Annotated in this window: 303 protein-coding genes, 11 tRNA genes, 2 rRNA genes, 1 other RNA gene, 34 pseudogenes and 1 other annotated feature (2 of these 352 cut by a window edge); of the genes and pseudogenes, 231 read left to right on the top strand and 120 right to left on the bottom strand. The window is 44.4% G+C overall.

All coding sequences use genetic code 11. The features are described from left to right. From P7F88_RS24965 to P7F88_RS24905, 13 genes are all read left to right on the top strand, one after another. A 23S ribosomal RNA gene (locus tag P7F88_RS24965) occupies window positions 1-1,729 on the top strand; it begins 1,163 nt to the left of the window's first position. Between the two features lie 91 nt (window positions 1,730-1,820). Next, window positions 1,821-1,936, top strand: a 5S ribosomal RNA gene (gene rrf / locus P7F88_RS24960). A 300-nt stretch (window positions 1,937-2,236) separates the two neighbouring features. Continuing rightward, the gene (locus P7F88_RS24955) at window positions 2,237-2,797 is read left to right on the top strand and encodes an SOS response-associated peptidase (RefSeq protein WP_338405577.1); all 561 of its coding nucleotides are present in this window, start codon (window positions 2,237-2,239) and stop codon (window positions 2,795-2,797) included. A 420-nt stretch (window positions 2,798-3,217) separates the two neighbouring features. Beyond that, complete coding sequence (locus P7F88_RS24950; RefSeq protein WP_277829192.1) at window positions 3,218-4,534, top strand: tyrosine-type recombinase/integrase; 1,317 nt, start codon at window positions 3,218-3,220, stop codon at window positions 4,532-4,534. Beyond that, on the top strand, window positions 4,527-5,150 hold the full coding sequence (locus P7F88_RS24945) for a hypothetical protein (RefSeq protein WP_277829191.1): 624 nt from the start codon (window positions 4,527-4,529) through the stop codon (window positions 5,148-5,150). The genes P7F88_RS24950 and P7F88_RS24945 overlap by 8 nt, the downstream gene beginning before the upstream one ends. Window positions 5,151-5,264: 114 nt before the next feature. Further along, on the top strand, window positions 5,265-5,459 hold the full coding sequence (locus P7F88_RS24940) for a helix-turn-helix transcriptional regulator (protein WP_277829190.1): 195 nt from the start codon (window positions 5,265-5,267) through the stop codon (window positions 5,457-5,459). A gap of 78 nt (window positions 5,460-5,537) precedes the next feature. Next, a complete protein-coding gene (locus tag P7F88_RS24935) occupies window positions 5,538-7,892 on the top strand; it encodes a phage NrS-1 polymerase family protein (protein WP_277829189.1) in 2,355 nt (784 codons plus the stop codon). A 179-nt stretch (window positions 7,893-8,071) separates the two neighbouring features. Continuing rightward, window positions 8,072-8,194 (top strand): hypothetical protein, encoded by a 123-nt coding sequence (locus P7F88_RS24930; RefSeq protein WP_277829188.1) that lies wholly within the window; start codon window positions 8,072-8,074, stop codon window positions 8,192-8,194. Next, a complete protein-coding gene (locus P7F88_RS24925; protein ID WP_277829187.1) occupies window positions 8,191-8,754 on the top strand; it encodes a hypothetical protein in 564 nt (187 codons plus the stop codon). The genes P7F88_RS24930 and P7F88_RS24925 overlap by 4 nt, the downstream gene beginning before the upstream one ends. A gap of 71 nt (window positions 8,755-8,825) precedes the next feature. Further along, the gene (locus P7F88_RS24920) at window positions 8,826-9,533 is read left to right on the top strand and encodes a hypothetical protein (protein ID WP_277829186.1); all 708 of its coding nucleotides are present in this window, start codon (window positions 8,826-8,828) and stop codon (window positions 9,531-9,533) included. 2 nt (window positions 9,534-9,535) lie between these two features. Continuing rightward, window positions 9,536-9,826 carry a hypothetical protein gene (locus tag P7F88_RS24915; protein WP_277829185.1) on the top strand — a complete coding sequence of 97 codons (291 nt, stop codon included), beginning with the start codon at window positions 9,536-9,538 and terminating at the stop codon, window positions 9,824-9,826. A 266-nt stretch (window positions 9,827-10,092) separates the two neighbouring features. Further along, the gene (locus P7F88_RS24910; protein ID WP_277829184.1) at window positions 10,093-10,572 is read left to right on the top strand and encodes a hypothetical protein; all 480 of its coding nucleotides are present in this window, start codon (window positions 10,093-10,095) and stop codon (window positions 10,570-10,572) included. Window positions 10,573-10,660: 88 nt separating this feature from the next. Continuing rightward, entirely contained in the window at window positions 10,661-11,020 is a 360-nt protein-coding gene (locus tag P7F88_RS24905; protein ID WP_277829183.1) for a hypothetical protein, read from the top strand. Between the two features lie 176 nt (window positions 11,021-11,196). On the opposite strand, the gene P7F88_RS24900 is transcribed toward P7F88_RS24905, so the two are convergent. From P7F88_RS24900 to rpsU, 9 genes and pseudogenes are all read right to left on the bottom strand, one after another. Next, window positions 11,197-11,272: transfer RNA gene (locus P7F88_RS24900), tRNA-Ile, on the bottom strand. A 182-nt stretch (window positions 11,273-11,454) separates the two neighbouring features. Then, window positions 11,455-11,835 carry a Rid family detoxifying hydrolase gene (locus P7F88_RS24895; protein WP_422128543.1) on the bottom strand — a complete coding sequence of 127 codons (381 nt, stop codon included), beginning with the start codon at window positions 11,833-11,835 and terminating at the stop codon, window positions 11,455-11,457. Window positions 11,836-11,851: 16 nt separating this feature from the next. Then, the gene (locus P7F88_RS24890; RefSeq protein WP_277829182.1) at window positions 11,852-13,066 is read right to left on the bottom strand and encodes an aromatic amino acid transporter; all 1,215 of its coding nucleotides are present in this window, start codon (window positions 13,064-13,066) and stop codon (window positions 11,852-11,854) included. Between the two features lie 70 nt (window positions 13,067-13,136). Then, window positions 13,137-14,598, bottom strand: a pseudogene (gene tnaA, locus P7F88_RS24885) (tryptophanase). Between the two features lie 219 nt (window positions 14,599-14,817). Then, window positions 14,818-14,892 carry a tryptophanase leader peptide gene (gene tnaC, locus P7F88_RS26565; RefSeq protein ID WP_422128598.1) on the bottom strand — a complete coding sequence of 25 codons (75 nt, stop codon included), beginning with the start codon at window positions 14,890-14,892 and terminating at the stop codon, window positions 14,818-14,820. Between the two features lie 225 nt (window positions 14,893-15,117). Next, window positions 15,118-16,973, bottom strand: a pseudogene (rpoD, locus tag P7F88_RS24880) (RNA polymerase sigma factor RpoD). Window positions 16,974-17,072: 99 nt separating this feature from the next. Further along, a pseudogene (dnaG, locus tag P7F88_RS24875) lies at window positions 17,073-18,825 on the bottom strand (DNA primase). Between the two features lie 89 nt (window positions 18,826-18,914). Continuing rightward, the gene (locus tag P7F88_RS24870; protein WP_277829181.1) at window positions 18,915-19,358 is read right to left on the bottom strand and encodes a GatB/YqeY domain-containing protein; all 444 of its coding nucleotides are present in this window, start codon (window positions 19,356-19,358) and stop codon (window positions 18,915-18,917) included. 25 nt (window positions 19,359-19,383) lie between these two features. Continuing rightward, window positions 19,384-19,599, bottom strand: a complete 216-nt coding sequence (rpsU, locus tag P7F88_RS24865) for a 30S ribosomal protein S21 (RefSeq protein ID WP_001145625.1) — start codon at window positions 19,597-19,599, stop codon at window positions 19,384-19,386. 208 nt (window positions 19,600-19,807) lie between these two features. Between rpsU and tsaD the strand changes: the two genes are divergently transcribed. Then, a complete protein-coding gene (gene tsaD / locus P7F88_RS24860) occupies window positions 19,808-20,824 on the top strand; it encodes a tRNA (adenosine(37)-N6)-threonylcarbamoyltransferase complex transferase subunit TsaD (protein ID WP_277829180.1) in 1,017 nt (338 codons plus the stop codon). A 162-nt stretch (window positions 20,825-20,986) separates the two neighbouring features. Here the strand turns inward: tsaD and plsY are convergent, their stop codons facing one another. Further along, a complete protein-coding gene (plsY, locus tag P7F88_RS24855) occupies window positions 20,987-21,574 on the bottom strand; it encodes a glycerol-3-phosphate 1-O-acyltransferase PlsY (protein WP_277829179.1) in 588 nt (195 codons plus the stop codon). 135 nt (window positions 21,575-21,709) lie between these two features. Between plsY and folB the strand changes: the two genes are divergently transcribed. The 3 genes from folB to P7F88_RS24840 are packed head-to-tail and all read left to right on the top strand — an operon-like array spanning window position 21,710 to window position 23,360. Beyond that, window positions 21,710-22,069, top strand: a complete 360-nt coding sequence (gene folB / locus P7F88_RS24850) for a bifunctional dihydroneopterin aldolase/7,8-dihydroneopterin epimerase (RefSeq protein WP_277829178.1) — start codon at window positions 21,710-21,712, stop codon at window positions 22,067-22,069. After that, a complete protein-coding gene (gene folK / locus P7F88_RS24845; protein ID WP_277829177.1) occupies window positions 22,066-22,560 on the top strand; it encodes a 2-amino-4-hydroxy-6-hydroxymethyldihydropteridine diphosphokinase in 495 nt (164 codons plus the stop codon). The genes folB and folK (P7F88_RS24845) overlap by 4 nt, the downstream gene beginning before the upstream one ends. Beyond that, on the top strand, window positions 22,557-23,360 hold the full coding sequence (locus tag P7F88_RS24840; protein WP_277829176.1) for an undecaprenyl-diphosphate phosphatase: 804 nt from the start codon (window positions 22,557-22,559) through the stop codon (window positions 23,358-23,360). The genes folK (P7F88_RS24845) and P7F88_RS24840 overlap by 4 nt, the downstream gene beginning before the upstream one ends. 56 nt (window positions 23,361-23,416) lie before the next feature. Here the strand turns inward: P7F88_RS24840 and P7F88_RS24835 are convergent, their stop codons facing one another. Further along, entirely contained in the window at window positions 23,417-24,634 is a 1,218-nt protein-coding gene (locus P7F88_RS24835) for a multifunctional CCA addition/repair protein (RefSeq protein WP_277829175.1), read from the bottom strand. A gap of 125 nt (window positions 24,635-24,759) precedes the next feature. Here P7F88_RS24835 and P7F88_RS24830 point away from each other — a divergent pair. Both P7F88_RS24830 and P7F88_RS26560 read left to right on the top strand, forming a co-directional pair. Further along, window positions 24,760-26,343 (top strand): annotated as a pseudogene (locus tag P7F88_RS24830) (ExeA family protein); the annotation flags it as partial. Between the two features lie 24 nt (window positions 26,344-26,367). Then, window positions 26,368-26,979, top strand: coding sequence for a general secretion pathway protein GspB (locus tag P7F88_RS26560; protein WP_422128596.1), 612 nt, complete (start codon window positions 26,368-26,370; stop codon window positions 26,977-26,979). 67 nt (window positions 26,980-27,046) lie between these two features. On the opposite strand, the gene P7F88_RS24825 is transcribed toward P7F88_RS26560, so the two are convergent. The 3 genes from P7F88_RS24825 to P7F88_RS24815 all read right to left on the bottom strand — a co-directional run bounded on the left by P7F88_RS24825 (window position 27,047) and on the right by P7F88_RS24815 (window position 29,869). After that, window positions 27,047-27,661 (bottom strand): TIGR04211 family SH3 domain-containing protein, encoded by a 615-nt coding sequence (locus P7F88_RS24825; RefSeq protein ID WP_277829173.1) that lies wholly within the window; start codon window positions 27,659-27,661, stop codon window positions 27,047-27,049. A 166-nt stretch (window positions 27,662-27,827) separates the two neighbouring features. Then, window positions 27,828-29,099: an inorganic phosphate transporter gene (locus tag P7F88_RS24820; protein ID WP_277829172.1), complete on the bottom strand. Its 1,272-nt coding sequence runs from the start codon at window positions 29,097-29,099 to the stop codon at window positions 27,828-27,830. An 89-nt stretch (window positions 29,100-29,188) separates the two neighbouring features. Continuing rightward, on the bottom strand, window positions 29,189-29,869 hold the full coding sequence (locus P7F88_RS24815) for a TIGR00153 family protein (protein WP_277829171.1): 681 nt from the start codon (window positions 29,867-29,869) through the stop codon (window positions 29,189-29,191). Between the two features lie 203 nt (window positions 29,870-30,072). Here P7F88_RS24815 and P7F88_RS24810 point away from each other — a divergent pair, with 203 nt between their 5' ends. Further along, entirely contained in the window at window positions 30,073-31,593 is a 1,521-nt protein-coding gene (locus P7F88_RS24810; protein ID WP_277829170.1) for a CYTH and CHAD domain-containing protein, read from the top strand. Between the two features lie 23 nt (window positions 31,594-31,616). Here P7F88_RS24810 and P7F88_RS24805 read toward each other — a convergent pair whose 3' ends face one another. After that, complete coding sequence (locus tag P7F88_RS24805; RefSeq protein WP_277829169.1) at window positions 31,617-32,378, bottom strand: potassium channel family protein; 762 nt, start codon at window positions 32,376-32,378, stop codon at window positions 31,617-31,619. Between the two features lie 120 nt (window positions 32,379-32,498). On the opposite strand from P7F88_RS24805, the gene P7F88_RS24800 reads away from it, so the two are divergent. From P7F88_RS24800 to hldE, 3 genes and pseudogenes are all read left to right on the top strand, one after another. Further along, window positions 32,499-34,112 (top strand): methyl-accepting chemotaxis protein, encoded by a 1,614-nt coding sequence (locus P7F88_RS24800; protein ID WP_277829168.1) that lies wholly within the window; start codon window positions 32,499-32,501, stop codon window positions 34,110-34,112. A gap of 182 nt (window positions 34,113-34,294) precedes the next feature. Beyond that, window positions 34,295-37,065: pseudogene (glnE, locus tag P7F88_RS24795) on the top strand (bifunctional [glutamate--ammonia ligase]-adenylyl-L-tyrosine phosphorylase/[glutamate--ammonia-ligase] adenylyltransferase); the annotation flags it as partial. 83 nt (window positions 37,066-37,148) lie between these two features. After that, window positions 37,149-38,580: pseudogene (hldE, locus tag P7F88_RS24790) on the top strand (bifunctional D-glycero-beta-D-manno-heptose-7-phosphate kinase/D-glycero-beta-D-manno-heptose 1-phosphate adenylyltransferase HldE). A 99-nt stretch (window positions 38,581-38,679) separates the two neighbouring features. Here the strand turns inward: hldE and tolC are convergent. Then, window positions 38,680-39,994: pseudogene (gene tolC, locus P7F88_RS24785) on the bottom strand (outer membrane channel protein TolC). A gap of 268 nt (window positions 39,995-40,262) precedes the next feature. Here tolC and nudF point away from each other — a divergent pair. The 6 genes and pseudogenes from nudF (at window position 40,263) to parC (ending at window position 47,153) form a co-directional block, all read left to right on the top strand. Beyond that, a pseudogene (nudF, locus tag P7F88_RS24780) lies at window positions 40,263-40,873 on the top strand (ADP-ribose diphosphatase). Beyond that, the gene (locus P7F88_RS24775) at window positions 40,861-41,298 is read left to right on the top strand and encodes a DUF1249 family protein (protein WP_277829167.1); all 438 of its coding nucleotides are present in this window, start codon (window positions 40,861-40,863) and stop codon (window positions 41,296-41,298) included. The pseudogene nudF and the gene P7F88_RS24775 overlap by 13 nt, the downstream one beginning before the upstream one ends. Window positions 41,299-41,368: 70 nt before the next feature. Continuing rightward, window positions 41,369-42,186, top strand: a pseudogene (gene cpdA, locus P7F88_RS24770) (3',5'-cyclic-AMP phosphodiesterase). Then, a complete protein-coding gene (yqiA, locus tag P7F88_RS24765; protein ID WP_277829166.1) occupies window positions 42,186-42,770 on the top strand; it encodes an esterase YqiA in 585 nt (194 codons plus the stop codon). The pseudogene cpdA and the gene yqiA overlap by 1 nt, the downstream one beginning before the upstream one ends. 219 nt (window positions 42,771-42,989) lie before the next feature. Continuing rightward, the gene (gene parE, locus P7F88_RS24760; RefSeq protein ID WP_277829165.1) at window positions 42,990-44,870 is read left to right on the top strand and encodes a DNA topoisomerase IV subunit B; all 1,881 of its coding nucleotides are present in this window, start codon (window positions 42,990-42,992) and stop codon (window positions 44,868-44,870) included. A gap of 3 nt (window positions 44,871-44,873) precedes the next feature. Then, window positions 44,874-47,153 carry a DNA topoisomerase IV subunit A gene (gene parC / locus P7F88_RS24755; protein ID WP_277829164.1) on the top strand — a complete coding sequence of 760 codons (2,280 nt, stop codon included), beginning with the start codon at window positions 44,874-44,876 and terminating at the stop codon, window positions 47,151-47,153. Window positions 47,154-47,262: 109 nt separating this feature from the next. Here parC and degS read toward each other — a convergent pair whose 3' ends face one another. The 3 genes from degS to zapG form a co-directional block, all read right to left on the bottom strand. Next, complete coding sequence (gene degS / locus P7F88_RS24750) at window positions 47,263-48,333, bottom strand: outer membrane-stress sensor serine endopeptidase DegS (protein WP_277829277.1); 1,071 nt, start codon at window positions 48,331-48,333, stop codon at window positions 47,263-47,265. Window positions 48,334-48,510: 177 nt separating this feature from the next. Further along, window positions 48,511-49,878, bottom strand: a complete 1,368-nt coding sequence (locus P7F88_RS24745; protein WP_277829276.1) for a DegQ family serine endoprotease — start codon at window positions 49,876-49,878, stop codon at window positions 48,511-48,513. Window positions 49,879-49,979: 101 nt separating this feature from the next. Continuing rightward, complete coding sequence (zapG, locus tag P7F88_RS24740) at window positions 49,980-50,408, bottom strand: Z-ring associated protein ZapG (RefSeq protein ID WP_277829163.1); 429 nt, start codon at window positions 50,406-50,408, stop codon at window positions 49,980-49,982. Between the two features lie 121 nt (window positions 50,409-50,529). Here zapG and zapE point away from each other — a divergent pair, with 121 nt between their 5' ends. The 8 genes from zapE to sspB all read left to right on the top strand — a co-directional run bounded on the left by zapE (window position 50,530) and on the right by sspB (window position 56,862). After that, entirely contained in the window at window positions 50,530-51,633 is a 1,104-nt protein-coding gene (zapE, locus tag P7F88_RS24735) for a cell division protein ZapE (protein ID WP_277829162.1), read from the top strand. A gap of 281 nt (window positions 51,634-51,914) precedes the next feature. Beyond that, entirely contained in the window at window positions 51,915-52,343 is a 429-nt protein-coding gene (gene rplM, locus P7F88_RS24730; protein ID WP_277829161.1) for a 50S ribosomal protein L13, read from the top strand. Window positions 52,344-52,358: 15 nt separating this feature from the next. Further along, window positions 52,359-52,751 carry a 30S ribosomal protein S9 gene (gene rpsI / locus P7F88_RS24725; RefSeq protein WP_277829160.1) on the top strand — a complete coding sequence of 131 codons (393 nt, stop codon included), beginning with the start codon at window positions 52,359-52,361 and terminating at the stop codon, window positions 52,749-52,751. Window positions 52,752-53,066: 315 nt separating this feature from the next. Continuing rightward, window positions 53,067-53,660 carry a ubiquinol-cytochrome c reductase iron-sulfur subunit gene (petA, locus tag P7F88_RS24720; protein WP_277829159.1) on the top strand — a complete coding sequence of 198 codons (594 nt, stop codon included), beginning with the start codon at window positions 53,067-53,069 and terminating at the stop codon, window positions 53,658-53,660. Beyond that, window positions 53,660-54,925, top strand: coding sequence for a cytochrome b (locus P7F88_RS24715; protein ID WP_277829158.1), 1,266 nt, complete (start codon window positions 53,660-53,662; stop codon window positions 54,923-54,925). The genes petA and P7F88_RS24715 overlap by 1 nt, the downstream gene beginning before the upstream one ends. After that, the gene (locus P7F88_RS24710; protein WP_277829157.1) at window positions 54,922-55,662 is read left to right on the top strand and encodes a cytochrome c1; all 741 of its coding nucleotides are present in this window, start codon (window positions 54,922-54,924) and stop codon (window positions 55,660-55,662) included. Before P7F88_RS24715 ends, P7F88_RS24710 begins: the two co-directional genes overlap by 4 nt. An 87-nt stretch (window positions 55,663-55,749) precedes the next feature. Further along, window positions 55,750-56,385 (top strand): stringent starvation protein SspA, encoded by a 636-nt coding sequence (gene sspA / locus P7F88_RS24705; protein WP_277829156.1) that lies wholly within the window; start codon window positions 55,750-55,752, stop codon window positions 56,383-56,385. Between the two features lie 3 nt (window positions 56,386-56,388). After that, window positions 56,389-56,862, top strand: coding sequence for a ClpXP protease specificity-enhancing factor (gene sspB, locus P7F88_RS24700; protein ID WP_277829155.1), 474 nt, complete (start codon window positions 56,389-56,391; stop codon window positions 56,860-56,862). Between the two features lie 44 nt (window positions 56,863-56,906). Here sspB and P7F88_RS24695 read toward each other — a convergent pair whose 3' ends face one another. The 4 genes from P7F88_RS24695 to P7F88_RS24680 are packed head-to-tail and all read right to left on the bottom strand — an operon-like array spanning window position 56,907 to window position 60,422. Further along, window positions 56,907-57,656, bottom strand: a complete 750-nt coding sequence (locus P7F88_RS24695) for a BON domain-containing protein (RefSeq protein WP_277829154.1) — start codon at window positions 57,654-57,656, stop codon at window positions 56,907-56,909. A gap of 6 nt (window positions 57,657-57,662) precedes the next feature. Continuing rightward, a complete protein-coding gene (locus P7F88_RS24690; protein WP_277829153.1) occupies window positions 57,663-58,253 on the bottom strand; it encodes a phosphoheptose isomerase in 591 nt (196 codons plus the stop codon). A gap of 2 nt (window positions 58,254-58,255) precedes the next feature. Next, window positions 58,256-58,624 carry a YraN family protein gene (locus P7F88_RS24685; protein WP_277829152.1) on the bottom strand — a complete coding sequence of 123 codons (369 nt, stop codon included), beginning with the start codon at window positions 58,622-58,624 and terminating at the stop codon, window positions 58,256-58,258. After that, window positions 58,611-60,422 (bottom strand): penicillin-binding protein activator, encoded by a 1,812-nt coding sequence (locus tag P7F88_RS24680; RefSeq protein ID WP_277829151.1) that lies wholly within the window; start codon window positions 60,420-60,422, stop codon window positions 58,611-58,613. The genes P7F88_RS24685 and P7F88_RS24680 overlap by 14 nt, the downstream gene beginning before the upstream one ends. A 63-nt stretch (window positions 60,423-60,485) precedes the next feature. Between P7F88_RS24680 and rsmI the strand changes: the two genes are divergently transcribed. From rsmI to P7F88_RS24555, 25 genes and pseudogenes are all read left to right on the top strand, one after another. Beyond that, window positions 60,486-61,349 carry a 16S rRNA (cytidine(1402)-2'-O)-methyltransferase gene (gene rsmI / locus P7F88_RS24675; RefSeq protein WP_277829150.1) on the top strand — a complete coding sequence of 288 codons (864 nt, stop codon included), beginning with the start codon at window positions 60,486-60,488 and terminating at the stop codon, window positions 61,347-61,349. A gap of 91 nt (window positions 61,350-61,440) precedes the next feature. Continuing rightward, window positions 61,441-61,835, top strand: an RNA gene (gene rnpB, locus P7F88_RS24670) — RNase P RNA component class A. A gap of 261 nt (window positions 61,836-62,096) precedes the next feature. Then, window positions 62,097-63,047 carry a phosphate/phosphite/phosphonate ABC transporter substrate-binding protein gene (locus P7F88_RS24665; RefSeq protein WP_277829149.1) on the top strand — a complete coding sequence of 317 codons (951 nt, stop codon included), beginning with the start codon at window positions 62,097-62,099 and terminating at the stop codon, window positions 63,045-63,047. A 36-nt stretch (window positions 63,048-63,083) separates the two neighbouring features. Beyond that, window positions 63,084-64,055 carry a HAMP domain-containing protein gene (locus P7F88_RS24660; RefSeq protein ID WP_277829148.1) on the top strand — a complete coding sequence of 324 codons (972 nt, stop codon included), beginning with the start codon at window positions 63,084-63,086 and terminating at the stop codon, window positions 64,053-64,055. Further along, on the top strand, window positions 64,034-65,263 hold the full coding sequence (locus P7F88_RS24655) for a putative bifunctional diguanylate cyclase/phosphodiesterase (RefSeq protein WP_277829275.1): 1,230 nt from the start codon (window positions 64,034-64,036) through the stop codon (window positions 65,261-65,263). The genes P7F88_RS24660 and P7F88_RS24655 overlap by 22 nt, the downstream gene beginning before the upstream one ends. 204 nt (window positions 65,264-65,467) lie before the next feature. Beyond that, window positions 65,468-66,415 (top strand): 16S rRNA (cytosine(1402)-N(4))-methyltransferase RsmH, encoded by a 948-nt coding sequence (rsmH, locus tag P7F88_RS24650; protein WP_277829147.1) that lies wholly within the window; start codon window positions 65,468-65,470, stop codon window positions 66,413-66,415. Next, on the top strand, window positions 66,415-66,771 hold the full coding sequence (gene ftsL, locus P7F88_RS24645; RefSeq protein ID WP_277829146.1) for a cell division protein FtsL: 357 nt from the start codon (window positions 66,415-66,417) through the stop codon (window positions 66,769-66,771). The genes rsmH and ftsL overlap by 1 nt, the downstream gene beginning before the upstream one ends. After that, window positions 66,768-68,555 (top strand): penicillin-binding transpeptidase domain-containing protein, encoded by a 1,788-nt coding sequence (locus P7F88_RS24640; protein WP_277829145.1) that lies wholly within the window; start codon window positions 66,768-66,770, stop codon window positions 68,553-68,555. Before ftsL ends, P7F88_RS24640 begins: the two co-directional genes overlap by 4 nt. Before the next feature lie 18 nt (window positions 68,556-68,573). Next, the gene (murE, locus tag P7F88_RS24635) at window positions 68,574-70,052 is read left to right on the top strand and encodes a UDP-N-acetylmuramoyl-L-alanyl-D-glutamate--2,6-diaminopimelate ligase (RefSeq protein ID WP_277829144.1); all 1,479 of its coding nucleotides are present in this window, start codon (window positions 68,574-68,576) and stop codon (window positions 70,050-70,052) included. Continuing rightward, the gene (locus P7F88_RS24630; RefSeq protein WP_277829143.1) at window positions 70,049-71,410 is read left to right on the top strand and encodes a UDP-N-acetylmuramoyl-tripeptide--D-alanyl-D-alanine ligase; all 1,362 of its coding nucleotides are present in this window, start codon (window positions 70,049-70,051) and stop codon (window positions 71,408-71,410) included. Before murE ends, P7F88_RS24630 begins: the two co-directional genes overlap by 4 nt. After that, window positions 71,407-72,489, top strand: a complete 1,083-nt coding sequence (gene mraY / locus P7F88_RS24625; RefSeq protein ID WP_277829142.1) for a phospho-N-acetylmuramoyl-pentapeptide-transferase — start codon at window positions 71,407-71,409, stop codon at window positions 72,487-72,489. Before P7F88_RS24630 ends, mraY begins: the two co-directional genes overlap by 4 nt. A gap of 3 nt (window positions 72,490-72,492) precedes the next feature. Further along, the gene (murD, locus tag P7F88_RS24620; RefSeq protein WP_277829141.1) at window positions 72,493-73,812 is read left to right on the top strand and encodes a UDP-N-acetylmuramoyl-L-alanine--D-glutamate ligase; all 1,320 of its coding nucleotides are present in this window, start codon (window positions 72,493-72,495) and stop codon (window positions 73,810-73,812) included. 30 nt (window positions 73,813-73,842) lie between these two features. Then, window positions 73,843-75,048, top strand: a complete 1,206-nt coding sequence (gene ftsW / locus P7F88_RS24615; RefSeq protein WP_277829274.1) for a cell division protein FtsW — start codon at window positions 73,843-73,845, stop codon at window positions 75,046-75,048. After that, complete coding sequence (murG, locus tag P7F88_RS24610; RefSeq protein WP_277829140.1) at window positions 75,035-76,096, top strand: undecaprenyldiphospho-muramoylpentapeptide beta-N-acetylglucosaminyltransferase; 1,062 nt, start codon at window positions 75,035-75,037, stop codon at window positions 76,094-76,096. The genes ftsW and murG overlap by 14 nt, the downstream gene beginning before the upstream one ends. Before the next feature lie 13 nt (window positions 76,097-76,109). Then, a complete protein-coding gene (gene murC / locus P7F88_RS24605) occupies window positions 76,110-77,570 on the top strand; it encodes a UDP-N-acetylmuramate--L-alanine ligase (protein WP_277829139.1) in 1,461 nt (486 codons plus the stop codon). 168 nt (window positions 77,571-77,738) lie between these two features. After that, window positions 77,739-78,518, top strand: a complete 780-nt coding sequence (locus P7F88_RS24600) for a cell division protein FtsQ/DivIB (protein ID WP_277829138.1) — start codon at window positions 77,739-77,741, stop codon at window positions 78,516-78,518. Further along, complete coding sequence (gene ftsA / locus P7F88_RS24595; RefSeq protein WP_277829137.1) at window positions 78,511-79,776, top strand: cell division protein FtsA; 1,266 nt, start codon at window positions 78,511-78,513, stop codon at window positions 79,774-79,776. The genes P7F88_RS24600 and ftsA overlap by 8 nt, the downstream gene beginning before the upstream one ends. 29 nt (window positions 79,777-79,805) lie before the next feature. After that, a complete protein-coding gene (gene ftsZ, locus P7F88_RS24590) occupies window positions 79,806-81,035 on the top strand; it encodes a cell division protein FtsZ (RefSeq protein WP_277829136.1) in 1,230 nt (409 codons plus the stop codon). Window positions 81,036-81,133: 98 nt separating this feature from the next. After that, a pseudogene (gene lpxC / locus P7F88_RS24585) lies at window positions 81,134-82,052 on the top strand (UDP-3-O-acyl-N-acetylglucosamine deacetylase). A 444-nt stretch (window positions 82,053-82,496) separates the two neighbouring features. Next, window positions 82,497-85,228, top strand: a pseudogene (secA, locus tag P7F88_RS24580) (preprotein translocase subunit SecA). A 76-nt stretch (window positions 85,229-85,304) separates the two neighbouring features. Next, window positions 85,305-85,703 carry an 8-oxo-dGTP diphosphatase MutT gene (gene mutT, locus P7F88_RS24575; protein ID WP_277829135.1) on the top strand — a complete coding sequence of 133 codons (399 nt, stop codon included), beginning with the start codon at window positions 85,305-85,307 and terminating at the stop codon, window positions 85,701-85,703. Window positions 85,704-85,792: 89 nt separating this feature from the next. Further along, on the top strand, window positions 85,793-86,602 hold the full coding sequence (gene dapB, locus P7F88_RS24570) for a 4-hydroxy-tetrahydrodipicolinate reductase (RefSeq protein ID WP_277829134.1): 810 nt from the start codon (window positions 85,793-85,795) through the stop codon (window positions 86,600-86,602). A 510-nt stretch (window positions 86,603-87,112) separates the two neighbouring features. After that, entirely contained in the window at window positions 87,113-88,252 is a 1,140-nt protein-coding gene (carA, locus tag P7F88_RS24565) for a glutamine-hydrolyzing carbamoyl-phosphate synthase small subunit (RefSeq protein ID WP_277829133.1), read from the top strand. Between the two features lie 15 nt (window positions 88,253-88,267). Further along, the gene (gene carB / locus P7F88_RS24560) at window positions 88,268-91,498 is read left to right on the top strand and encodes a carbamoyl-phosphate synthase large subunit (protein ID WP_277829132.1); all 3,231 of its coding nucleotides are present in this window, start codon (window positions 88,268-88,270) and stop codon (window positions 91,496-91,498) included. 162 nt (window positions 91,499-91,660) lie between these two features. Beyond that, window positions 91,661-92,092 (top strand): hypothetical protein, encoded by a 432-nt coding sequence (locus tag P7F88_RS24555; protein WP_277829131.1) that lies wholly within the window; start codon window positions 91,661-91,663, stop codon window positions 92,090-92,092. 22 nt (window positions 92,093-92,114) lie between these two features. On the opposite strand, the gene modF is transcribed toward P7F88_RS24555, so the two are convergent. After that, the gene (gene modF, locus P7F88_RS24550) at window positions 92,115-93,572 is read right to left on the bottom strand and encodes a molybdate ABC transporter ATP-binding protein ModF (protein WP_277829130.1); all 1,458 of its coding nucleotides are present in this window, start codon (window positions 93,570-93,572) and stop codon (window positions 92,115-92,117) included. A 156-nt stretch (window positions 93,573-93,728) separates the two neighbouring features. Here modF and recA point away from each other — a divergent pair, with 156 nt between their 5' ends. The 21 genes and pseudogenes from recA (at window position 93,729) to luxS (ending at window position 111,378) form a co-directional block, all read left to right on the top strand. Next, window positions 93,729-94,769, top strand: a complete 1,041-nt coding sequence (gene recA, locus P7F88_RS24545) for a recombinase RecA (RefSeq protein ID WP_277829129.1) — start codon at window positions 93,729-93,731, stop codon at window positions 94,767-94,769. Window positions 94,770-94,829: 60 nt separating this feature from the next. Then, a complete protein-coding gene (gene recX, locus P7F88_RS24540; protein ID WP_277829128.1) occupies window positions 94,830-95,273 on the top strand; it encodes a recombination regulator RecX in 444 nt (147 codons plus the stop codon). Between the two features lie 159 nt (window positions 95,274-95,432). Then, complete coding sequence (alaS, locus tag P7F88_RS24535; RefSeq protein ID WP_277829127.1) at window positions 95,433-98,021, top strand: alanine--tRNA ligase; 2,589 nt, start codon at window positions 95,433-95,435, stop codon at window positions 98,019-98,021. A 131-nt stretch (window positions 98,022-98,152) separates the two neighbouring features. After that, complete coding sequence (locus P7F88_RS24530; protein WP_277829126.1) at window positions 98,153-99,337, top strand: aspartate kinase; 1,185 nt, start codon at window positions 98,153-98,155, stop codon at window positions 99,335-99,337. Between the two features lie 87 nt (window positions 99,338-99,424). Continuing rightward, window positions 99,425-99,622 carry a carbon storage regulator CsrA gene (gene csrA / locus P7F88_RS24525; protein ID WP_277829125.1) on the top strand — a complete coding sequence of 66 codons (198 nt, stop codon included), beginning with the start codon at window positions 99,425-99,427 and terminating at the stop codon, window positions 99,620-99,622. Window positions 99,623-99,818: 196 nt separating this feature from the next. Continuing rightward, a tRNA-Ser gene (locus P7F88_RS24520) sits at window positions 99,819-99,911 on the top strand. A gap of 37 nt (window positions 99,912-99,948) precedes the next feature. Further along, window positions 99,949-100,025, top strand: a tRNA-Arg gene (locus tag P7F88_RS24515). 12 nt (window positions 100,026-100,037) lie between these two features. Beyond that, window positions 100,038-100,130 (top strand) — tRNA-Ser (locus P7F88_RS24510). A 95-nt stretch (window positions 100,131-100,225) separates the two neighbouring features. Then, window positions 100,226-100,302, top strand: a tRNA-Arg gene (locus P7F88_RS24505). 46 nt (window positions 100,303-100,348) lie between these two features. Next, window positions 100,349-100,425, top strand: a tRNA-Arg gene (locus P7F88_RS24500). A 44-nt stretch (window positions 100,426-100,469) separates the two neighbouring features. Next, a tRNA-Arg gene (locus tag P7F88_RS24495) sits at window positions 100,470-100,546 on the top strand. A 35-nt stretch (window positions 100,547-100,581) separates the two neighbouring features. After that, a tRNA-Arg gene (locus tag P7F88_RS24490) sits at window positions 100,582-100,658 on the top strand. A 36-nt stretch (window positions 100,659-100,694) separates the two neighbouring features. Continuing rightward, window positions 100,695-100,771, top strand: a tRNA-Arg gene (locus tag P7F88_RS24485). A 468-nt stretch (window positions 100,772-101,239) separates the two neighbouring features. Continuing rightward, the gene (locus P7F88_RS24480) at window positions 101,240-101,500 is read left to right on the top strand and encodes an oxaloacetate decarboxylase subunit gamma (RefSeq protein WP_277829124.1); all 261 of its coding nucleotides are present in this window, start codon (window positions 101,240-101,242) and stop codon (window positions 101,498-101,500) included. Between the two features lie 35 nt (window positions 101,501-101,535). Further along, window positions 101,536-103,332 (top strand): sodium-extruding oxaloacetate decarboxylase subunit alpha, encoded by a 1,797-nt coding sequence (oadA, locus tag P7F88_RS24475; protein WP_277829123.1) that lies wholly within the window; start codon window positions 101,536-101,538, stop codon window positions 103,330-103,332. Window positions 103,333-103,341: 9 nt separating this feature from the next. Further along, entirely contained in the window at window positions 103,342-104,472 is a 1,131-nt protein-coding gene (locus P7F88_RS24470; protein WP_277829122.1) for a sodium ion-translocating decarboxylase subunit beta, read from the top strand. Between the two features lie 229 nt (window positions 104,473-104,701). Beyond that, complete coding sequence (locus tag P7F88_RS24465) at window positions 104,702-105,655, top strand: NADP-dependent oxidoreductase (protein WP_277829121.1); 954 nt, start codon at window positions 104,702-104,704, stop codon at window positions 105,653-105,655. After that, window positions 105,652-106,089, top strand: a pseudogene (locus tag P7F88_RS24460) (YqaA family protein); the annotation flags it as partial. The gene P7F88_RS24465 and the pseudogene P7F88_RS24460, both read left to right, overlap by 4 nt. Before the next feature lie 10 nt (window positions 106,090-106,099). Beyond that, window positions 106,100-108,952, top strand: a complete 2,853-nt coding sequence (locus tag P7F88_RS24455; protein ID WP_277829120.1) for a M16 family metallopeptidase — start codon at window positions 106,100-106,102, stop codon at window positions 108,950-108,952. Window positions 108,953-109,235: 283 nt separating this feature from the next. Further along, window positions 109,236-110,813, top strand: coding sequence for a glutamate--cysteine ligase (gene gshA, locus P7F88_RS24450; RefSeq protein WP_277829119.1), 1,578 nt, complete (start codon window positions 109,236-109,238; stop codon window positions 110,811-110,813). A 46-nt stretch (window positions 110,814-110,859) separates the two neighbouring features. Further along, window positions 110,860-111,378 carry an S-ribosylhomocysteine lyase gene (gene luxS, locus P7F88_RS24445; protein ID WP_277829118.1) on the top strand — a complete coding sequence of 173 codons (519 nt, stop codon included), beginning with the start codon at window positions 110,860-110,862 and terminating at the stop codon, window positions 111,376-111,378. 213 nt (window positions 111,379-111,591) lie between these two features. On the opposite strand, the gene P7F88_RS24440 is transcribed toward luxS, so the two are convergent. Next, window positions 111,592-112,860 (bottom strand): HlyC/CorC family transporter, encoded by a 1,269-nt coding sequence (locus P7F88_RS24440; protein ID WP_277829117.1) that lies wholly within the window; start codon window positions 112,858-112,860, stop codon window positions 111,592-111,594. Window positions 112,861-112,945: 85 nt separating this feature from the next. Further along, complete coding sequence (locus P7F88_RS24435; RefSeq protein WP_277829116.1) at window positions 112,946-113,746, bottom strand: cytochrome C assembly family protein; 801 nt, start codon at window positions 113,744-113,746, stop codon at window positions 112,946-112,948. Window positions 113,747-113,935: 189 nt separating this feature from the next. On the opposite strand from P7F88_RS24435, the gene ffh reads away from it, so the two are divergent. From ffh to rplS, 5 genes are all read left to right on the top strand, one after another. Continuing rightward, window positions 113,936-115,327, top strand: coding sequence for a signal recognition particle protein (ffh, locus tag P7F88_RS24430; RefSeq protein ID WP_277829115.1), 1,392 nt, complete (start codon window positions 113,936-113,938; stop codon window positions 115,325-115,327). 381 nt (window positions 115,328-115,708) lie between these two features. Continuing rightward, window positions 115,709-115,957, top strand: coding sequence for a 30S ribosomal protein S16 (rpsP, locus tag P7F88_RS24425; RefSeq protein WP_275130227.1), 249 nt, complete (start codon window positions 115,709-115,711; stop codon window positions 115,955-115,957). An 18-nt stretch (window positions 115,958-115,975) separates the two neighbouring features. Further along, entirely contained in the window at window positions 115,976-116,530 is a 555-nt protein-coding gene (rimM, locus tag P7F88_RS24420; RefSeq protein WP_277829114.1) for a ribosome maturation factor RimM, read from the top strand. 23 nt (window positions 116,531-116,553) lie between these two features. Beyond that, window positions 116,554-117,297, top strand: a complete 744-nt coding sequence (trmD, locus tag P7F88_RS24415) for a tRNA (guanosine(37)-N1)-methyltransferase TrmD (RefSeq protein WP_277829113.1) — start codon at window positions 116,554-116,556, stop codon at window positions 117,295-117,297. 41 nt (window positions 117,298-117,338) lie between these two features. After that, complete coding sequence (rplS, locus tag P7F88_RS24410; protein WP_277829112.1) at window positions 117,339-117,692, top strand: 50S ribosomal protein L19; 354 nt, start codon at window positions 117,339-117,341, stop codon at window positions 117,690-117,692. A gap of 507 nt (window positions 117,693-118,199) precedes the next feature. Here the strand turns inward: rplS and yacG are convergent. The 3 genes from yacG to P7F88_RS24395 all read right to left on the bottom strand — a co-directional run bounded on the left by yacG (window position 118,200) and on the right by P7F88_RS24395 (window position 120,460). Continuing rightward, window positions 118,200-118,394, bottom strand: a complete 195-nt coding sequence (yacG, locus tag P7F88_RS24405; protein WP_277829111.1) for a DNA gyrase inhibitor YacG — start codon at window positions 118,392-118,394, stop codon at window positions 118,200-118,202. A gap of 24 nt (window positions 118,395-118,418) precedes the next feature. Continuing rightward, window positions 118,419-119,642 (bottom strand): ATP-dependent RNA helicase SrmB, encoded by a 1,224-nt coding sequence (gene srmB / locus P7F88_RS24400; RefSeq protein WP_277829110.1) that lies wholly within the window; start codon window positions 119,640-119,642, stop codon window positions 118,419-118,421. 95 nt (window positions 119,643-119,737) lie between these two features. Further along, window positions 119,738-120,460 carry a tRNA1(Val) (adenine(37)-N6)-methyltransferase gene (locus tag P7F88_RS24395; RefSeq protein WP_277829109.1) on the bottom strand — a complete coding sequence of 241 codons (723 nt, stop codon included), beginning with the start codon at window positions 120,458-120,460 and terminating at the stop codon, window positions 119,738-119,740. A 293-nt stretch (window positions 120,461-120,753) separates the two neighbouring features. Here P7F88_RS24395 and brnQ point away from each other — a divergent pair. Continuing rightward, window positions 120,754-122,063 (top strand): annotated as a pseudogene (gene brnQ, locus P7F88_RS24390) (branched-chain amino acid transport system II carrier protein). A gap of 51 nt (window positions 122,064-122,114) precedes the next feature. Here the strand turns inward: brnQ and fldB are convergent. Continuing rightward, window positions 122,115-122,633 carry a flavodoxin FldB gene (fldB, locus tag P7F88_RS24385; RefSeq protein ID WP_277829108.1) on the bottom strand — a complete coding sequence of 173 codons (519 nt, stop codon included), beginning with the start codon at window positions 122,631-122,633 and terminating at the stop codon, window positions 122,115-122,117. A gap of 164 nt (window positions 122,634-122,797) precedes the next feature. Here fldB and xerD point away from each other — a divergent pair, with 164 nt between their 5' ends. From xerD to rpoS, 13 genes and pseudogenes are all read left to right on the top strand, one after another. Beyond that, entirely contained in the window at window positions 122,798-123,694 is an 897-nt protein-coding gene (xerD, locus tag P7F88_RS24380) for a site-specific tyrosine recombinase XerD (protein ID WP_277829107.1), read from the top strand. 23 nt (window positions 123,695-123,717) lie between these two features. Continuing rightward, window positions 123,718-124,518, top strand: a complete 801-nt coding sequence (locus tag P7F88_RS24375; RefSeq protein WP_277829106.1) for a thioredoxin fold domain-containing protein — start codon at window positions 123,718-123,720, stop codon at window positions 124,516-124,518. A gap of 88 nt (window positions 124,519-124,606) precedes the next feature. Next, window positions 124,607-126,345: pseudogene (recJ, locus tag P7F88_RS24370) on the top strand (single-stranded-DNA-specific exonuclease RecJ). Between the two features lie 129 nt (window positions 126,346-126,474). Further along, a protein-coding gene (gene prfB, locus P7F88_RS24365; RefSeq protein WP_277829105.1) for a peptide chain release factor 2 occupies window positions 126,475-127,573 on the top strand; the annotation gives its coding sequence in 2 pieces (ribosomal slippage) (window positions 126,475-126,549 and window positions 126,551-127,573; 1,098 coding nt in all). 23 nt (window positions 127,574-127,596) lie between these two features. Beyond that, window positions 127,597-129,120 (top strand): lysine--tRNA ligase, encoded by a 1,524-nt coding sequence (gene lysS / locus P7F88_RS24360; RefSeq protein ID WP_277829104.1) that lies wholly within the window; start codon window positions 127,597-127,599, stop codon window positions 129,118-129,120. Between the two features lie 203 nt (window positions 129,121-129,323). Further along, window positions 129,324-129,611, top strand: coding sequence for a cell division protein FtsB (gene ftsB / locus P7F88_RS24355; RefSeq protein WP_277829103.1), 288 nt, complete (start codon window positions 129,324-129,326; stop codon window positions 129,609-129,611). Between the two features lie 4 nt (window positions 129,612-129,615). Beyond that, window positions 129,616-130,326, top strand: coding sequence for a 2-C-methyl-D-erythritol 4-phosphate cytidylyltransferase (gene ispD, locus P7F88_RS24350; RefSeq protein ID WP_422128518.1), 711 nt, complete (start codon window positions 129,616-129,618; stop codon window positions 130,324-130,326). Window positions 130,327-130,328: 2 nt separating this feature from the next. After that, a complete protein-coding gene (ispF, locus tag P7F88_RS24345) occupies window positions 130,329-130,805 on the top strand; it encodes a 2-C-methyl-D-erythritol 2,4-cyclodiphosphate synthase (protein WP_277829101.1) in 477 nt (158 codons plus the stop codon). Between the two features lie 3 nt (window positions 130,806-130,808). Continuing rightward, on the top strand, window positions 130,809-131,858 hold the full coding sequence (gene truD, locus P7F88_RS24340; protein ID WP_277829099.1) for a tRNA pseudouridine(13) synthase TruD: 1,050 nt from the start codon (window positions 130,809-130,811) through the stop codon (window positions 131,856-131,858). A gap of 70 nt (window positions 131,859-131,928) precedes the next feature. Next, the gene (surE, locus tag P7F88_RS24335) at window positions 131,929-132,669 is read left to right on the top strand and encodes a 5'/3'-nucleotidase SurE (protein WP_277829097.1); all 741 of its coding nucleotides are present in this window, start codon (window positions 131,929-131,931) and stop codon (window positions 132,667-132,669) included. A gap of 5 nt (window positions 132,670-132,674) precedes the next feature. Continuing rightward, entirely contained in the window at window positions 132,675-133,301 is a 627-nt protein-coding gene (locus P7F88_RS24330; protein WP_277829095.1) for a protein-L-isoaspartate(D-aspartate) O-methyltransferase, read from the top strand. A 4-nt stretch (window positions 133,302-133,305) separates the two neighbouring features. Further along, a complete protein-coding gene (locus P7F88_RS24325; RefSeq protein WP_277829093.1) occupies window positions 133,306-134,247 on the top strand; it encodes a peptidoglycan DD-metalloendopeptidase family protein in 942 nt (313 codons plus the stop codon). Between the two features lie 69 nt (window positions 134,248-134,316). Then, complete coding sequence (gene rpoS / locus P7F88_RS24320) at window positions 134,317-135,291, top strand: RNA polymerase sigma factor RpoS (RefSeq protein ID WP_277829091.1); 975 nt, start codon at window positions 134,317-134,319, stop codon at window positions 135,289-135,291. Window positions 135,292-135,371: 80 nt separating this feature from the next. Here rpoS and mutS read toward each other — a convergent pair whose 3' ends face one another. After that, window positions 135,372-137,939, bottom strand: a complete 2,568-nt coding sequence (gene mutS, locus P7F88_RS24315; protein ID WP_277829089.1) for a DNA mismatch repair protein MutS — start codon at window positions 137,937-137,939, stop codon at window positions 135,372-135,374. Window positions 137,940-138,022: 83 nt separating this feature from the next. Here mutS and P7F88_RS24310 point away from each other — a divergent pair, with 83 nt between their 5' ends. After that, a complete protein-coding gene (locus tag P7F88_RS24310) occupies window positions 138,023-138,502 on the top strand; it encodes a CinA family protein (RefSeq protein ID WP_277829087.1) in 480 nt (159 codons plus the stop codon). Window positions 138,503-138,553: 51 nt separating this feature from the next. On the opposite strand, the gene P7F88_RS24305 is transcribed toward P7F88_RS24310, so the two are convergent. The 8 genes and pseudogenes from P7F88_RS24305 to gltB form a co-directional block, all read right to left on the bottom strand. Further along, a complete protein-coding gene (locus P7F88_RS24305) occupies window positions 138,554-139,174 on the bottom strand; it encodes a TRIC cation channel family protein (protein WP_277829085.1) in 621 nt (206 codons plus the stop codon). A gap of 92 nt (window positions 139,175-139,266) precedes the next feature. After that, window positions 139,267-140,094, bottom strand: a complete 828-nt coding sequence (gene btuF, locus P7F88_RS24300; protein ID WP_277829273.1) for a vitamin B12 ABC transporter substrate-binding protein BtuF — start codon at window positions 140,092-140,094, stop codon at window positions 139,267-139,269. Next, window positions 140,081-141,033 (bottom strand): annotated as a pseudogene (locus tag P7F88_RS24295) (cobalamin biosynthesis family protein). The gene btuF and the pseudogene P7F88_RS24295 overlap by 14 nt, the downstream one beginning before the upstream one ends. Before the next feature lie 13 nt (window positions 141,034-141,046). Then, a complete protein-coding gene (gene mtnN, locus P7F88_RS24290) occupies window positions 141,047-141,742 on the bottom strand; it encodes a 5'-methylthioadenosine/S-adenosylhomocysteine nucleosidase (protein ID WP_277829063.1) in 696 nt (231 codons plus the stop codon). Between the two features lie 82 nt (window positions 141,743-141,824). Continuing rightward, window positions 141,825-142,538, bottom strand: coding sequence for an exonuclease domain-containing protein (locus P7F88_RS24285; RefSeq protein WP_277829062.1), 714 nt, complete (start codon window positions 142,536-142,538; stop codon window positions 141,825-141,827). Beyond that, complete coding sequence (locus P7F88_RS24280) at window positions 142,538-144,382, bottom strand: putative nucleotidyltransferase substrate binding domain-containing protein (protein WP_277829061.1); 1,845 nt, start codon at window positions 144,380-144,382, stop codon at window positions 142,538-142,540. The genes P7F88_RS24285 and P7F88_RS24280 overlap by 1 nt, the downstream gene beginning before the upstream one ends. 197 nt (window positions 144,383-144,579) lie before the next feature. Then, entirely contained in the window at window positions 144,580-146,052 is a 1,473-nt protein-coding gene (locus tag P7F88_RS24275) for a glutamate synthase subunit beta (protein WP_277829059.1), read from the bottom strand. After that, window positions 146,052-150,602, bottom strand: a complete 4,551-nt coding sequence (gene gltB / locus P7F88_RS24270; protein WP_277829057.1) for a glutamate synthase large subunit — start codon at window positions 150,600-150,602, stop codon at window positions 146,052-146,054. Before gltB ends, P7F88_RS24275 begins: the two co-directional genes overlap by 1 nt. A 518-nt stretch (window positions 150,603-151,120) precedes the next feature. Here gltB and mnmL point away from each other — a divergent pair. The 3 genes from mnmL (at window position 151,121) to arcB (ending at window position 156,302) form a co-directional block, all read left to right on the top strand. Further along, window positions 151,121-152,059: a tRNA modification radical SAM protein MnmL/YtqA gene (gene mnmL / locus P7F88_RS24265; protein ID WP_277829055.1), complete on the top strand. Its 939-nt coding sequence runs from the start codon at window positions 151,121-151,123 to the stop codon at window positions 152,057-152,059. Window positions 152,060-152,113: 54 nt separating this feature from the next. After that, window positions 152,114-153,850 carry a diguanylate cyclase domain-containing protein gene (locus P7F88_RS24260; protein ID WP_277829053.1) on the top strand — a complete coding sequence of 579 codons (1,737 nt, stop codon included), beginning with the start codon at window positions 152,114-152,116 and terminating at the stop codon, window positions 153,848-153,850. Between the two features lie 103 nt (window positions 153,851-153,953). Further along, on the top strand, window positions 153,954-156,302 hold the full coding sequence (arcB, locus tag P7F88_RS24255) for an aerobic respiration two-component sensor histidine kinase ArcB (RefSeq protein ID WP_277829051.1): 2,349 nt from the start codon (window positions 153,954-153,956) through the stop codon (window positions 156,300-156,302). A 90-nt stretch (window positions 156,303-156,392) separates the two neighbouring features. Here the strand turns inward: arcB and arcA are convergent, their stop codons facing one another. After that, complete coding sequence (gene arcA, locus P7F88_RS24250) at window positions 156,393-157,109, bottom strand: two-component system response regulator ArcA (protein WP_277829049.1); 717 nt, start codon at window positions 157,107-157,109, stop codon at window positions 156,393-156,395. Between the two features lie 341 nt (window positions 157,110-157,450). On the opposite strand from arcA, the gene P7F88_RS24245 reads away from it, so the two are divergent. Continuing rightward, entirely contained in the window at window positions 157,451-157,843 is a 393-nt protein-coding gene (locus P7F88_RS24245) for a DUF3293 domain-containing protein (RefSeq protein ID WP_277829047.1), read from the top strand. A 98-nt stretch (window positions 157,844-157,941) separates the two neighbouring features. Beyond that, window positions 157,942-158,424, top strand: coding sequence for a putative 4-hydroxy-4-methyl-2-oxoglutarate aldolase (locus tag P7F88_RS24240; protein ID WP_277829045.1), 483 nt, complete (start codon window positions 157,942-157,944; stop codon window positions 158,422-158,424). Here P7F88_RS24240 and P7F88_RS24235 read toward each other — a convergent pair. Next, entirely contained in the window at window positions 158,421-158,894 is a 474-nt protein-coding gene (locus P7F88_RS24235; RefSeq protein ID WP_277829043.1) for a ribonuclease regulator, read from the bottom strand. The two genes, P7F88_RS24240 and P7F88_RS24235, sit on opposite strands and share 4 nt — an antisense overlap. A gap of 352 nt (window positions 158,895-159,246) precedes the next feature. After that, window positions 159,247-159,365 (top strand) — a sequence feature (Thr leader region). Between the two features lie 29 nt (window positions 159,366-159,394). Between P7F88_RS24235 and thrA the strand changes: the two genes are divergently transcribed. From thrA to thrC, 3 genes are read left to right on the top strand one after another with little or no spacing between them, the layout of a single operon-like run. Next, on the top strand, window positions 159,395-161,854 hold the full coding sequence (thrA, locus tag P7F88_RS24230; protein WP_277829041.1) for a bifunctional aspartate kinase/homoserine dehydrogenase I: 2,460 nt from the start codon (window positions 159,395-159,397) through the stop codon (window positions 161,852-161,854). Window positions 161,855-161,871: 17 nt separating this feature from the next. Continuing rightward, a complete protein-coding gene (gene thrB, locus P7F88_RS24225; protein ID WP_277829272.1) occupies window positions 161,872-162,828 on the top strand; it encodes a homoserine kinase in 957 nt (318 codons plus the stop codon). Further along, window positions 162,825-164,102: a threonine synthase gene (thrC, locus tag P7F88_RS24220; RefSeq protein WP_277829039.1), complete on the top strand. Its 1,278-nt coding sequence runs from the start codon at window positions 162,825-162,827 to the stop codon at window positions 164,100-164,102. The genes thrB and thrC overlap by 4 nt, the downstream gene beginning before the upstream one ends. 413 nt (window positions 164,103-164,515) lie before the next feature. Here thrC and grcA read toward each other — a convergent pair whose 3' ends face one another. Then, window positions 164,516-164,893 carry an autonomous glycyl radical cofactor GrcA gene (gene grcA / locus P7F88_RS24215; RefSeq protein ID WP_277829037.1) on the bottom strand — a complete coding sequence of 126 codons (378 nt, stop codon included), beginning with the start codon at window positions 164,891-164,893 and terminating at the stop codon, window positions 164,516-164,518. 344 nt (window positions 164,894-165,237) lie between these two features. Here grcA and nfo point away from each other — a divergent pair, with 344 nt between their 5' ends. The 3 genes from nfo (at window position 165,238) to P7F88_RS24200 (ending at window position 167,743) form a co-directional block, all read left to right on the top strand. Beyond that, complete coding sequence (gene nfo / locus P7F88_RS24210) at window positions 165,238-166,095, top strand: deoxyribonuclease IV (protein WP_277829035.1); 858 nt, start codon at window positions 165,238-165,240, stop codon at window positions 166,093-166,095. Window positions 166,096-166,390: 295 nt separating this feature from the next. Beyond that, window positions 166,391-167,077, top strand: a complete 687-nt coding sequence (gene ung / locus P7F88_RS24205) for a uracil-DNA glycosylase (RefSeq protein ID WP_277829033.1) — start codon at window positions 166,391-166,393, stop codon at window positions 167,075-167,077. 99 nt (window positions 167,078-167,176) lie between these two features. After that, window positions 167,177-167,743 carry a hemerythrin domain-containing protein gene (locus tag P7F88_RS24200; RefSeq protein ID WP_277829031.1) on the top strand — a complete coding sequence of 189 codons (567 nt, stop codon included), beginning with the start codon at window positions 167,177-167,179 and terminating at the stop codon, window positions 167,741-167,743. A 61-nt stretch (window positions 167,744-167,804) separates the two neighbouring features. On the opposite strand, the gene P7F88_RS24195 is transcribed toward P7F88_RS24200, so the two are convergent. Next, window positions 167,805-167,990, bottom strand: coding sequence for a DUF3545 family protein (locus tag P7F88_RS24195; RefSeq protein WP_277829029.1), 186 nt, complete (start codon window positions 167,988-167,990; stop codon window positions 167,805-167,807). Between the two features lie 288 nt (window positions 167,991-168,278). On the opposite strand from P7F88_RS24195, the gene P7F88_RS24190 reads away from it, so the two are divergent. Beyond that, a complete protein-coding gene (locus P7F88_RS24190) occupies window positions 168,279-169,715 on the top strand; it encodes an alanine/glycine:cation symporter family protein (protein WP_422128593.1) in 1,437 nt (478 codons plus the stop codon). 99 nt (window positions 169,716-169,814) lie between these two features. After that, window positions 169,815-170,588 carry a peroxide stress protein YaaA gene (gene yaaA / locus P7F88_RS24185; RefSeq protein WP_277829025.1) on the top strand — a complete coding sequence of 258 codons (774 nt, stop codon included), beginning with the start codon at window positions 169,815-169,817 and terminating at the stop codon, window positions 170,586-170,588. Window positions 170,589-170,610: 22 nt separating this feature from the next. On the opposite strand, the gene zapD is transcribed toward yaaA, so the two are convergent. The 8 genes from zapD to nadC form a co-directional block, all read right to left on the bottom strand. Then, entirely contained in the window at window positions 170,611-171,351 is a 741-nt protein-coding gene (gene zapD, locus P7F88_RS24180; RefSeq protein WP_277829023.1) for a cell division protein ZapD, read from the bottom strand. Window positions 171,352-171,369: 18 nt separating this feature from the next. Next, window positions 171,370-171,975, bottom strand: a complete 606-nt coding sequence (gene coaE, locus P7F88_RS24175) for a dephospho-CoA kinase (RefSeq protein ID WP_277829021.1) — start codon at window positions 171,973-171,975, stop codon at window positions 171,370-171,372. Between the two features lies 1 nt (window position 171,976). Then, window positions 171,977-172,846: a prepilin peptidase gene (locus P7F88_RS24170; RefSeq protein ID WP_277829019.1), complete on the bottom strand. Its 870-nt coding sequence runs from the start codon at window positions 172,844-172,846 to the stop codon at window positions 171,977-171,979. A gap of 34 nt (window positions 172,847-172,880) precedes the next feature. After that, window positions 172,881-173,336, bottom strand: coding sequence for a type II secretion system F family protein (locus P7F88_RS24165; RefSeq protein WP_277829017.1), 456 nt, complete (start codon window positions 173,334-173,336; stop codon window positions 172,881-172,883). Between the two features lie 74 nt (window positions 173,337-173,410). Next, the gene (locus P7F88_RS24160) at window positions 173,411-174,118 is read right to left on the bottom strand and encodes a type II secretion system F family protein (protein WP_277829015.1); all 708 of its coding nucleotides are present in this window, start codon (window positions 174,116-174,118) and stop codon (window positions 173,411-173,413) included. Then, complete coding sequence (locus tag P7F88_RS24155; protein ID WP_422128506.1) at window positions 174,103-175,710, bottom strand: ATPase, T2SS/T4P/T4SS family; 1,608 nt, start codon at window positions 175,708-175,710, stop codon at window positions 174,103-174,105. The genes P7F88_RS24160 and P7F88_RS24155 overlap by 16 nt, the downstream gene beginning before the upstream one ends. Continuing rightward, on the bottom strand, window positions 175,710-176,162 hold the full coding sequence (locus P7F88_RS24150) for a pilin (protein ID WP_277829013.1): 453 nt from the start codon (window positions 176,160-176,162) through the stop codon (window positions 175,710-175,712). Before P7F88_RS24150 ends, P7F88_RS24155 begins: the two co-directional genes overlap by 1 nt. Window positions 176,163-176,383: 221 nt before the next feature. Next, window positions 176,384-177,271 carry a carboxylating nicotinate-nucleotide diphosphorylase gene (gene nadC / locus P7F88_RS24145; RefSeq protein WP_277829011.1) on the bottom strand — a complete coding sequence of 296 codons (888 nt, stop codon included), beginning with the start codon at window positions 177,269-177,271 and terminating at the stop codon, window positions 176,384-176,386. A 151-nt stretch (window positions 177,272-177,422) separates the two neighbouring features. On the opposite strand from nadC, the gene ampD reads away from it, so the two are divergent. From ampD to lpdA, 5 genes are all read left to right on the top strand, one after another. After that, window positions 177,423-177,974 (top strand): 1,6-anhydro-N-acetylmuramyl-L-alanine amidase AmpD, encoded by a 552-nt coding sequence (ampD, locus tag P7F88_RS24140; protein WP_277829009.1) that lies wholly within the window; start codon window positions 177,423-177,425, stop codon window positions 177,972-177,974. A gap of 234 nt (window positions 177,975-178,208) precedes the next feature. Next, complete coding sequence (gene pdhR, locus P7F88_RS24135; protein ID WP_277829007.1) at window positions 178,209-178,976, top strand: pyruvate dehydrogenase complex transcriptional repressor PdhR; 768 nt, start codon at window positions 178,209-178,211, stop codon at window positions 178,974-178,976. 46 nt (window positions 178,977-179,022) lie between these two features. Further along, on the top strand, window positions 179,023-181,689 hold the full coding sequence (gene aceE, locus P7F88_RS24130; protein WP_277829005.1) for a pyruvate dehydrogenase (acetyl-transferring), homodimeric type: 2,667 nt from the start codon (window positions 179,023-179,025) through the stop codon (window positions 181,687-181,689). Window positions 181,690-181,708: 19 nt separating this feature from the next. Next, the gene (gene aceF / locus P7F88_RS24125; RefSeq protein ID WP_277829003.1) at window positions 181,709-183,289 is read left to right on the top strand and encodes a pyruvate dehydrogenase complex dihydrolipoyllysine-residue acetyltransferase; all 1,581 of its coding nucleotides are present in this window, start codon (window positions 181,709-181,711) and stop codon (window positions 183,287-183,289) included. A gap of 206 nt (window positions 183,290-183,495) precedes the next feature. Next, the gene (gene lpdA, locus P7F88_RS24120) at window positions 183,496-184,920 is read left to right on the top strand and encodes a dihydrolipoyl dehydrogenase (RefSeq protein WP_277829001.1); all 1,425 of its coding nucleotides are present in this window, start codon (window positions 183,496-183,498) and stop codon (window positions 184,918-184,920) included. Window positions 184,921-185,016: 96 nt separating this feature from the next. Here the strand turns inward: lpdA and P7F88_RS24115 are convergent, their stop codons facing one another. Continuing rightward, a complete protein-coding gene (locus P7F88_RS24115) occupies window positions 185,017-185,622 on the bottom strand; it encodes a TetR/AcrR family transcriptional regulator (RefSeq protein WP_277828999.1) in 606 nt (201 codons plus the stop codon). Window positions 185,623-185,968: 346 nt separating this feature from the next. Here P7F88_RS24115 and hpt point away from each other — a divergent pair, with 346 nt between their 5' ends. Next, the gene (gene hpt, locus P7F88_RS24110; protein ID WP_277828997.1) at window positions 185,969-186,499 is read left to right on the top strand and encodes a hypoxanthine phosphoribosyltransferase; all 531 of its coding nucleotides are present in this window, start codon (window positions 185,969-185,971) and stop codon (window positions 186,497-186,499) included. A gap of 53 nt (window positions 186,500-186,552) precedes the next feature. On the opposite strand, the gene can is transcribed toward hpt, so the two are convergent. Beyond that, window positions 186,553-187,212 (bottom strand): carbonate dehydratase, encoded by a 660-nt coding sequence (can, locus tag P7F88_RS24105; protein WP_277828994.1) that lies wholly within the window; start codon window positions 187,210-187,212, stop codon window positions 186,553-186,555. 227 nt (window positions 187,213-187,439) lie between these two features. On the opposite strand from can, the gene P7F88_RS24100 reads away from it, so the two are divergent. The 3 genes and pseudogenes from P7F88_RS24100 (at window position 187,440) to P7F88_RS24090 (ending at window position 190,869) form a co-directional block, all read left to right on the top strand. Then, entirely contained in the window at window positions 187,440-189,089 is a 1,650-nt protein-coding gene (locus tag P7F88_RS24100; RefSeq protein WP_277828992.1) for a SulP family inorganic anion transporter, read from the top strand. A gap of 88 nt (window positions 189,090-189,177) precedes the next feature. Further along, window positions 189,178-190,096: pseudogene (locus P7F88_RS24095) on the top strand (ABC transporter ATP-binding protein). A 4-nt stretch (window positions 190,097-190,100) separates the two neighbouring features. Beyond that, a pseudogene (locus P7F88_RS24090) lies at window positions 190,101-190,869 on the top strand (ABC transporter permease). A 60-nt stretch (window positions 190,870-190,929) separates the two neighbouring features. Here P7F88_RS24090 and panC read toward each other — a convergent pair. The 7 genes and pseudogenes from panC to sfsA form a co-directional block, all read right to left on the bottom strand. Further along, window positions 190,930-191,830: pseudogene (panC, locus tag P7F88_RS24085) on the bottom strand (pantoate--beta-alanine ligase). 8 nt (window positions 191,831-191,838) lie between these two features. Continuing rightward, window positions 191,839-192,632, bottom strand: a pseudogene (gene panB, locus P7F88_RS24080) (3-methyl-2-oxobutanoate hydroxymethyltransferase). Window positions 192,633-192,654: 22 nt separating this feature from the next. Further along, window positions 192,655-193,140, bottom strand: coding sequence for a 2-amino-4-hydroxy-6-hydroxymethyldihydropteridine diphosphokinase (folK, locus tag P7F88_RS24075; protein ID WP_277828990.1), 486 nt, complete (start codon window positions 193,138-193,140; stop codon window positions 192,655-192,657). Next, a complete protein-coding gene (pcnB, locus tag P7F88_RS24070) occupies window positions 193,133-194,449 on the bottom strand; it encodes a polynucleotide adenylyltransferase PcnB (protein WP_422128591.1) in 1,317 nt (438 codons plus the stop codon). The genes folK (P7F88_RS24075) and pcnB overlap by 8 nt, the downstream gene beginning before the upstream one ends. 174 nt (window positions 194,450-194,623) lie before the next feature. Next, window positions 194,624-195,514, bottom strand: a complete 891-nt coding sequence (gene gluQRS / locus P7F88_RS24065; protein ID WP_277828988.1) for a tRNA glutamyl-Q(34) synthetase GluQRS — start codon at window positions 195,512-195,514, stop codon at window positions 194,624-194,626. 61 nt (window positions 195,515-195,575) lie between these two features. Beyond that, complete coding sequence (gene dksA / locus P7F88_RS24060) at window positions 195,576-196,019, bottom strand: RNA polymerase-binding protein DksA (RefSeq protein ID WP_277828986.1); 444 nt, start codon at window positions 196,017-196,019, stop codon at window positions 195,576-195,578. A gap of 141 nt (window positions 196,020-196,160) precedes the next feature. Further along, window positions 196,161-196,868 carry a DNA/RNA nuclease SfsA gene (sfsA, locus tag P7F88_RS24055; protein ID WP_277828984.1) on the bottom strand — a complete coding sequence of 236 codons (708 nt, stop codon included), beginning with the start codon at window positions 196,866-196,868 and terminating at the stop codon, window positions 196,161-196,163. Between the two features lie 63 nt (window positions 196,869-196,931). On the opposite strand from sfsA, the gene hrpB reads away from it, so the two are divergent. From hrpB to P7F88_RS24025, 6 genes and pseudogenes are all read left to right on the top strand, one after another. After that, window positions 196,932-199,409, top strand: a complete 2,478-nt coding sequence (gene hrpB, locus P7F88_RS24050; RefSeq protein ID WP_277828982.1) for an ATP-dependent helicase HrpB — start codon at window positions 196,932-196,934, stop codon at window positions 199,407-199,409. Beyond that, a pseudogene (gene mrcB / locus P7F88_RS24045) lies at window positions 199,406-201,789 on the top strand (penicillin-binding protein 1B). Before hrpB ends, mrcB begins: the two are co-directional and overlap by 4 nt. Window positions 201,790-201,892: 103 nt before the next feature. Beyond that, window positions 201,893-204,195, top strand: a pseudogene (locus P7F88_RS24040) (patatin-like phospholipase family protein). A gap of 264 nt (window positions 204,196-204,459) precedes the next feature. Next, window positions 204,460-207,057 (top strand): bifunctional aconitate hydratase 2/2-methylisocitrate dehydratase, encoded by a 2,598-nt coding sequence (gene acnB, locus P7F88_RS24035; protein ID WP_277829269.1) that lies wholly within the window; start codon window positions 204,460-204,462, stop codon window positions 207,055-207,057. Between the two features lie 321 nt (window positions 207,058-207,378). Next, window positions 207,379-208,708: pseudogene (locus tag P7F88_RS24030) on the top strand (sigma-54-dependent transcriptional regulator). Between the two features lie 512 nt (window positions 208,709-209,220). Beyond that, window positions 209,221-209,475: a DUF1127 domain-containing protein gene (locus P7F88_RS24025; RefSeq protein ID WP_277828980.1), complete on the top strand. Its 255-nt coding sequence runs from the start codon at window positions 209,221-209,223 to the stop codon at window positions 209,473-209,475. Between the two features lie 42 nt (window positions 209,476-209,517). Here the strand turns inward: P7F88_RS24025 and P7F88_RS24020 are convergent, their stop codons facing one another. Then, window positions 209,518-210,552, bottom strand: a complete 1,035-nt coding sequence (locus P7F88_RS24020) for an NADP(H)-dependent aldo-keto reductase (RefSeq protein WP_277828978.1) — start codon at window positions 210,550-210,552, stop codon at window positions 209,518-209,520. 121 nt (window positions 210,553-210,673) lie between these two features. On the opposite strand from P7F88_RS24020, the gene P7F88_RS24015 reads away from it, so the two are divergent. After that, window positions 210,674-210,988, top strand: a complete 315-nt coding sequence (locus tag P7F88_RS24015; protein ID WP_277828976.1) for a DUF6482 family protein — start codon at window positions 210,674-210,676, stop codon at window positions 210,986-210,988. Window positions 210,989-211,051: 63 nt separating this feature from the next. Here P7F88_RS24015 and mutH read toward each other — a convergent pair whose 3' ends face one another. Beyond that, a complete protein-coding gene (gene mutH / locus P7F88_RS24010) occupies window positions 211,052-211,717 on the bottom strand; it encodes a DNA mismatch repair endonuclease MutH (RefSeq protein ID WP_277828974.1) in 666 nt (221 codons plus the stop codon). Window positions 211,718-212,318: 601 nt separating this feature from the next. Between mutH and rppH the strand changes: the two genes are divergently transcribed. Genes rppH through P7F88_RS23985 form a run of 5 tightly spaced genes read left to right on the top strand, consistent with a single transcriptional unit; the run spans window position 212,319 to window position 217,613 of the window. Beyond that, window positions 212,319-212,837: an RNA pyrophosphohydrolase gene (rppH, locus tag P7F88_RS24005; RefSeq protein WP_277829268.1), complete on the top strand. Its 519-nt coding sequence runs from the start codon at window positions 212,319-212,321 to the stop codon at window positions 212,835-212,837. Between the two features lie 9 nt (window positions 212,838-212,846). Beyond that, window positions 212,847-215,096, top strand: a complete 2,250-nt coding sequence (gene ptsP, locus P7F88_RS24000) for a phosphoenolpyruvate--protein phosphotransferase (RefSeq protein ID WP_277828972.1) — start codon at window positions 212,847-212,849, stop codon at window positions 215,094-215,096. Window positions 215,097-215,105: 9 nt separating this feature from the next. Beyond that, window positions 215,106-215,900: a sulfite exporter TauE/SafE family protein gene (locus P7F88_RS23995; protein WP_277828970.1), complete on the top strand. Its 795-nt coding sequence runs from the start codon at window positions 215,106-215,108 to the stop codon at window positions 215,898-215,900. A gap of 24 nt (window positions 215,901-215,924) precedes the next feature. Further along, window positions 215,925-216,752 carry a prolipoprotein diacylglyceryl transferase gene (gene lgt / locus P7F88_RS23990; RefSeq protein WP_277828969.1) on the top strand — a complete coding sequence of 276 codons (828 nt, stop codon included), beginning with the start codon at window positions 215,925-215,927 and terminating at the stop codon, window positions 216,750-216,752. Window positions 216,753-216,761: 9 nt separating this feature from the next. Next, on the top strand, window positions 216,762-217,613 hold the full coding sequence (locus tag P7F88_RS23985) for a thymidylate synthase (RefSeq protein WP_277828967.1): 852 nt from the start codon (window positions 216,762-216,764) through the stop codon (window positions 217,611-217,613). A gap of 94 nt (window positions 217,614-217,707) precedes the next feature. Here the strand turns inward: P7F88_RS23985 and P7F88_RS23980 are convergent, their stop codons facing one another. Beyond that, entirely contained in the window at window positions 217,708-218,850 is a 1,143-nt protein-coding gene (locus P7F88_RS23980) for a Na/Pi symporter (RefSeq protein WP_277828965.1), read from the bottom strand. A gap of 380 nt (window positions 218,851-219,230) precedes the next feature. On the opposite strand from P7F88_RS23980, the gene nhaR reads away from it, so the two are divergent. Further along, a complete protein-coding gene (gene nhaR, locus P7F88_RS23975; RefSeq protein WP_277828963.1) occupies window positions 219,231-220,121 on the top strand; it encodes a transcriptional activator NhaR in 891 nt (296 codons plus the stop codon). Window positions 220,122-220,257: 136 nt separating this feature from the next. Beyond that, window positions 220,258-220,554, top strand: coding sequence for an ArsR/SmtB family transcription factor (locus P7F88_RS23970; RefSeq protein WP_277828961.1), 297 nt, complete (start codon window positions 220,258-220,260; stop codon window positions 220,552-220,554). 81 nt (window positions 220,555-220,635) lie between these two features. Here P7F88_RS23970 and rpsT read toward each other — a convergent pair whose 3' ends face one another. Continuing rightward, window positions 220,636-220,896, bottom strand: coding sequence for a 30S ribosomal protein S20 (rpsT, locus tag P7F88_RS23965; protein WP_073580153.1), 261 nt, complete (start codon window positions 220,894-220,896; stop codon window positions 220,636-220,638). 236 nt (window positions 220,897-221,132) lie between these two features. On the opposite strand from rpsT, the gene murJ reads away from it, so the two are divergent. The 7 genes and pseudogenes from murJ (at window position 221,133) to ispH (ending at window position 228,663) form a co-directional block, all read left to right on the top strand. After that, window positions 221,133-222,692, top strand: coding sequence for a murein biosynthesis integral membrane protein MurJ (murJ, locus tag P7F88_RS23960; RefSeq protein WP_277828959.1), 1,560 nt, complete (start codon window positions 221,133-221,135; stop codon window positions 222,690-222,692). A 98-nt stretch (window positions 222,693-222,790) separates the two neighbouring features. After that, entirely contained in the window at window positions 222,791-223,726 is a 936-nt protein-coding gene (gene ribF, locus P7F88_RS23955; protein WP_277828957.1) for a bifunctional riboflavin kinase/FAD synthetase, read from the top strand. Window positions 223,727-223,788: 62 nt separating this feature from the next. After that, window positions 223,789-226,271, top strand: a pseudogene (ileS, locus tag P7F88_RS23950) (isoleucine--tRNA ligase); the annotation flags it as partial. Further along, window positions 226,260-226,619, top strand: a complete 360-nt coding sequence (locus tag P7F88_RS26555) for a zinc finger domain-containing protein (protein ID WP_422128589.1) — start codon at window positions 226,260-226,262, stop codon at window positions 226,617-226,619. The pseudogene ileS and the gene P7F88_RS26555, both read left to right, overlap by 12 nt. Before the next feature lie 6 nt (window positions 226,620-226,625). Beyond that, window positions 226,626-227,129 (top strand): signal peptidase II, encoded by a 504-nt coding sequence (gene lspA / locus P7F88_RS23945; protein ID WP_277828955.1) that lies wholly within the window; start codon window positions 226,626-226,628, stop codon window positions 227,127-227,129. A 107-nt stretch (window positions 227,130-227,236) separates the two neighbouring features. Further along, window positions 227,237-227,668 carry an FKBP-type peptidyl-prolyl cis-trans isomerase gene (gene fkpB / locus P7F88_RS23940; protein ID WP_277828953.1) on the top strand — a complete coding sequence of 144 codons (432 nt, stop codon included), beginning with the start codon at window positions 227,237-227,239 and terminating at the stop codon, window positions 227,666-227,668. A 38-nt stretch (window positions 227,669-227,706) separates the two neighbouring features. Further along, the gene (gene ispH, locus P7F88_RS23935) at window positions 227,707-228,663 is read left to right on the top strand and encodes a 4-hydroxy-3-methylbut-2-enyl diphosphate reductase (RefSeq protein WP_277828951.1); all 957 of its coding nucleotides are present in this window, start codon (window positions 227,707-227,709) and stop codon (window positions 228,661-228,663) included. Window positions 228,664-229,037: 374 nt separating this feature from the next. On the opposite strand, the gene P7F88_RS23930 is transcribed toward ispH, so the two are convergent. After that, window positions 229,038-230,522, bottom strand: coding sequence for a carbon starvation CstA family protein (locus P7F88_RS23930; protein ID WP_277828949.1), 1,485 nt, complete (start codon window positions 230,520-230,522; stop codon window positions 229,038-229,040). 281 nt (window positions 230,523-230,803) lie between these two features. Between P7F88_RS23930 and P7F88_RS23925 the strand changes: the two genes are divergently transcribed. Then, window positions 230,804-231,142 (top strand): DUF2799 domain-containing protein, encoded by a 339-nt coding sequence (locus P7F88_RS23925; protein ID WP_277828947.1) that lies wholly within the window; start codon window positions 230,804-230,806, stop codon window positions 231,140-231,142. A 70-nt stretch (window positions 231,143-231,212) separates the two neighbouring features. Here the strand turns inward: P7F88_RS23925 and murQ are convergent, their stop codons facing one another. Next, window positions 231,213-232,133 carry an N-acetylmuramic acid 6-phosphate etherase gene (gene murQ / locus P7F88_RS23920; RefSeq protein WP_277828945.1) on the bottom strand — a complete coding sequence of 307 codons (921 nt, stop codon included), beginning with the start codon at window positions 232,131-232,133 and terminating at the stop codon, window positions 231,213-231,215. Window positions 232,134-232,146: 13 nt separating this feature from the next. Continuing rightward, window positions 232,147-233,265 carry an anhydro-N-acetylmuramic acid kinase gene (locus P7F88_RS23915; RefSeq protein WP_277829267.1) on the bottom strand — a complete coding sequence of 373 codons (1,119 nt, stop codon included), beginning with the start codon at window positions 233,263-233,265 and terminating at the stop codon, window positions 232,147-232,149. 134 nt (window positions 233,266-233,399) lie between these two features. On the opposite strand from P7F88_RS23915, the gene nagZ reads away from it, so the two are divergent. Further along, window positions 233,400-234,383 (top strand): beta-N-acetylhexosaminidase, encoded by a 984-nt coding sequence (gene nagZ, locus P7F88_RS23910; protein ID WP_277828943.1) that lies wholly within the window; start codon window positions 233,400-233,402, stop codon window positions 234,381-234,383. Window positions 234,384-234,415: 32 nt separating this feature from the next. Here nagZ and btsR read toward each other — a convergent pair whose 3' ends face one another. Beyond that, window positions 234,416-235,141, bottom strand: a complete 726-nt coding sequence (btsR, locus tag P7F88_RS23905) for a two-component system response regulator BtsR (protein ID WP_277828941.1) — start codon at window positions 235,139-235,141, stop codon at window positions 234,416-234,418. A 2-nt stretch (window positions 235,142-235,143) separates the two neighbouring features. After that, window positions 235,144-236,829, bottom strand: a complete 1,686-nt coding sequence (locus P7F88_RS23900; protein WP_277828939.1) for a sensor histidine kinase — start codon at window positions 236,827-236,829, stop codon at window positions 235,144-235,146. Between the two features lie 186 nt (window positions 236,830-237,015). On the opposite strand from P7F88_RS23900, the gene P7F88_RS23895 reads away from it, so the two are divergent. From P7F88_RS23895 to tyrA, 3 genes and pseudogenes are all read left to right on the top strand, one after another. Beyond that, the gene (locus tag P7F88_RS23895; RefSeq protein WP_277828937.1) at window positions 237,016-237,609 is read left to right on the top strand and encodes a DUF2057 family protein; all 594 of its coding nucleotides are present in this window, start codon (window positions 237,016-237,018) and stop codon (window positions 237,607-237,609) included. Window positions 237,610-237,788: 179 nt separating this feature from the next. Beyond that, window positions 237,789-238,858, top strand: a pseudogene (locus P7F88_RS23890) (3-deoxy-7-phosphoheptulonate synthase). A gap of 190 nt (window positions 238,859-239,048) precedes the next feature. After that, entirely contained in the window at window positions 239,049-240,176 is a 1,128-nt protein-coding gene (gene tyrA / locus P7F88_RS23885; protein WP_277828935.1) for a bifunctional chorismate mutase/prephenate dehydrogenase, read from the top strand. Window positions 240,177-240,286: 110 nt separating this feature from the next. Here tyrA and P7F88_RS23880 read toward each other — a convergent pair whose 3' ends face one another. Continuing rightward, window positions 240,287-241,573, bottom strand: coding sequence for a peptidoglycan DD-metalloendopeptidase family protein (locus P7F88_RS23880; RefSeq protein ID WP_277828933.1), 1,287 nt, complete (start codon window positions 241,571-241,573; stop codon window positions 240,287-240,289). Between the two features lie 128 nt (window positions 241,574-241,701). On the opposite strand from P7F88_RS23880, the pseudogene tyrS reads away from it, so the two are divergent. Both tyrS and P7F88_RS23870 read left to right on the top strand, forming a co-directional pair. Then, a pseudogene (tyrS, locus tag P7F88_RS23875) lies at window positions 241,702-242,890 on the top strand (tyrosine--tRNA ligase). A gap of 369 nt (window positions 242,891-243,259) precedes the next feature. Beyond that, entirely contained in the window at window positions 243,260-244,105 is an 846-nt protein-coding gene (locus P7F88_RS23870; protein WP_277828932.1) for a magnesium transporter, read from the top strand. Here P7F88_RS23870 and dacB read toward each other — a convergent pair. The 3 genes from dacB to P7F88_RS23855 form a co-directional block, all read right to left on the bottom strand. Then, window positions 244,071-245,477, bottom strand: a complete 1,407-nt coding sequence (gene dacB, locus P7F88_RS23865) for a serine-type D-Ala-D-Ala carboxypeptidase (protein WP_277828930.1) — start codon at window positions 245,475-245,477, stop codon at window positions 244,071-244,073. The genes P7F88_RS23870 and dacB overlap by 35 nt on opposite strands. 132 nt (window positions 245,478-245,609) lie before the next feature. Beyond that, window positions 245,610-246,635, bottom strand: a complete 1,026-nt coding sequence (locus P7F88_RS23860) for a porin (RefSeq protein ID WP_277828928.1) — start codon at window positions 246,633-246,635, stop codon at window positions 245,610-245,612. A gap of 319 nt (window positions 246,636-246,954) precedes the next feature. Beyond that, window positions 246,955-247,962, bottom strand: a complete 1,008-nt coding sequence (locus P7F88_RS23855) for a porin (protein ID WP_277828926.1) — start codon at window positions 247,960-247,962, stop codon at window positions 246,955-246,957. Window positions 247,963-248,509: 547 nt separating this feature from the next. On the opposite strand from P7F88_RS23855, the gene greA reads away from it, so the two are divergent. Next, the gene (gene greA / locus P7F88_RS23850; protein WP_277828924.1) at window positions 248,510-248,983 is read left to right on the top strand and encodes a transcription elongation factor GreA; all 474 of its coding nucleotides are present in this window, start codon (window positions 248,510-248,512) and stop codon (window positions 248,981-248,983) included. A gap of 111 nt (window positions 248,984-249,094) precedes the next feature. On the opposite strand, the gene yhbY is transcribed toward greA, so the two are convergent. Beyond that, the gene (yhbY, locus tag P7F88_RS23845) at window positions 249,095-249,391 is read right to left on the bottom strand and encodes a ribosome assembly RNA-binding protein YhbY (protein WP_277828922.1); all 297 of its coding nucleotides are present in this window, start codon (window positions 249,389-249,391) and stop codon (window positions 249,095-249,097) included. 155 nt (window positions 249,392-249,546) lie between these two features. Between yhbY and P7F88_RS23840 the strand changes: the two are divergent. From P7F88_RS23840 to P7F88_RS23760, 17 genes and pseudogenes are all read left to right on the top strand, one after another. After that, window positions 249,547-249,798: pseudogene (locus tag P7F88_RS23840) on the top strand (SAM-dependent methyltransferase); the annotation flags it as partial. A gap of 168 nt (window positions 249,799-249,966) precedes the next feature. Further along, window positions 249,967-251,940: pseudogene (gene ftsH, locus P7F88_RS23835) on the top strand (ATP-dependent zinc metalloprotease FtsH). Window positions 251,941-252,009: 69 nt separating this feature from the next. Beyond that, window positions 252,010-252,840 carry a dihydropteroate synthase gene (gene folP, locus P7F88_RS23830; RefSeq protein WP_277828920.1) on the top strand — a complete coding sequence of 277 codons (831 nt, stop codon included), beginning with the start codon at window positions 252,010-252,012 and terminating at the stop codon, window positions 252,838-252,840. 12 nt (window positions 252,841-252,852) lie between these two features. After that, complete coding sequence (glmM, locus tag P7F88_RS23825; protein WP_277828918.1) at window positions 252,853-254,190, top strand: phosphoglucosamine mutase; 1,338 nt, start codon at window positions 252,853-252,855, stop codon at window positions 254,188-254,190. Window positions 254,191-254,397: 207 nt separating this feature from the next. Then, entirely contained in the window at window positions 254,398-254,736 is a 339-nt protein-coding gene (secG, locus tag P7F88_RS23820; RefSeq protein WP_277828916.1) for a preprotein translocase subunit SecG, read from the top strand. 9 nt (window positions 254,737-254,745) lie between these two features. Continuing rightward, window positions 254,746-254,830, top strand: a tRNA-Leu gene (locus P7F88_RS23815). A gap of 46 nt (window positions 254,831-254,876) precedes the next feature. Further along, a tRNA-Met gene (locus P7F88_RS23810) sits at window positions 254,877-254,953 on the top strand. Between the two features lie 255 nt (window positions 254,954-255,208). Further along, complete coding sequence (gene rimP / locus P7F88_RS23805) at window positions 255,209-255,664, top strand: ribosome maturation factor RimP (protein ID WP_277828914.1); 456 nt, start codon at window positions 255,209-255,211, stop codon at window positions 255,662-255,664. A 35-nt stretch (window positions 255,665-255,699) separates the two neighbouring features. Then, window positions 255,700-257,188: pseudogene (gene nusA / locus P7F88_RS23800) on the top strand (transcription termination factor NusA). A gap of 24 nt (window positions 257,189-257,212) precedes the next feature. Continuing rightward, window positions 257,213-259,930 carry a translation initiation factor IF-2 gene (gene infB, locus P7F88_RS23795; protein ID WP_277828912.1) on the top strand — a complete coding sequence of 906 codons (2,718 nt, stop codon included), beginning with the start codon at window positions 257,213-257,215 and terminating at the stop codon, window positions 259,928-259,930. A 320-nt stretch (window positions 259,931-260,250) separates the two neighbouring features. Beyond that, the gene (rbfA, locus tag P7F88_RS23790) at window positions 260,251-260,646 is read left to right on the top strand and encodes a 30S ribosome-binding factor RbfA (protein ID WP_277828910.1); all 396 of its coding nucleotides are present in this window, start codon (window positions 260,251-260,253) and stop codon (window positions 260,644-260,646) included. Next, on the top strand, window positions 260,646-261,584 hold the full coding sequence (truB, locus tag P7F88_RS23785; protein WP_277828908.1) for a tRNA pseudouridine(55) synthase TruB: 939 nt from the start codon (window positions 260,646-260,648) through the stop codon (window positions 261,582-261,584). The genes rbfA and truB overlap by 1 nt, the downstream gene beginning before the upstream one ends. A 224-nt stretch (window positions 261,585-261,808) precedes the next feature. After that, window positions 261,809-262,078, top strand: coding sequence for a 30S ribosomal protein S15 (gene rpsO / locus P7F88_RS23780; RefSeq protein WP_277828906.1), 270 nt, complete (start codon window positions 261,809-261,811; stop codon window positions 262,076-262,078). A 270-nt stretch (window positions 262,079-262,348) separates the two neighbouring features. Next, a complete protein-coding gene (pnp, locus tag P7F88_RS23775) occupies window positions 262,349-264,475 on the top strand; it encodes a polyribonucleotide nucleotidyltransferase (protein WP_277828904.1) in 2,127 nt (708 codons plus the stop codon). Window positions 264,476-264,546: 71 nt separating this feature from the next. Beyond that, complete coding sequence (gene nlpI, locus P7F88_RS23770; RefSeq protein WP_277828902.1) at window positions 264,547-265,473, top strand: lipoprotein NlpI; 927 nt, start codon at window positions 264,547-264,549, stop codon at window positions 265,471-265,473. A 110-nt stretch (window positions 265,474-265,583) separates the two neighbouring features. Beyond that, the gene (locus P7F88_RS23765) at window positions 265,584-266,003 is read left to right on the top strand and encodes a MarR family winged helix-turn-helix transcriptional regulator (RefSeq protein WP_277828900.1); all 420 of its coding nucleotides are present in this window, start codon (window positions 265,584-265,586) and stop codon (window positions 266,001-266,003) included. An 86-nt stretch (window positions 266,004-266,089) separates the two neighbouring features. Beyond that, complete coding sequence (locus P7F88_RS23760) at window positions 266,090-267,430, top strand: MATE family efflux transporter (RefSeq protein ID WP_277828898.1); 1,341 nt, start codon at window positions 266,090-266,092, stop codon at window positions 267,428-267,430. A 55-nt stretch (window positions 267,431-267,485) separates the two neighbouring features. Here P7F88_RS23760 and P7F88_RS23755 read toward each other — a convergent pair whose 3' ends face one another. The 3 genes from P7F88_RS23755 to P7F88_RS23745 form a co-directional block, all read right to left on the bottom strand. Then, window positions 267,486-268,361, bottom strand: coding sequence for a U32 family peptidase (locus P7F88_RS23755; protein WP_277829266.1), 876 nt, complete (start codon window positions 268,359-268,361; stop codon window positions 267,486-267,488). A gap of 23 nt (window positions 268,362-268,384) precedes the next feature. Further along, a complete protein-coding gene (ubiU, locus tag P7F88_RS23750; protein WP_277828896.1) occupies window positions 268,385-269,398 on the bottom strand; it encodes a ubiquinone anaerobic biosynthesis protein UbiU in 1,014 nt (337 codons plus the stop codon). A gap of 126 nt (window positions 269,399-269,524) precedes the next feature. Continuing rightward, window positions 269,525-271,564 carry a sensor domain-containing protein gene (locus P7F88_RS23745; RefSeq protein WP_277828894.1) on the bottom strand — a complete coding sequence of 680 codons (2,040 nt, stop codon included), beginning with the start codon at window positions 271,562-271,564 and terminating at the stop codon, window positions 269,525-269,527. A gap of 233 nt (window positions 271,565-271,797) precedes the next feature. Here P7F88_RS23745 and ubiT point away from each other — a divergent pair, with 233 nt between their 5' ends. The 5 genes from ubiT to prfC all read left to right on the top strand — a co-directional run bounded on the left by ubiT (window position 271,798) and on the right by prfC (window position 275,433). After that, entirely contained in the window at window positions 271,798-272,322 is a 525-nt protein-coding gene (gene ubiT / locus P7F88_RS23740; protein ID WP_277828892.1) for a ubiquinone anaerobic biosynthesis accessory factor UbiT, read from the top strand. Next, entirely contained in the window at window positions 272,306-272,809 is a 504-nt protein-coding gene (locus tag P7F88_RS23735) for a GNAT family N-acetyltransferase (RefSeq protein WP_277828890.1), read from the top strand. Before ubiT ends, P7F88_RS23735 begins: the two co-directional genes overlap by 17 nt. Before the next feature lie 24 nt (window positions 272,810-272,833). Continuing rightward, window positions 272,834-273,235: a DNA polymerase III subunit psi gene (locus tag P7F88_RS23730; protein WP_277828888.1), complete on the top strand. Its 402-nt coding sequence runs from the start codon at window positions 272,834-272,836 to the stop codon at window positions 273,233-273,235. Continuing rightward, window positions 273,225-273,683, top strand: a complete 459-nt coding sequence (gene rimI, locus P7F88_RS23725) for a ribosomal protein S18-alanine N-acetyltransferase (protein ID WP_277828886.1) — start codon at window positions 273,225-273,227, stop codon at window positions 273,681-273,683. Before P7F88_RS23730 ends, rimI begins: the two co-directional genes overlap by 11 nt. A gap of 160 nt (window positions 273,684-273,843) precedes the next feature. Further along, window positions 273,844-275,433 carry a peptide chain release factor 3 gene (gene prfC / locus P7F88_RS23720; protein WP_277828884.1) on the top strand — a complete coding sequence of 530 codons (1,590 nt, stop codon included), beginning with the start codon at window positions 273,844-273,846 and terminating at the stop codon, window positions 275,431-275,433. Between the two features lie 270 nt (window positions 275,434-275,703). Here the strand turns inward: prfC and P7F88_RS23715 are convergent, their stop codons facing one another. The 4 genes from P7F88_RS23715 to P7F88_RS23700 all read right to left on the bottom strand — a co-directional run bounded on the left by P7F88_RS23715 (window position 275,704) and on the right by P7F88_RS23700 (window position 280,522). After that, the gene (locus P7F88_RS23715) at window positions 275,704-276,669 is read right to left on the bottom strand and encodes an ABC transporter permease (RefSeq protein ID WP_277828882.1); all 966 of its coding nucleotides are present in this window, start codon (window positions 276,667-276,669) and stop codon (window positions 275,704-275,706) included. A 2-nt stretch (window positions 276,670-276,671) separates the two neighbouring features. Then, a complete protein-coding gene (locus tag P7F88_RS23710; RefSeq protein ID WP_277828880.1) occupies window positions 276,672-277,784 on the bottom strand; it encodes an ABC transporter permease in 1,113 nt (370 codons plus the stop codon). Then, entirely contained in the window at window positions 277,781-279,349 is a 1,569-nt protein-coding gene (locus tag P7F88_RS23705; protein ID WP_277828878.1) for an ABC transporter ATP-binding protein, read from the bottom strand. The genes P7F88_RS23710 and P7F88_RS23705 overlap by 4 nt, the downstream gene beginning before the upstream one ends. Before the next feature lie 174 nt (window positions 279,350-279,523). Further along, window positions 279,524-280,522 (bottom strand): BMP family lipoprotein, encoded by a 999-nt coding sequence (locus tag P7F88_RS23700; protein ID WP_277828876.1) that lies wholly within the window; start codon window positions 280,520-280,522, stop codon window positions 279,524-279,526. 357 nt (window positions 280,523-280,879) lie between these two features. On the opposite strand from P7F88_RS23700, the gene P7F88_RS23695 reads away from it, so the two are divergent. The 6 genes from P7F88_RS23695 to deoD all read left to right on the top strand — a co-directional run bounded on the left by P7F88_RS23695 (window position 280,880) and on the right by deoD (window position 288,110). Continuing rightward, window positions 280,880-281,800 (top strand): TatD family hydrolase, encoded by a 921-nt coding sequence (locus tag P7F88_RS23695; RefSeq protein WP_277828873.1) that lies wholly within the window; start codon window positions 280,880-280,882, stop codon window positions 281,798-281,800. A gap of 202 nt (window positions 281,801-282,002) precedes the next feature. Continuing rightward, entirely contained in the window at window positions 282,003-283,274 is a 1,272-nt protein-coding gene (locus P7F88_RS23690; RefSeq protein ID WP_277828871.1) for a NupC/NupG family nucleoside CNT transporter, read from the top strand. A gap of 459 nt (window positions 283,275-283,733) precedes the next feature. Then, complete coding sequence (gene deoC / locus P7F88_RS23685) at window positions 283,734-284,510, top strand: deoxyribose-phosphate aldolase (RefSeq protein ID WP_277828870.1); 777 nt, start codon at window positions 283,734-283,736, stop codon at window positions 284,508-284,510. A 196-nt stretch (window positions 284,511-284,706) separates the two neighbouring features. Next, window positions 284,707-286,038 (top strand): thymidine phosphorylase, encoded by a 1,332-nt coding sequence (gene deoA, locus P7F88_RS23680; protein WP_277828868.1) that lies wholly within the window; start codon window positions 284,707-284,709, stop codon window positions 286,036-286,038. 25 nt (window positions 286,039-286,063) lie between these two features. After that, window positions 286,064-287,290 carry a phosphopentomutase gene (locus P7F88_RS23675; RefSeq protein ID WP_277828866.1) on the top strand — a complete coding sequence of 409 codons (1,227 nt, stop codon included), beginning with the start codon at window positions 286,064-286,066 and terminating at the stop codon, window positions 287,288-287,290. Between the two features lie 100 nt (window positions 287,291-287,390). Further along, window positions 287,391-288,110, top strand: a complete 720-nt coding sequence (gene deoD, locus P7F88_RS23670; RefSeq protein WP_277828864.1) for a purine-nucleoside phosphorylase — start codon at window positions 287,391-287,393, stop codon at window positions 288,108-288,110. A 71-nt stretch (window positions 288,111-288,181) separates the two neighbouring features. On the opposite strand, the pseudogene P7F88_RS23665 reads toward deoD, so the two are convergent. Further along, window positions 288,182-288,786, bottom strand: a pseudogene (locus P7F88_RS23665) (YtjB family periplasmic protein). A 98-nt stretch (window positions 288,787-288,884) separates the two neighbouring features. Here P7F88_RS23665 and serB point away from each other — a divergent pair. Continuing rightward, entirely contained in the window at window positions 288,885-289,853 is a 969-nt protein-coding gene (gene serB, locus P7F88_RS23660; protein ID WP_277828863.1) for a phosphoserine phosphatase, read from the top strand. An 89-nt stretch (window positions 289,854-289,942) separates the two neighbouring features. Here the strand turns inward: serB and P7F88_RS23655 are convergent, their stop codons facing one another. Continuing rightward, entirely contained in the window at window positions 289,943-292,291 is a 2,349-nt protein-coding gene (locus P7F88_RS23655) for a PilZ domain-containing protein (protein ID WP_277829265.1), read from the bottom strand. Between the two features lie 162 nt (window positions 292,292-292,453). On the opposite strand from P7F88_RS23655, the gene radA reads away from it, so the two are divergent. Next, entirely contained in the window at window positions 292,454-293,833 is a 1,380-nt protein-coding gene (radA, locus tag P7F88_RS23650; protein ID WP_277828861.1) for a DNA repair protein RadA, read from the top strand. 217 nt (window positions 293,834-294,050) lie between these two features. Next, window positions 294,051-296,135, top strand: a complete 2,085-nt coding sequence (fusA, locus tag P7F88_RS23645) for an elongation factor G (protein WP_277828859.1) — start codon at window positions 294,051-294,053, stop codon at window positions 296,133-296,135. Between the two features lie 416 nt (window positions 296,136-296,551). Here the strand turns inward: fusA and dxs are convergent, their stop codons facing one another. Genes dxs through xseB form a run of 3 tightly spaced genes read right to left on the bottom strand, consistent with a single transcriptional unit; the run spans window position 296,552 to window position 299,613 of the window. After that, window positions 296,552-298,435, bottom strand: a complete 1,884-nt coding sequence (gene dxs / locus P7F88_RS23640) for a 1-deoxy-D-xylulose-5-phosphate synthase (protein WP_277828857.1) — start codon at window positions 298,433-298,435, stop codon at window positions 296,552-296,554. Between the two features lie 26 nt (window positions 298,436-298,461). After that, a complete protein-coding gene (gene ispA / locus P7F88_RS23635) occupies window positions 298,462-299,346 on the bottom strand; it encodes a (2E,6E)-farnesyl diphosphate synthase (protein ID WP_277828855.1) in 885 nt (294 codons plus the stop codon). A gap of 15 nt (window positions 299,347-299,361) precedes the next feature. Continuing rightward, window positions 299,362-299,613 carry an exodeoxyribonuclease VII small subunit gene (xseB, locus tag P7F88_RS23630; protein ID WP_277828853.1) on the bottom strand — a complete coding sequence of 84 codons (252 nt, stop codon included), beginning with the start codon at window positions 299,611-299,613 and terminating at the stop codon, window positions 299,362-299,364. A gap of 316 nt (window positions 299,614-299,929) precedes the next feature. Here xseB and pomA point away from each other — a divergent pair, with 316 nt between their 5' ends. The 6 genes from pomA to rlmM all read left to right on the top strand — a co-directional run bounded on the left by pomA (window position 299,930) and on the right by rlmM (window position 306,071). Next, window positions 299,930-300,694: a flagellar motor protein PomA gene (pomA, locus tag P7F88_RS23625; protein ID WP_277828851.1), complete on the top strand. Its 765-nt coding sequence runs from the start codon at window positions 299,930-299,932 to the stop codon at window positions 300,692-300,694. 14 nt (window positions 300,695-300,708) lie between these two features. After that, window positions 300,709-301,665: a flagellar motor protein MotB gene (locus P7F88_RS23620; protein ID WP_277828849.1), complete on the top strand. Its 957-nt coding sequence runs from the start codon at window positions 300,709-300,711 to the stop codon at window positions 301,663-301,665. Between the two features lie 155 nt (window positions 301,666-301,820). Further along, a complete protein-coding gene (gene thiI, locus P7F88_RS23615) occupies window positions 301,821-303,269 on the top strand; it encodes a tRNA uracil 4-sulfurtransferase ThiI (RefSeq protein ID WP_277828847.1) in 1,449 nt (482 codons plus the stop codon). Window positions 303,270-303,681: 412 nt separating this feature from the next. Beyond that, window positions 303,682-304,593, top strand: a complete 912-nt coding sequence (locus P7F88_RS23610) for a transcriptional regulator GcvA (RefSeq protein WP_277828845.1) — start codon at window positions 303,682-303,684, stop codon at window positions 304,591-304,593. After that, window positions 304,583-304,975 carry a DUF423 domain-containing protein gene (locus tag P7F88_RS23605; RefSeq protein WP_277828843.1) on the top strand — a complete coding sequence of 131 codons (393 nt, stop codon included), beginning with the start codon at window positions 304,583-304,585 and terminating at the stop codon, window positions 304,973-304,975. Before P7F88_RS23610 ends, P7F88_RS23605 begins: the two co-directional genes overlap by 11 nt. Window positions 304,976-304,979: 4 nt before the next feature. Next, window positions 304,980-306,071 carry a 23S rRNA (cytidine(2498)-2'-O)-methyltransferase RlmM gene (rlmM, locus tag P7F88_RS23600; protein ID WP_277828841.1) on the top strand — a complete coding sequence of 364 codons (1,092 nt, stop codon included), beginning with the start codon at window positions 304,980-304,982 and terminating at the stop codon, window positions 306,069-306,071. Window positions 306,072-306,156: 85 nt separating this feature from the next. On the opposite strand, the gene xni is transcribed toward rlmM, so the two are convergent. The 5 genes and pseudogenes from xni to queF form a co-directional block, all read right to left on the bottom strand. Beyond that, window positions 306,157-306,924 carry a flap endonuclease Xni gene (gene xni, locus P7F88_RS23595; RefSeq protein ID WP_277828839.1) on the bottom strand — a complete coding sequence of 256 codons (768 nt, stop codon included), beginning with the start codon at window positions 306,922-306,924 and terminating at the stop codon, window positions 306,157-306,159. A gap of 63 nt (window positions 306,925-306,987) precedes the next feature. Further along, window positions 306,988-308,345, bottom strand: a pseudogene (gene ppnN / locus P7F88_RS23590) (nucleotide 5'-monophosphate nucleosidase PpnN). 147 nt (window positions 308,346-308,492) lie between these two features. After that, window positions 308,493-310,067: a GGDEF domain-containing protein gene (locus P7F88_RS23585; RefSeq protein WP_277828837.1), complete on the bottom strand. Its 1,575-nt coding sequence runs from the start codon at window positions 310,065-310,067 to the stop codon at window positions 308,493-308,495. 96 nt (window positions 310,068-310,163) lie between these two features. Beyond that, window positions 310,164-312,431 carry a tetratricopeptide repeat protein gene (locus P7F88_RS23580; protein WP_277828835.1) on the bottom strand — a complete coding sequence of 756 codons (2,268 nt, stop codon included), beginning with the start codon at window positions 312,429-312,431 and terminating at the stop codon, window positions 310,164-310,166. Between the two features lie 11 nt (window positions 312,432-312,442). Continuing rightward, window positions 312,443-313,288, bottom strand: a complete 846-nt coding sequence (queF, locus tag P7F88_RS23575) for an NADPH-dependent 7-cyano-7-deazaguanine reductase QueF (RefSeq protein ID WP_277828833.1) — start codon at window positions 313,286-313,288, stop codon at window positions 312,443-312,445. 73 nt (window positions 313,289-313,361) lie between these two features. Between queF and syd the strand changes: the two are divergent. Both syd and P7F88_RS23565 read left to right on the top strand, forming a co-directional pair. Further along, window positions 313,362-313,843, top strand: a pseudogene (gene syd, locus P7F88_RS23570) (SecY-interacting protein); the annotation flags it as partial. Window positions 313,844-313,915: 72 nt separating this feature from the next. Further along, window positions 313,916-314,692: a Zn-ribbon-containing protein gene (locus tag P7F88_RS23565; RefSeq protein WP_277828832.1), complete on the top strand. Its 777-nt coding sequence runs from the start codon at window positions 313,916-313,918 to the stop codon at window positions 314,690-314,692. 12 nt (window positions 314,693-314,704) lie between these two features. Here P7F88_RS23565 and P7F88_RS23560 read toward each other — a convergent pair whose 3' ends face one another. The 4 genes from P7F88_RS23560 to P7F88_RS23545 form a co-directional block, all read right to left on the bottom strand. After that, a complete protein-coding gene (locus P7F88_RS23560; protein ID WP_277828831.1) occupies window positions 314,705-315,151 on the bottom strand; it encodes a YaiI/YqxD family protein in 447 nt (148 codons plus the stop codon). Further along, window positions 315,148-315,429 (bottom strand): hypothetical protein, encoded by a 282-nt coding sequence (locus P7F88_RS23555; protein WP_277828830.1) that lies wholly within the window; start codon window positions 315,427-315,429, stop codon window positions 315,148-315,150. The genes P7F88_RS23560 and P7F88_RS23555 overlap by 4 nt, the downstream gene beginning before the upstream one ends. Before the next feature lie 893 nt (window positions 315,430-316,322). Continuing rightward, window positions 316,323-316,646, bottom strand: coding sequence for a DUF3301 domain-containing protein (locus tag P7F88_RS23550; protein ID WP_277828829.1), 324 nt, complete (start codon window positions 316,644-316,646; stop codon window positions 316,323-316,325). Continuing rightward, window positions 316,646-317,695: a DUF3549 family protein gene (locus P7F88_RS23545; protein ID WP_277828828.1), complete on the bottom strand. Its 1,050-nt coding sequence runs from the start codon at window positions 317,693-317,695 to the stop codon at window positions 316,646-316,648. Before P7F88_RS23545 ends, P7F88_RS23550 begins: the two co-directional genes overlap by 1 nt. 93 nt (window positions 317,696-317,788) lie before the next feature. On the opposite strand from P7F88_RS23545, the gene P7F88_RS23540 reads away from it, so the two are divergent. Both P7F88_RS23540 and truC read left to right on the top strand, forming a co-directional pair. After that, complete coding sequence (locus P7F88_RS23540; RefSeq protein ID WP_277828827.1) at window positions 317,789-318,103, top strand: YqcC family protein; 315 nt, start codon at window positions 317,789-317,791, stop codon at window positions 318,101-318,103. Further along, window positions 318,094-318,822 (top strand): tRNA pseudouridine(65) synthase TruC, encoded by a 729-nt coding sequence (truC, locus tag P7F88_RS23535; RefSeq protein ID WP_277828826.1) that lies wholly within the window; start codon window positions 318,094-318,096, stop codon window positions 318,820-318,822. Before P7F88_RS23540 ends, truC begins: the two co-directional genes overlap by 10 nt. 49 nt (window positions 318,823-318,871) lie before the next feature. Here truC and P7F88_RS23530 read toward each other — a convergent pair whose 3' ends face one another. The 3 genes from P7F88_RS23530 to map all read right to left on the bottom strand — a co-directional run bounded on the left by P7F88_RS23530 (window position 318,872) and on the right by map (window position 323,029). Then, on the bottom strand, window positions 318,872-319,255 hold the full coding sequence (locus P7F88_RS23530; RefSeq protein ID WP_277828825.1) for a DUF3461 family protein: 384 nt from the start codon (window positions 319,253-319,255) through the stop codon (window positions 318,872-318,874). A 147-nt stretch (window positions 319,256-319,402) separates the two neighbouring features. Beyond that, a complete protein-coding gene (gene glnD, locus P7F88_RS23525; protein WP_277828824.1) occupies window positions 319,403-322,024 on the bottom strand; it encodes a bifunctional uridylyltransferase/uridylyl-removing protein GlnD in 2,622 nt (873 codons plus the stop codon). A 141-nt stretch (window positions 322,025-322,165) separates the two neighbouring features. Next, window positions 322,166-323,029 carry a type I methionyl aminopeptidase gene (gene map / locus P7F88_RS23520; protein ID WP_277828823.1) on the bottom strand — a complete coding sequence of 288 codons (864 nt, stop codon included), beginning with the start codon at window positions 323,027-323,029 and terminating at the stop codon, window positions 322,166-322,168. A gap of 375 nt (window positions 323,030-323,404) precedes the next feature. Here map and rpsB point away from each other — a divergent pair, with 375 nt between their 5' ends. The 21 genes and pseudogenes from rpsB to P7F88_RS23415 all read left to right on the top strand — a co-directional run bounded on the left by rpsB (window position 323,405) and on the right by P7F88_RS23415 (window position 346,041). After that, entirely contained in the window at window positions 323,405-324,139 is a 735-nt protein-coding gene (gene rpsB / locus P7F88_RS23515) for a 30S ribosomal protein S2 (protein ID WP_277828822.1), read from the top strand. 167 nt (window positions 324,140-324,306) lie between these two features. Then, window positions 324,307-325,149: a translation elongation factor Ts gene (tsf, locus tag P7F88_RS23510; RefSeq protein WP_277828821.1), complete on the top strand. Its 843-nt coding sequence runs from the start codon at window positions 324,307-324,309 to the stop codon at window positions 325,147-325,149. A gap of 255 nt (window positions 325,150-325,404) precedes the next feature. After that, entirely contained in the window at window positions 325,405-326,139 is a 735-nt protein-coding gene (gene pyrH / locus P7F88_RS23505) for a UMP kinase (protein WP_277828820.1), read from the top strand. A gap of 35 nt (window positions 326,140-326,174) precedes the next feature. Continuing rightward, the gene (frr, locus tag P7F88_RS23500) at window positions 326,175-326,732 is read left to right on the top strand and encodes a ribosome recycling factor (RefSeq protein ID WP_277828819.1); all 558 of its coding nucleotides are present in this window, start codon (window positions 326,175-326,177) and stop codon (window positions 326,730-326,732) included. Between the two features lie 101 nt (window positions 326,733-326,833). Further along, window positions 326,834-327,586: an isoprenyl transferase gene (locus P7F88_RS23495; RefSeq protein WP_277828818.1), complete on the top strand. Its 753-nt coding sequence runs from the start codon at window positions 326,834-326,836 to the stop codon at window positions 327,584-327,586. A 10-nt stretch (window positions 327,587-327,596) separates the two neighbouring features. Next, window positions 327,597-328,439 carry a phosphatidate cytidylyltransferase gene (locus P7F88_RS23490; RefSeq protein WP_277828817.1) on the top strand — a complete coding sequence of 281 codons (843 nt, stop codon included), beginning with the start codon at window positions 327,597-327,599 and terminating at the stop codon, window positions 328,437-328,439. A 74-nt stretch (window positions 328,440-328,513) separates the two neighbouring features. After that, window positions 328,514-329,722, top strand: coding sequence for a 1-deoxy-D-xylulose-5-phosphate reductoisomerase (gene ispC / locus P7F88_RS23485; RefSeq protein ID WP_277828816.1), 1,209 nt, complete (start codon window positions 328,514-328,516; stop codon window positions 329,720-329,722). Further along, a complete protein-coding gene (rseP, locus tag P7F88_RS23480; RefSeq protein WP_277828815.1) occupies window positions 329,719-331,077 on the top strand; it encodes a sigma E protease regulator RseP in 1,359 nt (452 codons plus the stop codon). The genes ispC and rseP overlap by 4 nt, the downstream gene beginning before the upstream one ends. Window positions 331,078-331,126: 49 nt before the next feature. Next, complete coding sequence (gene bamA / locus P7F88_RS23475; protein WP_277828814.1) at window positions 331,127-333,541, top strand: outer membrane protein assembly factor BamA; 2,415 nt, start codon at window positions 331,127-331,129, stop codon at window positions 333,539-333,541. 12 nt (window positions 333,542-333,553) lie between these two features. After that, window positions 333,554-334,063: an OmpH/Skp family outer membrane protein gene (locus P7F88_RS23470; RefSeq protein WP_277828813.1), complete on the top strand. Its 510-nt coding sequence runs from the start codon at window positions 333,554-333,556 to the stop codon at window positions 334,061-334,063. A gap of 5 nt (window positions 334,064-334,068) precedes the next feature. Continuing rightward, complete coding sequence (lpxD, locus tag P7F88_RS23465; protein ID WP_277828812.1) at window positions 334,069-335,088, top strand: UDP-3-O-(3-hydroxymyristoyl)glucosamine N-acyltransferase; 1,020 nt, start codon at window positions 334,069-334,071, stop codon at window positions 335,086-335,088. Between the two features lie 121 nt (window positions 335,089-335,209). Beyond that, window positions 335,210-335,662, top strand: coding sequence for a 3-hydroxyacyl-ACP dehydratase FabZ (gene fabZ, locus P7F88_RS23460; RefSeq protein ID WP_277828811.1), 453 nt, complete (start codon window positions 335,210-335,212; stop codon window positions 335,660-335,662). Window position 335,663: 1 nt separating this feature from the next. Further along, complete coding sequence (gene lpxA / locus P7F88_RS23455; RefSeq protein ID WP_277828810.1) at window positions 335,664-336,452, top strand: acyl-ACP--UDP-N-acetylglucosamine O-acyltransferase; 789 nt, start codon at window positions 335,664-335,666, stop codon at window positions 336,450-336,452. 75 nt (window positions 336,453-336,527) lie between these two features. Then, window positions 336,528-337,676 carry a lipid-A-disaccharide synthase gene (gene lpxB / locus P7F88_RS23450; RefSeq protein ID WP_277828809.1) on the top strand — a complete coding sequence of 383 codons (1,149 nt, stop codon included), beginning with the start codon at window positions 336,528-336,530 and terminating at the stop codon, window positions 337,674-337,676. After that, window positions 337,669-338,300 (top strand): annotated as a pseudogene (gene rnhB, locus P7F88_RS23445) (ribonuclease HII). Before lpxB ends, rnhB begins: the two are co-directional and overlap by 8 nt. 102 nt (window positions 338,301-338,402) lie before the next feature. Continuing rightward, window positions 338,403-341,882: pseudogene (gene dnaE / locus P7F88_RS23440) on the top strand (DNA polymerase III subunit alpha). A 67-nt stretch (window positions 341,883-341,949) separates the two neighbouring features. Continuing rightward, a complete protein-coding gene (gene accA / locus P7F88_RS23435; protein ID WP_277829264.1) occupies window positions 341,950-342,912 on the top strand; it encodes an acetyl-CoA carboxylase carboxyl transferase subunit alpha in 963 nt (320 codons plus the stop codon). 61 nt (window positions 342,913-342,973) lie between these two features. Further along, window positions 342,974-344,317 carry a tRNA lysidine(34) synthetase TilS gene (gene tilS / locus P7F88_RS23430; RefSeq protein ID WP_277828808.1) on the top strand — a complete coding sequence of 448 codons (1,344 nt, stop codon included), beginning with the start codon at window positions 342,974-342,976 and terminating at the stop codon, window positions 344,315-344,317. A 47-nt stretch (window positions 344,318-344,364) separates the two neighbouring features. Further along, window positions 344,365-344,679 (top strand): c-type cytochrome, encoded by a 315-nt coding sequence (locus P7F88_RS23425; RefSeq protein ID WP_277828807.1) that lies wholly within the window; start codon window positions 344,365-344,367, stop codon window positions 344,677-344,679. 97 nt (window positions 344,680-344,776) lie between these two features. Then, on the top strand, window positions 344,777-345,115 hold the full coding sequence (gene glnB / locus P7F88_RS23420) for a nitrogen regulatory protein P-II (protein ID WP_277828806.1): 339 nt from the start codon (window positions 344,777-344,779) through the stop codon (window positions 345,113-345,115). Window positions 345,116-345,180: 65 nt separating this feature from the next. Next, window positions 345,181-346,041, top strand: a complete 861-nt coding sequence (locus tag P7F88_RS23415; protein WP_277828805.1) for an endonuclease/exonuclease/phosphatase family protein — start codon at window positions 345,181-345,183, stop codon at window positions 346,039-346,041. Window positions 346,042-346,089: 48 nt separating this feature from the next. Here P7F88_RS23415 and P7F88_RS23410 read toward each other — a convergent pair whose 3' ends face one another. From P7F88_RS23410 to gloB, 3 genes are all read right to left on the bottom strand, one after another. Then, the gene (locus P7F88_RS23410; protein ID WP_277829263.1) at window positions 346,090-346,776 is read right to left on the bottom strand and encodes a YIP1 family protein; all 687 of its coding nucleotides are present in this window, start codon (window positions 346,774-346,776) and stop codon (window positions 346,090-346,092) included. Further along, window positions 346,776-348,365 carry a LysM peptidoglycan-binding domain-containing protein gene (locus tag P7F88_RS23405; RefSeq protein ID WP_277828804.1) on the bottom strand — a complete coding sequence of 530 codons (1,590 nt, stop codon included), beginning with the start codon at window positions 348,363-348,365 and terminating at the stop codon, window positions 346,776-346,778. The genes P7F88_RS23410 and P7F88_RS23405 overlap by 1 nt, the downstream gene beginning before the upstream one ends. A 71-nt stretch (window positions 348,366-348,436) precedes the next feature. Next, window positions 348,437-349,195 (bottom strand): hydroxyacylglutathione hydrolase, encoded by a 759-nt coding sequence (gene gloB / locus P7F88_RS23400; RefSeq protein ID WP_277828803.1) that lies wholly within the window; start codon window positions 349,193-349,195, stop codon window positions 348,437-348,439. 32 nt (window positions 349,196-349,227) lie between these two features. On the opposite strand from gloB, the gene P7F88_RS23395 reads away from it, so the two are divergent. Then, window positions 349,228-349,989, top strand: coding sequence for a class I SAM-dependent methyltransferase (locus tag P7F88_RS23395; RefSeq protein ID WP_277828802.1), 762 nt, complete (start codon window positions 349,228-349,230; stop codon window positions 349,987-349,989). Here P7F88_RS23395 and rnhA read toward each other — a convergent pair. Next, window positions 349,986-350,453, bottom strand: coding sequence for a ribonuclease HI (gene rnhA, locus P7F88_RS23390; protein ID WP_277828801.1), 468 nt, complete (start codon window positions 350,451-350,453; stop codon window positions 349,986-349,988). The genes P7F88_RS23395 and rnhA overlap by 4 nt on opposite strands. A 54-nt stretch (window positions 350,454-350,507) precedes the next feature. On the opposite strand from rnhA, the gene dnaQ reads away from it, so the two are divergent. The 4 genes from dnaQ to P7F88_RS23370 all read left to right on the top strand — a co-directional run bounded on the left by dnaQ (window position 350,508) and on the right by P7F88_RS23370 (window position 354,044). Next, window positions 350,508-351,251, top strand: a complete 744-nt coding sequence (gene dnaQ / locus P7F88_RS23385) for a DNA polymerase III subunit epsilon (RefSeq protein WP_277828800.1) — start codon at window positions 350,508-350,510, stop codon at window positions 351,249-351,251. A 15-nt stretch (window positions 351,252-351,266) separates the two neighbouring features. After that, the gene (locus P7F88_RS23380) at window positions 351,267-352,523 is read left to right on the top strand and encodes a TIGR03503 family protein (protein ID WP_277828798.1); all 1,257 of its coding nucleotides are present in this window, start codon (window positions 351,267-351,269) and stop codon (window positions 352,521-352,523) included. A 78-nt stretch (window positions 352,524-352,601) separates the two neighbouring features. Then, window positions 352,602-353,180, top strand: coding sequence for a D-sedoheptulose 7-phosphate isomerase (lpcA, locus tag P7F88_RS23375; RefSeq protein WP_277828796.1), 579 nt, complete (start codon window positions 352,602-352,604; stop codon window positions 353,178-353,180). Between the two features lie 21 nt (window positions 353,181-353,201). Next, on the top strand, window positions 353,202-354,044 hold the full coding sequence (locus tag P7F88_RS23370) for a class II glutamine amidotransferase (RefSeq protein ID WP_277828795.1): 843 nt from the start codon (window positions 353,202-353,204) through the stop codon (window positions 354,042-354,044). A 69-nt stretch (window positions 354,045-354,113) separates the two neighbouring features. Here the strand turns inward: P7F88_RS23370 and purN are convergent, their stop codons facing one another. Further along, a complete protein-coding gene (gene purN, locus P7F88_RS23365; RefSeq protein ID WP_277828793.1) occupies window positions 354,114-354,752 on the bottom strand; it encodes a phosphoribosylglycinamide formyltransferase in 639 nt (212 codons plus the stop codon). Window positions 354,753-354,771: 19 nt separating this feature from the next. Then, window positions 354,772-355,812 (bottom strand): phosphoribosylformylglycinamidine cyclo-ligase, encoded by a 1,041-nt coding sequence (purM, locus tag P7F88_RS23360; protein ID WP_277828791.1) that lies wholly within the window; start codon window positions 355,810-355,812, stop codon window positions 354,772-354,774. Between the two features lie 203 nt (window positions 355,813-356,015). On the opposite strand from purM, the gene upp reads away from it, so the two are divergent. Continuing rightward, a complete protein-coding gene (upp, locus tag P7F88_RS23355; protein WP_277828789.1) occupies window positions 356,016-356,642 on the top strand; it encodes a uracil phosphoribosyltransferase in 627 nt (208 codons plus the stop codon). Between the two features lie 338 nt (window positions 356,643-356,980). On the opposite strand, the gene P7F88_RS23350 is transcribed toward upp, so the two are convergent. Then, window positions 356,981-358,231: a uracil-xanthine permease family protein gene (locus tag P7F88_RS23350; protein ID WP_277828787.1), complete on the bottom strand. Its 1,251-nt coding sequence runs from the start codon at window positions 358,229-358,231 to the stop codon at window positions 356,981-356,983. Window positions 358,232-358,467: 236 nt separating this feature from the next. On the opposite strand from P7F88_RS23350, the gene P7F88_RS23345 reads away from it, so the two are divergent. Both P7F88_RS23345 and P7F88_RS23340 read left to right on the top strand, forming a co-directional pair. Beyond that, a complete protein-coding gene (locus P7F88_RS23345) occupies window positions 358,468-359,334 on the top strand; it encodes a DUF2066 domain-containing protein (RefSeq protein ID WP_277828786.1) in 867 nt (288 codons plus the stop codon). Further along, window positions 359,319-359,711 carry a hypothetical protein gene (locus P7F88_RS23340; RefSeq protein ID WP_277828784.1) on the top strand — a complete coding sequence of 131 codons (393 nt, stop codon included), beginning with the start codon at window positions 359,319-359,321 and terminating at the stop codon, window positions 359,709-359,711. The genes P7F88_RS23345 and P7F88_RS23340 overlap by 16 nt, the downstream gene beginning before the upstream one ends. Before the next feature lie 42 nt (window positions 359,712-359,753). Here the strand turns inward: P7F88_RS23340 and P7F88_RS23335 are convergent, their stop codons facing one another. The 3 genes from P7F88_RS23335 to bepA form a co-directional block, all read right to left on the bottom strand. Further along, window positions 359,754-360,122: a DUF2069 domain-containing protein gene (locus tag P7F88_RS23335; protein ID WP_338405576.1), complete on the bottom strand. Its 369-nt coding sequence runs from the start codon at window positions 360,120-360,122 to the stop codon at window positions 359,754-359,756. An 81-nt stretch (window positions 360,123-360,203) separates the two neighbouring features. Further along, window positions 360,204-360,554 carry an arsenate reductase (glutaredoxin) gene (gene arsC / locus P7F88_RS23330; protein WP_277828781.1) on the bottom strand — a complete coding sequence of 117 codons (351 nt, stop codon included), beginning with the start codon at window positions 360,552-360,554 and terminating at the stop codon, window positions 360,204-360,206. Between the two features lie 9 nt (window positions 360,555-360,563). Beyond that, a complete protein-coding gene (bepA, locus tag P7F88_RS23325) occupies window positions 360,564-362,018 on the bottom strand; it encodes a beta-barrel assembly-enhancing protease (RefSeq protein WP_277828779.1) in 1,455 nt (484 codons plus the stop codon). A 172-nt stretch (window positions 362,019-362,190) separates the two neighbouring features. Between bepA and P7F88_RS23320 the strand changes: the two genes are divergently transcribed. Together P7F88_RS23320 and P7F88_RS23315 are read left to right on the top strand one after the other, a co-directional pair. Further along, the gene (locus P7F88_RS23320) at window positions 362,191-362,415 is read left to right on the top strand and encodes a sulfurtransferase TusA family protein (protein ID WP_277828777.1); all 225 of its coding nucleotides are present in this window, start codon (window positions 362,191-362,193) and stop codon (window positions 362,413-362,415) included. A gap of 5 nt (window positions 362,416-362,420) precedes the next feature. Beyond that, on the top strand, window positions 362,421-363,494 hold the full coding sequence (locus P7F88_RS23315) for an AI-2E family transporter (protein WP_277828775.1): 1,074 nt from the start codon (window positions 362,421-362,423) through the stop codon (window positions 363,492-363,494). Window positions 363,495-363,609: 115 nt separating this feature from the next. Here the strand turns inward: P7F88_RS23315 and bcp are convergent, their stop codons facing one another. After that, entirely contained in the window at window positions 363,610-364,077 is a 468-nt protein-coding gene (bcp, locus tag P7F88_RS23310; RefSeq protein ID WP_277828773.1) for a thioredoxin-dependent thiol peroxidase, read from the bottom strand. Window positions 364,078-364,118: 41 nt separating this feature from the next. After that, window positions 364,119-364,661, bottom strand: a complete 543-nt coding sequence (locus P7F88_RS23305) for a glycine cleavage system transcriptional repressor (protein ID WP_277828771.1) — start codon at window positions 364,659-364,661, stop codon at window positions 364,119-364,121. Window positions 364,662-364,907: 246 nt separating this feature from the next. Between P7F88_RS23305 and dapA the strand changes: the two genes are divergently transcribed. Together dapA and bamC are read left to right on the top strand one after the other, a co-directional pair. Next, a complete protein-coding gene (gene dapA / locus P7F88_RS23300; RefSeq protein WP_277828769.1) occupies window positions 364,908-365,786 on the top strand; it encodes a 4-hydroxy-tetrahydrodipicolinate synthase in 879 nt (292 codons plus the stop codon). Between the two features lie 92 nt (window positions 365,787-365,878). Then, the gene (gene bamC / locus P7F88_RS23295) at window positions 365,879-366,907 is read left to right on the top strand and encodes an outer membrane protein assembly factor BamC (RefSeq protein ID WP_277828767.1); all 1,029 of its coding nucleotides are present in this window, start codon (window positions 365,879-365,881) and stop codon (window positions 366,905-366,907) included. 13 nt (window positions 366,908-366,920) lie between these two features. On the opposite strand, the gene P7F88_RS23290 is transcribed toward bamC, so the two are convergent. The 4 genes from P7F88_RS23290 to P7F88_RS23275 are packed head-to-tail and all read right to left on the bottom strand — an operon-like array spanning window position 366,921 to window position 369,385. Further along, a complete protein-coding gene (locus P7F88_RS23290) occupies window positions 366,921-367,154 on the bottom strand; it encodes a DUF2897 family protein (protein WP_277828765.1) in 234 nt (77 codons plus the stop codon). Between the two features lie 2 nt (window positions 367,155-367,156). After that, window positions 367,157-367,834, bottom strand: coding sequence for a M15 family metallopeptidase (locus tag P7F88_RS23285; protein ID WP_277828763.1), 678 nt, complete (start codon window positions 367,832-367,834; stop codon window positions 367,157-367,159). Window positions 367,835-367,849: 15 nt separating this feature from the next. After that, window positions 367,850-368,989, bottom strand: a complete 1,140-nt coding sequence (gene dapE, locus P7F88_RS23280; RefSeq protein WP_277828761.1) for a succinyl-diaminopimelate desuccinylase — start codon at window positions 368,987-368,989, stop codon at window positions 367,850-367,852. Window positions 368,990-369,034: 45 nt separating this feature from the next. Next, window positions 369,035-369,385: an ArsC family reductase gene (locus tag P7F88_RS23275; RefSeq protein WP_277828759.1), complete on the bottom strand. Its 351-nt coding sequence runs from the start codon at window positions 369,383-369,385 to the stop codon at window positions 369,035-369,037. A gap of 198 nt (window positions 369,386-369,583) precedes the next feature. Between P7F88_RS23275 and P7F88_RS23270 the strand changes: the two genes are divergently transcribed. After that, the gene (locus P7F88_RS23270; protein WP_277828757.1) at window positions 369,584-369,871 is read left to right on the top strand and encodes a winged helix-turn-helix domain-containing protein; all 288 of its coding nucleotides are present in this window, start codon (window positions 369,584-369,586) and stop codon (window positions 369,869-369,871) included. 43 nt (window positions 369,872-369,914) lie between these two features. Here P7F88_RS23270 and P7F88_RS23265 read toward each other — a convergent pair whose 3' ends face one another. Then, complete coding sequence (locus P7F88_RS23265) at window positions 369,915-370,784, bottom strand: TraB/GumN family protein (protein WP_277828755.1); 870 nt, start codon at window positions 370,782-370,784, stop codon at window positions 369,915-369,917. A gap of 458 nt (window positions 370,785-371,242) precedes the next feature. Between P7F88_RS23265 and P7F88_RS23260 the strand changes: the two genes are divergently transcribed. Then, on the top strand, window positions 371,243-371,917 hold the full coding sequence (locus P7F88_RS23260) for an oligogalacturonate-specific porin KdgM family protein (RefSeq protein WP_277828753.1): 675 nt from the start codon (window positions 371,243-371,245) through the stop codon (window positions 371,915-371,917). 62 nt (window positions 371,918-371,979) lie between these two features. Here P7F88_RS23260 and P7F88_RS23255 read toward each other — a convergent pair. Continuing rightward, window positions 371,980-374,896, bottom strand: a pseudogene (locus tag P7F88_RS23255) (heavy metal translocating P-type ATPase). Between the two features lie 166 nt (window positions 374,897-375,062). On the opposite strand from P7F88_RS23255, the gene gltX reads away from it, so the two are divergent. Further along, window positions 375,063-376,490: a glutamate--tRNA ligase gene (gene gltX / locus P7F88_RS23250; RefSeq protein WP_277828751.1), complete on the top strand. Its 1,428-nt coding sequence runs from the start codon at window positions 375,063-375,065 to the stop codon at window positions 376,488-376,490. 66 nt (window positions 376,491-376,556) lie between these two features. Here gltX and P7F88_RS23245 read toward each other — a convergent pair whose 3' ends face one another. From P7F88_RS23245 to P7F88_RS23230, 4 genes are all read right to left on the bottom strand, one after another. Then, a complete protein-coding gene (locus P7F88_RS23245) occupies window positions 376,557-377,063 on the bottom strand; it encodes a Fe3+-citrate ABC transporter substrate-binding protein (protein WP_277828749.1) in 507 nt (168 codons plus the stop codon). Between the two features lie 639 nt (window positions 377,064-377,702). Continuing rightward, on the bottom strand, window positions 377,703-378,410 hold the full coding sequence (locus P7F88_RS23240) for a DUF1848 domain-containing protein (protein ID WP_277829262.1): 708 nt from the start codon (window positions 378,408-378,410) through the stop codon (window positions 377,703-377,705). A 520-nt stretch (window positions 378,411-378,930) separates the two neighbouring features. Further along, window positions 378,931-379,326 (bottom strand): hypothetical protein, encoded by a 396-nt coding sequence (locus P7F88_RS23235; RefSeq protein ID WP_277828747.1) that lies wholly within the window; start codon window positions 379,324-379,326, stop codon window positions 378,931-378,933. Window positions 379,327-379,614: 288 nt separating this feature from the next. Next, on the bottom strand, window positions 379,615-379,895 hold the 3' end of the coding sequence (locus tag P7F88_RS23230; protein ID WP_277828745.1) for an SIR2 family protein. The gene runs 1,231 nt beyond the window's last position; only the last 281 of its 1,512 coding nucleotides appear in the window; the start codon falls outside the window, past its right edge; the stop codon is at window positions 379,615-379,617.

The following is a 379,895-nucleotide window of genomic DNA, read 5'->3' as shown; positions in this document are numbered from 1 at the left end:
CTAGCGGGGTAGGGGAGCGTTCTGTAAGCCGTTGAAGGTGGTCTGTAAGGGCTGCTGGAGGTATCAGAAGTGCGAATGCTGACATGAGTAACGATAAAGGGGGTGAAAAACCTCCTCGCCGGAAGACCAAGGGTTCCTGTCCAACGTTAATCGGGGCAGGGTAAGTCGACCCCTAAGGCGAGGCCGAAAGGCGTAGTCGATGGGAAACGGGTTAATATTCCCGTACTTCTTACAATTGCGATGGGGGGACGGAGAAGGCTAGGTGGGCCTGGCGACGGTTGTCCAGGTTCAAGTGCGTAGGCTTGAGAGTTAGGTAAATCCGGCTCTCTTTAAGGCTGAGACACGATGTCGAGCACCTACGGGTGTGAAGTCATTGATGCCATGCTTCCAGGAAAAGCCTCTAAGCTTCAGATTGTAAGGAATCGTACCCCAAACCGACACAGGTGGTCGGGTAGAGAATACCAAGGCGCTTGAGAGAACTCGGGTGAAGGAACTAGGCAAAATGGTACCGTAACTTCGGGAGAAGGTACGCTCTCGACGGTGAAGAGATTTACTCTTGGAGCTATTGAGAGTCGCAGATACCAGGTGGCTGCAACTGTTTATTAAAAACACAGCACTGTGCAAAATCGTAAGATGACGTATACGGTGTGACGCCTGCCCGGTGCCGGAAGGTTAATTGATGGGGTTAGACCTTGTGTCGAAGCTCTTGATCGAAGCCCCGGTAAACGGCGGCCGTAACTATAACGGTCCTAAGGTAGCGAAATTCCTTGTCGGGTAAGTTCCGACCTGCACGAATGGCGTAATGATGGCCACGCTGTCTCCACCCGAGACTCAGTGAAATTGAAATCGCTGTGAAGATGCAGTGTACCCGCGGCTAGACGGAAAGACCCCGTGAACCTTTACTACAGCTTGGCACTGAACATTGAGCCTACATGTGTAGGATAGGTGGGAGGCTTTGAAACACTGTCGCCAGATAGTGTGGAGCCATCCTTGAAATACCACCCTTGTATGTTTGATGTTCTAACTTAGCCCCATTATCTGGGGTGAGGACAGTGCCTGGTGGGTAGTTTGACTGGGGCGGTCTCCTCCCAAAGCGTAACGGAGGAGCACGAAGGTGGGCTAATCACGGTTGGACATCGTGAGGTTAGTGCAATGGCATAAGCCCGCTTGACTGCGAGAATGACAATTCGAGCAGGTGCGAAAGCAGGTCATAGTGATCCGGTGGTTCTGAATGGAAGGGCCATCGCTCAACGGATAAAAGGTACTCCGGGGATAACAGGCTGATACCGCCCAAGAGTTCATATCGACGGCGGTGTTTGGCACCTCGATGTCGGCTCATCACATCCTGGGGCTGAAGTCGGTCCCAAGGGTATGGCTGTTCGCCATTTAAAGTGGTACGCGAGCTGGGTTTAGAACGTCGTGAGACAGTTCGGTCCCTATCTGCCGTGGGCGTTGGAGAATTGAAAGGGGCTGCTCCTAGTACGAGAGGACCGGAGTGGACGAACCTCTGGTGTTCGGGTTGTCATGCCAATGGCATTGCCCGGTAGCTAAGTTCGGAATCGATAACCGCTGAAAGCATCTAAGCGGGAAGCGAGCCTTGAGATGAGTTCTCCCTGGCGCTTAAAGCGTCCTAAAGGGTTGTCGTAGACTACGACGTTGATAGGCAGGGTGTGTAAGCGTTGTGAGGCGTTGAGCTAACCTGTACTAATTGCCCGTGAGGCTTAACCATACAACACCCAAAGGGTTTTGTGGACTCAGAGCCAAGAACAGAATTGAATGTGTAGAGAACATAGAAACAGCTTTCCGAATTAAAGAATTTGCTTGGCGACCATAGCGTTGTGGACCCACCTGATTCCATGCCGAACTCAGAAGTGAAACGCAATAGCGCCGATGGTAGTGTGGGGCTTCCCCATGTGAGAGTAGGACATCGCCAGGCTTTACTTTCTGAGAACCCCAGCAGAAATGCTGGGGTTTTTTCGTATATGGTACAGCGAAATAAGCATTTGGATCATGGTGATCTAAATGCTATTTAAGCTGTACATTAGATGCAGTTTTATTCGAACAATCTTGCTCTTTACGCTGCCTTGCAACTTCTTTTCAATAGATTATCTATTCACCACAGTATGCCAAATGTTAGCCAAATAGCTAACATTGAGGTTTAAAGGTGATTTGTTAGCTATATAGCTAACTCTTTCTATAATGAGGTGTATCGTTAATTACTTTTAATAGTTGAGAAATGTGCGGACGCCTAAATATAACCGATGACCCATTTGCTCAGTTTGTCTGTGACGCTTTAGGTGTACCTTTCATGGCCTCGCCCAATCCCGATTTACGACCCAGTGAGATCGTATCTACCATAGGAGTTGTTGATGGTGGAGTGCGGCAATTAAATCTCCAGTGGGGTATTAAACCCGAATGGGCTAAACGGCTTATCATCAACGCACAGGCTGAAACGGTATCGGTAAAACCTACTTTCAGAGCTGCCTTTGAGCAAAACCGTGTAATCGTGCCATGTGCAGGCTGGTACGAGTGGAAAACAGTTGGATCCAGGAAAGAAAAATTCTTGTTTGAGAAACAGGATCAAAAACCGCTGTATATAGCTGGCATCGCAATAGGTAGCCAACTTGTCATTCTTACAACTAAGCCCAATAAGCAGTACGCTGAGTACCATCACAGAATGCCTTTGTTAGTTCCTCAAGAGGCCATTTTCACTTGGATTAATGGCGATAGGGCGATGGTTGGTCAATTGATTTGTGCTACCCACGAAGACGTTTTTACTGTCACGCCTTTAGGTTAATCTCCCACCGTGCTATCTGGTTTGTTTTATATAGCATGGGTTCTTTTCCTTAGAGGGCGTAATGCTTTTTAGTATATCCGTAGCAAAAGGACTAAAATGAAAAAAGCCTGACGAATCTCTTCGTCAGGCTTTCTAGTATCTGGTGGCCCCTCGCAGACTTGAACTGCGGACCAATCGATTATGAGTCGTGAAATTTGAGAAATGTCGTGAAACGTTAGGAAAACTAATGAAAGGCTTTTGCCGTTGATAATAAAGGCTTTGTGCTATTTCAAACCATGTTAAAGTAGTTCAAAAGTTGTCTGTTAGTTGCGCCCTTAGATCACCCGTTAGATCACCCATTTCGCGATTGGGTGATCTAACTGAGTCGATTGGGTGACTTAACGGAGGGCGTAAACGAGACTTGAACAGGGGACTAGCCAAATGAAAACGTTGACCGAAAAAGAGATAAGAGGCGCAAAGCCACGAATAAGCCCGAGCGGTAAGCCTACCAAGTATGAACTGATCGACAGCACCCGAGAGCGTGGAGTTGGGCGGCTGGTGGTCCGAGTGTCTGCAGCAGGCTCTAAGGAGTTCGCTTACAAATATAAGTTCGACGGCAAGGTGGCTTACATTCAGTTAGGCCGCTTTCCGGCTTTGTCATTGGCTCAAGCTCGCGAGGAAGTTAAGCCGTTAATCAATCTGCTTAAAGCTGGCCGCAATCCTAAGGTCGAACGCGAAAGGCAGAAGCGAGCGGAAGAAGCCGCCGAGAAAGCCGAAGCGATGCAAGGTAGCATCGAGCAGTTATTCAAAGGTTACACCGATAAGATGAAAGTGGACGGAAAGCGAACATACGCCGCCGTTTTAACGTCCCTTGAGAAAGAAGCATATAGCCACATTAACCCGACGATTAAGGCAAAGGACGTAGCGCCAGCCGATATTGTGGCTATTCTCGCCGCCATGATAGACCGGGGCGCGGCGACTCAATCAAACCGTGTAAGATCCTACCTAGTGGCGGCATTTAACTACGGCTTAAAGCACGACCTCGATCCCGCTGTAGCTAATACGGGCGTCAAATTTGGCCTAACGACTAACCCGGCTCAAGTCGTACCGCGGCAAGCAGCAGCCGAGCGCGTTGGGAGTAACTACCTTAACCTTGAAGAAGTCCGCCACGTTCTGACCACATTCTCACAGGTTGACCGCATAGGAGAACAGACCGCCGCGCTTATGGCGTTATGCTTCCATACTGGCGGCCAGCGTCCTTATGAAATCGCAGCTAGTCGTTGGGAGTCGGTTAACTGGGCCGAAAGTACACTGCTAATCACCGCCGATGTATCGAAGAACAAGCGCGACCACCTTGTACCGCTGACTGATACGGCGCTGGCTTTGCTTAAAGAGTTGCAAAGCAAGTCGAAAGGCGGCCCGTTCATCTTCCACCAGCGCACCAACATTAATAAACACCTTAGAACCGACAGCCTATCGACAGCGATCAGCCGTTACCGTCAAGCCAATCCCGACTTTAAAGGATTCGTAGCCCGTGACATTCGTCGCACCTGCAAAACCTTGATGGGCGAACTAGGGATCAGCAAAGAGACGCGCGACCGATTGCAAAACCACGCTTTGAACGATGTGTCGAGCAAGCACTACGACCGTTACGACTACTTGCAAGAGAAGCGCCACGCACTGACAGCGTGGGAGAACAGGCTAGCGGGCGAAGCTGGCGGAAATGTGGTAGAGCTGGGAGGCGTCGCGAATGGATAACAAGACGATGCAAGCGCTATGCAATAACCCCGACCTAAGACTTCACAAAGAGCCGGGCGCGGCTGCAGCTTTCCTATTGGCCGCCAGTGAAGCACTGAGCACGACTAATGGCGACATAGAATTAACGCCCCGACTTCGAGAGGTATTGGCGGGGCTATTCCGTGAGGCCGCTATTGTTGGTGTGAACTCGGGAGACAAACAAGCCGCCGACGTTCTGGCGAAAGGATTAGGGTTTAACACACCCAAGGGCACCGACTGCCCGCCAGAAATGGTACAAGCTGCCAGAAATGGCGCGACGAAAACGGAGCTAGCCGAGCATTTTAATGTGGGTAAAAATAAGGTCCCCGAAAAACTAGCGCCCCTAATAGCTGAGGAACGCGATCAGCTCGAACAGCGCTTGTCACATACAGTTGGACGATTGTTAAGGCTGGTGGATGAAGTCGGGCCCGGTGCAGAAATTACCGAAGTAACCGCTCGCCTCCGTGGTTATCTGACTCCACAGTTCAGGCTATTAACCTCTGATCTGATAGACGATCATATTCAAAACGCTCTTAGAATTGCAAAGTCGGAAGAACTGATCCGACTAACTGGCATAACAATCACTCGCCTAATCTAACCGCACCCCTCCCGTTTTTCCGAAAAGCGGGAGCTTTTCAACTATCCGCCAAAGCCGCTCGGCTACAAGTCAATATTTCCCTGTCTTTCAAACCATTGCAAACAGGGGCAAATCATGGCTAAGCAAACCACAAACACTGATCGCATTATCCGCCGCCCGGCCTTTCGTGAGCTGGCGGGAATATCTTCCTCCACAGAATGGCGCATGAGCCAACGCGGCGAACTTCCTAAATCCGTCGTAGTTGGTGGCCGAGTCCTTGGCTATCTGGAAAGCAGCGTCAACGAATGGCTAACAACCCACACCGTTTAGAAAGCAAAAAGCCCCGCACGAATGCGAGGCCTTATTGACTCAATCAGTCGCTAACCAACAAGCCAGAAGGCAAGCAACATGACCAGTATACAAAACAACCAACTGAATAACCAGCCCGGACTGGTGACAGCGCTGGCTAGCGGCGGACCGCTCGCAGGGCTGGCAGCCTTTCCGCAGTTCATCAACTGCAAAGGGAAGGTACCCGTGGACACCACTACAGGCGAAAGCATTAACCCGCACGACAGAGCCAACCACCTAACCGCCGTGCAAGCGATAGAACGCGCACAGCTAACAGGGTGCGGCGTAGGCTTTGTGATCACCGAGGACGACCCGGTAGGCTGCTTAGACCTAGACGGCTGCTTAATAAACGGCTTTACGCTGTCAACGCTATCACAGCACTTAGTCGGACAGATGCAAGGTGCAGCCGTTGAGCGATCGCAAAGCGGAACGGGCTTGCACTTGTGGTTTTCCTATCAAGGCACAGCGCCAGAGCACGCAAAGAAGAACACCGCCGAGCATATAGAGCTATACACAGAAAGCCGCTTCATTGTGCTAACTGGCGACATGATGCCAATACCCGGCAGCGCTTCAAATGATTGTACTAACGGCCTTTACTCGGTAATCCACGGTTACTTCCAACCGAAGCAGCACGCGCAGGCCGTCGAATGGACGGACGCCCCGGCAGAAGGATACACGCCGATAGCTGGCGACGACGAGCTGATCGCCAAGGCGAAGGCTAGCGGCAACCTAGCGCGACAGGCTTTTAGCAATAAGGCGACATTTGCACAGCTCTATGAGGCTGACACCGACGCGCTAGCGGCGATCTTCCCTTCTCAAAATGACCACAGTAGCTACGATGGTAGCAGCGCCGATCTAGCACTAGCTAACCATGCTATCTGGTGGACGGCTGGGGATTGTGAGCGCGCCAAATGCTTAATGATGGGATCGGGCCTACAGCGTGACAAGTGGGAGCAACGCCCCGAGTACCTAGAAGAAACGATCCTTAACGCACTAGCAGCAGCCCAGCAGCGCCCAGACGAGCAGCGATTCTACGGCTACAAGCGCACAAAGCCGCAGCAGCTAGACGAAGGCGAGAGCTTTGTGGTTGTGTCAGAGGAAAAGGCGATCCTTTCCAGCAACGGGCAACTATTACAGCGCGACCAGTTCAACGCCAAGCACGGCGACAAGAAAGCATACGACGAGGTGGTCTACCACTGGCACGGAGCACCACGAGCTGATCGCGTCGAGTTCAACCCGCGAGTCGAGCCAATGGCGATCACCGAGCGCGACGGCGTTAAGTATGTGAATACCTACCGCGACCCACAAGTTAGAAAAGTAGCAGGAGACGCGGGGCCGTTCTTGTTTCACTTAAACAAGTTATTGCCGAGCGAAGCAGATAGCCAGATCGCGCTGGCATATTTAGCCGCTTGCGTTCAGTTCAAGGGCGTCAAGTTCCCGTGGACGGTCTTATTCCAAGGCACAGAGGGCAACGGGAAGACTTTGCTAACCCGCTGCGTCGCTTATGCCGTCGGTAACTGCTACACGCACCTCCCACCAGCTAGCGAAATATCCGAGAAGTTCAACGAGTGGCTATTTGGCAAAGTGCTAATAGGCATTGAGGACGTGTACGTCCCAGACCATAAGCGAGAAGTGATCGAAGTGCTTAAACCGATGATCACAAATGACCGCTTAGCAATGCGCGGAATGGGCCGCTCTCAAATCATGGGCGACAACCTAGCCAATTTCATACTGAACAGCAATCACAAGGACGCGATCCGCAAGACCGCCAACGACCGCCGCTTTGCAATCTTCTACACCGCGCAGCAGTGCGCCGAGGACTTAGCCCGCGACGGCATGGACGGCGACTACTTCCCGAGCTTGTATTCGTGGCTTAACGCTGACGGCTACGCGATTGTTGCTAACTACCTTTCGACTTACAGCATACCCGACGCGCTGAACCCCGCGACGATGTGCCACCGTGCGCCAGTAACAAGCAGTACAAGCGAAGCGCTAAGAGCCAGCCTCGGCCCAGCTGAGCAGATTATCCAAGAAGCGATCGACCTCGACGAGCCGGGCTTTGCTGGTGGTCTGATTTGCACTAAGGCCGCTAGCTCACTTTTGAAGGACAACCGCAAGAACCTAAGCCCACAGAAAGTAGCGGAGGTGCTGGCGAGTCTCGGTTATGAGCGCCACCCGACGTTAGAGCGTTCAGCGGGTAAGGTTCGGATCGGAGGGCAGCCGCGCCGCCTCTATGTCAAACCCGGAACGTTAGCCGCTCAGCTAACAACGATCGACGGTATCCGCGAGCATTGGGAAAAGTCACAGGGTGGAGGCCGTTCCGACGTTCCTATCAGTTCCATCTTCTCGGAACGGCCGGAAGCCCCGCCAGCACTAGCCTCCCCCTTATCTGTTCCAACTATTCCAAGTAAATAGATTAAAGAGAGAGTAGAGAGATATATAGGGCGGTATGTGTAAAAAGTGTGGGTATATACGGGGGAGTAGGAACGTGGTTGGAACAGTTGGTAAAAACCCGCTAAGCCCTTACACGCCAAGGCCTACAACCGTTCCAAAGGAATGATCCAAGATCGGAACAGAACAGGGGATTTAGGCGCATGAGCGACACGACAGAGCGAGCGGCTGACGCGATAGCACAGCTAGCCGCAGCGACAGAGAAATTAAACGAATTAGCCGCAGAGCTGGCGGCGTTACGCAAAACAGGAGAAAAGCAGAAATGAGCAACTTCGTACCAAACACTGACAACAACCTCGTAGCGGGCTGGCTGACAGATAGCGGCCACCAGCAAGAGACTAAGCTGATCGGATATCGCATCACCGAGGGTGGCCGCGCAACGCTGGTGGCTGACCTAGGTTGTGATCAACACCGCCCCTTTGTGGTACTGGACCGCGCGACGGACACATGGCGCAGCGCGTCGGGCCGACATTCTGGCAAACGTTCAGACTTAGCGGGCTATCTAATGACGGCCAATAAGAAAGAAGTAGCCGCCAACCACCTACAGCGAGTGATAGACGATCACCACAGCTTCGACAGGGCACAGGCCGCCATTGTGGCATTGCTCGACGAGATCGACGCTATGGCCACCAGCCTTACACCAACCGGGCTAGCAGCAGCCGCGAAACTCACCGCAGCGATCGCCTTAGCCGATCCGCGGGCATGGCGTGAGATGCACAAAGAATTCAAATCATCACTCAATACCATCCGAACCATGACGACAGGAGAACAGCACCATGGACGCAGTATCGCAAAAGCTGATGAGAGCATTCAGCAAAATGATTAAGGAGCATAAAGCCCTTAAAGATGAAATCGAGGCACTAGCCGACCGAATCGAAGAACTAGAGGAAAAGACCGATGAACAAACTAAATAAAATCCAACAGCTAGCCGCCAGCGTTCGCGCTGCGCTTGCAAACCTTAAACCTAAAGCTGACCTATCAAATATTGATGAAGCCGCCGCAGAAGCCGCCCAGCTCCGCGAGAAGTTGAACCTGCTTGAGAGAGCAGAGCAAGACGAACAAGCCCGACTAGATGAAGCACAACGCCAATCCGAAGCGAAAGCAAGGCAAGTAGCCCTGCAGGCTATCACCGAAACGGCTAGCGAAATGACGGCCAAGCACCAAGAGCTAACAGAACAAGCCGAAACGCTGATCGGCCAACTGGTGGCGGTACTGGCTGAACGTGATCAAGTATTCGACGTTCGAGCGTCGGGCTTGTATGACGCAGCCCTCAACTCAAACGAGCGCCAGCAACTCCGCGAAGCGCTAGAACGCACCGCCAGCCCGGTATCTATTGGGCAGTTTAAAGAGAGCTGGAGCCGAGCAGTTAACCAAACCACTAGCGGCGGGACAGCTAAGCGTCTGATCGAGTTAGTCGCAACGCTAGGCTACACGGCCCACACGCCCGACCCATTGCGCCCGGCTACAAGCCGCCTAGCCGAAGTCGCGCACAATATGGCTATTAGCCCTCGCGTGCCAGAGCAACCAGCCGTAGAGCCGCAACCAGAACAACCAACCCACGAGAGCCACACCGTGGATCTAAGACCACAACAAGAGGAGGCCTGATCATGGCTAAACGAGAGACACCAGCGGAGCGCCTAGCCCGCAAGCAAGCAGCGCAGCAGCAAACTACCGCGCCCGGTTCACAAATGGAGCTGGCCAACAAGCTAGCCGCCGAGATTGAAACAAAGCGCCAGCAGCAAGCTGGGGCGACACAAACCGACGGCCCGCAAATGGCTAAGGCTAAAGAGCTTGTCGCCGGTATGCGCAAAGCGCAGGGGGCAGCGACCCACCAGCGCGGCGCGTTCAACCCGGCAGCATTTGCCCGAGCGCGACAGCAGCTAGGACTGTGCGACTAGCAGCGGAGAGCGACGCGTCGCTATGGCGTGTCGCTCACGGCTCACGGCACAAGGTACTGTACGGACCCCGGGGCACCCCTGCCGTTTTGGTTCGCGCCCCCGGCTAACTCGGAAAGTCTAACGCGGGAAACTGATTTCCCACCCCTTAGGGAGAGACCTAAACCATGACAACACGAATGACCAAGAACCAGCTAGTCAAGCTGACGAACATCCCCCGCACCTCGCTCTATCGCCAATTCGAGAAGCCGCCGCTATCTGACGCTGTATTGCCTAACGGCCAAGTGTCGCTAGACCACCCAGCAGTGCGGGAGCTATTAGTCGAACATGGTGTGGAATTGGAGAGCGACGCGATCCCGTCAAGAATCCTTAAAGGAACGCTAACCACCCGCGACTTCCACGACCTAACAGTGCGAGAGCTGCTAGCGGCTGGCAATGGCGACCTCGATATGCTGAAAGAGCTAGCGCAGATCGCAAAACATATCAGCACGACTGAGACCCAACAGTTCGCGCTAAACGAGAAGCGTCGCGAGTTTATCCACGTTCAGCATGTTCAACAGTTAGTAACACATGTGGACGCACTGCAAAAAGCCTTATTGACTGACGCCGTTAAGAACATGGCCACACGTAGCGAGGCACAGTTTGCCGCTGGCGAAAGTCGGAGAGAAGTTGAAAGCGCAATGCGCAACGTGATCAGCCGGACCATTAAGGCCACAAAGTCAGAGTTAGAGCGGAGGTTACGCGAATGACGGTAACACTAAACATTATCGAACTATACGGACTGACCGCCAGTTATGCCGTGGTCGGTGTGCTCTACGGCTGCTTACTGGGGGAACTATGGAAGCGTTAGAATTTGAGATCGGTTATTCAAGAGGGCGATCAGAGCAGCCCGAGGTTGGATTGTTTGCCGCTGTAATCATGCTAGCCGTGGAAGACGCCACCAAGCGAAAAGGCGAACAACAGGAACGGGCCGAGCGCTGGCTAAAGCTATCGCCTATCTGCCGCGACTACTGCGATATTGTGGGCATAGAGCACGGGACGCTGATCGGTAAGCTGGAGAACTTCTCGCGAACGTTACCCGGCTTGAAGTGGATGCCTAAGCGGCAGCAATGGCGGGCGGAGTATAGCCACAGTTTTTTAGGATACTTTGACGACAAGACCGAGGCGGTCAGAGCCATAGAGGAGGCGAAAGGGTGAAGAACAGGCGTAAACGGTGGTGGTACTACAAGAACAAGCGGGGCTAGGTGCTCCGCTTTTTTTTATATGACTTTTTCTAATGGCAGTTAAAACCCTAGAGCACCCATTAGATCACCCAATTTCGCTAGGCACAAAAAAAGCGTAGTAGGTACTAACCTGCTACGCCTTATAGAATATGGTGGCCCCTCGCAGACTTGAACTGCGGACCAATCGATTATGAGTCGACTGCTCTAACCACTGAGCTAAGGGGCCGAATAGGTGGATGATTATAGGGGAACGAGGGGTAACTGTCTAGCTGCTATAGGGGGCAATTGCGCTTAGTTTTTATCCACTTAAACCGGAAATAATAAAAAAGGTGAGCAATCGCTCACCTTTTGTTCAATGTCGTCCATGTTACCTATCAAACATCGTTGATTATTGTTGGAATTAGCAAACTATCTAACTGCTATAACTTCAATCTCAACTTTGGCATCCATTGGGAGCCTTGCCACTTCTATACATGAACGTGCAGGGAAAGGGGCACTATGTTTAGTAAAAAAAGCATCGTAAGCTGCATTTATAGTCGTAAACTGATTGAGGTCTTTGACAAAGACTGTCGTCTTCACGATATTTGATGCGGTTAATCCCGCTTCCTCAAGTATAGCCAGCGCATTGTTCAAAGATTGAGTTGTTTGCTCGGCTACATCCTCAAGCATGGCTTTTGTTTCTGGATTTAATGGTAGTTGTCCTGAGGTGATGATCATGCTGCCTAAATCGACGCCCTGTACATATGGGCCGATTGCCGCAGGGGCATTATTGGTAGCGATAGCTGTCATTATTTTTTCCTTAAGTTTAACCGTTGTAAGCTGGCAGCAAGCCTGCCATAGACATAAAGTGGAATGCTGCGGTGAGAACGCCAAAAGTCAGCAGTGCAGCTATCATTGGCTGCCCACCTGGAGCGATAAAGCCTTCATTACCATTCTCTCTAGCTCGGGTTTTGTAGGCTAACATTGCTGGTACTATACAAGTCCAAACTGTCGCTGCAGCGCCCGCGTAACCAATTGCGATAACAAAACCGAACGGGAACAGCAGTGATAGAACTAATGGCGGTATAAAAGTTACAGCCCATGTTTTAGCGCGTCCTTTTTTGCAATCTTCGAACTTGAACAAGTCAGCAAGATAATCGAATACCCCTAGGCCGACCCCAATAAATGAAGACAGGATTGCAGCCATTGAGAAGGCGTTAATAGCATTTGATACTTTGTCTGACTCGATAACTGAGCTTAATGCAGTAAGAAGTGCGTCGACGTTACCGCCTTGTTCGATTACAGGGCCAAAGTTGGAGCGAGGTAAGTTACCGAAGATGCTCACAAGCCAGAGCGTGTATAGACCCAGAGCGATAACCGTACCACCAAGAATCGCGTATTTAGCTTTACGCTCTTCACCGTAATAGGCTCGCATAGAAGCTACAGAGTGATGATATCCAAAAGACGCTAATGCTACCGGAAGCATCGCCATTGCGTATGGTGCATAGCTGGATTCTTTGCTCGCTTTATCAAGCAGTACTGCTACGTCTACTTTTACTGCAAGGCCGGATACACCAAAGACGAATGTTAGTATCATCAAAGCAATAAGAACGACGGAAATCCTGTCTACCGCTCTGGTTGAGTGCCATACAAAAGCTGAAAAGATAAGTACAAAAATTACTGAGGCTACTTTGCTATTGATGCTTAACATGTCCTGAATAATCAAACCGGACGAAGTAATGTAAGCATATAAAAGGATGCCACCTACGAAGTACACTGCCAGGTTGTTTACGAAGTTGATCTTATCTCCCAGCAGATCTTTGGTTACGGTGTTGAATGAGACTTTCAAGTCATAGTTTTTGAAAGATTCCAGCAACATCCAGCCAGAAACTGTCATAAACATCATGGTAATCATGATTGCCAGAAGTGACCAAACCATCCAGGAACCGGCCCCTGCGCTAGGGAGCCCGAGCATTCCAGCTCCTACACATACACTTGCGATAATGCAGGAACCTCCAAGTAGAGAAGGAGTTTTATTCATATTGTTGTGACCTAAAAATAATGTTATTGGACTAAAAAAAGCGCAGTGAACTACTGCGCTTTATGATTGATTATGCTTTTTCTTTTGGTTCTATTGTCTGGCCGACGTTAACACTTTCTACCTCTTCTAATCGGGCAGTAAAGTGGCGAAGCACTTTTGGCTCATAAGTAAATGTTAGGCCTTTTACATTAGCTGCGTTTTTCTTTTACTTCTTTGAAGGCTTCTATGATGAAGTTCATATGAGTCTGAGTATAAGTAGCTCGAGGAATCGTTAGGCGCAGAAGCTCAGCAGGGCAAGGATGCTGTTTACCTGTCGCCGGATCACGACCAAGCAACAGTGAACCGATTTCTACTGCACGAATACCGGCAACTTTGTATAGCTCACAAGCTAGCGCGTGTGCAGGGAATTGGTCGGCAGGAATATGTGGTAGTAATTTGCCCGCATCAACGAATGCAGCGTGACCGCCTGCTTGCTGACAAACAACCCCAATCTCTTCTAAACCATCAACCAGGTATTGTACCTGTGCGATACGATAGGCAAGCCAGTGCTCTCTCATACCATCGTAAAGACCAACAGCAAGGCGTTCCATTGCACCGCCTTCCAGGCCGCCATAAGTTGGGAAGCCTTCCTGAACAACACACAGTGTTCTACATTCTGTATAAACATCAAACATGCTGTCGTCTTTGAAGCAGAGTAGGCCGCCCATCTGAACCATGGCGTCTTTCTTCGCAGACATCGCAAGACCATCGGCATATTTGTAAGATTCTTTTGTAATTTGCTCGATAGTCCAGTCTTTGTAGCCTTCTTCACGTTGCTGAATGAAGTATGCGTTCTCTGCAAAGCGAGCTGAGTCCATGATGACAGGAATATCGTACTTCTGAGCGATTTCATAAACCGCTTTCAGGTTAGCGATAGAAACTGGCTGACCACCCGATGAGTTGTTAGTGATTGTGCTTACGATATAAGGAACGTTTGCAGGGCCTGCTTCTACAATGGCTTTTTCGAGCTTCTCAAGATCAAAGTTACCTTTGAAATCAGCTTCAACAGAAGTATCGAATGCTTCTTCGGTATAAACGTTTCGAGCAACACAGCAGTTAAGTTGAGTGTGACCCTGAGTCGTATCGAAGAAGTAGTTAGAGATGGCGACCATCTTCTCGCGATCCAGGCCTTTCTCTTCTTCACGCTTTTTGATTAGAACAGGAATGTAAATTTGTTCTGCACCACGCCCCTGGTGAGTTGGAATTGTGTACTGATAGCCGAAGATGTCTTCCACTGCTTTTTGTAGTGCATGGTAGCTGCGGCTTCCGCTATACGCTTCGTCACCACGGAACATTGCTGCCTGCATTTCCTGAGTGATTGCGCCAGTACCACTGTCTGTTAATAGATCGATAAAAATGTCATCACTATCAAGAAGGAAAGGGTTCATCCCTGCTTTTAAAATAGCGGATTCGCGATATTCTCTTGTTGTACGTTTTACTGGTTCAATTACGCGAATACGAAAAGGTTCTGGTAAGTGTTTAAAATGATCCACAATGGTTTCCTTAAATTTAATTAATAGCAGTCCGTCTCGTGAATATTTAATTAATATTTACAAGTGAACTTAAATTATTTTGGGTGCAGCAACTTAGGCTAAATAAATAACCTTAAAACCTGAGTTGAGACTTTTGTTAACAGGATCTAAAAATATGCTTGATATTAAGCAGATAGAGACACTGTTAGTAGAAGTTACGCAATAAAAGCGCGCAAAGATTTATCTAGAAGGGAAGAAGCAAGCGATCTTGTAGTCTAAGTTGTACCAACAAGATTGGCTTTGATTTATGTTCATTGCTAACCTCCTTATTGAAACTTATTTGACAGAAACGTTATATGCTCTGATTATCTATAATTCAAGGAATATGTCATTACTATATAAAAGATATTGGGATTTGGATAACATTTTATTTTATAGTATGAGGGGTTATATGAGAGGATATTTGTTTTCTAATTATTGGAAAATAAAAAAAGGTGAGTTTAACTCACCTTTTTTAAATATTATATGTTGCTGTTTTAATTACTCATCCAGGAAGCTGCGCAGAGTTTCTGAGCGGCTTGGGTGACGCAGCTTACGCAATGCTTTAGCTTCGATCTGACGGATACGTTCACGAGTAACGTCGAACTGCTTACCAACCTCTTCCAGAGTGTGGTCAGTGTTCATGTCGATACCAAAGCGCATACGCAGTACTTTCGCTTCACGCGGTGTCAGGCCTGCAAGAACATCTTTTGTTGCTACTTTCAGGCTTGTCGAGGTAGCTGAGTCCAGAGGAAGCTCTAGAGTCGTATCCTCGATAAAGTCACCTAGATGCGAGTCTTCGTCGTCACCGATTGGTGTCTCCATAGAGATTGGCTCTTTAGCGATCTTAAGTACTTTACGGATCTTATCTTCAGGCATCTGCATACGTTCTGCCAACTCTTCTGGAAGAGGCTCACGACCCATTTCCTGAAGCATTTGACGAGAGATACGGTTCAGCTTGTTGATAGTCTCGATCATGTGTACCGGGATACGGATAGTACGTGCCTGGTCAGCGATAGAACGAGTAATCGCCTGACGGATCCACCATGTTGCGTAAGTCGAGAACTTGTAACCACGACGGTATTCGAACTTATCTACTGCTTTCATCAGACCGATGTTACCTTCCTGAATCAGATCCAGGAACTGTAGGCCACGGTTGGTGTATTTCTTCGCGATAGAGATAACCAGACGTAGGTTCGCTTCAACCATCTCTTTTTTCGCTCGGCGTGCTTTCGCTTCACCGATAGACATACGACGGCTGATGTCTTTAATGCTTTGTACTGGAAGAGGGTTTCTTCTTCGATAGCAGCCAGTTTCTGGATGCTACGACGAATCTCTTCTTCGTTACGCTTGATCTTCTCTGCGTATGGTTTGTCTGAAGCAAGAACTTCATCTAACCACGCTTCTGATGATTCGTTGCCTGTAAACAGAGTAACAAAAGACTTCTTAGGCATTTTGCCGTACTCAACACAGTGGCGCATGATTAGGCGCTCTTGAGTACGTACGCGATCCATCGATGTGCGTAGTTCGTTTACAAGGTAGTCGAACTGCTTTGGAATCAGGCGGAATTCTTTGAAGACTTCCAGCAGATCACCAGACGCAGCAAGAGCAGCTGCACCTTCACGGCCACTGTCATTAACAGCAAGCTGGTAATCTTGATATTTGTTACGAAGGTCAGTGAACTTCTCTAGAGCAAGCTCTGGATCGATACCTGTATCTTCTTCTTCATCCTCATCTGAGTCTGATGAATCATCGTCAACGTCTTCACTATCTTCGTCTTCGAGTTCTGTTTCTGAAAGTTCAGAACCGATGTGAGTTGCTGTTGGTGCAGCAGTTTCAGCATCGTTAGGGTCTACGAAACCAGAGATAAGATCAGTCAGGCGAAGTTCTTCTGCCTGAACTTTGTCGAATTGCTCAAGAATGTAAGAGATGGTGCCAGGATATTCTGCAACAGAGCATTGAACCTGGTTGATACCATCTTCAATACGTTTTGCAATATCGATCTCGCCTTCACGAGTTAGCAGCTCTACAGTACCCATTTCGCGCATATACATGCGTACAGGGTCGGTAGTACGGCCAATTTCATTTTCTACACTAGATAGTGCAGCGGCAGCAGCTTCTGCTGCATCTTCGTCAGTGATGACATTGTCATCGTTTAGTGACATCTCGTCTGCATCTGGTGCAGTTTCAACGACTTTGATGCCCATGTCGTTGATCATCTGAATGATGTCTTCTACCTGCTCAGAATCTACGATTTCTGCTGGTAGGTGGTCGTTTACTTCGGCGTAGGTCAGATAGCCTTGTTCCTTGCCTTTAATTACAAGTAACTTCAGCTGTGACTGCGGATTTTGATCCATAGACGATATCCAACTTCTGGTCTGAGTGATGGTGTAAGAATGCGAAACGCAAACCGCCAATTATAACAAATTGAACAAACTTTGACTACGAGTAAAGGGTTACGCTTTCAAGTCTTCCATAAGTAATGCTTGAAGCTCCCGTTTTTCTTCGATTGATAAACCGACACTTCTCTCTTTCGCTTGCAAAGTTTCAATCTGCTTTAAAATGCACTGAGCAAAAATATTATCCAATGCATCGAGGAATATATCTTCTTCAATATCATCGTCTTTTAGCGGGATTTTCCAGCCTGCAAGGCGCGATATCAAACTTTCATTTTTATCATTACGCCAATATTCTAACAACTGGCCTGTGCTGATATGGGGATTTGATCGACAGTTATCAACCACATCTGTTAATAAACTTAGTCCGGGAATGGAGATTTCGCGAACACTTGTTAAGTCTGGTACCAATTCTACGAAAGCAGGATTCTGAACTAAGAGCGCGATCACTTCCCGCATTGGTGTACGCTTAATCTCTTTATGAGGTTGTGGCGTTGTATTTACTGATACCTTCTTTCTAACTTGATGATCTAGAAAGTTCCCGGTTTTTTGACCTAAGAGCCTGAATAGTTGAACTTGTAAATGTTCATCAGGTACTTTTTCGATAAGCGGTTGGGCCAGAGCTTCCAAAGCCGCTTTGGCTTCGGTTCCACTAATCTTGATCTGTTCACCAAGGTTGGCAAAAAGGTACTCTGAAAGTGGGGTTGCGTTGGCAACTTGCTCTTCAAACGCTTCTTTGCCGTATTTACGGATATAGGTATCCGGGTCTTCACCATCTGGTAAAAACAGAAACTTAAGTACGTTGCCACTTTTCAGATAACCCAGCGCGTTTTCCAGTGCACGCCATGCGGCTTCTCGGCCGGCTCGGTCGCCGTCGTAGCAACAGACAACGGTATTAGTCTGTCTGAACAGCATTTGCAGGTGGTCGCCTGTCGTGGAAGTACCTAGTGATGCAACTGCGTAGTCCACGTCGTACTGTGCCAGTGCCACCACATCCATATAGCCTTCAACCACCAGAACTTGCTCTGGCTCTCGGTGTGCCTGAAGTACTTCGTATAGGCCATAAAGCTCTTTACCTTTATGGAATACAGGAGTTTCCGGTGAGTTTAGGTATTTGGGTGTTCCGTCACCAAGAACCCTACCGCCAAAGCCGATAGCTCGTCCGCGCCTGTCCCTGATTGGGAACATGACTCTTCCCCGGAAGCGGTCATAGCGATTGCCTTTATCGTTTTCGATAAGCATACCGCCGGTGACGAGCATGTCCTGAGTCTCTTTTTGCTGACCGAAGTTCTTTCTAACAGAATCCCACTCATCAGGAACAAAGCCGATTCCGAACTTCTGAACGATTTCACCCGATAAGCCACGCTCTTTCAGATATTCGATAGCGTGTTTATTTGCTGGTACTTTTAACTGAGAACGGTAAAACTTAGCGATACTCTCCAACAGGTCGTAAAGGTTACGTTTTTCCTGTGTATTGGTGCGGGGAGCATTGCTAAGTTGACCGCTGCGTTGTTCTCTTGGGACTTCTAAACCGAGCCCGTTTGCTAATTCCTCAATGGCTTCAACAAATTCGAGGTTGTCGTAATTCATCAAAAAATCGATGGAGTTGCCATGAGCACCACAACCGAAGCAGTGATAGAACTGTTTTTCCTGACTTACAGAGAACGATGGAGTTTTTTCATTGTGGAAAGGGCAGCAGGCACCGTAATTTTTGCCCTGCTTTTTTGAGCTTAACTCTGGCATCTACAATATCAACGATATCTACTCGGGCGAGTAGGTCATCAATAAAATTGCGTGGAATAAGTCCTGCCATATGCCTCAGAGTTTCTTTGGTGTTGCGGATACAAACAAGCCGTGCACTCCGGAAAGGATAGCACGGCTTGCTATAATTTGATTCAGGTATTAAGCAAGTTTAGAACGAACTAAACCGCTAACTTTACCCATATCTGCTCGGCCTTGAATCTGTGGCTTAAGCACACCCATTACTTTACCCATGTCTTGCATGCCAGCTGCACCAGAATCCGCAATAGCAGCTTCAACAAGAGCGGCTACTTCTTCTTCGGTTAGCGGTTGAGGCATAAAATCCTCAAGGACAGTAATTTCTGCTTTTTCAGCATCGGCTAGGTCTTGACGACCTGCAGATTCAAACTGCGTAACAGAGTCGCGACGCTGTTTAACCATTTTTGTCAGTACAGCAATGATGTCGTCGTCAGTCAGAGTGATCTGCTCGTCAACTTCACGTTGCTTAATTGCTGACAGGGCTAAACGGATAGTGCCAAGGCGCGCTTTGTCCTTGGCTCTCATCGCATTTTTTTGCTCTTCTTTGAGTTGGTCAATAAGAGCCATAACTAATTCCTTCTGGACTTAGTTATTAGTACAGGCGAACGCGACGTGCGTTTTCGCGAGCTAGCTTCTTAGCGTGACGCTTCTGAGCAGCTGCTTTAGCGCGTTTGCGAACTGTTGTTGGTTTTTCATAGTGCTCGCGACGACGTACTTCAGATAGGATACCTGCTTTTTCGCAAGAGCGCTTGAAACGACGTAGTGCAACGTCGAACGGTTCGTTTTCACGTACTTTAACTACTGGCATATGCCTTTCACCTCAGGGGTTATTCGTTAATGCTGGTTCCATATTTACCGTATCGACATCGATCGGTATTTAACCAGCTTGATCAAAAATGGTGCCGAATTTTAATCCGATCACCATCCCTTTGTAAAGTATTATCGTGGTCAAAATTTGTGGAATTAGGTAATATTGCGCCAATTTTACTTATTGAGATAGGCGTGCAGAGAAAAGTATGCGCATTTTAGGTATTGAAACTTCCTGTGATGAAACAGGTATCGCGATTTACGATGATGATAAAGGGCTTCTTTCTCATCAGCTTTATAGTCAGGTAAAACTACATGCTGATTACGGCGGTGTTGTGCCTGAGCTAGCCTCGCGTGACCATGTTAAGAAAACCATTCCTCTTATTAAAGAAGCTTTGAAGGATGCGAACTTAACATCTGATGATATTGATGGTGTTGCTTACACAGCTGGTCCGGGATTGGTTGGAGCATTGATGGTTGGTGCAACGATTGGTCGCAGTATCGCTTATGCGTGGGATGTACCAGCTGTGCCTGTTCACCATATGGAAGGTCACCTTTTAGCTCCTATGCTGGAAGACACGCCACCTCCGTTCCCGTTTATTGCTCTGCTGGTTTCCGGTGGTCACTCAATGATTGTTGAAGTGAAGGGAATTGGTGAGTACAAGATTCTTGGTGAGTCGATTGATGATGCAGCAGGTGAGGCCTTTGATAAAACCGCTAAGCTTCTTGGTTTGGATTATCCTGGTGGCCCGTTGCTTTCTCGATTGGCAGAAAAGGGTACGCCAGGCAGATTTAAGTTCCCTCGCCCTATGACCGATCGCCCTGGATTGGATATGAGTTTTTCTGGTCTGAAAACTTTTGCTGCAAATACGATTGCTGCGAATGAAGATGATGAGCAGACAAAAGCAGATATCGCATACGCATTTCAGGAAGCGGTATGTGCCACTCTTGCTATAAAATGTAAGCGTGCTTTGGAACAAACTGGGTTGAAGCGAATCGTTATTGCTGGTGGTGTAAGTGCTAATAAGCAACTAAGAGCAGAGCTGGAAGCGTTAGCTAAAAAAGTGAAGGGCGAAGTTTACTACCCAAGAACTGAGTTCTGTACCGATAACGGTGCGATGATCGCTTATGCAGGTATGCAGCGCCTGAAGAACGGTGAAGTTTCGGATCTTTCGGTTGTCGCAAACCCTCGCTGGCCGATAGATACGTTAGAGCCTGTTAAGTAGGCGGTAGGCTATTATATCCCTCGCTCCCATGCTCCTGCGTGGGAGTGTATACTGGCATTAAAGCTGGCTACATTTCCCCCTTAGATATGCATTCCCACGCGGAGCGTGCGGAACGAGATTTGTACATAAACTACTTCGCGTGTGGAACGAGGTGAGACAGGCTTACTTATTTCCTACCTTCGGCTCGGTGCCTTCGATTAATCTCTTAATATTGTCCTGGTGTCTGAAGATAACCAGACAGCAAAGCATAGCTACCGGAAGAGTGTATTGAGGTTTTACCAGCCAGGTATAAAAAGGTGCTAAAAGCGCAGTAAATATGGCTGCGGCTGATGAAATTCGGGTAACAAGTGCAATTGCTAGCCAGGTGATTCCTAGCATCGCAGTTAACTCCCAACCTATCGGAGCAATGGCACCAATGGCGGTAGCGACGCCTTTCCCGCCTTTAAAATGGAAGAATATTGGATAGATATGCCCTAGACAGGCGGCAATACCTATTACACCAAGTAGCATTGGCTCTATACCCAAGAAATAACCAACCCAAACCGGGAGTGCCCCTTTTAACATGTCACAAACCAGCACGGCTATTGCTGCTGGTTTTCCACCCAACCGATAGACATTGGTTGCCCCCGGATTATGAGATCCGGAAGATCTTGGATCCGGCAATCTATATAAGCGACAAATCAAAACTGCACTAGAGATCGAACCTAATAAATAGGCTGAAATGATCATAACGAGTGCAAGTGGCGTCATTGTTAAATCCTTTAGGGGTGATCGACAAACTAAATGTTTGTTATCATGAGCAGCATTTTGTCGCTGATACTTAAAATCATACGTTCTTTTGAACTCTTTTGGTATCCGACCTGTCTCAGATTTCGAGGAAATTACATGTCGCTAGATAAAGTTTTTATTGAACAGCTTGAAGTTATTACAACCATTGGTGTGTATGACTGGGAACAAACCATTAAACAGAAGCTGGTGCTTGATATAGAAATGGCTCACGACAACAGAGCTGCTGGAAAAAGCGATGATGTAGAAGATGCGCTGGATTATGCATCTGTGAGTGAAGCTGTACTGAATCATATCGAATCCGGCCGTTTTCTATTGGTAGAGAGAGTGGCAGAGGAAGTTGCAGAGCTAATCATGCAAAAATTTTCTGTCCCCTGGATTAAGATTCGTTTAACCAAGCCGGGTGCTGTTCCACAGGCAAAAGGGGTTGGCGTGATTCTCGAACGAGGCCAGCAATGACCACAGCCTATATTGGTGTAGGAACAAATATAGAGCGTGAAAAACATACCCGGGCCGCGATTGAAGAGCTGTCTAAGTTAGATAGTGCGCTCAGGGTTTCACCAATTTATGAGTGCAAAGCCGTTGGTTTTGGCGGCTCTGCATTTTATAACTTTGTTATTGAACTCAATACTTCCCTAACCTTAACGGAATTTTCACAGAAGTTGCGTAAGATAGAGTTGAAGTGGGGAAGAAAAGAAAATGCCCAGAAGTATCAGGATCGAACACTTGATCTTGATATTATCCTGTTCGGAAAACAAATATCTAAAGCTAATCCAATAGTTCCTAGAGACGATATATATAAATATCCATTTGTAATACAGCCGCTATGCGATTTAGCGCCGGGGCTAGTATTGCCTGAAAGTGGAGATAAAGTCTGTGATATTTGGGCTCAAATGGACGGTTTAGATTCCCTGACTGTCTTAGATTTTTATTTTAATGGTGTTTTATGAGTTATTTTGAAGCTTTTGTGCTTGCTTTGATCCAGGGATTGACAGAGTTTTTACCAATATCCAGTTCGGCACACCTGATCTTGCCTTCTGCTATTTTGGGATGGGAAGATCAGGGGTTGGCATTTGACGTCGCCGTTCACGTTGGTACGTTAGCAGCTGTTGTTATCTATTTCAGGAAAGAGGTGGTGACACTGCTGGAAGCGTTCTTCCAGTCGATTTTTAAAGGTCGGCGAGACAAAGAAACTAAGCTCGCCTGGATGATTCTTCTTGCAACTATTCCAGCCTGTATTTTTGGCTTGTTTATGAAAGATATTATCGAGCTATATCTTCGTAGTGCGTGGGTTATTGCTGCCACAACCATTATATTTGCGCTTCTTTTATGGTGGGTGGACAAAAACTCATCACTAAAAGATGACGAATATCAGGCTGGTTGGAAAAAGGCTCTGTTTATCGGTTTAGCGCAGGCGTTAGCGATGATTCCTGGTACATCTCGTTCAGGAGCCACTATTACCGCAGCGCTTTATCTGGGATTTACCCGAGAGGCCGCTGCACGCTTTTCATTCTTAATGTCTATCCCGATTATCACTCTTGCTGGTTCGTATTTAGGCTTAAAGTTGATGACAAGCACTGAAGTGGTTCATACAGGATTCTTACTGACTGGCATTGTTACATCGTTTATCAGTGCTTATATCTGTATTCACTTCTTCTTGAAGTTGATTTCACGAATGGGTATGACGCCTTTTGTTATTTATCGACTGATACTAGGCTTTGGCCTTGCAGGTTGGCTGCTAACCGCATAACTAAATCAAAACAGGCTACGAAAAATCGTAGCCTGTTTTGTATTGGTTTATCTGTTTTAGCGAACCACTTCGGCTATTGCATCTACTCTTCTCTTATCCAGCTCATCACGTATTGCCTTACCTTTAAAACCATCTGCAATAATTTCCTGAACTTCAATGGAAAGTGCTGCCTGATAGGCGGACTCAAAAATAGATTTTTGCGGGTACGGTGTTTCTTCACTTCCCTTTCTGCCTTGATGATCTGCCTGGCAACAAAGTAACACTCCAGCGAGTTTTTCTGGCTTTCTCCAGACGTCAAGCTTGTTAAAAATCTTTAGGAAGGTCGCTGGCCTCAGCTCTTTTGTTCTATGAATATTTGAATGCTGAGCACAAACAGCAAGAGAAAGCTCTTTATAATCATTGGGCACCCTTACTCGTTCACAGAGTTGTTTGATTATTGGTAATCCACGGGACTCATGCATTTTGTGGCTTGGCCACTCTTCTTCAGGAGTGACGCCTTTGCCAAGGTCATGTACCTGGGCTGCAAAGCGGATAACAGGAGAGTCAGAAATCTGGGCGGCTTTCTGAGCTGCCATCAGTGTATGAATACCAGTATCGACTTCCGGGTGCCATTTTTCAGGTTGAGGCACACCAAACAGGCGATCAATCTCAGGAAGAACAACTTGTAACGCTCCACACTCTCGAAGAACGGCAAGAAATACTTCTGGGTTAGTAGTTAGCAGTGACTTATGCCATTCCTGCCAGACACGCTCTGGAGTAAGGTGCTTAAGTTCACCTGAATCGACGATTTGCCTCATTAACTTTATTGTTTCATCAGCAACTGAAAAACCCAGATGAGCGAGTTTTGCTGCAAATCGTGCCACACGTAATACTCTAAGAGGATCTTCCACAAAAGCATCGGATACATGCCTAAGTAGCTTACTGGCTAGATCTTTCTGACCATTGTATGGATCGTGCAGATTACCTTCTTTGTCGAGCGCCATGGCATTGATAGTAAGATCGCGGCGCTTAAGATCTTCTTCCAACGTGACGTCTTCAGAGAAAAAACATTCAAATCCAGTATAGCCCGCTCCGATCTTCTTCTCTGTTCTGGCCAGGGCGTGCTCTTCTTTGGTATCAGGATGCAGAAACACTGGAAACTCTTTACCAACACTCTGGAAGCCTTGTTGAAGCATTTCCTCGGGTGAAGAACCAACAACTAACCAGTCTTTATCATGGCTATCAATTTCCAGTAGTTGATCTCTGACTGCGCCACCAACAAGATATATCTGCAATTTGCATACTCCAATTGTAAATACGGTGAGGTTACTCGAGTATATTTTCTTTACATTCTATCAGCTAGTGGTAGTTTTCTTTAGGCCTGATCGCCTACTGGTGTCAGGTATAGGAGAACACAGAGATGTATAAAGATTATTTTGGTTTTATTGAAGCGCCATTTTCAATAGTTCCAAACGCAAAATACTTGTTCCTGAGTACCCGCCACAGAGAGGCTTTAGCTCACTTGCAGGCCGGGCTTGGTGATGGTGGCGGCTTTGCCATGCTGACAGGCGAAGTTGGGACAGGGAAAACCACAGTTTCAAAGGCAATGCTTGCCTCTATCGGGAGTGATATAGAGGCTCGGTTGATTCTAAATCCAACGTTCTCAGAAACCGACCTTCTTGAAGCTATATGTGATGAGTTTTCTGTTAGTTACCCCGAAAAAGCATCCTTAAAGCAGTTGAGCCAGGCTATTTTCGGTTACCTTCAAAGTAATTATGATCAAGGTAAGCAAACTTTATTGCTGATTGATGAAGCGCAGCACCTTTCAGCAAGCGTTTTGGAGCAACTTAGGCTGCTAACTAATCTGGAAACAGATAGTGATAAACTGCTCAAGGTGCTTTTAATTGGTCAACCTGAATTACAGGCAAACTTGCAGACGGCACAGCTACGACAGTTAGCTCAGAGAATTACTGGCCGCTATCATCTTCTGCCTTTAACCGAGCAGGAAATTGAGCAATATATCCATTTCCGGGTAAAAACGGCGGGTGTTGAAAGGTCTCTATTCTCTAAAAAGGTTATACGAATCATTGCTAAGCAAACAGGTGGTGTGCCAAGGCTGATTAATCTGGTCTGTGATAAGGCCTTGCAATATGCATGTTACAACGCAGAGAAAGAGGTTACTCCTTCGGTCGCAGGGAAAGCATGTGAAGACGTAATGTCGTTTCAGGCTCCTTCCTTTAATCAAAGCGCTAAGCAGAATAAAAGAAACAGCCCAACTCCTGTATACGCGGCTTTAACAGCGGTCGCTTTATTAGTCGGTGGATACAAATATGCACCTGAAATTAAAGCGTATATCGACGCTCAGACCACACAGAATCAAACCCAAGAAGCGCCGGTAATACCGTCATTGCCTGATTCCAGGGAGCAGGTCTTAGAGCAGTTTATTCGGACCAGTGAAAGTGAAACGGAGGCGATTCAAACTCTGTATCGCCTTTGGGGTATAGAAGCCTCAGCAAGAGAAGCAAGTTGTGACTCTGATGCAATGCAGCCTTTTTTGTGTGAGCAAAAAACAGGGTATCTGGAAGATATCAAAAAGCTAGGGCGACCAGTGGTTCTGACTCTTCGGGGAAACAGACAAGATTTTGAAGCGGTATTATATGCCGTTTATCAGGACAAGGCCGAGCTTCTTAATGGCTCAGAACGAATTCAGGTTCCGATCAGCTGGTTAAACTCCGTCTGGAATGGCAAATACTCAACGCTATGGTACAGCGAAGTCGATAAGGCGCTTAAATTTGACAGTAAGGGGCCATCTGTTCTGGTGCTGGATAAACTTTTGGCTGATGCGTTAAACGAGCCCCCTTTGCAGAATGACACCTTTGGAGAAGAGATGTATCAAAGGGTGCGTACTTTTCAATTGTGGCAGGGTATCGAAGCGGACGGAATTGCAGGCTCTCAGACGTTACGTTTACTGGATCTAGTGGCAAACAAGAACGCGCCTGAGCTTAAGCAGTATCCATACAACAAGGATATGGAGTTAGACAAAAGTGCTCCTTCTGATTCAGAGTTCGTATTACTGGGATATCCTGAATTGGGGCAAGGTAAGCCTTTAGCCCTTCTGAGAGCTAAGTATATTCGCCAGCAGTTGGAAAACACTCCTGAAATAGGCACTGAGAACTCCAATAGAGTGAATCCAGAAAAGGTTTCGGTTCAGGACAAAGTAGAACCGAAAACGACGTCAGCTTCTCAGCCCAACAATAAAGAACTCTCCCTGGATGAGCTGGATTTGAGCGAGTTGTCTCCTGAACTTGCTCAGTTAGTTAAAGGTGCACTCGACGAATCTGATGGTGTCACAAATAGCGTGGATACAGAAAATTCTTCAGATATGTCTGTGGTAGAGCCTGATAAGCTTGCAGAAAACAGCGCAAAATATCAGGGTAAATTGCCACCGTTAAACCTACAGACTCATATGTATGCGACAGATTCAAAACGTCGTTGGGTAAAGATCAATGGACAAGAGTTAAACGAAGGCGACTGGCTCGGTAGTGATATTCAACTTATTTCAATTACACCCAGGAATGTTGTTATTGAGTTTGATAAACAGCCTATCGAAATCCCTGCACTATATGAGTGGAAGGGATAAGGTCAAAATTACGGGTATAAAAATAGCCGCTTCACATGGTGAAGCGGCTATTTTTTTAATTGTTGTTTTAGTCTGCCCAGCCGTTTCTAGACTTTTTACGACGAGGAATGATATGTGGAAGAATCAGACCAAATAGCAAACCGATACCAGCTACGCCACCACCGTAGATAAAGTACTTAAGAAGCAAGTCTTCTTTCTGAGTATCCAGACGAGCACGTAGTTCACGAATTTCAGACTGAGATGAGGTTAATTGCTGGCTCATATCGCTGTAACTTTTTTCAAGTTCAGCAATCTGCTTATTACGGATATCAAGAGATTCTAGTAGGCCCGCTTGTTCTTTATCGGCACTCTTCTCTGCGTTTGCCAGCTTCTCTTTTACTGTTGCCAGCTCTTGCTCTAGAGCAGGAAGGCGTACAGAGATACTTGGCCTGTTAGTTACAAACTTACTTTCTACCCAGCCTTTGCGGCCTTTACTGTCAACAACTTCACTGTAACCCGTAGATTTGTCTGTGTTGATAAGGTTTACTTTATCGCCTGCATTGACACTACCAATAATACGGAACTGATTGCTCGGGCCAGAATGCATGTAAGTGAAAAGGTTGTCTGCAATATAACGTTGTGCTGCAAAAGCTCCTGGTGTTGCAAATAGCGTACACAATACCAAGGTGAATATTTTCTTCACGGTAAGTCCCTTCAAATCTTTCTACGAAACAAAGACTAGTTAGTCTTTTTAGTTTTAGTTCATTATGCGAATAGTAAGAAGTTTCAGTGACCGCTGCAACAAAAGAGGCCGTGTAAATGGCCTTTTCTGTGCATTTGAGTCAAATCTGACATTGTTCTGAATAATCTTAAGCCCGAGAGTTAAGAAAAATAACTTCGAACAGTTCAAAGAACACGATAGCTAACAGGGCGCCTGCAGGTAGGGTTACTACCCAGGAGACGACGATATTGCGAACAACTCCAAGATTAAGCGCCGCGATACCTCTGGCGAAACCAACGCCTAAAACTGCACCAACCAGCGTTTGAGTGGTTGAAATAGGTAAACCAGTACCCGACGCTAATACTACCGTTGATGCTGTTGCTAGCTGAGCAGCGAAGCCACGGCTTGGAGTTAGTTCTGTAATGCCGGTGCCCACTGTCGCCATCACCTTGTGACCAAGAGTCGCCAGCCCGATTACAATGCCTATCCCGCCCATAGGAAGTATCCACCACGCGATACGGCTTTGTGCTGTAATCTCGCCCATATGTTCTACAGTAGATACGATGGCAGATAGAGGGCCAATTGCATTGGCTACATCGTTAGAGCCGTGAGCGAACGCCATTGCACAAGCTGTTATCACCATCAAAATACTGAAGATACGCTCTACGCCAGTGAAGTTGTCGTCTTGCTTCACAGTGGCAAATTTTCGCTTAATGTATATATAACCACCAACCATCACAAGCACAGAAACCGCTGTTGCCCAGCCCCAGGCTTCTAGACCAGTGATATGTAATCCCACATGTTTGAGCCCTTTTTTAATGGTAACCAGAGCGATGGTTAAAGTGGTAAGAAACATATATACAGGTACATAACGTTTCGCATTTTCTAGCGGTGAGTCGGTATCAAAAATCAATCTCTGGGCACTGATAAATAGCCCATATGCAATGATCCCGGCAATAAATGGTGTTATCACCCAACTGCCGACAATCCCTGATACAGAGTGCCAGTCAACAGCGTCACTTCCTACAGAAATAACGGCAAAACCGATTACAGCACCTATGATTGAGTGAGTGGTTGAAACAGGCCATCCCATAAAGGAGGCAATTAGCAACCAGGTACCCGCTGCAAGAAGCGCAGACATCATGCCGAATACCAGTACATCAGGTTGATCAGCAAACACGGAGGTTTCAATTACGCCTTTGCGAATGGTATCTGTTACTTCTCCGCCAGCCAGATATGCGCCAGCAAATTCAAAGATCATTGCAATAAAGATGGCTTGTTTAACCGTTAACGCTTTGGAACCAACTGATGTTCCCATCGCATTGGCCACATCATTTGCGCCAATACCTATCGCCATTAATAAACCAAAAAAAGCGGCAATTGCGATAAGCAATGTGCCGTATTGAGCAAGGATATCCATTGTAGTACCCGATAATTAACGAATTCTTGCCACCACAAAGCAAAAGTGCCACCAAGGAGGGCGACACAGGCTCTATGAGGGCTTAAAATTTAGGAGCGAGCTAACATAAGCTCAAGACGGTGGCCAACGCGAAGCCCCTGATCAGCTATCTCACCGACCAGTTCCAGTACTTTGTACATAAACATGACATCGACAGGATCGTGCTGCTTTTCAACCTCTCGAAGATCTCTGCGAAGCTGCATTTGGAGCGCGTGTGTTTTATCTTCAATGACATCTAACTCATAAATCATTTCTTGTACGCGTTCTACTTCTCTGCCTCTGAACCCTGTTTCAATCAGTTCATCAAACTCACACACTACTTTGTATGCTTGATTGGCTGAATCCAGGCAGCTTTGTACAAGCTTTAAGAACTCGACATCAAGGTGAGCCGGTAGGCGTAGCTGTCGAACAATAACGCGTTCGGCTATAGCTTTAGACAGGTTAGCGAGTTTGTCTTGCTGGGTCAGAAGATCCAGTAGGTCGGTTCGCTCCACAGGCAGGAAAAGCCCTTTTGGCAGGCGAAGGCGAATCTCGCGCTTGAGGATATCCGCTTCCTTTTCTTTATCCGCAATTTGGTTACAGATTCTGTTTGCTTCAGCCCAATCATCCTTATGGCAAGCTTCAAAGAAGCTGTACAGATAACCACAACATTCGTCTACGCATATTGCGTGCTTCTGTAGCGGTTTAATTGGGGACTTAGCAAACAATCCCATAATAGTATTCACTGGCATAATTAGTTACCAAAAAAATATAACCGAATTAAAAAATAGGAGCTTGTAAGCAAAGGTGATTGACGGTTATAACGGGATGCGAATGTTACACATAAATTTGTGTGGTGAAAACTGATTTAGATCATCCCTAGGTCAAGAATTCGTACTTGCTGTTCATATCGTTAGGCAATATCCTTTCTATATCTTAGTACTAAGGGATAGCTATGGAAACCGAGATAGAGCTGAAGTTTTTTGTTTCACCTGATTTTGTAGATAAGTTAAGAGAAAAAATCGCAGATACCAAAATTCTTCAGAACAGTTGCCGGGATTTAGGAAATACCTATTTTGACACGCCGGACAACTGGTTACGTAAGCATGATATCGGCTTGCGCATTCGGCGGTTTGATGAAGTATTTATTCAAACAGTTAAGACCTCTGGTAGGGTGGTCGCTGGTCTGCACCAGAGGCCAGAGTATAATGCAGAGCATACGTGCAATGAGCCTGAACTCACTCTTCACCCAGATGATATTTGGCCAGAAGGTAAATCACTGAGTGATCTGCAATCCGAGTTAACCCCAATTTTTTCTACCAACTTCACCAGAGAGCAATGGCTGGTCGGCATGGCTGATGGTAGTCAGGTTGAAGTTGCATTTGACCTTGGTGTCGTTGTTGCCGGAGATCAAGAAGAGCCTATTTGCGAGGTTGAACTGGAACTGAAATCAGGTCAAACCGATGCTCTGTTTACCCTTGCTCGCACTATTTCTGAAGACGGTGGAATGCGCCTTGGTAACTTAAGCAAAGCTGCACGCGGTTACCGGTTGGCGAGAGGTTATACCGGAGATAAGGTAAAATCTTTAAGGCTTGTGGATACAAGAGAGAAGGATTCGGTAGAGACCTGTTTTATCAAGTCGATGGAGCACGCACTTTCACACTGGCACTATCACGAACAGATCTTCATTGAGCGTCCATCTTTATCTGCTTTACGTGAAATCAGCTACGCTATTACTTTCGTCAGGCAGGTACTGACCGTGTTTGGTGGCATTGTGCCAAGGCGCGCGAGCGCTATATTGCGTCAGGAACTTAAGTGGCTTGCGCAGGAACTGGAATGGCTATCTATCGCAGATTATATTGATGATCTTTGTGATGACAAGGGGCATGCCCTTCGAAAACTGGACGCACGTAAGCGCCTGGTTCAGGGGTTAAAAGAAGACAGAGAAGAGCTTCCAGACCGAGAGCAGACATTAATGTTGCTACAGTCGGCTCGATATACAGGTCTTTTACTTGATCTGAGTCGTTGGATTCTTGCTCGTGGCTGGCAACCTTTTCTGGATGATAAAGCGCGCGACAAGATGGCAAGGCCTGTGCGCCGTTTCTCTGAGAAGCAGCTAGATCGTACTTGGGCAGAGCTTATAGAGGCTTTCCCTCCGGAAAGAGAGTTAACGCGTCAGGAATATATTGATCAGAAGTATCGTCTGACTCGTAATCTTTACACAGGTGTCTGCTTTGCTGCTATTTATGATATTGAGCAACGTGATGCGTTCAGATTGCCGTGGGCGGATTTACTCCATGGAATAGACGATCTGTTAACACTTAAACCACTGCAGAAGTACGTTGAAATACTGGACGACGAAGAAAAAAGTCAGTTGGAGCGTTGGTTGGTAAGACAGGAGTTATCAATATTACACGCAATGGAGCAAACCCGAGTGATGAGTATCGAAGCTCAACCATACTGGAATGCAAACTAATAATATACTCAAGGCTGGTTATTCTACCGGCCTTTATCTTTTAGCTGTTTTTCCAAATCTTTGATTTTAATTAACAACTCTTGCTGCTGTTCCAGAATTTTTTCTAAAAGCTCATTATTTTCATTTTTCTGCTGTGGTTGCTCTTTGGGTGGTGATGAGATTATCGAAGTGATCAAGCCAGATATCATACCAAATATACCAACACCACAAACAATGATAACCGCTGCCAATGATTTACCAAGGTTAGTTACTGGGTAGTGATCGCCATATCCAACCGTAGATACGGTAACAAATGCCCACCAAAGCGCGTCACTGCCTGATTTAATATTAGCGCCAGGCTCATTCCCTTCAACGATAATCATTAGCGCTGAACCAACCGTAAGCAGAACCACCAGGAGTAGCAGTATAGAAGCGAGCGTCGCTTCCTTACGGTTTTTCTGGATCTGTCTAAGTATCTGCTTACTAGAACGGATTACTCTTACGACACGGAGTATTTGAATTAATCGGCCATATCTCAATGGTTCATATAGAGGAATGCTGGCAACAAGATCTATCCAGTGATCTTTCAAGTAGATTTTTTTGTCTTGAGCTCTACCGAGATCTATCCCCCACTGTAAAAGAAAAATACTACAGATTATTAGATCGAGGTCGATAAGAATTTCACGTATGTCCGGTGCTGGATCTAGGAACAATATTCCCGAGATCACAAATAATGATAAAAAAGAGAGTAAAAGAGACATCAAACTCATCGGTTTAATATCATTTTTGATATGATGCTTTTTCATACGAGGCTCGAAATAAATATTTTAACAACCCCAGAGCCCGATAAAAACTTAAGTGATTATTATTAAAGAAATATAAGGCTGTCTGTTCGGTACTTATATAGAATACGTGGAGAATCTAGAATGGCAAGTTTAGAAATTAGGCCATGGGAGCGGGTAATAACAGATATCCGGCTAGTCCCAAAGCTGGTTCTGTTAATGGTATTTAGTACCATTTTAATCGTTGGTAAACAGCTCTGGGATGCCAGCGTTTTTTACTCTTCTGTTTCATCAGTACAAAAGCAGCACGCGCTAGAAACCGCTGCAGCAGAGTCAGGTATTCTTTCTACTGTACTTGCTGACAAAGAAAGAGACCGAGAGCAAAACCTGACAATGGCGGAATATGCCTTCGGTACTATCTCGCAGCAAAACAGCCAGTCTCATTTTACCTACCTCGTTCAGCTTGAGTCAGGCAATGTCTTAGGACATCCATCGGCTAGAAAAGTATCTAACCTAGATGCAACAACTGATAAGGGCTCTTCAGTTTCTTCCTTACTTAAAAGTGGCGGCAATAACGTCGCTTTTGAAATTAATGATGGTGAGCGCTTTGAATATGCAGTGAAGGTGTCAGGGGCTGACTGGATAATCGTTGCTTCCCAGAGTTCTGAAATTGCTCAGGGGTACTACAATGACTACATCTCCAATGTAATTTGGCAAACGCTGCTGATGATTGTTGTTTTTATTGTGATACTTCTTGGCGCTGCAAAAACAATGCTGCGTCAAACGCAGTTTATTGAAAACTCAATTAAGACAATGGCAGACAAGAATCTGTCCGAATCAATCGAGCTTAACTGCAAAGATGAATACGGTGATATCGCCAGAGAGCTAGAGAAAACTCGTGTTCAGCTACATGACGTTATTGGTGCTCAGGTTGCGGCTTCAGAGGAGCTATCAGCGCTTACTGAGGTAATGACAATGAGTATGTCGGAAACCAAAGAGTCGACACAGGAAGAGTTTTCAGAGATCGATCAGTTAGCTTCAGCGATGAGCGAAATGACCTCGACGGTTCAGACAGTAGCAGAGCACGCTCGCAGCGCTTCTTCTGTGACAGAGCAAGCGTCTGAGCAGGCAAGAAGTGGTCAGAAATTTGTTCAGGATACTGTGGGTAAAATGAATGAATTGTCGGGAGATATAGCTCAGTCTGCAGAGGCAGTAAATCAGGTTGAAGAGCGTGTTGATGCGATCAGTAGTGTTGTCGGCACTATCCAGGGCATCTCAGAACAAACTAACCTGCTAGCACTGAATGCTGCAATTGAAGCGGCTCGTGCTGGTGAGGCGGGACGAGGCTTTGCGGTAGTAGCAGATGAAGTCCGTAATCTAGCGCAAAGCACTCAAAAAGCAACGGTAGAGATCCAGGACATGATTACTCAGCTACAGGACAGCGCAAATTCTGCTGTTGAGCTAATGGAGAAGAGTGTCGTAGAAGCTGCTGATGGTGTTGAGCTTGTTACTAATGCTGGTTCTGAGTTGGATGGAATAGTAGGGCAGGTTACAAATATCAACGATATGAACTTCCAGATTGCAACCGCAGCAGATCAGCAAAGTAGTGTTGCGGAAGAGATGAATCAGAACCTATCTAATGTTCGTGAACTGGTAGAGGCTTCGGTAGTTGTTATTGGCGAGCTACTTGAAACATCTGAGTTAATGCAATCAAACGCGGAAGAACTAGACGGTAAGATTCGTTCATTTAAGATCTAGTTCAACGAATTAGGTTATATACCGTACAAAACGCTCACTAAAATTTTAGTGAGCGTTTTTTATTGCTAAAGTAGAGGGAAAACTGACGCAAGCAAGGAAGATTAATGTTACCGCTCTCTGAATCCCTCCAGAATGAAGCAACAAAAGCCTGCACAAGATTACCTGAAACGGCACAACAACTTATCCAGGGTTGGCCCGAAAACATACAAGACGATCTGCAAAGGGTTCTGGCATTAAGTTCATTTGTCGAAGACTCTCTCACCAGAGACGAGACCTTATGCTCGGAGTTACCTGTGCTTCTCGCGCAAAAGAACCGAAGCCATCATTACAGGGACGCATTAAAGGCCAGGTTGTGTGAATGCACTGATGAGAGTCAGGGGCACAGGGTTTTAAGACAGTTTCGACGTCAGGAAATGACAGTTATTGCCTGGCGAGATTTTATGGCCTCGTGGTCTCTGGATGAAAGCCTGGAGCATATATCTGAGCTTGCAGAAGCGATGATATTCGAGACCTACGAATGGCTATACGAACAATGCTGTAAAGAGTGGGGAACCCCTTGTGATTCAGAAGGCAACCCTCAGCCAATGCTTATTATCGGTATGGGTAAGCTGGGCGGTGGTGAGCTGAACTTCTCCTCAGATATCGATCTTATCTTCACATATCCGGAAAATGGTGAAACTCAAGGCGCGAGAAGAAGCATTGCCAATGCACAGTTCTTTACCCGATTAGGTCAACGCATTATCAAGGCATTGGATCTGCAAACATTTGATGGTTTCTGCTATCGGGTGGATATGAGACTCCGTCCATTTGGTGATAGCGGACCGCTGGTGATGAGTTTTTCTGCTTTAGAAGATTATTACCAGGAACAGGGACGCGATTGGGAACGCTACGCCATGATTAAAGCCCGGGTTATGGGGCGTGAAATGTATCCCCAGTATCAGGAGCTACGCCAGATGCTAAGACCTTTTGTTTTCAGAAGGTATATCGACTTTAGTGCGATTCAGTCATTAAGACGTATGAAGTCGATGATTTCCAGTGAGGTAAGACGTCGGGGGCTTGGAAACAATATAAAGCTGGGAGCTGGTGGTATTCGGGAGGTAGAGTTTATCGCTCAGGTTTTCCAGCTTATGCGTGGTGGTAGAGAGCCTACTTTGCGAGGTAGGGGGTTACTGGAAACGCTGGCTGCAATTAAGGAGCTTAAACAGCTTGAACCAGAGGAAGTAGATAGCCTGGTCGACGCTTATCGTTACCTGAGAAGGGAAGAGAACCTACTTCAGGCAATGGCAGATAAACAGACTCAGACCTTGCCAGACAGTGAGCAGGACAGGGATAAACTTGCCTGCGCGATGGGTGAAGAATCATGGGGTGCTCTGCTTAGCAATACTCAAATGCATATGCAAAATGTTCATGCAGTCTTTGAAACTCTTATTGGTGAAGATGAAGAAGAAGCGACTCAGATAGATAAGCACTTCAATGAGCTTTGGGATATGGTGCATAGACCCGAAGTGATAGAGCACATTCTGAAAGAAGATCTAGCTGTTGAAGATGTGGAAGCTGATGCGGATATTATTCGCTCCTTTAAAGCAGATATAGGTAAGAAAACTTTGGGACCTCGCGGGCGTGAAGTACTAAACCGTTTGATGCCAAAGTTGTTCCAGGCGATATATCAGCATCAGGACGCAAAGTTCGGATTGCCTCGTGTTCTGAATCTGATGCATAAAATTCTGACTCGAACTACCTATCTTGAACTTCTGGATGAACACCCCGCTGCACTAAAACAACTGGTTAGGTTATGTACTGCCAGCCCTATGATCTCAGAGCAGTTAGGTCGCTATCCTATTCTGTTGGATGAGTTGCTGGATCCTAACCAGCTATACAACCCGGTTCCTTTGTCGTCATATAAGAACGAACTAAGAGATTATCTGGCTCGTATCCCGGAAGACGATATGGAACAGCAAATGGAGGGATTAAGGCAGTTTAAGCAAACCTGTATTCTTCGCATTGCCGCGGCTGATATAGCTGGTGCGCTTCCTATTATGAAAGTGAGCGATCACTTAACCTACCTTGCTGAAGCGATAGTTGACGCGGTGGTTCAGCAAGCATGGCAGCAAATGACAGAAAAATACGGAGAGCCGACCCATCTAAAAGATAGAGACGGTAAAGGTTTTTCTGTAATCGGATACGGGAAAGTCGGGGGATGGGAGCTGGGTTATAACTCGGATCTGGATATCGTGTTTATGCACGATTGCCCTACGAATGTTTACACTGATGGTAAAAAAGAGATAGATGGCCGTCAGTTCTATTTGCGACTCGCCCAGCGGATTATTCACATATTCTCCGTAAGAACCGCTTCCGGAATTTTGTATGAAGTCGATACAAGGTTACGACCGTCAGGTGCGTCAGGTTTATTAGTGAGCCCGACAGATGCATTTGAAGAGTATCAGAAGAATGACGCCTGGACATGGGAGCATCAGGCGCTGGTCAGAAGCCGGGTCATCTATGGTGATGATCAGCTATTGCTGGCGTTTGATGATATACGTCACCGTATACTCTGTCAGCCTCGTAATGAAGAGACACTTAAAAAAGAAGTCTCTGATATGCGCATTAAGATGCGTGACCACCTGGGAGGCAAAAAGTCCGGTCGCTTTATGTTGAAACAGGATGTGGGGGGATCACGGATATTGAATTTATCGCACAGTATATGGTCTTATGCTACAGCGCTGATTTTCCTAAGCTTACCCGTTGGTCTGATAATGTGAGAATTTTCGAATCTATGATGCATCAGGAGATCATTAGCGAGGAAGAAGCTAGAGCCCTAACGGATGCCTACATTACGTTAAGGGATGAGATACATCATAGAAACCTGCTGAATCAGGATGCAGACGTTGATGAGTCTCGATTTGTCGAAGAGCGCCGATGTGTCACGGATAATTGGGTTAAATGGTTAGGATAGCGGCATAACTTAGTTAACCGTATGTTTAGGCGTGAGATTAGCTATGCTAAACTTGCGCGCAGAATGATTTGTTGGAGAAATTTATGAAACCGAGCCTACCTGAATATGCTAAAGCAGGTGTGTTGATAATTGGTGATGTAATGCTGGATAGGTATTGGTATGGCCCTACTGGCCGTATCTCTCCGGAAGCGCCAGTGCCAGTTGTAAAGGTTGAAGAAAACGAAGAGAGACCAGGTGGCGCAGCAAACGTAGCAATGAACATTGCAGCACTTGGTGGACAGGCGAATATTGTTGGCCTAGTTGGCAATGATGAGCCAGCAAAGGTTCTGGAAAATACACTGAGTTCACTAAAGGTGAACTGTGATTTCGTAACTCTATCTGATTATCCGACTATCACTAAACTGCGAATTATGAGCCGTGGTCAGCAGCTAATTCGTCTTGATTTTGAAGATAAATTCGAAGGAACCGATCCTGAACTTGTTCTTTCACGTATGGAAGCAACACTGCCGAACGTTAAATCAGTGGTGCTTTCTGACTATGCGAAAGGTGGCCTTGAGCATGTGCAAGCACTGATCCAGAAAGCCAGAGCAGCTAATGTTCCGGTTTTCATCGATCCTAAAGGTGCTGATTACGAGCGATACCGTGGCGCGACTCTGCTTACACCAAATATGGCGGAATTTGAGCTGGTGGCTGGTAAGGTTAAAAATGAAGAAGATCTGATCAAGAAAGGTCTTGAGCTAATCGATACCTATGACTTTGAAGCACTTCTGGTAACTCGAAGTGAAAATGGTATGACGTTGCTACGTAAAGGTCAGGAACCGTTCCACCTTCCTACTCAGGCGAAAGAAGTGTACGACGTTACCGGTGCTGGTGATACGGTTATCTCTGTACTTGCAGCCTCTGTTGCAGCAGGTAAACCGCTGGATGAAGCATGTGCTTTAGCGAATGCTGGTGCAGGTGTTGTGGTTGGTAAACTTGGTACTTCTACTGTATCTGAAGTTGAACTGGCAGAAGCTGTACATGGCGGTCAGGATACCGATTACGGCATTATTTCTGAAGTTGCTCTGATCGAAGCGGTTAAGAAAGCCCGTGCAAAAGGTGAAAAAGTGGTGATGACTAACGGCTGCTTTGACATTCTACATGCTGGTCATGTCTCTTACCTGAATCATGCTGCTGAGCTGGGTGACGAGACTGATTGTTGCTGTGAACACCGATGAATCAGTTAAGATGTTGAAAGGGCCAGGTCGACCAGTAAATCCAACAGATCGTCGTATGGCTGTACTGGCCGGTTTAGGTGCCGTTGACTGGGTAGTACCATTTGGAGAAGAAACGCCACGCCGTCTGATTTCTGAAGTACTGCCTAGCCTGCTGGTGAAAGGTGGCGATTACAAACCGGAAGAAATCGCTGGTGGTGAAGAAGTTGTTGCTGCGGGCGGTGAAGTTCGAGTACTGAACTTTGAAGAGGGTGTATCGACTACTGAGATTATTAACACCATCAAAGGCGACAAAGGCTAATAAGTCTTTTCTGGCTAACAGCAAAAATAACAAGGGAGAGCAGTTGCTCTCCCTTATGTTTTTTATGGCGTTTGAATCTAGCTAATAAATATGGCTGAGTTAGCTTTTCTTCAGGCCTGCACTGATATCCAGGATATCCTGCTCGCTAAGCGTACCTACTGCCTGTTTCAGGTTCAGAATACTGATTACGTAGTTGTAACGCGCATCTGAAAGGTTACGGTTTGCATCGTAAAGGCTACGCGTTGAATCCAGTACATCGACAATAGTACGGGTACCGACATCAAAACCAGCTTCCGTTGCTTCAAGAGCTGATTTTGCAGAAACAACAGATTGCTCGTATGCCTTAATAGTGCCGATACTTGCGTTTACGTTGTTGTAAGAGCTACGAACAGTAGTCACGATACCGCGGTAGCTTGCTTCCAGATCTTCACTTGCTGCAACGTAGTTGAACTCTGCCTGCTTAACCTGAGAAGTGATGTTACCACCTGTGTATAGCGGTACAGCCAAGTTAAGACCAATGTTGAATACGCCACTTTCGTCGTAATCGGTATTTGTTGGTGTCTGACTAACGTCGGAATAGTTATAACCACCATCCAAAGTTAGAGAAGGAAGGTGACCTGAGCTTGCCAGTGAAATATTGTCGCGTGCAATATCTTGAGCAATTCTCGCTGTCAGCAAGGTCAGGTTCTTTGTCTGAGCTTGTTCTAGCAGTGCTTCTGGTGACTCTGTAAGACGGTTTGCGCTAAAGCGGTCAGTGTCCAGAATATCCAGATTAGTATGTGCCTGACCCGTGATCTCGCGTAGTGACTCGTAGCTGTTGATTAGGCTGTTTTCGCTGACTACTTCGCTTGCAAGTACCGTATCATATTGTGCTTGCGCATCATGTACGTCAGTAATCGCAGACAGGCCTACTTCAAAGCGTTGCTTGGTTTGTTCAAGCTGTCGAGCTACAGCTGCTTTTTCTGCTCTGACAAACTCAAGGCTATCTTGTGCACGAAGTACTTCGAAGTATGCGGTAGCTACTCGTAGAATTAGGTTTTGTTGTTCTGCTGCGTAGGCTGCATCAGATTGGCGTGCAGATTTTTCTGCCTGGTCTAGCGTAATCCAGCTTGAGCGTTGGTAAAGTTCCTGAGAGAAATTTACACCCGCTGACAACGTGTTGTTTTCTGCTGAAGCGCTATTTAGGTCACTTCTACTGATGTCGTATCCAGCAGTTAGATTGATTTGCGGCAGAAGCGTACTGCGGCTAGATGTAATCGCTTCAAACGCTGCATCTCTTGTAGCAGCTGAACGCAAAAAGGGTTGGATCGTTTTCTTTAGCGAGATTGTAAATTTCAGCAAGATCTTCTGCTAATGCCAGTGAAGAAGCACTTCCTAGCGTCGCGCTGATGAGTACTGGTAGAAGTTTTTTCATTTTGGCTTTTCCGCCCCGTCTAAAATTATATTCTGAAAAAGTTTAACAATTAGTTGAAAGAGTGTAACTCAACTTTAAGAATAATTGCTCAATTCTTTATGATTTTTTACCCTTAATTATACGATTGTGCAATATAAATCTGGGAATTTAAACAAAACTCTCAAATCTTATTGAAAAAGTTGAGTGTTATCATTGGTAGTTATTATTAACTAATATTACAATAACCGCGTATTCAGGGTTATTTTCAATAGAGCATGGAAACAGCGGCATGAAATCACAGTTTACTTCACAAGATGTCGAAATATTGTCCAAAGAGACTTTGTTTCAAGGTTTTTCAAAATGGTGAAGTATCGCTTCAGACATAAGTTATTCAAAGGCGGATGGAGCGATCCTGTTGAAAGAGAACTGTTTGTTCGTGGACATGCGGTCGCAATGCTCCCTTACGATGCTGTTCGTGACGAGGTGATTCTTATCGAACAGGTCAGGGTTGGTACTCTTGAACAGGAAAGCCCGTGGCAAATTGAAATTGTCGCAGGAATCATTGATACCGACGAGTCTCCAGAAGAAGTTGCTCGCAGAGAATCTCTAGAAGAGGCTGGCGTTGAGGCTGGTGAGCTTATCAAGGTAACAAGTTATTACCCTTCTGCGGGCGGGTGCTCAGAAAAGCTTGATGTTTACGTTGGTCAGGTAGATGCGTCGAATGCTGGTGGCATTCATGGTCTAGACTATGAAAATGAAGATATTCGAGTGCAGGTTGTTAGCCGTGAAGAGGCGTATAACCTGGTGCTAGACGGTAAAATTGAGAACGGTGCCTCAATTATTGCGTTGCAATGGTTGGAGCTAAACTATAAAGATCTACAATCGCGATGGCAGAAATAGCAACTGATAAATCGTATCACGTTGATCTCGCAGCATTAATGCGTGTATACGAAACAAACTATGCGAAATTGAATGCTTTGCTTCCTGCTCAGGCAGAAGTTGGTGATGTGCGTTCCTATCAGGTTGCGGCCATGGCATACCAGCTCGAAGTGAGCGAAGTGACAAAATATACGACACTGATCGATGTGAGTCAGTGTGATGAGCAGCCGGTGTTTCCGCTGCCTAAAATGACAGTCAGACTATACCATGATGCAAGGGTAGCAGAAGTATGTGCGAGTGATCAGATTTCAAGAGTTAAAGCTCGCTATGACTACCCTAATAATAAAATGATGCAGAAGGATGAAAAATTTCAGCTTAATCAGTTTCTTAGTGACTGGCTGACATTTTGCCTGAAGCATGGAATAAGTCGAGCTCCCTTGTTCTGACAGCAGGATTAAAGGTTCGAGCCAAGTGATTTAAGTCTGAGAAATATATAAATTATTCAGGTTAATTGTTTTGAAATTATCAGCAACCTCGAAAAGAGACAGTATAAAGCTATTACAGCTAACAGATACGCATCTGTTTTCGACAACAGACGGCTGCTTACTAAGCGTTAATACGTTAGATAGCTTCCACGCTGTTGTACAAGAGGTTATAAACAGAAAACACGAGTTTGATGCGATACTGGCGACGGGTGATATCTCGCAGGATCACACTGCAAAATCGTACTGTCGATTTGAGCAGGGAATTTATCCGCTAGAGAAAAATGTCTATGGCTGCCCGGCAACCACGATTTTAAGCCCAATATGAGCAGTGTTATGCCATCGGATCAGATATGTTCCGATGAGCACGCTTTAGTAGGCGAATATTGGCAGATTATTCAGCTAGACAGCCAGGTAACGGGCGTTCCGCATGGGCGTTTGAATGATCAGCAGCTTTCATTGTTAAAAGAAAAGCTTACAGCTTACCCAGAAAGGTACACATTGGTTTTGCTCCATCACCATCCTGTATTGGTGGGTAGTGCGTGGCTTGATCAGCATACGCTTTATGATGCGGAAAGCTTCTGGAACATCATAAAAGAGCATAACAATGTAAAGGCTACACTGTGCGGTCATGTTCATCAGGAGTTTGATGAGCGACATTTCGGTGTTCGGGTAATGGCGACGCCTTCAACCTGCGTTCAGTTCAAGCCAGACTCTCAAGACTTTGCTTTGGATGCTAAAGCGCCGGGATGGCGTACATTAGAGCTTAAGAGTGACGGGACTATCGATACACAAGTTCATCGTCTTGATGGAACTGAGTTTTTCCCCGATTTTAGTGCTGGTGGCTATTAATGTCTAAAGCTCCATTGCTCCTTTATATCCATGGCTTTAATAGCTCTCCACAGTCTCACAAAGCAAATGTAATGAAGGTTTATTGTGAAGAACACAGACCAGATATAAAGGTGGTGATACCTCAGATGCCTAGCTTTCCCTCAGAAGCTAAATCACTGCTTTTAGAGCTGGTAGAGAAATATAAAGATCATTACCAAATAGCTTTGGTGGGAAGTTCATTAGGGGGCTATCTATCTACTTGGTTAAATAGTCGGTATGGTTTTAAAGCGGTGGTTGTTAACCCGGCGGTGAAGCCATATGAATTGCTTCAAGATTTTCTTGGGGAGCAAGAAAATCCATACACCGGAGAAAAGTACCTTCTTGAGTCGATACATGTCGAGCAATTAAGGGAACTGGATGTTCCCAAAATTGAAAGAAAAGGCGACTTCTGGTTACTACAGCAAGAAGGCGATGAGGTGTTGGATTACCGTCAGGCTGTCGATAAGTTTTCAGGCTGCAAACAGACTGTCGAGCTAGATGGTGACCACAGTTTTGTCGACTTCGAACGCTTTCCCGCAGATATCATTTCGTTTCTAAAGCTGTAAAAATAGCCAGACAAGGGCTTTGCTTCATAAAAATTAGCTACATATTCGCCTGTTGCTTGACATGACAGGGCTTGTTCCAGAGTATGTAGCCTTATTGCTTCTCCTGTACAAAGTAAGTATTACGCTTTAGCGCCCGCTATAGTGAGCTTTAAGTAACTAAAAACGTCATACTTTCAGGGCAGAGTAGTAGCCTGAAAATATTTGAGTAAATTCCGTATTATGACTGAACAATATAATGCTGGAGCCATTGAGGTTCTTAATGGTTTGGAGCCAGTACGTCGCCGACCTGGGATGTATACGGATACAGCGCGCCCTAACCACCTTGGTCAGGAAGTTATCGATAACAGTGTCGATGAAGCGCTTGCCGGTCATGCCTCCAAAATACAAGTGATACTGCACGCCGATCAATCCCTTGAGGTGATTGATGATGGTCGTGGTATGCCTGTCGATATTCACCCGGAAGAGAAAGTTTCCGGTGTCGAACTGATTCTTTGTAAACTTCACGCCGGTGGTAAGTTTTCCAATAAAAACTACCAATTCTCAGGTGGTTTGCATGGGGTTGGTATCTCGGTAGTTAACGCCCTGTCGAAAAGGGTTGAGGTTACCGTTCGTCGTGATGGGCAGGTGTATGATATTGCTTTTGAGCATGGTGAAAAAGTATCAGACCTTACCGTAACAGGTACTTGTGGTCGACGTAACAAAGGAACCAGTGTTCATTTCTGGCCAGATGAAAAGTATTTCGACTCAGGTAATTTCTCCGTCACTCGTTTGGTTAATAATCTACGCGCTAAAGCTGTACTTTGTCCGGGATTGGAAATTACCTTCTCAGATAAAGTAAACGGTAACGAGCACAAATGGCACTATGAAAGTGGCCTTAAAGATTACCTGGCAGAAGGCGTTAAGGGTTATACCGTTCTTCCAGAAGAGCCGTTTACCGGCAAATTCTCCGCAGAGACAGAAGCGGCGGACTGGGCGATTATCTGGCAGCCGGAAGGTGGTGAGCAGATAACAGAAAGTTACGTAAACCTTATCCCGACAGCACTTGGTGGTACTCACGTAAATGGTCTTCGTCAGGGCTTATTGGATGCGATGCGTGAGTTCTGTGAATTCCGCAACCTACTTCCTCGTGGCGTTAAGCTAACCGGTGATGATGTATTTGATCGCTGCTCTTACGTGCTTTCAATTAAGATGCAGGACCCTCAGTTTGCAGGTCAGACTAAAGAACGCTTGTCGTCACGTCAGTGTGCGGCATTTGTGTCCGGTGTTGTTAAAGATGCCTTCAGCCTGTGGTTAAACGAACGTCCTCAGCTTGCTGAGCAGATGGCAGAAATGTGTATTGCCAATGCACACCGTCGTATGCGCGCTGCGAAAAAGGTTGTACGTAAGAAAGTCGCTTCTGGTCCGGCACTTCCGGGTAAGTTGACCGATTGTTCGGTTCAGGACCTAGCACGTACAGAACTGTTCCTGGTGGAGGGCGACTCTGCGGGCGGTAGTGCTAAACAGGCTCGTGACCGCGAGTTTCAGGCAATCATGCCTCTGCGTGGTAAGATTCTGAATACATGGGAAGTTTCTGCCGATCAGGTGCTGGCTTCTCAGGAAGTACATAATATTTCTGTCGCATTGGGAATTGACCCTGATTCCGACAACCTCGACGATTTGCGCTACGGTAAAGTTTGTATCCTTGCCGATGCGGACTCGGATGGTCTGCATATCGCAACTCTGCTCTGTGCGCTGTTTACTCGTCATTTCCGTGCTCTGGTTGAAGCTGGACACGTTTATGTCGCTATGCCGCCACTGTTTAGAATCGACTGCGGTAAAGAGGTCTTCTATGCCCTTGATGAAGATGAGAAAGAGGGCATTCTGGAAAGGCTGAGCAAGAAAAGAGCTAAGATAAACGTGCAGCGATTCAAAGGTCTGGGTGAGATGAACCCACTCCAGTTGCGTGAAACAACGATGGATCCAAATACTCGTCGATTAGTTCAGCTAACCATCGATGATGATGAGCAGACCAATGAAATGATGGATATGTTGCTAGGTAAAAAGCGTGCGGATGACCGCCGCAACTGGTTGCAGACGAATGGCGATTTAGCAGAGGTTTAACGGATGTCTACTGAGATTACTTATGATGGCGTTGAACAGTTGCCAATGCGCAAGTTTACTGAAGATGCCTATCTGAACTATTCAATGTACGTAATTATGGACCGGGCCTTGCCTTATATCGGTGATGGCCTGAAACCCGTACAGAGACGTATTATCTATGCAATGTCGGAGCTTGGGCTTTCGGCAGCAGCAAAATATAAAAAATCTGCCCGTACCGTTGGTGACGTGTTAGGTAAGTATCACCCACACGGTGACTCAGCCTGTTACGAAGCGATGGTATTGATGGCGCAGCCTTTCTCATACCGCTACCCGCTGGTTGATGGTCAGGGTAACTGGGGTGCTCCGGATGATCCGAAATCGTTCGCAGCGATGCGTTATACCGAAGCAAAACTTTCTAAGTTTGCTGAAGTTCTATTAGGTGAACTGGGGCAGGGCACGGTTGAATGGCAGCCGAACTTTGATGGCACCATGAAAGAGCCACAGATGTTACCGGCACGCTTGCCTCATATCCTGCTTAATGGTGTAACAGGTATCGCGGTTGGTATGGCCACTGATATCCCGCCACATAACGTACGTGAAGTGGCAGATGCAGCTATACACCTACTTGATAATCCGAAAGCAGAGCTTCCGGATATTATGGAGTATGTTCAGGGGCCAGACTATCCGACAGAAGCGGAAATTATCTCTCCAAAGAAAGAGCTGGAGAAGATATACCGAACAGGACGAGGAAGCATAAAAGCTCGCGCGGTATGGCACAAAGAAGGTTCTGATGTAGTTATCACCGCCATTCCTCATCAGGTTTCTGGCGCTAAGCTACTTGAGCAGATTGCAGCTCAGATGCGAGCGAAGAAGCTACCGATGGTAGACGATCTTCGTGATGAATCTGATCATGAAAACCCGACTCGTATTGTAATTGTTCCTCGTTCTAATCGAGTGGACACCGATCAATTGATGAATCACCTGTTTGCTTCAACGGATCTGGAGAAAAACTTCAGGGTTAACCTGAACATGATAGGTCTGGATAACCGTCCACAGGTTAAGGGACTGGTTCAGATTCTGTCTGAGTGGATTGAGTTCCGTCGTGCAACGGTTCGTCGTCGTTTACAGCACCGTCTTGATAAGGTGATGGCTCGTCTGCACATCTTAGAAGGTTTATTGGTTGCTTATCTGAATCTGGATGAAGTGATTGAGATTATCCGAACTGAGGATGATCCTAAAGCGGTTCTGATGGAGCGCTTTGGTATTACTGATATTCAGGCGGATGCGATTCTGGATACCAAACTTCGTCACCTGGCTAAGCTGGAAGAGATGAAGATCCGCGGTGAGCAGGCAGAGCTGGAGAAAGAGCGCGAGAAGCTAGAGTTGATCCTTGGCTCTGAGCGTCGTATGAATACTCTGCTTAAGAAAGAGATCAAAGCTGATGCTGAGAAGTTCGGTGATGATCGTCGTTCGCCACTGGTTGAGCGTAGCGAAGCAAAAGCACTGACAGAGCGTGAGTTGGTACCAAGTGAAGCCATTACCGTTGTGCTTTCAGACAAGGGCTGGATTCGTCATGCGAAAGGTCACGATGTCGATCCTGAAGGCCTGAACTATAAAGCAGGCGACAGCTATCTGGCTCATGCTCGTGGTAAGAGTAATCAGCAAGCCGTGTTCCTTGGTTCTGATGGCCGGAGTTACTCACTCGAGTCTCATTCGTTGCCATCAGCGCGAAGTCAGGGCGAGCCGATCACAGGTCGTTTGAATGTCGCTGAAGGAACATCTGTTCGCCAGGTGATCATGGGTGAAGATGAGCAGCTTTGGCTGGTGGGTTCTGACGCTGGTTATGGCTTTGTATGTAAAGGTGCGGACCTGCTGTCTAAGAACCGTAGTGGTAAGGCACTGGTTAATCTTCCTGCTAGCTCAGAAGTTATGACGCCAATGACAATTTCTGATATTGAGACAGACGAAATTCTGGCGATTACTAACCTTGGCCGAATGCTGATGTTCCCTATTAAGGACTTACCTCAGCTAAGCAAAGGTAAAGGTAATAAGATCATCAATATTCCGGCTGCAAAAGCGAAGGCACGAGAAGAGCTTGTCTCTCACCTGACTGCTATTCCTCAGGGGGCTACGATTACTCTGTATGCAGGTAAGCGTAAGCTAGGGCTGAAGCCAAACGATCTGGATAACTTCCGTGGTGAACGCGGTAGAAGAGGTGGATTACTTCCTCGAGGCTTACAGAGAGTAACCCGTATTGAGGTAGAGCTGCCAGAGGCGAAATCAGAGCCAACGGAAAGCGAATAAACCTGGCAAATAAACTAAAAAAACCGGTGAAAACCGGTTTTTTTGTAACGGTAGCTAAGAGCTAAGAGCTAAGAGCTAAGAGCTAAGAGCTAAGAGCTAAGAGCTAAGTTTAGTTATCCTGACTCTCTTCAACAGTCACTGTTAAAGAGATATTTTCACCATCTCTAAGGACGCCGAAGTCGATAACAGTTCCCGGACGCAGATCGGTAACAATATCCATCACGCTTTGACGACCATTAATTTTTTGGTCTCCAATCGTTAAGATAACATCATTCTTTTCAAAGCCAGCTTTAGCAGCTGGCCCCGCAGGATCAATCCCTAATACGATGATCGCACCAGTATAGTCACCGCCTAATAAGCGTGAGGTCATAGCATTTACATCCTGACCATCGATGCCGACATAACCTCTAATTACTCGCCCATCTGCGATGATCTTTTGCATTATTTTATTTGCTAGCTCATATGGAATAGCAAAAGAGATACCGTAGGTTTCCAGTTCGGTTGCTTGCTGGAAGGATGCAGTATTAATTCCGACCAGCTCTCCACGCGTGTTTACCAGCGCACCACCAGAGTTACCCTGATTGATGGCTGCGTCTGTTTGAATAAAGGATTGTCTTCCCATGCTGATAGATGAACGGCCAGTCGCAGAAATGATACCAAAGGTGGTTGTCTGACCAAGGTTATATGGGTTACCAATTGCCAACACCACGTCACCAACTTTTGCCTGATATTCAGGATTAAGCGGGATAACAGGTAGGTTAGTGGTTTCGATTTTCAGTATGGCGATATCCGTACGCTGATCTTTACCTACCATGTTGGCATCTGCGACTCTACCGTCTTGCAGGGCGACAATGATCTGATCTGCTTTTGCTACTACATGGAAATTAGTAATGATATAGCCTCTTTCACTTACAATAACGCCTGACCCGAGCCCCTGCGTTTTCAGCTTGGTTCGGTCTTCGGCTGTGTATTGTCGGCTATAGATATTAACAACGGCAGGGGCTGCACGGCGGACAGCACTATTAAACGAGACCTCAACATCCTGAAAGCTCTCAACCTTGTTAACAATGTCTTGAGGTATAAGATTTATGTTGGTTCTTAGCGACGGCACCGCTAACAGCACAATTATCGCAGTGGCCAACCCTAAACCAATTGAACGTAAAAAAAGCTCAGCATTCAGTCCTCTATGCTGTCGTTGTTATCGTTTTAATATATGAGCAAGGATAACATTTAGACGATCTGAATAGCAATTCAATAGCTGGTAAGCCGTGAGTTGGTAAGATGAGTTTGAGATACAAAAAGAAAGGGAAGACTTTCGCCTTCCCTTATTGCTAGTTTACCTAAGATTCACTTTCGATTATCTGACTACAAGATACAGATTTCTTCCATCACGCTGAATGTTCAGTGCCAATACGCTTGGTTCCTGTTCAACAATTGCTCTTAGTTCTGCAAGGTTTTTCACTCTCTGACGGTTTACGCCAACGATGATGTCTCCCTGTTTTAACTCGTACGCAGCAGCTCTTGAGCCCTCTTCAACCGACGATACTTTTACACCCTGTACAGGATCTTTGTCGGTGGTGTTAGTTAACTCTGCGCCAGTCAATCCATCGTGTAGCTTCTTAGCCTGAGTCTTCATCTCACTCGCCTCACCAAGAACAACATCGAAAGACTTTTTCTTACCGTCGCGAATAACGTCTAGCTCAATCTCTTTCCCAGCACCCAGAGTGGCCACTTTAGCTCGCAGCTCTCCGAATGTGTGAATGTCTCGGCCATTTATCGAAACGATGATATCACCAGCTTCTAATCCTGCTTTATCAGCGGCGCTGTCTGGTACCACCTGACTAACAAATGCACCTTTACTTGATTCATATCCTAGTGCTTCAGCAAGCTCGGAAGTCACCTCACCACCCTGAACACCCAGAAGGCCACGTTTAACTTCACCGAATTCTAGTATTTGATCGGTTAGGTTTTTCATCATATTAGAAGGAATGGCAAAGCCTATACCGATATTGCCACCATTAGGGCCAAGGATGGCGGTGTTGATACCAATGAGTTCACCATTTAGGTTCACTAACGCGCCCCCTGAGTTACCGCTGTTGATTGCGGCATCAGTCTGAATAAAGTTTTCGAAGTTCTCAATATTAAGACCACTTCGGCCAAGCGCTGAGACAATACCGGAAGTAACAGTTTGTCCTAAACCGAATGGGTTACCAATAGCTACTGCAAAATCACCCACACGAAGGCTGTCTGAGTCGGAGAGCTTTACCTGAGTCAGGTTCTTGGCTTTTTCCAGCTTTAGCAATGCAATATCAGACATTTCGTCGCCACCGATAAATTCTGCATCGTATTCACGACCGTCATGCAGTTTTACATGGATACTATCTGCTCCATCAATGACATGGTAGTTAGTAACAATATGGCCTTTTTCTGCGTCAATGATAACGCCTGAGCCCAGACCTCTGAAAGGACGCTCTCGCATTTGTTCCGTAGGGAAATCTGGACCGAAGAAAAACTTAAATGATTCTGGCAGGCTTTGTCTTGAAACCTGTTTACCTTCGACAGCAATACTTACTACAGCGGGAGTGACTTGTTCTAGCATTGGAGCCAGACTAGGGAGTTGTTCGTTATTTACTGCTAATGGCAGGGCTGCAGTTGCAGGCAGCGGTGTGATGATTGAACTTAAGCTAATAGATAGTGCGGTCAAAACAAGCAAAGGTTTTTTCATCATATTCTCCTCTTTAATTTATGAGAATTATGACTCGAAAACCTTTGGTAAGTTCAGAAAAAATTTGAAGTAAGTCAAATAATGTATGTGGTGACTAAACTTTATGCTTTGACTGCTTCTGGTGCGTCGAGAATTTCTTTTACCTCTGGCTCAAGTAACCCGGTAGCTCCTTTTGCATAGTCTTTTGGTTGAACATCCATTTCGGATTCTTCTTTCTTCTCCACTTCTTTGCTTACTTTCTTAGAAAAAGGGTTGTCCTGAACCGGAAGATTAGGTAACAGTTCAGAAGACGTTTCAGCCATGTGTTGGTACAGCTTAGTATAGTCTTTCCCTAAGATATCCAGCATTTCAGCAGATTTCGCAAAGTGATCAGCAAGTTCCTGACGCTGTTGCTCTAGCGCAAACTTGGATGCTTCAAGATCCTTCTGCATTTGTTTGTGTTTTTTATATTGGGGGGTTTTTATTCGAGCAATGATGATTCCTAAAATCGCCCCTACCAATAAGCCTATAAGTCCATAAATTAAAGGCATAACGGCTCCTTATAATATTTTTAAGTAACACTTTGGTTACATTAGAATTACACATGCTCTGATGTCATGGTACTATGACAAAGCTGTCTGATAAAGAAATTTAAGCTGATCAGGTATATCAATGACACCTCTAGAAAAATATAAGAAAGACATCGAAGAGTTTGGTTTTCAAAAAGATTCTGCTCAAGAAAATGCAGTAACTCAACTAGATAAGCTATTTTCAGAATATAAGCACTACGAGTCACAGCCAATTCCTACATTAAGTCGGTTCGAAAAATTACTGGGGAAAAAAGTGGTTCCTAACCCCTTACCTAAAGGCATCTATATGTGGGGTGGCGTCGGACGCGGTAAAACCTACCTGATGGATACTTTTTGTGAATCACTAGAAGGTAGTCGGGTCTATAGGGTTCATTTTCATCGCTTTATGCTTCGTGTCCATGATGAACTTAAAGAGCTGGGAGAAGTTGCCGATCCCTTAGAAAAAGTGGCGGATAACTTTAAAAAAGAGTTCGATATCATCTGTTTTGATGAGTTTTTCGTTTCTGATATTACCGATGCAATGATCCTGGGAACCCTGTTTCAGGCGCTTTTTGCCAGAGGTATGGTATTGGTTGCCACTTCTAATATTCCGCCAAAAGAGCTGTACAGAAACGGTTTGCAACGGGCTCGTTTTTTGCCTGCGATTGATTTGATAGAAGAAAACTGTCAGATAATAAATGTTGATAGCGGAATTGATTATCGCCTCAGAACCTTGGAACAAGCAGAGATTTATCACTCTCCTTTAGATCAACAAGCAACAGAAAACCTGAATACTTACTATGGTCAGCTTACTACAGATTGCCATGCCCTTGTTACTCTAATAGATATTAACCACCGGGATATACCTATTGTTAAGGCCTGTGATGGTGTTCTGTATGCGACATTCGAGCAGCTTTGCCAGACAGCGAGAAGCCAGAACGACTACATCGAGATATCTCGAATTTACCACACAGTGCTTTTAGCTGATGTTAAACAAATGACGCCAGCCCTTGATGATGCAGCGAGGCGATTTATTGCCTTAGTGGATGAGTTCTATGAGCGAAATGTAAAGCTGATTATTTCAGCCGAAGTCGATATGGGCTCTTTATATGCTGGTGGTCAGTTAGAGTTTGAATTTAAACGGTGTTTGTCTCGTTTAATAGAAATGCAGAGTCATGACTATCTGGCAAAAGAACATTTAGCATAATATGGGTGACAGGTGACAGGTGACAGGTGACAGGTGACAGGAAAGTTTGTTGGTGCAAATGCTAGAACCTACGAAGCTCCGTAACCAGTAACCCTAAAATAAATTAAAAAAAACAGATGATTTTTTCCCCACACTTCTCTATAATCCTGCGACCCACCGTTACTGCAGCCTCTTAGAGGCGAGAGTGCCATCCACTCGAAGGGGTGATGTCTGGGGCTCTTAGACAGTGGGAGCGAAAGCTCCTTAAGTGTAAAATTTAATATAAACGGGTTATTGTTAGCATGAAAACTTTCGTTGCTAAACCAGAAACTGTAAAACGTGACTGGTACGTTGTAGACGCTGAAGGTAAAACTCTTGGTCGTCTTGCAAGTGAAATTGCATCTCGCCTACGTGGCAAGCATAAAGCTGAATACACTCCTCACGTAGACACTGGTGATTACATCATCGTTGTTAACGCTGAGAAAGTTACTGTAACAGGTAACAAAGCTGCAGCTAAAACTTACTACCGTCACACTGAATTCCCAGGTGGCCTAAAGTCTATCACTTTTGACAAGTTGATCGACAAGAAGCCTGAGATGGTAATCGAACTAGCTGTTAAAGGTATGCTACCACGTGGTCCTCTTGGCCGTGCTATGTACCGTAAGCTAAAAGTTTACGCTGGCGCCGAGCACAACCACGCTGCTCAGCAACCAACAGTACTAGACATCTAATTGGGGATTATGGAAATGGCAGAGAATCAATACTACGGCACTGGCCGTCGCAAAAGCTCAGCTGCTCGTGTTTTCATCAAACCAGGCAGCGGTAACATCGTAATCAACAAGCGTGAACTAGACGTTTACTTCGGTCGTGAGACTTCTCGTATGGTTGTTCGTCAGCCACTTGAGCTAGTTGAAATGACTGACAAGCTAGACCTATACATCACTGTTAAAGGTGGTGGTATTTCTGGTCAAGCTGGCGCTATCCGTCACGGTATCACTCGCGCTCTTATGGAGTACGATGAGTCTCTACGTCCTGCTCTACGTGCAGCTGGCTACGTTACTCGTGACGCTCGTCGCGTTGAACGTAAGAAAGTTGGTCTACGTAAAGCACGTCGTCGTCCACAGTTCTCTAAGCGTTAATTTCTACCCAGAAATTACGCTCTGGTTTTTACCGGATTGTGGTTCAAAGCTCGGCTATATGCCGGGCTTTTTGTTTTTATATTCCTCGTGTAAAACATTTCTTCCGTATTACACTGACTTATCGAAATTTCCCCATATTAAATAACCTTACTTTTTTGTGAACTTCTGAACGATTTCTTGTTATAAATGTTAACAAAAGGTGTATTTTTACTTATTATTCCCGCTTAATAAGTAAAACTATTAATTTTTTGTTAGCCAGAACACTCCGTAGTCACACCATAACCATAATTGCGGAGTAAATGGGAGATATGTTGGATGAGCAATGCGCCTTTAAACAGTGGACGTAGGCGTTTTCTGACCGCTACAACAGCAGTTGTTGGTGGCTTAGGAACGGTCGCAGTCGCTGTACCTTTTATAAAGTCCTGGAACCCTAGCGCAAAAGCGAAAGCTGCAGGTGCTCCAGTTGAAGTTGATATCGGGAAACTTGATGATGGTCAGATGGTACGCGTCGAATGGCGTGGTAAGCCTGTCTGGGTTGTTAAGCGCCCTGAATCTACAGTTAATGCCCTAAAAGAAGTTGATGACCAACTTGCAGACCCTGCGTCTTCAGTTGAGCAACAGCCTGCCTATGCACAAAATGCTTACCGCTCAATAAAACCTGAGTATTTTGTTGCCGTTGGTATTTGTACCCACCTTGGTTGTTCACCTACCTATTTACCAGACAGTTTCAGTGAACAGGTTCAGGGAGTGAAGTCAGGGTTCTTCTGCCCATGTCATGGTTCTAAGTTTGATATGGCTGGCCGTGTATTCTCCGGAGTGCCAGCCCCGTATAACCTTGTGATACCAAGACACATGTACCTTAGCGATAGTAGGATTATTATCGGTGTGGATGAAGAGGGAGAAGCGTAATGCAAGGACTAATGGATTGGTTTGAAAAACGCCTGCCTATGATGAATGCTTATAAAAAGCATTTGTCTGAATATCCGATGCCGAAGAACTTTAACTTTTGGTATCTGTTTGGCTCTTTAGCAATGTTGGTTCTGGTAAACCAACTTGTAACTGGTATTTGGCTGACAATGAGCTATGAACCATCAGGTGATGGCGCATTTGCTTCAGTTGAATACATCATGCGTGATGTTGAGTACGGTTGGTTGCTTCGTTATATGCACTCTACCGGAGCATCCGCATTTTTCGTTGTGGTATATCTGCACATGTTTCGTGGTCTTATTTATGGTTCTTACCAGAAACCACGTGAGCTACTGTGGATCTTCGGTATGCTTATCTTCCTGGTGTTGATGGCAGAAGCATTTATGGGATACCTACTTCCTTGGGGACAGATGTCCTACTGGGGGGCTCAGGTAATTATCTCGTTATTTGGTGCCATACCGGTCATCGGTGATGATTTAACATTGTGGATTCGTGGTGACTATGTAATCTCGGGAGCAACGCTGAACCGCTTCTTCGCTCTGCACGTTATTGCCCTTCCTATCGTTCTTCTTCTACTTGTTGTGTTACATATTTTGGCACTGCATGAAGTAGGTTCGAATAACCCTGATGGTATCGAAACTAAGCTACCTAAAGGGACTATGGGTGAAGATTACAAGACCCAGTTCAAGTTCCACGAATACTACGATAAGAAGTACGACATAATCGACTCTATTCCTTTCCACCCGTATGGAACGGTTAAGGACTTAATCGGTATTGCAGGCTTCCTGTTCTTATTCTGTTATGTGCTGTTCTTTAACCCAGAGATGGGCGGTTACTTCCTCGAGCCACCTAACTTTGAAGCGGCAAACCCGCTGAAGACTCCTGAGCATATTGCTCCAGTGTGGTACTTCACACCGTTCTACGCGATTTTGCGTGCGGTACCAGATAAGCTTCTTGGTGTTGTTGCAATGGGCGGCGCAATTATTGTGCTATTCCTGCTACCATGGTTAGACCGCTGTAAAGTGCGTTCTTACCGTTACCGTAGTAAGTTTCATTTGATTAATATCATCCAGTTTACAGTCAGCTTTATTGCTCTGGGTATCCTTGGAGCACTACCCGCGACTGACCTGTATACGCTATTAGCGCGTATCTTTAGCCTGGGATATTTCATGTTCTTTGTATTGCTGTTTTTCTACAGTAAAAACGAGGCAACTAAGCCACTACCAGAGAGGGTGACATTCAAATGAAAAAATGGATTTTAGTATTATTTGCGATGTTACCAACACTGGCGTTTGCTGCTGGTGGAAGTAGCGTGCCGTTAGATGCAGCAAACAACGATCTGCGAGATAAAGCATCTTTACAGAATGGTGCGAAGTTGTTTATGAACTACTGCTTTGGCTGTCACTCGACTCAGTATCAACGTTACCAACGTGTAGCGGAAGACATTGGTATTCCTCTGGATCTTATGAAAGAACATATGGTGTTCGATCCTGAAGCGAAGATCGGCGACTTGATGGAAAATGCGATTCCTGAAAAAGATGCGGCTAAGTGGTTCGGTGCTCCACCACCAGACCTAACACTAGTTGCTCGTGTTCGTGGTACAGACTGGTTATATACTTATCTTCGTACGTTCTACCATGATCCTGCGAAGACATTTGGTGTAAACAATATTGTTTTCCCAAGTGTTGGTATGCCACATGTGCTTGAAGAGCTTCAGGGTGTAACCACACCAGTTTATGAGACTCATACCGTTGATGGTGTTGAGGTAACAAAAGTTGTTGGTGTTGAGTCAGATGGTACTGGTGAGTTGAGTGCTAGCGAGTATGATAACGCAGTGCGAGATCTTGTTAACTTCCTTGAGTATTCTGCTGAACCTATGAAGCTTGAAAGACAAGCTATGGGTTGGTGGGTCATGGGCTTCCTTGTTATCTTCACTATCGTAGTGGTTCTACTTAAGAAAGAGTATTGGCGTGATGTGCATTAATTATGCTATCATACAGCGCTAATTTTTGTGCAATGGAGGCAATTAGCCTCCATTGTTTTTTTGTTTGTAAGTGTTCTGGAGGGCTCAATGGCTGTTGCTGCCAATAAACGTTCTGTTATGACTCTTTTTTCTAGTGCATCTGATATGTATAGCCATCAGGTTCGTATCGTGCTGGCAGAAAAAGGGGTAAGTGTTGAAGTTGAATTGGTTGATGAAGCCAATCTGCCAAATGAACTGATTGAGCTAAATCCATATAAGTCGGTTCCGACTCTGATTGATCGTGAACTTGCGCTATATGATTCAAAGATCATCATGGAATATCTTGATGAGCGTTTTCCTCATCCACCACTAATGCCTGTTTATCCGGTTGCTCGTGGTAACACTCGTCTGATGATTTACCGTATTGAGCGTAACTGGTACTCAGTAGCTCGTAAAATCGTAGAAGGCAATGCAGAAGAAGCTGAGCAGGCTCGTCAGAAGCTTCGCAATGACCTGCTAACTCTTGCTCCAGTTTTCGCAGAGTATGAGTACTTCATGAGTGAAGAGTTCAGCCTTATCGATTGCTACCTTGCTCCGCTGCTATGGCGTTTACCTGTACTTGGTATTGAGCTAACAGGTCCTGGTTCTAAAGAGCTTAAAGTTTACATGAACCGTGTATTTGAACGTGATTCATTCCTGGCTTCTCTAACTGAAGCTGAGCGCGAGATGCGTCTGGTACGTTAATCCATGGATATTGATGCAATGACACCACGTCGCCCTTATTTGTTAAGGGCGTTTTATGAGTGGTTGGTTGATAATGATCTAACGCCGCATTTGGTTGTTGACGCGACGCTTAACGGTGTTCGCGTTCCTCTTGAGTTTGTTCAGGATGGACAGATCATTCTGAATGTTGCACCGAGAGCTGTGGGTAACCTGGAAATGGGTAACGAATCTATTACGTTCAATGCTCGTTTCGGAGGCAGACCTCATTCGGTTATGGTCCCTCTATATGCTGTTCAGGCTATCTACGCCAGAGAGAATGGTGCGGGAACAATGTTCGAACCAGAAGATGCTTATCTCGATATTCTGGATGCGGATGAACAGGAAGATGAAATTTTTTCGACTGTTGATAGTGCTGATGCCCTAGAACAGGAAGCAGAAGCTCCAGAGGATAAGCCTACACCTCCAAAAGGCAGACCGAGCCTAAGAGTGGTTAAATAAAAAAAGCAGCGAAAGCTGCTTTTTTTTGTATCTGTATCTTTAGATTAAAGATCTTGTTCAGTAAATGTCTCTTCTTCAATTGGCTGAATAAACTCTACAGACTCAGAAGGTGAAGTATTAGATTCAGTTGCTTGCTTTACATGTACAGGCTTAGTATCTGACAGCTCCTGGGTTGGAGCTGGCCCATCTAAATCCTTTTCCTGTGTATTCTGTACAGGCTTGCTTTCGCCATAATAGAAAGCTTTGACTACTCTCTTAACACCTGAAACATTCCGAGCAATTTCAACGGCAAAGTCGGCTTGCTGTTGTGTTACAACACCAACAAGGAAAACCTCAGCGTCTTCGGTGTAAACAGAGACTTTGGCGCCCTTAAGTTCGTCTTTACCTACTAAAGCACTTTTTACTTTAGTGGTAATCCAAACGTCGTTGCTTACTTCGCTAATACTTAGGAGAGGTTTAACTTTCATCTGGTTATAGATGTTCTTAACCCCTTTGATCTTAGCTACTTCATTGGTGATGCGATCTTTATACTCCTGATTAACTGCTTGTCCCATAAGCAGTATATCCCCACGGTATGTCGTCGCATTCACTCTGACATTAAACTGGAGCGGAGGCTTATTACCAAGAGCTTGAGCCTGGAGAGAAATATCGTTGTCGGTAAGCAGTTCTTTGCTCGATCTTGGATCCGTTACCGCATAAACGGTAGTGGCAGCGCCGACTGCAACAACACCAGCGCAACCAGATAGGTTAACAAGCGTCGCGGCCAATATTACAGAGAATAAAGTCTTCTTCATGTTTATTTACTCTTCGTGAGAAGGGAATAAAACCTGATCGATCAGATCGCAAAGGCAATGCAGTGTCACCATATGAACTTCATGGATTCTCGCCGTTCTTTGTGACGGGATACGTATCTCAACGTCATGTTCACCAAGGAGCCCTGCCATTTCGCCGCCGTCTTTCCCAGTCAATGCAATGATGGTCATGTCTCGACTTACGGCTGCTTCCATCGCCTTAACAATGTTTTTGCTATTGCCGCTGGTAGAGATAGCAAGAAGGATATCCCCTTGCTGGCCAAGTGCGCGTACCTGCTTAGAGAAGACTTCCTGGTAGTGGTAGTCGTTGGCTACAGCCGTAACCGTCGTGTTGTCCGTGTTGAGAGACATTGCAGGTAAACTTGGTCGTTCAGTTTCGAAACGATTTAAGAGACAGGATACAAATTGCTGAGCGTTCGCTGCTGAGCCGCCATTACCGCAACATACTATTTTGTTGCCGTTTAGCAAGCTGGTAACCATTGCCTGAGCTGCGTGAGTGATTGCATCCGGTAGGGCTTCAGCGGATGCGATTTGAATCTGAATGCTTTCTGTAAAGCTCTCTTTAATGCGTTCTTGCATGTTTATCCTTCGGTAATTGCGTTCTTAATCCAGTTGATATCTTTCCCTTCGCGATGAATAGCAATGACATCGAACCGAAAATCAGTCATGTACGGAGAGTGTTTATTGGACTTAAGCCAGATATTAGCGGTTCGCTTTATTCGATTAATTTTCTTCGTATTCACGAACTCAGCAGCATTACCGTAACGTTCATCTTTGCGATATTTTACCTCGACAAAAACAAAAGTGCTGCCGTCTTTCATAATTAAATCTATCTCACCAAACTTGGTGTTGTAGTTTTCGGTAATGAAAGTTAACCCCCGGCTTACAAGATATTTTTTGGCCAGGGCTTCATATTTGTTGCCTATCAATCGACGGCTAAAGAGCATCATACTCCGCCCAGTCTACCTCTCTCTGGATGATGCACTGTTCACCCATAGATAGCACACCAGTTTTACCATGCACTCGATAATCTGGGACAACCTGCATTTTTGGAAGTTCAGTAATTAGCTGATAGGCATCCATTCCCAATGCATGGAGTCGTTTCTGTCCATTACTCTGCTCTGGCCATAACTCTGACATTTGAGTATTTAACACTTCATTGTCCTCAACAAGAAGAGGGATATCGCTATAAACCACACCAGATAGGTCCTCAAACTGACGTTTACCGCTATTACTCCTTGAGTTAGAGAATAGTTTAGGCGGTGTCGCTTCTGGGTTAATTGCTACTTCAATAAACGGTTTGATCAGCGTTAGCTCAGAGCTTCTTGCTACGATATAAACAGAATCGATATCCCTGCGGCTACGAGGTTGATTCTCAGTCTCGGTTTTTAGCAGGTTATCCATTTGAACTATTCGTGCCTGGCTAGACTTAAGACCGAACACAGTATCAATGGTTTGTTGCAATTGAGCTTTAGAACCAAAGTATGCAACCTCAACTTCTGTCTTGTTGTCTACTGCCCACTCTTTCTGGAATGCGTCGGTAACACGCTTACCTAAAGCGCCTTTTGGTGCCAGGATTAGCGGGTACTTGAATCCTTGCCCTGAAAGGTGCTTAGCTGCCTGGCTGACTTCTTGTTCCGGAGAAAGGGTCAGATAACAATACCCAGGATTGTCAGCTAAGTCTTCAGGGAAGTTTAGAGCTAGCATAGGAATCGGCTCAGCTCGTGTATCCAGTACCGCCTGAACGTCTTCTATCTCTGACTTAACCAGTGGACCAACGACAAAATCTATATTTTCACTTGTTAGCTTTGCATTGATCTCTTCGGCACTTAATTTATTGGTATCAATAACCGTTAAAGTCGCATCTTTGTCGCGCATCGAGTCCTGAAGCAAAGCAAACAAGAAGCCATCTCGTACGAGTTTGCCCTGTTTTTCATATCTTCCGGTGATTGGAAGGAGTAGTGCCGTTTTCTTAGGCTCAATGATTTCCAGATTCAGGATTTCCTTTATAGCATCTGGTGTATATGTAGCGGCAGGGTGTTGAGGGTTCTCAGTAAACCATGACTCAAGAGTAGATTTTAGCTCCGAGACATTACTTCTCATAACGTTCATGTAAAGAGACAGTGAAATCCAACCCCTAAGGTTCCAGTCATCGGTTTTCGCCTGAAAATTATTAAGGTCAAGTTCTGAGTACTGAGACAGGTTTTCCCAGATCTTCGATGCAATCAGTTCCTGTTCTTGTTCAGGTGAAATAGAGTACAATTCGTTTAGTTCGACACTTGAGTTGAAATAGTCACCGGTAGCGTCAAAAGCTTCTCCCCTTATGTTGTGATATTCAACCCATTGGGTATTATCCAACTCCCACCAGGGTTCAAAGTACAACTCTTGAAGAACAACTTCGTACCTTTCTAGTGCCATATCGTTTTGTGCACGCAATAGTTTCCACTCAGACAACTGAGTTATAGATAGGTTTTGCTTCTCAAGTCGATTAATGATCAGAGATGCTTGTTGAGTATCACCAGACTCGATAGCCGCTTTCAGAGCCATGATCAGCCAGTCATTTTGAATGCTGCCCTGACTGCTATCCGCCTTGATTAAATATGCTTCAACGCTCTGTGCCGGAGCGGATGTAATATCCACCGATTGCGGCGCAGGCGGTTTAGAAGAACACGCAGCTAATGTAATTGCTAGTGCAATTGGAGTAACGATGCGTGGTACACTAATTTGCTTGTGGTTCTTTCTAGCCATGAGTTCTTATTCAACTATGTGTAAAATTGTCTCTATATTAATCGCTGAAGTGATGGTAAACAAATGACAGATAACAAAACTTACCCGTCTGAGATCCCAACTCTCTATATTGTACCGACTCCTATAGGAAATCTAGGAGATATTACCCAGAGAGCCCTGGATGTCCTGTCGTCTGTAGACGTAATAGCTGCAGAGGATACAAGACATACAGGTAAGTTGCTATCACACTTCAATATTCAGACCAGAACATTTGCGCTTCATGATCACAATGAGCAGCAAAAGGCTCAGGTTCTGGTAGAACGTTTAAAAGAAGGACAATCCATTGCTCTGGTTTCTGATGCTGGTACACCACTTATCAGTGATCCAGGGTATCATCTTGTTACAAAATGTCGTCAGGCAGGCGTTAAAGTTGTTCCTCTTCCTGGTGCCTGTGCGGTGATTACTGCGCTAAGTGCCTCTGGTTTACCTTCGGATAGGTTTAGCTTTGAAGGTTTTCTTCCTCCGAAAAGCAAGGGTCGACAAGACAAGCTAAGAGAGATTGAAAAGGCTGAGCGTACCTGTATTTTTTACGAATCCCCTCACCGAATTATGGATTCACTGCAAGATATGCTGGTTGTTCTTGGTCCTGAGCGAGAAGTTGTTCTTGCCCGTGAGCTAACCAAAACTTATGAAACCATTCAGGGAATGCCGCTTGGAGAGCTGATTCCATGGATTGAAGAAGATGACAATCGCAAAAAAGGCGAGATGGTACTGCTGATTCATGGTTATCGGGAAAGTTCCGAAGAAGAATTTTCACCAGAGGCGATAAGGTTACTTGAGTTACTAACCAAAGAGTTACCTTTGAAAAAAGCGGCGGCAATTGTGGCTGAAATGCATGGATTTAAGAAAAACGCCCTATATAAATGGGGATTAGAGAATTTGGGGTAGGTTACGGGTTACAGGTTACAGGTTACAGGTTCTCGGGGAAGTTTTGGTTATTGGTTGCTATAAGTGTTGGCTTAAAGTACAATCCGCGGCCGGAGTCGACCGGGTAGTCGCTGCTTCGTTGATGTCCTTCTTCCACGTGTTGGGGGAGACTGACGGAGGGGAGGAAAGTCCGGGCTCCATAGAGCAGGGTGCCAGGTAACGCCTGGGGGGCGCAAGCCCACGACAAGTGCAGCAGAGAGAAGACCGCCGATGGCCCGTAAGGGCTCAGGTAAGGGTGAAAGGGTGCGGTAAGAGCGCACCGGGCGACTAGCAATAGTTCGTTGCAAGGTAAACTCCACCCGGAGCAAGACCAAATAGGCCTCCACATTGCGTTGCTCGCGTAAGGAGGCGGGTAGGTTGCTGGAGCCAGTGAGCGATTGCTGGCCTAGACGAATGGCTACCGCCGCGCAAGCGGAACAGAACCCGGCTTACAGGTCGACTCCCCTAATTGCTGGTTTTGATCCTGAGCTGAAAGCCCTTTTCAGCTCAGGATTGAAGTGCATCTCCTTCTATTCCTCATCTTTTCCTTACGTGATTAATTCTTTTTTTCAACCAAACACCATTTTTGTCTCATATTTACGTTTTTAATCTGTACTTCGCGATATATGCCTTGAAATCGGGCGCTCTCTAACAAAGTTCTGCTACCATTAACACATAACAAAATTTACAAAAAAATAACAACGTTATCAGTAATGGCTGGAGGAATTTATGATGTTCCGTTTAGCGTCAGGCATAGGCATATCTATTATGCTGCTGTCTTCGTTTGTCTTTGCAAACGAGGGGAATGCGGTGAATAGCCCTCAACGAGAAGAAATAAAGCATTCTCGCGACACTATTGTTGTTGGTCGAGTGAGTGCTAACCCTCGAAAACATTTTAAGCATCTTAAACCGGTCGCCGACTATCTAGCTCATAATCTCCAAGATCTTGGTATATCCAAAGGAGAAGTGTTGTTTGCCAAAGATAATGAGCAGATGGTTCGTTATATCAAACAAGGTAAGATCGACTTTATCACCGAAACTATTTTTTCTGCTGTTGAGTTTCGTCAAAGGGCAGGAGCTGAGGTTGTGCTGCGTAGATGGAAGAAAGGCGTTCCAGAGTATTCTTCCATCATCTTTACAAGAAAAGATAACGATATTGCATCATTTGAAAATCTAATTGGTAAAACAATTGCGTTTCAGGATCAAGGCTCTACAACCGCGTTTTACGTACCCGCTTCTATTCTTATTCAGAACGGCTATAAGCTAATACAACTTGATAACCCTCGCGATAAACCACCTGCTGACTCTATTGGTTATGTGTTTGCTAAAAAAGAGATAAATATTTCTGCATGGGTTCACAAAGGCATAGTTGCTGCAGGGGCGTTAAGTAATCTCGACTGGGATAACGATGAGGATATGCCAACTAACTTTCGGGGAGATAGCCGGGTCATCTATGAAAGTATCCCATTTCCGCGAAGTGTTGAACTGATAAGAAAAGATATTGATCCTGCGATAAAGCATAGGCTTGTAGAGATATTAATCTCCGCGCATGAAGTCGATGAAGGGAAAGAGGTCCTTAAAGCTTACCAAAAAACGACCAGGTTTGATGAGCTATCTGGTTCTGAAGAAAGTTTCAGGTTGGTAAGCGAACTTACTTCGATACTATCAGAGCAGCTTTAACTGGAGTGGCGCAAGGACGTGTCATTAGGGGTATATATGACGGACAGAAATATAAAGTTCGGTATTCAGTGGCGTTTTATAGTGGGCAGCATTGGGCTGCTTACTCTGATCATTACAATCATTGCCGGTGTTCTACTATATAGCTTTCACGCAACTTCCGAGAATGTGCTAGCGCAAAGTGCCAACGACACAGAAACCAGTCTGCTTATTCAGGTCCGAAAAAGAGGGAAGAGTATTCTGGACTACCTCTCTCGCTCACTTATCAATCCTGTTTATCAGTTTGATATGGATGCGACATATAACCTCCTTAAACCAGCCATACTCAATAATGAAGTTAATTCCGTTATTGTTTTCGATAAAAACGGCACGATTTTTCATGATGGTGATGATGCAATACCTTCATACGGAGAAAAGATAAGTAACGATGTATTGTTAGATAGTGTTTTGGGACAGAAGCAAGCTTACTCAAATATCGATAGTTATGAGTTAACTATGGCGCAACCTATATTGATCTCGGACGAAGTTCTCGGTGGGATCATTCTGACCCTCTCCTTAGATCCAATTCAGAAAGATATAGAAACGATCACTTCTAATATAATTGAGGCAAGCGACGCCGGCCAAAAGAAGTTGCAGATCGCCCTCATCGTTACCGCCTGTGTATCAGGCATTGTCGGAATACTTATCGCTGTAATTCTATCCCGCTCTTTAGTAGCTCCTATTCATGATTTGGTTATTCATACAAAAAAAATTGTAAAAGGTGACTATGAAAGTGAAAACAAGGTTGAACGGGATGATGAAATCGGAGAGCTCGCGCAGGCATTCAATGAGATGGGGCGCAGTATTAAGAGACAAACACAGGAAATATCTTTTCTTGCGTATCACGACTCTCTAACCAAGCTTCCTAACCGTAATATGTTTATTAAACGGTTAACTCAGATTATTACCAGAAAGAAAGCCAATGAAGTTTTTTCAGTTTTTTTCTTGATCTGGATGAGTTCAAATTTGTAAATGACAACTACGGGCACGAAACAGGGGATCTGCTTTTGTGCGAAGTTGCAGATAGGATAACGGATAACTTGAGGGGGAGTGATTTCTTCGTAGGTCACAAAGAGCCATCTTCAGAGTTTGTAGCCAGAATTGGTGGTGATGAGTTTTTGATCTGCCTTCCTGAGGTTGATGCTAGCATCAGTGCTGCGAAGGTAGCACAGCGTCTAATTCAGGCTATTCAAGCTCCTATTACTCTTGGACAAGAAGAGATCATTATTGCAGGTAGTATTGGTATAGCTAACTATCCGAATGATGGCAGTACCGCAGAAGAGCTAATTAAAAATGCCGATATCGCTATGTATCAGGCTAAAAACATGGGAAAAAATACTTTCGCGAACTTTGATCAGGAATTGAACCAGCAAGTCAGGCTGCGTATGGAAGTAGAGCAAGATTTACGCAAAGCGATTGATAGCGATATGAGTCAATTTGAACTACTGTATCAGCCACAGTTTGCGTTTGACTCTTCAGAACTTGTTGGTGCGGAGGCTCTTATTCGATGGCACCATCCAAAGAAAGGGCTAGTTTCCCCGGACAGGTTTATCCAGATAGCAGAAGAGTGCGGATTAATCCTGCCTATTGGAGAATGGGTTATAAACACTGTTTGTAAGCAGTTAAAGGTTTGGCAGGAGTTTTATTCGGAGAGCTTTCATCTGGCTATAAACCTTTCCGCAAGGCAGGTCTATCGAAGTAATGTCGTAGAGTGTTTAAACGAGGCGCTGGATCGATACTCAATCTCCCCTGATAGGCTGCATGTTGAGGTGACAGAAAGCATCCTATTGAAGGATGAATCCTATGCTAAATGTATATTGGATGATATTAGAGGTTTAGGTATTCAACTGTGGTTAGATGACTTTGGTACGGGTTATTCATCTCTATCTTATCTGAGAACTTTTGAATTTGATGGAGTAAAGGTAGATCGCAGTTTCATATCAGACATTGAAATTGATAACTTTGACAGAGCCCTTACTTCTGCAGTGATAGATATGGCTCAAAGCTTGAATATATCAGTCGTTGCGGAGGGTGTTGAAACTGAGTTGCAAGCCGATTTTCTAGCAGAAAAGCGGTGCGATATTGGACAGGGATATTTCTTTAGTAAGCCAGTATCTAATACGGAATTTGAAAATCGCTTTTTCCTTTATCAGCAAGTGAAACATACGATGAGTGTATAAAGAATAGTCGATACAACTATTAGATGCTTACTTACCAATTTTAGAGCCTTACTTATACGGTCATTTGCAGAAATTTGACTGCAAATAACATATTAAAGCTAGCCACATTAATGCAAATCAGTACACTATTACCCTGCTTTACTTAACATAATGCCGCGTTGTTGCGCTTGTTGCATATGCCCTTTAGGACAATGAGATCCAAACATGACTGAATCATTCCAACATATTTCTGTTTTACTTAATGAATCCATTGATGGTCTGGCAATTAAACCAGACGGCATTTATATCGATGGAACTTTTGGTCGTGGTGGACACAGCCGTAACATCCTTTCCCGGCTTGGCGAAAACGGCCGCCTATACAGTATCGACAGAGACCCAACTGCGATAGCAGAAGCAAATAAAATCGATGATCCACGATTCACCATTATTCATGGGCCATTTTCTGGAATGGCAGAATATGCAGAAGAGTATGGGATCTCTGGCAAAGTTGACGGTGTACTGCTTGATCTTGGCGTATCTTCTCCTCAGTTAGATGACGCGGAGCGTGGTTTCAGCTTTATGAAAGATGGCCCACTTGATATGCGTATGGATCCAACTTCGGGTATTCCTGCTTCTCAATGGTTGCTTGAAGCGGACTTAGACGACATTACCTGGGTACTGCGTCAGTTTGGCGAAGAGAAGTTTGCCCGCAGAATTGCCAGAGCTATTGTGGAGCATCGAGAAGATGAAGAGAAAGAGCCGCTAACTCGTACCAGCCAGCTTGCAAAACTTATCTCTGATGTTTCACCATCACGAGAAAAGAAAAAACATCCAGCGACACGTAGTTTTCAGGCTATCCGAATCTACATAAACAGTGAGCTGGAAGAGATCGATACTGCGTTGAAAGGTGCTCTAAGCATTCTTGCGCCAGAGGGACGTTTGTCTGTTATCAGTTTTCACTCTCTAGAAGATCGCATGGTAAAACGCTTTATGCGTAAAGAGAGCAAAGGACCAGAAGTTCCTCACGGTATTCCGCTGACAGAAGATCAGATCAAAGAACTTGGTAGCGCTAAGCTGAAAACCGTAGGTAAAGCTATCATGCCTTCAAAAGAAGAGGTTGAGCTAAACAGTCGCTCACGTAGTTCAGTATTGAGAATTGCTGAGAAGCTTTAATGTTTTTAAGCCGATTCTTTAAGTCAGGAGCGGAGGCTGAACAAAAAGATCAGCCTAATCTGGTCAAAATAATACTGATAGATATTTTTACGGTAGGCAGGCTACCGCTATTTATGTTGGTTGCGATTTTTGCTCTGGCGATGGGGGTCGTGTTCAGCACCCATCATACCCGTCAGGCAGTTACTGAGAAAAATCAGACGTTGCAAGAGCGCGATAGATTAGACAATGAATGGCGAAACCTGATTTTAGAAGAGAATGCATTATCGGAGCATAGTCGAGTGCAAGCTGTAGCTGAAGACGATCTTGAAATGATTCGTCCCGATGCAGATAAGGAAGTTTCGGTTTCTCTGAAATGATTTGGAATAAGAAAAAAACGTCACCAAAGCGCAAACAAGTCCGGGCAGACAAAAAAGGCGCAGATAAAAATACGGCCAAAAACAGAAGTGCTAATAAGCGGATTGTAAAAAAAGAGCCCGAATCATTATTAATTAAGTGGCGTTTGTTTGTCGTTTTAGGCTTTGTTGCATTGGCCTTCTTCGCCCTGATTGGTAGAGCCGCCTATATCCAGGTTATCGAGCCGGATAACCTCATCCGACAGGGAGATATGCGCTCAGTCCGGGTCAAATCTCTTCCTTCTGCTCGTGGAATAATCTCAGACCGTAACGGTGAACAACTAGCAGTAAGTGTTCCTGTGCAAGCCGTCTGGGCTGATCCGGTTGCCATTTTTAAAGCCGGTGGAATTCAAGAAAAAGAACGCTGGTACGCACTGGCGGATGTCCTCAATTTAAATCGAGAAGGGCTGATCAGGAAGATAGAGAAAAACAAAAAACGCAGGTTTATCTATCTTCAACGCCAGGTTAGCCCTGCAATGGCCAACTACATTAAGGAGTTAAAGCTTACTGGTGTAGGTCTAAATAATGAGTCTCGTCGCTACTACCCATCGGGTGAAGTTAGCGCTCACGTTATTGGTGTGACAGGTATTGATGACAAAGGTCTGGAAGGGGTTGAAAGAAGCTATGATTCCTGGCTGACAGGAGAGGCGGGTAAGCAAACTATCCGTAAAGACCGCTATGGTCGTGTGGTAGAAAATATCTCCCTGAATGAACGTAAGCAGGGTAAGCCGCTTGAGCTGACAATCGACCAACGCCTGCAGGCTATCGCGTATCGGGCTATTAAACAATCAGTAGCCGATCACAGAGCAACATCTGGTTCAATTGTTATTCTTGATGTCGAAACCGGTGAGATTTTGGCGATGGTTAACGCGCCGTCATACAACCCTAATAACCGCGAGCAGCTACAAAGTTTCCGCATGAGAAACCGGACAATAACTGACGCGATGGAGCCTGGCTCCACGATCAAGCCTTTTGTTGTATTGGCTGCACTGGAAAATGGTGTTGCTGATTCCAGCACCGTTATCGATACCGGTAACGGGATTATGCAAATCGGTGGCAGCCGGGTCAGAGATACATCCAAAATAGGCAAAGCCGATCTGGCAACCATTCTGAAGAAATCCAGTAACATAGGTGTTGCAAAACTAGCGCTTGAAATGCCGTTGGAAGCTCTGCTGGGAATGTACAGTTCTGTCGGGTTTGGCTCTACTTCAGGTATCAACCTGATTGGTGAAACAGAAGGTATTTTCCCGAACCGACATCGTTGGTCGCAGTTTGAAATTGCAACTCTGGCGTTCGGTTACGGTATTTCCGTTACCCCAGTACAATTGGCTCACGCCTACGCTACATTGGGTAGTTATGGTATTTATCGTCCCCTTCATATTGTGAAGGGTAATAAGCACGACACAGAACGCCAGGTAGTAGAGAAAGAGAACGCCAAATATGTTCTGGAGATGCTCGAAGGAGTTACGCAGGAAGGTGGTACTGCCACCCGGGCAGCGGTTCCGGGGTATCGTATCGCAGCTAAGACGGGTACTGCCAGAAAGGCAACCGCTGGTGGGTATAGTGATGAGTATGTCACGTTAACAGCTGGTGTGGCTCCTGTAAGTGACCCTAAAGTTGCAATGGTTGTAGTTGTAAATGAGCCACAGGGCGATCAGTATTATGGTGGTTCGGTTGCTGGTCCGGTTTTCTCTGAAGTAATGAAATCGACTCTACAAGTTCTGAATGTAGCGCCTGACGCACAATAAAAACGAGATAAAAATAGAATGACATTAAACCTCGAATCCCTTGTATCTCCCTGGCTCAAGATTGGTGACAAAGAGCTGGTGCAGCGAACAGTTATTAACCTCGAGCTCGATAGCCGTGCAGTAAAACCAGGTTCAACGTTTGTTGCTGTTATTGGGCACGCTGTAGACGGTAGAAAATTCATCGATAAAGCAATAGAGAATGGAGCAAGTTCAGTTATTGCCGAGGCATGTGAAAACAAGAAACATGGATTGATAGAGTATTTAGATCAGGTACCAGTAATCTATCTCCAAGAGTTAGGAAAAATCCTATCTGATCTCGCTAGCCGTTTATACCCAGAAAAGCCTGAGCTAGTTGGTGTAACAGGTACCAATGGCAAAACCACCATAACTCAGCTTATTGCACAATGGATAGACCTTTCAGGAAAACGAGCTTCAGTAATGGGGACGACTGGAAATGGTTTTCTGGATGACTTGCAACCAGCTGCGAACACCACCGGTAGCGCAATCGAAATTCAAAAAACATTGAGTCAGTTATCGGAAAAAGGTTCTGACTACACCGCATTAGAGGTATCTTCTCACGGCCTGGTCCAGGGGAGGGTAAGAGCGCTTTCCTTTTCAGCAGGTGTCTTTACTAATCTCAGCCGCGATCACCTGGATTATCACGGCACAATGGAAGAGTACGCCAAAGCGAAGCTACAGCTATTTACTGCGCACCAATGTGAAAATGCAATTATCAATGCAGATGACTCGGTTGGACAAAAGTGGCTCGCTGATTTGCCTCAAGCTATCGCGGTTTCCCTAAAAGGGCAACCAAAGCAAGAGAAAGCACTCTGGGCAAATAAAGTTATCTATTCAGAAAATGGTATTACTATCCAGTTTGATGGATTTTGGGGCAAAGGTGAGTTAAAAGCGCCTTTGATTGGGGCCTTTAATGCGTCGAACCTGATGCTGGCTTTTGCCACATTGCTGTCTCTTGGTTTTCCTATTGCAGATCTTATTTTTGGCTCAGAGAAGCTACAACCTGTTGTAGGACGAATGGAGCTTTTCCAGTGTTCTGACAAAGCCAAAATAGTGGTGGATTACGCACATACCCCTGATGCACTAGAAAAAGCGCTCTCCGCATTGCGAGTGCATTGCAATGGCCAGTTATGGGCTATTTTCGGTTGTGGTGGTGACAGAGACAGTGGTAAACGCCCGATGATGGCAGGTATTGCTGAAGCGTTAGCCGACCGAGTTATTCTGACCGATGATAACCCTCGTAGTGAAGATGCTGCACTCATTGTAAAAGACATGCTGGCAGGGATGAATGAAGCTGACAAAGCGGTAATTCGTCATGACCGCTATGAAGCCTTGCTTTATGCGGCAGAGAGAGCAGGAAACGAAGATATTATCCTTCTTGCCGGAAAAGGGCATGAAGACTATCAGGTATTAAATGGTGAAACGATCCACTACTCCGATCGTGAGTCAGCAATGAAGATTTTAGGAATAACAGAATGATCTCAACATCACTTACAGAATTAAGTGCAGTTCTTGGAGCTAAGCTGATTGGTGAGAATTGTGTGATTGATGCAGTATCGACAGATACCAGAACCCTTTCAAAAGGTGCGCTATTTGTTGCTCTGATTGGTGAAAAATTCGATGCGCATAATTTTGCTGAACAAGCCAGAGAAAATGGAGCAAGCGCTTTGCTTGTCAATCGCGAGTTGCCAACAGAGCTGCCGCAGTTGGTGGTCGAAGATACCTTAGTCGCTCTCGGTGCACTGGGTTCATGGGTTCATAAGAAATGTGATATCCAGACTCTGGCAATCACCGGAAGCTGCGGCAAGACAACAGTAAAAGAGATGGTTACGTCCATTCTTAATCAGAAGGGAAAGGTGCTGGCTACTGCAGGTAACTTCAACAATGATATTGGCTGTCCTCTTACATTGCTTTGCTCAGAGCCGGATCACGACTATGCGGTGATTGAGCTAGGCGCAAATCATATCGGTGAAATTGCCTATACAACCGCTCTGGTGAAACCTTCGCTGGCACTGGTAAACAACGTCGCGGAATCTCATCTGGAAGGCTTTGGCTCGATGGATGGTGTTAAACAGGCTAAAGGTGAAATTTATCAGGGGCTTTCAGAGAGTGATGTCGCTGTCGTTAACCTCGATAGCAATGGAGAGCACTTCTGGGAAGATATACTGAGTGACAAGAAAGTTGTAACTTTCTCGACTGTTGACCAGAGTGCAGATTACTACCCAACCAATATCGTATTAAATGATCGTGGTGAAGCGAGCTTTATCCTTCACTCACCAGAAGGTGAAGTTGACGTTCAGCTAGGTATTGTTGGTCAACATAATGTCGGGAATGCTTTAGCTGCTGCTGCTCTCGCCATGAACTTTAGTGCTTCTCTGGAAGAAGTTCGCTCGGGACTTGCTGAGCTGTCTAATGTAAAGGGGCGGGTAGAAACTCATCAACTAACTGAAAAAGTTAAGCTAATCGACGATAGCTATAATGCCAGCGTTCCAGCGATGAAAGCGGCCGTTGACCTACTTTCAACATATTCCGGACAGCGATGGCTAATTTTAGGTTATATGGCTGAATTGGGTGAGGAAAGTCTTGCACTTCACCGTCAAGTCGGTGAACATGCAGCACCATTCAAGTTCGAGCATGTACTTACCTTTGGCGAAGATACCAAAGTAATAAGTGATGTGTGTAATGGCTTGCATTTTGATACACATGACGAACTTCTGACTTATATAGAACAAAATTTATACAAAGACTCCGTCCAGGTGCATACTCTTTTGGTTAAGGGTGCAAACAGTGCGCGAATGAGCACTGTGGCGGAAGCTTTGAAGGAGAACTATAAATGATTATCTGGCTTGCTGAATTACTACAGCCATATTTTTCGTTTCTGCGACTATTTGAATACTTGTCTTTTCGCTCGATTCTGAGTGTTTTGACTGCATTAGGGCTTTCTCTATGGATGGGCCCAAGACTAATCGCACGCTTACAACTTTTACAAATTGGGCAGGTAGTCAGAAACGACGGCCCTGAATCTCACTTTAGCAAGCGTGGAACGCCTACCATGGGTGGTGTCATGATCCTGGCGTCTATCGTAGTCAGTGTGTTGCTATGGTCTGACTTAACTAATCCGTATATCTGGGCCGTAATGGTCGTCCTTATGGGGTACGGAGCTGTGGGTTTTGTTGATGACTACCGCAAAGTGGTTAGAAAAGACCCGGCGGGTCTTATTGCTCGTTGGAAATACTTCTGGCAGTCCGCTATCGCAATCGTTGTGGCATTTGCACTATATGTTCATGGCAAAGATACTGCGGCGACTCAGCTGGTTGTCCCGTTCTTTAAAGACATAATGCCTCAGCTTGGTTTGTTCTACATTATCCTTACTTACTTTGTCATTGTAGGGACGAGTAATGCGGTTAACCTGACAGATGGTCTGGATGGGCTTGCCATTCTTCCTACTGTTCTTGTATCTGGTGGTTTTGCGTTTATAGCGTGGGCTACGGGTAACGTTAACTTCGCAGGTTACCTAAATATTCCTTACATTCCACACGCAAGTGAGTTAGTGATTTTCTGTGCCGCAATGGTTGGTGCCGGTCTTGGTTTCCTTTGGTTTAATACCTATCCTGCTCAAGTATTTATGGGCGATGTTGGCTCACTGGCTCTTGGTGGTGCACTAGGTACTATCGCAGTTTTAGTTCGTCAGGAGTTTGTATTGGTAATCATGGGTGGTGTTTTTGTAATGGAAACATTATCGGTAATTCTACAGGTTGGTTCATACAAACTGCGTGGACAGCGTGTATTCCGTATGGCCCCTATTCATCACCACTACGAACTGAAAGGCTGGCCTGAACCACGTGTCATTGTTCGTTTCTGGATTATCTCGATAGTTCTTGTATTGATCGGACTTGCTACTCTGAAGGTTCGTTAATAGATGGAACAGTGGAACAATATAGATAAGGTTGTTGTTCTGGGGCTCGGTATTACCGGGCTCTCAGTCGTTAATTACCTGCAGAAATTGCCAAAATCGCTTTCAATCAGAGTCATAGATACCAGAGACAATCCCCCGGGCAAAGATGAGCTGACCGCTGATGTTTCTCTGCATACCGGAAGCTGGAATATGGAGTGGTTACTGGATGCCGATCTTGTTGTAGCCAACCCTGGGATTGCTTTGGCTACACCAGAGCTCAAGCAGGTTGCTGATAAAGGTGTTCCTATTGTCGGTGATATCGAGCTGTTTGCATGGGCTGCTGACGCGCCAGTCATTGCTATCACTGGTTCTAATGGTAAAAGCACGGTAACCGATCTTACTGGTGTGATGGCGAAAGCAACGGGATTAAAAGTTGGTGTTGGCGGCAATATTGGCGTACCGGCATTAGAGCTATTAAATGACCCTAGTGATCTATATGTTCTGGAACTGTCGAGCTTTCAGCTGGAAACCACTTCCAGCTTAAAACTAAAAGCAGCGGCTTTTCTTAATCTTTCAGAAGATCATATGGATCGTTATGAAGGAAAACTGTCGCTGTACAAACAAGCTAAGCAAAGAATATTTGCTCATGCAGAATATGCGGTAGTGAATCGCGATGATCCGGAAACTTACCCTGAAAATTATGAAGGGAAAGTGGTTACATTCGGTTTTGATAATAGCGAGTTCGGTTTAAGTCGGGATAATGGCATAGAGTTCGTGTCCGATAATGGACAGAATGTGTTAGCGACATCAGAGCTGAGTCTGGTCGGCAAGCACAATATAGCAAACGTGTTAACCGTATTGGCTCTGTTGCGATGCGCCGATGTCGATTACACAAAGGCATTCGAAGTTTTGAAAACGTATCAGGGGCTAACACACCGTTGCCAGTTAGTGATTGAGAAAAATGGTGTTCGTTGGGTTAATGATTCAAAGGCGACAAATGTTGCCAGTACCTTAGCCGCTTTGTCCGGGCTTGATTGTGCTGGTACGTTGCACTTACTTGTCGGTGGTGTGGGCAAAGGTGCAGATTTCTCAGAGTTAGCTCCGGCGTTAAAGCGGTTGGACGTTAAGCTTTATTGTTACGGTGAGGATGGTGATGAGTTTATGGATCTTCACCCGAGTGCTTCTCGCTGGGAATCAATAGAAGAGATCGTACTCTCAGTTTCAAAAGAGGTTCAGGAAGGCGATATGGTGATGCTTTCACCTGCCTGTGCCAGCTTTGATCAGTTCAAAAACTTTATGGCCAGGGGAGATGCTTTCGCTCAACTGGCTGAACAGTATTCGTAATCTTGATGTGTAGGTAAGTTTGTGGCTGCGATAAAACATTGGCTGGAAAGTATCTGCGGCTGGGGAACAAAAAACTCTCCTGAGGCGCTGTTTGATCGTCAGTTAGTATGGATAGCTTTTGGGCTTATGCTTACCGGCTTGGTGATGGTGACATCAGCCTCTTTTCCTATTAGTACCAGACTGACTGGCCAGCCTTTTCATTTTATGTTCCGTCATGCGATATTTATTGGGTTGGCATTATGTACTTCAGCTATGGTGTTACAAGTCCCAATGAAACGCTGGTTGCAGCTAAGTTCCGTGTTAATGGCAATATCGCTGTTTCTACTCGTGGTTGTACTTGTCGGAGGTAAATCCGTTAATGGTGCGTCGCGCTGGATTCCTCTCGGGTTATTTAACTTACAACCTGCAGAAGTGGCTAAGCTATCCCTGTTTATCTTTATGTCTGGCTATCTGGTACGAAAAAGAGATGAAGTACGAGAGAAGTTTTTTGATGGCTTCTTCAAGCCGCTAATAGTCTTCCTGGCGTTTGCTGTATTGCTATTAGGGCAACCCGATCTCGGTACCGTTGTTGTTATGCTGGTTACCATGTTTGGTATGCTGTTTATTGCAGGCGCTAAACTCTGGCAATTTATTGCGTTGATGATGGCCGGTATTGCAGGTGTTGTGCTTCTTATTATCGTGGAACCTTACCGGATGCGAAGGGTTACTTCTTTTATGGACCCGTGGGAAGACCCTTTTGGCAGTGGTTATCAGCTAACACAATCTCTAATGGCTTTCGGCCGAGGTGAGTGGTTTGGTCAGGGGCTTGGAAACTCGATCCAGAAACTGGAATACCTACCAGAAGCGCACACCGACTTTGTATTTGCAGTGATTGGTGAAGAGCTTGGTTTTATCGGTGTTACCCTGATTCTTATGCTGATCTTTTCTCTGGTTATTAAGGCAGTGCTTATTGGCAAAAAAGCACTTGAAGCTGAAGACAAGTTCGGTGGTTATCTGGCATTTGGTATTGGTATCTGGTTTGCGTTCCAGACGCTTGTAAACGTAGGTGCATCTGCCGGTTTGGTTCCAACCAAAGGTCTGACGCTGCCACTAATCAGTTATGGTGGTTCCAGCTTAATTGTAATGACGACAGCGGTATCAATACTACTTCGAATCGATCATGAGCTACGCCTGAAACAATCGGATGTAGCCATTCATAACCAACAGGAAAGTGAAGCTAACAATGAAGAAGAGTAAACGTCTATTAGTTATGGCTGGTGGTACTGGCGGACATGTCTTTCCTGGATTAGCGGTGGCGAAGCAGCTGCAATCAGAAGGCTGGGAGATCCGTTGGCTGGGTACAGAAGACAGAATGGAAGCAGAACTGGTTCCTAAACATGGCATCGAAATTGACTTTATTAAGGTTAAAGGGCTGCGTGGGCAAGGTATCGCTAAGCTGATAAAAGCACCATTCCAGATCGTTAATGCAATTTTTCAGGCTCGTTCTCATATTAAGAAATGGCAGCCAGATGCTGTTCTGGGCATGGGTGGATATGTAAGCGGCCCTGGTGGTGTGGCTGCAAAAATGGAAGGTATCCCTCTTGTTCTACATGAGCAAAATGCAGTTGCGGGCCTGACAAACCAATGGCTGTCAAAAATTGCCAGTAAAGTGTTTCAGGCATTTCCCGGGGCTTTTCCAAAAGCTGAGGTGGTTGGTAATCCTGTAAGAGAAGATGTAGTTAATCTTCCTACTCCAGAGCAACGCCTTGCGAACAGAGATGGAGATATCCGGGTTCTGGTCATGGGTGGAAGTCAGGGAGCAAGAATTCTGAACAGAACGCTTCCTGATGTGATAGCTAGCTTAGGTGCTGGTTATACCGTTCGTCATCAGGCGGGTAAAAATAACCAGCAAGAAGTTGAAGAACTGTATAAGAATGCCGGTTGTGATAATGCAGAAGTTACCGAGTTTATCGATGATGTTTCTTCTGCTTACGAGTGGGCCGATCTTCTGGTGTGCCGTTCCGGCGCCCTGACGGTATCGGAGGTCTCTGCTGCCGGAGTTGGTGCTATTTTCGTCCCATTTATGCACAAAGACAGACAACAAGCACTAAATGCAGATCATTTGGTTGAGTGTGGTGCCGCTTTAATGGTAGAACAGCCCGAATTGTCGGTTGATAAGCTGGCAGGTATGATTACAGGTTTATCCCGAAACGAATTAACTGCGATGGCAATTAAAGCCAGAGCGGCTGCTAAAACAGATGCTGATAAAACCGTTGCAAAGGCGATTGCTGCCCTAACGAACTAATGAGAAACATTGAATGACTATTGAACATACCCAAGATATTTCCCAAATCCGTGCTGTAGTTCCTGAGATGCGTCGGGTGAAAGTCATCCATTTTGTGGGCATTGGTGGTGCTGGAATGAGTGGTATCGCGGAAGTGCTACTGAATGAAGGGTATGAAATCACAGGTTCTGATATTGCTGAAAACCCGGTAACAGAGAGACTGACCAGCAAAGGTGCAAAAATTTATATAGGGCACCAGTCTTCAAATATTGAAAGAGCCAGTGTTGTGGTTGTTTCTACTGCCATCAAAGCAGACAACCCTGAGCTGGTTGCTGCAAAAGAAAAACGTATACCGGTGGTAAGAAGAGCAGAGATGCTGGCTGAGCTTATGCGCTTCCGACATGGTATCGCCGTTGCGGGTACTCATGGTAAAACAACTACGACAGCGCTGGTAACCCAAATTTATTCTGAGGCAGGGCTAGATCCAACATTTGTTAATGGTGGTCTGGTTAAGAGTGCCGGTACAAATGCCCGCTTAGGCTCGAGCCGTATATTGATTGCTGAGGCAGATGAAAGTGACGCATCTTTCCTTCATCTTCAGCCTATGGTAAGTATTGTTACCAATATCGAAGCTGACCATATGGAAACCTATGGCGGTGATTTTGATACTCTCAAGCAAACCTTTATAGATTTTCTACACAACCTACCTTTCTATGGCCAGGCTATTGTTTGTGTAGATGACCCGGTTGTTCGTGAACTTATCCCGAGTATCAGCCGTCAGGTTATTACTTACGGCTTCTCAGAAGATGCAGATGTGCGTATCGAGAATTACCGTCAGGAAGGCCAGCAAGGTAAATTCACAGTGATTCGTGAAGGTAAAGAGGCGCTGGATATTACCCTTAACATCCCAGGCAGACACAACGCGTTGAACGCTTCTGCTGCAATTGCAGTAGCAACAGAAGATGATATCGATGATGAGTCTATCTTGCGTGCAATGGCAGGAACTCAGGGAACAGGTCGTCGCTTTGAGCATCTGGGTGAGTTTGAGACGGGTAACGGTAGTGTGATGTTGGTGGATGACTACGGGCATCACCCAAGTGAGGTGGACGTTACTATTCAAGCGGCAAGAGCTGGCTGGGAAGATAAGCGTTTAGTTATGATTTTCCAACCGCACCGTTACAGCCGAACTCGTGATCTTTACGATGATTTCGCAAATGTGTTGGAAAATGTGGATGTACTTATTATGCTGGATGTTTATGCAGCAGGTGAGAAGCCAATCAATGGTGCTGATGGTCGTTCACTTTGCAGAACAATTCGTAGCCGTGGAAAGATTGATCCGATTTTTGTCCCGAATATGGATGCATTACCGTCAGTTTTGGCAAATATAATGCAGGATAATGACCTGGTACTTACACAAGGTGCGGGCGATGTCGGTAAAGTCGCGAAACTGTTAGCATCTCTCAAGTTAGATATCAAAAACATGAAGTCTGAATAAATAAAAAGCACACGCATTCTCTAATATTCAGCAATTTTGGGTAGATAGTTTATGTGTGCTTTGTAATAATTCCTGAGGCTTTATTAGATTTATTCCAGTCGCGAAAGGTTAACAAACCCTAAGCTTCGAGTTATATATAGGCGTAATAATAGCGATATTGAATTAATAATGAATAGTGCAGTTGGTATCGATGACTCGAATCAGGCAAAAAACAAAGTAAAACAGCACGCTGTTGGTGGCGCTTTTTTACTACTTGTTGTGCTATCGATTGGTACCCTGCTTTATTCCACAATAAGCTGGATGCTGGATGAACAGCGTTTGCCCCTGTCTAAGTTAATACTGCAGGGGGAGCTTGAATATGTTGCCCCGGAAGATGTGCAAAACGCGCTGGCTTCTGTTGATCACCTTGGTACTTTTATGTCTCAGGATGTAAATACCTTACAGGATGCCATCACAGAATTACCCTGGGTTGCTCAGGCTTCGATTCGGAAACAATGGCCAGACGTTATAAAAGTCTATTTAGTTGAGCATAAGGCCTCTGCTATCTGGAATGGTAACGCGCTACTGAATGAAGGTGGCGATGTTTTTGAAGCGGATGTTGGCCAGCTCAGAGAAGACCGGGTTAAGCTTTATGGCCCTGCAGCCAGTGAGCATAAGGTTCTGGATACCTGGCGGGAAGTAACGCCGTTATTTGCTTCACTTGGTCTTTCAGTCACCTCGGTTGTTCTGAACGATCGCAGAGCATGGCAGATGATCCTGGACAATGGTATCCGGTTGGAACTAGGAAAAGAGTCTTTAGAAGAGAGGCTTAATCGCTTTGCTTCTCTTTATAAAAAGTTAGGAAACAAGGCTGCACAAGTTAGCTATATTGACTTACGGTATGATACGGGAGCCGCAGTAGGGTGGTTTCAGGAAGAAGATTTAGCACAAGAGAGTACAGATGACTAAGACTGCTGACGATAATATCATTGTCGGTCTTGATATAGGCACAGCTAGCGTATCAGCTCTGGTAGGTGAAATACTGCCGGACGGACAGATCAATATACTCGGAGCGGGAAGCAGTCCGTCCAGGGGTATGGACAAAGGCGGCGTTAACGACCTGGAATCGGTGGTTAAGTCGGTTCAGAGAGCTGTCGATCAGGCCGAGATGATGGCCGAATGTAAAATTAGCAACGTTTATATCTCCCTTTCAGGTAAGCATATTGCCAGCAGAATTGAGAAAGGGATGGGGGCAATCTCTGAAGAAGAGGTTTCTCAGGACGATATGGACCGAGTGATTCACACGGCTAAATCGATAAAAATTGGTGAAGAACAACGTATTTTGCACGTGATTCCGCAAGAATTTACCATTGATTATCAGGAAGGGATTAAAAATCCGCTTGGTTTGTCTGGTGTTCGTATGGAAGTGAGTGTTCACCTGATTTCCTGCCACAATGATATGGCAAGGAATATTATCAAAGCTGTTGAACGGTGTGGCCTCAAGGTTGAACAGTTAGTGTTCTCTGGCCTTGCTGCAAGTAATGCTGTCATTACTGAAGACGAAAGAGAACTCGGTGTCTGCGTCGTTGATATCGGTGCCGGTACGATGGATGTTTCCATCTGGACTGGTGGCGCATTGCGTCATACTGAAGTATTCTCCTATGCGGGAAATGCAGTAACCAGTGATATTGCCTTTGCTTTTGGCACTCCGGTTGGTGATGCTGAGGATATTAAGGTACGCTATGGCTGTGCTTTAAGTGAACTGGTCAGTAAAGATGATACAGTTAATGTGCCTAGCGTGGGTGGGAGACCCTCAAGAACATTAAAGCGTCAGGAACTTTCTGGCGTGATTGAAGCTCGTTACGCAGAGTTGATGGGCTTCATTAATCAATCAGTTAATTCAGTTCAGGCAAAGCTGAGAGAAGACAACATCAAACACCATTTGGCGGCTGGTATTGTTTTAACCGGTGGAGCTTCACAAATTGAAGGTATGGTTGAGTGTGCCGAAAGAGTATTCGGCGCAAACAGAGTACGCATAGGTAAACCGCTGGAAGTTAGTGGGCTTACCGATTATGTTAAAGAGCCGTACCATGCTACGGCAGTTGGATTACTTCATTACGCAAAAGATAGTCAATCAATTGACGACAGTGAATATAGTGAACCAAAGAGTTCCTCATTCTCTGGATTATTTAGTAGAATGCGTAATTGGATACAAAAAGAGTTTTAACCTGAGAGCAGGATAAACGGAGATAACACATGTTTGAACCGATGATGGAAATGTCTGACGATGCGGTAATTAAGGTCGTTGGGGTTGGTGGCGGCGGCGGTAACGCCGTAGAACACATGGTTCGTGAGTCAATCGAAGGCGTTGATTTCATTAGCGTAAATACTGATGCACAGGCGCTGCGTAAAGCGAGCGTAAATTCAGTCATCCAGATTGGTGTCGATATCACTAAGGGTCTGGGTGCTGGCGCAAATCCTCAGGTAGGACGTGACTCAGCTCTCGAAGATAAAGAAAAGATTAAAGAAGCTATTTCTGGTGCCGATATGGTATTTATAGCTGCCGGTATGGGTGGCGGTACAGGTACAGGTGCAGCACCGGTAATTGCTGAAGTTGCTAAGGAACTAAATATACTTACTGTTGCCGTAGTAACGAAGCCATTTGGATTTGAAGGTAAAAAGCGTTTGGCATTTGCTGAACAGGGTATCGAAGAGCTTTCAAAGCATGTTGATTCTTTGATCACCATTCCAAATGAGAAACTATTGAAGGTATATGGTCGCAGCGTTACTTTGCTTGAAGCATTTGGCTACGCGAACGATGTACTGAAAAATGCAGTGCAGGGCATTGCAGAGTTGATTACCCGCCCAGGTATGATCAACGTGGACTTCGCGGACGTTAGAACGGTAATGTCCGAAATGGGCCACGCGATGATGGGTAGTGGTGTCGCTAAAGGCGAAGAACGTGCGGAAGAAGCAGCAGAAGCTGCAATTTCTTCTCCACTGCTTGAAGATATTGATTTGGCAGGTGCGCGCGGCGTGCTGGTTAACATTACCGCTGGTCTGGATATGCGTCTGGATGAATTTGAAACAGTAGGTAATACAGTCAAGGCGTTTGCATCTGACAATGCGACAGTCGTTATTGGTACTTCTCTGGACCCTGATATGTCTGATGAGTTCCGTGTAACGGTTGTTGCAACAGGTATTGGTAATGACAAGAAGCCTGAGATAACTCTGGTTGCTGGTTCGGCTGCGAAGCCAAAACCGGCTCCACAGGTTGCTCAGCCAGCTGTACCACAACCAGTAGCTGCAAAAGTTGAAGAGAAAGCGGCACAACCTTTGCATCAAAAACCAGAGGTAAAACCGCAACCAGCAGCTCCGTCAAATGCCACTTCTGCCGTTAACAACGGACAGAATGCAGCGGCTAAGACAGAGAAGGAAAGTGGCTATTTAGATATTCCGGCATTTTTACGTCGCCAGGCTGACTAAAAATCCGACAAATTTGACTCGCGTCTAATTTGTGATACTATCTGCGGCCGGTTTCATTGCTGGCCGTGATTCATAGCACTTAACTTGAGGCAAGGTAGATGATCAGACAACGTACTCTGAAAGAAATCGTAAAAACGACTGGGGTTGGTTTACACTCCGGGCGTAAAGTTACGCTTACCTTGCGTCCAGCAGCGGCGAATACAGGTGTTGTTTACCGACGTACTGATTCTAGAGCCAGCTGTCGATTTTCCGGCAGATCCTGATTCAGTTCGCGATACAATGCTTTGTACAGCACTGGTGAACGACGAAGGCGTTAGAATTTCGACGGTAGAGCACCTAAATGCAGCATTAGCTGGTATGGGTATCGATAACGTAATTATCGAAGTAGATGCTCCTGAAATTCCAATTATGGATGGTAGTGCAAGTCCGTTTGTATACCTTATCCAGTCTGCGGGTATTGAAGTACTTAATACTCCTAAGCGATTCATTCGTATTAAGAAGCCAGTAAGAGTAGAAGACGGCGATAAATGGGCCGAACTTGTACCTTATAATGGTTTCCGCATGGACTTTGAGATTGATTTTAACCACCCTGCAATTGAATCTGATGAGCAGCATATGCTGTTTGATTTCTCTTCAAAAGCATTTGTTAAAAACATTTCTCGTGCGCGTACCTTCGGTTTTATGAAGGATATCGAATACCTTCAGTCACAGAACCTGTGTCTTGGCGGTAGCTTCGATTGTGCAATTGTTCTGGATGAATACCGTATCCTGAACGAAGAAGGTCTTCGTTTTGATAACGAGTTCGTTACGCATAAAGTTCTGGACGCTATTGGTGATCTATATATGGGCGGACACAGCATTGTTGGTGAACTTCGCGCATATAAAACGGGCCACGGTTTGAACAATAAGCTTTTAAGAGCGGTAATGGCAGACCAGGAAGCTTGGGAGTGGGCGACATTCGAAGAAGAAGTCGGTTCTCCGGTAGCTTTTGCAGAGCCAAATATGGTTCTTGCGTAAAATCAGAAAAATTCTTAAAAAACCAGACTTAACGTCTGGTTTTTTTATGTTTGCTATTCAGCTAGTGCACTCTGAATTATTCAATGATGCTACGGATCATTATTTCCCATTTGCCGCATAAAGGATCAAAATTGCCGGATCAGATTGATCCGGCAAGCACATATCTAACCACTTGCACAAATTATGTGCAGCTTTCAGCTCTGCGACTGTTCGTAAATTAGCCGGATCATTAAAAATATTTAAGGCTGCTCAAACTAATTAGAATCTTGATGGTAGGGGATGGAATAATCCCTTAATATATGTCGCATTATTTTTACCAAAGCTTGAAAACTCTACGCTTCACCACAATATCAGAATCATAGAATTATTCTCAGTATTCTTAGTGATAGAGACTGAAAGCAACTTTTAGGCTGTGAAGGCCAGATAACAAGAGATTCACAACAAATGATAACTAAGCTACTGACAAAGGTAATTGGCAGTCGCAATGACCGAACTCTGCGACGATTAAGAAAATAGTAAAACAGATCAACAACTACGAGCCAGATTTTGAAGCGCTTTCAGATGAAGAACTAAAAGCCAAAACGGCTGAGTTCCGTGAGCGTCTTGAGAAAGGTGAAACTCTTGATCAAATGCTACCAGAAGCTTTTGCTACAGTAAGAGAAGCCTCTAAGCGTGTATTTGGCATGCGTCACTTCGACGTTCAGCTTATTGGTGGTATGGTTCTTAACACTGGCCAGATCGCAGAGATGCGTACGGGTGAAGGTAAAACCCTTACAGCGACACTTCCTGCTTACCTGAATGCACTTCCAAGCAAAGGCGTTCACATCGTAACAGTGAACGACTATCTGGCTAAGCGAGATGCAGAAACAAACCGTCCACTATTCGAATTCCTAGGTATGACCGTAGGCGTAAACGTGCCGAATATGGCACCGCCTGAGAAACAAGCAGCGTACCGCTGTGACGTACTATACGGTACAAACAACGAATTTGGCTTTGACTACCTTCGTGACAACATGGCTTTCCGCAATGAAGACCGTGTACAGCGTGAACGTTTCTTTGCTGTAGTCGATGAAGTTGACTCGATCCTTATCGATGAAGCTCGTACTCCTCTTATCATTTCTGGCCCGGCTGAAGACAGTTCTGATCTTTACACTCGAATCAATACACTGATCCCTAGCCTTGAAAAGCAGGATCAAGAAGACTCTGAAGAGTATCGTGGTGATGGTCACTATACCGTAGACGAAAAGTCTAAACAGGTTCACCTGACTGAAAATGGTCAGGAGTTTGTAGAAGAGCTGCTTACTAAAAATGGTTTGATGGAAGAGGGAGATACGCTTTACTCTCCTGCTAATATTAGCTTGCTGCACCACGTAAACGCTGCACTTCGAGCTCATGTACTATTTGAAAAAGACGTAGATTACATCGTTAAAGATGACGAAGTTATCATCGTTGATGAACACACTGGCCGTACAATGCCAGGTCGTCGTTGGTCTGAAGGTCTTCATCAGGCAGTAGAAGCTAAAGAAGGCGTTAAGATCCAGAACGAAAACCAGACTCTGGCATCCATTACCTTCCAGAACTACTTCCGTCTGTATGAAAAGCTGTCTGGTATGACAGGTACAGCAGATACTGAAGCATTCGAGTTCCAGTCAATCTATGGCTTGGAAACGGTTGTTATCCCAACAAATAAACCAATGATCCGTGATGATATGGCGGATGTGGTTTACCGTACTGAAGCTGAGAAATTTAATGCGATCATTGAAGATATCAAAGATCGAGTAGCCAAAGGTCAGCCGATTCTTGTTGGTACGGTTTCTATCGAAAAATCAGAACTTCTGTCTAATGCGCTTAAGAAAGCTAAGATCAAGCACAATGTACTGAACGCGAAATTCCACGAGCAGGAAGCTGATATCGTAGCAAATGCTGGTGCGTCTTCAGCGGTAACTATTGCGACCAACATGGCTGGTCGTGGTACCGATATCGTTCTGGGTGGTAGCTGGCAGGCTGAACTCGCTAAAATTGAGAATCCAACAGACGATCAAGTAGCTAAGATCAAAGCTGATTGGAAGGTTCGCCACGATGCAGTACTTGAGTCTGGTGGTCTTCATATTATTGGTACTGAGCGTCATGAATCTCGTCGTATTGATAACCAGCTGCGTGGTCGTTCTGGTCGTCAGGGTGATGCTGGCTCATCTCGTTTCTACCTATCGATGGAAGACTCCCTACTGCGTATCTTCACTTCAGATCGTATGGCTGGTCTTATTCAGAGTGGTATGGATGAAGGTGAAGCAATTGAAAGCCGCATGCTTTCTCGTTCTATCGAAAAAGCACAGCGTAAAGTTGAAGGCCGTAACTTCGATATCCGTAAACAGCTTCTAGAGTTCGATGATGTTGCGAATGACCAGCGTAAGGTAGTATACGAGCTACGTGATGAGCTGATGAGTGTTGATGACATCAGTGAAATGATCACACACAACCGTGAAGATGTGTTTGCATCGGTTGTTGATGAATATATCCCACCACAATCTCTGGAAGAAATGTGGGATGTTGCTGGTCTGGAAGAGCGTTTGAAGAACGACTTCGATTTGGATGCACCTGTTCAGGCGTGGCTGGATGAAGACGATAAGCTATACGAAGAAGCGCTTCGCGAGAAGATTCTTGAAACCGCAGTTGAAGTATACAAAGGCAAAGAAGAGACTGTGGGTGAGCAGGTTCTGCGCAACTTTGAGAAGTCGGTTATGCTGCAAACTCTGGACAACCTATGGAAAGAGCACCTTGCTGCCATGGATCACCTTCGTCAGGGTATTCATCTACGTGGTTATGCTCAGAAGAACCCTAAGCAGGAATATAAGCGTGAATCATTCGAGCTGTTTGAGAACCTGCTTGAGACACTGAAATTCGAAGTTGTTCAGATCCTGAGTAAGGTTCGCGTACAGCAACAAGAAGAAGTTGAGCGTATGGAAGCTCAGCGTCGTGCGCAGGCTGAAGAAGCTGCTCGTCGCCAGCAGTTCCAGCACCAGGCAGCTGAAAACCAACTAGACGATGGTGGGCAGGAGCAAGGTGAGAACGCAGCGCAGCGCCCGGTTGTTCGCGAGGGCGCTAAAGTTGGTCGTAACGATCCTTGTCCTTGCGGCTCTGGTAAGAAGTTCAAACAGTGTCACGGTAAACTTAGCTAATACCAACTGCTAGAAACTTAGTTCTAAGCCTATTGACTTGCTAAAAGTTAGTAGGCTTTTTTATGGAAAAGAGAGAATGAAAAGAGTTCATATTGCAGCGGCTATCATTTTGAATTCCGTCCAGGATAAAGTCTTTATTACTAAGAGACCGGATAAAGCACATAAAGGTGGTCTGTGGGAGTTTCCTGGCGGTAAAGTAGAGCAAGGCGAAACCGCAGAGCAAGCGACAGTTCGCGAGTTGTTTGAAGAGATTGGCATAGAAGTTACGAAACTACACCATTTTGAAGCTTTGACTCACGATTACTCGGACAAGTCGCTGATGTTTGATTTCTTTGTTGTTACAGACTTCCTAAACGAACCTTATGGAAAAGAAGGGCAAAAGGGTGAGTGGGTAGAGATATCCAGGTTAGCAAATTTTGAGTTTCCCGAAGCTAATGTGCCGATATTGAACAGAGTTATAGAAGAATATAAATAAAAGATAGGTGAGATGTTTACGCGTCTCACCTTTTTTATTACTTTAGAGGGATGGAATTGAAATCCCCTAAAAGAATGGAGAATAACGCAATGGTAAGAATTGCGATCGCAGGAGCTGCTGGCCGCATGGGCCGTAATCTGGTCAAAGCTACCCACCATAACCCTAACTCCTCAGTTGGCGCTGGTTCTGAACGTCCGGAGTCTTCACTTGTTGGAGTCGACATCGGTGAGCTATGTGGTGAAGGAAGTTTCAATATCTCGTTAGTAGATAACCTTGAAAAAAGTATCGAAGAATTTGACGTTATCATCGACTTTACTGCACCGGTAAGCACACTAGCGAATATTGAGTTGTGTAAGAAGTATCAGAAAAAGATCGTTATCGGTACAACGGGCTTCTCTGAAGATGAAAAGCAGCAAATTGATGAAGCTGCAAAAGTTATTCCTCTCGTGCTTGCTCCAAACTACAGCGTAGGTGTAAACCTAGTATTTAAGCTGCTAGAAAAAGCAGCAAAAGTGATGGGTGATTATACCGATATTGAGATCGTAGAAGCGCATCACCGTCACAAGGTTGATGCACCTTCCGGTACGGCAATTGGTATGGGTGAAGCTATTGCATCTGCTATGGGGAATGAGCTTAGTGATGTTGCGGTATATGCTCGTGAGGGTATTACCGGAGAGCGTACTAAAGACGAGATCGGTTTTGCAACAATACGAGCAGGTGACATTGTAGGTGAACACACGGCTATGTTTGCGGATATTGGTGAGCGCGTTGAGATCACCCATAAAGCGACTGACCGTATGACATTTGCTAATGGTGCGGTAAGAGCGGCAATCTGGCTAAACGAAAAAGAGGCAGGCTTCTATACAATGACTGAAGTTCTCGGCCTTGATGAACTATAAAATCAGCACTCAAAAATAAATTCCCTCAATTACATATTTATGCGTCAAGAATACTTGACGCATTTGCTCTTTCTCACCTATATCCTATAACTTTACTAGCCGCTTTAATCGATAAATCATAGCTTTAATTTATGATTTTAATTGCCTTTAATGATTTTTGTGGTTTAAGTGCTCTAAAGTAACGGTTTATTTGTTTGGTTATCGTTTGCTTTTGGTGGTAAATTTTTTCTCTCAATTAATTGCTGTGAAAATGTAGATATTGGAGCCATTTGTATAAAAAATGGATGCTTCTAACGATCTTTTATATGGTTTTTGGCACTTTAAAGCTGAAAAATAAGTGTAATAGTTAAAATGAAGTATTTTATAACTATTGTTTGTTGACACTAGTCACACTTCTACGTAGAATGCCGCCGTTTATCTAAATTCCAATAGACTGTTTTTTTATGTCTAAAAGGAAGGTAGAATTGCAAATTAATACACAATTTATGCATTTTTATTCTGGAGGTTGTCTTGAGTAAGTCAGCACTGCTAGTCCTGGAAGACGGGACAGTATTCCACGGAGTATCCATTGGCGCGGATGGAACTGCCGTTGGTGAAGTCGTTTTTAATACCTCGATGACGGGGTACCAAGAAATCCTCACTGATCCTTCCTATTCTCAACAAATTGTTACTCTCACCTATCCTCATATTGGCAATACCGGCACTAACTCTGAAGACGAAGAATCTTCTTCTATTCATGCTCAGGGGCTTGTGATTCGCGACCTTCCGCTAATCGCTTCAAACTTTCGAAATGAACAAACACTTTCTGATTACCTGAAATCACAGAATATTGTTGGTATCGCTGATATCGATACGCGTAAGCTAACGCGCATTCTTCGTGAAAAGGGTGCTCAGAACGGTTGTATCGTAGCTGGTAACAATATTGATGAAGCTTTAGCTCTTGCAAAAGCAAAAGAGTTCCCAGGCCTTAAAGGCATGGATTTGGCGAAAGAAGTAACAACTCAAGAAGCTTACCCTTGGAAACAAGGTTCGTGGACTCTGGAGAACGGACTACCTGAAGCTAAAGATGATAGCGAGCTACCATTCCATGTTGTGGCTTACGACTTCGGTGCTAAGCGCAATATCCTGCGTATGTTAGTAGACCGTGGTTGTCGTTTGACAGTTGTTCCTGCACAAACAAGTGCGGAAGAAGTTCTGGCAATGAATCCTGATGGCGTATTCTTGTCAAATGGCCCTGGTGACCCAGAACCATGTACATATGCTATCGAAGCGACCAAAACATTCCTTGATAAAGGCTTGCCAATCTTTGGTATCTGTCTTGGTCACCAGATTCTTGCTCTTGCGTCTGGCGCACAAACAGTAAAAATGAAATTTGGTCACCACGGTGCTAACCACCCGGTTAAAGACCTTGACCGTGATGTGGTAATGATTACCTCGCAAAACCACGGATTTGCTGCAGATGAAGACACACTGCCAGAAAATCTGAGAGCGACACATAAATCGCTATTTGATGGTTCTCTGCAAGGTATCCATCGTACTGATAAGCCTGCATTCAGCTTCCAGGGACACCCTGAAGCGAGCCCTGGTCCACATGATGCAGCGCCACTATTCGACCACTTTATTGAACTAATTCAACAGCACAAAGCTTAATTGGAGCCGTAGAGAATGCCAAAACGTAATGACATTAAAAGTATTCTAATCCTTGGTGCTGGCCCGATTGTTATCGGTCAGGCGTGTGAGTTTGACTACTCTGGTGCACAGGCGTGTAAAGCGCTTCGTGAAGAGGGTTACCGAGTAATCCTGGTTAACTCAAACCCTGCAACTATTATGACAGACCCGGAAATGGCAGATGCAACTTACATCGAGCCTATTCAGTGGGAAGTTGTACGTAAGATTATTGAAAAAGAGCGTCCAGACGCGGTTCTTCCTACTATGGGTGGTCAGACGGCTCTTAACTGTGCACTTGAGCTTGAAAAGCAAGGTGTGCTGGAAGAGTTTGGCGTAGAGATGATTGGTGCAACGGCTGACGCTATCGATAAAGCTGAAGACCGTTCTCGATTTGATGCGGCAATGAAGTCAATTGGCCTCGAGTGTCCGCGCGCGGATACAGCTAAAAGCATGGAAGAAGCTTACAAGGTTCTGGATATGGTTGGCTTCCCATGTATTATCCGTCCTTCCTTTACAATGGGTGGTACCGGTGGTGGTATCGCGTATAACAAGGAAGAGTTCGAAGAGATCTGTAGCCGTGGTCTGGATCTTTCTCCGACGAACGAGCTTCTAATCGATGAATCTCTGATTGGCTGGAAAGAGTACGAGATGGAAGTGGTTCGTGATAAAAACGACAACTGTATCATCGTATGTGCTATCGAAAACTTCGACCCAATGGGTATCCACACTGGTGACTCAATTACAGTAGCACCGGCGCAAACACTGACAGATAAAGAATATCAGCTGATGCGTAACGCATCGCTAGCAGTGCTGCGTGAAATTGGTGTAGAAACTGGTGGTTCTAACGTACAGTTTGGTATCAACCCGAAAGATGGCCGTATGGTTATCATCGAAATGAACCCACGTGTATCTCGTTCTTCTGCGCTTGCTTCTAAAGCAACAGGTTTCCCGATTGCAAAAGTAGCAGCAAAACTGGCTGTAGGCTTTACTCTTGACGAGCTAATGAACGACATCACTGGTGGCGCAACTCCAGCATCGTTTGAGCCAACAATCGACTACGTAGTAACTAAGATTCCTCGCTTTAACTTTGAGAAGTTCGCGGGTGCGAACGACCGTCTGACAACTCAGATGAAGTCGGTTGGTGAAGTTATGGCTATCGGTCGTAACCAGCAAGAATCACTACAGAAAGCACTTCGTGGTTTAGAAGTTGGTGTAAACGGCTTCGATCCTATGGTTGATCTGGATGCTCCTGATGCACTGACTAAGATCCGTTACGAGTTGAAAGAAGCAGGCGCAGAACGTATCTGGTACATCGCTGATGCTTTCCGTGCGGGCATGTCAATTGATGGTGTTTTCAATCTGACTCAGATTGACCGCTGGTTCCTGGTTCAGATTGAAGAGCTGGTTAAGCTTGAAGAAGAAGTAAAAGCGGGAGGCTACGCTGGTCTGAATGAAGCTGCACTTCGCAAGCTTAAGCGTAAAGGTTTCTCAGATGCTCGTCTGTCTGACCTGCTTGGTGTAGCTGAAAGCGAAATTCGCCGTGCACGTGATCAGTTCGATATTCACCCTGTTTACAAACGTGTAGATACCTGTGCTGCGGAGTTCTCTTCAGATACTGCTTACATGTACTCTTCTTATGATGAAGAGTGTGAAGCAAACCCAACTGATAAAGACAAGATCATGGTTCTTGGCGGTGGTCCGAACCGTATCGGTCAGGGTATCGAGTTTGACTACTGCTGTGTACACGCATCTCTTGCACTGCGTGAAGATGGTTACGAAACCATTATGGTTAACTGTAACCCTGAGACTGTCTCAACTGACTACGACACATCAGATCGTCTGTACTTCGAACCAGTAACTCTGGAAGACGTGCTTTCTATCGTTCGAGTTGAAAAGCCAAAAGGCGTTATCGTTCAGTACGGTGGTCAGACTCCACTTAAGCTGGCTCGCGCACTTGAAGCTGCTGGTGTACCAATCATCGGTACAAGCCCTGATGCAATCGACCGTGCGGAAGACCGTGAACGTTTCCAGGCTGCAGTTGAACGTCTGGGCCTTAAGCAGCCAGAAAACGCAACAGTTACCGCTATCGAGCAGGCAGTAGAGAAATCTAAAGAAATCGGCTTCCCACTGGTTGTTCGTCCATCTTATGTACTTGGTGGTCGTGCGATGGAAATTGTATACGATGAAGCTGACCTGCGCCGTTACTTTAACGAAGCAGTAAGCGTGTCGAATGAATCTCCGGTTCTTCTTGACCGCTTCCTTGATGATGCGACTGAAGTTGATATCGACGCAATCTGTGATGGTGAGCGCGTTGTTATCGGCGGTATTATGGAGCACATCGAACAAGCTGGTGTTCACTCTGGTGACTCTGCATGTTCACTTCCTGCTTATACACTAAGCCAGGAAATTCAGGATGTAATGCGTACTCAGGTTGAGAAGCTTGCTTTTGAACTGGGTGTGCGCGGTCTGATGAACACTCAGTTCGCGGTTAAAGACAACGAGGTATATCTGATTGAGGTTAACCCTCGAGCTGCGCGTACAGTACCATTTGTATCAAAAGCAACGGGAGCGCCGCTTGCTAAGATTGCTGCTCGTGTAATGGCAGGTCAGACTCTTGAGTCTCAGGGCTTTACCAAAGAGATTGTTCCTCCTTACTACTCTGTTAAAGAGGTAGTTCTGCCATTCAACAAATTCCCAGGCGTTGACCCTTTACTTGGTCCTGAAATGCGCTCAACGGGTGAAGTTATGGGTGTAGGTGCTACATTTGCAGAAGCTTACGCGAAAGCTGAACTTGGCTGTGGCCATGTTTATCCAGAAGGTGGTCGTGCACTTCTTTCTGTGCGTAACGATGACAAACAGCGTGTTGTTGACCTCGCTTCTAAGCTAACTAAGCTTGGATATCAGCTGGATGCTACTCACGGTACTGCGGTTATTCTTGGTGAAGCGGGTATCAACCCTCGTTTGGTTAACAAGGTACATGAAGGACGCCCTCATATTCTTGACCGAATCAAGAACAATGAGTACACCTACATCATCAACACCACTGCGGGTCGTCAGGCAATCGAAGACTCTAAGGTTCTTCGTCGTGGTGCTCTTGCTGAGAAAGTGAACTACACAACCACACTTAATGCGGCATTTGCTGCGTGTATGTCTCAGACTGAGGACGCACGTAACTCTGTTACTTCAGTTCAGGAACTACATGCAAAAGTACAGGAAAGCCTGTCTTAATCATTAATTGATTAAGTGCTTAATGTTAAAGGCGACCTTCGGGTCGCCTTTTTTGAACTTACTCGAAATAAACTGCCCTAAATAACAATTTAATGCGCACTTTGCAGAAGGCAATAATATCCTCTTCACCTCGTTTGCAGTTGTAACTATGGATAAACATAAATGATAAAACCTAAGGTGATTTACCCCCTGCTTGCTCTTCTGGTTGCGGTGGGTGTGGTTAGCTTGTCAAAAGTAGATAAAGCCCCTCTTACAGAACCCAAACCTGCACAGCCGCCTTTTCCTATTTCAAATGATTACGATGGATTATGGCTTGGGGAGCGTCATGATGTAAGCGGAGATTCTATCTGCCTGGATACAGCAATCACAGGTAAAATATCAAAAGGTGAAGTAGAACTTAAGTTGGTCTATAACAATACCAATCTGACTGGCTGGGTGTCCGAGAAGGGAGAGGTTGTACTGTATTCAGACAGTCAACGCTGGGGCTACAGATTCTCTGGGCAAATTATTAATCAGAGAATGGCAGGCGACTGGAAGGTAACTAATGCAGCCTGCCATGGAACATGGCATGTCGATAAGGTGTCCGGGAAGTAAATCCCGGGGCCTTTCATATATTTTACGCTTGTCCTGTTATGTTGGCCTTGAATCCTTCGATTGGCCGGCCGGGGGTAAATTCCAGATAATTTTGGATGTTTTCAAGGGCATCATCTTCGTAATGAGAAACATAAAGAAGTTGGCTCAAGTTTTCTCTGGCAATTAACTCGAGAGTATTTTTAACCAGCCTTCGCCCCAGGAAGTCCAGTCCCTGGTATGGTTCATCCAAAATAAGAAGTGTTGGTTGTTTTACTATCGCGCGGGCGATTAACAGTAGTCTTTGCTGGCCATACTCAAGTTGTTTAAACGCTATATTTCTAAACTGGCTCATGTGTAGAATTTCCAGCCACTCTTTGGCTACCTCTACTTCTTGCTTTGAGGGTTTTTGATATAAGCCTATAGAGTCGTAAAAGCCAGAAATAATAACTTCCAACGCACTACAGTTTACCCGGTATTGTAAGTGGAGCGCTGACGACACCATGCCTATATGTTGCTTTATTTCCCAGATCGTTTCGCCACTGCCTCTTTGCTTGCCAAAGATTTGAATATCGTTGCTATAACACTGAGGATGGTCGCCAAATATAAGTCCAAGTAGGGTGCTTTTACCACTACCGTTCGGCCCTTTTACCTGCCAGTGTTCACCGTTGTTAATACGCCAGTTGACTTCCGAAAAAATGACTTTTTCGGTATAAGCAACCTTTCCATCTGTAAGCTGGAATACGGGGTTATCAAATTTAGCCTGATGTCTATGGCTTCGAATGAGCGACATGATCTGTTCACTCTGTTCCTTAGATTGCTGTTTTAACTGCGTGATTATCGGGTGGCTATCCCAGTCAGATTTCATCATCTTCTCTTCCAGTTTTCCTGAACTGAAAAGAGCGATATTTTCTATCCACTCAGGCATATCCTCTTCACGGGAAACAATAACGATCATCTGGATGTGTGAGGAAAGCTTATTCAGATATTCAGCCAGAGTTTTTCTATGCTCTACATCGAGTCCGGTAAAGGGTTCGTCCAGTACGATGAGTTCAGGAGACGTAGCTATTGCTCTAGCGAGCATAACTCGGCGGGTCTCGCCTGTAGAAAGAACTCGAAACCCGGAATCTTTCAGATGCTCAAGATCCAGATCTTTGATAAGAGAATTAAATAATTGTTCGTCATTGCTATTTTCGCTTATGAGAGAAAATACCGTGCTTCCGGTATCAATTCGGTCCAGAAAGTCGGTATCGTCTTTAGCAATCTCTGACTCTAACAATCTTTGTTGCTCAACCAGTGATACTTGAGCTATTTTTTCCCCGCTTGCTGTAAAAGAGCCTGAGGAAGCTGGATGTGATTCACAAAGTAAATCGCCAAGCAAGGAACCTACATCGCCGTCGGTACTGAATATTCCCCAGGACTGATTATTTTCGATAGTCCAGCTATCAATTTTAAGCTGGTAGGTTGGTGTGTTGGCATTTAACTGATTAAAAACGATTTCCATATCTGCTTTACTTTTTCTACGTTGTTTATCAAATCTTACTTCAAGTTAGGAGTAGATCGCGAGAAAACAAAAAAAGTTTACACAGGTATAGACACTGTATGAATCAACAGTATAATGAACCGCAGAAATAAAAAATCACTTTGTGTGGAGAAAGTAATGGACGAGAACAAACAGAAGGCTCTTGCCGCGGCGCTTGGTCAGATTGAAAAACAATTTGGTAAAGGTTCTATCATGCGCCTTGGTGACAACCGCACTATGGATGTTGAAACAGTATCTACTGGCTCACTGTCTCTGGATATTGCTCTTGGTGCTGGTGGCCTTCCAATGGGACGTATTGTTGAAATCTACGGTCCAGAAAGTTCAGGTAAAACAACGCTAACTCTTGAACTGATTGCCGCCGCTCAGCGTGAAGGCAAAACTTGTGCTTTCGTTGATGCAGAACACGCTCTTGATCCTGTCTACGCAAAAAAACTGGGTGTTAATATCGATGACCTGCTTGTGTCTCAGCCAGACACTGGTGAGCAGGCGCTTGAAATTTGTGATGCGCTAGCTCGTTCAGGTGCGGTCGACGTACTGGTTGTTGACTCCGTTGCAGCTCTTACACCTAAAGCTGAAATTGAAGGCGAGATGGGCGACAGCCACATGGGTCTTCAGGCACGTATGCTTTCTCAGGCTATGCGTAAGCTAACTGGTAACCTTAAGCAGTCAAACTGTATGTGTATCTTCATCAACCAGATCCGTATGAAGATCGGTGTGATGTTCGGTAACCCTGAAACAACTACTGGTGGTAACGCACTTAAGTTCTACGCTTCTGTTCGTCTTGATATTCGTCGTACCGGCGCTATCAAAGAAGGTGATGAAGTGGTTGGTAACGAAACCAAGATTAAGGTCGTTAAGAACAAGATTGCTGCGCCATTTAAAGAGGCTCATACACAAATTATGTATGGTCAGGGCTTCAACGCTGAGGGTGAATTGGTTGACCTTGGTGTTAAACACAAGCTTGTTGAAAAAGCGGGTGCCTGGTACAGCTACAAAGGCGATAAGATCGGTCAGGGTAAAGCAAATGCTTGTAAGTTCCTTCGTGAAAACCCTGAAGCAGCGAAAGAGATCGATACTAAGCTGCGTGAAATGCTACTGACTCCAGCTGTAATCGAAGAAGACGATGCAGAAGCAGAAATGCCGCTGGATGCTAAGTAATTTAAATAGTTAACTATAGAAGAAGGGCGCTTGCGCCCTTCTTTTTTACCTGATTTTTATATGTCTACATTTACTGCACTAGAAACCTCCATTTATCTTTTATCTCGCCGCGACCATGGCCGATTTGAATTGCTGCAGAAACTTAAAAGCAAAGGTTATTCGGAAGGAGATGCTGAAAAGGCGGTTCAGTACTGTGTTGAAAGCAACTATCTCAATGATCTTCGTTATGCTCAAAGCCAGGTGCGTCAGCATGTCTCTAAAGGACATGGCGTAAACAGAATCAAACAAGAGCTTTCGTTTAAACGCGTTGATGAAGAGTTGATTTATCGGGCTATTGAGTCTGAGGAAGTAGACTGGTTTGAGTTGGCTAAAGCCGTAGCTGAAAAGAAGTTTAAAGGTAAGAAGGCGTCAGATCAGAAGGAGTATGCTAAGCAGGTTCGATTCCTTCAGTATAGAGGTTTTGATTTCGAGCAGATCAATTATGCATTAAAGGCCGACGACTGATACGGTCTGGCGACTGGTTATTTCTCTGTTGCACCTGAATTAATTTTTTCATTAGCTCGCATCTTATATTGATTTGAGTATACAATACCCGCCATTAAATTATTGTGGGCGTTTCTGCCCCCTCCAGATTTCCATCTCGAAAGTTTCAGGAAGAGTCGCATGTACATGAGCACCGACGAGATACGCAGTGCGTTTCTAAAGTTCTTTGAAAGCAAAGGACACCAAATTGTAGATAGTTCTTCATTGGTACCAGCAAATGATCCAACATTGCTATTTACCAATGCGGGTATGAACCAGTTTAAAGATTGTTTCCTTGGCTTAGAAAAACGAGCCTATACCCGAGCCACTACAGCCCAGCGTTGTGTACGTGCCGGTGGTAAGCATAATGACCTTGAAAACGTAGGTTTCACAGCTCGTCACCACACATTCTTCGAAATGCTAGGCAACTTCAGCTTCGGTGACTACTTTAAAGAAGATGCAATTGCGTACGCTTGGGAGTTCCTGACGGAAACTCTTAAGCTACCAAAAGAGAAGCTGCTAGTAACAGTATACGAAACTGATGATGAAGCGTTTGATATCTGGAATAAAAAGATGAATATTCCAGCCGATCGCATTGTTCGTATTGGCGACAAAAAAGGCGGAAAACCTTACGAGTCAGATAACTTCTGGCAGATGGGTGACACTGGTCCTTGTGGTCCATGTACTGAGATCTTCTATGATCACGGCGAGCACATTTGGGGCGGCCGTCCTGGTACTCCAGAAGAAGACGGTGACCGTTTTATTGAGATCTGGAACAACGTATTTATGCAGTTCAACCGTCATGTCGACGGTACTATGGAACCGCTACCTAAGCCATCTGTTGATACTGGTATGGGTATCGAGCGTATTGCAGCAATTATGCAGGGCGTTCACTCAAACTATGAAATCGATGTATTCCAGACACTAATTAAAGCTGCTGCTGAAGTAACAGGTCACGAAGATCTTTCTAATCAGTCTCTGCGTGTAGTTGCTGACCATATTCGTTCTTGTGCATTCCTGATTGTTGATGGTGTTATGCCATCGAACGAAGGTCGTGGTTATGTGCTTCGTCGTATCATTCGTCGTGCAGTTCGTCACGGCAACAAGCTTGGCGCACAAGGTGCATTTTTCTACAAACTAGTTGGTGTACTTGCAGATGTGATGGGTACTGCTGGTGCTGAGCTTAAGAAGCAACAAGAGCTAGTGGAAAAAGTACTTCGAATCGAAGAAGAAAACTTTGGTCGTACACTTGAACGTGGTATGACAATCCTTACAGAAGCGCTGGATAGCCTTGATGGTAAGGTTCTTGATGGCGAAACCGTATTTAAACTATACGATACTTACGGTTTCCCGGCTGACTTAACCAACGACGTAGCTCGTGAAAGAGAGCTCTCTATCGACGAAGAAGGCTTCGAAAAAGCGATGGAAGCTCAGCGACAGCGTGCTCGTGAAGCTGGTCAGTTTGGTACTGATTACAACGAAGCAATTAAAGTTGATGCTTCAACAGAATTCCGTGGTTACGAAGGTACTGAGAGTAACTCAGACGTTGTGGCTCTGTTCGTGGAAGGTCAGGAAGCAGAAACGCTATCTGCTGGTGATAAAGCAATCGTAGTACTGAATGAGACCCCATTCTATGCAGAATCGGGCGGTCAGTGTGGCGATGCTGGTGTACTAAAAACAACAACTGGCCTTTTCAAAGTTGAAGACACACAAAAGCTGGGTAATGCAATTGCACACCATGGCGAGCTAACTGAAGGTGTGTTCGCTAAAGGTGACAAGGTTGAAGCTATCGTTGATGCAGAGCGTCGTGCAGCTATCTCTCTGAACCACTCTGCTACCCACCTTCTGCATGCAGCACTTCGCACTGTACTTGGCGAGCATGTGGCTCAGAAAGGTTCTCTTGTGAAGCCAGAAAACCTGCGTTTTGACTTCTCTCATCTAGAAGCTGTGAAACCAGAAGAGCTAAGAGAAGTAGAGCGTCTGGTTAACCTTCAGGTTCGTACCAACCACGATATTGAAACCAATGTAATGGATATTGAGTCTGCGAAAGCAAAAGGCGCAATGGCATTGTTTGGCGAAAAGTATGACGATGAAGTGCGCGTACTTTCAATGGGTGAGTTTTCGACAGAACTTTGTGGTGGTATCCACGCTAGTAATACTGGTGATATCGGCCTGTTTAAGATCACTTCAGAAGGTGGTATTGCAGCAGGCATCCGCCGTATTGAAGCGGTAACTGGTGAAGCTGCACTGGATGCAATTGAAGCTCAGCAGAAGCAGTACGAAGAGAAGCTTTCAGATTCTGCTTCAAAAGCAAAATCTCTGGAAAAAGAGATCCAGCAGCTTAAAGACAAACTGGCTGCCGTTGAAAGTGCAAACGTAATGGGCAAGGTTCAGGATATCGCTGGTCATAAAGTGTTGGTAGCAGCACTTGAAGGTGCAGATAACAAGAACCTTCGTACCATGGTAGACGATATCAAGAACCAGGTTGGCAGCGGTATTATTCTTCTGGCAAACGTAGCGAACGGCAAAGTCGGCCTTATTGCAGGTGTAACTAAAGATCTTACTGGCAAGGTTAAAGCTGGTGAGTTAGTTAATCTTGTAGCGCAGCAGGTTGGTGGTAAAGGCGGCGGTCGTCCTGACATGGCTCAGGCTGGTGGTACCGATGTGGATGCACTACCAGAAGCACTTAAGTCTGTTCAGCCTTGGTTAGAAGAGCGTTTGGGCGAATAACTGACTGTCTTGAAGTTCTAGTTCAAGAATAGAGTAAAACAAAGCCAACTAACCGCGGTTAGTTGGTTTTTCTGTTTATAACTGAGTATACAAATACGGACGAGATTAATTCTCGGGGAAGGTGGAAGCCGGTGAAAAAGCCGCTACATGTTTTAAAGTTTGGTGGTACTTCTGTAGGTACTATAGAACGTATCAAAATGGTTGCTGAGCGTGTTGTTCAAATTAAAGAGTCTGGCATTAATCTGGTGGTGGTTGTCTCAGCTATGTCGGGTGAGACAAACCGTTTAATGAGCCTGGCAAAAGAAATTGATGCGGTGCCAGATGCGCGTGAGCTTGACGTTTTGCTGTCGGCTGGTGAGCAGGTTTCGATGTCTTTATTGTCCATGACGCTAAATAACATGGGGTACAAAGCGAGCTCATTAACTGGCGGACAGGCCGGTATTTACACCGACAACCTGCACAATGACGCAACTATCAGAAATATTAAAACAGACTCGATTAATGAACTTCTGTCAGACGATCAGATCGTAATTGTAGCGGGTTTTCAGGGAATAAATGAAAATGGAGATATTACGACTCTGGGTCGTGGTGGCTCTGATACGACAGCTGTCGCTATTGCCGGTGCTTTGCAAGCCGATGAGTGCCAGATTTTTACAGATGTAGACGGTATATATACATGTGATCCTCGTATTGTCGGCGACGCTAAGAAACTTAATATTATTGACTTTCCAAATATGGAAGAGATGGCACGAAAAGGCGCCAAAGTTCTACACCTGCCGTGCGTTGTCGAAGCGAAAGGTAAGAGTATTCCACTTCGAGTTCGCTCTTCGTTTTCTGAAGACTCAGGCACTCTGGTAAAAGGGAGTGAGTGTCTACATGGCGTTTGCGGTATCGCAATTCAAAAAGATCTCGTTTTTATCCATGTAGATAAGTTAGAATTCGATGGCCTTGTTAAGCAATGCCGATTGCTTGGTATCCAGGTCTGGACTGTGATCGAGGATACAAATCGACAAGGTGTTGTTGTTAAACAAGAGTCTTTCGACAAGATAGCACTGGTTTTTGGCGACAAAATCCGTAATAGTGAACAGGTGAGTTCACTTACATGCGTAGGCAGTAAGGCAGAAGGAATTGTTCAACACTCAACTGAAATTCTTTCGGAAAATGCGATAGAGATCTTTGCTTCGACAACCGGTCAGCAATTTTCAATGTTATTACTTAAACTAGAAGTAGTAGAAAGAGCAGCTAATATTATTCACGAGACTTTCATAGTTGCGAGAGACCTTGTTGAAAAACAAGATAAATTAGCCGTAATTTAGTGTTAAGCTAATTTACGGGCCTATCGAATTTGTGAATAATAAGCAGAATAAAGAGATATAGTTCAGAGATCACTCAAGGAGCACAGAATGCTGATTTTGACTCGCCGAGTAGGCGAAACTTTAATGATTGGTGATGAAGTTACCGTTACGGTTCTTGGCGTAAAAGGTAATCAGGTACGTATTGGTGTAAACGCGCCAAAAGAAGTATCGGTTCACCGTGAAGAAATTTATATGCGTATACAAGCAGAAAAGGGTACTGGTAACCCTGGTTCGGGCAACTACTAATCCAGATATTAAGGCTAGTGTGTTCACTAGCCTTTTTCTTTTCATCTGACTGCTTTTTCGCCATGAAAAGTGACAAAAAAGTAGCAATCTAACCACTATTGGTTGAATCCTGTTCTATCACACAATTTTTACCGATTTAATATCAGAAAGTCATTGACATATTTTTGGTAAATCGTAATATGTGCGTCCGCAAGATGGTGAGGTGGCCGAGAGGCTGAAGGCGCTCCCCTGCTAAGGGAGTATACGGTTTGTAGCCGTATCGAGGGTTCGAATCCCTCCCTCACCGCCATTTTCTTTATTGAAAATACTTGCAGATTATAGACAACGCGCTCGTAGCTCAGCTGGATAGAGTACCTGGCTACGAACCAGGCGGTCGAAGGTTCGAATCCTTCCGAGCGCGCCATTCTATAAAAAAGGTGAGGTGGCCGAGAGGCTGAAGGCGCTCCCCTGCTAAGGGAGTATACGGTTTGTAGCCGTATCGAGGGTTCGAATCCCTCCCTCACCGCCATTTAACTTGCTTAGTTGCAAGTTGACTAAATGGTCAAAAAAGGCCATTTTTTTAGTTTCTTAGAAACTAAAGTGTGATAGACTTCACAACCTCGCGCGCTCGTAGCTCAGCTGGATAGAGTACCTGGCTACGAACCAGGCGGTCGAAGGTTCGAATCCTTCCGAGCGCGCCATTATTAAAAATGAATATAATCATTTGGTTATAGAAAATATCTCAGTGCGCTCGTAGCTCAGCTGGATAGAGTACCTGGCTACGAACCAGGCGGTCGAAGGTTCGAATCCTTCCGAGCGCGCCATTTTCTACTACCTTTTATTATGTTCATACAAAAAGAATTACTGCGCGCTCGTAGCTCAGCTGGATAGAGTACCTGGCTACGAACCAGGCGGTCGAAGGTTCGAATCCTTCCGAGCGCGCCATTCTTTCACATTTAAATGTAAACAATTTATATTGCGCGCTCGTAGCTCAGCTGGATAGAGTACCTGGCTACGAACCAGGCGGTCGAAGGTTCGAATCCTTCCGAGCGCGCCATTCTTTCACATTTAGATGTAAACAAAATTATATTGCGCGCTCGTAGCTCAGCTGGATAGAGTACCTGGCTACGAACCAGGCGGTCGAAGGTTCGAATCCTTCCGAGCGCGCCATCATCTCAAGGCCTTGCTTCTGCAAGGCCTTTCTCATTTCAGGTACTTTGCCTAAGTTCAGTTAATGATTAGCAACAGTCTGGTCCATGCGCCATTATCAACAAAACAGCAGAACAACAAAGATGGCTATTAGTGTTAATTTAATGTATGTTTTTATGTAACATTTTATTTACATGTAATTGTTTTTTAATTGAAAATATCAGTTTTATTACTCATATCGCATTAATCTTGTACTTTTTCCCTTAAGTTATCGTTAACGCCTAGTTAAATAGACTAAAAATAATGACAAATAGAGTTTAAAGTCGTTATTTGTCCATAAATGGCGCTAAATTTGTGTGTTATCTTTCATACACCTGTAAACCAAATTGACAATTATTTTCCAATCGAGATAATCCTAAGCCGCGTCAAGTTCGCTATATGGAAAAATCGAATTTGGCATTTTGTCAGGATGACAAGAAAGGAAGCATAATGACAGATATTGGAAGCTTATTAGGGGAAGCAGCTACGCTGATGGTCACAGGGATGGCCGTGGTTTTTGTTTTTCTTACTATTCTCGTTTACCTAGTTCGGTTGATGTCACGGTTACTTCCAGAAGAAGTACCACAACCGATCCCAGCACCAATTCAAAATTCACAAGTTCAACCAACATCATCATCTACTGTTAGCCCACAAGTTGTTGCAGCTATTTCTGCTGCTGTACATAAGTACCGCAACTCTAACGCTAAGTAAGTAGCTTTGAGCAGGAATAAAAGGAGTTTATAAGCATGTCTAAACCACTTGCTATTACCGACGTAGTACTACGCGACGCTCACCAATCGCTATTCGCTACTCGTATGCGTATCGAAGATATGTTACCGATTGCGGCCGAGCTAGACAAAGTTGGCTACTGGTCTTTAGAGACATGGGGTGGCGCTACATTTGATTCATGTATCCGTTTCTTGGGCGAAGACCCATGGGAGCGCTTACGTGAGCTGAAAAAGGCGATGCCGAATACCCCAATGCAGATGCTTCTTCGTGGGCAGAACCTGTTGGGCTATCGTCATTATGGTGATGATGTTGTAGAAAAATTCGTAGAGCGTGCTCACGCTAATGGTATGGACGTATTCCGTATCTTTGATGCGATGAACGACGTTCGTAACTTCCAGAAAGCGGTTAAGTCAGCAATCGATGTTGGTGCTCACGCTCAGGGCACGCTTTCGTACACGACCAGCCCGGTACACAATGCTGATACGTGGGTAGATCTAGCGAAGCGTCTTGAGGATCTTGGTTGTCACTCTTTATGTATTAAAGATATGTCAGGTCTGCTTAAGCCTTATGAAGCAGAAGAGCTGATCACCCGGATTAAAGAATCTTGTGATGTGCCACTTGCACTTCACTGCCACGCAACAACGGGTCTTTCGACTGCAACCGCAGTGAAAGCAGTGGAGTCGGGTCTGGATATTCTGGATACCGCTATTTCTTCAATGAGCCAGACTTATGGCCATACTCCAACGGAAACCGTTGTTGCAATGCTTGAAGGTACTGAGCGTGACACTGGCCTGAAGCTTGATCAGATTGAACCTATCGCGGCTTACTTCCGTGAAGTACGTAAGAAGTACGCGAAGTGGGAAGGTCAGCTGAAAGGTGTGGACTCACGTATTCTTATTGCTCAGGTTCCTGGTGGCATGTTAACCAACATGGAAGGCCAGCTAAAAGAGCAAGGTGCTGCAGATCGTATTGATGAGGTACTGGAAGAGATCCCACGCGTACGTGAAGATCTTGGTTTTATTCCATTGGTAACACCAACGTCTCAGATCGTAGGTACACAGGCTGTAATCAACGTTCTAACTGGTGAGCGCTATAAGAGCATTACTAAAGAAACAGCAGGTGTGCTTAAAGGTGAATATGGTTCTGCTCCAGCAGAAGTTAACAAAGAGCTTCAGGCTAGAGTTCTTGATGGTGCTGAGCCTGTAACTTGCCGTCCAGCTGATCTTATTGAAGACGAGCTAGATGCATTAACTACTGATCTTCTTGAGAAAGCGAAAGTAGAAGGTATCTCGTTAGCTGAGGACACAGTTGATGACGTACTGACTTATGCTCTGTTCCCTCAGGTAGGTCTGAAGTTCCTTAAGAATCGTCGTAACCCAGATGCATTTGAGCCAGCACCTGGTACCGAGCCTGAAGCTAAAGCCGCTCCAGCTCCAACGGCTGCACCAGCAGCAGGCGGTATTGAGTCTTACAGCGTGAAGGTTGATGGCCAGGTATACGATGTTGAAGTTGGTCCTCAGGGACAACTAACATCCGTAACTCCAGCCGGTTCTCCTGCGCCTACACCAGCCCCGGCTGCAGCGCCAGCAACTGCCGCAAATGCAGAAGCTGTTCCAGCGCCTCTGGCGGGTACAATCTTCAAGGTAAATGTTCAGCCAGGTGCTCAGGTAGCTGAAGGTGATGTTCTTATAATTCTTGAAGCGATGAAGATGGAGACTGAAGTTCGTGCGACTCGTGCGGGTACAGTTGCTGACATTCAGGTTAAAGAAGGCGATTCAGTTGCAGTGGGTGCACCACTTCTGAGTCTTGCATAAGGGAGAATCATGGACGGTTTATTGATTCTTTGGTCTGAGACAGGGATAGCGAACTTCGATTTTGGCCAGATCGCCATGATCATTGTTGGTTGTTTGTTGCTGTTTCTGGCGATTCGTAAGGGCTTTGAGCCCTTACTACTGCTGCCGATCGGTTTTGGTGCCATTCTGGCAAACATTCCGGGCGCTGGGTTTACCGAAGAAGGTGGTCTGCTTTACTACGTTTACTATGCAGGTATTGAAACCGGGATCTTCCCGCTTCTTATCTTCATGGGGGTAGGTGCAATGACCGACTTCGGTGCGCTTATCGCTAACCCTAAAACGCTGTGGTTAGGCGCAGCAGCACAGTTCGGTATCTTCGCGACACTGTTTGGTGCGATTTTGCTTAACTACATTCCAGGTATGGAGTTCTCGCTTGCAGATGCATCTTCTATCGCGATTATCGGTGGTGCAGATGGCCCGACAGCAATATTCCTCTCTAGCCAGCTTTCGCCGGACTTATTAGGTGCAATTGCCGTAGCAGCGTATAGCTACATGGCACTTGTTCCTATTATCCAGCCACCGATTATGAAAGCTCTGACTACTGAAGATGAGCGTAAGATCAAGATGGCTCAGTTGCGTCATGTTGGTAAGGCCGAGAAGATTATCTTCCCTCTTGCAGTATTGCTAATGGCTATCCTGTTCCTACCCCCGGCAACTCCGCTGGTTGGTATGTTCTGTTTGGGTAACCTGATGCGTGAAGCAGGTGTGGTAGAGCGTTTGTCGAAAACGGCTCAGAATGAGCTGATCAACATTGTGACTATCTTCCTTGGCCTGGGTGTTGGTTCTAAGCTCCAGGCAGATAAGTTCCTGAATGTAGAAACCTTGGGTATTCTGGCTCTTGGTGCCGTAGCGTTCAGTATCGGTACAGCTTGTGGCGTACTGATGGCTAAGCTACTTAACAAGTACTCAGAAGAGGATATCAACCCACTTATTGGTGCGGCTGGTGTATCTGCAGTGCCAATGGCAGCACGTGTTGTTAACAAGGTTGGTCTTCAGGCAAACCCACACAACTTCCTGCTAATGCACGCGATGGGGCCAAACGTTGCTGGTGTTCTTGGTTCTGCAGTAGCTGCAGGTATTCTACTGGCACTTGTTGGCTAATTTGAGAGCTTAACTCTTGTACAGAGTCTAACCAAACCGGTGAAAATGGTTTATAGTCAAAGGGATGCTTAATGCATCCCTTTTGTTTTTGCAGAAATACCGTCATTCCGTATAGCGAGGGACGAGCGTAGTACGGAATCTGATTTTGCGCTTTGTTATTAGATTCCGGATATTCGCTTAGGTTCATTCCGGAATGACGATTTAGCTTTGGATTGATAGGGAAATTTACATGACAGAGAATAAAAAAATTGTAATCACTAAGTTTGGTGGTCCAGAAGTATTAGCGATTCAAAGTGAGCCAATACCAGAACCAGAAGCTGGAGAAGTATTAGTCAAAGTATTCTTTGCAGGGGTAAATCCTATTGATTATAAAACTCGCGCAGGCTTGGGATGGGCTGCAGAGCAGAACAAAGATAAACTTCCCTGGACACCGGGTTATGACATCTCAGGTAAAGTTGTAAAACTCGGTGAAGGTGTTAAATCGCTTGATGTTGATAATTACGTTGCTGGTCTCGTCGGCTTCCCGCTTGATGGTGGTGGCTATAGTCAGTACTTATGTGTACCTGAAGAAAAGCTATGCCGGGTTCCAGATGCCGTTACCCTTGAGGGTGCCGCCGTACTTCCAGCTGGCGGTCAAACAGCGGCTCAGGCGATGAACAAAGTTGGTGTGACAGCTGAAGATCGCGTATTGATTCTGGCTGGAGCCGGTGGCGTAGGGCATTTGGCTGTTCAGATTGCGGTAGCCGCTCAGGCTGAGGTTTACACGACATGCAGTGAAGCGAACCTGGATTTCCTTGCCAACCTGGGTGCTCACGCTATCAACTATCAGTTTGCACCTGTATCGGAACGTTTAACTGATGTTGATGTCCTAATTGATCTGGTTGGCGGAGATGCCGCTCTGGATGCGCTTAAATGCCTGAAAGATGGTGCGAGAGTGGTGACTGTTCCAACTATTACCGCAGATATAATTTGTGAAAAAGCAAAGCTACTGGGTTTTGAAGCAACGGGAATGCTGGTCGAACCGGACATTGAGCAGCTCGAAACCATGTTATATATGGTAAGTGTTGGTCTGTTAAAGACAGAAGTTCAGAAGGTATACTCATACAAAGACGTTGCGGAAGCACATAAACAGGTAGAAACGGGCAGAACACGAGGCAAGGTATTACTTGACATGCAACATTGATAGACACGTTTTCCCACTGGTTTAGTGAGTCAGCGCTTTGGGTACTGTTTTCCTCAGGCTTTCTTAGCGCGACTCTTCTTCCTGGAAGTTCAGAAGCGACACTTGTCGCAACGCTGACACTCCAACAATATTCAGTTACAACCGTTGTGTTAGTTTCCACCATTGGTAATACGTTAGGTGGTATGACCAACTATTGGCTAGGTTTATGGTTACCTAACCGAACTCAGAAAGAAAAACATGGTCATAAAGCCATACGCTGGTTAACCAAACATGGATACTTTGCGCTACTCTTTAGTTGGCTACCTGTGATTGGAGACCCTCTTTGTTTAGCGGCTGGTTGGTTACGTATGAAGTTTTTACCGTGCCTGATTCTTGTCGCTATTGGTAAAGCTCTCAGATACAGCCTTTTGGCTGCGCTATTTTTAGGTTTTTTTAGGAACTCTTATGAGAAAAATCTGGCTTGGAATTGTTTCTCTGGCTGCCCTGTATGGCTGCTCACAGACAGCTCATTTCGATATTATTTCAAACTTACCGCAAGGGATTACTCTGGTAGAAGAAGTCGGGGATATTCCGGGTAAAGTTAATATTCCTTACTCAAAGTATGAACTTGATAACGGGCTTACTTTGATACTTGCCCCCGATCATTCTGATCCTCTAGTACATGTTGACGTAACCTATCATGTAGGTTCGGCCCGGGAAGAGGTTGGAAAGTCCGGATTTGCGCATTTCTTTGAACATATGATGTTCCAGGGATCAGAGCATGTTGGAGATCAGGAACACTTTAAAATAATCACCGAAGCGGGTGGTACGTTAAATGGTACGACTAACCGCGACAGAACTAACTACTTTGAAACCGTTCCAGCAAACCAACTGGAAAAAGTGCTCTGGCTTGAATCGGATCGCATGGGGTTTCTTATCGATGCGGTTTCCCAGCGTAAATTTGAGATTCAGCGTGATACGGTTAAGAATGAAAGAGCTCAGAATTACGATAACAGACCTTATGGTTTGATGTGGGAACGCATCGGGGAAGCGATGTACCCTGAAGGTCACCCATATTCCTGGCAGACGATCGGGTATGTAGAAGACCTGGATCGGGTTGATGTAAATGACCTTAAAGCCTTTTTCCTCCGTTGGTATGGGCCAAATAACTCAACGCTAACTATTGGTGGCGATATTGATACCGAACAAACTCTAGAGTGGGTGAAGAAGTACTTCGGTTCTATTCCACGAGGCCCGGAAGTTGAAAAGGCTCCAAAGCAGCCTGTCACTTTACCCGAGAGCCGTTTCATCACATTGGAAGACAGAATTCGCCAGCCGATGGTGATGATCGGTTGGCCAACAGGTTATCGAGGTGATGACGACCAGACCGCTTTAGATACTCTGGCCGAAGTCCTTGGTGGTGGCAAAAATAGCATTCTTTATCAGGAGCTGGTGAAAACAGAAAAAGCGATTGATGCTGGTGCATTCCATCAATGTTCCGAGTTGTCATGTAGCTTTTATGTCTATGGCATGGGCGAATCTGGTGAAAAAGGCGATTTGACGCCGATCTACAACGAATTGATGGCTGTTTTGGACAAGTTTGCTAAACAGGGAGCAAATCCCGACAAGCTGGAGCAGATAACCGGTCGATCAGAAGCCGGTGCGGTATTCGCTTTGCAGAGTGTAAGAGGCAAGGTTTCCCAACTGGCCTCTAATGAGACCTTTTATGGGCAGCCGGATCGCATTGAGTCTGAACTTGAGAAAATTCGAGCAGTTACACCAGAGTCAGTAATGCAGGTGTATAAAAAATACGTAGAAGGTAAAAACAAGGTTACTTTAAGTGTTATTCCGAGGGGTAAAAAGGAGCTTGCTGTTCAGGATGCCACCTTTGTGACACCTCCTCGAACTTTACCCGAGTACACCAAAATTGCGGATAGCGAACTGAAGTATGAGAAGGCGGTCGATAATTTTGACCGCTCGGTGATGCCTGCCGTTGGTGAGGCGGTTAAAGGTACAATGCCTACACTTTATCGCCTTCATATGGATAGCGGTATGGAAGTTCTGGGTACTAAGACTTCTGAAACCCCAACTGTTCTGTTGCAGATTCAGCTTCCTGCTGGGAACCGTTTTGTGGCTCCCGGAAAAGAAGGTCTTGCTGCCATGACTGCTGATTTGGTCATGGAGGGCTCTCAGCTCAGAAGTATCGAAAAGATTCAGGCAGAGTTAGATAAGCTTGGTAGTAGTATCAGCATGGGGTCGGGTAACTATACCACGACTATCACCGTATCCTCTCTGGAGAGAAACCTAACTGAAACCCTGGCTATCCTTGAGGAGTTGCTATTTAAACCTGCATTTAAACAAGAGGATTTTGACAGGCTGAAAAAGCAATCATTAGAAGGATTGATCTACGAGCATCAGAAACCTTCCTGGTTAGCTTCTCAGGCGACAAGGCAAGTCTTGTTTGGGGGAACGGTATACGGTCGTTCCAGTGATGGTACTGTAGCATCCGTTGAATCTCTGACGCTGGATGATGTAAAGGCGTTTTACGCTTCTAACTATACGCCTCAGGGAGCAGAACTGCTGGCGGTTGGCGATATTTCTAAGTCTAAGCTTGAAGATGAGTTGGCGTTTTTAAATGACTGGAGTGGTGAGAATGCACCTCTGTTGAGACCACAAGTAATACCAACGTTAACTAAGCAAAAGATCTACCTGATAGACAAACCACAGGCGCCGCAAAGTGTTGTTCGGCTAGTTAGGGCGGGTTTGCCGTACGATGCCGTTGGTGAGCAATACCTCTCTAGATTAGCGAACTTTAATCTTGCTGGTAACTTTAATAGCCGTATAAACCAGAACCTGAGAGAAGATAAAGGTTATACCTACGGAGCCAGTGGTTATCACGCGAGCAACAGGGAAATTGGCCTTATCGTATTTGATGCGCAGGTGAGAGCGGACTCTACAGTTCCATCGATACAAGAGTTTATCAAAGAGATGGAGAGCTATGCGGATAAAGGCATTACAGACAAGGAGATGAACTTTATGCGCCTTGCTGTTGGACAACAAGATGCACTTAAGTATGAAACTCCATCTAAAAAGGCCCAGCTGTTGCAGAACATATTGGTTTATTCTTTAGATGATGACTATATCGAGCAACGTTACGAGCTACTGGAGAATGTTCAGAAGGAAGAACTGAATGCTATTGCGAGTAAATGGTTCCATCCGGATGACTACCAGATAGTGGTGGTTGGCGATGCAGAATCACTGCTCCCGCAGCTACAAAAGCTGAATATTCCTGTAGAGCAACTTGAAATTCAGAAGTAGTGAACCAATAAATAAGAGAGGCGAAAATGCTTCTCTTATTTTTGATAAGCCCAAACATCGTCATTCCCGCACTAGCCGTGCGCCTTGGCGGGAATCTAATGAAATTAGATAAATGAACTGAGTAGTACCCTGCCTTCGCAGGGATGACGGACTTTATCAATGAGTTAAGAGGCAGAAATACCTCTCTATTTGTATCTATAATTTCTCTTTATATTTGTTGCTGGTAATCTTTTGTCAAAAGAGTAACCTACGCGAAAACTAATTAAAATAAGTGGCCTGTGTTTTGACTAACTTCTCTTCACGACTCAAAAAAGTCGCTAACAATCCAGAAAGTTTCAGAAAATTTGTACGTGGCGTTGAGCGTGAATCTCTACGATACAAAGATGACGGACGGCTGGCACTTACGCCACATCCTGAAGGCTTAGGCTCTGCGCTAACGAATAAGTGGGTCACAACCGATTTCGCAGAATCACTATTAGAATTTATTACACCGGTTTCTAATGATGTCGATGAGCTGGTAGGTCAGCTGTCGGATATTCATCATTTTGCTATCAAGCAGATGGGCAACGAGAAGCTTTGGCCTCTGTCTATGCCTTGTTATGTTGAACAGGAAGATGACGTTACCCTAGCGCAATATGGCTCTTCTAATACTGGGAAGATGAAAACACTTTACCGTCAGGGGCTTAAAAGCCGTTACGGTAGCATGATGCAGATCATTTCGGGTGTTCACTTTAATTTCTCTTTCCCAGAATCTATGTGGGATAGCTTATACGGCGAACAAAGTGAAGCAGAGAGACAACAAACTAAGTCCGATGCGTACTTTAGCCTTATCAGAAACTACTATCACTATGGCTGGTTGATCCCTTATCTGTTTGGTGCATCCCCTGCCTTATGTAGCTCTTTCCTGAAAGATCAAGAGAGTAACTTACCTTTTGAAGAGCTAGGACACACCAAATACCTGCCTTATGCGACATCTCTTCGCTTGAGCGATCTTGGCTATACAAACAGCGCTCAGAGTGAACTTAACATAGGGTACAACAACCTGGAACACTTCCTTGATGGCCTGGATAAAGCGATTAAAACGCCATCAGAAGAGTTTGCGAAGATTGGAATTAAGGTTGATGGTGAGTACCGTCAGCTGAACAGTAACGTACTTCAGATAGAGAACGAGCTATATGCGCCTATCCGGGCGAAACGTGTAGCGCGTCCGGGAGAGAAACCATCTGAAGCTCTGCATCGCGCTGGCGTCGAGTATATTGAAGTTCGCTCTCTGGATGTTAATCCATTCAGCCCTATCGGTATCACAAGAGAGCAGGTTCGATTCCTGGATCTATTCTTGACCTGGTGTCTGATTAAAGATGCCGATACGGTTTGTAGTTCAGAGCTGAGTTGTTGGAAAGACAACTGGAACAAAGTGATCCTTGAGGGCCGCAAGCCAGGTTTGATGCTGAGAGAACTAAAAAATGGCTGTGATGGAAAAGTACTCTCTTTGCATGACTACACTAAGCAGATATTCCGAGACCTGGAAGAGATCGCGTCTGAAATGGATAAAGCGATTGGTGGTACTAAATATGCGGATACCTGTTCAATACTACAGACCTGGATTGATAATCCTGAGCTAACTATTTCCGGTCAGCTTTTAGATAAGACAAAGGAAAGCGGTGGCATTGGTGAATTTGGTAGCCAGCTAGGTGATAAGTACCGACAGGCTCACTTAGCCCAGGAATATAATGTATACTCCGAAGCAATGATGCTTGAAGAAGCAGAAAACTCGCTAGCTGCTCAAAGAGAGATTGAGCAGTCAGATACGGTTAGCTTTGATGATTATCTGGCTGATTATTTTTCGTATCTGAACGATTAACGAAGTTTGACTGAAATAACCTGAATTAAAAAGGTGGAGAAAGGCAATGCCATTACTAGATAGTTTTACCGTTGACCATACACGCATGAATGCTCCAGCGGTACGAGTAGCAAAAACAATGCAGACTCCGAAGGGTGATACGATTACTGTATTTGACCTACGTTTCTGTGCTCCAAACAAAGATATTCTTTCTGAGCGTGGTATTCACACTCTGGAACACCTATATGCAGGTTTTATGCGTGCACACCTGAATGGCAGTGATGTAGAGATTATCGATATATCACCAATGGGCTGTCGTACTGGTTTTTACATGAGCCTAATTGGAACACCATCTGAGCAGAAAGTTGCTGATGCATGGGTAGCTGCAATGGAAGATGTTCTTAAGGTAGAAGACCAGAATAAGATTCCTGAGCTGAACGAATACCAGTGTGGTACTTACGAAATGCACTCTCTGGAAGATGCTAAAGCGATTGCACAGGGTATCCTTGATGCAGGCGTATCTCTTAATAAGAATGATGAACTGGCTCTACCAGAGTCTATGCTGCAAGAGCTAAAAGTAGACTAATCCAGTTCCCGTCTCGCTCCCATGCGGACTAAAACTCCTCGCTTCCACGCGGGAGCGTGGGAACTAGGTGCTGATTATTTCTTACTCCCATCCTGACTGAAACTCCTCGCTCCCATGCTCTGCGTGGGAGTGTATACAGAAGGTTAGTATTACTGGAAAGATATAGTCAGATATGAATTCCCACGCGGGAGCGTGGGAACTAGAGGTAGGTGGTTATTTCTTTTCTGCAGGATATACCTTCACCATACTGATTTTGTTTTCTGTAAACTCGATAATTTCCATCGCATGGTTCTCTATATTAATGCTGAGCTGGCTTTCAGGAATATCCTCTAAATGCTCTAGAATAAGGCCATTGAGTGTTCTTGGCCCGTCCGTTGGCAGATCCCATTTTAGACCTTTATTGATGTCCCGGATATTGGCACTACCTTCGATCATAAAGCTGCCATCGTTTTGCGGAGTGATCTCATCAGACAGGCTCGGTGTTATAGATGTAGTGAACTCACCAACAATCTCTTCCAGAATATCCTCTAGAGTAACAAGACCGATGATGTCACCGTATTCATCAACAATAAGGCCAATACGCTCCTTATTTCTCTGGAACTTGAGCAACTGGACATTGAGAGGGGTTGCTTCTGGAATAAAGTAAACTTCGTCAGCAGCACGCAACAGAGTCTCTTTAGTAAACTCGTTTTTTTCCAGCATCAGACGATAAGACTCACGCAAGCGCAGCATACCAACCACTTCGTCTATCTGATCCCGGTAAAGTACAATCTTACCGTGAGGGGAGTGCGTTAGTTGGCGAACGATCGATTTCCAGTCGTCGTTAATGTCAATTCCTGTTATCTCGTTTCGGGGAACCATAATGTCATTTACGGTGACATTCTCCAGATCCAGAATTGACAACAGCATGTCCTGGTGACGTCTTGGAATAAGTCCACCTGCCTCGTTTACTACTGTTCTTAGCTCTTCTGAGCTCAATGGATCTTCAGCACCATGGTTGGCTTTAACACCGAGTAGGCGTAAAAAACCATTAGTGATTAGGTTAACCAACAGAACAAGAGGTGACAGGATCTTCATCAGAAGTGATAAAACGATGCTGCTGGCGTATGACACTTTTTCTGGGTAGAGAGCCGCAAGAGTTTTTGGAGTTACTTCAGCAAATACCAGGATAACCAGTGTTAACGCACCTGTTGAGATAGCAACACCAACATCACCATAGATTCGCATACCAAGGATGGTAGCGATTGCAGAAGCTAAAATATTGACCAGGTTGTTGCCGATAAGAATAAGACCAATGAGACGGTCTGGACGATTGAGAAGTTTTTCAACTCGTTTAGCACCTTTATGCCCTTTGCCGGACAAGTGCTTAAGTCTGTATCGGTTCAGAGACATCATCCCTGTTTCTGAACCAGAAAAATAACCAGATATAACGATCAGACAAGCTAGCAGGGCGAACAAAATGCCCGTTGATATGTCATCCAAAGTTGGAGTTTCCTTTTAATAATCCTGCTCAATTAATGACCTAATTAATTGAGGCTGTCAAATAGATTTAAGTCGTAGATGGAGGTTAGGAGAGAATAATCTCACTAACAAAGCGGCTGCCAAAATAGGCGAGAGTTAATAAACAGGCACCCGCCATCGCATACCAGGTAACCTTTCTACCACGCCAGCCTTTCTGGTAGTGTCCCCAGAGTAGAACTGAGTAGACGACCCAGGCAACCATGGAAAGGATTGCTTTGTGAGCTTTTCCCTGTGCGAACATATCTTCAAGGAAGATAAAGCCAGAGACTAGAGTCAGGGTTAACAGACCTGTGCCGATAAGAATGATACGGAACAGTTGACGTTCAATTTTCATCAATGGTGGTAGGTTAGGGTTTATCGCCATCGCTTTTTTGGTCTTAAGCTTGTAATCAAGCCAGGCTAGCTGAAGGGCGTATAAGGCACCGATAGTAAGTGTTGCGTATGAAAACAGTGCTAGTGAAATATGTATCAAAAGGCCCGGGTTATTTTCAAAGTGCATCACCATGGTTCCCGGCAGGAACGCCGACGCAAGGATGTTAAGAGCTGAAAAGCTGTAAACTACCGGGAGCAAAAACCATAGCCGCGTTTTAAGCATAGCTATGCTCATTACCAGAGAAATAATAAAGCTTATAACTGAGGCAACGTTAAGAATGCTAAGATTCTGGCCAGTTACGCCCTCAGTATGAATTAAGTCATGAAGTATCCAGGCATGAAAGAACAGCGCAAGCAATGCACTAATAAATACAGTTTTAGTCCTAATTCCTGTCTGGTGCGCCAACCCCGGTACGATCATACCGATGGAAAGGGCGTATAAAATAGCGGCAACAATTGCGATTAAACTGTCCATGCTTTCCGAAATAGTTTCAATTAATTAATAGATTATAACGCGGTTCCTGAAGATGGGCTATGCAGGTTTTTGTGAGAGAGCAAAGAAATCAGCCAATTTAAATGCACATTTTGATTGATCATCCGCCAGTGGGGTATACTCTCTGCAATTATTCGCTGTGCGAAATCGAATTGACCGAAAGAGACAGACATGTTTGAGAATTTAACGGATAGACTATCCAGTACGCTGAAAAATATCAGCGGTAAAGGTCGCCTCACAGAAGACAATATTAAAGAGACGCTACGTGAAGTGCGTATGGCACTTCTTGAAGCGGACGTCGCTCTTCCTGTTGTACGTGACTTTATCAAAAGAGTTAAAGAAAGCGCGGTAGGTATCGAGGTTTCTAAATCTCTGACTCCAGGGCAGGAGTTCATCAAGATCGTTCAGTCGGAACTGGAAGGTGTGATGGGCGAATCCAACGAAGCATTGGATCTGGCTGCACAACCGCCGGCAGTTATTCTGATGGCAGGTCTGCAGGGTGCAGGTAAAACCACCAGTGTTGGTAAGCTTTCTAAACTCCTTAAAGAGCGTGACAAGAAGAAAGTACTTGTCGTGTCTGCCGACGTTTACCGCCCTGCGGCGATCAAACAGCTGGAAACTCTGGCATCGGATATCGGTGTTGAGTTCTTCCCTTCTTCAGCTGACCAAAAGCCAATTGATATCGCTAATGCAGCCATCGATCACGCTAAGAAAAAATTCTTTGATGTACTGATTGTCGATACAGCGGGTCGTCTTGCTATCGATGAGCAGATGATGGGAGAGATTCAGGATCTTCACACTGCGATAAACCCAGTCGAAACCCTGTTTGTTGTCGATGCAATGACAGGTCAGGACGCGGCGAATACAGCGAAAGCATTTGGTGATGCGCTGCCACTTACTGGTGTGATTCTTACCAAAGTCGATGGTGACGCGCGAGGCGGTGCTGCACTGTCTGTTCGCCATATTACAGGTAAGCCAATCAAATTCCTTGGTGTCGGTGAAAAGACCGATGCGCTGGAACCTTTCCACCCTGATCGTGTTGCTTCACGTATTCTTGGTATGGGTGATGTACTTTCTCTTATCGAAGACCTTGAGCGTAACGTTGATAAGAAGAAAGCAGAAAAGCTGGCTAAGAAGTTTAAAGAGAAGAAAGGCTTTGACCTTGAAGACTTCCGTGAGCAACTTGGTCAGATGCAGAACATGGGTGGCATGATGGGCATGATGGATAAACTTCCAGGCATGAACAACCTACCGGCAGATGTAAAAGATAAAGTTGACGACAAGATGTTTAAGCAGATGGAAGCAATCATCAGCTCAATGACAATGAAAGAGCGTCAGCGCCCTGAGATTATCAAAGGCTCACGTAAGAAGCGTATCGCAGCGGGTTCAGGTGTCCAGATCCAGGATGTAAACCGCTTGCTTAAGCAGTTCACTCAGATGCAGAAGATGATGAAGAAGATGCAGAAGGGCGGCATGAAAGGCATGATGCGCAACATGCAAGGCATGATGGGAGGTATGGGCGGTATGGGTGGCCCAGGCGGATTTGGACGTTTCGGACGATAAACCTAAAGCAGTAGCTCGGGGCTCCCCGAACTATAGGTTACAAATGCAACTAAAAAGCACGAATGGTTTGACCTTCGTGCTTTTTTTGTTAGCAGCAGTGCTCGTTCCCACGCTCCTGCGTGGTAATGCATACAACAACTAGAACTAGCCTGCGTAACTTAACTAGAAATGATTTAAGTCCGATATGCATTCCTACGGAGACCGTGGGGAACGAGATACTTTTATTATTTATCACCGCCTATTTTTTATCCCACCCACATCACATTTTGCTTGCAAAACATCCCAAGAAGAGTAAAATTCCGGGGCTTTAAATTGGCACGAGGCCCCAGGAAGCTACTTCTTTGGGGTTTATTTTATTATTGAGAAAGCAAAGAGGACGATATGGTAACCATTCGTTTGGCACGTCACGGCGCTAAGAAGCGTCCATTTTATCAAATCGTAGTTGCAGATAGCCGCTTCGCTGCTACTGGTCGCTACATCGAGAAAGTTGGTTTCTTCAACCCAACTGCTCAAGGTCAGGAAGAAGGTCTACGTCTAGACCTAGACCGCGTTAACCACTGGGTTGGCGAAGGTGCTTCACTATCTGATCGCGTTGCTAAGCTAGTTAAAGACGCTCAAAAAGCGGCTTAATTGGTCAGTAACCGAATTATGTCGAAAGAAGGAAAAGAGACGATGAGCGAGCAAAACGAAAAAATGGTAGTCGGCAAGTTTGGCGCTACTTATGGTATTCGTGGTTGGCTTAAAGTTATTTCTTTCACAGACGACGCTGAAAGTATTTTTGATTACAGCCCATGGTTTATTAACCAGAAAGGGCAGTGGGTTGAATATAAAGTAGAGAGCTGGAAGCGCCACAACAAAGGTTGGGTAGCTAAGCTTGAAGGACTGGATGTGCGTGAGGAAGCTCACCTACTGACAAACTTCGAAATCTCTATCAACCCAGATTCATTACCAGAGCTGTCAGAAGATGAGTTCTACTGGCGCGAATTGTTTGGTATGCAAGTGGTAACAACCAAAGGTTACGATCTTGGTACTGTTACCGATATGCTTGAAACCGGTTCAAACGATGTTTTGGTTGTGAAGGCGAATCTTAAAGATGCTTTTGGTCAAAAGGAACGTTTAATTCCGTTCCTTGAAGAGCAGGTGATCAAGAATATTGATCGCGAAGCTCAACGGATCGAAGTTGACTGGGATCCTGGATTTTAACTCCGCAGTGGAGCGTTAGAACGATGTGGGTTGGCGTAATAAGCCTATTTCCTGAAATGTTCCGTTCAATCACTGAATTTGGAGTTACAGGTCAAGCGGTTAAAAAAGGTCTTTTGTCAGTAGAGACATGGAATCCTCGAGATTTCACTCATGACAAACATCGAACAGTCGATGACAGACCTTACGGTGGCGGTCCTGGTATGTTAATGATGGTACAGCCTTTGCGCGATGCTATTCATACTGCCAAGAAAGCTTCACCGGGAAAGACGAAGGTAATCTATCTTTCTCCTCAAGGTCGCAAGCTCGACCAGAAAGGGGTGGAAGAACTGGCAACAAATGAGAACATGCTTCTGATTTGTGGTCGTTACGAAGGGATAGATGAACGCATCATACAATCTGAGGTTGACGAAGAGTGGTCAATTGGGGATTTTGTGATGACGGGTGGCGAACTGCCAGCCATGACGTTAATTGATTCAGTATCAAGGTTTATACCGGGCGTACTTGGAGATTTTGCGTCAGCAGAGGAAGACTCTTTTGCAAATGGCTTGTTAGATTGTCCACACTATACCCGTCCTGAAGTGCTGGATGGAGAAGAAGTACCAGGTGTACTGAAATCCGGAAACCACAAGGACATTCGTCGCTGGCGACTAAAACAGTCGTTAGGCCGTACTTGGCTGAGAAGACCAGAGCTCCTGGAAAACCTAGCTCTGACTGACGAACAGGAACAATTACTGGCTGAGTTCATTAAAGAACATAAAGTTAAGTAACCTATTTATATTAGTATCAGTTTATTCTAGGAAATTTAAAAATGAGTAACATCATCAAAGCTCTTGAAGAAGAGCAACTGAAATCAGACCTTCCAAAGTTCGCACCAGGTGACACTGTTGTTGTTCAGGTTAAGGTAAAAGAAGGTGATCGTGAGCGTCTACAGGCTTTTGAAGGCGTTGTAATCGCTGTACGTAACCGTGGTCTACATTCTGCGTTCACTGTTCGTAAAATCTCGAACGGTGAAGGTGTTGAACGTACGTTCCAAACTCACTCTCCAATGGTTGATAGCATCGAAGTTAAACGCCGTGGTGCAGTACGTCGTGCCAAGTTGTACTACCTACGTGAGCGTTCTGGTAAGTCGGCTCGTATCAAAGAGAAGCTTGCTAAGAAGTAATGCTAAACCAGCATTTCTCATAAAGAAGAAGGGGTTCCGGTTGGAGCCCCTTTTTTTGTCTTTGATTTTAAGCTGGTTATTTTTCACAATAGCCGCTTTGTCGGTGCTCATTTACTATCGTAAACTCCGCGCCTCCTCATTGCTCTTGCAAAAAATCTCTGCGCTTAATTCTCAAAGTTTATTCTAAGCATTCATTTCCACAGGTAGCATGGGAACTAGAAAAGTTTGTTTTAGTTGCGGGACTAGCAAAATCGTCATTCCTGCGAAGGCAGGAATCTGGTTTCAAAGTTGAATAGATCCCTGCCTTCGCAGGGATGACGTGACTAGTGTATATCTGTGTACGCTCCCGCGTGGTAATGCATACAAGAGCTACTATTTTACGAGATGGGTTAGTGATATGTGATTGATTAGTGGGGTATTAATTCCCACAGGGACCGTGGGAACTAGAAGTAGTCTGTGCGATGTAGAAGTATTGGGCAAGGCTACTGTAACCTGTAACCTGTAACCTTAGTAAGTATCCTCAGACCAGCCGTCTGAGTCGGACATATCCGGAGCGCCTGGAATAGAATTCTCTTCATCAGCCCAGTCGCCGAAATCTATCATCTGGCATTTCTTGCTGCAGAAAGGGCGGAACTTGCTCTCTTCAGTCCACTCAACTTCGCTCTGACAGGTTGGGCATTTTACTACTGTAACTTTAGGCATATCCGCTTCCTTACTTCTTCTTTGCTACTTTCTTTTTCGCTTTTGCGCCAGCTTTTTTCTTGTCAGCTGCTTTTGCTTTTTCTTCTTCTTAAATACTGGTTTTTTGTGTTTAGGACGCATGCCCTCAACAAAACGCTCTTTGATATCTTCTTTAGTATAACGGGCAATTCTGTCCATCATTGGCTGATCGTGAGCTTCTACAATAGAAAGTGCGCTGCCTTTTTTACCAGCACGAGCAGTACGGCCAATACGGTGCAGATAGACATCAGCAGTGCGAGGCAGGTCGAAGTTGATCACGTGAGAAACGTCCGGCAAGTCGATACCACGAGCGGCTACGTCGGTTGCTAAAAGCACGTTTACTTCTCCATCGCGGAAGCGACGAATAGCGTTGTTACGTCTGTCTTGTGGCATTTCACCCTGAATCCAGCTACATGGGATCTGAGCACTTTCCAGTTGAGCTCTCAGATCTGCCAGACGCTCACGAGTTTTCAGGAAAATAATTGAACGTTCAGCTTGTTCAGTAACGATATGCTTTAGAAGCTCTAGCTTATGCTCCATGCTGTCTGCACGGTGATACCATTGAGTGATTTTTTTGCGTTCTCGACGTGAAGGTTGAGCATCAATCTCTGCTGGCTCTTTTAATAGATCCGCTGTAAAGCCTTCAACACCGCGTCCTTCAAGCGTGGCTGAGAAAAGAAGAGTCTGTTTACGCCAGCGACATTCTGCAGAAAGGCGATCGACAACCGGGCCAAAGCCCATATCCAGCATGCGGTCTGCTTCATCAAGAATTAGCCATTCAATTGCGCGGCAATCAAAGCGTTCTGCTTCGATATACTCCATCAGGCGACCAGGTGTTGCTACTACGATATCCTGAGTCTTTGCTAGAATATCTGCGTGTTCCTGATACTGTACGCCACCAGTGATGGTGAATACTTTAAGACTTGTGTTCTTCGCCAGAGCCTGTGCCTGCTCAGAAACCTGCATTGCAAGTTCACGAGTTGGTGTAAGGATTAATACACGAGCAGGGCCGGCTTTACGGCGTGGAAAGTCTAATAGATATTGTAGAGCAGGCAGTACAAATGCTGCGGTTTTACCTGTACCGGTTGGCGCAGATGCCAGAATATCCCGGCCATCTAGTGCTTGTGGAATTGCCTCCGCCTGGACTTGAGTAGGACGATCAAAACCAATATCTTTGATGGCATCCAGCAGTTCAATATCCAATTCCAGTTCTGCAAAATTTCTGATCACTATAAGATCTCCGCAAGCATTTAGTTAATATGGGGGGATAACGAACTCTTCGCTATCTCAAACAGACCGCGCATTATAAAGGATCTTCACCAATACTACATCTTTAAATAGAACGACTTTGTCAGTTCAACAAATGAATCTGTATACCCTTCTGAATTTCTTATTGTTATCTCTGTTTCTGATAAGGGTCGTTTGGTTGGAGATAGTTCGATAAGCATTCTATTGGTTTCTTTGGTTTCAGTTGATTTAACCGCGCAAAGAGATGTGAGATACCAGCCCTGCTTCTTCGCCACTTCAATGAACTGCTCTCCCTCAGTGACAGGAAGTATAAAGCTTGCGTTTCCGGTAACCGTAAGCAGTTCAAGACACTTAGTCAGCAATTTCTGATGATCGAGGCTATCTGCGTGTCTGGCGGTTGCTCTCTGCTGGTTTTGCGATTGTTCACCAGATAAAAAATAGGGTGGGTTACACACTATGCAGTCGAATTTTTTGCCTGGGGAGAACTCAAGAATATTTTGGTGTAGCAACTCGATTCTGTCTGACCAATGGCTTGCTTCAAAATTGATGTTTGCTGCTTTGACTGCTCCGGCATCGATTTCAATAGCGGTGATCATAGATGCAGGAAACCGTTGAGCGCACATAAGGGAAAGTAAACCTGTACCGGTACCAATATCCAACACATGGCTTTTTTCTTGGGGGCAATGGAACCACGCCCCAAGTAAAACCCCATCAGTGCTTACTGGCATTCCAGATAAACCTCCGTAAATTGAGAATTTTTTGAATTTAAAATTTTTTGTTCTTTCTGTCTGTTTTTGCATGATGTTCTGTAATTAATGAAAAACCGAGTGCATGTTCTTGGTTTATTGTTGGAATATTGAGATTTTATTCTGGTGAATTATGTTTGCTTGATATTGATGGTGTAATTCTTTATTCCAGATAAAATTCCATATATGGTTATATATTCGAGCTATTTGTGGTTTTTATAGTTATATATTTCAAATTTTCACTGTCTATTGATAATTAGTTAGAATTTATACATGATCCCTTACCCTGAATTGGTCATATATTCCAATGCTTGAATAAATGACAATATTTTATATAAGGGTAACAAATGAAACAAAGCCTTAAATTTTTTGATGTAATTGCTGTCGGCTTTATGCTGTTTGCCTTTTTCCTTGGCGCGGGAAATATCATTTTTCCACCGCTAGCAGGCCAATTAGCTGGCGATAATGTGCTACCAGCAATGTTTGGTTTTCTGTTTACTGCGGTAGGTCTTCCTCTGGTTACCATTATTGCTATTGCAGTTGCAGGGGGAACCTGGCAACAGTTGACAAAAGATCTGCCCAAGCAAGCCGCAACGCTAATTGCTGTTCTAATCTTTATTATTATAGGTCCTGCTTTTGCAGCTCCGAGAACGGGTCTAGTTGCTTATGAAATGGCGATTAAACCTTTTCTTTCTGAAGCAGGTCAGTTTGATCTTGCTATATTTTCGGTGTTGTTCTTCTCGGTTGCAATGTACTTTGCCTGGTCACAGGGAAAACTGATCGACATTATTGGTAAAGTGCTTACTCCAGCATTGTTCGTCGGGTTAGTTGTTCTTGCTGTATCTGTGTTTGTAAACCCGCAAGGCGACATTCTGGCAGCTCAGGGAGAATATCAATCGCAACCACTGACAAAAGGCTTTCTTGAAGGCTATAACACTATGGATACGTTTGGTGCCTTGATGTTCGGTATGCTTATCGTAGACGTATTGCGCAAGAAAGGAATTACTGAACAGAAAGCAATGACTAAGTATTTGACTATGGCTGCGATCATTGCGGCATCTGGCCTAGCATTTGTTTATATTTCACTGTTTTATCTTGGTGCAACCAGCACAGAAGTTGCAATGAATGCAGACAATGGTGGTGTGGTTCTGAGCCAGTATGTCCAGGCTCTATTTGGACCATCCGGACAGCTTGTTCTTTCGGTTATTGTGCTTTTAGCATGTCTGACAACAGCGATTGGGTTGGTTTCCGCATGTTCAGATTACTTTAGTTCTCTGACGCCAGTGCCATACAAAACATGGGTTGTCATTAATGGAGTTGCTTGTGCAACAGTAGCAAATGTAGGTCTGTCTCAACTAATTGCTTTTTCGGTACCAGTATTATTTGCACTTTACCCTGTCGCGATAGCACTCGTGACGCTGACATTTTTAGAAATCGCCTTCCAAATGCTCAGCTAGCTTACCGTGTAGTTCTAGGTGTTTCACTGTTGTTTGCGTTAATTGATGCAGCAAAAATTGTAGGTATTAATGTGGCAGCTTTTGATGTGTTGCCTCTGTTTAGCTATGGCATGGGGTGGTTGCTACCAACGGCACTTACACTAATTGCTATGTTTTTTGTGCCAAGTCGTGCACGGAGCCTTACTCAGAAGGCTGCATAATAGATTGGTACGCACCGATACAGTAAGCCCGACTCTATGTCGGGCTTTGTTTTAGATGCTGCTTGAATACTCTGTTAGGATCTGTTCACACCAGATAGCGATTCTTTCATCACTCAACTCATATTGGGAATCCTCATCCAGAGCTAAGCCAACAAATTTAGAGTCATTCTCAATAAGAGCTTTGGATGCCTCAAACTCGTAGCCTTCGTTTGGCCAGTAACCTATAAACCTGGCACCAGTTGGTTTCAACTCATCGTGAAGCATGCCCATGGCATCTAAATACCATTCACCATAGCCTTCCTGATCGCCAAGACCAAACAAGGCAACAAACTTACCATTTAGCGAAACCTTGCCAACCTCTGGCCAGATATCATTCCAGTCTTCCTGTATTTCACCGAAGTCCCAGGTTGAGATACCAAGTATCAGGAACTCATACTCTTCCATTTTAGATAGTGGCGTATCTTTAACATTATAGATATCAACCAGTTCTTCTCCGATGATAGCGCGAATTTTTTCCGCAGCCATTTCGGTATAGCAGGTAGTAGAACCGTAGAAAAGTCCGATTTTCATAGAATTGGGCTTGTTATTTCAAAGGGTGATAGTCAGGATTTTACCGATAATTTAGGTGTTAACAAGTGAGATTAGCTAGTATTTTAGGCTCCTCTGACATACTCTTGCCATTGGGGATGTCATACTCCAATACTGATAATATCTAAGAACATAAAATAAAATACATGCTAAATAGTCAGGTGCTGGTGGAGCAATTTCTGGATTCCATGCTTCTTGAAAACGGCCTCTCAGAGAATACATTATCTTCATACCGCAATGATCTGAATAAACTGTTGCAATGGATGAAAGACAAAGAATACACCCTTCATTCAATAAGTGCTGAGAACCTGCAGGATTATCAAGCCTGGTTGCTGGATAAGAAGTATAAGCAGACGTCCAGAGCGAGAATGCTTTCTGCAATTCGAAGGTTGTTCCAGTATATGAACCGTGAACAGGTGCGAGAAGATGATCCTAGTGCGCGATTGATATCGCCTAAGTTGCCAAAAAGGTTACCCAAAGATTTATCGGAGGCTCAGGTTGAAGCCTTGTTAGATGCTCCGGATCTGAATAATCCCATAGAGCTTCGTGATAAGGCGATGCTTGAGCTGCTCTATGCTACAGGACTTCGCGTTACCGAACTGGTTAGCCTTACCATGGAAAATCTGAGCCTAAGGCAGGGTGTTGTAAGGATCATAGGCAAGGGAGACAAAGAGCGACTGGTTCCTATGGGAGAAAACGCCGTCGATTGGGTTGAAACTTTTATTCAAAAAGGTCGGTCTGAATTGATGGGGGAAAAAACCTCGGATGTCGTTTTTCCAAGTAGCAGGGCAAAGCAGATGACTAGACAAACGTTCTGGCATCGAATTAAACATTATGCAGTGATTGCTGGAATTGATGCAGATTCACTTTCTCCTCACGTTTTGAGGCACGCTTTTGCGACACATCTATTGAATCACGGAGCAGATCTCAGAGTTGTCCAGATGTTGTTAGGGCATAGTGACTTATCAACAACCCAAATTTATACTCACGTAGCTAAGGAAAGGCTGAAGCAAATCCACAAAGAGCATCACCCCCGAGCTTAATACAAAATTATAAGGTGAATTTCATGAGCGTTTTACGCCGATTATTATTTGTTGTTTCTCCGTTTTTAGTTGTTGCTTGCACTGAAGCAGAGGAACCAAACATTGCCCAAGGTTCTGAAACTGAACAAGTAGTCGAAGTTGTATCTGCAGCTATTCCCGGAGTTGATGAAGAATCAATCAAGAAACACTTCGAAGGCGTGGGTGTTGAAGTTAAAAGTATTGAAGAGACTGCGATTGCTGGGCTCGTTCAGGTCTCAACAACCGGTGGTGTCGTTTATGCGGATCCTAAAGGTGAACATTTTATTTCCGGTACATTCTTCTCGTTTGATGAAAATGGTCGCCCGGTAGATGTGTTGGCCGAGAAACAGGCTCCGTTGAACGCTGCTAAGATTGAGAAGTTTGCAGACGATATGATTGTTTATAAGGCTGAAGATGAAAAGTATGTTGTAACTGTCTTTACCGATACCACCTGCACATATTGTGTAAGACTGCACAGCCAGATCCAGGGCTACAATGATCTAGGCATTACGGTTCGCTATCTGGCATACCCACGTCAGGGACCAAATGGGAGTGTTGCAGAGCAGATGGCAAAGATCTGGTGTTCAGCAGACCCAGCAAAAGAGATGCATTCAGTGAAGCTTGAAAACAAGTTTGCAACTGAGGTTGAGGATTACGCTCAATGCCAGCAGAAAATTTCTGACCAGTATTATCTGGGTCAGCAGTTAGGCATTACTGGTACACCTGCGATCTTCCTTCCAGACGGTAAGTTAGTGGCAGGTTATATGCCACCTGCTGGTTTATATCAACGCTTAAACCAGATGTAATCTGGGTTACAGGTTACAGGTTACAGGTTACAGGGTTCCCGCTATTGTGGAGCCCTGATTTATTTAATAGTTCAAAATTGCCGATCATATGATAGAAATTACTCGCCGTAGCGAAGTGGATTTATCCCTTCTTTCCGACTCAATCCCGCCGTTACTAAAGCGTATCTATATTAGTCGCGGCATTACTTCTGCCGAGCAACTCGACAAATCCGCTCGAGGGCTTATTTCTTATCAGAAGCTGAATGGAATACAGAAAGCTGTGGAGTTACTACTTCACTCTATCGAGAACGATAAGCGAATCATCGTCGTAGGAGATTTTGACGCCGATGGAGCGACGAGTTCTGCTCTTTCAGTGGTTGCTTTGCGTAGTCTGGGATGTAAGAGCGTTGACTATCTGGTGCCAAATCGTTTTGAAGATGGCTACGGGCTGAGTCCGGAGGTGGTCGATCAGGCTATCGAGTATCAGGCTGACGTGATCATGACGGTTGATAACGGAGTTTCTTCTATTGAAGGTGTTCGTTATGCCAAGTCTAAAGGAATTCAGGTCATAGTTACCGACCATCACCTTCCGGGGCTGAGCTTCCCGATGCTGATGCTATGGTCAACCCGAACCTTGAAGAGTGTCATTTCCCATCCAAATCTCTGGCGGGTGTCGGTGTTGCTTTTTATCTGATGATGGCGCTTCGGGCACATATGCGTGCTCTTAACTGGTTCCAAAACAACGGCGTTCAGGAACCAAATCTGGCAGAGCTGTTGGATTTGGTCGCTCTGGGTACGGTTGCGGATGTGGTCCCCCTTGATGAGAACAACCGCATCCTTGTTCATCAGGGACTACAAAGAATCCGCGCCGGCAAAGGCAGACCCGGTATTCAGGCATTGATTGAAGTCGCTAAACGAGACGCAAGGCGCTTAGTTGCTGCTGATTTTGGCTTCGCGCTGGGGCCACGAATTAATGCAGCGGGTCGTTTAGATGATATGTCTTTCGGTGTTGAACTACTGATGAGCAACAACATCCATGCTGCCCGCAGAATGGCCAATGAACTGGATGGTCTGAACCAGACCAGAAAAGAGATCGAAGAGGGCATGAAGCAGGAGGCGATGGCGTTCTGTGAAAGGCTTCAGTTTGGTGAAGGAAGCGAATTACCTCACGGGCTTGCACTATTCCAGCGTGACTGGCATCAGGGGGTTATCGGTATTTTGGCATCGAGGATCAAAGAGCAGTTTCATCGTCCGGTGATTGCATTTGCTGATGGTGGTGATGGCTATATCAAAGGATCATGCCGTTCGATTCCGGGGCTGCATATGAGAGATACTCTGGATCTGATCGATAAGCAGCATCCGGGGATGATCCTCAAGTTTGGCGGTCACGCCATGGCTGCAGGCTTAACCATCAAGGAAGAGAGCTTTAATCAGTTTGCATCTACGTTTGATCAGGCGGTGCGTAAAGAGCTTGATGAAACCGCGCTAAAAGGAGTTATTCTTTCAGACGGTGAACTTCAGCCTGAAGAGTTCTCAATGGCAACAGCTGAACAGATCAGAAGTGGTGGCCCATGGGGGCAAAATTTCCCGGAGCCGGTATTTGATGGTGAATTTAAGGTTCTGCATCAGAAACTGGTTGGGGAAAAGCACCTGAAATTGATGGTTGAGCCGCTGTTTAAAGGCTATCCGACCAATCTTACTTTAGATGCTATCGCCTTCAATGTTGACTTACGCCGTTGGCCTGATGCTTCAGTAAAAACAGTAACCCTCGCTTACCGACTGGATATTAACGAATTCCGTGGCAATCAATCACTTCAGCTGATGGTTGAGCATATCGAAGCGAAGTAGCTTTCTATTTCTGTTTAAGTCTTTACTTGCGGGAAAGCTCAGGCTTTTCCGTAGAAAAATTCCTGTATCTTCGTCACATTTTTGAGTAGAATTCTCCGGTTAAATTCTACTCATAAATACAGACTCAAAATGTTTGAAATCAATCCAATTAAAAACCGCCTGCAGGACGTGACTGAACGTACGAATGTCCTTAGGGGGTATCTTTGACTATGACGCTAAGAAAGAGCGTCTTGAAGAAGTAAATGCCGAACTAGAACAACCGGATGTGTGGAACGAACCTGAGCGTGCACAGGCGCTGGGTAAAGAGCGTTCTTCACTGGAAGCAGTTGTAGAGACTATCGATCAACTTGATCAGGGTGTCGACGACGTTGACGGCCTGCTAGAGCTTGCTGTAGAAGCTGAAGATCAGGAAACCTTCGATGAGATTGAACCGGAACTCGCTGAGCTTGAAGCTAAGCTAGAGAAGTTGGAATTCCGTCGTATGTTCTCTGGAGATCATGATTCATCTGATTGCTATATCGATTTGCAGTCGGGCTCAGGTGGCACCGAAGCTCAGGACTGGACTTCAATGATGCTACGTATGTACTTGCGTTGGGCTGAAGCGAAAGGCTTTAAAGCTGAAGTGATCGAAGTTTCAGAAGGTGATGTTGCTGGTCTTAAGTCTGCCACAGTTCGAATCGCAGGTGAGTATGCTTATGGTTGGCTACGTACTGAGACAGGTGTACACCGTCTGGTTCGTAAGTCTCCGTTCGATTCTGGCGGTCGTCGTCATACGTCATTTGCTTCTGCATTTATCTATCCAGAGATTGATGACAACATTGCGATTGATATTAACCCGGCCGATCTACGTATCGACGTATACCGTGCATCGGGTGCTGGTGGTCAGCACGTAAACACCACCGAATCTGCGGTACGTATTACTCACTTGCCAACTAACACCGTTGTACAGTGTCAGAATGACCGCTCTCAGCATAAGAACAAAGATCAGGCGATGAAACAGTTGAAAGCAAAACTGTTTGAGCTTGAACTCCAAAAGCAAAATGCTGAAAAACAAGCAAACGAAGATGCTAAATCTGATATCGGCTGGGGTAGCCAGATCCGTTCTTACGTATTGGATGATTCACGCATCAAAGATTTACGCACCGGCATTGAGAACCGTAACACACAAGCGGTACTTGACGGTGACCTGGACAAATTTATCGAAGCTAGCCTGAAATCAGGCTTATAAGCGCACTTTAAGGGTATAAAACAATGACTGAACAGGTTCAACAGCCAGAACTAAACGAACAGGAAGAGAACAAGCTGATTGCTGAGCGTCGCGCTAAACTGGATCATATCCGTAAGAGCTGCAAGGCAAATGGTCACCCTAATGATTTTCGCCGTGACAGCCTAGCTGGCGATCTTCAGGCGCAGTTCGGTGAAAAAACCAAAGAAGAGCTGGAAGAGCTAAACAAAACTGTTGCTATCGCTGGTCGTGTAATGGCGAAGCGTGGTCCATTCCTTGTTATTCAGGAAACTTCTGGCCGTATACAGGCTTACGCTGCTAAGCCTGTACAGAAAGAACTTAAAGAAAAGTATCAGGGCCTTGATATCGGTGACATCATCGGTGTTAAAGGTGCACTGCACAAGTCTGGTAAAGGTGATCTTTACGTAAACATGGAAGAGTACGAACTGCTGACAAAAGCACTTCGTCCACTACCTGAGAAATTCCACGGTCTGACTGACCAGGAAATGCGTTACCGTCAGCGTTATGTTGACCTGATTGTAAACGAAGATTCTCGCACAGCGTTTATCATTCGCTCTAAGCTGGTTTCTGCTATCCGTAACTTTATGAGCTCTAAGCAGTTCCTGGAAGTTGAAACACCAATGATGCACGTTATCCCTGGTGGTGCAACGGCTCGTCCGTTTATCACTCACCACAACGCGCTGGATATCGACATGTACCTACGTGTTGCTCCAGAGCTATACCTGAAGCGTCTGACGGTTGGTGGATTTGATCGCGTATTCGAAATCAACCGTAACTTCCGTAATGAAGGTCTTTCTCCGCGTCATAACCCTGAATTCACTATGATGGAATTCTACATGGCGTACGCAGACTACCGTGACCTGATGGATCTTACTGAAGAGATGCTAAGCACGGTGGCTCAGGAAGTACTTGGTTCAACAGCTATGCCTTATGGTGAAGAGACTGTTGAGTTTGGTGGTACTTATGCACGCATGAGCATGTTCGAAGCTATCAAACACTACAATCCGGATCACGCTGAAATTCAGGCTCTGACAGAAGAAGATCTTCAGGACCGTGAGAAGATGGTTGCTATCGCTAAGTCTGTTCACGTAGAAGTAGAAAGCTTCTGGACATGTGGTCAGCTTCTTGAAGAAATCTTCGGCGAAACAGCTGAGCCTCAGCTAATTCAGCCAACGTTCATCACTGGCTACCCGGCGGATATTTCTCCTCTGGCTCGCCGTAACGATGAAAACCCGTTCTTTACAGATCGTTTTGAATTCTTTATCGGTGGTCGTGAAGTGGCTAACGGCTTCTCTGAGCTTAACGATGCAGAAGATCAGGACGCACGCTTTAAGGCGCAGGTTGCAGCGAAAGATGCTGGTGATGATGAAGCGATGTACTATGATGCAGACTATATCACTGCTCTGGAGCACGGTCTTCCGCCAACAGCTGGTCAGGGTATCGGTATCGATCGTCTGGCGATGCTGTTTACTAACACTCACACTATTCGTGATGTTATCCTGTTCCCGGCGATGCGCCCACAGGGTTAATATATAACAGTCAGATTACATCTCGCTCCCATGCTTCTGCGTGGGAGTGAATATCAGACTTAAAGTTGTAAGCCAAAGTATCGATCTTTGGCTTATTTTTTATCTATCCCTACTACTCGCTTGTATCTGACCTCCCGTTAGCTGACAGCAGACAGCGCTATATGCTATAAATGTCGACCAGATGAAATGAAGAGAACTTTGCAGTGCGCTTATTCAGCTTAGGGCTATTTTTGCTCCTTTCCTTCCTGGTTTACTCCCTTGTCTGGGGTAAAAATGGTGTCCTGGATTACCTGGACGTATCAAGTGAAATTGAAGTTCAAAAGACAGTTAACGCAGGGCTTCAGGAGCGTAATGATGAGATGTTTGCCGAAATCGATGATCTAAGACAAGGGTTGGATGCAATCGAAGAGCGTGCGCGTCATCAGCTCGGTATGGTTAAAGAAGGGGAAACCTTCTACCGAATCGTTGGCGATACATCGAGTAAAAACTAAATAGATGAAGCTTGTGACAAATAATAAATATTACGCCGTTGTACCAGCTGCTGGTGTAGGAAGCCGAATGAAAGCCAACCTACCTAAGCAATATCTGAAACTGCACGGAAAAACCATTCTGGAACATACGATAGATAAATTGTTGTCTCATCCGGAAATCACTTCGGTGGTGGTAGCGGTTAGCTCAACGGATCCTTATTTTTCAGAGCTTCCGATTGCTCAGGATCCAAGAGTAATAAGAGTGGATGGTGGAGAAGAAAGAGCGGATTCAGTGCTTTCGGCTTTACGTTATCTGTCTGAGAATGTAGACAACCAGAATGATTGGGTGCTAGTGCACGATGCGGCAAGGCCATGTGTTGCTCTGGACGATATCAATCAGTTGATAGACGTGGTTTCGAAACACCCTGTTGGTGGAATTCTTGCTGCGCCAGTCAGAGATACCATGAAGCGTGGAAATGACGAACAGGATATTGATTCAACGGTAGACCGAAACAATCTTTGGCACGCGTTAACCCCACAGATGTTTAAAATTAAAGAGCTTAGAGATGCACTGGAACAGGCTCTAGATGCAAATGTCGTAATTACTGATGAAGCCTCAGCAATGGAGTCCATTGGCCTAGCGCCAAAGCTGGTTGCCGGGCGAACTGACAATCTAAAAGTAACTCAGCCGGAAGATCTTGCTCTGGCAGAGTTCTATCTGAGCAGAGAGAAATAAACATGATAAGAATTGGTCATGGTTTTGATGTACATAAGTTTGGCGGCGAAGGGCCGGTAATTATCGGTGGTGTTTCTGTTCCTTACGAACAGGGATTAATCGCGCACTCTGATGGAGATGTGGCTCTGCACGCGTTAACGGATGCCTTGCTTGGCGCTATTGCCGAAGGTGATATCGGCAGACACTTTCCTGATACAGATGAAAAATGGAAAGGTGCAGATAGTCGAATGCTAATGCGCGAAGTGTACAGGCTGGTTCAAGAAAAAGGTTATCAGGTAGGAAACCTGGATGTGACCATAATAGCCCAGGCTCCAAAGATGCTGCCATATATCCAAAGTATGCGCGAAGCGATTGCTACTGATTTAGATACGGATATTTCCAATGTCAACGTCAAAGCAACAACAACTGAAAAATTGGGTTTCACAGGCCGCAAAGAAGGTATTGCCTGTGAAGCCGTTGTTCTACTAACGAAGAAATAATTAATGACTGATATTCTGTCTGATTTGGCTTACTTACACGGAAAGCCAGATATTAAAGCGGCCATTAAAGCGGCTCCAGAACACTTTATTGTAAAAGAAGTTCTTGGTTTTGACTTCACTGGTTCAGGTGAACACCTGATGGTGAGAATTCGCAAGAGTGGTGAGAACACGACTTTTGTAGCCAATGAAATTGCTAAGGTATGCCGCATTAAGTCCAAGGATGTTAGCTGGGCTGGCCTTAAAGATCGCCACGCTATCACTGAGCAGTGGCTGAGCATTCACCTTCCTAAAGGGGATGCGCCCGATTTCTCAGCGTTTGAAAAGCAGTACCCAAATATCCAGATTCTTGAAACAACTCGCCACAACAAGAAGCTCAGGCCCGGCGATCTTTCAGGAAATGATTTTGAGCTAGTGCTTTCTGAAGTGTCTGATGTTGATTCCGCTGAAAAGAGAATCAAACAAATCATGGAGTCAGGGGTGCCTAACTACTTTGGTGCTCAGCGCTTTGGCCGTGAAGGGAATAACCTGATCGAAGCAAGGCGTTGGGGCAGAGATAATGTCAGAACCCGCAACCAGAACAAGCGCAGTATGATGCTTTCTACCGCACGCTCCTGGATATTTAACCACATTGTGTCTGACAGAATTGAACAGAATCTGTTTGATAAGCTGATTGAAGGAGATATTGTTGTCGTGGATGGCAGTGAAAAGCAGGTAATTGAATCTGATATCGCTAGCTTGATGCCGTCGTTACAAAATGGTGAAGTGGTGTTGACTGCCGCTCTGGCTGGGGACAATGAACTACCGACTCAATCAAATGCAAAAACGATAGAACAGAAGGTTGTGGATGCAGAACCCGACCTGATGGCGTTGATTCGTGGTAACCGTATGCGTCATGACAGACGTGAGGTAGTGCTGAAGCCTGATAATCTCAATTATGTAATTGACGAAAATAATATTAAACTACAGTTCTCACTCTCATCAGGCAGTTTTGCAACGTCGATAGTTCGTGAAATTGCTGACGCGATTGAAGCAGAAAGAGATTATTCAAACTAAAGCTTTCGGCTTATCGGGCTTGAAAGGACACGAGTCCAAGAGTGATGATGGCCAAAATGGAAACAGATTAATGAAGATATTACTAAGTAATGATGATGGTGTTCATGCTGAAGGGCTAAAAGCTCTGGCTGATTCGTTATCTGATTTGGCTGAAGTTATCATTGTTGCACCAGACAGAAACCGTTCCGGTGCATCTAACTCGCTAACACTAGAAAGTCCGCTTCGCGTTAAGCAACTCGATGATAATGTCTATTCCGTTCAGGGAACGCCGACAGATTGTGTTCATTTTGCATTAAATGAGCTGATGAAGGACGATTATCCGGATCTTGTTCTTGCTGGTATCAACCACGGGGCAAATCTGGGCGATGATGTGCTTTATTCTGGTACGGTTGCTGCTGCAATGGAAGGACACTTTTTGGGAGTGCAGTCCGTTGCATTTTCATTAGTTGGTAATCAGAACTTTGGTACAGCAGGAAGAGTCGTCCGTGATATCGTTGAACAGCATATAAAATCACCGATTCCTACTAATCGTCTTATTAATGTTAATATTCCTGATGTTCCATATGAAAGCTTAAAAGGAACTCAGGTGACGAGACTAGGCGCGCGTCATCATGCTGAGAACATGATTAAGCAAAAAGATCCAAGAGGTCATGAGGTGTATTGGTTAGGTCCCCCAGGTAAAGAGCAGGATGCTGGTGAGGGTACTGACTTTTATGCAATTGAGCATAATATGGTTTCTATCACACCGATGCAGGTCGATCTTACCGCTCATGAATCATTGGGCAGTATGAGTAATTGGTTAAAAGGTTAATATTCATGAATAACGTTCAGGTGAACAGCCTGATTGATTTTTTATCTTCCAGTGGCATACAGGACTCACGTGTTCTGGACGCGATTCGCAGAGTGCCGAGGGAACGATTTGTTTCAGAAGCGATGATGCATCAGGCATATGATAATAATGCATTGCCTATCGCTCATGGTCAGACAATTTCACAGCCATATATTGTGGCTAAGATGACTGAGCTTCTGGAGCTAAAATCCGACAGCAAGGTGTTGGAGATTGGGACTGGCTCTGGTTACCAGACGGCGGTTCTCGCACAATTGGTGGACAAGGTTTTCTCTATGGAGCGAATAAAAGCGCTGCAATGGGAAGCGAAAAGACGACTGAAGCAGTTAGATATCTATAACGTATCTACCAAGCATGCAGATGGGTGGCTTGGGTGGCCGGGTAATGCGCCTTTTGATGCGATCTTAGTTACGGCTGCAGCTTCGGAAGTACCATCCGCTCTTCTTGAACAGCTTGCTGAAGGTGGACGCCTTATTGTGCCTGTTGGTGGTGAAGAGCAGCAATTATTGAAAATAGTAAAAAATGGTGAAGAGTACCTGTCTAGTATTGTCGAGCAGGTACGCTTTGTTCCTTTAGTAGCGGGTGAGTTAGCGTAATTGGATGACTGCTTCGAAGAAAACACTCCTGGCTTGTAGTTTTCTCAGTGTTCTTTTAGTTGGATGCACGGCGCTCTCCCCTGCGCCTGTGTCCAGCGTGAAAAAAGACTACCGCTCGATAGAGCGAGGCAGTTATCGTGGCAGTTACTATGAAGTACAAAAGGGCGATACCCTCTATTTTATCGCCCACGTCACAGATAAAAATGTAAACGACATCATTCGTTACAACAATCTCTCCAAACCTTACATTATACATCCGGGTCAAAAACTTCGTCTGTGGCTCCCTGCCTATGACGCGCCTGCATATGGTGGAAATGGCGCCGGAGATTCGGCAAAGACTGGTGGTGCCGTTGCTGTAGCATCGGTGGCGAGTGCAACGGCGGCTTCAACTGCTACTTCAAAAACAGCTAATCCAAAAAGTGCTAATTCACCGAAGACTAATAAACCAACTTCAAAAAATTCATCTTCAGCTAAAAATACCCCTAAAAATAATGTTGATCAGAATGGATCAAAGGAGTATGTTGGTGGTAAACAAAATGTTAAAAAACCTGTAGCCAAGTCGAAATCTCAGAATACTAAGGTAGCGAAATGGTTATGGCCAACTAAAGGGAGAGTAATAAGAAAGTTCTCAACTGGAGACCAGGGAAATAAAGGCATTGACATAGCAGGGCAGCGAGGTCAGTCAGTTATTTCTACCGCCGGAGGTACTGTTGTTTATTCCGGTAATGCACTGCGCGGATATGGTAATTTAATAATTGTTAAACATAATGATAACTATTTAAGCGCATATGCTCACAACGATCGTTTGCTAGTCTCAGAAGGACAAAATGTAAAAGCTGGTCAGACAATAGCCACTATGGGCAGCTCTGGAACAAACAGTGTAAAACTGCATTTTGAAATTCGATATCAGGGCAAGTCGGTTAACCCGCAGAGGTACTTGCCATAGATTTATTTAATCGGGTATATCAGCGACATTGAAGTCTAATGTCTTGCTAGCTCGCCAGGGGGAGGCGCTATGAGTATGAGCAATACAGTCACTAAAGTCGAAGAATTTGAAATTGATAATGCAACCGTAGAAGGTGCATTGGAAAATGAATCAGTTTCAGAACAAGTTGAAGCCAAAGAAGAATTTGATGCCTCTTCTAAAAGCTTAGACGCCACACAACTCTATCTTGGTGAAATCGGTTTTTCACCACTACTTACCGCAGAAGAAGAAGTTCTTTACGCACGCCGTGCCCTACGAGGTGACGAAGCCGCGCGCAAAAGAATGATCGAAAGTAACTTACGTCTGGTTGTTAAAATTTCACGTCGTTATAGCAACCGTGGTTTGGCGCTGCTGGATCTTATCGAAGAAGGTAATCTAGGGCTTATTCGTGCGGTTGAAAAGTTCGATCCAGAAAGAGGCTTCCGTTTCTCTACCTATGCGACCTGGTGGATTCGTCAGACAATTGAACGTGCCCTAATGAATCAGACACGTACTATCCGATTGCCTATCCATGTCGTGAAAGAGCTGAATATTTATTTGCGAACCGCTCGTGAGCTTTCCCAGAAGTTGGACCATGAACCGACGGCTGAAGATATCGCACAAACTCTGGATAAACCTGTTAGCGATGTCAGCAAGATGTTACGCCTTAACGAGCGAGTAAGCTCTGTTGATACACCAATTGGTGGCGAAGGCGAAAAAGCACTGCTTGATATTATCCCTGATGTAAATCATTCCGATCCGGAAGTTTCGACTCAGGATGACGATATTAAGAGCTCACTGATTGACTGGCTTGATGAGCTGAATCCTAAACAGAAAGAGGTTCTGGCAAGACGTTTTGGTCTTCTTGGGTACGAACCATCGACACTTGAAGAAGTTGGCCGTGAAATCAATCTGACTCGCGAGCGAGTGCGTCAGATTCAGGTAGAAGGTTTACGCCGTTTAAGAGAAATACTGATGAAGCAGGGACTTAATATGGAATCTCTGTTCGATGTAGAGCAATCATAATTACTAACACGTTGGTTGTTGTAACAAGAAGGGGGACATTGTCCCCCTTACTCATTTTTACAATCCCTTTCTTTCAAATGCTATAACAGCTTTTTAAGTCTATACAGCTCTTCTAGAGCTTGCCGAGGTGTGAGGTCATCAGGGTCAATTCCCGCTAGTGCTTCTTCTACTTCACTTGGTTCTGGTATCAGGCTGAGTTGGTTTGCGATATCAACGTCAGGTTTTCCTTCTGGTCTATCATGACCCAATTGCTCTAATTGCTTCAGCTTTCCTCTGGCGTTTTTAATCACCGCTTTTGGTACACCCGCCAATCCCGCGACTGCTAGGCCGTAAGATTTACTTGCAGCCCCTTCCTGAACAGCGTGCATAAAGGCAATACTATCTCCGTGCTCCATCGCATTGAGATGCACATTTGCCAGGTGACTTAACTGATTTGGAAGCTCTGTCAGCTCAAAGTAGTGAGTAGCGAAGAGCGTCATAGCACCGATCTGATTTGCCAACCACTCAGCACTTGCCCATGCCAGCGAAAGGCCATCGTAGGTACTGGTCCCTCTTCCAATTTCATCCATTAGCACTAGGCTGTATGGAGTGGCATTATGAAGGATGTTCGCCGTCTCGGTCATCTCTACCATAAAGGTTGAACGGCCAGAGGCTAAGTCATCTGAAGCACCGATACGGGTGAATATTCGGTCTATAGAGCCAATGTTTGCGGCTTCTGCCGGAACGTAAGAACCGATATGAGCCAAAAGAACGATCAAAGCTGTCTGGCGCATATAAGTGGATTTACCCCCCATATTAGGACCAGTGATAATCAGCATTTTTCTGTCTGGGTGCAGCTCAGTCGGGTTGGTGATAAATGGCTCGTCCATTACCTGTTCCACAACAGGATGGCGACCATTTTGAATATGGATGCCAATATCTTCTTTTTCATTCAGTACCGGGCGATTGTAATCCAGAGTATCGGCACGCTCTGCCAGATTTTGCAGAACATCCAGTTGTGATACTGCTGACGCCAGATTCTGTAGTTGCTCAAGGTTTGGAAGCAACAGATCAAATAACTCTTCCCATAGTTGCTTTTCTAATGCTAGCGCTTTTGAGCGTGAATTTAGCACCTTATCTTCGTGCTCTTTCAGCTCTGGGATAATATAGCGCTCTGCATTTTTCAGGGTTTGTCTGCGAACATAGTGTGGAGGCACAAGATGGCTCTGTCCTCGGCTTACCTGAATATAAAAACCGTGAACATTGTTATAGCCCACTTTCAGAGTATCGATACCGTGGCGATCACGCTCGTCGGCTTCCAACTGGTCAAGATATTCCGTTGCACCGTCTGCCAGTTTGCGCCACTCATCAAGCTCTGCATTGTAGCCTTCTGCGATAACGCCACCGTCACGAATGACTACTGGCGGGTTCTCTTTTATCGCTCTCTCCAGTAGGTCGCATACCTCATCCATCGGGGAAGCAAACTTAGCAAGTTTACATAGGTAATCATCCCCCATTGAGGACATTACCGACTCCAGCTCCGGAAGTTGCTGCATCGCGTGGCGAAGTCGAGCCATATCTCGAGGACGAGCAGAACGGATGGCTAGCCTTGCCAGAATACGTTCGATATCGCCGATCTGTTTTAGTACCGGTTTTAAATCAATAAAACAGCTTTGATCTTTTAACTCAGTAATAGCGTTTAGTCGCTGATTTAGCACCTTACGGCAGCGCATTGGCTGGTGTAGCCAGCGTTTTAGCATTCGGCTACCCATTGCGGTTGCACAGTGATCCAGAACTTCTGCCAGGGTATTCTCCGTGCCACCGGATAAATTCTGGGTAATCTCTAGGTTACGCCTTGTTGCCGCATCCAGAATGACAGAGCTGTCCTGACTATCCAGTACGATTGAACGAATATGCGGAAGCGCGGTTCTCTGGGTATCTTTTACGTATTGAATCAGACAACCCGCGGCACAAAGGCCAAACTCAGACTTTTCAACACCAAATCCTACAAGATCTCTGGTTCCGAACTGTTTGTTAAGTTGCTGTTTTGCTGTATCTAACTCGAACTCCCATACTGGTCTGCGACGATTGCCGTTACGACTTTCCATCAGGTGAACAGGTTCAAAATCTTCAGGGAACAGTAGCTCTTTAGGTGAAGTGCGCTGCAACTCTGCCTGCATTGCTTCTTCTGTTTCTGGCTCTGAAACAAGGAATCGACCTGAAGTAAGATCCAGTGTAGCGTAGCCGAATTTACCCTTGTTGTGATATATCGCAGCTATAAGGTTATCGACACGTTCAGAAAGCAGGGCTTCATCGGTAACCGTACCAGGAGTAACAATACGAACAACTTTTCGCTCAACAGGGCCTTTACTTGTAGCCGGATCGCCAATTTGTTCACAAATAGCGACAGATTCGCCTAACTGAACTAGCTTCGCCAGATAGCCTTCGACAGCATGGAAAGGGACACCCGCCATTGGAATAGGTTCTCCTGCAGATGAACCTCGTTTGGTTAACGAGATGTCCATGAGCTGGGAAGCTCGTTTTGCGTCATCATAGAAAAGCTCGTAAAAGTCCCCCATACGATAGAACAGCAGAATGTCGGGGTTCTCTGCTTTCAGCTTTAAATATTGCTGCATCATTGGAGTATGGGACTGTTTTGCCTTTACCATGTTAACCTTTATTGCTTTAACTTCGATTTCTAGCGGCTTAGGATACGTGAATAGAATCAACTGGCAAGATGAAAAGGGGATTTATGGACAGGTTAAAACAGTTAAGTGAACAGGTTGGGGCTATGCTGCTTCAAAGTGGTGACGTTATGGTTTCTGCTGAGTCCTGTACTGGTGGTGGTGTAGCCGCCGCAGTAACAGATATCTCGGGGAGTTCTGCATGGTTCGACCGTGCTTTTATCACTTATAGCAATGAAGCCAAAATGGAAATGCTGGGGGTGACTGCTGACTCGTTAGATAACTTTGGAGCGGTTAGTCAGCAGGTAGTAAAAGAGATGGCTGAGGGTGCAGTAAAAAACTCTAACGGAACCATCTCGGTATCCATCAGCGGTATCGCAGGCCCTACGGGTGGGAGTGAAGAAAAACCAGTAGGTACTGTTTGGTTTGGTTGGCACTGCAAGGATAAATCTATTCAGGAGTGTTGCCTGTTTGATGGTGACAGGGCATCTGTCAGATACCAGGCATGTATCCATGCATTAGAAGGCATTGAAAAGCTTTTGAAATAAATTGAGGTTCCGCTGAATAGGGAACCTCAATGTATCTGCGTATAACAGCTGTTATCGGTTGATAGCAAAAGTAGGAAGAGACAGATGCCACCTGATCGCACCCAGCCTGATGATCAGGGTGGATATTGCGCCGGATAAAAATGCAACGTTGGTTTCATAACCTAACGATAAAGCCGAAACGTGGAATATGCCACCTAGGATACAGGCAGTTGCGTAAACCTCGCTTCGCAGCACCATAGGGACTTCTCTCGCCAGAATATCGCGAATAATACCGCCGCCACAGCCGGTTAACACACCCATGATGATGGCGATCAGATAAGAGTCCTGGAAATGTAACGCTTTTTCTACTCCGATTCCGACAAAGGCAGCTAAGCCAATCGCATCACACACCGGAAGTACGTACCAGGGGAGTCGTTTAGGCCGTCTGACTAAAGCCATTGTAAGTACGCAGGTTACCAATATTACCCAGATATATGCAGGGTCTGTTATCCAGAAGATAGGCGTTGCTCCCAGTGCCATATCTCTGATTGAGCCACCACCAATCGCAGTTACGCTCGCTAGTACCATCACGCCAAAAGGATCCATTTTTAGTCGCCCTGCCAGGAGTACTCCGGAAATCGCGAAGATAGCGGTCCCGAACATGTCAAAAAAGTATAATAAGGATGAATCCATGTTCAATAAGTAATCAGGTTGCTAAAAGAGGCTAGATTTTACGATACTTTTTTAATTTGAAAAGTAATAGTTTTGTTAGGCTTCAGACTAAGTTATTGTCGAGCTTTATCGAAGAACTTACAAACCTCTTCAACGGCATATAGTGAGCGTGGGGTAGGCCTATTAAGCCAGTCTGCATTCAATGACCATATACGGTTATTTGCAACAGCAGGAACCTGATCCTGCCAAATCATCCACTGGCTGGTATCCTGAACTGCATGAGCAGATGTAAAGATAATTTCCGGTGCGTAGGCAAGTACTTGCTCAAGACCAACCTGAGGGTATGGGCTGGGCGCTTGCTCAAATATATTGATGCCACCACAAAGCTCAAATACTTCGCTAGGCCAGCTGGACTGAGCAATGGTAAATATCGGTGAGCCGCTTAACTGATAGAAGTAGGGTATCGGTTTCTTGCTCTGGTGCTGGCTTTGAAGCTGGTGAAGCTTATCTCTAAATTGTTTAGCAACGGTGATACTTATTTCTGGGTTATTGCTATATTTTCCTAATTCCTCGATTCTTGAGGCGATATCTGTCAGCTTTTCTGTATCTGTATAGAAGATTTCAAATCCCAGGTCTTCCAGCTGCTTCAAGGATTTTAAAGATGCCCCCGAGCGCCAGGCGACGATTAAATCAGGGTTTAACGCGATAATTCGTTCTATATTGATGCTGTTGTAAGCGGCTACTTTTTCCAGTGATTTTGCCTCTTCTGGGTAGTCACTGAATGCGCTTACTGCGATCATCTGTTTACCGAGGCCAGCTGCATATGCGAGTTCGGTTGATGACGGAGCTAATGATATGACCCTTTCTATGGCAGATGAAAGAGGAGAGTAGATACAGGCTAAGAAGAGTAACAGTATTGATCTCAAGTCAGATTCCCTGATTTATGGCAAGCATAATCAGGCTTTGAATGATAATCCAGATAAGTCCTTTCCATGCTAGTAGTTTCTTTATTTGTCCTAAATGAATCGCTGAAGGTGCAATGCGTCCGCCGAGCTTAGGTCTGATGGTTTTTTTCCTGCATAAATAGCAGGCCCACCTAAGGAGAGCTCCAGTTTTCCGCCTACAGCAACAAGTAGCCAGCCAGGACCCGGAGTCGGCCAACCGCTTCCTTCTACCTTTAACTGCTTAACTATTCCAGCCCCTTTGTTGCCTAATGCGATTAGCAGCGCAAATAATCTGTGTGGTAGATAATCCATTGCAGCCAGCATTCTGACAGCAGGAAGGCCAAAAGGGAGGAAGGTTTGTCTGCTTGGCGACCAGGCTCGTGATAGCTCCTGAATTAGCCGGTAAGTAAATGCACCTATTCCTCCTGTCAACCCATACCAGAACAGCACCGAGATTACATTACGGCTAAACCCAAGTACGACAGTTTCTGCACCAGCTTTACCTAATCCAAGTGGGGAGAGGGTAGACACTTCTCTATTGAGAATAGGTTCTAGCAGTTTTCGTCCCGCAACTTTATCTTCTTTGGTCAGAGCGTCACTCAGCCCGTTTGCCAGCTTTTCGCTATTACGCCAATCCAAAGCAAGAAGCAACAACGCCAGTTCAAATAGCTGCGGTTGCCAAACCAAAGGTTGAAGTGCTATCAGGACAATGACGGCGGGAACCGTCATTAATAACCATGCAAGAGTGCCAGAGATCAGGCTTTGTGAGTAGCTATGATTTGTGTTGACTTTATCCGCAAGGATTCGGGCAAACGCTCTCCACAATGTTGCCGGGTGCGATGAAAGCGGAATAGGTAATATAAGGTGGAAAAGCAGGGCTCCCCAGAATATTGCCAATGCGCCATTGCTGTATATCTGATCAAATAGATCTTGCATGGTTACCTGTTTATTACTTCAGAAGTTCAGCCATTTTCACAACCATCTCTGAAGAGCTCTTCGCTGCAAGAGGCAGGAACTCATCAAAGCTCATTGGAGATTCTTTATCTGCAACATCAGAGATTGCACGTACTACCACAAAAGGTACATTGAACTGGTGACAAGTCTGAGCGATAGCTGATGCTTCCATCTCTACTGCGATAACTGAAGGGAAATGGGTACGGATATAGTTTTGACGGTCTTCTGTGCAAACAAAAGTATCGCCAGTACAGATCAGGCCGCGAACAGCGTGTTTGTCACCAATTTGTTCTAGCGCCTGCTCAGCTACCTGCATAAGCTTTTCGTCGGCTTTAAATGCTGCTGGCTGACCAGCCATCTGGCCCATTTCATAACCAAATGCAGTAACATCTGCATCGTGATGGCGAACTTCGGTAGAGATAACGACATCACCATGGTTAAGAGATGAGTCAAAGCCACCAGCGGAGCCTGTGTTTATAACTACATCCGGCGAAAACTGATCTAAAAGAATTGCTGTACCAACTGCTGCAGCAACTTTACCAATACCAGACTGAAGAAGCACAACGTCAACACCGTTTAGCTGGCCCTGATAGAAAGTGCAGCCGCCCTTTTTTAGTTCTTCGCAGTTCGCCAATGAACCTTTAAGAATTGCAACTTCTTGCTCCATCGCGCCGATAATGCCAATTTTCATAGATATACTCTTTGGTTTCAGATAATAACCGCAGGATAGTAGCATATTTTACATTCGGCCAACACGTTCTGAGAACAGTCGGTTACTGACTTATTTTGAATAGGTGTCCAAATTTTCCTGATTTGTGTTTATAGGTATGTGCTAACTGAGCGAGTAGTAGTTCTGCAGTTGCTATAGCGTCTATAAGGGCGTTGTGCGCTGCGTATTGCGGTAAGTTATATTCGGTTCTCACTGAGGTCAACCGATTATCTTTATTCCATTGTTTTCCCTTTTCTAATGAGCGCCATTGTTCAATCCTTAATGTGTCTATCCAGACAAGTGGCAGTTCAGGAATGTTGAGGTGTGTTTGCGCATAGAAATCAAGAAATCGTTTTTCAATGATTTTTCCATGAGCCACTAATATCTTGTTCCTGGAGCGTTCAAGCAGTTGAAGAACTGCTGACTCAAGAGAAACTCCATCTCTCACCATTTGCGGAACTATATGGTTGATCACTGCAGTTTGATGGTTGATATTGTTGCTATTGTCGACGTAGATATGCTCCGAGGTGGCAAAGTCAATCTGATGGTGTGATATCTCGACCCAGCCCATACTGATGATGTCACTTTTCTCGGGTTCGAATCCGGTTGTTTCAAAGTCAACAACCAGAAATGAGAGTTGCTCTAACGGCGTATTTCTATCTGGAACCAAAGCCGCGAGATTTTCGTATACAACATCAGGTAGGGGGTGTTTAGTGTATTTCGTGCGTATTGAGGCCAGATCCTTTAATTGGTCTCTCTGCTTCAGAAATCTAAGCATCAGTTTAATCTCATTTTGGCTGCTTGTTGCATGTCATCAATTAAGCGAAATGCATCTTTAATATGTTTGCGCTCGAAGCTACCAAAGTAATCTGGATTAATATTGTTGTCAGGAGTTTCCCCTTTATTTAGTTGATCGACCTGATAAGAGAAACGGAAACTATTTAAGAAGTCATAGACACTCAGAATATTTTTTAGTGTGGCGTCCGTCATTAGCCCAGCCTTATTGGCGTCAATAAGCCTTTCTCTGGTATTGCAGGCATCTGATTTAGCTGAAAGTGCATAGATACGCGCGAGGTCTACTATGATATTAATTCCGTAGCGCTTGATATTCAGTGTCTTTTCATCGTTATCATTCTTAGTCAAAACCAGGTTATGAAATACACCAAGTGGCGTTCTGTTGGCTGCAGCATCATTGATAAGCTTAACGAGAAAGTGGCGTTCAGATGTCATTTCTTTAAAGTCACCAGATAAGACATCTCCAAAATTTCGGTTGCCGTAGATGACTCTGATGTCTAAAAACACACTCAGATTAAGTAAGCGTTCATATTCAGGGCTTTTGATCCACTTCTTATAGTACTCCTGCCATACAGATAAGGGCTGGCACCATTTAGGTGTAACCGCCATAAATTTGCCTGAACATAGTTCATAGCCACAAAGCGCCATTCCTTTGGTTACTATCATAGCTAGATGGCGGAAATAGAATTTATCTGACGCTGTAGCATCGTTGGACATGATAATGCCACTATCCTGATCGGATAGGATATGGGCTTCTTTGCGAGCGTGAGAGCCGGATACAATCCAGGCAAAATCGCAGGGTACTGGGCCCAATCTATCGATGGCAATATCAATAAGTCGCTGATTGAAGCTATCCATGATAGTACTGAGTATGGTGCTGATTAGATCCGCTGGTACTTTATCATTTGCCAGTTCTTTGAATATTCTGTTTCTATCCCCGGCCAGTTTTGCCAGCTCTTTTTCGCTTCGGGATTTTTTTATTTTATCTATTAGATAGATCGCTTGAATTCTATGGTTTTGAAAAAGCTGGTGAAGAGATAATAAGGCTACCACCTTACCATCTTTGACTACAGGTAAGTGCTTAATATGCTGTTCCATCATGGATATGGCAGCTTCAAACACTGTTTGGTCAGGTGAAATGGTTATTGGAGCCGGGCTCATGATCTGTGTTATTGGCAATGAGGTATTGATATCTTCTGCAACTACGCGATAGGTCATATCAGCATCGGTAATAACACCAATCAGCTTTCCACATTCCAGGACCATGGCGCAACGGGTTCTTTCACTGCGCATTGTTATAGCGACATCTCTAATTGAGCTCTCTGCATCAACCTGAGTGAACCGCTCGCTGGCAACCTGATTTACGGTGTTGAAAAATGAACTGCTGTTTACGTCGCTCCATGTTGAATCGACAGCCGATCGGATCCTATCCTCTGGTTTGGCTGTGAAATGCTCCGCATACTCAGGATATTGCTTCTGGATATGATGGATAGTCTCTGACGGAACAAGATACAGCAGAGAGTTGTCGATCGCTTTTATTTGATAACGAGTTTCAGATTCAGAGAACAGACTGAAGCCAAAAACATCTTCTTCCTCTAACTTTCCTCTCAGGGCTCCATCATTAAGTCTCTGTTCTACGGCACCTGTTCTGACGATATACAGATACTTGTCATCGTCCGACTGTGCTGGGGGAATAATTTCCCCTTTAGCAAGGTAGATAACTTTTATAGATGAGGTAACACGATCCAGTAGTGGCTGAGGTAGCCTGCTAAATGGGTCGATACCTGAGATAAACAGCTCGATGTTAGGTATAAGAGTTTCCGACATAATAAGCCTGTTCAGTAAATAGACGCTAGGCTATTTATATCACTAAAATGGAAACGTTTACATCTTTCCGGGTATGTTCAAGCTTAGCTGGTTCATTTAAGCTCAAATACAAAAAAGGCCAGCTCGAAAGCTGGCCAAATATAAAGTTTTGGAAGGAAACTTTATCTATAATAGTTTTTACCTGAAAGCTAATGCCCTTATGCGTTTGACAGCATTTGAGAGTCTGCTTTCGCTTCAAGGTTTGTGTTGCCCATTAGATATTCATCGACTGCGCGAGCACATTCACGTCCTTCGTTGATACAGCGAACAACAAGCGACTGACCTGTACGCATATCACCAGCTGCGAATACGCCTTGCTGATTTGTTGCGAAACCATCGGTCGCCACGTTACCGCGCTCATCCAGTTTGATATCCAGCTGAGCCAGAACACCGTTTGGTTCAGGATGCAAGAAGCCCATTGCAAGGAATGCCATATCACATGGAATTTCACGCTCTGTTCCCTGAATTTCAGCGAAGTTAGGACGAACACCTGGTTTCGCTTCTTCCCACTCGATATCCGCAATGCGAAGGCCGGTAACATTACCATTTTCGTCGCCGATAAACTCTTTGGTCAGGATGCTCCAATGACGCTCACAACCCTCTTCGTGTGAAGTAGAGGTGCGAAGAATCATAGGATACTGAGGCCAAGGCATATTAGCTGTGCGCTTCTCTGGTGGCATTGGCATGATCTCCACCTGAGTGATACTTGCTGCACCGTGACGGTTAGAAGTACCAACACAGTCAGAACCTGTATCACCACCACCGATAACCACAACGTGCTTACCTTTTGCGTGAATCTCTTCGGTCTTCAGATCCATGTTGTTTGCACGGCGGTTGTTTTGACCTAGGAATTCCATCGCAAAATGAACACCTTTCAGCTCACGGCCTGGGATTGGCAGGTCACGAGGAACGGTAGAGCCACCAGTCAGAAGCACAACATCGTATTCCTGACGTAGTTGTTGAGCGTTGATATCAACACCGATGTGAGCGTTGGTTTCGAATACGATACCCGCTTCTTCCATGATATTGATCTTACGGTCAATGATATCCATGCCTAGCTTAAAGTCAGGGATACCGAAACGTAGCAGGCCGCCTACTTTTTCATCACGCTCGTAAACAGTCACGCAGTGACCTGCACTGTTTAGCTGTTCAGCGGCAGCAAGACCCGCAGGACCAGAACCGATGATCGCCACTGTTTTACCAGTGCGCATACGCGGTTTCTTAGGTTTAGCGTACCCTTCACGGTACGCTGTTTCTACGATGGTCTTCTCGATGTTACAGATGGTAATTGGATCCTGGTTAATGCCCAGAACACAAGAACTTTCACACGGAGCAGGACAAACACGACCAGTAAATTCCGGGAAGTTGTTTGTACTGCTTAGTATGTTCCATGCTTCTTCCCAGCTGTCACGATATACGGCATCGTTAAATTCCGGGATGATGTTGCCGATAGGGCAGCCGTTATGACAAAACGGCACACCACAGTCCATACAGCGAGAAGCCTGATCATTGATCTTCTCACCAAACTCTTCGTTTAGTACGAACTCTTTGTTGTTTTCAATACGAACACTTGGGTCGATCTTCTGTGGCAGTTCACGACCATGCTCTAAAAATCCAGTAGCCTTACCCATTATACTGCCTCCAACTCTTCCTGAGATGCTGCTTCAGCTTCTGCCTTGCGCTTATTTAGTACCGCTTTGTAGTCACGCGGCATAACCTTAACCATCTGAGCAAGGTTAGCGTCAAAGTCATCAAGGAACGCTTTAGCAACGGTACTTCCTGTCAGCTCAATATGCTTGGTTAGCATGGTTTCTAGTAGCTCTCTGTCTTCCTGTTCGATTGGATCCAGGTCAACAAGTTCAGGGTTCAGCTTAGTTGCTTCGAAGTCACCGGCTTTGTCCCATACGTACGCTGTACCACCACTCATACCAGCAGCAAAGTTACGTCCAGTTGAGCCAAGGATTACAGCGATACCACCAGTCATATATTCACAACCGTGGTCACCAACACCTTCTACAACTACCTTAGCACCTGAGTTACGTACACAGAAACGTTCACCAGCAAGGCCGCGAATGTAGGACTCACCAGAGGTAGCACCGTAGAAACATACGTTACCTACAACGATGTTTTCTTCAGCAGTAATCGTAGAGTTAGCATCTGGGTAAAGTACCAGAGTACCGCCCGACAGACCTTTACCCCAGTAGTCGTTCGCATTACCTTCAACTTCGAACTTAACGCCCTTAGCAAGGAAGGCACCGAATGACTGACCTGCAGAACCGTTGAACTTCACGTTCATTGGCTGTGGCAGACCCTGATCTTTGTATACTTTCGAAATTTCATTCGACAGCATAGTACCAGTACTACGGTCGGTGTTAATGATCGGAAGCTCAGCATCAACAGCTTCGCCTTTCTCAAGAGCTGGCGTAGCAAGAGAGATAAGCTTACGGTCAACTACTTCCTCAAGAAGGTGATTCTGTTCAATCTGGTTGTAAACACCATCTGACTCACGAGCAGGTTCAACAAACAGAACCGGAGACAGGTCTAGGTTAGTGTATTTCCAGTGTTTAACATCTTCGCGTACTTTTAGCTTCTGAGACTGACCAACCATTTCGTCAATAGTGCGGAAGCCAAGTTCAGCCATGATTTCACGCAGACCTTCAGCCATGTACTGGAAGAAGGTAACAACGTCTTCTACGCGGCCATCAAAGCGTTCACGAAGCGTCTTGTTCTGAGTTGCGATACCAACTGGACAGGTGTTCTTATGACACTTACGCATCATGATACAGCCTTCAACAACAAGCGCTGCTGTTGCGATCCCCCACTCTTCAGCACCAAGAAGTGTTGCTACTGCAAGGTCACGAGGTGTCTTCATCTGGCCATCAGACTGAACAACGATACGGTTACGCAGACCGTTCTTCAGTAGAGTCTGGTGAGTTTCAGCCAAACCTAGCTCCCAAGGAAGACCAGTGTGGCGGATAGATGAGATTGGTGATGCACCTGTACCACCATCAAAGCCAGCGATGAGTACAACGTCAGCTTTCGCTTTTGCTACACCAGATGCGATAGTACCTACACCCGCTTCAGATACCAGCTTCACGTTTACGCGGCCAGCACGGTTTGCGTTCTTCAGATCGTAGATTAGCTGAGCCAAGTCCTCGATTGAGTAGATATCGTGGTGTGGCGGTGGCGAAATCAGGCCAACTCCCGGAGTGGAGTGACGAGTTGCACCGATCCAGTCATCTACCTTATCACCCGGTAGCTGACCACCTTCACCAGGCTTCGCGCCCTGTGCCATCTTAATCTGAACTTCATCAGAGTTAGTTAGGTAGTAAGAAGTTACACCAAAGCGACCAGATGCAACCTGCTTGATCGCAGAGCGTTCCCAGTCACCATTCTCTTTTCTTTCGAAACGAGCAGGATCTTCACCACCTTCACCAGAGTTCGACTTAGCACCGATACGGTTCATCGCAACTGCTAGTGTTGAGTGTGCTTCATAAGAGATAGAACCGAAGCTCATTGCACCTGTAGCGAAACGCTTAAGGATGTTTTCAATTGGCTCTACTTCAGCCAGCGGTACTGAGCCAGCTGGGTTCTTAACGAATTCAAGCTGGCTACGTAGTGTCGCAGCATCATCACCTTGTGAATCAACAGCACTAGCGTACTTCTTGAACTGGTCGTAATTCTTGTTACGGGTAGATTCCTGTAGCAGAGAGATTGTTTCTGGATTAAACAGGTGTTTCTCACCACGTTGTTTCCACTGGTAAACACCGCCAACGTCTAGACGCTGGATTGGGATTTCACGAGTTGGGAAGCCAATACGGTGACGAACGATCACTTCTTTTGCGATGTCATCGATTGTCAGACCCTGAATACGTGAAACAGTACCAGTGAAGTACTTATCAACGACAGACTTGCTGATACCAAGTGCTTCAAAGATCTGTGCACCGTGGTATGACTGAAGTGTTGAGATACCCATCTTAGAGAAGATCTTAAGCAGGCCAGCATTGATGCCTTTACGGTAGTTATCAAATAGCTCTTCTGCAGAAGCTTCTGGATCCAGTTTTTTCTTCTTCTGAAGATCAACAATGGTTTCCAGAACAAGGTATGGGTTAACTGCGTTTGCACCGTAACCACAAAGAGTTGCGAAGTGGTGCGTCTCACGAGCATCAGCCGTTTCGATAACGATGTCACACTTCGCACGCAGACCCTTACGGATCAGGTGATGGTGAACCGCGCCGACTGCCAGCATTGCTGGAATAGCCGCGTGGTTAGAGTTAATTGCACGGTCAGTCAGAAGGATGATTGAGTAACCGTCAACAACGGCATCTTCCGCGTACTGACATACACGCTTAAGTGCACGTTCCAGCTTGCCTTCGTCTTCGCTGGCACGGAATACGATATCCAGCGTTTTCGCCTGAAGGTGCTCGTTATCGATAGCGCGTAGTTTTTCTAGTTCTGAGTTCGAAAGCACAGGAGAAGAAAGCTCAACTTTCTGACAGTGTTCCGGAGATTCCGTCAGCAGGTTCTGATCCTTACCAAGGTAAGTATTCAGTGACATAACCATGCGCTCACGAATCGGGTCGATTGGCGGGTTGGTTACCTGAGCAAACAGCTGCTTAAAGTAGTTAGAAAGATGCTGTGACTGGTGAGAAAGTACCGCTAGCGGCCAGTCTGCACCCATTGCACCTAGTGGTTCTTTACCATCACGAGCAAGAGGAACGATGATTTCGTTCACTTCTTCAGAAGAGATGCCGAATGCTTGCTGAGTATGCAGCAGACGCTCTTGAGAAGGCTGGTGGTGACGGTTATCAGCTTCAGGAAGCTGTTTCAGGCAAAGTAGGTTCTCTTTGACCCATTGTTCATACGGCTGTGCGGATGCAATGCCATCTTTCACTTCTTCGTCAGAAATGATGCGGCCTTGTTCAAGGTCGGCAACGAAGATACGACCTGGTTGCAGGCGACCGTGATGCTCAACGTTCTCTGGCTCGATCTCAACAACACCAGTTTCTGATGCCATTACAAGGAAATCGTCTTTTGTCACTGTGTAGCGAGAAGGGCGCAGACCGTTACGGTCAAGTGTCGCACCAACCTGAACACCATCAGTGAAACATACAGAAGCCGGGCCATCCCATGGTTCCATTACGTTCGCGTGGTACTGATAGAACGCGCGACGAGTTGGATCCATGTTCTTATTTTCCTGCCATGCTTCAGGAATCATCATCATTAGCGCATGTGGCAGACTACGACCAGAAAGAACCAGAAGCTCTAGCGCCATATCGAAGTTAGATGAATCCGACATTCCTTCCTGACAAATAGGAAGAAGCATGTCAATTTCGGTCTGAGTAAACAGCTCTGATTCAAGAATGGCTTCACGAGCCTTCATCCAGTTCAGGTTTCCGCGCACGGTGTTGATTTCACCGTTGTGAGCGATATAACGGAAAGGCTGAGCCAGACGCCATCTTGGGAATGTGTTTGTTGAGAAGCGAGAGTGTACTAGTGCAAGCGCGGTAACCATGGTTGGGTTACCAAGGTCGAGGAAGTATTGAGGTACTTGCTCTGTAGTTAGCTGACCTTTGTACACCAACGTCTTATAAGACATAGAGTTGATGTAGAATTCATCTTTAATATTTGAAACACTTTCCAAACATACGCGAACGGTATAGTTACGCAGAACGTATAGCTTACGCTCTAATTCTTCTGGTGTTACGCCTGGACCACCAGAAATAAATACATGTTCAAATTGAGGTTCTGTACTCAGTGGATCAGCACCAAGCATAGAGTTATCCACCGGAAGCACACGGTAGCCAAGGATTTCAAGATCCAGGCGGCGAGCGTTGCGTTCCAGGATATCACGGCACTGCTGACGTTTATGTTCATCTTTAGGAAACAGAACGACACCAACACCATACTTTTCGAAAGACGGCAGCTTAATACCTAGCTTTACTGTCTCTTCAAGTAAGAATTCATGGGGTTTTTGTAAAAGAATACCCGCGCCATCACCGCTGCTAGGGTCACAACCCTGACCGCCTCGGTGCTCCATGCGCGCAAGCATATCCAGTGCTTGGGTCACGACCTCGTGAGATTTACGGTTTTTTAAGTGAGCAACAAAACCGATACCACAAGCGTCATGCTCCAGCTCAGGAGTATAAAGACCTTGTGCTTTTTGCTCTCTATCTACCATAGATACATCCTTCCAGTTAAATTTAAGGCGCAATATGCCTAATGCTTAGAGCATTTCTGCCTTAATCCTTAAAGTTATTCGAACTTAGCTTATCTGTGCATAAGCCTGAATCCTTTCCGTTCTTCACAGGAATCAAAGTTTGTGAAGAAAACATTTCCCTAGTGATATCCTTGGTTATTTATCCACAATCTAGTGGTTTATATAGGTAGGTTAGGATTATCACAATACATATCACACGATAATCCTTAAGCTATACCTGCAGGGATTATCCGCGAACGTTCAGACATCCTACTTTTTTTTGTAGCTTAATTCCAATAAAAGTTGACCTTGAACAAATTTTTTTAAGAAGGTAATGAATAACAAGCACATATATGTTTTGGAATATGGGTGTTTTCCTAAAAAGAATGCATCTTTATTGATTATTAATATAATACTCACCGGTAATACCTCTATAATGACCCACCCAAACTTGGGAATTATGTAATTTTATTTCAGTTTCATACCTTTATTGGCATCACATGCAGTTACACGAATTAGTTAATACTCTGGGACAGGACTTACAGAGACGCTATGGCGAAAAAGTCCATAAATTAACCCTACATGGTGGTTTTAGTTGCCCGAATCGGGACGGGACACTTGGTAGAGGTGGATGTACCTTTTGTAACGTTGCTTCATTCTCTGATGAACAGACACAAAAGCAGAGTATTCTGGAACAACTGACCGATAGAGCGGGAGAAGTGCATCGCGCTAAAAAATACCTGGCTTATTTTCAGGCATATACCAGTACTTATGCCGAAGTGCAGACGCTGAAATCTATGTATGAAGAAGCACTTCAGGCTGCGGATATCGTTGGCTTGTGTGTAGGTACTCGCCCTGACTGCGTTCCGGAAGCTGTTTTAGAACTGTTATCTGGTTATGTAGAACAGGGTTATGAAATTTGGCTAGAACTTGGTCTTCAAACCGCCAATAACGATACACTTAAACGAATCAATCGTGGTCATGATTTTGAGTGCTATGCTGAGATTACAAAGAAAGCACGAGCTCTTGGTATAAAAGTATGTACTCACCTTATTGTTGGTTTGCCTAAAGAAACTCGTTCTGACTACATAGATACAATGAGCAAGGTTGTAGAAGTAGGAACTGATGGTATCAAGCTTCATCCGCTACATATAGTAGAAGGAAGCACGATGGCTAAGGCGTGGAAAGCGGGCAGAATGGAAGCTCCTGAACTTGAAGAGTATGTCTCTGTTGCAAGCGAACTCATTCGGATGACGCCACCTGACGTTGTCTATCACCGTGTATCCGCTGCGGCAAGACGGCCAACTTTGCTTTCGCCATTGTGGTGCGAGAACCGTTGGCTGGCGATGACAGAAATAGGAAGGAATCTTGATAAAAATGGTCCTCAAGGTTCATTAATTCAGCGTCCTTTCACATATACGAAACCTATAGTTGACTAAGTGTGAAAACCGAATAGATTGTTGACGCGTATATCATTGGTGTAGTTATCAAAAATGGATAAGTTGCTCTTACAGTTATCAGAAATACATTCGTTTGTTGGCTTCGACGTACTTCTAGTCGTTTTCTGTGTTGTGGTAGCTGTTTATTATCGGGCGAGAAAGCAAAATCAGTTTTATCAGCTGCTTCAAGATTCTCCTCTGGCTATGCTTATTATTGGTGAGCAGTCAGGAAAGCTGATTGCTGCCAACCGTTCAGCAATGCAACTGCTGGGTGTAAGACAAGTAGGTAAGAGATTTATCTATCCATCCTCAATTTCCCCGGAAAGCATGGTAGCTCTATTTAGTCAGTTTGGTGGCATGAGCTTTAAGAACCACCGTTATAACTGGGTTATATCTGACCTTTCTAAAACATCTTTAGATCTATCTGGCCGAAAAAGTACCTATAAAGGAAACCGGGTTTGGATTGTTTATGCGGTTCCTCACCAGAAATCTGCTGAAGAGACCATACAGGAACAAACCTCTCTTAGAATTTCTAAAACGGCGATGGATTCCCTGTCAGAACTTATTTTTATCAAAGATAAAGAAGGGCAACTTATTGGTACTAACAGGTCATTTGACAATTTTTGGAAAGGCCGCAGTGATGAAGGCGCAATTACAATAAAAGGCCCAATGCGTGGCAGAAGTAACCAAAGAAACTGGACAACAGATTCAGAGGGCAGAAGTTGCCTGTTAGAAACCTCCCATACCATGCTTATATCTGAAGACGGTGAGGTAATCGGGTCTTTAGGTATCAGCCATGATGTGACTGACTGGTATAAAATGCAGCAGGATCTGCGAGATGAAATGGATCGTCGAAAAGGCACCGAAGCTGCGCTTGCTCAACGGGATATCATTCTTCAGTCTATTCTCGACTCTTCCCCTGATGCGATAGGGATTTTCAATGAAAATAAGGTCTATGAAGCGTGTAATCAGGCGTTTGCTTCAGCTCTCGGTATTGATGATTACCGGGAAATGATAGGGGTAAAAGCAGATGAAATCTTGCCGGAGGAGGTTCATAGTCGCTTTACCCGCTCTGATGAACTGGTCATTAATGAAGGAAAGACGCTACGTTACGTGGATCATATGTTTGATGACAACGGGGAAAAGTGGCTGGATGTCGTCAAATCACCATATAGAGACTCCGCCACATCGCAAAGTGGTGTCCTTATCATGGCTCGGGATGTTACAGAGAGATACCTGGCAGAGCGCAAGCTGGAAGAAATGAACGAAGAGCTGGAAAAGCTCAGCTTCCTGGATAGCCTGACCACAATAGCTAACCGACGTCAGTTTGATGAAAAACTGGAAACCTTCTGGAATCTGCATATCCGCCAAAAAACATCACTGGCGATATTGTTAGTCGATGTGGATTTTTTCAAAAACTATAATGACAACTACGGCCACCAGATGGGAGATCAGGCATTAATTGAAGTTGCTAGTGCTTTCCAAAAAGTGCTGACTCGATCTACTGACTGTGTAGCTCGTTATGGTGGTGAAGAGTTTGCCTTTATTTTACCGGAAACCGATCTGGCCGGCGCACAGGTTATTGCAGAAGGCATTCATGCGGCGGTCAAAAAGCTCAATATCACGCACGAGTATTCTGATATAGCGTCGCAGCTAACTCTGAGTATTGGTATCGCTTCGTATATCCCTGAAGTCGGGGAACTGTCTAGTACTATCATTAGCCGTGCAGATAAAGCTCTGTATGAGGCGAAAGAGAGTGGCAGAAACCGCAGTTGTTTTTATAAAGCTTAACGTTTAGGTGTGTCTTCACTACTTTTTTGGTGAGTGATCTTTATCCTTCCAATCACGACAGCAGACGATAAAATGGTTCCATACAGTAGACATGGAGCATTAAATGAAACCAATCAAAAACTTAGCGCAGTACTATGTCGATCTGCTGGTTAAGCTAGGTATTCTGAGATTCTCTATTCTACTGGCGCTCGCTATTGTAGCCCTTGCCGTGTTCGTTCAGGTCGGTATTACACTTGGACTGCAAGGTAACGTAGATAATATAGATATCATTCGTTCCGTATTTTTTGGCCTGATTATCACACCCTGGGCCGTCTATTTCCTTTCCGTTGTTGTTGATCAACTAGAAGAGTCTCGTCAAAGGCTATCTAAACTGGTAGCGAAACTTAAAGATATGCGTTCCCGCGATCAGGAACTAAATAACCAGCTTCAACAGAATATTATTAAGTTAAATCAGGAAATCGAAGAGAGACGCAAAGCAGAAAATGCTCGTGAAGTTGCGATGAAAGACCTTGAAGCCGAGGTCTATCAGCGCGAGATGACCCAAGTAGAGCTTGCGGAACGTACTGCACTTTTGCGCTCGTTTATTGATGCGTCCCCTGACTTGATTTACTACCGCAATGCCGATGGCGTATTTTCTGGTTGTAACAAGGCGGTTGAAGATCTGATTGGTAAAAAAGAGCGTGAACTTGTTGGGTTAACCCCGTGGGATGTATACAGCAAAGAGGTGGCCAGTCAGGTTGTAGAAACCGACCAGCAGGTTTTCAAAAGTAATGAAGAGATTACTTACGAACAATGGCTTGAATATCCCGATGGCAAAAAGGTTTACTTTGAACTTCGTAAGGTTCCATTCTATAGCAAAGATGGACGCCACTTGGGATTGGTTGGGTTTGGCCGTGATATTACCGAAAGGAAGAAGTATCAGGATGCTCTGGAAAAGGCCAGCCGCGATAAAACCACCTTTATTTCAACGGTCAGTCATGAGTTAAGAACGCCACTGAATGGTATTGTAGGCCTATCCCGAATGTTGCTCGATACCAGGCTTGATGAGGAGCAGCGGCAGCAGATGCAAACCATCAATGTTAGTGCGGTAACTCTGGGCAATATTTTCAATGACATTATCGATATGGATAAATTTGACCGACGTAAGCTGGAACTGTTACCTAAGGCTATCGATTTCGGTGATTTTGTATCCGAGATGGAGAGCATTTCAGGGTTAATGGCTCAACAAAAAGGGCTGCGTTTTGACCTGGAAAGGCTAACTGAACTTCCAAGAGCAATAGAGGTAGACGCTACCAGGTTACGTCAGGTGCTCTGGAACATTGTTGGTAATGCAGTGAAGTTCACCAAAGAAGGTGGCGTTGTTATGAGTGTTAGCGCCGATGTGAGTGACGGTTTTGCCAGTATATCGCTAGAAGTTGAAGATACAGGGATAGGCATACCGGAAAAAGAGATCGAGAAGATCTTCGCAATGTACTATCAGGTGAAGTCTGGTAAGGATAATCTGCATGCTGTGGGCACGGGTATTGGCTTGGCGGTTTCTAAACAGCTTATCAATATGATGGATGGTGATATTACCGTATCAAGCGAGGAAGGGTTCGGTAGCGTGTTTACCGTTTCCTTCCGTGTACCGGTAACAGAGATTCTTGAAGAGCAGGCTAACAAGCCAATGGATTCTGGCCCTTCACTCAATATTTTTATGGTGGAGGATATTGAGCTCAATGTGACAGTGGCGAAATCTCTGCTCGAAACTCTGGGGCATAAAGTTACGGTTGCTATGAACGGTGAAGAAGCCCTGGATAACTTTGAAGAGAATACCTACGACCTGGTTCTGCTGGATATTCAGCTTCCGGATATGACAGGCTTTGATATTGCTATGTATCTCAGAGACAACTATGACAATCTACCACCGCTGGTGGCACTCACTGCGAATCTAATGAAAGATAAAAATGACTATCTGGAAAAAGGTATGGATGATGCTTTGAGTAAACCTCTATCTATTAAGGCGATAAAACGGGTGATAGAAAAATATACCGATAAGGGAATGACCAGTGAAAGCCAACCTAAGCCACAGGTTACGGAGAGTAAGCCTGCCTCGGAGTTAGCATCAAGGTTGCTCGATTTAGAAATGCTGGAATCTTATATCGAAATAGTCGGAACGGAGCCTGTATTTGACAGCATAGATATGTTCGAATCCATGATGCCAGAGTACATAGAAATTCTCGATTCAAACATGACGGCTAAGGATCAGGACGGCATTGTTTCTGAAGCACATAAAATCAAGGGTGCGGCAGGTTCAATTGGTTTAAAACATATCCAAAGTGTTGCTCAAAAAGCCCAGTCACCAGATTTAACGGCCTGGTGGGATAATATTAATGATTGGGTTGAAGAGATAAAAAATGAGTACCAGAACGATATTCAAGTATTAAGGGATTGGCTGAAAACTCGTCCGTAATTTCTCACAATTCTTTGGGAAGAGGATAAAACAAAAAGCGCGAAACTAAAGTTCGCGCTTTTTTGATTTTGTTATCTGTCAGTGTAGAAGTTAGTCTTCCAGATCACCACAGAAGCGGTAACCTTCACCGTGAATGGTAGCGATAATTTCAGGAGTATCACCTACAGATTCAAAGTGCTTACGGATACGGCGGATAGTTACATCCACAGTACGATCGTGTGGCTTAAGCTCACGGCCTGTCATCTTCTTAAGAAGGTCTGCACGAGTCTGGATCTTGCCAGGGTTCTCACAGAAGTGAAGAAGAGCGCGGAATTCAGAGCGAGGAAGCTTGTAGCCTTCACCCATAGGGCTGATTAGAGAGCGGCTGTTGATATCCAGAACCCAACCATTGAACTCGTATTTCTCAACAGTACGTTTCTCTTCTGGTGCTGCATTAGCACTCATTGAGCGAGTTAGTAGGTTACGAGCACGGATAGTAAGCTCTCTAGGGTTGAATGGTTTTGTGATGTAGTCATCAGCACCAATTTCAAGGCCTAGAATCTTGTCTACTTCATTGTCGCGCCCTGTCAGGAACATAAGCGCTACGTTTGCTTGCTCGCGTAGTTCTCTTGCAAGCAACAGTCCATTTTTGCCAGGAAGGTTGATATCCATGATAACAAGGTTGATCGAGTTATCTGATAATACGTCATGCATCTCTTCACCATCACTGGCTTCGAAAACAGCATAACCCTCTGCTTCAAAAATGCTTTTGAGAGTATTGCGAGTTACTTGCTCATCTTCAACGATAAGAATCTGCGGGGTTTGCATCGGCGGTACCTAATTGTAACTATAATGTTTAAATTTAATTGAATTCTAGGCAAAAAATAACATATGAGTAACTTGTTTGCGATGTTATGCAGAAAATTTTCGAGAATTATCTACAAAATAGGATGCCGTCCGGTGGTCCACCTGTGCTGCAAACTTATCTGATTGTTGAGAGAAAGCGAATCCGTGGGTGTCTCTCTATTGCCATAATAGCGATGGATTCTAATATTTTAACGAGATAGCAACAATAACAGTTTGTTAATTTTTTTCACTTTGTTGATTTATATCAAGAGACCTAGTCGTCATCTATTGATAGTTATATAGCCGAGGTATTGTGAAGATAAATGAACATAAATACACCACTTTTGGATGCTTATAGAAACTCATATTTCTTTATAAACAAAGAGATAGGCCTTATTGATTTTGCTGTTATTACGGCATGGAACCCATTTGGTAAGTTGATGTCCAATAGTGTTAACCAACGTGCAAATTATGATTTGGAATGTGATATTTTGAAACAAAATTACGAAAAATTGCTCGTTGGTGATATAAATAGGGAATGGACGGAAGAGAGCTTTGCGGTAGAAATGCCTTTGGTAGAGGCTGTAGAGCTCGGAAAAAAATATAACCAGAACGCAATTTACTATGTAAGAAACGATAGATTATTTTTGGTTTCTTGCGTTGATAACAATGCCGATGAGAGTGAAATAGCACAGTTTTCTCAACGGGTTAAGTAGTAGAAAGGATTATATTAAAACTCAGTAATGTGTTTGTAATTTGGTAATGATTACCTTGTAGCAAATACGAGATTTGCTGAAAAACTCAAGGAGGAAAAATGAACGATATACTTCCAGATCTTTGTGATAAGTACGAAGAGCAGGTAACACTGCTTGATTTGCCACTACAGAGCTACGGCCAACGGTATGCTTTTTTCGGTGAGATTGTCACAGTACGATGCTTTCACGACAACTCTAAGGTAAGAGAAGTCTTAAGCCAGGGTGGAAAAGGTAAAGTTCTTTTCGTAGACGGGAATGGTTCCTGTAAAAAAGCGCTGCTCGGCGATCAGCTTGCAATTATGGCGATCGAAAATGGCTGGGAAGGCGTTATTGTGTATGGTGCGGTAAGAGATGTAGCTGCATTGTCTGAAATGGATTTGGGTATTAAAGCACTTGCGGCTAACCCATTTAAAACAGAGAAAAAGGGTGCTGGAGAGGTAAACGTTCCTATCACTATGAACCGACAAACGGTTCTGCCAGGTGATTATATCTACGCAGATTGGAATGGTACTCTTATCTCACATGAGGCTCTGGAGTTCTAAAAACGGAACCCTAAACCTACTTCAAAACCTTGCTGCCACTCTTCGTAATCGAGAGTGGCATGCAAATCCAGATGTTCAGAGATTTTTACTCGGCTAGATACTTCTGCGGAATATACATTTCCTCGTTCACCACTTTCTTGCTTTTCATTTTTAGTGTGCAGTGTACTTTGAAGTACCACCTTCTCGCTGAACTGATAACTGACACCACTCAAAAAACCGTTCTCGTTCAGGGTTTCATTATTGCCACTATTATTGAAGCGGGCACCCACGTACAAATCAACGGAGTCAAAAACAGAGTAGGCATAGCCACTATCAAACTTCCAGGTGTCAAAAGAGTCGTTGTACTGTGTTTGAGTCGATACAAATACTTTATGAGGTGAGTTTTTTTCCTGGCCCGGTAACATAGGGAGGGATTCAGCGAGTGCGCTACCTGAAATTAAAACGAGACAAAACAATGATAATGCTTTCATTATATGCCCCCTGCTTAATTTCACTGAATTTTATTAATTTATCATACTTACTGAATTGTTATTAACTTGTTTTAAAAATGTTCAGCCTATTCATTAAAACACATTTTTCTTACTTTGATCCTTTCATTTTGATCTTTATATAGAACGTTTGGTTATTAAATGGAATATGGATTTGATAAATGCTTGATATTTATAGGATTGATTAAGCGTCTTAACTTTGGTTTTATGTCAGGTTTTTCATTTTTTTGAATAAAAAGCCAACTTTCCGTTGACTCGAGGAAAGAAAATCGGTAAACGTAGATGCAGCAAACAGATAAACACGCAACAGAAGTTAATAACTAAATGCTAACAGCACGCCATATGATGACCACAACCATTATGATTACCGACACTACCATTGTTGGGGCAGGCTGCTAAGCGAAAGAATTTCAAGAAAAGGCCTGTATCCGACAAGATACAGGCCTTTTTTTATACCGATTTAAATTAGACTGGAGGTAGGGATGCGAGTTCTAAAATTTGGTGGTTCATCGTTAGCCGATGCAGATCGCTTTTTAAGGGCAGCAGATATTATTGCAAACAATGCGCAGCAGGAAGAGACAGCAGTTGTATTGTCTGCGCCAGGTAAAACGACCAATAAACTGGTAGCGGTAATCGAAGGTGCACTTCGCAACGGTGATGCGGATTTACAAATTAATGAACTTGAGAGTTCTTTCAATCAGCTTTTTGCAGATATTAAAGCGGTGCTACCAAATCTGGAGAGTAAAGCATTTGATGCACAGGTAAACACCTCGCTTTCTCAACTACGTCAGTTCGTACATGGAATCGCTCTTCTGGGAACTTGTCCTAATCACGTTAACGCTCGCATTATTAGCAAAGGTGAACGTATTTCGATCAAATTGATGCAGTCGGTTCTGGAAGCAAAAGGGCAGCCAGCAAGTTTGATTGATCCGGTTAAGTATCTGAATGCATCTGGTGATCATCTTGAAGCGATGGTCGATGTGGATGCTTCGACACTTAACTTTAAGAAAGATCCATTGCCTGAGGGACACGTAAACATCATGCCGGGCTTTACTGCTGGCAATGAAGACGGAGAGTTAGTGACTCTTGGTCGTAATGGTTCTGACTACTCTGCTGCGGTGCTTGCTGCTTGTTTAAGAGCCGAGTGCTGTGAGATCTGGACAGATGTTGACGGTGTATATAACTGTGATCCTCGCCTGGTTGATGATGCTCGCCTGCTAAAATCGCTTAGCTATCAGGAAGCCATGGAGCTGTCTTACTTTGGCGCTTCCGTACTTCACCCAAAAACCATCGCACCTATTGCTCAGTTCCATATCCCATGTCTGATTAAAAACAGCTTCAACCCTCAGGGTGCTGGTACGTTAATTGGTCAGGACACTGGTGAAGATAAGCTTTCTATCAAGGGTATTACAACCCTGAACAAACTGACCATGGTGAACGTTTGTGGTCCTGGTCTGAAAGGCATGGTAGGCATGGCTAGCCGTGTATTTGGCGCTATGTCTGCTGCTGGTGTTTCAATCGTGCTTATCACACAGTCATCTTCGGAGTACTCAATTAGTTTCTGTATAGAAGCAGCGGACAAGCCACTTGCTGAAGAAGCGCTTCGTAATACTTTCGAACTGGAGCTGAAGGATGGCCTTCTCGAGCCAGTAGAGTTTATGGATGATGTTGCTATCGTTACTCTGGTAGGTGATGGTATGAGAACGTCGAAGGGTGTCGCATCTCGCTTCTTCTCATCTCTGGCAGAGATTAACGTAAACATTGTTGCGATTGCGCAGGGATCGTCAGAGCGTGCTATTTCAGCGGTTATTCCGGAAGATAAGGTTTCAGAAGCGATAAAGGCGTGTCACGAGAACCTATTTAACTCTAAACACTTCCTTGATCTGTTTGTTGTTGGCGTTGGTGGTGTCGGTGGCGAGCTTGTCGACCAGGTTCAGCGTCAACAGGCTAAGTTAGCTGATAAGGGCATTATCTTACGAGTTTGTGGACTGGCGAACAGTAAAGGTGTGCTTATCGATGGTAAAGGCCTGCCACTTGATGGATGGCGCGACCGCATGAACAACGTTTCTGAAGATTTCAGCCTTGCAGGTCTTATTTCTACTGTTCAGCGCAACCATATCATTAACCCTGTTCTTGTTGACTGCACATCCAGTGAAGATATTGCTAACCAATATGCTGACTTTATGGCAGCTGGTTTCCACGTTGTTACCCCTAACAAGAAGGCGAACACAGCGAGCATGGCGTACTATCACCAGTTGAGAAATGTGTCGAGAACATCGCGTCGTAAGCTGATGTATGAAACAACAGTAGGCGCCGGTCTTCCTGTTATTGAGAACCTGCAAAACCTAATGGCTGCTGGTGATGAGCTAGAGAAGTTTAACGGTATCCTTTCAGGATCTCTTTCTTATATCTTCGGTAAACTTGATGAAGGTATGACGCTGAGTGAAGCAACTAACATCGCCAAAGAGAACGGCTTTACTGAACCGGATCCGCGAGACGACCTATCTGGTATGGATGTGGCGCGTAAGCTATTGATCCTTGCTCGTGAATCAGGCCTGGAGCTGGAACTGGAAGACGTTGAAGTAGAGCAGGCATTACCACCTGGTTTTGATGATTCTGGTAGCGTAGATGAGTTTATGGCTCGCCTTCCGGAAGCAGATGCATACTTCAAGGAACTGTCAGCTAAAGCAGCAGAAGAAGGTAAAGTGCTTCGTTATGTTGGCGAAATCAACGAAGGTAAATGTAAGGTTCATATCACCGCGGTTGACGGCAGCGATCCAATGTACAAGATTAAAGATGGTGAGAATGCTTTAGCCTTCTATAGCCGTTACTATCAACCAATTCCTCTGGTTCTTCGTGGTTATGGCGCGGGAACAGAGGTAACAGCAGCGGGTGTATTCGCTGATGTGATGCGTACACTAGGCTGGAAATTAGGGATGTGATGATGGATTCAAGTGACATGAGTGTTGTGGTTTATGCACCAGCTTCGATCGGTAATGTAAGTGTTGGGTTTGATGTGCTTGGTGCAGCGGTTTCTCCAATTGATGGAACTCTGCTTGGTGACAGGGTAGAAGTTAAGCCGGGCAAAGAGCCATTTGCTCTCAACACTGCTGGTAGCTTTGTATCAAAGCTGCCGGAAAACCCAAAAGAAAACATCGTCTATGATTGTTGGACGGTGTTTGCCCGAGAACTGGCTAAGAAAGGTGTCGAGCTAAAGCCTTTAACCATGACGCTAGAAAAGAACATGCCTATTGGATCAGGTCTTGGTTCTTCGGCTTGTTCTATCGTTGCTGCTTTAGATGCTCTTAACCGATTCCACGGTCAGCCTCTGAACGAAATGGAGCTTCTGGCTCTGATGGGTGAGATGGAAGGCAAGATCTCTGGCGGGATTCACTATGATAATGTCGCACCGTGTTATCTGGGCGGTCTTCAACTTATGCTGGAAGAGCTTGGTATCATTAGCCAGGAAGTGCCTTGCTTCGATGAATGGTATTGGGTGATGGCTTATCCGGGTATTAAGGTTTCTACTGCTGAAGCGCGTGAAATCCTGCCTTCTCAATACCGTCGTCAGGACGTTATTGCACATGGCCGTCATCTGGCGGGCTTTATTCATGCTTGCCATTCCGGGCAGCCCGAATTAGCAGCAAAAATGATCAAAGACGTGATTGCTGAACCTTATCGTGAGAAACTACTGCCGGGCTTTGCTGATGCTCGTAAATACGCTACCTCAGCAGGTGCATTGGCTACCGGAATTTCTGGTTCAGGTCCGACTCTATTTAGTGTTTGCAAAGAAAAAGATGTCGCTGAGCGAGTTGCTCGCTGGCTAGAACAAAATTACGTACAAAATGATGAAGGATTCGTCCATGTTTGCCGACTAGACAAGCAAGGTTCGATCGTTACAGGAAGTGAGCTATGAAGCTTTATAACATAAAAGAGAATGATGAAGTTGTATCCTTTGGCCAGGCCGTTCGCCAGGGATTAGGCCGAAATCAAGGTTTATTCTTTCCATCAGAACTGCCTAAGTTTGATGATGTAGACAGCCTGCTGGCTGAAGATTTTATCACCCGAAGCGGTAAAATTCTTTCTGCTCTTATCGGTGAAGAACTTAGCCCTGAAAAAGTAGAAGAGCTTGTTGGTAACGCTTTTCAGTTTCCAGCGCCAATTAATCAGGTAAAAGATGGCGTTTATGCTCTGGAGCTTTTCCATGGTCCGACACTAGCGTTTAAAGACTTCGGTGGCCGTTTTATGGCTCAGTCACTGGCAGCCGTATCTGATGGTGGAAAGATCACTATTCTTACGGCAACATCTGGTGACACTGGTGCGGCAGTTGCTCATGCGTTCTACGGCATGGAAAATATCGATGTGGTAATCCTGTATCCGAAAGGCAAAATTAGCCCGCTACAGGAAAAGCTATTCTGTACTCTGGGTAAAAATATCCATACTGTTGCCATCAATAGCGACTTTGACGCTTGTCAGTCTCTTGTTAAGCAGGCATTTGATGACCAGGCTCTACGTGAAGAGATTGGTTTGAACTCAGCTAACTCGATTAATATCAGTCGTCTGATGGCTCAGATTTGTTACTACTTTGAGGCTGCGTCTCAAATGAGTAAAGAAGAGCGTGAGAATCTGGTTGTATCGGTGCCAAGTGGTAACTTTGGTAACCTGACTGCTGGTATGCTGGCAAAAGCCCTTGGCCTGCCTGTGAAGCGTTTTATCGCTGCTACAAACGTAAATGATACGGTTCCTCGTTACCTTGAAACGGGTGAGTGGGAGCCAAAGCCAACTATCGCTACAACTTCAAATGCAATGGATGTGAGTCAACCAAACAACTGGCCACGTATTGAAGAGCTATGTCGCATTAAAGGCTGGGGTTTAGACACGCTAGGTAAAGGTGCAGTGACCGATGAGCAGAGCGCAGATTCAGTGCGTGAGCTTAACGATATAGACTACCTGTGTGAGCCTCATGGAGCTATTGCTTACCGTGTGCTTACTGAGCAGTTGCAGGAAGATGAAACAGGTTTGTTCCTGTGTACTGCACATCCTGCGAAGTTCAAAGAAGTCGTTGATGAGATTCTGGACAAAGATATCGATGTTCCGGGCCCGCTTGCTAAACATGCTGCGATGGAACTACTTTCTGATGAGATGGATGCTGATTTTGAGGCGCTAAAAGCAAAACTAAGAAGTATCTAAGCTCTGTCAGACAGTCAGTAAAGTTAACTAAAAAGCGCTCCTCATGGAACATGAGGAGCGCTTTTTTGTTATGTCTGGCAGTGGAAATTACATTTCTTTGGAAAGAACAACAGCTAGAAGCCCTACGATCACACTGGTGAAAATAATGGCTAATATAATAGCCAGCATGGTCATGCTCATGAGTCTTTATCCTTTCTCTGCTTTATTGATGGGGTCAATAATAGTTTTCTCGTTGTGGAAACGATAGATGGTGGTCACATCTGCTTACATCTGTAGAGAAAGGTAGTGAAACTTTTACATTTGTTTATCGTTTAGGTTACAGGTAACTAAGTTCTATTTATCAGTGCGGTAAACTGTAGACACAAAAAAGCAGCACCTTTCGATGCTGCTTTTTGAATAATTGAATACTGAAATTATAGAGAGTCAGTAAAAGTACGAGCGATAACGTCGCGCTGCTGCTCTGGAGTCAGAGAGTTAAAGCGAACTGCGTAACCAGATACACGGATAGTTAGCTGTGGGTAGTTTTCTGGGTGCGCTACAGCATCTTCCAGAGTTTCGCGCTTCAGTACGTTAACGTTAAGGTGCTGACCACCTTCAACTTTTGGTGCAGTTTCAATTGCAACTTCACGGCTTTCGAACTCACCTAGCTCAGATGCAGCTACAACCTGGTCTGCTTCGTAGCCAGTAGCTGCAGCAACACAGCGCGCTTCGTTCTTTTCAGTGTCTAGTAGCCAGATAGAGTTTAGTAGCTCATCGTTTGCTGCTTTAGTTATTTGAATACCCTGAATCATAACGTTCTCCTAATCACAATTTATGTGTTAATTATTAATTTGTTGAGCATCTTGCGTTAGCTTGTTGTCGCTATAATAATATTGATTTAAGTCAAAATACAACTAAAAACCTCAAAAAATTTAAGGTATTTTCTTTGCGTTAAATCAATAAACATTAAAAAACAGTAAGTTCTGGTTTTTATTGATATTATTGAAATTTTAAAAGGTGAAATTAGTGTTGTTTTATTACTACGAAGTTGTGTAAATAATGAAGCAAAAAGGTTATCAGAATCAGGCTGTATCTAATCATAGTTGTTCTGGTAATGTAGTGATAAAAATACAAGAGTAAAAACAGAGAGAAGTCAGTGAGTAATAAATATTTTGGAGCCCACGTATCTGCAGCTGGTGGTGTTGAAAATGCTCCTATACGGGCAAGTGAAATTGAAGCTAACGCTTTTGCGTTGTTTACCAAGAATCAACGACAATGGGTTGCAAAACCTTTAACGCCTGAAAGCATTCGTGGTTTTAAGGAAAACTGTATCAAGTTTGGCTTTGAACCAGAGCAGATACTGCCTCATGATTCATACCTGATTAATCTTGGGGCACCAGAAGAAGAAAAATTGGAAAAGTCTCGCAATGCCTTTGTGGATGAAATGGAGCGTTGTAACCAACTTGGCTTAACCCTATTGAATTTTCACCCGGGCAGTCATTTGAAAAAAATTTCTGAACAAGAGTGCCTGGCTAAGATTGCTGAATCTATAAATCTGGCGCATAAGGCTGTCCCGGAAGTGGTTGCGGTTATAGAGAATACAGCAGGGCAGGGAAGCAATCTGGGGTGGAAGTTTGAACACCTGGCTGAAATCATTGAACAGGTAGAAGACAAAAGTAGGGTCGGAGTTTGCCTTGATACCTGCCACACTTTTGCCGCTGGTTATGACCTTAGAACTAAAGATGCTTGTGATGCCACATTTGCAGAGTTTGATCGTGTTGTAGGTATGCACTATTTGAGAGCAATGCATCTTAATGATTCAAAAACAAAACTTGCTGGTAAGGTAGACAGGCATCATTCATTAGGTCAAGGAGAGATAGGCTGGGATTGCTTCGAATATATTGCTCAAGATAGTAGATTCAATGCTATCCCATTGATCTTAGAGACAATTGAACCTGAAATTTGGAAAGATGAGATTCAGGCTTTACGCCATCTAGAGCTTAAAAATACTTAATCTTCAGTATATTGAGTGAGTTCTATAAATTTGCCTAAAAAGTTGGCACCGATCTTTCATTACTTAATTGGTCGTTATACCAAAGTCGTAAAGAGGTGCCATTATGCGTTTATCTACTACATCTATTAGCCGTCCTCGTTCTGTACCTGTTCCAAACCGTCATGTACAGGGGCGTGGCCATTTTCGAACGCCGCAAAGGCACCATTAAGCTAAAAAGCTCTAAAAAGTAGGCTTGGTTTCTGATTCCCTGAAAATCTGTATAATCTGCTCCAATATCAGTTTAAAGGGAATCGGAATGAGCCAAGCATTAACCTGGCACGACGTTATTGGTCGTGAAAAGGAACAAGAATACTTTCTACAGACCATGGCATTCGTTCAGGCAGAACGTGACGCCGGTAAAACGGTTTATCCTCCAGCCAAAGACGTATTTAATGCCTTTCGTTATACTGAGCTCTCTGATGTCAAAGTCGTGATTATTGGACAGGATCCTTATCATGGCCCTAATCAGGCTCATGGTCTCTGTTTCTCTGTGCTTCCAGGGGTAAAAACACCTCCCTCTCTGGTAAATATGTACAAAGAACTTGCTCAGGATATTCCAGGATTTGAGATTCCAGAACACGGCTACCTGCAAAGCTGGGCAGAGCAGGGGGTATTGCTTCTGAATACCGTCCTGACTGTAGAGCAGGGCAAAGCGCACTCACACTCAAAAACCGGTTGGGAGACTTTTACCGATAGGGTTATCGAAGCAGTCAATGAGCACTGTGACGGGGTTATATTCCTGCTATGGGGAGCTCATGCTCAGAAAAAAGGGCGGGTTATAGATCGTAATCGACACCATGTTTTAATGGCTCCTCATCCTTCTCCATTATCAGCTCATCGCGGTTTTTTCGGTTGTAAGCATTTCTCACAAACCAATGATATTTTGGTTAAAAAAGGATCTCAGCCAATTAACTGGCAACCTGAGCTTGTATCTCAAATGTAAAATTCTTGTTGAAATATTAGACAGTTATCAAAGCAAGCTTCCCGATTCTTATATACACTTATGTTTAGTAGGGAAACATAATATAAGGAGAAGGGAGCAATGATGATAGAGCAGATTCGCCGTGAGCATGGGTATATGGTTCGCTTGCTGGCGATTTTAAGGAAGAAGCTGAACCATATCCGTAGTGAAGAGCCTATCAACTACAGCTTAGTGAAAGAGATAGTGGATTATCTCTCTAGCCATTCAGAGTCAACCCATCATCCAAAAGAAGACATTCTTTATCAGTACTACATTGAGAACTATGGCGCAAAGGATAAGGTTCATGGCAAAGAAATTAAGAACCTGGAAACTGAGCATGTAGAGCTTTCTGAGAAGACCCATGAGTTCCTGGGTATCGTGGAGATGATTCTTCAGGATGCGGTGGTTCCATTGGATGTATTTTCAGAGCAGCTGGAAACATTTATTCAGGAGCAGAAGCGTCACCTGGATTTCGAAGAAAAAGAGATTCTTCCTGTCATTAGCGAAACCTTTACCACTAAGGATTGGCAAGCAGTGGAAAGTCAGTGGGAACACAGTGATGACGATCCTGTGTTCGGTGACACGATAGCAGATAGGTATAAGCAGCTAGCAGAGCGTGTCAGACAGACCGATCAGGAAGCGATCTAATACTTATACTCAGGTAACAAATTCAAAACAGGCACCGAGAAGGTGCCTGTTTTGTATAAATTTATAAGTCGATGTCGTCGATGCTATAGTCCATACAGCAATCAAGATCCATCAGTTCTTTCTGTAAGCGTTGACGATCTTTTATCGCTTCTATTTCACGCCATTTACGCTTTACTGGTTTAGCTCTGCCAGAGCGGCTCTGACCTTCATTTATGTCCATGATGTCATCTAGTACAAATCCATTCATTTGCGACCTCACTTATTGTAATCAATCCTAACCAGAAGAGTGTCTTCGGTACTTAAGTAACATAAGTTCTGCAAGATTAGCTATGATGTGTTTCTCATTTGTTTCTCTTCTATGAAGGTTTTATTAGAAAATTATCACTAATTCACAGTTTGAACATATTATTTGATTGAAAAATAACCTGATTTAGTTGTTCATTCTGCTATTTGATTTTCTGTTTTCGTGTAGTATTACGTTCAGATCAGATTTGTTTTACCAAAAGGAGAGTTGGTGGAAGAAGTTATTTACTTAATGAGTGACTTGCTCTGGGGAGCGGTACTCATCTATTTACTGATCGGTGTTGGGATCTATTTTACCGTTAAGCTCCGGTTTATTCAGTTCAGACACTTTCGTCACATGTTTTCCGTGCTTAGAAGTAGCCGGAAAGCCGATGCTGCGGGTATATCTTCCTTTCAGGCTCTTTGTACCAGTCTTGCTGCTCGTGTAGGTACAGGCAATATGGCAGGGGTCGCCGTTGCTCTTACTGTCGGCGGACCCGGTGCTATCTTCTGGATGTGGCTAATCGCTATGCTTGGGATGCCGACAGCGTTTGCCGAGAGCACTTTAGCTCAGTTATATAAAACCAAAGATCGTGAAGGAAACTATCGCGGTGGACCAGCCTATTACATAGAAAAAGGGCTGGGTATGCGCTGGCTCGGTGTGGTTTTTTCTATCTTTCTGATCATCTCATTTGGCCTGGTGTTTAACGCTGTTCAGGCAAACTCTATAGCGAGCTCTTTAAAGGTGACGTTTGGCTGGGAGCCTGTTTATATTGGTTTTGGAATCGTTGCTCTGTCATCAATAGTGATCTTTGGCGGCCTAAGAGTGATAGCAAGAACTGCCGAGATTATTGTTCCGTTTATGGCATTGGCTTACCTTGGTATCGCTCTTTTCTTCCTGGCAATCAATATTGAACAGGTCCCTTCTGTTTTATCGCTAATTATTAAAAGTGCATTTGGAATGCAGGAAGCTGCAGCGGGTGGTGTTGGCTACGCAATTTCTCAGGCGATGATAAATGGGATTAAGCGAGGCCTATTCTCCAATGAAGCCGGAATGGGATCTGCACCTAATGTAGCAGCGTCAGCAACGCCATATCCACCACATCCAGCTTCCCAAGGGTATGTTCAGATGCTGGGCGTTTTCTTCGACACCGTTGTTATTTGTAGTGCAACGGTTGCCATTATTCTTCTATCCGGCGAGTACGTTTTAAACGGAGATGTGTCTGGTATTGAGTTAACACAACGGGCTGTGAGCTCTCAGGCTGGTGAGTGGGGAAGCATTTTTGTTTCAGTGGCGATATTCTTCTTTGCGTTTACTTCAATTATTGCCAATTATTCATACGCAGAGACCAATCTTATGTTTATCGAACACAACCATAAAGCGGGAATGAACTTCTTCAGGGCTTTGGTTCTCTTAATGGTGATGTTTGGAGCGATGAAGCCGTTAGAAGTGGTTTGGTCACTGGCTGATGTCTCTATGGGGTTAATGGTGATCGTCAATCTGGTAGCGATTGTATTGTTATCAGGAATAGTCGTTAAGCTAGCGAAAGATTACAATCGCCAGCTATCGATGGGAAAAGTGCCGAAGTTTAACCCTAAAGACTATCCGGAATTATATACCCAATTAGAAGAAGGAATCTGGAGAGAGAAGTCGCCCGTTAAAAAAGATCTCGTCGATATAGGTAGTTGAAATTACCTATCGAATTGATAGTAAAAGCTGTGCTGACGAATGCCAGCTTTTTCATTAATATTTGAATTAGATAAGAATTACTCAGTCAGGAAGAAAGTTATGCTTATTGTTATATCACCAGCGAAAACTCTCGATTACGAATCACCTTCCGTAATCGAAAAACATACTAAGCCAGAGCTTATTGATCACTCTAAAGAACTGATTGAGGTATGCCGCAAGTTAACTCCTCAAGATATTTCTTCTCTGATGAAGGTCAGTGACAAAATTGCCGGGCTAAATGTAGCACGCTTTGAGCAATGGCAAGAAAGCTTTACTCCGGAAAACGCTAAGCAATCTATTCTGGCTTTTAAAGGTGATGTATATACTGGTTTAGAAGCAGAAACCATGAGCGAAGAAGATTTTAATTTTGCTCAATCTCACCTGAGAATTTTGTCAGGTCTCTATGGTTTATTGAAGCCTTTGGATCTTATGCAGCCATATCGCCTGGAAATGGGAACAAAGCTGGCAAATGAACGTGGTACTAACCTATATCAGTTCTGGGGCAATATTATCACTGACAAGCTAAATGAAGCGATTGCCCAGCAGGGAGATAATGTATTGATTAACCTTGCTTCTAATGAGTATTTCAAGTCAGTTAAAACTAAGTCCCTTGATGCTAGTGTTATCACGCCGGTGTTTAAAGATTGCAAAAATGTTCAGTACAAGGTTATTAGCTTCTACGCTAAGAAAGCGCGCGGTATGATGGCTCGCTATATAATCGATAATCGTGTTAGCAGTGTCGAAGAACTGACAAAATTTGATGTTGCCGGATACTATTTTGATGAATCAGAATCAACGGCAACGGAGCTGGTGTTTAAACGCGAAGAGCAGTGATACTGCGAGATTAAGTATAGAGCTAGCTACAGATAGCTAGCTCAAATTCGATATCCTGACTGCTAGCTTGCCCAGTCGAGAAAGACATAAACTTAATAGCAAAGCGGTTTTTGTGCCCGGAGATCATTGGGTAAACACCATCTTTCAGTGGAATGTTTAGCCTTAAAATATTTGCCTCTTCAGCATCACTTTGGAAAAAGCCGTTTCGGGCTATCTGAGGTTTGAAGTAGCCAGATTCCCGGCAGAGTTGTAGCCACAGGTTCAAAGACTCAGATAAAGGTTGAAGTGTTGCCATCCATTCATCGGCATTGCGCTTTCGTTGCTCTAATGGAAGGTGATTCCAATAGTGCAACGCTGGTAAGTCGAAGCAGCATGTGCCTCCCGGAAGATTAAAGCGTTGACGAATGGAACTGAGAAACCTGTCTTCCTTCAGGCTGCGACCAAATCTTTCGGCACCCATCAGGTTTTTATGAGTGACATCCAGCTCTTCAAGAACAGAAAGAAGCTTCTCCTGATTCACGCCTTCAACATTTAGCCAGCTTTTGTATGCCAGCCTCTGTTTTTCTATGTCTTTTGCTAATTCAGCCTTAAGTTGAATTTGATCAAATATTTCGAGTAGATCGAAAATTGAGCGGAAAAACTGATTGTACTGATAGTGATCTGAAAAACTTGCGGAATAGTGCATTTGCCTCAATAGGGCTTCGACTCTGAGGTAAATACGGGTCTTTTCATTTAATGGGTGTTCAAATTTGTGGCTTGTCATTCCGCGACCTTAAAATCCTCACTGGCGTGCGCTAAGAGAAAGATATTTAGTATGAAGTTCAGTAATTCTGGATAGTAGATCCAGAGTTTCATCATCATTTAGGATAACATCATCTGCGATAGCAAGTCTCTGTTTTCTATCCGCCTGAGACGCTAAAATCGATTTTACCTGATTTTCAGATACGTTATCGCGCTTGATCGTGCGCTGAATTTGTATTTCTGGACTTACATCTACCACTAATACCCTGTCTGCCATCGAATGAAGTTTATTTTCCACCATCAAAGGAACAATAAATAAACCATATGGCGTGGAGATATTGGATAGTTGTCGCTTCATCTCGTCACGAATTAGTGGGTGCAGTAGTGCATTTAACCACTCTTTCTCTTGTGGAGAAGAGAAGATAATCTCTCGCAGTTTGCTTCTGTTTAGCTGCCCCGAGGCGTCTAGAATCTCTGCCCCAAAGTGTTGCTCTATACTCATCAATCCTGGAGTTCCGGGCTCGACTACTTCTCTTGCTACTACGTCTGCGTCAACCGCTTCAATATGGAAGTGTTTTTGGAAAATATTGGCAACGGTGGTTTTCCCACTGGCAATACCTCCGGTAAGTCCAACTATAAAAGGCATATTAGAATCCCAGGAACGTAGAGAAATACCACCGGGTGATATCATTGCCCCACAACAGCGTAATCCAGCCAGCAACGGCCAGATACGGCCCAAACGGGAATGATTTATCGATGCCTTTCTTTTGCATTCTTAGCTGAATGATGCCGAAAAACAGCCCTACAAAAGAGGAGAGCAGAACAACGATTGGTAGTGCCTGCCAGCCTAACCATGCACCAAGAGCAGCCAGAAGCTTGAAGTCACCGTAACCCATGCCTTCTTTTCCGGTAAGAAGTTTGAAGAGCCAATATACAGACCACAGGCACAGATATCCTGCCACTGCGCCGATAACTGCATCTTGTAACGATACTGGACTCCAGCCTAAAAGAGACAATACGATGCCCCCCCACATTAAAGGTAATGTCAGTTGATCAGGCAACAGCATGGTGTCGAAGTCGATAAAGGTTGCGCTTATTAGTACAAAGGTGAAGAAAAGCGCGGCAACAGCGAAGTAATTAAACCCCATTACCATAGCAACACTGAGGCACATCAGCGATGTGAGCAGTTCAATTAACGGATATCGCGCGCTGATAGGGTTAGAGCAGTTATGGCACTTACCTCTCAGCATCAGCCAACTCAAAACAGGAATGTTATCGATGACTCTGATAGGCGTATCGCAATTAGGGCAGCGAGAACGAGGAGTACTTAGATTAAATGTATCTTTCTCAACAGGGATATTCAGCTCTGGAAAGGTTTCGGCACAATCCTGTTTCCATTCATGTTCCATCATGATTGGGAGCCGGTGGATGACAACATTAAGAAAGCTACCGACAATTAACCCCAAAACTGTCGCTAATAAGGGAAAAAGCCAGGGGTAGATGTACAACAATTCCATTTTTTTACTCGTTCTGGACTGATTGGGAGTGATTCTACCCTAACACACTCAGTAAGTTAAAGATTGGTAGATATAGCGAAAGAACAATAGCGCCTAAAACAACGCCGAGTATAACAATAAGAATTGGCTCAATAGCTTTACCCAGGTTTTCCACCAAATCATCAATATCCGATTCATACATATCAGCGAGACGAACCAACATAGTATCTAAGGTGCCTGTCTCCTCGCCAGACATCACCAACTGTACTGCAAGTGAGGGAAACTCTCCTGTATCTCTCATCGCCTGATGAATTGAGGTTCCAGAGGTTGCGGAGATGAGAATTTGGGTCATTACTTTCTGATAATAAACATTGTTTACGGATTTAACAGAAAGGTTTAGTGCATTGACTATTGGAACTCCGGAGCTAAATCCTGTTGCTAGTGTTCTGCTGAAGCGGGCAATGGATGACTTTGCGATAATAGTTCCCATGATAGGAAGCCGAGATGCCATCTTGTCTATTCCATACTTTAACTTTTCTGACTTTTTATAGAACTGCTGAATAAATAGAGCAGTGGCTACTAAAATTAAACTATCTTCGTAAAGTGTTCTCTAAACCATTCAGAAGTAGTTAGCAGGTATCGAGTTGCTTTAGGGAGTTCTGCATTCACACTGGTAAACATATCTTCAAACTCTGGAATTACAACTACAAGCATCAAAGAAAGAACAGCAATAGCAACAATGCATACCAGTGAGGGATAGGTCATTGCCTTTTGTAGATTCTTTTTTAAATCAGCATTTTTTTGCTGATAGATAGCAATGCGATCCAGTAGTTCGGGCAGTTTTCCTGTTGTTTCTCCAGCTTCAATTAAATCGGAATAAATGCCAGTAAAACGAGGGTGAGCATCACGCATTGCCTCGGATAGCGATGTTCCAGACTCTATTCTACGAATAATGGTTGAAAGAAGTGAGTGAATACTCGCTTTTTCGCTATTGCTCTGTAATAGGCGTAAGGCCTGTGTTATCGGAATGCTGGCGGATAACATTGTAGCCAGCTGTTTTGTTAAATGGTGGATGTCTGATTCTGTAATCCGGTTCCTGACTTGAGTATATGTTGAAGGTAAACGAGACCGGATTTTTATCAGCTTAATCTGGTTTTTAACTAGCTCTTCTCTGATTTCAGTTTCTGTGAAAGCAAGTTGTTTTGATGCGAGAATCTTGCCTGCAGCGTTAATTCCTTTCCAGTAAAAAAGCTTTAGTTTTGGGGGCGTCGTACTATTTACCATGAAAGGCATAAAACACGTTGAAGTTCTTCATAACTGGTTATTCCCTGCTGAATTTTCTTAGCACCAGATTGCTCCAACGTTAGCATCCCCTGCTGCTGACAAATGGATTCTAGTTTTGTTATCGAGTGGCCATTTGTAACTGCCGCTTTTAGCTCTTCCGTCATGCTCATTACTTCATAAATACCTGTTCGCCCCAGATATCCTGAATTACATTTGTCGCATCCGCCTGAACGCGCAGTGTATACGGGTTTCAAAGAATTAATGTTTAACCTTTCAGTAATCGATGTGCAAAGCTGAACCTGAATTTTGCATTCAGGACAAAGCTTTCTGCATAACCTTTGAGCGATTACAAGGCTAAGAGAAGATGCCAGGTTGAAATCTTTAATTCCTATGTTTCTCAAGCGGGATATTGATTCGGGCGCAGAGTTTGTGTGCAACGTTGACATAACCAGGTGGCCGGTTTGCGCTGCTTTGGTTGCGATTTCTGCCGTTTCAAGGTCACGTATTTCTCCGATCATTACTACATCGGGATCCTGGCGTAGGAACGCACGAAGTGCCAGAGAAAATCCAAAACCAATCTTGGTATTTATCTGTACCTGATTGACTCCTGTAAGGTTGATTTCTATAGGATCTTCAGCAGCAGAGAGGTTCTTTTCTGGACTATTGATAAATTGCAGCCCGCTATAGAGGGAGATACTTTTGCCGCTCCCTGTCGGGCCAGTGATTAAAATCATCCCCTGTGGCTGGGATAATGCTTTTCTGTACAAATCGGCTTGTGCTGCGGTAAAGCCAAGTTCATCTATATCCAGATTGACGGTTCGCCTGTCCAAAAGCCTTAGAACGATCTTTTCTCCCCATAAAGTAGGCAAAGTGGAGACTCGTAAATCGACAGAAGTATTCTCGTTCAACCTCATTTTCATTCTGCCATCCTGAGGTAACCTTTTTTCGGATATATCCAGGTGGGATAGCACTTTTAGCCTTGTAGAAATTCGGTTAGTTAACTGAGCGGGGGGAGAAGGAGATTCCCTTAAAATACCATCAATCCTAAGTCGTATCCGGTAGTGCTTTTCATAAGGCTCAAAGTGAATATCGGATGCACTTTTGCGTACTGCTTCTAGAAGTATCTGGTGGATGTGGTGGGATACCGGTTCTGTACTTTGGCTTAACTCTTCATTTTGATTGCTACCGTAAAGCTTTCTAATTGCGCCAGATATAGAGCTGAAATCTGCAAGTACAACTTTGATCTGATAGTTAGTGGAAAATTGAAAGTCCTCAGGTCCTTGCTGATTCGTTGGATCTGTTATCGCCAGAGTTAATGTTTGATTTGCAAGTGCTAGAGGAAGAGCGTGATGAGAGATAATCAGCTCTCTTAATCCTAAACTCTGGCAAATGCTTTCGTAGGCATAATCGTCAGGCTTAACCAGTGAAATACCAAATATCTGACTTAGTTTTGTTGCGATCTGATAAGAGCTATAAAATTCAAGCTCCATCAATAGTTCTATTTCGGAAGAAGCTGCTTTCTTGTGTTCAATACACTGTTGCACTTGTGCTGGTGTTAGAGCCTGATGGTTTTCAAGGATTGGAATCAGACGCAGGCTCACTAGAAAATATCCCCTCTATTACAGCCAGCTGGAAGGATATCTTCCACTTCTTCGGGTAAGTTGGTCACACAATGCCAAATCCCCATTTCGTCTCTTTCGAGGGCCAAAGTGTTTTCATTGGTAAAATGCCGAAACTGTGTGCCTGACAGAACCATGATGATCTGCCCTGAGAGTGGGTGATCTGGGTTTTGCTTTGTTGACATACTACCGAGGTTGCTAGGCGATGCTCCAAGTTTCTCTGTTAGATCTTGCTGAGTGGTGATACTGGGGAAATAGCCTGAGTACGTTAAATACGTTTCAAGGTTAACCTTTAGTGCACTTGCCGTAGCAAGAGAGGCGGTAATTTCCGATTTTCTTAGCTGGGTTTGGTATTGAGGAATCGCTATAGCGACGAGAACACCAACAATTGCAACGACAATCATTAGCTCTATCAGAGTAAAACCATTTTTCATATTGTCACCGCTTCTAGGATCATTTTCGGACTACAGAGAATAAAAACCAACTGGGAAGTTTGGAACTAGGAGAATCAGAGTGTGCGAAGGATATTGTTGTGTGTGCGAGTAAGGTTACAAGAGTTGTCGATTTATTGGGAAGTACTAGCCATTTATTGGGGTATAGAAAAGCTTAAGCCCCTTGAATCGGGGCTTAAGTGAATTGGTATTCTAGACATCTATTATTGGAATCTCATGGAAAGATCCATTGCTTTCAGGTGCTTAGTTAAGGCACCTACCGAGATGTAATCCACACCTGTTTCGGCAAACTCACGTATTGTTTCCAGAGTCACGTTACCGGAGTTTTCTAGATCTGCGCGACCCTTATTAACCTTAACCGCTTCTCGCATCATATCTTTACTAAAGTTATCCAGCATGATGATATCGGCACCGGCTTCAATCGCTTCTGTAAGCTCCTCAAGGCTTTCGGTTTCTACTTCAACAGGTTTACCTGGATTCAGTTCTTTAGCTGCTTCGATGGCTTTGGTGATGCCACCACAAGCAATGATATGGTTCTCTTTGATTAGGTAAGCGTCAAAAACACCGATACGGTGGTTAAAACCTCCGCCGCAAGCGACTGCATATTTAAGAGCACTGCGCAAACCTGGGATCGTTTTACGGGTGTCCAGAAGTTTGCAGTTAGTGCCTTCAAGCTGTTTTACATATTCAGAAACCGTAGTAGCGCAGCCAGAAAGGGTCTGGATAAAGTTCATTGCGTTGCGCTCACCGGTTAACAGAGCTCTGGCTGGCCCCGTTAGAGTACAGAGTGCCTGATTTGGCTCAACACCGTCACCATCTTCAACATGCCATTCGATGCTAACTTCACCACCTAGCTGTTTAAAGACTTCTTCAGCCCACTGTTTACCACAAAAAATGCCGTGTTCACGTGTGATCAGGTTAGCCACACTGATAGTGCCTTCCGGGATCAGACTGGCGGAAATATCGACACTCTGGTCTAGGGTTCCACCCAGATCTTCTCGCAAAGTATCTGCAACAGCACGGGTAATTTCTTTTGGAAGTGTTTCTTTTAGGTATTCAAGACGAGCTTGGCTATCGTGACAGTTTTTCATTACTCATTTTAAGCCTGTATTGACGGAGGTGAGAATGATACTCCTGCTTACATAATAAATCAGCATCAAATATCTCAAATGCGGTTTTTTATTGCACATATCGGCACTTACACGTTATTTTGAGATCTCTTAGATTGCTTAATGAGGCTATATGGATATAACTGAGGAACATTGGCTGGTGGGGGTAAAGATAGTGCTATCACCATTTTTCAATGAGAGACCGGAAGGAGAAGCTATCTCTCTTCTTGTGTTGCATAACATCAGTTTACCGCCAAACCAATATGGTGGTGACTCAATAGAGAAATTTTTCACGGGCAAGCTGAATCCCGATGATCACCCCTTTTTTAAAGTCATTCACAATATGCAAGTGTCTGCTCACTGCCTGATAAAACGTTGTGGAGAGATTGTACAGTTTGTGCCTTTTAACAAACGAGCCTGGCATGCTGGAAAATCCATGTTTGCAGGGCGTGAAAACTGTAACGATTTTTCTATTGGAATTGAACTGGAAGGCACTGACCTCGATAGCTATACGGAAAATCAATATCAGGTATTGGCAAAATTAACTCGCTCTTTACAAATACACTATCCGCACATCAGCTCTGAACGTATTACCGGGCATCAGTATATCGCTCCAATAAGAAAAAGTGATCCGGGCCTTGTTTTTGATTGGAGAAAATACAAGTCTTATTGTATTACAAATTAACCGCATGTTACATTCGAGATTCTTGGAATTCGAAATGTAAGGCATTAGACGTCTAAATATTTTCGAACTGCGAAATAATTGTTAAAAAATACCTCTTTTTGATTGTTTTTATGATTTAAATCAATTTTGCTAGACATGGATGTTGGGGGTATGTTAAGTTCTGTCGCAATCAATTGGTAATACCAATTTACAATAACTAAACGATAAATAGAAAGTGACGAGAAAGACGCTCATATGACCTACGAAAGGATTCGTCAGCCAAAGCTCTCAGATGTTATAGAGAAAGAGCTTGAAAGGCTGATATTGGAAGGAACATTTTCTGCCGGGCAGCAACTACCGCCTGAGCGAGAACTGGCAAAACAGTTCGATGTATCCCGCCCATCGATCCGTGAGGCAATTCAGCGTCTGGAAGCAAAAAAGCTATTAACTCGTCGCCAGGGCGGCGGAACCTTTGTAAGCGATACGCTTTGGCAGAGTTTTTCCGACCCATTGCTCGACCTACTGGCGAGCCAAAAAGAAACTCAACTGGATTTACTAGAATCACGTCATGCGCTTGAAGGCATCTCAGCTTACTTTGCTGCGCTACGTGGTACTGAAGAAGATTACAAACGAATCTGTGAAAGTCAGAAGCAGATTAGTATTGCTGAAGAAGAGAAAAACGTAGAGCTCGAAGCGAAAGCGGTCATGGAAACCCTTATCGCAATCACAGAAGCGGCTCACAACGTAGTTTTACTCCATATTGTGCGTAGTCTGGCACCTCTTCTTGAGCAGAACGTTTTACAGAATTTAAAACTATTACACCGCCGCGATGAAGTGGTGGAGAAGGTAAGTAAACACAGAGCTAATATTGTTAATGCGATTGTTTCTGGTCAGCCTGAGAAGGCACGTGAACTTTCACATGCGCATTTAGCTTATATCGAAGAAACCCTGCTGGATTTGACCCGTGAAGAGAGCAGAAGAAAGCGCTCATTACGAAGAATTCAGCAGAATAATGAGTCTTAGGCTCACTGGTTTCATTTGATCCAACTAAACAAAAGGATAGACCGCCATGTCTGAAGTCATGAACAATGACGTTGATGCACTGGAAACTCAAGAGTGGCTTGAAGCTCTTGAATCCGTAGTACGTGAAGAAGGTGTTGAGCGTGCCCAGTTCTTACTAGAAACAGTTTTAGATAAAGCACGCCTTGATGGTGTAGATATGCCAACAGGCGTAACTACTAACTACATCAACACCATTCCTGCCGATCAGGAACCTCCTTACCCGGGAGATACTACTCTTGAGCGCAGAATTCGTTCAATCATCCGCTGGAACGCAATCATGATTGTATTGCGCGCTTCTAAGAAAGACTTAGAGCTTGGCGGACACATGGCGTCATTCCAGTCTTCAGCTGCATTCTACGAGACTTGTTTTAACCACTTCTTCCGTGCTCCAAATGAGCAGGATGGTGGTGATCTGGTTTACTATCAGGGCCATATCTCTCCGGGTATCTATTCCCGTGCATTCGTTGAAGGCCGTCTAACTGAAGACCAATTAGATAATTTCCGTCAGGAAGTGGATGGTAAAGGTATTCCTTCATACCCACACCCTAAATTGATGCCTGAGTTCTGGCAGTTCCCGACGGTATCTATGGGGCTTGGTCCTATTTCTGCTATCTACCAGGCTCGTTTCCTGAAATATCTTGATGGTCGTAAACTGAAAGATACTTCTAACCAGCGCGTTTATGCATTCCTTGGTGATGGTGAGATGGATGAGCCAGAATCACGTGGTGCTATCTCATTTGCTGCTCGTGAACACCTGGATAACCTATGCTTTGTTATCAACTGTAACCTCCAGCGCCTTGATGGTCCGGTTATGGGTAACGGCAAGATCATGCAAGAGCTTGAAGGTCTATTCAAAGGTGCAGGCTGGAACGTAGTTAAAGTAGTCTGGGGTACTGGCTGGGATGCACTTCTGGCGAAAGATACCACAGGCAAGCTACTTCAGCTTATGAACGAGACAGTGGATGGTGACTATCAGACTTACAAATCTAAAGATGGTGCTTACGTACGTGAACACTTCTTCGGTAAATACCCTGAAACTGCTGCACTAGTTGCAGATATGACAGATGACGAAATCTTCGCTCTTAAGCGTGGTGGTCACGATACATCTAAGATGTACGCTGCATTGAACAATGCCAAAGAGACAAAAGGTCGTCCGACGGTAATCCTTGCTAAGACAGTTAAAGGTTACGGCATGGGTGCGGCTGCTGAAGGTCAGAACATCGCTCACCAGGTGAAGAAAATGGACATGACTCACGTTCAGCACATGCGTGACCGTCTAGGCCTTCAGGATCTGGTTTCTGACGAAGAGATGAAGACACTTCCATACCTGAAACTGGAAGAGGGCAGCGCAGAGTACGAATACCTGCATGCTCGCCGTAAAGCGCTTCACGGTTATACGCCGGTTCGTCTGCCTAAATTTACTCAGGAGTTTGTTACTCCAGAGCTTGAAGAATTCAAACCTCTGCTTGAAGAGCAGAAGCGTGACATCTCTTCGACAATGGCTTTTGTACGTGCTCTTAACGTACTGCTTAAGAATAAGAACATTGGTAAGAACATTGTTCCTATCATTGCCGATGAAGCTCGTACCTTTGGTATGGAAGGCCTGTTCCGTCAGATTGGTATCTACAACCCACACGGTCAGAACTATACCCCACAGGATCGCGATATCGTTTCTTACTATAAAGAAGCAACTTCAGGTCAGGTACTACAGGAAGGTATCAACGAACTAGGTGCAATGTCTTCATGGGTTGCCGCGGCAACATCATACAGCACCAACGATCTGCCAATGATTCCGTTCTACATTTACTACTCTATGTTCGGCTTCCAGCGTGTTGGCGACATGGCGTGGATGGCTGGTGACCAGCAAGCGCGTGGTTTCCTACTTGGTGCGACAGCAGGTCGTACGACACTGAACGGTGAAGGTCTGCAGCACGAAGATGGTCACTCACACATCATGGCTGGTACGGTTCCGAACTGTATCTCTTACGACCCGACTTTCGCTTACGAAGTTGCGGTAATCATGCAAGACGGTATCCGTCGCATGTACGGTGAGCAGGAAAACGTATTCTACTACCTGACATTGATGAACGAGAACTACGCAATGCCAGCAATGCCGGAAGGCGCTGAAGAAGGTATCCGTAAAGGTATCTACAAGTTAGAGACATACGCTGGTGCTAAAGGCAAGGTTCAGCTAATGAGCTCAGGTACTATCATGAACGAAGTACGTAAAGCGGCTCAAATCCTTAGCGATGATTACGGTATTGCATCTGACGTTTACTCTGTAACTTCATTTAACGAAGTGACTCGCAATGGTCAGGAAGCAGAGCGTTACAACATGCTTCACCCAGAAGCGGACGCACCAGAAGTACCATACATTGCAGAAGTAATGGGTACTGAGCCTGCAATCGCGGCAACTGACTACATGAAGAACTATGCAGAGCAGGTACGTGCATTTATCCCTGCTGAATCATACAAGGTTCTTGGTACTGATGGCTTTGGTCGCTCAGACAGCCGTGAGAACCTGCGTCGTCACTTTGAAGTAAACGCTGGTTACGTTGTTGTTGCAGCACTAAGTGAACTGGCTAAACGTGGTGATGTTGATAAGTCTGTGGTTGCTGAAGCAATCAAGAAGTTCGACATCGACACTGAAAAAGCTAACCCGCTATACGCTTAATTAAGGTAGGAAAAGAATAATGGCAATCGAAATTAATGTACCTGACATCGGTGCGGATGAGGTTGAAGTTACTGAGATTCTGGTAAGCGTTGGCGATACGGTTGAAGAAGAACAGTCACTGATTACGGTTGAAGGCGATAAGGCTTCAATGGAAGTTCCAGCTTCACAGGCTGGTGTCGTTAAAGAGATTAAAGTAGCAGAAGGTGACAAGGTTACTACTGGTTCTTTAATCATGATCTTTGAGGCGGCTGACGGCGCAGCGGTTGCAGAAACTGCTGAAGCTCCTGTTGCAGAAACGCCAGCAGCGGCTAGTGCTCCAGAGCTAAAAGAAGTTAATGTTCCTGATATCGGTGGTGACGAAGTAGAAGTTACTGAAATCATGGTAGCAGTTGGTGACGAGATCGAAGAAGAACAGTCACTGATCACTGTTGAAGGCGATAAAGCTTCAATGGAAGTACCGGCTCCGTTTGCTGGTACTCTGAAAGAGATCAAAGTTGCTGAAGGTGACAAGGTTTCTACTGGCTCTCTAATCATGGTATTTGAAACAGTCGGTGGTGCACCTGCGGCAGCAGCGCCTGCTGCACCAGCTGCGGAAGCTCCTAAAGCAGCAGCTCCAGCCCCAGCGGCGAAAGAGGCAGTACCAGCATCGGCTGGTGACTTCCAGGAGAACAACGAGTATGCACACGCTTCTCCGGTTGTTCGCCGTATCGCTCGCGAATTTGGCGTTAATCTTTCTAAGGTTAAAGGTACAGGTCGTAAGAGCCGTATCCTGAAGGAAGACGTTCAGAGCTATGTTAAAGAGGCACTTAAGCGCCTTGAAGCAGGCGCTGGTTCAGGCAAAGGTGACGGAAGCGCACTTGGTCTTCTTCCTTGGCCGAAAGTTGATTTCAGCAAGTTTGGTGACGTTGAAACTCAACCACTATCTAAGATCAAGAAGATCTCTGGTGCTAACCTACACCGTAACTGGGTGATGATTCCTCACGTTACACAGTGGGATAACGCAGATATCACCGAGCTAGAGAAGTTCCGTAAAGAGCAAAACGCTATTGAAGCGAAGAAAGACTCTGGCGTGAAGATCACTCCGCTTGTGTTCATCATGAAAGCGGTAGCGAAAGCGTTGGAAGCATTCCCTGCATTTAACTCATCACTTTCTGAAGATGGTGAAAGCCTGATTCTTAAGAAGTATGTGAATGTTGGTATTGCGGTAGATACTCCTAACGGCCTTGTTGTTCCTGTATTTAAGGATGTAAACAAGAAAGGCATCTACGAACTTTCAGAAGAGCTGATGGCGGTATCTAAGAAAGCACGTGCTGGTAAACTGACTGCAGCGGATATGCAGGGTGGGTGTTTCACTATTTCAAGCCTTGGTGGTATTGGTGGTACTGCATTTACTCCAATCGTAAATGCTCCTGAAGTAGCGATTCTTGGTGTATCTAAGTCTGAGATGAAGCCTGTTTGGAATGGTGCAGAGTTTGCTCCACGTCTACAGCTTCCACTGTCACTATCTTACGATCACCGCGTGATTGATGGTGCTGAAGGTGCACGCTTTATTACATACCTGAACGGTTGCCTATCTGACATTCGCCGTCTTGTTTTGTAATTAAATAATAGATAAGGTGGCTTACTCAGCCACCTTTTTCTTCTGAATATTCTCAACAATTCAATTGGCTTGGCTGAAAAGGAATTGTTGTACAGCTCACAGGCTAAATGGAATTATTTTTCATATCGTTAACATCTTTGTAAACTGTTACGGTTTACTAAGAAGCCCCGTTAGCCTGTTAGGGATAATGACTACAAGAGGTCACAATGAGCAAAGAAATTAAAGCCCAGGTAGTAGTACTTGGTGCAGGTCCTGCTGGATACTCAGCTGCATTCCGCTGTGCAGACCTTGGTCTGGAAACAGTACTTATTGAACGTTACAGCACTCTAGGTGGTGTATGTCTGAACGTTGGTTGTATTCCATCTAAAGCACTGCTTCACGTAGCTAAAGTTATTGAAGAAGCAAAAGCACTTGCTGAACACGGTATCGTATTTGGTGAGCCTCAAACGGATATAGATAAGATCCGTCTTTGGAAAGAGAAAGTTATCACTCAGCTAACTGGCGGTCTGGGTGGCATGGCGAAAATGCGTAAAGTTACTGTAGTGAATGGCTATGGTAAGTTTACTGGCCCTAACACTATCGACGTTGAAGGTGAAGACGGAACTACAACGGTTAGTTTTGATAACGCTATCGTTGCAGCGGGTTCTCGCCCTATTAAACTGCCATTTATTCCACACGAAGACCCTCGTATCTGGGATTCTACTGATGCACTTGAGCTGAAAGAAGTTCCTGGAAAAATGCTTATCATGGGTGGTGGTATCATCGGTCTTGAGATGGGTACTGTGTATCACTCTCTGGGTTCTCAGATTGACGTTGTTGAGATGTTCGATCAGGTTATCCCTGCAGCAGATAAAGATGTAGTTAAGGTTTACACCAAGCGCATTAAAGATAAGTTTAACCTGATGCTGGAAACAAAAGTGACAGCAGTTGAAGCGAAAGAAGATGGTATCTACGTTTCAATGGAAGGTAAGAAAGCACCAGCAGAACCTGAACGTTACGATGCTGTGCTTGTAGCGATTGGTCGTGTACCGAATGGTAAGCTTATTGATGCAGACAAAGCGGGTCTGGAAGTGGATGATCGCGGCTTTATCAATGTTGACAAGCAGATGCGTACCAACGTTCCTCATATCCATGCTATCGGTGATATCGTGGGTCAGCCAATGCTTGCTCACAAAGGTGTGCATGAAGGTCATGTCGCTGCAGAAGTTATCTCTGGTAAGAAACACTACTTTGACCCTAAAGTTATTCCTTCGATTGCTTACACTGAGCCTGAAGTTGCCTGGGTTGGTAAAACTGAAAAAGAAGCGAAAGAAGAAGGTATCAACTACGAAGTTGCTACATTCCCATGGGCTGCATCAGGCCGAGCTATCGCGTCTGACTGTGCCGATGGCCTAACTAAGCTTATTTTTGACAAGGATACTCATCGTATCGTTGGTGGTGCAATCGTTGGTACTAACGGTGGTGAATTACTTGGTGAGATTGGTCTTGCAATCGAGATGGGTTGTGATGCCGAAGATCTTGCTCTTACTATCCATGCTCACCCAACTCTACATGAGTCGGTTGGTCTAGCAGCCGAAGTATTTGAAGGAACAATCACAGACCTTCCAAATGCTAAAGCTAAGAAGAAGTAATATATACCATTAGATACTAAAAACCGCTGAAATATCAGCGGTTTTTTTGTGTCTATAAAAGCGTTACTAGAAAGTGTGTTTACTTTATAGATGCGCTTACTTATAGATACATAGCATGCTTAAGAAGCCTTGAACCATATCCTTGAGTTCAGCGTCATCTTTCTCACGGTTTGCCTGAACATATACCGCGTAGCATAGGCCATGCAGCATTTTTGCTAGGTAAGTCGGATTCTGAGCTTCACTTATCTCACCTTGTTCAATAGCTTTCTGGAACATACTTTCCAGTAGTAATGAACTGTTTTTGTTTAGTGAAACAAAAAGAGGCCAAACTTCTTCGCGAGTAGATGCGCTCCATTCGAACCAAACTTTTAACCAGTGACAATCCTGACGAACAAGCTCAATGATCTGAGATGCAATGTTCTCCAAGTTTTCTCTGGAGTGAATAGAGGTGTCGATAGTTTCATTCAGGAAACCAGAGAACTGGCGAACTACATGGTGCAATACTTCATCTACCAAATCTTCACGGGTAGGGAAGTAGTTAAATACTGTAGCAACTGAAACCTGTGCGATTTCAGCAATATCGGCGTGACCACCACGACCAATACCTCTGCGTGCGAACACCTCTAGCGCAATATCCATAAGTTGCAGCTTACGCTTTTGAGGAGACAAACGGGTTCTTGGTCTTTTTTTAATCATATCCATAACGATATCCTTGCCAACGAGTTGTTTTATTAGAAGAACGACATTGAGTTTGTTGTAAATATAATTGTCGCTAAATGAGTGTACAGGTGCATATTTTTAATATCAATACACCTTGTTTATATATCAGTCAGTTATTTGATTCTGATTAATTTTTGATACAAATGTTACAAATTGTTTCATAATGCCGAGAGTGATAGTGTCTTTGATTGTTAATGCAACTATTTTTTGTTGGAGCTGTATCTTAATGCCACTCGAGTATAGAATACCGCCTACTTGAAATTTGTCAGCAGGATAAACTTGTCGTGCTGGTATAAGCTCCAATGATACAAAGTTGAATGAGAACAGTATGAAACATACAGTTGAAGTTATGATTTCTGAGGAAGAAATTAGCAAACGTGTGCGCGAACTCGGAAAAGCAATAACAGAGCATTACAAAGATTCAGATAACCTAGTTATTGCAGGTCTTCTTCGTGGATCTTTCGTTTTTATGGCAGACCTTGCCAGAGCGGTAGAGTTGGATCTTTCCGTTGATTTTATGACTGCGTCAAGTTATGGAAGCAGCCAGGAAAGCTCGCGTGATGTGCGCATCCTTAAAGATCTGGATGATGATATCGCTGGTAAAGATGTACTACTTGTAGAGGATATTATTGATACAGGTAATACCCTAAGTAGAGTTGTTGAGATTTTGTCTATCCGTGAACCTAACTCTATCAAGATTTGTACTCTACTGGATAAACCTTCTCGTCGTGAAGTTGAAGTAGATGTAGAGTGGGTGGGATTTGAAATCCCAGACGAGTTTGTTGTCGGTGTTGGTCTGGATTTCGCTCAGAAGTACCGTAACCTGCCATATATCGGTAAAGTTATTCCTCAGGAATAATTCCTGACAGGTTACAGGCTACATGTTGATACGTGTAGCCTGTTTTGTTTCGGCTACTTACCGATTTCTCCGGTAGTAATCTTAGCAATCGCGCTCTGGTAGGCGATTTCCAGGCTTTCTCGGCTGTTACATCTCATACCTAGATCGATGAGTTTGCCATCACCAATACCATAGATAACACCGTGAAGGTCAACTTTCTGTCCTCTTTCCCATGCGTTTTGCATGATGGTTGAGTTGCCAAGGTTATAAACCTGTTCTGCGGCGTTTATTTCACACAATTTGTCACCGTGCTTTTCTTTTGGTAACTCACCAAGCCAGCTTCCATGTTTAAGGTATAGGTCTCTTATATGAAGAATCCAGTTATTGATAAGCCCTAATGGTGGGTTTTCAATAGAAGCATTGACGCCCCCACACCCGTAATGGCCACAAATAATAACGTGCTTAACTTTTAGTACATCGACAGCGTACTGAACAACAGAGAGGCAGTTCAGGTCAGTATGAATAACCTGATTTGCAACGTTACGGTGTACAAATAATTCTCCGGAGTCTAATCCGGTTAAAAGTTCTGCCGGAACCCGACTGTCTGAACAACCTATCCATAGGTAATCGGGTGATTGGCGTTCGACCAACTTGGAAAAATACTCCGGTGAATCCGACGTCATCTTTTCCGACCAAGTGGCGTTTTTTTCAAATAACTCTTTTATATCTGGCATTCAATATCCCTCATTGATGCCCCTAATATACACAAGGACATAATTTGTTACTTCAATTTATTTACAGATTTTGTTCCTAAATCGACTGGTCTGAGTTCATTTGTTAATATCGATTAACAATTTTGTTGCTTAATTTAGTTAAAATTTGAGGTCGAGTTTGCCGTTTTAGGATTTACAATAGGATGTTTTGATAATTTGGCTATTCGTTTGTAGGGAAGTAGATTTAGATGAGTAGGTTTAACACTCTTAGTTTAAAGGGTGATCTGTTTGGTGGCGTTACCACCGCTATTATTTCACTGCCACTAGCACTGGCTTTTGGTGTTGCATCGGGAGCGGGTGCTGAAGCAGGCTTATGGGGCGCAATTATGGTGGGGCTGTTTGCCTCGTTGTTTGGTGGCTCGAATACACTCATATCAGAACCTACCGGCCCGATGACGGTGATCATGACGGCAGTCTTAACCACAATGACTGCCAAGTATCCCGAATCGGGTATGGCGATGACTTTTACCGTTGTTATGATGGCTGGCGCGTTTCAAATCTTGTTGGGCACCCTGAAGCTAGGAAAATACGTCACCCTGATGCCATATAGCGTAGTGTCAGGCTTTATGTCCGGTATTGGCGTTATACTGGTCATACTCCAGCTATCTCCATTGCTGGGACACCCTGCTCCAGCAGGTGGTGTAATTGGAACTCTGAAGCAACTCCCTGACATTTTTATGTCCTTGAGCTTTAAAGAGCTGTTCTTAGGTGTAACAACCCTTCTGATTCTTTTCCTTATGCCTAAGAAATACACGCGATATGTCCCATCTCAGCTGGTTGCTTTGGTTTTTGTTACTCTGCTGTCGATGCTTATCTTTGATATGGAATCCGTCAGACGCATCGGTGAAATACCAGCAGGTCTCCCATCATTGGTGATACCAACTATCACACCTGAAACCTTTATGACCATGGTGATTGATGCACTAGTTCTTGGCACTCTTGGATGCATAGATACGTTACTTACCGCTGTTATCGGTGACTCGTTAACCCGTAGTGAACACAACTCAGATAAAGAACTTCGGGGGCAGGGTATCGCGAATATGCTAGCAGGCTTATTTGGTGCACTTCCTGGAGCAGGGGCAACAATGGGAACTGTGGTTAATATCCAGGTTGGAGCTCGTTCCCCTTTATCTGGTGTAATCAGAGCACTAATACTGGCACTTGTTGTTATGGTTGCAGGTTCACTAACTGAGCCGATTCCTATGGCCGTTCTGGCGGGCATTGCTGTTTATGTTGGTATAAACATTCTTGACTGGAGTTTTATCTCACGAGCTCACAAAGTCAGCATTCAGGGTATGGCGATAATGTATGGCGTGATGTTATTGACAGTTTTTGTCGATCTGATAGTCGCTGTAGGCCTTGGTGTCTTTATTTCTAACATCATAATCATAGAGAAATTAAGCCTTGCTCAGGAAAAGAACGTAAAAGCAATAAGTGATGCTGAAGATGAGGATATTCCTCTTAACGAAGAAGAAAAAAATCTATTAGATAAAGCTAACGGACAGGTATTGTTTTTCTACCTATCCGGCCCCATGATCTTTAGCGTATCCAAAGCGATATCTCGTCAACATTCCAGCATCAGCCAATATAAGGCTATGGTACTCGATTTGACAGATGTTCCTATGATTGATGTGACTGTAGGGCTCGCACTTGAAAACGCCATAAAGGATGCAAAAGAAGTTGAGTGTCAGGTTTTACTTCTATGTCCTCATGAACAGACGAAGCACCAGTTAGAAAGGCTTCACCTTGACGACCTGGTTCCTGTCGAAGACAGATACTCTACCCGTTATGAAGCATTAAGCGCCGCTCTTAATAATATCGATATTAAAGAAAGTTAGTTCAGGCGCAATTTAAAGACTTCTTAACGCAAGCTTATTAGCTTGCGTTATTTTTATTTGTAGCTGTTAAAACAGTGATGAGCAAAATATGTACGCACTAGAACTAGATAACCTTAAAAAAACCTATGCTGGTGGCTTTGAGGCTTTAAAAGGCATTAGCCTGAAAGTAGAGAAGGGCGATTTTTATGCCCTTCTCGGACCTAATGGAGCAGGGAAATCAACCACAATTGGTGTGATTTCTTCTTTAGTAAACAAGACACTCCGGAAAGGTGACTGTATTTGGTCACAACATCGAAAACGAGTTAGAGCTGGCTAAGATGAATTTAGGCCTGGTTCCTCAGGAATTTAACTTCAACCAGTTTGAAACGGTTGAGCAGATTGTTCTCCAACAAGCTGGCTATTACGGAGTACCACGTGAGATAGCTAAAGAGAGAGCGAAAAAGTACCTTACTAAACTAGATTTGTGGGAAAAACGGAAAGAGCGTTCCAGAAACCTGTCTGGTGGTATGAAACGCCGCTTAATGATCGCTCGTGCGTTAATACACGAACCAAAGCTTCTTATTCTGGATGAACCAACGGCAGGTGTTGATATCGAACTCCGTCGTTCTATGTGGGATTTTTTACAGGAAATCAACCGCGAAGGCGTAACGATAATTTTGACCACGCACTATCTGGAAGAAGCAGAAATGCTGTGCCGTAATATCGGTATCATCAGCCGTGGTGAGTTGATTGAAAATACTACGATGAAAGCACTGCTCAACAAGTTACATGTCGAGACTTTCATTCTTGATTTGGCCCCAGGCAGTGTGCCACCAAAATTGAATGGGGTGATCAATCAGAAGTTTGAAGGCGGCTCGTTGGAAATTGAGATAGAAAAAAGTATGGGATTAAATGCTGTTTTCTCTCAGTTAACCGAGCAGAATGTGAATGTGCTGTCGATGAGAAATAAGGCGAACAGATTAGAAGAGCTGTTCGTTAGCATTGTTCGTGGTCAAGATGGGAAGTAACAGAATGTACAGTTTATATTGGACGGCGTTTCAGAGCCTTCTGACAAAAGAGATTACCCGTTTTATGCGGATTTGGGTCCAGACTTTGGTGCCCCCAGCTATTACTATGACGCTATATTTCATCATCTTCGGTAATTTGATTGGTTCAAGAATCGGTGAGATGGGTGGTTTTAGCTATATGGAGTACATTGTTCCCGGCTTGATTATGATGTCGGTGATTACTAACTCGTACTCTAACGTTGCTTCCTCTTTTTCAGCTCTAAGATGCAGAAAAACATAGAAGAACTTCTAATCGCACCAGTGCCTAATTACGTCATTATACTTGGCTATGTGATGGGAGGCGTTACCGAGGATTGCTGGTGGGCACGATAGTGACTTTTGTTTCTCTTCTATTTGTCGACTTAAATGTTCACCACTGGTTTATTATTTTCGCTACGGTATTTATGACTTCCGTTGTATTTGCTTTAGGCGGGTTAATTAATGCCATCTTTGCGACGACGTTTGATGATATTTCTATCGTTCCGACGTTTGTTCTTACGCCGATGACCTATCTCGGCGGTGTGTTTTATTCGTTAAGTCTGTTGCCTGAGTTCTGGCAAGGCGTATCTAAAATAAACCCTATCGTATATATGGTTAACGCCTTCCGTTATGGATTTCTGGGCGTTTCTGATGTGGGGATTGTAACTTCGTTTGGCGTATTATCAGTGTTTGTTGTTGTGTTATACGCAGTTGCACATTATCTGGTGACAACAGGTAAAGGACTAAGAAGTTAAGTTTAAGCGCAAATAAAAAGCTCGGGACTTCCCGAGCTTTTTTGCATTCAGTAGTAAGGGTTATTCTTCTGATGCAGCTTCTTTCGCTTCTGGCTCTGTTTCTGTAGACTGAACCACTTCAACAACCTGATTATCGATCAGTCTGGCTTTTGCCTAAGAAGGCTGATATCAGAATTACAGCCTGAGTAGTTTCTTCTGAAACTGGTTGAAGAGTTCGCGCATCACGAATAAATATCTCGTCAGTTTCCAGATCTGCAGCTCTTAACTGGTCACTCGCGTCTTCGATAATGGATGCGTAATCGTTCTTACCGCTACGAATCTGGCTGCTGATCCAGCGCATGGTTTTGGCTACTACAGGAGCTCGTTGGCGCTCATCTAGAGTGAGCAGACCATTGCGAGAACTCATTGCCAGGCCATCCATTTCGCGTACCGTTGGTACACCAACAATCTCGATATCCATCGCCAGGTCTTCGGCCATTTGGCGAATTACAGCAAGCTGTTGAAAGTCTTTCTCGCCAAAGCATGCTACGTCAGGCTGAACGATGTTAAACAGCTTGGTTACTATGGTCGCAACACCACGGAAATGACCCGGGCGAGAAGCGCCTTCCAACATGTGAGATAGCCCAGGAACTTCAACAAAGCTCTGTTTGTCCAATCCTTTCGGGTACATGATTTCTGGTGTTGGAGTGAAAACCAAATCAACCCCTTCGCCATTTAACTTGCTTAAGTCGTCTTCAAGCGTACGAGGGTAGTTGTTGAGATCATCTGCTCTTTCAAATTGCATTGGGTTAACAAAGATGCTTACCACGACCGCATCTGCATGCTCACGAGCCTTGCGAACCAGAGTAAGATGACCCTCGTGCAGGTTGCCCATTGTTGGAACAAATGCAATCTTTCGACCGTCTCGTTTTAGCTGTTTTATCTGCTCTCTAAGTGCTGATATATCTTCAAACGTATGCATAGTGATCCTTAAGCAATAGTGTGTTCTTCACCAGGGAAAGAACCTGATTGAACATCCTCAATATAGCGCGATACCGCTGTACGGATATTACCTGTTTCAGCCAGAAAGTTCTTAGAGAATTTAGGCATATAGTTAGCAGAAATACCAAACATGTCGTGCATTACCAGTATTTGTCCATCAGTATCACTACCTGCGCCGATACCGATAACTGGTACATCCAAAGCTTCAGTAATTCGTTTAGCTAGCGATGCTGGTACGCATTCTAGCAGAACGATTTGTGCGCCAGCATCCTGAAGGGCAATAGCATCTCTTACCATTTGATCAGCTTGTTCCTGATCTCTCCCCTGAACGCGATAACCGCCAAAAATATTAACTGATTGAGGTGTTAAGCCGAGGTGGGCACAAACAGGTACGGCACGCTCAGTCAGCATTTTTACGGTATCAATGAGCCAGGAGCCACCCTCAAGTTTCACCATGTTTGCGCCTGCACGCATAAGTTGTGCTGCGCTTTCACAAGCTTGTTCTGGTGTTGCGTAACTCATAAACGGCATATCAGCCATTAACAGAGAGTTTGGGCTTCCCGCTTTTACACAGCGAGTGTGATAAGCAACGTCTTCAACAGATACTGGTAGAGTATCGCTTTGCCCCTGGAGTACCATCCCCAGAGAGTCGCCAACCAGTAAAACAGGCATTTCTTGTTCTTCAAATAACTGAGCAAAGCTCGCGTCATAAGCAGTTGAAGAAGCAAACTTACGACCTTCTTTTTCCAGGTCATAAGAGTGTTTATCGTTATTTTTTTCATCATTGTTCCTTATTAGGATTGGCTATGACTGCCATATTCTGAGCCCGTTGCGGTCTACTTGTTTAAGTAGTTTTGTTAGCTCAGTCCCGTCAGGGAGTTGCAAATTAGGTTCGATTTCTGCAAGCGGATAGAGAACAAACTCTCTTTCTTTCATTCCGTAATGAGGAATGGTAAGTCGCTCGGAATCGATGACCTCATTGCCGTATAGAAGAATGTCCAGGTCCAGTGTTCTTGGTCCCCATCTTTCTTCTTTACGGACGCGCCCATGTTCTAGTTCAATTGCCTGAGTGCAACTGAGTAGTTCAATAGGCGTTAATTCGGTATCAATCACTGCTACTGCATTGATGTAGTCAGGCTGGTTTTGTGGCCCCATAGGAGTGCTACTGTACAGTGAAGATGCGGCAATAAACTCTGACTTTGGTAGTGTTTTCAGAGCTGAGATTGCATTCAATGCCTGAGTTTCAGGATCAGATAAGTTACTGCCTATCGCGATGTATACTTTAGTCATTCGACTTATTACTCTTGTTGCTCTTCTTATTGCGATAGTTTTTTCTGCGTCGATAATTCGGTTTCGGAGAACCAAGATCGCCTACCATTGCCTGCTTCATATTTCTGCCAGCGTTTTGGAAAGTTTGCCACCATTTAGCCAGCTCGGCAGTTTCACCTCCCTCTATCGCTCCGCGCATCTCCAGGAAGTCAAAGCCCGCTCTGAACTTATTTAGCTCCATTAAACGGAATGCTCGCTTACCGCTTCTACGTGGCAGTCGTAATTGAAGCTGCCAGATTTCACGGATCGTCGCAGTATGTCTGCGAGGGATAGCAATGGTTTTAACCTGCTGGTCAAGAATCTGATTACTTGCTTCCATGATGGCATCGTAATAACTCATATTTCTCGATGCCATGAGTTCTTCGGCGTCTTTATTTAGTGGATACCAAAGCAGCGCTGCAAACATAAAGGCAGGGTTGATACGCTTACCTTCGCCAATTCGCTTGTCTGTTGACTTAAGAACTTGTTCAAGCATCTTCTCTGTGTTTGAGCTTTCGTCTTCAGTAAATTCCTGAGCAATTCTTGGAAACAGTGGCTTAAATAGATTGTAATCTCTTAGCAGGAAGTAGGTTTCCAACCCGTATCCTGACTGGAGTAACTTCAATGACTCTTCATATAGCCGAGCTGCTGGAATATCTTCAAGCAAGTGCGCTAACTCAGGAATAGGGAGTGCCGTACTTTCACAGATATCCATGTCCAGTTTCGCTGCAAAGCGAATGGCTCTAAGCATACGAACCGGATCTTCACGGTATCGAGTTTCAGGATCGCCTATTAAGCGAATTAGACCATCTTCAAGGTCTTCAATACCGCCAGCATAGTCGTGAATACTGTAGTCAGCGATATTGTAGTACATCGCATTGATGGTAAAGTCGCGTCGTTCTGCGTCTTCGTCTATGCTGCCATAAACATTATCGCGAAGTAGCATGCCTTCTTTCGACTGTGCGGATACATTCTTAGATGGTTCCTGGTGATGTCCACGGAAAGTTGCCACCTCAATGATATCGCGACCAAACATGATATGGGCAAGTCTGAACCTGCGCCCAATTAGCCGACAGTTACGAAACAGTTGCTTGATTTGCTCTGGAGTTGCATTGGTTGCTATATCAAAATCTTTTGGATTTTTCTCCAGCAGCAAATCACGGACACCACCACCTACCAGATAGGCTTTGTATCCGGCATTATGCAGACGATAGAGTACCTTCAGCGCATTTTCACTGATCTGTTGTCTTGATATGTTATGTTCTTCACGCGGGACAATGGTCAGGCTTATTTCTGTAGCAGGACAGTCTGTACGTCTACTGTCTTCATTATTTCTGACGATTTTCCGGTAAAAACTAGCAACTTGACTAAAAATAGCCCACCTCGTTTTTGCTTAATCAACATTCCGTATCAAACGTACGTAATGCTGTAAATTCTACTGCTTTAATTTGCGGCTAATAATAGCCTACGGAGAGGCTTTTGAGAATGGTGACGTGATCTCGATCTCCTGAGGAAGCTGGTTTATTGACCAGTTTTTTACCCCCCAGTCTATTATTTCGGAGATTTCTCCATTTTGGATACCTCTCGGGAGTGCAAATCCTAAAAATCTCATTGCTCTGACAAGAGTAGGTACCGGATGTTTCAAATCAATGGCTGTTGCATGATTCTGTTTAGACAACTTATTACCGTTTCCGTCTGTTGCTAACGGAAGATGCAAATACTTAACTGGGTCTAGCCCTAACATCTTGTATAAACTTATCTGACGCCCGGTGGGTTCAATCAGATCCGCGCCTCTAACGACTTCCGTGATTCCCTGATAAATATCATCGAGAACAACCGCAAGATTGTAGGCAAAAAGCCCATCTCTGCGTTTAATGATAAAATCTTCGGCTGCTAGCTCTGGTGGAATCGACATGTTGCCGTGTTTCAAATCCTCAAAGCTTACTATTGGGGTGTCGACCCGAACCCTCACTGAACAGGAGTTTGGGCTGTTTAACGCTTTGTCGCGACAGGTTCCCAGATAAAATCCACCAGACTCTTTTATTTGTTTTCTAGTGCACTGACAATAGTAGGCTAAGCCTGAATCTAACCAGGAGTCTATCTGTTGCTGATAGGCATCGTGACGTTCACTTTGATATAGAACATCACCGTCCCAGTATAGATGGTAGGTTTCCAGCGCCTTTAAAATTAAATCGGATGCGCCTTCTATTTCTCTTGGAGGGTCTATGTCTTCCATTCGTACCAGCCAGTCACCACCTTGAGACTTTGCGCTAAAGTAGCTACCAAGAGCCGCGACAAGCGAACCAAAGTGAAGGGGACCCGAAGGTGAGGGAGCGAAGCGTCCAATAGTTTTCATATGTGTTTTGTAGTAAGCAAAAAGGGAGCCAAAGCTCCCTTTAATTAAACAGAACCCAAGCTTAACCTTGCATCTGTCTCTCTTTCATTTCCGCAAGCGTTTTACAATCGATACAAAGATCAGCTGTAGGTCTGGCTTCTAAGCGACGGATACCGATTTCAACCCCACAAGATTCACAGAAGCCGAAGTCATCTTCTTCTATCTTGTTTAGCGTCTTCTCAATCTTCTTGATGAGTCGGCGTTCGCGATCACGGTTACGAAGTTCCAGACTGAACTCTTCTTCTTGCGAGGCGCGGTCAACTGGATCCGGGAAGTTTGCTGCTTCGTCCTGCATATGGTGTACAGTTCGTTCAACTTCGTCCCTTAGTTGATTGCGCCACGCTTCTAAAATCTTAGTAAAGTGAGCCATCTGCTCTGGTGACATATATTCTTCACCAGGTTTTTCCTGATATGGCTCCACACCTGCAATGGCTAGGATGCCTAGCGCTTTTTTCTTTTCTGGCATACCGCATCTCCTACTTACACCAAATATTAACAGATGTTGCTGTTAATTTAAGGCGGGTATCTATAGCAGAAAGAAAAGCCGGAAGCAAACACAGAATTTCAACCTCTGTATTCAATGTGAACGTCGCATCATTTTTGCCAATTAATCGATAAATTTTACCGGCGAAACTAAGCGAATTTCACTTTCGGAGAGCTCTGCTTTATAGCACAGCACCTCAACACCAACTTCTTTTGCTTGTTTTAGTAATTGTGAATAATTTGCATCTATATGGTGTGCTACAGACATTTTTTCAATGCCTGAATGCAAAACAGCGAAGAAAAGTATAGCTCTGTTTCCATTATTTACCATTTCTTGTAGCTCACGGATGTGTTTTTGCCCGCGAGTTGTGACGGCATCAGGGAAGTATCCTTGTCCTTCGGTTTCCAGAAGAGTAACACTTTTTACTTCTACAAAGCACGGTGCACGACCTTCAGATGATAAGTAGATATCAATTCGGCTATTTTCCTGACCATATTTCACTTCTGTTTTAAGTGTATCGTAGCCAGATAGCTCAGAAATTGTCCCATTTTCAATAGCTTCAACCACAAGCGTGTTGGCTCTGGCGGTGTTAACGCAAATCATATCCCCGGCGGGGCTCTGGCTGATTTCCCAACTATGCGGGTATTTTCGCTTGGGATTATCTGAAGTGGAATACCAGACTGTATTTCCTGCATCAGCGCATCCGGTCATCGCTCCGGTATTTGCGCAATGAATTGTAGTTACAGTTCCGTCTTCCAGTTCAATATCTGCAAGGAAACGTTTGTAGCGCTTAATCAGCTTTGCGCTCTTTAGCTTAGGTTCAAAGTGCATATTATTACTGTTTTTATGTACAATAGCCGACAATTAAGCTTGGTATAACATAAGGTTTCACCATTGTCACAACTTCCTATCGAATCGGTCATTACCGAGCTACTTGATAAGGTTCAAAACTCTAATCAGGTTATTCTCAAAGCCGCTCCCGGGGCCGGTAAATCAACCTACTTTCCGCTGCAACTGGTTAAGCAAGGTTGTATTAACGGCAAAATAATCATGCTGGAACCAAGAAGACTGGCTGCGCGAAATATCGCGACCTACCTTTCCTCACAACTTGGCGAAAAGGTGGGGCAGAGCGTTGGGTATCGTGTTCGTGGGGATGTGAAGGTCTCGTCAGAAACTAAGCTGGAAATTGTTACTGAAGGGATCATGACCAACATGATCCAGTCTGATCCTGAACTAACGGGTGTTGGGTTGCTTATCTTTGATGAATATCACGAGAGAAGTATCCATGCTGATACTGCTTTAGCATTTAGCCTTGAAGTCCAGGAAGCACTCAGAGACGACCTGAAAATAGTGGTGATGTCAGCAACGCTCGACAGTGAGTCACTCCAGATGTTAATGCCTGATAGTGCATATATTGAGTCTGAAGGACGAGCCTATCCGGTTGAGCAAAGGTATAGCCCTATGTCAGTTAATGACAGGCTTGCCCCAACGGTTGTCCGGCGGGTAAACAATCTGCTTCAGAATGAATCGGGCTCAATTTTGGTTTTTCTACCGGGTGTGGGGGCTATTAAACAGGTTGAGCTAGGATTGCGAGAACTCTCTGTTGACGCTGAAATAGCACCTCTTTATGGGCAGTTAAGCTTTAAAGAACAGGAGAAAGCGATACTCCCGGCCGAAGAGGGTAAAAGAAAGGTCGTACTTTCAACCAATATTGCTGAGACCTCGCTTACCATCGAAGGAATAAGGATTGTTGTCGACTCCGGTTTAGAAAGAGTGGCAAGGTTTGATCTAAAAACCGGTATTACCAAACTTGAGCAGGTTCGGATTGCTCAATCCTCTGCGATTCAAAGAGCAGGGCGAGCCGGGCGACTGGAGCCGGGGATCTGTGTTCGTTTGTTTGGCGAGAGCCAGTACAACCAACAACCTAAAGTTCCCGAGCCGGAAATATTGCACTCCGATCTCTCTTCTCTGGCTATGGAGCTAGCTTTATGGGGAGCAAATGATGCGAGCGAACTTAAGTGGCTAGATATCCCTCCATCCTCTTCATTGAATCAGGCAAGAGAGTTATTACAATCTCTGGAACTGCTTACCGAAGATAATCAGTGCAACGAGAATAGCAATAAGCTGCAATCCCTGGGTATTGAACCAAGGCTCGGTGCCATGCTGATTAAGGCAGAAAAAATGGGGAGAGCGTATCTTCATACTGCGCTGGCATTGATACCATTGCTGGAAGAGCCGGAAAAACACACACCGGATATTACCCATTCCTTGTACAGGCTTCAGGCTGGTAAGCATCCAAAAAGAAAAGCATTTATTCAGCGAGCTCAGTCTCTGGGAAGAAAGCTTGGTGTTCAGTTTGATTTGCAACTCGTTGACGAATCTTGTGCTGCTGTATGCCTGGCGTTTGCTTTTCCGGATCGAATCGCAAAGCGGCGAAACAATCAATCGAGTCGCTTCTTACTGGTGAACGGGCATGGTGCATTTATTTCTGAAGAAGAGCCGTTAGCAGGGCAGGAGTTTTTGGTAGCAGCAGACTTGATGAGAACGGGCAGAGATGAAAGTCAGTTATTTCTGGCTGCAGGTCTTGATGTACACAGGCTTCAGAAGAATGCACCAGAGCTGTTTTTCCAAAAAGAGTCTGTTGATTGGGATGAAAAGCAAGGCAAGTTGGTTGCAGAAAAACAGTCTTGTATTGGTCATTCGAATCAGTATTTGGTTATTGAGTCTGAAAAACTGCCTGAACCGGATAAAGATAGAGTCAATGAAGCTCTTATTAATTATGTCCGTCGCAAAAGTCTGGATGTGCTCAACTGGGATGACAAGAGCCGCAATTTGCGTGCAAGAATCGCTTGTGCCAGAGAGTGGATGCCGGAGGAAGAATGGCCTTTAGTTGACGATAAGGTACTGTTAGATAATCTGGAAAACTGGCTTGAGCCGTATATGAATAATATCAAGTCAGCCGCTGCTCTTAAAACGATAAGTGTATATGATGCATTGCTGGCTTATCTCGGCTGGCCTTTGAATCAGAAAATCGATGAGTGGCTTCCGGTAAGTTATCAGGCACCGACGGGAAGCAAGAAAAAAATCGTTTATAGTGAAGGGAAACCTCCCGTGCTCTCTATACGAATGCAGGAGATGTTTGGTGAGCAGAGCTCACCCCTGCTAGCGAAAGGGCGGGTAAAACTTACACTTGAGTTACTATCCCCAGCTCAAAGACCTCTTCAGCTTACCTCAGACCTTGCAGGCTTTTGGGCTGGCGCATATAAAGAAGTACAGAAAGAGATGAAAGGGCGTTATCCTAAACACCCCTGGCCAGACGATCCTGCGAGTCACATTGCAACAACCAAAACTAAGCGACAATTAAACTCATGAGTGAAAAAAAGCACCTTTCCCGTTCCGGGACAAAAAAGAGTGTTAGAAAAACCACAGCTACGCGTAAGAAAGCTTCTGCGAAAAGAACACCAACTAAACGTAAAAAAGCAAAATCAGGTGGTTCCGGTATTTTTCGCAAGCTGTGGAGTCTGACATGGAAGGTATCTTTAGCTGTGTTTGCCGTTCTGGCATTTGTCGGCTTATATCTGGATTCTGTGGTTAGAGAGCGGTTTGATGGTCATATTTTTGACCTGCCAACGGTTGTTTATGCTCGTGTACTTAACTTAGCACCAGGCAGTGATATTACGATATCTGAACTTAAACAAGAGCTCGATGTTCTCAATTATCGGAAAGTAAGAGCGCCACGCCATCCGGGTGAATATTCATCTTCTTCAACCAAAATCGAGCTTATTCGACGCCCATTTGAGTTTGAAGATGGCCCTCAGCCTGACAGGCATGTGATGCTCCATTTCAACCATTCAGGTCTTTCTAGGATTCAGTCGTTAGAATCCAAAGGGGACATGGGGTTTCTTCGCATTGAGCCTAAAATGCTCGGTATGTTGGAAAAGCATGTTGAGGAAAATCGTCTGTTTATTAAACGAGAACAGTTTCCGGAGATACTGGTCGATGCCTTGCTAGCTACTGAGGACAGAGACTTCTATCAGCACGAAGGTGTTTCCCCTCTGGCAATATTAAGAGCGCTGGTGGTAAATATTAAAGCAGGAAGAACGGTACAGGGCGGTAGCACCTTAACTCAGCAGTTAGCGAAGAACCTGTTCCTGACTCAGGATCGTACGCTCTGGCGTAAGATCCGTGAAGCTTATATCGCGCTTATTTTAGATTATCGATACGATAAAGACCGGATTCTTGAAGCCTATTTGAACGAGGTTTACCTTGGGCATAGTCAGGGACAGGCGATTCATGGCTTTGGTCTAGCCTCACGTTTCTATTTCGGGCAACCTGTGCAAGAGCTGAGAATTGACCAGATAGCTTTGCTGGTTGGTATGGTAAAAGGCCCTTCATATTACAACCCGGTAAGGTATCCGGAGAGAGCAAAAGAGAGACGGGACCTCGTTTTAAGGTTACTTATGAAGCAGGACGTACTGACTGCTTCACAATATGATCAAGCGGTTAATCGTGATTTGGATATACAGGATAACCCTAGGGTAGCATCACGACAGCCGGCGTATTTTCAGCAACTGAAAAATGAATTAAAGCAGAAAGTTGGCCGGGATTATCACGCACAAACCGGACTCAGGCTCTTCACTACTCTGGATCCTGTGTCCCAGATTATGCTTGAAAGAGCAATCAAAAAGCGTATTCCTCAACTGGAAAAGGTTGCTGGAAAAGGGCTTGAGGCTGCTGCCGTTGCGGTTGATCGTAGAACCGGAGAAATCAGAGCCATGGTGGGGGGAAACGAACGGGTTATGACGGCTTTAACCGTGCACTCAACGCCAGTCGCCCAATAGGCTCTCTGGTGAAGCCTGCTGTATATCTGACGGCACTATCAGAACCGGATAAGTATACGCTTGCGACAACACTATCTGACGAAAGAATTCAACTCAAAGGAAGTAAGGGAAGTGTCTGGGAGCCGAATAACTTCGACAGAAAATTTCGCGGTAATGTCCCCTTGTATAAAGCCTTATCCCGCTCATTGAATGTGCCAACGGTAAGGTTAGGCATGGAGTTAGGGATACCTAAAGTTGTCTCAACACTGGAAGCTTTAGGAGTTGATAAACAAGAGATACGCCCGGTTCCTTCGATGTTCCTGGGATCATTTTCACTGTCGCCATATCAGGTCGCGCAGATGTATCAGACACTCACTAACTCAGGTAAATATGCCCCCCTTACTGCTCTTAGAACAGTGAAGGATATCGACAATAAGATTATCTACCGTTCGATACCCAAGATGAGAGCGACTGTTGATGAACAGGCCGCCTGGTTAACAACTTACGGCATGAAGAAAGTCGTTGCGGAAGGAACGGGGAGATTTTTGCAAAGCAACTATGGCTGGGCTGCTCTTGCTGGCAAGACAGGAACCAGTAACGACAGCCGTGATAGCTGGTTTGTTGGTGTTGATGGCAGGGAGGTTGTAACTATCTGGGCGGGTAAAGATAATAACCAGCCAACCAAATTGACGGGGTCTAGTGGTGCTTTGCGTATTTATTCTGATTATCTGGAGCAGCGACCACCGAAAAAACTCATACTTCCATGGCCTAAAAATTTAATCACTCTTGGATTTAAACAGAAAAGTGACGGTAGCCTGAAAATCGATTGTTCCAGTTCGTTTAAATTACCCGCATGGGATCAAAAAGGCGATCTAAAGCAAGCGTGTGACAGCAACCCTGCAAACTGGATCAAAGGACTTTTTGGTTGGTAAAAGTCTAAGTTTGAATCTAGGTGATGGTTAAGTGAAGACAATCTGGCAGTATCTTTCTTATGGATGCTTTTTGGCGCTCGCGTTGTTGCTCTCTAATGTGGCGATGGCAAATCAGAAAACTATTACACAAGAGACTATTACACCGGGGACTACCACTCAGGAAATAGTGCGTGAAAGCAAGGAAAGACCCAAAGTGGCGGTTGTACTCGCAGGTGGTGGTGCGAAAGGAGCAGCACATATTGGTGTGCTAAAAGCCCTTGAAGAGATGTTTATCCCTGTTGATATTGTTACCGGAACCAGTATGGGGTCTTACGTTGGTGGGTTATATGCTACAGGGATGAGTGCTGACGAGATTGAATCGTTCATCTACTCTGTTGACTGGAATAGCGGATACCGTGATCAAGTTAGCCGAAGTGAACGCAGTGTTCGCGAAAAGGCGTATGAAGATCATTTTCAGTTAACGACAGACCTTGGTTTAAGCATGGGAGAGGTGCGTTCACCAAAGGGGGTGGTTCAGGGGCAGAATATGATGCGTATACTGCGTGAAACCTCCGGAAATGTGCCTCGTTTAAGCTCTTTTGATGACCTTCCAATTCCCTATCGTGCTGTAGCAACAGATATTGTAAATCTAAAAGAAGTAGTTATAGATAAAGGCTTGCTGACTGACGCTATGATGGCGAGTATGTCTGTGCCCGGAGCTCTGCCTCCCTATGAACTAAACGGTGCTCTGCTGGTTGATGGTGGTGTAACCAACAATATGCCGGTAGATCTGGCCCGGGAGATGGGGGCAGATATCATCATTGCTGTAGATATCAGTACCGACTACATGAAGGAAGATGACTTCAAAAGCTTTATGTCAGTAGGTGGGCAGCTTTCTAACTATCTGGTTCGCAGAACGACACAGGAGCAAACAGAATTATTAACAGATAAGGATGTGTTGCTTAAGCCTGAGGTCGGGAAAATGGGAACAACTGACTTTGATCGTATGCCTGACGCCTATCAATGGGGATTCGACATCGCTATGAAAAATCGCGAACTGCTTTCTCGCTACACTCTATCTTCGGCAGACTATCAAAGATATATCGATCAGAAACAGGCTAAACGTAGGACGATCGAACACGGCGATCAGTTAGTCGTTGATAATATTGAGCTAAACAACCAATCTCATTACAAAGACTCTATCATACTTGAGCACCTTAACCTGGAAGTAGGAAAGTCAATTTCTACAGAAGAACTGGAAAAAAGTATCCGGGATGTTTACGCATTTGATAGGTTTGAACGCATCACATATTACTTCGAAAAAACCGATGAAGAGACAACCTTGCATGTTGATGTAAAAGAGAAAGAGTGGGGGCCAAACTACCTGAAATTCCGTTTTTTCCTGGAAGAGGACTTTGATACCGAAAGCCAATATGGTCTTGGTATTTCTGCTAATTTTACCGATATGAACAGCGTAGGCGGAGAGTTAAAAGCCAATGTTGAATTGGGTACTGATCGTACGCTATCTCTGAACTGGTCTTCTCCTTTTTTCTCGAGTCAGAAGTTCTTTAATACCGCACACGTTGTCTATAAAAAAGATAAGAAAAACACTCCTCTTGGTGGTTTTACGGGGGAGTCGTCCATTGAGATGAGCGAAAACTCTCTTTCAACTTCTTACTCTGAATTCGAATTTGAAGTTGCTGCAGGCTATCAGCCAACGTTATGGCAGGAAGCAAAGCTCGGTTACAGGTATATAGATGGAGATGCATCTTTGACGACCCTGCCAGTTTTAGGAAGGATGGACTATTTGCGTCGTGGGGTATTTGCAAGTTATAAAGTGGATACGTTAGATAACTTTAGTCTTCCTACCAAAGGGGTTTTATTTGGTGTCGAATATTTTGTGTCTGATGATAGCGTTACGGGAAACTCTATCGGAACAGATGAGTTAGTTAACTCTTCTTCTGATTTTAAAGATGATCTGGTGCATGAGTTTGATGCAGTCATCCGGGGTGCATACAGCGCTGGAAACCATACATTAGTCGGAAGTGCAGAGTATGGTACAGTGGAAGACAAGTCGGGAGATAACCCGGCAATTCAGCCTAAAGAATTGGGCGGCTTTTTAAGACTTTCTGGTATTCCTAGAAATAGCTTAGCGGGTCAGAACCTGTTCTTTAGCAGCCTTGTGTATCGATACCAATGGTTTGAAAATGATTTTGGCCTCTTTACAGCACCAGTTTATCTTGGCGCGTCTTTAGAATATGGGGGGTGTGGAATGATACAGATACCTCCATACCGGACGCTCCTTTATATAGAGCAGGCTCAGTGTTTGTTGGAGTCAGCTCTCCTATAGGCCCCATCGCCTTTTCTTATGGTATGACCGAACATGGATATGATTCGGTTTATCTTATAATCGGGCAGAGCTTTTAGCGATTAGCTAAAGAATATTAAATATCAGTCTGATAGCGGCATTAAACTTTAGTCGTAAGATGATATGTTGGTCAAAACGATCAGATTTTAATTTTTAGTTAAATTTGCTATTCTGCCTACCACAGTTTGGCCTCTGCCACTGTTTGTTATTAGAAAAAGTAATAATAAAACTCGCTCTGGTTTGTATTGAGTGGCAGGATGCCAAGTTTCCAAGGATGTTCAATTCTCATTGAAGAGTTGAACCGCAATGTAGAGGATTATGTCGTGCTTGAAGCCTATCGTAAACACGTCGAAGAGCGTGCTTCAGAAGGAGTTGTACCAAAACCATTAGACGCTGAGCAGGTAGCTGGTCTCGTAGAGCTACTAAAGAACCCACCAGCTGGTGAAGAAGCGTTTATCCTGGATCTTCTTGAGAATCGTATTCCCCCAGGCGTAGATGAAGCAGCTTATGTAAAAGCTGGCTTCCTGACAGCCCTGGCGAAAGGCGATGAAACTTCTCCGCTTGTTAACAAACAAAAAGCAGCAGAGCTGCTTGGCACAATGCAGGGTGGTTACAATATTGAGCCGCTGATTAGTCTGCTTGACGATGCAGAGCTTGCTCCCGTCGCCGTGAAAGCACTGTCTCACACACTGTTGATGTTTGATGCTTTCTATGATGTGGAAGAGAAAGCGAAAGCTGGTAATGATGCCGCTAAACAGGTTATGCAGTCATGGGCTGATGCAGAATGGTTCCTGTCTAAACCTGAGTTACAAGAGAAGGTTACCTTAACCGTATTTAAAGTAACGGGTGAAACCAATACGGATGATCTTTCTCCAGCACCGGATGCATGGTCTCGCCCTGATATTCCACTCCATGCCCTGGCTATGCTGAAAAATGCCCGTGAAGGTATTGAACCAGATGATGCTGGTACTGTTGGTCCGATTAAACAGATTGAAGCACTACAGGATAAAGGTCACCAGCTTGTCTATGTAGGTGACGTTGTTGGTACTGGTTCTTCTCGTAAGTCAGCAACTAACTCAGTGCTTTGGTTTATGGGTGAAGACATTCCTTACGTACCGAACAAAAAAGGTGGCGGTTACGTATTGGGTGGTAAGATTGCGCCTATTTTCTTCAACACAATGGAAGATGCGGGTGCATTACCAATTGAAGTGGACGTTTCTAAGCTGAATATGGGCGATGTTATCGACGTATACCCGTATGAAGGCAAAGTAACAAACCATGAAAGTGGTGAAGTACTTGCTGAGTTTGGACTTAAGACTGATGTATTAATTGATGAAGTTCGCGCTGGTGGCCGAATCCCACTTATCATCGGCCGTGGCCTTACAGATAAGGCGCGTGAAGCACTTGGCCTTGAACCGTCAGATGTGTTCCGCAGACCTGTTGCTGTTGCAGACTCGGGCAAAGGTTTCAGCCTTGCTCAGAAGATGGTAGGTAAAGCGTGTGGTGTCGAAGGTATCCGCCCTGGCACTTACTGTGAACCTAAGATGACCACAGTTGGTTCTCAGGATACAACCGGACCAATGACACGTGATGAACTAAAAGACTTGGCGTGTTTAGGCTTCTCAGCAGATCTGGTAATGCAATCTTTCTGTCACACATCGGCTTACCCTAAGCCAGTTGACGTAAATACACATCATACGCTGCCTGACTTTATTATGAACCGTGGTGGTGTATCGCTTCGCCCTGGTGATGGTGTTATCCACTCCTGGCTAAACCGTATGCTTCTACCTGATACCGTTGGTACTGGTGGTGATTCACATACTCGTTTCCCTCTCGGAATTTCGTTCCCGGCGGGTTCTGGTCTGGTTGCGTTTGCGGCTGCTACTGGTGTTATGCCTCTGGATATGCCGGAGTCAATTCTGGTTCGCTTTAAAGGTGAGATGCAACCGGGTATCACATTGCGTGATCTTGTTCATGCTATCCCATACTATGGCATCAAGCAGGGTCTGCTAACTGTTGAAAAAGCAGGTAAGATCAACGAATTCTCCGGACGAGTTCTGGAAATTGAAGGTGTAGAGCACCTGACTGTAGAGCAGGCGTTTGAGTTGTCGGATGCGTCAGCAGAGCGTTCAGCTGCGGGTTGTACCGTTAAGCTATCTCAAGAGTCGATTGAGCAGTATCTGAACTCGAATATCATCATGCTTAAGTGGATGATCTCTGAAGGTTATGGTGATGCTCGTACAATGGAGCGCCGTATCAAGTCGATGGAAGAGTGGCTGGCGAATCCTTCTCTGATGGAAGCGGATTCAGATGCTGAATATGCTCACGTTATCGAGATCGATCTTGCCGAAATCAAAGAGCCAATCCTTTGTGCGCCAAACGATCCAGATGATGCGCGTTTGCTATCGGACGTTCAGGGTACAAACGTTGATGAAGTATTTATTGGCTCCTGTATGACCAATATCGGTCACTTCCGCGCAGCTGGTAAACTGCTGGATAGCTACAGCGGTCAGCTTGATACTCGTATGTGGGTGGCTCCACCGACTAAGATGGATAAAGATCAGCTAACTGAGGAAGGGTATTATGGTATCTTTGGCCGAGCTGGTGTTCGTATCGAAACTCCGGGATGTTCGTTATGTATGGGTAACCAGGCTCGTGTAGCGGATGAGGCGACGGTTATTTCTACGTCAACCCGAAACTTCCCTAACCGTTTGGGTACCGGTGCTAACGTTTATCTTGCTTCAGCAGAGCTTGCTGCAGTAGGTGCAATACTGGGACGCATTCCAACAAACGAAGAGTATCTGGAATATGCCAAGCAGATCGATGCGTCGGCTGCAGACACCTATCGATATCTGAACTTCCATAAAATGTCTCAATATACCGAGAAAGCAGATACGGTTATTTTTCAAGAACCTGCATAAAATAGCCAAATAATTCAAAACCCACTCAGTTAGACGAGTGGGTTTTTTTTATCCTTTAGTACTATAGTTAAGAAGTGAGTTTAAAAATCTGAATATTTATTGACGCACAACCTGTATGTGCTAAGTCGCATTATTGAGACAGAAAATTGAATCATAAATGGATATTTTGTTTGTAAATATTATTAAATTTAAGAAAATGTAATTTAAAGGTTGGTTGGTAGCGCAATACAGAAATCGTTATGGGTGAACTCCTGTGACGAAGCAAATAAAACATAACATCTGTATGCGTTTACCTTAGTATTCAAAAATAAGGACATGTAAATGGGAACTCAATTCCGAATGGATTCCGTTCCGGGTTCACTAGTAGTGGTAGGCGGTAAACATGAGCCGTGGTTTTCTGTTCTGGAGCAGGGTGGCTGGAGATGCCAAAGATGCGCAGATTTAAGGAAAGCAGATGCCCTTTTAAATGAAACCGGACCTTGTATAGGGATAGTAGACCTAAGTCAGGATGAGTTTAGCCTGAATGGTATCGCTAATCTGGTAAGTAGCTACAAACATGTTCGTTGGTTGGCTTTTATCAGAGAGTCACAGTTGCAATCCGCAACCATCTGTCAGTTCATCGTTAACTTCTGTATCGACTTTTTTACAGCGCCAATTCCTGATACTCAGCTTATGAGTACAATTGGCCACCAACTTGGAATGTTAACGTTAGAAAAAAGTGTGGCCAGAATATGGTTGTCGCAAAGATATGGGACTGGCAGGCGAGTCTGTTGCGATGAAACGTCTTCGCGAACAGGTGAAACGTATCGCTTCGACCGATGTCAGTATTCTAATCTTTGGCGAAAATGGCACTGGAAAAGAGAGTGTCGCTAAGGCCATTCATTCTAATTCTTCCCGTTCTCAAGAACCGTTTATCTCTATTAACTGTGGTGCAGTTTCAGAAGCCAGAATGGCGGTAGAGCTTTTTGGTATCGGAGCGACAGAAGATGATCCCGAGCCTGCTCTGATAAGAGCAAACAGAGGCACGATATACCTCAACGACATTCTTACTTTACCTCGTTCACAACAAAACTCTCTTCTTCGATTTATGCAGGAAGGGAAACTGGAAACACCGAAGGGAAGTGTAGAGTTAGATGTTCGGATTTTGGCTGCCTATAGCTCAGACATTGACAAGGCGCTGGCTGACAACGATTTTAGCGATGAACTTTATCACTACATTAATGTTTTGCGTATTAATGTTCCGAGCCTGAAAGAGCGTGCGGGTGATATCAGTATTCTGGCCAGGCGTTTCGTTAAGGAGTATTCAAAAGAGTATAACGCACAGGCAAAGGATCTCTCTGAAGATGCAGTAAAAGCTTTGACTCAATATCATTGGCCAGGCAATGTTCGAGAGCTAATGAACCTGATTAAACGAGCGGTGTTGATGTCTGATGGTGCGATTATTGAAGCCTGTCAGTTAGATTTACCCCAAAAGGTGAATGGTAAACGCAGCCTGAAGTCGATCAGAGAAGATTCAGAAAGGGATGCTTTAATGTTGGTTCTTGAATCACATGATGGACAGGTGTCTCCAGCGGCAAAAGAACTCGGGGTTTCAAGAGCGACTATGTATCGGCTGCTCAATAAACATAATTTAATTGCTGAAAGCATATAAAGTTGCGAAGAGTATCAAAATAGGGAGCTTAGTTTAGCTCCCTATTTTTGTTTATTACTATTTGCTTAAATAATATTTTATATAGTTACCACATACATAAATAGAATATATGTCCATCTGTCAAAGCGGTAATAGTTTAACGTAGAGTAAAATATTTATTTAAAAATGGTTGATATTTATTGGTTGAATAATAATCGCAAACGATTACAATTTAACCGTGAATCAAATTTCACACAAAAACTTCAATTGGATTAATTAGTTAGTAGGAGGCGTAAGATGAATAACTTTATCGTTAAACATATTGTCTGTGCGCCTATGTCTCTTACAGTTCCAGCCACGCCTCTATGGGCAATGGCTGATGACAAGCGTACCGATCGTAACTAATTAATCCGTAACCTTTATTTGGCTGCGGAGAAAAGGCAGCGGAATAAAGGACCATCCTAAACTTCTGTAATATATTCAAAGCCTTTTCCCCAGCGATAACTAACTTGTTAATACTGGAGAATAATATTATGGCTCACTCTGTTTATCTGACACTTGCTACATTTTTAATTAAAGCTGATTTACATCGTGAAGAGCGTATATGGAAGAAGAAAGTCAGACGAAGTGTGCACGATATTCCTTGGCATAACGCTCACTTGCTAAGAGATATTGGCCTTGAAACTGACGGTCGAATTGTTGGCACTCCTTCTCTACCAGATCACGTTATTGCAGAGCGTCGTGTTCGTCATATTCGTAGAGTTTTAAGTGCTCGAATACCGACGTAACTGAAAGGGGGATAGTTGATTTCTTTCCCCCACCATTCTTTGTTAAGGACAAGGGTTGGAGTATTTTGCTCCAACTTCTTGTAACTCACTGAGTAGCTCGTCACTCAATACCACATCAAGGCTTTCTATATTAGCTTTAAGCTGTTCCAGATTAGTCGCTCCAATGATATTCGAAGCAACAAATGGCCGTTGATTTACAAAAGCCAGTGCCATCTGCGCAGGGTCAATCCCGTGGCGTTTAGCTATACCGACATAAGCTCGGGTTGCTTCCACACCAGGTCCGGTGAAGTAGCGCGAAAAGCGTTCCCAGATAGTACAACGGGCTCCAGCAGGTTTTGCGCCATCAAGATACTTGCCGCTTAAGCAACCAAAAGCAAGGGGTGAGTAGGCAAGAAGCTCAACTCCTTCATAGTGGGCAATTTCTGATAGCCCAACTTCAAAGCTACGATTTAAAAGGTTATACGGGTTTTGAATCGAAACGACTTTAGGCAGGTCGTGTTTATCTGCTAAATGAAGAAATTTCATTACACCCCATGGCGTTTCATTGGACAGACCGATATACCTTATCTTGCCAGCCCTAACCAGCTCGGCCATTGCTTCTAGTGATTCAATCAGAGTTACCTCTTCCTGCTCATCAGGGTATGGATAGTTTAACTGTCCAAAGCAGTTGGTTTTACGCTGAGGCCAGTGAATCTGATAAAGGTCTATGTAGTCTGTTTTGAGTCTTTTAAGGCTGTCATCAACGGCCAGATGGATGTTTCTTCTATCCAGACTCATGTTGTCACGTATGTGCGGAACGTTCCTGGGGCCTGCTACTTTAGTCGCAAGGATCACCTTGTCGCGTTTACCTGATTTTTCGATCCAGTTGCCAATATAGGTCTCTGTCAGCCCCTGAGTTTTTCCATTTGGAGGTACAGGATACATCTCTGCTGTATCGATGAAATTGATACCTCTTTCAAGAGAAAAATCAATTTGTTCAAAGGCTTCGGCTTGAGTGTTCTGTTCGCCAAAGGTCATTGTTCCCAGGCAGATTTTACTGATTTCCAGAGTGGAATTTGGGAGTTTTCTGTATTCCATCTCACATCCTTATGCTTGTTATTTGATCTCAATATAAAGGATTAGAGCAGTAGATGTGAAGAAAAGGTTAATAGAATTTCACGTTGGCTGAGCTAAGCTTAAAGTATAGGAGGTACTACCTATGAAAATGAATCAACTCGATCACTGGCTGCATGGGCACCATAGAGATAGCTATGCACCACCTAAAATTTACGTGATCAGCTGTGAAGATGTATCTGAATATCTGCTTGCCGTTGAGTATAAACACAAGCTTGAACCGATCCATAAAGATGGTGAGCCAATGCACTTTCAGTCGTTGGATTTGGTTAAAGAGGAGCTTGTTAGAATGGGAGTAGAGTCAGTATATCTGCGCTTACACAACACAGATGATGAGTTTGGAGCGCCACAAGGCACAATACCTTACCATGATATAGAATTATCGATTAAGCCACATTAGTCGACAGACTTATACTAGGGTCTGCAGACCCTAGGATCTTTCTCACTCGGTGAGGCAGACCTTTCACACGAAATATTTTTCTAAAATTTGGCCGGTAAACTGCGTGCGAAGGTAAAAGCCTCTTGGCAGTGTTTTGATAGGCTTGCCTGAAGCGCCATAAGCATCGGTTAGTACTCGGCTGTTTGCCGCTTTAGGCCGGAGCTGCAAAACTTCACCATGTCTGGCATTAATTTGTTCGACCTGTCCAAGTACTATCATTTCCATTAACTCTTCCCAGTCTTGCTGAAGTTGCCTTTCTTCTTCTTCGTTAGGAGACCAGAGTAAAGGTGATCCGACTTTTCTTTCTGCTACCGGAATTTCTCGTTCTCCCTCAACAGGAATCCATAGGATTCGGGAGAGCTTTTGTCTGACATGACTAGCCTCCCATGTTAGGCCATGTACGCCTGTTAATGGGGCAACACATACAAAGGTGGTTTCCAGTGGTTTTCCTGTATAGCTAATAGGAATGCTCTTAAGCTCGATTCCCAATTCGGAGAAATCTTGCTCAGGTTTGCTTCCGGCCGTCGCTCCTAAATGCCATTCAAGAAGTTGTCCAACCCAGCCCTTATCGCGTTTCAGGTTTTGAGGAACCTGAATTCCTGCTTCATCAGCGAGCTCCTGAAAGGTGAGGCCTGCTAAACACCTGGCTCGCTCTAGGAGTTCTTGCTCTGATTTTGGTGTTGGTTTCATGTTTGAACATCAATAAAGAGATTAGGCGCAGGATTATAGCAGATAGTGATACCAGGATCTTATTGTGCAAGAAATGATCAAACTTAAAGTTATCCACAGCTTTCGTATCAACAAACTCGAAACATCAAAAACTGGATCAATAAACAGTTGTTTTAACAGGACGAAACAGTTGCAAAATAACTGAAATAATGAAAGTGGTACTGTTTAATGTGGATAAAGAGCGATGTGATGGATCTTTGAACACTTTATGTGAAATAAAGATCCTTGCCGATTCGATACTTTTTACTTAGAAGAAGGGTGATTTTAATATATTGATATATAAGGATTAATTTAAATTACTGCTTGGCGCTCTTAATTATAGTAAGGATAATAATTGTTCACTTTAGGATAGAAGTGACACATTCTACACAAACTTATTCACAGAAAAGGTGAATAAATGTGGGCCAGGTCTCATTGCCGTGTTGATAACTTAAATGGCTCTGTGAAAGCGACAAAAAATGGGGGCTGGATAATAAAACTTACGCAAAGTCATCCTGTATATTTGCTCCATACAAGGATATGTGGAAAAATCATGCCAACAAAAATTTTTAGAGGTCGGCCAGTGATCGATGGCGATGGTTACCGCTTAAATGTGGGAATCGTAATATGTAACAACCATGGTCAGGTATTCTGGGCTAAACGATACGGGCAACACTCATGGCAATTTCCACAAGGTGGAATTGACGATGGAGAAACTCCTGAACAGGCAATGTTTCGGGAGTTGTATGAAGAGGTTGGTCTTACGAAGCAAGACGTGAAGATCATAGCGACCAGTCGTCATTGGTTAAGATATCGTCTACCAAAGCGACTTGTTCGTTGGGATTCTAAACCCGTCTGTATCGGACAAAAACAGAAATGGTTTTTACTGCGTCTGGATTGTGATGAGTCCAGAATTAATATGCAGCGCGGTAATACCCCTGAATTTGATGGTTGGCGCTGGGTTAGCTATTGGTACCCAGTGAGACAGGTAGTTTCTTTTAAGCGAGATGTTTATCGACGTGCGATGAAGGAGTTTGCATCCTTAGCAATGCCCTTTAGAGAGCGAAAAGTGAAAGGCAAGCGTAAAAATCGTAGGGGATAGATTCAGGTAATGCTTACTCAACTACGGGATATAGTTGAAAACGTGTCTAAGTTTGATGATGTTCATCAGGCTCTGGAGTTATTGGTAAAAGAAACCTGCCAGGCAATGCAAACGGAGTGTTGCACTGTCTACCTTGCAAACGATGAGAAACAACGACTTGAACTTATGGCAACACAAGGGCTTAAGTTCAAGGGAAATACAATCCATATAAGCTATGAAGAAGGATTAGTTGGTTTGGTCCGTAAGTCGGCTGAACCGCTAAACCTTACTGATGTATCTTCACACCCTAACTACAAATTCTTCCCTGAACTGGGTGAACATATTTATCACTCATTTTTAGGCACACCTATTATTTACCGCAAGCAGGTACTTGGTGTACTTGTCATTCAGCAAAAGTCCCGCCGTTTATTTAGTGAAATGGAAGAGTCTTTTCTGGTGACACTTGCTGCTCAGGTTGCTGTCATTATTGCCCACGCACAATCGCAAGGGCACTGGTTGCTGACAGAGAAAAAGTCTGAGTCTTATACCGGGATTGCTGCCTCTCCCGGAGTAGCGGTTGGTAAGTTTTGGTGGGATAACACTCAACCCGAATTAAGTGATGTTTACCCTGCTTCTACGCTGGATATTGAGCAAGAACAAGAGTGGTTGATGCTGGCTATCGAAAGTGCTATCGCTGATTTCAGGCGAATGCGTAAGAAGCTGGATAGCGAGATCAATAAAGATGCTCTGGCTATTTTTGATCTCTTTACTCACTTGTTGAATGATCCAATGCTGCGCTCAGATCTGAAGGCTCAGATCAACCGGGGCGATAGAGCTGACTGGGCGCTAAGACAAGTCGTTGAGACATACTCTAGCCGATTCGCGCAGATGAGCGACGTTTACATGCGCGAGAGAGCGCAGGATATACGGGAGTTAGGTCAACGGTTACTCTACTTTTTGCATAATTCTGAAACCGGCCAGCTAGAAATAGATCAGCCTGTTATTTTGGTTGTGAGAGAGCTTACAGCTTCTCTGCTGGCTGGTATTCCGAAAGAAAAGCTATTGGCGGTTATTTCTTTAGAAGGTGCAGCCAACTCTCATGCCGCGATATTGTCTCGTGCGCTCGGTGTTCCAGCTGTAATGGGGGCAACACTAGATCCTTCATCAATCCATAACAGAACCGGTGTTGTGGATGGCTACAGTGGTGACATTCTAATTGAGCCAAACGCTCAACTTCTTGCTGAATACCAGTCTCTTATTGATGAGGAAGATGAACTTTCTGAGTTGGTAGAAGGAGAGGTGTCAGAGGCTTCAAAAACCAAAGATGGGTGTGAAGTTGAAGTTTTACTCAATGCCGGATTAAGTGCAGATACCAATATCGCGATAAATAGTGGTGTAAATGGTGTTGGTTTATACCGAACCGAAATTTCATTTCTGTTGCAACATCGCTTTCCTTCAGAAGAAGAGCAGACAAAGCAATATAGAAGCGTACTGCAGACGTATAGCGATAAAAAAGTGGTGATGCGTACCCTTGATATTGGCGGAGACAAAGCTCTTCCTTATCTGCCTATAGAGGAAGATAACCCATTCCTGGGTTGGCGTGGCATTCGTTTTACTCTGGATCACCCAGATATTTTTCTGATTCAGTTAAGGGCTATGCTTAAGGCCAGTGTAAGTATCGATAACCTTCAGATCCTTTTACCAATGATATCCAGTACTCAGGAGCTCGATGAGGCACTACGCTTTATTGAGCAGGCCTGGCAGGAAGTGAAAGAGATTAAGCCTGATGTTTCCCGTCCGTCGATAGGGATTATGGTAGAAGTTCCTTCCATGATTTATTTGCTACCTCATATTGCTAGCAAAGTTGACTTCGTTTCTGTAGGTAGCAACGACCTTACGCAATATCTGTTAGCTGTCGATCGTAATAACGCCAGAGTGTCAGATGTATACGAGTCAATCCACCCGGCGGTTTTGATGGCTCTTAAGCAGATTTTAGATACCTGTACTCAGTACAATCTAACCGTTAGTGTATGCGGGGAGCTCGCAGGTGACCCGGTGGGAGCGCTGTTGCTGGTAGGTATGGGTTATCGATCGCTAAGTATGAACACCTCTAACGTCGCAAGAATTAAATACCTTTTGCGAAAGTCGGATTCTTCCGAGCTAAAGCAACTTGCTGATAATGCATTGATGCAATCATACAGCCAAAGCACCTATAATATTGTGCTCCAATATCTGGAAGACAAAGAGCTTGCCGGATTTACTCGCGCTGGTAAAAGGTAAAATAAGAAATTGAACATTGAACTCATTGCTCTTTTGCTGGGGCTTGGTGGTATTGTCGGCTGTATGGCGGGCCTGCTTGGCATTGGTGGTGGTTTGATTGTAGTACCAGCATTAATGTATATCCTTCCTTTGGCTGATGTCAGCAATGGCATTGTGATGCAAATGGCACTGGCCACTTCGCTTTCAACGATTATTTTGACTTCTGGCTCATCTGCAATAAATCATATCCGGTTGGGAAATGTCAGCCTCTCTATTGTTCGTTGGTTATTACCTGGTGTAATTTTGGGTGGTTTTGCGGGCTCGTATGTTGCTGAACTCATTCCTTCTGAATTCCTACCCAAAGTATTTGGGGTTATTGTTGCTTTGCTCGCTCTTCAGATGATACTTTCCGTGCGCTTTGAGCGAGTAAGAAATGTCCCTGGTAATGCAACCAATCTTTTTTCAGGATGTCTTATTGGCACTATTTCAACGTTGGCAGGTATCGGTGGGGGCTCACTAATTGTCCCTTATTTGAGTCGCTTTGGTATCGAGATGCGTAAAGCCATCGGAACCGCTTCTTTATGTGGTAGCGTTATCGCTATGTCAGGTATGATTGGCTATATCTTTCACGGAAGTGGTGCTGAGGCCTTGCCTAAGTATTCGCTAGGTTATGTTTATCTTCCTGCGCTACTCGCAATATCAGTAACTTCTGTTCTTACAACACGGGTTGGTGCTCACATGACAACGAAGCTACCGACTAAACAGCTGAAAAAGATCTTTGCAATATTCTTGCTTTTTGTAGCTGGTAAAATGCTATTTTCCTAGGAAATGCCTGACTAAGAGTATTATATGTCTCAAACATTTATAGAATTTCCACAAATTGACCCTGTATTGATTTCTCTGGGGCCAGTATCTATTCGGTGGTACGGTTTAATGTACCTGTTCGGCTTTATGTTTGCACTGTGGCTTGCGAATCGAAGAGCAGACAAAAAAGGCAGTGGCTGGACTCGAGAACAGGTATCTGATCTTCTTTTTGCTGGCTTTTTGGGGGTCGTTATTGGTGGCCGTGTAGGCTACGTATTGTTTTACCACTTTGATCTCTTCATTGATGATCCCCTATACCTATTCAAGGTCTGGACTGGCGGAATGTCATTCCATGGTGGCTTGCTCGGTGTGATAGCAGCAATGGCCTGGTACGGCTATCGTAATGGCAGAAGTTTCTTCAATGTGGCAGATTTTATTGCTCCATTAGTTCCTTTTGGTTTAGGTATGGGACGCATCGGTAACTTTATGAACGATGAACTCTGGGGGCGGGTAACCGATGTACCCTGGGCGGTATTATTCCCAAGTGGTGGTTACTTACCTCGTCATCCTTCTCAGCTGTATGAGTTTGCTTTGGAAGGAGTGGTTCTCTTCCTGATACTTAATTTCTTTATCCGTAAACCAAGACCTTCTGGCGCGGTTTCCGGTTTGTTCCTGATTGGATATGGTTCATTCCGGTTCTTTGTTGAATATTTCAGAGAACCCGATGCTCATCTGGGGCTGTTTGGTGACTTTATTTCAATGGGACAGATTCTCTCTTCACCAATGATCTTCATTGGCATTGCCATTGTGGTCTGGTCATTCAAAAATGAGAGTAAACAGATTGCAAAAAATTCAAATAATCAAAGAAATTAAAGGTTAGATGTGAAACAGTATTTAGATTTATGCCAGCGTATCGTTGATGAAGGTGTCTGGATTGAAAATGAGCGGACCGGCAAGCGCTGTCTGACGGTTATCAACGAAGATTTAACTTATGATGTTGGGAACAACCAGTTCCCGCTGGTAACAACACGTAAAAGCTTTTGGAAAGCTGCTGTGGCTGAGCTTCTTGGTTATATCCGTGGCTATGACAATGCAGAAGACTTTAGAAAACTGGGTACCAAAACGTGGGATGCTAACGCAAACCTGAATGAAGCCTGGCTGAACAATCCGTACCGTAAAGGTGAAGATGATATGGGACGGGTATACGGCGTTCAGGGGCGGGCCTGGGCCAAGCCCGATGGTGGCCATATCGATCAGCTTAGAAAAATCGTAGATGATTTGTCGAAAGGTATTGATGATAGAGGCGAGATCTTAAACTTCTACAACCCAGGTGAGTTTCATATGGGCTGTCTGCGTCCTTGTATGTACAGTCACCACTTTTCTCTGCTTGGTGATACTTTGTATCTAAATAGCACTCAACGCTCTTGTGACGTCCCGCTGGGGCTTAATTTCAATATGGTTCAGGTATATGTGTTCCTGGCGTTGATGGCTCAGATAACAGGCAAAAAGCCGGGCAAGGCATACCATAAGCTGGTGAATGCACATATTTATGAAGACCAGCTGGAATTGATGCGTGATGTTCAGCTTAAGCGAGAGCCTCTGACTCCGCCTCAGTTTAAGATTAACCCTGATATTAAATCTCTTGAAGATTTGGAAACCTGGGTAACTTTGGATGATTTTGAAGTGATTGGTTATGAATCGCATGAAGCGATAAAGTATCCTTTCTCTGTTTAAGATTCTTTTTATAGGCTGAATCTTTTAACAATAAAAACAAAAATCCCCGTACCAGATGGTTACGGGGATTTTTTTATTTCATCTTTCTCAACGATTAGGTTGTAAAGAACAGAATAGCGCCAGGCATGATAATAAAGATAGTCATCAGATAGGCCGCTACAACAGATTTATTCTTAATTGCTGCATCAGAGATAAAGTCTGCACCTTTAACAGGAAGTTCTCTAAGGAACGGAATACCGTAGATAAACACTGTCGCAGTAATATTGAAGACCAGGTGTACCAATGCAATCTGAAGTGCAAATACTGCGTACTCACCAGATACCGCCGTTGCCGCAAGCAGAGCAGTGATACAGGTACCGATATTTGCGCCCAAAGTGAATGGATATACTTCACGAACCTTTAGAACGCCAGTACCAACAAGCGGAACCATCAGGCTGGTTGTAGTCGAAGAAGACTGAACCAGGATAGTTACAATAGAGCCTGAGAAAATACCGTGGATAGGACCACGACCAATTGCGTTCTTCAGAATCTCTTTCGCACGACCAACCATCAGGCTCTTCATTAGCTTGCCCATTACGGTGATAGCAACAAAGATAGTCGCGATACCCAGAACAATTAGGGTAACACCGCCAGCAACGTGGCCAAAGTCAGCCAAAGGACCCTTAATAGCACTGATAACGGGTTTAGTGATCGGCTTAATAAAGTTGAATCCTTTAATACTCATATCACCAGTCGCTAGCATAGGAGATACCAACCAATGAGAAGTCTTTTCGAGGAAGCCAAAGATCATTTCCAATGGTAGGAAAATGGCTACAGCTAGCAGGTTAAAGAAATCATGGATAGTTGCACTCGCGAATGCGCGCTTAAACTCATCTTTGTTGCGAACATGACCCAAACTAACAAGGGTGTTAGTTACTGTGGTACCAATGTTGGCACCCATGATCATGGGAATAGCAGTCGCAACAGGCAAGCCACCTGCAACCAGGCCAACAATAATGGATGTTACCGTACTAGATGACTGAATAAGTGCCGTTGCAACCAGGCCAATCATAAGGCCTGCAACAGGGTGAGAGGCAAATTCAAATAGCGTTTTTGCTTGTTCACCTGTAGCTAGCTTAAAGCCGCTACCTACCATTGAAACAGAAAGTAAAAGTAGGTATAGCATGAAAGCCAGGTTTACCCAACGCAGCCAGCGGTTACCGTTTTTTGAGTTTGCCGCTGTTGTCGCTTGATTCATCGTAATTCTCCGGGACCTTTCTACAAAAATTTGGTCGGTTGATTAATCTGCTCGCGATACTAGTGAAGGAATATTTCACTAATATTACAGTTTTATAAAAGCTTTAGGTGTGCGGTTTGTACCACATGCAATCGTTTTCCTGCAAGCCCTCATTGGTTAACGTTATGATATATAAGAAGTTAATCTTGTCTGTAAGTTTGTTGAAAAGTGGTGTTTCATAAAAAATATAGCAAAAATTTGATCATAAATATGTCATATATAGCTTGTATATACGGGTTGTTTTAATGGTTTTATGGTTAATGTTTCGTAATTATCGAACTATTGAGCTTTGTTAATATGATGGGATAAGATGACTGAAAACAGTAATCTCGGTACAAGGTATGTCTCATCTAAATTACAATCACCTTTATTATTTCTGGATGGTTTGCAAACAAGGCTCCATTACTAAAGCCGCTGATGCGTTGTTCTTAACGCCGCAAACAGTAACAGCACAGATTAAAGCTCTTGAGGAAAGGGTTGATGGCAAGTTAACCAAGCGAAATGGCAGAAGCGTAGAGCCAACTGAATTGGGACAGCTTATATATAAGTATGCTGATCGAATGTTTGGTCTTAGCTATGAGATGTTAGATATCGTCAATTACAGCCAACGCTCGAATGTGTTGTTTGATGTGGGAGTTGCCGATGCTTTGTCAAAACGCTTAGTGAGTAAAGTGTTGATGACCACAGTTCCTGATGACAAAAGTATTCACCTACGGTGTTTCGAGTCGACTCACGAAATGCTACTTGATCAGCTCTCTCAACATAAATTAGATATGATTCTTTCCGATTGCCCGGTTGATTCGGGTAAAAGCCCGGGGTTATACAGTAAGAAGTTAGGTGAGTGTAGCCTGAGCTTTTATACCTACAGCGAGATAAACATGAAGTCTTCGCTTGAAGTTTTAGAGGGCAAGAAACTTCTTATACCGGGCAGCAGAACGTCTATGGGACGTAAAGTCACCCAATGGTTTGAACAGCAGGGGATTCAACCCAATATTTTGGGAGAATTTGATGATGTTGCATTGATGAAAGCTTTTGCCCGATATAACCAGGATGTAATTTTTCTCGCACCAACTTTATATATGGACGAATTGAGTGATGGAATGCCATTAAAGCAAATAGATGGTGTATCCGAATTAAAAGAAGAGTATTACGTCATATTCGCGGAGAGAATGATTCAGCATCCGGCAGTAAAAAGTGTATGTGAAGCTGATTTTAGCCAACTATTTGACTAATTACTTTAATCTATTTGTGTATTGTATTAATATCTCTAGATCTTTAATTTTGTTAATCCTGATAGAGTCACTGCGGGAAGAGTTGAAAAAGCGTCTTAACCGCATCTCTGTGATGTACTGAAGTGGAGAAAAATTAATGAACTTACAGGATATGGAAAAGAATTCGCCAAAAGCCGTTGCTTTATTAAAAGCTATGGCTAACGAAAGACGATTACAGATTTTGTGTATCCTGCATGATACCGAGCTTTCTGTAGGTGAGTTATGTCAGAAGCTAAGCTTGAGTCAGTCTGCGTTATCACAGCACCTAGCTTGGCTTAGAAGGGATGGTTTAGTTGCTACGCGCAAAGAAGCTCAAACCGTTTATTACTCACTCAATAGCACAGAAGTAAAAGAGATGATTCACTTACTTCACAAGCTTTACTGTGCTGCTTAAGTCTGAATCAAAGAATTACTAAATTGTAGATATAAAAAAACCGGCAGTTGCCGGTTTTTTCTTGCTTGCATCAAACTCGAATTATAGAGCTTTGATAGCAGCAGCGAAGCGAGACTTATGACGTGCAGCTTTATTCTTGTGAATAAGGCCTTTAGTTGCCATACGGTCTAGGATTGGTGTAACTGCAGCGAATGCAGCAGTTGCAGCTTCTTTATCGCCAGCTTCAATAGCAGCGACTGTTTTCTTCATGTAAGTGCGCATCATAGAACGACGGCTAGCGTTGTGCTGGCGACGTTTCTCAGCCTGGATAGCGCGCTTCTTAGCAGATTTACTGTTTGCCAAGGGTCTAACTCCCAAAAACTTTAGTTCGGTGACAATTTAAGGCGGAGGAATATGCCTCTTTATCGCCTGAATGTCAAATGATTTGTGCAAAAACCGGTCTAATCCACACAAATTTTGGATTAGTTTGGTTAACGCGGTTAAGATGGCGGGGATTCTAACAGTATTTTTATACCAATGCTATTAATTCTGGACCCTAATGCGGCCAGTTTTTTTGGTAGTGATAATTCGAGGTTTACGTGAGTAAAAGACTTCTTAAGTCAGGCTTGGTTGTAAGTACCATGACGCTGGTTTCTCGTGTGCTTGGCCTGGTTCGGGATGTTGTTGTCGCCAATTTAATGGGGGCAGGAGCGAGTGCAGATGTTTTCTTTTTTGCGAACAAAATACCTAACTTTTTAAGGCGACTATTTGCTGAGGGGGCGTTTTCCCAGGCTTTTGTGCCAGTTCTTACAGAGTATCAGGCGAGTGGTGATAAGGAAAAAACGCGGCAGTTGATCGCGAAAGTTTCAGGAACGCTGGGAGTTTTAGTGACCATAGTAACGCTCTTTGGCGTACTAGGTTCGGGTGTAGTCACTGCGCTCTTTGGGGCGGGGTGGTTCATTGATTGGCTTAATGGTGGCCCATCAGCTCATAAATTTGAGTTGGCGAGTATGATGCTCAAAATCACCTTTCCGTACCTCTGGTTTATTACCTTTGTTGCGTTATCCGGTTCGGTCTTAAATACATTAGGAAAATTTGCCGTATCTTCGTTTACGCCAGTTTTTCTTAATGTGATGATTATTGCTTCTGCGTTGTTTATAGCTCCAAACTTAGCACAACCGGAGATCGGGTTAGCCATTGGTGTTTTTTTAGGAGGGATGGTTCAGTTTCTATTCCAGATTCCTTTTCTTATAAAAGAAGGTGTTTTGGTAAAACCTCAATGGGGCTGGCGCGATCCAGGTGTTGTGAAGATCCGTACTTTGATGATCCCCGCGTTGTTTGGTGTGTCGGTAAGCCAGATCAATCTACTATTTGATACCTTCATCGCAAGTTTTCTTCAGACGGGCTCAATTAGCTGGCTTTATTATTCAGACCGATTACTTGAATTCCCGTTAGGACTTTTTGGAATCGCAATCGCGACCGTTATTCTTCCTACATTGTCACGTAAACATGTGGACGACCATAGCGAAGCATTTGCCCAGACTATGGATTGGGGTGTACGCATGGTGCTCCTGCTTGGATTGCCTGCAATGCTGGGTTTGATGGTGCTTGCGAAGCCAATGCTGATGGTTCTGTTTATGCGTGGTGAATTTTCACCTCATGATGTTCAGCAAGCATCTTTGTCGCTAACGGCCTATGCGTCTGGCTTGCTTAATTTTATGTTAATTAAAGTATTAGCACCTGGGTATTACTCGCGACAAGATACAAAAACACCTGTGAAATTTGGCATTATAGCGATGGTGTCTAATATGGTGTTTAACGCTATATTTGCTTATTTTTACGGGTATGTTGGTCTGGCTATGGCCACAGCTTTATCTGCTCTGGTTAATATGACGCTTTTATATCGAGGGCTGCATACTGCCGGTGTATATAAGATATCTAAAGAGACACTATATTTCGTAGTCAAGCTAGTGATATCAGGTGGCGCAATGGTGGCAGTCATTCTTTCCCAGCTAGATGATATGAGTCAATGGCTTGCTTGGGGAACAACGGAACGTATTATGATGTTGGCGTTGATGATAGGTTTGGGTGGATTGACGTATGCCGTTACCGCGCTTTTACTTGGAGTCAGATTTCGTCACTTGAAAGCGGCGACGTAGTAGGTAGGCACAAGCTATCTATTAGTATATAATCCGTCGGTTTCAGACAAGCCATATACTTGAACATAAAACTATAACTAAGTTGGTAGCAGATCCGAATGGAACTGATTCGAGGCATTCATAACATTAAAGCTCAGCATAAAGGCTGTGTATTAACGATTGGTAATTTTGACGGTGTTCACCTTGGACACCTTAAAGTGCTTGCTCAGGTTTCTGAAAAGGCAAAAACGCTCAATTTACCCTCCGTAGTAATGACTTTTGAGCCTCAGCCAATGGAGTTGTTTGTTCAGCAAAAGGCACCAGCACGACTGACAAGGTTGCGCGATAAGCATGTTCAGCTTAGTAAGTTAAAAATTGATCGTTTACTATGCGTTAATTTTAATCATGAGTTTGCGGATATGCCTCCTGAAGACTTTATTGAAAAGCTTCTGGTGGAAAAGCTCGGAGTTAAATTTCTGGTTGTAGGTGATGATTTCTGTTTTGGCAGAAAGCGAGCCGGAAACTTTGAGATGCTTAAAGAAGCTGGAAAAAAGCATGGCTTTGAAGTGGTGAATACCAACAGCTTCTGTGTGCGGGAACAACGTGTTAGTAGTACTGCTATTCGTCAGGCTTTGGCTGAGAATAATCTTGGTGATGCAGAAATGATGCTTGGGAGAGCTTATAGCATTAACGGGCGTGTGGCCCATGGTAGAAAACTGGGTAGACAACTCGGTTTCCCTACTGCTAATGTGCCGCTTAAACGTTGTGTTTCTCCCGTGTGTGGTGTTTATGTCGTTCAGGTTCATGGCCTTGGCGATAAGCCTGTAGGAGGCGTTGCCAATATTGGTCAAAGACCTACCGTAAATGGTGTGCGACAGCAGCTTGAAGTCCACTTGTTTGATTTTAATGCCGATTTATACGGCAAACAGATTGAAGTCGCTCTGCTCAAAAAAATCAGAGACGAGAAGCGCTTTGAATCTATAGAAGCACTTAAAGCACAAATTGAATTGGATGCTGAGGCAGCGAGGGTGTGGCTGCAGCAGCTAGAGAGTTAGCCGACTATTACATCGACTAACGTAATGTCTAACTTCGCCCAATATAATGGAATCAAGAATCGATGACTGACTATAAAGATACCCTGAACTTACCTGAAACAGGGTTTCCAATGCGCGGTAATCTGGCAAACAGAGAACCAGAGATGCTTAAGCGTTGGTACAAAGAAGATCTTTACGGTGAAATCCGTAAAGCTAAGAAAGGCAAAAAATCTTTCGTATTGCACGATGGCCCTCCATACGCCAACGGTGATATTCACATTGGTCACGCACTAAACAAGATTCTTAAAGACATTATTATTAAATCCAAAACACTTTCAGGTTATGACGCCCCTTATATACCTGGCTGGGACTGTCACGGTCTTCCTATCGAGTTGATGGTAGAAAAAAAGTTGGCAAACCAGGCCAGAAGGTTACTGCTGCTGAATTCCGCGAAAAATGTCGCCAGTATGCTGCAGGTCAGGTAGAAGGCCAGAAAGAGAGCTTTAAGCGTCTTGGTATTCTGGGTGAGTGGGACAAGCCATACCGCACAATGGACTTCGCTACAGAAGCAAACATCATCCGTGCGCTGGGCAAAATTGCAGATGAAGGCCACCTTCTTAAAGGTTTCAAACCTGTTCACTGGTGTACAGACTGTGGTTCAGCACTGGCTGAAGCTGAAGTTGAATATAAAGATAAAGTGTCACCATCTATCGATGTGAAATTTGGTGCTGCTGATGAAGCTGCGGTACTAGAGAAGTTCTCTTTTGCAGATGGACATCAGGGTGAAGGCGATATCTCAATTGTTATCTGGACAACAACACCGTGGACTCTACCTGCAAACCGCGCAGTAGCTGTTCGTGCTGATCTTGAATATGTAATGATTCAGGTTGAAGGCGATAGTAAACAGCGTCTGATTGTTGCCTCTGAGCTTGAAAAAGATGTGATGGATCGTGCTGGTATCGAGCACTATCACAACCTTGGTTTCTGTAAAGGTTCCGATCTGGAGCTGGTTCGCTTTAACCACCCGTTTTACGATTTCGACGTACCAGCTATACTTGGTGACCACGTTACTACTGATTCTGGTACTGGTGTGGTTCATACAGCACCAGGCCATGGCCAGGAAGACTTCGCGGTAGGTCAGCAATATGACCTTGAAGTAGCTAACCCAGTTGGTTCAAACGGTGTATTCCTTCCGGATACAGAGCTGTTTGCTGGTCAGCACGTATTTAAAGCGAATGACTCTGTTCTTGAAGTACTTAAAGAGCGTGGCGCTCTACTTCATCACCACGCTTACGAGCACAGCTACCCGCACTGCTGGCGTCACAAGACTCCTATTATTTTCCGTGCGACACCTCAGTGGTTTGTCTCAATGGATCAGGCCGGTCTGCGTAACAAAGCACTTGAAGCTATCAAGGGTGTTGAGTGGATGCCTGATTGGGGTCAGAGCCGAATTGAAGGTATGATTGAAGGTCGCCCTGAGTGGTGTATCTCTCGTCAACGTACGTGGGGTGTGCCAATCGCTCTGTTTGTACATAAAGAAACATCTGAACTGCATCCTGATTCTCCTGCGCTTATCGAAAAAGTGGCTAAGCTGGTGGAAGAAAAAGGTATTCAGGCATGGTGGGATGTCGATCCTGCTGAGCTAATGGGTGAAGCTGATGCACAGAACTACGAAAAAGTTCTGGATACGTTAGACGTATGGTTTGACTCTGGTGTAACTCACTACGCAGTTGTTGATAACCGTGAAGAGTTTAACGGTGCATGTGCTGATATGTACCTTGAAGGTTCTGACCAGCACCGTGGTTGGTTCCAGTCTTCACTGATCTCTTCTATCGCAATGAAGGGTGAAGCACCATACAAGCAAGTGCTTACTCACGGATTTGTTGTTGATGGACACGGTCGTAAGATGTCTAAGTCTATCGGTAACGTAGTTGCACCTAAAGATGTAACTAACAAGCTGGGTGCAGATATTCTTCGTCTATGGGTTTCTTCTACGGACTACACTGGTGAAGTTGCGGTATCTGATGAGATCCTGAAGCGTAGTGCCGATGCGTACCGTCGTATCCGTAACACAGCGCGTTTCTTCCTTGCCAACCTAAGTGGTTTTAACCCTGAAACTGATATTGTTCCAGCAGAAGAAATGGTTGCTCTGGATCGCTGGGCTGTTGGTCGTGCACTTGCCGCTCAGGAAGAGATCATTAAAGCATACGAAGAGTACAATACTCACGCGGTTACACAGCGTCTGATGCAGTTCTGTTCTATCGAGATGGGCTCTTTCTACCTTGACGTTATCAAAGACCGTCAGTACACCGCTAAACTTGGTGGACATGCTCAACGCAGCTGTCAGACGGCTCTTTACTACATCGTTGAAGCTCTGGTTCGCTGGATGGCACCAATCATGTCGTTCACAGCTGACGAAATCTGGAACCAGATGCCAGGCGAACGTGAGAAGTTTGTCTTCACTCAAGAGTGGTTCGATGGCCTGTTTGGTCTTGCTGAAGGTGAAGAGCTAAACAATGATTTCTGGAACGATGTTCAGGAAGTCCGTGGTCAGGTGAATAAGCTTCTTGAAGCGGCACGTAACGAAAAAGTGATTGGTGGAGCACTTCAGGCAGAAGTAACGCTATATGTTGATGATGCTCTGGCGGTTAAACTGAACAAGCTGGAAGATGAGCTTCGTTTCGTGCTTCTGACTTCTAAAGCGGAAGTTAAACCTGTTAGCGAGAAATCAGATGCTGCACAGGCAACTGAGCTTGAAGGACTATTTGTTGAAGTTAAGGCTTCTGAAGCTGAGAAATGTGACCGTTGCTGGCACCACGTTGCTGATGTAGGTACGATTGAAGGCCATGAGAAAATCTGTGGTCGTTGCGTATCGAACGTTGACGGCGAAGGTGAAGTACGTAAGTTCGCTTAATTTTATATGAGCAACTCACTATCTCTAAAAGAGTCTGGAGTTCGCTGGCTGTGGCTGGCGGCTCTGATCTTTGTTCTGGATATCGGCATTAAGTTCATTGTTATGGGCAATATGGGTTATGGCTGGGCGAATCGTATTGAGATCTTGCCTTTCTTCAACCTTTTATATGTCCATAACCATGGGGCTGCATTTAGCTTCCTGAGTGATCAGGCCGGATGGCAACGTTGGTTCTTTACCGCGATCGCTTTTATCGTTTGTGGCATGCTGACATTCTGGATGAGCAAACTACCTGCGAAAGACAAATGGAACAACGTTGCTTACGCCTTTATCATTGGTGGTGCAATCGGTAATGTGTTTGACCGCATCGTTCATGGATATGTTGTCGATTACCTGGACTTCTTCTGGGGAACTTATCACTGGCCAGCATTCAACCTTGCCGATAGTACTATTTGCATAGGTGCAGCAATGATTATTCTCGATAGTTTCCGCAAAGATAGCAAAGCAGACTAATAGCAACTTTACCTAATATCCTTAAGCGCTGTCGGTTGATTCCGATGGCGCTTTTGTCTATAAAGAGCTACTGACTGATTATTACAATAACGCCCAAGGAAGATAACGTGACAACAATAAAAAATGATTCAGCAGTAACCCTGCATTTTTCGATTAAGTTAAAAGATGGCTCTATCGCAGATAGTACTCATGCAATGGGTAAGCCTGCTAAGTTGATCATTGGTGATGGCAGTTTAAGTGATAACTTCGAAAGCCATCTGTTAGGGTTAGTCGCTGGGGATAAAAGTAGTGTTGAACTAAAAGCTGAGGATGCGTTTGGGCTTCCTAACCCTGATAATATTCATCATATGGATAGAGCAAAGTTTGTCGGTGATACCGCCGTTGAGGTTGGTACCATTATGGCTTTCAGAGGTCCTGACGGTATGGAAATTCCCGGCATTATCAAAGAAATTCAGGGTGACTCGGTAACTGTTGATTTTAATCATCCGCTGGCAGGTCAGGATGTCACCTTTGACGTGGAAATATTGTCTGTTGAATAACACTTCAGCAGAAGCATTGGGCTACATAGAGCAATAAGATGAGTGAAAATAAAAAGATATTACTGGCCAATCCGAGAGGTTTTTGCGCTGGTGTAGACAGAGCCATAAGCATTGTAGAGCGAGCTCTGGAGATGTATGAGCCACCAATATATGTTCGTCATGAAGTGGTTCACAATCGATTTGTTGTTGAAGGATTAAAGCAGCGCGGCGCAATATTTGTTGAAGAGCTGAATGAAGTGCCGGATGACAATATCGTTATCTTCTCCGCACATGGAGTTTCTCAGGCTGTTCGTAAAGAAGCAAAATCCCGCTCTCTGACGGTATTTGATGCAACGTGCCCTCTTGTAACCAAGGTGCATATGGAAGTAGCGAGAGCAAGCCGTAAGCATATGGAAGTGGTATTGATTGGGCATGCTGGTCACCCTGAGGTTGAAGGCACCATGGGACAGTATGATAGCGCTGAAGGTGGTATGTATCTGGTAGAAAAACCAGAGGATGTTGAGAAGCTAACGGTTAAAGATCCTTCTAATCTGCACTATGTAAGTCAGACGACCCTATCTGTTGATGAAACTGCAGACGTTATCGATAAGCTACGTGAAGTTTTCCCTGAGATTCAGGGACCAAGAAAGGATGATATCTGCTATGCGACTCAGAACCGACAGGATGCGGTCAGAGAGTTGGCTGATGACGTGGATGTGGTTATCGTAGTTGGCTCTAAAAACTCTTCGAACTCTACTCGTCTTAAAGAGTTGGCGGAAAAGCTGGGTACACCTGGTTATTTGACAGATTGCCCTGAAGATATTTCCCCTGAGTGGTTTGATGGAAAAACTAAAATCGGCGTAACAGCAGGTGCATCAGCTCCCGAAGAGTTGGTAAATCAAATCATTGCTCGAGTGAAAGAGCTTGGCGCTTCAGATGTTGAAGAGCTAACTGGGCGAGAAGAAAACATGTTCTTTGAGGTTCCGCGAGAGCTTCAAGTGAAGAATGTGGATTAGTCGTTTTAGGGATTAAGTTAATACTTCTCAGGTCGCCGTGAATACATCCATGTAGGCTTGGATGCAGCATCCATGCTGCAGACACCTGATAAGCATCAACCCAATCCCTACAAGTACATATAGACTACTTGTGTTCCTCGTTCCCACGGTCCACGTGGGAATACATATCTAGCTAAACGATTCTCACAATCCACTTGACAGTTGATTCGGATTCTATGCCTCACTCAACCATCGTGTTTAGATCTAGGTAATGTATGCATTCCAACGCAGGAGCGTTGGAACGAGCGTAAAGGATGAGAACGATGGCACAAAAAAGGGCTCTGCATTTGCAGAGCCCTTTTAGTATCAGTAGTCAGGGAGGTGACTAAAACTGATTAAACTGTTTCTGGTTTCGCTTCTGGCTTCTCTTCATCCATCAGGTCAGTTTCACCTTTACCTTTAGATGTTTTGATAACGTAAGCACAGATAGCTGCTGCTGCAACAACACCGATGATAGTTGCTGTGGCGATTGGAAGACCGAAGCCTAGTTTCGCACTGCTCATGATGAAAGATACACATACAGTAGTCATGAATAGAGCTGGTACAGTCGCAATCCAGTGTAGTTTGTTGTGACGTAGTAGGTAAGCAGATGCAGTCCATAGCATGATAGTTGCTGTTGACTGGTTAGCGAAGCCGAAGTAACGCCAGATTACACCGAAGTCTACCTGAGTCAGGATTGCACCAATTACGAATAGTGGTACAGCCATCATCAGACGTTTTGGAAGAGTCTTCTGACCGATGTTGAAGTACTCAGCAAGAATCAGACGGCTTGAACGGAATGCAGTGTCACCTGAAGTGATAGGCAGGATAACCACACCCAGGAATGCCAGGATACCACCGAATGTGCCAAGTAGGCCGAATGCTGATGAGTAAACTACGTTACCAGGGCCACCAGCTTTAACTGCTTCCTGAAGACCAGCGATGCCGTCGAAGAAAGTAAGTGCAAGAGTACACCAGATGATAGCGATGATACCTTCACCGATCATTGCTCCGTAGAATACGAAACGACCGTTCTTCTCATTTTCCATACAACGAGCCATTAGAGGAGACTGAGTTGCGTGGAAGCCAGAGATAGCACCACAAGCGATTGTGATAAATAGTGCAGGCCATAGAGGCAGGTTGTTAGGGTTCATGTTTGAGAACATATCGCTAACTGTGAAACCACCTAGTACAGTGTGCTCAGCAGAAACGCCTACCGCGATCATCAGACCAACAGACATGAATACTAGTAGAGCACCGAAGAATGGGTAGAAGCGACCGATGATCTTATCAACCGGAACGATAGTCGCGATGATGTAGTAAGCAAAGATTGCAACAACCATTACAATTTTAGTTACGCCAAGATCAAGCTGTTCGTTTGCAAGGTTAGTCAGCATGCCTGCAGGTGCAGATACGAATACAACACCAACAAGAAGCAGAAGTACGATAGCAAAGATGTTCATAAAGTGCTTAGCACCGTTGCCTAAGTAGCGACCGGTAATAGAAGGAATCGAAGCACCGTTGTTACGTACAGAAAGCATACCTGAGAAGTAATCGTGCACCGCACCAGCGAAGATACAGCCTACAACAATCCATAGTAGAGCTGCCGGGCCGTAAAGAGCACCCATGATAGGGCCGAAAATTGGACCTACACCGGCAATGTTCAGTAGCTGAACAAGGTAAACACGAGGAGTAGACATAGGTACATAGTCGACACCGTCGTTCATAACATGCGCTGGAGTTTGGCGTTTTTCGTTGATACCAAATACTTTCTCAACAAAGGCACCGTAGATAAAGTATCCAGCAATCAGAGCTGCGATACAGAATAGAAACCACATCATAATAGTTGTCCCAGTAAGTTTAATTATATAGTTCAGGGTTAATATTAATTGAGCTAATTGATAGATTCATTAGAAGGCATGGTTAGCGGTGATATTGTGAGTTAAGCGGTCAATAATTCAAATGAGTGGTTTTGTGTATACTCAAAGGAGATATAGGTCACAAACTGCCTCTGAGGTGAAATGAGCTAATAGAATCATGATGTTATACGGTATATGTGTTGTTCTAACCGGGATAGGAAGCTACTCTTATTAAGACACTATTTAGAGTTTAAAGGACAAAAATGAAAAAGATTTTGACGCTGCTTTGCGTAATTCTTCTGGCTGGGTGTACCACCGGATTGGAAGAACTGTCTGAGCAGGGAGACTGGAGAGAGATTGGATACAGGGACGGGGTTAAAGGGCAACCACAACGGAGCTACAGCCAATTGTCTGAATTAGGGGCGGCAAATAAGGCTCAGTATGATGAAGGCTACTTAGAAGGTGTTGCAGAGTATTGTAATCCAGATTTTGCGTATCAAATGGGGCTATCTGGTCATTACTATGAAGGAGTATGTGAAGGTACCGAGCAGGCGCAAAAATTCAGAATGGAGTGGCAACGCGGCTGGAATGAGGCGAACTAAGCTGGGTTGAACAAAGCTTCGAGTCTTAAGTGAGAACATGGGAGTTATCTCCCATGTTCTCACAGGAATTCTAATTTTGATTTTCTGCTGCGGCTCTTAAAAAGCCTTTGTTCTGATCAAGCTGGATTCTGGCGGCTTGTAGATCCAGACCAGTCAGAATCATCAGGATCGTTAGTTTGACGTCATACCCGGTTGTTTTAAGCATGTTGTTGGCCGTATCCACATCACAATCTGTGGCTTGCATAACAATCCTTGACGCACGCGCGGTCAGCTTTCTGTTGGTTGCTTTTACGTCGACCATCAGGTTCTGGTAGCTTTTTCCAAGTCGAATCATGCTTGCTGTGGTAAGCATGTTGAGTATCAGTTTCTGGGCAGTACCTGACTTTAGTCGGGTTGAACCGGTTAATGCTTCGGGGCCTACGATAGGATTTATCGCTATCTTTGCTATATGTGCGATCTCTGAGCCGGGATTGCATGAGATAGCCACTGTCGTAGCGTTGATTGAGTTCGCGTATTCCAAACCTCCGATAACATATGGCGTTCTTCCACTCGCTGCTATTCCAACCAGAACGTCATCTTTAGAGAAGCTGATGTTTTTTAGATCTTCTACAGCGAGAGTTTTAGAATCTTCCGCCCCCTCTACTGCTTTGAAAATTGCGCCGTGTCCACCTGCGATTAAGCCAATAACCATTTCATCGGACACACCAAATGTTGGAGGACACTCGGATGCATCCAGTATTCCTAAACGCCCACTGGTTCCAGCCCCCAGGTAGATAAGCCTTCCACCATTTTGGAAAGCAGTAACAATCTTGTCTACCGCTTGAGCGATCTCTGGCAATACTTTCTCAACCGCTTCGGGCACCTGTTTGTCCTGTTGATTGATTTTTTTTATGATCTCATAGGACGAAAGGAGATCAATATCCATGGTGTCCGGGTTTCTTCCTTCCGATATTAGATTGGAAAGGGCTGATATTAGTGCGTCATTAGCCATTTATTGTTCTCTATTAGTCTGCCGGGTAGATAACTCCGAGAGAAGCCAGCCTCGAAGCGCCAGTTACTTCCGGAAGGTTGCTGGGTAGATTGTGGATTCGCCTTTGTGCAAGCCAGGCAAACGCCATTGCTTCCATATGATCACTATCTACGCCTTTTTCGTCAGTTGTTGCTACCAGCCACTCTGGTAGCAACTTAGTTAGCCTTTCCATCAAAAACTGATTTCTGGCACCACCACCACATACAAGTAACTCAGGTGAGGAACCGTAGCAATATTTATTTACTTCTCTGCAAATTGTTAAAGCGGTGAACTCTGCCAGCGTAGCCTGAATATCCTGCGGTTCAAAACCGTGCTCAAAGCTATCCAGTTGGTTTATTAGCCACGGGAGGTTAAATAGTTCTCGGCCTGTGCTCTTAGGTGGTTCCAGTGCAAAATAATCATCATCCATAAGCTTATCTAACAACTTATTGATGTACTTACCGGAACGAGCAAGCTCTCCATTTTTATCGAACTTCTTGCCCTGTTTGTTATCAATCCAGGCATCCATCAACATATTTCCCGGACCAGTATCGTACCCAAGAGTGGGTTTATCAGGTCTCATGACCGAAATATTAGCGATACCACCAATATTTAACACCACAACAGATGAGTCTTCAGGTTTAAATATAGTGTGATGAAATGCCGGAACCAGAGGTGCTCCCTGACCGCCCAGAGCCATATCTTTTCTGCGAAAATCAGCAACAGTCTTTATGCCCGTTTTCGCTGATATGATATTGGCATCACCAAGTTGGAGCGTAAATGGTTCGTTTCCGTAAGGCTGATGGAAGACGGTTTGTCCGTGGTTTCCTATCGCTGTTATTTCATCTTTATGGTGCCCTGACTTTCTTAGCAACTGGATAACCGCGTCTGCGAATAACTGGCCAAGGTGGTGATCGAGCTTTCCTACCTGCCTTAACGTTGTGTCCTGTCCCAGGCAAACGGTGAGCAGTTCTTGCTTTAGCTCATCAGGCAACGGATAAACATCGTGGAACAGAAGTTCAATTTTTGTGTCATTGATACGGACGAGAGCGGTATCTACACCATCCATACTTGTCCCTGACATCACACCAATGTAGAGTTCACCTTTGTCCAAAATACTCATATCTGGTTTGTCCGACTATTTGATTGTTTTTTAAAACAGAGATACATATTGTAAAGCAAAAATAATGGTTCAACAGTCAGTTAGATTCGATTTTGGTGAAGATGATTCAATGTCAGGAGAAAAAGATGGGACCACTTTGGTTAGATGTAGAAGGTTTTGAGCTAACGCCGGAAGACAGAGAGATTCTGGAACATCCTACTGTTGGTGGTGTTATCTTGTTTGCCCGCAACTACCACGACAATCAGCAGTTAATTGCACTAAACAATGATATTCGCAAAAGTGCTAAAAGGCCTATCTTAATTGGTGTTGATCAAGAGGGAGGCAGAGTTCAGCGCTTCAAAGAGGGGTTTTCTATCATTCCTCCAGCACAGGCATTTTCAGAAATTCAAAATGGGGAAATTGTGGCAAAACAGGCAGGCTGGTTAATGGCAGCTGAGCTTATTGCACACGATATCGACTTAAGCTTTGCACCGGTATTGGATCAGGGACATGCATGCAAAGCAATTGGCAACAGAGCTTTTGGCTCTGATTTTGAGACCATAGTAAAACTCAGCTCTGCGTTTATGTCGGGGATGAAATCGGTCGGAATGGCAACAACAGGTAAGCATTTTCCGGGACATGGTGGCGTAATAGCTGATTCACACCAGGAAACGCCATACGACAGCAGAACGAATATATTTGAGCAGGATATGGCGGTGTTTAAGGCTCAGATTGAGGCTGGGAATTTAGACGCGATGATGCCTGCTCACGTGATCTTTCCGGAGTACGACGACAAGCCTGCGAGTGGTTCAGCATACTGGCTGAAAAAAGTGCTTCGCGATCAACTGGGTTTCAAAGGGATAGTCTTTTCTGATGATCTGAATATGGAAGGGGCCTCCATCATGGGAGGTGCAGCAGAGCGTTCTAAGCAGGCTCTGGAAGCCGGATGCGATATGATTCTGATGTGTAATAACCGACCATATGCAGTAGAAGTGCTGGATAACCTGGAAGTAACAGAGGTTCCATCAGCTCAACGTTTGATTAAGCAGAGTTCTTTTGCCATGGATGAACTAAAACTGTCCGATGAATGGAAGTCTGCCAGTGAGGCAATGAAGCGTATCTTAGGCTAGTTGCCTGAAAGGCTGAGAATAAGCTCTCAGCCTTACCCTATCCCCAGTTTTTCTTTTAGTATCTTCAGATATCTTCGGCTTACCGGGATCTCATGCCCGCTTAGTGTAATGATTTCAGCTAACCCATTTTCCAGCAGTTTGATTTCTTTAATGGATGCAGTATTCACCAGATACTGACGATGACAGCGCAGCAGTTCGGTTTTCTCTTCCAGTGTCTTTAAAGTTAACTGGGTGGTGGCGTTTTGCTGGGAGCTTTGAATGTGTACACCACTTATATCACTGAAAGCGCACTCAACATCTTTAGTTGGGATAATCACAATCCGGTTTAACCCGATACATGGAATTTGTTCCAGGCTAGGTGGTGACAGGGGAGAGAGGTCTTGAGCTTCGGCCTCTTTATTATGCTGTTTTACTATTCTGCAGATGGTTTTTTCTAATCTGCCCGGGTCGACAGGTTTAAGCAGATAATCGAAAGCATTATCTTCAAATGCCTGAATGGCATAGTTATCAAAAGCAGTGACAAATACCACATAAGGCATATTTTCCGGATCGAGCATAGCTAACAATTCAATCCCTGTAACCTGTGGCATCTGGATATCCAGAAACACAATATCAGGCTTCAGGGCATTAATTTTCTTCAAGCCCTCAATCGCATTACTTGCCTGATCAATGACTTCGATTTCCTCATAGGGCTGAATCAGCTCAATTAACTCTTCTCTTGCTAAAAGCTCGTCATCAATAACGATAGCGGTAAACATCTTTACGCCTTATTCCTTGTTTGCTGGTGTGGAATGATAAAACTCATTCTTGTGTACTGCTGTTTCTTGAAGTCAATTTTTAGTGTGCCTTCATGACCGAAATAGCTGGTCAGGCGTTTACTCACAATTTGCATACCTAGGCCCGAATGATTCTCATCAGGTTCCTCATAATTACCAGCATTGTCTTCAACAACGATCTCACATCCTAGTTCATTACATTGGCTGTAAATTCGGACTAGTCCTCCTTCCAGTAGCTGAGAAATACCATGCTTAATGGAGTTTTCGACCAGTGGCTGTAAGGTGAAGCTGGGTATCGTTCGATCGAGTAGAGTTTCCTCAATGTCAATTTCAACCTCCAGACGATCAGAGAAACGCGCCTTTTCTATAGTCAGGTATGCGTTCACGTGTGCCAGCTCTTCTTTAAGCGTAACAGTTTCTATATTTTGCTTTAAATTGCTTCTGAAAAAGTGTGAGAGGTGCTGGATTAGCTCTCTGGCCTTATCAGGATCTTTTCGAATAACAGCGCTGATAGTATTCAGAGCATTAAACAGAAAGTGCGGGTTGACCTGTGCATGGAGTAGCTTGATTTCTGCCTGATTGAGGTGAATCCGTTGTTGTTGGTAGTTCCCATAAAGAATTTGGCTGGAAAGTAGCTGAGCTATTCCTTCAGCCATAGACATATTGATGGTAGAAAATAATTTTCGTTTGGGCTCGTAGAGCTTAATTGTACCGATAACCTGATCGCCTGCTTTTAAGGGAATTATTAGTGCTGAGCCTAGCTTACAGTTTTGAGATATTGAGCACTGATAAGGGTTCTCTTTGCCATCAAGGTAAATTATCTCATTGTTATCCATAGACTTTAAAGTGCATTGAGATGAGATGATCATGCCTGGTTTATGATGGTCGTCTCCAATACCGACAAAAGCGAGTATTTTTTCTTTATCGGTTATCGCTACAGCACCAACATTGGTTTCTTCGTAGATGATTCGGGCGGTTGTCTCTGCATTTTCCGAATTGAAACCTGAAGCTAATATACCAACCGAGCGTTCTGCAATAGTAAGCGCTCTTTTAGAAAAAGTGGCTGAATACTTTTCAAAGATAGTTTTTCTATCCTGAAGAATACTCATAAATAGGGCTGCACCAACAGAGTTAGCGATGATCATTGGGGCGGCAATATCTGAAACAAGAGCATAAGCTTGCTCAAAAGGTTTAGCCACGATAAGGATGATTAGCATTTGTGCAATTTCTGCTACTAACGTAATGGCTAGCACCACTGCCGGGTTAAACAGTTGATCATGCTTGTGTTTCTTAACTAAATATATATGAAGCAATCCACCAATAAGGCCTTCTGCGGTTGTTGATATAGCGCAGGCAACATCCGTAAATCCGCCTAATGTGTACCTGTGCATTCCCCCGGTAAAACCAACTGCAAAACCAACAACCGGGCCTCCAAACAGCCCTCCCATCACAGCGCCAATAGCTCGCGTATTTGCTATAGCGTCGTTAATCTGTAATCCAAGATAGGTACCCAGTACACAGAAAAGCGAAAAAATAACATAGCAATTAATCCTGTTTTCCAGATGAGTGGACATTCCCAGTATGGGAAGAAAAAGAGGCGTTTTACTTAGCATGTATGCCAATACAAGGTAAACACACATCTGTTGAAGTAGTGAAAGGATTAAATCCATGTCGATACTAAGCCTGGGAAAAGGTTCTATTAACTAAATGATAATTTATTTTGCCAGTTTATGATTGACTCTGCTTGTATACGACCGTCGTTTTTCTAAATTTTTCTAAAATCAGCATAGCTAGTGATGATCTTTTTATTCGGAATATTAATAATCGAGGGGGTATTATTAATTAAAAGGAATGTTATGAAATTAGTGCTTTGTGTTTTAAGTAGCCTATTACTCACTGCCAATGTCTCTGCTGCGGAAATTAAACCAGAGAACAATATCAGGTTACTTATCGTTGATGGTGTAGAAACCATCAACCACTCTGATCCTGCTGAACTCAAATCGGGTTTCAATCAAATTGCTATTAAAGTGTTCAAAACGTTTGGTCGAGGAGCCAATAAGCAGATATTTGAATCCGACCCTTTTCTATTAATGTTTGAAGCTAAAGGTGAGGATATTACGATATACCCGCCTGAACTAAAAAATTACGATGCGGCTCAGAGACACTTTAAGCAACAACCGGAAATAACGCTTATCTCAAACGGGAAAGAACTCGTTTATGAATATGCAAAGTTAGAGGGCAAAAAAGGTTTCCTGCCATTCGGTGATCTTGAAGGAGTTGTTGATGAGTACAACAAGCAGAATGGGATTCAGGCTGGTAACGTTGAAAAAACTGCGCCAGAAGTGATTGAAGAGCAATTTGTTCCAACATTTGAGCAGTTAAAGGAGTGGTACCCAAATATGCCGGTGCAAGAGCGTGAAGCGTTTAAAAACTGGGTAGTGGAGCAGTAGCCGTTTTTGGCATTTGAATAAATCAATATGAAAACACTTTTGTAAATATAAATTTACAGAAGTGTTTTTTATTATTTACGCTTGATTCTTTTTTGTGTGCTGGTATCTTGGCCGTAACTTTCGAATTAAACACGCTGATATTGATTTGGTGTGTAAATAAATATTTACGGTAAATTGAGATGCAGAAGAGCGAATTAAGTAATATCAATATTAGTGATGAGCAGGTGCTCATTACGCCAAATGAACTAAAAGCTAAGCTTCCATTGAGCGAGAAGGCGCGTAAGTTTATTCAGGAATCTCGTGAGACGATCGCCAATATTATTCACAAAAAAGATCACCGTTTGCTGGTGGTTTGTGGTCCTTGTTCTATCCATGACATAGAAGCGGCGAAAGAATACGCTAAGCGTTTAAAAATACTTTCAGAGCAGTTGAGTGATCAGCTTTACATAGTAATGCGAGTTTACTTTGAAAAACCACGTACTACTAGGGTTGGAAGGGGTTGATTAACGACCCACAACTTGATGGTACATTCGATATTGAGCACGGTCTTCATGTTGGTCGAGAGTTACTGGTTGAACTGGCTGAAATGGAGATTCCGTTAGCAACAGAAGCTCTGGATCCAATCAGTCCTCAGTACCTTGCCGATACTTTTAGCTGGGCCGCAATTGGTGCCCGCACTACCGAATCCCAGACTCACCGTGAAATGGCAAGTGGTCTATCAATGCCTATCGGGTTTAAAAACGGTACAGACGGTAGTTTAGCTACTGCAATCAACGCAATGCAGGCTGCATCATCCGGCCACCGTTTTATGGGTATTAACCGTGATGGCCAGGTAGCGCTTCTTACGACTCAGGGTAACTCGAACGGCCACGTGATCCTTCGTGGTGGTAAGCAGACAAACTACGATTCAGTGTCGGTTAATGAGTGTGAGCAGGAGATGGCTAAGTTTGGTCTGGATGCGTCGTTAATGGTTGACTGTAGCCATGCTAACTCTCGCAAAGATTACCGTCGTCAGCCGCTGGTGGCCGAAGATGTGATTCATCAGATTCGTGAAGGCAACAAATCAATCATCGGCTTGATGATTGAAAGTCATCTTAATGAAGGTAATCAGTCTTCTGATATTCCACTTGATCAAATGGCATATGGGGTTTCTATCACAGATGCATGTATTAACTGGGATTCTACAGAAACTCTGCTTCGACATGCACATAAAGAACTAGTACCATTTTTGCAGGATCGCCTGAGGTAGAGTCTGTTTTGGTTTTGTCAGGACTACCGGAAGCACTCTATTCCACAAACCGCTGATGCTACATAGGTGTTTGTATGTAGCCAAATCATTCAGGCATGTTTGTTCCATAGAGTGCCACCGGTACCCCTAAAGCACTTAAACAAAGAAATAGACTGTTATTGCAGTGGCAAGGTAAAAATAAAGGTTTGAAATGGCTGTTGAACTGAATGAGTTAAGAGATCAGATTGATGAAGTAGACAAGCAGATGGTCGAGCTATTAGCTCGACGTCTTGCTTTAGTAGAAAAGGTTGGTGAGGTTAAGAGCGAACACGGCTTACCCATTTATGCACCGGATCGTGAAGCGGCGATGTTGGCTTCTCGCCGTAATGAAGCTGAAAAGAAAGGTGTCCCGCCTCAGTTGATCGAAGATATTCTTCGCCGCACGATGCGTGAATCCTACGCCAGCGAAAAAGACTCCGGCTTTAAGTGCCTGAATCCTGAACTGCGCTCAGTGGTCATTGTTGGTGGTAAAGGTCAGTTAGGTGGCCTGTTTGGTAAGATGTTTGCCTTATCTGGTTATGAAGTGAAGGTGCTGGGCAGTAAAGATTGGGATCGTGCGGATGAAATCCTTGATGGTGCCGGACTGGTTGTTGTTACTGTACCCATTCATCTGACGGAAGGTGTTATTGAAAAACTGGGTAACCTGCCTGAAGATTGTATTCTCTGTGACCTTACTTCTATCAAGTCTAAACCTTTGGCGAAGATGTTAGAGGTTCATCAGGGCCCTGTGGTTGGTTTACACCCTATGTTTGGTCCGGATGTTCCAAGCCTTGCTAAGCAGGTAATTGTCTACTGTGACGGACGAGGTAGTGAGCAATACCAGTGGCTTCTTGAGCAGTTTGGTATCTGGGGAGCGAGCTTATGTCAGATCGATGCAGGTGAGCACGATCATGGCATGACACTGATTCAGGCTCTACGACACTTTACTTCTTTTGCTTACGGCTTACATCTGAGCCGCGAAAATCCAAATATCGATAAGCTTCTTCAGTTGAGCTCCCCTATTTACCGGTTGGAGCTGGCGATGGTAGGGCGTTTGTTTGGGCAAGACCCGAATCTATATGGAGATATCATCCTCTCTTCTAAAGAAAACATCGAGATGATTAAGCGTTTCCACCAATGCTTCGGTGAAGCACTTAAAGTGCTAGATGGAAATGATAAAGCGGCGTTTGTTGAGAGCTTCAATCAGGTAAGTGACTGGTTCGGTGATTACTCACAGCAGTTTATGACGGAAAGCCAGAACCTGCTAAAACAAGCGAATGATGCCATTCACCGTTCCTAAAGTTCTATATTTATAGTTCCCACGCTCCCCGTGGGAACTCATATCTGATTCATTTCGAGTACTCAATAGAGGAAGGGGAGTTCACGCTTCCTCTATTTTTAAGTATTCAGCTATCTGGCAAACAGCAACTTCCCATACTTATCCAACTCTTTCAGGCGTTGTGCAGCCACCTTCATATACTCTTTCTTATGAGCGCCAGTCAGTGATTTAGACTGAGGTAGTTTTACGGTTCTTGGGTTCTTGTGAACTCCGTTTACCAGAAACTCGTAATGAAGGTGAGGGCCGGTTACGCGACCTGTACCGCCAAGAGAGCCAATCGACTGACCCTGCTTAACTCGTTGTCCGGTTTTCACATAACGTTTTTTCAGATGCAGGTACTTAGTGATATAGGTATTGCTGTGTTTAATAAACACATAATTACCATTAAATTGGTTATAGCTCGATTTCATCACCGTGCCGTCACCTGCAGCCCAGATTGGTGTGCCTACAGGAGCCGCATAGTCGATTCCTCGGTGAGGTCTAACCTTGCCAGTGACCGGATGCAGGCGGCGAGGGTTAAAGTTTGAGGTAATACGACGGAAATCAACAGGAGAGCGCAGGAACGCCTTTTTCATAGCCCGGCCATTTTCGTCATAGTAGTTTTCTGTTTTATCATCGAATACCGCTTTGAACACGTCTCCACGGTTAGTAAAGGTAGCTGCGATGATTTTACCGCGTCCGATCAATTCCCCTTCAACCATTCGTTCTTCATAAAGCACCTGAAAAGAGTCTCCAGAGCGAATATCGAGTGCAAAGTCGATGTCCCATCCAAAGATGCCTGCAAGTTCCATAATCTGGTTTGGTGTCATTCCAGCACTAATGGCGGCATTCCAGAAGTTAGAGGTGATTTCCGCTTCGGTATAGTTGTACTGAATATTGACCTCTTTGTTGTCAAATTCGGCTTTGTAGCTATCACCTGACTTCGTGATTCGAAAGGTCTTATATGGGGTTAGGTTTCGTACCAACTGCACTAGCTTGTTGTCTTCATCAAAACCGAAAAGCAGTTCATCCCCTGGTCTTAGTCTGGATAGTTGTTTATTTATTTCTTTATCGGCATTAATGAGATTATGTAGCAGTCTGGCAGACAGTCCTATCCGGCTAAATAAAACAGCAGCACTTTCCCCCGATTTTACTTTATGTTTTTCCCAGCGAATTAAAGCGGTTGGCTTTATATCTATGCCTGAATGCAGTGCTTCAGCGTTGATTGCCAGTGGGTAGTGATGTCCTACTTCGAGAGTTTTTTGATCTCTCATCAACTCGTCTGCATCCGGAAGAAAAACAATGAATACAAGAAGTGCTGAAATCAGAGCAATTAAAACTCTATGAATGGCAGGTAAGCGTTGAAAAGTTGATAGCATATTTCGCGATTACAGAAAAAAATATAAAAATATTGGATACAAGAGTCTAACTGGTTTCAAAAAACATCGCTATTCAAGTAAGATGTCTCACTATTATTTTTTTGCCAAATCTGTGGGAGCAAACAAGAATGGCGAGTATTGAAGCAGCATTGGCCGAGATCAAGCGCGGTGCAGAAGAGATTCTTCCTGAAGAAGAATTGATTGAAAAATTAAAAGAGGGTCGACCTCTACGAATTAAATTAGGTGCTGATCCAACTGCTCCGGATATTCACCTTGGCCACACAGTTATTTTTAACAAGCTTCGCCAGTTTCAGGAGCTTGGACATGAAGTTACTTTCCTGATTGGTGACTTTACTGGCAATGGTTGGTGACCCAACAGGTAAAAATAACACTCGCCCACCGCTAAGCCGTGAAGACGTGCTGCGAAACGCTGAAACGTATAAAGAGCAGGTATTCAAGATTCTTGACCCTGAAAAAACGAAGATTCAGTTTAACTCTGAGTGGTTATCTGCGCTTGGTGCAGAAGGTATGATTCGTCTGGCTGCAAACCAGACTGTGGCACGTATGCTAGAGCGTGACGATTTTAAAAAGCGCTATGCTGGTGGACAGCCAATCGCTATCCACGAGTTTATGTATCCTCTTCTTCAGGGTTACGACTCAGTAGCGATGGAAACAGATGTTGAGTTAGGCGGTACAGACCAGAAGTTCAACCTTCTGATGGGACGTGAGCTTCAGAAGTCCAACGGTCAAAAGCCTCAGGCAGTATTAATGATGCCTCTTCTTGTTGGCCTCGATGGCGAGAAGAAGATGTCTAAGTCTGCGGGCAACTATATCGGTATTAGCGAAGCACCAGGCGAAATGTTTGGTAAAATCATGTCTATCTCGGATGACTTGATGTGGAGCTACTACGAGCTTCTTTCTTTCCGTCCGCTTGAAGAGATTGCTCAGTTCAAAGCAGATGTTGAAGCTGGTAAGAACCCTCGTGATATCAAGATTCTGCTGGCTAAAGAAATTATCGCTCGTTTCCACACCGAAGCAGATGCAGACGCAGCAGAACAAGAGTTTATTAATCGCTTCCAGAAAGGAGCAATGCCAGATGAAATGCCAGAGTTTGAGTTCGATGCTGGTATCGCGATCGCTAACCTTCTGAAAGATGCAGGTCTTGTGAACTCGACATCAGACGCTATGCGTATGATTCGCCAGGGTGCTGCAAAAATTGATGGTGCAAAAATCGAAGATACGAAGCTGGTTCCAGCCGCTGGAACGGCAGTTTACCAGGTAGGTAAACGTAAATTTGCACGAGTGACAGTGAAGTAATTTTCTGTATCGCTAAATGTCTTAAGGGCGCTGAAATCAGCGCTCTTTTTTTACACAGAATTTGCGTGCAATCTCTCTTTTTCAACGTTAGAATACCGCCCGCTGCGACTTGCAGTAACTTTGGAGATTTTTATGAACAATACCGACCATCCCCCTAGTATGAAGGGAGAAAAATAACCGCGCTCGGTATTAGCGATCTCCGCTCCTGCCAGGCCGGTGGGAGACTTCTTTTCTAAAAACTCTTCTCAATTTTTCTCCATATACTAATTGCAAATACACATATACCAGCAGGACTACCTGTATTTGGTCGTTGTATGCGTATATCTGTGTATTGATGGTCGTTACCTTAAGCTAATCGGGAGATTCGCCATGACGGTAATGAGCAATATTTATATTGAACAAACAACACCATTTTCTTCTGCGGAAATTGGTGCAGCGCGTAACGCTTTTCTACAGTATGAAGAAGAAAAGCAGATCGAGCTTTTGGCAGTAATGCCAATTGAAGAAGCGGTGGGAATTCTTTCTCACTGTACTGTGGTTTATGTCCAGCACCTGATTCAGGAGATGGAATCAAGAGGACACCATAAAAGAGCCAGACATTTTGCTCATCAAATGGGTTTTATTCGTTCTGAAGCGGAAACGGCAGACGGTTACCTATCAACCAGTGTTTTAGAACATGTGAAACAACGTGTTGGCTGGATCGTGATGCTGGCACTTTTGGGTATTGTATCCGGGCTTATCATCGCGCAGTACGAAGATACAATCAGCCAGTTAGTGCTTCTGGCGGTTTATATGCCAGTTATCGCGGCTGCTGGAGGTAATACCGGAACTCAGGCAGCGACTCTGGTTATTAGGGCACTGGCTACCGGTGAGCTACGAAAAAGGCAGTGGTTGAGTGTGTTCTGGAAAGAGAGCAGGGTAGCAGTGTGTTTAGCACTGGTTGTCGCCGTTGTGATTGTTGGTAGGGTCATGTTTTTCACTGGGGAAACATCTACTGGCGGTTTTGACCTATCCATTATCGCCCTGGCAATATCAGTAGCCTTGTTTATTCAGGTAACCATATCGACAACATTAGGCGGATTGCTGCCAATACTCGCAAGAGCATTTAAGCTGGATCCTGCGGTATTGGTGAGCCCGGTATTAGCCTCAATTGTCGATATTTCAGGTATCTGGATCTACTTTACTGTAGTGAATTACTTTTTAGGGATAGCTTAAGCAGATCCTGATAAAAGGCCTTCTCAAATTGAAATATCGCAGGAGTGATGGCAGGTTTGTCATCACTTCTTTTCGGCGGATAGTAATCTGTTACAAACTGAACAAAGGTTGCTTTCGGCTGGCCGCTCTCATTCAATACATATCCTGCCATATTATAACTTCCATATAGCGAACCACTCTTGGCTTTCAAATGTCCTTTGACAGGGTTTTTGCGCATGCTTCTTCGATATTTAAGTGTCCCGCTTTCTCCGGCACTAGGAAGAAGTGAAATTAGGTGCAGTTCTGAATCATGCTTCCAAATATAAGAAAGTATCCGTGTCATCATCTCGGGTGACATTCGGTTATTGCGAGATAATCCGGAACCATCAGCCAGCTGAGCCGATTCCATATTAATTCCGGTATGTGAGAATATGATCTGTTTTACCGCTTCGGTGCCGTTTCCAAAGCTGCCGGGTTGGATATAAAACCTGGCTCCAAGCGTTTTTACAATATTGTCTGCGATCAGGTTGTCAGACTCTTTAAGCATAGTATCCAGTAGTTCTGACAGAGGTTTTGAGCTATGGGTAGCCAAAAGCTCCCCTCGCTGTTCAAGCGTCGAATATATATTGCCGTCAAAGGCTATGTTGTTAGTGTTTAGGAGATGTCGGATAGTTTGCGCTGTATAGCTCTCAGTTTCCTGAACAGCAAACTTTAAGGGTAATGGCTTGCTGCGATGGCTTAGACAGCCAGAAAGCTCGTAGTGATTGTTATCAAAGGTGTTTAACTCTAATGAGCATTGTTGGGATTCTTGAACCTCTTTATCTACCGAAATGGCTCTAGTCATAACGCTGATAGGTTGATGTTCAGGAACGTAAACTCGGGTTGTTCCATCCTGATTAGTATAAATCGAGGCTTGAACGCAATTTTCATCCAGGGTAATTGCGCTGGATGGGGCACTATAACAGACGCCTAAAATATCCCAGGGCCATCCAACCCCTCTCTCATACCCGGTAAAGGCCGCCTTATTGAGAAGGATATCCCCCTTTATTGCACTGATGCTATTCAGCTTCAACTGGGCTAAGAGATTCGCCAGATCCTTAGATGTTAATGTCGGATCACCAGAGAAATTTATAATGATATCGTCGCCGTTCTGTTCCAGCCTGGTTTCAAACTTGAAGTCATCCCCAAGTTCCAGCTTTGCAGCAAGTGCGGTCACCACCTTTAGAGTGCTGGCTGGTGGAAATAGCTGCTCTTTATTCAGTTCAAAAAGAGACTGTTGCTTGTCTTCTACAGAGATACCAACTCTGCTACCTTGAGGAAGCATTTCTATAGGTGAATAAGCGTATGATGAGAGGCTGCAAAATAATAGAACAGCTAGAGTGAATAGGCGCATAAAAACAGAATCTCTATGATATTTCTTCAGAGTATATAAAAACTGGGAGAGAGCACAATGTAGAATTGTTTCTTAAAAGCAAAGAGCCTCCGGGCGGAGGCTCTTGATCAATATAAAGTCTAAGTAATCAGATTAGAAAGAGTACTTAAGACCTAGACGTAGAGTGTCATCCGCATCTTTTGAGTAACCATCTGTGATGATCATGTTCATATCTTTTTGGTCAAGGTTATTGAACATGTAAGATACATACGCATTTAGGTTGCTGTTGAAGTTGTATTCACCAGTAAGTTCGAAGAAGTCACTCGCGTTGTACTTGCTACCCGCAGTTGGATCGATTTCAGTCTTCTGGTAAGCACCTTTTAGTGCAAAGTTGTTATCGAAGCTGTATACAGCCGCGAATTCCATACCGTTGAACTCGTCACCATCATTTACGCCAGTATCACCTTGAGTATAGGTTGCACCCAGGTATAGAGCATCCATTGTATAGTTAAGACCAGCGATTACAGCTTTACCCTTAGTGCCGTCAGTACCGTTTGTCGCTTTACCATCTTCAGAGTAGCCAAGACCGAAGCCTAGGCCCATAGGTAGTGTGTAGATAGCAGATAGACCGTAACCATCAGTATCTTTTTCACTGCCAGCAATGTAACTTGCTTTCAGTGTTAGATCGTCGATATCAGCTGTGTAAAGAATAGTGTTATTGATCTGCTCATCACCAGCGTCGATAAATGTTTTTTGTGCGCCAGTAAATGTTGTTACGTCAGACATTTGAGAAATCTGAACGGCAGCAGTATCCTGACGACCGAAAGATAGCGCACCGAAGTCACCTTTTAGACCAGCAAATGCATAACGCTGCTTGAAAGAATCGTTAGCGTCGTTACTTGAAGATGAATTCACACCCTGCTCACCTTCATAGAAGCCAAAACCAGTCAGGTTATCTGTAACCTGAGTTTCGCCGCCAACATTTAAACGGAAACGGCTTTTGTTGTTCATAGAACCTTCTAACTCAGTGCCGTCATCCTTACCAACGAAATCACCACGGAACTCAGCGCGACCGCCGATGTCCAATCTTGTGCCATCCTGGTTGTAAACTTCTGCTGCAGTTGCGATTGAAGAAGCTGACGCAGCAGCCACTGCTAGAGCGATAATTTTCTTATTCATAATTCTATCCTGATTTACTGTTCATATTCCCGGCTCCTAGGCCGAGGTTTTTGTAACAGCGAACACCACACTCAACTGTACGCCGTTATTTTAAGTTAAGGGCGTTTGCGAATAGGTTGTTGCTAAGACCTTTTTAACCTCGAGTCCCTCGCAAATGTTAGTTAAATGATAAAAAATAGCCTAAAGAGATGTTTTTTTAGATGGCACATAAAGTGCTGTGGAGGTAGGTCTGGACTGATTTATAGGTGTTTGACTAGTACGAAAAAAAACACCTGCTTACATTGCAGGTGTTTTGAAATTTTGAGATTAACTTCCGTGATTAGAAAGTGTAGTAAACACCCGCAACAGCAACGTCAGTTTCTGAAGCTTCAACAAAACCAGGAGTGTTTTCCGCAACAAATGTAGTACCTTCAGATGATGAGTACTCAACAAACGCGGTCAGGTCATCCGATACAGCGTAATCAACACCAACTGTGTATGCGTCCAGATCTGCATCTGTTGTATCCACCTCACCAGTGTAAACTGAAGTGTATAGACGAACAGCATCGATCTGGTAGTCAGCAGAAACACCGTAAACGTCAATATCTACGCTATTAATTTCTTCTTTAACGTAGTGAGTTGCGATTGAGAAACCTGCGATACCGTAGCCAACTTTTACACCCATAACAGTGTTGTCGCCATCGTTTGTTTCATCGTAAGCATGACGGTTACCGTGATCCTGATAAGATGCACCAAGATTAAAACCAGCGATATCATAAGATGCAGATACACCGTATGTTGCGTCTTTATCTTCGTCCTGATGTAGGTAAGTGTCCGCAATCAGTTTTAGACTTTCAGTTTGATATTTTAGGCTTAGTGCGTGACCTTTAGACTCAAAACGACTTGCTACATCATCTACGTAACCAACACCTTCGTTGGTATTATCGATAATAATTGCATCCAATGAATCACCGAAATCGCCGATTTCACCTACAGCGAAACCGAAGTTGTCGCCAAACATTGCACCAATGTAAAGGTCATCTGTTGACACGCTGTTTGAATCATTGTCACCTGGTAGGAAGCCGTTGCCATTCTCTATTTCAAAAGAACCAAATACTAAAACATCGTCATTTAGCTGATGATTTGCATCGATTTGCACCTTTGCCCATAGATCGATGTCAGGGTCAGTTTTAGCATCATTGCTTGTTCCCTTAAGCTCATATTGGCTCAGGTATGCATCAATTTCACCTTTAAAGCCGACTTTTGTTGAATCGTTTTCGTAAATTGTTGCTGCACTTGCACCTGTTGCAGCAAACGCCACTGCTAACGCGATGATTTTCTTGTTCATCGTAATATCCTATTTTCTAGTTAATCCTATGAGTGTTTAGTAATATCGCGAACGAACTATCACGCTGTTGTATGCTACTAATCAAAATCTCTCGGCAGGGATTATTTAATTCAGCAAGTTGATTTTATGTGTGATGAAATATTCGTTCGCTGAAGAAGTTGTACTGCTGAATGTTGTGGGACAGGGAGTAAAATGATCTAAAATAAAATTTTATAGTGCGCCGTGTTGTTGTCTTTAGTTATTAACGTGCTGTATTTATTGGTATAAATTTATTTTGTAAATTTCTCTTAAAAGTGGGGCTAGAATTGTTGATTTAGATGTTTTCGTGTTTTTTAGCTTTTAAAGTGTGATCTGGGTCTTTGTTTTTATAACTATTTACCTCGTTTGCGCGGGAAATGTGAAGAGAGCAGTCTTATTTGCTAGTGATTCTCGCAGCAACTTTGTTTACACTACCCTTAATTCGATACGTTTATTACGTCCTACTCAGCACCTGTTGAGTGGGCGTTTTTTGTCCAAAGCTGGCTTTGGAATTAGAGGTTTATATAAAATGGAAAAGATTCCAATGACTGTCCGCGGCGAACGAAAGCTGCGTGAAGAACTTGAAGTACTACTTAAGCGTCGTCCACTTATTTCTGAGGCAATTGCTGAAGCTCGTGAATTAGGTGACCTGAAAGAAAACGCCGAATACCACGCTGCACGTGAAGAGCAGGGAATTTGTGAAGCTCAGATCAGAGATATTGAGTATAAACTGTCTGTTGCACAGGTAATTGATGTAACTAAGATGGAAAATACGGGCAAAGTAATTTTTGGTACAACAGTAACGCTTATTGACCTGGATAATGATGCTGAATCTACTTACCAAATTGTAGGTGATAATGAAGCAGATATTAAAGCGGGACGTATCTCGGTTAGCTCACCTATTGCTCGTGGCCTTATCGGTAAAATGGAAGGCGATGAAGTTGTGATTTCTACTCCTGGTGGAGATAAAGATTACGAAATCGACAAGGTAGCGTACATCTAATTACGAAATTACAGTTAGAGTTGTTATTGCAAGAACTAAAGAAGGCCGCATTTATTGCGGCCTTCTTATTACCTGACATATACGCAGGTGAACTGAGATTTAAATCGAGTGTTATTTGCGTGGCAACTCGATTTTACGCTCTTCAGTCTGACGGTACAGAACCAGTACTTTACCGATAGTTTGTACTTTTTCTGCGCCAGATTCACGAACAATAGCGTCAATAATCAGGTTTTTAGTTTCTCTGTCTTCAGAAGCAACTTTGATTTTGATTAGTTCGTGGTGATCAAGAGCAAGTTCGATTTCCGCTAGCACTGCTTCTGTAAGTCCATTTGCGCCTAGTAGCACAACAGGTTTCAGATTGTGTGCCAGGCCTTTAAGGTGCTGCTTTTGTTTGGTGCTTAAATTCATTGCGCGGCCAATTAGTTAATTTTACTCTATCTGTGTATCTTTATAATTTTAAAGATAAGCAGACATTGGGGTTGAAAAACGACATTTTAACGCCATCTAGTACCGAAGACTATAATTTATTAGTCGTCTATATAAGTTTATTAGAGCGTATTCGACCTAATATGGCTGGGAATAAGGCGGTTGATCAACCAAAGGCAATGTACTAAGTTGGACTTGCACTTGATATGTGTCGATAGGTTCTTACTCCCAATAGTAGCTTTGTGGTCAAAGCTTTCCAGGGTGAGGGCTTTGATTAGTACATCAAAGAGGTTCGCGATTTGTTCAAAGTAATGAAGATTCGCAAGCCAGATTCTTCCCGGGCTCGCTCGCGAAAAGTATATATAGTTGCAATAGGTTACAAGGGTTAACTACTCTTATAACTAAAGTCGCATTAAAAATTAAACGTTTAAATTAAACACTGTTGCTACAATAATAGTTACTATCTATCAAATTCATTAGTGAAGCCGTATAGATTGGTATCAGAAACTGTAGTACCCTACCTTTAAATTACAATTAGTTATCGAGAGGCTTACACCTTGAGTGACATGGCAAAAAACTTAATTCTGTGGCTGGTTATCGCTGTAGTCCTAATGTCGGTATTCCAGAGCTTTGGCCCTGGTGAAACCAATGGAAGAGCAGTGGATTACACCACATTTGTATAAGACGTTGGCCAAGGCCAGATACGTGAAGCGCAATTTAACGATCGCGAAATTGTATTCTATCGTCGTGATAACTCGCGCTATGTAACTTACATGCCGATTTATGATGAGAAGCTGCTTGACGATTTAATTAATCAAAACGTGAAAGTTCAGGGCACACCTCCTGAAGAACAGAGTTTGTTGGGCACCATCTTTATTTCATGGTTCCCAATGATTCTGTTGATTGGTGTTTGGATTTTCTTTATGCGCCAAATGCAGGGCGGCGGCGGTAAAGGCGCCATGTCATTTGGTAAGAGTAAAGCTCGTATGATGAGCGAAGAGCAGATCAAGACAACATTTGCTGATGTTGCTGGCTGTGACGAAGCGAAAGAAGATGTTAAAGAACTCGTTGACTACCTAAGAGACCCTAGCCGTTTCCAGAAACTTGGCGGTAAAATTCCGACTGGTGTTCTGATGGTTGGTCCTCCGGGTACTGGTAAAACGCTTCTTGCGAAAGCTATCGCTGGTGAAGCAAAAGTACCGTTTTTCACAATCTCTGGTTCAGACTTCGTAGAAATGTTCGTTGGTGTGGGTGCATCTCGTGTGCGTGACATGTTCGAACAAGCTAAGAAAGCCGCACCTTGTATCATCTTTATCGATGAGATCGATGCGGTAGGTCGTCAGCGTGGTGCTGGTGTAGGTGGTGGTCACGATGAACGTGAACAAACGCTTAACCAGATGCTGGTAGAGATGGATGGTTTCGAAGGTAACGAAGGTATTATCGTTATCGCTGCGACTAACCGTCCTGACGTACTTGACCCGGCACTACTTCGTCCTGGTCGATTTGACCGTCAGGTAGTCGTTGGTCTTCCAGATGTTCGTGGTCGTGAGCAGATTCTTAAAGTGCACATGCGCAAAGTGCCTCTTGCTGGTGATGTTGAACCATCATTGATTGCTCGTGGTACTCCAGGCTTCTCTGGTGCAGACCTGGCAAACCTTGTTAACGAAGCGGCTCTGTTTGCAGCTCGTGGTAACAAGCGCAACGTTTCTATGGTCGAATTTGAGCTTGCGAAAGACAAGATCATGATGGGTGCAGAACGTCGTTCTATGGTAATGACGGATGAGACTAAAGAGTCTACTGCTTACCATGAAGCTGGTCACGCTATCGTAGGTCGCATCGTTCCTGAGCATGATCCTGTATACAAGGTGTCTATCATCCCTCGTGGGCGAGCACTTGGTGTGACTATGTACTTGCCTGAGCAAGATCGTGTAAGTATGTCTCGTCAGCATCTTGAGTCTATGATCTCTAGCCTTTACGGTGGTCGACTAGCTGAAGAGTTGATTTACGGTGCAGAAAAAGTATCTACAGGCGCTTCGAACGATATCGAGCGTGCTACGGATATTGCTCGTAAGATGGTGACTCAGTGGGGCTTCTCTGAAAAACTTGGTCCTCTTCTTTATGCAGAAGAAGAAGGCGAGGTATTCCTTGGCCGTAGCGTGACTCAGACGAAACATATGTCTGACGATACCGCTAAGCTGATTGATGACGAAGTTCGCAAAATTATCGACCGCAACTATGAGCGTGCGAAGAAGATCCTTGAAGATAACATGGATATCATGCACTCGATGAAAGATGCGTTGATGAAATACGAGACCATTGATGCTGGTCAGATTGATGACCTGATGGATCGTAAAGAAGATATTCGTGAGCCACAGGGTTGGAGTGCTGATGCCGAAGCTAAAGTTGCTAAAGCAAAAGCGGAAGCCAAAGAAGCGCTAAATCCTGAACCAAAAGCAGAAGTGAAGAAAGAAGAGCCAGCGGCTACTTCAGAGACCAGCACTGATGCTAAGCCTAAAGATGGCGAAGAGTAATCTTTAATAAGTAATTATAAGCCCCGGGAACTGCTCGGGGTTTTTTCTTTTAGTTCGAATGTTCTACCCATGATATTAACTTCCAGAAACAAGACCCTTTCCCTTTCTACTCCTCAGGTGATGGGCATACTTAATGTTACCCCGGACTCCTTTTCCGATGGCGGTCAGTTCAACTCTATAGAAAAAGCATTAGAGCAAGCTGAAAAAATGATTGCAGCTGGTGTCACTATTATTGATATTGGCGGCGAGTCTACTCGCCCGGGCGCAAGCGAAGTTTTGCTCGAAGAAGAACTGGAGCGAACGGTTCCTGTGATTACAGCTATCCGCGAAAAACACAAAGATATCTGGATTTCTATTGATACCAGCAAAGCTGAGGTAATGCGTCAGGCTGTAAATGCTGGTGCTGATATTATTAATGATATCAGGGCACTAACGGAGCCAGGCTGTTTAGTTGTAGCTGCTGAGCTAGATGTGCCTGTTTGTCTAATGCATATGAAAGGCCAGCCAAGAACTATGCAAAATGCGCCGGAATATAAGGATTTAATGCAGGAAGTAGAAGAGTTCCTGGAAGAAAGAATAAATGCTTGTGCTGAGGTTGGAATCGACAAATCTAAGTTAATTCTTGATCCTGGATTTGGTTTTGGGAAAACCGTGGAGCATAATTATGAACTCCTGGAGCGTTTGGATGAGTTCCACGAGTTTAATTTGCCAATCCTGGCGGGAATGTCCCGCAAGTCGATGATCTTTAAAGTATTAGATAAAACGCCAGAACAAAGCGTAGCTGGCAGCCTTGCGTGTGCAGCGATAGCTGCGATAAAAGGCGCTCATATTATTCGCGTTCACGACTTTGAAGAGACAATGGATGTGGTTAAAGTTGTAAATAAGATAAATAAAAATTAGTTAGGATCTGTTATGTCAGAAAGACGATATTTTGGTACCGATGGTGTACGAGGAAAAGTGGGGCAATACCCTATCACTCCTGAATTTGTTCTGAAGTTGGGCTGGGCTGCTGGTCGAGTACTTGCAAAGAGCGGTACCAAACAGGTAATCATTGGCAAGGACCCACGAATTTCTGGCTATATGCTTGAGTCGGCGCTAGAAGCAGGTCTTGCTGCTGCTGGCTTAAAAGCGACTCTGACAGGGCCAATGCCTACACCGGCGATTGCATATCTTACTCAGACTTTCCGTGCCGAAGCTGGCATCGTTATTTCTGCATCACACAACCCTTATTACGATAATGGTATCAAGTTCTTCTCATCTGAAGGAACAAAGCTCCCTGATGAAATAGAGCTAGCGATTGAAGCCGAACTGGATAAAGAGCTTCAGTGTGTTGAGTCTTCTGAGCTTGGTAAGGCGATGCGTCTGGATGATGCGGCTGGTCGCTATATCGAATTCTGTAAAGGCACTTTCCCTAAAGAGCTTCACCTTACTGGTCTTAAGATCGTTGTCGATTGTGCAAATGGTGCGACCTACCATATTGCTCCTTCTGTATTCAAAGAGTTGGGTGCGGAAGTGGTAGCTATGGGTGTTGAACCTAATGGCATTAACATCAACGATGAGGTTGGTGCTACGGATGTTCGTGCTCTGCAGAAACGTGTAGTAGAAGAAGGTGCCGATCTTGGTCTGGCTTTTGATGGTGATGGTGACCGTATCATCATGGTTGATCATGAAGGTAACAAGGTAGATGGTGATCAGATTGCGTACATTATCGCTCGCGATGCACTTCGTCGTGGTGAACTAAAAGGTGGTGTTGTTGGTACTTTAATGACCAACCTGGGTATGGAAAATGGCCTTAAACAGCTAGGTATACCATTTGTTCGTGCTGCTGTGGGTGACCGTTATGTAATGGAACAGCTTCTTGAGAAAGGCTGGTCTATTGGCGCTGAAAACTCCGGGCATGTAATCTTATTGGATAAAGTGACAACAGGTGATGCAATTGTTGCAGCACTTCAGGTTCTGGCTTCTGTTATCAGTAGTGAAATGACGCTTAAGGAACTTGCTGAAGGTATGACGCTTTACCCTCAAGTTCTTGAAAATGTACGTTTCTCTGGCGATTCAAATCCCCTTGAAGCTGAAGAAGTTAAGAGTGCCGTTGAAGCTGCGGAAGAGAAGCTTGGTACAAAAGGCCGCGTTCTTTTGAGAAAGTCAGGTACAGAGCCTCTAATCCGCGTGATGGTCGAAGGTGAAGACTCTGAGCTAGTGAAAAACTCAGCACTCGAGATAGCAGCAGCAGTAAAAGAAAGCTGCTAATTAGGCTAATCGGCTATCAATAGCTTTATTGGTAGCCGATAAAATAACCATTTAAATCAAATCTGTGAAGTTTTGATGAATTACCCCTTGTCAGAAAAGAGCCGTTCCTATAGTATTGCTCGGCCTTCGATAAGGGAGGTCGCTAGCTTTGTCTCTGAATCCGTCAAAGACTGCGCTGGCTCGACAATTTGAAACATAGGTGGAAATATGACTACGGTTCTACTTGTGATTTACCTGTTGGCAGCTGCTGGTTTAATTGGCCTGGTGTTGATTCAACAAGGTAAAGGCGCAGATATGGGAGCCTCTTTCGGTGCTGGTGCCTCAAACACAGTTTTTGGTGCAAGCGGCTCAGGTAACTTCCTAACCCGAATGACTGCAATTTGTGCAACAATATTTTTCATAGTAGCTCTAGTGTTCGGTAATATGGCAACGCATAAGACTGAATCACAATGGGTTGACCCTACACAAGGTCAGGCTGTAGAAGCTGCTGTTGAAGTACCGAGTGAATTACCTGCTGAAAAAAGCGGTGACGAGATTCCTCAGTAAAACGTTTTAGCCGAGATGGTGAAATTGGTAGACACGCTAGCATGAGGTGCTAGTGCCGTAAGGTGTGAGGGTTCAAGTCCCTCTCTCGGCACCATAACTTGTAAATCAAGCCGTTGAGCGTATAATGCTCGGCAGTCGGACGCGGGGTGGAGCAGCTTGGTAGCTCGTCGGGCTCATAACCCGAAGGTCGTCGGTTCAAATCCGGCCCCCGCAACCAATATTTTGATGCTGATTTACAAGTTCATAGTTAATATATTTTGCTAGAATTGTATTAACTATGAAGTCGAATGACTTGTTTATTAATGATTCTTATTAATAGGCTGTTGTTTGATGTATCAGGGTCCAGCATTTAAAAAACCCCGACTTATCGGGGTTTTTTATTATCTTTTTTTCTGGTTTTCAGAAAAATAGATTATTGCTTGGAATGTTAGATTGGGCTCTGAGCCCTTTTTTTGTTTCTGGAGTGGTTTGAATGACTGGTTTAGAAAGGCAACTAACTGAATTACTTGAACCTGCAGTAGAAGCTGCTGGGTACGAGTTGGTTGGTTTGGAGTTTATCCGTGCGGGTGAACACTCAACACTGCGTATCTTTATCGATAGCGAAAATGGCATCAATGTGGATGATTGTGCCGAAGTGAGCCACCAGGTGAGTGCCGTAATGGATGTTGAAGATCCAATTACAGTGGCTTACAACCTGGAAGTTTCTTCACCAGGTCTGGAGAGACCACTGTTTAAAGCAGAACATTATCAACAGTTTATTGGTCACGAGGTCAGCATTGTTCTGAAAATGGCTATGGGCAACCGTCGTAAGTGGAAAGGTGTTATCCATTCCGTTGAAGGTGAAACCATTACCGTTACTGTAGACGGACAAGAAGAAGAGTTTGCACTAAGCAATATTTCTAAAGCTAACCTGATCCCTAAATTTTAGTTCTCCTAGAGAGAAGAGCTTAAGAGGCTGGAAAAATGAACAGAGAAATTTTAGCGGTTGTTGAAGCTGTTTCTAACGAGAAAGCTGTTCCTCGTGAGCGAATCTTTGAAGCGCTTGAAATTGCACTTGCGACTGCTACAAAAAAGAAATACGAAGTTGAGATTGAAGTTCGTGTTGAAATCGATCGTAAAACGGGTGAATTCGACACATTCCGTCGTTGGATGGCAGTTGAAGAAGTAGAGAATCCAACTAAGGAGATCTCTCTTGAAGCTGCGCAATACGAAGATGAGACTATCGAAGTTGGCGGTTACATCGAAGATGAAATCGATTCAGTAACTTTCGACCGTATCACTACGCAAACAGCGAAGCAGGTAATCGTACAGAAAGTACGTGAAGCTGAACGCGCACAGATTGTTGAGCAGTTCATCGATAACGAAGGTGAGCTGGTAACTGGTGTTGTTAAGAAAGTAAACCGCGACACTATCGTGCTTGATCTTGGTAACAACGCAGAAGCAGTTATCCTACGCGATGACCAGCTTCCTCGTGAAAACTTCCGTCCAGGTGACCGTGTACGTGGTCTTCTTTACAAAGTTGCTCCAGAAGCACGTGGTTTCCAGCTATTTATCACTCGTTCTAAGCCAGAGATGCTGACTGAACTATTCCGCATCGAAGTGCCAGAAATTGCAGAAGAGCTTATCGAACTTCGTGGCGCAGCTCGCGATCCTGGTTCTCGCGCAAAAATCGCAGTGAAAACTAACGACAAGCGTATCGACCCTGTTGGTGCTTGTGTTGGTATGCGTGGCGCACGTGTACAGGCTGTATCTGGTGAGCTTGGCGGCGAGCGTATCGATATCGTTCTTTGGGACGATAACCCGGCTCAGTTCGTTATCAATGCGATGGCACCAGCTGATGTTGCATCTATCATCGTTGACGAAGATGCAAACTCAATGGATATCGCAGTAGAAGCGGACAACCTAGCACAGGCTATCGGCCGTGCTGGTCAGAACGTACGTCTGGCTTCTCAACTAACTGGTTGGGAACTGAACGTAATGACTGTTGAAGATCTTGAGAAGAAACATCAGGAAGAATCTGTTGCTTCTATCGAGAATTTTATGAAGTACCTGGATATCGAACAGGACTTTGCAGAGCTACTTGTTGAAGAAGGTTTCTCAACGCTTGAAGAAGTAGCCTACGTTCCAGTTAATGAGCTTCTTGAAATCGATGGTCTGAATGAAGAGATCGTTGAAGAGCTACGTGGTCGTGCTAAAGAAGCACTGACAACACTTGCTCTAGCTCAGGAAGAATCATTTGAAGGCATCGAGCCAGCAGAAGATCTGCTTGGTCTTGAAGGTCTTGAGCGCGAAATGGCGTTCAAACTAGCAGCTAAAGGTGTTGCAACACTAGAAGACTTGGCTGACCAGGGTATTGATGATTCTAGAAGGCGTTGAGGGTCTGACAGAAGAGCGCGCAGGTGAATTAATCATGGCGGCTCGTAATATCTGCTGGTTTGGCGATGAAGAATAATTTCAGCAAGTAGGAGGTAGCGGAATGACGCAACTTACAGTAAAAAACCTGAGTGAAGAGATCGGTACACCGGTTGAACGCTTGATCGAACAACTTGCTGATGCCGGTATTAAAAAGTCGGGCAACGATGTTGTTTCTGAAGATGAGAAGCAGCAGCTACTAACACATCTTAAAAAAGAGCATGGTGATACCTCAGGTGAGGCTCAGCCAACTCGTTTAACTCTTCAACGTAAGACTCGCAGCACATTAAGTGTTGCAGCGAGCGGCGGTAAGAGTAAGAATGTGCAAGTTGAAGTGCGCAAAAAACGTACATACGTTAAACGTAGCGCAGTAGATGAAGAAGCTAAGCGCGAGGCTGAAGAAGCTGCGATGCGCGAAGCAGAAGAGGCAGCTAAGCGCGAAGCAGAAGCAAAGCGTCTGGCTGAAGAGCAAGCAAAACGCGAAGCAGAAGAAGCTGCGAAGCGTGAAGCCGAAGAGAAAGCGAAGCGTGAAGCTGAAGAAAAAGCAAAACGCGAAGCTGATAAGGCTAAACGTGAAGTGGAAGAAGCTGCGAAACGCGAAGAGAATCCAGCAGAAAAAGCTATGCAAGAAGCAGCGCAGAAAGAAGCAGAAGAATTGAAACGTCGCCAGGAAGAAGAAGCTAAGCGTAAAGCAGAGCAAGAAGCCGCAAGATTGGCTGAAGAAGCTCGCAAGCTAGCCGAAGAAAACGAGGCGCGTTGGAAAGAAGAAGAGCAGAAGAAAGCACAGGAAGATAAATCTGACTATCATGTGACGACTTCTACTTATGCCCGTGAAGCTGAAGATGAAGCAGACCGCCGTGCAGACGGTGGACGCCGCAAGCGCAAGAAGAAAGCAGGTGGCAATGATGACAACACAGCGAACGCAAACAACCGTGGTGGTCGCAACCAGCGTGGTAAAGGCCGCAAAGGTAAGCTAGCTAAGCCAACTTCAATGCAACATGGCTTTGATAAGACTGCTACAGTAGCTAAGCAAGACGTTGTTATCGGTGAAACTATTGTTGTTTCTGAACTTGCTAACAAGATGTCGGTTAAAGCGACAGAAGTTATCAAAGTGATGATGAAGATGGGCGCTATGGCGACTATCAACCAAGTTATTGACCAGGAAACAGCACAGCTAGTAGCGGAAGAGATGGGCCACAAGGTTGTTCTTCGTAAGGAGAATGAACTGGAAGAAGCTGTTCTGTCTGATCGTGATGATACAGCTGAAGCTGTGCCACGTGCTCCGGTTGTAACTATCATGGGTCACGTTGACCATGGTAAAACATCGACACTTGACTATATCCGTAAAGCGCACGTTGCTTCAGGCGAAGCGGGTGGTATTACTCAGCACATCGGTGCATACCATGTAGAAACTGACAACGGCATGATTACGTTCCTGGATACTCCTGGACACGCAGCATTTACAGCAATGCGTGCTCGTGGTGCTCAGGCTACGGATATCGTTGTACTTGTTGTTGCTGCAGATGATGGTGTGATGCCACAGACAATCGAAGCGATTCAGCACGCTAAAGCGGCGGGTGTACCTCTGATTGTTGCGGTAAACAAGATCGATAAAGAAGAAGCTAACCCAGACAACGTTAAGAACGAGCTAGCTCAGTACGACGTTATTCCTGAAGAGTGGGGCGGTGAGAACATGTTTGTTCACATCTCTGCAAAACAGGGTACAAACATCGAAGGTCTGTTAGAAGCGATTCTTCTACAGGCAGAGGTTCTTGAGTTGACTGCTGTTGCAGATGGCATGGCATCAGGTGTTGTTGTTGAATCTCGTCTTGATAAAGGTCGCGGCCCTGTTGCAACTGTACTGGTTCAGTCTGGTACTCTGAACAAAGGTGATATCCTTCTTTGTGGTCAGGAATATGGCCGTGTTCGTGCAATGCGTGATGAAATCGGTAAAGAGATCTTCACTGCTGGCCCTTCTATCCCTGTGGAAATCATCGGCCTTTCTGGTGTTCCAGCTTCTGGTGATGAAGCAACAGTTGTACGTGATGAGCGTAAAGCGCGTGAAGTAGCGAACTACCGTCAGGGTAAATTCCGTGAAGTTAAACTAGCTCGTCAGCAGAAGGCTAAACTAGAGAACATGTTCTCTAATATGGCAGCTGGTGAAGTTGCTGAGCTGAACGTAGTACTGAAAGCCGACGTGCAGGGTTCCGTAGAAGCAATCACTGACTCGCTACTGAAACTGTCTACTGACGAAGTTAAAGTAAGCGTAGTTGGCTCTGGTGTTGGTGGTATTACTGAGACTGATGCAGTACTAGCAGCGGCTTCTAACGCTATCATCCTTGGCTTTAACGTACGTGCTGATGCATCTGCACGTCGTACTATCGAAGCTGAGAACCTGGATCTACGTTACTACTCGATCATCTACCAGCTTATCGATGAAGTTAAGCAGGCGATGGGTGGTATGCTTGCTCCTGAATTCAAGCAGGAAATCATCGGTCTTGCAGAAGTACGTGATGTATTTAAGTCGCCTAAACTAGGTGCAATTGCAGGTTGTATGGTTACTGAAGGTCTGATTAAGCGTAATGCGCCGATTCGTGTTCTACGTGATAACGTAGTTATCTACGAAGGTGAACTAGAGTCGCTACGTCGCTTTAAAGATGACGTTCAGGAAGTTAAGAATGGCTACGAGTGTGGTATCGGCGTTAAGAACTACAATGATGTTCGAGTTGGTGACCAGATCGAGGTATTCGAAACTGTAGAAGTTAAGCGTACGCTTGACTAATCATCGGTCACACTGTCATTCCCGCATTAGCTATGCGTTTGAGTGGGAATTTAATATACAGTGATCGTTGGTATAAGATCCTTGCCTTCGCAGGGATGACGACTGAATAGGTTGTTGAATACACCATGGGGGGCTGGTTTTTTACCATCCCCCCATATTTTCTTATGCCGAGAAAGTTTGTAATTGCCTGTGTGGGTGTGATGGAGCAAACATAATTGCACATGGATGTGCAATTTTAAGCGTACATGGATGTCTTGAGCGGTTTGCGGAATCATTCCCATACAGGTAGTGCTTCTTACGGTATTAGCGAGAGAAAAATTATGTCAAAAGAATTTAGCTGCACGCAGCGCGTGTCGCAGCAATTACAAAAAGAGTTAGCAGTTATTCTGCAAAGAGAAATCCGTGATTCACGCATGGGGATGGTGACCATCTCTGATGTAGAGGTTTCACGTGACCTGGCTTACGCAAAAGTATTCGTTACTTTCCTTTGCGTGGGTGAACAGACTCCAGAAGATAGCCTTGCTGCTCTTAAAGAGCACGAAGCTCATATCCGTATGATGCTTGGTAAGCGTATCCGTCTTCGCCTGACTCCAGAAGTACGTTTTGTTTATGACAATACGCTGGTTGAAGGTATGCGCATGTCTAACCTTGTTTCTGAGGTTGTAAACAGCGATAAGCGTCGTGCTGAAGAATCTGGTCGTGAGGAAGAAGAGTAATGGCTCGTCGTCGTAAAGGTCGTCCGGTAAACGGTGTTGTCCTTTTAGACAAGCCGACAGGAATTTCTTCTAATGATGCGCTTCAAAAAGTAAAGCGTATCTATTTCGCAGAAAAAGCAGGGCACACAGGGGCTCTTGACCCACTGGCGACTGGTATGCTTCCTATTTGTTTGGGTGAAGCGACGAAGTTTTCTCAGTTCCTTCTGGATTCAGATAAGCGCTACCGGGTTATCGCGAAGCTGGGTGAGCGTACCAATACCTCAGACTCTGATGGTGAAGTGGTTGAAACTCGTCCGGTAAAAGTCGATCGCGGTCAGTTAGAGCGTTGCATTGCCAAGTCCCGTGGCACCACTGACCAGATTCCTTCCATGTTTTCTGCTCTGAAGTATCAGGGTAAGCCTCTGTACGAGTATGCTCGTGAAGGTATTGAGGTCCCGCGTGAATCGAGAAAAATCACGGTTTACGATATTGAACTGCTGAGATTTGAAGGCGATGAAGTAGAGATGGAAGTGCACTGCTCAAAAGGCACTTACATTCGCACCATCGTTGATGACCTTGGGGAAATGTTAAGCTGTGGCGCTCATGTGACTTACCTCCGTCGTACTGGTGTATCTCACTACCCCTACGAAAAGATGGTCACTATTGAGCAGCTTGAAGAACTTCTTGAGCAGGCAAGAGAGCAGGATATCCAGCCAAAAGAGCTATTGGACCCGATTCTTCTTCCTATGGATACTGCGGTGCAGGATCTACCGGAAGTAAACCTGATTCCAGAGCTTACAGATATGGTACAACATGGCCAGCCAGTACAGGTGTTTGGAGCACCAGCTGAAGGTCAGGTGCGTATGACTTCTGGTGAAGAGAAACTATTTATCGGTGTCGGCGAAATCGACGACGATGGCAAGATAGCGCCGAAAAGGCTGGTTGTTTTTAGGGACTAGGATATAAGGTTACAGGTTACAGGTTACAGGTTACAGGTTACAGGTTACATTGATCTTCCTGTTACCAGTAGGGCGTAGCCCGTCCCGTAACCTTTAACCTTGATTGAAATAGTACATTTTGTTTGCGTAATTATATTTCCTCCCGTATAATTCGCGCTCCTCGTGTCGGCTGAATCAGAGATTGGCTGGCACAGTGTTTAACTTACTCTTATTAGGAGAGAATTATGTCTCTGAATGCAGAAACTAAAGCAGCAATCGTTGCTGACTACGCACGTGGCGAAGGCGACACAGGTTCACCAGAAGTACAGGTAGCTCTACTTACTGCTTCTATCAACCACCTACAAGGTCACTTTGCAAACCACAAGCAAGACCACCACAGCCGTCGCGGTCTTCTACGCATGGTTTCTCGTCGTCGTAAGCTTCTAGACTACCTTAAAGGTAAAGATCTAGCTCGTTACCACGACCTAATCAAACGTCTAGGCCTACGTCGCTAAGATCAGTTTGTATGAAAAAGGGGCTTTTGAGCCCCTTTTTCTTTTTCTGTCCCAGAATTTACCTATAACCACCTGCACTTATCTCGGTTTTCATCTATACTACTGCCCATCTGCGCATAGCGTAGTTTGTAACAAACACTTTTTTGAGTATTACAGTCACCGCAGTCGACCATAAGGTCGCGGCTAATGAAAAATCTTTGTAAGATGTTTTCCATTAGTCGCGATTAGTAATGCCGGAAAGGTGTATTCACTATTTAAAGGAAAATACTAATGTTCGCGAATCCAGTCGTTAAAACATTTAAATACGGTAACCATACCGTAACTCTAGAAACTGGCGTAATTGCACGTCAGGCAACTGCTGCAGTCATGGCAACAATGGACGATACTTCAGTATTCGTTTCTGTTGTTGGTAAAAAAGAAGCGGTTGAAGGTCAGGATTTCTTCCCACTAACAGTTAACTACCAGGAGCGTACTTACGCTGCAGGTAAAATCCCTGGTGGTTTCTTCAAGCGTGAAGGTCGTCCTTCTGAAGGTGAAACACTGACAGCTCGTCTGATTGACCGTCCAATTCGTCCGCTTTTCCCGGATGCATTTAAAAACGAAGTACAGGTAATTGCTACAGTAGTTTCTGTAAACCCAGACGTTCAGCCAGATATCGTTACTATGATCGGTACTTCTGCTGCTCTTGCTATCTCTGGTATTCCATTCAACGGTCCTATCGGTGCGGCACGTGTTGGTCACATTGATGGTCAGCTTGTACTTAACCCAAGCAACACTGAGCTAGAAACATCGAAGCTTGATCTTGTTGTTGCGGGTACTGAATCTGCAGTACTTATGGTTGAATCTGAAGCGGACAACCTAACTGAAGAAGAGATGCTTTCTGCAGTAGTTTACGGTCACGATCAGCAGCAGACAGTAATTACAGCAATTAACGAATTTGCAGCTGAAGTTGCTACTCCAGCATGGGATTGGGTTGCTCCTGAAGAAAATACAGCTCTTAACACTAAGATTGCTGAACTAGCAGAAGCTAAGCTTGTTGAAGCTTACCAGATCACTGAAAAGATGGCTCGTTACGACCGCATCCACGAGATTGCAGAAGAAGTAAACGAAGTACTGCTAGCTGAAGATCCTGAAGCGAACACAAAAGAAATTCACACTATCTTCCACGATCTGGAGAAGACTGTTGTACGTCGTAGCATCATTGCTGGTAACCCACGTATCGACGGTCGCGAAAAAGACATGGTTCGTGCGCTAGACGTACGTACTGGCGTTCTTCCACGTACTCACGGCAGCGCTCTATTCACTCGTGGTGAAACTCAGGCAATGGTTGTTGCTACTCTGGGTACCCAGCGTGATGCACAGATCATCGATGAGCTGACTGGTGAGAAGAAAGATCACTTCCTTCTACACTACAACTTCCCTCCATACTGTGTAGGTGAAACTGGTTTTGTTGGCTCTCCTAAGCGTCGTGAAATCGGTCACGGTAAACTAGCGAAGCGTGGTATTGCTGCTGTAATGCCTTCTGTAGATGAGTTCCCATACACTGTACGTGTTGTTTCTGAAATCACAGAATCTAACGGTTCATCTTCGATGGCTTCTGTATGTGGTACTTCTCTTGCTCTTATGGATGCAGGTGTGCCAATCAAGTCATCTGTTGCGGGTATCGCAATGGGTCTTGTAAAAGAAGGCGATGACTTTGTTGTTCTTTCAGACATCCTTGGTGACGAAGACCACCTAGGTGACATGGACTTTAAAGTAGCGGGTACTAACACAGGTATCACAGCACTGCAGATGGATATCAAGATTGAAGGTATCACTAAAGAGATCATGCAGATCGCTCTTAACCAGGCACAAGGTGCGCGTAAGCACATCCTTTCTGTAATGGACGAAGCTATCTCTGGCGCTCGTGAAGATATCTCTGAGTTCGCTCCACGTATCCACACAATGAAGATCAACGCTGAGAAGATCAAAGACGTTATCGGTAAAGGTGGTGCGGTTATCCGTCAGCTAACCGAAGAAACTGGTACTACTATCGAAATCGACGACGATGGTACTATCAAGATTGCTGCAACTGACAACTCTCAGGCGCAAGATGCAATCAGCCGTATCGAAGCGATCACTGCTGAAGTTGAAGTTGGTAAGATCTATACAGGTAAGGTTGCTCGCCTGGCTGACTTCGGTGCATTTGTTACTGTTCTTCCTGGTAAAGATGGTCTTGTACACATTTCTCAGATCGCTGAGCAGCGTGTTGAGAAAGTATCTGACTACCTTGAAATGGGGCAGGAAGTTAAGGTTAAAGTACTTGAGATCGACCGTCAGGGACGTGTACGTCTAAGTATGAAAGAAGCGGTTGAAAAGCCAGCTGAAAGCGAACAACCTGCGGCTGATGCAGAGTAAGTAGCTTACTAACAGCAAAGCGTGTTATAAAGGGGAGCATTGTGCTCCCCTTTTTTTGGAGATTGATATTTGTGAATTGGTTTCGAGTAGTTGGATTAGGTGTATTGCTGGTGCTTACGGGTTGTACATCCACGGGAAATAATGGACAACAAAAAAGTGGATGGGTTTATCCGCCAATGGCTGTTCCTCTGCAGCCAAGCATACAACAGGAAGTACAAATAGCCCGTCTTAGCCAGCTATTGCAAAGACCAAACCTGGAAGATGATGTCAGAGCTAAGATGTTTTACGAGCGAGGCAGCTTCTATGACAGCCTCGGTTTAAGAGATCTGGCTCGTCTGGATTTTAATCAGTCTCTCAGTCTGAATCCTGCGCAACCAGATATCTTTAATTTGCTTGGTGTTTACTTTACTCAGGTAGGTGAATTTGATGCGGCGTATGAATCTTTCGATTCGACATTAGAGCTTGATCCTGAAAACCAATATGCAGAGCGCAACAGAGCCATTGCTTTGTATTATGGCGATCGTATCGATCTGGCGTTTGAAGAGATGACCGCACACTATAAGGACGATCCTAGCGACCCTTTTCGGGCTTTATGGCTTTACATTATTGAACGCGAGATAGACCCTGTTATTGCCCGCGATAAATTAGCGTCACGATACAGAACTCACAACGAAGAATGGGGTTGGGTATTGGTCGCGATTATGCTCAACGATATTAGTGAAAAACAGGTATTTAAAGCGGTGCTTGCTGATACCAGAGATAATGCTGTCTTAGCTCAGCGTCTTACTGAAACCTATTTTTATTTAGGTAAGCGTTATCAGTTTGAGGGCGACTACGCAAATGCAATCGCTTTATATAAGCTCGCATTGTCATTTAATGTCTATGAGTATGTTGAGCACCGATATTCTTTCCTTGAACTAGGTAGGATTTTTGATGAGGTTCAACAAGCTCGAAGAGAAAGCAAAGCTTCCGGCAATTTAGGCTCTGTTTCAGATTAAGCTTATAACTGGAATTACTCTAAACCGTTGCAACTATGCAGCGGTTTTTTTATTGCGTAGATTTTTTGTTAGGTTAAAATAGTTAGCCGTGCTAACTAAATGGTGCTGTAATGTCTTTAAAAGAAACTTTGTTCGAGTTCGAAAGGTATATCTCAAAAGAGTGGAGGATGTTTGTAAAGGAAGATCCTCTGGCGAAATTGAGCTTTAACGAATTTGATTACCTAAAGGTTATTCAGACGGCAAAGGAACCAATTAGAATCACCGATCTGGCTGTTGAGATGATGGTTACCAAACCTTCAGCCTCAAATATGGTGGTCAGATTAGAGAGGAAAGGGTTAGTTAGACGCATTAGTGACTTTGAAGATGCTCGAGTAAAGAGAGTAGAGCTAACTGAGCAGGCAAAGAAAGATCTCTCTTTGGAAGATAAGGTTTACTCTTTGGTTGTCGATAAGCTAGAGAGAAATGTAACCAAAGAAGAGTCAGAGCGGGTCGTCGAAATCCTGACCAAAATGTTAAAGAACGATACCTAGTTAGAGCTCTTTAAGTATCAAGCGGAAATAATTATTTGTTAGTTTATCTAGATAGTTAGCTTTGCTAACAAAATGGTGTTGAATCAGTGAAACCGATATATAAACAGTTCTGGCATTATACGTTGCCGACGGTAGCCGCGATGTTGGTTAATGGTCTTTATCAGATAATTGATGGTGTTTTTATCGGCCAATACGTTGGTGCGGACGGGTTGGCGGGTATAAACGTTGCGTGGCCTCTTATTGGGGCGGTACTTGGTATTGGTATGATGGTTGGTGTGGGTGCCGGAGCCATCGCGTCTATTAGTCAGGGTGCTGGAGAGCAAAACAAAGCAAAAGATGCAGTGAGCACTGGCTTAGCCATGCTGTTGATTATCTATCCGATATTGGCACTGCTTTTATACCTCTATGCAGATGATCTTTTGATGCTTCAAGGGGTAGATGGACATGTTTTCGAATTAGGAAAACAGTACCTGGATATCGTGATCGTAACTAATATCGTCGGGTTAGGTGGCATTGCACTGCCATTTTTACTTCGAAATGATAATAGCCCTAAGTTAGCTACCGGTCTTATGGTACTAGGGGCTTGCCTGAATATTGTTCTGGATTATCTATTTATTGGTGTTTTGAATAGGGAGTTAGCTGGAGCTGCTATCGCCACATCGATCTCGCAAGGTATTACAACTGTCATTGGGGTGTGGTACTTCTTTTCGAAATACGCCACCATGAGGCTATCTTTTAAGAACTTCAAGATACGAATTGAGCTGATTCCGCAGATATTGACCATCGGGCTTTCCAGCTTCTTTATGTACGCTTATGGTTCTGCGATGGTGGCGGTTCACAACTGGATGTTCACTCAATACGGAAGTGTGCTGATTGTTGGGGCTTACGCGATTATCGGCTATATCGTTACCATCTATTACTTAACGGTTGAAGGTGTAGCAAATGGAATGCAACCACTGGTGAGCTTTAACCATGGCGCCCAAAAGCCGGAAAAAGTAGGCCAGTTGCTGGGTATCGCTATGTGGACCGCTATTGTACTTGGTGTGGCCTTTATCGGAATCGTAAACCTATTTCCAGAGACAATCATATCGGTGTTTAATGATGAAGATCCTGAGCTGTTAGCTGCGAGCACACTCGGAATTCGTCTCCATATGTTTACTCTGTTTTTGGATGGTTTTATTGTTGTAGCTGCTGCGTACTATCAAGCTGTTGGGAAGAGCCAGAAGGCGATGTTTACTACAGTAGGGAATATGCTAGCACAATTGCCATTCCTGTATCTATTACCGATGTTTTTAGGGCTAAATGGTGTTTGGTTAGCGTACCCGATATCTAATATTCTTGTGAGTCTGATTTTGTTCTATGTGCTGAGAAAGGATATTAGGTATTTGAATGTCAGCTCGGACAAGGTGGTTTGCCAAACGAGCTAACGTGCTCAATGATAGGCTAAGTTAGAGAAACTTAGCCTATCCATATAATCCAGAGTTACTCTTTTAACTCTAGACCCGCCAATTGATGCCAGTAGCCATTGCACTGATGACTTTCTACTTTTTCCGGGCTTTGACCGTGTTCATTTGCACGGAATTTTTCAAGCTGAGAAAAAGTCTCTACACCAAGTGGGCTTAGTCTTACGACGTCCACTAGCCCTTTCATTCCATTGAGATCATTCACCAGGTTGTAGCAGTAACCTGATTGAGTCTGAATACCATTTAAGTTAAATACAGACTGACCCTCCTGACTACAAACTTGTAAGCCAGTTGGATAGTTGATACAACAGGTTTCACACTCATCTTTAGGACGATTTTCTGCTCTGGCGGTAAAGCAGCGTGCCGAATAAGCCAGAGGCAGATAGCCATGGCTAAACACTTCGACATCGAACTTCCCTTTGATACCCAGCTCTTCACATTGATTTAGTGTGTTCGCAAGCCAGTCACGGGAAAGCTCCACCGGCATACACCAGCGTATCATTCCTTGTTTCAAGAACAGCTTTAAGGTTTGTGCGTTGTATGTGTTAACTGCAGGTCCAACAATAAAAGGCACTTTCTTTTCAAATGCTAGCTGTACGGCTGAAACATCGTTAGCTTCTATGGCGAATTCTCCGTTATCAATGTACTTTTTCATTACATTGACTTCGCTAGGTGCTTCCAGAAGAGCCATAGTCGATAGTACGACCTGCTTACCAGAGGCGGATAGCTCTTTTGCGATATCAAGCCAATGACCAGGCTTCATTTCACGACGCTTCGAACATACAGATTCACCGAGATAGACGATATCTGCATTTGAGGCGGCAGCTTTGTTATAGAATGACTCTACATCCTGCTTAGGCCAGAAATAGAGTAGTGGACCCAGCGCATACTTCATTTGGTTTTCCATCTAATACTCCGTTACTGCCATTTTCTATGGTAAGCACCCAGTGTCGTTTGGGTTCCTTCTGATACATTTGCCAGAGCGGCATTCCAGTTATCTTCAACTTTGTAAGCTTCAGGATTAGACTGGTATCGGTCGATAGCAGCTCTCCAGGTTCTGGTTACCTGTTCGACATAAGCTGGGCTGCGCTGACGACCTTCAATTTTCACTGATGCAACGTTTGCTGCGAATAATTCAGGAAGTAATGAAAGTGTATTCAGGCTGGTCGGCTCTTCTAGCGCATGATAGCGTTTGGATTCACCTTCAATATCCACATCAAAACGTCCTTTACATAGTGTAGGGTAACCAGCGTTTTCGCCTTCGGCATATTTGTCGATCAGAATTTCATTCAGTCTGGATTCAAGCCCGTTCTCGGTTTCCTGCCAGCGTACGTATTTTGCTGGAGAACAAGCGCCGACAGTATTTGGAGACTCACCAGTCATATACGAGGATAAGTAGCAACGACCTTCAGACATTATACATAGGCTGCCAAATGCGAAGACTTCGAGATCGACGCCGTTGGGGATATTACGTGAAAGCTGTTTAACCTGATGAATAGAAAGAACTCGTGGCAGTACTACCCGTTTTACGTTGAAGTTCTGCTTATAGAATTCGATAGCAGCAACGTTGGTAGCAGAAGCTTGTACAGAAAGGTGAAGTTCCAGATCTGGGTACTTGCTTGCAGCATAATCAAGCACAGCGATATCAGCGATTATCAGAGCATCTATACCCATAGCCGCGGCGTTATCGACCGCTTTTGTCCAGCGTTCAAATCCGTCTGGGTGTGCGAATGTGTTCAGGGCAACATGAAGTTTTCGGTTCTTATCCCGAACATACTGAACTGCGCGTTCCAGTTTTTTGCCGGTGAAGTTTAGACCAGCGAAATGACGTGCATTCGTATCATCTTTAAAGCCGATATAGACGGCATCGGCACCACAATCAATAGCGGTTTTTAATGCAGGCAAATTTCCTGCCGGGCATAAAAGTTCCATTTGCTAAACCGTTAAATTCAAAATTATTTTGCATTGTAGGGGGAAGAATCAACGATAAAGTTGATATAAGGCAGGTTTACCTTAATCTCATCCTGGAGTGGTAGAGCCATGACTACTTCCTGAACGTTAATTCTTATATCGTCGATTAAGAGCGAATAACTCTTCCACCTCTTGTCTAGGTTGAGGTCGGTGGAAGTGGAATCCTTGAATAGAGTGACAGTTCAAATTAGACAACAAAGTCGCTTGCTGTCTGGTTTCTACGCCTTCTGCAACGACTGACAAATCTAGTGATTTACCCAGATTAATAATGTTTTCGATGACAGTAACCTGCTTAGGTAGTTTATCAATATCGTTGATAAAGGCGCGGTCGATCTTTAGTTCGTCAATCGGAAAACGTGCCAGGTAGGAGAGGGATGAATACCCAGTGCCAAAGTCATCAATAGATAAAGAGAAACCGAGGTTTTTAATCGCGTTTAACATCTGAAGTGTATGGTCACTATCACTCATCACCGCACTTTCAGTAAGCTCGAAGGTAATGCAAGAAGGGTCAAGCTCGGTTGTTCGAAGTAGCTTTTCCATGTAGTCGATAAGCTTAGGATTACCAAACTGTTCTGGAGAAAGGTTGATGGCAACACGACCCGGTAAGATTCCCTGGGTCTTCCAACGCTTGACTGTAGAGAAAACATCTCGCATAACAACACGGCCCAGGTGTTCGATTAAGCCAGCTTTCTCTGCTACCGGGATAAATGCCCCTGGGCTAATGTAGCCTTCAATTGGGTGTTTCCAGCGAATGAGCGCTTCTGCCCCATTAATGCTGAAATCACGAGCGTTCACCTTGGGTTGATACCAGACTTCAAGTCCGTCTTGCTGCAATGCTTTTTGAAGCTCAATTTCCAGCCAGAGGCGCATTCGGGCGGCTTTATTCATCTGATCATGATATTTGACCAGTCTGTTTCGGCCTCTGTCTTTTGCCTCATACATCGCTGTATCAGCATTTTGCAGCAATATGCGTGCATCGTTACCATCTCCGGGATAAGCAACGCTACCAATAGAGCATGCTAAGCGTTTACTGAAATGGTGCAGGTCGAATGGCTGGTTAATTAGGGAGATGATACGCTCTGCAAGATACTCTTCTGATTTTGGTTGTTCAGGCTCTGGCAAAATAATACCAAACTCATCCCCACCAAGGTGCCCTAATATAGCCTGTGCAGGCAGTAACCTCTGAAGGCGTGATGATACTTCTTTGATCACTCGATCCCCAATATGGTGACCTAATGAGTCATTAATGTTTTTGAAATTGTCGATATCGAGATACAGCATCACCAGAGGTATCTTGTTCTCAATAAAATGTTCCAGGCGGCGTGTAAAACCAAAGCGATTGTACAGTTTCGTCAGTGAATCGTAATGAGAGTCATGGTTGTCTTTGCTGCCGTCCAGGGGAAGGTTGTCCGCATCTTCGAGGATAACTATCTGAGATTTGCTGCCAAAAACGGACGCTTCAGCTGCTCTCAATTGTACCTTACGTTCAACACCACATCGGGCGCCAGTCAGGCAGGTTATCGATGAGTCTTTTAAGGATTCAACTAACTGCCCGTTATAAACGCTTTTAGAGTTTTCATCTATAAACAGGCGACCAAAGCTCTCGCCAAGCAAATCGTCGGTCTCTTTAAAACCTAGTAATCTAAGCGCAATTGGGTTTACCGAGATGATTATGTCGTTTTCGACCAGCAATAAACCATCGGGCATTAAATCAGTTAAAGTGGAAAATTTGATTTCTGCTTCTTCAAGCGAACGAACAAGTATATGTTTTTCTGAGGTATCTATTGCGTGGAAAGTAATGAAGTCGATGTTTCCGTCAAAGGAAACAGGGGATACACTGAAGTGAATACTACTCTCGTGTTCATGATCGTTTAGGGTGATCTCGGCTTCTATTGATTCACCCTCAAAGGCTCGCTCGTAATAAGGTCTTAATTGTTCTGAGAATGTCTCTCCGAGAACTTGTGCATCGTTCATCCCTTCAAGTTCTTGCTTGGAGAGCCCAGCAATTTCGCAGTATCTGTCGTTGACGTTACTGTAGTTATGGTTTTTATCGAGAACAGCGAACAGAAACGGACTTGAGTCCGTTAACTTTGAAAACCAGGTTTGTAATTGTTTTACTGCAGGCATCAACCTTTTACCAAATTACTTATTAGCGACTACTTATTATCAGCAATTTATTATTATTGATAATAATAAAAACTGTGCTTATTGATAGCTACTATAACCTCGAAAAGGTAGATGTGAAAGTGTCTGTAGGTATAGCTTTGCTGTCTGATGCACTTTTTTGATACATGACAGGAATTCTCCTGCAATATCCACTATTATGGCGGAATTGAAGAAACAACTTACGGAAAATATGTGTGTTAAACAAGATTCGAACGCATCTGGTTAATAATGCTGCTGAGATTTTGAGATATCCAGTCCACTTTTTACCTAATCACTTACAAGTTAAAGTGTTACTTGAAGGGCTAAAGCAGGTTTTTCATGAAGCACTTGAAGATGGGGATTTTGAATTCCTGGAAGATAAGTGGCTAAAAGTCTCTGTAAAAGATCTAAATTTAGAGTGGTTTATTAGCTATCAGGATGAAAAGCTGGTTGTATCCGATAAAGTGGAACAAGAAGATGTTAGCTTTTCCGGTTGTTTGAATGACCTTGTACTGATTGCTGGCCGCAAAGAAGATCCCGACACACTGTTTTTCCAGCGCAGATTAAGTATTGAAGGTGATACTGAATTAGGGCTCGAAGTTAAAAACCTAATGGACAGCGTTGACCTTGATGCCTTGCCAAAACCTATGCAAGTTATGATGAATCAGTTAGCTGATTTTGTTCAGAAGGGTCTGAATCCAGAAATCGAAACCGGAGTATCTAATGCTTATTCGAACTGAGGCTCCTGCCGACATCCTTCCGGTTGATGTATTGTTGAAATCGGCATTTGAAACAGATGCTGAAGCAAACCTGGTTATGAAGCTGAGAGAAAACGGGAAGCTAACCCTTGCTCTTGTCGCCTGTAGTGATGAAGGTGAAGTGGTTGGCTATGTTATTTTCAGCCCTGTTACGTTAGATGGTGAAGACTTCGGCTGGCAAGGCCTGGCTCCTATCGCAGTAAAAGAGGAATATCGTAACCAAGGGGTTGCCCGTGAGCTGATCGAACAAGGTTTAGAGTCTCTTTTCCAGTTCGGATACGATGGCTGTGTGGTGCTTGGCGATCCTGATTTTTACAGCAAGTTTGGTTTTAGAGATGCAGCTGAATTTGGATTTTCCTGCGAATGGGAAGTTCCTCAAGGTGTATTTAGAGCCGCAGAACTTCATCCAGGAGTTTTTGCTGACAAGCAAGGGCAGATCCAATACAGTCCTGAGTTTCAGGAACTGTAATTAACGCAATATTGTTACAACACCATGTCAGATAAAGAATCAGCCTATCTTAAAGAGATGGGCATTGAATGCTGGGAGCTTGTCCATCCAGAGCGGCTAGAAGGCATTACAACAGAGAAGATCGAACTTGAGAATGAGTGCGTTCTTTTACTTATCTCCCCAGTAAAGCCGGAAGGGGCCTTGCTAGATATGTTTGAGAAAGTGCTCAAAAGTATCAAGCTAACTCTTGCGGATGCCCGACATTTGTATCCAGAGCAACTGGCACAACTAAAATACAATGATCTGAAGTGGGTCTGGTTTGCCGGGTGTGAGCCAACCGAACTTGAAGGCAGCAACACACTTTCTTCCCCTCTGCTTTCAGATATTGATGGCAACAATCAAGAGCGCCGTGCTCTGTGGCAACAAATTTGTTCTTATGACGTATAAATTAACTCCGATGAAGCAGGAGCACCTGAGCCAGATATGGCAAATAGAGTGCTCTGCACATTCTCATCCCTGGTCTCAAAAAATGATCAATGACCTTTCTAGTCGGGGTGCATGTCATTATTCGTTAGTTAGCGAATCCGGTGAAGTTGTTGGCTACTTCTATGCGCAGAATATTGTAGGTGAAGTTACCTTACTGAATATCGCGATAGCGCCTTCACAGCAGGGGAAAGGGCTTGGTCGAATTCTGATGGAGCATTTCCTGGATGTATGTGAGCAGAACGATGCAGAGAGTGCCTGGCTGGAAGTGAGAGAGAGCAATCAGGTGGCACACTCTTTGTACCAGTCTATTGGCTTTAATGAAGTTGACAGAAGAAGGGATTATTACCCAGCAGACAATGGAAAAGAGGATGCCATTATTATGAGCTATCTGTTCTTCTCTTTTTCCTGATGCTTGCTTGAGCCAAAGTTTCTAATCAGATTAACTGTTTTTCTTCTTAGATTGATTGTTAAAACGACCAAGATCGGCCAAAATAAGCGCCAATTTTAGAGTCACAATCAGAATCCGCCATGATCTGCGGAATCTGCAAGCAACGAGAAGAATTTAATTCATGTCTAACGCGCCATTTTTAGGCGAAGTTTCTAAGCGCAGAACCTTCGCTATCATCTCCCACCCGGATGCGGGTAAAACAACCATTACTGAAAAAGTGCTTCTTTTCGGACGCGCGATTCAGTCTGCAGGTACGGTAAAAGGCCGTGGTTCAAGCCAGCATGCAAAATCTGACTGGATGGAGATGGAAAAAGAGCGTGGTATCTCGGTAACCACATCCGTGATGCAGTTCCCATACAACGAGTGTCTGGTAAACCTGCTGGATACTCCGGGACACGAAGACTTCTCGGAAGATACTTATCGTACTCTAACCGCAGTTGACTCATGCCTGATGGTAATTGATGCAGCGAAAGGTGTAGAGGATCGTACCCGTAAGCTAATGGAAGTTACGCGTCTGCGTGATACTCCAATCGTTACTTTTATGAACAAACTTGACCGTGATATCCGTGACCCAATGGAGTTGCTGGATGAGGTTGAGAGCGAGTTGAAAATCGCTTGTGCGCCAGTTTCATGGCCAATTGGTTGTGGTAAAGAGTTTAAAGGTGTTTACCATATCCACCGTGATGAAGCGATCCTTTATACAACAGGTCAGGGTCACACGATTCAGGAAGAGAAGATCATTAAAGGTCTGGATAACCCTGAGTTGGATGAAGCTGTTGGTGAAGAACTAGCTGAGCAACTACGTGAAGAGCTTGAATTAGTTCTTGGTGCATCTCATGAGTTCGATCAGGAACTGTTTATGAGTGGCGAGCTGACACCTGTATTCTTCGGTACAGCACTTGGTAACTTCGGTGTCGATCATATGCTTGATGGCCTAACAGAATGGGCTCCAACGCCGTTACCACGTCAAGCGAATGAGCGTGAAGTAGAAGCGACAGAAGAGAAGTTCTCGGGCTTCGTATTTAAGATTCAGGCTAACATGGACCCTAAACACCGCGACCGTATCGCATTTATGCGTATTGTATCTGGTACATACAAGCAGGGTATGAAGATGAACCATGTTCGTCTTGGTAAGCAGATCAATATCTCTGATGCAGTAACCTTTATGGCGGGTGATCGTTCTCGCGCTGAGAACGCGTATGCAGGTGATATCATCGGCCTTCACAACCACGGCACAATCCAGATTGGTGATACCTTCACTCAGGGTGAAGCACTTAAATTCTCTGGTATTCCAAACTTTGCGCCGGAACTGTTCCGTCGTATTCGTCTGAAGGATCCTTTGAAGCAGAAGCAGCTTCTTAAAGGTCTGGTACAGCTTTCTGAAGAGGGTGCAGTACAGGTATTCCGTCCGCTACAGAATAACGATCTGATCGTTGGTGCGGTTGGTGTACTTCAGTTTGATGTGGTTGTTGCTCGTCTTAAGTCTGAGTACAACGTAGAAGCTATCTATGAAAGCGTAAACGTTGCAACTGCTCGTTGGGTTGAATGTGACGATGAGAAGAAACTGGAAGAGTTTAAGCGTAAGAATCAGGCTAACCTGGCACTGGATGGCGGCGATAACCTTTCTTACGTTGCGCCAACAATGGTTAACCTGAACCTGGCGAAAGAACGTTTCCCTGAAGTTGATTTCCGCGCTACACGGGAGCACTAATCGACTTAAACGTCATCCCGGATGAGCCTAAGCTAAGTCCGGGATCTGGTTGAATAGCCTTCTCATTCCAACGTTAAGCACAGGAGTGAGGAAAAGGCTCAGGATATTCCTGCGTAAAGACGCTGCAAGTACATCCATGTACGCTCCGACTTTTCTTCCCTGAAAAGTAGGCTTTACTCCGGAACAACCTGAACCATTCTTGCAAGCCAGAGCAGTAAAAACAAAAACGGAGCCAATCGGCTCCGTTTTGCTTTTTTACTCGAAGGAAACTTATTCCCTTTCTTTGGTATATGGAATACCAACAGCTTTTGGACCAACTGCCTTACCGATAAAGCCAGCAAGAAGGAATACTGTTAGTACATACGGTATCGCTTCGATTGCCTGAACCGGGATAGGGAAGTCGCCGATGCTTACGCCCTGAAGACGAATTGCCAGCGCATCCAGGAAGCCAAATAGCAAACATGCACCCATTGCAGTAAATGGACGCCACTTACCGAAGATAAGCGCTGCCAGAGCCATATAGCCCTTACCTGCACTCATGTTAGGAATAAACTGCGCCGTTTGACCAACTGACAGATATACACCGCCTAAGCCAACCAAAATACCACAGATAAGCACACCCGCGTATCGCATGCCAACAACAGAAATACCGGCGGTATCTACCGCTGATGGAGATTCACCTACTGCACGCAAGCGAAGACCAAAGCGAGTACGGAACATGATAAACCATGCCAGTGGCACAACCAGGATAACCAGATACTCGATAAATGAGTGACCACTTAGAAGTTCAGAGTAAAGCAGGCCAATGACTGGTGTATCAGCTAACTCTTCTGCGAATGGGAAGTTGATTGGTGCGAAACGACCATCACCAGACAGTGCTGGTGTCTGACCACCCTGGTGATACCAGTGACGACCAAGAGTTACTGTCAAGCCAGCAGCCAGAATATTGATCGCCATACCACTTACTACCTGATCACCACGGTGAGTGATAGAGGCAAAACCATGCAGTAGCGATAGCAGTACAGAAACAGAAACACCTGCCATTAGACCAAGCATGGCTGAGTTGGTCTCGTATGCGGTAGCCGCTCCGGCAAATGCTGCAGCAAGAAGCTTACCTTCCAGTGCGATGTTAACAACACCCGAGCGCTCACTGAACATACCAGCAAGTGATGCAAGGATAAGAGGAGTCGCAACACGAATAGTTGCGTCAAGCATAAGAATAATGGTTTCAAACATAATTAAGCCGCTCCATTCCCTGCTTTAGCAAACAGTTTAAGGTAAGTTTTCTCAAGTGTTGGTCTGAACATATGTTCAAGCGCCCCAGAGAAGAGGATTACCAAACCCTGCAATACAACAACGATGTTTCGGTCAACACCGTACTCAAAGCTTAGCTCTGCACCACCCTGATATAGGAAGCCAAATAGCAAACTTGCCAGCAATACACCAACCGGGTGGTTACGGCCCATAAGTGCTACCGCGATACCAGTAAAACCGAAGCCTTCAACAAAGTTCAGCTTGATCTGGTGAAGTTCCCCTTGAAGAACGTTTAAGCCAAAGAAGCCTGCAAGCATGCCTGATACAGCCATGGTAAGTACAACGACTTTTACATAGTTAATACCAGCGTACCCAGCAGCTGATGGGTTTGCACCGATAGAACGGATTTCATAGCCCCAGCGTGAATGCCACATAAACAACCATACAAACACACAACATAGCAGTGCAAATATAAAGCTTAGGTTAAGCGGGCTTGCTTCCATCTGGATGCCAAACACAGCTAGAACTTCGTGCATCTTTGGTAGCCAGCTGCTGGCTGCAAATACGCGGCTTTCTGTTGCCATAGTGCCATCTGGTTTAAGTACATCAACCAGAAGGTACGCCATCAGTGAGGCAGCAATGAAGTTAAACATGATGGTGGTGATAACGATATGTGAACCACGTTTTGCCTGTAGGTAAGCAGGGATAAAGCCCCACGCTGCACCAAACAGACCACCAGCGACTACGGCTACCGGGAATACGATATACCAGGGAGCCACTTCACCAAGGGTCAAACAAACAAGACCAACACCCAGACCACCAATATAAGCCTGACCTTCACCACCGATATTAAATAGGCTTGCATTGAAAGCTACGGAAACGGCAAGACCGGTAAAGATAAAACCAGTCGCGTAGTAAAGTGTATAGCCAAAGCCTTCGGCATAACCAAACGCACCAATCCACATTGTCTTGGCTGCATCGATAGGGTTAATACCAATATAGATAAATAACAGGGCAGACACTAAGAAGGCTACCGCAACGTTTACCGCTGGTAACAGCGCAACGTTCACCCATGCAGGGACTTTTGCCTGACTCATGATACGTCTCCCTGAGTTTGCTGGTCTTTAAGGTGATCTGGAACGATATTAGCCATCATCAGACCAAGCGTCTTCTCATCAGCCTGTTCTGCGCTAACTTCACCAACTATAGAGCCGTCGAACACAACAAGAATACGGTCTGCAAGGCTCATGATTTCATCCAGCTCTACAGAAACCAGAAGAACCGCTTTGCCTGCATCACGACCCGCAATCACCTGCTGGTGGATATATTCGATAGCACCGATATCAACACCACGCGTTGGCTGACCAACCAATAACACGTCTGGATTCTCTTCCATCTCACGTGCAATAACCAGTTTCTGCTGGTTACCACCAGAGAAGTTTGCAGTTTTCAGATTCACATCGTTAGGACGAACATCCCATTTGTCCATGCTCTGTTGGCAATGCTCTTCGATTGCCTTCTTATCTTGTAAGAAACCTTTGTTGTACTTAGGTAAGTGGTGATAGCCAAGGATATAAGCTTCCTGAGCTTCAAACTTATTGATCAAGCCCTGCTTATGACGGTCTTCAGGGATATGACCAACACCCATAGCACGTACATGCTGCGGATCGGTTGGAAGCTCACTGCTGATTTTGTTGCCGTTAAGCTCAATTTCACCTGAGTGAGGCTTCAGAATACCTGCCAGTAGACCAAGTATTTCAGACTGACCATTACCGGATACACCCGCGATACCAACAACTTCTCCTGCTCGTACATTAAAGTTAATACCTTTAACTCTCTGCACGCCTGCGTCGTCGTAGTAGCTAAGGTCTTTAATTTTGATTAGCTCATCTTTTGGTTGGGCCGCTTCTTTTTCCACTTTTAAGCGAACCTTACGACCTACCATTAGCTCAGCTAACTGTTCCTGGTTGGTATTCGCTGTCACAACATGATCGACCATTTGTCCCTGGCGCATTACCGAGATATTGTTGGTAATAGCTAGCACTTCACGCAGTTTGTGCGTGATAATCATGACAGTTGTGCCTTGTTCGCGCAGTTTATCCAGAATCTTAAAAAGGTGATCGGCTTCTTGTGGAGTAAGTACCCCAGTTGGCTCATCAAGAATCAGAATCTTAGCATCGCGATAAAGCGCTTTTAGGATCTCTACACGCTGTTGTAAGCCAACAGGTAGTTCACCTACGATAGCGTCAAGCGGAACTTCCAGACCGTAGTCTTTTTCGATTTGAAGTAGCTTTTTTCTTGCTGCGCTAAGGCTTTCTTGCAGCTTCCAGCCACCTTCAGCACCCAGAACAATATTCTCGAGTACGGTAAAGTTCTCAACAAGCATAAAGTGCTGGTGAACCATACCGATTCCCGCTGCAATGGCTTCCTGAGAGTTAGAAGGGGTGTAGCTTTTATTGTTAACTTGCATTGAGCCGGAGTCTGGGTGGTAGAATCCGTAAATAATGCTCATTAGAGTAGATTTACCAGCGCCATTCTCGCCGATAATACCGTGAATAGTGCCTTTAGGAACTCTAAGGTCGATTGCTCTGTTGGCATGTACCGCTCCAAAGCGTTTATCGATTCCTTTTAGTTCAATGGCATAGTCTTGAACTATCGTCACGTAATTTTCCTGATCTAAGAGGTGAAATACTAAACTAAATAAGCGCTTGCAAATAACATGTGGTAGAACCTGGCAAACACTTCTTTAGCTTAGTAATTCAGCTATTTTTAGCGTAACTACGCCGCTGTTTTAGAGCAGCGGCGTGATATTATTATTAGAAACTTCTCTTACTAATTAGTAAGTACAAGTGTTATCAGCCATGTAGTCGTGTACAACGATCTTACCTGCGATGATATCTGCTTTCAGACCTTCAACGTACTCTTTCATTTCAGGAGTGATGAGGCTAGCGTTGTTCTCGTCAACAGCCCATGCAACGCCATCTTCTTTCAGACCAAGTACTTTGATACCAGGAGCCCAAGAGCCTTCAAGTGCTTCTTCCCAAGTGTTGTATGCTGCTACACCAACACGCTTAACCATAGAAGTAAGCATAGTTCCTGGCTGTAGGTGGTTTTGGTTAGAGTCAACACCGATAGCCAGTTTGCCTGCATCTTTAGCAGCCTGATATACACCTAGACCAGTACCACCAGCTGCCGCATAAATAACGTCAGCACCTTGAGAGAACTGAGATTTAGCTAGCTCAGAACCTTTTGCTGGATCAGCAAACGCAGCAGGAGTAGAACCAGTCATGTTCTGAAGCACTTTAGCGTCAGCGTTAGTATAAACAGCACCTTGCTCGTAACCACATGCGAACTTACGAATTAGTGGGATGTCCATACCACCAACGAAACCTACAGTACCAGTTTTAGATGCTTTAGCTGCTGCTGCACCTACAAGGAATGAGCCTTCGTGCTCTTTGAACACAATTGACTGTACGTTTGGCTTGTCTACTACCATATCGATGATAGTGAACTGAATATCTGGGAACTCAGTCGCAACTTTTTCTACCGCAGAAGCCATGTTGAAACCAACAGCAACGATTGGGCTAAAGCCACGGCTAGCCAAACGACGAAGACCCTGCTCACGCTGTGCTTCGTTCTGAGGTTCGAATTCACGAACAGCTACGCCTTTATCAGCTTTAAATACTTCTACGCCGTTTTTGTAAACTGCTTCGTTAAAAGACTTGTCGAATTTACCTGCTGTATCATAAACAACAGCTGGTTTAGGTGCTGCAAATGCGCTAAAAGAGGAGATAGCAATTGCTAGCGCAGAAAGTTTAATAGTAGCTTTATTCACTGGATAATCCCTATGTTGTATTCAAGTTAAATAGCAACCTGCGCCATTAAAGTAGACGCGGCCAGATAGCTTCTGTCCTACACTTAACCTCAGTTAAGGTTAGTCAAAATGATTAAAATTTGGGCAGATAACCAACAAAAAATATGATTTTGCCCTTATTATGTTTCGCAAGACGCGAGTGTATCGTTTGCTCGAATAAAAAAAGCGTATGTATCACATCAGTATGAGGAATAATGTAACTGATAACTAAATAGTGGGCGTTATTTAACATTTTTGTCATTTGTTAAGTTAGATTGTTACCTGGTATGGCTAAAAATTTTGGTCCATAGAAATGCGATGAGGGATTGAGGAGTCAAAATGCTGGAAAAAATAAAAGAGGCAGTGAAAAAGTACGATAAATGGTGCGAAGAAATGGGACTGACCAGAGAGCAAGGTCGCTGCTGTACACCAATTAAAAAAGAAGAACCATTAAGCAAGAACGACAAAGAAGTGAATAAAAGAGTGATGCTATTTGATACCCACTGCCATCTTGATAGAGAAGAGCTTTCTCAAGATATAGATAGCGTATTAGACGAGGCAGAACTTTCCGGTGTCAGTCATCTACTCGTCCCGGGTTGTGGTGTTTTTAATTGGGATCGGGTAGAAAAATTAAGTGAATGCCAACAGAACATTTACTTTGCTTTAGGTCTTCACCCTTACTTCCTGGATAAACATCGGGATGATGACATAGAAGAGTTGGAGCGACGCTTAAAATTCGGGAAAAGTAAATGTGTTGCAATAGGTGAATGCGGTTTAGATTTTTATCATTCGAGAGAATCAGAATTACAACAGAAAGCCCTTCTTATAAGCCAGATAAAACTCGCTAATGCCTATGAACTCCCTCTTATCTTACACTGCAGAAAAGCCCATCAGGAGCTGATAAAAGTCCTTAAACAACATCCTCTCAAAAATTCCGGAGTAATACACGGTTTCACTGGTAGTGCACATCAGGCTCAGGAGTTCATCAAACTAGGCCTGTATATTGGCGTTGGCGGTTCAATTACTTATGAAAGGGCTAACAAGACACGCAATGCCATCGCATCTATACCACTTTCTTCAATTGTTCTAGAAACTGACGCACCGGATATGCCGGTGAGTGGATACCAGGGGACTCCCAATTATCCAAAGCACATCAAAGAAATCCTAAAATCACTAATCTTGTTGCGAAAAGAGTGTGAGCAAACGGTTGCTAGCATGGTTTTTGTCAATAGCAAACGTTTGTTTCGTATATGTGAATAAGATCCTGTAAATCTGTTTAATTTGTACATGAAAAGAGTTTAAATAGAGATCTTGATCGCAAAATTAAATGAATTGAATGTGTATGCAATGCTAAAGTGTGAGGTCGGTATTACTTTGTAATGTGGGGTATGAGTATAATCGCCCTCGCTTTTTGAGCTCCATTTTGTAACACGCCAAATTAACTATAAGGAAGTCATATACCATGAGCCTGGTTATGAGCCTAGTCGGTATGTTTGTTCTGCTTGGTATCGCAGTACTACTATCTGACAATCGCAAAGCTATAAACTTAAGAACTGTAGGTGGCGCATTTGCTATCCAATTTGCACTAGGTGCATTTGTACTTTACGTACCATGGGGTAAAGACCTTTTAGGTGGTTTCTCCCAGGGTGTTGCTAACGTAATTAACTACGGTCAAGACGGTACTAAGTTCCTATTCGGTAACCTGGTAACATTTTCTGTTGATGGTCTTGGATTCATCTTTGCATTCCAGGTACTACCAACGTTGATCTTTTTCTCTGCATTAATCTCTGTACTTTACTACGTGGGCGTTATGCAGTGGGTTATCAAGATTCTTGGTGGCGCACTAGAGAAAGCTCTGGGTACGTCTCGTGCGGAATCTATGTCTGCAGCAGCTAACATTTTCGTAGGTCAAACTGAGGCACCTCTGGTTGTTCGTCCGTTTGTTCCTAAAATGACTCAGTCTGAGCTGTTCGCGGTAATGTGTGGTGGTCTTGCTTCTGTAGCTGGTGGTGTACTAGCAGGTTACGCATCAATGGGTGTGCCTATTGAGTACCTGGTAGCGGCATCATTCATGGCAGCACCTGGTGGTCTACTATTCGCTAAAATCATCAAGCCTGAAACAGAAGAGTTCGTTGATGATCTAAACGACGAAGACATCTCTGGTGGTGACGACAAACCAACTAACGTAATCGACGCTGCGGCTGGTGGTGCATCTGCTGGTCTTGGTCTTGCTCTAAACGTTGGTGCAATGCTAATTGCATTTATCGGTCTAATTGCTCTAATCAACGGTATGCTTGGTGGTATCGGTGGCTGGATCGGTATGGAAAACCTAAGCCTAGAACTTATTCTTGGTTACGTTTTTGCTCCTCTAGCATTCCTAATCGGTGTTCCTTGGGAAGAAGCGACGCTGGCTGGTTCATTCATCGGTCAGAAGACAATTGTTAACGAATTCGTTGCATACCTAAACTTTGTACCATTCGTAGGTGAAGGTGCTCAGGTAGTCCCTGCAACTGGTGAAGTAATGTCTGTTAAGACAACTGCTATCATCTCATTCGCTCTATGTGGATTTGCAAACCTATCATCTATCGCAATCCTACTTGGTGGCCTTGGTGGTATCGCTCCTAACCGTCGTCATGATATCGCTCGTATGGGTATCAAAGCGGTAGCAGCAGGTACACTATCTAACCTGATGGCTGCAACTATTGCTGGTTTCTGTATCTCTCTTGCAATGTAATTTGAGATAAAGACCTAAAGCAACGAAAACACCGTAGCAAGAGATTGCTACGGTGTTTTATTTTTAGTTAAATCAACTTTTTTGAGATACAAACCGTTTGCGTTCTCAGGTAGCACTTTCTTATTGCTTGGGAGTATCTATAATGTATGAGTTCACATTTTTTATGATGAAGTTTTCATTCATGTGAACACAAAATGCAGGGTGTGTTGGTATACACACTCAAGACACCGCAATCAAAGATTGTTGTGCCAAATGCTCAAGATGAGCAGGAACCAAATTGGTACTGTGCGGTGACAAGGATAGCAATTGATACTCAGGCAGAATGTCGGGTATCGAGTCTTCAGGGAACCAAGTCCGTTCATTTCGTAGCCCGGATGCAAGTGCTGAATTACCTTCTATACTGGATGGGAAGATGTACGCGTTCGGTAAACAAATTGAATATATTGATCGGAGATAGAAATGAGCGATTTAAAAGCTGCAGCTCTACGTGCACTTAAACTAATGGATCTAACCACGCTAAATGACGACGATACTGATGCAAAAGTCATCTCTCTATGTCATGACGCAAAAACAGCGGTTGGCAACACAGCTGCAATCTGTATTTACCCACGCTTTATTCCTATTGCTAAGAAGACGCTTCGTGAGCAAGGTACAACAGAAGTACGTATTGCGACGGTAACTAACTTCCCACACGGCAACGATGATATCGACATTGCTGTAGCTGAAACCAAAGCTGCGATCGCTTACGGTGCAGATGAAGTAGACGTAGTGTTCCCATACCGTACGCTTATTGCTGGTGATGAGAAAACTGGTTTCGAACTTGTGAAGCAAGTGAAAGAAGCGTGTGGTGACATTCTTCTTAAAGTTATCATCGAAACTGGTGAGCTAAAAGAGGAAGCTCTAATCAAGCGTGCGTCTGAGCTTTCAATTGAAGCTGGCGCAGATTTCATCAAGACTTCAACTGGTAAAGTGCCAGTAAACGCAACTCCTGAGTCTGCTGAAATCATGCTAAAAGTAATTCGTGATATGGGCGTTGCTGACAAAGTGGGCTTTAAGCCTGCTGGTGGCGTTCGTACTGCTGAAGATGCTGCTCAGTATCTTGCAATGGCTGATGACATTCTTGGCGCAGAGTGGGCTGACAATATGCACTACCGTTTTGGTGCTTCAAGCCTGCTAACTAACCTACTAAATACATTAGAAGTAACAGAAGAAACAGCGGATCCAAACGCTTACTAAGTTTCTTTTGTTATTGGGGAAAGTTATTTTGAGTCATCCCTGCGAAGGCAGGGATCTGGTTTAAAATCTACGGAACTAGAGATTCCTGCCTTCGCAGGAATGACGATCCTTTAAGTCTGTAGTGAAAATTGAATGGCTTTCTCCAACCTCTGTACCTATGTAAAAGAGCTCAATATAGAGCTTGGAGAACGAACTAATGTATTTACCCCAGGAAATTATCCGCAAAAAACGCGATGGCGAAATTCTTACAGCGGATGAAATCAACTTCTTTATTCAAGGCGTAGCTAAAGAAACCGTGTCTGAAGGTCAGATAGCGGCTTTTGCTATGGCTGTTTTTTTCAACGAGATGACGATGCCAGAACGTATTGCGCTGACTTGTGCGATGCGTGATTCAGGCATGGTTATAAACTGGGACCATATGAATTTTGATGGCCCAATCGTTGATAAGCACTCAACCGGCGGTGTCGGTGATGTTACCTCTCTGATGCTTGGCCCTATGGTGGCAGCGTGTGGTGGTTACGTTCCTATGATTTCTGGTCGTGGACTTGGTCACACAGGAGGAACTCTGGATAAGCTAGAGTCGATCCCTGGCTATAACATCACACCAACTAACGAGGTGTTTGGTAGTGTGGTTAAGGATGCAGGTGTAGCGATTATTGGCCAAACAGGCGATTTAGCTCCGGCGGATAAGCGTGTTTACGCGACCCGTGATATTACTGCAACCGTTGATAACATTTCACTAATCACAGCTTCTATTCTTTCTAAGAAACTAGCAGCAGGCCTTGAGTCTTTGGTGATGGATGTAAAAGTAGGCTCTGGCGCGTTTATGCCAACTTACGAAGCATCTGAGGAGCTGGCTAAGTCAATCGTAGCCGTAGCAAATGGTGCAGGTACCAAAACAACGGCTATCCTTACAGATATGAATCAGGTTCTTGCTTCTTCCGCGGGTAATGCTGTTGAAGTCCGTGAAGCCGTTCGCTTCCTAACTGGTGAATATCGTAATCCAAGGTTACTTGAAGTTACGATGGCTTCATGTGCAGAAATGCTGGTACTTGCTAACCTTGCTAAAGATACAGAAGAAGCGAGAAGCAAGCTTATGGCCGTTCTTGATAACGGCAAAGCGGCAGAATGTTTCGGTAAGATGGTTGAAGGTCTTGGCGGTCCGGCTGATTTTGTCGAGAACTACGATAATTATCTAGAAAAGGCTGAAATTATAAAGCCTGTATACGCTGATGAAAGCGGCATTGTTTCGGCAATGGATACAAGAGCAATTGGTATGGCTGTTGTGGGTATGGGCGGTGGTCGCCGTGTCGCAACAGATAGTATTGACTATGCGGTCGGCTTTGATGACTTTATTCGCCTGGGTGAAACCGCTGATTCTGACAAGCCTCTGGCTGTGATTCATGCAAGAAGTGAAGCTCAGTGGCAAGAAGCAGCAGATGCACTTAAAAAGGCAATAACCGTTGGAAGTGAACCGTACGTAGCAACACCAGATGTATACCGCGAGATTCGAGCGGAAGACGTTTAACCGATATACATCTGTGGAGATTATGATGAAAAGAGCGATTATATTAGTTTTAGACTCATTTGGTATCGGCGCGACGGCTGATGCTGATAAGTTCGGTGACGTTGGCTCAGATACACTGGGTCATATTGCAGATCAGTGTGCGCAAGGTCTGGCTGACAATGAGCAACGTAAAGGGCCTTTAACTCTGCCGAACCTTTCAAAGGTTGGATTGGGTCTGGCATCTGAAGAGTCTACGGGTAACTTCCCGGCAGGCCTTGATAAAGATGCAGAGATTATTGGTGCATACGGTCACGCAGCAGAGCTTTCTTCAGGTAAAGACACCCCGTCTGGTCACTGGGAGATTGCTGGTGTCCCTGTTCTGTTTGATTGGGGCTACTTCTCTGACAAGCAAAACAGCTTCCCACAAGAGCTACTAGACCGCATCGTTGAACGCGCGAACCTTCCTGGTTACCTTGGGAACTGCCACTCTTCAGGTACAGTTGTTCTGGACGAGTTGGGTGAAGAGCACATGGCAACTGGCAAACCAATCTTCTACACATCTGCAGACTCTGTATTCCAGATTGCATGTCACGAAGAAACCTACGGTTTGGATAACCTGCTAGAGCTATGTCAGATCGTTCGCGAAGAGCTTGAAGATTACAACATCGGCCGTGTTATCGCGCGTCCGTTTATCGGCCCTAAAGCGGGTGAGTTTGCTCGTACGGGTAACCGTCGTGATCTTTCGGTTGAGCCGCCAGCACCGACAGTACTGCAAAAACTGGTTGAAGAGAAAAACGGCGAAGTGATCTCAATCGGTAAGATTGCGGATATCTATGCTAACTGTGGTATTACGCAGAAGATCAAGAAGACAGGTATCCCTGATCTGTTTGATGCAACACTAGAGCAGATCAAGGAAGCGAAAACTGATAACACTATCATCTTCACTAACTTTGTAGACTTCGACTCCTCATACGGTCACCGTCGTGATGTCGCGGGCTATGCAGCTGCGCTTGAGTACTTTGATAAGCGTCTGCCTGAAGTTCTGGATATTCTTGAAGAAGATGACGTATTAATTATGACTGCCGATCACGGTTGTGATCCAACATGGCAAGGTACTGACCATACTCGTGAGCATATCCCTGTGCTTGTATACGGTAAGAAAATCCCTGCTGGTTCACTAGGTCGCCGCGAAACATTTGCGGATATTGGCCAGAGTCTGGCTGAGTACTTCGGTACTTCTGATATGGAATATGGTAAGAGCTTTCTTAACTAAGTTCTTCTAAAAACCCCGATAGCCCTGTAGCTCTGCTACAGGGCAATAGTTTGAATGTAGAAAAATAAGTTTAACTGTTAATTTAATAGGAAATATACACATGGCTACTCCACATATTAATGCTGAAATGGGTGATTTCGCTGACGTTGTTCTGATGCCGGGTGACCCGCTACGTGCGAAATACATTGCGGAAACCTTCCTTGACGACGTAGTTCAGGTATGTGATGTACGTAATATGTACGGTTTCACAGGTACATATAAAGGCCGTAAGATCTCTGTAATGGGCCACGGTATGGGTATCCCATCTTGTTCAATCTACGTTACTGAGTTAATCAAAGACTACGGTGTTAAGAAAATTATCCGTGTAGGTAGCTGTGGCGCAGTAAACGAAGACATCAAAGTTCGTGACGTAGTAATCGGCATGGGTGCGTGTACAGACTCTAAAGTAAACCGTATCCGCTTTAAGGATCACGACTTTGCTGCAATCGCTGACTACAAAATGGTTAAAGCGGCTGAAGAAGCAGCGAAAGCACGTGGTATCGACGTTAAAGTTGGTAACCTGTTCTCTGCTGAGCTTTTCTACACGCCAGACCCAGAAATGTTCGATGTAATGGATAAGTACGGCATCGTTGGTGTTGAAATGGAAGCGGCTGGTATCTACGGTGTTGCTGCAGAATATGGTGCGAAAGCTCTTGCTATCTGTACTGTATCTGACCACATTAAGACTGGTGAGCAAACTACTTCTGATGAGCGTGCAACAACGTTCAACGAGATGATGGAAATTGCTCTAGACTCTGTTCTACTAGGTGACGAAGACTAATTCTTCCACAGAATCGAAAAAGCGCCTGTACTTATACTTATATGCAGGCGCTTTTTTTATGTACGTAATAATTACTTCATATCCTGAAGTAACAGGTTTTCGCCTTTAGGCTTTTTGGCTCTTCGGAAAATCATTGCCAGAAGCAGACCACTCAAGAACCCCATAAAGATCATGGTGTACATATAACGGTCGCTATTACGGTAGTGGTGGTCGGAAAAGGCGGTTACTCTGCCTTTCTCAAATGTCATGCGAACATAGCCAATCTGGGCGTTGTCATGAAATACTGGCTCAACTAATTGTATGCGGCCGATACTCGCGGTTTGTAAAGGGGTATCTAGCCCTAAAACTTCTCTGGCAGATTTTGCGTTTTCGCTGGAGGCGAGCTTTACACCTTCCGCATCATAGATGGTTACATCAAATACCAGCTCTTCAGTAGCGAGCTGATATGCGAGTTTCAATAGCTGTTCCTGCTCATCGTTGGCAATAGGCTCGCTGGCTGAGAGTGCCGCCTGAGAAACCAGTACTTTGGTAAGTGTTTCCAACTGGTGGCTCTGGATGTTTTCATTTCCTTACTGATTACCACGCTATTTTTTGCTGTATAGAGAAACATAAGAATCAGCAAGATGATAGCAAGTCCTTTTAAGAACATCTTTAATGAGAATAGGGAACTCTTCATAGGGTGGTTTATTTCCTTTTTTCAGCTTGGAACATATTGGCGCTTGCAATTTGAAATTGCAATAGGTTAACGTTGGTTTCATTGTAAACACGACAGGCATGGAACGCGTGAAAAAGCTTAAAATTAGTAAACAAATCCCACTTCTTAACCGACTACCGGAAACTCGCTTTTCTACACAGCTAGATAAAAGCAAAGCTGAGTGGATTGTATTTTCCTCTTATCTTTCTCCGCAGCAGTTTGAAGATATCGATTTCTATACCGGGGACTACAATCCGGTATTAGATATTTGGCGAGTGGGTTCGTATGACGTAGCTTTGATGGCTGGGTCTCTTACGCCGGAACTAGAAAAGATCCTGAAAGAACTGAAAATTGACTTTGCTAACCTAGCAAATGTGCCCGATCTTTCTCAGCCAGGCCTGATAGTTCTGGATATGGACTCCACTGCTATTCAGATTGAATGTATCGATGAAATCGCGAAGCTTGCAGGCGTTGGTGAAGAAGTTTCAGCTGTTACTGAACGAGCAATGCAAGGTGAATTAGATTTTGAACAGAGTCTTCGTCAGCGCGTAGGAACACTAAAAGATGCGCCAGAGTCTATTTTGGAAGAGGTTCGTCGTGAGCTACCGTTTATGCCGGAAATCGAAGAGATGATTGCGACTCTGCAGGAGTATGGCTGGAAAACAGCGATAGCATCTGGTGGGTTCACTTACTTCTCTGACCATGTTAAGGCTCATTTGAATCTGGACTACGCAACGTCAAATCAACTTGAGATCGTTGGCGGTAAGCTTACTGGCAACGTACTTGGGGATGTGGTTACCGCTCAGACCAAGGCAGATACCGTGGAAGCGCTGGCTAAGCAATATGGTATCGATATCAGCAATACTATAGCAGTCGGTGATGGTGCCAATGATCTCGTAATGATGGATGCTGCGGGTCTTGGTATTGCTTACCACGCGAAACCTAAGGTAGAACAGCAGGCTCAAACTGCTATTCGTTTTGGTGCTCTTGGTGGCGTTATATGTATATTGTCCGGTGTAATGGCTAAGCATAGAAAAATTAGCCTGTAATCTCTACAGGGAGTATGAAAGAGCTGCATCATGTGCGGCTCTTTGTTTATTGCGTTCAACGCTTACACGCGAGATAAGCTTTAGAGCATTTAAGTCAGCTCCAGTCTAATTAATACCTCTTCTGATATATCAATCAACTCACAATATCCAACCAGTGACCTAATTTCCTTTTCGAGTGTTCTTGCATGATGAGCCCCTACAGATGAAAGTTCTTTGAGCTTTTGAGTAAGAATCTGAGACTTATCCTGAGCTACAGGTAGTCCAAACATTCTGAAAGCGTAAAAGTCTCCAAGTTGCTTGGCTTTTTTGATAAATAGGATTCGCTCTTTTAAAGAACTGAACTCACTCTCCAGGCGGGTATGTATTGCTTCAATATCACCGTGAATGTTTTTTATGACAGCAAAGTAAAGCTCGAAGTATGTTGGTTCAGGGTTTGTGATAGGCCTTAGAGGTTCTTTTAAAAGCCGGCTGCTTCTTTTTTTGAATATAGGCTCCAGAGAAAACTTACCAGCATGCCCCAAAGTTTGTAAAACTTTTAGGCTTGGTGACAGAGGATAGTTTACGCCGATAGCGACTGGAGACATGTTCTGCTTTTGTTTTGCTATGTAGATTGGAACGCTAACCATACGAGGCAGCACAACGTCATACATGGCATCAAGTAACCCCACAGTGGGTAATCTTTCCGGTGTTTCTTCTAACTTTCCTTTATTGTGTTGGATTAACTTTTTAAGGAAGCTAACTGTTTTTGCAGTACGGCTGCTGTCTTCAATTTTTAACTGAACATTCAGGCCATCAGGTGAAATTCTTATAATGGTATAAGGGACATTAGACAGTGGAACAGTTGTGTCATATAACTGAAGTTCGCTGAAGCTAAGCTGCAGCTCTGTACTTGCCGGCAATACTAGAGGTGAAGTCAGTTGTATGTTCAAACCTTGAGTGGAAAAGTTAACAGTATGTCCAGACAATGGTTGAAGCCCGTTAGCCTGTATTGATACAGGTGAGCGCAAGGAGAAACGCGGCTCTTTGCGTCTGGTTACTGCGTCGAAATAGATGCCTTTAGGAGCCAGTTTTGACTGTCTGGGGTGCCGAAACCTATTGAGTAAGCTGCTTTCAACGTTGGGCTTTTCGGTGAGTAGGTAGTCGCGTCTTGAATCTTTGGCTGAGATTTCCTGCAAAATGCCTACATGCGTTAGTTCCAGCTTATTCTCTTCGTAGTCCGGCGTTGCATCGATAAAGCTGGCAACTTCCTCTGAATTTAGCTCAAACATACTCAGGCGAAAAACTTTCCAACTGTTTCTCCGTGCGCCAAGGTGCCAGAATAGCTGTCTTTCCTGACGATCTGCCTCGGGTAGCATCATCGAGTAATACAAAGACTTACCCTGATGGTCGTGGATGAAAGAGTAGATCACGTTACTACTGTTTCTTATGCCTGGTTTCGTCAGTTCCTGCAGTCTTGATGAGTTAAGTAGGTTGGAGATAGATTGTTGATTGCGTTCGTCGTGCCAGTAATCCCAGGTTGTCTGGTTGACGTCATTCAGAAGCGCGTACTTTAGCTCTGTGCCGTTGAAAAACAGTGGCAGAGCGGTGGTGTGTTTTACAAAAGCATTCTCATAGCTATGTGTTCGAGCACGGATAACCTTATCCTGATTGTCATGATTTGCTCGTTTGGCATGGGAGTCCAGCATTGTGTTAATGGCGCACCGAAGAACATCGCTTTCAGATAGGCGTATCGCCCTTAACCAACGTATACTATCGTTCTCGTAGCACTCGTCGATACCAATGATTCTGTAGGCCAGAGGTTTACTCAGCTCTTCAAGGTTCGTTGATTCATATAGCTCAGTGAACTCAGCCTGAAATGTTTCACCGAGGTTGTACTCGAATGCTGTCGGTACTTTTAGTTTTAAGCCAGAGTTGGAAAGATCGGCACTGGTTGCATGTATCTCCTGACCATCACTTAAAATCATTCTAACCTGAGATGCCATTCTAAGGCGCTTTTCTTGTCTTTTAAGCGCAAATCCCAGCTGTATTGGTTCTACTTTATATGGACTTTCGGGATCAGTGAGATTTTCGTTAACTCGGTGTTTTGACTGTTGGTGCATTACCCGGAAATTGTTACGGGTGTTGATTAATGCTTCCCAGACACCTTCGGTATAGCCACCATATCGCTTTACTTTCCGGTGGTATGAATTGAGCGCAATATCATCCAGCCAATGCCTTCGACCATCTAGTTCATATTCGCGGCATTCACCCTGTACCTTTCCCCTTAAATCAATGTTTTTGATACAAGGAGCCATAATCCGGTTTAGCTCCATTTTGGCAATAACTTTTGCCGACGGAGGAGCGTCAACGGTTAGTTGCTCCAGAACATCATCAAAATCGGGAGCGCCATAAACGGGGATAAGTCGCTCGACTAAAGAGAGTATTTCAGATTGCTGCATCATTTCTGTTAGAGTGTGGTTCCTAACCTAGGTTAACGGCTGAAACTTAAATAAGTTGAACGAATTTAACATAGTATTATTGATATGTTTTTATGACACTTCTGATGTAAAAGCTAGAACTCTTATTAAATTCATGCACTTTTAGTGATTGGTATAAAAATAATGGCAAAAGTAAAAAGAGCGTACGTTTGTAATGATTGTGGAGCTGATTTTCCTCGTTGGCAAGGGCAGTGTAATGCGTGCGGTGCATGGAACACCATTACGGAAGTGCGTTTAGCTGCGTCACCACAGGTGGCACGGAACGAGCGTTTGACGGGATATGCGGGTTCAGCAACTGAATCAACGGTTCAAGTGTTGTCTGAAATTGATCTTCAGGAAGTTCCCCGTTTTACCAGTGGCTTTAAAGAACTGGATCGTGTCCTTGGTGGTGGTGTGGTGCCGGGAGCGGCGATATTGATTGGTGGTAGCCCGGGTGCCGGTAAATCAACACTGTTACTTCAAACCATGTGTTTGCTTTCTTCTCAAATGCCTGCGTTGTATGTCACAGGTGAGGAGTCTCTGCAGCAGGTTGCAATGCGGGCATCAAGGCTTGGCCTGCCGAAAGAACACCTGAAAATGCTTTCAGAAACCAACGTGGATAAGATTTGTCAGGTAGCAGAAAAAGAGCAGCCACGCATTATGGTCATTGACTCGATTCAGGTTATGCATGTGGCGGATGTTCAGTCTTCTCCGGGCAGTGTGGCGCAGGTTCGTGAGTCAGCAACAGCGCTTACTCGTTATGCAAAACAAAACAATGTCGCGGTCTTTATCGTGGGTCATGTTACTAAAGATGGCACGTTGGCCGGACCGAAAGTGCTTGAGCATATCATTGACTGTTCGGTGCTTTTGGATGGTGGAACAGACAGCCGCTTCAGAACGCTTCGCAGTCATAAAAACCGATTTGGTGCGGTCAATGAACTTGGGGTATTTGCCATGACAGGGCAAGGGCTCAAAGAGGTGAGCAACCCTTCTGCGATTTTCCTTTCCCGTGGTGAAGAAGAGACTTCCGGCAGCTCAGTAATGGTTGTCTGGGAAGGTACCCGGCCGCTGCTTGTTGAGATTCAGGCACTGGTGGATTACTCACAGCTTGCTAACCCTCGTCGGGTTGCGGTGGGCCTTGAGCAGAACCGTTTGTCTCTGTTACTAGCTGTACTGCACAAACATGGCGGCCTGCAAATGGCCGATCAGGACGTGTTTGTAAACGTGGTGGGTGGCGTTAAGGTAACAGAAACCAGTGCAGACCTTGCTTTAGTGATGGCGCTTCTATCCAGTTTTCGTGATAGAGCTTTACCAAAAGATGTGGTTATTTTTGGTGAAGTTGGCCTTGCTGGAGAGATTCGTCCGGTACCAAGTGGTCAGGAAAGGCTTAACGAAGCATTTAAGCACGGTTTCACTAAAGCAATTGTACCTGCAGCTAATATGCCAAAGGGAGGCATTCAGGGGATGCAAATCCATGGTGTGAAAAAGCTATCTGAAGCGATTGAAGCATTTGATGAGTTGTAATTTTTAAATCCGCCCTCATAATATGCAGTATTGGTGTTTCCAAACTACACTTAATTTTACCTATTTGACCAGATATCAGTCTGAATAATGGCAGCTTAGCCATGGTTGGCTGGTATAAATAGATTTTTTTTCGTACATATGCACGCAGGGGTATCAGTCTGTATGGATTGTGGTATACTCTGCGCGCATTTTTATACCTTATTAACAGAGTAAGACAATGACTGACTTATCAAAATACAGAAACATTGGTATTTTTGCTCACGTAGACGCGGGTAAAACTACTTCTACCGAGCGAATCCTAAAGCTAACTGGTAAAATCCACCGTACTGGTGAAGTACACGACGGCGCAGCAACTACTGACTTCATGGAGCAGGAAGCTGAGCGTGGTATTACAATCCAGTCTGCAGCAACAACTTGTTTCTGGAAAGACCACCGTCTAAACATCATCGATACTCCTGGACACGTTGACTTTACAGTTGAAGTTTACCGTTCACTTAAAGTTCTTGATGGTGGTGTGGGCGTATTCTGTGGTTCTGGTGGTGTTGAACCTCAGTCAGAAACTAACTGGCGTTACGCTAACGAATCTGAAGTAGCTCGTCTAATCTTCGTAAACAAGCTGGACCGTATGGGTGCAGATTTCTACCGTGTTGTAGATCAGGTGAAGAACGTACTAGGTGCTAACCCACTAGTTATGACTCTGCCTATCGGTATCGAAGACGACTTCACAGGCGTTATCGACGTACTAAACCAGAAAGCACTTATCTGGGATGACACTGGTCTTCCAGAAAACTACACAGTAGAAGAAATTCCTGCTGAGTATGCTGAAAAAGCTGAAGAATACCGTGAGATGCTAATCGAGACTGCTGTTGAGCAGGACGATGACCTAATGATGGCATACATGGAAGGTGAAGAACCAACTCTAGAGCAGATCAAAGAGTGTATCCGTAAAGGTACTCGTGACCTAGCGTTCTTCCCAACTTTCTGTGGTTCTGCGTTTAAGAACAAAGGCATGCAGCCAATGCTTGACGCTGTTGTAGATTACCTACCATCTCCAACAGAAGTTGACCCTCAGCCTCTAACTGACCCTGACACTGGTGAAGCAACTGGTGAAGTAGCGAAGGTTGATGCATCTGAACCTCTACGTGCTCTTGCATTTAAGATCATGGATGACCGTTTCGGTGCTCTTACATTTATCCGTGTTTACTCGGGTACAATGAAGAAGGGTGACACAATCCTTAACTCTGCAACTGGTAAAACAGAGCGTATCGGCCGTATGGTTGAAATGCACGCAGACGAGCGTAACGAGATCGATTCAGCACAAGCTGGTGACATCATCGCTGTTGTTGGTATGAAGAACGTTCAGACTGGTCACACTCTATGTGATCCTAAGAACGAATGTACTCTAGAACCAATGATCTTCCCAGAACCAGTAATCTCTATTGCTGTTAAGCCTAAAGACAAGGGCGGTTCTGAGAAAATGGGTATCGCGATCGGTAAAATGGTTGCAGAAGATCCATCATTCCAGGTTGAGACTGATGAAGATTCAGGTGAAACTATCCTGAAAGGTATGGGTGAACTTCACCTAGACATCAAGGTAGACATCCTTAAGCGTACTTACGGCGTTGAGCTAGAAGTAGGTCAGCCACAGGTTGCTTACCGTGAAACTATCACTCAAGCTATCGAAGACAGCTACACTCACAAGAAGCAGTCTGGTGGTTCTGGTCAGTTCGGTAAGATCGACTACCGCATCAAACCAGGTGAGCCAAACTCTGGCTTCACGTTCTCTTCAACAGTTGTTGGTGGTAACGTACCTAAAGAATTCTGGCCTGCAGTTGAGAAAGGCTTTGCAATGATGATGGACGAGGGTGTTCTTGCTGGATTCCCTGTACTAGACGTTGAAATCGAACTATTCGACGGTGGCTTCCACGCAGTGGATTCATCTGCAATCGCGTTCGAAATCGCAGCGAAAGGTGCATTCCGTCAGTCTATGCCTAAAGCTGGCGCGCAACTTCTTGAGCCTATCATGAAGGTTGACGTGTTCACTCCAGAAGATCACGTTGGTGATGTAATCGGTGACCTTAACCGTCGTCGTGGCATGATCAAAGATCAGGAAGCTGGTGTAACTGGTGTTCGTATTAAAGCTGACGTACCTCTATCTGAGATGTTCGGCTACATTGGTCACCTACGTACTATCACTTCTGGTCGTGGTCAGTTCTCTATGGAGTTCAGCCACTACTCAGCATGTCCACAGAACGTTGCTGAAGAAGTAATTGCTAAAGTTAAAGAAGAAAACGCTAAGTAATTAGCACTTTAACTAAGTGAATAGAAACCGGTAGCTAAGGCTGCCGGTTTTTTTATGCCTTGCGTTTCTCGTTTGGTGATCAGGGCATGTAGGGAATGCTCGCTTCCATGAACCGCTTTAAGTATCTATGTCGCTGGTGTTTAATGGATCTGGTTAGCATGTTCATTCCATCGAGCACACCCTACATACCCTAAGTGGCGACCGCGATTCCTATCATTGTTCTATTCCTCGCAAGTTGCGAAGTGACCCCATTCCTCGTTCCCACGCTCTGCGTGGTAATGAATACTGGCGTTAAAACAAACGTTTAGTGCTTGTTTTTTGGAGTGGTATGCCAATAAACTTAAGTGGGTTTGAAAATAAAAAAGGCTTGGTATATGTCACCAAGCCTCGTATTAAAGTCAGATAAGAAAGAGCTATTACTTCTCAATATACTCTCGAATAGCAGCTTCAATGCCTTTTCCATCAAGGCCAAGTTCTTCAAGCATCTCTTCCTGAGTTCCCTGAGCAACAAACTCATCGGGCAGACCAAGATTGAGCACAGGCTTAATAAGCTTCTCTTTCATCATAAACTCAAGAACACCAGCACCAGCACCGCCGGCTATGGCGTTTTCTTCAACCGTAACGATTACATCGTGGTTCTGAGTCAGTTCAGTAATCAGAGCTTCATCGAGTGGCTTCACAAAGCGCATATCTGCGACGGTCGCATCCAGTGAATCTGCAGCTTCCAACGCGCTTTCCAGCATAGTACCAAAGCTAAGTATTGCGACTTTATGGGACGAAAGCGTAGTCTCTGTTTTACGAACAATTCGACCTTTACCGATTTCAAGTTCAGCCATTTCCTGCTGGATTTCAGTACCATTACCAGAGCCGCGAGGGTAACGAACGGCACTTGGTCCATTGTGCTTATGACCAGTGTAAAGCATCTGACGACATTCATTCTCATCACTTGGAGCCATAATGACCATATTGGGAATACAGCGCATGAAGCTCAGGTCAAATGCACCCTGGTGAGTCTGCCCGTCAGCACCTACCAGGCCTGCACGGTCGATAGCAAACATAACCGGGAGATCCATGATAGCGACATCATGTATTAGCTGATCATAGCCGCGCTGTAGGAAGGTCGAGTAAATTGCAACGATAGGATTATTTCCTCCGATTGCCATACCTGTTGCCAGCGTCACTGCGTGCTGCTCTGCAATAGCGACATCAAAGTATTGTTCTGGGTATTCTTTCGAGAATCGCACCATACCCGAGCCTTCACGCATAGCTGGAGTAATTGCCATTAACTTAGGATCTTGTGCTGCCATGTCGCACAGGAAGTCACCAAAGATATTTGAGAAAGTTGGTTTGCCACCTTTGCTTTTAGGAAGGCTATTATCCTTAGGATCAAACTTAGGTACGCCATGATAGCCAATCGGGTCTCGTTCAGCGGGCTCATAACCCTTACCTTTTTTCGTCATCACATGAAGGAACTGAGGACCTTTAAGGCCACGCATATTTTTAAGCGTCTTAACCAGTTCATTTACATCATGACCATCAATTGGGCCTATGTAGTTAAAGCCTAGCTCCTCAAACAAGGTGCCAGGTACAACCATTCCTTTTAGATGTTCTTCTGTTTTCTTAACCAGCTCTTTAATGGGAGGAAGGCCAGAAAGCACTTTTTTACCACCTTCACGAATAGAGGTATAAGTCGTGCCAGAAAGAATTTGTGCCAGATGGTTATTTAGCGCTCCTACGTTTTCTGAAATCGACATCTCGTTGTCATTCAAAATGACCAGCATATCGGAGTGCACATCTCCCGCGTGGTTTAGTGCTTCGAATGCCATACCAGCAGTGATTGCACCATCACCAATAACTGAGACGACCTTGCGGTCTTTGCCTTCTTGTTCAGCAGAGATCGCCATACCAAGCGCGGCACTGATAGAAGTAGAGGAGTGACCAACAGAAAGTACGTCATACTCGCTCTCTTCACGCCATGGGAATGGATGTAATCCGTCTTTTTGACGAATTGTTGGTAACTGATCACGTCGACCTGTAAGAATCTTATGGGGATACGCTTGGTGACCCACATCCCAGATCAACTGATCAAATGGTGTGTTATACACATAGTGAAGTGCTACCGTTAGTTCTACCGTACCCAAACCTGAAGCCAGGTGACCACTAGACTGGCTTACAGAGTTTAATAAATATGTACGCAGTTCGTCACATAGCTTTGGTAGTGTCTCTTTCGGTAGACTACGTAATTCAACTGGCGTATCCGCCAGAGATAAAGTTGGATATTTTGAGATATCAAGAGTCATATTCTGCGCACTTTCTTATAGTGATTTTAACTTTTGCGCTCGACAACGTATCGGGCGAACTCTTCGAGTAATTGCGTATTGTAGGGGATCGCTTCCAGAGCTTGAATAGCTTCATCAAAAAGTTTTCCAGCTTTTTGCTTTGCCCCATCTAACCCTAACAATGCAGGGTAAGTAGATTTGTTCAGCTCAATATCCGAACCCTGAGGTTTGCCCAGAGTTTCGGTATCACTGGTTATATCGAGTATGTCATCCTGTACCTGGAAGGCTAAACCTACAGCATCGGCGTATCTATCAAGCAAAGGGAGTACCGCTTTACCTTTCTCTCCTGCTGACAAAGCACCTAATCGAACCGCGCACTTTATCAGAGCTCCGGTCTTATTTCTGTGGATTGCTTTTAGTTCTTCAATATCGACAAGGCGATTTTCAGCTCCGAGATCCAAAGCCTGCCCTAAACACATGCCTTGAGCACCTGACGCTTTAGCAAGACTTTTAATCATATCTACCCGCGCCTTTTCGCCTTCGGCTGATAAGTTACCTTCTGCTAAAATGGTAAAGGCCAGCGTTTGAAGCGCATCACCGGTAAGAATGGCAGTCGCTTCATCAAACTCGATATGACAGGTAGGTTGGCCCCTACGAAGTTCATCGTTATCCATCGCTGGTAAATCGTCGTGAATCAGCGAGTAGGCGTGTATACACTCGATAGCCGATGCCGCAGTGTCAAGATCATCATGCGGGCAACCCAACATTTCACCTGTCACGTACACAAGAAAAGGTCTTGCCCTTTTTCCACCAAGCAATAAGCCGTATCGCATCGCTTTTACTAGTGGCTCTTCCTGATAGCTAAGTTTATCTAGCCAGCTATCAAGTTGCTGATTATTTCTTTCCTGAAAATACGTCAGAGTCGTTAACATTAACTACCTACTTCTCTAGTTTTCGAAGTTTGACTGACTTTCGAAGTCAGATAGTTCAGCTTCGTCATCGTTGCTTAGCAGAATGGAAACGCGCTGCTCAGCTTCAGAGAGCTTAGTTTGTCCTGCTCTGGCAAGAGAGATCCCGCGCTCAAACTTTTTGAGTGCGTCATCTAGTGCTAAGTCGCCATTTTCCAGCTGCTCTACCAAGGAGTCCAGCTCTTCAAGTGTTGCCTCGAAAGACATATTTTCAGGTTTTTTCGTTGCCATATTTAATCTGCTTTGCGAAAAGTGCTGGAAACTTACCCCAGCATGCAGGTGTGGTCAAATCTGATGTTGTTGGTACTCATCAAATTGACACAGTAAAGGCGATATTATAATTGCCTGAATGGCTTATAGCTATTATTCAACAGTGTTAACTTGGCAATTCTTTAGGTAAAGCTTATTCTGAGCAGAAATTGGGTAGAAATTCGACTTTTGGCAGAAAAGTGAGTTGTTTTTGAATAAATGCCTAAAATATAGAAGGGTTTTGCCGATAAAATGGCTAGTCAGAGTTTAGCCAGAAAACTGCAGAAAGAGGTGGTTAGTGGATTTAGCAACATTAATAGGTATCATCGGATCCTTTGCATTCGTAATTATGGCAATGGTCCTCGGTGGCAGTCTGGGGATGTTTGTAGACGTGACCTCCATCCTAATCGTGGTTGGTGGTTCGTGTTGTGTGGTTTTGGCAAAATTTACACTAGGCCAGTTTTTCAGCGCATTCAAAATTGCCGGTAAAGCTTTCATGTTCAAAGCGGACGATCCTGAAGAACTGATTGCTAAAATCGTTGAAATGGCGGACGCCGCTCGTAAAGGTGGTTTTCTTGCTCTTGAGGAAATGGAAATTACCAGCAGCTTTATGCAAAAGGGTATCGATCTGTTGGTGGACGGCCACGACGCGGAGGTAGTTCGTGCTGCTCTCGCAAAGGACATCGCATTAACCGATGAGCGTCATATACAAGGTAGTGAGGCTTTTCGTCAGTTTGGTGATGTTGCCCCTGCGATGGGAATGATTGGTACGCTGGTTGGTCTGGTAGCCATGCTTTCTAACATGGATGATCCGAAATCCATCGGTCCTGCAATGGCGGTAGCACTTTTGACAACACTATATGGTGCAATACTGGCGAACATGCTGTTTTTCCCAATTGCCGATAAGTTGTCTTTGCGTAAAGATCAGGAAAAGCTGAATCGTCGCCTTATTATGGATGGCGTCCTGGCAATTCAGGACGGTCAAAACCCTCGAGTTATCGACGGCTATCTCAAGAACTATCTCAACGAGAAGAAGCGTGTTCTTGATGTTGATAACGAGTAACGGGAGAGAGAAAGATGGATCAAGACGATTGTAATTGTCCACCACCCGGCCTCCCGGCATGGATGGGTACATTTGCGGACCTTATGTCCCTGTTGATGTGCTTTTTCGTACTCCTGCTATCGTTTTCAGAGATGGATGTACTTAAATTTAAACAGATAGCGGGCTCAATGAAGTTTGCCTTTGGTGTACAAAACCGTCTGGAAGTAAAAGACATTCCGAAGGGAACCAGCGTTATCGCTCAAGAGTTCAGACCGGGCAGGCCTGAACCGACACCTATTGATGTCATTATGCAGCAGACGATTGATATTACTCAGCAAACGTTGGATTTTCACGAAGGGGAATCTGACAGAGCGGGTGGTAAGAGCCGTGATGCTGGTAAACAGACAGGTGGTCAGTCACCGCAAACTTCTACCAAGATGTCTATGGATTCTCAGACGGAATCTCAAGAAGTTCAGGAGCAAGTGAGTCAGTCTCAGGCTGCTGAAGAAACGGACTCATTAGAAGAGAGCATAAAGAAAGCACTTGAGCGTGAGATCTCTCAGGGCGCGATAGAGGTGGAGAACCTTGGGCAAGAGATCGTAATCCGAATCCGTGAGAAAGGTGCGTTCCCGGCTGGTTCCGCCTTCCTGCAACCAAAGTTCAGACCACTAGTACGACAGATCGCCGAACTGGTAATAGATGTACCTGGTGTGGTTCGGGTTTCTGGTCACACAGATAATCAGATTTTGGATTCAGAGCTATACCGCTCGAACTGGGATCTCTCTTCACAGCGAGCTGTATCAGTTGCACATGAGATGGAGAAAGTGAAAGGCTTCGATCACAAACGACTCAGGGTTAGAGGTATGGCTGATACCGAGCCTCTCAACGATAACTCTACTGCGGTGCTACGTTCGCAAAACAGAAGGGTAGAAATAGGCATTCTACAAGGTAAACCTAAGTACTCAGATGAAGTGAGTGTTGAACAACAATAGTCAAATAAAAGCAATAGCGGGCGAAATGCCCGCTTCTTTATTCCCTTTCCTAATTGAGAGCAACTCGTGTATAATTTCGCGCCTATTTTGACGTGGCTGCATGAGTAGATCGTGATAGCCTCTATCAATACCTTATTCAACCAGCGAAGTGATCTATGAAATTTATAGTTAAGCCACATCCGGAAATTTTTGTAAAAAGTGAATCGGTTCGTAAAAGATTTACCCGAATTCTGGAGTGCAACATCCGAAACATTATTCAGCGTCAAACGGAATCTGTTGCTGTGTTTAACCGTCGTGATCATATTGAAGTAACAGCAAATAGTGCTGAGTACTACAACGAGGTGCTGGCTGTTCTTACTCAAACTCCGGGGATTCATCATGTCCTTGAAGTTAAGCAATCTGAGTTCAAAGATATGCATGATATCTATGAGCAGGTGCTTGAGCTGAGCCGCAGTAAGATCGAAAACAAGACTTTCGTAGTGCGTGTTAAGCGTCGTGGTAAACATGACTTTACTTCAATTGAGCTTGAACGTTATGTTGGCGGCGGCCTGAATCAGGCGGTAGAGAGCGCTAAGGTTAAACTGAATAAGCCTGATGTTACCGTAAATCTTGAAATTGCCAGCGATAAGCTTAATCAGGTAATCGCTCGTCACAAAGGTCTTGGTGGTTTCCCTCTGGGTACTCAGGAAGATGTGCTTAGCCTTATCTCCGGTGGTTTCGATTCGGGTGTTTCCAGTTATCTGCACATTAAGCGTGGTTCAAAAACGCATTACTGCTTCTTTAACTTAGGTGGTCCTGCGCACGAGATTGGTGTAAAGCAGGTCGCTCACTTCCTGTGGAACAAGTATGGTTCATCTGCCAAGGTGAAATTCATTTCTGTAGATTTCGAACCAGTGGTTGCGGAGATCTTAGAGAAAGTCGACGATGGCCAGATGGGTGTTGTGCTTAAGCGTATGTTTATGCGTGCTGGTGGAATGCTGGCTGAGAAGTTTGGCATTCAGGCTTTGGTTACTGGTGAAGCGCTGGGCCAGGTTTCAAGTCAGACCTTGACGAACCTTCGCCATATTGATGGTGTTACTGATACTTTGATTCTGCGTCCACTAATTAACTGGGATAAAGAAGATATCATCGATCTTGCGCGTAACATCGGCACAGAAGACTTTGCCAAGGTAATGCCTGAGTACTGTGGTGTTATCTCTAAAAAGCCAACAGTAAAAGCAGTGAAAGAAAAACTGGAAGCTGAAGAGGCTAAGTTTGATTTCTCTGTACTTGAGCAGGTTGTGTATAACGCCCGTGTTATGGATATCCGTGACATCGAGAAAGAAACTCAACAGCAAGCTCCGGAAGTGGAGTTGGTGGATGCGGTACAGGAGCATGCGATCGTTCTGGATATCAGAAGCCCGGACGAAGAAGATGAAAAACCGCTAGAGATTGAAAATGTGGAAGTGAAACACCTTCCTTTCTATAAGCTAGCGACTAAGTTTGGTGATCTGGACCAATCAAAGACATATCTACTCTATTGCGAACGTGGCGTGATGAGTCGTTTGCAAGCCTTATACCTAAAAGAGCAGGGATTCGAGAACGTAAAAGTTTACAGACCTTAACTGTTCAGAGGTTACAGGAAGGACTTTGTCCTTCAGGTAATGAGTAACAAGCAAAAAACGCGAGATGAGAGTCTCGCGTTTTTTAATACTATTTGTGCAACCTGTAGCCTAATTTCAGATAAAAAAAAGCACTGCCAATTGGCAGTGCATAAAAATTTTTTGACAGACAGGTCAAATAATACAGGAAGTATAAGTCGAGTATTTAAGGTGTAAACACTCCACTTGTGGTAGAAATCTACCCAACTCGAAATCGAGTTTGCAAACACAACATCGCAACAAAAAGCCGATAGATTCAGAGGAATCATGCCGTTCGGACTATCGTTGCGGGATGAAATATAGAATTTATCTAGCATAACTACAATCGACAATTTATAATGTTTCGCATAAAAAAACTAATGCTTAAGTATCCATTATGTCCAGACGTTTACCACCCCTAAATTCCCTTAGAGTTTTCGAGGCTGCAGCACGCCATCTAAGCTTTACAAGAGCTGCAGAAGAATTATTTGTGACCCAGGCTGCAGTAAGCCACCAGGTAAAATCACTTGAAGAATATTTGGGAATAAAGCTGTTCCGACGCCGAAATCGTTCTCTATTGCTTACTGAAGAAGGTCAAAGTTACTTTCTTGATATAAAAGATATCTTCTCGTCTATTGCTGACGCGACAGATAAAGTGCTGGAGCGTAGCGAGAAAGGTGCGTTAACCATTAGCCTGCCACCTAGTTTCGCGATTCAGTGGCTGGTACCAAGATTGGCTGACTTTAATCAGCAGGAACCAGACATAGACGTAAGGATCAAAGCGGTTGATATGGATGAAGGATCTTTAACTGATGATGTGGATGTCGCAATTTATTACGGCCGAGGAAACTGGCCTGGTCTGAAATCTGATAAGCTTTATCAAGAATACCTTGTTCCGCTTTGTTCGCCGCAGGTTTTACTTGGAAATAAGCCTCTTGAAGCTTTGACAGACCTTAAGCACCACACCCTATTGCATGACACTTCCAGAAAGGACTGGAAGCAATTTGTTAAGCAACAGGAGTTGATGGAAATAAATGTGAATCATGGGCCTATATTCAGTCACTCAACCATGGTGCTTCAGGCAGCGGTGCATGGACAGGGAGTGGCATTGGGAAACAATGTGTTAGCTCAACCGGAAATAGATGCAGGTCGCCTGGTTGCCCCTTTTGACGAAGTGCTTGTTAGTCGAAACGCTTTTTACGTTGTGTGCCATGATAAAAACGCCGACAGTGGCAGGGTTGCAAAATTCCGTGACTGGATGCTTGCCAAGGCAGCAAGTGAACAGGAGGTGCTTTTTGATGAAGTCTAATTACTTGCTTGCTATAGGTGCTTTTTCAGGATTGATCTGTGTTGCACTGGGAGCATTTGGTGCTCATGGATTGAGGAGTGTTCTCAGCAATTACCAGCTAGGTGTCTACAACACCGGTGTTCAATATCAGGCCTGGCATACACTAGCGCTAATAGTAAGCGCTGCCCTAATGAGAACGGAAGTGAGCAACCAGGCAAAAAAAGGACTTTTCATCTCTGCGATTTGCTTTATTATCGGCATCCTTTGTTTCAGTGGAAGCTTGTACGCACTGGCACTGACCGGAATTAAATGGTTTGGCCCTATCACTCCTTTTGGCGGGCTGATGTTTATGGTTGGTTGGGGCATGATGGCCTATTCCGCTCTGAAAATAGACGCGAGGTAAATTAGTGAAACAGTTAATGCTTTATTGCCGCTCTGGATTTGAAAAAGAGTGTGCTGGCGAGATTCAGGACAAGGCTACCAATCTAGAGGTTTATGGTTTTCCTCGCCTAAAGAAGAATACTGGATTCGTACTGTTTGAGTGCTATCAGGAAGGGGATGCAGAGAAATTAGTTAAAGAACTGGACTTTAATGCGCTGATTTTTGCTCGTCAGATGTTTGCAGTTGCCGCCGAGTTTGAAGAACTACCGGCTGACGATCGTATTTCCCCTATTCTTGATGAGTTGGCTGAAATTGAAGCACTTCCTCGTTGTGGTGATATTCGTATTGAAACACCAGATACCAACGAAGCGAAAGAGCTGCTTAAGTTTTGTCGTAAGTTTACCGTGCCATTGCGCCAGGCGCTTAGAGGTAAAGGGATACTGTTTAATAAAGACAACCCTAAAAAGCCTGTATTGCATGTCTGTTTTACTGAGCCGGGTCATTGTTATATTGGTCATTCGTACACAGGCAATAACTCACAGTTCTTTATGGGAATCCCGCGATTGAAGTTTCCTGCAGATGCGCCAAGCCGCTCAACATTAAAGCTGGAAGAGGCGTTTCATGTGTTTATTCCGAAGGATGAATGGGATGAACGCTTAGCATCCGGCATGTGGGCAGTGGATCTAGGTGCATGTCCTGGAGGGTGGACATATCAACTTGTGAAGCGCTCTATGTTTGTCCATTCTGTGGATAATGGAATGATGGCCGACAGCCTTATGGAGACAGGACAGGTTAAGCACCATACTGAAGATGGTTTTAAGTTTGAGCCCGCTAAGAAAAATGTCACCTGGCTGGTATGTGACATGATTGAAAAGCCATCGCGCGTAGCGCAACTGATGGGTGAATGGATTATCAGTGGTTGGGCAAAAGAAGCGATATTTAACCTCAAATTACCAATGAAAGGTCGTTATGACGAGGTACTGGAAGATATCGAAAACCTGAAACTCTTCCTGATTGAAAATGGTGTTAAGTTTAAGCTACAAGCTAAGCATCTATACCATGACAGGGAAGAGATAACAGTACACGTTCAGTGTTTATCGAATATATCGCCAAGGTAATCTAGGTTACAGGTTACAGGTTACAGGTTACAGGTTACAGTGATATCAACCTGCAACCTGTAGGACAACGTCCGTCCCGTTACCTTTACCCTTTGTAACGGATATCCTGCAAATTAAATCCAAGCTGAATATCCGTTTTTAGAGTGGATATTTGCTTGCACTTTCTTGCTAGCTCAATATGTTCGTCTAGTTTTTTACGGTACTTTTGCGGTAACTCGTCAGAGGCGAATGCATCTTCAATATTGCTAAACTGAGTTAATATCTCTTTTGCCGCTTTAGGGCCTACACCAGGTACTCCTGGAACATGGCTAGAACTTACCCCTGTTAAGCCCCAATAATCTGAAAGTTGTGATGGTTTTACACCAAATTCTGACTCGATAAATGGTGTATCGAGCCAACGATGCTGAAAATAGTCTCGGATTTGCAAAGTTGGAGCCAAAAGCTGGCAGTAACCTTTATCCGTAGAGATGATGGTTACCCGCTCCCCGTGAGAAGCCACTTTTACAGCCAGGGTCGCCACCAGATCATCCGCTTCATCACCTTCTGACAAGAGAGAGTCTATACCGAGTTCCCACCAGGCTTCCTGAATAGCGTCCAACCCTTCAGATAAAGGTTCTGGCATTGGCTTTCTATTTTCTTTATAAGAGGGGAGTATTTCTGCCCGCCAACCACGATCCTGTAAGTGATGATCAAAGACAGCAATAATATGCGTCGGATTAGATTCAGAGATGATTCTGTTTAATGTTCGCTTAGTGGTTTCGATGGTTCTGTTGATGTCAGATGGATCTGGCTGAGCAGAGTGAACCCGACGAATAAGGTTAAGCGCATCGATGATAACTAAGTGAATTGACATAGTGTTCCAAAAAATAAGGGCCTAAGCCCTTATTCTATAACACGTCATATAAAATTACAGCGTTCAGCTACCTGCAATTTTATAACATGGAATGTACTCCGAGCCGGGAAGCTTCATCCTTTGCTGAACAACAAAATCCTGAAGAAGCTTGTCCATTTTTTCCATTAACTCGGGGTCACCGTCGATGATGAAAGGGCCGTGTTTCTCAATTTCACGGATGCCTTCTGATTTAACATTACCCGCAACGATGCCAGAGAATGCTTTTCTAAGGTTAGATGCGAGTGATTCAACGGGCTGATCTAAATGTAAGTCGAGATTTGCCATACTTTCATGGGTAGGCTCAAACGGATACTGGAACTCTGGTGGTACTTTCAGAGACCAGTTGTAGCTATAAGCATCTTCAGTCTCTTTACGGTGCTCCTGTACATCTGGAATACCTTCTTTAATGATTTGCGCAGCTTTTGCAGGATCTCCAACAACAATGGTGTAGTGTTTTTGTGCCTGTTTACCCAGCGTAGCACCAATAAACTCATCGATAGAGCGGAAGTAGGCTTCACTCTCTTTTGGTCCGGTTAATACAATCGGCATTGGCTGATTGTGATTATCCGGGTGCATCATCACGCCAAGAATATAGAGCAGCTCTTCCGCAGTTCCTGGCCCGCCAGGGAAGATTACAATGCCATGAGCCATCCGGACGAAAGCTTCCAGCCTTTTCTCTATGTCAGGCATGATGATAAGTTCATTCACGATAGGGTTTGGCGGCTCTGCTGCGATAATGGAAGGCTCTGTTAAGCCAATATATCTTTGCTCTTCGAATCTTTGCTTAGCGTGACCGATAGCTGCGCCTTTCATCGGGCCTTCCATTGCACCAGGGCCACAGCCAGTACAAATATTTAGTTCTCTTAGCCCGAGCTCATGACCTACTTCACGAGTGTACTGATACTCAACCGGGTTGATGGAGTGCCCTCCCAACAAACCACGAGGTTTGGCTCCAGACCTGGGTGTAAAGCCCCGGCATTACGGAGTATTGCAAACACTAGATTGGTTATATGTACCGGATCACTTTGATTGTCCTGATGCATCTGGGCGACATGCATATTTACATAGACAATATCCCGCAATACCGAAAACAGATGTTCCTGAATCCCTTTAATGATCGTACCGTCAACAAAGGCTTCGGCAGGAGGATTGTGTAGCTCCAGTTTAATACCGCGTTCGCGGCTAACAACATCAACATCAAAGTCGAGGTGTTTGTCGAGCAATTCCTGGGAATTATCCGTGTGACTTCCGGAGTTTAGTACTGCAAGGGTGCAGTTGCGGTAGAGTTGGTAAAGATCGCTGGTAGCTTCTTTTTTTAGGCGCTGTACTTCTAATTGAGATAGCAGATCCATACTACCGGCGGGACTGATATGAGTAATCATGTTTCCCCCCTGAGGATTCTAATTATTATTAATTACATGTCTGTTTAGAGACATACCTTTAACAATATACTTATTTGACGCTAAGTCCAATTAATTTAAGGTATTTAAGGGAAGGAGGTTGAATATTCGGAGCGGAGAAGCGTATGGTTATTTGGTTATAACCTGATTATTGCCTTTCTTTTTTACTTCTTTAAGGGCGTGATTTAGCCTGTCCAGAACCATTTCAGGTGTGTCTGAATCTCTTAGTTCAGTGGTAGCAATCGATGCAGTAATAGTAATGTTCTGCTCTCTGAACTTAAACGGTAGTTTGCTAATTTGAATCTGCAGGCGTTGGCAAAGGTCCTGGATACCTTTCGCACTATTACCCGGCAGCATGACAATAAACTCCTCACCAGAGAAGCGCGCGATAGTATCCGTATCTCGAAGTTCCTTCATGATAGTTCTGGCGATTATCTTCAGTGCTTTGTCACCAGCAGCATAGCCGAAGCTATCATTCAAAGATTTGAAGCTATCAATATCTAACAACAAAATATGCAAAGGTTGTTGAGAGCGAATCCACTTGTGATATTCGACTTCGAGCTTTTCAATAAACGCAGTGCGATTATAAGTATTGGTTAGAGGGTCTTGCTTGAGTCGCTCTGCCTGATCATCTAGTCGGCGCTTGTGACTTTTTGTTAGCTCTTGTAGACTATCAAGTTGCCTTTGATTATGAACCATTCTTTCCAGTAGGATTTTCTCTCTTTGTTCATTATGCTGAAGTCGTTCAGTCAGCATATTGATCTGCTCTAACAAAGGATTAATCGCTGTTTTTGCAGACTCTAGCTCTGTGGCTTGGTTCAGAACAGCCTGAGATTCGGTTGAGAGTGTATGCAACTCATTTGCCATTTGTGAGCGATGTTCGGAATAAGATTCGCCTTGTTCTATATTTTTTGTATTTGAACTAATAATCTGAGTAAGAGCCCCGGACACCTGACCTATAAACTGCTCTGAGGTTTTTCTCTCGTATTGAGTGCCTTCTATAACAAGCTTTAAAACTTGTAAAGTTAGCTCAAGAAGGGTTTCAGCATTGGTGCCATCTAACAGCTTGATGCGTATGTCGGTAAGCAAATACCCAGAATCACTATCAAAATCTAATTCTGTGATAAGAGTCTGTAGTTCTTCAGATAGCTTATATAGTAATTCGCTTTTTAAAGAAGGCTCTTGAGGCGGATTGTGTCTGGAGTTCGACGTGATTATTTTAATGGCACTCTCATAAATGGCGAGTAGTCGAACAGCCTGATCTAACTGATTAGAGTTTTTTGTTGATGGAAAACTTAATAAATTTCTTAGGTCTCGTTTTAACTGGGCGGGTAGGCCCGGGATTCTTTGTAGTGTTTCACCACTATGTTTTATCCGCTCGTCTAAATGACTTTTTTGTTTTTCCATCTTACGTGTATTTTTACTTAAGGCGCGCTCAAGTATAGCAAGTTTTGGAATCAACTTGCTGATATCCTGCTGCTGCTCAAGTGATTTTTGAAGCGATACCACTTCATTATCGAGATTTTCGTCATATCCGAGACAGGCATCTCCGAGTTTATTGATAACCCGTTTAAGGATTTTGACTTCTCTGGACATCTTAAGCGACGCGTCTCTTTGAGTGAGACGCGCTGCTTCTAATTTCGTTTTAAGGTTGTCTAACTGTTTCAAAATTGTAGACGAACCGTTAACATCCAGTTCACTCATAAATTAAAGCGAAAAAACTCTATATAAGACCGATCCATTCGATAATAACAAAAAAAATAATTACTGCATTTAAAATTATTAATAACTGCTGATAATTTAATCAGTCGTATCAAAATTTATGATTCCGTCCTCAATTTTTTGGGAGGAATGAATCTTAATCAAGCCTTTAGATAGGGCGGATTTACATGCGCTTCTTATATCATCTCCAGCAAAGCTTGCAGCAGGTGCATTTTCAATCGCTTTTAAGTTTACCCAATGGCTTTCACCTGACTCCAGGCTTAATTTTCGGGCTATCCCTAATGCCATTAGTAATATATCTATTAACTCTTTATCATTAATAGCCGTGTAGGCCCTTGGCAAAAACGGATAATCCGCGATACCTGCCCGTACTATTTTTTCTAAGCTTCCTTCAGGCTGAAAATTCTGTATCCATTGATTGATGGTTTCGAACAACTCTTTCTCTGTTTGATCAGGGTTAGTATTCGGTGTTACATACAGAAACATGGCATCCGAAAAGTGATAAAGCCTTGCCGGACTGACGATTTTTTCTTTAATGTATTGACCAAAGAGAGCTTCGAGCTCTAATCCAGCTTTGTAGCCACTCTTTAAGTATCCAGCCCTTAAAAACGGAAGATCGATCATGACAAATCTTAACTTGTCATGAAGTGGTTCGTGAATGAGTTCTCCGGTTTGCCATTGTTCAAAGTTAGCGCTGCTCTGCTCCAGAGATGAAGGTAGCTTTACGTTCAGCAAGCGCAAGTTGCGTAATCCTGATCTTGGATGCGTATAGTGATCCGTATAAAGCTCAGCCAACTGTTTTTTCAATACTTTTACTGACATTCCACGGCGAATGAATAAGATCACTAATATAGATGATAAAATAAACAAGATAATGGCAGACGATTGAAAACGAGCCCTTTCTTGTGAACTCTCAATTATTTTTGCTTCCTGATTTTTATAATGAATCGATTTCTCGATAAATTCTCTTTGTTGAGTAAAATCATCTTCACTTATTTCTAACCAAAGGTTCTGCTTAGATTTGGTAAGTCTGTTGTAATTATGTAAATAGTAATAGGCGTCTTTAAAATTACCTTGTTTCTCTAGTAACTGTGCAAGAAGACCATTGGCTTGTGTTTGAATGCCACTATTACTTAATTTCTTACCTATTTCCAGAGCTTGTTTTGCTTGAACCACACCCTTACTCTCTTCTCCCAGGTGGCTATTTAGCTCCGCCTGTATCAAGAGAGATTGTGCTTTTAGGGAGTCGAAATTGGTATATGATAAAAAGGATTCAGCTTTATCGATATACTGCTCAGTTAAAGGAAAGTTATATAGCTGCAAGTAGGTTCGGGCCAAATCGAGACGTGTTTCTATAATATCTTCCAGATTATTTTGAATCGATTCTCCATCAAGTACATTGAAGTATTGCACCAGAGCAAGGTTGAAGCGGCTTTGCTGATAATAGATATCGGCCATTTCCTTCAGAATATTGGTGAGTATCACTGAATGTCCGTAGCTATCATAAAAATCAGCAGCTTGAGACAAGTGGTCTAATGCTTTATCCAGAATTTCCCGTTCTGAATATAGTTCTGCTAGCAGAAGGTTTGTTTTTGCAAGTAACAGCGGAGAGCCCTTTTCCACAGCAGACCAGTAGGCATCAAGTAGGTTATATAGTGCTTTGTTGTACCTTTTGTACTTGAGGTTATGTTTGCCTATCAGTAGGTCGTATTCAATGGTAAGCAACGGATTATCTATGGTACTGAGCAAATCCCCTGCTTTTTCGAAATAGATATCTGACGATTCTATCAAAGCAGAGTCGGATGCTACTTCTGCTTTAAGCAATACAAGATCATATTCAAGGCGGTTTAGAGCTAACTTGTCGAGCTTTGCTGCTGCAAGATCTTTTTCAATTTCATTGATAAGAGGCTGAACTTTTTCGTTATCTTCATAAAGTTTCCAAAGGATGTGCGCTTTATGTGTTTTTATTTTAATAGAAGGCTTTATCAGGTTTGCCGAGTAAGCAATTGATTCCGCTTCTTCTACATTAATAAGGGCTTTGAGCGGATCGTCCAGAGCCAGTTCAGCGTGAGATATAATTAGTAGAGCTTCTATAGTTGACTCGGGAGTCCGGATATCTTTGTTGGTATCTTCACGAGTCAGTGCACCTGAGCTTTTTGAGCCCCCAGCAGTAACGAGTTTTCGTTTATTGAGGTAGTCTTTTGCAACTGCACGTGCCTGTGAAGGAGTAACGTCAGTAAGCTTCCTTGCTTCTTCCAATACAGGCGAACTACTTTCAGCCATGGTATTAAAGCTAAAAGCAGCGGTGATAAGAATCAAAATTCCTGAAAGGAGTCGATACCACATAACATCCCTTGTTATTGACGAGCTAATCGGTAATTGTGTTTAGGTTTATCGGCTGAGGAGGAGCGATATGGATTTATATCTAACCCGCCTCTTCGAGTATATCTCGCCAGAACTGATAGTTCTGAAGGGTTGCAGTAACGTGTAATATCAACAAAGATTCGTTCTACACATTGCTCATGGAATTCATTATGTTCACGGAATGAAACCAGATAGCGCAGCAGAGCCTCTCGATCAATCTTGTTTCCTGTGTAACTAATTTCAACGCTTCCCCAGTCGGGTTGGTTGGTAATCAAACAGTTTGATTTGAGCAGGTTACTATGAAGAACTTCTGTAACTTGTTCTCCTTTAGCTGAGCCTTCTAAAAGTTCGGCATTGAAATCGTAGTCGGTAATTTCGATTTCCTGATAGTCGATGCACTCACCGTCCAACTCTACAATAGGCTGGTTTGTATATCGAGATACAGGATAGACGTTTACAGTAACAGTTTCTTCGGCGCATTGGCTTAAGTCTTTTTCAAGCGTACGTTGTACCTCATTCCAGCTTTCAAATTTAGTCTGATTAAAACTGTTCAGATAAAGTTTAAACGACTTTGATTCGATTAATTTTTTGCTCGTTGCCGGAATAAAGACTTCACCGACTGCAACCTGAGGTAAACCGTTCATGTTTAGCCATGAGAGTTCATAAAGGGTCCAGATATCACAACCTTTAAATGGCAGCTCATCAGTCAAAGATAGATCCTCCCGGTTAAGGCTTCTTGGAACCGGCTGCAGCAGTGCTGCGTCATACTGATTTCTGTACTCTGTTTTTTGACCAAGGGTCAGACCCGCAAGCTCTTTTGCGTTAGAATATTTGCTCATGCTTAATTTGAACTCTTTTTTAACCAGTGGATAAGTTTACTTAAACACTCATTCGCTGTCATTAGGAACAAATATGTCTCAATCGATAGATGATAAATTGTATGCATTTTCCACTCGATACAAGCAATGCTGGGAAGATAAATTCGGTACGTTACCCAAAAGTGACGATTTGGTTGGTATTGCTTCGCCTTGCATCGTAAGTACAGAAGAGGATGTTGTATTTTGGCAACCTGTAAAAGAGAGCAGGAAGCAAGCTTCGAAAACCTGGAGAATGGTATTGAGTTGACGCTTCATGAAGATATCAAAAAGTTTTATGGCAGCCAGTACAGTGCAGATATGCAGGCAACCTGGCAGGGGAACGAACTGACACTTCTTCAGGTATGGAGTGATGAGGATTTTGTTCGTTTGCAAGAAAACATTATCGGCCACCTGGTGACACAAAAGCGTTTAAAACTGAAACCAACGGTTTTTATCGGAGCAACAGACGCTGACCTTGATGTTATCTCAGTTTGTAATCTTACGGGGAATGTTATTTTCGAAAGGTTAGGAACTAAGAAACGTGATGTTCTAGCGGAAAGTCTTGATGAGTTTCTACAGCAGTTAACACCAGAAGTGTAGGACATTGAGATGTACGTATTAGAACTTCAGTTTGATTGCTTCGATAACACAACCGTTTCTGCTGTTGACCGGGCGATCAACGGTTTGATGGAAGCTCTGCGTTATAACGGTCAGGTTTTAGGAAGAGAGTTTCCTATAACGATGGGGGAGGGGACGTTCACAGTTCGCGTTGTGTGCCCCGAAGCAGAAAGTCTTCATCCGGACAATCACTCCGACTACGTGAAATATTGTATCGATGAGCTTTCCACTGCCGCTTTACTAGCGCCAAAAGTTCGGTTGTTGGGTAGAGACTTAAATTCGGAACAGGCTGCGGAAGAGGAGTCACCGAGCTGGCAAGTACTTTATACCACCTATGTCCATACCTGCTCACCTTTGCGAAGTGGAGAGACGCTTCTGCCTATTCCGCTCTATCGAAATGGCCCAACATTAAATGGTGATCATAAGTCGGTGATCAAATGGCAGACTGAGTGGCAGGCTTGCGACGAGTTGCAAATGGCTGGTGGATGTAAGGCTGAACATGCTGCGTTGAAAGAAATCACCAGTGTAGATAGTGATTTGTTCAGAAGAGGTTGGGACATACGCGGTAGGATTGAATATATCACCAGGATACCGACATACTATTATCAGTACCGAGTTGGTGGCACGAGTCTACAGGATGAACGTGACAGGAAGTGCCCGAAATGTGGTGGTGAGTGGCTGCTTGATGAACCACTCCATGATATTTTTTACTTCAAATGTGATAGTTGCCGGATAGTTTCCAATATATCCTGGGATCACCTGAAGTAGCCCCTCTCAAATCTATCGGGCTTTGGCGAGAATTCTGTCTAAATGGTTGGCAAATTCTCGCCTTTCGGTTTGCGATAATGCTGCTGGACCACCCGTCTGTACACCGCTAGCACGCATTGTATCCATAAAATCACGAATATTAAGGCGTGCCTTTATTGTTTCTCGCGTATAAAGTTCACCACGAGGGCTAAGCGCTAGCGCGCCTTTTGTTATGACTTCATCTGCAAGAGGGATATCGGAGGTAATAATCAAATCGCTGGATTCTGTTCGCTTTACAATTTCGTTATCAGCAATATCAAACCCAGATTCTACCTGTAGTGTATGAATGTTTGCCCGTGCAGGAACAGGAATACGGTGATTAGCTACGAAAGTGCACTCTATTCCCGTTCGTTCTGCTGCCCGAAACAGTGTTTCCCTGATGACTTTTGGGCAGGCATCGGCGTCAACCCAGATTTTCATTGTTTGGCCTCTAGTGCTTCTATTCTGCTCAGTAATTGTTGAACCTGAACTTCCAGTTCTTCAATGCGCTGCTCTGACGTTTTATCTGTTTTGGCTGCAACCTCAATTTTTGGTATCCGGCTGCTGTTCTTCCAGCTTTTTATGGCTGCAATAATGGCTGGCATAGGTACTGGTGTCGTTAGTCGGGCTTTTACCAACGCTACTGTTGGTTGCTTGTTCTGATTTGCAAGCTCTTGAAGAACTTTTTCTATTTCTGAAGATACGTTTTGAGTTTCCATTAATCTGCAGTTCGGCTGGTTTTTTTAGAATACTACACCAATTCTCAAGAGCCGTCTTAATTGCATTCTTCGTGGCCAATTATTCACTGATAGTATTTTTGGGACGACCTCACAAAATGTTACTGAGTGTTAACATAGTAAAATAGAGAATCATGATTCTCTCTGTAAGAGATCTCTCACACATAGTGTAAGAAAATGCTATTCATTAGTAAGCTGTTAAACCATAAATCCACTTTAACCTTATGATTTATATAAGACTGGTTGATAATCGAACTATTTGAATAAGAAAAAAGCTCCATTATTTCTGTTGTTCTGAATCGTCGTTGGCGTAATCTGTTCCTTGTCGACAGGGAGTTGGCAAAGGATTTAGGAATAACCATGGATTTGGTTATCTTCAGGAAGAAGGTTGGATTATCAGGATGATAATCGCAAGGAGCGCAAGGACATTGCAGGATGCAATAGTTAGCAGGAAGTTAACTGCATGGAATCGCGATGGACACCTTAAAGGATAAGGTTTAGGGACAACATCAGGATGATGTAAGGGACACCGCTCAAGGAACAAGTGATGTGAGCTGACGAGGATGGTCGGCAAGTTAGGATGACCTAGGACACCGCTAGGAAGGCGACGCAGGAATAAGCTGAATGAATCAGCACTATTATGGATGATGCATGGAGCACATTTTTGTAGCCGGAATGCTGCGAGTAAGACTATAGCCCCGATACTTAGGTATCGGGGCTTTTCTTGTATTGTACTAGTAGTTAAATCCAATTGGATATGATTCCACAAACCGCTCAAGACATCCTTGTTCGCTTAAACTAGGGCATCCATGCCCTAGTATGTTTGTTCCACCATAACCAATCGGATATCTTTGACCTGTTAAGCGCTCGGCTTGTTAGTGAAGAGTGTGACGTTCTGAATCCATCCGGTGTGGCGGAATCTGAAAGTGTACAGGCCTGAAACCCTGCATAATTAGCTTACCCTGATACAGGTCATCACCGAGCGCGGAGAACTCGAACTGATAGACCGTATGCCAGCGCCACTTTTTATCAGCGCTTCTGAGCTTATGTGCGCCCAACGCGACGCTGACTAATTGAAGCTCCAGCTTTTCACATCGCCTTGTTATGGCTTGTTTCGCAAGTTCTGACTGTCTTCTCTGCTGCCAAAAAAGAAAGCAGCCAAAACTGAGTCCTAAAATAGCCAGCAGATCGCCAATCATTATCCGTTTGCTCCTGATTTGGTCGCTTGTTGTAAATTAACTAACGCTTGCGCCAACTCCTCAGAAGGTGCTCCGTGCAGAAGCGGAAGTAATATCATTCTTAACGATGGGATCATTACTAGGTCAGCAAACAACTGGTTGAATAGTGTTTGGTTGCGCGTTTGCGCGAGCCTTACAAGGAAAAGCTCTGCAGTATCGCTTGATTCCAATGCGCTCCAGGAACGGCCGGCAATGGCGATAAGCACTTCCTGGTGGCTCAATATAGGGCTGTTAAGAATCTGCTTTACTACATTACTAAGAACTTGTTTATCTGCGCCAGCCAGGGCTCTTACTAGCGCAGAAAGAAGGAACAGATCAGGGGTCTTATCTTGAATGATAGCCAACGCCATCTCTTCAATTCTTTTACCTAGCTTTTCTGGTAGAGCGACATGTTCCAGAGCGCCAAGTATCCCGTAAAGTGGTTCATTTGGTAAATGACGAATCGCTTTTCTGATTAGTACGCCGTTTTGCTCTTTATCCAGGCGGGTACAGATGTCGGTGATTCCCTGCAAGCCGACTGTCTGCCAGTTTTCCCAACCTAGATCTCCGGTAAAGTAGTGCTGAGCGTGTTCATAGTACTGGCTAGTTGGCATAGACAAAGATGTTCGTATTAGACTATGAAAAACAGCCAGTTTGTCTTCTTTAGGCTTAAATGTATATGGATTGTTCGCCAGTTTTTGCTCTGTCTCTTCATCAGGCTGTTTTGATAAACGCGCTCCCATCGCTTCGACAACGTATTTTATAAAGTTACCGACGTCAGATTGTTTTAGCAGTCCACGTTCATCTAGAGGGAATTTCAGGAACCAAATCCACGGCTGTTTCTGTTCATTCCAGTAGGCAACCGCTAGTTGAGCGTATCTTTGTAAAGGGTAAGGATAAGGCTGTTGCCCTAGCTCGACACTTGAGAATAGAGAGTTATCGATAGCCTGAATGCGGCGACCAAGGTCATATATTTTGTATTCGCATCCACTGTTGGTTAGTAGTTGGCTGAGTGTATTGCTGTTTTCCATTACTCGGGCTCGTCGGCTATTGTTTTAATGATACTGATATAGATGGTACTCTTAGCCGGAATTTCAAGGTAAAGCCTCAATCTATGGTAACAAATGACTAATATCGTCCGTCTTAAACAGTATTTTATTGACCTCGAGTATCTAATGCGAGAGCTAGATTTGTGGGATAAAGTCCAACCGTCTTCAAAAGCTCTGGGCAGCAGTGAGCCGTTCAGTGTCGATACGCTCCGCCCTGAACAGTGGTTGCAGTGGATCTTTATACCCAAAATGTTGGATCTTATTGAACATGAACAGCCAATGCCTTGTGGATTTGCAATCACGCCTTATTTTGAAGAATCCTGGAAAGGTCAATCAGATAAAGCAGAGGTTATTAAATTGCTAAGAGCGGTCGATGAGGTATGCAAGTAATGCTAGAAATAGTTTATCAGGATGAATACCTTGTGGCAGTGAACAAACCTGCAGGTATGCTTGTGCATCGTTCATGGCTCGACAAGCATGAAACTCAGTTTGTGATGCAAACGTTACGAGATCAGATTGGTCAGCATGTATTTCCTCTACATCGTTTAGATCGACCTACATCCGGTGTTTTGTTCTTTGCTCTTTCCAGCGAAGTTGCATCCAAAGTAATGCCAATGTTTGCCTATCATGAAATGCAAAAGACCTATCATGCAGTTGTTCGTGGTTGGATAGAAGAGGGAGATACGCTGGACTACCCTCTGAAAGAAGAACTGGACAAAATTGCAGACAAATTTGCGGATAAAGATAAAGAAGCAAAAGAGGCCGTTACCGTTTATAAGCCACTAGCAAAAGTGGAAGTGCCACACTCTACAGGCCGTTTTCCTACCAGCCGTTATAGCCTGATTGAGATGCAACCTAAAACTGGTCGTAAACATCAGCTTAGGCGTCATATGCACCATCTGAGCCACCCGATTATTGGTGATACAACGCATGGTGATGGGAAGCACAACCGGCTTTTCCGTGAGCACTATGATGCGCGCAGGTTACTGCTTCATGCATCCGAGCTGAAACTGATTCACCCATTTACCGGCAAAGAGTTAGTGATTAAAGCGACGTTTGATGATATCTGGAATCGGTTGTTTGACGAGTTTGAATGGGATAAGCCATAAACAAAAATCCCCTGATAGCTTATCAGGGGATTTATTTAATCAGCTAGGGTTAGTCCAGACGAGCAAGATCAGATTCGATTTCTTTAATCTTACTGGATACCACTTTTTCCAGATGCTGTAGATCATTAAGAATTTTCTTCTTCAGATCTTTTTCAGACACCACTTCTGGATTGGTAAGTAAGTTTAACTCATCAACAATCAAAGTAAGATTACGATTAATTTCGGTAATCTCTTTGTATTGATGCGTACCGCCATCAACCAAAACACTCTTAATCTGGCGTGGGTATTTAAACTTCACGCTTTTCGCGAACAACTCTCCTTTCTGCTTGCGAAAATAGATTTTTAACACATCCTTGTGAGCTTCCTGGCGAAGTGTATACCTTTCGATCTGAGTAGGATCGTGTATACCTAAACCCGTGAGGTGGGGATACATAAGCAACCTCTTTATCTAATTGTGTTAAAAAACTCTACAACTAGATATTAGCAGCCTGCTAATAAGGTACATAGCGGATAAATTCTACAATACTAAGGTTTGTGCGCCAGATCGCCATTTAAAATATATGCAAAGTGTTATCCACTGCTAAGGGGTTAGCTCAGCAACATTTTCTACTAGTAGCTTTCGTAGCTTGTCTTGCTCGTCATCGGTAAGCCTGCCACCGTTCGCAGACGTCAAAATAAATAAGTCTTCTGCTCTCTCTCCAAAGGTGGAAATCTTAGCTGCGTGTAGGTTGACACCCAACTCTGCAAAAGTAGAACCAACGGTTGCTAAAAGCCCCGGTGTATCTAGTGCAACAAACTCCATAAGTGTTCGTTTTTTAGTTTTGGTCGGTATGAAATCCAACGTAGTTCTGACGTTGAAGTGAACAAGATTTCTAGGCGTTCTTCTGACCCTGATTTTATCCAGTTTACTGTCAAATAATACTTTCTTGATTCCTTTAATGATCAGCTCATGTCTCTCTGCTTCGATAGGTAGTCCATTTTGATCGAGAACCATAAAGGTATCGAGAACATACCCATCTTTACTAGTCATAATCTGAGCGTCATAGATATTGAAATGTCTTCTGTCTAGCTCCGCTGCAACCATTGCAAAAAGGGCTGGCTGGTCTTTTGAGTATATAAATACTTCAGTGCCACCTCTGGTCGCTTTTTTGCTTAGTAGCACCAGTGTTTGGGTGGTGTCTTCCATATTTAATATATGGGTCCCATGCCAGGCGATCTGCTTATGCGTATGTCTTAAGAAATAATCTGCTTTAAAACGCTGCCATAGTAGTTCAATATCTCTCGCGGTGAAGCCTTGTTTCCTCAGAAGGGCCGAAGCGAGCTGTTGGTTGTGTCTTATTCTGTCCCTGACATCTACAGGGTTTTCCAAACCGCGTCTTAGTGCTCGCTGAGTCGAGTGATAGAGCTCGGTAAGTAAGGTTCTTTTCCAGCTGTTCCAAAGCTCTGGGTTGGTAGCGCAAATATCGGAAACAGTCAGACATACAAGGTACTCTAGATATTCCTCATCACGTACCTTTTTGGCAAACTCAGTGATCACTTCAGGGTCGTAAATATCTCGCCTTTGCGCAGTAACAGACATTAGCAGGTGATTTTGTACCAGCCATGACACAAGTTTGGCTTCTGGCTTAGACAACCCCATCTCAAGGCAGAAGTCATAAGCCTCTACAGCACCAATTTCGGAATGATCGCCACCACGTCCTTTGCCTATATCATGGAAAATTGCCGCGATGATCAGCAGCTCTTTCTTCTGAATTTTCGGGTATACCTCACAACAAATAGGATGCTTGTTGTGGTTTTCCGCAAAGCTGAAGGCGTGAATGTTTTTTAACAGCCTCATACTATGTTCATCCACTGTGTAAACGTGGAATAGGTCAAATTGCATCTGGCCAACGATATGGCTCCACTGCGGTAAGTAGGCTGCTAATACCCCTAACTTGTGCATTAGGCTAAATGCTCTATGAAGAGCGTTCGGGTGTCGGCATAACTCAAGAAACTTTTCTCGCGCTGCAGGTACATCGTGCAGGAATCTATTTAATCTGCGCCTTGCTGTTCTTAGTTGCCTCATAGTCGATGGAGCAACGCCCTCGATGCTAGAGTCATTTGCTATGTGCAGGAACATATCCAGAATTGTTTCAGGTCTAGCCTGAAATAGGGCTGGCTTTCGCGCTTCAATATGTGGTCCGCGACGTTGAAAGTCTTCACTGATAATTTCTGCGCTAAGTTCTTCGCCCTGATCCAGTATTGCCGTACTAAATAGTTTGATGAGCATTTTATTGAGCTCTGCAACTCTGCGCAGAGTCCGGTAGAACTCTTTCATCATCTTTTCAACGGGGATATTACCATCTCCGACAAAACCGAGTAACTCCGCCACATTAGCCTGATGGGCAAAGGTCAGACGGTTGTCGTAACGTCTGAGTTCGAGGTGAAGAGCAAAGCGAACTCGCCACAGAAAGTCCTGGCACTCTTGCAGCTCGCGGTACTCTCCGTCAGTTAAAAATCCATACTTGCTCATTTCTAAAAGAGATGTAGCACCGAAGTGACGACGAGCAATCCAGCCTAATGTATGAATATCCCTAAGACCGCCGGGCGTAGACTTAATATCAGGTTCAAGGTTATAAGTCGTGTCGTTGAATCGTGCGTGGCGAGATTTTTGTTCAGCGACTTTTGCTTCAAAGAAGTTTTCACTCGGCCAGAATGACTCTGACAGCACCTTGTTTTTAAGGCTGTAAAACGTTTGTTCGCTACCGGCTAAAAGTCTTGTTTCCTGCAAGTTTGTAGCAACGGTTAGATCTTCTTTTCCGATAGATGCGCATTCATCTACGGTTCTGACTGCATGACCCACTTCGAGCTTAAGGTCCCAAAGCAGAGTGATAAACTCACTGACTTTCTGCCCTACAGTTTCAGGAATATTCCCCGCGGAGAGTATCAGGATATCGATATCTGATAACGGGTGAAGCTCGCCTCTGCCATAGCCACCTACTGCAACCAGGCTGAGATCGTCAAACTGAGCAAAGTCGAAGAAGTGCCATAAACGTTGCAGGAGCTCATCCATATATTTCGAGCGTGAAAAGACGAGGTCATTTACGGGTAGATGATTCAGGAAATCCTGCTTTTGGCTTTCTGCCAGAATATCCAGCTGACTTTTGAGTTCGGAAGGAGTCAGTTGCGAGTCTTCAAAATTAAGTGGGCTTGTATACGACATTTAGTGCAGTCCATGCGTTCAGGCGCATTAGCGCCGATTAATCCTAGTGTTGAAATCAATCTACCAATAGTTTTAACAATTTAAAATAAAAAAAATCCCAGCGGCTAAGGCTGGGATTTTGAAATCGATGTATAGGCTTGGTTATTTGTTAACCATTATGCGTGGGATAGACTCTTCTTCGCGAAGCGTTAGTACTTCGCAACCCGTTTCTGTTACCAGGATAGTGTGTTCCCACTGAGCTGAGTTTTTACCGTCGCCAGTATAAACCGTCCAATCGTCTTCACTATCTACACTGCATCCAAACTTACCAGCGTTAATCATTGGTTCAATGGTGAAAATCATCCCAGGTTTAAGAATACGGCGGTCGTTGTTTTTGTAATGAACAACTTGAGGCTCTTCATGGAACTCAGCTCCAATACCGTGGCCGCAAAAATCTTTTACAATAGAGAATCGAGGTGTAATGCCCTTGATGTATTTCTGGATTGCTGTACCGATATCACCAACGGTTGCGCCAGGCTTAACCTTTTTCATCCCAACGTATAGAGACTCTTGAGCAACCATACATAGTCTGCGGTCTGCCGGAGAAACATCACCAACTAGGAACATCTTTGAAGTGTCGCCATGATAACCCTGAGGTCGGGAATCTAATGATGCATTCGAGTCGTTCGGAATAATCACCGTGATGTCGATATTAACAATATCACCATCTTTTAGAACCGCAGGTTTTAGCTTGCCAGTTGTACCCATCTGATCCTGCTCAGCGGGAATACCGTGACAGACGATATGGTTTACTGAGGTACAGATAGATTTAGGAAAACCGTGATAATCAAGAGGTGCAGGGTAGGCACCGTTATCATTAATGAACTTATGGCAAATCTGATCCAGCTCTTCCGTGGTGACGCCTGGTTTCACGAAAGGTTCGATCATTTCGAGAACTTCTGCCGCTAGCTTGCCAGCAAGGCGCATCTTCTCTATTTCTTGTTCATTTTTAATGGTAATCGTCATCTGTAATCTCTATGTATTGTGGTGCTTCTCTTAGTAAAGAGCTTTGTAATGGAAGGTATTCTACCAGCGACTTATCTAAGCGCAATTGAATTCCGTTATCATTTAGACCATAACCTATGTGTCAGCGAGTCACTTCAAGATAAAAATTCGGTCAGAAAAGAGGTTTTTTCTAGCTATAGACCACTTATTTGTGATATAAAGCGCGCCGAAGTCAGAATGGTTTTCTCCTCTTTTAAGAAGTTGGCGAGGTCGTTTTTACTTCAACTAAACAAATATCTTTAAATCACACACGTTTCGGCACATGTTCCGGGGTGCTTCTATAAGAGGTCGGAATCATGGGAGACGTGGAGGCCTAACCCCATAGAGGATTTTAAAATGGCAACTGTATCAATGCGCGATATGCTTAAAGCTGGTGTTCACTTCGGTCACCAGACTCGTTACTGGAACCCAAAAATGAAGCCATTCATCTTTGGTGCACGTAACAAGGTTCATATCATCAACCTAGAAAAAACTGTACCAATGTTCAACGAAGCACTAGGTGAGCTAGGCAAAGTTGGCGAGAAGAAAGGTAAAGTTCTTTTCGTAGGTACAAAACGCGCTGCATCTGAAGCTGTTAAAGAAGCTGCTATCGCTAGCGGTCAGTACTACGTTAACAACCGCTGGTTAGGCGGTATGCTAACAAACTACAAAACTGTTCGTCAGTCAATCAAGCGTCTGAAAGATCTTGAAGCTCAGTCTCAAGACGGTACTTTCGAGAAGCTAACTAAGAAAGAAGCTCTAATGCGTACTCGTGAAATGGAGAAGCTAGAGAAATCTCTTGGTGGTATCAAAGATATGGGCGGCCTACCAGACGCTCTATTCGTAATCGACGCTGATCACGAGCACATCGCGGTTAAAGAAGCTAACAACCTAGGTATCCCAGTTTACGCTGTAGTTGATACTAACTCTGACCCAGACGGTGTTGATTACATCATCCCTGGTAACGACGACGCAATCCGTGCTGTTCAGCTTTACCTAAACGCTGCTGCTCAAGCTGTTACTGAAGGTCGCAACCAAGACGTAGCTGCTGTTGCTGAAGAAGACGGTTTCGTAGAAGAAGCTGCTGAGTAATTAGCAATAGCGGACTCTGACGTCTCACTTAGTTTATGTGAAGCTAAGAGAAGGAAATCCATTTCCTGAAACACGGTTTAAACATAAACTAAGTTATAGTTAGCATCAGGGGCCAAAATAGAGGCCCCTGATTTTTATCTTATCCAGAACCAACTGAGGAATAGAGAATGGCTGTTACTGCTGCTCTAGTAAAAGAACTGCGCGACCGCACTGGCGCAGGCATGATGGAATGTAAAAAAGCGCTTGTTGAAACTAACGGCGACATCGAACTAGCAATTGAAAACATGCGCAAATCAGGTGCTGCTAAAGCTGCTAAGAAAGCAGGTAACGTAGCTGCTGAAGGTGCAATCATCATCAAAGAAGCTGACGGCGTTGCTGTACTTCTTGAAGTTAACTGTCAGACTGACTTCGTTGCTAAAGATGGTAACTTCACTGCATTTGCTGAGAAAGTTGCTGCTGAAGCTCTAGCTTCTAAAGCTTCTGTTGAAGAGCTAGTAGCTAAGTTCGAAGAAGAGCGTGTTGCTCTTGTTGCTAAAATCGGTGAAAACATCAACATCCGTCGCGTACAGTACGTTGAAGGTGCTGCACTAGCTACTTACCGTCACGGTGAGAAAATCGGTGTTGTTGTTGCTGGTGAAGGCGATGCAGAAACTCTTAAGCACGTTGCAATGCACGTTGCTGCTTCTCGTCCAGAGTACGTTAACCCAGAAGACGTACCAGCTGACGTAGTAGAAAAAGAGAAAGCTGTTCAGGTTGAGATTGCTATGAACGAAGGCAAGCCAGCTGAAATCGCAGAGAAAATGGTTATCGGCCGTATGAAGAAATTCACTGGCGAAATCTCTCTGACTGGTCAGGCTTTCGTAATGGAACCAAAGAAATCTGTTGGTGAAATTCTTAAAGAGCGTGGCGCTTCTGTTTCTACTTTCGTTCGCCTAGAAGTAGGTGAAGGTATTGAGAAGAAAGAAGAAATGAGCTTCGCTGAAGAAGTTGCAGCGGCTCAGAAGGGTTAATCCTTAGAGTTCTCGCTTTGAAAAGACCGTAGCTTATGAAGCTGCGGTTTTTTTTGAAAAATATTTGATTAAGTTACACAATTATTAGTTAGTAATTAATAGTTAGTGGTTAATACTGATGAATTGAAGTTAGGTTACAGGTTACAGATTATTGTTATAGGCTGAGACCTGTAGGACGAAGTCCGTTCTGTCACCTTTAACCCAAGATAGCTTTAATCCATCAATGTTAATCAAAACGTTTGGAAGGAACACTCCATGACAACAAATCCAAAACCTGCATATCAGCGTATTCTGCTAAAACTAAGTGGTGAGGCTCTTCAAGGTGAAGAGGGCTTCGGTATCGACCCTGCGGTTCTAGACCGTATGGCTCAGGAAGTTAAAGAACTGGTAGAACTAGGAGTTCAGGTAGGTCTTGTTATTGGTGGTGGTAACCTATTCCGTGGTGCTGGCCTTGCTGAAGCTGGTATGAACCGCGTGGTTGGCGATCACATGGGTATGCTAGCGACGGTTATGAACGGTCTGGCAATGCGTGATGCTCTTCATCGTGCGTACGTGAATGCTCGTGTGATGTCCGCTATTCCACTAAATGGTGTTTGTGATGATTACAACTGGGCCGATGCTATTTCTCAGCTTCGTCAGGGTCGAGTGGTAATCTTCTCGGCAGGTACTGGCAACCCATTCTTTACTACTGATTCTGCTGCTTGTTTGCGCGGAATTGAGATTGAAGCGGATGTTGTGCTTAAAGCTACAAAAGTAGATGGTGTATTTACTGCTGATCCAGTGGCAAACCCGGATGCAGAGCTGTATGATAAGCTATCTTATAGCGCTGTTCTTGAAAAAGAACTGAAAGTAATGGATCTAGCGGCATTTACATTGGCGAGAGACCACAAAATGCCTATCCGCGTATTCAATATGAATAAGCCAGGCGCATTACGTCGCGTGGTAATGGGTGAGGCCGAAGGTACTTTAATTTGCGAAAGTGCTGAATAACGGACTTGCCGAAAATTAAAAATTAAGGTGAAAACGTGATTGACGAAATCAAACAAGACGCTCAAGAGCGCATGGAAAAAAGCGTAGAAGCGCTAAAAAACAACCTGACAAAAATTCGCACAGGTCGTGCGCATCCAAGTCTGCTATCTGGTATCTCTGTTGAGTACTACGGTGCAGCGACTCCGCTTAATCAGGTTGCAAACGTTGTTGCAGAAGACGCGCGCACTCTGGCTATTACTGTGTTTGACAAAGAGCTTGCACCAAAAGTAGAAAAAGCGATCATGATGTCTGACCTTGGTCTAAACCCTATGTCAGCTGGTACTGTGATTCGTGTTCCTCTACCGCCACTAACAGAAGAACGTCGTAAGGATCTGGTTAAGATTGTACGCGGTGAAGCTGAGAATGGTCGTGTAGCTATTCGTAATATCCGCCGTGATGCTAACAGTGATCTAAAAGGACTTCTTAAAGAGAAAGAAATCTCTGAAGATGAAGATCGCAAAGCACAAGACGAGATTCAAAAAATCACTGATGCAGCAATCAAGAAAGTTGATGAAGCTTTAGCTGTAAAAGAAAAAGAGCTGATGGAAGTTTAATCAGACTCTACTACCTTTAATCACATAAAAACGCTGTACATGCAGTGCAGCGTTTTTTTTGTGTTATCATCCCCAACCTATCTACACCACTGAAATTCTTTATGTCTGAAACACAAGTAACACCTGAGTATTTTCCTAAACATATTGCCGTCATCATGGATGGTAATGGCCGTTGGGCTAAATCGAAAGGAAAGCCTCGCGTATTTGGACATCGAGCTGGAGCTAAAGCGGTAAGAAAAACCATTACTGCTGCGGCAAAACTAGGTATCAACGCTATTACACTATTTGCATTTAGTAGTGAGAACTGGAAGCGTCCGGCAGAAGAAGTAAACCTGCTAATGGACCTTTTTATTAGCGCGTTATCTAAAGAAGCCAAAAACTTACATAAAAATAATCTCCAGCTTAGGGTTATTGGTGATAAGTCAAAATTTAACGAACGTCTGCAAAGCAAAATTGCAGAGGCAGAGAAGCTAACTTCAAACAACACCGGTATGGTTGTGAACATCGCGGCTAACTATGGTGGTAAGTGGGATATCACTGAAGCGACAAGAACGATTGCTCGTAAAGTGAAACAAAATGAGATAGATCTGGATGATATCTCAGAGGGACTTATTGGTGACAACCTGACAATGTCAGATTTACCGGAAGTAGATCTGTTGATTCGTACCAGCGGTGAGTGCCGTATTAGCAACTTTATGCTTTGGCAACTTGCGTATGCTGAACTTTACTTTACACCCGAGTTCTGGCCAGATTTTGATGAGAACAGCCTGTCAGAGGCTGTGTCATGGTTTATTAATCGAGAGAGACGTTTTGGCTGTACTGGTGAGCAGATCAAAGCGCTGATAACAAGCTAGGGTAAATCACTTGAAACAACGAATCATTACCGCATTAATTCTTGCGCCTTTAGCGGTATTAGCTATTTTTGAATTATCATTTCCTTATTTTCTTCTCGTTCTAGCAGCGGTAACAGTCATTGGCTTTTGGGAGTGGGCGCAGTTTACTGGCAGCAAGTCCCGATACCTGGCTATGATTCCGACTCTTATCGCTTTTGCTGTCAGCTACATAGTGATTCCGTCCGATATTATGAGCATGAATATTGTTGCAACAGAGCACTTGTTTATGCTGGTGATTGCTACTATATGGTGGATCGTTGCCAGCGGCCTGGCTATCACCTACCCACGCTCTACAGTCACCTGGGAAGACTCTAAATTGTCGCGTCAGTTATTTGGTATGTTGACGCTTATTCCATTCTTTTGGAGTATTGTTCTGCTTCGTGCTCAGGATATCAGTGCCAACCCATATTACGGCGGTAAGTTGGTGCTTTTTGTCTGCCTGATAGTTTGGGCAGCAGATAGCGGTGCTTACTTTGCTGGTAAGTCATTTGGTAAACGAAAAATGGCGCCTAAGGTGAGCCCTAACAAAACCATTGAAGGTTTGCTAGGTGGCATTGTCACAGCATTTATTGTTGGCCTGGGTGCTAATCATTTCTTTGAGCTTTCCTTCTCCAGTACAGGAACAATGATGCTTATCATGGCTGTAACGGTTGTGATATCTGTTCTTGGAGATTTAGTTGAGAGTATGTTTAAGCGTGTTGCAGGAATAAAAGACAGTAGCAATATTATTCCCGGACATGGCGGCATGCTGGATAGGATCGACAGCTTAACAGCTGCATTTCCTGTTTTTACATTGCTTTATTTCACACTTTAGTGAGTTCAGGGAGTTTTCCTGAACTCACTTGAGTAATCTACTTATCCACTCATTGGCAGACACTAGAATATCAAATGCGTAAATTGACGATACTCGGAGCGACTGGATCTATAGGTACCAGTACTCTGAAGGTGGTAGCTGAGAACCCTGAACAATTTGAGATTACTGCTTTAGCTGCAGGAAGTAACGTTAAGCATATGGTCCAGCTTTGCCTGACCTGGCGTCCTAAGTACGCTGCTATGTTTGATTTGAAAGCTGCGAATGAGTTAAGAGCTGAGCTAAGAAACCTGAATCTGAACACTGAAGTTCTGGCTGGTGTGGAAGGCATGTGTCAGCTTGCTTCTCTGGACGAGGTTGACTCTGTGATGGCTGCCATCGTTGGTGCTGCCGGGTTGCTTCCTACTATGGCTGCGGTGAAAGCCGGAAAACGTGTGTTGCTTGCTAACAAAGAAGCTCTGGTAATGTCCGGTCAGCTTTTTATTGATGCGGTTCAAAAGTACGGTGCTGAGCTTCTTCCTGTTGATAGTGAACACAATGCTATTTTTCAATGTTTACCAGAATCGGTGCAAACTACGCTAGGCCATTGTCAGCTTGAATCTCATGGTATAGATAAAATCTTGCTGACAGGATCTGGCGGGCCTTTCCGTTATACAGATGTTAACGAGCTTCAAACGGTAACGCCTAAGCAGGCAATAGCACACCCTAACTGGTCTATGGGGCCTAAGATTTCCGTCGATTCAGCTACCATGATGAACAAGGGGTTGGAATATATCGAAGCTAAATGGCTGTTTAACTGCAATAAAGAACAGCTTCAGGTTATTGTTCATCCCCAGTCGGTTATTCACTCAATGGTGCAATACAAAGATGGTTCTGTTCTTGCCCAAATGGGTGAACCGGATATGTGTACGCCGATAGCTTTGACTATGTCTTACCCAGAGCGAATCTCCGCGGGTGTTAGTCACCTCGATTTCACTAAAGTTGGTGAGTTGTCTTTCATTCAGCCTGATTTTCAGCGTTACCCGTGCCTGAAGCTGGCTATCGAAGCTTGTTATCTTGGTCAACATGCGACAACCAGTTTGAACGCAGCAAACGAAATCGCTGTAGACGCCTTTTTGAATAAAGGTCTGAACTTTACTGATATCGCTGTTGTCAATGAACTGGTACTTAAAAAAGCGAGCTCAGGATTGAGTCAACTAGATGAACATTGCTTGGAAAGCTTGGTTGAGGTAGATAGAATGGCAAGACTACAGGCGGAAGAGATCGTTAGAGCGCGTTTATCATGACAGGTTTTTTATGGAATGCAGTCAGCTTCGTTGTTGCACTGGGTATCCTTGTAGCGGTACATGAGTTTGGGCATTTTTGGGTTGCAAGAAAATGCGGCGTTAGAGTCGAAAAATTTTCTATTGGCTTTGGACGGGCGATCTGGCGCAAAATCGGCAAAGATGGAACAGAATATACCATTTCAATGATCCCCTTAGGTGGGTTCGTGAAAATGCTGGATGGGCGCATTGATGACCTTTCGGAGAAGGATAAGCCTTTCGCTTTCGATCAAAAGCCGCTTTGGCAGAGAACATCCATCGTTGCAGCTGGCCCGATATTTAACTTTCTGTTTGCCATTTTTGCTTATTGGCTGATATTTCTTATTGGAGTGCCAGCGGTTAAACCTGTAATTGGGCAGGTAACACCTAACTCAATCGTTGCTCAGGCAGATATTAAACCGGGAATGGAGATTCTTTCTGTTGCGGGGCACCGAACCAGAGACTGGGAATCAGTCAATATGGGATTAGTAGGTCATATCGGTGATGAGCATATTACATTAACCGTTACTCCGGAAGGTGGAGTAGGGTTAGAAGAGCAGAAGATTCTGGATACACGTAATTGGGAGTTCGATCCGGAAACTGAATCTGTTATGGCGACTTTAGGTTTCCAGCCATACCGACCAGAAGTATTTAATGTTATCAGTCAGGTGACAGAAGGTGGAGCTGCACACAGTGCGGGTATGCAGGCCGGAGATAAGTTACTTGAGCTTGATGGCATTGAGATTACTGATTGGAGCCAGATTGTCGAAACAATACAGAGCTCACCGAACAAGCCAGTTAGCGTAAAAATTGAACGTTCAGGCGAAACGATGGAACTTATTCTGGTTCCCGAAGCCAAAATAGTTTCAGATAATCGAACAATAGGCTTCGCTGGTATTGCCCCGCAGGTGGGAGAGTGGCCAGAAGAGCATAAATTTGAACTGAAATACGGTGTCATAGAAGCGATTGGTAAGTCTGTTGAGAAAACAGGTCAGGTAATTGAACTGACATTTACTATGCTGAAAAAGCTGGTTGTAGGCCATGTTGGAATAGAGAACCTGAGTGGCCCCATCTCTATTGCCAAAGGTGCTGGAGCAACCGCTGATTATGGTCTGGTCTACTTTTTGGGCTTCCTGGCTCTGATCAGTGTTAACCTGGGAATCATAAATTTGATGCCGCTGCCTATATTAGATGGCGGACATTTGCTGTTTTATGCAATTGAGGCCATTATCCGTAAACCTGTTCCTGAGAAGGTTCAGGAAGTAGGATTCCGTATTGGCGGAGCAGTTATATTTTCGCTGATGGCAGTTGCAATTTTTAACGACTTTATGCGCCTGTAATATCAAATAGATATACAAGGTATTGTAGTAAGGAATAATCACAATAAGTATGGCTATTAAGCAAATACTGCTCACGTCTCTTATCGCGGTCAGCACGGCAGTGCAAAGTGCAGAAGAGTTTGTTGTTCAGGATATCAGAGTAGAAGGATTACAACGGGTAGCACTGGGTGCTGCTTTGTTAAAAATGCCGGTAAGAATTGGTGATACCCTCGATTCAAAAGGGGTATCGGATATCATAAATGCACTTTACGCTTCTGGTAACTATGAAGATATCAAAGTGCTACGTGATGGTGATGTGCTTGTCGTACAGGTTCTTGAAAGGCCGACCATTGCGAGTATTTCTTTCTCCGGTAACAAGGCGATAAAAGAGGAGCAGCTTCAACAGAACCTCGAAGCTTCTGGTATTCGTGTCGGTGAAGCTCTGGATCGAACCACTCTGAGTCAGATAGAAAAAGGCCTAGAAGACTTCTACTACAGTGTCGGTAAATATAATGCATCGGTGCAGGCTGTAGTTACTCCATTGCCACGTAACCGCTCTGATTTGAAGTTTGTGTTTACTGAAGGTGTATCCGCAAAAATCGAGCAGATTAACTTCATTGGTAACGAAGTTTTTGACGACGATGAGCTGCTATCTCGTTTTAACCTGAACGTAGATGTATCCTGGTGGAACTTCTTAGCTGATGATAAGTATCAGAAGCAGGTATTGGCTGCTGATATTGAAGCTTTAAAATCTTATTACTTAAACCAGGGTTATCTGAAGTTTAAAGTGGATTCCACTCAGGTTGCGATATCTCCAGACAAGAAAGGTGTGTACATCACACTGGATCTTGATGAAGGTAAGCCATATACCGTGAAGGATGTAGACTTTAAAGGCGAGTTAATAGGCAAAAAAGCAGTTTTTGAAGGCATGGTTCCTTTCGAGGCCGGCGATACCTATAACGGCGCACTTGTTACCAGCCTTGAAGAAGATATAAAGCGTGAACTAGGTGAAGCAGGTTATGCCTATCCAAATGTTACTACCGTTCCTGAGTTCGATGATGAAAAACAGGAAGTGGTACTTAATATTCACGTAGAAGCTGGAAATCGTATCTATGTAAGAGATATTCGTTTCACAGGCAACACCATTACCAAAGATGAAGTGCTTCGTCGTGAAATGCGCCAGATGGAAGGTAGTTGGTTAAACTCCAAATCGATTGAAACCGGTAAAACTCGTCTAAATCGTTTAGGGTTCTTCGAACAGGTCAACGTTCAGACCGTTCGTGTTCCAGGTACCGATGATCAGGTAGACCTTGTGTATAGTGTGACAGAAGCTAACTCAGGTAGTATCAACTTTGGCATCGGATATGGTACGGAGTCTGGCGTTAGTTTCCAGGTTGGTCTTCAGCAGGATAACTTTGCTGGCTCTGGTGATCGGGTTGGTATCAGCGCCATGATGAACGACTACCAAAAGAACATTAGCCTGGAGTATCGCGATCCATACTGGAACCTTGATGGTGTGAGTATGGGAGGCAAGGTTTTCTACAACCAGTTTGAAGCTTCTGAAGCCGGTATTGTTGACTATACCAACGAAAGTTATGGTGCCAAGTTGACCTGGGGTTTCCCTTTTGATGAGTTGAACTTCTTCGAAATTGGCATTGGTTATACCAACAATAAAATCTCTAATCTTGATTCCTATGTTCAGATAGAGAAGTTCCTGGAAAGTCAGGCATCCAATATTACTGGAGATGGTGACCTGCACGTTAATGACTTTGACGTTACATTGAGTTGGACCCGTAATAACCTGAACCGTGGTTACTTCCCTACAGCGGGTAACTATCAGAAAGCCTATTACACAATGACTACGCCAGGTTCAGACGTACCATACTTTAAGACGCAGTATGATGTCAGACAGTATTTCCCTCTGACCAAAAAGCATGAGTTTACGGTTCTTCTTAGAGGCCGTTTAGGCTATGGTAATGGCTATGGCCAGACTGATGGCAATGATAACCTCTTCCCGTTCTATGAGAACTTCTTCGCTGGTGGTTTCACAACCTTGCGAGGCTTTAGTTCTAACAGTGCGGGCCCTAAAGCGGTATACAACGAATCAGCATCCAATAACCCAAATTACATCGTCACTGATGATTCAGTTGGTGGTAATGCTATTGCGTTAGCTAGTGTTGAGCTTATCGTTCCTACTCCATTTGCTTCGGAAGAAACCCAGAACCAGATTCGAACCAGTATTTTTTATGATATGGCTAGTGTGTGGGATACAGAGTTTGATTACTTATCAGACGATAATGTTGCCTATGGTAACAAGTATTACTACGACTACTCAGACCCGACAAATTATCGCTCATCATATGGTGCAGCGTTGCAATGGATGTCTCCAATGGGACCATTAGTATTCTCTGTTGCTAAACCAATTAAGAAGTATGAGGGTGATGACGAAGAATTCTTCACCTTTACTATCGGCAGAACCTTCTAAAAGGAAACTATTTTGAAAAAAGTAATTAAAGCGGCTGGTATTAGCCTTGTAGTACTTACCTCTTCTGTCTTTGCGAACGCGGCAGAAGCGGCTCAGAAAATTGGCTATATCTCAACTGGTTATGTTGTACAAAACATGCCGCAGAGAGAAGCCATTATTACTAAACTTCAGGAAGAGCTTAAAGATGATCGTGCGGAGCTGGATAAGCTGGGTGCATCGATTCAAACTAAGCAGCAAAAAATTGAGCGTGATGGTTCACTACTTGGTGACGATGGTGTTCAGAAGCTTAGAATTGAAATAGAGCAACTGAAAGTTGAAGGCAAGGTTAAGCAGAACGATTACAACAAAAAGGTGAAAGCTCTGGAATATCGTGCTCAGGCTGAAATGATGAAACTGATTCAGAAAGCAACTAAAGAAGTTGCTGAAAAAGAAGGTTTTGACATGGTTATGGATGCACAATCGCTGCAGTTTGCAAAACCAGAGTTAAACCTGACAGAGAAAGTACTAGCAGGACTTAAGTAGGCTATATGATACAAGTCACTCTCGCTGAACTAGCGACAATTACAGGTGGAAAGGTATTGGGTGATGACTCAGTGCTGATTTCAAAAGTTTCTCCAATGGATAAGTCAGGGGAAGGGGATATTACCTTTCTCTCGAACGTCAAATATAAGAAACACTTAGCAGAGTGTAAGGCCTCTGCGATTATGGTGAAGGAAACCGAAGCCGAGCTTTGTGAGACAAACGTACTGGTTGTTGATGACCCGTATGTGGCTTATGCAAAGGTTGCTCAGCGACTGGATACCACTCCTTCACCTGCGAACGGTATTTCTGAGTATGCGGTTATCGCCGATGACGTGATTCTGGGAGCAAATGTATCTGTAGCTGCAAACGCGACTATCGAAGCGGGAGTAGTACTTGGTGATAACGTATCGATAGGTGCTGGATGTTTTATCGGTAAGAATACCAAAATTGGCTCAAACACTAAGTTGTGGGCTAATGTATCGGTCTACCATGACGTTGAAATTGGTGAATCTTGCCTGGTGCAATCGAATACGGTTATTGGTGCTGATGGTTTTGGTTATGCCAATGAGAAAGGCGAGTGGGTGAAAATCCCTCAGGTAGGTAGTGTACGTATCGGTAACCGCGTAGAGATTGGTGCCTGTACTACTATCGACCGTGGTGCGTTGGATGACACAGTTATCGAAGATAATGTGATTCTAGACAACCAATTACAAATCGCTCACAACGTACACATCGGATATGGTACCGCAATGGCTGGTGGTACAGTGGTTGCGGGTAGTACTACTATCGGTAAATACTGCATTATTGGTGGTGCTTGCGTTATCAATGGGCACATAGAGATTGCCGATGGTGTTACCATCACTGGTATGGGCATGGTTATGAGAAGCATATCTGAAAAAGGTATGTATTCTTCAGGCATTCCACTACAGCCAAACAAAGAGTGGCGTAAAACAGCAACTCGAGTTCACCGTATTGATGATATGAATAAACGACTTAAAGAAGTAGAGAAGAAACTCGAGTTTTAAGTGTGTTTATGCAGATAAAACGCTGCTCATATGCATTTTTTTATAAAAGGTCTGCAAAACGCGGACCTTTTTCGACTATAATCCCCAACAATTGAATTGAAGACTTTATAGGAATATGGCTTTGACTACTGAAAAGAAAACAATGGATATCACTAAAATCAGGGAACTGCTTCCTCACCGCTATCCATTTCTGCTGGTTGACCGAGTAACAGACTATGAAGAAGGTAAATACCTTGTAGCAATTAAAAATATTTCGGTTAACGAACCTCAGTTTACTGGTCACTTCCCAAGACTTCCAATATTCCCTGGTGTAATGATTCTTGAAGCAATGGCTCAGGCAACCGGGTTATTAGGCTTTGCCAGTTTTGGTGCTGCTGCAGACAATGAGCTTTACCTGTTTGCTGGAGTAGACAATGCAAAATTCCGAAAACCAGTTGTACCAGGTGATCAATTAGTTCTTGAAGTTGAATTGGTTAAAGAGCGTCGCGGTATTGCGATGTTTAATGGTATAGCGAAAGTAGACGGTGAAGTAGTGTGTTCTGCTGAGCTGAAATGTGCACGTCGAGAAATTTAATATGATTCATGAAACCGCTCAAATCCACCCGGCCGCGGTGGTAGATGAGGGCGCTATCATTGGTGCCAATGTTACGGTGGGGCCTTTTACCTATATCACTAGTGGTGTAGAGATTGGCGATGACACTGAAGTGATGTCTCACGTTGTGATCAAAGGCAACACGAAAATCGGCAAAGAAAACCGTATTTTCCCTTTCGCCGTTGTAGGTGAAGAGAATCAGGACAAGAAATACGGTGGTGAAGATACCAAAGTCATTATTGGCGATCGAAATGTAATTCGTGAAAGTGTTCAAATCCACCGAGGTACAACACAGGACAAAGCGCAAACGGTTATCGGTGACGACAACCTGCTTTGTGTGAACGCTCACATTGCGCACGACTGTATTGTTGGGAATGGTACCCATATTGGTAATAACGCTATCCTGGGTGGACACGTAACGGTTGGTGACTATGCTGGCGTTATGGCGCTGTCAGCTATCCATCCTTTCTGCGAAGTTGGTGCGTATGCATATATCGGTGGCTGTTCAGCAGTGGTTCAGGATGTTCTTCCTTATGTGCTGGCTCAAGGTAACCACGCCAAACCATTTGGTTTAAATTTGGTTGGTTTGCAACGTAATGGCTTCGAGAAGTCTGAGTTGCGAGTGCTTCGCCGCGCATACAAAGAGATCTATCGTTCTGGTAATACTCTCGAGGAAGTTAAACCCGTACTTGAAGAGATGGCTAAAGAGTGTCCTGCAGTTGGCCGCTTTAGTGAAATGCTAGAAAGATCGGAACGTGGCATTATCCGCTAATCGTTATCTGTATTACTGATTAAAAAGATCGTTGCCATCAGGTGGCGATCTTTTTTTCGTCAATAAGGACTCATAATGAGAAAACCTATCCGTATAGGTATTATCGCAGGTGAATTGTCCGGCGATACACTTGGCGAAGGCCTTATCAAAGAGATAAAGGCAATTTATCCCGATACTGAGTTTGTCGGTATTGGCGGGCCGAAAATGATAGCTCAGGGTTGCCAGTCTCTGTTTGATATGGAAGAGCTGGCTGTAATGGGGATTGTCGAGGTACTAGGTCGCCTACCGCGTTTACTGAAAGTTAAAGCAGAGCTGATAAAACACTATACTCAAAACCCACCAGATGTGTTTATAGGCATTGATGCACCAGACTTTAACTTGCGAGTCGAAAAAGATCTCAAAAAAGCCGGAATCAAAACAGTCCATTATGTATGCCCCTCGGTATGGGCATGGCGACAGAAACGAATATTCAAGATCAAGGAAGCCACCAATCTGGTTTTAGCTTTTCTTCCCTTCGAAAAGACCTTCTGTGACAAATTCAATGTTCCATGTGAGTTCATTGGGCATACGCTGGCAGATGCTATTCCTTTAGAAAACAGCAAAGTTGAAGCGCGTGATGTCCTGGGGTTGGAACAAGATAAAAAGTGGCTGGCTGTTTTACCGGGTAGTCGCGGCTCCGAGTTAAAGTTATTGGCAGAGCCCTTTATCGAAACTTGTAGAAAGCTAAATGTAAAATACCCTGAACTTGGCTTTGTCGTCGCTCTGGTAAATGATAAGCGCCGGGCTCAGTTTGAAGAAACATGGAAAGCCATTGCACCTAATCTCAACTTTGTCCTTGTTGATGGGACGGCAAGCAATGTAATTAAAGCCTCTGACGCTGTTCTGCTTGCTTCCGGGACAGTGGCTCTTGAATGTATGCTGATTAATCGTCCTATGGTTGTGGCGTACAATGTAAACCCAATTACAGCCTTTATTGCGAAGCGACTCGTGAAAACTAAATTTGTTTCTTTGCCGAATATACTGTCGGAAAGGATGCTGGTGAAAGAATATCTGTTGGATGAGTGTAACCCTGAAAACCTGTTTGCTGAAACGGAGAGGTTGCTCAATAGCGATACGAGTGAAATGACAGATAAGTTTACCGAGATGCACCACTGGTTAAAAAAGGATGCTGACAAGCAAGCAGCGAAAGCGGTTCTTAAGTTAATCGGAAAATATAATGACTAAAACCAGAACAAAAAAAGCGCTTCAGGAACTACCACCATTTGAATATCCCGTGGGATACTCATATTTTGCGGGTGTAGACGAAGTGGGGCGTGGGCCACTGGTTGGGGATGTTGTAACGGCAGCAGTTATTCTTGACCCGAACAACCCAATTGAAGGCCTGACTGATTCGAAAAAGCTATCAGAAAAAAGCGTATGGCTCTTTTCCCTGAAATTCAGGAAAAAGCGTTAGCCTGGTCGGTTGGTCGATGTTCTCCTACTGAGATAGATGAACTCAATATCTTGCATGCTACTATGCTGGCGATGCAAAGAGCCGTTGAAGGATTGATGCTTCAACCTGATTACGTATTGATTGATGGTAACCGCGTTCCAGAACTTGCAATGAATGGCGAAGCAGTAGTAAAAGGCGACTTGAGGGTTGCTGAAATCAGTGCTGCATCTATTATTGCTAAAGTCATTCGCGATCAGGAGATGGAAGAGCTAGATAAAAAGCATCCTGAATTCGGATTCGCAAAGCATAAAGGTTACCCAACCAAAGCGCACTTCGAAGCAATCGAGAAGCACGGTGTTATTGATGAACATCGTAAAAGCTTTAAGCCGGTTAAAAAGGCTTTAGGTTTAGAGTAGGTTACAGGTTACAGGTTACAGGTTACAGGTTACAGGTGAAAGGGTAGCTTGTTTTCAGAACGCAGTGTTGAAGAATGAAAAGCCAATTGAGTTTATAAATTAATGTCAGATCCTAAATTTATCCACCTCCGGGTTCATAGTGACTTCTCCATGGTAGACGGCCTGTCTAAAGTGCCTCCTCTGGTAAAAAAGTTGCTGAGCTTGGAATGCCAGCAATGGCTCTGACAGACTTTACCAACCTGTGCGGCCTGGTGAAGTTCTACAATACCGCGCACGGTTCGGGTGTTAAGCCGATTATCGGTGCGGACTTCACCATGCAATCAGAAGACTTTGGTGAAGAGCTTACCAAAATTACTGTTCTGGCAGCGGATAACAAAGGTTATAACAACCTGACCCTTCTTATCTCAGAAGCGTATCAGCGTGGACATGTCCAGCATCAGCCTGTTATCGATAAGCAGTGGTTAGTTAACCATAGTGAAGGAATTATCCTCCTATCCGGTGGTAAAAGTGGTGAAATAGGTAAAGCGCTACTCAAAGGTAACCAGCCTTTAGTGGATAAATGTGTTGCCTTTTATCAGGAACATTTTGCTGATCGTTTTTATCTAGAGCTAACCCGAACAGGCCGCGCCGACGAAGAGAGCTATCTGCATTTCGCGTTAGAGTTGGCAGAGAAGGCAGAGTTGCCCGTTGTAGCAACTAACGAAGTTGTTTTCCTTACCGAAGAGCAATTCGATGCGCACGAAATTCGTGTAGCTATTCATGATGGCTACACGCTAGAAGATCCAAGACGTCCAAAAAATTACAGCCCACAGCAGTACCTTCGTAGCGAAGAAGAGATGTGTGAGCTCTTCTCTGATATTCCCGAAGCATTAGAAAACAGCGTAGAAATCGCTAAGCGATGCAATGTAACCGTGCGCCTTGGCGAATACTTCCTTCCCGCCTTCCCGACAGAAGGAATGGAAGAGACTGAGTTCCTTATCAAGAAATCAGAAGAGGGACTGGAAGAGCGATTAGAATTCCTTTTCCCTGATGCAGAGGAAAGAGCAAAGCGTCGCCCTGAGTATGATGAGCGTCTACAGATAGAGCTCGAAGTAATCAACAACATGGGATTCCCTGGTTACTTCCTTATCGTAATGGAGTTTATCCAGTGGTCAAAAGACAATGATGTACCCGTAGGGCCAGGTCGAGGCTCTGGTGCCGGTTCTCTTGTGGCGTATGCGCTAAAGATTACCGATCTGGATCCGCTGGAATACGATCTTCTTTTCGAACGATTCCTTAACCCGGAACGTGTATCCATGCCCGACTTCGATGTCGATTTCTGTATGGATAAGCGAGATCAGGTAATCGACCACGTAGCAGAAATGTATGGGCGTGATGCGGTATCGCAGATCATCACCTTCGGTACTATGGCGGCGAAAGCGGTAATTCGCGATGTTGGCCGTGTTCTTGGTCACCCATACGGCTTTGTGGACAGGATCTCTAAGCTTGTGCCACCAGATCCGGGCATGACGCTGGAAAAAGCGTTCAAAGCTGAACCACAATTACCAGAAGTTTATGAAGCTGATGAGGAAGTAAAAGAACTCATCGATATGTGCCGCATTCTGGAAGGAGTTACCCGAAACGCTGGTAAACACGCTGGTGGTGTGGTTATCTCGCCAACTACGATTACTGACTTTGCGCCTATTTACTGTGATGCGGAAGGTAACTTCCCGGTAACTCAGTTCGATAAAAACGACGTAGAAACCGCTGGTCTGGTTAAGTTTGACTTCCTTGGTCTTCGTACGCTAACCATTATCGACTGGGCTTTGGGCCTGATTAACCCAAGGCTGGCTAAAGAGGGGCTAGATCCGGTTCGTATTGAATCTATTCCTCTTGATGATCCTGCATCGTTTAGAATCCTGCAAAACTCAGAAACCACAGCGGTATTCCAGCTCGAATCCCGTGGTATGAAGGAGCTGATTAAGCGCCTTCAGCCGGACTGTTTCGAAGATATCATCGCACTGGTAGCCCTTTTCCGTCCGGGGCCTCTTCAATCGGGCATGGTAGATAACTTTATCGACCGTAAGCATGGCCGTGAAGCTATCTCTTATCCGGATGAAACCTGGCAGCATGAATCGCTGAAAGAAACACTCGATCCGACATACGGGATTATCCTGTATCAGGAGCAGGTAATGCAGATTGCTCAGATCCTTGCAGGCTACACTCTGGGTGGAGCGGATATGCTTCGTCGTGCGATGGGTAAGAAAAAGCCAGAGGAGATGGCAAAGCAGCGTGCAGTTTTCGAAGAAGGTGCGATTAAGAACGGTGTAGACGGCGAACTGGCTATGAAGATCTTCGATCTGGTAGAAAAGTTTGCGGGCTACGGTTTCAACAAATCGCACTCTGCTGCCTATGCATTGGTTTCTTACCAGACGCTGTGGCTAAAAACACACTATCCAGCCGAGTTTATGGCAGCGGTAATGACCGCAGATATGGATAACACCGGAAAAAGTCGTAGGGCTTGTTGACGAGTGTATCCGCATGGGACTGAAAGTACTGCCGCCGGATATTAACGCAGGTCTGTATCGTTTTAATGTTGATGAGACTGGCGCTGTAGTATATGGCATCGGTGCGATCAAAGGCGTTGGCGAAGGTCCAATTGAGACCATAATTGCAGCCCGAAATAGAGACGGACACTTTAAAGACCTGTTCGATTTCTGTGCTCGTATCGATCTTAAAAAGGTGAATAAGCGAGTTATAGAAAAGCTTATTCAGGCTGGTGCACTCGACAGACTTGGTCCGCACCGTGCGGCTATGATGGCATCATTGGATGACGCGGTAAAAGCAGCAGGCCAGCATCATCAGGCAGAAGCGTTTGGTCAGGGCGATATGTTTGGTGTTCTGACTGAAGCACCAGATGAAGTCGAGCAAAAATACGCCCAGGTTCCTGCATGGCCGGAAAAGGTCTGGCTGGAGGGTGAACGCGAAACTTTGGGGCTTTATCTGACTGGACACCCGATAAATGCTTATCTGAAGGAACTAAATAAGTACACTAGTTGTCGATTAAAAGATGCAACGCCAACAAGGCGTGACCAGTCAGTAACACTGTCTGGCTTAGTTATTGCTGCTAGAGTGATGACAACTAAGCGTGGAACCCGAATCGGAATAATGACACTGGATGACCGTTCGGGCAGAATGGAAGTGATGTTATTCTCTGATGCTCTGGATAAGTACGCAGAATTGTTAGAAAAAGACAGAATTTTGGTCGTTTCCGGACAGGTCAGCTTTGATGACTTCAATGGTGGGCTTAAAATGTCCGCCCGCGAAGTGTTAGATATTGGGGAAGCTCGTGAGAAATTCGCGAGAAGTTTATCTATTTCGATTGAACAATCTCAGATAGACGAACAATTTTTTGAACGATTTAGTTCAATAATAGAACCCCACAGAGCCGGTACTGTACCGGTAAATGTTTATTATCAGCGTCCGGATGCGCGAGCTCGACTCGCTCTTGGCGCAGAATGGCGTGTAACGCCGAATGATGCACTACTAGATGATTTAAAACAGCTGCTTGGCAAAGGCCAGGTAGAACTCGAATTTAACTAAAATCCAGTTGTTGTGGCCTGAAGCCCAAAGCAGTGGAACGGCGTAACAACTGAATAACTAAGGATTCATAGATGAGCTTAAACTTTTAGAATTTGAAAAGCCTATCGCTGAACTTGAAGCAAAGATTGAAGCGCTTAGAGATGTTTCTCGCCATGGTGGCGATGCTTCTGTTGATCTGGACAAAGAAATTCGTCAGCTGGAAGACAAAAGTCTTGAGCTAAAGAAGAAGATTTTTAGCGACCTTGGTGCATGGCAGGTTGCTCAACTAGCTCGTCATCCTCAGCGTCCATATACACTCGACTATATCGAGCACGTATTTACAGAGTTTGAAGAAATGGCAGGCGACAGAGCCTACGCTGACGACAAAGCTATTGTTGGCGGCATGGCGAGACTAAATGGCCGACCAGTAATGGTTATCGGTCATCAAAAAGGTCGTGAAACCAAAGAAAAAGTGATTCGTAACTTTGGTATGCCTAAGCCAGAAGGTTACCGTAAGGCTCTACGCCTGATGGAAACCGCAGAGCGTTTTAAGATGCCAATCATCACCTTTATTGATACGGCTGGTGCATACCCTGGTGTTGGTGCTGAAGAGCGTGGCCAGTCTGAAGCGATTGCTAAAAACCTTAAAGTGATGGCGGGCCTGAGTGTACCTGTTATCTGTAATGTGGTTGGTGAAGGCGGCTCAGGTGGTGCTTTAGCTATCGGTGTTGGTGATTTTGTTAACATGCTGCAGTATTCAACTTACTCTGTTATCTCGCCTGAAGGTTGTGCTTCTATCCTATGGCGTGATTCAGATAAAGCACCGCAGGCTGCAGAAGCTATGGGTCTTGTTGCTCCTCGTCTAAAAGAGCTAGGCTTGATTGATGAGATTATTGAAGAGCCGCTAGGTGGCGCTCATCGCGACCCTGTTCAGATGGCACAGAACATGAAAGAAATACTGACCATGCAGCTGGATGCAATATCAGTACTCGACAATGAGACGCTTTTGGAACGCCGTTACCAGCGCCTGATGGATTACGGTTACTGTTAATTCATCTCCCTACAGTCGATGACTGTCAGGCACATATTCATATAGAATAAAGCGAGTCATTATGGCTCGCTTTTTTATTGAGGTAATTTTGCTTTATTCCACTTTTTCTTCAGTACTGGACTCCTATCACCAGCGTGGTAAAACCGTAGTGCTTGCACTTAGCGGGGGAGTGGACTCTAGGGTTATGCTTCAGCTTTTATCTGAATATAAGCAGAATAATCCTCGCAATAATTATTTAGCTGTTCATGTACACCATGGTTTGAGTGCCAATGCTGATAGCTGGGTAGAAAAGTGCCAAAACTGGTGTCAGGAGTCTAATATTCCTTTAACCACTGAGTACGTAAATCTAGAGCTAGGTAGCCAGATAAGTATCGAGCAGGAAGCCAGAGATAAGCGTTACCTGGCTCTTGGTCAGCATATCTTTGAGGGTGATACGCTTCTTACCGGGCAGCACCTATCGGATCAAACAGAAACGTTTTTATTAGCATTAAAGCGGGGTAGTGGTCCCAAAGGCTTATCATCAATGCCTGATATCTCCTCTTTTGAAAAGGGGCGCATACTCAGGCCATTACTGCAATGTTCCAGAGAGGAGATTGTTCGCTATGCAAATGAACGTAATCTGGAATGGGTTGAGGACGAAAGCAATACTGACGATAAGTATGATAGAAACTTTCTGCGCAATAATATCGTCCCGTCTCTTAAGCAGCGCTGGCCTCATATCGAGAATGCTATTTCCAGAAGTGCAGACCTGTGTTCACAACAAGAGCTTTTGATTGAGGAGCTACTAGCAGAACGTCTGGGAAGCATGATGTCTGAAGATCTTGGTCTATCGATTGAATATTTAGCTAACCAAAGTACGTTGGCAAGAAATCAGTTAATTCGCATGTGGCTGTCCAGGAGCGGGTGGCTGATGCCATCTCAGAAGCAGCTTGAGAAAGTCTGGACAGAAGTCGCACTTGCAAAAGAAGATGCAAATCCAAGGTTAAATTACGCTTCTGGTGAACTACGTCGTTATAAAAATCGAATCTATATGGTGCCTAGGAGTAGTGATATTTCTGAATGGCACTGTGATGTGATTTTAAATGAAAGAGTCACTCTTCCTGATGATTTAGGTACTTTTGAAGTAAAGAGTCATGAACAAGGCGGATCTGTCAGGTTACCTATAGGGGATGAAAAGCTATGGGTCGCATTTGATCCTGAAGGATTATCAGCACATCCATGCGAAAGGGGACATAGTCGAAGTCTGAAAAAATTATTTCAGGAATATGGTGTTCCAAGTTGGCAAAGACGCCGTATACCTATTTTGATGGTCAATGATAGAGTTGCTGCAGTAGTCGGATTATTTGTAGATAAAGCTTTTAGCGGCAATGATTGTGAATTAGTATGGAATAAAACGAATCAATGAGTTAAGGCTCTTGAATAAAGCAAAATGAAGCAAAAAGGAAGATAGCAATGAAGGTACTAACAACTGGAGCAATGATTGGATTATGTATGCTAAGCGGTTCTGCACTGGCAGCCGGAGACGCTGAAGCCGGTAAAGCTAAAGCCATGATCTGTGCGGCGTGTCATGGAGCTGATGGTATCGCTGTTATTCCTGGATATCCTAATCTTAAGGGCCAGAATGAGCAGTACATTATTTCGTCTCTAAAAGCATACAAAGCCAAAGAGCGAAATGGTGGCCTTGCAGTGCTAATGCAACCTCAGGCTTCAATGCTAAGTGATCAGGATATTGAAAACGTTGCGGCTTACTATTCTAGCATGAAGTAATATGCTCGCTAATAGTGAGAACAGTTGGCTGGTACTATTGGCTAATCAACAGATTTCAGCAATAATAGTGCGATAAGTTGTAGATTAAGGGATTAAGATGAAAAAAATTGAAGCCATTATCAAGCCGTTTAAGCTTGATGACGTACGTGAAGCGCTTGCGGAAGTTGGCATAACTGGTATGACAGTTTCAGAAGTTAAAGGCTTTGGTCGTCAGAAAGGACACACCGAGCTTTATCGCGGTGCGGAATACATGGTCGACTTCCTGCCAAAGGTTAAGCTGGAAATTGTTGTGAACCAGGACGTGGTTGATCAATGTATCGATACTATTATCGAAACTGCTCAGACTGGCAAGATTGGTGATGGTAAGATTTTCGTGACCAATGTTGAACGTGTTATTCGTATTCGTACTGGTGAAGAAGACGAAGACGCAATCTAACAGCGTTACCAATATTCAAAAAAGCCCGGATTTACCGGGCTTTCTCTTTTCAGTAAGTCCAAGTAATGAAAAAACGCCTGATACAAGCTTCCCTATTTTTCGCAATTATTCTGGTTACTGTATTTTCAGCTTTCCAGATAGTATTTGAAGTCCCTGAGCAAGCCTCTCTTTTGGTTCAGCATGACTCTAACTGGAGCGAAACTAAACAGTGCTCTGGTAATATTCGGACAAAACCTCTGGATGAAGATGGTGCCATTAATCTACTGGTATGGAATATCTACAAGCAAAACCGTGATACGGCATTAGAGAAGCTTTCGACATACGCTAATAATGCACAATTACTGTTGTTGCAGGAGGCGAGCCTTACCGATGATCTTAAGGAGTGGATCGCTTCGAGGAACTGGGATAGCAATCTGGTGAGGGCTTTTGATGTTTTTGATACCAGTGCAGGGGTAATTAGCTTATCTGCTAGCTTGCCCCAACAGGCCTGTGCATACATTGAGAAAGAACCGCTTCTCAGATTGCCAAAATCCGCGCTCTATACTCGTTATCCTCTGAATAATGGCCAGGAGCTTGCTGTGATTAACGTGCATGCTGTTAACTTTACTATTGGCACAGAGACGTTCCACAGACAGCTTGAAGTGCTGAAACAGGCGGTGAGCAAGCATCAGGGGCCACTGATTCTGGCTGGAGACTTTAACACCTGGAGTGGAGAGCGGCTGAAAGAGCTGGAAAATATTGCTGCGGCTCTTCAGTTAAAGGAGGTTGTTTACACTCCCGATAACAGAAAGACCTTTATCAATGGATTGCCTCTGGATCATGTCTACTATAAAAACCTAACGCTTATTAAAGCAAAAGCGCCCGTAACGGACGCTTCTGACCATAATCCTATCCTGGTTCAATTCAGAACGGATTCGACGCTTTGAGGCTTTGCTTTTAAACAAGACAGCGTTTCTTAAACAAGGCAGTGCTTCTTAAAACAAAGCGATGGAAAGCCCCCAGAATAGGTAGAAGCTGACCCAGGGTAAAACAGCAATTTTTAGCGCTTGTGTCTTGTTAAACTCGGTCCATGCGCCAATTGCTGAATAGCTCAAAACAATATACCAGGGTAGTAACAGAGGTAGTGAGCTGGCAAAAGCAGACCATTCACTTGTCATTGGTAGCTTGAGCAAGCCATTAAGGCTATTCAAATCCGCTGCGTATGACATCACCTGTCCATGATTAACCAAAAGGCTTACATAGCTTGCAAAATCTCCCAGAACCGCAGGGAACAGAATAACCGAGCTTGCCCCTAGCCATTTCCAGTAGCCGAAGTTGTACTGGCTAGGTTTCGTCGCCAGTAAAAACCAAAAGGCAAGCAGAGCGATAACAATAGTACGGTTAAAGATATCACCCAATATTTCGCTCGCCATAAGGGTGTCTTTATCAAGTAGATCGATTTGGTCCGGAGCCACGATAGCCAGTTGCTGTGTCATGTTAGACTTAAGCCATTCAAAATCGACAATATCGAAATACGACCCCCAGAAAGCAAAAGGGCTTAAAATAAGAATGATATAAATAATCCAGCCCCACATTCCTCTTTGGTACAAAGCAGAGAAGCAAGACATAGGTGCCCGAAAAATATCGAGCATCATAATTAAAGGATTACGAGAGGGGACAATCATACACTTACCTTAGTGACATCAACATAAAGCTTAATTTGCTGGCCTGGCTTAATATATCTGCTCTTGTTCAGATTATTCCATTTAACGATGTCAGCGGTTTTAACCCGGAACTTGCTAGCGATACCACTTAAAGTATCACCGTTGCGAACCTTGTAATGAACAGTGCGAATGATAGAGCCCTCGCTGCCGTTCTTCCATATTACCAACTTCTGACCAATGCGAAGAGTATCTCTTGGACCCATTCCGTTCCACTTTGCCAAAGACTGGTGTGAAACCTTATGTTTACGCGCGATAGTCCACAAACTATCACCTTTAGATACAGTATGAGTTACTTTGTACTTTCCACGAGCAACAGACTGCGTCTTCTGAAGGCGATTTTGTGCGCTGAATACATAAGCATCATCGCCTTTACTTGATACAGGAATCATCAGGTGCTGTCCTGCACGGATAAAGCTCCCGTTGAGGTTGTTCACGGTACGGATGGTATCGCTGGTGGTTTTGTGTTTTTTAGCAATGACACTCAGTGAGTCGCCTGACTTCACTTTATAGCGAACCACGCGAACACCTTTACCTCGATTTTCTTCCGCTTTTGCGGCAAAAACATCCGTTCTCTCTAGTGGCAGCAGAAAATAGTGAGGGCCTTCTGGTGGTGTCGCCCATTGGTTGTATGCAGGATTAAGTTTTTGTAGGTCGCCTACTGTCATTCCGGCATAAGCCGCGGCTACTGCGATATCTAGTTGCTCTCCAGGGTCAACCTGTTCAACAACCTGCTTGTTGGCAATTGGTGGGATCGCTACACCATATTTTTCCTGATTCTTTACAATGTCAGCCAGCGCAAGCAGCTTAGGCACATATCCACTGGTTTCTTTAGGGAGATCCAATGAGAAAAAATCGGTGGGCTTACCTGCGTTTACATTTTTCCTAATCGCGCGGGAAACTCTTCCACCACCACTGTTATAGGCGGCAATAGCATGGTTCCAGTTTCCTTCAAATCTCTTGTTTAAACTCTCAAGGTAGTCAAGTGCCGCGCTTGTGGCTGCTTTTACGTCTCTTCGGCCGTCGTACCAGTAGTTCTGATCCAGCCCATACATACGTCCTGTTCCCGGTACAAACTGCCATAAGCCAGCTGCGCTGCCATGGGAATAGGCGAATGGGTCGAATGAACTTTCAACGATAGGAAGAAGCGCTAGCTCCAGAGGAAGGTGACGGTTTTCAATCTCTTCAACGATGAGGTATAAGAACGACTCTGCGCGTTGGGATACTGCTCTTAGGTGGTTGGGGTGTTTGATATACCAGTTGCGGTAGTAATCGACTTTCTTCTGTTCCGGTATTGGCATGTTGAGCTGCATACCAATGCGGTTCCAAATATCTTCCTGATTCCAGGGGGTGGCCTCTGGTTGTTTATCAACAGCACTAACAGCAGATGAATTGAGCGTCTCTTCAGTTGGCTCTTCTTTACTACTAGCCGTAGTTTCCTCAACTGAGGACGAAATAGGGTTCATCTCATCAGTTGCGACACTATCTTGTTGGGTCGTCTGGCAACCTGCTAAAAACAGCAGAAGAGCCCAACTAAACACTCGTTTCATTTACTAACACCTTTGTAAAAAATAGCCAGTGATAATACTTCTAGCAGTAACAGCAGACAAGTCGATAGCCATCAAAAATCGTTTTTCCATTGTCGTAATGCTGCAAAGATCTCAATTGGAGAGTTGTCTTTAGTACGATTACTGACAGATTGGATGATAGTGGGCTCCGTTGTCCGAAGAAACGGATTAACGCTTTTTTCGCGCAACAGAGAGGTTGGAATGGTCGATTTTTGCTGAGAACGCAGTTGTTGTACTTCATCCCGGTATAGTTGCAGTTGTCTGTTATCAGGCTCGGCCGCGAGTGCAAATACGATATTTGAAGCTGTGTATTCATGAGCGCAGTAGATTTCGGTTGAATCTGGTAAGGCAGAAATCTTGTTTACCGAATCAAACATCTGCTCCGTTGTTCCTTCAAAGATTCTGCCACAGCCTGCGGAAAACAGAACATCTCCGCAAAACAGTTTGTTGTCGCCGAAAAAACCGATATGTCCGTTGGTGTGTCCCGGCAGGTCTAACACAGAAAATGTAACGTCAAACAGGGAAAGTTGGTCCCCTTCAGACATACTATGAGTAAGGTTTGCGATCGCGTCATTCTTAGGGCCAACGATTTTTACCTGAGGGAAAGCGCGATGCAGGGCAGCGACACCACCAGTATGATCATTGTGATGGTGAGTGAGTAGAATAGCCTCCAGCGTTAAACCATGCTCTTCAATATAACTAAGCACTGGCGCTGCATCTCCAGGGTCAACAACCGCGCATGCTTCTGTGCTATTGTGAATCAGCCAGATGTAATTATCGTTAAATGCAGGTATGCTTTTGATGGTTAACATATTTCGCTCTCCAGCAAATTGTTGAGGTATTAATGAAACCAGCTCGTACGTCACGGAAAATCAAACAGCCTCACTCATGGCAGCAACTAAAAAATGGCAACTGGGTATCTGAGTCGATTCAAACCCGGTTAGATGAGTGGTGTCCGAAGCTATTTGGTTATCACATGCTTAAACTTGGTGGGTTAAGTTGTGAGATTGCCAGTTGTACGTGCAACATTCAACACCAGGTTAGTCTGGATATTGTGAATCCTTTACGAAATATTGTTGCCGATGCTTATTATTTGCCGTTTCTGGAGAAGAGTATTGATGTTGTTCTCCTGGCTCACCAGCTTGATTACTGCAATGACCCTCACCGTTTGCTCAGGGAAGTTGATCGGGTAATGGTGGATGATGGGTATCTTGTTATTACGGGTTTTAATCCCATTAGCTTTACAGGAGTGGCTAGCTTTATGCCGTGGAGGAAGAACAATCTTCCATGGAGTGGAAGAATGTTTACACCAAACAGAATTCGGGACTGGCTTGGTTTACTTAACTACGAAGTCGTACATTGCGACAAGTATGCGGTATTCCCTATGAAACACCCATTCTGGACATGGTTGGAAAATAGCCTTGGAGAGTGGTCCACCTGCTTTGGCAGTTTATATTTTATTGTTGCCAGAAAGAGGACTTATCCGTTGAAACCGATAAAACCACACTGGAAGTTAAAGCGAAAACTATCTACTGTGGGATTGAATTACCGAATCGGTGAGCAAAAGTTCGGGGTAGAGCTACCCCAAGAAATCAATATGCATTAAGCCTGAGCCTCATAGCCCGTATCTTCTTCAGTAGGGGATTCAGCAGCAGCGCGAGCAATTTCGTCACAGATTTCGTTCTCTCTATGACCTGCGTGGCCTTTTACCCACTTCCAGTCAACCTGATGGCGTGCAGTTTCTGCATCTAACTCTTTCCATAGGTCGGCGTTTTTTACAGGTTTTTTATCCGCTGTTTTCCAGCCACGCTTTTTCCAGTTATGAATCCACTGAGTAATACCCTGACGAACATATTGGCTATCTGTGGTAAGAACGACGTGACACGGTTCTTTTAGGGTTCGCAATGCAACGACGGCCGCCATCATCTCCATACGGTTATTTGTTGTTAAGCGAAAACCTTTAGCAATCTGTTTCTCAGTTTGCTTATATCTGAGTACAATGCCATAACCGCCGGGGCCGGGATTTCCCAGGCAAGAACCGTCGGTGAAAACTTCAACCAGTTTTGTCATGATTTGATATCATTTAGTAAAACACAATCAATATAGTCTTACACATATACCAATATGAATACCAGCAGCAATTTACAGCACGATAGAATAGTGGTTCTCGATACCGAAACAACCGGTATGAACAGAGAAGGCGGCCCGCATTATATGGGGCACAGGATCATTGAAATTGGTGCGGTAGAGATAGTTAACCGTAAGCTTACCGGCAGGCACTTTCACTGTTACATAAAGCCAGATAGGGAAATCCAGCCAGACGCAATAGAAGTCCACGGTATAACCGATGAATTTCTTACCGATAAGCCAATATATGCTGATATTCATAAAGAGTTTCTTGAGTTTATCGATGGGGCAGAACTCGTTGCTCACAACGCGCCCTTCGATACCGGCTTTATGGATTACGAGTTTTCAAAGCTGGATCCATCGATTGGTACGACGGATAAGTACTGTAAGGTCACCGATACATTGGCCATGGCGAAGAAAATCTTCCCTGGCAAACGAAACAACCTTGATGTTTTGTGTGACCGGTATGGCATAGATAACTCGCACCGAACCCTCCACGGAGCATTGCTCGATGCCGAGATCCTAGCTGATGTTTATCTGTTGATGACAGGTGGGCAAACATCACTGCAGTTTAACGCGCAATCGCAGTCAGGTGGTGATGCTGGTTCCGAAATGATAAAACGCGCCGTTGCAGGAAGAAAAGCTCTAAAGGTTTTAAGGGCATCTGCCGATGAACTAGAAGAGCATCATAAGCGTTTGGATATTGTAGAAAAAGGCGGAAACTGTCTCTGGAGGCAGTAATCAAGAGGAGCAACTATGTTGAGGATTCTGTGTTTGGTACTTGGCTTACTGGCAAGTGCTTTTTCAATTGCTGAAACAGAAGAATCGACATTTTCGATACTGGATAACCGCTTCAGAGTTGATCCTCGAATCGATCAAATTACATTTATGATTCACCGGGAACAGCTCTCTCGCTCGGTGATTCTCGTCCGCCCGGATGGCGTTAAATATTATGTCTGGCAGTTTCCTGATAATGTGTCCTGGTACTCTGATTCAGATATGGACATCATTTCTGTGACTAACCCTATGCCAGGACCTTGGCAAGCGGTAGGTAAGGTCACTCCGGCCAATAACATCACACTCCTTACAGATGTTTCTTTAGACGTTGATATATTTCCTAAACGACTCTACCAGAACGAAGTCCTGAAATTTACTGCCCGATTATTGCATAACGGAAAGCCTTTACTTCTCCCTGAGTTCCTGAATAAGGTTGCCCTGAAGGTTGAGTTCAGATCTTTTGTCGAAGATGAGGAGCTATTAGCTGAAGAACAGATACCGAGTAAGTTTGTACTCGGCAGGTTTTTAGATAACGGAGAAGGATTAGACGAAGTCTCTGGTGATGGTGTGTTCACAGTTGATCTTCCGGTGACAGTAGAACCAGGTAAATATCGCGCCAGAATTTCTACTGAAAACGGCGTGTTCCTAAGGGTCGAAGAGCAGGATGTCCTGGTTTATCCCTCACCGGTTGCAGTTAACTTCCTTCAATCTCGCGAAGACGAGAAAGGTCATAATATGATCGTTACCGGCGAGCAAGGTATGGTGGTGCCTGGGTCTCTTGCCGTGAACATAGAGCAAACCACGCCAGATGAACGCCAGATTCTTACACAAAGCACCGTAGCGGAAGATAGCCTGATTACAGAGTTCTTCCTTCCCAATGATCCAACACCAGGCAAGCACACATGGAAGGGAACAGTTTATGCGACTGAAGGAGCATTTCAGCGTGAGTTAATGATTAATATTCCAGAGTCTGGCTTTAGCGTTATGGCTCAGGTGGATGTTGAAAAAACCACAGAAGAGTTTCTTAAGCTACAGGAAGAGAAGAAAAAACAGCTTGAGATCGAAAGAATTCAGCGCGACCGTGAAGAAGTTCGCACGGACAGTTTGCTGCTGATTTTGATTGGTAATCTGGTGGTGATCTTATTAGGGCTGGTTATCTGGTTTATTGTAAGCAAATTGCGCTATCGCAGAGCTATTCAGCCAGAAATGCAATTAAATGTTCCTCCTAAACCTTAAAGAATATTATCGACACCATTTAAGGTTTGTAGTTAAACTCAATGTTATATGCCTAACTAATATAAGAAGAGATAATTCATGTACCAGGATTTGATTAAAGCTGAGCTTAACGAAGCTGCTGAAGTTCTAAATAAGTTTCTAAGTGACGATCACAATATCCAGCAAATCGAAGCTGCGGCAAAAATGATTGCTGATTCATTCAAGCAAGGGGGAAAAGTACTCTCTTGTGGTAACGGTGGGTCGCACTGTGACGCAATGCATTTCGCAGAAGAACTAACAGGTCGCTACCGCGAGAACCGCCCGGGTTACCCAGGTATTGCGATTTCTGATCCTAGCCACCTGTCTTGTGTAAGCAATGATTTCGGCTATGACTATGTATTCTCCCGTTATGTTGAGGCTGTAGGCGCTAAAGGTGATGTGCTTTGGGGCATTTCAACTTCAGGCAACTCCGGTAACGTACTTAAAGCGATTGATGCCGCTAAAGAAAAAGGGATGAAGACCATTGCCCTTACTGGTAAAGATGGTGGCCAGATGGCTGGTTGTGCGGATATTGAAATCCGTGTACCACACTTTGGTTATGCTGACCGTATCCAGGAAGTTCATATCAAAATCATCCATATTGTTATTCAGCTAATCGAAAAAGAGATGGCTGCATAAGTCTCAGGAGCAAAGCAAGAAATGTGTGAATTACTCGGTATGAGCGCAAATGTGCCGACCGATATCTGTTTTAGCTTCTCTGGACTGATGCAGCGAGGGGGCAACACCGGCCCCCATCGCGATGGCTGGGGGATCACTTTTTATGAAGGTAAAGGGTTCAGAACCTTTAAAGATCCAAATCCAAGTTACAGTTCTAAAATTGCAGAGCTGGTGACTGACTATCCGATAAAAAGTTGTGCGGTTGTTAGCCATATCAGGCAGGCTAACCGTGGTGGTGTTAGTCTCGAAAACACCCACCCTTTTACCAGGGAGCTATGGGGACGTTACTGGACTTTCGCTCATAACGGACAATTAACCGGGTACGATAGCCTTGCAACAGGCCGCTTTCGCCCTGTGGGTGATACGGATAGTGAAGTTTCATTCTGTTGGTTGCTAAACCAGCTAGAAGAGCGATATCCACAGCCGCCGGAAGATATGACGGAGATGTTCAAGTTTGTCGCTGAGTGTTGTGAGCAGTTAAAGCAGCTCGGTGTCTTCAATATGCTCTTGAGTGATGGTGAGTATGTGATGACATTTTGCACCAATCACCTCTACTGGATAACCCGTCGGGCTCCATTTGGAAAAGCGACACTTCTGGATGAAGATATGACAGTGAACTTTCAGGAAGAGACGACACCAAATGATGTAGTAACGGTAGTAGCTACTCAGCCGTTGACCGGAAACGAAACCTGGCAGAGAATGAAGCCGGGAGAGTTTAACCTGTTTCATTTTGGTGAGTTACAAGCTAGCAATGTTGAGGCGTTACACGACATTCCATTTGCTGCTCCCAAACCTGGGAATCAGGCACCGACCGAGCCATTGTAATCGGGACATAAACACAAAAAAGCTGAGAATTAACTCAGCTTTTTTAAATCTACTTTTTGGTGGTACTGGTCAGTCAGTAGCGTAACCTTGCGGACCTAAAATAGCCCCATCTAGTACGGCATTGCCGTTTTCCATTACCAGACGATCCTGAAGGAACCAGTTAATCGTCAGAGGATATATTCGATATTCCTGACTCTGCACACGATCATTCAGAGCCTCAGCATCATCATCTTCATAAACCGGCACCTGAGCCTGAAGGATAACAGGGCCGCCGTCCAGTTCCTCGGTTACAAAATGCACCGAGGTGCCATGCACTTCATCGCCGGCATCGATTGCTCTTTGATGAGTGTTCAGGCCTGAGTATTTAGGTAACAGAGAAGGGTGGATATTAACCATGCGACCAAGATAGTGGCTCACAAACTCACTGCTCAGAATTCGCATATATCCGGCAAGAACAACGATATCAGGTTGATAATTATCTATTTGTTCCATCAGAGCACGATCAAAATCTTCTCTGGAATCGAAATCCTTCGGTTCCAGAGAGTGCGCATCAATATCTTGTGCTCTTGCTCTTTCAAGCCCGTAAGCATCGGCTTTATTGGAAAATACTGCCGACACCTGTCCATTTTTTATAGTGTTCCCGCAGGCATCCATAATTGCCTGCAGGTTGCTTCCATTCCCGGAGATAAGAACAACAATCTTTTTCATAGATAATTGGATCTCTTAATTAAAGGATCTCTACCTGCTCTTCGCCGTCTTTTGCATCTGCAATTTCGCCGATAACCCAGGCATTTTCGCCTCCAGCTTTCAGTAGTTCTACTGCTGCATCAGCCTGATCTTTTGGCAGAGCAACGATAAGGCCTACACCACAGTTAAAGGTACGGTACATTTCGAAGGTCTCAACGTTACCTTTTTCCTGAAGCCAGTTGAAGATTGCAGGCCATTCCCAGCTCTTACCATCGACTACTGCTTTAGTGCCTTCAGGAAGAACGCGAGGAATATTTTCCCAGAAGCCGCCACCAGTGATATGAGAAATCGCGTGAATATCGTGCTCAGCAATCATCTTCAGTGCAGATTTGATATAAATCTTAGTTGGCTCAAGAAGCTGTTCGCCAATAGTACGGCCATTTAGTTCTTCAGTCAGATCGGCACCAGATACTTCGATAATTTTGCGAACCAGAGAGTATCCGTTTGAGTGTGGACCACTAGAACCAACGGCGATTAGCGCATCGCCTGCCTGAACTTTAGTACCATCGATTACGTCTGCCTTTTCGACTACACCAACACAGAAGCCAGCAACATCGTAGTCTTCGCCTTCATACATTCCAGGCATTTCAGCAGTTTCACCACCGATTAGCGCACATCCAGCCTGAACACAGCCTTCGCCGATACCTGCAACAACGTCTGCCGCTGTATCTACGTCTAGTTTGCCCGTTGCATAGTAGTCGAGGAAAAATAGTGGCTCTGCACCCTGAACAATCAAATCGTTCACACACATAGCAACCAGGTCGATACCGATTGTATCGTGCTTTTTCATATCCAATGCAAGGCGAAGTTTTGTACCTACGCCATCAGTACCTGAAACAAGTACTGGCTCTTTATACTTCGTAGGAAGTTCACAAAGTGCGCCAAAGCCACCAATACCGCCCATTACTTCAGGACGGCGAGTGCGTTTTACAACACCTTTGATTCTGTCTACCAGAGCGTTACCTGCATCAATGTCTACGCCAGCGTCTTTATAGCTAAGAGAAGTGTTATTACCACTCACGGGAAGTCCTCGTCATAAAATTTTGGATTTGAAAATCGGCGCAATTCTAACCGAGATAAACCAAAAAGGAAAACGTTTGCGTAAGAAAATTGTTTTGCTTACTTTACAGGCGTTCAAACCAATTAATCGTTTGCGAAACTCGCATCTTGATATTGCTTGGGGTTATAATTATGCGGTTTAAATTCAATTCGCCGGAGAGAAAGATGAAAGTTGTTGAAGTGATGCATCCACTAGTTAAACACAAAGTAGGTTTAATGCGTGAGGGAGACATTAGCACAAAGCGCTTTCGTGAGTTAGCAACAGAAGTAGGTAGCCTTCTGACTTACGAAGCAACAGCAGACTTTGAAACCGAGAAAGTGACTATCACTGGCTGGAACGGCCCTGTAGAAGTGGATCAGATCAAGGGTAAAAAAGTAACAGTAGTGCCAATCCTTCGAGCTGGTCTGGGCATGATGGATGGTGTTCTGGAACACATTCCAAGTGCACGTATCAGTGTTGTTGGTGTATACCGTGATGAAGAAACGCTAGAGCCAGTGCCATACTTCAACAAGCTAGCGTCAAACATCGATGAGCGTATCGCACTTGTTGTTGACCCAATGCTAGCAACTGGTGGCTCAATGATCGCAACCATCGACCTTCTTAAAGAGAAAGGCTGTCAGCACATCAAAGTACTTGTACTTGTTTCGGCTCCAGAAGGTATCGAAGCTCTTGAAAAAGCACACCCGGATGTTGAGCTATACACAGCGGCAATCGATGAGAAGCTGAATGATAAGGGTTATATCGTTCCTGGTCTTGGGGATGCAGGTGATAAGATCTTCGGCACCAAATAAATAATTGGAATTTACGTCGTCATATTGCGTGATTTCTACGTCTTACCCTCGTTCCAATGCTCTGCGTTGGAATGCATACCGGACTTTAAAGTTACGTATGAATTGCTGGAATTAGGCGTTAACGTTGATTGATATATGCATTACCACGCTGGAGCGTGGTAACGAGAAAAACCAAATAAAAAGAAGGGCTTGTTCTGCTGAACAAGCCCTTCTTTTTCTGTACGTTGCTAGTTAGGCAGGTATCGATAAGTAGACCCTCTTTACCATGGATGGTAAAGCGGAGCCCCAGGGATGGGTTCATGCGTGTCTACGTTCGATTCTTGCCTGACTTACCTAATTTAAGCGTTCTCTTCGTCGATTTGTGCGTTATCAACTACCTGTGATTCGCCAAGATCGTGTGGAAGAACCAGGTTTAGTACGATAGCGACGATACCACATAGACTTACGCCCTGTAGGCTGAACTCGCCGATACCAAATGCCATGCCGCCGATACCGAATACCAGAGTAACCGCAACGATTGCCAGGTTACGAGCCTTGTGCAGGTCGACGTTGTTCTTAATTAGCGTGTTAAGACCAACAGTAGCGATTGAACCGAACAGCAGGATCATGATACCGCCCATCACTGGTACAGGGATAGTTTGCAGGATAGCGCCTAGCTTACCAACAAGTGCCAGTACAATTGCAGTTACCGCTGCCCAGGTCATGATAACCGGGTTAAATGCCTTAGTTAGCATTACAGCACCAGTTACCTCACTATAAGTAGTATTTGGTGGAGCACCGACCATTGACGCCGCCATAGTTGCAACCCCGTCACCAGCAATAGTGCGGTGAAGTCCTGGCTTTTTAAGATAGTCTTTACCCGTTACCTGAGAAATAGCCAGCATATCACCAACGTGCTCAACTGCCGGAGCAATAGCAACCGGAATCATAAATAGGATTGCGTTGATGTTAAATTCAGGCATTGTGAAGTTTGGCATTGCCAGCCAGGCCGCTTGTGCTACCGGAGTAAAGTCAACAATACCCATAAACAGGCTCATGGTGTAGCCAACCAGAATACCACCCACAATAGGAAGCAGTTTCAGGAAGCCTTTAGCAAATACGCTGATTCCGATTGTAGTTAGCAGAGAAGCGCAAGAAATCCAAAGTGCTAAATCACCGTCTACAAGCTGAACTGCGCCGTCGCCAGTTTTACCCAACGCCATATTAACCGCAACTGGTGCAAGCCCAAGACCAATTACGATAATGACCGGACCAACAACTACTGGTGGAAGTAGTTTATGAATAATGGCAACGCCTTTTGCGCGGATAACAGCACCGAGCAATACATACACAGCACCAGCTGCCATTAGGCCACCCATAGTTCCGGCGATACCCCAGGTTTGTACTCCGTACATAATAGGTGCAATAAATGCGAAAGAAGAGGCAAGAAAGATAGGAACCGAGCGGCGGGTAATAAGTTGGAATAAAAGTGTGCCCACACCAGCACCGAAAAGGGCTACGTTTGGATCCAGCCCTGTAAGCAGTGGAACCAGAACCAGGGCACCAAATGCCACAAACAGCATCTGTGCGCCTTGAATTATGTTAGTCATGATCGTCTTCCCGTTAGCAATAAAACAAAATTCGCGGGATTCTATCACCTGGCAATCGTTTGCTTTAGTGTCTAGATCAAAATTTTTGTGATGAATATAAAAATTTTATAATGCCATTTTATGTTAGTGGAAGGTTAAACTTATTTAAAATCTGTCTGCTAGTCAGGGTATTATCTTGCTCACTTATCGAGAGTTGCTTATCATCGTATCAGTTTAACTATCTGTATTGAGGCAATATGCGCATTTTTACTTTATTAATGCTGGCTGTTTTAGTGTTCCCTGCACAAGCGACAACGAAAGTCGATGTATTTAGTGCAGAGGTGTTGCTGGATCTTGAAGATGCTGACGCAGAGCAGAAAGCTCGATCTGAAGGATTAGAGCAGGTGATCATCAAAGTTTCAGGAGACAAAAACGCTGCGAAAAATGAAGTGGTTCAAAAAGCGATAAAACGTAATGCAGCGAGTTATTTGTCTCAAATAGGTTATGGTGATCAGGCCGGCAACCAAACCTTGAAGATGGTGTTCAACCCGCCACAGATTCAATCTCTTCTTACCCAGGCTCAACTTCCGTTCTGGTCTGATGAACGGCCGAGTATTGTTGTTTGGGTTGTAGAGGAAGGGCGCTATGGTCGAGATATTCTTTGGGAAAACTCCAATAGTCCGTTTGTGAATCAACTTCGTTATTTTTCTTCACTGAGAGGTTTACCTATTTTAGTACCTGTCGGTGATTTTGAAGATGTCACAGCCATTTCTCCAACAGATATCTGGGGAGGATTCCTTGACCCATTGAGCGTTGCAAGTACACGTTATCCAGTTGACGCGGTGTTAGTACTGAGAGTACAAAACCTTGGCAGCCGTGACAATATTCGCTGGACCCTCTATGACTCAAAGCCTGACAAGCTGGCAGTATCAACCGCTCAGCCATTAATCGGTACAGAATCCGGGCAATCGGCGCAAGCGTTAGAAGCTGTTGTAGATCAGGTGACCAATTACTTTGCTCAGAAGAATGCAATTAACGGCTCAGGAGAATCATCTGGCGCAATTCCGGTAGAATTTTCTGGCATTCGTGATGCAAACACCTTTTCACTATGGAGAAAAAGTTAAAACAACTTCGCTCTGTTGCAGCCGTTTATGTAGAAGAAGTGACAGGAGATACTATTCGCTTTGAGGTTCACCTGCTTTCCAGTGAGCTTGATTTTGAGAATGAAGTGCTTCAGGCGTTCCCGGTTAATAAGCCAGAGTATGTAGAAGATGCGCCTGAGCTGGAAGTTAATAACTCAGATGTTATTATTCAGGAGACTGAGAGCATCGAAGCTAATCAGAACCAGGTACAAGTTCCGGTAAAAGAGAACATTGCAGCTGAGGTCATAGATGAATCAGTGGCTCCAAGCGAGGAGGCTTCTCCTGAGGCAATGGAAACCGAAGATGCGAATGAGGCACCAGAGCCTGAAAGAGTATTGAGATTTGAGTGGATTAACTAGAATAGAATGAAATCAAAAAAGAAGAGCCGCGTGGCTCTTCTTTTACTTCTGGTTAAACTTACTTTTTTCCTGCTTTTCTACTTCAGAAAGTTTTGGCAATTTCAGCCCCAGTTCGCGCCCTTTAAATTTCGCGTAAAGGATATTGCCAATAAACGCAGCAAAAGTAAGTACTAACTCTATTACGGCTAGCCACCTTTCCCCCTGATCCACATAGATAATGGTCAAAGAGTGCAGGAAATACAACATTAGTACAAAATTAGCCCACGCGTGGGTATACGGTTTGCCGGCTAATATTCCTCTCAGAGGTAGTAGCAACGGAATACACCAGCCGATCGCAGCCGTTAGCGGGTTAATATGTGGGTGTGGTGATAGGTAAGCTTGCCACAATATTACCCAGCTCAGCAGCGACAAATAGCCTGCCAAAGCAAAATAGCGGTATTGCTGGGTACGAGAGGACTCTTCTCTATGTCAGACATTCAGCCTCCTGAACGATTAAATAATTTCCAGAACCTGCTCGGGTGGGCGACCATGTCTTGCTGTGCCATTTGCAATCACAATAGGCCTTTCAATCAGCTTAGGATTTTCGCTCATTGCCGCGAAAAGTTGATCATCACTTAGCTCTGGATTTCCCAGCTCCAGCTCTTTGTAAATCGCCTCTTTTGTGCGCATCATTGCTCTTACTTCTGATAGGCCAAGTTGGCTATAAAGTGTTTTCAGTGTTTCAACGGAAGGAACCTCTTCCAGATATTTAATAACTTCAGGTGTGACACCGTTCTCTTCCAGCAAAGCAAGGGTTTGACGGCTTTTAGAGCATCTTGGGTTGTGATAAATCACGACTGACATACTTTTCTCCTATTGTAATGACATGAAACGATCTCGCTCAACAATCAGTTGATCAATGCGAGCATCGTATCTGGCCTGTTTTAAGCTTCCCAGCTCGGCAATTTGGCTTGCCTGAGTATAATTTTGTAGTGCTTTCTGCCAGTTGGCACGAAGGGCAAATATTTCCCCTCTGGCTGCAAGCTCTTCGTCGGTAATTGCAAGGTCAGCATTTGCATCAGCCAGCAATTGCCATCCATTTGTGTCATTTGGACGTTCGTGAGTGTACTTTTGCAATACCGTTATCGCTTTCTCTGCCTGATCACTTTCCAGCAGTACATTGGCGTAGTTTAGCGTAAGCACCGGGTTGTTTGGCTTTTTAGTTAATGCGTTTTCCAGCATTTTTACTGCAGTCTCTGGTTGTTTTTTATAAATATAGAGATCGCTAAGTGCATCAAGATAAAACTCATTAAGAGCGTCTTGTTTCAGCAGTTCGGTTAATAGAGGTTCAGCTTTATCTAATTGCTTGTCATCCATATAAATAAGTGCTTTACCATATTTATAAGTTGGTTCTAAAACCGGGTTGTTCTTTTTTAACCTTCTGTCAAACCAATCATGAGCCGATTCCGACTTAATACCAGCGTATCTTGCAATTATGCGAGCTTTTGCAAGATGATATTCGATAGATGGACCGAGTCTTATCGGTGGATAATTTTGTGCCCTTGCTCTTGAATCGGTAATACGATCTTCAGGTAATGGGTGAGTTAATAGCATTGGCGGTGGTGTGCTTGCGTAGCGGTACTCATCCGCGAGGCGTCCAAAGAAGGTCGGCATTGCTCTAACATCAAAACCGGCTTTGGCCATGGTACTTAGTCCAAAGCGGTCAGCCTCTTTTTCATTGCTGCGAGTATAGTTGATACTGCTTTGCATTTGCCCTGCGGTTGTAGCGGTTATGGCTGCAATACCTGCTTGGGGGGCGGCAATTGCCAACAGCAAAGAGCCGGCTAATGCTGCCATTGTCGCCGGAGAACGGCGAGCCTGTTCTTCCATACTGCGGGCGAGATGGCGTTGTGTTACGTGAGCGATTTCGTGCGCCATAACCGATGCTAGTTCACTTTCGGTTTTTGCGTGGAGAAACAATCCAGAATGCAGAGCGACATATCCGCCAAAGAATGCATAGGCGTTAATGTTTCTGTCGCGGATCATAAAGAAGTTAAACGGTGTCTTTACATCAGATGCATTGACCACAAGTTTGTGACCCAGATTGCTAATGTACTGGTTGATCACGGGATCGTTAATAACGGGCTGACCCGCGCGGATCATGCGCATGTAAGCATCACCATAAATCTGCTCTTGATCTATTGTCAGAGTGCCAGCAGCTGCAGTGCCTATATCCGGAAGGTTCAGAGTATTCGCATGCGAAAGTGAAGGGGCAGCCACAGACATAGCTATACATAATGCAAGGGTTGCGCGAGCTTTTTTATACATAGGGGCCGATAACTCCGGGCGATACATTCGATGGTTATACAGTTATGACTTTGATTATTAGCCATTGTTCTATATATCTATAATATTTTTTTCGCTTCCCTGCGGGAATTTTCCCCCACAAGTGTAAAAAACCTATAAAATAACACCTCTATAATAAGCAACGGGCAGAAGAATGGAACCATATATTCTTGATTTACGTGAAGAACGCTGTCCGATGGCATTGTTAAAAGCAAAACGTTATAGCAAAAGTGTTGGTAAGAGCGAGTTCATTATTCATGCTGTCGATAGAAGCTCTATAAAAGATATGATTCGATACTTTGACAACCATAATTTTTTTGTGCAAGTTGATGAAAAGCTAAATCACTCAACTTTAACAATTATCAAGAAAGAGAATTAAGCTCGATGTTAGAGATGCTGAATCGCTGGTATAAGCGACGTTTTTCAGACCCGCATGCTGTCAGTCTGGTTATGATCCTGTTGTTTGGGTTTATAACGATTTATTTCTTCGGACACCTTCTGGCTCCTTTACTGGTAGCTATTGTGCTTGCCTATCTTCTTGAGTGGCCGGTAACGAAACTGGAGAAGCTTAACGTACCTAGAAGTATAGGAGTTATTGTTGTTCTCATTGTGTTTATCGGAGTCATGCTTGTCGCTTTCTTCGGGTTGGTCCCGACCATTTGGCAACAGGTAGGTAATCTGGTTAATGATATTCCTAACATGTATAGCCGACTGCAGGAATTTATCGTTGTTTTACCAGAGAAATATCCGGAACTAGTGAATATCGATCTGGTGGAGTCTGTCGCCACGAATGCTCGCAACCAGGTGCTGGCACTCGGCGAGACAGTAGTAAAGGGCTCTTTGGCCTCTCTGGTTAGCCTGGCAACTGTAGTAGTTTATCTAATACTTGTGCCATTACTGGTGTTCTTCCTGCTTAAAGACAAGGAAGAGATGCTTGGAATGCTTAGCAGTTTCCTTCCTCAGAACAGAAAACTGGCAACGCGAGTGTGGAAGGAGATGAACCAGCAAATTTCTAACTATATCCGCGGTAAGGTGCTGGAAATCCTGATTGTCGGTGGTGTTAGTTATATTACTTTTGCATTGCTGGATCTGCGGTATTCCGTTCTTCTTGGGGTGGCTGTAGGTCTGTCGGTACTAATTCCATATATCGGTGCTGCTGCAGTCACTGTACCAGTGGCTATAGTGGGCTTATTCCAGTGGGGTGTAACACCACAGTTTTACTGGCTAATTGCTGCTTATGGGGTTATTCAGGCTCTTGATGGGAACGTCCTAGTGCCAGTGTTATTCTCTGAGGCAGTAAACTTACACCCGGTTATGATCATTGTGTCTGTATTGGTATTTGGTGGGCTGTGGGGATTTTGGGGAGTGTTCTTCGCGATACCGCTGGCGACTCTGGTTAAAGCTGTCTGGAATGCGATTAAGAATCAGGATATTGAAGGCATAGCTCCGAGCTCCTAGTTACTTTAGATGCATAGCTACTTTCGGAATATAGCTACCAGCTAAATAAAAAAGTCCCCATGAGTTGAGCTCCTGGGGACTTTTTTGATTTATTGCAGCATGTGCTGTTGAGACATTATTTATTGTTTAGATAGTCCAGAACCACTTCGTGGTGCGTTTTAGTCTTAAACTTATTAAACACTTTCTCAATGACACCTTCTTCATTTATCAGGAAGCTAATGCGGTGTAGACCGTCATAGACTTTACCCATGAATTTTTTTTCGCCCCATACGCCAAACTTTTCGGCGACAGAGTGATCTTCATCAGATAATAGTGTGAAGTTCAGTTCGTCACGCTCAATGAATTTTCCAAGACGTTTTACTGGGTCGATGCTGACACCAAAAACCACAACGTTGTGTTCATCCAGCTCCGCTTTTATGTCTCTTAGGCCCTGAGCCTGAACAGTACACCCTGGTGTCATCGCTTTTGGATAAAAATAGAAAAGAACTTTTTTACCTAGGTAATCGGATAGTGAAACGGTATTACCATCTTGATCCAGAAGAGCGACTTCTGGTGCTGGTGTACCTTCTGTTAATGTGTTCATGTTGTTTTTATTTCCTTTTGAATGCCAGTTTTATGTTCTGACTATGCACTGGTGCTGATAAAATTGAGTGAACCAGTTACCCCAAGTTTGTCGCAGAGCTGATTAAACTCTTCCTGAAGTTGCATAAGGTTGCAATCTGCATCGACTTTAGCGGTCATTGATATCTGGAACTGGTCGCATTCTAGATGTAGCTTTTCTTTTTCTATAGTCTTAGCGCTTAATGACTCTAAGCCTATGTATCTGTCTGCAAAGAACTGAGTAAATTGCTCAGTTAAACCGGGCTTGTCTTCCGATTCGACAAAGACTTCCACCGTATATGGGCTATCTACCTCATCATGGGGAGAGGTACGTTTCATAATCGTAATAAGATCATGTTCCTGGCCTAAAAGTGGCAGAGATGTTTCTACGCGGGTGATACTGTTGTTGCTTCCGCTTAAAAGCATTATCAGCGTAAACTCGTTGCCAAATAGCGCTATTCGGCTGTCTATTATGTTACAGCCATGATGGCTAACCAAATGAACAACCTTGTTCACTATTCCAGGGCGATCGGTTCCTACCGCAGTTATCACAAGATGTTGAGACATAATCATTCTTACTGATGAGCATTCCTTGCATACTAGCACAGTTATTTGTGCTCAAGTAACCTATTCTGTTGATTCCATATGGCTTGAGAGCGGATGGTTACTCCCTATTTTCTGGTTTGATATCAGACGTAGTTGAGCAAAGATCAATTTATCATTATTTTGTCGTGCACTAAGCCTTATATTCCCTTGTGTTTACGGAGTTTCATGCATTACTATGCAGTGAAGCGAAAAAATACGGAGATAGACATGTTTTCAGGAAGTATAGTTGCATTGGTAACCCCATTTGGCAGTGATGGCGAAGTAGATTTTGATAGCCTTAAAAAGCTGGTGGATTTCCATGTAGAAGCCGGTACTGACGGTATTGTAGCTGTAGGCACAACAGGGGAGTCCGCGACCCTGACAGTAGAAGAGCATGTCAAAGTAGTAAATAAGGTTGTTGAATTTGCAGCAGGCCGTGTTCCTGTAATCGCAGGTACAGGCGCGAATGCGACCCATGAAGCAGTAACATTTAGTAAGCTTCTTAACGACTCGGGTATTGATGGTATTCTGAGTGTAACACCTTATTACAACAAGCCAACTCAGGAAGGCTTGTACCAGCATTACAAAGCAGTTGCTGAAGCAAGTGAAGTGCCTGTGGTTTTGTATAATGTTCCGGGAAGAACTGCAGTAGACATGCTTCCAGAAACGGTTGCACGACTAGCGAAGCTAGATAAAATCGTTGCGCTGAAAGATGCAACAGGCGATCTTGAAAGAGTTGCAATTCATCGTGAACTTTGTGGCGAAGATTTCGTCTTACTAAGTGGTGACGATGCAACTGGACTTGAGTTTGTTCGTCTTGGTGGTCAGGGTGTTATTTCTGTGACCAACAATGTAGCAGTAGCTGACATGGCTAAAATGATGAAGCTGGCGCTGAGTGGTGAGTTCGAAGAAGCTGCGCAGATTGATGCGCGTTTGCAGACTCTGCATAAGAACCTCTTTGTCGAATCTAGCCCTATCCCGGTTAAGTGGGCTGTACATAAGCTTGACCTAATTGAGGACGGACACTTGCGTTTGCCTTTGACAGAACTGTCAGATGGTGCAAAACCAGTGGTTGAAAAGGCACTTAAAGATGCAGGGCTTTTATAACTGAGATTAGCGTTTCGTTATAGCGTCAGCTTTCATAGATATAATGTCGAGGCTAGCATATAAATGGCCTCGATTTTTTGTTAGGAGTACCGATGAAGTTTTCTCATCAGCTAGTGGTTAGCTCACTGGCTGTTCTCGTATTAAGTGCATGTTCAGGCAGTCCTCAAGAGAGACGCCAGGCTAAAGATGATTTTGATTATCTGGACGCCAATCCTTTAGATACCTGGGTGATGCCCGAAGGTGCAGAGCCACAGTATTACCCGAACTATGAAATCCCTAACGGTGATTTTAAGGGAGCGATTGGGCGAGAGGTGGATATCAGGCCGCCACAACAAATACTGGAGCTGATTCCCGGAGCCAGAACGGAGCTTGTTGATGGTGAAGTAACCATGTGGCTGATACGTGAAGGCGAAGTCGATAAGATTTGGCAAACTGCTCAGGATATGACTCAGGAGCGCGGAATCGGGATAAGAGAAAGCAGCGATAATCACATTGAGACTGAGTGGGTATCTTGGAACTCTGAAGATGAAGAATATTTAATTGAAGCTCGTTACGCTATCGATCGATTTAAAGCCAATAATCGTTATGGGTTTAAGATATCTCTGATTGAGTGGCGTGAAGACGGTAAATTGCAAGAGGTGAGTGCGACTAACCTGGAGCGCTATAACGTGTTTATGACCAACCTTGTGACGTCTAAATACGATCAGGTACTGAGGGAAGAGGCTCTGGCGAAAGCTCAAGAGTTGGTTAAAAGTATCCCTATATCTATGGGTACAGACAGGAGTGGTTTGCCAGTTATCATCGCACGAGCGCAATACAATGTGTTCTGGGAAAATGCGGTTGATGTCTTGCCAGCAATTGGCTTCCAGCTTGAAGAACGCAACCGTTCTCAGGGGCTTATTAAAGCGAAATATTATGCCCCAGATGATAAGTTTTGGGAGTCGATCGGCCATAAACCAATTAGCTTAGATGAGAAGAACACTTACAGCTTCTCATTAGGTGATCTGGGTAACCGAACTTCTATTTCGATTTCAGACTCTTCTGGTAAACCTGTTACCGAAGAAGTACTTCAGACCATCGCTCCTGTAATTGCTGCGGTGATAGAGCAGCAAAATCAATAGCTTGTCTTAATTGTCAAAAAAAGGATGCATTACGCATCCTTTTTTTCTCTTCACTCTGATGCTTATCTGGATGAGCTGCCCGATCAAGTTCATTTAATCTGTCTAGGTCGCTTTTTTCTTTTCTTCCATTGTCAGCATTCATTGGCCCGAATTTCATCTTTGCAGTGTACTTCAGGGCAGCAATGTTCCCTATAATTACTGCGAGGACGATAATTGTGATGACCCATGGATTTAATAAGAACTCCATATTTACTCCTGACAAATGTTGACGATGTAGTTCACAAAGATAGTATCCAGGTTAGAACGTACGGCTTCAAGCCCGAGAATTGGCGCTTTCATCAAAGCAAGTTCTAGTTGTCTGGGAGATAAGTCTATCATGCAGCGACCGGACACTTCACTATGGCTAATATGCCAGGGTTCCGGTGAAACCCCGCCCATATCTTTGGCATAAGGGAAGAAAAAGCCATGACTTTCCAAATTGTTCTTCAGCCACAGGTAGAAACGAGACTGGTGACCGCTTTGATACTCCCATGGCTCCAACATCAGCTTGGTATCTTGCGGAAGCTCATTACCAGCGTAGACATCAAAATCAGTTCCCCAATGGTGTCGGCTAGCCCCTGGCAAAGCCGACCATCTGAGTATTGATAGCGCCTTTTCCTCGTCAGATAAAATATCGGTAAGTAATGGTCGGCTATTTTTATCCAGAATGGGTAAATCACCGGAGTACTTCCGGTTCCAGATCAATTGTTGCCTGGAGTAGTCCCGAAAGCCACTGGCAACCAACAACTGAAAACCAGCTTTGTCAGCAGACTCTACTAAGGCTTTAAGATTATCGGCTACCTCTTTATGCACAAGAAGGCTCTGGTGAAGTGTTTCCACTTCTACCAGATGTGTCGATGCCTGCCCGGTTAATTCCTGTGGTGTCATTAATACAAGACCCAGTTAGTCGTTTGCCAGTAGTTTCTGAAGAGTTTTTTCGTACATATCCGTCAGCTTCTCAAGATCTGCCACGTTAACACACTCATTAACCTTGTGGATTGTCGCATTCACAGGACCAAGCTCGATAACCTGTCCCTTCATGCGAGCGATAAAGCGGCCATCAGAGGTTCCACCCGTTGTTAGTAGCTCGGGCTTTTTGTGGTTTATTTCTTCAACAGCTTCGACTACCGCATCCAGTAAATCACCATGGTCGGTCAGGAACGGGTCGCCATTGAAGGTCCACTGCAGTTCGTAATCCAGGCCGTAAGAGTCTAGTGTAGAGTGTACTCTTTTCACGATCTCATCATTATTCAGCTCAGTGCTGAAACGCATATTAAACTGGACGTTAAACTCACCAGGAATTACGTTCGAAGCGCCTGTTCCTGCATGCAGGTTTGGGATCTGGAAACTGGTTGGTGGGAAGTAGTCATTGCCGTCATCCCACTTTGTGGATGCAAGTTCCGCAAGAGCTGGTAGCGCTTGATGCACCGGGTTGTTAGCTAGGTGAGGGTAGGCGACATGCCCTTGTATACCTTTTACTTTGATATCACCAGTAATCGAGCCACGGCGTCCGTTCTTAATGACATCGCCGGTTTCATGTGTACTTGACGGTTCTCCGACAATACACATATCAATATTCTCATTGCGTTCCATCAGCGTTTCTACCACCCTGACAGTACCGTTGATAAATGGGCCTTCTTCATCAGAAGTGATTAGAAAGCCAATAGAGCCTTTATGATCCGGATTTTCGGCGATAAAGCGTTCAACCGCAACGATCATACAGGCCAGTGAGCCTTTCATATCAGCGGCACCACGCCCATGAAGGTGTCCATCTATAACTGTTGGTTCAAATGGAGGGGTATGCCACTGGTCGAGAGAACCGGCAGGAACTACGTCCGTATGTCCTGCAAAAGCAAATAGGGGAGACTCGGTGCCTCTTCTTGCCCAAAAATTGGTGGTGTCTTCAAACACCATCACCTCGATTTCAAATCCGAGCGCTATCAGCCTCTCTATCATTACATCCTGGCAACCTGCGTCTTCTGGGGTGATTGATTGACGACTTATTAAATCTTTTGCTAATGCCAGTACCGGGCTGTCACTCATCCTTGTATTCCTTGTCTAAATTGTTAGTTAGATTCTTTCGTTAAATTACTTACCAAAAACAGATGCGTATTGCTCTGCTTTAAAACCTATATAAAGAGTATTGTCTATAGAAAGTATAGGGCGCTTAATCATTGCTGGTGACTCAACAAGCAGTGCGATAGCGTTCTCTTCATTCAGGCTATCTTTTTGCTCCTGGGTGAGTTGCCTATAGGTTGTTCCTCGCTTATTAAGAACCTGCTCCCATCCAAGCTGATCACAAAAAGACTTAACCATTTCCGGGTCTACACCCTGTTTACGATAGTCGTGAAATTCGAAATTTATATCGGCTTCCTGCAGCCACTTTTTTGCTTTTTTTATGGTGTCACAGTTGGGAATCCCGTACATGGTTATGGTCATTTTAGTTCCTTTTCTTGAGCAAGTTCTCAAATCCTAACAGGAACCGTAACTTCAGACAAAACTAACATGGATTGGTCTTCTATTGATCAAGCGCAAAAATGTTCTGCCCAGATAGGAAATAATGAGGTTGAACATATTGAACTAGTCCGGAAAAAATAATGATAGATCAATATGCTTAGGACTATTTAGGGAGGATTCATGCAGTTAAGTCCTGTATTCGCCAGACGTTTGTACTTAGCACTATTGGTCGAAAGTATGGAAAGACCGAACGTGCCAAAGTTGATTGAGAAAACGGGTTGGCCGCGCAGAACTATCCAGGATGTATTAAAAGCTCTACCGGGTATTGGGATTGAGCTGATTTTTGTTCAGGATGGTCGGCGCCACAATGACGGGTATTACCAGTTATCTGACTGGGGGCCTTTTGACAGCCAGTGGGTAATAGAGCGTCAAAGTGAAATTGCTTCTACATTAGGATGCACAATATAAAAACTGCCGGTTTCTACCGGCAGTTTTTATATGAACTTCTTTTTTATTTAGCCGGACAGGTCGATGCTACCGACTTTGATAGCTGTTTGATTCTGAATCCTTTGGATTTCAGTAAAGATATAAGGCTATCCTGACCAACCAGATGCAGGGTGCCAACTACAACAAGATATCGACCATCTTCTTTTAAGAATGCCGGGCTATCAAGCTTATCTGCCCATTCTCTGTTTCGCTCGTAGATAAACTTTGAAGCAATTTCGTCACTGCCAGATGTTTCCAGGACCAATGATTCCAGTTTGTTTTTATCCCCGGACATCCAATCGTTCATCAAGCATTCGCTGATTCTTTTGTTTTTCTCCCATTCATCTACAATCTCGTTTAGCAGGTCACGACCGATCTGCTTAGAATTTGAGAATAGTGATAGCTGATACTCTACCGTTTCCAGTCCTTTTACTGGTATGTCATTCAGGCGAGCTTGATTTGCGATATAGTTGTCGATGCCCCATTCGTGTTTGTAGCCAAGAGAATAAAAATAAGCTAACTGCAAAACTAGCGCTGTTTTCCATGTAGGCTGACTAAGTAAAACATCACCATCTATACCAACTTCAGCGCCAATCTTTCTGATCTTAGCTTTTTGTTTCCGATTTAGATAATCATTACTTAACTCGTTGACATCGGGAACTCCTGCCGAAGCGGAATCAAGATCGGCTTCAAGTATCAAGGCGTCGCTAGAATCAAGAAAGTTATTCACCGCCTTAGGGAGTGGTAACATCTCTTCCTTTCCTAAATGGATTGAACCCAGAATCATCAGCTCTTTATCGCCTTTAGTTGCTTTCCAATAGAGTGGTTCTGCGTTTGCTAATCCCGCCAGGGAGAGCAGTAGTATTGCTATAGAAATGCTGAACTTGTTAACCATATATGTCCTTATGAGTGGAAGAGTCCCGTTAAAACAGACTTGCTAACAACAGTTTATATAACGACAGTTTAATTCATGAAGAAAAATAAGTGTGATATCTCTCGAATTATTTCTCTTAGAAATAGCGGTTAATTACTCAAATTAGGCTTTAAACGCTCTTTTTGAGCGGATATTAATCAAAAAATATCTTCTCTAGAGCATTTTGACGTAAAAATTGATTTTATATTTATCATGAAGACAGCGAATTACCAGGCTTTGAGTCTGAAAATATTTCTTTAGATAAATTTACATTTGAACCCGATCACTCTTTTGTAAGGTTTGTTTTTAGTTGCGAAATAACTAATGCAGTATTTGGCCATCAGGTAAGCCCTGGTCGATTTAGTGATTGCAACAAACTAAGTGTTGCGAATCAGATTAATACTAATAGATAAAATACAACTAGTTAATTGGTGGTTATAATGAAAAAAGTTTTGGTTCTTAGCGCACTGGCATTTGCTCTTTCTCCAGCAGCATTCGCGGGTAGCTCTTACGTTACAGGTAATGTTCAGTTTCACTCTGATGATCTTCATGGTTCAGAAGCCACTTCTACTCTTGAAACCGGTCATACCTTCGATAACTCACTAGGCGGTTTTACAGTCTACACTGAGTTTGATGGCATTCAGCTTGGTGAACTAACAACGCCTCGCACTACAGATAACCCTAATGGTTCATCTGCTAACCCTTACATTACAGTTGGCGGTGAGCAATCATTTGCTATCACCGAGCACTTTTGGGTTGCGGCAGGTTACCAGCATCTAATTCAAGAAGGGGAGTCAGTTCAGTACCGTCCGCTGATCAAGATTGGCTACAATTTCGACAATGGTATTTCTATCAGCAATCGTACTCGTGCTCATATTGATGCAACGGACACAGACGCGGATACCGATTACAGAATGGATAACCGTATTGCCTACACAGTTAACAATGAACTGGCACTAAGTTACAACAACGTTTACATGACAAAAGCGGAACTGATGGATCACGAGTTACGTGCAACCTGGACTCGCCAGGGTGTGCAGCCTTACTTTGAATACCGTAACCAGGCTGACAACAAAAACAACGCATTTGTGTTTGGTGCTTCTTACGGTTTCTAAGAAAAAACTATCCTGATTGATTGTTATGCCCGGGCCCACCGGGCATCTCTTTATATAAATCGTTATTTGAGATTAAACAGACGCAGCCTATTTGCGTTACTGACGACCGTAATTGACGATAATGCCATGGCAGCACCGCCAATTACCGGGTTAAGTAGAAAACCAAACAGTGGATAGAGAACACCTGCGGCAACCGGGATACCTATAGTGTTATAAATAAAAGCGCCAAAAAGGTTTTGCTTCATATTTTTCACGGTGGCTTTAGAAAGCTGTATTGCGCTGTCGACAGTTACCGGAGATGAGTTCAGTAAGGTTAATTGGGCACTTTCGATAGCCACATCAGACCCACTTCCCATCGCAATCCCTATATCGGCTTGTGCCAGTGCTGGTGCATCGTTAATGCCGTCACCAACCATGGCGACTTTTTTGCCCTGAGACTGAAGTTCAGAGATATGCATTGCCTTCTGATCTGGTAGAACTTCCGCGATGACTGTATTGATATTCAGCTTTGAAGCGATTTCGTCGGCGACTCGATGGTTATCACCAGTCAGAAGCACAACCTCAACGCCTTGTTTTTGTAGTTTTGAAATTGCAGTTTTCGAATCATCTTTTATTGCATCGGCAATGGAGATAACTCCGGCAACGATATCGTCAATTACAACGACGACAGGCGTCCATGCATTTGATTCCGAGGCTTTCAGTAACAAGGGCTCAACCTTTAGGCCTTTGCTAACGACATGATTGACAGAGGCGACTTCAACCTTCTTATTTGAAACTTGTCCTGATACGCCTTTTCCTCGTTGAGAGTTAAACATTTCTACCGGAACCAATGGGATAGAATTCAATTCAGCATATGTGCAAATGGCTTTAGCCAGAGGGTGCTCGGAATGGCTTTCTAATGCATAAGCATATCGAAGCAAATCCGCCTCAAGAAAGCCTGACGATAAGCTAATATCCAGAACCTCTGGTTCTCCTTTAGTCAAGGTTCCAGTTTTATCGAAAACAACGGTATCAATTTTGCTCGCTGTCTGCAGGACATCAGCATCCCGAATCAGTATCCCTAGTTCTGCTGCTTTGCCCACTCCTACAGTGATAGAAAGAGGGTTGCAAGTCCCAAGGCACAAGGGCAGGCGATAATTAAAACGGTTGTTGCAACTATCAACATATAGCTGGCTTTCGGCTCTGGGCCCCATTGCCACCAAACCAATGATGCGAGTATCGCTATACCCACTACCACGGGAACAAATACCGCAGAGATTGAATCGGCAAGCTTCGCGATGGCGGGTTTACTGCTCTGAGCCTGTCTTACCAGCTGGATAATTCGTGACAGCATAGTATCACTGCCCACACCAGTAGCGTCGATAAGTAAGCTGCCGTCATTGTTTATGGTTCCTGCCGATACCTTACCCCCTGAGCCTTCAATTTTGGAACAGGTTCCCCTGTTAACATACTTTCATCGACATAGGATTCACCATTAGCTACTACGCCATCTACCGGAACCTTCTCACCGGGTTTTATCCTCAATTTCATTCCAGGCTGCACTTCTTCAATAGCGATTGTTGACTCAACGCCATTGTTAACCAGAGTCGCTGTTTTTGGCTGCAGACCAATCAAAGCCTGAAGAGATTCATTGGTTCGAGCTTTTGCTTTCGCTTCTATGTAGTGGCCTAGTGAAATTAAGCCGATGATCATTGCGCTGGCTTCGTAATAGACATGGCGAGAAGCAGGTGGGAACCAGTCGGGCACTAAGACTATGACTGTAGAAAACAGCCAGGCAGCTCCGGTGCCTAAAGCAACTAGCGTGTCCATCGTCGCACGACCATGCAGAATAGATTGCCATGCACTGCTATAGAATGAGCGTCCAGCAGTAGAAAGCATAACAAAGCAAATCACCCCGATGATTCCCCAGCCAATTTGGTCGCTGGTTGACTGAATCATCATGTTGCCTCCAAATACGCCCCAAAGCATTAGGGGGGCACCGATGGCTAGCGCAACGAACGAGTTCTTTTTATGTTCTTTCTGAGTAGCTTGATTTTGTTTATGCAGTTTTTGCTGTTGTTCCCGAGCATCTTCCACAAGTTTTGCTTTATATCCAGCGTTAGAAATGGAAGTTAGCAGTTCGTTTACTGCCTCATTTTTATCGGACGAAACCGATACGATAGCACTCTGTTCTGCAAGATTAACTTGAGCACTAGTGACACCTGTTGAGCTTAAACAAGCTTTCTCTACTGACGAAACACAGCTCGCGCATGTCATTCCTTCGATCAGTAGATTTACGGTAGAGCTATTCTTAAGGGGGGCAGGTTGTACCGTTTTTTCTAGCGGTACTGGTTCTGCAACTGCTTTCTCTTCGGTTTCTTGTTTTATCTGAGTATCATCTTCTTGATCTTGAGTTGATTGCTGATACTGTTCTAGGGAGGTAACGTGAAAGCCCAGAGACTCAACTAGAGCTATTACATCAGCTTCGTTTAGTGGACTAAACAACTCAAGGCTTGTTTTAGTTACTTCAGCATCGGTAGCTTTTGTCTGTTCTGCTAACGCTTTTTCGACCTTAGCGACGCACTTACCACAATTTAGACCAGATAATGAAAGTGAAACCTTATGGCCAGCTTTGTAACCGAGTTCTTCAACCATCTTGATAGCATCAGATTCCTCTAATAGCCCTTTTGCAGATAAGTGATCTTTTTCAACCTGCAACTCCACAATAGTCTGGTTTGACTCAAATGCCGTTTTGACTTTTTTGATGCATTTCCCGCAGCCAAGCCCTTGTAAATCCAGGTCGATAGAAGTACCAGGCTGATACTTCAAGGATTCGATAGCAGCAAACAAAGTAGATATGGTCTGTGTCGTTGTGACAGTGACCGCGTGCTTTGAAATGTTATCTATCGAAAGCTCCTCTATAGATAAGAGTTTCTCTTCAAGTTTTTTTACGCACTTGCCACAATTTAGTCCACTCAGGGGTATTTGATATTGATTCATATCCGGGCTCACAAACTATTCAGATAATCTAAAGATAAACCTTACCTCAAGGGTAAGGTCAATAGTTTTTTAAGAAGTTGTAGATTTAGCCTAGGGTGATAAAATACCGCAACTTTTATCCTTATCTATTGCAGTTTGTCTGCGAAATAAACCCAAGGTAATTCTAATGACGGTTAAAACTCGTTTTGCTCCAAGCCCTACTGGCTACCTTCACGTAGGTGGTGCTCGCACAGCACTATACTCCTGGCTATACGCTAAAAATCAGGGCGGTGAATTCGTTCTGCGTATCGAAGATACTGACCTGGAACGTAACTCTCAGGAAGCGGTTGATGCGATTCTTGAAGGTATGCAGTGGATGGGGCTTGAGTGGAATGAAGGTCCTTACTTCCAGTCTAAGCGTTTTGATCGTTACAACGAGATGGTTGATAAGCTGCTAGCAGAAGACAAAGCTTACAAATGTTATGCATCGAAAGAGCTTTTAGACGAGATTCGTGCAGAGCAGGAAGCAGCGAAAGAAATGCCTCGCTATGATGCGAACCACCCGAAAATTGTTGCAGCAAATGAAGCTGCAAAAGATGGTGACCCATGCGTCGTGCGTTTCCGCAATCCAAAAGAAGGCAGCGTAGTATTTGAAGATCAGATCCGTGGTCGCATTGAAATTGGTAACGACCAGCTTGACGATCTGATTATTCGTCGTACTGACGGTTCTCCAACATACAACTTTGTTGTAGTTGTTGATGACTGGGATATGGGTATTACACACGTTGTTCGTGGTGAAGACCACATCAACAACACGCCTCGCCAGATCAATATCTATGAAGCACTAGGTGCGCCAGTACCAACTTTTGCACACTGTGCAATGATTCTTGGTGATGACGGTGCGAAGCTTTCTAAGCGCCATGGTGCGGTTTCTGTTATGCAGTACCGTGATGAAGGTTACCTGCCAAATGCTCTGAACAACTACCTTGTGCGTCTTGGCTGGTCTCATGGCGACCAGGAAATCTTCTCTCAGGAAGAGATGATTAACTTGTTTAGCCTGGATGCAATCAGCAAGTCTGCGTCCGCATTCAATACAGATAAACTACTATGGTTGAACAACCACTACATCAAAACTTCTGAGCCTGAATATGTAGCAGAGCACCTGCAATGGCACCTAGGTGAGCAGGGAATCAACAAAGATAACGGTCCGGCTATTACAGAAGTGATCAAGCTAGTTGGTGAGCGTTGTAATACGCTTGTTGAACTTGCTCAGCAGTCTCGTTACTTCTACGAAGATTTCTCTGAGTTTGAGGCTGGCGCCGCTAAGAAGCACCTTCGCGGTGTAGCTAAAGGCCCACTTGAGCTAGCACTTTCCAAAGTTGAAGCTTTGTCTGAATGGACAACGGAAAACCTTCACAACGTTATCAAAGAAGTATGTGAAGAGCTGGAAATCGGTATGGGCAAAATTGGTATGCCACTGCGCGTTGCGGTAACAGGTGGTGGTCAGTCACCTTCTGTTGATGCAGTAATGCAACTGATCGGCAAAGAGCGCGTTGTTGCTCGAATTAAGATGGCACTTGAGTTTATTGCAGAGCGTGAAGCTAACGCTCAGTAAACGATATTAAACTGAATAGTCAAAACCCGCTGAAAGTCAGCGGGTTTTTTATTGCGTACTATTTGGCTATTTCAGATCTATGCTATTTAGCCTGCCCATAAACAAAAGGATTGGAATGTTATCTTTGTGTGCTTCCAGAAGCGCCCTTTTGGTCATTGAGTAAGCTGCCAGCTTGCCGTGCTTTTTAATTGAGCATAGTTTGCTGCGGTACTTATGCTCGCCGTCATCTGTATATTCTATCCACTTAGCAATGTAATAAGGTTCGCGTTCATCGGGCTCAGCATTTTTCTTGCGTGCTTTGTAGATGATTTTAGGTTCGAGGTTATGCGGTAACCTCGTCATCAGGTATTGGTCTTTGAGGACTTTGGACCAGTGCTTCCCCCATAACTCGGTACCTAACTCGTTTCTTAGCTTGATGGCTTTCTTAAGCGCTTCTTCTTCACCGAGCCGCACAAAACCAACTGAACGATGCAAGATGGTATCGTCAGGAGTGTGTATATGGAGTTTAAAAGCCGTCTTTCCTTTAGAGATAAAACGGTGTCCGGTATTGGTTACTAAATTACTTCGAGCCATACGTCTTTAAAATGACAGAACTATTAATATCTAATAGTAAGACATTCACGGGATAAATGGAAAAAATTGCTGTTGAAAAGGGTAAAAGAAGAAGTGGCGTCCCCACCAGGACTCGAACCTGGATCGATCGCTTAGGAGAATTGAGATAAATATTAGATAAAATATAAAAAATTTAAAAATCAGATACTTATACTGATTCTTCTAATGCTATAGTTCTATCATAGTGTGATATTTATTTGATTTTTATTAGATTTTGCTTATTTCTTGTAGATAGCCCCACCGCGAGCGGTGAACATAACGAGTAATACTCGTCTCATACTGCGTCATTTTGTCCCACAAACACACCACGGGAAAAAACTTTTTAGAGTGTCCAATCTAATCATGACGGCTTAGATTAGTTTTTGCATGCTTCAACAGAGGTATCGGTGCGTAGACGTTTCTTATGTTTGCACCACATTACTTACTAAAACAATGAACCTTGTACTATAGGTGCCAATAGTAGATTCGGATCGATACCTTCTGTACCCCCAACTAAAAAGGGGCTTTTGGGGTCATGGAGATTTTTGTTTTTCATAACTACATTCTCATTAAAAGTAGCATAGCAGTATGAGCAGCCATGAAGGCATGTATTGTACATGCCTATATCAATACTTTTATACAACCACAGGCTTCTCGCTGACCACTATCCTTGATAGAGCTCACATCTAAGTTAAACACTGATTTTATCAAGCGATCATCAATGCACTTACCATGTTTGATTCCAAATGACTCTACATCAATCTCTTCTGCACAGCTCTCTATTTTCATCCCGTGTTCGTTTGCAACTCTTGCCATGTAGCTAGACAACTCGTTTAGCTCATCTGGCATCTGAGTTATATCAGCGTATGTCAGACCGTCAATTAGGTTTAAATTTCTCTCCGTCTTCTTGTAAAAGTCAGAAAAGCTAATTACAACTTTATGGGTTTTGCCTGCCAACATTGATGCAATTTTAGAAAATACTCGCTTGTGTTCATTTATATCAACTAGGTTGGACAACAGTATGGGATCATACCTCCATATAACTTTATCGGCACCTATCCTGTCGCTTAGCTTTACAAAAGTATCAATAGCCCTGTGGGGGCGGGGAACTCTAGTTTCCAGTTGCTTGGGGTAGGCAGTAACCGTGTACTGGAAATAGTATTTATACCCTAGAGAATCTAGCTCATTAAGATGCTTCATTAACATAGCAGGGTTTCTAGTCCAAAAGACAAAAAGCTCTACGTCTTCTGGTAACAGAGAAACCCTTCTAACTTGATGGGCGTTAAAAGGGTTTCTAGTCAATAAGAAACCCTCACGAACTCTATTCATGAACCATGGTGTATAAAAAGCTGGTATATCAGTTCTACGACTAACGCTAATGATCATACTTTTCGCTCAAATTTCAGCATATTAAATGCTAGGTAGTTTGCCTTCAATATAGGGTAAAAATCTATTGAACAAGACGAGCAGTCACTCTGACTGCCATTGTTAGTACACTGTGATTTCAAGCTACTCACATTTGGAACAACTTTATCTGGAATAGTAAAAAAATCATAGCTATACCCAAGCCATTCATTATGCTTTGTTTTGTAGAAGTACCTACTTGGATCAGTTGAAGGCGTAAATGAACTTTGCTGAAGAATGTTACTAATTGTACCGAACTGACTTAACCCGTCCACATGAGAAGACTCAGCAGGGTAGTCTGTAACATATGTGTTTATAAAATAGACATTTTGTTTTCTATTACTTTTCGCTAATAAATTAGCGAAGTCGCAACGATGCTCATAACTTAGTTCCGTGAGTGACTTCGGAAAAACTATCAGATCTACGTCTTGTAAGTCTGAAGCTCCTAGCGAGCTGATACAACCTTTTTAAAGGTTGCCCAACCAAACGCTGGTCGGTAGCTCCAATCAACAAAATCTAAGCCTTTATAGTTGATATCGACGCCAATACCTTTATCAATCAACACTCTATTTAATGCATAACAATCAATACCCGACCCACAGCCGATCGACAAAATGTTTACACGGTCACCTTCGAAATCGGCGAAAAAATCCTCATACATTTCATAATATTCGCAAAAATATGCGGAAAAATACTTAATTATATACTTTTGCTGATATGTGATATCCGCATACGAATCGATGGATAAGTCTGCTCCGTTTAATGAACACCACTGATTTGCTGTGATAAAATCATCAAAAACCTGCCCGACTTTATTATTGAGAAACTCTTTAGTTGACATGGCTACCTAACCTTATGCTCGCTCGTGTGTAAAGGCACCAGCTTTTATTGGACTATTTCTATATTATCGGAATGCCAATATGCATAACCATGCACTGATCACAGAGTGTTCTAGACGCTAAGGCATTGTTTACCTGCATCGAATGAGTACAGCGTTTAACTAATTTTGCGGCAAAACCGATTTGGGTAACCTGTCAGATCTAGTCGGAAATAATACATATTATTAGCAGAGAAGCGATTTCGGGAACGTAAGCTATCGTATAGAAAAACCCGCTCTAGGCGGGTTCTGTTACAAGTTCTTTTTGTAGTCGTACGTGCAGAGCAATCGTCGGTAGTCAGTACCTTTCTTGTTTGGCATCCCAAGCAATACTGCCTCTACCTCATCAAAAGGAATTTGATCATTCCACAAAGACCAGATAATCGCGTCTATTTTCCGCGTTCGAGTTATACAATCATCAGCGAAGATTTCATCAACAGATGTATGAGCAAGCTCTTCCACCCAAGGCAATGTCCTTAAATGCCCCTCTATTTTAGCTACTTGCTGAGTCTTTAAAGTCTCTGCTTTTGCCA

This window comes from Vibrio hannami, assembly GCF_029589055.1.
GTDB classification, from domain to species: domain Bacteria; phylum Pseudomonadota; class Gammaproteobacteria; order Enterobacterales; family Vibrionaceae; genus Vibrio; species Vibrio hannami.
The sequence above is the reverse complement of the archived record's forward strand: the minus strand, read 5'-3'. Positions and strand labels throughout refer to the sequence as shown.

Coding starts and splice junctions, on each gene's coding strand:
- P7F88_RS24955 (WP_338405577.1), top strand. CDS start 2,237: ATGTGCGGACGCCTAAATATAACCGATGACCCATTTGCTCAGTTTGTC.
- P7F88_RS24950 (WP_277829192.1), top strand. CDS start 3,218: ATGAAAACGTTGACCGAAAAAGAGATAAGAGGCGCAAAGCCACGAATA.
- P7F88_RS24945 (WP_277829191.1), top strand. CDS start 4,527: ATGGATAACAAGACGATGCAAGCGCTATGCAATAACCCCGACCTAAGA.
- P7F88_RS24940 (WP_277829190.1), top strand. CDS start 5,265: ATGGCTAAGCAAACCACAAACACTGATCGCATTATCCGCCGCCCGGCC.
- P7F88_RS24935 (WP_277829189.1), top strand. CDS start 5,538: ATGACCAGTATACAAAACAACCAACTGAATAACCAGCCCGGACTGGTG.
- P7F88_RS24930 (WP_277829188.1), top strand. CDS start 8,072: ATGAGCGACACGACAGAGCGAGCGGCTGACGCGATAGCACAGCTAGCC.
- P7F88_RS24925 (WP_277829187.1), top strand. CDS start 8,191: ATGAGCAACTTCGTACCAAACACTGACAACAACCTCGTAGCGGGCTGG.
- P7F88_RS24920 (WP_277829186.1), top strand. CDS start 8,826: ATGAACAAACTAAATAAAATCCAACAGCTAGCCGCCAGCGTTCGCGCT.
- P7F88_RS24915 (WP_277829185.1), top strand. CDS start 9,536: ATGGCTAAACGAGAGACACCAGCGGAGCGCCTAGCCCGCAAGCAAGCA.
- P7F88_RS24905 (WP_277829183.1), top strand. CDS start 10,661: ATGGAAGCGTTAGAATTTGAGATCGGTTATTCAAGAGGGCGATCAGAG.
- P7F88_RS24895 (WP_422128543.1), bottom strand. CDS start 11,835: ATGACAGCTATCGCTACCAATAATGCCCCTGCGGCAATCGGCCCATAT.
- P7F88_RS24890 (WP_277829182.1), bottom strand. CDS start 13,066: ATGAATAAAACTCCTTCTCTACTTGGAGGTTCCTGCATTATCGCAAGT.
- P7F88_RS24870 (WP_277829181.1), bottom strand. CDS start 19,358: ATGGCTCTTATTGACCAACTCAAAGAAGAGCAAAAAAATGCGATGAGA.
- rpsU (WP_001145625.1), bottom strand. CDS start 19,599: ATGCCAGTAGTTAAAGTACGTGAAAACGAACCGTTCGACGTTGCACTA.
- tsaD (WP_277829180.1), top strand. CDS start 19,808: ATGCGCATTTTAGGTATTGAAACTTCCTGTGATGAAACAGGTATCGCG.
- plsY (WP_277829179.1), bottom strand. CDS start 21,574: ATGACGCCACTTGCACTCGTTATGATCATTTCAGCCTATTTATTAGGT.
- folB (WP_277829178.1), top strand. CDS start 21,710: ATGTCGCTAGATAAAGTTTTTATTGAACAGCTTGAAGTTATTACAACC.
- folK (WP_277829177.1), top strand. CDS start 22,066: ATGACCACAGCCTATATTGGTGTAGGAACAAATATAGAGCGTGAAAAA.
- P7F88_RS24840 (WP_277829176.1), top strand. CDS start 22,557: ATGAGTTATTTTGAAGCTTTTGTGCTTGCTTTGATCCAGGGATTGACA.
- P7F88_RS26560 (WP_422128596.1), top strand. CDS start 26,368: ATGGAGTTAGACAAAAGTGCTCCTTCTGATTCAGAGTTCGTATTACTG.
- P7F88_RS24820 (WP_277829172.1), bottom strand. CDS start 29,099: ATGGATATCCTTGCTCAATACGGCACATTGCTTATCGCAATTGCCGCT.
- P7F88_RS24815 (WP_277829171.1), bottom strand. CDS start 29,869: ATGCCAGTGAATACTATTATGGGATTGTTTGCTAAGTCCCCAATTAAA.
- P7F88_RS24810 (WP_277829170.1), top strand. CDS start 30,073: ATGGAAACCGAGATAGAGCTGAAGTTTTTTGTTTCACCTGATTTTGTA.
- P7F88_RS24805 (WP_277829169.1), bottom strand. CDS start 32,378: ATGAAAAAGCATCATATCAAAAATGATATTAAACCGATGAGTTTGATG.
- P7F88_RS24800 (WP_277829168.1), top strand. CDS start 32,499: ATGGCAAGTTTAGAAATTAGGCCATGGGAGCGGGTAATAACAGATATC.
- P7F88_RS24775 (WP_277829167.1), top strand. CDS start 40,861: ATGGCAGAAATAGCAACTGATAAATCGTATCACGTTGATCTCGCAGCA.
- yqiA (WP_277829166.1), top strand. CDS start 42,186: ATGTCTAAAGCTCCATTGCTCCTTTATATCCATGGCTTTAATAGCTCT.
- parE (WP_277829165.1), top strand. CDS start 42,990: ATGACTGAACAATATAATGCTGGAGCCATTGAGGTTCTTAATGGTTTG.
- parC (WP_277829164.1), top strand. CDS start 44,874: ATGTCTACTGAGATTACTTATGATGGCGTTGAACAGTTGCCAATGCGC.
- P7F88_RS24745 (WP_277829276.1), bottom strand. CDS start 49,878: ATGAAAAAACCTTTGCTTGTTTTGACCGCACTATCTATTAGCTTAAGT.
- zapG (WP_277829163.1), bottom strand. CDS start 50,408: ATGCCTTTAATTTATGGACTTATAGGCTTATTGGTAGGGGCGATTTTA.
- zapE (WP_277829162.1), top strand. CDS start 50,530: ATGACACCTCTAGAAAAATATAAGAAAGACATCGAAGAGTTTGGTTTT.
- rplM (WP_277829161.1), top strand. CDS start 51,915: ATGAAAACTTTCGTTGCTAAACCAGAAACTGTAAAACGTGACTGGTAC.
- rpsI (WP_277829160.1), top strand. CDS start 52,359: ATGGCAGAGAATCAATACTACGGCACTGGCCGTCGCAAAAGCTCAGCT.
- petA (WP_277829159.1), top strand. CDS start 53,067: ATGAGCAATGCGCCTTTAAACAGTGGACGTAGGCGTTTTCTGACCGCT.
- P7F88_RS24715 (WP_277829158.1), top strand. CDS start 53,660: ATGCAAGGACTAATGGATTGGTTTGAAAAACGCCTGCCTATGATGAAT.
- P7F88_RS24710 (WP_277829157.1), top strand. CDS start 54,922: ATGAAAAAATGGATTTTAGTATTATTTGCGATGTTACCAACACTGGCG.
- sspA (WP_277829156.1), top strand. CDS start 55,750: ATGGCTGTTGCTGCCAATAAACGTTCTGTTATGACTCTTTTTTCTAGT.
- sspB (WP_277829155.1), top strand. CDS start 56,389: ATGGATATTGATGCAATGACACCACGTCGCCCTTATTTGTTAAGGGCG.
- P7F88_RS24695 (WP_277829154.1), bottom strand. CDS start 57,656: ATGAAGAAGACTTTATTCTCTGTAATATTGGCCGCGACGCTTGTTAAC.
- P7F88_RS24690 (WP_277829153.1), bottom strand. CDS start 58,253: ATGCAAGAACGCATTAAAGAGAGCTTTACAGAAAGCATTCAGATTCAA.
- P7F88_RS24685 (WP_277829152.1), bottom strand. CDS start 58,624: ATGATGCTCTTTAGCCGTCGATTGATAGGCAACAAATATGAAGCCCTG.
- P7F88_RS24680 (WP_277829151.1), bottom strand. CDS start 60,422: ATGGCTAGAAAGAACCACAAGCAAATTAGTGTACCACGCATCGTTACT.
- rsmI (WP_277829150.1), top strand. CDS start 60,486: ATGACAGATAACAAAACTTACCCGTCTGAGATCCCAACTCTCTATATT.
- P7F88_RS24665 (WP_277829149.1), top strand. CDS start 62,097: ATGATGTTCCGTTTAGCGTCAGGCATAGGCATATCTATTATGCTGCTG.
- P7F88_RS24660 (WP_277829148.1), top strand. CDS start 63,084: ATGACGGACAGAAATATAAAGTTCGGTATTCAGTGGCGTTTTATAGTG.
- rsmH (WP_277829147.1), top strand. CDS start 65,468: ATGACTGAATCATTCCAACATATTTCTGTTTTACTTAATGAATCCATT.
- ftsL (WP_277829146.1), top strand. CDS start 66,415: ATGTTTTTAAGCCGATTCTTTAAGTCAGGAGCGGAGGCTGAACAAAAA.
- P7F88_RS24640 (WP_277829145.1), top strand. CDS start 66,768: ATGATTTGGAATAAGAAAAAAACGTCACCAAAGCGCAAACAAGTCCGG.
- murE (WP_277829144.1), top strand. CDS start 68,574: ATGACATTAAACCTCGAATCCCTTGTATCTCCCTGGCTCAAGATTGGT.
- P7F88_RS24630 (WP_277829143.1), top strand. CDS start 70,049: ATGATCTCAACATCACTTACAGAATTAAGTGCAGTTCTTGGAGCTAAG.
- mraY (WP_277829142.1), top strand. CDS start 71,407: ATGATTATCTGGCTTGCTGAATTACTACAGCCATATTTTTCGTTTCTG.
- murD (WP_277829141.1), top strand. CDS start 72,493: ATGGAACAGTGGAACAATATAGATAAGGTTGTTGTTCTGGGGCTCGGT.
- murG (WP_277829140.1), top strand. CDS start 75,035: ATGAAGAAGAGTAAACGTCTATTAGTTATGGCTGGTGGTACTGGCGGA.
- murC (WP_277829139.1), top strand. CDS start 76,110: ATGACTATTGAACATACCCAAGATATTTCCCAAATCCGTGCTGTAGTT.
- P7F88_RS24600 (WP_277829138.1), top strand. CDS start 77,739: ATGAATAGTGCAGTTGGTATCGATGACTCGAATCAGGCAAAAAACAAA.
- ftsA (WP_277829137.1), top strand. CDS start 78,511: ATGACTAAGACTGCTGACGATAATATCATTGTCGGTCTTGATATAGGC.
- ftsZ (WP_277829136.1), top strand. CDS start 79,806: ATGTTTGAACCGATGATGGAAATGTCTGACGATGCGGTAATTAAGGTC.
- mutT (WP_277829135.1), top strand. CDS start 85,305: ATGAAAAGAGTTCATATTGCAGCGGCTATCATTTTGAATTCCGTCCAG.
- dapB (WP_277829134.1), top strand. CDS start 85,793: ATGGTAAGAATTGCGATCGCAGGAGCTGCTGGCCGCATGGGCCGTAAT.
- carB (WP_277829132.1), top strand. CDS start 88,268: ATGCCAAAACGTAATGACATTAAAAGTATTCTAATCCTTGGTGCTGGC.
- P7F88_RS24555 (WP_277829131.1), top strand. CDS start 91,661: ATGATAAAACCTAAGGTGATTTACCCCCTGCTTGCTCTTCTGGTTGCG.
- modF (WP_277829130.1), bottom strand. CDS start 93,572: ATGGAAATCGTTTTTAATCAGTTAAATGCCAACACACCAACCTACCAG.
- recA (WP_277829129.1), top strand. CDS start 93,729: ATGGACGAGAACAAACAGAAGGCTCTTGCCGCGGCGCTTGGTCAGATT.
- recX (WP_277829128.1), top strand. CDS start 94,830: ATGTCTACATTTACTGCACTAGAAACCTCCATTTATCTTTTATCTCGC.
- alaS (WP_277829127.1), top strand. CDS start 95,433: ATGTACATGAGCACCGACGAGATACGCAGTGCGTTTCTAAAGTTCTTT.
- csrA (WP_277829125.1), top strand. CDS start 99,425: ATGCTGATTTTGACTCGCCGAGTAGGCGAAACTTTAATGATTGGTGAT.
- P7F88_RS24480 (WP_277829124.1), top strand. CDS start 101,240: ATGACAGATATTGGAAGCTTATTAGGGGAAGCAGCTACGCTGATGGTC.
- oadA (WP_277829123.1), top strand. CDS start 101,536: ATGTCTAAACCACTTGCTATTACCGACGTAGTACTACGCGACGCTCAC.
- P7F88_RS24470 (WP_277829122.1), top strand. CDS start 103,342: ATGGACGGTTTATTGATTCTTTGGTCTGAGACAGGGATAGCGAACTTC.
- P7F88_RS24465 (WP_277829121.1), top strand. CDS start 104,702: ATGACAGAGAATAAAAAAATTGTAATCACTAAGTTTGGTGGTCCAGAA.
- P7F88_RS24455 (WP_277829120.1), top strand. CDS start 106,100: ATGAGAAAAATCTGGCTTGGAATTGTTTCTCTGGCTGCCCTGTATGGC.
- luxS (WP_277829118.1), top strand. CDS start 110,860: ATGCCATTACTAGATAGTTTTACCGTTGACCATACACGCATGAATGCT.
- P7F88_RS24435 (WP_277829116.1), bottom strand. CDS start 113,746: ATGGACAGTTTAATCGCAATTGTTGCCGCTATTTTATACGCCCTTTCC.
- ffh (WP_277829115.1), top strand. CDS start 113,936: ATGTTTGAGAATTTAACGGATAGACTATCCAGTACGCTGAAAAATATC.
- rpsP (WP_275130227.1), top strand. CDS start 115,709: ATGGTAACCATTCGTTTGGCACGTCACGGCGCTAAGAAGCGTCCATTT.
- rimM (WP_277829114.1), top strand. CDS start 115,976: ATGTCGAAAGAAGGAAAAGAGACGATGAGCGAGCAAAACGAAAAAATG.
- trmD (WP_277829113.1), top strand. CDS start 116,554: ATGTGGGTTGGCGTAATAAGCCTATTTCCTGAAATGTTCCGTTCAATC.
- rplS (WP_277829112.1), top strand. CDS start 117,339: ATGAGTAACATCATCAAAGCTCTTGAAGAAGAGCAACTGAAATCAGAC.
- yacG (WP_277829111.1), bottom strand. CDS start 118,394: ATGCCTAAAGTTACAGTAGTAAAATGCCCAACCTGTCAGAGCGAAGTT.
- P7F88_RS24395 (WP_277829109.1), bottom strand. CDS start 120,460: ATGCAAAAACAGACAGAAAGAACAAAAAATTTTAAATTCAAAAAATTC.
- fldB (WP_277829108.1), bottom strand. CDS start 122,633: ATGAAAATCGGACTTTTCTACGGTTCTACTACCTGCTATACCGAAATG.
- xerD (WP_277829107.1), top strand. CDS start 122,798: ATGCTAAATAGTCAGGTGCTGGTGGAGCAATTTCTGGATTCCATGCTT.
- P7F88_RS24375 (WP_277829106.1), top strand. CDS start 123,718: ATGAGCGTTTTACGCCGATTATTATTTGTTGTTTCTCCGTTTTTAGTT.
- lysS (WP_277829104.1), top strand. CDS start 127,597: ATGACTGAACAGGTTCAACAGCCAGAACTAAACGAACAGGAAGAGAAC.
- ispD (WP_422128518.1), top strand. CDS start 129,616: ATGAAGCTTGTGACAAATAATAAATATTACGCCGTTGTACCAGCTGCT.
- ispF (WP_277829101.1), top strand. CDS start 130,329: ATGATAAGAATTGGTCATGGTTTTGATGTACATAAGTTTGGCGGCGAA.
- truD (WP_277829099.1), top strand. CDS start 130,809: ATGACTGATATTCTGTCTGATTTGGCTTACTTACACGGAAAGCCAGAT.
- surE (WP_277829097.1), top strand. CDS start 131,929: ATGAAGATATTACTAAGTAATGATGATGGTGTTCATGCTGAAGGGCTA.
- P7F88_RS24330 (WP_277829095.1), top strand. CDS start 132,675: ATGAATAACGTTCAGGTGAACAGCCTGATTGATTTTTTATCTTCCAGT.
- P7F88_RS24325 (WP_277829093.1), top strand. CDS start 133,306: ATGACTGCTTCGAAGAAAACACTCCTGGCTTGTAGTTTTCTCAGTGTT.
- rpoS (WP_277829091.1), top strand. CDS start 134,317: ATGAGTATGAGCAATACAGTCACTAAAGTCGAAGAATTTGAAATTGAT.
- mutS (WP_277829089.1), bottom strand. CDS start 137,939: ATGGTAAAGGCAAAACAGTCCCATACTCCAATGATGCAGCAATATTTA.
- P7F88_RS24310 (WP_277829087.1), top strand. CDS start 138,023: ATGGACAGGTTAAAACAGTTAAGTGAACAGGTTGGGGCTATGCTGCTT.
- P7F88_RS24305 (WP_277829085.1), bottom strand. CDS start 139,174: ATGGATTCATCCTTATTATACTTTTTTGACATGTTCGGGACCGCTATC.
- mtnN (WP_277829063.1), bottom strand. CDS start 141,742: ATGAAAATTGGCATTATCGGCGCGATGGAGCAAGAAGTTGCAATTCTT.
- P7F88_RS24285 (WP_277829062.1), bottom strand. CDS start 142,538: ATGCTTAGATTTCTGAAGCAGAGAGACCAATTAAAGGATCTGGCCTCA.
- P7F88_RS24280 (WP_277829061.1), bottom strand. CDS start 144,382: ATGTCGGAAACTCTTATACCTAACATCGAGCTGTTTATCTCAGGTATC.
- P7F88_RS24275 (WP_277829059.1), bottom strand. CDS start 146,052: ATGGGTAAGGCTACTGGATTTTTAGAGCATGGTCGTGAACTGCCACAG.
- gltB (WP_277829057.1), bottom strand. CDS start 150,602: ATGGTAGATAGAGAGCAAAAAGCACAAGGTCTTTATACTCCTGAGCTG.
- mnmL (WP_277829055.1), top strand. CDS start 151,121: ATGCAGTTACACGAATTAGTTAATACTCTGGGACAGGACTTACAGAGA.
- P7F88_RS24260 (WP_277829053.1), top strand. CDS start 152,114: ATGGATAAGTTGCTCTTACAGTTATCAGAAATACATTCGTTTGTTGGC.
- arcB (WP_277829051.1), top strand. CDS start 153,954: ATGAAACCAATCAAAAACTTAGCGCAGTACTATGTCGATCTGCTGGTT.
- arcA (WP_277829049.1), bottom strand. CDS start 157,109: ATGCAAACCCCGCAGATTCTTATCGTTGAAGATGAGCAAGTAACTCGC.
- P7F88_RS24245 (WP_277829047.1), top strand. CDS start 157,451: ATGAACATAAATACACCACTTTTGGATGCTTATAGAAACTCATATTTC.
- P7F88_RS24240 (WP_277829045.1), top strand. CDS start 157,942: ATGAACGATATACTTCCAGATCTTTGTGATAAGTACGAAGAGCAGGTA.
- P7F88_RS24235 (WP_277829043.1), bottom strand. CDS start 158,894: ATGAAAGCATTATCATTGTTTTGTCTCGTTTTAATTTCAGGTAGCGCA.
- thrA (WP_277829041.1), top strand. CDS start 159,395: ATGCGAGTTCTAAAATTTGGTGGTTCATCGTTAGCCGATGCAGATCGC.
- thrB (WP_277829272.1), top strand. CDS start 161,872: ATGAGTGTTGTGGTTTATGCACCAGCTTCGATCGGTAATGTAAGTGTT.
- thrC (WP_277829039.1), top strand. CDS start 162,825: ATGAAGCTTTATAACATAAAAGAGAATGATGAAGTTGTATCCTTTGGC.
- grcA (WP_277829037.1), bottom strand. CDS start 164,893: ATGATTCAGGGTATTCAAATAACTAAAGCAGCAAACGATGAGCTACTA.
- ung (WP_277829033.1), top strand. CDS start 166,391: ATGAGCCAAGCATTAACCTGGCACGACGTTATTGGTCGTGAAAAGGAA.
- P7F88_RS24200 (WP_277829031.1), top strand. CDS start 167,177: ATGATGATAGAGCAGATTCGCCGTGAGCATGGGTATATGGTTCGCTTG.
- P7F88_RS24195 (WP_277829029.1), bottom strand. CDS start 167,990: ATGAATGGATTTGTACTAGATGACATCATGGACATAAATGAAGGTCAG.
- P7F88_RS24190 (WP_422128593.1), top strand. CDS start 168,279: ATGAGTGACTTGCTCTGGGGAGCGGTACTCATCTATTTACTGATCGGT.
- yaaA (WP_277829025.1), top strand. CDS start 169,815: ATGCTTATTGTTATATCACCAGCGAAAACTCTCGATTACGAATCACCT.
- zapD (WP_277829023.1), bottom strand. CDS start 171,351: ATGACAAGCCACAAATTTGAACACCCATTAAATGAAAAGACCCGTATT.
- coaE (WP_277829021.1), bottom strand. CDS start 171,975: ATGCCTTTTATAGTTGGACTTACCGGAGGTATTGCCAGTGGGAAAACC.
- P7F88_RS24170 (WP_277829019.1), bottom strand. CDS start 172,846: ATGGAATTGTTGTACATCTACCCCTGGCTTTTTCCCTTATTAGCGACA.
- P7F88_RS24165 (WP_277829017.1), bottom strand. CDS start 173,336: ATGGCATCTCGGCTTCCTATCATGGGAACTATTATCGCAAAGTCATCC.
- P7F88_RS24160 (WP_277829015.1), bottom strand. CDS start 174,118: ATGCCTTTCATGGTAAATAGTACGACGCCCCCAAAACTAAAGCTTTTT.
- P7F88_RS24150 (WP_277829013.1), bottom strand. CDS start 176,162: ATGAAAAATGGTTTTACTCTGATAGAGCTAATGATTGTCGTTGCAATT.
- nadC (WP_277829011.1), bottom strand. CDS start 177,271: ATGAAAAACTGTCACGATAGCCAAGCTCGTCTTGAATACCTAAAAGAA.
- ampD (WP_277829009.1), top strand. CDS start 177,423: ATGGATATAACTGAGGAACATTGGCTGGTGGGGGTAAAGATAGTGCTA.
- pdhR (WP_277829007.1), top strand. CDS start 178,209: ATGACCTACGAAAGGATTCGTCAGCCAAAGCTCTCAGATGTTATAGAG.
- aceE (WP_277829005.1), top strand. CDS start 179,023: ATGTCTGAAGTCATGAACAATGACGTTGATGCACTGGAAACTCAAGAG.
- aceF (WP_277829003.1), top strand. CDS start 181,709: ATGGCAATCGAAATTAATGTACCTGACATCGGTGCGGATGAGGTTGAA.
- lpdA (WP_277829001.1), top strand. CDS start 183,496: ATGAGCAAAGAAATTAAAGCCCAGGTAGTAGTACTTGGTGCAGGTCCT.
- P7F88_RS24115 (WP_277828999.1), bottom strand. CDS start 185,622: ATGGATATGATTAAAAAAAGACCAAGAACCCGTTTGTCTCCTCAAAAG.
- hpt (WP_277828997.1), top strand. CDS start 185,969: ATGAAACATACAGTTGAAGTTATGATTTCTGAGGAAGAAATTAGCAAA.
- can (WP_277828994.1), bottom strand. CDS start 187,212: ATGCCAGATATAAAAGAGTTATTTGAAAAAAACGCCACTTGGTCGGAA.
- P7F88_RS24100 (WP_277828992.1), top strand. CDS start 187,440: ATGAGTAGGTTTAACACTCTTAGTTTAAAGGGTGATCTGTTTGGTGGC.
- folK (WP_277828990.1), bottom strand. CDS start 193,140: ATGACTAAAGTATACATCGCGATAGGCAGTAACTTATCTGATCCTGAA.
- gluQRS (WP_277828988.1), bottom strand. CDS start 195,514: ATGAAAACTATTGGACGCTTCGCTCCCTCACCTTCGGGTCCCCTTCAC.
- dksA (WP_277828986.1), bottom strand. CDS start 196,019: ATGCCAGAAAAGAAAAAAGCGCTAGGCATCCTAGCCATTGCAGGTGTG.
- sfsA (WP_277828984.1), bottom strand. CDS start 196,868: ATGCACTTTGAACCTAAGCTAAAGAGCGCAAAGCTGATTAAGCGCTAC.
- P7F88_RS24025 (WP_277828980.1), top strand. CDS start 209,221: ATGGCTCACTCTGTTTATCTGACACTTGCTACATTTTTAATTAAAGCT.
- P7F88_RS24020 (WP_277828978.1), bottom strand. CDS start 210,552: ATGGAATACAGAAAACTCCCAAATTCCACTCTGGAAATCAGTAAAATC.
- P7F88_RS24015 (WP_277828976.1), top strand. CDS start 210,674: ATGAAAATGAATCAACTCGATCACTGGCTGCATGGGCACCATAGAGAT.
- mutH (WP_277828974.1), bottom strand. CDS start 211,717: ATGAAACCAACACCAAAATCAGAGCAAGAACTCCTAGAGCGAGCCAGG.
- ptsP (WP_277828972.1), top strand. CDS start 212,847: ATGCTTACTCAACTACGGGATATAGTTGAAAACGTGTCTAAGTTTGAT.
- lgt (WP_277828969.1), top strand. CDS start 215,925: ATGTCTCAAACATTTATAGAATTTCCACAAATTGACCCTGTATTGATT.
- P7F88_RS23980 (WP_277828965.1), bottom strand. CDS start 218,850: ATGAATCAAGCGACAACAGCGGCAAACTCAAAAAACGGTAACCGCTGG.
- nhaR (WP_277828963.1), top strand. CDS start 219,231: ATGTCTCATCTAAATTACAATCACCTTTATTATTTCTGGATGGTTTGC.
- P7F88_RS23970 (WP_277828961.1), top strand. CDS start 220,258: ATGAACTTACAGGATATGGAAAAGAATTCGCCAAAAGCCGTTGCTTTA.
- ribF (WP_277828957.1), top strand. CDS start 222,791: ATGGAACTGATTCGAGGCATTCATAACATTAAAGCTCAGCATAAAGGC.
- lspA (WP_277828955.1), top strand. CDS start 226,626: ATGAGCAACTCACTATCTCTAAAAGAGTCTGGAGTTCGCTGGCTGTGG.
- ispH (WP_277828951.1), top strand. CDS start 227,707: ATGAGTGAAAATAAAAAGATATTACTGGCCAATCCGAGAGGTTTTTGC.
- P7F88_RS23930 (WP_277828949.1), bottom strand. CDS start 230,522: ATGATGTGGTTTCTATTCTGTATCGCAGCTCTGATTGCTGGATACTTT.
- P7F88_RS23925 (WP_277828947.1), top strand. CDS start 230,804: ATGAAAAAGATTTTGACGCTGCTTTGCGTAATTCTTCTGGCTGGGTGT.
- murQ (WP_277828945.1), bottom strand. CDS start 232,133: ATGGCTAATGACGCACTAATATCAGCCCTTTCCAATCTAATATCGGAA.
- nagZ (WP_277828943.1), top strand. CDS start 233,400: ATGGGACCACTTTGGTTAGATGTAGAAGGTTTTGAGCTAACGCCGGAA.
- btsR (WP_277828941.1), bottom strand. CDS start 235,141: ATGTTTACCGCTATCGTTATTGATGACGAGCTTTTAGCAAGAGAAGAG.
- P7F88_RS23900 (WP_277828939.1), bottom strand. CDS start 236,829: ATGGATTTAATCCTTTCACTACTTCAACAGATGTGTGTTTACCTTGTA.
- P7F88_RS23895 (WP_277828937.1), top strand. CDS start 237,016: ATGAAATTAGTGCTTTGTGTTTTAAGTAGCCTATTACTCACTGCCAAT.
- tyrA (WP_277828935.1), top strand. CDS start 239,049: ATGGCTGTTGAACTGAATGAGTTAAGAGATCAGATTGATGAAGTAGAC.
- P7F88_RS23880 (WP_277828933.1), bottom strand. CDS start 241,573: ATGCTATCAACTTTTCAACGCTTACCTGCCATTCATAGAGTTTTAATT.
- P7F88_RS23870 (WP_277828932.1), top strand. CDS start 243,260: ATGACGGTAATGAGCAATATTTATATTGAACAAACAACACCATTTTCT.
- dacB (WP_277828930.1), bottom strand. CDS start 245,477: ATGCGCCTATTCACTCTAGCTGTTCTATTATTTTGCAGCCTCTCATCA.
- P7F88_RS23860 (WP_277828928.1), bottom strand. CDS start 246,635: ATGAATAAGAAAATTATCGCTCTAGCAGTGGCTGCTGCGTCAGCTTCT.
- P7F88_RS23855 (WP_277828926.1), bottom strand. CDS start 247,962: ATGAACAAGAAAATCATCGCGTTAGCAGTGGCGTTTGCTGCAACAGGT.
- greA (WP_277828924.1), top strand. CDS start 248,510: ATGGAAAAGATTCCAATGACTGTCCGCGGCGAACGAAAGCTGCGTGAA.
- yhbY (WP_277828922.1), bottom strand. CDS start 249,391: ATGAATTTAAGCACCAAACAAAAGCAGCACCTTAAAGGCCTGGCACAC.
- folP (WP_277828920.1), top strand. CDS start 252,010: ATGATATTAACTTCCAGAAACAAGACCCTTTCCCTTTCTACTCCTCAG.
- glmM (WP_277828918.1), top strand. CDS start 252,853: ATGTCAGAAAGACGATATTTTGGTACCGATGGTGTACGAGGAAAAGTG.
- secG (WP_277828916.1), top strand. CDS start 254,398: ATGACTACGGTTCTACTTGTGATTTACCTGTTGGCAGCTGCTGGTTTA.
- rimP (WP_277828914.1), top strand. CDS start 255,209: ATGACTGGTTTAGAAAGGCAACTAACTGAATTACTTGAACCTGCAGTA.
- infB (WP_277828912.1), top strand. CDS start 257,213: ATGACGCAACTTACAGTAAAAAACCTGAGTGAAGAGATCGGTACACCG.
- rbfA (WP_277828910.1), top strand. CDS start 260,251: ATGTCAAAAGAATTTAGCTGCACGCAGCGCGTGTCGCAGCAATTACAA.
- truB (WP_277828908.1), top strand. CDS start 260,646: ATGGCTCGTCGTCGTAAAGGTCGTCCGGTAAACGGTGTTGTCCTTTTA.
- rpsO (WP_277828906.1), top strand. CDS start 261,809: ATGTCTCTGAATGCAGAAACTAAAGCAGCAATCGTTGCTGACTACGCA.
- pnp (WP_277828904.1), top strand. CDS start 262,349: ATGTTCGCGAATCCAGTCGTTAAAACATTTAAATACGGTAACCATACC.
- P7F88_RS23765 (WP_277828900.1), top strand. CDS start 265,584: ATGTCTTTAAAAGAAACTTTGTTCGAGTTCGAAAGGTATATCTCAAAA.
- P7F88_RS23755 (WP_277829266.1), bottom strand. CDS start 268,361: ATGAAGTATGCGCTGGGTCCACTACTCTATTTCTGGCCTAAGCAGGAT.
- ubiU (WP_277828896.1), bottom strand. CDS start 269,398: ATGGAACTTTTATGCCCGGCAGGAAATTTGCCTGCATTAAAAACCGCT.
- P7F88_RS23745 (WP_277828894.1), bottom strand. CDS start 271,564: ATGCCTGCAGTAAAACAATTACAAACCTGGTTTTCAAAGTTAACGGAC.
- P7F88_RS23735 (WP_277828890.1), top strand. CDS start 272,306: ATGCTTATTCGAACTGAGGCTCCTGCCGACATCCTTCCGGTTGATGTA.
- P7F88_RS23730 (WP_277828888.1), top strand. CDS start 272,834: ATGTCAGATAAAGAATCAGCCTATCTTAAAGAGATGGGCATTGAATGC.
- rimI (WP_277828886.1), top strand. CDS start 273,225: ATGACGTATAAATTAACTCCGATGAAGCAGGAGCACCTGAGCCAGATA.
- prfC (WP_277828884.1), top strand. CDS start 273,844: ATGTCTAACGCGCCATTTTTAGGCGAAGTTTCTAAGCGCAGAACCTTC.
- P7F88_RS23715 (WP_277828882.1), bottom strand. CDS start 276,669: ATGTTTGAAACCATTATTCTTATGCTTGACGCAACTATTCGTGTTGCG.
- P7F88_RS23710 (WP_277828880.1), bottom strand. CDS start 277,784: ATGAGTCAGGCAAAAGTCCCTGCATGGGTGAACGTTGCGCTGTTACCA.
- P7F88_RS23695 (WP_277828873.1), top strand. CDS start 280,880: ATGCTGGAAAAAATAAAAGAGGCAGTGAAAAAGTACGATAAATGGTGC.
- P7F88_RS23690 (WP_277828871.1), top strand. CDS start 282,003: ATGAGCCTGGTTATGAGCCTAGTCGGTATGTTTGTTCTGCTTGGTATC.
- deoC (WP_277828870.1), top strand. CDS start 283,734: ATGAGCGATTTAAAAGCTGCAGCTCTACGTGCACTTAAACTAATGGAT.
- deoA (WP_277828868.1), top strand. CDS start 284,707: ATGTATTTACCCCAGGAAATTATCCGCAAAAAACGCGATGGCGAAATT.
- P7F88_RS23675 (WP_277828866.1), top strand. CDS start 286,064: ATGAAAAGAGCGATTATATTAGTTTTAGACTCATTTGGTATCGGCGCG.
- deoD (WP_277828864.1), top strand. CDS start 287,391: ATGGCTACTCCACATATTAATGCTGAAATGGGTGATTTCGCTGACGTT.
- serB (WP_277828863.1), top strand. CDS start 288,885: ATGGAACGCGTGAAAAAGCTTAAAATTAGTAAACAAATCCCACTTCTT.
- P7F88_RS23655 (WP_277829265.1), bottom strand. CDS start 292,291: ATGCAGCAATCTGAAATACTCTCTTTAGTCGAGCGACTTATCCCCGTT.
- radA (WP_277828861.1), top strand. CDS start 292,454: ATGGCAAAAGTAAAAAGAGCGTACGTTTGTAATGATTGTGGAGCTGAT.
- fusA (WP_277828859.1), top strand. CDS start 294,051: ATGACTGACTTATCAAAATACAGAAACATTGGTATTTTTGCTCACGTA.
- dxs (WP_277828857.1), bottom strand. CDS start 298,435: ATGACTCTTGATATCTCAAAATATCCAACTTTATCTCTGGCGGATACG.
- ispA (WP_277828855.1), bottom strand. CDS start 299,346: ATGTTAACGACTCTGACGTATTTTCAGGAAAGAAATAATCAGCAACTT.
- xseB (WP_277828853.1), bottom strand. CDS start 299,613: ATGGCAACGAAAAAACCTGAAAATATGTCTTTCGAGGCAACACTTGAA.
- P7F88_RS23620 (WP_277828849.1), top strand. CDS start 300,709: ATGGATCAAGACGATTGTAATTGTCCACCACCCGGCCTCCCGGCATGG.
- thiI (WP_277828847.1), top strand. CDS start 301,821: ATGAAATTTATAGTTAAGCCACATCCGGAAATTTTTGTAAAAAGTGAA.
- P7F88_RS23610 (WP_277828845.1), top strand. CDS start 303,682: ATGTCCAGACGTTTACCACCCCTAAATTCCCTTAGAGTTTTCGAGGCT.
- P7F88_RS23605 (WP_277828843.1), top strand. CDS start 304,583: ATGAAGTCTAATTACTTGCTTGCTATAGGTGCTTTTTCAGGATTGATC.
- xni (WP_277828839.1), bottom strand. CDS start 306,924: ATGTCAATTCACTTAGTTATCATCGATGCGCTTAACCTTATTCGTCGG.
- P7F88_RS23585 (WP_277828837.1), bottom strand. CDS start 310,067: ATGAGTGAACTGGATGTTAACGGTTCGTCTACAATTTTGAAACAGTTA.
- P7F88_RS23580 (WP_277828835.1), bottom strand. CDS start 312,431: ATGTGGTATCGACTCCTTTCAGGAATTTTGATTCTTATCACCGCTGCT.
- queF (WP_277828833.1), bottom strand. CDS start 313,288: ATGAGCAAATATTCTAACGCAAAAGAGCTTGCGGGTCTGACCCTTGGT.
- P7F88_RS23565 (WP_277828832.1), top strand. CDS start 313,916: ATGTACGTATTAGAACTTCAGTTTGATTGCTTCGATAACACAACCGTT.
- P7F88_RS23560 (WP_277828831.1), bottom strand. CDS start 315,151: ATGAAAATCTGGGTTGACGCCGATGCCTGCCCAAAAGTCATCAGGGAA.
- P7F88_RS23555 (WP_277828830.1), bottom strand. CDS start 315,429: ATGGAAACTCAAAACGTATCTTCAGAAATAGAAAAAGTTCTTCAAGAG.
- P7F88_RS23550 (WP_277828829.1), bottom strand. CDS start 316,646: ATGATTGGCGATCTGCTGGCTATTTTAGGACTCAGTTTTGGCTGCTTT.
- P7F88_RS23545 (WP_277828828.1), bottom strand. CDS start 317,695: ATGGAAAACAGCAATACACTCAGCCAACTACTAACCAACAGTGGATGC.
- P7F88_RS23540 (WP_277828827.1), top strand. CDS start 317,789: ATGACTAATATCGTCCGTCTTAAACAGTATTTTATTGACCTCGAGTAT.
- truC (WP_277828826.1), top strand. CDS start 318,094: ATGCAAGTAATGCTAGAAATAGTTTATCAGGATGAATACCTTGTGGCA.
- P7F88_RS23530 (WP_277828825.1), bottom strand. CDS start 319,255: ATGTATCCCCACCTCACGGGTTTAGGTATACACGATCCTACTCAGATC.
- glnD (WP_277828824.1), bottom strand. CDS start 322,024: ATGTCGTATACAAGCCCACTTAATTTTGAAGACTCGCAACTGACTCCT.
- map (WP_277828823.1), bottom strand. CDS start 323,029: ATGACGATTACCATTAAAAATGAACAAGAAATAGAGAAGATGCGCCTT.
- rpsB (WP_277828822.1), top strand. CDS start 323,405: ATGGCAACTGTATCAATGCGCGATATGCTTAAAGCTGGTGTTCACTTC.
- tsf (WP_277828821.1), top strand. CDS start 324,307: ATGGCTGTTACTGCTGCTCTAGTAAAAGAACTGCGCGACCGCACTGGC.
- pyrH (WP_277828820.1), top strand. CDS start 325,405: ATGACAACAAATCCAAAACCTGCATATCAGCGTATTCTGCTAAAACTA.
- P7F88_RS23495 (WP_277828818.1), top strand. CDS start 326,834: ATGTCTGAAACACAAGTAACACCTGAGTATTTTCCTAAACATATTGCC.
- ispC (WP_277828816.1), top strand. CDS start 328,514: ATGCGTAAATTGACGATACTCGGAGCGACTGGATCTATAGGTACCAGT.
- rseP (WP_277828815.1), top strand. CDS start 329,719: ATGACAGGTTTTTTATGGAATGCAGTCAGCTTCGTTGTTGCACTGGGT.
- bamA (WP_277828814.1), top strand. CDS start 331,127: ATGGCTATTAAGCAAATACTGCTCACGTCTCTTATCGCGGTCAGCACG.
- lpxD (WP_277828812.1), top strand. CDS start 334,069: ATGATACAAGTCACTCTCGCTGAACTAGCGACAATTACAGGTGGAAAG.
- lpxA (WP_277828810.1), top strand. CDS start 335,664: ATGATTCATGAAACCGCTCAAATCCACCCGGCCGCGGTGGTAGATGAG.
- lpxB (WP_277828809.1), top strand. CDS start 336,528: ATGAGAAAACCTATCCGTATAGGTATTATCGCAGGTGAATTGTCCGGC.
- tilS (WP_277828808.1), top strand. CDS start 342,974: ATGGCTCGCTTTTTTATTGAGGTAATTTTGCTTTATTCCACTTTTTCT.
- P7F88_RS23425 (WP_277828807.1), top strand. CDS start 344,365: ATGAAGGTACTAACAACTGGAGCAATGATTGGATTATGTATGCTAAGC.
- glnB (WP_277828806.1), top strand. CDS start 344,777: ATGAAAAAAATTGAAGCCATTATCAAGCCGTTTAAGCTTGATGACGTA.
- P7F88_RS23415 (WP_277828805.1), top strand. CDS start 345,181: ATGAAAAAACGCCTGATACAAGCTTCCCTATTTTTCGCAATTATTCTG.
- P7F88_RS23405 (WP_277828804.1), bottom strand. CDS start 348,365: ATGAAACGAGTGTTTAGTTGGGCTCTTCTGCTGTTTTTAGCAGGTTGC.
- gloB (WP_277828803.1), bottom strand. CDS start 349,195: ATGTTAACCATCAAAAGCATACCTGCATTTAACGATAATTACATCTGG.
- P7F88_RS23395 (WP_277828802.1), top strand. CDS start 349,228: ATGAAACCAGCTCGTACGTCACGGAAAATCAAACAGCCTCACTCATGG.
- rnhA (WP_277828801.1), bottom strand. CDS start 350,453: ATGACAAAACTGGTTGAAGTTTTCACCGACGGTTCTTGCCTGGGAAAT.
- dnaQ (WP_277828800.1), top strand. CDS start 350,508: ATGAATACCAGCAGCAATTTACAGCACGATAGAATAGTGGTTCTCGAT.
- P7F88_RS23380 (WP_277828798.1), top strand. CDS start 351,267: ATGTTGAGGATTCTGTGTTTGGTACTTGGCTTACTGGCAAGTGCTTTT.
- lpcA (WP_277828796.1), top strand. CDS start 352,602: ATGTACCAGGATTTGATTAAAGCTGAGCTTAACGAAGCTGCTGAAGTT.
- P7F88_RS23370 (WP_277828795.1), top strand. CDS start 353,202: ATGTGTGAATTACTCGGTATGAGCGCAAATGTGCCGACCGATATCTGT.
- purN (WP_277828793.1), bottom strand. CDS start 354,752: ATGAAAAAGATTGTTGTTCTTATCTCCGGGAATGGAAGCAACCTGCAG.
- upp (WP_277828789.1), top strand. CDS start 356,016: ATGAAAGTTGTTGAAGTGATGCATCCACTAGTTAAACACAAAGTAGGT.
- P7F88_RS23350 (WP_277828787.1), bottom strand. CDS start 358,231: ATGACTAACATAATTCAAGGCGCACAGATGCTGTTTGTGGCATTTGGT.
- P7F88_RS23345 (WP_277828786.1), top strand. CDS start 358,468: ATGCGCATTTTTACTTTATTAATGCTGGCTGTTTTAGTGTTCCCTGCA.
- P7F88_RS23340 (WP_277828784.1), top strand. CDS start 359,319: ATGGAGAAAAAGTTAAAACAACTTCGCTCTGTTGCAGCCGTTTATGTA.
- arsC (WP_277828781.1), bottom strand. CDS start 360,554: ATGTCAGTCGTGATTTATCACAACCCAAGATGCTCTAAAAGCCGTCAA.
- bepA (WP_277828779.1), bottom strand. CDS start 362,018: ATGTATAAAAAAGCTCGCGCAACCCTTGCATTATGTATAGCTATGTCT.
- P7F88_RS23320 (WP_277828777.1), top strand. CDS start 362,191: ATGGAACCATATATTCTTGATTTACGTGAAGAACGCTGTCCGATGGCA.
- P7F88_RS23315 (WP_277828775.1), top strand. CDS start 362,421: ATGTTAGAGATGCTGAATCGCTGGTATAAGCGACGTTTTTCAGACCCG.
- bcp (WP_277828773.1), bottom strand. CDS start 364,077: ATGAACACATTAACAGAAGGTACACCAGCACCAGAAGTCGCTCTTCTG.
- P7F88_RS23305 (WP_277828771.1), bottom strand. CDS start 364,661: ATGTCTCAACATCTTGTGATAACTGCGGTAGGAACCGATCGCCCTGGA.
- dapA (WP_277828769.1), top strand. CDS start 364,908: ATGTTTTCAGGAAGTATAGTTGCATTGGTAACCCCATTTGGCAGTGAT.
- bamC (WP_277828767.1), top strand. CDS start 365,879: ATGAAGTTTTCTCATCAGCTAGTGGTTAGCTCACTGGCTGTTCTCGTA.
- P7F88_RS23290 (WP_277828765.1), bottom strand. CDS start 367,154: ATGGAGTTCTTATTAAATCCATGGGTCATCACAATTATCGTCCTCGCA.
- P7F88_RS23285 (WP_277828763.1), bottom strand. CDS start 367,834: ATGACACCACAGGAATTAACCGGGCAGGCATCGACACATCTGGTAGAA.
- dapE (WP_277828761.1), bottom strand. CDS start 368,989: ATGAGTGACAGCCCGGTACTGGCATTAGCAAAAGATTTAATAAGTCGT.
- P7F88_RS23275 (WP_277828759.1), bottom strand. CDS start 369,385: ATGACCATAACCATGTACGGGATTCCCAACTGTGACACCATAAAAAAA.
- P7F88_RS23270 (WP_277828757.1), top strand. CDS start 369,584: ATGCAGTTAAGTCCTGTATTCGCCAGACGTTTGTACTTAGCACTATTG.
- P7F88_RS23265 (WP_277828755.1), bottom strand. CDS start 370,784: ATGGTTAACAAGTTCAGCATTTCTATAGCAATACTACTGCTCTCCCTG.
- P7F88_RS23260 (WP_277828753.1), top strand. CDS start 371,243: ATGAAAAAAGTTTTGGTTCTTAGCGCACTGGCATTTGCTCTTTCTCCA.
- gltX (WP_277828751.1), top strand. CDS start 375,063: ATGACGGTTAAAACTCGTTTTGCTCCAAGCCCTACTGGCTACCTTCAC.
- P7F88_RS23245 (WP_277828749.1), bottom strand. CDS start 377,063: ATGGCTCGAAGTAATTTAGTAACCAATACCGGACACCGTTTTATCTCT.
- P7F88_RS23240 (WP_277829262.1), bottom strand. CDS start 378,410: ATGAATAGAGTTCGTGAGGGTTTCTTATTGACTAGAAACCCTTTTAAC.
- P7F88_RS23235 (WP_277828747.1), bottom strand. CDS start 379,326: ATGTCAACTAAAGAGTTTCTCAATAATAAAGTCGGGCAGGTTTTTGAT.